Source organism: Terriglobus aquaticus (assembly GCF_025685415.1).
Taxonomy (GTDB): Bacteria; Acidobacteriota; Terriglobia; order Terriglobales; family Acidobacteriaceae; genus Terriglobus; species Terriglobus aquaticus.
On record NZ_JAGSYB010000001.1, the window covers coordinates 3,450,603 to 3,911,975 of the forward strand.

General features: G+C 63.6%; 376 protein-coding genes, 4 tRNA genes and 1 pseudogene (2 of these 381 running past the window's edge). 193 read left to right on the forward strand and 188 right to left on the reverse strand.

What is annotated here, in order from left to right; genetic code table 11:
* From OHL12_RS14285 to OHL12_RS14330, 10 genes are all read left to right on the forward strand, one after another.
* Positions 1–2,733: the 3' portion of a carboxypeptidase-like regulatory domain-containing protein gene (locus tag OHL12_RS14285; RefSeq protein WP_263414489.1), read on the forward strand. The gene continues 1,167 nt to the left of window position 1, outside the view; the window shows 2,733 of its 3,900 coding nt (coding positions 1,168–3,900); the start codon falls outside the window, past its left edge; it ends in the stop codon at positions 2,731–2,733.
* A gap of 93 nt (positions 2,734–2,826) precedes the next feature.
* Positions 2,827–5,097, forward strand: a complete 2,271-nt coding sequence (locus tag OHL12_RS14290; protein WP_263414490.1) for a glycosyl hydrolase — start codon at positions 2,827–2,829, stop codon at positions 5,095–5,097.
* Entirely contained in the window at positions 5,094–7,511 is a 2,418-nt protein-coding gene (locus tag OHL12_RS14295) for a glycoside hydrolase family 2 TIM barrel-domain containing protein (RefSeq protein ID WP_263414491.1), read from the forward strand. Before OHL12_RS14290 ends, OHL12_RS14295 begins: the two co-directional genes overlap by 4 nt.
* A 116-nt stretch (positions 7,512–7,627) precedes the next feature.
* Positions 7,628–8,704, forward strand: a complete 1,077-nt coding sequence (locus tag OHL12_RS14300; protein ID WP_263414492.1) for a glycoside hydrolase family 43 protein — start codon at positions 7,628–7,630, stop codon at positions 8,702–8,704.
* 156 nt (positions 8,705–8,860) lie between these two features.
* Entirely contained in the window at positions 8,861–10,339 is a 1,479-nt protein-coding gene (locus OHL12_RS14305) for a M28 family metallopeptidase (protein ID WP_263414493.1), read from the forward strand.
* 126 nt (positions 10,340–10,465) lie between these two features.
* Entirely contained in the window at positions 10,466–12,214 is a 1,749-nt protein-coding gene (locus tag OHL12_RS14310; protein WP_263414494.1) for a thiamine pyrophosphate-dependent enzyme, read from the forward strand.
* Positions 12,215–12,328: 114 nt separating this feature from the next.
* Entirely contained in the window at positions 12,329–13,420 is a 1,092-nt protein-coding gene (locus OHL12_RS14315; protein WP_263414495.1) for an enolase C-terminal domain-like protein, read from the forward strand.
* Between the two features lie 140 nt (positions 13,421–13,560).
* Complete coding sequence (locus OHL12_RS14320) at positions 13,561–14,538, forward strand: hypothetical protein (RefSeq protein WP_263414496.1); 978 nt, start codon at positions 13,561–13,563, stop codon at positions 14,536–14,538.
* A complete protein-coding gene (locus tag OHL12_RS14325) occupies positions 14,535–15,290 on the forward strand; it encodes a gluconate 2-dehydrogenase subunit 3 family protein (RefSeq protein WP_263414497.1) in 756 nt (251 codons plus the stop codon). The genes OHL12_RS14320 and OHL12_RS14325 overlap by 4 nt, the downstream gene beginning before the upstream one ends.
* A 52-nt stretch (positions 15,291–15,342) precedes the next feature.
* On the forward strand, positions 15,343–17,106 hold the full coding sequence (locus tag OHL12_RS14330) for a GMC family oxidoreductase (protein ID WP_263414498.1): 1,764 nt from the start codon (positions 15,343–15,345) through the stop codon (positions 17,104–17,106).
* 108 nt (positions 17,107–17,214) lie between these two features.
* On the opposite strand, the gene OHL12_RS14335 is transcribed toward OHL12_RS14330, so the two are convergent.
* The 12 genes from OHL12_RS14335 to OHL12_RS14390 form a co-directional block, all read right to left on the reverse strand.
* Positions 17,215–18,657, reverse strand: a complete 1,443-nt coding sequence (locus OHL12_RS14335; RefSeq protein ID WP_263414499.1) for a hypothetical protein — start codon at positions 18,655–18,657, stop codon at positions 17,215–17,217.
* A 62-nt stretch (positions 18,658–18,719) separates the two neighbouring features.
* Positions 18,720–19,928 carry a hypothetical protein gene (locus OHL12_RS14340; protein WP_263414500.1) on the reverse strand — a complete coding sequence of 403 codons (1,209 nt, stop codon included), beginning with the start codon at positions 19,926–19,928 and terminating at the stop codon, positions 18,720–18,722.
* Between the two features lie 94 nt (positions 19,929–20,022).
* Positions 20,023–22,737: a glycosyl hydrolase gene (locus tag OHL12_RS14345; protein WP_263414501.1), complete on the reverse strand. Its 2,715-nt coding sequence runs from the start codon at positions 22,735–22,737 to the stop codon at positions 20,023–20,025.
* Positions 22,718–24,400 carry a rhamnogalacturonidase gene (locus tag OHL12_RS14350; RefSeq protein WP_263414502.1) on the reverse strand — a complete coding sequence of 561 codons (1,683 nt, stop codon included), beginning with the start codon at positions 24,398–24,400 and terminating at the stop codon, positions 22,718–22,720. The genes OHL12_RS14345 and OHL12_RS14350 overlap by 20 nt, the downstream gene beginning before the upstream one ends.
* A gap of 48 nt (positions 24,401–24,448) precedes the next feature.
* Positions 24,449–25,912 carry a rhamnulokinase gene (locus tag OHL12_RS14355; protein ID WP_263414503.1) on the reverse strand — a complete coding sequence of 488 codons (1,464 nt, stop codon included), beginning with the start codon at positions 25,910–25,912 and terminating at the stop codon, positions 24,449–24,451.
* Between the two features lie 2 nt (positions 25,913–25,914).
* Entirely contained in the window at positions 25,915–28,140 is a 2,226-nt protein-coding gene (locus OHL12_RS14360) for a bifunctional rhamnulose-1-phosphate aldolase/short-chain dehydrogenase (protein WP_263414504.1), read from the reverse strand.
* A 100-nt stretch (positions 28,141–28,240) separates the two neighbouring features.
* Positions 28,241–29,185, reverse strand: coding sequence for a metallophosphoesterase family protein (locus tag OHL12_RS14365; protein WP_263414505.1), 945 nt, complete (start codon positions 29,183–29,185; stop codon positions 28,241–28,243).
* Between the two features lie 58 nt (positions 29,186–29,243).
* Positions 29,244–30,332, reverse strand: a complete 1,089-nt coding sequence (locus tag OHL12_RS14370) for a substrate-binding domain-containing protein (protein WP_263414506.1) — start codon at positions 30,330–30,332, stop codon at positions 29,244–29,246.
* A 97-nt stretch (positions 30,333–30,429) separates the two neighbouring features.
* Positions 30,430–31,641: a TIM barrel protein gene (locus OHL12_RS14375; RefSeq protein WP_263414507.1), complete on the reverse strand. Its 1,212-nt coding sequence runs from the start codon at positions 31,639–31,641 to the stop codon at positions 30,430–30,432.
* Positions 31,642–31,746: 105 nt separating this feature from the next.
* Complete coding sequence (locus OHL12_RS14380; protein ID WP_263414508.1) at positions 31,747–32,406, reverse strand: LutC/YkgG family protein; 660 nt, start codon at positions 32,404–32,406, stop codon at positions 31,747–31,749.
* The gene (locus OHL12_RS14385) at positions 32,403–33,992 is read right to left on the reverse strand and encodes a lactate utilization protein B (protein ID WP_263414509.1); all 1,590 of its coding nucleotides are present in this window, start codon (positions 33,990–33,992) and stop codon (positions 32,403–32,405) included. The genes OHL12_RS14380 and OHL12_RS14385 overlap by 4 nt, the downstream gene beginning before the upstream one ends.
* Complete coding sequence (locus tag OHL12_RS14390; protein ID WP_263414510.1) at positions 33,989–34,726, reverse strand: (Fe-S)-binding protein; 738 nt, start codon at positions 34,724–34,726, stop codon at positions 33,989–33,991. Before OHL12_RS14390 ends, OHL12_RS14385 begins: the two co-directional genes overlap by 4 nt.
* Before the next feature lie 157 nt (positions 34,727–34,883).
* On the opposite strand from OHL12_RS14390, the gene OHL12_RS14395 reads away from it, so the two are divergent.
* Positions 34,884–36,065, forward strand: coding sequence for an L-rhamnose/proton symporter RhaT (locus tag OHL12_RS14395; RefSeq protein ID WP_263414511.1), 1,182 nt, complete (start codon positions 34,884–34,886; stop codon positions 36,063–36,065).
* 172 nt (positions 36,066–36,237) lie between these two features.
* The gene (locus OHL12_RS14400; protein WP_263414512.1) at positions 36,238–37,062 is read left to right on the forward strand and encodes a VOC family protein; all 825 of its coding nucleotides are present in this window, start codon (positions 36,238–36,240) and stop codon (positions 37,060–37,062) included.
* 16 nt (positions 37,063–37,078) lie between these two features.
* On the opposite strand, the gene OHL12_RS14405 is transcribed toward OHL12_RS14400, so the two are convergent.
* Positions 37,079–37,414: a DUF3861 domain-containing protein gene (locus tag OHL12_RS14405; RefSeq protein ID WP_263414513.1), complete on the reverse strand. Its 336-nt coding sequence runs from the start codon at positions 37,412–37,414 to the stop codon at positions 37,079–37,081.
* A 365-nt stretch (positions 37,415–37,779) separates the two neighbouring features.
* On the opposite strand from OHL12_RS14405, the gene OHL12_RS14410 reads away from it, so the two are divergent.
* The 5 genes from OHL12_RS14410 to OHL12_RS14430 all read left to right on the forward strand — a co-directional run bounded on the left by OHL12_RS14410 (position 37,780) and on the right by OHL12_RS14430 (position 42,315).
* Positions 37,780–38,565, forward strand: a complete 786-nt coding sequence (locus tag OHL12_RS14410; RefSeq protein WP_263414514.1) for a PIG-L deacetylase family protein — start codon at positions 37,780–37,782, stop codon at positions 38,563–38,565.
* On the forward strand, positions 38,562–39,641 hold the full coding sequence (locus tag OHL12_RS14415; RefSeq protein ID WP_263414515.1) for a glycosyltransferase family 4 protein: 1,080 nt from the start codon (positions 38,562–38,564) through the stop codon (positions 39,639–39,641). The genes OHL12_RS14410 and OHL12_RS14415 overlap by 4 nt, the downstream gene beginning before the upstream one ends.
* Positions 39,634–40,674 carry a GNAT family N-acetyltransferase gene (locus OHL12_RS14420; protein WP_263414516.1) on the forward strand — a complete coding sequence of 347 codons (1,041 nt, stop codon included), beginning with the start codon at positions 39,634–39,636 and terminating at the stop codon, positions 40,672–40,674. The genes OHL12_RS14415 and OHL12_RS14420 overlap by 8 nt, the downstream gene beginning before the upstream one ends.
* Positions 40,671–41,567, forward strand: coding sequence for a hypothetical protein (locus tag OHL12_RS14425; RefSeq protein ID WP_263414517.1), 897 nt, complete (start codon positions 40,671–40,673; stop codon positions 41,565–41,567). Before OHL12_RS14420 ends, OHL12_RS14425 begins: the two co-directional genes overlap by 4 nt.
* A gap of 208 nt (positions 41,568–41,775) precedes the next feature.
* Entirely contained in the window at positions 41,776–42,315 is a 540-nt protein-coding gene (locus OHL12_RS14430) for an Hsp20/alpha crystallin family protein (RefSeq protein ID WP_263414518.1), read from the forward strand.
* 132 nt (positions 42,316–42,447) lie between these two features.
* Here the strand turns inward: OHL12_RS14430 and OHL12_RS14435 are convergent, their stop codons facing one another.
* Positions 42,448–43,173 carry a YoaK family protein gene (locus OHL12_RS14435; RefSeq protein ID WP_317889840.1) on the reverse strand — a complete coding sequence of 242 codons (726 nt, stop codon included), beginning with the start codon at positions 43,171–43,173 and terminating at the stop codon, positions 42,448–42,450.
* Between the two features lie 37 nt (positions 43,174–43,210).
* Between OHL12_RS14435 and clpB the strand changes: the two genes are divergently transcribed.
* From clpB to OHL12_RS14450, 3 genes are all read left to right on the forward strand, one after another.
* Positions 43,211–45,871 (forward strand): ATP-dependent chaperone ClpB, encoded by a 2,661-nt coding sequence (clpB, locus tag OHL12_RS14440; RefSeq protein ID WP_263414519.1) that lies wholly within the window; start codon positions 43,211–43,213, stop codon positions 45,869–45,871.
* A gap of 273 nt (positions 45,872–46,144) precedes the next feature.
* The gene (locus OHL12_RS14445) at positions 46,145–46,906 is read left to right on the forward strand and encodes a hypothetical protein (RefSeq protein WP_263414520.1); all 762 of its coding nucleotides are present in this window, start codon (positions 46,145–46,147) and stop codon (positions 46,904–46,906) included.
* A 91-nt stretch (positions 46,907–46,997) separates the two neighbouring features.
* Positions 46,998–48,581 carry a hypothetical protein gene (locus OHL12_RS14450; RefSeq protein ID WP_263414521.1) on the forward strand — a complete coding sequence of 528 codons (1,584 nt, stop codon included), beginning with the start codon at positions 46,998–47,000 and terminating at the stop codon, positions 48,579–48,581.
* A 3-nt stretch (positions 48,582–48,584) separates the two neighbouring features.
* On the opposite strand, the gene OHL12_RS14455 is transcribed toward OHL12_RS14450, so the two are convergent.
* The 4 genes from OHL12_RS14455 to OHL12_RS14470 all read right to left on the reverse strand — a co-directional run bounded on the left by OHL12_RS14455 (position 48,585) and on the right by OHL12_RS14470 (position 54,309).
* Complete coding sequence (locus OHL12_RS14455) at positions 48,585–50,195, reverse strand: glycosyltransferase family 39 protein (RefSeq protein WP_263414522.1); 1,611 nt, start codon at positions 50,193–50,195, stop codon at positions 48,585–48,587.
* Positions 50,182–51,765 carry a glycosyltransferase family 39 protein gene (locus tag OHL12_RS14460; protein WP_263414523.1) on the reverse strand — a complete coding sequence of 528 codons (1,584 nt, stop codon included), beginning with the start codon at positions 51,763–51,765 and terminating at the stop codon, positions 50,182–50,184. The genes OHL12_RS14455 and OHL12_RS14460 overlap by 14 nt, the downstream gene beginning before the upstream one ends.
* On the reverse strand, positions 51,762–52,814 hold the full coding sequence (locus OHL12_RS14465) for a UbiA family prenyltransferase (RefSeq protein WP_263414524.1): 1,053 nt from the start codon (positions 52,812–52,814) through the stop codon (positions 51,762–51,764). The genes OHL12_RS14460 and OHL12_RS14465 overlap by 4 nt, the downstream gene beginning before the upstream one ends.
* 169 nt (positions 52,815–52,983) lie before the next feature.
* A complete protein-coding gene (locus tag OHL12_RS14470) occupies positions 52,984–54,309 on the reverse strand; it encodes a sugar MFS transporter (RefSeq protein WP_263414525.1) in 1,326 nt (441 codons plus the stop codon).
* A gap of 112 nt (positions 54,310–54,421) precedes the next feature.
* Between OHL12_RS14470 and OHL12_RS14475 the strand changes: the two genes are divergently transcribed.
* Both OHL12_RS14475 and OHL12_RS14480 read left to right on the forward strand, forming a co-directional pair.
* Positions 54,422–55,387 (forward strand): glycosyltransferase, encoded by a 966-nt coding sequence (locus tag OHL12_RS14475; RefSeq protein ID WP_263414526.1) that lies wholly within the window; start codon positions 54,422–54,424, stop codon positions 55,385–55,387.
* 5 nt (positions 55,388–55,392) lie between these two features.
* Positions 55,393–56,967: an NAD(P)/FAD-dependent oxidoreductase gene (locus tag OHL12_RS14480; protein WP_263414527.1), complete on the forward strand. Its 1,575-nt coding sequence runs from the start codon at positions 55,393–55,395 to the stop codon at positions 56,965–56,967.
* A gap of 27 nt (positions 56,968–56,994) precedes the next feature.
* On the opposite strand, the gene OHL12_RS14485 is transcribed toward OHL12_RS14480, so the two are convergent.
* Positions 56,995–57,759, reverse strand: a complete 765-nt coding sequence (locus OHL12_RS14485) for a carbohydrate-binding family 9-like protein (protein ID WP_263414528.1) — start codon at positions 57,757–57,759, stop codon at positions 56,995–56,997.
* Positions 57,760–57,838: 79 nt separating this feature from the next.
* The gene (locus OHL12_RS14490) at positions 57,839–59,674 is read right to left on the reverse strand and encodes a glycoside hydrolase family 35 protein (protein WP_263414529.1); all 1,836 of its coding nucleotides are present in this window, start codon (positions 59,672–59,674) and stop codon (positions 57,839–57,841) included.
* A gap of 149 nt (positions 59,675–59,823) precedes the next feature.
* Between OHL12_RS14490 and bla the strand changes: the two genes are divergently transcribed.
* Together bla and OHL12_RS14500 are read left to right on the forward strand one after the other, a co-directional pair.
* The gene (gene bla, locus OHL12_RS14495) at positions 59,824–60,672 is read left to right on the forward strand and encodes a subclass B3 metallo-beta-lactamase (RefSeq protein WP_425583484.1); all 849 of its coding nucleotides are present in this window, start codon (positions 59,824–59,826) and stop codon (positions 60,670–60,672) included.
* A gap of 336 nt (positions 60,673–61,008) precedes the next feature.
* A complete protein-coding gene (locus OHL12_RS14500; protein ID WP_263414531.1) occupies positions 61,009–62,283 on the forward strand; it encodes a molybdopterin molybdotransferase MoeA in 1,275 nt (424 codons plus the stop codon).
* Positions 62,284–62,421: 138 nt separating this feature from the next.
* On the opposite strand, the gene OHL12_RS14505 is transcribed toward OHL12_RS14500, so the two are convergent.
* The 7 genes from OHL12_RS14505 to trpB form a co-directional block, all read right to left on the reverse strand.
* The gene (locus OHL12_RS14505; protein WP_263414532.1) at positions 62,422–63,657 is read right to left on the reverse strand and encodes a threonine ammonia-lyase; all 1,236 of its coding nucleotides are present in this window, start codon (positions 63,655–63,657) and stop codon (positions 62,422–62,424) included.
* Between the two features lie 29 nt (positions 63,658–63,686).
* A complete protein-coding gene (locus tag OHL12_RS14510; protein WP_263414533.1) occupies positions 63,687–64,559 on the reverse strand; it encodes a prephenate dehydrogenase in 873 nt (290 codons plus the stop codon).
* A 13-nt stretch (positions 64,560–64,572) separates the two neighbouring features.
* Positions 64,573–65,259 carry a dienelactone hydrolase family protein gene (locus OHL12_RS14515; RefSeq protein WP_263414534.1) on the reverse strand — a complete coding sequence of 229 codons (687 nt, stop codon included), beginning with the start codon at positions 65,257–65,259 and terminating at the stop codon, positions 64,573–64,575.
* A 15-nt stretch (positions 65,260–65,274) separates the two neighbouring features.
* On the reverse strand, positions 65,275–66,294 hold the full coding sequence (aroF, locus tag OHL12_RS14520; protein ID WP_263414535.1) for a 3-deoxy-7-phosphoheptulonate synthase: 1,020 nt from the start codon (positions 66,292–66,294) through the stop codon (positions 65,275–65,277).
* 47 nt (positions 66,295–66,341) lie between these two features.
* Positions 66,342–66,611 carry a chorismate mutase gene (gene pheA / locus OHL12_RS14525; RefSeq protein ID WP_263414536.1) on the reverse strand — a complete coding sequence of 90 codons (270 nt, stop codon included), beginning with the start codon at positions 66,609–66,611 and terminating at the stop codon, positions 66,342–66,344.
* Between the two features lie 62 nt (positions 66,612–66,673).
* On the reverse strand, positions 66,674–67,444 hold the full coding sequence (trpA, locus tag OHL12_RS14530; RefSeq protein ID WP_263414537.1) for a tryptophan synthase subunit alpha: 771 nt from the start codon (positions 67,442–67,444) through the stop codon (positions 66,674–66,676).
* 4 nt (positions 67,445–67,448) lie between these two features.
* Positions 67,449–68,702 (reverse strand): tryptophan synthase subunit beta, encoded by a 1,254-nt coding sequence (gene trpB, locus OHL12_RS14535; RefSeq protein ID WP_263414538.1) that lies wholly within the window; start codon positions 68,700–68,702, stop codon positions 67,449–67,451.
* A gap of 303 nt (positions 68,703–69,005) precedes the next feature.
* Here trpB and OHL12_RS14540 point away from each other — a divergent pair, with 303 nt between their 5' ends.
* Both OHL12_RS14540 and OHL12_RS14545 read left to right on the forward strand, forming a co-directional pair.
* Complete coding sequence (locus OHL12_RS14540; RefSeq protein ID WP_263414539.1) at positions 69,006–69,311, forward strand: hypothetical protein; 306 nt, start codon at positions 69,006–69,008, stop codon at positions 69,309–69,311.
* Positions 69,312–69,419: 108 nt separating this feature from the next.
* Positions 69,420–69,740 carry a hypothetical protein gene (locus OHL12_RS14545; RefSeq protein WP_263414540.1) on the forward strand — a complete coding sequence of 107 codons (321 nt, stop codon included), beginning with the start codon at positions 69,420–69,422 and terminating at the stop codon, positions 69,738–69,740.
* Between the two features lie 67 nt (positions 69,741–69,807).
* On the opposite strand, the gene kduD is transcribed toward OHL12_RS14545, so the two are convergent.
* Positions 69,808–70,602 carry a 2-dehydro-3-deoxy-D-gluconate 5-dehydrogenase KduD gene (gene kduD, locus OHL12_RS14550; protein WP_317889825.1) on the reverse strand — a complete coding sequence of 265 codons (795 nt, stop codon included), beginning with the start codon at positions 70,600–70,602 and terminating at the stop codon, positions 69,808–69,810.
* A 148-nt stretch (positions 70,603–70,750) separates the two neighbouring features.
* Here kduD and OHL12_RS14555 point away from each other — a divergent pair, with 148 nt between their 5' ends.
* Together OHL12_RS14555 and OHL12_RS14560 are read left to right on the forward strand one after the other, a co-directional pair.
* Positions 70,751–71,947, forward strand: coding sequence for a glycoside hydrolase family 88/105 protein (locus tag OHL12_RS14555; RefSeq protein WP_263414541.1), 1,197 nt, complete (start codon positions 70,751–70,753; stop codon positions 71,945–71,947).
* 6 nt (positions 71,948–71,953) lie between these two features.
* Entirely contained in the window at positions 71,954–73,219 is a 1,266-nt protein-coding gene (locus tag OHL12_RS14560) for a DUF2264 domain-containing protein (protein WP_263414542.1), read from the forward strand.
* Here the strand turns inward: OHL12_RS14560 and OHL12_RS14565 are convergent, their stop codons facing one another.
* Positions 73,220–74,197, reverse strand: a complete 978-nt coding sequence (locus tag OHL12_RS14565) for an SPFH domain-containing protein (protein ID WP_263414543.1) — start codon at positions 74,195–74,197, stop codon at positions 73,220–73,222.
* A gap of 169 nt (positions 74,198–74,366) precedes the next feature.
* Here OHL12_RS14565 and OHL12_RS14570 point away from each other — a divergent pair, with 169 nt between their 5' ends.
* The 4 genes from OHL12_RS14570 (at position 74,367) to OHL12_RS14585 (ending at position 81,482) form a co-directional block, all read left to right on the forward strand.
* Positions 74,367–75,986, forward strand: coding sequence for a lipase maturation factor family protein (locus OHL12_RS14570; protein WP_263414544.1), 1,620 nt, complete (start codon positions 74,367–74,369; stop codon positions 75,984–75,986).
* Positions 75,987–76,144: 158 nt separating this feature from the next.
* On the forward strand, positions 76,145–77,809 hold the full coding sequence (locus OHL12_RS14575; RefSeq protein WP_263414545.1) for a S53 family peptidase: 1,665 nt from the start codon (positions 76,145–76,147) through the stop codon (positions 77,807–77,809).
* 97 nt (positions 77,810–77,906) lie between these two features.
* Positions 77,907–78,446 carry a PEP-CTERM sorting domain-containing protein gene (locus tag OHL12_RS14580; RefSeq protein WP_263414546.1) on the forward strand — a complete coding sequence of 180 codons (540 nt, stop codon included), beginning with the start codon at positions 77,907–77,909 and terminating at the stop codon, positions 78,444–78,446.
* Between the two features lie 81 nt (positions 78,447–78,527).
* Positions 78,528–81,482 carry a ribonuclease R family protein gene (locus tag OHL12_RS14585; protein WP_263414547.1) on the forward strand — a complete coding sequence of 985 codons (2,955 nt, stop codon included), beginning with the start codon at positions 78,528–78,530 and terminating at the stop codon, positions 81,480–81,482.
* A gap of 24 nt (positions 81,483–81,506) precedes the next feature.
* Here the strand turns inward: OHL12_RS14585 and OHL12_RS14590 are convergent, their stop codons facing one another.
* The 6 genes from OHL12_RS14590 to OHL12_RS14615 form a co-directional block, all read right to left on the reverse strand.
* A complete protein-coding gene (locus tag OHL12_RS14590) occupies positions 81,507–82,310 on the reverse strand; it encodes a class I SAM-dependent methyltransferase (protein WP_263414548.1) in 804 nt (267 codons plus the stop codon).
* A gap of 141 nt (positions 82,311–82,451) precedes the next feature.
* On the reverse strand, positions 82,452–83,612 hold the full coding sequence (locus tag OHL12_RS14595; RefSeq protein WP_263414549.1) for an MFS transporter: 1,161 nt from the start codon (positions 83,610–83,612) through the stop codon (positions 82,452–82,454).
* A complete protein-coding gene (gene purF / locus OHL12_RS14600; protein ID WP_263414550.1) occupies positions 83,612–85,087 on the reverse strand; it encodes an amidophosphoribosyltransferase in 1,476 nt (491 codons plus the stop codon). The genes OHL12_RS14595 and purF overlap by 1 nt, the downstream gene beginning before the upstream one ends.
* Positions 85,084–87,675, reverse strand: coding sequence for a phosphoribosylformylglycinamidine synthase subunit PurL (gene purL / locus OHL12_RS14605; RefSeq protein WP_399261864.1), 2,592 nt, complete (start codon positions 87,673–87,675; stop codon positions 85,084–85,086). Before purL ends, purF begins: the two co-directional genes overlap by 4 nt.
* The gene (locus OHL12_RS14610; protein WP_263414551.1) at positions 87,672–89,168 is read right to left on the reverse strand and encodes an MHYT domain-containing protein; all 1,497 of its coding nucleotides are present in this window, start codon (positions 89,166–89,168) and stop codon (positions 87,672–87,674) included. The genes purL and OHL12_RS14610 overlap by 4 nt, the downstream gene beginning before the upstream one ends.
* Positions 89,169–89,206: 38 nt before the next feature.
* Positions 89,207–90,259, reverse strand: coding sequence for an aldo/keto reductase (locus tag OHL12_RS14615; RefSeq protein ID WP_263414552.1), 1,053 nt, complete (start codon positions 90,257–90,259; stop codon positions 89,207–89,209).
* 68 nt (positions 90,260–90,327) lie between these two features.
* Here OHL12_RS14615 and OHL12_RS14620 point away from each other — a divergent pair, with 68 nt between their 5' ends.
* Entirely contained in the window at positions 90,328–90,714 is a 387-nt protein-coding gene (locus OHL12_RS14620; protein WP_263414553.1) for an SseB family protein, read from the forward strand.
* A gap of 43 nt (positions 90,715–90,757) precedes the next feature.
* Here OHL12_RS14620 and dut read toward each other — a convergent pair whose 3' ends face one another.
* From dut to OHL12_RS14640, 4 genes are all read right to left on the reverse strand, one after another.
* The gene (gene dut / locus OHL12_RS14625) at positions 90,758–91,201 is read right to left on the reverse strand and encodes a dUTP diphosphatase (protein ID WP_263414554.1); all 444 of its coding nucleotides are present in this window, start codon (positions 91,199–91,201) and stop codon (positions 90,758–90,760) included.
* Positions 91,202–91,645: 444 nt separating this feature from the next.
* Positions 91,646–92,689 (reverse strand): aldo/keto reductase, encoded by a 1,044-nt coding sequence (locus tag OHL12_RS14630; protein WP_263414555.1) that lies wholly within the window; start codon positions 92,687–92,689, stop codon positions 91,646–91,648.
* Positions 92,690–92,732: 43 nt separating this feature from the next.
* A complete protein-coding gene (locus tag OHL12_RS14635; protein WP_263414556.1) occupies positions 92,733–93,047 on the reverse strand; it encodes a hypothetical protein in 315 nt (104 codons plus the stop codon).
* 96 nt (positions 93,048–93,143) lie between these two features.
* Positions 93,144–95,159, reverse strand: coding sequence for an ATP-dependent DNA ligase (locus OHL12_RS14640; protein ID WP_263414557.1), 2,016 nt, complete (start codon positions 95,157–95,159; stop codon positions 93,144–93,146).
* A 133-nt stretch (positions 95,160–95,292) separates the two neighbouring features.
* Between OHL12_RS14640 and OHL12_RS14645 the strand changes: the two genes are divergently transcribed.
* Positions 95,293–95,838, forward strand: coding sequence for a type 1 glutamine amidotransferase domain-containing protein (locus OHL12_RS14645; protein ID WP_263414558.1), 546 nt, complete (start codon positions 95,293–95,295; stop codon positions 95,836–95,838).
* A gap of 68 nt (positions 95,839–95,906) precedes the next feature.
* On the opposite strand, the gene OHL12_RS14650 is transcribed toward OHL12_RS14645, so the two are convergent.
* Together OHL12_RS14650 and murQ are read right to left on the reverse strand one after the other, a co-directional pair.
* The gene (locus tag OHL12_RS14650; RefSeq protein WP_263414559.1) at positions 95,907–97,229 is read right to left on the reverse strand and encodes an MFS transporter; all 1,323 of its coding nucleotides are present in this window, start codon (positions 97,227–97,229) and stop codon (positions 95,907–95,909) included.
* 16 nt (positions 97,230–97,245) lie between these two features.
* Positions 97,246–98,169 (reverse strand): N-acetylmuramic acid 6-phosphate etherase, encoded by a 924-nt coding sequence (gene murQ, locus OHL12_RS14655; RefSeq protein WP_263414560.1) that lies wholly within the window; start codon positions 98,167–98,169, stop codon positions 97,246–97,248.
* Positions 98,170–98,416: 247 nt separating this feature from the next.
* Between murQ and OHL12_RS14660 the strand changes: the two genes are divergently transcribed.
* The 3 genes from OHL12_RS14660 (at position 98,417) to OHL12_RS14670 (ending at position 101,950) form a co-directional block, all read left to right on the forward strand.
* The gene (locus OHL12_RS14660) at positions 98,417–99,259 is read left to right on the forward strand and encodes an alpha/beta fold hydrolase (protein WP_263414561.1); all 843 of its coding nucleotides are present in this window, start codon (positions 98,417–98,419) and stop codon (positions 99,257–99,259) included.
* Positions 99,260–99,357: 98 nt separating this feature from the next.
* On the forward strand, positions 99,358–100,566 hold the full coding sequence (locus OHL12_RS14665) for an FAD-dependent oxidoreductase (protein WP_263414562.1): 1,209 nt from the start codon (positions 99,358–99,360) through the stop codon (positions 100,564–100,566).
* A 58-nt stretch (positions 100,567–100,624) separates the two neighbouring features.
* Positions 100,625–101,950 (forward strand): Gfo/Idh/MocA family protein, encoded by a 1,326-nt coding sequence (locus tag OHL12_RS14670; protein ID WP_263414563.1) that lies wholly within the window; start codon positions 100,625–100,627, stop codon positions 101,948–101,950.
* On the opposite strand, the gene OHL12_RS14675 is transcribed toward OHL12_RS14670, so the two are convergent.
* The 3 genes from OHL12_RS14675 to OHL12_RS14685 all read right to left on the reverse strand — a co-directional run bounded on the left by OHL12_RS14675 (position 101,947) and on the right by OHL12_RS14685 (position 105,239).
* Positions 101,947–102,744 carry a YwaF family protein gene (locus OHL12_RS14675; RefSeq protein ID WP_263414564.1) on the reverse strand — a complete coding sequence of 266 codons (798 nt, stop codon included), beginning with the start codon at positions 102,742–102,744 and terminating at the stop codon, positions 101,947–101,949. The two genes, OHL12_RS14670 and OHL12_RS14675, sit on opposite strands and share 4 nt — an antisense overlap.
* Positions 102,745–102,765: 21 nt before the next feature.
* Positions 102,766–104,619 carry an aspartate--tRNA ligase gene (aspS, locus tag OHL12_RS14680; protein ID WP_263414565.1) on the reverse strand — a complete coding sequence of 618 codons (1,854 nt, stop codon included), beginning with the start codon at positions 104,617–104,619 and terminating at the stop codon, positions 102,766–102,768.
* A 68-nt stretch (positions 104,620–104,687) separates the two neighbouring features.
* Positions 104,688–105,239, reverse strand: coding sequence for an ECF-type sigma factor (locus OHL12_RS14685; RefSeq protein ID WP_263414566.1), 552 nt, complete (start codon positions 105,237–105,239; stop codon positions 104,688–104,690).
* 348 nt (positions 105,240–105,587) lie between these two features.
* Here OHL12_RS14685 and OHL12_RS14690 point away from each other — a divergent pair, with 348 nt between their 5' ends.
* The 3 genes from OHL12_RS14690 to OHL12_RS14700 all read left to right on the forward strand — a co-directional run bounded on the left by OHL12_RS14690 (position 105,588) and on the right by OHL12_RS14700 (position 113,202).
* Positions 105,588–109,613, forward strand: coding sequence for a beta strand repeat-containing protein (locus OHL12_RS14690; RefSeq protein ID WP_263414567.1), 4,026 nt, complete (start codon positions 105,588–105,590; stop codon positions 109,611–109,613).
* A gap of 127 nt (positions 109,614–109,740) precedes the next feature.
* Complete coding sequence (locus tag OHL12_RS14695; RefSeq protein WP_263414568.1) at positions 109,741–110,574, forward strand: prolipoprotein diacylglyceryl transferase; 834 nt, start codon at positions 109,741–109,743, stop codon at positions 110,572–110,574.
* A 33-nt stretch (positions 110,575–110,607) separates the two neighbouring features.
* Entirely contained in the window at positions 110,608–113,202 is a 2,595-nt protein-coding gene (locus tag OHL12_RS14700) for a serine/threonine protein kinase (protein WP_263414569.1), read from the forward strand.
* A gap of 106 nt (positions 113,203–113,308) precedes the next feature.
* On the opposite strand, the gene OHL12_RS14705 is transcribed toward OHL12_RS14700, so the two are convergent.
* The 5 genes from OHL12_RS14705 to OHL12_RS14725 form a co-directional block, all read right to left on the reverse strand.
* Entirely contained in the window at positions 113,309–115,039 is a 1,731-nt protein-coding gene (locus OHL12_RS14705; RefSeq protein WP_263414570.1) for a capsule assembly Wzi family protein, read from the reverse strand.
* A 213-nt stretch (positions 115,040–115,252) separates the two neighbouring features.
* Positions 115,253–115,329 (reverse strand) — tRNA-Pro (locus OHL12_RS14710).
* An 89-nt stretch (positions 115,330–115,418) separates the two neighbouring features.
* Positions 115,419–115,994, reverse strand: coding sequence for a hypothetical protein (locus tag OHL12_RS14715; protein WP_263414571.1), 576 nt, complete (start codon positions 115,992–115,994; stop codon positions 115,419–115,421).
* Between the two features lie 80 nt (positions 115,995–116,074).
* The gene (locus tag OHL12_RS14720) at positions 116,075–118,714 is read right to left on the reverse strand and encodes an ATP-binding protein (RefSeq protein WP_263414572.1); all 2,640 of its coding nucleotides are present in this window, start codon (positions 118,712–118,714) and stop codon (positions 116,075–116,077) included.
* A gap of 59 nt (positions 118,715–118,773) precedes the next feature.
* The gene (locus OHL12_RS14725; protein ID WP_263414573.1) at positions 118,774–119,397 is read right to left on the reverse strand and encodes a biliverdin-producing heme oxygenase; all 624 of its coding nucleotides are present in this window, start codon (positions 119,395–119,397) and stop codon (positions 118,774–118,776) included.
* Between the two features lie 245 nt (positions 119,398–119,642).
* Here OHL12_RS14725 and OHL12_RS14730 point away from each other — a divergent pair, with 245 nt between their 5' ends.
* From OHL12_RS14730 to OHL12_RS14760, 7 genes are all read left to right on the forward strand, one after another.
* On the forward strand, positions 119,643–120,668 hold the full coding sequence (locus OHL12_RS14730; RefSeq protein ID WP_263414574.1) for a glycosyl hydrolase: 1,026 nt from the start codon (positions 119,643–119,645) through the stop codon (positions 120,666–120,668).
* Positions 120,665–121,822 carry an NAD-dependent epimerase/dehydratase family protein gene (locus OHL12_RS14735; RefSeq protein ID WP_263414575.1) on the forward strand — a complete coding sequence of 386 codons (1,158 nt, stop codon included), beginning with the start codon at positions 120,665–120,667 and terminating at the stop codon, positions 121,820–121,822. The genes OHL12_RS14730 and OHL12_RS14735 overlap by 4 nt, the downstream gene beginning before the upstream one ends.
* A 159-nt stretch (positions 121,823–121,981) precedes the next feature.
* The gene (locus tag OHL12_RS14740; protein ID WP_263414576.1) at positions 121,982–123,115 is read left to right on the forward strand and encodes a GDP-mannose 4,6-dehydratase; all 1,134 of its coding nucleotides are present in this window, start codon (positions 121,982–121,984) and stop codon (positions 123,113–123,115) included.
* Positions 123,112–124,425 carry a TIGR04295 family B12-binding domain-containing radical SAM protein gene (locus OHL12_RS14745; protein ID WP_263414577.1) on the forward strand — a complete coding sequence of 438 codons (1,314 nt, stop codon included), beginning with the start codon at positions 123,112–123,114 and terminating at the stop codon, positions 124,423–124,425. The genes OHL12_RS14740 and OHL12_RS14745 overlap by 4 nt, the downstream gene beginning before the upstream one ends.
* A 161-nt stretch (positions 124,426–124,586) precedes the next feature.
* Positions 124,587–125,699 carry a glycosyltransferase gene (locus tag OHL12_RS14750; protein WP_263414578.1) on the forward strand — a complete coding sequence of 371 codons (1,113 nt, stop codon included), beginning with the start codon at positions 124,587–124,589 and terminating at the stop codon, positions 125,697–125,699.
* Positions 125,692–126,822, forward strand: a complete 1,131-nt coding sequence (locus tag OHL12_RS14755) for a CgeB family protein (RefSeq protein WP_263414579.1) — start codon at positions 125,692–125,694, stop codon at positions 126,820–126,822. The genes OHL12_RS14750 and OHL12_RS14755 overlap by 8 nt, the downstream gene beginning before the upstream one ends.
* A gap of 23 nt (positions 126,823–126,845) precedes the next feature.
* Positions 126,846–127,175 (forward strand): carboxypeptidase-like regulatory domain-containing protein, encoded by a 330-nt coding sequence (locus tag OHL12_RS14760; protein ID WP_263414580.1) that lies wholly within the window; start codon positions 126,846–126,848, stop codon positions 127,173–127,175.
* Here OHL12_RS14760 and OHL12_RS14765 read toward each other — a convergent pair.
* Positions 127,172–127,570 carry a resistance to Congo red protein gene (locus OHL12_RS14765; protein WP_263414581.1) on the reverse strand — a complete coding sequence of 133 codons (399 nt, stop codon included), beginning with the start codon at positions 127,568–127,570 and terminating at the stop codon, positions 127,172–127,174. The genes OHL12_RS14760 and OHL12_RS14765 overlap by 4 nt on opposite strands.
* On the opposite strand from OHL12_RS14765, the gene OHL12_RS14770 reads away from it, so the two are divergent.
* Genes OHL12_RS14770 through OHL12_RS14790 form a run of 5 tightly spaced genes read left to right on the forward strand, consistent with a single transcriptional unit; the run spans position 127,569 to position 134,173 of the window.
* Positions 127,569–128,684 carry a CgeB family protein gene (locus OHL12_RS14770; protein WP_263414582.1) on the forward strand — a complete coding sequence of 372 codons (1,116 nt, stop codon included), beginning with the start codon at positions 127,569–127,571 and terminating at the stop codon, positions 128,682–128,684. The two genes, OHL12_RS14765 and OHL12_RS14770, sit on opposite strands and share 2 nt — an antisense overlap.
* Positions 128,685–128,711: 27 nt before the next feature.
* Positions 128,712–129,218, forward strand: a complete 507-nt coding sequence (locus OHL12_RS14775; RefSeq protein WP_263414583.1) for a DinB family protein — start codon at positions 128,712–128,714, stop codon at positions 129,216–129,218.
* 52 nt (positions 129,219–129,270) lie between these two features.
* Positions 129,271–130,608 (forward strand): M48 family metallopeptidase, encoded by a 1,338-nt coding sequence (locus OHL12_RS14780; protein ID WP_263414584.1) that lies wholly within the window; start codon positions 129,271–129,273, stop codon positions 130,606–130,608.
* 40 nt (positions 130,609–130,648) lie between these two features.
* Complete coding sequence (locus OHL12_RS14785; RefSeq protein WP_263414585.1) at positions 130,649–131,731, forward strand: CgeB family protein; 1,083 nt, start codon at positions 130,649–130,651, stop codon at positions 131,729–131,731.
* A 21-nt stretch (positions 131,732–131,752) separates the two neighbouring features.
* Positions 131,753–134,173 (forward strand): GH92 family glycosyl hydrolase, encoded by a 2,421-nt coding sequence (locus tag OHL12_RS14790; protein WP_263414586.1) that lies wholly within the window; start codon positions 131,753–131,755, stop codon positions 134,171–134,173.
* Positions 134,174–134,212: 39 nt separating this feature from the next.
* On the opposite strand, the gene OHL12_RS14795 is transcribed toward OHL12_RS14790, so the two are convergent.
* The gene (locus OHL12_RS14795) at positions 134,213–135,175 is read right to left on the reverse strand and encodes a glycoside hydrolase family 43 protein (protein WP_263414587.1); all 963 of its coding nucleotides are present in this window, start codon (positions 135,173–135,175) and stop codon (positions 134,213–134,215) included.
* An 88-nt stretch (positions 135,176–135,263) separates the two neighbouring features.
* Between OHL12_RS14795 and mutL the strand changes: the two genes are divergently transcribed.
* The 4 genes from mutL (at position 135,264) to OHL12_RS14815 (ending at position 141,828) form a co-directional block, all read left to right on the forward strand.
* Positions 135,264–137,486, forward strand: coding sequence for a DNA mismatch repair endonuclease MutL (gene mutL / locus OHL12_RS14800; protein WP_263414588.1), 2,223 nt, complete (start codon positions 135,264–135,266; stop codon positions 137,484–137,486).
* Positions 137,487–137,750: 264 nt separating this feature from the next.
* Positions 137,751–140,522: a hypothetical protein gene (locus tag OHL12_RS14805; RefSeq protein WP_263414589.1), complete on the forward strand. Its 2,772-nt coding sequence runs from the start codon at positions 137,751–137,753 to the stop codon at positions 140,520–140,522.
* Positions 140,523–140,714: 192 nt separating this feature from the next.
* A complete protein-coding gene (gene cmk / locus OHL12_RS14810; RefSeq protein ID WP_263414590.1) occupies positions 140,715–141,449 on the forward strand; it encodes a (d)CMP kinase in 735 nt (244 codons plus the stop codon).
* 178 nt (positions 141,450–141,627) lie between these two features.
* The gene (locus OHL12_RS14815) at positions 141,628–141,828 is read left to right on the forward strand and encodes a cold-shock protein (RefSeq protein WP_263414591.1); all 201 of its coding nucleotides are present in this window, start codon (positions 141,628–141,630) and stop codon (positions 141,826–141,828) included.
* Between the two features lie 66 nt (positions 141,829–141,894).
* On the opposite strand, the gene OHL12_RS14820 is transcribed toward OHL12_RS14815, so the two are convergent.
* From OHL12_RS14820 to OHL12_RS14835, 4 genes are all read right to left on the reverse strand, one after another.
* Positions 141,895–144,630 (reverse strand): TonB-dependent receptor, encoded by a 2,736-nt coding sequence (locus OHL12_RS14820; protein WP_263414592.1) that lies wholly within the window; start codon positions 144,628–144,630, stop codon positions 141,895–141,897.
* Between the two features lie 194 nt (positions 144,631–144,824).
* On the reverse strand, positions 144,825–145,856 hold the full coding sequence (locus OHL12_RS14825) for a ferritin-like domain-containing protein (protein WP_263414593.1): 1,032 nt from the start codon (positions 145,854–145,856) through the stop codon (positions 144,825–144,827).
* Between the two features lie 18 nt (positions 145,857–145,874).
* Positions 145,875–146,810, reverse strand: coding sequence for a ferritin-like domain-containing protein (locus tag OHL12_RS14830; RefSeq protein WP_263414594.1), 936 nt, complete (start codon positions 146,808–146,810; stop codon positions 145,875–145,877).
* Between the two features lie 277 nt (positions 146,811–147,087).
* Positions 147,088–151,389, reverse strand: coding sequence for a DNRLRE domain-containing protein (locus OHL12_RS14835; protein ID WP_263414595.1), 4,302 nt, complete (start codon positions 151,387–151,389; stop codon positions 147,088–147,090).
* Between the two features lie 231 nt (positions 151,390–151,620).
* On the opposite strand from OHL12_RS14835, the gene pgm reads away from it, so the two are divergent.
* Complete coding sequence (pgm, locus tag OHL12_RS14840; protein WP_263414596.1) at positions 151,621–153,303, forward strand: phosphoglucomutase (alpha-D-glucose-1,6-bisphosphate-dependent); 1,683 nt, start codon at positions 151,621–151,623, stop codon at positions 153,301–153,303.
* A gap of 76 nt (positions 153,304–153,379) precedes the next feature.
* On the opposite strand, the gene OHL12_RS14845 is transcribed toward pgm, so the two are convergent.
* Positions 153,380–154,114: a hypothetical protein gene (locus tag OHL12_RS14845; protein ID WP_263414597.1), complete on the reverse strand. Its 735-nt coding sequence runs from the start codon at positions 154,112–154,114 to the stop codon at positions 153,380–153,382.
* Between the two features lie 246 nt (positions 154,115–154,360).
* On the opposite strand from OHL12_RS14845, the gene OHL12_RS14850 reads away from it, so the two are divergent.
* The 3 genes from OHL12_RS14850 (at position 154,361) to OHL12_RS14860 (ending at position 159,296) form a co-directional block, all read left to right on the forward strand.
* A complete protein-coding gene (locus OHL12_RS14850) occupies positions 154,361–156,913 on the forward strand; it encodes a 2-oxoglutarate dehydrogenase E1 component (RefSeq protein WP_263414598.1) in 2,553 nt (850 codons plus the stop codon).
* 193 nt (positions 156,914–157,106) lie between these two features.
* Entirely contained in the window at positions 157,107–158,180 is a 1,074-nt protein-coding gene (locus tag OHL12_RS14855; protein WP_263414599.1) for an SDR family oxidoreductase, read from the forward strand.
* A gap of 90 nt (positions 158,181–158,270) precedes the next feature.
* Positions 158,271–159,296 carry a zinc-binding alcohol dehydrogenase family protein gene (locus tag OHL12_RS14860; protein ID WP_263414600.1) on the forward strand — a complete coding sequence of 342 codons (1,026 nt, stop codon included), beginning with the start codon at positions 158,271–158,273 and terminating at the stop codon, positions 159,294–159,296.
* A gap of 103 nt (positions 159,297–159,399) precedes the next feature.
* Here OHL12_RS14860 and OHL12_RS14865 read toward each other — a convergent pair whose 3' ends face one another.
* From OHL12_RS14865 to OHL12_RS14880, 4 genes are all read right to left on the reverse strand, one after another.
* A complete protein-coding gene (locus OHL12_RS14865) occupies positions 159,400–159,918 on the reverse strand; it encodes an SRPBCC family protein (protein ID WP_263414601.1) in 519 nt (172 codons plus the stop codon).
* Positions 159,896–160,303, reverse strand: coding sequence for an ArsR/SmtB family transcription factor (locus OHL12_RS14870; RefSeq protein WP_317889826.1), 408 nt, complete (start codon positions 160,301–160,303; stop codon positions 159,896–159,898). The genes OHL12_RS14865 and OHL12_RS14870 overlap by 23 nt, the downstream gene beginning before the upstream one ends.
* A complete protein-coding gene (locus tag OHL12_RS14875; protein ID WP_263414603.1) occupies positions 160,304–161,347 on the reverse strand; it encodes a hypothetical protein in 1,044 nt (347 codons plus the stop codon). It lies immediately after the preceding gene.
* Between the two features lie 115 nt (positions 161,348–161,462).
* Positions 161,463–162,644, reverse strand: a complete 1,182-nt coding sequence (locus tag OHL12_RS14880) for a glycoside hydrolase family 27 protein (RefSeq protein WP_263414604.1) — start codon at positions 162,642–162,644, stop codon at positions 161,463–161,465.
* Positions 162,645–162,804: 160 nt separating this feature from the next.
* Between OHL12_RS14880 and OHL12_RS14885 the strand changes: the two genes are divergently transcribed.
* The gene (locus OHL12_RS14885) at positions 162,805–164,019 is read left to right on the forward strand and encodes a glycosyltransferase family 4 protein (protein ID WP_263414605.1); all 1,215 of its coding nucleotides are present in this window, start codon (positions 162,805–162,807) and stop codon (positions 164,017–164,019) included.
* A gap of 105 nt (positions 164,020–164,124) precedes the next feature.
* Here the strand turns inward: OHL12_RS14885 and OHL12_RS14890 are convergent, their stop codons facing one another.
* Together OHL12_RS14890 and OHL12_RS14895 are read right to left on the reverse strand one after the other, a co-directional pair.
* Positions 164,125–165,246 carry an alpha/beta hydrolase gene (locus OHL12_RS14890; RefSeq protein ID WP_263414606.1) on the reverse strand — a complete coding sequence of 374 codons (1,122 nt, stop codon included), beginning with the start codon at positions 165,244–165,246 and terminating at the stop codon, positions 164,125–164,127.
* An 84-nt stretch (positions 165,247–165,330) separates the two neighbouring features.
* Positions 165,331–167,043, reverse strand: a complete 1,713-nt coding sequence (locus OHL12_RS14895) for an MFS transporter (RefSeq protein WP_263414607.1) — start codon at positions 167,041–167,043, stop codon at positions 165,331–165,333.
* A 148-nt stretch (positions 167,044–167,191) separates the two neighbouring features.
* Here OHL12_RS14895 and OHL12_RS14900 point away from each other — a divergent pair, with 148 nt between their 5' ends.
* Positions 167,192–167,590: a hypothetical protein gene (locus tag OHL12_RS14900; RefSeq protein WP_263414608.1), complete on the forward strand. Its 399-nt coding sequence runs from the start codon at positions 167,192–167,194 to the stop codon at positions 167,588–167,590.
* A gap of 79 nt (positions 167,591–167,669) precedes the next feature.
* Here OHL12_RS14900 and OHL12_RS14905 read toward each other — a convergent pair whose 3' ends face one another.
* Complete coding sequence (locus OHL12_RS14905) at positions 167,670–168,431, reverse strand: hypothetical protein (RefSeq protein WP_263414609.1); 762 nt, start codon at positions 168,429–168,431, stop codon at positions 167,670–167,672.
* A gap of 332 nt (positions 168,432–168,763) precedes the next feature.
* Here OHL12_RS14905 and OHL12_RS14910 point away from each other — a divergent pair, with 332 nt between their 5' ends.
* On the forward strand, positions 168,764–170,116 hold the full coding sequence (locus OHL12_RS14910) for a glycosyltransferase family 87 protein (protein WP_263414610.1): 1,353 nt from the start codon (positions 168,764–168,766) through the stop codon (positions 170,114–170,116).
* A 27-nt stretch (positions 170,117–170,143) separates the two neighbouring features.
* On the opposite strand, the gene OHL12_RS14915 is transcribed toward OHL12_RS14910, so the two are convergent.
* The 3 genes from OHL12_RS14915 to OHL12_RS14925 form a co-directional block, all read right to left on the reverse strand.
* Positions 170,144–170,737: an energy transducer TonB gene (locus OHL12_RS14915; RefSeq protein WP_263414611.1), complete on the reverse strand. Its 594-nt coding sequence runs from the start codon at positions 170,735–170,737 to the stop codon at positions 170,144–170,146.
* 172 nt (positions 170,738–170,909) lie between these two features.
* Positions 170,910–171,644: an energy transducer TonB gene (locus OHL12_RS14920; RefSeq protein WP_263414612.1), complete on the reverse strand. Its 735-nt coding sequence runs from the start codon at positions 171,642–171,644 to the stop codon at positions 170,910–170,912.
* Between the two features lie 300 nt (positions 171,645–171,944).
* On the reverse strand, positions 171,945–172,319 hold the full coding sequence (locus OHL12_RS14925; protein WP_263414613.1) for an acyl carrier protein: 375 nt from the start codon (positions 172,317–172,319) through the stop codon (positions 171,945–171,947).
* A 920-nt stretch (positions 172,320–173,239) separates the two neighbouring features.
* Between OHL12_RS14925 and OHL12_RS14930 the strand changes: the two genes are divergently transcribed.
* On the forward strand, positions 173,240–174,289 hold the full coding sequence (locus OHL12_RS14930; RefSeq protein WP_263414614.1) for a DUF4238 domain-containing protein: 1,050 nt from the start codon (positions 173,240–173,242) through the stop codon (positions 174,287–174,289).
* Position 174,290: 1 nt separating this feature from the next.
* Here the strand turns inward: OHL12_RS14930 and OHL12_RS14935 are convergent, their stop codons facing one another.
* From OHL12_RS14935 to OHL12_RS14950, 4 genes and pseudogenes are all read right to left on the reverse strand, one after another.
* Positions 174,291–177,140 (reverse strand): RelA/SpoT family protein, encoded by a 2,850-nt coding sequence (locus OHL12_RS14935; RefSeq protein ID WP_263414615.1) that lies wholly within the window; start codon positions 177,138–177,140, stop codon positions 174,291–174,293.
* Positions 177,141–177,210: 70 nt separating this feature from the next.
* Positions 177,211–178,170 carry a hypothetical protein gene (locus tag OHL12_RS14940; protein ID WP_263414616.1) on the reverse strand — a complete coding sequence of 320 codons (960 nt, stop codon included), beginning with the start codon at positions 178,168–178,170 and terminating at the stop codon, positions 177,211–177,213.
* Positions 178,171–178,274: 104 nt separating this feature from the next.
* Positions 178,275–178,727: pseudogene (locus OHL12_RS14945) on the reverse strand (amidohydrolase family protein); the annotation flags it as partial.
* Positions 178,728–178,739: 12 nt separating this feature from the next.
* Positions 178,740–179,261: a hypothetical protein gene (locus OHL12_RS14950; RefSeq protein ID WP_263414617.1), complete on the reverse strand. Its 522-nt coding sequence runs from the start codon at positions 179,259–179,261 to the stop codon at positions 178,740–178,742.
* Between the two features lie 234 nt (positions 179,262–179,495).
* Here OHL12_RS14950 and OHL12_RS14955 point away from each other — a divergent pair, with 234 nt between their 5' ends.
* Positions 179,496–180,290 (forward strand): SDR family oxidoreductase, encoded by a 795-nt coding sequence (locus OHL12_RS14955; protein WP_263414618.1) that lies wholly within the window; start codon positions 179,496–179,498, stop codon positions 180,288–180,290.
* Positions 180,291–180,339: 49 nt separating this feature from the next.
* On the opposite strand, the gene ppc is transcribed toward OHL12_RS14955, so the two are convergent.
* Together ppc and OHL12_RS14965 are read right to left on the reverse strand one after the other, a co-directional pair.
* Positions 180,340–183,201, reverse strand: coding sequence for a phosphoenolpyruvate carboxylase (gene ppc / locus OHL12_RS14960; protein WP_263414619.1), 2,862 nt, complete (start codon positions 183,199–183,201; stop codon positions 180,340–180,342).
* Positions 183,202–183,237: 36 nt separating this feature from the next.
* Positions 183,238–184,326 carry a CPBP family intramembrane glutamic endopeptidase gene (locus OHL12_RS14965; RefSeq protein ID WP_263414620.1) on the reverse strand — a complete coding sequence of 363 codons (1,089 nt, stop codon included), beginning with the start codon at positions 184,324–184,326 and terminating at the stop codon, positions 183,238–183,240.
* Between the two features lie 342 nt (positions 184,327–184,668).
* On the opposite strand from OHL12_RS14965, the gene OHL12_RS14970 reads away from it, so the two are divergent.
* On the forward strand, positions 184,669–185,544 hold the full coding sequence (locus tag OHL12_RS14970; RefSeq protein ID WP_263414621.1) for a hypothetical protein: 876 nt from the start codon (positions 184,669–184,671) through the stop codon (positions 185,542–185,544).
* A gap of 89 nt (positions 185,545–185,633) precedes the next feature.
* On the opposite strand, the gene OHL12_RS14975 is transcribed toward OHL12_RS14970, so the two are convergent.
* The 5 genes from OHL12_RS14975 to OHL12_RS14995 form a co-directional block, all read right to left on the reverse strand.
* Entirely contained in the window at positions 185,634–186,566 is a 933-nt protein-coding gene (locus OHL12_RS14975) for a DUF1684 domain-containing protein (RefSeq protein ID WP_263414622.1), read from the reverse strand.
* Positions 186,567–186,705: 139 nt separating this feature from the next.
* Entirely contained in the window at positions 186,706–187,680 is a 975-nt protein-coding gene (locus tag OHL12_RS14980) for an alpha/beta hydrolase (protein ID WP_263414623.1), read from the reverse strand.
* Between the two features lie 3 nt (positions 187,681–187,683).
* On the reverse strand, positions 187,684–189,048 hold the full coding sequence (gene asnS / locus OHL12_RS14985) for an asparagine--tRNA ligase (protein ID WP_263414624.1): 1,365 nt from the start codon (positions 189,046–189,048) through the stop codon (positions 187,684–187,686).
* Between the two features lie 106 nt (positions 189,049–189,154).
* On the reverse strand, positions 189,155–190,483 hold the full coding sequence (locus OHL12_RS14990) for a sugar porter family MFS transporter (RefSeq protein WP_263414625.1): 1,329 nt from the start codon (positions 190,481–190,483) through the stop codon (positions 189,155–189,157).
* 109 nt (positions 190,484–190,592) lie between these two features.
* Entirely contained in the window at positions 190,593–191,990 is a 1,398-nt protein-coding gene (locus OHL12_RS14995) for a DUF3863 domain-containing protein (RefSeq protein ID WP_263414626.1), read from the reverse strand.
* A 291-nt stretch (positions 191,991–192,281) separates the two neighbouring features.
* Here OHL12_RS14995 and OHL12_RS15000 point away from each other — a divergent pair, with 291 nt between their 5' ends.
* Positions 192,282–194,162, forward strand: a complete 1,881-nt coding sequence (locus OHL12_RS15000; protein WP_263414627.1) for an APC family permease — start codon at positions 192,282–192,284, stop codon at positions 194,160–194,162.
* Between the two features lie 11 nt (positions 194,163–194,173).
* Here OHL12_RS15000 and ggt read toward each other — a convergent pair whose 3' ends face one another.
* Positions 194,174–195,952, reverse strand: a complete 1,779-nt coding sequence (ggt, locus tag OHL12_RS15005) for a gamma-glutamyltransferase (RefSeq protein ID WP_317889827.1) — start codon at positions 195,950–195,952, stop codon at positions 194,174–194,176.
* A gap of 131 nt (positions 195,953–196,083) precedes the next feature.
* Complete coding sequence (locus OHL12_RS15010; protein WP_263414628.1) at positions 196,084–196,701, reverse strand: PEP-CTERM sorting domain-containing protein; 618 nt, start codon at positions 196,699–196,701, stop codon at positions 196,084–196,086.
* Positions 196,702–196,818: 117 nt separating this feature from the next.
* On the opposite strand from OHL12_RS15010, the gene OHL12_RS15015 reads away from it, so the two are divergent.
* Positions 196,819–198,102 (forward strand): glycoside hydrolase family 28 protein, encoded by a 1,284-nt coding sequence (locus tag OHL12_RS15015; RefSeq protein ID WP_263414629.1) that lies wholly within the window; start codon positions 196,819–196,821, stop codon positions 198,100–198,102.
* A gap of 45 nt (positions 198,103–198,147) precedes the next feature.
* On the opposite strand, the gene OHL12_RS15020 is transcribed toward OHL12_RS15015, so the two are convergent.
* On the reverse strand, positions 198,148–200,523 hold the full coding sequence (locus tag OHL12_RS15020) for a carbohydrate binding family 9 domain-containing protein (RefSeq protein WP_263414630.1): 2,376 nt from the start codon (positions 200,521–200,523) through the stop codon (positions 198,148–198,150).
* Between the two features lie 228 nt (positions 200,524–200,751).
* On the opposite strand from OHL12_RS15020, the gene OHL12_RS15025 reads away from it, so the two are divergent.
* The 10 genes from OHL12_RS15025 to OHL12_RS15070 all read left to right on the forward strand — a co-directional run bounded on the left by OHL12_RS15025 (position 200,752) and on the right by OHL12_RS15070 (position 208,572).
* A complete protein-coding gene (locus tag OHL12_RS15025) occupies positions 200,752–201,846 on the forward strand; it encodes a 4-(cytidine 5'-diphospho)-2-C-methyl-D-erythritol kinase (RefSeq protein ID WP_263414631.1) in 1,095 nt (364 codons plus the stop codon).
* Positions 201,847–201,904: 58 nt separating this feature from the next.
* Positions 201,905–201,978, forward strand: a tRNA-Gln gene (locus OHL12_RS15030).
* A 123-nt stretch (positions 201,979–202,101) separates the two neighbouring features.
* Positions 202,102–203,205 carry a ribose-phosphate diphosphokinase gene (locus OHL12_RS15035; RefSeq protein WP_263414632.1) on the forward strand — a complete coding sequence of 368 codons (1,104 nt, stop codon included), beginning with the start codon at positions 202,102–202,104 and terminating at the stop codon, positions 203,203–203,205.
* Positions 203,206–203,405: 200 nt separating this feature from the next.
* The gene (locus OHL12_RS15040) at positions 203,406–204,074 is read left to right on the forward strand and encodes a 50S ribosomal protein L25 (RefSeq protein WP_263414633.1); all 669 of its coding nucleotides are present in this window, start codon (positions 203,406–203,408) and stop codon (positions 204,072–204,074) included.
* A 99-nt stretch (positions 204,075–204,173) separates the two neighbouring features.
* Positions 204,174–204,767 carry an aminoacyl-tRNA hydrolase gene (gene pth / locus OHL12_RS15045; RefSeq protein ID WP_263414634.1) on the forward strand — a complete coding sequence of 198 codons (594 nt, stop codon included), beginning with the start codon at positions 204,174–204,176 and terminating at the stop codon, positions 204,765–204,767.
* A gap of 90 nt (positions 204,768–204,857) precedes the next feature.
* Positions 204,858–205,280, forward strand: coding sequence for a 30S ribosomal protein S6 (gene rpsF, locus OHL12_RS15050; protein WP_263414635.1), 423 nt, complete (start codon positions 204,858–204,860; stop codon positions 205,278–205,280).
* A gap of 163 nt (positions 205,281–205,443) precedes the next feature.
* Positions 205,444–205,812, forward strand: coding sequence for a 30S ribosomal protein S18 (gene rpsR / locus OHL12_RS15055; RefSeq protein WP_263414636.1), 369 nt, complete (start codon positions 205,444–205,446; stop codon positions 205,810–205,812).
* A gap of 48 nt (positions 205,813–205,860) precedes the next feature.
* Entirely contained in the window at positions 205,861–206,412 is a 552-nt protein-coding gene (gene rplI / locus OHL12_RS15060) for a 50S ribosomal protein L9 (protein ID WP_263414637.1), read from the forward strand.
* Positions 206,413–206,515: 103 nt separating this feature from the next.
* A complete protein-coding gene (locus OHL12_RS15065; protein WP_263414638.1) occupies positions 206,516–207,829 on the forward strand; it encodes a hypothetical protein in 1,314 nt (437 codons plus the stop codon).
* Complete coding sequence (locus OHL12_RS15070; protein ID WP_263414639.1) at positions 207,826–208,572, forward strand: class I SAM-dependent methyltransferase; 747 nt, start codon at positions 207,826–207,828, stop codon at positions 208,570–208,572. Before OHL12_RS15065 ends, OHL12_RS15070 begins: the two co-directional genes overlap by 4 nt.
* A gap of 72 nt (positions 208,573–208,644) precedes the next feature.
* Here the strand turns inward: OHL12_RS15070 and OHL12_RS15075 are convergent, their stop codons facing one another.
* From OHL12_RS15075 to OHL12_RS15105, 7 genes are all read right to left on the reverse strand, one after another.
* A complete protein-coding gene (locus OHL12_RS15075; RefSeq protein ID WP_263414640.1) occupies positions 208,645–209,862 on the reverse strand; it encodes a zinc-dependent alcohol dehydrogenase in 1,218 nt (405 codons plus the stop codon).
* A 73-nt stretch (positions 209,863–209,935) separates the two neighbouring features.
* Positions 209,936–210,703, reverse strand: a complete 768-nt coding sequence (locus tag OHL12_RS15080; RefSeq protein WP_263414641.1) for an SRPBCC family protein — start codon at positions 210,701–210,703, stop codon at positions 209,936–209,938.
* Between the two features lie 143 nt (positions 210,704–210,846).
* On the reverse strand, positions 210,847–211,626 hold the full coding sequence (locus tag OHL12_RS15085; protein WP_263414642.1) for a polysaccharide deacetylase family protein: 780 nt from the start codon (positions 211,624–211,626) through the stop codon (positions 210,847–210,849).
* Positions 211,627–211,686: 60 nt separating this feature from the next.
* A complete protein-coding gene (locus tag OHL12_RS15090; RefSeq protein ID WP_263414643.1) occupies positions 211,687–213,120 on the reverse strand; it encodes an APC family permease in 1,434 nt (477 codons plus the stop codon).
* Between the two features lie 10 nt (positions 213,121–213,130).
* Complete coding sequence (argH, locus tag OHL12_RS15095; RefSeq protein ID WP_263414644.1) at positions 213,131–214,627, reverse strand: argininosuccinate lyase; 1,497 nt, start codon at positions 214,625–214,627, stop codon at positions 213,131–213,133.
* Between the two features lie 84 nt (positions 214,628–214,711).
* Positions 214,712–217,609 (reverse strand): TonB-dependent receptor, encoded by a 2,898-nt coding sequence (locus OHL12_RS15100; RefSeq protein WP_263414645.1) that lies wholly within the window; start codon positions 217,607–217,609, stop codon positions 214,712–214,714.
* A 148-nt stretch (positions 217,610–217,757) separates the two neighbouring features.
* The gene (locus tag OHL12_RS15105) at positions 217,758–219,017 is read right to left on the reverse strand and encodes an ROK family protein (protein WP_263414646.1); all 1,260 of its coding nucleotides are present in this window, start codon (positions 219,015–219,017) and stop codon (positions 217,758–217,760) included.
* 125 nt (positions 219,018–219,142) lie between these two features.
* Here OHL12_RS15105 and OHL12_RS15110 point away from each other — a divergent pair, with 125 nt between their 5' ends.
* Positions 219,143–222,034, forward strand: a complete 2,892-nt coding sequence (locus OHL12_RS15110; RefSeq protein ID WP_263414647.1) for a PIG-L family deacetylase — start codon at positions 219,143–219,145, stop codon at positions 222,032–222,034.
* A 67-nt stretch (positions 222,035–222,101) separates the two neighbouring features.
* Here OHL12_RS15110 and OHL12_RS15115 read toward each other — a convergent pair whose 3' ends face one another.
* A complete protein-coding gene (locus tag OHL12_RS15115) occupies positions 222,102–224,252 on the reverse strand; it encodes a prolyl oligopeptidase family serine peptidase (protein WP_263414648.1) in 2,151 nt (716 codons plus the stop codon).
* 58 nt (positions 224,253–224,310) lie between these two features.
* On the opposite strand from OHL12_RS15115, the gene OHL12_RS15120 reads away from it, so the two are divergent.
* On the forward strand, positions 224,311–225,444 hold the full coding sequence (locus OHL12_RS15120; RefSeq protein ID WP_263414649.1) for a VWA domain-containing protein: 1,134 nt from the start codon (positions 224,311–224,313) through the stop codon (positions 225,442–225,444).
* Between the two features lie 167 nt (positions 225,445–225,611).
* Here OHL12_RS15120 and OHL12_RS15125 read toward each other — a convergent pair whose 3' ends face one another.
* Positions 225,612–226,640, reverse strand: coding sequence for an aldo/keto reductase (locus OHL12_RS15125; RefSeq protein ID WP_263414650.1), 1,029 nt, complete (start codon positions 226,638–226,640; stop codon positions 225,612–225,614).
* A 111-nt stretch (positions 226,641–226,751) separates the two neighbouring features.
* Entirely contained in the window at positions 226,752–227,615 is an 864-nt protein-coding gene (locus OHL12_RS15130) for a rhomboid family intramembrane serine protease (protein ID WP_263414651.1), read from the reverse strand.
* Between the two features lie 144 nt (positions 227,616–227,759).
* Here OHL12_RS15130 and OHL12_RS15135 point away from each other — a divergent pair, with 144 nt between their 5' ends.
* Both OHL12_RS15135 and OHL12_RS15140 read left to right on the forward strand, forming a co-directional pair.
* A complete protein-coding gene (locus OHL12_RS15135; protein WP_263414652.1) occupies positions 227,760–227,972 on the forward strand; it encodes a hypothetical protein in 213 nt (70 codons plus the stop codon).
* Between the two features lie 99 nt (positions 227,973–228,071).
* Complete coding sequence (locus OHL12_RS15140) at positions 228,072–228,458, forward strand: carboxypeptidase-like regulatory domain-containing protein (protein WP_263414653.1); 387 nt, start codon at positions 228,072–228,074, stop codon at positions 228,456–228,458.
* A 230-nt stretch (positions 228,459–228,688) separates the two neighbouring features.
* On the opposite strand, the gene rpmA is transcribed toward OHL12_RS15140, so the two are convergent.
* The 4 genes from rpmA to OHL12_RS15160 form a co-directional block, all read right to left on the reverse strand.
* The gene (gene rpmA / locus OHL12_RS15145; RefSeq protein ID WP_263414654.1) at positions 228,689–228,949 is read right to left on the reverse strand and encodes a 50S ribosomal protein L27; all 261 of its coding nucleotides are present in this window, start codon (positions 228,947–228,949) and stop codon (positions 228,689–228,691) included.
* 66 nt (positions 228,950–229,015) lie between these two features.
* Positions 229,016–229,348, reverse strand: coding sequence for a 50S ribosomal protein L21 (rplU, locus tag OHL12_RS15150; protein WP_263414655.1), 333 nt, complete (start codon positions 229,346–229,348; stop codon positions 229,016–229,018).
* Between the two features lie 301 nt (positions 229,349–229,649).
* Entirely contained in the window at positions 229,650–230,090 is a 441-nt protein-coding gene (msrB, locus tag OHL12_RS15155) for a peptide-methionine (R)-S-oxide reductase MsrB (protein ID WP_263414656.1), read from the reverse strand.
* A 66-nt stretch (positions 230,091–230,156) separates the two neighbouring features.
* Positions 230,157–230,552, reverse strand: a complete 396-nt coding sequence (locus tag OHL12_RS15160; RefSeq protein WP_263414657.1) for a RidA family protein — start codon at positions 230,550–230,552, stop codon at positions 230,157–230,159.
* A gap of 319 nt (positions 230,553–230,871) precedes the next feature.
* Here OHL12_RS15160 and OHL12_RS15165 point away from each other — a divergent pair, with 319 nt between their 5' ends.
* From OHL12_RS15165 to OHL12_RS15180, 4 genes are all read left to right on the forward strand, one after another.
* The gene (locus tag OHL12_RS15165) at positions 230,872–232,602 is read left to right on the forward strand and encodes a hypothetical protein (RefSeq protein WP_263414658.1); all 1,731 of its coding nucleotides are present in this window, start codon (positions 230,872–230,874) and stop codon (positions 232,600–232,602) included.
* Positions 232,603–232,751: 149 nt separating this feature from the next.
* Positions 232,752–232,828, forward strand: a tRNA-Pro gene (locus tag OHL12_RS15170).
* Positions 232,829–232,960: 132 nt separating this feature from the next.
* Complete coding sequence (locus OHL12_RS15175) at positions 232,961–237,349, forward strand: chemotaxis protein CheB (RefSeq protein WP_263414659.1); 4,389 nt, start codon at positions 232,961–232,963, stop codon at positions 237,347–237,349.
* Positions 237,350–237,383: 34 nt separating this feature from the next.
* Positions 237,384–237,770 (forward strand): response regulator, encoded by a 387-nt coding sequence (locus OHL12_RS15180; protein WP_263414660.1) that lies wholly within the window; start codon positions 237,384–237,386, stop codon positions 237,768–237,770.
* Positions 237,771–237,989: 219 nt separating this feature from the next.
* On the opposite strand, the gene OHL12_RS15185 is transcribed toward OHL12_RS15180, so the two are convergent.
* On the reverse strand, positions 237,990–239,315 hold the full coding sequence (locus OHL12_RS15185) for a DNA polymerase Y family protein (RefSeq protein WP_263414661.1): 1,326 nt from the start codon (positions 239,313–239,315) through the stop codon (positions 237,990–237,992).
* A gap of 292 nt (positions 239,316–239,607) precedes the next feature.
* On the opposite strand from OHL12_RS15185, the gene OHL12_RS15190 reads away from it, so the two are divergent.
* Both OHL12_RS15190 and OHL12_RS15195 read left to right on the forward strand, forming a co-directional pair.
* Positions 239,608–243,111, forward strand: coding sequence for a TonB-dependent receptor (locus OHL12_RS15190; RefSeq protein WP_263414662.1), 3,504 nt, complete (start codon positions 239,608–239,610; stop codon positions 243,109–243,111).
* 366 nt (positions 243,112–243,477) lie between these two features.
* Positions 243,478–246,678, forward strand: a complete 3,201-nt coding sequence (locus OHL12_RS15195; RefSeq protein ID WP_263414663.1) for a TonB-dependent receptor — start codon at positions 243,478–243,480, stop codon at positions 246,676–246,678.
* 69 nt (positions 246,679–246,747) lie between these two features.
* Here the strand turns inward: OHL12_RS15195 and OHL12_RS15200 are convergent, their stop codons facing one another.
* Entirely contained in the window at positions 246,748–248,097 is a 1,350-nt protein-coding gene (locus tag OHL12_RS15200; RefSeq protein WP_263414664.1) for a Gfo/Idh/MocA family protein, read from the reverse strand.
* 114 nt (positions 248,098–248,211) lie between these two features.
* Here OHL12_RS15200 and OHL12_RS15205 point away from each other — a divergent pair, with 114 nt between their 5' ends.
* The 3 genes from OHL12_RS15205 (at position 248,212) to OHL12_RS15215 (ending at position 250,774) form a co-directional block, all read left to right on the forward strand.
* Positions 248,212–249,330, forward strand: coding sequence for a ComEC/Rec2 family competence protein (locus OHL12_RS15205; RefSeq protein ID WP_263414665.1), 1,119 nt, complete (start codon positions 248,212–248,214; stop codon positions 249,328–249,330).
* A 124-nt stretch (positions 249,331–249,454) separates the two neighbouring features.
* The gene (locus OHL12_RS15210) at positions 249,455–250,162 is read left to right on the forward strand and encodes a DUF2461 domain-containing protein (RefSeq protein ID WP_263414666.1); all 708 of its coding nucleotides are present in this window, start codon (positions 249,455–249,457) and stop codon (positions 250,160–250,162) included.
* Between the two features lie 315 nt (positions 250,163–250,477).
* Complete coding sequence (locus OHL12_RS15215) at positions 250,478–250,774, forward strand: HU family DNA-binding protein (RefSeq protein WP_263414667.1); 297 nt, start codon at positions 250,478–250,480, stop codon at positions 250,772–250,774.
* 78 nt (positions 250,775–250,852) lie between these two features.
* Here OHL12_RS15215 and OHL12_RS15220 read toward each other — a convergent pair whose 3' ends face one another.
* A complete protein-coding gene (locus tag OHL12_RS15220; RefSeq protein ID WP_263414668.1) occupies positions 250,853–252,046 on the reverse strand; it encodes a M20 family metallopeptidase in 1,194 nt (397 codons plus the stop codon).
* Positions 252,047–252,202: 156 nt separating this feature from the next.
* Between OHL12_RS15220 and lpxC the strand changes: the two genes are divergently transcribed.
* From lpxC to OHL12_RS15240, 4 genes are all read left to right on the forward strand, one after another.
* A complete protein-coding gene (gene lpxC, locus OHL12_RS15225; RefSeq protein WP_263414669.1) occupies positions 252,203–253,153 on the forward strand; it encodes a UDP-3-O-acyl-N-acetylglucosamine deacetylase in 951 nt (316 codons plus the stop codon).
* Positions 253,153–253,632, forward strand: coding sequence for a 2-amino-4-hydroxy-6-hydroxymethyldihydropteridine diphosphokinase (gene folK / locus OHL12_RS15230; protein WP_263414670.1), 480 nt, complete (start codon positions 253,153–253,155; stop codon positions 253,630–253,632). The genes lpxC and folK overlap by 1 nt, the downstream gene beginning before the upstream one ends.
* Entirely contained in the window at positions 253,629–253,997 is a 369-nt protein-coding gene (locus OHL12_RS15235; protein WP_263414671.1) for an ArsR/SmtB family transcription factor, read from the forward strand. Before folK ends, OHL12_RS15235 begins: the two co-directional genes overlap by 4 nt.
* Positions 253,998–254,100: 103 nt before the next feature.
* Positions 254,101–254,835, forward strand: coding sequence for an MIP/aquaporin family protein (locus tag OHL12_RS15240; protein WP_317889828.1), 735 nt, complete (start codon positions 254,101–254,103; stop codon positions 254,833–254,835).
* Here OHL12_RS15240 and OHL12_RS15245 read toward each other — a convergent pair.
* On the reverse strand, positions 254,808–255,626 hold the full coding sequence (locus tag OHL12_RS15245; protein WP_263414672.1) for a hypothetical protein: 819 nt from the start codon (positions 255,624–255,626) through the stop codon (positions 254,808–254,810). The two genes, OHL12_RS15240 and OHL12_RS15245, sit on opposite strands and share 28 nt — an antisense overlap.
* 68 nt (positions 255,627–255,694) lie before the next feature.
* On the opposite strand from OHL12_RS15245, the gene OHL12_RS15250 reads away from it, so the two are divergent.
* A complete protein-coding gene (locus OHL12_RS15250) occupies positions 255,695–256,330 on the forward strand; it encodes a CDP-alcohol phosphatidyltransferase family protein (protein WP_263414673.1) in 636 nt (211 codons plus the stop codon).
* Positions 256,331–256,415: 85 nt separating this feature from the next.
* Positions 256,416–257,477, forward strand: a complete 1,062-nt coding sequence (locus OHL12_RS15255; protein ID WP_263414674.1) for a Gfo/Idh/MocA family protein — start codon at positions 256,416–256,418, stop codon at positions 257,475–257,477.
* On the opposite strand, the gene OHL12_RS15260 is transcribed toward OHL12_RS15255, so the two are convergent.
* From OHL12_RS15260 to OHL12_RS15270, 3 genes are all read right to left on the reverse strand, one after another.
* Positions 257,474–258,433: a glycosyltransferase family 2 protein gene (locus OHL12_RS15260; RefSeq protein ID WP_263414675.1), complete on the reverse strand. Its 960-nt coding sequence runs from the start codon at positions 258,431–258,433 to the stop codon at positions 257,474–257,476. The two genes, OHL12_RS15255 and OHL12_RS15260, sit on opposite strands and share 4 nt — an antisense overlap.
* On the reverse strand, positions 258,430–259,551 hold the full coding sequence (gene glf, locus OHL12_RS15265; RefSeq protein ID WP_263414676.1) for a UDP-galactopyranose mutase: 1,122 nt from the start codon (positions 259,549–259,551) through the stop codon (positions 258,430–258,432). Before glf ends, OHL12_RS15260 begins: the two co-directional genes overlap by 4 nt.
* A 76-nt stretch (positions 259,552–259,627) precedes the next feature.
* Positions 259,628–260,953, reverse strand: coding sequence for a flippase (locus tag OHL12_RS15270; protein WP_263414677.1), 1,326 nt, complete (start codon positions 260,951–260,953; stop codon positions 259,628–259,630).
* Between the two features lie 54 nt (positions 260,954–261,007).
* Between OHL12_RS15270 and OHL12_RS15275 the strand changes: the two genes are divergently transcribed.
* The 5 genes from OHL12_RS15275 (at position 261,008) to OHL12_RS15295 (ending at position 264,836) form a co-directional block, all read left to right on the forward strand.
* Positions 261,008–261,679 carry a YceH family protein gene (locus OHL12_RS15275; protein WP_263414678.1) on the forward strand — a complete coding sequence of 224 codons (672 nt, stop codon included), beginning with the start codon at positions 261,008–261,010 and terminating at the stop codon, positions 261,677–261,679.
* A 118-nt stretch (positions 261,680–261,797) separates the two neighbouring features.
* Positions 261,798–262,277, forward strand: coding sequence for a DUF421 domain-containing protein (locus OHL12_RS15280; protein WP_263414679.1), 480 nt, complete (start codon positions 261,798–261,800; stop codon positions 262,275–262,277).
* A 24-nt stretch (positions 262,278–262,301) separates the two neighbouring features.
* A complete protein-coding gene (locus OHL12_RS15285) occupies positions 262,302–262,850 on the forward strand; it encodes a hypothetical protein (RefSeq protein WP_263414680.1) in 549 nt (182 codons plus the stop codon).
* Positions 262,851–262,852: 2 nt separating this feature from the next.
* Positions 262,853–263,362 carry a DUF421 domain-containing protein gene (locus OHL12_RS15290; RefSeq protein WP_263414681.1) on the forward strand — a complete coding sequence of 170 codons (510 nt, stop codon included), beginning with the start codon at positions 262,853–262,855 and terminating at the stop codon, positions 263,360–263,362.
* A 16-nt stretch (positions 263,363–263,378) separates the two neighbouring features.
* Entirely contained in the window at positions 263,379–264,836 is a 1,458-nt protein-coding gene (locus OHL12_RS15295; RefSeq protein ID WP_263414682.1) for an MFS transporter, read from the forward strand.
* Between the two features lie 65 nt (positions 264,837–264,901).
* Here OHL12_RS15295 and OHL12_RS15300 read toward each other — a convergent pair whose 3' ends face one another.
* From OHL12_RS15300 to OHL12_RS15320, 5 genes are all read right to left on the reverse strand, one after another.
* Positions 264,902–265,876 (reverse strand): TROVE domain-containing protein, encoded by a 975-nt coding sequence (locus OHL12_RS15300; RefSeq protein ID WP_263414683.1) that lies wholly within the window; start codon positions 265,874–265,876, stop codon positions 264,902–264,904.
* On the reverse strand, positions 265,834–266,259 hold the full coding sequence (locus tag OHL12_RS15305) for a hypothetical protein (RefSeq protein WP_263414684.1): 426 nt from the start codon (positions 266,257–266,259) through the stop codon (positions 265,834–265,836). The genes OHL12_RS15300 and OHL12_RS15305 overlap by 43 nt, the downstream gene beginning before the upstream one ends.
* Before the next feature lie 103 nt (positions 266,260–266,362).
* Positions 266,363–266,422, reverse strand: a tRNA-OTHER gene (locus OHL12_RS15310).
* A 25-nt stretch (positions 266,423–266,447) separates the two neighbouring features.
* On the reverse strand, positions 266,448–266,786 hold the full coding sequence (locus OHL12_RS15315) for a hypothetical protein (protein ID WP_263414685.1): 339 nt from the start codon (positions 266,784–266,786) through the stop codon (positions 266,448–266,450).
* Positions 266,787–267,514: 728 nt separating this feature from the next.
* Positions 267,515–268,735, reverse strand: coding sequence for a cupin domain-containing protein (locus tag OHL12_RS15320; protein WP_263414686.1), 1,221 nt, complete (start codon positions 268,733–268,735; stop codon positions 267,515–267,517).
* Between the two features lie 176 nt (positions 268,736–268,911).
* On the opposite strand from OHL12_RS15320, the gene OHL12_RS15325 reads away from it, so the two are divergent.
* Complete coding sequence (locus tag OHL12_RS15325; RefSeq protein ID WP_263414687.1) at positions 268,912–269,556, forward strand: Bax inhibitor-1/YccA family protein; 645 nt, start codon at positions 268,912–268,914, stop codon at positions 269,554–269,556.
* A gap of 33 nt (positions 269,557–269,589) precedes the next feature.
* On the opposite strand, the gene OHL12_RS15330 is transcribed toward OHL12_RS15325, so the two are convergent.
* Positions 269,590–271,119: an MATE family efflux transporter gene (locus tag OHL12_RS15330; RefSeq protein WP_263414688.1), complete on the reverse strand. Its 1,530-nt coding sequence runs from the start codon at positions 271,117–271,119 to the stop codon at positions 269,590–269,592.
* Positions 271,120–271,419: 300 nt separating this feature from the next.
* On the opposite strand from OHL12_RS15330, the gene rpoD reads away from it, so the two are divergent.
* On the forward strand, positions 271,420–273,123 hold the full coding sequence (gene rpoD / locus OHL12_RS15335) for an RNA polymerase sigma factor RpoD (protein ID WP_263414689.1): 1,704 nt from the start codon (positions 271,420–271,422) through the stop codon (positions 273,121–273,123).
* Between the two features lie 117 nt (positions 273,124–273,240).
* Here the strand turns inward: rpoD and OHL12_RS15340 are convergent, their stop codons facing one another.
* Both OHL12_RS15340 and OHL12_RS15345 read right to left on the reverse strand, forming a co-directional pair.
* The gene (locus OHL12_RS15340; protein WP_263414690.1) at positions 273,241–273,603 is read right to left on the reverse strand and encodes a hypothetical protein; all 363 of its coding nucleotides are present in this window, start codon (positions 273,601–273,603) and stop codon (positions 273,241–273,243) included.
* Positions 273,604–273,620: 17 nt separating this feature from the next.
* A complete protein-coding gene (locus OHL12_RS15345; protein WP_263414691.1) occupies positions 273,621–273,749 on the reverse strand; it encodes a hypothetical protein in 129 nt (42 codons plus the stop codon).
* Here OHL12_RS15345 and OHL12_RS15350 point away from each other — a divergent pair.
* Positions 273,748–274,170 (forward strand): cupin domain-containing protein, encoded by a 423-nt coding sequence (locus OHL12_RS15350; RefSeq protein WP_263414692.1) that lies wholly within the window; start codon positions 273,748–273,750, stop codon positions 274,168–274,170. The genes OHL12_RS15345 and OHL12_RS15350 overlap by 2 nt on opposite strands.
* A gap of 15 nt (positions 274,171–274,185) precedes the next feature.
* Here OHL12_RS15350 and OHL12_RS15355 read toward each other — a convergent pair whose 3' ends face one another.
* From OHL12_RS15355 to OHL12_RS15385, 7 genes are all read right to left on the reverse strand, one after another.
* Positions 274,186–274,503 (reverse strand): MarR family winged helix-turn-helix transcriptional regulator, encoded by a 318-nt coding sequence (locus tag OHL12_RS15355; RefSeq protein ID WP_263414693.1) that lies wholly within the window; start codon positions 274,501–274,503, stop codon positions 274,186–274,188.
* Between the two features lie 86 nt (positions 274,504–274,589).
* Positions 274,590–275,006 carry a hypothetical protein gene (locus OHL12_RS15360; protein ID WP_263414694.1) on the reverse strand — a complete coding sequence of 139 codons (417 nt, stop codon included), beginning with the start codon at positions 275,004–275,006 and terminating at the stop codon, positions 274,590–274,592.
* A 71-nt stretch (positions 275,007–275,077) separates the two neighbouring features.
* Positions 275,078–276,550, reverse strand: coding sequence for a lipase maturation factor family protein (locus tag OHL12_RS15365; protein ID WP_263414695.1), 1,473 nt, complete (start codon positions 276,548–276,550; stop codon positions 275,078–275,080).
* A 47-nt stretch (positions 276,551–276,597) separates the two neighbouring features.
* Positions 276,598–276,936, reverse strand: coding sequence for an L-rhamnose mutarotase (locus tag OHL12_RS15370; protein ID WP_263414696.1), 339 nt, complete (start codon positions 276,934–276,936; stop codon positions 276,598–276,600).
* Positions 276,937–277,034: 98 nt separating this feature from the next.
* Positions 277,035–278,291, reverse strand: a complete 1,257-nt coding sequence (locus tag OHL12_RS15375; RefSeq protein WP_263414697.1) for a GNAT family N-acetyltransferase — start codon at positions 278,289–278,291, stop codon at positions 277,035–277,037.
* 143 nt (positions 278,292–278,434) lie between these two features.
* Positions 278,435–279,508: a peptide chain release factor 1 gene (gene prfA / locus OHL12_RS15380; protein WP_263414698.1), complete on the reverse strand. Its 1,074-nt coding sequence runs from the start codon at positions 279,506–279,508 to the stop codon at positions 278,435–278,437.
* Between the two features lie 222 nt (positions 279,509–279,730).
* Positions 279,731–280,318, reverse strand: a complete 588-nt coding sequence (locus tag OHL12_RS15385; protein ID WP_263414699.1) for a cupin — start codon at positions 280,316–280,318, stop codon at positions 279,731–279,733.
* A 57-nt stretch (positions 280,319–280,375) separates the two neighbouring features.
* Between OHL12_RS15385 and OHL12_RS15390 the strand changes: the two genes are divergently transcribed.
* Entirely contained in the window at positions 280,376–281,008 is a 633-nt protein-coding gene (locus tag OHL12_RS15390; RefSeq protein WP_263414700.1) for a hypothetical protein, read from the forward strand.
* Between the two features lie 113 nt (positions 281,009–281,121).
* On the opposite strand, the gene OHL12_RS15395 is transcribed toward OHL12_RS15390, so the two are convergent.
* Entirely contained in the window at positions 281,122–281,994 is an 873-nt protein-coding gene (locus OHL12_RS15395) for a Nif3-like dinuclear metal center hexameric protein (protein WP_263414701.1), read from the reverse strand.
* Positions 281,995–282,110: 116 nt separating this feature from the next.
* Complete coding sequence (gene acnA, locus OHL12_RS15400) at positions 282,111–284,993, reverse strand: aconitate hydratase (protein WP_263414702.1); 2,883 nt, start codon at positions 284,991–284,993, stop codon at positions 282,111–282,113.
* A 356-nt stretch (positions 284,994–285,349) separates the two neighbouring features.
* Between acnA and OHL12_RS15405 the strand changes: the two genes are divergently transcribed.
* Positions 285,350–287,404: a YXWGXW repeat-containing protein gene (locus tag OHL12_RS15405; RefSeq protein WP_263415147.1), complete on the forward strand. Its 2,055-nt coding sequence runs from the start codon at positions 285,350–285,352 to the stop codon at positions 287,402–287,404.
* A gap of 68 nt (positions 287,405–287,472) precedes the next feature.
* Here OHL12_RS15405 and OHL12_RS15410 read toward each other — a convergent pair whose 3' ends face one another.
* Positions 287,473–288,789, reverse strand: coding sequence for an Nramp family divalent metal transporter (locus tag OHL12_RS15410; protein ID WP_263414703.1), 1,317 nt, complete (start codon positions 288,787–288,789; stop codon positions 287,473–287,475).
* 144 nt (positions 288,790–288,933) lie between these two features.
* Between OHL12_RS15410 and purD the strand changes: the two genes are divergently transcribed.
* The 8 genes from purD to OHL12_RS15450 all read left to right on the forward strand — a co-directional run bounded on the left by purD (position 288,934) and on the right by OHL12_RS15450 (position 298,563).
* Positions 288,934–290,187: a phosphoribosylamine--glycine ligase gene (purD, locus tag OHL12_RS15415; protein ID WP_263414704.1), complete on the forward strand. Its 1,254-nt coding sequence runs from the start codon at positions 288,934–288,936 to the stop codon at positions 290,185–290,187.
* Positions 290,188–290,297: 110 nt separating this feature from the next.
* Entirely contained in the window at positions 290,298–293,543 is a 3,246-nt protein-coding gene (gene treS, locus OHL12_RS15420; RefSeq protein WP_263414705.1) for a maltose alpha-D-glucosyltransferase, read from the forward strand.
* A 2-nt stretch (positions 293,544–293,545) separates the two neighbouring features.
* On the forward strand, positions 293,546–294,796 hold the full coding sequence (locus OHL12_RS15425) for a hypothetical protein (RefSeq protein ID WP_263414706.1): 1,251 nt from the start codon (positions 293,546–293,548) through the stop codon (positions 294,794–294,796).
* A 70-nt stretch (positions 294,797–294,866) separates the two neighbouring features.
* Entirely contained in the window at positions 294,867–295,595 is a 729-nt protein-coding gene (locus OHL12_RS15430; protein ID WP_263414707.1) for a hypothetical protein, read from the forward strand.
* Positions 295,596–295,604: 9 nt separating this feature from the next.
* Complete coding sequence (locus OHL12_RS15435; RefSeq protein ID WP_263414708.1) at positions 295,605–296,294, forward strand: PIG-L deacetylase family protein; 690 nt, start codon at positions 295,605–295,607, stop codon at positions 296,292–296,294.
* A complete protein-coding gene (locus OHL12_RS15440) occupies positions 296,291–296,875 on the forward strand; it encodes a nodulation S family protein (RefSeq protein WP_263414709.1) in 585 nt (194 codons plus the stop codon). The genes OHL12_RS15435 and OHL12_RS15440 overlap by 4 nt, the downstream gene beginning before the upstream one ends.
* 48 nt (positions 296,876–296,923) lie before the next feature.
* The gene (locus OHL12_RS15445; protein ID WP_263414710.1) at positions 296,924–297,616 is read left to right on the forward strand and encodes a glycosyltransferase; all 693 of its coding nucleotides are present in this window, start codon (positions 296,924–296,926) and stop codon (positions 297,614–297,616) included.
* 35 nt (positions 297,617–297,651) lie between these two features.
* Positions 297,652–298,563 carry an acyl-CoA dehydrogenase family protein gene (locus tag OHL12_RS15450; protein WP_263414711.1) on the forward strand — a complete coding sequence of 304 codons (912 nt, stop codon included), beginning with the start codon at positions 297,652–297,654 and terminating at the stop codon, positions 298,561–298,563.
* Between the two features lie 7 nt (positions 298,564–298,570).
* Here the strand turns inward: OHL12_RS15450 and OHL12_RS15455 are convergent, their stop codons facing one another.
* The 5 genes from OHL12_RS15455 to OHL12_RS15475 all read right to left on the reverse strand — a co-directional run bounded on the left by OHL12_RS15455 (position 298,571) and on the right by OHL12_RS15475 (position 305,095).
* Positions 298,571–299,731, reverse strand: coding sequence for an acyltransferase family protein (locus OHL12_RS15455; protein ID WP_263414712.1), 1,161 nt, complete (start codon positions 299,729–299,731; stop codon positions 298,571–298,573).
* Positions 299,728–300,741, reverse strand: a complete 1,014-nt coding sequence (locus OHL12_RS15460; protein WP_263414713.1) for an acyltransferase family protein — start codon at positions 300,739–300,741, stop codon at positions 299,728–299,730. The genes OHL12_RS15455 and OHL12_RS15460 overlap by 4 nt, the downstream gene beginning before the upstream one ends.
* 9 nt (positions 300,742–300,750) lie before the next feature.
* Complete coding sequence (locus tag OHL12_RS15465) at positions 300,751–302,628, reverse strand: CRTAC1 family protein (RefSeq protein WP_263414714.1); 1,878 nt, start codon at positions 302,626–302,628, stop codon at positions 300,751–300,753.
* A gap of 108 nt (positions 302,629–302,736) precedes the next feature.
* Complete coding sequence (locus tag OHL12_RS15470; RefSeq protein WP_263414715.1) at positions 302,737–304,506, reverse strand: tetratricopeptide repeat protein; 1,770 nt, start codon at positions 304,504–304,506, stop codon at positions 302,737–302,739.
* Positions 304,507–304,534: 28 nt separating this feature from the next.
* Positions 304,535–305,095, reverse strand: coding sequence for a hypothetical protein (locus OHL12_RS15475; RefSeq protein ID WP_263414716.1), 561 nt, complete (start codon positions 305,093–305,095; stop codon positions 304,535–304,537).
* 241 nt (positions 305,096–305,336) lie between these two features.
* On the opposite strand from OHL12_RS15475, the gene OHL12_RS15480 reads away from it, so the two are divergent.
* The 6 genes from OHL12_RS15480 (at position 305,337) to OHL12_RS15505 (ending at position 314,752) form a co-directional block, all read left to right on the forward strand.
* The gene (locus tag OHL12_RS15480) at positions 305,337–306,428 is read left to right on the forward strand and encodes an efflux RND transporter periplasmic adaptor subunit (RefSeq protein WP_263414717.1); all 1,092 of its coding nucleotides are present in this window, start codon (positions 305,337–305,339) and stop codon (positions 306,426–306,428) included.
* An 85-nt stretch (positions 306,429–306,513) separates the two neighbouring features.
* Positions 306,514–309,795 (forward strand): efflux RND transporter permease subunit, encoded by a 3,282-nt coding sequence (locus OHL12_RS15485; RefSeq protein ID WP_263414718.1) that lies wholly within the window; start codon positions 306,514–306,516, stop codon positions 309,793–309,795.
* A 111-nt stretch (positions 309,796–309,906) separates the two neighbouring features.
* Complete coding sequence (locus OHL12_RS15490; RefSeq protein WP_263414719.1) at positions 309,907–312,135, forward strand: tetratricopeptide repeat protein; 2,229 nt, start codon at positions 309,907–309,909, stop codon at positions 312,133–312,135.
* Positions 312,136–312,210: 75 nt separating this feature from the next.
* Positions 312,211–312,597, forward strand: coding sequence for a c-type cytochrome (locus OHL12_RS15495; RefSeq protein WP_263414720.1), 387 nt, complete (start codon positions 312,211–312,213; stop codon positions 312,595–312,597).
* 27 nt (positions 312,598–312,624) lie between these two features.
* Complete coding sequence (locus OHL12_RS15500) at positions 312,625–314,454, forward strand: CRTAC1 family protein (protein ID WP_263414721.1); 1,830 nt, start codon at positions 312,625–312,627, stop codon at positions 314,452–314,454.
* Positions 314,455–314,458: 4 nt separating this feature from the next.
* Positions 314,459–314,752 (forward strand): DUF503 domain-containing protein, encoded by a 294-nt coding sequence (locus OHL12_RS15505; RefSeq protein ID WP_263414722.1) that lies wholly within the window; start codon positions 314,459–314,461, stop codon positions 314,750–314,752.
* Here OHL12_RS15505 and OHL12_RS15510 read toward each other — a convergent pair.
* From OHL12_RS15510 to OHL12_RS15520, 3 genes are read right to left on the reverse strand one after another with little or no spacing between them, the layout of a single operon-like run.
* Positions 314,749–315,390 (reverse strand): DUF4252 domain-containing protein, encoded by a 642-nt coding sequence (locus OHL12_RS15510; protein WP_263414723.1) that lies wholly within the window; start codon positions 315,388–315,390, stop codon positions 314,749–314,751. The genes OHL12_RS15505 and OHL12_RS15510 overlap by 4 nt on opposite strands.
* On the reverse strand, positions 315,390–315,830 hold the full coding sequence (locus tag OHL12_RS15515; protein ID WP_263414724.1) for a hypothetical protein: 441 nt from the start codon (positions 315,828–315,830) through the stop codon (positions 315,390–315,392). The genes OHL12_RS15510 and OHL12_RS15515 overlap by 1 nt, the downstream gene beginning before the upstream one ends.
* Positions 315,823–316,383 carry an RNA polymerase sigma factor gene (locus tag OHL12_RS15520; RefSeq protein ID WP_263414725.1) on the reverse strand — a complete coding sequence of 187 codons (561 nt, stop codon included), beginning with the start codon at positions 316,381–316,383 and terminating at the stop codon, positions 315,823–315,825. The genes OHL12_RS15515 and OHL12_RS15520 overlap by 8 nt, the downstream gene beginning before the upstream one ends.
* A 143-nt stretch (positions 316,384–316,526) precedes the next feature.
* Between OHL12_RS15520 and rbfA the strand changes: the two genes are divergently transcribed.
* From rbfA to OHL12_RS15570, 10 genes are all read left to right on the forward strand, one after another.
* Entirely contained in the window at positions 316,527–316,916 is a 390-nt protein-coding gene (gene rbfA, locus OHL12_RS15525; protein ID WP_263414726.1) for a 30S ribosome-binding factor RbfA, read from the forward strand.
* A complete protein-coding gene (locus OHL12_RS15530) occupies positions 316,913–317,959 on the forward strand; it encodes a DHH family phosphoesterase (protein WP_263414727.1) in 1,047 nt (348 codons plus the stop codon). Before rbfA ends, OHL12_RS15530 begins: the two co-directional genes overlap by 4 nt.
* Positions 317,960–318,104: 145 nt before the next feature.
* Positions 318,105–319,055 carry a YihY/virulence factor BrkB family protein gene (locus OHL12_RS15535; RefSeq protein WP_263414728.1) on the forward strand — a complete coding sequence of 317 codons (951 nt, stop codon included), beginning with the start codon at positions 318,105–318,107 and terminating at the stop codon, positions 319,053–319,055.
* A gap of 154 nt (positions 319,056–319,209) precedes the next feature.
* On the forward strand, positions 319,210–320,358 hold the full coding sequence (locus OHL12_RS15540) for a glycosyltransferase (protein WP_263414729.1): 1,149 nt from the start codon (positions 319,210–319,212) through the stop codon (positions 320,356–320,358).
* 139 nt (positions 320,359–320,497) lie between these two features.
* Entirely contained in the window at positions 320,498–321,667 is a 1,170-nt protein-coding gene (locus tag OHL12_RS15545) for a glycosyltransferase (protein WP_263414730.1), read from the forward strand.
* 86 nt (positions 321,668–321,753) lie between these two features.
* Complete coding sequence (locus tag OHL12_RS15550) at positions 321,754–323,199, forward strand: sodium:solute symporter family protein (protein WP_263414731.1); 1,446 nt, start codon at positions 321,754–321,756, stop codon at positions 323,197–323,199.
* A gap of 94 nt (positions 323,200–323,293) precedes the next feature.
* Positions 323,294–323,965 (forward strand): hypothetical protein, encoded by a 672-nt coding sequence (locus OHL12_RS15555; RefSeq protein ID WP_263414732.1) that lies wholly within the window; start codon positions 323,294–323,296, stop codon positions 323,963–323,965.
* 32 nt (positions 323,966–323,997) lie between these two features.
* On the forward strand, positions 323,998–326,841 hold the full coding sequence (locus OHL12_RS15560) for an IPT/TIG domain-containing protein (protein ID WP_263414733.1): 2,844 nt from the start codon (positions 323,998–324,000) through the stop codon (positions 326,839–326,841).
* A 112-nt stretch (positions 326,842–326,953) separates the two neighbouring features.
* A complete protein-coding gene (locus OHL12_RS15565) occupies positions 326,954–328,294 on the forward strand; it encodes an NAD(P)/FAD-dependent oxidoreductase (RefSeq protein WP_263414734.1) in 1,341 nt (446 codons plus the stop codon).
* 138 nt (positions 328,295–328,432) lie between these two features.
* On the forward strand, positions 328,433–328,975 hold the full coding sequence (locus OHL12_RS15570; protein ID WP_263414735.1) for a hypothetical protein: 543 nt from the start codon (positions 328,433–328,435) through the stop codon (positions 328,973–328,975).
* 72 nt (positions 328,976–329,047) lie between these two features.
* Here the strand turns inward: OHL12_RS15570 and typA are convergent, their stop codons facing one another.
* Complete coding sequence (typA, locus tag OHL12_RS15575; protein WP_263414736.1) at positions 329,048–330,859, reverse strand: translational GTPase TypA; 1,812 nt, start codon at positions 330,857–330,859, stop codon at positions 329,048–329,050.
* 248 nt (positions 330,860–331,107) lie between these two features.
* Between typA and OHL12_RS15580 the strand changes: the two genes are divergently transcribed.
* The 3 genes from OHL12_RS15580 to OHL12_RS15590 all read left to right on the forward strand — a co-directional run bounded on the left by OHL12_RS15580 (position 331,108) and on the right by OHL12_RS15590 (position 332,942).
* Entirely contained in the window at positions 331,108–332,169 is a 1,062-nt protein-coding gene (locus OHL12_RS15580; protein WP_263415148.1) for a radical SAM protein, read from the forward strand.
* Positions 332,170–332,274: 105 nt separating this feature from the next.
* On the forward strand, positions 332,275–332,562 hold the full coding sequence (locus OHL12_RS15585; RefSeq protein WP_263414737.1) for a hypothetical protein: 288 nt from the start codon (positions 332,275–332,277) through the stop codon (positions 332,560–332,562).
* 113 nt (positions 332,563–332,675) lie between these two features.
* Positions 332,676–332,942: a hypothetical protein gene (locus tag OHL12_RS15590; protein ID WP_263414738.1), complete on the forward strand. Its 267-nt coding sequence runs from the start codon at positions 332,676–332,678 to the stop codon at positions 332,940–332,942.
* Positions 332,943–333,012: 70 nt separating this feature from the next.
* Here the strand turns inward: OHL12_RS15590 and OHL12_RS15595 are convergent, their stop codons facing one another.
* Positions 333,013–333,708 carry a DsbA family protein gene (locus tag OHL12_RS15595; RefSeq protein ID WP_263414739.1) on the reverse strand — a complete coding sequence of 232 codons (696 nt, stop codon included), beginning with the start codon at positions 333,706–333,708 and terminating at the stop codon, positions 333,013–333,015.
* Between the two features lie 143 nt (positions 333,709–333,851).
* On the opposite strand from OHL12_RS15595, the gene OHL12_RS15600 reads away from it, so the two are divergent.
* Genes OHL12_RS15600 through OHL12_RS15610 form a run of 3 tightly spaced genes read left to right on the forward strand, consistent with a single transcriptional unit; the run spans position 333,852 to position 337,701 of the window.
* Positions 333,852–335,513: a TolC family protein gene (locus tag OHL12_RS15600; RefSeq protein ID WP_263414740.1), complete on the forward strand. Its 1,662-nt coding sequence runs from the start codon at positions 333,852–333,854 to the stop codon at positions 335,511–335,513.
* Between the two features lie 52 nt (positions 335,514–335,565).
* Entirely contained in the window at positions 335,566–336,876 is a 1,311-nt protein-coding gene (locus tag OHL12_RS15605; protein WP_263414741.1) for an MFS transporter, read from the forward strand.
* Positions 336,877–336,927: 51 nt separating this feature from the next.
* On the forward strand, positions 336,928–337,701 hold the full coding sequence (locus OHL12_RS15610) for a hypothetical protein (protein ID WP_263415149.1): 774 nt from the start codon (positions 336,928–336,930) through the stop codon (positions 337,699–337,701).
* A gap of 9 nt (positions 337,702–337,710) precedes the next feature.
* Here the strand turns inward: OHL12_RS15610 and OHL12_RS15615 are convergent, their stop codons facing one another.
* From OHL12_RS15615 to OHL12_RS15635, 5 genes are all read right to left on the reverse strand, one after another.
* Positions 337,711–338,508, reverse strand: coding sequence for a DUF3050 domain-containing protein (locus tag OHL12_RS15615; RefSeq protein ID WP_263414742.1), 798 nt, complete (start codon positions 338,506–338,508; stop codon positions 337,711–337,713).
* 4 nt (positions 338,509–338,512) lie between these two features.
* On the reverse strand, positions 338,513–338,929 hold the full coding sequence (locus OHL12_RS15620; RefSeq protein WP_263414743.1) for a DUF971 domain-containing protein: 417 nt from the start codon (positions 338,927–338,929) through the stop codon (positions 338,513–338,515).
* Positions 338,930–338,933: 4 nt separating this feature from the next.
* Positions 338,934–339,710, reverse strand: a complete 777-nt coding sequence (locus OHL12_RS15625) for an ATP-binding cassette domain-containing protein (protein WP_263414744.1) — start codon at positions 339,708–339,710, stop codon at positions 338,934–338,936.
* Positions 339,711–339,719: 9 nt separating this feature from the next.
* The gene (locus OHL12_RS15630) at positions 339,720–340,751 is read right to left on the reverse strand and encodes a metallophosphoesterase (protein WP_263414745.1); all 1,032 of its coding nucleotides are present in this window, start codon (positions 340,749–340,751) and stop codon (positions 339,720–339,722) included.
* Positions 340,752–340,838: 87 nt separating this feature from the next.
* Positions 340,839–341,873, reverse strand: coding sequence for a site-2 protease family protein (locus OHL12_RS15635; RefSeq protein ID WP_263414746.1), 1,035 nt, complete (start codon positions 341,871–341,873; stop codon positions 340,839–340,841).
* 70 nt (positions 341,874–341,943) lie between these two features.
* Here OHL12_RS15635 and OHL12_RS15640 point away from each other — a divergent pair, with 70 nt between their 5' ends.
* Together OHL12_RS15640 and OHL12_RS15645 are read left to right on the forward strand one after the other, a co-directional pair.
* Positions 341,944–342,564 (forward strand): HD domain-containing protein, encoded by a 621-nt coding sequence (locus OHL12_RS15640; RefSeq protein WP_263414747.1) that lies wholly within the window; start codon positions 341,944–341,946, stop codon positions 342,562–342,564.
* A 42-nt stretch (positions 342,565–342,606) separates the two neighbouring features.
* Positions 342,607–342,801 (forward strand): hypothetical protein, encoded by a 195-nt coding sequence (locus tag OHL12_RS15645; RefSeq protein ID WP_263414748.1) that lies wholly within the window; start codon positions 342,607–342,609, stop codon positions 342,799–342,801.
* A 121-nt stretch (positions 342,802–342,922) separates the two neighbouring features.
* Here the strand turns inward: OHL12_RS15645 and OHL12_RS15650 are convergent, their stop codons facing one another.
* From OHL12_RS15650 to OHL12_RS15660, 3 genes are all read right to left on the reverse strand, one after another.
* A complete protein-coding gene (locus OHL12_RS15650) occupies positions 342,923–344,062 on the reverse strand; it encodes an acyltransferase family protein (protein WP_263414749.1) in 1,140 nt (379 codons plus the stop codon).
* Positions 344,063–344,150: 88 nt separating this feature from the next.
* Positions 344,151–344,471, reverse strand: coding sequence for an Hpt domain-containing protein (locus OHL12_RS15655; RefSeq protein ID WP_263414750.1), 321 nt, complete (start codon positions 344,469–344,471; stop codon positions 344,151–344,153).
* A 53-nt stretch (positions 344,472–344,524) separates the two neighbouring features.
* Complete coding sequence (locus OHL12_RS15660; protein ID WP_263414751.1) at positions 344,525–345,661, reverse strand: glycosyltransferase; 1,137 nt, start codon at positions 345,659–345,661, stop codon at positions 344,525–344,527.
* Between the two features lie 103 nt (positions 345,662–345,764).
* Between OHL12_RS15660 and OHL12_RS15665 the strand changes: the two genes are divergently transcribed.
* Positions 345,765–346,322: a hypothetical protein gene (locus tag OHL12_RS15665; RefSeq protein ID WP_263414752.1), complete on the forward strand. Its 558-nt coding sequence runs from the start codon at positions 345,765–345,767 to the stop codon at positions 346,320–346,322.
* A 106-nt stretch (positions 346,323–346,428) separates the two neighbouring features.
* Here OHL12_RS15665 and OHL12_RS15670 read toward each other — a convergent pair whose 3' ends face one another.
* The 6 genes from OHL12_RS15670 to OHL12_RS15695 all read right to left on the reverse strand — a co-directional run bounded on the left by OHL12_RS15670 (position 346,429) and on the right by OHL12_RS15695 (position 352,319).
* Positions 346,429–347,565: a VWA domain-containing protein gene (locus OHL12_RS15670; protein ID WP_263414753.1), complete on the reverse strand. Its 1,137-nt coding sequence runs from the start codon at positions 347,563–347,565 to the stop codon at positions 346,429–346,431.
* A gap of 155 nt (positions 347,566–347,720) precedes the next feature.
* A complete protein-coding gene (locus OHL12_RS15675; RefSeq protein ID WP_263414754.1) occupies positions 347,721–349,118 on the reverse strand; it encodes an RluA family pseudouridine synthase in 1,398 nt (465 codons plus the stop codon).
* On the reverse strand, positions 349,108–349,848 hold the full coding sequence (locus OHL12_RS15680; protein WP_263414755.1) for a prolipoprotein diacylglyceryl transferase: 741 nt from the start codon (positions 349,846–349,848) through the stop codon (positions 349,108–349,110). The genes OHL12_RS15675 and OHL12_RS15680 overlap by 11 nt, the downstream gene beginning before the upstream one ends.
* A gap of 35 nt (positions 349,849–349,883) precedes the next feature.
* Positions 349,884–350,837 (reverse strand): LOG family protein, encoded by a 954-nt coding sequence (locus OHL12_RS15685; protein WP_263414756.1) that lies wholly within the window; start codon positions 350,835–350,837, stop codon positions 349,884–349,886.
* Between the two features lie 80 nt (positions 350,838–350,917).
* Entirely contained in the window at positions 350,918–351,253 is a 336-nt protein-coding gene (locus OHL12_RS15690) for a hypothetical protein (RefSeq protein WP_263414757.1), read from the reverse strand.
* A 97-nt stretch (positions 351,254–351,350) separates the two neighbouring features.
* Positions 351,351–352,319 carry a branched-chain amino acid transaminase gene (locus OHL12_RS15695; protein WP_263414758.1) on the reverse strand — a complete coding sequence of 323 codons (969 nt, stop codon included), beginning with the start codon at positions 352,317–352,319 and terminating at the stop codon, positions 351,351–351,353.
* Positions 352,320–352,460: 141 nt separating this feature from the next.
* Here OHL12_RS15695 and OHL12_RS15700 point away from each other — a divergent pair, with 141 nt between their 5' ends.
* Together OHL12_RS15700 and OHL12_RS15705 are read left to right on the forward strand one after the other, a co-directional pair.
* On the forward strand, positions 352,461–353,396 hold the full coding sequence (locus OHL12_RS15700; protein WP_263414759.1) for a M48 family metallopeptidase: 936 nt from the start codon (positions 352,461–352,463) through the stop codon (positions 353,394–353,396).
* Between the two features lie 76 nt (positions 353,397–353,472).
* The gene (locus OHL12_RS15705; RefSeq protein WP_263414760.1) at positions 353,473–354,417 is read left to right on the forward strand and encodes a PASTA domain-containing protein; all 945 of its coding nucleotides are present in this window, start codon (positions 353,473–353,475) and stop codon (positions 354,415–354,417) included.
* A gap of 86 nt (positions 354,418–354,503) precedes the next feature.
* Here the strand turns inward: OHL12_RS15705 and OHL12_RS15710 are convergent, their stop codons facing one another.
* Positions 354,504–355,802: a transcription antitermination factor NusB gene (locus tag OHL12_RS15710; RefSeq protein ID WP_263414761.1), complete on the reverse strand. Its 1,299-nt coding sequence runs from the start codon at positions 355,800–355,802 to the stop codon at positions 354,504–354,506.
* Positions 355,803–355,934: 132 nt separating this feature from the next.
* Here OHL12_RS15710 and OHL12_RS15715 point away from each other — a divergent pair, with 132 nt between their 5' ends.
* The 4 genes from OHL12_RS15715 (at position 355,935) to OHL12_RS15730 (ending at position 359,661) form a co-directional block, all read left to right on the forward strand.
* Positions 355,935–356,759 (forward strand): TIGR04290 family methyltransferase, encoded by an 825-nt coding sequence (locus OHL12_RS15715; RefSeq protein WP_263414762.1) that lies wholly within the window; start codon positions 355,935–355,937, stop codon positions 356,757–356,759.
* Positions 356,756–357,874, forward strand: a complete 1,119-nt coding sequence (locus tag OHL12_RS15720) for a glycosyltransferase family 9 protein (RefSeq protein WP_263414763.1) — start codon at positions 356,756–356,758, stop codon at positions 357,872–357,874. Before OHL12_RS15715 ends, OHL12_RS15720 begins: the two co-directional genes overlap by 4 nt.
* Before the next feature lie 46 nt (positions 357,875–357,920).
* Entirely contained in the window at positions 357,921–358,595 is a 675-nt protein-coding gene (locus OHL12_RS15725; protein WP_263414764.1) for an HAD family hydrolase, read from the forward strand.
* A 70-nt stretch (positions 358,596–358,665) separates the two neighbouring features.
* Positions 358,666–359,661 (forward strand): aldo/keto reductase, encoded by a 996-nt coding sequence (locus tag OHL12_RS15730; protein WP_263414765.1) that lies wholly within the window; start codon positions 358,666–358,668, stop codon positions 359,659–359,661.
* 91 nt (positions 359,662–359,752) lie between these two features.
* Here OHL12_RS15730 and OHL12_RS15735 read toward each other — a convergent pair whose 3' ends face one another.
* Positions 359,753–361,018: a glycoside hydrolase family 18 protein gene (locus OHL12_RS15735; RefSeq protein WP_263414766.1), complete on the reverse strand. Its 1,266-nt coding sequence runs from the start codon at positions 361,016–361,018 to the stop codon at positions 359,753–359,755.
* A 181-nt stretch (positions 361,019–361,199) separates the two neighbouring features.
* On the opposite strand from OHL12_RS15735, the gene OHL12_RS15740 reads away from it, so the two are divergent.
* The 7 genes from OHL12_RS15740 to OHL12_RS15770 all read left to right on the forward strand — a co-directional run bounded on the left by OHL12_RS15740 (position 361,200) and on the right by OHL12_RS15770 (position 368,103).
* Positions 361,200–363,062: an amidase gene (locus tag OHL12_RS15740; RefSeq protein ID WP_317889829.1), complete on the forward strand. Its 1,863-nt coding sequence runs from the start codon at positions 361,200–361,202 to the stop codon at positions 363,060–363,062.
* Positions 363,063–363,121: 59 nt separating this feature from the next.
* Complete coding sequence (locus OHL12_RS15745) at positions 363,122–363,619, forward strand: thioredoxin family protein (protein WP_263414768.1); 498 nt, start codon at positions 363,122–363,124, stop codon at positions 363,617–363,619.
* Entirely contained in the window at positions 363,607–364,683 is a 1,077-nt protein-coding gene (locus OHL12_RS15750; protein ID WP_263414769.1) for a YihY/virulence factor BrkB family protein, read from the forward strand. Before OHL12_RS15745 ends, OHL12_RS15750 begins: the two co-directional genes overlap by 13 nt.
* Positions 364,684–364,690: 7 nt before the next feature.
* Entirely contained in the window at positions 364,691–365,848 is a 1,158-nt protein-coding gene (locus OHL12_RS15755; RefSeq protein ID WP_263414770.1) for a spore photoproduct lyase family protein, read from the forward strand.
* A 155-nt stretch (positions 365,849–366,003) separates the two neighbouring features.
* On the forward strand, positions 366,004–366,201 hold the full coding sequence (locus tag OHL12_RS15760; RefSeq protein WP_263414771.1) for a hypothetical protein: 198 nt from the start codon (positions 366,004–366,006) through the stop codon (positions 366,199–366,201).
* A gap of 44 nt (positions 366,202–366,245) precedes the next feature.
* Complete coding sequence (gene pyk / locus OHL12_RS15765) at positions 366,246–367,820, forward strand: pyruvate kinase (RefSeq protein WP_263415150.1); 1,575 nt, start codon at positions 366,246–366,248, stop codon at positions 367,818–367,820.
* 82 nt (positions 367,821–367,902) lie between these two features.
* Positions 367,903–368,103, forward strand: coding sequence for a hypothetical protein (locus tag OHL12_RS15770; protein ID WP_263414772.1), 201 nt, complete (start codon positions 367,903–367,905; stop codon positions 368,101–368,103).
* Between the two features lie 50 nt (positions 368,104–368,153).
* On the opposite strand, the gene OHL12_RS15775 is transcribed toward OHL12_RS15770, so the two are convergent.
* A complete protein-coding gene (locus OHL12_RS15775) occupies positions 368,154–368,705 on the reverse strand; it encodes a DUF6580 family putative transport protein (protein ID WP_263414773.1) in 552 nt (183 codons plus the stop codon).
* Between the two features lie 129 nt (positions 368,706–368,834).
* Positions 368,835–369,992: a metal-dependent hydrolase gene (locus OHL12_RS15780; protein WP_263414774.1), complete on the reverse strand. Its 1,158-nt coding sequence runs from the start codon at positions 369,990–369,992 to the stop codon at positions 368,835–368,837.
* A 20-nt stretch (positions 369,993–370,012) separates the two neighbouring features.
* On the opposite strand from OHL12_RS15780, the gene ligA reads away from it, so the two are divergent.
* Both ligA and OHL12_RS15790 read left to right on the forward strand, forming a co-directional pair.
* Entirely contained in the window at positions 370,013–372,184 is a 2,172-nt protein-coding gene (gene ligA, locus OHL12_RS15785; RefSeq protein ID WP_263414775.1) for an NAD-dependent DNA ligase LigA, read from the forward strand.
* Positions 372,185–372,194: 10 nt separating this feature from the next.
* Positions 372,195–372,848 carry a class I SAM-dependent methyltransferase gene (locus OHL12_RS15790; RefSeq protein ID WP_263414776.1) on the forward strand — a complete coding sequence of 218 codons (654 nt, stop codon included), beginning with the start codon at positions 372,195–372,197 and terminating at the stop codon, positions 372,846–372,848.
* Positions 372,849–372,859: 11 nt separating this feature from the next.
* Here OHL12_RS15790 and OHL12_RS15795 read toward each other — a convergent pair whose 3' ends face one another.
* On the reverse strand, positions 372,860–373,192 hold the full coding sequence (locus OHL12_RS15795) for a cupin domain-containing protein (protein ID WP_263414777.1): 333 nt from the start codon (positions 373,190–373,192) through the stop codon (positions 372,860–372,862).
* 2 nt (positions 373,193–373,194) lie between these two features.
* On the reverse strand, positions 373,195–374,385 hold the full coding sequence (locus tag OHL12_RS15800) for a D-alanine--D-alanine ligase family protein (protein WP_263414778.1): 1,191 nt from the start codon (positions 374,383–374,385) through the stop codon (positions 373,195–373,197).
* Between the two features lie 128 nt (positions 374,386–374,513).
* Between OHL12_RS15800 and OHL12_RS15805 the strand changes: the two genes are divergently transcribed.
* Together OHL12_RS15805 and OHL12_RS15810 are read left to right on the forward strand one after the other, a co-directional pair.
* Positions 374,514–376,352 (forward strand): amidase, encoded by a 1,839-nt coding sequence (locus tag OHL12_RS15805; RefSeq protein WP_263414779.1) that lies wholly within the window; start codon positions 374,514–374,516, stop codon positions 376,350–376,352.
* Positions 376,349–377,326: a VWA domain-containing protein gene (locus tag OHL12_RS15810; protein ID WP_263414780.1), complete on the forward strand. Its 978-nt coding sequence runs from the start codon at positions 376,349–376,351 to the stop codon at positions 377,324–377,326. Before OHL12_RS15805 ends, OHL12_RS15810 begins: the two co-directional genes overlap by 4 nt.
* A 10-nt stretch (positions 377,327–377,336) precedes the next feature.
* Here OHL12_RS15810 and abc-f read toward each other — a convergent pair whose 3' ends face one another.
* Positions 377,337–379,346, reverse strand: a complete 2,010-nt coding sequence (gene abc-f / locus OHL12_RS15815; RefSeq protein ID WP_263414781.1) for a ribosomal protection-like ABC-F family protein — start codon at positions 379,344–379,346, stop codon at positions 377,337–377,339.
* Positions 379,347–379,489: 143 nt separating this feature from the next.
* Here abc-f and OHL12_RS15820 point away from each other — a divergent pair, with 143 nt between their 5' ends.
* Positions 379,490–381,115 carry an AsmA family protein gene (locus OHL12_RS15820; RefSeq protein WP_263414782.1) on the forward strand — a complete coding sequence of 542 codons (1,626 nt, stop codon included), beginning with the start codon at positions 379,490–379,492 and terminating at the stop codon, positions 381,113–381,115.
* A gap of 49 nt (positions 381,116–381,164) precedes the next feature.
* Here OHL12_RS15820 and OHL12_RS15825 read toward each other — a convergent pair whose 3' ends face one another.
* The 7 genes from OHL12_RS15825 to OHL12_RS15855 form a co-directional block, all read right to left on the reverse strand.
* Positions 381,165–381,557: a response regulator gene (locus OHL12_RS15825; RefSeq protein ID WP_263414783.1), complete on the reverse strand. Its 393-nt coding sequence runs from the start codon at positions 381,555–381,557 to the stop codon at positions 381,165–381,167.
* Between the two features lie 206 nt (positions 381,558–381,763).
* A complete protein-coding gene (locus tag OHL12_RS15830; RefSeq protein WP_263414784.1) occupies positions 381,764–382,825 on the reverse strand; it encodes a 1,9-bis(guanidino)-5-aza-nonane synthase in 1,062 nt (353 codons plus the stop codon).
* A gap of 125 nt (positions 382,826–382,950) precedes the next feature.
* Complete coding sequence (locus OHL12_RS15835) at positions 382,951–383,841, reverse strand: manganese catalase family protein (protein ID WP_263414785.1); 891 nt, start codon at positions 383,839–383,841, stop codon at positions 382,951–382,953.
* A 209-nt stretch (positions 383,842–384,050) separates the two neighbouring features.
* On the reverse strand, positions 384,051–385,520 hold the full coding sequence (locus OHL12_RS15840) for a GH1 family beta-glucosidase (protein WP_263414786.1): 1,470 nt from the start codon (positions 385,518–385,520) through the stop codon (positions 384,051–384,053).
* 104 nt (positions 385,521–385,624) lie between these two features.
* Complete coding sequence (locus OHL12_RS15845) at positions 385,625–386,575, reverse strand: alpha/beta fold hydrolase (RefSeq protein ID WP_263414787.1); 951 nt, start codon at positions 386,573–386,575, stop codon at positions 385,625–385,627.
* Positions 386,576–386,665: 90 nt separating this feature from the next.
* Entirely contained in the window at positions 386,666–386,857 is a 192-nt protein-coding gene (locus tag OHL12_RS15850) for a helix-turn-helix transcriptional regulator (protein WP_263414788.1), read from the reverse strand.
* The gene (locus OHL12_RS15855) at positions 386,850–387,275 is read right to left on the reverse strand and encodes a hypothetical protein (protein WP_263414789.1); all 426 of its coding nucleotides are present in this window, start codon (positions 387,273–387,275) and stop codon (positions 386,850–386,852) included. The genes OHL12_RS15850 and OHL12_RS15855 overlap by 8 nt, the downstream gene beginning before the upstream one ends.
* Before the next feature lie 161 nt (positions 387,276–387,436).
* Here OHL12_RS15855 and OHL12_RS15860 point away from each other — a divergent pair, with 161 nt between their 5' ends.
* Entirely contained in the window at positions 387,437–388,822 is a 1,386-nt protein-coding gene (locus OHL12_RS15860) for a nicotinate phosphoribosyltransferase (RefSeq protein WP_263414790.1), read from the forward strand.
* A 15-nt stretch (positions 388,823–388,837) separates the two neighbouring features.
* Here the strand turns inward: OHL12_RS15860 and OHL12_RS15865 are convergent, their stop codons facing one another.
* The 3 genes from OHL12_RS15865 to OHL12_RS15875 all read right to left on the reverse strand — a co-directional run bounded on the left by OHL12_RS15865 (position 388,838) and on the right by OHL12_RS15875 (position 390,968).
* A complete protein-coding gene (locus tag OHL12_RS15865; RefSeq protein WP_263414791.1) occupies positions 388,838–389,347 on the reverse strand; it encodes a DUF2062 domain-containing protein in 510 nt (169 codons plus the stop codon).
* A gap of 86 nt (positions 389,348–389,433) precedes the next feature.
* A complete protein-coding gene (udk, locus tag OHL12_RS15870) occupies positions 389,434–390,087 on the reverse strand; it encodes a uridine kinase (protein ID WP_263414792.1) in 654 nt (217 codons plus the stop codon).
* The gene (locus tag OHL12_RS15875; RefSeq protein WP_263414793.1) at positions 390,084–390,968 is read right to left on the reverse strand and encodes a purine-nucleoside phosphorylase; all 885 of its coding nucleotides are present in this window, start codon (positions 390,966–390,968) and stop codon (positions 390,084–390,086) included. The genes udk and OHL12_RS15875 overlap by 4 nt, the downstream gene beginning before the upstream one ends.
* A 113-nt stretch (positions 390,969–391,081) precedes the next feature.
* Here OHL12_RS15875 and OHL12_RS15880 point away from each other — a divergent pair, with 113 nt between their 5' ends.
* On the forward strand, positions 391,082–391,264 hold the full coding sequence (locus tag OHL12_RS15880; protein WP_263414794.1) for a hypothetical protein: 183 nt from the start codon (positions 391,082–391,084) through the stop codon (positions 391,262–391,264).
* Between the two features lie 11 nt (positions 391,265–391,275).
* On the opposite strand, the gene OHL12_RS15885 is transcribed toward OHL12_RS15880, so the two are convergent.
* Positions 391,276–392,532, reverse strand: a complete 1,257-nt coding sequence (locus tag OHL12_RS15885) for a NupC/NupG family nucleoside CNT transporter (protein WP_263414795.1) — start codon at positions 392,530–392,532, stop codon at positions 391,276–391,278.
* 145 nt (positions 392,533–392,677) lie between these two features.
* Here OHL12_RS15885 and OHL12_RS15890 point away from each other — a divergent pair, with 145 nt between their 5' ends.
* Positions 392,678–393,601, forward strand: a complete 924-nt coding sequence (locus tag OHL12_RS15890) for a UDP-2,3-diacylglucosamine diphosphatase (protein ID WP_263414796.1) — start codon at positions 392,678–392,680, stop codon at positions 393,599–393,601.
* A complete protein-coding gene (locus OHL12_RS15895) occupies positions 393,489–394,214 on the forward strand; it encodes a glycosyltransferase (protein WP_263415151.1) in 726 nt (241 codons plus the stop codon). The genes OHL12_RS15890 and OHL12_RS15895 overlap by 113 nt, the downstream gene beginning before the upstream one ends.
* On the opposite strand, the gene OHL12_RS15900 is transcribed toward OHL12_RS15895, so the two are convergent.
* From OHL12_RS15900 to cdd, 4 genes are read right to left on the reverse strand one after another with little or no spacing between them, the layout of a single operon-like run.
* Positions 394,211–395,116: a formate/nitrite transporter family protein gene (locus OHL12_RS15900; RefSeq protein WP_263414797.1), complete on the reverse strand. Its 906-nt coding sequence runs from the start codon at positions 395,114–395,116 to the stop codon at positions 394,211–394,213. The two genes, OHL12_RS15895 and OHL12_RS15900, sit on opposite strands and share 4 nt — an antisense overlap.
* A gap of 44 nt (positions 395,117–395,160) precedes the next feature.
* Positions 395,161–396,516 carry a thymidine phosphorylase gene (locus OHL12_RS15905; protein WP_263414798.1) on the reverse strand — a complete coding sequence of 452 codons (1,356 nt, stop codon included), beginning with the start codon at positions 396,514–396,516 and terminating at the stop codon, positions 395,161–395,163.
* Positions 396,513–396,896: a hypothetical protein gene (locus OHL12_RS15910; RefSeq protein WP_263414799.1), complete on the reverse strand. Its 384-nt coding sequence runs from the start codon at positions 396,894–396,896 to the stop codon at positions 396,513–396,515. Before OHL12_RS15910 ends, OHL12_RS15905 begins: the two co-directional genes overlap by 4 nt.
* Positions 396,893–397,333, reverse strand: a complete 441-nt coding sequence (gene cdd / locus OHL12_RS15915; protein ID WP_263414800.1) for a cytidine deaminase — start codon at positions 397,331–397,333, stop codon at positions 396,893–396,895. The genes OHL12_RS15910 and cdd overlap by 4 nt, the downstream gene beginning before the upstream one ends.
* A 111-nt stretch (positions 397,334–397,444) precedes the next feature.
* Here cdd and OHL12_RS15920 point away from each other — a divergent pair, with 111 nt between their 5' ends.
* From OHL12_RS15920 to OHL12_RS15930, 3 genes are read left to right on the forward strand one after another with little or no spacing between them, the layout of a single operon-like run.
* A complete protein-coding gene (locus OHL12_RS15920) occupies positions 397,445–402,679 on the forward strand; it encodes an Lhr family helicase (RefSeq protein ID WP_263414801.1) in 5,235 nt (1,744 codons plus the stop codon).
* A 55-nt stretch (positions 402,680–402,734) separates the two neighbouring features.
* On the forward strand, positions 402,735–403,082 hold the full coding sequence (locus tag OHL12_RS15925) for a hypothetical protein (protein ID WP_263414802.1): 348 nt from the start codon (positions 402,735–402,737) through the stop codon (positions 403,080–403,082).
* Positions 403,075–404,025, forward strand: a complete 951-nt coding sequence (locus OHL12_RS15930) for an Fpg/Nei family DNA glycosylase (RefSeq protein WP_263414803.1) — start codon at positions 403,075–403,077, stop codon at positions 404,023–404,025. Before OHL12_RS15925 ends, OHL12_RS15930 begins: the two co-directional genes overlap by 8 nt.
* Positions 404,026–404,090: 65 nt before the next feature.
* Here the strand turns inward: OHL12_RS15930 and OHL12_RS15935 are convergent, their stop codons facing one another.
* Positions 404,091–405,167 carry a hypothetical protein gene (locus tag OHL12_RS15935; protein ID WP_263414804.1) on the reverse strand — a complete coding sequence of 359 codons (1,077 nt, stop codon included), beginning with the start codon at positions 405,165–405,167 and terminating at the stop codon, positions 404,091–404,093.
* Between the two features lie 114 nt (positions 405,168–405,281).
* Here OHL12_RS15935 and OHL12_RS15940 point away from each other — a divergent pair, with 114 nt between their 5' ends.
* The gene (locus tag OHL12_RS15940; RefSeq protein WP_263414805.1) at positions 405,282–405,836 is read left to right on the forward strand and encodes a TlpA family protein disulfide reductase; all 555 of its coding nucleotides are present in this window, start codon (positions 405,282–405,284) and stop codon (positions 405,834–405,836) included.
* Between the two features lie 89 nt (positions 405,837–405,925).
* Here the strand turns inward: OHL12_RS15940 and OHL12_RS15945 are convergent, their stop codons facing one another.
* The gene (locus OHL12_RS15945; protein WP_263414806.1) at positions 405,926–409,267 is read right to left on the reverse strand and encodes a TonB-dependent receptor; all 3,342 of its coding nucleotides are present in this window, start codon (positions 409,265–409,267) and stop codon (positions 405,926–405,928) included.
* A gap of 303 nt (positions 409,268–409,570) precedes the next feature.
* Positions 409,571–410,884, reverse strand: coding sequence for a YXWGXW repeat-containing protein (locus tag OHL12_RS15950; RefSeq protein ID WP_263414807.1), 1,314 nt, complete (start codon positions 410,882–410,884; stop codon positions 409,571–409,573).
* Positions 410,885–411,237: 353 nt separating this feature from the next.
* Between OHL12_RS15950 and OHL12_RS15955 the strand changes: the two genes are divergently transcribed.
* From OHL12_RS15955 to OHL12_RS15975, 5 genes are all read left to right on the forward strand, one after another.
* A complete protein-coding gene (locus tag OHL12_RS15955; RefSeq protein ID WP_263414808.1) occupies positions 411,238–412,242 on the forward strand; it encodes an ROK family protein in 1,005 nt (334 codons plus the stop codon).
* An 83-nt stretch (positions 412,243–412,325) separates the two neighbouring features.
* A complete protein-coding gene (gene rnc, locus OHL12_RS15960; protein WP_263414809.1) occupies positions 412,326–413,201 on the forward strand; it encodes a ribonuclease III in 876 nt (291 codons plus the stop codon).
* Complete coding sequence (gene lepB / locus OHL12_RS15965) at positions 413,198–414,043, forward strand: signal peptidase I (RefSeq protein WP_263414810.1); 846 nt, start codon at positions 413,198–413,200, stop codon at positions 414,041–414,043. Before rnc ends, lepB (OHL12_RS15965) begins: the two co-directional genes overlap by 4 nt.
* Positions 414,044–414,102: 59 nt before the next feature.
* A complete protein-coding gene (gene lepB, locus OHL12_RS15970; protein ID WP_263414811.1) occupies positions 414,103–414,921 on the forward strand; it encodes a signal peptidase I in 819 nt (272 codons plus the stop codon).
* A 59-nt stretch (positions 414,922–414,980) separates the two neighbouring features.
* Complete coding sequence (locus OHL12_RS15975) at positions 414,981–416,831, forward strand: AsmA family protein (RefSeq protein ID WP_263414812.1); 1,851 nt, start codon at positions 414,981–414,983, stop codon at positions 416,829–416,831.
* A gap of 81 nt (positions 416,832–416,912) precedes the next feature.
* Here OHL12_RS15975 and OHL12_RS15980 read toward each other — a convergent pair whose 3' ends face one another.
* From OHL12_RS15980 to rlmB, 3 genes are all read right to left on the reverse strand, one after another.
* Complete coding sequence (locus OHL12_RS15980) at positions 416,913–417,410, reverse strand: DUF3761 domain-containing protein (RefSeq protein WP_263414813.1); 498 nt, start codon at positions 417,408–417,410, stop codon at positions 416,913–416,915.
* 191 nt (positions 417,411–417,601) lie between these two features.
* Entirely contained in the window at positions 417,602–419,740 is a 2,139-nt protein-coding gene (locus OHL12_RS15985; protein ID WP_263414814.1) for a gluzincin family metallopeptidase, read from the reverse strand.
* A 32-nt stretch (positions 419,741–419,772) separates the two neighbouring features.
* Positions 419,773–420,570, reverse strand: a complete 798-nt coding sequence (rlmB, locus tag OHL12_RS15990; RefSeq protein ID WP_263414815.1) for a 23S rRNA (guanosine(2251)-2'-O)-methyltransferase RlmB — start codon at positions 420,568–420,570, stop codon at positions 419,773–419,775.
* 68 nt (positions 420,571–420,638) lie between these two features.
* Between rlmB and OHL12_RS15995 the strand changes: the two genes are divergently transcribed.
* From OHL12_RS15995 to OHL12_RS16005, 3 genes are read left to right on the forward strand one after another with little or no spacing between them, the layout of a single operon-like run.
* Positions 420,639–421,355 carry an RNA polymerase sigma factor gene (locus tag OHL12_RS15995; RefSeq protein ID WP_263414816.1) on the forward strand — a complete coding sequence of 239 codons (717 nt, stop codon included), beginning with the start codon at positions 420,639–420,641 and terminating at the stop codon, positions 421,353–421,355.
* The gene (locus OHL12_RS16000; protein ID WP_263414817.1) at positions 421,355–421,798 is read left to right on the forward strand and encodes a hypothetical protein; all 444 of its coding nucleotides are present in this window, start codon (positions 421,355–421,357) and stop codon (positions 421,796–421,798) included. Before OHL12_RS15995 ends, OHL12_RS16000 begins: the two co-directional genes overlap by 1 nt.
* On the forward strand, positions 421,795–422,364 hold the full coding sequence (locus OHL12_RS16005) for a zinc ribbon domain-containing protein (RefSeq protein WP_263414818.1): 570 nt from the start codon (positions 421,795–421,797) through the stop codon (positions 422,362–422,364). The genes OHL12_RS16000 and OHL12_RS16005 overlap by 4 nt, the downstream gene beginning before the upstream one ends.
* A gap of 73 nt (positions 422,365–422,437) precedes the next feature.
* On the opposite strand, the gene OHL12_RS16010 is transcribed toward OHL12_RS16005, so the two are convergent.
* From OHL12_RS16010 to OHL12_RS16020, 3 genes are all read right to left on the reverse strand, one after another.
* On the reverse strand, positions 422,438–423,601 hold the full coding sequence (locus tag OHL12_RS16010; protein WP_263414819.1) for an acyltransferase family protein: 1,164 nt from the start codon (positions 423,599–423,601) through the stop codon (positions 422,438–422,440).
* 143 nt (positions 423,602–423,744) lie between these two features.
* On the reverse strand, positions 423,745–425,067 hold the full coding sequence (locus OHL12_RS16015) for a glycosyltransferase 87 family protein (RefSeq protein ID WP_263414820.1): 1,323 nt from the start codon (positions 425,065–425,067) through the stop codon (positions 423,745–423,747).
* On the reverse strand, positions 425,057–425,563 hold the full coding sequence (locus OHL12_RS16020) for a hypothetical protein (protein WP_263414821.1): 507 nt from the start codon (positions 425,561–425,563) through the stop codon (positions 425,057–425,059). The genes OHL12_RS16015 and OHL12_RS16020 overlap by 11 nt, the downstream gene beginning before the upstream one ends.
* Before the next feature lie 602 nt (positions 425,564–426,165).
* Here OHL12_RS16020 and gyrB point away from each other — a divergent pair.
* Positions 426,166–428,847: a DNA topoisomerase (ATP-hydrolyzing) subunit B gene (gene gyrB, locus OHL12_RS16025; RefSeq protein WP_263414822.1), complete on the forward strand. Its 2,682-nt coding sequence runs from the start codon at positions 426,166–426,168 to the stop codon at positions 428,845–428,847.
* A 333-nt stretch (positions 428,848–429,180) separates the two neighbouring features.
* A complete protein-coding gene (locus tag OHL12_RS16030; RefSeq protein ID WP_263414823.1) occupies positions 429,181–430,863 on the forward strand; it encodes a GH39 family glycosyl hydrolase in 1,683 nt (560 codons plus the stop codon).
* Positions 430,864–430,884: 21 nt separating this feature from the next.
* On the opposite strand, the gene OHL12_RS16035 is transcribed toward OHL12_RS16030, so the two are convergent.
* Positions 430,885–432,003: a Gfo/Idh/MocA family protein gene (locus OHL12_RS16035; RefSeq protein WP_263414824.1), complete on the reverse strand. Its 1,119-nt coding sequence runs from the start codon at positions 432,001–432,003 to the stop codon at positions 430,885–430,887.
* Positions 432,004–432,104: 101 nt separating this feature from the next.
* On the opposite strand from OHL12_RS16035, the gene OHL12_RS16040 reads away from it, so the two are divergent.
* The 5 genes from OHL12_RS16040 (at position 432,105) to OHL12_RS16060 (ending at position 438,061) form a co-directional block, all read left to right on the forward strand.
* Positions 432,105–434,588, forward strand: coding sequence for a zinc-dependent metalloprotease (locus tag OHL12_RS16040; protein ID WP_263414825.1), 2,484 nt, complete (start codon positions 432,105–432,107; stop codon positions 434,586–434,588).
* 101 nt (positions 434,589–434,689) lie between these two features.
* A complete protein-coding gene (locus OHL12_RS16045; RefSeq protein ID WP_263414826.1) occupies positions 434,690–435,031 on the forward strand; it encodes a hypothetical protein in 342 nt (113 codons plus the stop codon).
* A gap of 33 nt (positions 435,032–435,064) precedes the next feature.
* On the forward strand, positions 435,065–436,198 hold the full coding sequence (locus tag OHL12_RS16050; RefSeq protein ID WP_263414827.1) for a glycoside hydrolase family 76 protein: 1,134 nt from the start codon (positions 435,065–435,067) through the stop codon (positions 436,196–436,198).
* A gap of 280 nt (positions 436,199–436,478) precedes the next feature.
* Entirely contained in the window at positions 436,479–437,255 is a 777-nt protein-coding gene (locus tag OHL12_RS16055) for an AraC family transcriptional regulator (protein WP_263414828.1), read from the forward strand.
* A 107-nt stretch (positions 437,256–437,362) separates the two neighbouring features.
* Positions 437,363–438,061, forward strand: a complete 699-nt coding sequence (locus tag OHL12_RS16060) for an alpha/beta fold hydrolase (protein WP_263414829.1) — start codon at positions 437,363–437,365, stop codon at positions 438,059–438,061.
* A 111-nt stretch (positions 438,062–438,172) separates the two neighbouring features.
* On the opposite strand, the gene OHL12_RS16065 is transcribed toward OHL12_RS16060, so the two are convergent.
* The 5 genes from OHL12_RS16065 to OHL12_RS16085 form a co-directional block, all read right to left on the reverse strand.
* Positions 438,173–439,225, reverse strand: a complete 1,053-nt coding sequence (locus tag OHL12_RS16065) for an oxidoreductase (protein WP_263414830.1) — start codon at positions 439,223–439,225, stop codon at positions 438,173–438,175.
* A gap of 133 nt (positions 439,226–439,358) precedes the next feature.
* On the reverse strand, positions 439,359–439,532 hold the full coding sequence (locus tag OHL12_RS16070) for a hypothetical protein (RefSeq protein ID WP_263414831.1): 174 nt from the start codon (positions 439,530–439,532) through the stop codon (positions 439,359–439,361).
* Positions 439,533–439,592: 60 nt separating this feature from the next.
* Positions 439,593–439,763 (reverse strand): hypothetical protein, encoded by a 171-nt coding sequence (locus tag OHL12_RS16075; RefSeq protein ID WP_263414832.1) that lies wholly within the window; start codon positions 439,761–439,763, stop codon positions 439,593–439,595.
* Positions 439,764–439,814: 51 nt separating this feature from the next.
* The gene (locus OHL12_RS16080; protein WP_263414833.1) at positions 439,815–440,222 is read right to left on the reverse strand and encodes a hypothetical protein; all 408 of its coding nucleotides are present in this window, start codon (positions 440,220–440,222) and stop codon (positions 439,815–439,817) included.
* Between the two features lie 249 nt (positions 440,223–440,471).
* Positions 440,472–441,233: a YqaA family protein gene (locus tag OHL12_RS16085; protein ID WP_263414834.1), complete on the reverse strand. Its 762-nt coding sequence runs from the start codon at positions 441,231–441,233 to the stop codon at positions 440,472–440,474.
* Positions 441,234–441,427: 194 nt separating this feature from the next.
* Here OHL12_RS16085 and OHL12_RS16090 point away from each other — a divergent pair, with 194 nt between their 5' ends.
* The 3 genes from OHL12_RS16090 (at position 441,428) to miaA (ending at position 443,832) form a co-directional block, all read left to right on the forward strand.
* Positions 441,428–442,522 carry an energy transducer TonB gene (locus tag OHL12_RS16090; RefSeq protein ID WP_263414835.1) on the forward strand — a complete coding sequence of 365 codons (1,095 nt, stop codon included), beginning with the start codon at positions 441,428–441,430 and terminating at the stop codon, positions 442,520–442,522.
* A 6-nt stretch (positions 442,523–442,528) separates the two neighbouring features.
* A complete protein-coding gene (locus OHL12_RS16095; RefSeq protein ID WP_263414836.1) occupies positions 442,529–442,699 on the forward strand; it encodes a hypothetical protein in 171 nt (56 codons plus the stop codon).
* Positions 442,700–442,899: 200 nt separating this feature from the next.
* The gene (miaA, locus tag OHL12_RS16100; RefSeq protein WP_263414837.1) at positions 442,900–443,832 is read left to right on the forward strand and encodes a tRNA (adenosine(37)-N6)-dimethylallyltransferase MiaA; all 933 of its coding nucleotides are present in this window, start codon (positions 442,900–442,902) and stop codon (positions 443,830–443,832) included.
* Positions 443,833–444,034: 202 nt separating this feature from the next.
* Here miaA and OHL12_RS16105 read toward each other — a convergent pair whose 3' ends face one another.
* From OHL12_RS16105 to OHL12_RS16120, 4 genes are all read right to left on the reverse strand, one after another.
* Positions 444,035–445,102 (reverse strand): hypothetical protein, encoded by a 1,068-nt coding sequence (locus OHL12_RS16105; RefSeq protein ID WP_263414838.1) that lies wholly within the window; start codon positions 445,100–445,102, stop codon positions 444,035–444,037.
* A 95-nt stretch (positions 445,103–445,197) separates the two neighbouring features.
* The gene (locus OHL12_RS16110) at positions 445,198–446,547 is read right to left on the reverse strand and encodes a dihydroorotase (RefSeq protein ID WP_263414839.1); all 1,350 of its coding nucleotides are present in this window, start codon (positions 446,545–446,547) and stop codon (positions 445,198–445,200) included.
* Positions 446,544–447,545, reverse strand: a complete 1,002-nt coding sequence (locus OHL12_RS16115) for an aspartate carbamoyltransferase catalytic subunit (RefSeq protein WP_263414840.1) — start codon at positions 447,543–447,545, stop codon at positions 446,544–446,546. Before OHL12_RS16115 ends, OHL12_RS16110 begins: the two co-directional genes overlap by 4 nt.
* 133 nt (positions 447,546–447,678) lie before the next feature.
* Positions 447,679–447,888 (reverse strand): hypothetical protein, encoded by a 210-nt coding sequence (locus OHL12_RS16120; protein WP_263414841.1) that lies wholly within the window; start codon positions 447,886–447,888, stop codon positions 447,679–447,681.
* A 241-nt stretch (positions 447,889–448,129) separates the two neighbouring features.
* Between OHL12_RS16120 and OHL12_RS16125 the strand changes: the two genes are divergently transcribed.
* The gene (locus OHL12_RS16125) at positions 448,130–448,618 is read left to right on the forward strand and encodes a hypothetical protein (protein ID WP_263414842.1); all 489 of its coding nucleotides are present in this window, start codon (positions 448,130–448,132) and stop codon (positions 448,616–448,618) included.
* A gap of 28 nt (positions 448,619–448,646) precedes the next feature.
* Here OHL12_RS16125 and bshA read toward each other — a convergent pair whose 3' ends face one another.
* From bshA to OHL12_RS16140, 3 genes are all read right to left on the reverse strand, one after another.
* Positions 448,647–449,780, reverse strand: coding sequence for an N-acetyl-alpha-D-glucosaminyl L-malate synthase BshA (gene bshA / locus OHL12_RS16130; protein WP_263414843.1), 1,134 nt, complete (start codon positions 449,778–449,780; stop codon positions 448,647–448,649).
* Positions 449,781–449,864: 84 nt separating this feature from the next.
* Positions 449,865–450,470 (reverse strand): bifunctional pyr operon transcriptional regulator/uracil phosphoribosyltransferase PyrR, encoded by a 606-nt coding sequence (gene pyrR, locus OHL12_RS16135; protein ID WP_317889830.1) that lies wholly within the window; start codon positions 450,468–450,470, stop codon positions 449,865–449,867.
* 21 nt (positions 450,471–450,491) lie between these two features.
* Positions 450,492–451,217 (reverse strand): hypothetical protein, encoded by a 726-nt coding sequence (locus tag OHL12_RS16140; RefSeq protein ID WP_263414844.1) that lies wholly within the window; start codon positions 451,215–451,217, stop codon positions 450,492–450,494.
* Between the two features lie 231 nt (positions 451,218–451,448).
* Here OHL12_RS16140 and sthA point away from each other — a divergent pair, with 231 nt between their 5' ends.
* From sthA to OHL12_RS16170, 6 genes are all read left to right on the forward strand, one after another.
* Positions 451,449–452,861 carry a Si-specific NAD(P)(+) transhydrogenase gene (gene sthA, locus OHL12_RS16145; protein WP_263414845.1) on the forward strand — a complete coding sequence of 471 codons (1,413 nt, stop codon included), beginning with the start codon at positions 451,449–451,451 and terminating at the stop codon, positions 452,859–452,861.
* A 197-nt stretch (positions 452,862–453,058) separates the two neighbouring features.
* Positions 453,059–454,987 carry an ATP-binding protein gene (locus OHL12_RS16150; protein WP_263414846.1) on the forward strand — a complete coding sequence of 643 codons (1,929 nt, stop codon included), beginning with the start codon at positions 453,059–453,061 and terminating at the stop codon, positions 454,985–454,987.
* A 76-nt stretch (positions 454,988–455,063) separates the two neighbouring features.
* Entirely contained in the window at positions 455,064–455,498 is a 435-nt protein-coding gene (locus tag OHL12_RS16155) for a hypothetical protein (protein ID WP_263414847.1), read from the forward strand.
* Positions 455,499–455,658: 160 nt separating this feature from the next.
* Positions 455,659–456,138, forward strand: a complete 480-nt coding sequence (locus OHL12_RS16160; RefSeq protein ID WP_263414848.1) for a hypothetical protein — start codon at positions 455,659–455,661, stop codon at positions 456,136–456,138.
* Between the two features lie 132 nt (positions 456,139–456,270).
* The gene (locus OHL12_RS16165) at positions 456,271–457,782 is read left to right on the forward strand and encodes an ATPase domain-containing protein (RefSeq protein ID WP_263414849.1); all 1,512 of its coding nucleotides are present in this window, start codon (positions 456,271–456,273) and stop codon (positions 457,780–457,782) included.
* Positions 457,772–458,929, forward strand: a complete 1,158-nt coding sequence (locus OHL12_RS16170) for a sensor histidine kinase (RefSeq protein WP_263414850.1) — start codon at positions 457,772–457,774, stop codon at positions 458,927–458,929. The genes OHL12_RS16165 and OHL12_RS16170 overlap by 11 nt, the downstream gene beginning before the upstream one ends.
* 140 nt (positions 458,930–459,069) lie before the next feature.
* On the opposite strand, the gene OHL12_RS16175 is transcribed toward OHL12_RS16170, so the two are convergent.
* A complete protein-coding gene (locus tag OHL12_RS16175; RefSeq protein WP_263414851.1) occupies positions 459,070–459,765 on the reverse strand; it encodes a Crp/Fnr family transcriptional regulator in 696 nt (231 codons plus the stop codon).
* A 321-nt stretch (positions 459,766–460,086) separates the two neighbouring features.
* Here OHL12_RS16175 and OHL12_RS16180 point away from each other — a divergent pair, with 321 nt between their 5' ends.
* The gene (locus tag OHL12_RS16180) at positions 460,087–460,659 is read left to right on the forward strand and encodes an ECF-type sigma factor (RefSeq protein WP_263414852.1); all 573 of its coding nucleotides are present in this window, start codon (positions 460,087–460,089) and stop codon (positions 460,657–460,659) included.
* Between the two features lie 54 nt (positions 460,660–460,713).
* Positions 460,714–461,373, forward strand: partial view of a serine/threonine-protein kinase gene (locus tag OHL12_RS16185; RefSeq protein ID WP_263414853.1) — the start only. The gene runs 1,815 nt beyond the window's last position; the window shows 660 of its 2,475 coding nt (coding positions 1–660); its start codon is at positions 460,714–460,716; the stop codon falls past the right edge of the window.

A 461,373-nucleotide genomic window follows, 5' to 3' on the forward strand; every position in this document is an offset into this window, starting at 1 on the left:
TTCGGGTACGGCCCGGGTGGCACGCGTGGAGCGGCGGGTAACCCGGTGCGCCTTGGCTCCCCGAACGTGATCCCTGCGAACGAAATCTCTCCGATCGCTGCCTACATGCAGAGCTTTCTGCCGGGCACGATCAACAACAACATCACCAACAACGTGCTGACCGGTGTACCGACCGGCTACGACAACTGGGAGTACGTGGGCAAGCTGGACTTCGACCTCACGTCGAAGCAGCGGCTGTCTACGGCGTTTACGCAGGGCAAGCGCCTGAACGTGCCCTATACCGTTGGTGCGAACCCGACGCTGCCGCTGCCGTACACGAACGGCGCGTTTGCGGACGTGGCGATTCACATCCACACGTTGGAGCATGCGTGGGCGATCTCGGACCGCATGACGAACCAGTTCCGCTTCGGTTACGTGAACATGGGCGGACCGCCAGTGCAGAACGTGACCACGCGCAACTCGGCGTACTCGGCAACCGCGGCCGGCATCACCAACCTGCCGCCGGGCCTGTCGTCAGCCGCATTCCCGGGTGCGGCATTCAGCGGCGCTAATGCGCAGACCACGTGGACGGCGAACGGTGCAAGCGCTGCAACGTACACCAGCGTCTCGCACACCTTTACCGTCAAAGACAACTTCAACTATGTCATCGGTCAGCACAACCTGACTGCCGGCTTTCAGTGGCAGGATCTGGAGATCAACGCCTCCACCTACGACGGTCCTTCGGGCGTTGTGCCCGTCACTTACGCCGTGAACGAGACGGCAAACCTGAACAACGGCGCCTACGCGGCGAACTCCGGCTACTCGTATGCCAGTTTCCTGCTGGGTGCGCCGCAGTCCACCTCGCTGACGATCCAGTCGTTCGGCATCCTGGGCGGTCGGTACAAGCCATTCGCTCCGTACTTCTCGGATAACTGGAAGGTGCGCCCGAACCTGACGCTCGACCTTGGTTTGCGTTGGGACTACCTGCCCACCTACACGGAGGCCAAGGATCGCTGGTCCTTCCTAAATCCGAATCTGACCAACGCGATCACCGGCAACCCGGGCGAGATTCAGTTTGCGGGCGACCATGGCGCCGGTGTCTCGTGCCAGTGCCGTACCCCTGTACACAACTACTTCGGCAACTACGGCCCGCGTGTTGGCTTTGCGTGGCAGGTGCATCCCACCACGGTCTTCCGTGGCGGCGCGTCCATCCTCTACACGCACGGCGGCGGTACTGGCGGCCGTGCGGGTGCGGCCACAGGCGGCGGTCAGCTCGGCTACTCGTCGAACCCCAGCTTCCAGGATTCAACGAACGGCCCTGCCTTCTACCTGAACAACAGCCCGTACTTCCAGCAGATCGGCCTGGCAAACACCCGCTTTGGCGGACCGACCTACAACCTGCCCACGCCGCTGGGACCGGTTGCTGCGGCGCAAACGCTGAACACGGGCAACTACCTGAGCAACGGCGCCTACGTTGCACCGGGTGGCGTGACCTACGTGGACCCGTACCTTTCGGGCCGTGCGCCGACGGTCTACTCTTTCAACTTCGGCTTCCAGCAGGCGCTCAGCAACAGCCTGACGGTCACCGCGAACTACGCCGGCACCATCGCGCACTTCCTGCTGACCGGCGGATCCAACGCGCGCGGCTACTGGGCCAACCAGATGAATCCCGTCTACACGGCGGCTCTGGGCCCACTGCTCGCCAGCGACAACAAGACGCCGCTGCTGAACGCACCGGCAACCGCGGCCAATCTTGCTATCGCAACTCGTGCCGTCCCGGGCATCAACGTGCCCGCGGCGATTGCTGCGGCGGCAAACGGTGCGGGCGGCTCCAACATCCGCATGGAGCAGGTGCTGGTCGCCTTCCCGCAGTACGCCTCAACTTCCGGCGGCAACGTCACGGACATCTGGGGTCAGAACGTCGGCAACAACAGCTACAACTCGTTCCAGTTGACGCTGGCGCAGCGGCCCTGGAAGGGGCTCAGCTACACGCTCAATTGGACGTTCTCGCGCAACATCGGCGATGACGGCACCTTCCGTAGCGGCTTCGACATTCCGGCAGCAGCGGTGAGCAACGGCAAGAACTGGAAAGCCGATCGCATCGAGCGCGGCCTGACGACCGTAAACACGCCGGAGAACCTGGCCCTCTACGGCTACTGGGATCTGCCGTTTGGCAAGAACAAGTACTTCGACGGCAACCGTGTCGCCAGCGCGCTGCTCGGTGGATTCCAGTTCTCTGAAATCTTCCGCTACACGTCGGGCACGCCTGTGGCGGTCACGTGGGCCTGCTCACCCACCGGCGTGGCGGGTGTGAACCCCGGCAACGGCCAGTGCATGCCGGACCTGAACCCGAACTACAACCCGAAGTCCGCGCGCATCAACGGCAGCTTCGGCTCTGGCATCAGCGGGCAGAACCTGTCGGCGGTCAAGTACATCGACAGCAACGCATTCCAGACGCCGCCGCAGTTGAATACCAGCGGCTCGGGCATCTACCAGATCGGCGGTGCGCCGCGAACGGCTCCCTTCAACCTGCGGAATCCAAGCAGCTATAACCTGGACGCTTCGCTCAAGCGCAGCTTCCCGCTGGTGGGCGAGCGCACCAAGCTGACGCTGCAGGCCGACGCCTTCAACGTGCTCAACAACACCGTCTTCGGCAACCTGAACGCAAGCTGGCCTTCCACCAGCTTCGGTACCGTGTCGAACGTGGCCAACACCTCGCGGCGCTGGCAGTTCTCAGGTCGCGTAACTTTCTAACCCCGGTCAGACCGGCAACCGCAAGCGAGGCCTCAGCGCAGACCGTCTGAGGCCTTCTTGCATCTCCCAACCGATCGCCTTGAGGAACTGCTTGTGCCGACGTGCACGCAATGCCTTGCAACCCTGACCTTCGCGATGGCAGTCACGGCGCCGCAGGCGCAGACCGCAACGCAGGCTCCGGCTTGGCTGCGGCTGACCATGCCGACAGCCTCCACGGTTGCGTCCGAATGGATCACACCGCCACCGCAGTATGGTCCGGAGCCGTACTACGGCCTGGCCGGTGCGGCGGGCACCGTCACGCTGGATACGGTTGGCCATGATCTGGACACCATGCACGCGCTCGGGTTTCGCGCCGTTACGCTGCAGTGGAGCACAGGAACCGGCACGCAGTATCTTTCGCCGGAGTGGTTCGCTTTCTTCCGACAGGTTGTTGCGGAAGCAAAGCGCCGCGACATGCGCATCTGGATCGTCGATGATGCCGGCTACCCGAGCGGCTTCGCGGGTGGCCGCTTCACGCGCGAGCACCCCGAGCTGCGCATGCAGGCGCTGGTTGCAACTCGCACGGAGATACGCCCGGGCACCAGCTTCGACGCGCCAATCCCTGCGAACCTCGTGGCCATCTCCGCCGTCTCCGATGCCGGTGAGACCCAGACCGTTCCGGTGCAGGCTGCGCATGCCCACTGGGCGGCGCCCGCCACCGGAACGTGGACCGTGGTTGCCGTCACGCACGACTTCCGCACGTCACCCACCCGGAGCGACACGAATCCCAGCCGCGCCAAGGATGGTTCTCAGTCGCTCGAAGATTACCTTGACCCTGCTGCCACCGCGCAGTATCTCCAGTTCACGCATGAGGCCTATGCGAAAGCCGTCGGCGATGAGTTCGGCAAGACCATCCTGGGCTTTCGTGGCGATGAACCCGACTACTCCATCGGCGGGCTGCCGTGGACGCCGAAGTTCTTCGATACGTTTCAGCGTGTAAAGGGGTACGACGTACGGCCCTACCTGCCGGCGCTGCTGGCGCGCCGCGATGCGTCGCACGGCCAGCCGGCCGCGACGATCCCCGTTGCGACTCCGCAGCAGCAGCGTGTGCGCGCCGACTACTACGACGTGTTCTCCCGCATGTTTCGGGACGGATTCTTTGCACCGCAAAGTGAGTGGTGTGCAGCCCACGGCCTTGCATACCAGGTCCACCTGAACCATGAGGAACTGCAGATCGACCTGGCTCACAGTGAAGGCGACTACTTCCGCGACTTCGCGCCGGTGCAGATCCCTGGAGTCGATGCCATTTGGCACCAAATCGGGCGCGACACCGTCTCCGACTTTCCGCGATTCGCGTCGTCTGCCGCGCATGTGTACGGCAAGCCGCTGGCCTTTACGGAGAGCTTTGCCGCTTGGAGGCCCGAGCCGGACATTGCGCTCGCCCGCTATGCAATCAACGAGCAGCTCGTGCGCGGAATCAATCTGTTCGAGATGATGTACTACCCGGCGACTCAGACCGGAACGGATCGCGGAGGCCCGCCGGCGTACATGCGCGATGCCGGCTTTCCGGCTCTCGCCTTGTACACGCGCCGGCTCAGCTATGTCTTGGCGCTGGGTCATCCCGCGGCACACGTCGCGCTGCTGCAACCGCGGGAGGCACTCTGGACAGGCGATCACCGCGCGGACGACCTCTTCGTTTCCATGGAGCGCGCGCTCAGTGAGCAGCAGATCGACTTCGACATCGTCGATGAAGACGCCGTGGCGTCGGGCATGCGGCTGGAGCGCGGTAGCTTTGTGTCGCAAAGCGGAAACCGGTATAGCGCTATCCTGGTGCCGCGTGCAGGCCTGCTTCCTTCGGCTGCCGCAGAGCGGTTGCGTCGTTTCGCCGCGGATGGCGGCAAGCTGATCTTCCTGGGCGACAAACCGGCAGGCATGGCGGCCCGCAACTATCGTGATGCGGCTGCCTTTCCGATGGCGTCCTTTGCATCTGCACCTGTGATCGCGGTCGATCTGCCGCCGGTGCCCACGCCTCCGCAGTTCCCACCAGCAACGCCGCCCGCGCCCATGCCCATCTCACCCGAACTTGCGAAAGTGCTGCGCTCTGCCGATCCGCATCCGGCGATGGAGCTTGCGAAACCCGATGCCGCGGTGCGCCTGCTGCATCGCACTCTCGCGGATGCAGACGTTTTCTTGCTCTTCAATGAGTCGTCCACTGAGGTCACGAACAGGGCCGTGCTGCACTCGCCCGGCACGCGCGTGGAGCGGTGGGACGCGGAGACGGCCAGCATCGCAGCCCTGCAGGACGCCAAGCCAGGCGCCAACGGACTCCAGGTGTCCTTGCACCTGGCGCCATACGAGGCAGAATTGCTGGTGGTGCGCCGGTGAGACATTTCCTGCAACAGCATCGCAACTGGATCCTGCGGGGCATCGGTCCCGCAGCGTGTGTGCTGCTCGCTTTGCCATGCAAAGCAGATGCGAAGCGCAGCCCAGACTCGTGCTCCGCTCGCGCCATCACGTTCGATGGCGACTGGCGCTTTCAGCGCGGTGACCAGGACGGTGCGGAGCAGCCCGGCTACACGGACGCGGCATGGCAGACCGTGGCCACGCCGCATGATTGGGCCATCGCCGGCCCGTTTGACGCAGCGAATCCTTCGCGAGGTCAGGGCGCGTTCGCACCCATGGGTGTGGGCTGGTACCGCAAGCACTTCAGCCTGCCGCTGGGCTGCGGCACCCACGCAGTTGTGCAGTTCGACGGCGTGATGGCGAACAGCACGGTCTGGATCAACGGTCACCAGCTCGGACACCGGCCAAGCGGCTACAGCAGTTTCCGTTATGACATGACGGAGTGGCTGCACAAAGATGCCGGCGCGGATAACGTGATCGCGGTTCGGGCCGACAACGCACAGCAGCCCTCGTCGCGCTTTTACCAGGGTGCCGGCATCTACCGCCACGTGCATCTGTTTGTTCTGCCGGCCATGCACATCACCGGCTGGTCCACTGTGGTTCGCACCACTGCTCTGTCTGCCGACAGCGCAACGCTCACCGTGGAGGCCGGGACGCACAACGAGGCAGATCGGCCCGTGGTTGCGCGCGCTCGCATCACCCTGCTGGATCCAGACGGCCGCGTGGCGGCGCAGGCCTTCGCGGGCGACAGCACGCCGGTTCCCGTGGGTGGATCGCCCGTGCTTTCCGCTACACTCACGGTCGCTCATCCGCAGCGCTGGGACCTTGCGCATCCTGCTCTGTATCGGGCTCGTTTCGATCTGCTGGACGGCGATCGCGTTATCCAGATGGAAGAGGTGCCGTTCGGCATTCGCGATGCTCACTTCGAAGCTGCGACCGGATTCTGGCTTAACGGGCGCAACCTGAAGATCAAGGGAGTCGCGCTGCACTCCGACGTTGGCGCGCTCGGCGTGGCGGCACCGCTCTCCCTGTGGGAACACCGTCTGCGTGCCATGCAGAGCATGGGGGTCAACGCGATTCGTACCGCGCACAACGTAGTTGCGCCGGAGTTCCTTGACCTGTGCGACCGGCTCGGCCTGCTGGTCCTCGACGAGTACTTCGACGTTTGGACCGTGGCCAAAAACCCCTTCGACTACCACCTGTACTTTCGCGACTGGTACCTGCGTGACACCCGCGATGGTGTACGCCGCGATCGCAATCATCCCAGCATCATCGCGTGGAGTGCGGGCAACGAGATTCACGATACGCCGCATCCTGAGATTGCTCTTCCTATTCTCAAGTCGCTGGTGGAGGAGTATCACCGGGCCGATCCCACGCGGCCGGTCACGCAGGCACTCTTTCGCCCCAACGTTTCGCACGATTACCAGGACGGCCTAGCCGACTTGCTGGATGTCGTCGGCCAGAACTACCGGCCCAACGAAATCCTTGCTGCTCACGCAGACAAGCCGTCCCGCAAGATTCTGGGAACGGAGAACATCCACGACCGCGCCACATGGCTTGCAGTTCGTGACAATCCACCGTACTCGGGCATGTTCGTGTGGGCCGGTACAGACTACCTCGGCGAAAGCCGCCGCTGGCCCTTGATCGGCGACAGCGAGGGTCTGTTCGATCGCACTGACTGGCCGAAGCCCGATGCGCTGGAGCACGAGAGCTGGTGGGCGGAGCACCCCGTTGTGCACGTGGTTCGGCGGATCGCACCGCAGCCGCTCGCACCCACGGATCCCGGCTATGAGGCAGAGCAATACCGGCCCAGGCAGGTTGTGTTTGCCGACTGGTCGCCGCGCGATCGATCGCCGCACACCGAAGCGGTCGAGGTGTACAGCAACTGCGCCTCGGTGTCGCTGCTGCTGAACGGCAAGATGCTCGAAACCCCAAAGCCCCTGCCTGCCGATGCCGCGCCCCGCACCTGGTCGGTCCCGTTCGCGCCGGGAACGCTGACGGCACGCTGCGTCGATACCGCAGGCACGCTGGACACTTTGAGAACCGCTAACGTTCCCGCTCGCCTTCGCCTCACACTGGAAACACCACCGCCGGGCACCGGCTTTGACCAGGTTGCAATCGTGCGCGTCACGGTTGTGGACCGCAACGGCACACCCGTGCCCGAGGCTGCGCTGCCACTGCACTTCAGCGTCGAGGGCGCGGCCACGCTGCTCGCCACCGACAACGCTGACAACGTGTACAGCGGCCCCTTTCCACAGCCTGATCGCGCAACATTGGACGGCCGCGCCGTCGCGTTTGTGCGGCGAAGCGCAGCGACCGGCCGGGCGCGGCTGCTGGTGCAGGCGAGTGGCTTACCTGTTGCGGTGCTCAACCTCGGCGCGCTTGGTCCGCACTAAACTTCTCGCCGCCTTCCGTGCTGGTGCGGGTCGCTTCTCGCGCTATCTGGCAACCTGCACCTGCGCGCTGCTTACAATTCCTGTAGCCCGCCCCGGCGGAGCAGGGGGAGCGTTCGATGCGACACTGGAAGCGGCTTTGGTGGGCATGTGCATCGTGGACGGGTGTGCTGGCCTGCATGGGGGCGCACGCCCAAAGCAATGTCGAGTTGGGCAAGCTGGGCTGGTATGCCGATCCGGAAGCGCACGTCTTCGCGGGACAGTACTGGATCTATCCGACCTCGTCCGACCCAGGCACCGCACCGCGCCCGGCCAGCGACTTCAACCCGCAGCAGCAGAAGCTGCGCGAAGGGCACGTCATCCATCCCGTGTACCTCTTGCACACATCGCTGGACGCGTTCTCCTCGCCCGACCTGGTGCACTGGACTCGCCACAAGGACGTCCTCGACGTACGCAACGTGCCTTGGGCGGCCTATGCCATCTGGGCGCCCAGCGCGGTCTATCGCAACGGCAAGTACTACCTGTTCTTCGCAGCCAACGACATTCAGAAAACCGACACCTTCGCCGGCGGCATCGGCGTGGCCGTAAGCGACAAGCCCGGTGGGCCGTTCATCGATGCCTTGGGCAAGCCACTCGTCGGCAGGTTTGAGAACGGCGCGCAGCCGATCGATCCCATGGTCTTCCAGGATAGCGACGGCTCCGTGTACCTCTACTACGGCGGCCAGGGGCACTGCAATGTGGCGCGCCTGTCCAGCGACCTGCTGCACGTGATTCCGATGCAGGACGGCACCATGTTCCGGGAGATCACGCCCGCGAACTACGTCGAGGGTCCGTTCATGCTGAAGCGAAACGGCACGTATTACTTTATGTGGTCCGAGGGAGACTGGGGCGATGCCAGCTATGGAGTGGCTTACGCCAGGAGCAAAAGTCCTGAGGGGCCATTCGTGCGTGCGGGCAAGATCTTGACCACCGATCCCAAGGTGGCCAACGGCCCGGGGCACCACTCCGTGTTGCAGATCCCGGGTACGGACGAGTTCTACATCGTCTACCATCGCCACCCACTCGGCACCACCGGCATCAACCAGCGTGTGCTTGCTATCGATCGCATGCGCTTTGACGCCACCGGCAATATTCTGCCGGTCGCGATCACACCGGACGGGGTTCCATCACGACCGCTCGCCCCTCCCGCACGATAGTTGAACGAAATCTTGGTCCCTTCGCGGGAGCGGCTCGTTTACAGTCACACCATGCAATCTGCGTCGTCTCGTTTCGATCCGTGCTCAATCCTCCCTTCGTTTGTGTGGCGTCGCGTCACTCGGAGTGTCGCGCTCCTCTCGATCTCTGCCGCAGTCTTGTCCGGCAGTGTTTCGGTCGCGCAACGGCGCGCTTCAGCAGATCAGCCGGACTATGCACGGCTCGGCAATCCCATCGCCACGCCCGCTCCTGACGCGCAGATCCGAGCGTCGCTGCATGAAGCATCGCCGGATCGCATCCGGCAAAATATCGAGCGGCTCGTCGCCTTCAACAATCGGTCCACGGTGTCGTCGACAGAAACGGACCTGAAGCCGGGCACCGGCGTGCTGGCCGCAGCGGACTGGATCCGGAGCCAGTTTGAGGAGTACAGCAAGGCCTGCGGCGGCTGCCTGGAAGTGAAGGTCGACGAGTTCGTGGAGCAGCCACAGCCCGGCTTCGGCAACAGCAAGCCACGCATCGTGCGGCCCACACCATTGCGCAACGTCTACGCCATCCTGCGGGGCACCGATCCCGTGGCCAGCAAGCGGATGTACCTGGTGACCGGCCACTACGACACGCGCGTAAACGACGTGATGGACACGCACGGCTTTGCGCCAGGCGCAAACGACGACTCCAGCGGAACCGCTGTGAGCATGGAGTCCGCGCGCGTGCTCTCGCAGCACAAGTTCCCCGCGACCATCGTGTTTGTCTGCGTCGCCGGCGAGGAGCAGGGTCTGAACGGTTCCGCCCACCTGGCCAAGCTCGCAAAGAGCGAGGGCTGGCAACTGGAAGGTGTCCTGAACAACGACATCGTCGGCGGCGACACCACGCCCGGCGACACGCTGCAATCCAAGACGCGCGTCCGTGTGTTCTCGCAGGGCATCCTCCCCACCGCGCCGATCGAGCAGATTCGCGCGGCTCTGAGCGTAGGTGGCGAGAGCGAAGGCCCTTCGAGGCAACTGGCGCGCGAGGTGCTGGAAGTAGATCGCACTTATCTCGAGAAGCTCAAAGGCAACGTGAACTCCGCGCATGGCTCTCTCGCCGGCACACAGCCTCAGGAACTGCAGGCCGTGATGGAGTTGCGCCTGGACCGCTTCCTGCGCGGCGGCGATCACAAGAGCTTCAGCGACCAGGGCTTCCCGGCCGTCCGCTTCACGGAGTGGCGCGAGAACTTCAATCACCAGCACCAGACCGTCCGCCAGGAAAACGGTGTCGAGTACGGCGATCTGCTTAAGTTCGATGACTTCCACTACATCGCACAGGTGGCCCGCCTGAACATGGCAACGCTGGGCACATTGGCCATGTCGCCCGGTGTGCCGCAAAACGTGAAGGTCGTCACCAGCAACCTGGATAACGACACCATCCTCACCTGGGATCCGCCGGCCAGCCCAACGCCCGGACCGGTGCGGTACGAGATCGTGTGGCGTGAAACTGCCGTGAACGACTGGCAGTATGCGGCGGATGCAGCGCGCTATTCGGGCACCGTGGGAGAGCACTCAGTTCGTCTGCCCGTGTCCAAGGACAACGTCTTTTTCGGTGTGCGTGCGTGCAGCGGAACGGCGTGCAGCCAGGCCGTGCCGCCCGTACCCGCACGGTAGCAATGCGACCTACGGCGGGTACATATTGTGAGGCTCTGAGGAGGCCAAAGATCGACGACGTCATTCTGTAACGTTGGATAACGGTATCCACAAAAGCGCCATCTCTGTTCGATACAGGAGAAAACGGTGACTTCATCGGATGTTCTGGTAGAGCGGCTGATTGCGTGGGGAGTTGATACGATCTTTGGCCTGCCGGGCGACGGCATCAACGGCGTGATGGAGGCGCTCCGCAAGAGCCAGGACAAGATTCGCTTCATCCACGTCCGGCATGAGGAGTCGGCCGCCTTCATGGCGTGCGCCTATGCCAAGTTCACCGGCAAGCTGGGCGTGTGCCTCTCCACCAGCGGGCCGGGTGGCATTCACCTGTTAAACGGCCTGTATGACGCCAAGCTCGATCAGCAACCGGTGCTCGCCATCACCGGCATGCAGTTTACCGACGTGACTGGTTCCTTCGGCCAGCAGGATGTACAGCTCGACAAGCTGTTTGTGGACGCGTGTTGCTACAACGAGCGCATCATGAGCCCCACGCACATGGAGCCCACGGCCGACCTGGCCATTCGCACCGCGCTCATGATGCGTGGCGTAGCCCACATCACCATCCCTATCGACATTCAGTTGAAGGATGTGGACAAGAAGGAACGCTCCGACCGCAACATCGAGCACCACACCAACAGTGTTCGCGCCATCACCGGCAACACTCCGGTGCAAGGCAATTTGCAGCACGCCGCACAGATCCTCAACAACGGCAAGAAGGTCGCGATCCTCGCCGGTGCGGGTGCCCTGCACGCCGGTGACGAGCTGGTGCAGGTCGCGGAGTTGCTGGGAGCGCCTATCGTAAAGCCGTTGCTGGGCAAAGGCTGCGTTCCCGACGATTCGCCGTACACCACCGGCGGCATCGGCCTGCTGGGCACGGCTCCCTCGCAGGACGTGATCGAGAACTGCGACACGCTGCTCATCGTCGGCTCCAGCTATCCCTACATGGAGTACCTGCCCAAGCCGGGCAGCGCCAAGTGTGTCCAGATCGATTCCAATGCGCAGCGCATCTCGCTGCGGTACCCGGCAGAGGTGGGCCTGGTGGGCGATTCGAAGAAGACTCTGCGCGAACTTCTGCCGCTGCTGCGACGGAACAGCTATCGCCGCTTCCTGGAACGTGCCCAGCGCGACATGGATGACTGGAACCACACCCTTGAGAAGGAAGGAACCAATTCCGCCAGCCCCATGAAGCCACAGGTAGTTGGCTGGGAGCTGAGCAAACGCACGAAGGAGAACGCGATCATCGTCTCCGATTCGGGCACCAACACCACGGTGTGGGCGCGGTACATGAAAGCCAAGAAGGGCCAGATGCATTCGTGCAGCGGCAACCTGGCAACCATGGCATGCGGCATGCCTTACGCGATTGCGGCGCAGGTGGCGTACCCCGACCGCCAGGTCATCGCGGTAGTGGGCGACGGTGGCTTCAGCATGCTCATGGGCGAGTTCATCACCGCCGTCGCATACAAGCTGCCCATCAAGTTCGTGATCATCAAGAACAACTCGCTTGGTCAGATCAAGTGGGAGCAGATGGTGTTCGAGGGTAACCCGGAGTACCAGTGCGACCTGTTCCCCGTAGACTTCGTTGCGTTCGCGCAGGCGATGGGTGCGTACGGGGTCAAGATTGACTCGCAAAAGACTGCAGGCGCGAAGTTCGACGAAGCCCTTGCGATCAATGGCCCTGTGATCATCGAGTGCGTTGTTGATCCGCTGACGGCGATGCTGCCGCCCAAGATCACCACCAAGCAGGCGATCAAGTTCTCGGAGGCGCTGGCCAAGGGCGAGCCCAACCGCGTAAAGATTGCGTTGACGGCGGCCAGTGACACGGTCCGGCAGATTATCTAGTCGAGTCGGTCGGCGGGTTGGTGTTTGGGTCAGGATCGGAACACGGTCCTGACCTAAGATCTCCGGGTGAGTTCTTTCGTCCGGGGTGGATCCGGCCTTCGAGGTCATGCGCGCATGAAGATTACCGGCGGCACCGCGACTTCTTACACCGTCCCCACCGACGCCCCGGAGGCGGACGGCACGTTTGCCTGGAACTCCACCACGCTGATCGTGGTGGAGCTGAAGGCCGGCAACGCAACCGGGCTCGGCTACACCTACAGCCACTCCGTTATCGCGGCGTTATGCCGCGACATGATCCAAAAGATTGTCGCCGGCTCAGATGTTTGGCAGAGCGCTGACTTGTTCCATCGCATGCGCGTCTCGCAACGGAACTATGGTCGCGAGGGCATCGGCGCGACAGCATTGTCCGCGATCGACGTCGCTGTGTGGGACCTGAAAGCGAAGCTGCTGCAGAAGCCGCTTGTCGCCCTGCTCGGCCAGGCGCACGATGCAGCGCCGGTCTACGGCTCCGGTGGCTTCACCGCGTACAACGACGAGCAACTGACCGCCCAGCTTGCGGGGTGGGTCGCACAGGGTATTCCGCGCGTGAAGATGAAGATTGGCACCCATCCTGATGATGATCTGCGGCGCGTTGCGCTGGCACGCAAAGCGATCGGCAACCATGCCGAACTCTTCGTGGACGCCAACGGTGCCTACTCGCGCAAGCAGGCTCTGGATTTTGCTCACCGCTTTCGCCACGAGTACGGAGTGACGTGGTTCGAGGAGCCGGTCAGTTCAGACGACCTGCGTGGCCTGCGGCTGCTGCGCGACAACGGTCCGGATGGCCTGGACATCGCCGCCGGCGAGTACGGCTGGAACGACATGACCCTGCGTGCCATGCTGGACGCCGAGGCCGTCGACGTGCTGCAGGCAGACGCCACGCGCTGCGGCGGCGTCACCGGCTTCATGGCTGCGAGCGCCCTGGCAGAGGCGCATCCTCTGCCGCTTTCTGCACACTGCGCCCCCAGTCTGCACCTGCACCTTGCGTGCGCGTCGCGGCCGTTGCGCCACGTCGAGTACTTCCACGATCACGCCCGCATCGAGCGGATGCTGTTCGACGGATTTCGCGAACCGGTAAACGGTGCCATGCTTCCCGATCTGACGCGTCCTGGCATGGGTCTCGAGTTCAAGCGGCAGGATGCCGAATCGTTCCGCGACGACATCTGAACGATTACACGGGAGCACTCCTCGCGCGCGATGACTTCTAACCACAGCCAGCAACACCCAAGCGACGCGACAGGAAATTCGTCTTGGATCCGATGCACGGTCCAGACGTGTAGGTTCAGCGCGAGTACTTGGGAGAGCGCGTGAATTCTCTGGCACTCTTCGATACTTCTCCCAAGGCGCTCGTGAAGTTTGTACCGCCCCCGTTTGGCGGGTTGGTGCGCACCGCTCTGGACCATGTGCGCCATGGACGTTTCCAGCGTTCGCTTTCGCTGATGGTTGCGGCTACGAGTGCGGTCAGCGCGCTCGAGGTCGGCTACGAGCATTATCGCGGTTCCTATTCGAATCCAGTCATGTATACGCCGGTAGTCCTGTCCGGCGCTCTGGCCGTCGCAAGCTTTGCGGCCGTGTTCTCGCGCCGCGCCGCACAGACTTGGATGCGCTGGCTGTCATGGATCACCTTGCTGGACGGTGTGGTGGGCTTCGGCTTCCACATCCGCGGCATCCGTCGCAAGCCGGGTGGATGGCGCATGCCGGTGACCAATCTCGTCATGGGACCACCGCTGTTCGCACCGCTGCTGTTCGGCACGAGCGCTTACCTCGGCGTGCTGGCCAGCTATCTGCAGCGGGAAGAAGACAGCGAGACAGGCTCATATGTGCTGGATGCGCTTGCGGTGGGCCGGGAGCTGACAGGCCGCGATGACTGGCGCAACGACATCCGGGTCGGACGCTTTCAGAAGCACTTCTGTATTGTGGTCGCGGCCTACACCGTGTGTGTCGGCGCTGAAAGCTGGTACTCGCATTACAAGAACAACTTCGCCTACCGCGTGCAGTGGTCTCCCATCCTGCTTACGCCGCTGCTGAGCGGCGCGGCTCTGGGCTCGCTGAAAAGTGAGCGAGTGGCCAACACCCTTCTGCCTGCTGCCAGTGCGCTCGCCATGGTCGATGGTGTGGTCGGCACGTACTTCCACGTACGCGGCATTCTTCGAAAACCCGGCGGCCGCACGAAGCCGCTGTACAACACGCTGTACGGTCCGCCGATCTTTGCACCCATGTTGTTTGCGGCGGCAGGCATGCTCGGCATGATGGCCTACCTGGTGCGACGGGAGAGATCACGATGAGCGAAAACAAGAGTCCGCTGACCGATCCGCGGACCGGAGAGGCCCTGCCTCAACGCGTGCAGCCCGGCTACTACCCCAAGTGGCGCGTCATGCGCGAGTATCGCTATTGGGACGCGGCTACCCGCGACGTGGTCACACAACGACTGGAAGCGCCCAAGCCGCTTCGCTTCTTCACCGCTGAAGAGGCGGGGGTGATGGAGGCCGTGCTCGACCGCATCCTGCCGCAGGACGATCGGCTCCCCGCGCAACGCATCCCTCTGCTGCCCGTGCTTGATACGCGCCTCGCGACGAACAAGTTGGAGGGCTATCGTTACGAAGACATGCCGCCCGACCAGGAGGCGTATCGCCTGGCCGTGCGCGCCCTGGACGCGATGGCACAGGAGATCTACGGGGCACCCTTCATCTCGCTCACCGTCACGTCGCAGGAACTCCTGCTCAAGTCGCTCAGCGAAGGCCATCCCGCGGGCGCGAAGGAGTTGTGGTCAACGCTCAATGTGAAGCGGTTCTGGACGCTGCTGGTCAGCGATGCCTGTGCCGCCTACTACGCGCATCCGTGGGCGTGGGATGAGATCGGCTTTGGCGGCCCGGCATATCCGCGCGGCTACATGCGCCTGGAGGCTGGCCGGCCCGAGCCTTGGGAGTTCAACGAAGAGCGCTATGGATGGACCGCACCGGCGGATTCCATCAGCGACTACGCAGACCCCGAAAGCGGTCACACAGCGTCCGCACACGGGCAGGCGGGAACGCACTGAGATAACCGACAATGACACTCATTGTTAGCACCGCAACCGGAGAAGTAACGCGTTGAACTGGCCGCACTCCAAATCGCCCCTCGGCGGAGCATTCGAAGAGCCCGAACATGATGGCATGCATCGCCTGGGGCCGATGCAACGCATCAGCATCCCGCGCCGCCGGTTTCGCGACGAGGACGTTGTCGACTACGTCATCGTTGGTGTGGGTTCGGCCGGCGGCGTTCTGCTGCAGCGCCTCGCCCGCGCCGGCTTCGATGTTGTGGGATTTGAAGCCGGGCCGTTCTGGGATACCGAGCGCGACTGGGTCTCCGACGAGGCGGGATCGCACAACCTGTACTGGAACGATCTGCGCATCATCGGCGGTAAGGATCCGCTGGCGCTGGGCTCCAACAATAGTGGTAAGGGGGTGGGCGGCGGCAGCGTGCATTGGGCAGCGTTCACGCCGCGCTTTCATCCCTCAGACTTCGAGGTGTACACGCGCGACGGCGTGGGTGCCGACTGGCCGATCGACTACGAAGACATCGAGCCCTACTACGAACTGCTGGAGCAGGAGATGCCGGTCGCCGGGCCGGCCTGGTATCCCTGGGGCAAACCGCACGGCCATCCATACGCGCCGCACCCCATGGGTGCCGTCGGCGACGCGCTGATCACGGGATGCACCCGCCTCGGCATCGGCGTGTCAGCGGGCGGACCCGTAGCCATTCTTTCCGCTTCGCGCGGCGATCGCCCCCACTGCATCTATCGTGGCTTCTGCATTCAGGCATGCAAGGTCGGCGCCAAGGCTTCCACGCTGATCACGCACGTGCCCGACGCGCTGAAGCACGGCGCCGAGATTCGCGATACCAGCATGGTGTCGCGCATCGAGATCGGCAAGGACGGCCGCGCTACCGGCGTTCACTACTTTGACGCGGAGGGCCGCGAGCACTTCCAGCGCGCGCGCTGTGTCATCGTCAGCGGCTACGCCATCGAAACTCCGCGCCTGTTGCTCAACTCGGCCTGCCCCGGTCACGAGCGCGGGCTGGCCAACTCCAGCGGCACCCTCGGCAAGTACCTGATGGCGCAGGCCGGCAACGTGATCCTCGGCCGCTTCGAAGAACTCATCCGCATGTACAAGGCGCCCCCGGCGCATGCGTTGACTGAGGAGTTCTACGAAACCGATCCAACGCGAGACTTCGCGCGCGGGTTCGCGATCCAGACGGTAGGTCCGCTGCCCATCGCGTTTGCGAAGCAGATGATGGCGGCCAAAGGCCAGTGGGGCTGGGGTTTGCGCCGCAGCATGATGGACTACAACCACTGGGCCGCGTTCGGTCTCTTGGGCGAGATCCTGCCGTGGGCCGACAACACCGTGGAGCTGGCGACCGGTGCCAACGAGAAGGATCGTTTCGGCCTGCCTGTTGCCAGAGTCAGCTTCAATCTGCACGAGAATGACAAGCGCCTGATCGAGTTCGGCAAGAACAAGACCATGGACGTGATGCGCGCAGCAGGCGCAGTAGAGGTGGTGCAGGAGCAGCGCTTCGCTCACCTGGTGGGTGCAGCCCGCATGGGCAAGTCGCCTCACGACTCGGTGTGCGACAAGTTTGGCCGCACCTGGGATGTCGACAACCTCTTCGTCATGGACGGGAGCGTGATGCCAACGCAGGGCTCCGCCAATCCGGGCCTCACCATTCAGTCGCTGGCTGCGCGCACGGCCGACTATCTCATCAGCAATCATTCGGCGATCCAGAGCGGGGCGAAACGCTCGCTGGAAGAGCCAGGCATCCGCAAGACGTTGTCGCCTCCCGGTACCTTCCGCAGCGGGATACCGCATCTGCGCTGATCTTCGAGGACACGGGTAGCGCAGATGTAGGGTGGCGCGTTCCGCGCGCCAAACCTGACGTTCGGCTGGCAGGCAGAACCTCCGCCTTCGTGCAAGGCGCGTTTCGCGTTAGTTTGCCTGTGCGATCGCGTCGAACACGCCGGTTTCCACCGTTGCCCCGTGCTTCATCTGCACAAAGATGCGGTAACGCCCGGCACTGGGAAAGCCGTACGGGAACTCCACTGTCGGCGCGATCGGCTTGGAGGCATCAGCGTTCCCGCCAAGCGCCATCTGGTCCATGCCGCTCATGGCTCCCATACCGCCCTCGTTCGCGACCTCCAGCGACTGCATGGGCGCGGAGCCCTCCGGGTGCGTGTGCGCGAAAGCGCTGAAGTCCGCCTTCACGAACGCGGCATGCCCAGCCATGCCGAGGTAGGGCAGCGTGTCGCTCGCGGGCTTGCCTTGCGGGTCCAGCAGCGTGAAGCGGAACCGCACGGGCTGACCGGCGCGTAACCGCGCCGGACGGTCCCAGCGCATGGTGTAGCCATCCGGCAGGTGAAAGGAAGGACCGAGCTCGTTCTCCGAAACAGGCGACGTCAGCGCACTCGCGTCCTCAGGGCTCAGCATCCCACCGTGAAAGCCCTCGGGTACGTTCAACTCCGTGATCAGGGTTTCGGGCAGGCCGTTGCGGTGCACAATGTCGCCAAACAGGCGATAGGTACCGGCCGGCATCGTAGGCAGCGTCATGGCCAGTTGGCCAGGCGCAGTCGGTGCCGGGTGCAGGTGGAAGACTGCATCCATCCCCGGCTCCCGAATCGCATACAAGTGCATCAAGTGCCCGTGGTCGGGCAGGAAATCACTATTCAGCCGGTCGCGTCGCGGGTTGTCGGTCAAATAGCTGCTCACACTCAAGTGAAGCGTGTCGCCGCTCAGCGAAGGTGTCAGGTGTAGTGGTTGATATACGCGGTCAGCGTAGTCGGCTGCCTCTACGTTCCACCATTTGCCGCCGGCCCACACTGCCGCGCTCACCACCAGCAGCGCTGCACCGGCTGCGGCCCAGGAACGTCGAATGCGAGCCGCATCAGGCTGCATGCCGGGGCGCAACCGCGCTTCGCGTATAGCTGCACCCACAATCCCTGCAACGCCAATCACCAGCAGCGTTCCCAGTCCGCCCAGGATGAGGCCCAGCGTTCGATTCATCTTCAGCATCGTCAGCGCAAAGGCTGGCACAGGCACGCTGGTGCTGGCCGTGCCTGCGGCTCCGGTCACCGCAAACTGCACCTTCCACGATCCGGGCGCCATCAGCCACAGCGAGCCGGAGAAGAACGCCGGATCCTGCGGGGAACGCGCCATAGCATCGGACGTGGGCGGGTGTTTGCTGGCCTCGCCGACCATGGGCACGGGCGTGATCGAGATGCCCTTTACCTCCGGCCCTGAGCTGCGTACCTCCACGGTCGCCACGCCGGGAATCACGTTCGGCGGCCTCACCGTGACGAACAGCCGGTACGGTCCCGCCTGTACCTCTTGGAAAACGTCTTTATTGCCCACGTGCGCATAGGCCAGTGCTGGCATCAACACAAGCAGCAGCGCGGCACAAAAGATGGCGACGCAGCGCCGAGCAGGGCGACACAACCTCAACGCTGCACCCCGCGCATCCATCGGCCAAACACAAGACCCACCCAGGTCGAGAGGACCGCGCACACCGCCGCCTGCAGGAGCCCCAGGTACAGTGGCAATCCGTAAGCCGGGTGGAAGAACTGGCGCATGCGATCCACGCCGTCTGGCCGTGAGTTGTAGTCGAAATACGTGGTGCCGAAGAAGCGGTTTTCGCTCGCCTTGGAGAGTAGGAACTTGGCAAACGGCCACTCCACTGCCACCAGCACGGCAGTAAAGACTACGCCAGAGACCACCGCGATCTGCCACGTCTTCCACGACTTTGCTCTGCGCCACAGCAGGTCCAGCGCGATGGCGGGAACGATCAGCAGAACCGGAAATTTCGCTGGGACAAGATGCGTAACGGGATTGAAGACGGGGCCCAGCTTTGGCTCAGCATGCACCAGCGGAAAGATCAGGATCTCGCCGATGATGAAGGCCATGTAGGTGGCCGCCGCAACCGTAGCCGCCCAACGAAACCGCGAAGCCTGCGAGATGACCGCAAGCGCAACAGGGATCGCAATACCCATCGCGATGTAGGCCTGCGTCTGGTGCAGCATCACGTCCCACGTGTACTCCTGCAGAAAGAACATCTGCCCGCCCACCGTGAGGCCGCCCAGATACAGCAGCAGCTTTTGCAGCGTGCTGAAGCTCGCAGAGCCGTCCGTTGCAGCGCGATTCATTGCCGCCAGGATCAGGAAGAACACGCCCAGCGACACCGCGCGGATGCCCAGGATCAGCAGCGTGTGCGGCGGGCTGACAATCTTTACGTCCAGACCGTACGCGTTGTGCCACCAGTTGTCGAATGGCGCGGAGGTGACCATCGCGAGGCCACCCCAGCCCGCGAGGAACACTCCCAGCGGCGCCCGCAGGCCGAAGATGCTGACCGACGCTGGCCGCAACTCCGCGTCGCGGCGAAACGTGCATTGGTATACCAGCCACAGACCCACGATGCCGGCCAGCACGCCGCACAACTGGATCATCAAATGCGCTGGAGTCCAGAAGGTGTCGCGTCCGATGGAGCGGTGCCACGCCACGTCCCATGCGCCGCCAATCGTGGCAGAGGTGACGCCAGCAACCACGGTCCAGATGTACCAGGGCACGCCAGCGGCGGCGGCACTGCGGGCTACGGTGCGGCTGCGGGATGTGGGAACCGCGGCAAGTGCGGTCGGGTGGGCTGCCGTAGACATGGCTCGGCTCCTGTGGCGCTGAGGCGTTACAGGTAGCCTAGCGGAGGCGAACTGGCGGAAACAAGCCATTTGGCCTGCGGCTTACGCCAGTCCGTCACTTCTCAAGTTGCATAGTGACGACCTGCACCGGTCCGATAATGCCCGAAGGCACTGGCTGCAGGTCATTCATGTCCTGCATCTGGAAGCGGTCGCCGTACTTCGCTTTCAGCGCAGTGTAATCGCGCGGCGGCTGGCCGGCCAGGGCGTTGATCGCGGTGTTGTACACGCGGATCTCGACCGTGTTGTCACCCGTGCGCGCGAACGGCGTAATGTCCAGCGCGTACGGCGGGTGCCACAGGACGCCTGCTTCCTTGCCGTTCACCAGGACCGTAGCGGCCTCGCGAATCGGGGCGTCATACCAGGCTCGAATACCGGGCTTGTTCGCCGGCTGCGTGTCCGGCAGGGCCTTACCGTCTGCAAACCGGAGCAGCAGGTGCTGTCCGCTTCTGCTTTGCACCGCAAAGTGAGTCATGTAGACTGCCGCCCCTGAGTAGAAGCGCGTGGCCGGGTCTGCAGTCCAGTCGGTATCGACAACAGCGTGCTGCGGAACCGCGGCCGATGACGCACTCCCCGGGAAGCGAACCTGCCACTGTGTCAGCGGAACCGCACTCACTTCGTGTTCTGGAGCAGGCCGCAGATGCGCTGCAGCTTCATCTGACGCGATCAGCACCCGCGATCCATAGGGCGGCAGCGTCACGGTCTCGCCATTGCTGGCGTGGGCGGTCGTGCCGCTCTCAATCTCCCACCACGTGAGCGTGCGATGCGTACTGCTCACGTGCAGCGGAAACGTCTTCGTCTCGGGTGAGGTGTTCGCGACGAAGTACACGTCGCGATCCGGCAGGCTGCGCTGGATGAAGCCCACGGCACCACCCGTCGCGCTCACATCGAAGGCCGCCGGCACAATCGAACGCAGCGTATCCGAAAGCCCGGCCATGCTGGTGCGCGTTGCTGAACTTCCCAGTGCGGCGATGACGGCTTGCAGAGCGGGCGTGTCTTTCGCATCCTGCAGTCCCGGCGCCAGCGAAGGCACCGTATCCACAAAGATCACCTTACCGCCACGCTGCCGGTACGCCGCAATCGCCTGCGCTTCCTGCAGCGGCATGCGCGTGGTGGGTGGAATTAGCAGCACTCTGCTCCGCAAAGTGACTTGCTCCAACGCCGGTCCATCTACGTAGTCCGCGTTGTGGCCGCTGTTCAGCACCGTCTTCATCAGCTCCGGCGTGATGCGTTGCTTCATGCCTTCCGTTACCGAAACGTGCCCCGGCACAAATGCGGCCTGCGCATCGTCCTCCGGAAGCAGGATTGCAACGTCATTCGCGGGTTCCCCTTGCCGCAGCAACCAGCTCACGCGTTGCAGGTAGCGCGTTACCGCCGGCATCACCGGCCACCACGGGTTGTGTGCGTTGAATACCGCCGCCGCGTACAGCGAGTACCCGGGCTCCTGCGCGTACGGCGGCGAGTACGGCCAGCCGTGCGCGATCATCTGGTTCACGCCTTCCAGGAACATGCGGTCCGCTTCCACTTTCATGTCCAGCGGCGTTGCACGGAAAGCAGGGGAGTGCAGCCAGGTCCACGTCTCCGCGCTGGTCACGCTGCGGTGGAACAGGTGGTTCGCACTCGAAGCCCAGCGGGTAAACGAGAACTGGTTCCACTGCGGGCCTTCGCCCTCGGCAAGCTGCGGCGTTAGGTCATCAATGAGCGTGGCCGCCGGCTCACCGTAGGTTTGCGATCGGAACTTTGTCCCGTGCGCCGCGGCGAAGTCCGCCATCGGCTTCAGGTAGTTCTCGCGCACCAGGTCGCTCAGCGTTACGCCCCAGTCATGGCGAACGGCTTCGGCCTGCGGTGTTCCTCCCTGCCACAACTCCGGCAGGTGCGGAATCAGATCGTAGCCTCGCCGCTTCTTGAACTCCTCCGGAAGCGATCCGGTCCAGTCCGAGCCATACACCTCCAGCGAATCGCTGAAGACCGCATACGGCGGTTTGTTGCCCGCGAAGCCCTGCAAAAGCTTGTCGCTCACCTCGCGATTATGAGTATCGATCGCAGCGCGCTTCATGTGGTCGAGCACGTAGCCCTCTCCGCCCACCGCGGCGCGCTTCACCATCTGCTTCGTGTGGCTTGCGATGAAGTAGAGCACCACGTCATGCGGCTGTTCTGCGCCGTAGTCGTAGATGCGATTCGTTTGGCGAACATGGCCATCCACGCTCGGCAGCGCATTCCCGTAGAACTCTTTGGGTGCTGCGTGATCCCAATGTTCGGGTGTACCTGCAGCGACAAACTTTGCGATCAGGCGTTCGCCGGGCTGCACTGGCGGCGGTGACGTGCGGTCGTTATAAGCAAGCGCAACTAGCTTCAGCCGCTCCGCCGCCATCTCCAGCGGAATGTGCGGGCCGCCAAAGGGCCAACCACTCCCCAGCGTAAGGTCGACGCGCATGCCCAGTTCGCGGCCGTGCTGCTGCGCCACCTGAAGCATATTGACCATCTCCGGCGAGGTGTAGCGCAGGTTCTTAATTCCCTTTGCTGGATCGTCCACTGCCAAGGGATAGACGCTGGCAAGCTCGAATCCACCAAAGCCGCCTGCGTGCATCTGGTCGATCTCTTTGCGAATCTCGTCTGCCGTGACCGCCGGTCCGAACCACCACCAGCGCACCATCGGCTTCGCATCGTCCGGCGGGTGAAGAAACTGCTGGTGTAGGTTCTGCGCCGGCAGTACGCCACTTGTAGCCGCCACAGCCAGCGTTGCGGCCGCCAGGCTAACCCAGAGTTTGCGCATCGGCATGCTCCAGGTTCGTGTCGGCAACGCCGCGCGTCCATCCCAGCCGCAAGTCGCGCACGTCTTGCAATTGGAACAGGGGCGTGCCGTTCGCGCGAGGCGCATTCAGCGCAAAGAAGTCCGCGCGCTCTACATCTTGCAAGTAGAACGGCGAGCGCGCATCGGGCGCAGCCGTACGCACCTCGATGTGGCTCATTTCCACATTGCGCACGTGCCGCAGAAAGAATCCCGTCGCGGGAATGCGCCCAAACATGCCCGGCTCCGGATACGCATTCTCTTTCTCCGGAACCGCGATGTTCCGGTCCGCGTCCGTTCCGCCGCCCTCGTTGTGCACGTAAATGTCGCTTAGCTTCACATCCTCCACTGCGTGACCAGGCACACCGCTCAGGATGGAAGCAATCTTTGAAGCCGAGTTATAGCTTTCGATATTGCTGAACAGAATGCGTGCCGCCGTACCCACCTTTGTGCTCTCCTTGGGCCCGCGCAAGCGCGCTCCCAGTCGCACAAAAATGGGCGCAGAAACACAGTCGCGCATCGTCGTATTCGTGATGGCGATATCTTCCATCAGTGCGCCATCCACACTCTCCAGCGCGTAGCCCTGGCAACCCTCGAACACACAATTCGATACGGTGATGTTGATGAATCCGCCGTTCGACTCCGTGCCGCACTTGATGCGACCGGTATGCGGCACCCCGCGATCCATCTGGCCTTCGCTCGCAACCGTGAACTTTTTGAACGTGCCATCCAGCACACTGCCGAGTTCATAGCAGCCCGTCACATAGCAATTGGTGATCGTCACATTGCGCGTGGGCCGCGCGTACCCCAGCGCAAAGCTCGATTTGGGGCAGATGCCGTCATCCCACGGCGAGTTCACCGTGCAGTTGCTCACGCGTACGTTCTGGCAGCAGTCGATGTCGATGCCGTCGCGATCCGTATCGATCTTGACGTTGTCGACCGTGCAGTTGTCCACGCCGGTCAGCAGAAATCCGAAGTGGCCGCCCTTCAGGATGCTGAAGTCGCGGAACGTAACGTTGCGGCAGTTCTTCAGCGCGATGGCCTTGTTGCCCACCCCCGCCTGCTCCGCAACGAACTTGTAACCAAGATCGGTGTGGCTGCGCCCATTCGACAGGCCGCGACCCCAGATCAGGCCGTTGCCGAAAATGCCGAAGTCATGGATGTTCTCGCCCCACAGTAGCGAATTGTGCCAATGGTTGTGGCCGTAATCCTGGTAGGCGTCGTAGCTCGTCTTCGGCTCCGCTGCGTCATAGGTCTCTCCGTTGTAGCCGGTCGCCTCGCCCGGCTTTGGCGAGTCCGCCGCGACGATCGTCGCTCCCTGCTGCAGCCACAGGTCCACGTAGCTCTGCAGGTGAATCGAGAAGCACAGGTACAGCCCGGCGGGGAAGACCACCGTGCCGCCACCGGCCTTCGCGGCGGCGTCGATTGCGGCATTCACCGCCTTGGTGTCCAGTGTCTTGCCGTCTCCCGCTGCGCCGTACTGCCGCACGTCAAACAGCAGTGCAGCGCCGCGGCCAGCGTGCGCCGGCGACAGCACAGCGTCATGGTTCTGTTGTGCGCCAACGGTCAGCGGAGCCGTGGCCCCAAACGCGGCGGCTGCAGCAAAAGGACTTGCCTGCAAAATACGACGGCGTGTTACTTCGTTCATCGGCTCTCTCCCCGCACAACATCATCCTGGCGCCGCACCGCGACATGACTATGCCAGCCGCGACGCCCAGTGGTATACCTCGTCGCGAAACGCCAGCGAAGACGCACTCGCCTCGCCCTCCAGCGTCGCAAACTGCACCGCAAAGTTGCCCAGCGTGCTCGACTCCGGCGATCCGCAACACACCTGCATGCCGGTGGCCTGCGCCGTGAGCCGGTTCAGCAACTGATTCTGGCAGCCGCCGCCAACGATGAACACGCGCCGCAGATCTTTCCCGGTCTCTTCGGCAACAACGCGCAGCACCTGAGCGTAGCGTGCTGCCAGCGAATGCAGAATGAGCGACGTCAGCGGCGCCGCGCTCTCCGGCGTTTCGGGCAGCGTGGCAGCACCGCGCGCTGCAAGCTGCCGGTTGATGCGCCGCGGCATCTCGCCCATGCGCATCAAGTCCGGGTCGTCCACATCCAGCAGCACCGCGGGTGCGGGCTCACGCTCTGCCGCCGCAAGCAGTTCTGCGATGTGCGGCGTGTAGCCCTGCTGCGCCCACGCATCCTGGCACTGCTTCAGCAGCCACATCCCGTTCACGTTCTTATGGAAGCAGTTGGTCCCGCCCACGCCACCCAGGTTGGTAAAGTTCTCAGCACGCGCCGTTGGCCCATTCACCGCCTCCAGCGTTAGCGCGCCAACCAGCGACCACGTTCCGCTGGAGATGTAGGCCCAGTCATCGCCTCCCGCCGCGATGCCCGCGATGGCGCTCGCGGTGTCGTGGCAGGCGGGTGCGATGAGCTCTGTATCCGCATAAGCGGACAGTGAAGCCAGCGGCCCATGGAGCTTCCCAAGCAACGTGCCAGGAGGCACGATGCGCGGCGCACACTCGATTGACAGGCCCGCATCGCGAAAGATCTCGCGGCTCCACTGATGCGAGTGCGTCTCCACCAATTGCGTATGCGTTGCATTGGTGAACTCCGCAACGGGCTCGGCACCCCAGCGCGCCAGCAGATATTCCGGCAGATTCAGCCACCGCTGCGGAGGCAAACCCGCAAGCTTGTCGGCATACAACTGATACAGCGTGTTCAGCGGCATCTGCTGAATGCCCGTGATCTCGCGCATGCGCAATGGGCTCAGCTTTGCATGCAGCGCGCGCTCTGCCGCTTCGTTGCGGGGATCGCGGTAGCAGAACGGTTCGGCTAACGGTTCGCCCTTGCGATCGAGCCGCACGTAGTCCACCGCCCAGCCGTCCACGGCGATGCTGCGAATGCCTTCGGGTACCAGCTCCGCCGCTTTGCGCAGACCCTCTTCCATGCCCTGCACAATCTGTTCCAGCGGCCAGTGCAGGCCATCTTCACGCTGCACGGGACCGTTGGCGATGCGGTGCACCAGCGTGTGCTGCGGCACGCCGTCCACCCACCGCAAGAGGCTCACGCGGCAGCTCTCCGCGCCCAGGTCCACTGCGACCAAAGCCCGTGTGTCTTTCGGCACACGGGCTTCCGTCTTCGGCTTTGCTTCAGTGTGGGCCATGGCTAGCGCAGGTACGCCTCGACCAGGCCGCCGTCCACCGGGATAATGTGACCCGTCGTCACGCGCGCTTGCGGTCCGGCCAGGAACATGATGGCCTCAGCATTATCCCTCGGATCGATGGGCACGTGCGTCAGCGTGCGCTGCGCATAGAACTGCGCCAGCGCATCGCGCAACTCGTCGTCGCTCGCCGACTCTTCAAACGGGATCTTGTACTTCGCCAGCGATGCCTTGACGCGGTCACGCGGGAACATCGTCGATCCCTTCACCACCGTCGCGGGAGACACTCCGTTTACACGCACTAGCGGAGCCATGCCCACCGCGAGTTCGCGCACTAGATGGCTCAGCGCCGCCTTGGAGACGTCGTACGCTTCTGACCCGCGCTTCGCGACCACGGCATTCGCGGAGCTGGTCAGCACCACCGACGCATCCAGCCCCTGCTTCTTGAAGAAAGCGCTCGCTTCGTCTGCCAGCTTCCAGTTGGCGGTCACGTTGATCTCCAGCGTCGTCGCCCACAGGCTATCGTCGATCACACCGGATGGCGTCGACGGGAAGATCGCAGCCGTGTTCACCAGGATGTCGATGCCGCCGAACTTCTGCACCGTGGCTTCCAGCGCAGCCTTGATTGTGTCGCGCTTGGTGATATCGATGCCCGTAAAGCCAACCGCTTCTTTGCCCGCAATGGCCGCGCACTCTGCCGCGACCTTCTCCGCACCGGCCAGGTCACGGTCCGCAATCATCACGTGCGCGCCGCGCTCTGCCGCAATCAGCGCCGTCTGATGGCCGATGCCGGACCCACCACCCACAATCAGCGCAACACGGCGGCTCAACTGCTTCTCGGGTGGCTGCCGGCGAATCTTGGCCTCTTCGAGCGCCCAGTACTCAATGCGGAAAGCCTCGCTCGGCGGCAGAGCGACATAGTTGTCAAACACCGTGAACTGATCCGCGCTTGCGGCCGGACCGGCCTGCGGAATGTCCTCGCACTTCACGCCACCACCCAACGCGCCCGCGCCCTGCATCACGCCGATGGCGTTGATGTAGAACTCGCCGGTGAGCCGTGCCTCCGCCTTGTTCTTGCCAAACGTGAACATGCCCACGCCCGGCAGCAGCACCACCGTGGGGCTCGCGTCGCGCTGCTTCGGTGAATCGGGCAGCGCGTGCCTGGTGTAGTACTCGGCGTATTCCGCGCGGTACGTCTCCAACGCCTGTTCGATCAGCGCTGGAATCTCCTTCGGGTCACCCGCGGGATTCCACTTCAGAAACATGGGCCGAATTTTGGTGCGGATGAAGTGATCGGGGCAGCTCGTGCCCAGGTGCGCCAGCTTTTCAGCGTTCTCGCTGTTCACGAACTCCAGCACATTCGGCGCGTCGGTGAAGCTACCAATCCAGCGTTGTTTGCGGCTGACCGCACCGCGCAGCGACGGCATCACCTCACCCGCGATCTTCGCGCGATCCGCATGTGCCTGGTGCTTCGCTCCGCCGAACACCTTGTGGCCTTCACGCAGGCCATGCCGCTCAATGAACTGGCCGATCTGGTCGATGATGGTGATCGTGTTCAGGTAGCTCTCACGCTGCGTGTTGCCCCACGTGAACAGGCCATGGCCGCCCAGCACCACGCCATCGCAGCCGGGAGTCTCTTCGACAATCTTGCGCAGCATCATGCCCAGCTCAAAGCCGGGGCGCTGCCACGGCAGCCACGCCAGCTTGTGGCCGAACTCCGCATTGAACTCGTCCATCTTCTGCTTGCCGTTGGCGCTCGCCGCCAGCGCGATACCCCAGTCCGGGTGCAGGTGATCCACGTGCGGGAACGGCAGAAATCCGTGCAGCGGTGTGTCGATGGAGGCAGCCGTCGGGTTGTTGTTGAACGTGACCAGCGGGTACAGCGCAACCATCGCGTCTTCTTCGCTCACGCCCTTGTACTGCTTCTCCAGCGCCAGCAGGCGGTCCAGGTAAAGCGTTGCGAAGCCGCTGCGCTTGATGGAGCCCAGGTCACCGCCCGAGCCCTTGACCCAAAGCACCTGCACCACGTCGCCAGAAACCGGGTCGACCTCGCTCAGCTTGCTTGATGTGTTGCCGCCGCCGAAGTTGGTGATGCGCAGATCGCTGCCCAGCAGGTTCGACCGGTAGCGCAGCAGCTCCGGCGCGTCCAGTGTTTGGGCGACTGCGTCGTCCCATTTGTCTTCCAGAAACTTCAGCGTGCTGTTCGCCGCGCCTGTTGCATTTGCTGCCATGGAGTCCTCTTGGTGAAACTACGCCGATCATGATTCCACAGCAAAGACCAATACGGCAAATGTTTCCCATTCGGAAAACTTCGTGCCCGCGATGCCGTAGCTACGTGTTGTGCGGATCCACGCTATGGAAGCCGTAGGTCACATAGCCGGTTTGCACCCGCCCTCCGCGCACCCTGACCTCCATGTACCCCTCGCGCGTTCCCAGCCGCGTACCCTGCCACCAGTTGCCACAGACCGCGCCGCCGGTGATGTACGGCACTCCGCGCCAGTCCACGCGCTCCTGAACATGAGTGTGACCCTGCAACACTGCCAGAACGTTGTGGCCTTCGAACAGCGGCAGCACTTCCGCCGAGTTGACCACCGCCATCTGGTAGTGCGGCCTCGGTGAGAGGTCACGCTGCAGATAAGCATCCACCGCAGTCACCAGCGGCATGTGCGTTACCACGATTACCGGCGCCGCTGCTGGCAGCGCGGCCAGATCGGTGCGCAACCACTGCATCTGCTCGGCGTCGATACGGCCCTCATAGTCGCGGTCCGGCGTCATCTGCACCGAGTCCAGAACGACGAAGTGCACACCCTTGTGGTCGAAGCTGTAGAACGTCTTGCCGATGTGATCGCGATAGTATTTCTTGCCGTAGTCGGGATCGCTCGGGTCCACGCCGCTGGCCGGCTTCAACCCAAACACATCATGGTTGCCGAGGGTGTGGTACACCTTCACGCTCAGTTCCTGCTGCGTTTGGTCGTATAGCTCCCACAGCGAGAGCGAACGCTGCTTGGGCACCGCCAGCGTGTCAAACACGTGATCGCCGCCCTGGATCGCGAAGTCCGCATGCGGGAACATGCGCATCGATCGAAATGCCATGGCGCAGCCTTTGGCCGCGTTCAACTCCGGCTCCAGGTGCGTGTCGGTAAAGAAGAGGAAGTCGAAATCCTGCACCGCCGGTGCAGCCGCAGCCTTGCCCGTCGACTGCGCCCAGGCCGAGCCCTGAATCAGCGTGGCTCCAGCCGCTGCGCCCGCCCCTGCGAGAAAAGTACGACGATCCATCGGAGATCTCCTCAGTGACTCAGCGTAGGAATCATGGGTGAATGCAGCGTGAACCGGCCTAAGCCCCAGCTGCGTTGGCGCCCCGCACCAGCCGGTGTACCACGTAGTTATAGGGCGGCACTGTCTGGCCTTTCAGCAGCGCCAGGCCAAGCTGCATCAGGCTCGGCCCATAGCTGCCCACCTCGTGCGAGACCGACGCAATCAACGGCGACCCCGCCTGATTCATCTCTTTCAGCGCGTCTTCAATGCAGTCCTGTCCCACCACCGCAACATGGCGGTGACGCCGCAACTGCCGCGCTGCATCTACCGCGCCCAGCGCGCTGGTATCCGTCGCCGCTGCGATCAGGATGCGCTTGTCCTTTGGGTGACGCTGCAGAAAATCACCCACCAGCTTGGCACTTCGATCGCGCAAACCGCGGCCGTCCATGCGAACGTACGACTCCACCGGCAGGTCGGGCAGTGCCGACCGCACCGCGTCAAACGCGCCGGACACTCGGCTCTGCACCAGCAAGCCCGCCTCGGGCAGGTCCAGTCCCAGAACCCAGTCAGCCTGGCCGCCCCAGTTCGCCTGTGCGTGCGCGGCCAGCACTTCACCCGCCTCTGCACCCACCCGGTAGTTGTCTACCCCAAAGTAGGTTGCATTGGGGTGGGGAATGTCGATCGCGATCAGCGGGATGCCAGCCGCGGCGATCTTATCGCCGATGACGGGCGCTACCTGCTGCTCCACGTTGAACTCAATCACCAGGTCGACCCGCTGCTGCACAAACTGCTCCGCGTTGCCCACGGCAGTCGCAGCATCGTACCGGTTGTCCAGTTCCACGATGTCGACGCCGGCGGCCGAGGCAGCGTCATGCAGGCTGCGGCTCACCTCCTGGCTGAACGGCATGTCCGCGCTCTGCCCGGCAAATCCAAACCGCAGCTTCTTGGGTCGCGCCACATGCCGGTAGCTTCCGTCCGGCGCCTGTGCCAGGTAGCCGCGGTGCACCAGCGTTTTCAGCACGCGGTACACCGTCGTTTTCGACACGCGCGTGCTGCGGTGAATCTGCTCCAGCGACATGGGCTGTCCTTCGCTCTGCAGCAGTTCCAGAATGTCGAGCGCCTTGCTCAACACCGGAATCAGGTACAACCGCTTCGTGCTCTTCGCCAAGTCTCCGCACCTGTGGCGGGCTGGTAGGAAACAAAACGCCCGGTTTCGCTATTGAAACACGGGCGTGCAGGGTTTGGGCATTCGGCGGTATAGCGCTCTACGCGTAGCTGCCACCCGATGCCTGGTTGCGCGCGCCACGCTCGGCGCTGATGCGCTCCACATATCCGCTGGTACGCAGCTCCTGCAGCGGCTCTACAGGCAGGCTTCGCGCCTTACGCCACGCGCGCAGCATCGGACGTACATCCGTCCAGAAGGCGCTGCGGAAAAGCTCTTCTGCCTCCACCAGCCGGCACTCATCTTGCAACGCGGTAAGCGCTTCCTGATCGACCAGTGCGGCGCGCGCAAACAGCTCCTGCGCGGTCACGACGGACTGCACCATCGCTTCCATCTTGCCCTTCAGGTTATGGCTCTGGTCGATCATGTAGGCGATGTTGTCCGTCGTCTCGCCTGGCGTGCTCACAATCTCGTGGAAGATGCGGAACAGCTGATACGGGTCGATCGATCCCAGCGTCAGGTCGTCGTCGGCGTACTTCCGATCATTGAAGTGGAAGCCGCCCAGCGACTCCGTGTGCAGCAGCCACGCCACGATCTGCTCAATGTTGGTGCCCTGGTAGTGGTGGCCGGTGTCCACCAGCACTTTCGCACGCGGCCCGGCCACGCGCGCCAAGTGCAGCGCCATGCCCCAGTCAGCAATGTCTGTGTGGTAGAAGGCGGGCTCGAACGGCTTGTACTCCACCAGCATGCGCTGCGTCTCGTTCATCGCATCGTGCGTTGCCTTCAGCACCTCTTCCATCCACTCGATGCGGCGCCGAATCGACTGAGAGCCCGGGTAGTTCGATCCGTCCGCAATCCACAGCGAAACATCGCGCGACCCAAGCGCCTTGCCGATCTCGACCGACTCCAGCAGGTGATCCAGCGCTGCCTTGCGCACACCTGCATCCGGGTTCGCGATCGATCCGAACTTGTACTCCTGCGACTGGAACAGGTTCGGGTTGATCGATCCAGCCTTCACGCCGTATTCGGCCTCGAGCCCGCGAATCGTCTCCACGTCCGCCGTTCCGTTGGGCAGGTCCCACAGCACGTGCAGCGCCACCGTCGGCGCGGCGCCGGTCAACCGGTTCACCTCTCCCGCATCCGCAAACTTCTCCGCAATCGAAGTCGCCGCACCGGCCTGCACAAACTTTCCGAAGCGCGTGCCCGTGTTGGCAAAGCCCCACGAAGGCACCTCAATACGAAAGCCGTCCAGCGCGGCAAAGATGCGTTCCTGCTGATGCTGCAGATCGGATGTGGAGGCTATGGAGGTGCTCATGCTTTCGACTCGTCTTTCGGCGCGCACGCCGGCGCGCAGTTCATTGGTGAAACTAACTCTCTATCGAAAACACCACATTGCGCAAGTGCCCAGCGGCAACGCAGATTAGCGAACCAGCAGAACGTGCAGAAAACGGGGCCCGTGCACGCCTTTAATCCGCGTCATCTCGATGTCCGCCGTTGCAGACGGTCCGCTGATAAACGTCGTCGGCAGCTCCGCTGTTGCCTGCAACCGCCGCATCGCTTCCGGCACCGTCGCCACCACATCCTGCTCGCGCACCACGCACAGGTGAACGTCCGGCACCAGCGTCGCCGCGCGCCGGCCCTGCCCCGGCAGGTTTTGCAGAACCAGCGTTCCCGTCTCCGCAATCGCCAGCGTGGACCCCGTCAGTACCGCCGTAAACCGGTCCAGTTCGCGCGGAGAGAAGCCCTCGTCCTTCACAAAAGCAACGCCGTCCGGCAACCATCCCTGGGCGAGCCCCGCCGGTACCAGCACCTCGGTCAAGCCAAGCAAGCTCACGATCTCCCGCACTGTTCCGGCAATCTCCTCCGGCGACACGCGATACACCTGTGCGTCGTAGTCGTGCAGGCGATCAATCAACCGGAGCAGCACCGCATCGCGGTCCGCGGCACTCGCAGCGTTGTACGCGCGCGGCAGCGCAGCCCACTCCAAACCCACAGTGTCAGCATCGCGGGCCTCGCCAACAATGCCGCGCACCCGACTGAGAATCGCCTCACGCGAGCTCATCGCGCTTGACTCGGTCATCCCGCTTCTCCTGCTGGCGCTCCCTTGCGCTCGCGCTCCTCCCACCACTCACGAAACGTCTGCTGCGGCATGGCGCGCAGATCGCGCACGTTCGTCCAACCGCCCAGCATGCCCGGCAGCCAACTCACCCACTTCTGCCCCTGCCCGTCGCGCCGCTCCAGCGGGGTCTCACCCATGCGCCCCAGCCGCTGCGCCGCGCGGAACCGGCCTTCGCTGCGAAAGATGGCGCCCGCCGCCTTCATTGCCATCGCTTCAGGATTCGTGATGGTCTTCAGCCCGCCCGTGTTCTCCTCGACCACACGCCCGCGCAGGTGTACCAGCACCTCCGGGATGTTGATCTTCACCGGGCATACTTCGTAGCACGCGCCGCACAGGGAACTCGCATACGGCAGCGACTGCGCATAGTGCATGCCCAGCAGTTGCGGCGTCAGGATCGCGCCGATCGGCCCGGCATACACGCTGCCATACGCATGGCCGCCCGTCTCGCGATACACCGGGCACGCGTTCTGACACGCGCCACAGCGGATGCAGTGCAGCGTCTGCCGCGCCTCCGCATCAGCCAAAACTTCCGTCCGGCCGTTGTCGATCAGCACTACATGAAAGTGCTCCGGCCCATCACCGGCGGCATACCCCTTGCCCACGCCGGTCCACACGCTGTTGTACGGGTTCATGCGTTCGCCCGTCGCACTGCGCGGCAAGGTCTGCAGCAGCACCTCCAGGTCCTGAAAGCGCGGCACAACCTTGTCGATGCCAGCCAGCGTGATGAGCGTCTTCGGCAGCGTCAGGCACATGCGCCCGTTGCCTTCGCTCTCCACCACGCACACGCCGCCCGTCTCGGCGATCAGAAAGTTGGCGCCACTGATCGCCGTCTCCACGCGCAGAAACTTCTCACGCAGGAATCGCCGCGCCGCATCGGCCAGATCCTGCGGCGACTCGCCCAGGTGCTCCAGCTTCATCTCGCGCAGAAAGATTTCGCGAATCTGCTGACGATTTTTATGCAGCGCCGGCACCACGATGTGCGACGGCTGGTCCTGCCCAAGCTGAATGATCAGCTCCGCTAGATCGGTCTCATACGGGTGAATGCCGACCGACTCCAGCGCGCGATTCAACTGGATCTCTTCCGTCGTCATCGACTTGATCTTGATGACCTCTCCCTGCAGCGCGACCCCGTCCGCTGCTTCGCCAGCACCCGGATGCGTCCCCTGCGGTTCACCCGCCGGTCGCCCTGCAATCGAAGGTGCAGTCCGTCCGCGCGCGATGGCCTCCTGTGCCAGCCGCACCACGATCGCGCGCGCCTCGGCGGCATCGCGTGCCCAGTGCACATGCCCACCCGCAGCGGTGCAGTTCCGCTCAAACTGCTCCAGGTAAAACGGCAGATTGCGGATGGTGTGTTCGCGCACGGCACTACCCGCATCGCGCAGCGCCTGCCAGTCCGGCATCTCGCCCACAACGCGCGCGCGCTTCGCCTGGATCACGTCCGTCGCGTGCCGCACATTCTTGCGCAACTGCGTGTTGCCCACCATCGCGGTCGCCGCAATGGGGAACGGCGGCGCGGTCTTTGGATTTAGCGCGGTGCCGCCACTCATGCTTCGTCTCCGGCCAGGATCTCTGCGATATGCACGGTTTGCACGCCGGTGCGCTGCCGGTGCAGCGCGCCGCCAATGTGCATCAGACAACTGTTGTCGCACGCGGTCACGCACTCCGCGCGCGTGTTCAACACGGCGGTCGTCTTCTCCGCTAGCATCGCGCTCGACACCTCGGCGTTCTTCACGGCGAAAGTGCCGCCAAACCCGCAGCACTGCTCCACCTTGTCCAGCTTCACCAGGTCGATGCCGCGCACGTTCGCCAGCAGTGTCTCCGGCCCATCCCCCAGCGCCAGCCCGCGCAGACCGTGGCAACTGGCGTGGTACGTCACGCGATGCGGATAGTACGCACCCACGTCCTTCAGGCCCAGCTTCTTCGTCAGGAACTCGCTGAACTCCCACACTCGCGGCAGCAGGGAAGCGACCTCGTCCACGATGCCCGGATGTTCTTTCTCAAGCCGCTGCGCCATACCCGGGTAGTGCTCGCGCATCATCGTCACACAGCTCGAGCTGGGCACCACCACCGCCTCGGCATGCCGAAACTGCGCGACAAAGCGCGGCAGTAGCGGCAACGCTTCGGCTTGGTAGCCAGTGTTGTAGTGCATCTGGCCGCAGCAGGTCTGGCCGGCGGGGAACTCCACGGTGTGGCCCAGCCGTTCCAGCACGGCGACCACAGCGCGGCCGGCCTCCGGGAACAGCGTGTCGTTATAGCAGGTAATGAACAGCGCAACCTTCACGACCACGCCTCCAGCGGGACAGAGTTCCAGACGAGCGAAGTTCCGGATGAACGAAAGTTCCAATAGAGAGTATATTTCCCAAACGCAATTCGCTTCCGGTACAGTGGTTGCGCCTGCTGTAACGGTAGACCGCACCCCTCCACTGAGGCAAAAACGCTTGGGCACAAATCCGTTTCTTGGGATCCTCTATCACTGGATTGGCGGCTTCGCCTCGGCCACCAACTTCATCCCGTTCCGCGGCATCAAGCGCTGGTCGTGGGAGATCTATTGGATCGTCCAGGGCTTTGCCGCCTGGATCGTCGCTCCGCTCATCATGGCGTCGCTGCTGGTGCCGAATCTCTGGCACGTCCTCGCCACCTCGCCGCGCTCGGCAGTCGGCTACGCCATCCTCATGGGCGCGCTGTGGGGCGTTGGCGGCCTCACCTTCGGCCTCGCCGTCCGTTACCTCGGCATCGCCTTGGGTTACGCCATCGCTCTCGGCCTCTGCACCGCGTTCGGCACGCTCATCCCGCCCATCTACACGGGCGAGATTCACGCAATTATGCACGCCCGCTCCGGACAGGTAGTGCTGCTTGGCGTCGCGGTCTGCGTGCTCGCCGTGGCGGTCAACGGCTTCGCCGGCTGGTCCAAAGAAAACGAGATCACCCCCACCGAAAAGATCGAGATCGGCGAATCTGAGTTCTCGCTGCTCAAGGGCCTGCTCATCGCCATCGGCGCCGGCATCATGAGTTCCTTCTTCGCCTTCGGCCTCAAGGCCGGCGCGCCCATTGGCGACGTCGCCAAGGCCGAGCTCATCCGCACCGGCCACCTGCCGCTCTGGCAAAACCTGCCGATCCTCATCGTCGTCCTCTGGGGAGGTTTCGCCACGAACTTTGTCTGGTCCTGCATCCTCATCGCGCGCAACCGCTCGGCCGCGCAGTTTGGCGGCGAACCCGGCGCCAATCCCATGCGCGCCGCGCACGAGACCGGTGCGACCCTGCAGGACATCGATCCCATGGAGTTCGCCCAGCGCATCGCTCCCGGCGTACTCGTGAAGAACTACATCTTCGCCGCCATGGCCGGCGTCATCTGGTACTTCCAGTTCTTCTTCTACTCGCTCGGTCAAACGCAGATGGGCAAGTACGACTTCAGCTCCTGGACACTCCACATGGCCTCGATCATCATCTTCGCCACGCTGTGGGGACTCGCCCTGAAAGAATGGCGCGGCACCAGCACGCGCACCAAGGCACTTGTCACCGCCGGCCTAACCCTGCTCATCGGCTCCACGCTCATCGTCGGCTACGGAAACTACCTGCAATCGCAACAGCCGTCTTCCACGACCACCACCGCGTCTCGCTAAACATCGGCTGATCTAAGACCGCCTACGGCAGTCTCACTCCAACGAACACCATGCAGTGTCATCCTGAGCGTAGGGAAGATCTGTTTGATCCGCTTCAGCAAGAACGTAAGAGGACGGCAAGCATATGCAGCAACGACGCTCTAAATTAACCCGGCTCCTTCAATCACTAATCGTGCTCGCTTCGGCCACCGTCCTCGCCCAAGCACCGTTGGCCCAAACACCGCCAGCGCCGGTTGTCAGCACCAACGCCGCTCTCCCGCCTAAGCTCACCGGCATCGCCCACGTCGCCATTCGCGTCGCAAACCTCGACGCCTCCCGCGCCTTCTACGCGAAGCTCGGCTACGCGCAGCCCTTCACTCTGACCGGCAAAAATGGCGAAGTCACCGAAGCCTTTATCAAGATCGACGACCGCCAGTACATCGAGCTCTATCCCGGCGATGCCGCGCACGCCCCAGCTTTCCTCCACGTCTGCTTCGAGGCGCAAAACCTGCCCGGGCTCTACCCCACCTACACCGCCAACGGCATTGTCGCGCCGCCGGTGAAGAAGGCCGGCGCCGGCAACCTGCTCATGGCCTGGAAGGGCCCCGAAGACCAGACCGAAGAGATCACCGAATACCAGCCCGGCTCACGCCACTCGAACGACTTCGGCAAGGACCTCGGCGCCGACCGCGTCAGCACCCACATGGTCGGCGCGGTCGTCCCCATGCAGGATCCAAAAGCCGCGGCGCAGTACTTCATGCAGCGCATGAACTTCACGAACAGCGGCACACGCGAAGGCGCAGTCCTCACCTCACCACCGGGCCTGCACGACGCCTACTTCGGCTTCCGCTCTAGCAGCGCGCCGGAACGACTGGCGCTGATCTTCCAGGTCGCCTCCGCCAAGTCGACCCTTCTCCGCCTTCAGCAACTCGGTATCGAAGCTACCGTCCGAAACGAACGCGTCCTCACGCACGATCCAGACGGCAACCTTCTGGTCTTCACCAGCGAGAAGCTCTAACTCAGTTTCTGAGCCACTAGGCCCTCGGCGGGTCCTGTTGAGGGTGCAACGGCTCGCCAACCGTCGGCACCGCAGCGCGTACCGCTGCCTTGAAGTCACTGATGAACTCGCGAAAGTGCGGCATCAGCTCGGCAAAGGGCGACTGCTTCCGGTACTTCAGCATCACCTCGCCAAACAGCTTCATGCCGATCGCCAGCGCGGCGGTTTCGTCCGGTTCCATCCCGGGCAGGTGTCGTGCCCGGCTTGCAATCGCCAGGATGTCGTCGTGATTCTTGGCTTCGAAGCTGAGCAGGTCGTGCCCGCTATCCAGCGGGCCGTCAATTCGTTCCACAGTGATGCGAAAGAGTGCCATCGTGTTCTCCGTTAGTTCAGGGCGGGAACGGAGCCGCAAACCGGCGCCTGTCCCGGCATGCCGCTGCTGACAGACGCAACGGCGCGGGTGAGGCGTTGGTTTACGTGAACGCTTACGGTTTGCGCCAGCGACTGCACCGCGGCGGCACAAACATCCGATGCTCAGAAGGTATCAGGGGCACGCACTCCAACCAAATCGCGTGATGGCGGAGGTGGCGCCTCCGCCAGAGGCAAAGCACCACTCGATCGCGGCATCTCCTCAACCATTGCTCCGGTCCGGGGCGCGGGATCGATCACTTGCCACCAGAGCCGCTCCAACACGTATTCGCTAAGCTGCGTTCGCCTCAGCCGCCGCGCGTTATCTTCGTGTACGCCCACCCCGACGACGAAATGATCGCAGTCGGCGGCCATCTTTCGCTCTTCCGCCAAGCGCTCTTCCTGCAAGTCACCAATGGAGCGCCGGCGGATAACGCCGACGGCAATCGCCTTGGCTTGTCGCGCGATGAGTACCGGGCCACCCGCGCCTTGGAGCTGCGCGCCGCCTTTGCCGCCGCTGGCCTGCCGGAAGCGCGTCATCGCTGCCTCAACCTCCCTGACAAGGAGGCGGCGTTCCACCTGCCAGACCTCACGGACCAGATCGCGCAGCTGGTCGCGGCGGAGCCCCCGGACTACATCTTCACTCACCCCTACGAAGGTGGCCACCCTGACCACGACGCCTGCGCCTTCGCCGTCCACACCGCTGTAGCCGCGCTTCCGGAAAACCGCCCCGTCATTCTCGAGAGCCCGTTCTACTTCAGTAATGCAGACGGCACCATGCACACAGGCAGCTTCCTGCACGAAGAGCCCGGGACCATCCTCACACTTCCTCTCTCTGCGTCCCAGCAACAAAGCAAGCAGGCCGCCTTTGCCGCCTTTCAGACGCAGCGTGACGTGCTCGCCAACTTCCCGGTGGCCGTGCGCGAAGAGCGTTTCCGCATCGCGCCCGTTTACGACTTCACCAACCCAGCCGCGCCCGGGCCGGCCTTTTACGAATCCTTTGTTCCCGGCCTGACTGCCGCCCGCTTTTCCGCGCTGGCCGCCGAAGCCCTGCAGCCCCAGGCAGCGTCTGGCGCCCCGAGGCAATCCAACGCAGTCACGAGCTTTGCCGAATGAGCCTCCGCATCCTTCACATCGCGTACCCCTACGCCCCCGTCGGTCCACGTACCTGCGGTGGGGCAGAGCAGGTGCTCACCGACCTGGATCGCGCGCTGGTCGCCGCGGGGCATAGCTCGTCCGTCGTTGCCTGCGAAGGTTCTCGCTCTGCCGGCCACCTCTACAGCGCGCCCGTTCCCCATGGCCGGCTCGACTCCACTGACTCGGACCGCCGCTTCTGGCAAAGCCGCTACCAGGGCGCCATCGACCGCGCCCTCAACTCCGAGCGGTTCGACCTGGTTCACATGCACGGCCTGGACTGGCACCACTACCGCCTGCCGGCAAACCTGCCCGTCCTGGTCACCCTGCACATGCCCATCGCGTGGTACCCGTCCACGGTGTGGGACAAGCGTGGCCGCAATCTCCACTTCCAGTGCGTCTCCACCCACCAGCGGCAGACGTGCCCTGACCGCGATGCCGCCGTGGTTGAAAACGGTGTCGCTCTGCCGTCGTACGACCCGCGCGCACGCTCCCGGCGCTTCGCGCTGGCACTGGGCCGCATCTGCCCGGAAAAGAACCTGCACGAGGCCCTGTCGGCCGGCACCATTGCAAACGTTCCTGTACGCGTCGGCGGTCAGACGTTCCCCTACAGCACTCACCTTGAATACGAGCGATCTCTGTTCCGTCCTGCGCTGCGCGGCAACGGGCGCATGCGAAACCAGCACCGCTTCCTCGGCCCGCTGCCTCCGCGCCGGAAGCAACATCTGCTCGCCGCCGCGCGCTGCCTTCTGCACCCCACGCTCGCTCCAGAGACCAGCTCGCTTGTCACCATGGAGGCGCTCGCCGCCGGCACCCCGGTCATCGCCTACCGTTCCGGCGCTCTGCCCGACATCATCGAACACGGCGTCACGGGCTTTCTGGTCAACAACGTCGCTGAGATGGGCGACCGCATCGCGGAGGTGGACACGCTCGACCGCAACGCCTGCCGTCGTGCTGCCGAGCAGCGCTTCTCGCTGCAGGCCATGACCCGCGGCTACCTTGACCTCTACACCCGCATCCTGGAGCAGGGCAGCATGGCGCATCCACGCTATGCCTGAGCCATCCGGCCAGGGGTCGCGCACCGTTCGGCTGCTCCGCACCACCTCCGACCTCGAAGCGTTCCTCCCCGCGTGGACGGCGCTGTGGCAATCCGACCCGAACCGCACGCCCTTTCAGCACCCGACCTGGCTTCTTCCCTGGTGGCATCAGTTCGGCCAGCCGGATCTGCGCGCCGTCGTCGTCTCCGTCGCCGAACAGCCCGTCGCCTTTCTGCCGTTCTACCTCTACCCTGAGCCGGACGGCGGCCCGCGTAAGCTCCTTCTGATTGGTGCCGGAACCAGCGACTATCTCGACGGCCTGTTTGCGTCCGATTGCACCGTTGAAGACGTAATGGCGGGACTGCAGGCCCTGCTCGCAGAACCCGGCTTCGACACTCTCGACGCCGTTCAGCTGCGCCCCGAGTCCCTGCTCACCCGAGCACTCCAACACCTTGGTGCTGCCGAGTCCGCTGCCGAACCCACTTCGATCATGCCGGCGCTTGCACTCGCCGACCTGCCCACCAAGATCCGACGCAACGCCATGTACTACCGCAACCGCGCCGAACGCGACGCTACCTTGGAACTCACTTTCGCTACGGAAGCCGACTGCCTCGAGCATTTCGAACAACTCGTCCGGCTCCACGGCGCCCGCTGGCAGGAGCGCGGCGAACCCGGCGTGCTCGACGACCTCAGCGTTCTCGCCTGGCACCGCGAAGCCCTGCCACATCTCGCCGCCGCTGGCCTGCTCCGCCTGGCGACCCTCACTCGCAATGGTGACCCGCTCGGTCTCATGTACGCCTTGGCCGACGATCCCGGCAAAGCCGACGCGAACGGCCAGCCCAACCGTACCCTCTATCTCTACCTTCCGGCCTTCTCGCTCCAGCACCGCGACCTGCGCCCCGGCACCGTCCTTCTCGCGCTGCTCATCGACCATGCCGCCCGTGAAGGCTTCACCACAGTCGACATGCTCCGCGGCGGCGAGTCCTACAAGCAACTCTGGCACGTCGCCGAACGCCCCACGGTCGCCCTCACCTTTCGCCCGGAGCGCGCATGAACGTCCCCAACGCCGACCGTCTCGCCGTCCGCTGGACCATCGGCAGCGTCCGCGATCGCGGCTTTGAGATGCTGCGCCTCTCCATCCACTGCGCAACGCGGCTCTTCGGCCCCGAAGCGGAATACCTCGTCTGCGTCAACGAACTCACCGTAGAAGAAGCCCGGCGCCGCACCGGCTCCGTTCCCGACCACGTGCAGTGGCAGGCCGTCACGCGCGCCGACCTCGCCCCGCAGCTAGCGACCTGGCTTGGCAATGGGGAGCACGGCTACATCGAAGGCATGGGCTGGAAGCTCGCTCCGCTCCGCACCTTCCCCGACCGATACGAACTCGCCATCGACAACGACGTGATCCTCTGGGACCTGCCCGCCGGCATGCGGCAGTGGCTGTCCGAGCCGGCCTCGTACCTCTTCGCCGAAGACGCCGACCGCTGTTTCGGCGCCTTCGACCCGCAACTCGACTCCGCCATAAAGACCCTCGGCGTCCGCGGCCTCAACGCCGGTGTCCGAGGCCTGCCGCCCGGCATCGACCTCGGCCAGGCGCTCACATTAGCGCTAACGCAGGCCGACAGCGACGCACGCCGCCTCACCTGCAAGCCGCTCGACCTTTCTGGCGAGATTGAGGAGCAGGGTCTGCAGGCCGCCGCCATGGCCCGCCTGCCCGAACTCCACGGCGGCACCCTCCACCTCGTCCGCCTCGCCGAGGTGAATCTCTCGTCGCCGTTCTGGCCCAAAACGCCCAACTTCGGCACCTGCGGCGCGCATTTCATCGGGATGAACGCCCGCCACATTCCATGGGACTACTTCGATCGCCCGGCGGACGACTGGCTCGCTGAGCACTGGGCAAGGTCTCGCCCCACGCTCTACGACCGAGCCGAACTTGCTCTCCCGTCGTAACTTAGAACGCATTTGCAAGTCACCTCGGACGGCTCTTCCGTCTTGCCGGGAAGCGCGCGTCGGAGCGCGTCTGCGACTTTCGCCGACGCGCACGTTCTTTTTACAAATATGAGTGCGAAGCACTCACTATTCCTGCATCCTTCCTGCTATGATCTGCGTCAGATGAAGTGAGCCGATGTGAGTCGGCAGAGATCAAAGGAGGTTCGCCATGACCATCACCCGCCGTTTCGTCCCCGTCCACGACGCCACCAGCGCCATCCAGAACCGTTTGCTCAACAGCCTGTTCCAGGACTTCGCCCGTCCCGAGGTCACCGGCAGCTTTGTTCCAGCCGTTGACGTGTACGAGGACGCAAGCAAAATCGTCCTCACGCTGGAAACGCCCGGCATCGCGCCTGAGAACCTGAATATCCGCGTGGAAAACAACACGCTGAGCATCGAAGGCGAGCGCAAGGCCCAGACCGACCTGAAGCAGGAAAACTACCACCGCATCGAGCGCCGCTTCGGTTCGTTCGTCCGCAGCTTCACCCTGCCGCAGACGGTCGACACCGAACAGGTGAGCGCTCACTCCGAACACGGCGTGCTGACGGTGGAGTTGCCCAAGAAGGCTGCCGCCCAGCCTAAGCAGATCAAGGTCAACGTGGCGACGCCGGCCATCGAGCAGGGCTCCGCGCAGGGCAAGACCATGGAAGGCGAGGTCAACCAGCCCGCCAGCCAGCAGAACGCCGAAGTCCGTCCGGCTCAGGCCTAAGCGGAGTCGGGGCGAAATCAGTGCGCCGGCCGGTCCGGGCCGCAGCAGGGAATGCAGCGAGGCTTCCCTGATCAGTGCCCGGCCGCCGTGCAGCGCGGGGGCTGCCTGAGCCAGACTCGGCAGCCCTTTCTCCTAAACCGTGGGAGCGAGGCTCTCACGAATCAGCAGGCCGGCTGCCAGCAGCAGCAGATCGGCAATCCAGAAGCTGCGATCCCCGAAGCGCGGGGCACACCACGCGCCCAGAACCGCTCCGGCCAGGAAGCCTAGGCAGATTACGCCAAGATCGCGGAACATACGGCGGCCTCTCTTCCGAATCTGCACGCGCGGTTCTACCGGGAAGAGCATGTCGAATGCGCCGTCAAACACGGCACGCAGGTTGCCGGTGACAAACGTGGTGTTATAGGCCACATTGCCCAAGCGGCGAAACGCTGTGATCTGCAGGGCCGCTGTCAACGCGACCAGGCCGACAACAGCCTTCGAAGGCAGGTGCAGGGGAGCGCCCGCGATGGCAAGTCCGGCCATCTCAATCAGCAGGGCAAGCCGCAACGCCGAGGCCGAATGGTACTGCAGCACATATTTGCCGAGCGACACACCCAGCACGAACGCTCCCAGCGGCGTTACATGCCGCATTACCTGGGCGTAGTCGTGGCTGACCAGGGCGATCGCGAGCAGCACCACGTTGCCTGTCATAGCGTTGGCGAACACATGGCCGTGGAGCAACCAGACCACCGCATCCAGCAGACCGCCACTGGCCGCCAGCAGGGTTGCCGCCGCAACAGTGCGAGGTGTCTCCGGCAGCGTCTCAGGCGGCTTTCCGGCGAATCCCGGAACAGGTGCGGGTTGGGCGGCGGCAGCGATTCAAGTTTGGATGAGATCTGAAGTTCAGGAGTAAACAATGGCAATCAAATGGGACAAACTGACCGTCAAGTCGCAGGAGGCCATCCAGGCCGCTGCGCAGATGGCGGCCGAACACGGCAACCCGGAGGTGCAGCCCATGCACCTGCTCGCGGCGCTTCTTGAAGATCGCGAAGGCATCGTTCTGCCCGTGCTCGAAAAGATGCAGGTGCCCGCGCAGCAACTGCTGAGCACCGTCAACGCCGCCATCGGCAAGCTGCCGAAGGTGCAGGGCTCGAACCAGCAGCCCAACGCGGGCGCGGGGTTCAACCGCGTGCTGGAACAGGCCTTCAAAGAGGCCGACAACTTCAAGGACGAGTTCGTCTCGACCGAGCACCTCCTGCTCGCGCTCTCGCAGCAGCGCAATGAGCCGGTGCAGGCCGCGCTTGCCGCCGTCGGCGCTACGCACGACGCCATCCTGCGCGCGCTGACTGCCGTCCGCGGAACGCAGCGTGTGACCGACCAGAATCCTGAGGGCAAGTTCCAGGCGCTGGAAAAGTACGCGAAGGACGTGACCAAGCAGGCCCGCGAAGGCCGGCTTGACCCCGTGATCGGTCGCGACGAAGAGATCCGACGCGTCGTCCAGGTGCTGAGCCGCCGCACCAAGAACAACCCGGTGCTGATCGGCGAACCCGGCGTGGGTAAGACCGCGATTGTGGAAGGCCTGGCACGCCGGATCGTCAGCGGTGACGTGCCCGAGTCGCTGAAGGACAAGCGCGTCATCTCGCTTGACCTGGCCAGCATGCTCGCCGGTGCCAAGTTCCGCGGCGAGTTCGAAGAGCGCTTGAAAGCTGTGTTGAAGGAAATCGAGGATTCGCACGGCGAGATCATCCTATTCATCGACGAACTGCACACGCTCGTTGGCGCAGGCGCGTCCGAGGGCGCGATCGACGCGAGCAACATGCTCAAGCCGGCACTCGCGCGCGGCGAACTGCGTGCCATCGGCGCGACCACGCTGAACGAGTTCCGCAGGTACATCGAAAAGGACGCCGCGCTCGAACGCCGCTTCCAGCAGGTGTACGTGGGCGAACCCAACGTCGAGGACACGATCAACATCCTTCGCGGCCTGAAGGAGAAGTACGAGGCGCACCACAACGTCCGCATCAAGGACTCGGCCATCATCGCCGCGGCGGAGCTATCGCACCGCTACATCTCGGACCGCTTCCTGCCCGATAAGGCGATCGACCTGGTCGATGAAGCCGCGGCCGCGCTCGCGATCCAGATTGGCAGCGTGCCGGAGGAGATCGACGCCCTCGATCGGCGCGCGATGTCGCTCGAAATCGAAGCGACCGCGCTGCGCCGTGAGGAAGACGAGAACTCGAAGGACCGCCTCGAAACGGTCGAGCGTGAACTGGCCGAGCTGAAGGAAAAGGCAAGCGGCTTGCGTGCCCGCTGGCAGCGCGAACGCGACGCCATCGGCAAAGTCACCGAGCTGAAGAAGACGGTCGAGCAACTGCGCTTCGAGATGGACGACCAGACGCGCCGCGGCAATCTGCAGCGCGCAGCGGAGATCCAGTACGGCGAACTGCCGCGTGCCGAGCGCGAACTTCGCGAGCTGGAGGCCGAGCAGGACGCTCTGAAGTCCGGCGCCGCACACCGCATGCTCAAGGAGGAAGTCGAGGAAGAGGACATCGCCGAAATCGTCTCGCGCTGGACCGGCATTCCCGTCTCGAAGATGCTCGAAGGCGAAGTGCAGAAGCTTGTCCAGATGGAGAAGCGACTGCAGGAGCGCGTCATCGGTCAGGACGCAGCGCTGGAGGTCGTCGCTAACGCCATCCGCCGCTCGCGCGCTGGCCTCAGCGATCCCAAGCGCCCCATCGGCAGCTTCATCTTCCTGGGGCCCACGGGCGTGGGTAAGACCGAGACCGCGCGTGCTCTCGCCGAGTTCCTCTTCGACGACGAACAGGCGATGGTGCGCATCGACATGTCGGAGTACATGGAGAAGCACGCGGTCGCACGCCTCATCGGCGCGCCTCCGGGCTACGTCGGCTTTGACGAGGGCGGTCAGCTTACCGAGGCGGTGCGCCGCCGGCCGTACGCCGTGATCCTCTTCGACGAAATCGAAAAGGCTCACCCGGACGTGTTCAACGTGCTGCTGCAAGTGCTCGATGACGGCCGCCTGACCGACTCGAAAGGTCGCACCGTGGACTTCAAGAACACGGTGCTGATCATGACCTCGAACATCGGCGCGCAAAACCTGACGACGGCGTGGGCCAGTGGCGAGGAGGGCTTCAACGATGCGAAGACACGCGTTCTGGACGACCTGAAGAAGCACTTCCGGCCGGAGTTCCTGAACCGCGTGGACGACATCGTCGTCTTCCATCCGCTGGGTGAGGAGCAGTTGACGCACATCGTCGACCTGCGCCTGCACGACTTGGAGAAGCTGCTGCGCGATCGCAAGATCAGCATTTCGCTGACCGACGCGGCACGCACGCTGCTCTTCCGGGCAGGCTACGACCGTGCCTACGGCGCGCGTCCGCTGAAGCGCGCAATCCAGCGCCTCCTGCAGGACCCGCTGGCCATGCGCATCCTGAGCGGCGAGATCCGCAATGGCGACCACGTGCAGATCGATGCCACCGGGGACAAGCTGACCTTCACGGCCAGTCACCCCGGCGCGCAGCCAGCCGCCGCGAGCAACGCAGCCGAACCCGTGAGCGCGTAACCGCTTACGTTCCGCACTGTCTCGAGCCCACGCTGAAGTTAGCGTGGGCTTTCTTTTTTGCTAGCCTCGACCGGAATGGTATGGTGTTGCGCATACAAGGAAATACGAATGCAACGCTGTTCTCTTGCGGTGCTGTGTGCACTCGCTTCTCTGCCTTTGCTGCTGACCGGTTGCGGTTCCGCACCCGCAACGGATTCCGCTACTCCGATCGCCGTTCCGCCTACGCAAACAGCAACAGTTACCAACCTGCCGATTGACGGTCGTTGGAGCTTCTTGCCCTATGTCGTCGTGCCGGTCGGCAGCGGCACAATCCCGGTTGTTCCGGGGGCTTCGTTCCAGGGCGCACTGGTGACCAACGGAACCCAGGTGACGGGCGCTGGGCGAATCCAGGTCTCGGCCATCGCATCCGGGTCACTCCAGTGCGCCCGTCCGCAAGCTGTGTCGCTTCACGGCACGTTCAACGCTGCGCGCCATCTGAGCCTCAGCTCCGATCCTCTGCCGGATGGCGGCGCCTTGCAGATGGAAGTTGATATCGCACCGGACCCGCATGTTACATCCAAGGGGACGACTAAGCTGACCGGCTCCTGTGCTACCACCGGAACGATTCAGGGGCTTCTGTTCGAGCCCATCTCGGGCAGCTTCAGTGGTGGTGTCAGCAGCCTGGACGCAATCACCCGCCTACCGGTCGCGTTGGGCACTGCCGACGCAACCTTCACTGAAACGGATCCAGACGTCAACGGCCAATCCGTTGTGAGTGGCAGTATCAACCTCAAGTTAAGCGCGTGCAGCACGCAACTGCCGATCAAAGCAGTTCGGTCAGGTGCCAGTCTTTCACCAGGAGGGCCCTTATCATCGGCTGACTCCAATGTCGAAGTGTTGCTGTCAGAGCTTCCGGATGGCACTCGCGTGAATGCCTCGGTCTTATACCTTGGGCAGGATTGCAAACCAGTGGCGCCACCCTCAACTGTCGGCACCAGTTCTACGATTATGTTTAGCTCTGCAAACTCACTCGCAATTACTTTGTCGAAGCAGTAGCACTCGGCGGCTGTGGCCTGCGAATAGGGCACCCGCCGTGACGCTTTCTCGGTATATCGAGGCCAGGGTAGAGCCGCTATGCTGAAGAGGCATGAACGAAACGCGTCGAGTTAGTTGGCCCTGGATCGCACTCGGCGCACTTGGTCTCGCCTTTAGCTTGTGGCTGCATCTTCGCCTTGGCGACATGGGCTTTGACGACACGTGGATTCATCTCCGCATCGCGCGCAATCTGCTTGCGACCGGGCATGCCTGGTTCAACACCAACGAGCGCGTAATGGCGACTTCGTCTCCGCTGTGGACGCTGCTGATGGCTGCGCTGCACGTCACCGCCCGTCCGTCCGTATTGCCTGTGTTGGAGGCATTGCTCTTCTGGGGCGCGTGCGTGCTTGCTTTCAGCATCGCCCGTCGCCACTTTGCCTTGCAAAGCGAGGCAGTGTGTTCCGCGGCCGGAGCACTTGCGGCGGTGTGCACGGGCGCTCTTCTTCTGCCCAGTTCTGTCGGGCAGATGGAAACACCGCTGGCCATGGTGCTGTTGCTGGCATCGTGGCGCGCGGCGCAAGCCGGGCTCGGCCTTGCACTCCCCGTGCTCGCCATGGCCGCAGTCGCGCGCCTGGAGCTTCTGCCCGTGTGGTTTGTTGCCACGCTCGTTACGCTGCTGTGGTCGCGCCGGCACCGCGTCGCAGCACTGGAGAGCCTCTGCATCGTTCTGCTGATGGCCGGATGGACTCTCGCGCAGTTCCACGTCTTGCTGCCCAACAGCATGCGCGCCAAGCAGATCTCCTACGACTTCACGCTCGCGCAAACGGCCAAGCAGTTTGTAGGCTTCCGCGTGCGCGACGGTGTGGAAGTCCTGCTGTTGTGCGTTCTGGTTGCGATAACGATCAGCCTGTTCTGGCGCTCGCGCGCCACTCGCCCTGCATGGCAGAACCTGCTGCCGCCTGCGGCTGTCCTCAGCGGCATTCTCATTGTGGTCGAGTACATTGCAAGGCGCACAGTTCTCTTCGATTGGTATCGGCCGCTGTACCTGTTGCCGCTCGCGCTTGGTGTTCTGCTCCTCCTGCCTGACACAGCATGGTTTGGCGCCAGCACTCGCCTGGCATTCGCGACTGCGCAATGCGTGCTGCTCGGTTGGCTGCTCGCGCCGGCGGCGCGGGCCCTGCCGCGCTATCTCCGGGGTGCCATCACGCCGACCGTGGCCCAGAAGAGCTGGATCGACGGTGGCGACTACGTCCGCGTGCAGGAGTACCTGCAGGTCGGCCGCGTGCTGCAACAGACCTGTCCAGACGCGCGCGTGCTGGCCTCTGAGATCGGCGGCCTTGGCTGGAGCTTTCCGGGCGAACTGCTCGACGGCTTTGGCATCGCGTCGCCTGCCGCGTTGCGCTTTCAACCGCTGCGCAACGGCTCGCCCAAGGGTGGCATTCCCGCGGCGTTCGCTCTGCAGGCAGCGCCAGACATCATCGTCAGCTACACCGTCATGGCAGACCAACTCTTCTACACACCTGAGATTGCGCAACGGTACAGCCTCGTCCTGCTGCCGACCACGCCGCGCGACCATCGCGGCGGTCTGCTCGACATTGCATGGCGCTCCAGCACACACCTGAATGTCTGGTTGCGCCGTAACGGAGCGTGCAACTCTGCCGCGGTCGCCACAGCACTACACGCGCAGATCGACTGAGGTCTAACGCTGCGCGGGCGCTGCGGCACTCTCTGGTCTGACTACCCGATACAGCACAAACACCTGGTGATCGGGGTCGGGCTGGATGCGGTACCGGGCTACCTCCCGCAGCGGAACCAGCCGTTGCATCTCCGCGATCCGCTTCGCGTCCCACGACAGGTATCCGCCGTACCAGGCTGGCTTCTCCTGCGCCACGAGGGCGGGCAGGCCGCCGATCGGCCACTCCGGATTGGCGCCTTGCACACCCGTGAACAGCGCCACATCATCCGCCGAGGCCGCCAACAGCTTCGGTCTCGCCTCCTGCGGCGTATCGGCTCGCATCCGCGCGGCAATGTCCTGCGCCGCGCTCCACCACGTGTACTGCGGATGAGCCGCTATGCTGAGCGTCACCAGCAGCATCATCGCGAAAGCCGCTTCCAGCACCAGCATCGCCGCAGTGTGCGCCATCCGGAGCCGTAGCGTTGCCGTGCCGCGATGCGCCCGTCGAGCCAATGCATGCACGCCGAGCGCGATCGCCATCATCATCGGCGCAACGCACGAGAGATAGTAGTGCGGCAGGAACCAGGTGTGCCAGCCGATCCAAGCAATGGGCAGAACCAGCGCCAGTACGGCGCTGCCGAACAGCGGCACTCGCCACAGCTCGCGCAGGTAGCGCAACGACGCGGCCAGCAACAGTAGCGTCAGCGCCCACAACAGGCCGCCCATCCACGTGGCATCGCCCACCGCGCGTGCCATCACCTGCAATAGGATGCGCCCATGCGCCTTGCCCGCGTTCACTGCGAACAGGTGGTGGAAGTCCGCGGCATAGTGCGGCCGCACGAGCAGCAAGAAGTACAACGCCCACGCACCAAGCGCCACGCCCGCCGCAACGGCCACCGGCACCAGCGCTGAGCGATCGGCGACCGCTCGCCGCAGCGCACCATGCCACGCTGCCTCGGCCAACTCCGCATCGTCCTGCCGATGAATCCTCGCTGCCTGCCACAGCAGGTAAAGCACCGACGGTGCCAGCAGGACAGCCGTCGTCTTGGTCAACACGGTGGCCGTTAACACCAGGCCCACACCGCCACTGCGCAGCAGCGATCCGCGACGTGCTGTCGAACGTGGCCACGCCAGCCACAACGCCAACAAAAACTCCAGGCTCACCAGCGACTCGGGAAGCGCGAGCCGGTTGAATCCGTAGCAGAACGGGTCGGCCAGTGTCAGCAGCACCGCAGCCACCGCCAGCACGCGCCCAGTCAGCGGGCGCAGCAGCGCATACAGCAGCACATTGCTCGCACCAAACATCAGCACCGCCAGCACCCGCGCGCTCACCATGCCCACGCCGGTCAGAGCGAACCACGCGCGCAGCAGCAGCGGCCACACCGGCAGAGCTACGGCCGGATTGAACCCGTTCGGTGTGAACCACTGTCCCGTCTGCGCATGGTGCAACGCGGCCCCGCCGTACCAGCCCTCGTCCGTGTAGCGAGCCCAGTCCACCGCCGGCAACACACTTGGGTAGTCCGCGCGCAGGTGGACGAAGTACATCGCGTACAACAGCGCGCTCAGAACAAGCAGCACCGCAAATACGCCACGTTCCGTGGAGCGGTGCAGCGAGCCGAATCTATCGGTCGCCATCCGCATTCAACTCCATCAGGCTCGCGCCGGCGACATCACTCAATGCACGCACCGGGGTCGCACGCGCGCGCAGGTCGTCCCCGATCCACTCCCATCCGCTGTGATAGTTCAGCAGGAGGGCATCCGGCTCGGCCAGCATCCGTGAATAGGACGCAATGTGCAATGGCGAGAACTGTTGCAGGTTCACTGCGGTCACGGCATTCGTGTTGTGCCGGAGCCACTTTACTTCGGTGGGCTCGTCATATAACAGCGTGATGCGCTGACGCACCAGCGGGTCCGGGGCGTAGTAGCCATCCAGGAAGAAGTCCCCCAACGACTGCGTGTAGAGCGGCTTGCCAGGATGCGAAGCCAGTTCATCATGCAGGGACGCCGGCACCGCCATCGCCGCCAAGATCGCATCACTCTTGCGCTGTTCCGCACGAATCTGGATCGCTCCCAGCGCAACCGCCAGCACAAGTAACGCAGAGATCGTTCCAAGGAAGAATCCGTTCGACCGCAACCGGCGCTCCAGCAGCAAAGCCAAGCTGACCGCAAACGGAATCAGCGCGGCGATCACGTACCGCACCTCCATCGTGTGCGTCACGAATTCGCCAAACAGGTAACCAAAGAAGGGAAGCACCGCGAGCGCAAGCATGGCCGCCCAGAACGCCGGCTTCAAATCGCGCCCCATCCGCTCTTCGCCGGCAGGGTTTGAGCGCACATACCGCACCGTCGCCCACACCAGCGCCAACGTTGCCACGGCCAGCATTGCCGCGCACACCTTTTGCGCCGGCAACGGCCACGTGTTGTAGCGCACGAACAGTTCGCGATACCCCTGCGACACGTTGTGCAGATTGACGGCGCTCGTGTAGTAGTGCCGCTGGTAGGGCGCCAGCGCCGCCTTGCCCGGCAGGATCAGCGCGATGCTTGCCATGCCTGCAACCAGAGTTCCCACCACCGGCCAGTCGAACCGCCCACGGCGCAAGCTGCGCACCGCCTCGCCCGTACTCACCGGCAGCAGAATCAGCAAGCCGAAGTAGTGACTCGTAATCGCCAGCGCAATGCTGAGCCACAGACCGAGCAGCGCCACGCCGCGCGGCCGGCCCTGCTCACCCCATTCCGCCGCCACCAGCCAGCACAGCACCGCTGCCGCATACAACCCCAGCAACAGACCGTAGGGACGGCCCTCCACCGCATAGCGGAAGCTCGCGGTACACAGCGGCAGGCTCATTGCGATCAGGCCCGCACGCCACCCTGCCAGCCGCCGCACCAGCAGAAACAGCGAGAGCTCCAGCAGCAAGAATCCAAACAGCGCAGGCAGCCGCAGTGCCATGCCGTTGCGTCCCGCAACGTCCATCGAAAGATGACTCAGCAGGTGATAGGTCGGCGGGTCCAGTGAAATGGGCGAGTGCATCTGCACCCGCAGCACACCGCCTAAAGTCTGAACCGAATCGCTGTAGAACGAGAGAAACTCGTCATTCCACATCAGCCGCGCATGCGACCACAGCAAGCCCAGCACGGCGGTCAGCAGCAGAACGCCAGCCGCTGCTGCCAGGCCACCGCGATTCCCTCGCGGATTCGCTTCGTTCACTGCGCCGGCACCACTGGAGCAACGATCACGTTCCGTGCCGGCGCGGCCGGCACCACAATGGTCGTCGGTGCCGTGGTCGAGGGCAGTGTCGGCGCAAACACCTGTTCCACCCATGGCATACGCACAAACAGCAGCAATGCCATCACCAGCGTGGTCGCGATAAAGCTAGCCATCAGCATCGGTTCGCGGTATAGCTTCTCAGGATTTTGTACGGCGCTCTGCGGCTTGAACGCGATTTTCAGGTACATCGCCATGGTGAACGCCACCAGCGGAAATCCAAAGATCAGTTCAATGCGGTAGCGGATGATGAAACCGCCGAGGAACAGCATGGCGGTCGAGGCGTAGAACAGCACACTGACCAGCAGGCTTTCCGGCGTGTACCGCTGAAAGCTCTTACGGTAAGCGCCAGCAACGCTGCGGTCGCCAATCTCGTTCAGTTCGCTGAACCGTTTCAGCGCCATGAAGTAGCAGCCGATCATCCAGTACGCGACCAGCAGGCTCACCGGTGGCACCAGCACCGCCGTCACTGCGTACCACCCCAGCAGCATGCGCAGCGGGTTATTCACGCTCTCCGTCAGCACGTCCAGGTACGGCACGTCTTTGGTGCGCACCGGCGGAAAGTTGTACAGGCACCCCATGATCCACAGCACCAGCGCCATCAGCGCAAACATGCGGTTGATCGTCAGGCCGATGCCGACGCCCAGCAGCATCATGACGATCCACTGCACATAGGCAGCGCCGGTGTGGACGACCCCGCGCGCCGCGGGACGATTGCGCTTGATTGGGTGCAGCCGGTCAAAGGGCGCGTCCAGCACTTCGTTGATTACGTAGTTGCTGCACGCCACCAGCGTGATCGCCACAAACGCGACCACCAGTGTGACCAGCAGGTGCGGAGACCAAAGAGCCGGGTAGGTGCTGAGCGGGACGATCACGCCGGGCAGAACGAACAGGTTCTTGATGGAGTGATCGAGGCGCGCGATCTGCACATGCGCCTTCAGGCGTTCCGCCAGCGTGAACGACGGGGTTGGAGTCGCGGGAACCGTGCTCAACTCAGAATCCTTTGCGGCTGCAGTTGTGGGGTTTCAACGTCTCAGTCTAGCAAAGAGGACAATTGTCGACGTCACAGTTCCGTCAATCCCCAGTTGTCCGCAAACAAAGAACCCCACGGCGACTGCAACGCCGTGGGGTTCCGTATGAGCGTGATCAGGGAAGCGGAGCCTACAACGGCTCCACCGGCCCGCCCGCACGCGGGTCGGTCACCACCACGCGGCGCGCGGCCGCAAAGCCAAATACCGCGATGAACACGTAGCACAGTGCCGGGATCACGAACGCATGCTGGTACCCGATGCGGTCCGCCAGCTTGCCATAGATCCACGGCAGGATCGCCCCACCCACAATCGCCTGCACCATCAGGCTCGATCCCTTGCTGGTCAGGTCGCCCAGCCCAGCCAGGCCCAGTGTAAAGATGCTGGGGAACATGATGCTGTTGAATAGGCCCACCGCCAGGATGCTCCACATGGCAACGGAGCCGGTCGTCGTCATGCTGGTCAGCACCAGCACCAACGCGATCACTGCAAACAGACCCAGCAGCAAGCCCGTGCGCACCTTAGTCAGGATCGCTGAACCGAGGAACCGGCCCACCATGGCGCCGCCCCAGTAGTACGCGACCAGCTTGCCCGCGGTCTGCGCAGACAGGCCGCCCAACTCGGGCCGGCCAAAGTAGCCGATCAGGAAGCTGCCGATGCTCACCTCAGCACCCACGTACAGGAAGATTCCCACTGCTCCCAGCAGCAGCCATTTCTCCTGCCAAATGCTTCCGCCGAATCCAGCGATCGGCCGGTAGTCCACCGTCAGATTCTGGCGGCGCTCCAGCCGGATCGCTGCCAGCGCAACCGCTAGCACCACCAGCAGACCGGCGATCACCAGGTACGGCATCGTCACGGTGGAGGCCTGCTGCGTCTGGTAGGCGCCGCGAGCCGCCGGAGACAGTGCCTGGAACTGTGCGGTCGTCAGCTCTGCCGCCGCGCCCAGGATCAGGATGGAGCCCAGGTAGGGCGCAACCGTCGTTCCCAGCGAGTTGAACGCCTGCGACAGGTTCAATCGGCTGCTCGCTGTGCCCACCGGTCCGATGCTGGCAACGTACGGATTCGCGGAAACCTGCAGCATGGTGATGCCCGCCGCCAGCACCACCATGGCGCCCAGAAACAGCGGGTACGAAATGCTGCGGGCGGCCGGGATAAACAGCAGCGCACCTACCGCGGCCACCAGCAGGCCGATCACCATCGTCTGCTTATAGCCGCGGTGCTCCACCAGCTTGCCCGCGGGCAGTGCGAAGAGGAAGTATGCCCCGAAGAATGCCGTTTGGATCAGCGCCGCTTCCGCGTTGCTCAACGAAAAAATCGACTTCAGGTGCGGCACCAGAATGTCGTTCAGCGCGGTGAGGAAACCCCACATAAAGAACAGAACGGTAGCCACCGACATCGCGCGGTAGTCGGTCTTTGCCTGCCCGGGAGCATACGCGGTACTTGCCGCAGAAATGGCCATGGTCAACTTGCCTCGAAATCAAAAGAAATGCAGCCTTTCGAGAGTAAACCGTTCCCACTCACAACGTCACCACTCGGCCTTCTCTCTCGTTCGTGTCGGTACACTGGCTGCAGTGCCGACTGTCTCTGTCATCGCGACTGTACTCAACGAATCCGAAACCATCGGCGGCCTGCTCGCGTCCATGCAGATGCAGACCCTGGCCCCCGACGACATCGTCATCGTCGACGGTGGTTCCACCGACGGAACCTGGGAGCAGCTGGTCGCAGCGCAGGCAACAATGCCGAATCTGCTCCCCATTCGCGATGAGACCTGCAACCGCAAGCACGTCATCGGCCCCATCGCCCGCGGCCGCAACGTCGCCATCACCAGCGCCCGCGGCGATCTGATCGCCTGTGCCGACGCCGGCTGCCTGTACGACTCCACCTGGGTCGACCACATCACAGCGCCTTTGCGATCCGGCACCGCCGATTACACGCTGGGCGGCTCCCGCCTCGACCTCGCGCAAAGCACTGTATGGGACATCGCCTCTGCTCCCTTCCTCGGCGTGAAGCTCGCACCCACGGAGCCCAGCAAATCCTGCGCGGCGCGCTCGGTCGCCTTTACCCGCTCCGCCTGGGCACGCGTCGGCGGCTTCCCAGAATCGCTCTTTCACGCCGACGACGTCCTCTTCGACCAGCAGATGCGGGCGGTCGCGCGCACCGTGCCGGCGGACAACGCCAAGGCCATCTACATTCCGCACCACACCTTCTCGACCGCCGTATGGCAGGTCAGCAGTTACAGCCGCGGCGACGGCATCGCCGGCCTGCGCTTCGCGCGGCTCATGCGCAACGTCCTCCGCTGCGTTGCAGAGGTCGCCGCGCTCGCTCTGCTGCCACTCACCATCTGGCCGTTTCTGTTGGTGCTCGCTCTGGAGATTTACTTCGCCTATCGCCTGGATTGGAAGCACGTGCGCAGTCTCGGCCCACGCGTGCTCCTGGCGCGCCTCGCTTTTTCGCTGGTCGTGCCGTGGGTGGTCGCGATCAACCAAGTGCGTGGTGCCCTACGCAAGCAGTACCAGACCAATCGGCAGAACGCCTGAGTCCCGTGGCTTCATCGCAGCGCGCCGACGACGCGCACCGCCGCACCGCCGTCATCATCGGCGCCGGTCCTGCAGGTTTGACCGCCGCTCTGGAACTGCTTCGCCGCACAGACATTCAACCAGTCGTCCTCGAAGCCAGCCACGCAATCGGCGGCCTTTCCCGCACCGTCGAATACAAGGGCAACCGCATCGACATCGGCGGCCACCGCTTCTTCTCGCGCAGTGAACGCGTGAACCAGTGGTGGCAGCAACTGCTGCCGTTGCAAACGCAGGCCGGTGCAGACACTAGTTCGATCGACCCTGTTTCTGCTTGCGAAACCGACCGGCGTGACGTCCTCCTGGTGCGCCCGCGCCAGAGCCGCATCTATTTCGCCCGTAAGTTCTTCGACTACCCGCTCGCACTCAACGCAAACACGCTGCGCGGCCTGGGCTTCTGGCGCACCCTGCGCATTGCCGCCAGCTACCTGCGCGTTCGTCTGCGTCCAAACCGCCCCGAGCGCAACCTGGAAGACTTCTTCATCAACCGTTTCGGTCGAGAGCTCTACCAGACCTTCTTCCAGAGCTACACCGAAAAGCTGTGGGGCACGCCCTGCGCCGACATCAGCGCCGACTGGGGCGCGCAACGTATCCGCGGCCTGTCGCTACTCGCCGCCGTGCGCAACTGCATCCCGGGCCTCGGCGGCGCGAAGCCGAAGACCCGAGCATCACAAGCGTGCAGCCCAGCCCGCGAAACCTCGTTGATCGACCAGTTCCTCTATCCCAGACTCGGCCCCGGCCATATGTGGCAACGCGCCGGAGACGAGATCCTCGCCCTCGGCGGCACGATCCACCACGGCACCACGGTCCATCGCCTCTGCGTCCATCGCGACCGCATTCAGGGCGTGGAAGCAGCACAAGCGAACGGCGGAACCATGGCTTTCCGCGCTGACTTCGTGTTCAGCACCATGCCCATTCCGCAGCTGATCGACTCGCTCAGCGAGCCCGCCCCGGCCAACGTGCGGGCCATCGCAGAAGGCCTTCAGTTCCGCGACTTCCTCACCGTCGGCGTGCTCGTGCAAAAGCTCGCACTCACCGAATCCGACGGCTCGCCTCTGCGCGACAACTGGATCTACATCCAGGAACCCGGCGTCCGCATGACGCGCCTGCAGATCTTCAACAACTGGTCGCCCGACATGGTCGCGAACGAAGACACCGCCTGGCTCGGCCTCGAATATGTCTGCAGCGAGGGCGACGATCTATGGAGCATGCCCGACGCGGCCCTGCAGACCTTCGCCGCGCGCGAACTTGAGAGCATCGGCGTGATTCAGGCTGGCAGTGTTCTGGACGCCTGCGTCGTGCGCGCACCCAAGGCCTACCCTGCCTACTTCGGCACCTACGAAGGCTTCGGCGAAGTCCGCGACTACCTTGCGCACTTCTGCAATCTCTTTCCCATCGGCCGTAACGGCCAGCATCGCTACAACAACCAGGACCACAGCATGCTGACCGCGATGCTCGCCGTCGACCAGATCGTCAGCGGCACCTTTGACCCAGCCGCGCTCTGGTCCGTGAACGCAGAGCAGGCCTACCACGAATCCAGATAGGCCCGCCCCACCGCGTGCGGCTGCGCTCTACTTCCGGAAGTCCAGGTATCCCCACTGCTCCGGCACGTGCATGTTCACTACGCCCTGCGGCGACCACACCCAGTTCTCCTCGTGCTCGTGACCGGGCAGCCATTCCACGCGGCTGAAGTTGATGCGCCACGTCGTCCCGTTCCCCGGCAACGTCACCTGCTGCCGCGACGCAAACGAGTTCAGCGGCAGCGCGATCTCCAGCGTCCATCCGCGGTCCGTATCGTCCGGCTGGTTCAGCGTGCCGTTCACATGCACGGCGCTCTTCAAACCCGTTGCCTCCCAGCTATTGTCGGCCTTGCCGCCAAACCGGTACGGCTTGTTCAGGAACAGGTCCCACGTCGTGTTCAGCGCATTCATCTCGAACTCGTAATACGACTCGCCATCGACCACGGGCTTGATGAAGAACTCGAAGTCGTCGTCGTGAAAGATGACGGAGTCATGCTCCGTCAGCTTCGCGTGTACGTTCGGCTCTTCCAGTTCAGCGGCAATGTACAGGTTCTTGTCGTCCCACAGCATCTTCACGCGCGTCTTGTACTTCGGCGTTGGCGCGGAGCCGCCTAAGATGTCCACGAAGTCGCTGGTCCACTCGGCCTTGCTCCAGGCAGGGTCGTCCAACCTGCCATCCATGGCAGGCGGCGTGCTCACATGATGCACCGCGTAGTGCAGTGGCGGCGGCACCTGCCGAGTCTCCTGTGCCATCGCTACCGGCGTCACGCTCATCGGCCCAACCAGCGCAAGCGCGCCCAACGTAATCCGATTCATCTGTCTCCTCAACTTCGCCAAACCCGTTCGTCAACCCTGCCGCTCTGAGTACCCACCACTCCAGCGGAGCCTACGCGCCCTACTTCATCGTCGCCGGCCGGATGACCGCACCATCCAGGTCAGGATGATCCAGTCCCCACACCTTTACTCCGGGTTGCCCCTGCAAATCCAGCACCACTACTTCGTTCGTGCCTTTGCGCAGCCAAGGCCCCGGCAGGTACAGCGCCTTCTGCGGACCCACGTCCCACACGCGGCCCAGGTTGTGCCCGTTCACCCAAACCTGGCCTTTGGTGAAGCCGCTGGTGTCCAGGAACGTGTCGGCCTGCCTGGGAACAGTAAAGCTCCCGCGGTAAAAGCACGCCCCGCTGCACGCCTGTGCCGTGTACTTGTACTGCGTCGGGTCGGTCAGCGGCAGTGGGAAGTTCTGCCAACCCGTCACCGGCCTGCCACCCACGTTCACACCGCCCAGCAGCCCAACACGCTCTCCCGGAATCGCCTTTCCGTAGTTCACGCGGCCCGTGTTCTCCACCAGTATGTCCAGCACCGCCGGGCCGGCTGGCAGATCCAGCGGCAGAGCGTGCTGGTCGTAGCGGCGGTCAACCGTGCCTATCAGCCGACCGTTCACGTACACCTGTGCATAGCTGTGCAGCTTGCCCAGGTTTACCTCGCCCTGCACGGGCCCCTGCATCGTCGTGCGGTACAGCACGTAGCCATACGCCTGGTTCAGCTCTTCCATCGCCAGCGGCTGTTGCGACGGCACCGGCTTCGGCAACACGCTCCACAGCGGCACCGCGCCCGTCATGTGCACAGGCGCAAACTGCTGCGCTGGCGCTATCGTCGGCACCGGCGTTGGCGTCGTTCCAGTCGCCTCTGCAATCGTCTTCCGCAGCAGGTCGTACTTCGGTGTCTCGCGCCCGCTCTCATCCAGCGGCGCGTCGTAGTCATAGCTGGTCACGTCGGGCTGGTAGTTCTTGCCTTCGGAGTTCGCCCCGTCCGCATTCGCTCCGTTCATGAATCCGAAGCTGGTGCCTCCGTGGAACATGTACATGCTCACGGAGTAGCCCTGCTTCAGCATCCATCCCACCTCGTCCGCTTCCTCTTGTGGGCTGCGCGTCTCGTGCTTCGCGCCCCAGTGGTCGAACCACCCGGCCCAGTACTCACCAGACATGAACGGCCCCTGCGGCCGCAGCTTGTGCAGCTTCGCGAACTCGCCCTTCGCCTCGCCCGTGCCGAAGTTGATCACCGCCGGCAGCTCCGGCAAGGATCCACGAGTCAACTCATCCGCACCATCGGCCGTGTACAACTGTGCCTTGGTAAAGCCGGCGTCCATCAGCATGTGGTGAATGTCTTCCATGTACTCGTGGTCGTCGCCGTAAGACCCGTACTCGTTCTCCACCTGCACCGCGATGATGGGTCCGCCATTGCCGATCTGCAGCGGCGCCACCTCTTTGCCCAGCCGCAGCATCCACCGCCGAGCCGCTTTTAAAAACTTCGGATCGCGTGACCGCACCTTCATATCGGGGTCTTTCAAGAGCCAAGCCGGGTAGCCGCCAAACTCCCACTCCGCGCACGCGTACGGCCCGGGCCGCAGGATCACGTACAGCCCCTCCTGCTGCGCCTCACGCACAAACTCCGCCACGTCGGCATTGCCGCTGAAGTCGTACTTGCCCGGCTCGGTCTCATGCACGTTCCAGAAGACGTAGGTCGTGATCGTGTTCAGCCCCATCGCCTTCGCCATGCGGAACCGCGACCGCCAGTACTCCCGCGGAACACGCGCGTAGTGCATCTCGCCAGAGATGATCTGAAACGGCTTGCCATCCAGCAGGAACTTGCCGTCCGCCACGCGAAAGCTGTGATCCGCCGCCGTCTGCGCATGCGCTTGCAGGGCGCCGCACAGCAGCAGTCCCGTGAGCACGAAACAACAACGACCAACAGAACGAGGGAACCGCGAAAGCCGCTGCTGCATCATGCCTGCATTCTAGAAGCTCACCTGAAGTCATAGGCAGCAGGGAAGCGCCGGCGCACAATCAAGGCGTGCGCATCCTTTTGCTCCTTCTGCTCGCCATGCTGCTCGGCACACCGTTGTCCCTCCGCGCCGACCAGGACCCCGCCTGGATCACGCCCATCGCGCCCTTTCGCATCGCAGACAACCTTTACTACGTCGGCAGCCTGGACCTCGCCAGCTACCTGATCGTCACGCCCAGGGGCAACATCCTCATCAACGCCAACCTCGCGACGTCGCCACCGCAGATTCGGGCAAGCGTCGAGCAGCTCGGCTTCCGCTGGCAGGATACGAAGATTCTCCTGAACGGCCAGGCTCACTTCGACCACATGGCTGGCGCGGCAGAGGTGGTGCGCGAGACCCACGCCAGAAACATGGTCATGGACGGCGATGTAAGCGTCGCGGAGACCGGCGGCAAGACCGACTTCCTCGCTCCCTCGAACAACGTGCCGAGCTACGCACCCGTGCACGTCGATCGCGTCCTGCACGACGGCGACACCGTCACGCTGGGCGGCGTCACGCTCACTGCGCACAAGACAGCAGGTCACACCCGCGGTTGCACCACGTGGACCATGCGGGTGCACATGCCGGGGGACCCCGCGACCGTCCTGCGCGACGTAGTCATCGTCGGTGGCACCAGTTTCTGGTCGGAGTACCGCTTCACCGCGACTGCCGGCCATCCTGCCAGTTATCCCGGCATCGCTCAGGACTTCACGCACACCTTCGCCACTCTCCGCAATCTGCCGTGCGACCTCTTCCTCGGTGCGCACGGCCAGTACTTCCACATGCTCGACAAGCTGCGGCAGTACCCCACAGTTGGACCGCGCGTTTTCGTCGATTCGGCCGGCTACAGAGCGTTCGTTGCAGAGGCTCAGACCAAGTTCGAACGAGCACTGCAGCAGCAGCAATGAGTCCGCTGACTGCACGCGGCCGAGCATATTCTTGCTGCACCGGGCCTGCGGGGACGGCCCGCGGTGCGGATCCCGGCAAGGCCACCCGCGGGTGAGTCCACGCACGGCCCGGTGCAGCAGGCTGGGCGGTGGCTTGTACCGGGCAACCGCCACAGGCCAGAGGCAAGGCCTGCTGCCTTGCTCAAACCCGTTTTGCCCGGAAAGGACGCGCCGCCCACTCCTGATATTCGCCATATATTCGCCCAGCGCAGCGGCCCTGTCCAGTGCAAATCTGCGCCCGGTGGCCACACTTCAATTCCTTCCAGCCAGCTGCATCCCCTGCATCCAACTGGGTGCATGCAAACGCCAATTCCAGTTCCAGCCGCAGAGATCCTGCTGTCCTGCGCGGAAGCGCTGCGGATGGTTCAGGACACCTTTGCCAGCCAGCCCACGCCTCCGAACGAAAACATCCCGCTGGAACAGGCGCTGGGCAGGGTTTTAGCCGAAGCTGTCCACGCTGACCGCGACCAGCCACCCTTTCCACGTAGCACTCGCGACGGCTTCGCGGTTCGCGCCGCGGATCTCGAGTCCTCGCGGACGCTTCGCATTGTTGGTGCCATTCGCGCGGGCGAGGAGTGGACCGGCGCGCCTCTGCAGCCTGGGGAAGCCCTGGAGATCATGACCGGCGCCCCTGCCCCGGCGGGTGCAGATGCTGTCCTGATGGTCGAGCACGCGAAGCGTGACGGCGACATCCTGCTTCCCAGCCGGACCCTTTCGCCCGGCGAAAACATCGTTCCGCAGGGTGCCGAAGCTCGCTCGGGGGACATCCTGCTACGGCCCGGCGTCCGGCTCGGTCCGGCGGAAATTGCTCTCGCCGCCTCCGTCGGCCGGCACCATCTCTCCGTCTACGCCAGACCAACGGTTGCAATTCTGAGCACAGGAGACGAGCTTGTCTCCGTCGAGCAGACGCCCGGTCCCCAGCAGATTCGCAACAGCAATGCCTATGCCCTCGCCGCGCTGGTTCGGCAGAACGGTGGCGAGCCCAGGCTCCTGCCGGTCGCGGCAGACACCCGCGAGTCGCTGGAGCGGTCCATCGCTCGCGCCGCCGGCTGTGACATGCTGGTCCTCTCCGGAGGCGTTTCCGCCGGCAAATATGACCTCGTGGAGCCGGTGCTCGCCTCGCGCGGCGCGCAGTTTCTTTTCACAGGGGTGCGCATGCAGCCGGGCAAGCCTGCCGTATTTGGCCGCATGACCGATGTCGAAAACCCGCCCGAACCGGCGAGCGCGACCAGGACACAGTGGATCTTCGGGCTGCCGGGCAATCCGGTCAGTGTCCAGGTGACCGCGATGCTGTTTGCGCTGCCCATGCTTCGTGCACTCGGTGGCGAAGTGAACCCGCAGCCGGCCTTCGCTGCCGCTCAGCTCACGCAACCGGTGCAGGTCTCCCCCGGCCTGACCCGGTTTCTTCCGGCCCGGCTCACCGCCGGTCTGGAGGGCACCGTTGTTGAGCCGACAGGTTGGAAGGGCTCCGGCGACCTCCACAGCAACGCTCGCGCCAACTGCTACCTCGTCGTCCCACCGGATGCCGTTCAGCTTGACAAAGGCACCCACGTGCAGGTGCTGCTTCGCTAGGCACGGTACCTGACCGCAGCGCAAGTGATGCAAAAGCAGGAACTTACGCCGAAGTTCTTCCGCACGAGGAACTTCCGGCGAAGCGTCAGCGCAACCTGTTTGCAATGAAGAACTTACAAAAATGGCAGGGGGGCGGCTTTACTGGACCCGCTCGTAGTGATAGCCACCCTCATCCAGCGCAGCCAGCAGTTCCGCCACCTGCTCAGGACCGCGAGTCTCCATGGTGATGTCGATCGTCGTGTCGCCCAGGTTCACGCCGTAGTACGACCGGTTGTAGAGCGTGTCCACGATGTTGATGCGGTGCGCTGCAATCAACTGGGACAACTCCACCAGCGCACCCGGGCGGTCCAACAGGTGAATGCGCAGCCGAATCAAGCGTCCGTCCTGCACCAGGCCGCGCTCGATCATGCGGCTCAAGAGCATTACGTCGATGTTGCCACCACACACAAGAACCGCGGTTCGCGCGCCGGTTGGCAGACTCGTCCGCCGCTGCAACAGCGCTGCCAGCGCAGTCGCACCGGCGCCTTCTGCCAGCATCTTTTCGCGTTCCAGCAGGGTCAGAATCGCGCTGGCGATCTCGTCTTCTTCGACCGTCACAATCTCGTCGACGAACCGCTCGACCAGCGGCAGCGTCAGCGATCCCGCACGGCGAACCGCAATGCCATCCGCAATGGTCGTCGCGGCTGCCAGTGTTACCGGTGCGTTCTGCGCAACGGCAGCCTGCATGCTCGGCAGGCGCGCGGTCTGCACGCCAATCACGCGCACGGTCGGCCGCAGCGACTTCACCGCGCAGGCAATGCCGCCGATCAGGCCGCCCCCGCCGATCGGCACCACCACGGCGTCAAGATCGCTGACCTGCTCCAGAATCTCAAGGCCGATCGTGCCTTGCCCGGCGATCACCTCTGCATCGTCGAAAGGGTGAATGAACGTCAGACCTTCTGCATCGCGACGCCGCACCGCTTCCGCATACGCCGCGTCGTAGTTCGCGCCGTGCAGCACGACCTCTGCGCCAAAGCGCCGGGTGGCCGTCACCTTGACCAGCGGCGTTGTTTCCGGCATTACGATCGTCGCGCGGATTCCGCGACGCGTCGCGTGGTACGCAACGCCCTGCGCATGATTGCCCGCGCTGGCGGCGATCACGCCGCGGGCGCTCTGCTCCGCTGACAGCGTCAGGATGCGGTTCAGCGCTCCGCGCTCTTTGAACGCGCCAGTCATCTGCCGGTTCTCGAGCTTGAGAAAGATTTCCTGGCCGGTCAGGCCGCTCAGGATGGGCGAGCGATCGCATGGCGTGTAGACGACCGAGTCTCGCACACGTTCGCGCGCGGCCTGGATGTCAGCAAGCGTGACGGCAAGATCTAAGTGTGTTTCAGGCATCGGGTTCCGTTAGCTTACCGGACACGCACCTAGTGAGTGCGACGGAAGTTGTTCGCCTTGGTGAACTCGTCGCGTAGCGCGGGCGTGCGCAGGTTTTCGCGCAAATGCTGCAGCCGCTGCTCCAGCATCAGCAGCGTGTGCGCCAGCGGAGCTTCATTGGTGCGAGCGATGTCGCGCCACATGCTGAAAGGCGACGATCCCAGGCGGGTCATCTCGCGCAGCGCGCGTCCGCCGATGGCGCGCAGATCCGGATCATCGCCGAACGTGTCTTCCAGCAGAGCGCTCAGTGCGGTGCTGAGCATCTGCGGCAGGTGGCTGACCCACGCGCAGATCTCGTCGTGGCGGTCCGCTGGCATGTCGATGATCTTGGAGCCGAAGCGCTCCACCCATCCGCGCCACTCCGTTGTAAGTGCCTGTGACGAGCCCGAGAAGGCAACCGCGGCGGGCGATGTGTCGGGCGTAAAAATCCACGTGGCCCCGCGAAAGAGTGCGGCTTCCGCCAGCGCCGCACCGCCGCTTTCCTTGCCTGCCATGGGATGGCCTGGCAGAAAGCGGCCAGGCAGAAGGCGGCGCGCGGTCTCCACAATGTTCAGCTTGGTCGAACCCGCGTCGGTAACTAATTGGCCGTCTTGAATGACGGGCGCAAGCTGCTCCAGCCATTGCAGGATCGCGAGCACGGGCACGGCGAGCACAACGATGTCGGCACGTTGCACCGCCGCGCGCTGCTTTTCCGGAGACTGCGCCAGGTGCGTAATGGCGCCGCGATCGAGGGCGGTGCGCAGTTCGTCGGCGCTGCGGTCAATGCCGGTGATCAGGCCAGCAAAACCGGCCTCGCGCAGGGCGAGGCCGATGGATGCGCCGATAAGGCCGGTGCCGATGATCGTGATTCGCTTCGCCGGCAACGTCTGCTCCTGCTTACCCGAAGTGCTGCTCGAGGAAGAGCAACGTACGCTTGTTGGCCAGCGTTGCGGCCTCAGCGCGGTAATGGTTCGGGTCGACGGAGCGCTCGAAGGCGTGACCCGCCCCTTCGTAGACGAAGATTGGCACCTCAGGATGCGCGGTTTGAATCGTGTCGCGCGCGGCCTGCGGGATGTACTCGTCATCCGCGCCGAAGTGCAGGATGACCGGGCACTGCGGCTCTTCATTTGCGAACTGCGCGATTGCTCCGCCGTAGTAGCCGGCAGCGGCGTCGATCTCAAGCCGAGTCGCGGAGAGGAACGCCATGGTGCCGCCGAAGCAGTAGCCAACGACGCCTACGGGTGCGTCAGTCTCTGCGCGCAGCCACTCGACGGCGGCCTTCACGTCCTTGGTCTGGTCGACCAGGCCTTCGCTGAACTGCTTCATCAGGCCGAAGCCCTTCTGAAAATCTTCCTGGTTGTACTCGAGATTCACGTTCTTCTCGATACGGTCGAACATGGCCGGCGCAATGCAAAGATAGCCGTGCGATGCCCACTCCTCGGTCGACTTCTGGATCTGGCGGTTGACGCCAAAGATCTCCTGCACGACAACCAGCGCGCCTTTCGGCTCGCCGTCTGGCCGCACCACGTATGCGGCCAACTCGTTGCCGTCCTCTGCCTTCAACTGCACCCACTCGGTGTTCATTGTTGCTCCTGTTGGTTACGCTACGTTGCGGCCGACGACGGGTGCGAGCTGACGCAGTTGGTCGACAAGCTTGTTGAGCTGGTCGGGGAAGAGCGATTGCGCGCCGTCGCTCATGGCCTTGTCCGGATTTGGATGCATTTCCATCAAGAGGCCGTCCGCACCGGCGGCGACTGACGCCAGCGCCATGGGCGGAACGAACTCGCGCTTGCCCACGCCGTGCGACGGATCGCCGAAGACGGGCAGGTGCGTCAGCTTCTTCAGCACAGGGATCGCGCTAATGTCCATGGTGTTGCGCGTGTAGGTCTCAAAGGTGCGAATGCCGCGCTCGCACAACATCAGGTCGTAGTTGCCGCCGCTCAGGATGTACTCAGCCGAGAGCAAGACCTCTTCGATGGTCGCGCTGATGCCGCGCTTCAGCAGCACGGGTTTACGCACGTGGCCCAGTTCGCGCAGCAGATTGAAATTCTGCATGTTGCGCGCGCCCACCTGGAAGCAGTCGATGTACGGCAGCATGGGCTCGATCTGCGCGATCTCCATCACCTCCGTGATGATGAGCAGGCCGGTAATGTCGCCGACTTCGCGCAGGAGCTTCAGGCCTTCGATGCCCATGCCCTGGAAGCTGTACGGCGAGGAGCGCGGCTTGAAGGCGCCCCCGCGCAGGAACTGTCCGCCCGCCGCCTTCACCTGCTGTGCGGAGAGCAGAATCTGGTCGCGCGACTCGACCGAGCACGGACCGGCCATGATGGTCACCTGGTCGCCGCCAACAACCACGCCGTTGGGAAAGGTGATCTTCGTTCCGTCCGGGCGGAAGGAGCGGCCTGCCAGCTTGTACGGCGAGCTGATGCGATACGCCTCAAAGACGCCGGGCAGTACCTGGAACTCTGCCACGTCAAACTGCGCGGGCGTACCCACGCCGGCCAGCATCATCTGGCCCGCGCCGCTGGTGCGGTGCACATCGAAACCCAACTCCACCATGCGCTCAATGACGGCCTGGATGTGCTCGTCGTTGGCGTCCTTCTGCATCACTACGATCATTGCGTTCTGTCTCTCTTTTTCGCGCGCCGGGTGTGTGGCGCAGGGAATTACGACTGCGGTGTGCGTTTTTGCAGGGAGCGCATCACGTCCATGATGCGTTCGTAAATGTCGATCAGGTCTTCGTCCTTCAGCGGACCGCTGTTGACCTGCTTTGCGTGCGCGAAGACGGCCTGCTCGCGGTCTGGCTCATAGATGTTGGCGCCGGTCTTTTGCTTGATTGCGCCGATCTCTGTGGCAGCCCGGGCGCGCTCGTTCAGCAGCGCCACAATCTGCTCGTCCAGTCCGTCGATCTTCTGCCGCCAGTCTGCGATTTCCATCGTTGCCGTACCTCGTTCGTGTTGCTGGGTTCGTGTTTCAGTGTACCGAGCGTGGGTTGCGGTTACGCCGTTCCGCTGCGCAAACCTTGTACAAACTCGCCAACGCGCTGCGCCTCTGTGCCCGGTTCGCTCTGCTCAATCAGGTGAACGATGGCGGAGCCAATGATGGCGGCGTCGGCGAACTTGCCGACTGCGGCGACGTGTTCCGCGTTGGAGATGCCGAAGCCTACTGCGATGGGCTTAGTGGTGAACTGGCGCAGGCGGCGGACGAGCGACTCGGCATCAGACTCAAGCGCGGCCTGCTTGCCGGTGATACCGACTCGGGAGATGGCGTAGATGAAGCCCTCGCTGTGTTCGGCGATGGCGCGCAGGCGGTCGTCCGGGCTGGTGGGCGCGGCGAGAAACACGGGGGCGAGGCCGTTTGCGCGCATGTGCCGCAGGTAGTCGGCAGATTCTTCCACGATCATGTCGGTCAGCAGAACGCCGTCGGCGCCGTGCTCCTTCGCCGCCTTGCAGAAGGCCTCAAGGCCCATGCGGACGACCGGGTTCAGGTAGCTGAAGAGGACGATGCCGGTCTCTGGGCGCGCCTCGCGGATACGCTTGCTTAGAGCGAGCACATCGTGCAGCGAAACGCCGCGGCCCACGGCACGCTCGCTGGCGCGCTGGATCACGGGGCCGTCGGCGAGCGGATCGCTGAACGGTACGCCGAGTTCGAGCACGTCGGCACCGTTGTCGATTGCGGCGAGAGCGATGTCGTAGGTGATTTCAATCGACGGATCGCCTGCGGTGAGATAAACGACGAGTCCTAGCTTGCTTTGAAACTGAATCGACATCGGTCTAGCGTGTCCCTTTGTTTTCAGCGGGAGCGTTGCCCAGGTGCAGTTCGCGGCTAAGGATGCCCATGTCTTTGTCGCCGCGGCCGGAGAGGTTGACCATGATGTTCTGGTCCTTGCTCATCTGCGGTGCCAGCTTCATCGCGTAGGCGACGGCGTGGGCGGATTCGAGTGCGGGCAGGATACCTTCGGTGCGGGCGAGCGCCTTGGTGGCTTCGAGTGCCTCGTCGTCGGTAGCGCTGGTGTACTCGGCGCGTCCGGTGTCGTGCAGGTTGGCGTGCTCGGGGCCGACAGAGGCGTAGTCGAGGCCGGCGGAGACGGAGTGCGTCGAAGCGATCTGGCCCGCGTTGTCCTGCAGCACATAGCTGTAGGTACCCTGCAGAACTCCCGGCAGGCCGCCGCTGAAGCGCGCGGCGTGGTCGCCCAGCGCGGGGCCGCGGCCACCTGCTTCCACGCCGATAAGGCGCACATTCTCGTCGGGGATGAACTCGTAAAACGCGCCGATGGCGTTCGATCCACCACCCACACAGGCGACGACGGCGTCGGGGTTGCGGCCCACCTGCTCGGCGAACTGGCGCTTGGCTTCCTTGCTGATTACGCGATGGAAGTCGCGCACCATGGTCGGGTAGGGGTGCGATCCGAGTGCCGAGCCCAGGATGTAGAACGTGGTGCGGACGTTGGTGACCCAGTCGCGCATGGCCTCGTTGATCGCGTCCTTCAGCGTGGCGGATCCCGCGCCAACGCCGCGCACATCGGCACCGAGGAGGCGCATGCGGTAGACGTTCAGCTCCTGTCGGCGCATGTCTTCCTCGCCCATGTAGATGACGCATTCCAGGCCGAACAGAGCGCACACGGTGGCGGTGGCCACGCCGTGCTGGCCCGCGCCCGTTTCCGCGATGATGCGCTGCTTGCCCATGCGGCGCGCCAGCAGGGCCTGGCCTAGCGCGTTATTGATCTTGTGCGCGCCGGTGTGCAGCAGGTCTTCGCGCTTCAGCCAGATCTTCGCTCCGCCAAGCTGCTCGCTCATCCGCTTCGCGTAATACAGCGGCGTGGGGCGGCCCACGTAATGGGTGAGCAGGTCATTCAGCTCGGCGTGGAACTTCGCGTCCGCCTGCACCTCCACGTAGGCCTGCTCCAATTCGAGCAGCGCGGCCATCAACGTTTCGGGAACGTAGCGGCCTCCGTAGGCGCCAAAGCGCCCGGTGCCTAACGACCGCGTGACTTCCGAGGCGGGTTCAAGAAGGTCGAGTGTCGGCATGGTGAAGAAAGCTCCTGAAACACAAAGCGCGACCTTGTGGGGTCGCGGTGCGGGTGAAACCTGATCTCGGGTGAGGCTGTTCGGTGCTGCCTCAGAGTGAGAGCGTGTTCGCCGGCGCCGCTACTGAAACCAGTAGCGGTAGGTAAAGCGCCAGAAGTACGAAACACGTGCCATGTGGGAACAGCGTACCGCACTTTCTCTGCAATGGGAAGCAAACCTGCGCCAAGCGACGCCATCCATTGTTCACGAATCGTTCGCCGGAGCCCATCCCCAGGGTGCAGCCGGGCGAACAGGAGACAGGACATGGATCGGAAACGTATTTCGGCAACGGTGGCATTGGCCGCCGTTCTGTTATCGCCGCTGGGGGCCTTTGGGCAGGCGATGTCGCACGCGCGGGCCAAGCGGCTGCAGGAGGCGCATGATCGCCGCCACCATCACAAGGCCAAAATCGTGGGCAGTTCCGTTGCGGGCGGCGCGGTAACCGGCGCCCTGGTGGGCGGGCCGGTGGGTGCCGTGGTCGGCGCAGGCGTGGGTGCGGGTGGTGGCATCATCGCCAACAAAATCCGCAAGCATCATGGCATCAAGCACAAGATGCGTCACGGCTACTAAGATATTCGCCGTGGAAGTGGCCGAGTGTTCCCGGTCGCTTCAGGGTTATTTAACAAGGCAGGGTCTGCTGGAGCCAATGGCTGCAGCGGGGAACGACAGGAGCGGAATATGCAGATGAAGAAAGTTGTTTCGACGGCACTTTTTGCAGCGGTCATGGCTGCTCCCGTGGCAGCGATGGCGCAGACACAGGAAGACCACGACGTCGCCAAGGCGCAGGTTGAGGCCAAGGACAAGCATCACCACAACAAGGCCAAGATCGTGGGCGGATCGGCAGCGGGCGGCGCGGCAGTTGGGGCCGTGGCGGGTGGACCGGTAGGTGCTGTTGTTGGCGCGGGCGTGGGTGCAACCGGCGGTGTCGTTGCGAACAAGATTCGCAAGCACCACTCCATCAAAAAGCAGGAGAAAGAGAACGCTGGAGTTCCGCAGTAAAGCGCCGCTTGCGACGCGAATGAAGAAGAGCCGGGCATAACGCCCGGCTCTCTCTGATTGCGGTGGCTTAGCGAGCCAGCCAGCCGCCATCCACGTTCAGCACGGCGCCGGTGATGTAGTTGCTGGCGGGTGAGGCAAGGAACACGGCAGCGGCGGCCAGATCTTCCGGCTCGCCCCAGCGGCCGGTTGGGATGCGTTCGAGAATTTGGCGGTTGCGGGTCTCATCGGCCTGCAGCGCACTGGTGTTTTCCGTGCGCATGTAGCCGGGCGCGATGGCGTTTACCTGTACCCCGCGAGGTGCCCATTCGTTGGCCAGCGCCTTGGTCAATTGCGCAACGCCACCTTTGCTGGCGGCGTAGGCCGGCACGCGAATGCCGCCCTGAAAGCTGAGTAGCGAGGCGATGTTGATGATCTTGCCCACGCCGCGCTCGATCATGGCCTTGCCCGCAAGCTGCGACAGTTGGAAGACGCTGGTCAGGTTCACTTGCAGCACGGTCGCCCAGTCGTCCAGGGGGAACTCGACCGCTTCGTGGCGCGTGATCATGCCGGCGTTGTTGACCAGGATGTCGATCTGTCCCAGCGCCTCGACCGCGTGATCGACCAGCACCTGTGCGGATGCGGTGTGCGACAAGTCGGCCGAGAAGGCGAACGCCTGGCCGCCGGCGCTGTTGATGGTGTCTGCGGTTTCCTTGGCGGCGCGGCGGTTGCCGTGGCAGGCGACAGCGGCTCCAGCCTCGGCCAGAGCGATCGCGATCGCCGCACCCAGGCCTGTCGCGGAGCCAGTGACCAGCGCCTTCTTGCCGGTGAGTTGAAACTTCTGCAGGATGCTGTGGGCCGGTGCGGATGCGGTTGCGTCGCTCATGCTGGCAAGGGTAGCTGCCGCCCGCAGTGTGTCGCAAATGGATCGTGTTGCGAAGTAAGCGGGCCGTGCTTTGGAATGCGCAGGTTGACGGTCGTGCAATCCGCTTCGTATCGTTGGCGCAACTTCGATTATTGCGAGCTCCGAACCAATGCTGCAACGCCGCCTGCTGTCCCGTTCCGCCGCTCTGTTGTGCTCGGCCATGCTGCTGACGCCGATCGCTGTTTCAGCGCAGGAAAAGCCGATGCCCTTTGACAGCATCAAGGCTGCGGCCGGCGACGAGGACCCAGGCGACACCACGATGGCGAAGTTGTCGCCGGCGATGAAGTCTGCGGACATCCGCGCGGCGATAAAGAAGGTTGCGGATTGGCAGGCGGGGCATTCGCAGGCCAAGTTCAACCAGGACTGGACGTACGCTCCGCTGTACCTGGGCCTACTCGCCGCCTCAAAGACGACCGGCGATGCGAAGTATCACGACGCCGTCCTGCAGGCCTCGGAGAAGTTCCAGTGGAAGCTGTGGGCGACGCGGCAGTTTCATGCCGATGATGAGGCGATCGGGCAGGCTTACGAGGCGCTGTATGTGGAGAAGAAGGACCCGGTTCGCATCGCGGATACGAAGGCGACCTTCGACCGTCTGCTGCAGCGCCCCGACGATCCGCAGAAGGACTTGTGGTGGTGGTGCGATGCGCTGTTTATGGCGCCCGCGGGCATGGCGCGCATGAGCGCGATCACCGGCAACCGCGCCTACCTGGACAAGATGGACCACGAGTGGAACCTGACCACCGAGCACCTGTACGACAAGGGCGAACACCTCTACTTCCGCGACAACAGTTACATCGGCAAAACGGAAAAGAACGGGCAGAAGATCTTCTGGGGGCGCGGCAACGGCTGGGTGCTGGGCGGCTTGGCGAACACGATTACCGCAATGGATAAGAACGACCCACTGCGGCCCAAGTACGTTGCGCTGTTTCGCGAGATGAGCGAGCGCGTCGCAGGTCTGCAGCAGCCGGACGGCTTGTGGCACAGCGGCCTGCTGGACCAGCAGGCATACGCGCTGCCGGAGATCAGCGGATCGGCGTTCTTCACCTATGCGTTTGCGTGGGGCGTGAACCAGGGCATCCTGGATCGCGCAAAGTACGCCCCGGTCGTCGAGAAGGCCTGGGCGGGCATGCTGCAGCATGTGTATGCGGACGGTCGATTGGGATGCATTCAGCCGATCGGCGCAGCTCCGGGAGCCTTCGGTCCGACGTCAAGCTACGTGTACGGCGTTGGGGCATTTCTGCTGGCCGGGGCTGAGTTGGATCGCATGGCGGCTCACGGTGGTGCAGCCGCGAAGCACGGTAAGTAAGCACCGATGACGACTCGGCGCGGCTTCCTGGTGCGAGGTGCGGGCGCGGCGATGGCGGCTTCGCTGCCGGTTACAGGTGCTGCGGCCAGTGCTGTGGCTTTGCAACGCAAAGCGGAGGCGAACGAACGCGAGCAGTGGCTGAGCTGGGTGGAGCGCCTGAGCGAGCCGGTGCTGTTGGCGCTGAGCGAGCGAAGGCTGCGCGCGACCATGCCAGTGGAGGCGAAGCCGGGATTGCAGGAGCAGCGCGCAATCGGGACGCACCTGGAGGCGCTTGGCCGGCTGCTGATGGGCCTGGCTCCATGGCTCGAACTGGAGCCAGGGCAGGGCGAGTCGGCCCGTGAGACGAAGCTGCGTGAGCGCTATCGCGGCTACGCTCGCGCAGCAATTGCGTCCGCGGTCGACCCGCAATCGCCGGACTACATGCGCTGGAGCGATTCGGCCCAGACTGTGGTCGATGCGAGCTTCCTGGCACTGGCGCTGCTGCGCGCACCAAAGCAATTGCTCGACACCATGGATGCGGGAACGCGCTCGGGCATGATCGCAGCGATGGTGAAGGAGCGCCGCATCCTGACCGGGCTGAACAATTGGGTGCTGTTCGCCGCGATGGACGAGGCGCTGCTGTTTCGCCTCGGCGCGGAGTGGGACCGCATGCGCGTGGCGTATGCATTGAACGAGCTGCAGAGCTGGTACGTGGGCGACGGCATGTACGGCGACGGCCCGCATTTTCACGCGGACAACTATAACAGCTACGTGATGCAGCCGTACCTGCTGATGCTGATGCAGGTGCTCGGCGAGCAGGAGAAGCCGTGGGCCGCACTGCGCGAGAGCATCACTGCGCGAGCGACGCGCTACGCGGCCATTCAGGAACGCATGATCGCTCCCGATGGGACGTTCCCTGTGCTGGGTCGCTCGATCACGTATCGCGCGGGTGCGTTCCACCTGCTGGCCGATGCGTCGCTGCGCGGCATGCTGCCTCAGCACATGTCTCCCGCGCAGGTGCGCGGTGCGCTCACCGCGGTACAACAGCGAACGCTGGACGTGCCGGGAACGTTCGATGTGAAGGGATGGCTTCAGATCGGGCTGGCGGGCCATCAGCCCGATCTGGGTGAGCCGTACATTTCGACCGGCAGCTTGTATCTGTGTTCGGCGGCGTGGCTGCCGCTGGGCTTACCGCCGTCGCACACCTTCTGGGCAGCGCCAGCGGAGCCGTGGACGCAGAAGAAGGTGTGGGCAGGCGCGAATGCGCCTGCCGATCACGCAATTGCCGATTAGCTACTGCTGCGGCGTGAAGCCCTGCGGAGCTTGCGCATAACCTTGCTGCTGCGGTGCCGCAACGGCGGCCGTACCGCGATGCGTTCCCGCCTTCAGGCCGGCAAGAATCTGCTGCAGAAAATCATTCGCCGCGCCGGGGTTGTTGGGCAGAAACAGCGTATTCGTGCCGCTGCGGATGCCGATGTCCTTGAGGGTGTCGAAGTACTGCGTCAGCAGCACCAGCGCCATGACGTCTTCGGCGGTCGCGCCTGGAACGGCTTCGCGGAAGTGCTCGATGGAACTGCGCAGGCCGTCGATGATGGCCTGGCGTTCAGCCGCGATGCCCTTACCCTGCAGGGCTTTCGACTCGGCTTCGGCCTCGGCCTGCTTCACCTTGAGGATTTTGTCCGCTTCGCCGCGTGCCTGCGCCGCAACCTGCGAGCGCTGCGCCGCGTTGATGTCGTTCATCGCGGTCTTCACCTTCACATCGGGAACAATGTCGGTGACCAGGGCGGTGAGGATGTTGAAGCCGAAGTCATGCATCGTCTGATCCAGCTCGGTCTTCACGGCGATGCTGATGCCGGCCATCTGTTCGAACGTCTCGTCCAGCGTCAGCTTGGGAACGTGGCCTAGCAGCGAGTTAAAGACGAAGCTTTCGATCTGCTTTTGAGGGCGCGACAGGCGGTAGAAGGCGTCGAAGATTTTGTCGTCGAGCACCTGGTACTGCACGCTGACGGGGATCTGCACGAAGACGTTGTCGCGGGTCTTGGTTTCCACGCTGAATTGCGCCTGCTGCACCTGCAGATCGACAAAGAAGACGCGCTCGCCGTACGGGATGAGGAAGTGCAGGCCGGGCCGCACGATGCGATTGAACTTGCCGAAGCGTTCGACGACCCCCGCCTGCGACGTGCGCACGGTGTACAGCGTCTTCAGCAGCGTCACGATGAGAATGATGGCAAGGATGACAAGAAAGGCGGTAAACACTGGAGCTAACTCCATGGCGAGGACCTCCTGGGACCCTCACCTTCAACGATAGTCCTCCGCCGACACGCTTCCTAGTGGATTCGTGAGCTGCTGGGTGCGCTATCGACGGGAGCGTACCGACAGCCGCACTTTGTCGATCCCCATCGCCCTTCCAGTGACATCTCACCTGTGCAGGGGCAGTGCGATGCGGCTTGGCTTGATCCGGTGGATGTTCGATCGGGAACAGGGCGTGGGCGACCGCTTGATTGCGCGCTGGCTGTTCCTGCGAGCGCTGGGCGTCATCTATTTCGCCGCGTTTCTCGCTCTGGTCTTCCAGGCTCGCGGTCTCATCGGAACGGCCGGCATCCTGCCTGCGCAGGCTTACCTGCAAAGCCTGCATGGTGCGGGCGTGCTGCGCTTCTGGTACGCGCCCTCGCTGCTGTGGATCAGCAGCGGCAACGGCATGCTGATGGCCCTCATATGGCTCGGCCTTGCTGCGTCGCTGCTGCTGGTGTGCAACGTCGCACCGCGCTCCATGCTGCTCGTCTGCTTCGTGTGCTTCCTGTCGTTTGTCGGCGTGTCGCAGGACTTCGGTGCTTACCAGTCTGACGGCATGCTGCTGGAGGCGGGCCTCCTGAGCCTGTTCGTAGCGCCGTCGGGCCTCTTGCCGGGATTGGGAGCGCGCTCGCTTCCATCGCGCGCCGCGGTATTCCTACTGCTCTGGGAGTGGTTCCGCATCTACTTCGAATCGGGCGTGGTCAAAATTCAAAGTGGCGACCCCACCTGGCGCAACCTGACCGCGATGTATGAGTACTACCAGAACGGCCCGCTGCCCACGTGGGTCGGCTGGTACCTGCAGCACTTACCGCACTGGTTTCACATCGGCACGGCGGGACTCACGCTGGTCATGGAGTTCGCCCTGGTGTGGATGGCGTTTCTGCCTCGGCCGTTCCGCATTGCCTGCTTCGTGATCGTCACTGTGTGGCAGGCCGGCGTCATCGCCACGGCGAACTATGCGTTTCTCAACTACCTGGTCCTCGTGCTGGCGGTGTTTCTGCTGGACGATGCTCTGCTGCGGCGTTGGGTACCGGCGCGCTTCCGCACCGGTCTTCCTTCAGCGGAGAGCGATGCCCGGCTGCGCGACGAGAGCGCAACGCAGCAATCACACCAAGCGCATCCGCTGGGCCTGCGGCGCGGAGCCGCCGTACTTGGCACGGCGGTCGTGCTTACGTGGGTCGGGTACAACACCACGGCGCAGTTGATCCGCATGCTCTTGCCGGACGTGCCGTTACCGCAGGCACCCATCGCTGCACTGGAGCCGTTTCGCGTCGCCAACAGCTACGGTCTCTTCGCGAACATGACCCCGCACCGCTACGAGATTGAGTTCCAGGGCTCGAACGACGGCACTACCTGGCAGTCCTATGAGTTCCGCTTCAAGCCGCAGGAGGTGAACGCGCGGCCACCCATCTACGCGCCCTACCAGCCACGCTTCGACTGGAACCTTTGGTTCGCGTCGCTGTCTACCTGGCAGCAGGAGCCCATCGTTCCGCTAACCGAGGAGCGTTTGCTCGATGGCGACCGCGACGTGCTCTCACTTTTCCGCAGCAGCCCGTTCTCACCGCGGCAGCCGCCCCGGTACGTGCGCGCTGTCATCTGGCAGTACTGGTTTAGCACGCCCGTGCAGAAGCGGCTAACAGACGTCTGGTGGACGCGCGCGCTGCTAGGCACGTATGCTCCGACAATTACAAAAACTCAGGGCGGCCGCTACGCCGCCGTGGACGCCCCCACATGGACCGGCGCGGTCGAGGATCGACCCGTGCCGTAGCGGCCGTGTGCGGTGTTGTGTCAGAGCGCACTCCTGCTCCTTGGGCCAGCGTCCGGGGCAGCGTTTGAGAGCCTCCGAAAAAAATTGCGAACCGAGCAATCCGAAGTCTCACCCCGTCCGTTGTAGCTAGAAAGCAGTACAACTTCTGAGGGACCCTGATGACTCGATCGCATCGTTTCGGTGTAGCCGCATTGTCGATGGCGGCTACTTTGCTGGGCAGTTCTGTTTTTGCGCAAACCCTTACCGCCTGGGCCCCCACGGCAACGCAGGCATTGCCACTCTCCACACTTGTATCCGCAACCGACCTGGGACCCTTGCCGGTTTCCACGCCGGTGACGGTACGTCTTGGCCTCGCCGTTCAGAACAAGGCTGCACTGCTGAGTCTGGTCAAGGCGCAGAGCGATCCGAAGAGCGCCAGCTACGGCAAGTTCCTCACGCCGGCGCAGTTCGCCACCAGTTTCGGTGCACCCGCAGCGCAGGTTTCGGCCGTCGTGCAATACCTGCAGTCGGCCGGCTTCGGCAACATTAAGGTCGAGCCGAACAACCTGATCGTCTCCGCCGACGGTACTGCTGCCCAGGCGTCCGCGGCGTTCAACACACCGCTGGAGAAGATCAGCCAGTTCGGCAAACAGGTCTATGTCAACACGTCTGCAGCGCAGGTCCCTGCTTCGTTGGGCGGCATTGTCACCGCGGTATTGGGCCTGAACACGGCAGGCCAGATGAAGCCGAATCTCGCACTGCCTTCTACCCCTCTGCCGCAGTATGCGGTGTCGTACACGCCCAAGCAGTTTCAGCACCTCTACTCGGCTGACTACGTTGCGCCCGCGAACAACGCGACCATCGCGATCATGGCGGAGGGCGATATGACCGGTGTTCTGTCTGATCTGCGCCTTGCGGAAGCGTCGTTCGGTCTGCCGCAGGTTCCGGTAGAAGTTGTGCAGGTGGGACTCGCTAGCCCCGATGTTTCCGGCGCCGACGAGTGGGACATGGACACGCAGTACTCGACCGGCATGGCTGGCAATGTCAGCAAGTTGTACCTCTACGCAACGACGTCGCTGTCGGACTCGGACCTGGCTCTGGAGTTCTCGCGCTGGGCAACGGACAACAAGGCCAAGGCGGCAAGTGCGTCGCTGGGTGAATGCGAGGCATTCCCGTATCTGGACGGCTCCATGCTGGTCGACGACATGATCTTCCTGGAAGCCGCGGCGCAGGGTCAGACCTTCTTCGCTTCCTCGGGCGACACGGGTTCGTTCTGCTCAGTGGGGACGCCGAATGGTGTGCCGGCCGGCGCTCCGCTGGTGGAGTATCCCGCGGCTAGCCCCTACGTTGTAGGCGTGGGCGGAACCACGTTGCTGGCCAACCAGAATGGCAATTACAACCAGGAGATCACCTGGTACGCGGGTGGCGGTGGCCTGTCGCAGTTTGAAGGCGCAACCTTCTGGCAAAAGGCGGCCAGCCCGGTTCTGGCACAGTCCAACACGCGTTCCGTTCCAGACATTGCGCTCGATGCAGACCCCTACACTGGCGCTTCGGTCTACGTGAACGGCGCTGCCGAAGGCGTGGGCGGAACCAGTCTGTCGTCTCCGTTGGCACTCGGTATCTGGGCGCGTGCCGTGTCCAGCAATCCCAACCTCGGCTTCGCTCCCATCCGCTTGTACAGCCTGTATGACGGAACGGGTGTTACGGGTGCCTATCCCTATGGTGGCTTCCACGACATCACCGTCGGCAGCAACGGCTTGTACACCGCTCTGCCCGGCTTTGATTTCACCACCGGCCTTGGCAGCGTGATCGTCGATCAGCTCACGCTGGCGCTGTCTCGCTAGCTGGCGAAGCTACGCCGCGGTTGTCGGGGGATCGCCGCGGCGTCGTTTCGTTGACTTGCTTCACTGAAGTTACTGGACTTACCTCAGGAGTTGCAGCATGCGTCTTTTTGCTCTCGCGGCGGCAGTTACTCTGTCGCTGATTCCGTCGCTCGCCTCGGCGTCGACGATCTACAACTACACCGGTCAGGCTTATTCGTCTGCGACCACGCCCTACACCACTTCGGAGTTCGTGACGGGCAGCTTCACCGTGGACACGCCCCTGGCCGCAAACCTGACGAACGGAACGGTAACGCCGGTATCGTTCAGCTTCAACGATGGCGTGCAGACCATCACCGACCAGACCGCCTTTAGTTCTTCGTTCGGGGATCTATCAACCGATGCCAACGGCAACATCATCGGTTACTACATCCAGATCTATAACCTCGCCCAGGGCTTCATCAAGCTGAGCAACGTGGGTGGCGGCCTGTCCGGCGACACGGTTCGGCTAACGGTCGCAACGTCCGGCAGCAACACGGTCGCCGGTGCGTTCCAACCCATAGCAGCCAGCGCAGCCGCAACACCGGAGCCGTCCGGCTTTGTTCTGCTGGGCACCAGCGCTCTGGGACTTGTGGGTCTCGTCCGACGGCGTTTGGTGTAAGCGCGCCAGCATCACGTTCGCGCAAGGGCCTGGCCAAGGGTGGCCAGGCCCCTTTTTCGTCGCGGCAGTATCCTCAAGAGGATGTCTGGTCACCCGTATCCGCAGACTGATCGCGAACTGCTCCGCCGCATGGAGCGCGGTGGCGGCCGCGCTACCTACAAGCAGCTCGTGCGCGAGCTTGGCATCGGCGGCGGCCGCGAGCGCCGGCTGCTGCTGGAACAGCTCGCCAAGATGACCGCGCGTGGCGCCCTGGTGAAGGTGGACCGCGAACAGTGGGCTGTGCCGCGGGCAGACGACAGGGAACAGGGCGGAGGCAGCAGGCCAGGTGGCGGCAACTTCGGCGCGGCTGCGTTTGCGCCGGGCCGCTCCGGCGGGCGTCGCGGCTTTGCGGCAGAGATGGCGGCGCGCGTGCGCGGCCGGCAGCGGGCTTCGGCTGGCCACCGCGACGACCTGATGGCGGGCCGACTCTCGCTCCATCGCGACGGCTTCGGCTTTGTGCGGCCCAACGGCGCTGAAGGCCAGGACAGCGACATCTTCATCCCGCCGCATGATCTGAACAGTGCCATGCAGGGCGACCAGGTGCTGGTGGATGCCGGACCTCCCACGCGTGAGGGGCGCCGGGCCGGCCGCGTGGTCCGTGTGCTCACGCGCCGCAATCCGACCGTGGTCGGCATCTTCCATGCCTCGGGAGCGCGCGGTCGCTCGTCCGACTTCTTCGAAGGCAGCGATCCACGCTCGCGTGGTGCTTACGTTGTTCCGTTCGACACGCGGGTGGCGCGCGTCGTGCTCATCCCTGACGAACACGATCTGCCCGCCGCTGCCATTACGCCGCACCGCACGCTGGGCGAAGAGGCGATGAAGCAGGAGCATCGCTGGGATGGCACGGCTGAAAATCTGACCGGTCTCGCTGTCGATGTCGAGATCACGCAATTCCCCACCGAGCATTCGCCCGCGCGCGGCCGCGTGATCGAGGTTCTGGGCGATCCCAATGGGTTTGGCGTCGACGTGGAGATCGTCATCCGCAAGCATCACCTGCCCCACGTCTTTCCGGCGGAGGTGCTGGCCGAAGCGCAGGAGGCCGCGCAGTGGAACGTGGCCGCTTTGCTGGAAGAGCAGGGATCTGGCAGCACGGAACAGGGCACAGAGGCCGCAGGCCGACGCGACTTCCGCGACGAGCCGATTGTGACCATCGACGGCGAGACTGCAAAGGACTTCGACGACGCCGTTCTGGTTCGCGCGTTGGACGACGGCACGTTTGAATTGCAGGTACACATCGCCGACGTCGCCGAGTATGTCGCGGATGGCACCGCACTGGATTTGGAAGCGCGCCTGCGCGGCAACAGCGTCTACTTCCCGGATCGCGCAATCCCGATGCTGCCGCAGGAACTGAGCAACGGCGAGTGTTCGCTGCGTCCCGATGAGGACCGGCTGGTGCTCAGTTGCGTCGCCCAGATCGATTCCCAGGGCAACGTGCTCGGCTATGAAGTGTGCGAGGGCATGATCCGTTCGGCTCGCCGCATGACTTACACGAAGGTGCAAAAGATCCTGGACGGCGACGCCGAGCTGCGCGAAGAGTACGCGCCCTTTGTCGCCGACTTCGAGCTGATGCTCGACTTGGCAAAGCGGCTGAACGGCAAGCGCGTTCGCCGGGGCTCTATTGACTTCGATCTGCCGGAGCCGGTGATCGAGTTCGACGAGCGTGGAGCGATGCGGGGCGTCGTGCGCAGCGAGCGCGCATGGGCCAATCGCCTGATCGAAGAGTTCATGCTCTGCGCCAACGAGTGCGTAGCCCGCTGGGTTGAGGCGCAGGGCGTCCCCGGTATGTACCGCATTCACGAGCAGCCCGACGCGAAGAAGATTGTCGAGTTCGAAGATCAGGCGGCGGAGTTCGGCTACACGCTCGGCGTGGGGCCGCTGCCGGTGCAGGTTGTGAAAACCAAGGGCGACAAGCGCGAGGCACATCGCCGCAACGAGCGCGACCGGGATCGCGGCCGCTCGGCGCATCGTGAGGCGCGAGGCCACCAGGTTGTTGGCGCAATCGATGTATCGCCGAAGCTGTACCAGCGGCTGACGGAGAAGATCGCGGGCAAGCCGGAAGAACGCATTCTCAGCTACCTGATGCTTCGATCGCTCAAGCAGGCGAAGTACTCGGCCGACAACGAGGGCCACTTTGCGCTAGCCGCGCCCAGCTACACGCACTTCACCTCGCCCATTCGCCGCTACCCCGATCTTGTGGTGCATCGCGTGGTGAAGACGCTGCTGCGCGAAGGCGCTTCGCCCATCGGTGAGGCCGAGGAGACCGCCTCGCAAAGCGCGCGCAACCTCGTCGCCAGGGAGCGATCGCACGGCCGCTCGTATACCCGCAACAACCAGGAGTACGCACCGCCCTACGCGCACGATGAGATCGCGGCCATCGCTCAGGAGTGCAGCGAAACCGAGCGCCGCGCCGCCGACGCCGAACGCGAACTCATCGAACTTAAGAAGCTGCAGTTCATGGCAGACCGCGTCGGCGAAGAGTTCGACGCCATCGTGCTCAGCGTGACCAAGTACGGCTTCTTCGTGGAGCTCAACGATCTCTTTGTCGAAGGCCTGGTGCCCATCTACACGCTGCAAGGTGACCACTTCACTTATCGCGAGACGCAGCGCGAGATCAAGGGTGGTGCGACCGGTTTTGTCTACCGGCCCGGCATGCGGGTCCGCGTCCTGCTGGACCGCATCGACCGCGAAAACCGCCGCCTGCAGTTCGCGGTCGTAGATGATGAGGCCGAGCCTTCGGTAAAGCCGGATCAGCCCGCGAATAGATCTTCCGAAGCGCCTGCCGGGACCAAGAAGTTCGTATCCAAGAAGGGCAAAGCCTCTGCGAAACAGGTCGGCGCGGCTGCGCGCGATACGGGTGCCTCGGCCAGGCGTCCGGGCGGCAAGTCGAGCAAGTCCGCCCTGCCCTCGTGGGTGCCGGAGGAAATCGCACATCCGCGGAAGAAGTCCAACAAGCAGCGCTCTGCAGAAGCGAAGCAGAAGAAGCGAAAAAAGCGGTAAGCGAGCGCGGTTCCAGTCGTCCGATCAAGCTTCGGAACGTCGCGCCGTCACCTGCAGATATTCGTTCGGCACAAGCATGTGGTGCTCGGGGTTCGGCGCGGTGTTTGCGCCAGACCACAGTTGGATCAGGTCGGCCGCAAAGGCCTCCTGCCGCGCTGCGTCCAACCGCTGAAAGGCGGCCTGCGTCGGTCCGAAGTAGCGCCGGAAGTGCTCCACGGTTTCGGCCGCGCTCATCGGCATGTCAAACATCAGCCCGATCCGCTCTGTCCGGATGTCGCAGAAACGCCCGTCCAGCCGCTGGTGCACGGTGATCGGATCGCCCCACAGCACTGGCGGCGGCAGCGGCACACCGTCCGGTCCTGGCGGTGGCGGAGCGTGCCTGGAGCCCACGGCGAACATGTGGCCGGCGAAACCACCGGGCGTCCAGTTCGCCATCGCCAGCGTTCCACCCGGTCGCAACACGCGCGCCAACTCCGCCGCGACACGCTCCGGGCGCGGCGCGAACATGGCACCGAACATCGTAACCACCGCGTCAAAGCTCGCGTCCGGGTAGGGCAATGCCTCGGCGTCGCCCTCGTCAAACTGGACTGTGAGACCCTCTGAAACCGCTCTCTGACGCGCCTGCTCCAGCAGGTTGGGGGCGATGTCCACGCCGGTGACGATGGCGCCTGCCCGAGCGATGGGCAGAGCAAGGTTGCCGGTACCGGTGGCCACGTCCAGCACGCGGGCTCCCGCTGGGAATGCAAGCCGCTGTGCGAATGCGATGGCATCGTTCTCGACGGTGTGCGCGATCACACCGAAGTCGCCTGCCATCCACGCGGCGCGCATGCCTGCTTTAATCTTCTCGAACCCTGTGTCTTGCTTAGGATCTGACGCGACCATGTATCGTCCCCTTTTTGACTGCGGACAGAATCAGCCGCGGTTCAGAGGACGTCAAGCAAAACTTGCTTCCGAATCTTCTGTCAACAGTTACGCTGCCACTGCGTCGCGCCGCTCCAGGCGAGCTGCGATCAGCACCGCCAGCAGCACTACGGTCGTCACAGCCGCGCTCGCATAACTCAGCCGGCCGTAGCCGAATCCGCGCGTCAGCACCAGGCCGCCCAGACTGGCGCCCAACGCATTGCCCAGGTTGAACGCGCCCTGATTGAGCGTGCTCGGCAGATTGGGCGCGCCTTTCGCTTGTTCCACGATGCGCGCCTGCAGCGGTGCTCCAGCGGCGAAGTTCACCATCCCGAAGGCGCACACAGCAATCACGCTGGGCACCACGCTCCGCACGGCAAACGGCAGTGTTAGAAAGATCGCCAGCAGCGTTCCATATCCAATCCACAGAGCCGGGATCTGCCGCCAATCGCTCAGCCGCGCGCCGACCAAGTTGCCGATTGTGATTGCGACTCCGAAGATCACCAGCACCTTGGTCACCGCATGTGGCGTCAATCCCGTCACGTTTTCCAGCAGAGGCGTAATGTACGTCAGGACGCAGAACATCGCCGTGCTCGAAAGAGTGCTCATTGTCAGAACGACTTGCACACCGGGCCGCAGTACCGTGCGGAACTCGCTGCGGAGGTCGATCGTCTCCGGCCACTGCCGCGGCACAAACGCCAGGAGCCCCGCGCCAGCCATAAGCCCGATCGGAATCAGTGCGGCAAACGACATGCGCCACCCGAAGTGCTGACCCAGCGCCGTTCCCGCCGGCACTCCCAGCACATTCGCCAGCGTCAGCCCGGTAAACATGAGCGCAATCGCCTGTGCTCGCTTTTCTGGTGGAACCAGGCCCGCTGCAACGATGCTGCCAATTCCGAAGAACGCACCGTGCGACAGCGCCGTCAGGATGCGCGCCCCCAGCAGCAGGCCGTAGTTCGGTGCCAGCGCGCACAGGGCGTTGCCGACTACAAACATGCCCATCAGGAACACCAGCGCTCGCCGCCGCTCCCAGCGGCTCACCAGCAGCGCGATCCACGGCGATCCCAGGGTTACGCTCAGGGCGTACGCCGTCACCAGCGTTCCCGCCTTTGGAATCGACACGGAAAAGTCCCGTGCCAGGTCCGGCAGCAAGCCCAGGATGATGAACTCGGTCGTGCCGATGCCAAACGCGGCAACCGCCAGCGCCAGCAGCGCGCGATTCTTCAGCATCAGGCGCTTGCGACAGCAGGCAGGATCTCGTCCACATCCACCCACTGTGTCGGGTAATCGCCCGTGTAGCATGCCGTGCAGTAGCGCACTGGCTTCTCATCCCCGATCGTGCAGGCGTGAATCAAGCCGTCCAGCGACAGATACGCCAGCGAGTCCGCTTCGATGAAGCGTGTGATCTCTTCCAGAGAGTTGTTCGCCGCGATCAGGTCGCGCTTGTGCGGGGTGTCCACACCGTAAAAGCACGGCGACACCGTCGGCGGACAACTAATGCGCAGGTGCACTTCTTTCGCGCCCGCTGCGCGCACCATGCGCACGATCTTGCGGCTGGTCGTGCCGCGGATGATCGAATCATCGATGAGCATCACGCGCTTGCCTTCCAGCAATGCGCGAACGGGATTGAGCTTCATGCGCACGCCAAAGTCACGCACGCGCTGCTCCGGCTGAATGAATGTGCGGCCCACGTAGTGGTTGCGGATCAGGCCGAAGTTGAACGGCACGCCGCTCTCCGATGCATAGCCAAGCGCAGCGGTCACACCGCTGTCCGGCACGGGCACGATCAGGTCCACCGGCACCGCGGACTCGCGTGCAAGCTGCCGGCCCATCTCCTCACGGCTCTTCTGCACCCAGCGGCCGAAGATCTTCGAATCAGGCCGCGCGAAGTACACGTGCTCAAACACGCAGCTTGCCTGCTTCGTCTCGCGGTTGAAGTAGCGCGACGTTACGCCGTCTTCACTGACCATGACCAGTTCGCCCGGCTCCACATCACGCTCGTATTTTGCGTGCAGCAGGTCAAAGGCGCACGTCTCGCTGGCAAAGACGAACGTGTCAGGCTTACCGTCTGTACCAGGAATGCGGCCCATCGAAAGTGGGCGGAAGCCATGTGGATCGCGCGCCGCAAAGATGCGGTTGCGCGTCATCATGACGATGGAAAACGCGCCGTCCACTTGCGACAGGGAATCGGCAATGCAATCCACGAGCGTGGTCTCGCTGGAGTGCGCAATCAACTGCACAATGATCTCGGAGTCGCTGGTGGTCTGGAAGATCGCGCCGTCCCGTTCCAGTCGCTCGCGCGCGGTGCCCAGGTTCACCAGGTTGCCGTTGTGCGCAATCGCGATCAGGCCCTTGGTCGATTCCACCTTGATTGGCTGCGCGTTCAGCAGCGCGGAATCACCGGTGGTGGAGTAGCGCGTGTGCCCGATGGCAAGGTTGCCAGGCAGCTTCGCGAGTACGGGGTCGGTGAAGATTTCACTCACCAGGCCCATGCCCTTCAGGTCATGGATGTCTTCGCCATCGGCGGTAGCGATGCCGCCCGACTCCTGGCCGCGATGCTGCAGCGAGTACAGGCCCCAGTAGGTCAGCCGCGCCGCGTCCGGGTGGTTGTAAATGGCCATGACGCCGCACTCTTCGCGCAGCTTGTCAAAGTGGTCGTCGGCCTCGTGCGCCTGCATGTCGAGTGGTTCCATTTCGTCGATCATGCCAGCACCACCTCTGCTTCCAGCGCCTCGTGCAGCGCGCCTTCTGTGATAGCCTTCAACTCCGCCAACGACGCGTCCAGAAAGTGTCCGCCCGGCGTGTTTACTTCCAAGCGGTTGCCGCCGGTTTTGCCAAGCGGGTAGCTCATCAGGCCAGCGTCAGTCACCAGCTTCTCCACCTTGCCGAGATTGTCAGGGGAGCAGGTGACCAGCAGATTGCCGTCTTCCAGGAAAGAATTTGCCAACGCTGCGGCGGGCGGTTCACCCGGGAACTGGATGCGAACGCCGATGCCGTTCGTAAGCGCACACTTCGCAAGCGTTACCGGCAAGCCGCCGCTGCCGATGTCTGCCGCGGAGTGCAGTAGCGATTGCGCTGCCGCTTCCGCCAGAAAGCGGTTCGCGGCGGCTTCGTCGCTCAGATCCAGAGCGCGCAGTTCGCCCCACTCGGCACCAAAGATCACGCGCGCATATTCGGTCATGCCCATGCGCGGCGGAATGGCGAACGGATCGCGCGAGGCTCCGGCTTTTTCCTTCGGAAAGATCAGAAGGATTGAATCGCCGCTGTGCTGAAATCCACTCGGGATGGCCTTGGTCACGTCGTCCAGGATGCCGACGATGCCGAGCACAGGGGTAGGGTAGATGCCCTCGCCCTTGGTCTCGTTGTAGAGCGAGACATTGCCGCCGGTGATGGGTGTGCCGAGCGCGGTGCAGGCTTCCGCAATGCCGTCGATGGCGTTGGAAAGCTGCGCCATGATCTCCGGCTTTTGCGGATTGCCGAAGTTCAGGCAGTTGGTTGCGGAGACCGGCGTGGCGCCGGTGCAGGCCACCTTGCGCGCAGCTTCGGCAACGGCGTGCATCGCGCCCAGCTTGGGGTTCAGGTACGTCCATCGGCCGTTGCCAGCCAACGCCATAGCGATGCCGCGCTCAGGCTTGCCAGTCTGCGGATCACCTGTGCCCTTGATGCGGATGACGCCCGCCTCAGCCTCACCCGGTCCGAACACAGTGTTGGTCTGCACCATGCTGTCGTACTGCTCGTACACGTAGCGCTTGGAGCAGATGTTCGCGGACGCCAGCAGCTTCTTGAGATCCGCGGTGTAGTCGCGCGGCTTCTGCATCTCGGCCAGCACATGCGCGGGAGCCTCCGCGGCAATCGGCGCCTTCCAGGTACCCACGGGACGGTGATAGACCGGAGCGTCATCGGTGAGCGATTCATTGGACAGGTCCGCGACCAGTTCCCCGTGGTGGCGAACGCGCATGCGGTTTTCAGGAATTACGGTACCGACCACCGAAGCGTCGAGGCCCCACTTGTCGAAGACGTCCAGCACTTCCTGCTCGCGGCCGGCGTGGGCCACCAGCAGCATGCGCTCCTGCGATTCAGAGAGCATGATCTCGTAGCTGGTCATGCCGGAGTCGCGCTGCGGCACCAGATCGAGTTCGATCTCGAGACCCACGCCACCGCGCGCGCCCATCTCACAGGTGGAGCAGGTAAGGCCGGCGGCGCCCATATCCTGAATGCCGGCAACCGCACCGGTCTTCATCGCCTCAAGGCAGGCTTCCAGCAGCAGCTTTTCCAGGAACGGGTCGCCCATCTGGACGTTGGGCCGCTTCTGCTCGCTGCCTTCGGTGAATTCTTCGCTGGCCATGGTCGCGCCGTGAATGCCGTCGCGGCCCGTCTTCGCGCCCACGTAAATCACCGGGTTGCCGACGCCGGTGGCCTTGGCATAGAAGATCTCATCGTGGCGCACAAGGCCGAGCGCAAAGGCGTTCAGCAGCGGATTCCCGCTGTAGCAGATCTCAAAACGCGTCTCGCCACCCAGGTTCGGAACGCCGAAGCAATTACCGTAGCCAGCGACGCCATGCACGACGCCTTCCATAACGCTGCGGTTCTTCGCGTAGTCGATGGCGGCAGAGGGAACAGGGCTGAGGGAAGAGGCAACACTCGCCGCGGATGCAGTCGCAGCGTCTGCTTCTTCTGAGGTGTCTTCGGTCGCGCCGTGGAAGGGCTCCGTCGCCTCGACGGACGTCTGAGCTGTTGCCTGAGCCCTATCGCCTGATCCCTGCTTCTCCGGCAGCAGCGGGCCGAAGCGCAAGGAATCCATTACAGCCAGGGGTCGCGCGCCCATGGTGAAGATGTCGCGCAGAATGCCGCCCACGCCGGTTGCGGCGCCCTGGTACGGCTCAATGTAGCTGGGGTGATTGTGCGATTCAATCTTGAACGCGCAGGCCCAGCCGTCGCCCACGTCAATAATGCCAGCGTTCTCGCCCGGACCCTGTACCACCGCTCCGGGGCCGCTGGTGCGATCGCCCTTCGTCGGCAAGCGCTTCAGGTGAACGCGGCTCGACTTGTACGAGCAGTGCTCTGACCACATCACGCTGTAAATACCCAGCTCCGTCAACGACGGGGTGCGGCCGAGCGCGGCGAGGATCTTTGCGTACTCGTCTTCGGTAATGCTGTGGGTTTTCAGCAGCCCGGCAAGCTGTGCGGGCGTTGCCTGAATGGGCCTGGGTACGTCGTGCGGGGCGGACGGTGCAACCGGTGTTCCCGTGACCGCGACCTCCGCCTCGTGGGTGCTGGCTGTGGGCTGGCTCACACAGCTAGTGTCGCACGCTCCTCCTGTGCAATCGGAGTGCTGGCCGGTTCTCCCGGAGGAGTTGCCGGCAGGTAGAGCACAAACTGCGTGCCGGACGCACCCTGCCGCGTGCTGCTGGTGAACTGCATCGTGCCGCCGTGACGCTGCAGGATTTCGGCCGAAATGGAGAGACCCAGCCCGGTGCCACTGGCACCCTTGGTCGTGAAAAACGGCTCAAGGATGCGCGCCTGGTCCGCCTCAGAGATACCCTGGCCGGTGTCGGCGGCAACCACCTGCACGCCGTCCTTGTATTTCTGCACGGACAGGTCCAGCCGGCCTCCCAGCGGCATGGCGTCGATCGCGTTGCCGACCAGGTTGGCAAAGACCTGCCGAATCTCACCGGCGCGGCACGTCACTCGCGGTGCGGCGGGATCCCAGTCCTTGTTGACGACGATGCCCGCCCTCTTCAGCCGTTTGTCAAAAATCACCAGCGCCGATTCAAACAGTTCGGCCAGTGACGTGGAGGTGGGCGCGCCCTGCTGACGGTAGAACTTCAGCGTATGTGCCGTAATTTCGGCAATGCGGGCAAGTTCGTCCTGCGCCATACGAAGGTATTCGCGCTCGGCCTCGCCAACATTGCCGTGCTCGGCCAGATACAGCAGGTTTGTGACGGCTTCCAACGGATTGTTGATTTCGTGAGAGATCGAGGCGGCGATCTTGCCGGCCGCGCTCAGACGTTCCGCACTGCGAGTAGCTTCCTGCGCGGCGAAGCGGGCCTGGTTTGTCGCTTCCAGCAGGCGCACCTTGTCCCGCGAAAAGACCACCAGGAGTCCAACGGTGAAGATAAGCGCATTCCCAACACCAACGCGCCCCAGTTCCGCACCGCTGAACGAGTTCGGACCGACCACGCTGGTTGCGCCTGCAGGCAGCATCATCGCAAACATACCGGTGTAGTGCATGCCGCAAATCGCCAGACCCAGTACCAGCGAAGCGATAGCCTGGCGGCGTGCGCTAAACTCGCCCCGTCCACTGCGGCGGAACAGGTCCAGCGCAACGAACGATGCGCCAAACGCAATCAGCGCAGACAGCAGCACCAGCGGCCGGCTCCACATCTCGGGCTCCGTGAAGCGCAGGGCGCTCATGCCGATGTAGTGCATGCCGCAAATGCCTGCCCCAACCAGCAGGGCTCCGGCCAGCATGTGGTTGCGCTTCGCTCCGGCGCGATGGCGAATAGTAATGCGCACTGCCAGCCATGAAGCGACCACGGCGGCAAGAACCGACAACAGGGTTCGATCCAACGCGTAGTACAGCGGAAAAGGCGGTTTCCACGCCAGCATCCCGACAAAGTGCATGGACCAGATGCCTAGACCGAGCGTGGCACCGCTGATGAAAGTCCAGAGCTCGGGCCGGGTGCTGTAGCGCGTGTGTTCGATCGACTCGAACGCGACGTAGCCCGCGAGCGAGGCGATGACAAACGAGAACAAGACCGTCCACAAATCGAAGTAGCCGGGCAAAGCGAGTTTCTCCGCCCCCAGCTTACAGGCGATAGCCGTCAGAAGGCACGGTGAACTTCCGCTCCGGCGAAGATCATTTTCTTGCCCGCCGGCGAGAAAAAGCGGTCCATGCTGGTGGGTTCGGTCGCGCTTGCCCGGTCCAGTGCCTCCACCTGCTCCCGCGAAAGTTGCAGATCGAGCGCCGCCAGATTGCTGCGCAACTGCTCGACCGTCTTCGCGCCCAGAATGGTCGAGGTCACGCCTGGCCGACTGTACACCCAGGCCAGCGCCATCTGGGCGAGGTCTAAGCCAGCCTCGGCAGCCACCTGCCGCACGCGCTCCAGCACCTGCCAGTTCCGCTCCGTGAACTTCTGGAACGAGGGGAGGTTCAGGTCCAGCCGGCCGCCTCCCTGCTGTGCGCTGCCGCTGGCGTTGCGCGAATACTTGCCGGCCAGAAAGCCTGCTGCCAGCGGACTCCAGGGCGTAATGCCCATGCCGCACACCTCCGCCGCCTTCACGTATTCCGCTTCGATCTCACGGCTGGTCAGCGAGTACTCCATCTGCAGGGCGATCGGGCCGGGAACGCCCCGTGCCTCCGCCAGCGTCGCTATGCGTGTGGCGTACCAGGCTGGCACGTCAGACAAGCCGAAGTAGCGAATCTTGCCAGCGCGAATCAGGTCGCCCATGGATTGCAGGACTTCGTCGATCGGCGTCACCTGGTCCCAGGCGTGCATCCAGAGCAGGTCCACATAGTCGGTGCGCAGGCGGCGCAGCGATCCCTCCAGCGCACGAATGAGGTTCTTGCGGCTGTTGCCGCCCAGCAGCGGCCGTCCCGGGTTGGGGTTGAAGGTGTACTTGGTCGCCAGCACCACGTCGTCGCGCAGTCCGGCCTCCGCGATGTAGCCACCCAGCAGTTCCTCGCTGCGGCCCTTTGCATACACGTCCGCCGTGTCAAGGAAGTTGCCGCCGGCGTCGATGTAGGCGCGGAAGACCTGCTCGCTCACATCGTCCGGCGATCCCCACCGCGGCGTTCCGAAGGTCATGGTGCCCAGGGCAACGGGAGAGACCAGGAGGCCGGAGCGGCCCAGGGTACGCAAATCGTTCGGCTTCATCACCGCATTGGATGCTCCGCAGCAGCAGAGGCGGCGCGGCGCAGCGGCGGACCGTATGCTGAACGAGCATGGAACCATCCAACGATCTCGATCGGGCGATCCTAGCGGCACGCGCCGGGAGCTTGTCGCAGCAGGACTTCATCGCCGCCCTGGTCCACAGCACAATCGCCGTCCCCAGCCGGACGGAGGTGCTCACCGAACTGAGCGAGATCCGACCCATCCTGCTCGACAAGGGGAACGAAACATTCGTCGCCGCATTCACGGAGCCGTCCTATGCGGACGCATTCCGGCACATGGCGGGCTTCTGTGTCGAGATCGAAGCCTTGGCCTGGCTGCGGGCTATCCCGCGCGACATCGGCCTGGTGATCAATCCGGGCATGGACGCGGCCATCCAGTTTTCAGCCGCGGGGGTTCAGCAGATTGTGCGTAACTTCTCGCCGGTGCCAATCAACTAGCCGGTTCCGCAGGCCGCGCCGTTCGTTGCCTTGGAGCGGAGCACTATCGCCCGGTGGAACCAAAGCCGCCTGCACCGCGGACCGTCGCCTGCTGCGAGTCGTCCATCGCGGCGACTTCGACAAACTCCGCCTCGATGCGCCGCACTAGGCGCAACTGTGCAACCCGGTCTCCTGCGGCCAGGGTCACCGGAGCATCCGTCACATTGATCAGCACAACTTTGATTTCGCCGCGGTAGCCCGGATCGATCACGCCTGCCAGCGTGGTGATGCCTCGCATGGCGAGTCCGCTGCGGTCCTCGACCAGCGCACCATATTCGGGAGGAAACGCCATCGCCAGCCCGGTCGGAACTACGCAGGTCTGCTGCGGCATCACCGTTGCGGGAGCAACGCTGTACAGGTCTGCGGCCAAGTCACCGTATGGGCCATGGTGCGCGTAACGCGGCAGTTTGGCGTCGGGGTGCAGGCGGGCAACGGAGACCTGAAGCATGGGGTCAGCATACCGCTGCCGACGGCTTACGCCTGTGGAAGCCAGCAGAGATCAGGTCTGTTCGTAAGTCTGAACCGCGCGCCTATGGCGGCGCGATTCACCGCGGTCCCGCAGCATGGTCCGGGCGCTGCAAGCGCGGCAACGCCACGGATACATGCCGACCAGGGCAAAGACGAACCTCTCCATGAAGCCCTGTCGGCTGCTCCGACGCAGATTGCTGTGCCCGCATCCGGAACAAACACGTTCCACCATCATCTGCACTCCTGCGTTACCCGGTTTGCGGCTGGGGAAGACAAACCACATCCTCCTAACTGCACGCAATACTCCGTTAGACGCAATTTGGGGAACTTGGACCGAATCGGAACTGTATTTTTCTGACACACCGGAGCGTTCGGACCGGCGACTGCTCCTCGCGATCCGAACACCCCGGCTGCGGTGTGTCTGCTACCGAACGGACGGTGGAATCGGGTTCCGCTCCTGAAACTGCCGCTGGTGCCAATACGGGTACGGCACCGGGCGGTCGCTAGCCGCGTCCAGTGCGGCGACCTGCTCGCGCGTGAGCCGGAACTCCGCCGCGGCAAGGTTCGCCTGCAGCTGCTCTTTCTTGCGGGCTCCGATGACGAGGCTGCTGACCGTGGGCTTCTGCAGGAGCCAGTTCAGCGCAATTTGGGGGACCGACTTACCGGTTTCGGCCGCAACCTTGTCCAGGGCGTCGACGACCTTGTACAGGTATTCGTCCTCCACTTCGGGCCCGGCGTCGGCTCCACCCTGGCCGATGCGGCTGTCCTTGGGTGCTGGCTGCCCGCGGCGAATGCGGCCGGTCAGGCGTCCCCACCCGAGCGGGCTCCAGACCAGGCACCCTACGCCCTCGGCAAGGCCCAGCGGCATCAGTTCCCACTCGTAGTCGCGACCCACGAGGGAGTAATAGGCCTGGTGCGCCACGTAGCGCGCCCACCCATATCGTTCGCTCACGTCCAGCGATCGCTGCAGGTGCCATCCACTGAAGTTGGAGCAGGCGATGTAGCGCACCTTGCCCTCGCGCACCAGCTTGTCGAGCGTGTTCAACGTCTCTTCGATCGGGGTCAGGGCATCGAACGCATGCATGTGGTAGACGTCGATGTAGTCCGTCTTCAGGCGCTTGAGACTGCCTTCAACCTGCTGCGTGATGTGCAGGCGCGACGACCCCACGTTGTTCTCGCCGGGGCCAAAGCGGAAGGTAGTCTTGGTGCTGAGCAGAACGGACTCGCGCGGGAGGTGGGAGATGGCTTCGCCCAGAACTTCTTCCGATGCTCCGTTCGAATACACGTCCGCAGTATCGAAGAAATTGACGCCTGCTTCCATGCAGGTGTCGATCAGCTCGCGCGCCTCCGCGACGTCTGAGGTTCCCCACTTTTTGAAGAAGTCGTTGTTGTGGCCGCCGAATGTGCCCGTGCCGTAGCACAGTACCGGGACCTGCAGACCGCTCTTGCCTAGCTGTCGAAACTCCATGCAAGTTCAGATGCTCGCGAGCGCGCGAGGGCACAGCGTCGAACTATGCCGCGCGGGCTTCAGTCTGCTGCTGCAGCTTGGCTTCGATTACGGAAACGCGCTCCGCCAGCGCGGAAACCTGCTTGTAGACCACAAGCTCATTCTCTGCCTTGCTCTGGTTGATGGCTGCCAGAAGGGCGTGGAACTGTGCGTCAGTGCGGGCGTGCGAGGCCTCGAACTTGTCGCTGATGTGCCGTTCCAACGCTGAGATCTGCTCAGAGAGGCGCTTGTCGACCGACGCTATCTGCTCGGAAAGCCGCTTGTCGACGGACGCGATCTGCTCGCGCAGCGACTCGACCTTTACCTTCAGTTCACGCATCCGGAGCAACCACATCCTGAATGGCTGTCTTGACGGTCTGAACGATGTTTTCGCCGCTGCTCATGCGTCTCCAGTGTACCTTCGCCCCGCCTGGAATCAAGAGGCCTGCTGGGAGGCTTCAGCCGTTTCCACCGGCTTATCGGGCTGGGACTGGTAGATCTCTTCTACCCGCGCGACCGTGTCGATCTCGTCCAGCGGTTTGTCGCGGCGAATCTGGAGGATGCGCGGGAATCGCAGGGCGAAGCCGCTGGCGTGACGGTCGGAACGCATGATGTTGTTGAACGCGACCTCCAGGATCATCAGCGGCTCAACCGTGCGGAAGTGGCCATAGTCCTCCAGCGTGTGCGCCTTCAGCCACTCGGTCAGTTCGGCGATCTCCGCGTCCGTCACACCGCTGTATGCCTTACCCACATTCTTCAGCAATCCGTCGGCGTCGCGCACGGCAAAGGTGTAGTCGCTCAAAAATTGCGACTTGCGGCCGTTTCCGTATTCCGCGCCGGTGATCACGACATCCAGCGTGTCGAGCGTGCGCTTCAGTTTTACCCAACTGATGCCGCGCCGGCCCGGTTGGTAGGCCGAACTCAATGCCTTGATCATCACACCTTCGTTGCCGCGGTCGCGGGCGGAAACGTAGGCGCGATCCAAGTCTTCGGCGCTGGCGGCGTGGCGCACTTCGCTCAGCAGCAGCCGCTGTTCGCCCTGCGCCTTGCTCACGCCATCGTCGACAAAGAGCCCACCTTTCGGCATGGGCGCGGGCGTTTCCAGCGGCGAACACGTGACGCGCTCAATGCTGTTGACCACAGCCTGCAAACGCTGCCGGCGCTCGCGCAGCGGCAGGTCCAGCAGAAGCGAACCTCCCGCGAAGAGGATGTCGAAACACATGAAGACTACGGGAGTTCCGCGGCGCACGTCGTTGGTCACGCGCTTGCGGCCGATACGGGGGCTGAGTACGGCAAAGGGAAGCGCGCGGTGCTCGCGCACGTCCCACGCCAGCACCTCACCATCGAGAATCAGCCCTGAGCCGCTCGCGTCACCGAGAACCTCCGGCGTCACGCGGGCAAAGGCTTCGGCGATCTCCGGATAGCTGACCGTCACGTCTTCGCGGTTGCGGGAGTACAGCGCGACGCGCCCCGGTTGTGACGCATCGCCGCAGTGCAGTTGCACGCGCATGCCGTCATATTTGTCTTCAATCTGCGCGTCAATGTGCACCGCATCCAGCGCAATCTGCTCGCGCTCGACCGGGTCGTTGGAGTCAGCGGGCGCGTTTTCCTCGACGGGCTGCTCTGGCACATCTGCCTCCGCGGCAGCAACCTTTTTCTTGCGCTTCTTCGGCTTTTCCGCGGCCTCGTCGGGCTCAGGTTCAGGCACTGCGGAGAAGCGCTTCACCGCCTCTTCCGGCGTGTCCACCGGCGACGCCAGCATGAACCCGAGCGGATGGAACAGCCGCATACGCGCCTCGGCAAGGCGCCCCTGGAAGGCTTTGCGTACCGCGTCCGCCAGGTCGGCTTCCAGCGTGATGGCATTGCGCACGGCCTCTAGCGGCTGCTCGCTGGCGACTGCGACCGCTTCCTCGATCAACGCCTGCTTCACGCCGATGCGCATGTCACCCAGCATGAGCTTCACCAGGTACTTGGCTTCCACGGGCGTCGCGATGCGCAGCAGGTCCGTCAGCAGCTGCTGCCGGATTGCCGTCGTCTTCGCGACGGCGATCTCGGCAAAACTCTCGGCAATGCCTGCGTAAGTGAGTGACGGCGCAGGCGTGTGGCCCTTCTCCGCCCACAAGTCTCCTGTAGCAGCGCCCAGGTCTCCATACCGGCGAAACGCCGCGGTGAACTCTGCATCCGTCGGGTTCACGATGTCGCGGATCACGCGCGACATCATCGCGCCGCCAATGCTCAACTTGCGGGCGTCGAACTCGGCGAAGGGTGTGCCTGCCAGGTACATCGCGAACAGGCCGGCGTCGCGCAGGCCGTCTTCCGCCTCGCCACGCTCGGCTGTACCGGCATCCCGCGCTGCCAGCAAGCCGGCCGCAATGGCCGCTCGTTTCTTCAGCTTGCTGCTGGTGGCGGCCAACTCGTCGGCCAACTGTGCCATGGGAAGGTAAAGGCTCATCGTTGCACCCGCTACCCATAGATGCGCCGCGGCGTCCCGCTGTCGTAAAGCGGCGGGACCCCAGCCTGTCAGACCGTGTATCCCGGCGCATCCGAAGGTGTGGTGCGCGGCCTTGGCCCGCTTGGAGATAGGTATGGCTGGAGAGTTGAAAGGAAAGAAAGTTGCCATTCTGGCAACCGACGGTTTTGAACAGGTCGAACTGACCGGACCGAAGCAGAACCTGGAGGAAGCCGGTGCCACCGTCACCGTGCTTTCCGTGCAGGCGACGCCGAAACAGATCAAAGGCTGGGACAAGACGGATTGGGGCGAGTCCGTCGACGTGGATGCGCAGGTGAGTGAGGCGGATCCGCAGCAGTTCGACGCCCTGGTGTTGCCTGGCGGTCAGATCAATCCCGACAAGCTGCGCATCGACGCCGATGCGGTGAGCTTCGTCAAGCGGTTCGTGGAGACCGGCAAGCCCACCGCTGCGATCTGTCACGGGCCGTGGACGCTGATCGAAGCGGGCGTAGTCAAGGGAAAGACCATGACCTCCTGGCCGTCCGTTCACACCGATCTGCAGAACGCCGGTGCGAACTGGGTGGACAAGGAAGTGGTTGTCGATGGACAGTTCATCACCAGCCGCAAGCCCGAAGACATCCCCGCGTTCAGTCGCGAGATCATTCAGGCACTCAGCAAGTAGCTACGGAAAAGCAGCAGACCTCCCGGAGTGTCCGGGAGGTCTGCCGCTTTGGTGCCGGGATCGATCTTCTACATCTCAAACATCGCCGGCTCTGCGTCTGGGAGAGACGGCGGCCGCCGGTAGATCTGCTTCTGACCCGTCACATGCCGCAGCACTGCAAGTGCCACCAGCAGCACGGACAGCCCGCTGATGCCGTTGACGCCAAGGTGCTGCCAGGCCAGCGTGCTCAGGGCCGAGGAGATCGCCGCGCCAGTGAAGTAGCTGACCATGTAGACCGTGTTGATACGCGAGCGTGCGTCGGGCCGCAGCGCAAAGATGCGTGTCTGGTTCGCAATCTGTGACGCCTGCGCGCCCACGTCCATCACGATCACGGCGACAGCCAGCAGTGCCAGGTACAGCCACACCTGCAGGTGGGCGGTGTGCTCCTGGTGCTGGGCCAGCCGCTCTGTGCCGTAGACCATGCAGTAGGACGTGCCCAGGATCGCCAACGCCATCGACATGACATAGCGCGGTCCGCGCTGGTCGCTCAGTTTGCCCGCAAACGACGCCATCAGCGCACCTGCCGCGCCCACCAGGCCGAAGCTGCCCGCAATCCCCGCGCCCAGCCCGTGCGCTTGCAGCGCGAATGCGAGCGTATTCCAGAACACGGAAAACGAGCCAAAGACGAGCGCGCCCATCAGGCAGCTTTCGCGCAGCAGCGGCTCTTCGCGGAAAACCGTCCACAGCGATCGCATGGCGTCCGCGTAGCGCAGCTTCTGCTTGGGCGGCAGTACCGGCATCAGCCGGCGAATTGCCGGTGCAAAGCCCGCGGAGATGATCGCCGCGATCAGAAAGACCACACGCCAGCCAGGGATGTTCCAGCGCGTGCCGCGCTCCAGGTACACCACAGCGTCGTTGATCCAGCCAGCAAACGTACGTGCCAGCAGCACGCCGAGCAACAGGCCGGTCATCACAATGCCGATCGCCTTGCCACGCTCCTTTGGCTTGGCCAGGTCGGGCGCAATGGGCAGAGCAACGTGCGTGACACAGGCGAGCGCGCCCGCAACTGTGCTGGCCAGCACTAGCAGCGGCAGGGTGGGTGCTACGGCCACCAGCAGCAGCGCAACCGCAACGGCGGCATACAGCTTCGTCATCAGGCCGCGGCGTTCCACAATGTCGCCCAGCGGAACGCAGCACAGCAGGCCGGCGGCGTAGCCCACCTGCGTCGCTACCGCAACCAGGCCGGCCTGTGCGGCACCCACGTGGAAGCTCGCTGCGATCTCCGGCAGCAACGGCTGCGCCAGGTACATGGTGGAGACGCCCACGCCGCAGCACATGCCCAGGAAGGCAAGTGGAGCTTTGGGCTGAACAGGGACTGAAGTTGGCGAGGAGGCGTCGGATCGTGCAGACATCGTGGCTCTTTCGATGTTACGCCGCGGTGCCCGGCGCGGCCGCAAGCGCAGCGCGCAATACGCCGTTCGCAGCCTGCAACTGGGCTTCGGCCTGCTCGCGGCTGCCTCCGCGCGCGGCCATAACGATTGCAGTTTTCACGTTGCCGCCCTCGCGCAAAAGGCCGCTGGCCCGCTCGCGCGACACACCCGTGACCTCCATCACAATGCGCTCCGCACGATCGACCAGCTTGGCATTGGTCGGGGCGACGTTGACCATCAGGTTGCCCAACACATAGCCCAGCTTCACCATCAGGCCGGTGGAGAGCATGTTGAGCACCAGCTTCGTCGCCGTGCCCGCCTTCATGCGCGTGGAACCGGTGATTACCTCCGGCCCGGTGGCCGGTGTGATCGCGAGATCGGCTGCCTGCTCCACCGCCGACCCCGGAACACACGAGAGCCCGATCACGAGGCAGCCCGCATCGCGTGCGTGCTCCATGGCACCCAGCACGTAAGGCGTGCGCCCGCTCGCCGCGATACCGACCAGCACGTCCAGCCCTGCGGATTGGCCGAAGCCATTGGCCACCAAGTCCTGCACACCACGCTCGCGCGAGTCCTCCGCGCCTTCCTCGCTCACGCGCAGCGCCGGGTCGCCTCCCGCGATCAGACCCTGCACCATGTCGCGCGGGACCGAGTAGGTGGGCGGACACTCCGACGCGTCCAGCACACCGAGCCGGCCGCTGGTGCCAGCGCCGATGTAGTACAGCCGGCCGCCCTGGCGCACCCGCTCCGCAATCGCGTCCACCGCCTGCGCGATCGCCGGAATCGTCTCTGCCACGCGGGCTGCGACGGTTGCGTCTTCCTCGTTGATCAGTCGCAGCATCTGCTCCGTCGGCAGGGTGTCAATGTCGGCGGAGCGCGAGTTGCGCGTTTCGGTCAGCAGCGTGCCCAGGTTGGCTTCCATGACTCCAGTATCCGCGATCTCGCTGGCGTCCTCTGTAGTGCGGTCTCACGCCGAGTGGTCCAGCTTCATGACCGGGTTGCTGCGCGGATGTGAGCGCGTCAACATCTGCGGCGGACCAATGAAGAACCATGCAGAAGGTGCGAGATGGCGAAGGTCTGTGAGTCCATCACAGCCACATCCCACAGTCGCGGCTGCATCTGACTTTTCGAAACGGAGCGAATCAATCCTCCCGCAGAAAGCGAGCCGCATGCCTTACTTCCAAGCAAAAGACGGTACCAACATTTACTTCTACGATTGGGGTGCCGGAGCGCCCGTGGTGCTGATCCACGGCTGGCCGCTTTCGTCCGCGTCGTGGGAGTACCAGGCGCGCGTGCTCGCCGACTCCGGCTTCCGTGTCATCGCCTACGATCGCCGTGGTTTCGGTCGCAGCGACTGGGCCGCCAGGGGCTACGATTACGACACGCTCGCCAGCGACCTGAACGACCTGATGGAAGGCCTGAACCTTTCCGGTGCAACGCTGGTCGGCTTCAGCATGGGTGGCGGCGAGGTTGCGCGCTACATCGCACGCTATGGCGAGTCGCGAGTCGCAAAGGCGGCGTTCGTGTCGGCCGTGACGCCCTACCTGCTGAAGACTGACGACAATCCCGACGGCGTGGACAGGAAAGTCTTTGAAGACATCTACGCCCACCTCATCAAGGATCGTCCGGCATTTCTGCAGAGCTTCGCCGAGAAGTTCTTCAACTACTCGGCGCTGCACCACACCGTCTCGTCGGCGCAGTTGCAGTTCGCCGGCCAGCAGGCGTTCATGGCCTCGCCGGATGCAACGCTGAAGCTGGCGCATGCCTGGGCCGAGACGGACTTCCGTGGCGACGCGACGAAGATCACCGTTCCGACGCTGATCATTCACGGCACCAGCGACAAACTTGTGCCGATCGAACACTCCGGCGCGCGCATGAAGAGCCTGGTCGCCAACAGCGAACTGCTGGAGTACGACGGCGAGCCGCACGGCCTGACCAACACCGCGCCCGACAAGCTGAACGAGGACCTCCTGCGCTTCCTGCGCGCACCGGGCCGGGTTGCCGCCCTGTAAACTTGCGGGCTGTAGCGACACAGAGGCGTGGCCGACGAGGCCGCGCTTTTCTGTTGCAACCCGCGCCGGCTCCGGTATCCTGCCGCCGGCGGTCTCCCATGCAAAGCACGTGCATCATTGGCGGTGGACCTGCGGGCATGATGCTTGGCCTTCTGCTGGCCCGCGCCGGTCTGCCGGTCACCGTGCTTGAGAAGCACAATGACTTCTTTCGCGACTTTCGCGGCGACACCACCCATCCATCCACGTTGCAGGTAATGCACGAACTTGGCCTATTGCCGGGCCTGTTGCGGCTGCCTCATACCGAGCTGCGCCGCGCCAGTGCGGTGGTCGGCGGCAGAACATTTCCAATTGCCGACTTCACCCATCTTCCCGTGGCCGCTCCTTTCATCGCGCTCATGCCGCAGTGGGACCTTCTGAACTTCCTCGCCGAACGGGCCGCCCGATATCCCACCTTTCAGTTGCGCATGGGGCACCAGGCGACCGGCCTGCTCTACGACAGCACCGGCCAGGTCAGTGGAGTAACGGTGCGCACTGCGAACGGCGAGGAGAGTCTGCGCGCTGACCTGGTGGTCGGCTGCGATGGCCGCCATGCCACGTCCGTTACTGCTGCGCACCTGCCTGTTGTCGAAACCGGTGTTCCGATCGACGTGCTCTGGTTCCGCATCCCGCGGCAGCACGACGATCCGGAAAACGGTCTGGGCTATGTGAACTTCGGACACCTGGTCGTTCTGATCAACCGCGGCGGTTACTTCCAGGTGGGATTTCTCATCCGCAAGGACGGCCTTCCAGGCTTGCAGCAGCGAGGCCTCCCTGCGTTTCAACAGCTTCTGGCGCGCATCGTTCCTTTTCTCGCGGGCAGGGTCGACTCGCTCCACTCGTGGGTCGACATCAAGCTGCTTACCGTGCAACTGAACCACCTCGAGCGTTGGGCCGTTCCCGGTCTGCTGTGCATCGGCGATGCTGCGCATGCTATGTCTCCGGTCGGCGGCATCGGCATCAACATCGCCATTCAGGATGCGATTGCCGCGGCCAACCGGCTGGTACCGGCGCTGCAGCGGGATGCCGTAACCGTGCACGATCTGCTGAGTGTGCAGCACTATCGCGAGGCCACCATCCGGCGCACCCACGGCTTCCAAAGACTGGCGCACAAGGTCCTAAATCAGATCCTGCAAGCCGAAGGCGCGATGCGGCCCCCGCTGGCTATCCGCGTGTTGACGCGTCTGCCGGGCGCGCAGCGTCTGGCCGGGCGCCTGATCGGCATGGGGCTGCAACCGCAGCACGTCCAGACGCCGGAACAGGCTTTCTGACAACTCTCAAACAAATGGCGTACCATGCTCCCGCAACCAAAACAGGGGAAAACATCGAATGCCGTCACGCCGAGAGTTTCTGGGGAACGCCGCCACCGCCGCCGCGGGTCTCGCCATTGCAGCCAACGCCAAGAGCTATGCGCAGATTGCCGGCGCGAACGAGCGCGTTCACTTCGCCGTAATCGGCCTGAACAGCCGCGCCTACGCGCACCTGTCGTCGTTGAAGGCCAACAAGGCGGACGCCCGCATCATCGGTGTTGCCGATGTAGACACGGTGATCCTCGACCGGTTCGCCGGCCGCACGGCGACGGCCATGGGCGACGCTCCGCGCAAGGAGCAGGACTTCCGCAAGCTGCTGGCCAGCAAGGACGTGGACGTAATCACCATCGCCACGCCCGATCACTGGCACGCGCCCATGGCCATCCTAGGCCTGCAAGCGGGCAAGCACGTGTATGTGGAGAAGCCCTGCAGCCACAACCCGCAGGAAGGTGAGTGGCTGGTCGCTGCGCAGAAAAAGACCGGCAAGCTGTGCCAAATGGGATCGCAGCAGCGCTCGCACAAGGCCACGCAGGAGATCGTTGCCAAGATCAAGTCTGGCGCGATCGGCAAGCCCTACTGGGGCGAGACCTGGTACGCCAACACCCGCAAGCCCATTGGCGTCGGCAAGCCCATCCCGGTGCCGGCAACGCTCGATTGGGACCTGTGGCAGGGCCCAGCTCCGCGCGAGGCCTATCGCGACAATGTTCATCCCTACAACTGGCACTGGTTCAAGACCTGGGGAACCGGCGAAAGTCTGAACAACGGCACCCACGAGGTCGACGTGGCGCGCTGGGCTCTTGGTGTGGAGTACCCGAACAAGGTCACTGCCGCCGGCGGTCGCTACGCCACCCACGACGACTGGCAGTTTTACGACACGCTCGACACCAGCTTCGAGTATCCCGATGCCTTGATCACGTGGAAAGGCTCCTGCATCAGCGGCAAGAAGACCTACGGCCGCGATCGTGGCACCGCTATCCACGGTACTGAGGCGACCGCGGTGATCGACCGCGGCGGATGGGAGATCTACGACCAGAAAGACAAGGTCATCGACAGCTACAAGCAGCCGGCGCACGCAGCGACGTCGTCCGCGGACACGGTCGGTGCCGACAGCATGACCGACGCGCACTTCGCCAACCTGATCGCGGCCATCCGCACCGGCGAAAAGCTGAACCAGCCCATCGCGCAGGGCAACGTGAGTACAACGCTTGTACAACTGTCGAACATCGCCTACTTCTCGCAGGCCGTGCTCACGCTAAACCCGGAGAACGGACACGTCACCGGCAACAAGCAGGCCGAAGGCATGTGGGGCCGCAACTACCAGAAGGGGTGGGAGCCAAAGGTTTAGTTCGCCAGCCCGCGTGACGCAGCTTCTGCTTGGAGCTGAAGATCTCTCCGCTTCGCCAGAAAGATCAAAGCTCCAAGAGGCACGCCTGCGAACAAATACCAGGGAGCATAATCTACGCGGCTCGCATTAGCTGGTGGTATCGCAATCCAGAACAGCCGAAAGCCAAACTGGCTCGTCTGCCAGTTGAAAGACAACTGGCAGACGCCGAGAAGAGTAAACAGTAGCCAACGCCACTTCTTGCGAAGTGGTGTCCGAATGCAGAGGACGAAGGCGTAGAGCACCAGGCCGCCACACGCGAGCGTCAACACCGCCATGCAGTCGTTCCAAAACGGCTTACCCGCAAAGGTGAAACGGTTCGTCTCCTCTAACGACCGAGTAAGTCCGGTGGCATGGAAGCCGACGACCACGGGAGCATTCTCTTTCCTGATTCGCACGTTCGTGACAACCCAGGTAGTGTCGTTGAAGCCGTACTCCGTTATGACTTCAGAGTTCAACTGACTGCCGGACCGCAGCGAATGATAGCCGATGGTTTTCCGAGAGGTGGGCGGACCTTCGGGAAAGAGTGCCTGCATTTTCGCCAGAGTTGGCTCTGTAGCGCCATCCCGCAACGATGCATCCATCTGTTGTTCGATCGCTTGAAAATCGCCGGAGCGCAGAAGCCCTATCAGCTTTGCCGACTCGCTTTCGTCCGCAGATCGCTCAGTAGCTGTCGAATTGCAGCCCGCGAATGTAAGGGCCGCGAGCATGCAGGTGCAGCAAAGGATTGTTCTTCTTCTGACCACGATGCGCACCATCTTACGATGGCGCGCATCATGCTAGCCTCGTAGAGCTACGCGCAGATGCAGTTCACGCAGTTGCTGCTCGCTTGGCGCGCTCGGTGCTTCGCACATCAGGTCGAACGCCTTCGCCGTTTTCGGGAAGGCGATTACTTCGCGCAGGCTGGTTGCGCCGGTCAAGAGCATGACAATGCGGTCCAGGCCGAGAGCGATGCCACCGTGCGGCGGTGTGCCGTACTCCAGTGCCTTCAGAAAGAAGCCGAACTGCTCCTGCAGCTCTTCGTCCGTCATGCCGAGCGTGCGGAAGATCTCCGCTTGCACGTCCTGCTGGTGAATACGGATCGAACCCGAGCCAAGCTCCAAGCCGTTCAGCACCACGTCATACGCCTGCGCGCGCACCGCGCCCTTGTCGTTGTACAGCGCGCCACTAGCGATGTCGGCCTCGTGCGGGCTGGTGAACGGATGATGCGCCGCGTCCCAGGTGTGCTTCTCCTCGTTCCACTCGTACATGGGGAAGTCGGTGACCCACAGGAAGCGGTAGTCGTCGGCGGTGCCTTTCTTCTCAAACAGGCCGTGCTTGTCGGCGTACTTCTTTGCAAGCTCCAGCCGCAGTGCACCGACCTTTTTCGGAATCCACAGGCGATCGAAGTTCCACAGTGCCGGCGTCCCCAGCTTGGGCGTGACGACAATGGCGAGATCGTTGCTGGTGAAGTTCTCGCCGTTGAAGCCGATCGTGGTCGCGTTCAGGTGCGATCCGATATCCTCCGCAAGCGGAACGAAGGCTTCGTTGGTGCGCAGGCGGGCGAGATCCAGAACGTCTAGGCCGGTCTCGCCGAAGAACGCGCGCACCTCGCCCAGCAAGGCCTTGCGCGCGGTGCCGCTCAGTTCGCCAATCTTTGGAATGACGAAGCCAAACACCGGCAGGCCATGCTCGATCTTCAGCGTGGTGCGCAGTTCCGGCGTCAGCACATCGCTCAGGTCAGCCATGTGCGGCAGGCGCATGTCCGGCTTGTCGATGCCGTACTTGCGGATCGCCTCATCGTACGTCATGCGAGGGAAGGGAAGCGTGATCGGCTGATCCGCCGCCGCGAACGCCGCGGCGACAAAGCGTTCCGCTATCCCGAAGATCGCATCCTGCGACGGAAACGTGATTTCCAGGTCGATCTGCGTGAAGTCGGGCTGGCGGTCTGCGCGCGGATCCTCGTCGCGGAAGCAGCGCGCGATCTGGAAGTAACGATCCAACCCGCCGATCATCAGCAACTGCTTGAAGATCTGCGGCGACTGCGGCAGCGCATACACCGTTCCCGGATGCACCCGCGACGGCACCAGGTAATCGCGCGCGCCGCCCGGCGTGGTGCGCGTCAGCAGCGGCGTTTCGATCTCCAGGAAGCCTTCGCCCGACAACTGCGCGCGGATCGCCTGCATGACCTTGTGCCGTACGATCAGGTTGCGCTGCATCTCCGGCCGGCGCAGGTCCAGGTAGCGATACTCCAGGCGCAGCTCTTCGTTCTGCACGGCGTCTTCTGCGGGCGAAAACGGAGGCGTTTTCGCGTCGCTCAGCAGCAGCAGTTCCTTCACGACGACTTCGACATCGCCGGTCGCCATGTTGGGGTTATTCAAGCCCTCGCCGCGCAGGCGCACGGTGCCGATGGCGGCCACCACAAACTCCGGCCGGGCCGCTTCGGCCTTGGCCAGCGAATCGCCGGACTCGCTGCGATCGACCACAACCTGGGTAATGCCACTGCGGTCACGTACATCCAGGAAGATCAGGTCGCCGTGGTCGCGGCGGCGGTTCACCCATCCCATCAGAACCACGGGCTTGCCCGCGTCCGCTGCGCGCAGTTCGCCGCACAGGTGCGACCGCTGGTGCTGGCCTAAGAAGTCAAGTTTCACAATGAGTTCTATTTTATGTCGCGCTGCCGAACGGGGCTGTAGCCCGCGCTCAGAATCGGCCGCAGCGATCAGTCGTGGCGTGCCGCTCCTGAGAGTTCCTTGGCTAGCCACAGACGGCCGGAGGCCCAGTCCCGATTCGCTGTCGCGGTTGAGATTTGGAGAAAGTCTGCCGTTTCCTGCACAGAAAGCCCACCGAAGATGCGCAGCTCCACAACCCTGGCCTGGCGCTCGTCAAGCTTCGCCAAGCGGTCCAGCAGTTCATCCACCTCGCTGAACAGGATCGCTGGAGCCGCCGGTTCCGGCGTTTCGCTCAGGCACAGGGTCGTGTCCTCGCCGCCCCGCTTGCCGGCTTCTTTCTTCTCCTGGTGTGTGCGAAGAATGCGCCGCATCATCTGTGCGGCGACACCGATCACCTGTGCGCGATTGGAAAAGTCGAGGCTGTGCTGGCTGAGTAATCGCAGGTAGGCCTCGCTGATCAGGGCCGTAGGCTGCAGCGTGTGGCCGCGCCGCTCGTTGCTCATGAAGATCGCAGCGACGCGATGCAGCTCCTCGTAAATCACCGGCATGAGCGAGTCGAGCGATCGTTGCGCCCCGGAGATCGCCCCACCCGGTTCCAACATCCTGTCCTGTTCCTGCGTTTGCATCGACTGTGTCAGTCCAAGGAGAAATCAAAAGCCAGAGAAGAAATCTCGAGAAACCATCGCATCGCGCGATACGAACCGCTGACCGTTCCGGCGTTCTCTGTAGACAACAAATTCTGCCACCCGCCTTCACGAGTGTGTCCATACTCGCGCCGACGTGCGTGGTTTTGCAAAGGAATTCGCATGGTCGCCAGCGGTTTTCTCCCGTCCCGCCCTCGTCACGCGCTGCTTGCCCGTTGTGCGCGCGCAATTTTCTGTTCCGCGTCGGTTCTTGCTACGGCCGCCGGCATCGCTCAGCAAGCTCCGCCAGCGGTTCAGGGGACGTCCGTGCCCGACGCAGCGGTTCCTGCCGTGATCTCTCCTTCGGTGTACGGGACCACCTTCTATGTCCTGAATCAGGACATGACCTCGCTCGCGCACTCCACGGCATCGTCGTACCACGTGACGTGCCCTGCGCCAGCAGCAGCGACTTCGCCCTCAAGCCTGCCCAAGGCTCTCGCCAACGACACGCAGAACGGCTACGTGGTCGGGCCCGACGCGAACTCGACCGACGCGCTCACCGGGCTGCTGTTCGGCAGCAGCACCTGCCACACCACTGCTTCCAGCACGCTGCAGGGTGCCGCGCCGGCTCAGGCCTTCATCGCCAACGACGAGTTCCACGGGCGCGCCTTCACGCTTAACGCCTCCAGCTCCGGCGACCCAGACATCCTCACGCAGTACAGCAACCTGAGCACGGGAACCGGCGACTCCATCAGCCGCACCTCTCGCACCAGCCTGGACAGCGGCGCGCAGTACACCTCCTTGCTAGTCGACGGGCGCGGACAATACGGCTTGGTCATCGCCACCGAGCGCAAGACGGGCACCAGCCCTGGCAATCTGTGGGTCTACAGCCCAGGCATCAGCACTGCGTTCAAGATACTGGACCCCGCCGGCAATCCCTTGCCCGCCAGCAACGCCTTCATCGTCCCGGCGGTGAACGACGGCGGCGGCGACCTGCTGATCCTCGTGAACCAAGACAACTTGACCGCCGCCAACCTCGCTTCGGCGCCGCAGGACACAGTCCCGTTCACCATCATCGATCTCGGCCAACTGCAGCGGACCTTTTCCGCTGTTGTTGCCAGCGGCAACACGGTCACGTTGCCTTTTGTGAAGCAGATCAAAGCCACGCAAAACTACGCTGCCATGCTCGGCGCGGTATACGACCCCGTGTCCCGCCTGCTGTACGCGGTGGTCGGCAGCGGCTCGAACTCGGCGAGTAGCCTGCTCAGCTACAACCCATACACTCCCGACACGCCCAACGAAACCGTCGTTGGCGACGTGTCCACGGTTCCGTACACCTTCGGCGCCTATCCGCAATTGGCCGTCAACAGCGCTTCCGGAACGCTGCAGATCCTCACACCTTCGCCGTCGGCATTGTTCACCATCGGCATTACCGGGACCGGCAACACAGCGGTCCAGGTAAACGGCACGCCTTTCAACGATTCCAACTTTCAACCGACCTATATTGCGGCGAACCCACTCTTCGGCCAAACCTATGTCGCGTCGGGCGACGGGCAGGTCGACATCCTCACGAAACCCTCTGCTTCACCGCTCCAGGCCAACCTCACGCTGAACGGGTCTGACACCGCCACTGCCGGGTCCAGCTACTACCTGCGCGGTCTGGCTCTGTACTCGCAGGGCGACAGCTCGCTCATCGGTGCAACCGTCACCATCACTGCAACGCCCGCGGGTGGATCACCCTTTACGCTGGCCTCCACGACCGTGGGAGCCCTGGCGTACCCGGGCGGCAGCGTCCCCAGCCTCTCATTCACGCTGCCCGGCGTGTACACGCTGGTGGCCACGGTGCCCGCCACCGCCACACACGCGGCGATCACCTCCAACACCATGAGCGTCACCGTAGGTGACACGGCCAAGCCGTATCCCGGTGTATACCCCACCACGCTTTCCCTCAGCGTGCCTGCCACCACCTCCAGCACCACCGTCACGGCGGCGCTCACGCTGGCAGGCAGCACGTATGCGCCCGGCGGCCGCATCGTCATCAACGACGCCTCTGGTACCGAAGTGGGCCGCTACACCTTTACCGGCGCCGCCACGGCGTACCCGGTCCAGGTCTCTCTGACCCTGCCGCAGGGCCCGTCCACCTTGACGGCGGTCTACAACGGTGACGATCAGAACGCCGGCAGCGCCTCTTCCCCGGCCAGCATTACAGTTGGCGCCAGCTCCAGCCTCACCACACCCACGCTCGCGCTGTCCGTGCCAACCTCCGCAACCGCGGGCGCAACCCTCTCCGGAACCGTGGCTTTCGTTTCCACCACCACGGACGCACCCACCGACACGATCAGCATCTACGCCGTACCCGCGGGCACCACCACACCCATCACCCTCGCCACCATCCCCGCGGCGCAGGCCTTCACCACCGCCGGCAAGACGTTCACCTTCACCGCTCCAGCGGCAGGGCAGTACACGCTGCTGGCCTACTACCCCGGCGACAGCAAATACAACACCTCGCAGTCAAACCTTGGCTCGCTCACGGTCACCGCTCCCGCCGTAGCGACTACCGTTTCACTGAGTGGCGTAACCAACCAGGTTGCGGGCACCGGGTTCAACCTCTACGTCCGACTCACGAACGCGCAGTCCACCGCAACCCCGACCGGGAACATCACAGTCCGGGGCGGCGCAACCAATGCCGTGGTTGCTACAGTCAGCGCTGCCCAGGCGCTTGTCTCCGGCGGCTTCGGCTTCCCGGTCACCCTGAGCATCAACGGCAGCTATACCTTCACGGCGTCCTACCCGGGCGACGCGAACTTCTCGCCTTCGACGGCTTCCCTTGTCGTGCACGTGAAAGCGACACTTGCCCTGACCAACCTGTACGTGCCTGCTGGCGAAGTAAGCGGGACGAAGATCACCGGCACGCTGAACACCACGCTGGCTCCCGGCCTGCTGCCACCCACGGGCACGATCACCATCGTCGCGACAAAGGTCAGCAGCGGTGCTCAGACCACGCTTGCAACCATCGATGCTGCGACTACGGTTACCACGCCCAACATCAGCTTCCAGTACCTTGCACCGGCTCCGTCCGGCCTGTATCGCGTGGACGCCAACTACAGCGGTGACGATAACTTCGTCGCGTCCTCCGCACCCTTCATCAACTTCAATGCTTCCGATCCAACTACCATCCCAACGACTCTGGCGCTCAGTGTGCCGGCAACGTACCCGCCGAACGCCATCCTCGACGTCGGGGTTCAATTAGGGGCTCCAAACGCTGGGACGGCAGTTCCCAGCGGCAACATCACGGTTACGGTCAGTAAGCCCGGCACCACGATTACCCAGCCCAGCCCCGTGCCCGCGTACCTCGCGTTTACATCGGTCTGCCCGTGCGCTTCGGTTACGCTGACGGACCCTGGCACTTACACCATCACGGCTGTGTATGCCGGCGACAGCAAGTTCAGCGGTTCGACCCAAACGGGCACGGTTCTGATCCAGCGCTCTACCGTTGCGATCCACTTAACCGGACCTGCCACGACAACCACGGGAGCTGCAGCGACCTATAACGTTGCACTTACCGGCTCCATTACTTCTCCCAATGCTGGCATCCTTCTAAGCTCCAAGGATGCGTCCGGCGCGAATGGTCCCTCCGGTGTGGTCTCCGGCACCAGCGGCTCTTCCGTGCTCACCTTCCTGACCGCAGGCACGTACACCATTACGGCCAACTTTGCCGGTGACGTTTCCAACCAACCTGCTACCGCAACGTTGACCACAGTAGTGACGGGCGCGCCGGCCGCTGGCTTCTCTATGACGCTCGACAACGCTTCAACTTCGAGTGTCAACACAGAACTCACATCCAACACCGTCGTCGATGTTCCGTTTACGATCGCCGCACTCAATGGGTATAGCGGAACGGTCGTAATGGACGGCAGCCTGACGGAGATCGATGGTGGTCAACTCTCTGAGGACGCGTTCATCTACTACCTGGTCGACAGCAACGGAAATTCGGTTGCCGGCAATCTCGGAATTCGAGCAGTCTCCGTGACGCCTACCAGCACCGGATTGCACCTCAAGGTGCGCATGGCTGGTGAGAATGCACACTCTGCACTGCGCTCGCCGTTCGAACGGTCTCGTCGCCTTGTGCTGGCTGGGCTCTTCTTCGGGGGCGGCCTACTTCTGTGGCCACGGCGGCGGCTCTCCCCGCGCTTGCTGTGTTTATTACTCATCCTCTGCGCGATCGCGGGCGGCGGGGCTGTGGTGTCTGGCTGCGCCGCTTCTGAGGGCGTTCTACGGGTAGTGGTCACGGCGAGAAATCCTGCGACCAATGCGACCCAAACCATCTCCTTCCCCGTGCACTACACGCGATGACGGTTCGGGCGTCGAGAGCTCTCCCAGGGTCTCGGACGCCCGATTCTGCGTGTTCCTCAACTTCACCGCATGTGTCCGATTGCTCGTTCACATCTGTTGACCTGACCCGAAACCATTCGGAATCGCCATGCTACAAATCCTCAAGCTAGGCCCATTCAGCTTTTACACTTTTGGCCTGCTCTTCGCCGCCAGCATCTGCCTGGGCACGGCTCTGTTTCTTCGCTACTTTCGTGAGCACAGCATCCGCGTCAACCCGGTCTCGCTCTCGACCACGCTGATCGTTGCGGGATTTCTGGGCGCAAAGCTGGACAACTTCCTCGTGCTCTCCACGTACCTACTGCACCGCGACACTGCGGGGCTGGACTTCTTCCGCGGCGGGTACACCTATCTTGGTTGTGTGCTCGGCGGAGTTCTGGCAGGCGTGGCCTACATCCATCTGCATCGCATGCCGTGGCTGCGCTCGCTGGACTCGCTGTATAGCATCGCGCCTGCCTATGCTCTGGGCCGTGTCGGTTGTTTCCTGGCCGGCGACGGCGACTACGGACAGCCCTCTACGTTGCCCTGGGCTGTCGCCTTCCCGCACGGTCTGACACCGTCTCTCGTGCGCGTTCACCCGACGATGCTCTACAGCTCACTGTGGGAGCTCGCGATATTTCTCATCCTCGTGCGAGTGGATCGCAGACAGAGCAGGCCCGGCGTATTGTTCGGGTCGTACCTCCTGCTCAGCAGCGCGGGCCGCTTCAGCGTCGAGTTCCTGAGCCGCAATCTCGTGCTCGCATGGCGAATGACCGAAGCCCAGGTGGTGAGCCTCGTTCTCTTCACGATAGGCTGCGTGACGCTGATCGCCGTTTCAACGCTGCCCGGCAAAGCAATAGCCCTGCTCGCACGCCCGACGCTCGACTCCGCAAAACGCCTGCGCAAAATGCATGACGGGTCCGTGGCCTGCGTGGTACATCTCTAACCATCCTCATCGCCTCAGCACAGGAGCACCCGAGTGACCGCCGCACACTGGGCTGAAGTTCGCGCGTTACTGGAACAGACGCTGGAGCTGCATCCCGCCGAACGTGAATCGTTTCTTGCCGCCTCTGCCGCCGATCTTTCCGTTCTCACCGAAGTGCACCAACTGCTCTCGTTTGAGGACTGGGCAGCGTCTGCGTTCTCCATCGACGCCTGGCAGCACGAGACACCTCGCCCGCTTCCGGAAGGCGCTCTCGACAACTCGACCTTCGGCAGCTACCGCATCCTGCGCCAGCTTGGCCGCGGTGGCATGGGTACGGTCTACCTGGCAGAGCGCGCCGACGGCACCTACGAGCAGAAGGTCGCCGTCAAGGTCCTGCAGGAAGAGATCTTCACCCCTGCACTGGCAGAACGCTTTCGCCGCGAACGACAAATCCTCGCGCAACTCGCTCATCCCGGCATCGCCCGTTTGCTGGATGGCGGCGTGCTTGCGGACGGCCGCCCTTACCTAGTGCTCGAGTACGTGGACGGCATCCCCATCGACCGCTATTGCGACGAGCATGCGCTCACCCTAACGCAACGCCTGCGCCTCTTCCTCCGCGTTGCAGAGGTGGTTCAGTCCGCGCATCAGCAACTGGTGTTGCACCTTGACCTGAAGCCGGCAAACATCTTCGTCACGACCGAAGGCGAACCACGGCTGCTCGACTTCGGCCTGGCACGCATCCTGTCCAACGCCGAAGCTCACACCGAAACCACGGTCCGGCAGCTGACTCCGCGCTACGCCAGCCCTGAACAGGCAAACGGCTCATCGCTTGGCGTAGCCAGCGATGTCTTTTCATTGTCGACGCTGCTCTACCGCCTGCTGACCGGAACGCTGCCGTATCCCATCGAAGAAGTCCTTCCACTCACCGCCATTCGCATCCTGAATGAGACGGCGCCGCAAGCACCCAGCCTGCATAACCCGGAGCTGAAAGGCGATCTCGACAACATCCTGCTGCAAGGCCTGCGCAAGGAACCGCAGCGGCGCTATCCCACTGTTGCCGCACTTGCAGAGGACCTGGAGCGCCATCTGCAGATGAGGCCCGTGCGCGCCCACGCGGACAGCTTCGCCTACCGCGCAGGCAAGTTCCTGCGGCGCAACCGGCTGGAAGCCATCGCTGTGGCGGCAGCGCTTGCCGTGGTCGCCGGCAGCGGTGTTGCCGTGCTGCACTCCGCAACGGTTGCGCGGCGCGAGCGGAACGCGGCCGAGCGCCGTCTTGCCGACATTCAGAACCTCGCGCGCTTCTACGTGACGGATCTCTACGCATCGCTGAACGACATTCCCGGCACCCTCACCGTTCGCAAACAGATGACGGCCGAGGCCGTGAAGTACCTGCAATCCATGCGGGAGGAGCGCAACGGAGATCCCAAGTTCTCGGTCGATCTCGCGAACGGCCTCTTTGAAATGGCCAAGACCGAGGGCTTTCCCAATCAACCCAGCCTTGGCGATCTGCATGGCGCACAAAGCGTTCTGAGCCTCGCCCGGCAGATGGTGGAGCTGCACGCGCTGCAGGTTCCGGACGATCCGAAAACGCCCGCGCGCCGCGGCCTGCTTGACGCATCTCAGGCGAACATCTCCAACGCGCTGGGCGACGTAGCGGGCGCAGTCGCGCTGGAACAGAGAGCATGGGACGAAGTGCAGCCGGTGCTGCAAGGGCCCAAGTCCAATCGCTGGATGCAGATTGCAACGTACTGCTTCTTCGACTCCATCTATCTCGCAAGCCGCGATCAGTTCAGCATGGCCGACCCTGCCGAAGCCCTGCGATGGGTCGACCGCGCCGAAGCTCTTCTGCTGGACCTTGGCCGCGACAAGCCGGAGTTTCGTCAGCAGCCCCTGTACATCACGCAGCTTGCGCAGGTCCGGTTCACCAAGGCGAATCTGCTGGATCAGCTGAACCGGGACGACGAGGCTCGCCAGTACTACCTGCAGGCCATGCACGATGCCGACGGACAGAACGCGGAGCACAGCATTGAAATCGCGGAGCACGTCCGCAAGTCCCATCTCCACTACGCGGAGTTTCTGCTCGCGCATGGGCAAGTCAAGGAAGCAGTGGAAGTGTCGGCAAATCTGCGGCCACCCGAAGCTCCTGCACGCACCGTGGACCAGGGCAACTTCGATGAATCCGAGTACGCGATTCAGACGCGGTGGTGGGCCGTGCTTCAGGCAGCACAGGGCAACACGCAGGCTGCACGGCTGTACATGGAGAAGAGCATCACTGCGTCCCGCCGCCTGATGAACTCAGCCCCCGAGGATCAGACACTGCGGAGCCTGCACGTGATCGGGTTGATTCAGTTCGCCGGGTTGCCAGGAACGGATGCTACGACCGCTCGCAGCCTGCTGCTGGAAGCGCAACAGCTTCTGAGTGAGTTCACCTCACACCAGCCACTCGTGCTCGGGGCCAGGATGATGGAGGCGCAGGTTCAGCTTGGCTTAGCAAATCTTGCGAAGAAGAGCGGCGCAGCTACGGACCAGGAAGACCACCTGCGCAAAGCGCGGAACATCTTGGAGTCCGTTGCGAAGAACCGCCAACCCTTCAAAGATCTATCGCTGCTTCAGCAGCAGGCATCCGCTTCCATCACGCCCAAAACCTAGCCCGCTCCTGCCATCGATAGGTGTGGGCACTTCGTCGAGAAGCCCATGAAAGCAATCAAGTACAACTTGCCAGGGTGAGAGCAGATACCTCGGCCAACGCGAGCAGCTATTTCGGAAACCACGTGAGCTGTACCGTAGCTCCGAATGGACGTCTTTGCTGCGAGTCGATGAGGGGCGCTCGGGTCAACTCCTGCTGAACGCTGCCTTTGATCTCCCACGATGCGCTTGGTCTCACTCGGGCATTGAAAGAGAAATCGTGCTGAGTCGTTCCGAGTGGAACAAAGTCCTTCGCTGCCTTCACCATCCTGTATTCCACCTGAAAGTCCTGTCTTGGCGAGCGATGGTAGGTGAGCCATGCATTCCCTCCCTTGTCCTCGCGGCCTAGGGGATCGCCGAGCATGAACGACCGGTTGGTGTATGCATCCGCGTAAACAGCTTCAGCGAAGAGAAAGCTACCGCCCACACTCTGCTTATCATCCACGTCGGTATAGGCGCCCTCCAACCTAAGATCAAGCTTCGGTGCACCGGGCAGACGAGAGATCAGCAGACCGGTTCTTACCGCTGCGCGCCTCGGATTCGACACTGGAAAGACGTTGTCGTGAACAAAGGTGTCGGCGTAGAGATCAAGAAGATGCTCCCAGGCTGGAATGCGGAAATCGAAATCGAAGGTGCTGAAGCGAGCGCCGGGATCATCTCGGGAGAGCTTGACGGCAGGCTGCACACCGGCGGGACTGAAGAAGCTGCGGAAGAACGTGCCAAGGGTCACAGGTACGTGACCCTTGCCGCCCCACAGCGCGGTGCGTGCAAAGCCGAACTCGATATCTTTCGTAGGTTTGAAGCTGGCTTTCTCCATGTGGACCCAGGGAGCGTTGGGCGTGTCATGCCCTTTCAAACTGCCAACGAAGAACTCGTAACGAAACGGGCCGGTGATGCGCGAGAGTACCGGAATATACAACGGTTCGATCCGGTTGATCCGAAAGGCATAAATAGGCTCCGCGTTGGTTGACCACGTCATCGCTCCACCACGGGCGGGGCCCAGCCATTCATCGCTCCTTCCAAAGCTCACTTGGTGCCCGGCGAGGTGCGCGGAGGCGAGTGCGTTGAGCATGCGGAACTGATCGCGCTGAGGAATGGGGCCGGCAGGGATCGTGAAATGAGGCACGGTTTGACTCACTCCGTCCCCAGCGGCAAGGATTGCAGCCACCTGCGCTGAGTAGCCCGGTGCACTGGGCGCGTGCTGGTACTCGCCGCGCAGGTACAGGTTGAAGCGGCCGCGAGTCACGTAACCGCTCGCACCGACCAGGCCGTTCACACCCTGCTGGAAGGGACGCCCGTAATCGTTCACATACGTCTGGCCAAGATGAAAGCTGTCGTTGAGAACTGGACCGTTTATGCCACGCACGCGTGCATACGCCTGCTCCACCACCGTCCGATGCGAGTCGAGCTGATTCAGCTCCGGCGCCAACTCTTCCGTGAGAGCTTTGTCCAGGGCAACAGACTCTTCCGCGTTGCCATAGTTGATCTCGTCTTCAGCAATGCTCTCGCGCGACAGCAGCAGAGCATGCGCGAGTGAGATGCGGGTATAAGGGCGCAACCCCACATAGAGGGTCGACAGGTATCCAAGCTCATGCAGACGCATCGCTGCTGAGTAGATCCAGCTATCCATCGGGATAGGAGGCGAGCCCGCCGTTCCACGTGAGGCCTCGATGATCCGCTCTCGATCCTGAAGGCTCAAGTCATCCTGTGCAGTAGCGGCAGCACTCAAAGCGATCTGCGTTCCCAGGACGGCAGCTACAGTCACAATGCGCTTACGCCAGGTATGACAACGTCTATCCAACACTCAACCTCATAATGTCCGCGGAACGCCGCCTGTGGAGCGTGGGACACCCTAATGCATGGTAGCTCTCAAGCGCCCGTCGATGCGCGCTCCGGCCCTGACCACGTAGATCGCCAGAAGCTGCAGAACAGACGATGACCGGATGCTTTCCGATGCCCAAGATGAGTAACGGAGCAAATGGCTTCTGAGTGCAGCAGCGATGCTGAGATTTGTTGGTCGGGACGACTGGATTCGAACCAGCGACCTCACCCACCCCAAGGGTGCGCTCTACCAGGCTGAGCCACGTCCCGACACGGGCGGCAAGAGGATTGCCGCGCAGGGTGTATGTCCTTCAGTGTACACGCGAGAGCCCGTCCTGCTCACCGCGGCGGCCCTCACGCTATTCCGGGCCAAAGCGGTTGTGAAAGTGGAACTGGTATCGCACGCCGGCGCTGACGGCCAGCGGATAAAACGAGTAGTTGTACCCGCTGAAATGCCAGGACTGGCGCTCCACTTCGCCGCGCACCGCCCAGGTGCGCGACAGTCGGTAATCCAGGCCGCCGCCGTAGGCCTTCACGAGCGATTGATCGTGGGTATACCCCGGCGTGGTCACGTACTGGAAGGCAATCCTGCCGTAGCCGACGTGGAACTGCGCAAACGGCTCGAAGCGGCCAAGGTTCACCTGCGCGCGAGGTCCGCCGCCATAGAAGTATTCCCGCGAGACGCGCCCACCCGAGCCGACCGCGCGCAGGTCGAACCCCAACTGAACCGGATACATCGTGAACACATTGGCGGTGCCGCCCACGGTGGCGCCCGCATTCTTCAGGGCACCCCCATAGTCCGGCCGCACATACGATCCCGTGCCGTACGCGTACAGCCGAATGCCCTGGTAGGCCGTTCCAGTCGCTTGGGCAAGCAGCGAACTCGCCGGCACGACCGCAAGCAGGAACAGCGCCGGATGCACGCGGACCATCATGTGTCTTCTGACGCGATCCGTCGCGCCCGGGTCACCACCCGATGCTGTCTTTCCGCTCGCGAACCATCAACAAACGCCGCTTACTGGGAGGCGGACACGACCGGTTCCGAAGGATGCCGCGGCAGGCGTACCCGGACCGTGGTGCCCTTGCCCTCTGCCGAGTCGATTTCCAGCTTGCCGTGGTGACGCTCGACGATTTCGTGCGAGATGTACAAGCCCAGCCCGTTGCCCAGGTCGCCCTTGGTTGAAAAGAAGGGCTGAAACACATGCTTCCGCATCGATTCCGGAATGCCCGCGCCATCGTCGGTCACGCTCAGCACGGTATCGTCCCCGTCATACACGGCGTTCAGGGTTACGTTGCCGCCCACGCGCGCCGCGTCCAGCGCGTTGGAGATCAGATTTGCCAGCACCTGCCGAATCTGCCCGATGACGCCATGCACCACGATGTCTTCGGCATAGCGCTTGTGAACCGCGATCATGCGGTTGCGCGTCTTGCCCTGGAAAAGGCGCAGAACCTCGCCAAACATCGCGGATGCCAGGAAGTCCTCTTCCGCAGCGCGATCTTCCCGATTCCAGCGCAGCGTCTGCTTGGTGATGCCGCTGATCCGCTCCAGCTCAGCTTCCGCCATGCCAATGTACTCGCCGGCGTTTCCGGTGTCGCCCGCTTCCAGCCGCAGCAGGTACATCAGGTTGGTGATGGATTCCAGCGGGTTGTTGATTTCGTGCGCGATCACGCTGGTCATGCGTCCGCTCAGGGCAAGCTTTTCCGCGATGCGCAGGGCATCTTCGCGCTCCCGCCGCTCGGTCAGGTCCAGCAGAAATCCAACCCAGCCCGCGGGCCGCTTGCCCACCCTGCGAAACGGTGTAAGGCGCACCAGGTTCCAGCGGTCGGCGCCGTTGCTGCGCACGCGAACCTCCGCCTCCAGAACTTCCCGTTGATCGACGACAGCCTCTTCCCACAGAGCCCTGACCCGGGCTTCGTCTTCGGGAGCCAGGCGGCCATCTCCGAACCACAAGCCGCTGTCGCTCAGGCCATCCTCTCGCCAGCGCTGATTCACATAGGTCAGCATGCCTTCCGCATTGCAGGTGAATACCTTGGTGGGCAGGCTGTGGGTCAACTGCAGGAACCGGGCAGAGCTCAGCTCGGCTTCTTCCTCCGCGCGCTGCAGGCTGATCGTTACCAGCGCATTGCGGAACTCTGTAGCGGATTCGGTTTCCACGTTGCTCCAGCGTTCGCTCTGGCCGTGAAACGTTTGCTGCCACTGGGCGAAACTGGTTCGCGGATGCAAGCGTTCGTTGCTGTCCACGTTCTTTACGGGTTCGCCGGCCCAGGTCACCGTTTCCAGAATCTCCGGCTTGAACCACAGGATGTAGCGCTGCGACAGATCTGAAATTCGAATTGCGAGCAGACCGCTTGCCTCCGCGGCGGAAGACGCGACCGCGGGCAGTTCGGCGCCCAGGGTGCGGGTTGCGTAGACCTCGAATTCGCCCTTGGTATCCAGCCAGTTCACAATCTGGGTCAGGACACGCTTCGGCGGCACCCGGCCCGTGGTGTACACCGTTCCGAAGTCCGACAAAGCCACGCCCGAGGCGTGCGTAACCTTCAGCAGCCGATCCATGCGGGTGGCGAGCGCCGGGATGTAGTCGGTTTCCGCCGCGATCTGCGTTAGCAACTCCCTCTGCACCGCATGGAACTCGACCAGGTCGTGCAGCCGGTCTGCCGTGCGGAACGCATTCAACTGCGTCCCAACCATCTTGGACAGCATGTCGCAGGCCGATCGGACCAGGAATGGAATCGTGCGTGGCTCGGCATGGTGGCCGCTGATCAGGCCCCACAGTTGGCCGTCCACCACGATGGACACACTCATGGAAGACAGCGTTCCCATGTTGCGCATGTACTCCAGGTGAACCGGCGATACGGAACGCAGAACCGAAAGAGACAGGTCAAACGCCGGAATCGCCTGCGTGCCAGCAGCAGCTGCACCCGGGTTCTCGGAGATACGCACAATGGGAGACGGGGTGTAGTTCGCGTTGGGGATAATGCGAACGGTATTTAGGACGTACAGCTCGCGCGCCTGCGCCGGAATGTCAGTGGCAGGGAAGCGCAGGTCCAAGTAGCTGGGCAGGCGTCCGCTGTTCGACTCCGTCAACACGGTGCCGTGACCCTCGTTGTCAAAGCAGTACAGCAGGCACCGATCAAAGCCGGTCAGAGCGGCAAACTGGTCGGTGAACGCCTGGCACAGTTCCTGGCGGGTCTTCAGCCGCGCCAGGGTCCCCACAAAGTTGGTGATGACGGCGTTCATCATCTCGGCGCCCACCAACCGGTCCTGGCGTTCGAACTCCAGGATGCGCGTGCTTTCCACGCAATGCGTGATGACCGAGAACAGTTCCTTCCGGATCTGGAACGCGCCCAGGTAGCTGACCATGCCGGACGGGTCTACGCGGCAGTTCACCTGGCGAAGCGCCGCAAGCAGTTCGCGCTCAAACAGCAGATCCAGCGATCCACCCAGGATCAGCTTGACCGGGACTCCAAGGAACTCTTCGGCATTCTCGCTGGCAAGAATGACGGTCTGCTGCTCGGCGTCCAGGCCAAGCAGGAACCCGTGCCGCTGGATCGCCCCCGGGGTGCGAATCAACTCCTGCGCGCAACCTTCCAGAGGGGTTGCAGGAACATCTGCTGGCTCTTGCGCCACTATGGGAGCGCTCAATTCAACTGACATCGGAAGCCTAATAGGATGCGCGAACCGAGGGCGATGCAGCCTGCGCAATCACAGTTTTTCTAAGTCATGAACAAAGCGTTTTGGTCCGCTTCAGAGCTCTTTGAGAGGCACCGGCGGAACACGCCAAACATTTCCTTCGCCGCGCCGATCGCTTCGTCGCTGTAGATATCCGGCAGGTCCATCAGAACGCGCTGAAACTCCCGCCATTTCGGCACTGTGGAGGAGCCGTATCCGCGGAAAAAGGCGGTGCCTTCGCCGGCGGTCAGCCCCAGAACCGACTCCACGTGGCTGGCAATGTACTGGCCTCCCAGCGTGGAACCCTCCACAACATACATGGCTCCCAGAAAACGGCCGGCTTGCTCTGGTGCGTCTGCGGGTGCGTCTGCCAGTAGATGCTCGATCTGCTCGACAACCCCAGCCGGGAGATCGCTCCGGAAATCCGCCTGGAAAAACCGGAGATCGGCTTCCAGCGCCGCGCGCCGGCTCCGTTGCCGCACCAGGTCCGCGTAGGCCGGTGGAACCCGTCTCGCCGCTACCGCTTCCCACGCACGGATCGCTTCATAAAAGCGTTGCAGCACAACCACGTATTCCGCCCGTGTCAGGTCCGGGTGCATCAGGGGGACCATCGCTTCGGTCGCTTCGTGCTCGGGCCGCGTCGCCTCGCGCAGCAGCTTTGCATCCATAAATCAGGCCGCTCCCTGGCGCATCCGTACCGTTTTAGCCTAGCAAAGCCGTAGGCCTCCCGCCCCGCCTTCGATCCGCAGGACGGAAGCGTAAGCGAGCTCCGCCCGGAGACTAAATCCGCCGAAACCTGTGTCGCGAGCATCTACTTAGCTGTTACCCTGCATCTACAAAGCTGCATCCCGCTCCGGGTGCTCCATGCGCGCTGCCGGAACCTGCATGCTCCAGTGAGAAAGGGTCACTGCTCTTGATCGAAGCCGTCGTTGTCTGGAACGAGCCGAACAACCTGTCCCATTGGAACTTCCACCTGGACCCGGGCTGGCAGCAGTTCGCCGCCATGGTCAAAGAGGGTGCGGCGGCAATGCGCTCAGTGAACCCGGTGCTGCCCATCGTCCTGGGCGGTGTGTCGTCCGGCGACCCGGACTGGCTCCGCCTGCAGGCTGGCTACGGAGTCATGGAGCACGTCGATGCCGTTGCCATCCACGGCTTTCCGTTGGACTGGAATCACTGGCAGCTCACCGAGTGGCCGGAAAAGATTCGCGAAGCCGAACAGGTCACCGGACGACCGGTCTGGGTCACAGAGGTCGGCTGCTCGTCCTTTGGCTTGGAGGAAGTCGCCCAGATGGGCTTCCGCCGCACGATCGATCTCCTGCGCGGCAGAACTCCCCGCATCCACTGGTACTCGTTGTACGACCTGCCGCCAAGCTGGCCCGCAGAAACCCGCCATAAAGAGGCAGAGGGCTCCAGCTATTACCGGCATTACTATTTGGGCCTCTTGCGCCACGACGGCACGCCCAAGCTGGCCGCCGCGGACTTCCCAACGGACGGCTCCGTGGGCCTGTGCCAGTGGTTCCACTGGCAGGACCATCGCCTCGACGATGCGGTCGCTTGGATGCGTGAGCACGAGGTGCAAAATCTGCGCACCGGGCTGAGCTGGGCCGATGCGTACCGCCCGGACGCCGAGGCCTGGTTCGACCACGTCTTCACCCAGCTTTGGCCCTTCCAGGTCGCCATGACCCTGTGTTTCACGCCGGGGCACCTGGGCAAGGAAGACCACCACACCAGCCCGCCGCTGGACAACGCCGACTTTGCCGAGTTTGCCGCCTGGGCCGTGGAACGCTACGCCTCCCCTGGCCAGACCGTTCCGGTCAACCCCAACTCCCGATCGCTGTATGACCTTTCCCAAATGCGTCGCCGCCACGCCGAGCTGAACGCGCAGCACCAGGTCACCAGCCCCGCACAAGTCTCGAAAGAAGAGGTCCTCGCCGTTTGAGCATCCAGAGCGCACAATCTCTCCCGTCCACCCAGAAGCGCAACGTCCTCATCACCGGCGGCGCCGGCTTTGTCGGCTCGCACCTGGCCGATGGCCTCTTGCGCCAGGGCCACGCCGTCCGCGTTCTGGACGATCTGACGCCCCAGGTCCATCCCGGCGGCGTCCGGCCCGACTACCTGTCCAACGACGTCGAGCTGGTCCACGGCGACGTGCGCGATCCCAACCTGCTCAAGAGCGTGCTGGAAGGCATCGACGTGATCTACCACTTCGCCGCCACGGTCGGCGTGGGCCAGAGCATGTACGAAATCAGCCGCTACATGAGCGTGAACACGCAGGGCACCGCGGAACTGCTGCAGGCCGTGCTCGACACCAAGGCGCCGGTCCAGAAGATCGTCGTCGCCTCCTCCATGTCCATCTACGGCGAAGGCCGCTACGTGGGCGCCGATGGCAAGCGCTACGCTCCTCCGGTCCGCACCGTGGAGCAACTGAAGCGCGGCGAGTGGGAGGTTTCGGTCGGTGACTCCGGCGCGTTGAAGCCGGTTCCCACCGACGAGGACAAGCCTAGCGAGATCAACTGCATGTATGCCCTCTCCAAGCGCGACCAGGAAGAGCTCTGCATGATCTACGGCCGCACCTACGGCCTGCCGGTGACGGCCCTGCGCTTCTTCAACATCTACGGCACCCGCCAGGCACTGTCGAACCCGTACACCGGTGTCGCCGCCGTATTTGCCTCGCGCATGCTCAACGGCCGCCAGCCGCTCATCTTTGAGGACGGCGAGCAGCAGCGCGACTTCGTCTCCATCCACGACATCGTTCGCGCCAACATCCTGGCGATGGACGCCCCGAAGTCGAATGGGGAAGTCATCAACGTCGGCTCCGGGAACCCGGTTTCGATCCGTCGCGTGGCCGAACTGCTGGCCAACGCTCTGGGCAGCAAAGGCTTGGAGCCTGTGGTCACCGGTAAATACCGCGCCGGCGACATCCGGCACTGCTACGCCGACATCTCCAAGGCGCGCGCGCTGCTCGGTTACGAGCCGCAGGTGACCCATGAAGAAGGTTTCGCCGAGCTTGCCGACTGGCTCGCCGGCCAGGAGGCCGAAGACAAGGCAGACACCATGCTGCAGCAACTGGCGGCACACGGATTGACCGCCTGAGTGGCGCGGTAAACACAAGGAAGCAACCTTTTTGGTGCAACGGGTGTTCCTGTGCCGTGAAACCCGCATCTATTCCCATAAAGGTACAAAGAACAGGTACATTCGTTGGAGTACCCTGGAACGTCAGTTCGAGGCACGAAAGGTAATAACGCGACCAGAATGGCAGTGCAGCGCGAGATCCTGATCACCGGTGGCGCCGGATTTGTCGGTGCAAACCTGGCAGCTCGGCTCCTTGCCGAAGGCGGCAACAACGTCGCCATCTTCGACAACTTGTCGCGTCGCGGCACCGAGCACAACCTGAGCTGGCTGCGTACCCTGCCCCAGGCGAAGAACCTGCGCTACATTCACGGGGACGTACGCAATGCGCAACAGGTGAGCGACGCCGCTCGCTACGCGACGCAGATCTACCATCTGGCTGCACAGGTCGCCGTGACGACCAGCATCACCGACCCCAAGTGCGACTTTGACACCAACGCGCTCGGCACCTTCCACGTCCTCGAAGCGGCGCGCCGGCACGGTCGCCAGCCGATGGTGTTCTTTACCTCGACGAACAAGGTGTACGGTTCGCTGGAATCGGTTCCGGTGGAAAAGGCCGGCACTCGCTATCGGGCCACGGATCGAAAGTTCATCGGAGCGGACGAGAGTACGCCGCTCGACTTCCACTCGCCCTACGGCTGCAGCAAGGGCGCGGCGGACCAGTATGTCCGCGACTACGCGCGCATCTACGACCTGCCCACCGTAGTCTTCCGCATGAGCTGCATCGCCGGCCAGCGCCAGTTCGGCAATGAAGACCAGGGTTGGGTCGCCCACTTCCTGTACAGCGTGCTCTCCGGTCGGGCCATCACGGTCTACGGCGACGGCCTCCAGGTCCGGGACATTCTGCACATCGACGACCTGGTGAATGCCTTCGTCGCCGCCCGGGACAACATCGGCAGCACCGCCGGGCATGTCTACAACGTCGGCGGCGGCATGGGCCGCGCCATCTCGATTCGCGAACTCCTCGAAAAGATTGAACGGCGCGTGGAGCGCCCTGCTCGGCTCGAGTTCAGTGACACCCGGCCCGGCGATCAGCCGCTGTACGTCTCGAACACCACCCGCCTCGAGAGCCACACGGGTTGGAAGGCCGCACTTTCACTGGATCAGATCCTCGACAGTATTGAGGCGTTCTACTCCGCCAACCGCGGCCTGATCGCGCAGCGACCCGCCGCTTCCGCGGATGCCAAACCGCTGTCCGACAAAGGTTTTTCGTCCGCGCTGTCCACCCCGGCGCTGGCCACGGCGGAGGCGCGGTGAAGTTTGCCCTGGTCAACCCGCATTGGTCGTGGGAGGGCTCGACCTACTTCGGCTCGCAGGCGCCCGTGGTCCCGCTGGAACTGCTGGGAGCGCGTGAGTTCCTGCGCCGCGCCGGCCACGAAGTCCTGCTGATCGACGCATTCCTGCTGAAGCTGACGACGGACGAAGTGCGCGTCCAGCTTGAGGGCTTCGGCGAAGACTTCCTTGTCATGCCCACGGCGAACAGCTACCTGTTCTGGCGCTGCCCGCAGCCGGAGCTCCGCGTGCCCCAGGCCTGGCTGCGCGCCCTGACCACCGGCCGCACGCACCGTCCCACCACCGTCATCATCGGACCGCATGGTTCGTCCACGCCTATCGCCACGCTCAATAAGACCGGCGCCGACGTGGTTCTGCGTGGCGAGCCGGATTCCAACCTGCCGCTGCTGGCCACCACGCCGCGCTTCGCCATTCCGGGCTGCGTGTGGAAAGAGAACGGCCGCGTGATGCAGGCCTCCGAGCCGCTCGGCGTGGTCGACATGAAGATGGTGTCGCACCTGGACTTTAGCGACTACCCCATCGAGCTGCACACGCACAAGCACCACATCTTTACGCCGGTCGAAGGCCTGGGCGCTGAACTCGAATTTGCTCGCGGCTGCCCCTACGCCTGCACCTTCTGCAACAAGACACAGTTCCGCAACAAGTACCGCGAGCGCGACGTCGCCGAGGTGGTCGCGGAGATCGACGCGCTGATGGCGCGCGGCGTCACCTACATCTACTTCATCGACGAAATCTTTGGCGTCGGCAAGAACGTACGCACTCTGCTGGAAGAGATCGCGAAGCGTCCTTCGCTGTCCATCGGTTTCCAGACCCGCATCGACCTGTGGGACGAGGCAGGATTCGACCTGCTCGGCCGCGCCCACTGCATCAGCATGGAGTGCGGCATCGAGAGCATCACCGAGCAGGGCCGCGACGAGATGAACAAGAACTGCAAGTACTCCACGGAGCGCATCACCGAGCTCCTGGTGTACGCAAAGACCCGCATCCCCTGGGTGCAGGCAAACCTGATCAAGACACCGCACGACAATCCCGAAGAGGTGCGCGCCTTCCAGGATCATCTGAAGGCCAACGGCGTCTGGGTCTCTGAGCCGGTGCCTATGTTCCCCTTTCCCGGATCTCCTGAGTACGTCACGACCTTCGGCGCGCAGCCGGACGACCGTGCCTGGGAACGGGCCCATGAGTTCTACCTCAATCTCTTCGCGGACAAGGGATTCTCCGACATCCAGGATCAGCAACCCATTCCGCTGCCTGAACTCGAGTCTGCATGCCGCTGATTCGTTCCCAGGTTTGTTGCCCCCGATTCCGCTTTGCAAATGCCTGGTAGTGCCGTCTCTGCTTTGCCTAATTGCCTCGCCTGTTTGGCTCCCGCAAAGCCTCAATCGTTTGATCCAGCAGCACCTTTCGCTGCTGGTCCTGCGTTGACCCGGATGAGTTCATGCGCATCCTGATGACCACCGACACTGTCGGCGGCGTGTGGACCCAAACGCGAGAACTGGTTGCAGGTCTGCTGCGGGCCGACCCCTACATTCGCATCTTCCTCTTTGCCGTCGGAAGCACCTGCAGCCCGGAACAACTGGGCTGGCTGCGGGCCATGCGCGAGCGCAACCCGGGCCGGTTCGACTCCGCGGTTCACTCCGTGCCGCTGGAGTGGGAGCAGCGCAACGACCAGGTCGATCCGTTCGAGCCGCGCCTGCTCAGCATTGCGCGAACGTTTGCTCCGGAAGTCTTTCACAGCTCACAATTCTGCTACGGCGCTCTTCCGGTGGATTGCCCGCGCCTGGTGGTCGCCCACTCAGACGTTCTGTCCTGGTTTCGAGAGGTTCACGGAACAGAGCCGGAGCCGTCGCCCTGGATCGACCGGTACGTCTCGCTGGTGCGCCATGGCGTGGAGCAGGCATCCGCAGTCGTTGCACCCACCCGATGGATGCTGCAGGCCTTTCGTGATGGCTTCCCCGCTCCGGCACACACACGAGTCATTTACAACGGCGTCAGCTTTCGGCCTCGCCCACCGCAGGAGCGGCTGCTGCAGGCGGTGACCGCGGGACGTCTGTGGGATCAGGCCAAGAACGTGGCCCTCTTGCAGCGCCTGCAACACCCAGCCGTACCCCTGCTTGTCGCGGGAGCTTCGCAGCACGAGAACGAGACTCTGAAGTGGAAGGGCAGCGAGGCAATCCAATTGCTCGGCAACACCTCGCGCCGCGACCTGCTCTCGCTCTTCGCGCAATCGGCAATGTATCTGTCGACCGCGATCTACGAGCCATTTGGCCTTTCAGCGCTGGAAGCCGCGCGCTCCGGCTGCGCCCTGCTTGCGCTGGATATCGAATCCATGCGGGAGGTGTGGGGCAACGCTGCCTTGTACTTCCGCACCGTCGAAGAACTCGCTGCAGCGATCGAGCACCTCGCCAGCTCGCCCAGGGCGTTGGCCCTGGCGCAGCAGCAAGCCGAGGCCACCGCCGCCCAGTACACGCGCGAGCGCATGGCAGATTCCTACCGCGCGCTCTATCGTGAACTGATGGATTCACCCCGGGGGAACTCTGCCGTTGCTTAGCATCGCCATCTTTCTGCACACGTTGCGCTCCGACTGGAACAATGGCAATGCCCACTTCCTGCGCGGTCTGGCGCGCGAACTCGGGTCGCTTGGCCACACCGTGCGCGTCCTTGAGCCGGTGACCAACTGGAGTGTCGAGAACCTGCGCACAGAGCCAAACGGCGAAGCCTCGCTGGCGCAGTTCGCCACGACGTACCCCGACATCGACCTGCGACTCTACGACCCGACTGACCCGGACCTGCGCAACGAGCTCATGCGCGAACTGCACGGCTTCGATGCCGTGATAGTGCATGAGTGGAACGAGCGCGGACTGATCGATCTCCTCCTCGACCTGCGGTCGGAACTCGGCTTCCGCGCTCTCTTCCATGACACGCATCACCGCGCCTCCTCCTCACCCGAGGCGATCCGGTCGCTGCGTGTCGACGAGTTCGACGGCGTGCTCGCCTTTGGCGACGCGCTCACGAAGATCTACAAGGAGCGCTTCGGCATCACGGAGTGCTGGACGCTGCACGAAGCCGCGGACACCACCGTCTTCTACCCGCGCGAGGCGCCCACCGAGCAGGAGCTGATATGGGTTGGCAACTGGGGAGACGGCGAGCGGTCCGCCGAACTGCGCGAGTTCCTGATCCGTCCGGCCAGGCGTTTGCGCGAGCAATACGGCCCTGAGGGCTTTCGTGCCACCATCTACGGCGTGCGCTATCCCGCCGACGGTCTGGCCGCGCTCGCCGATGCCGGCATTCGCTACGGCGGCTATCTTCCGAATCTCGCCGCGCCGGACGTGTACGCGCGAAGCCGCGTCACGATGCACGTTCCGCGCCAGCAGTACAACGACGCGCTCACAGGCATCCCGACCATCCGCGTCTTCGAGGCGCTCGCCAGCGGCATCCCGCTCGTCTCCGCGCCCTGGCAGGACACCGAAGAACTCTTCCGCCCGGGCGACTTCACCCTCGTCTCAAACGGCGAAGACGCGTACGAAGAGCTGAACTTGCTGCTGGATCCCGAAGAACGCGACAACGCGCAGGCACAGATCGAACAGGGACTCGCCACCGTGCTCGCGCGCCACACCTGCGCGCACCGCGCGGCGCAACTCACGCGCATCCTCACCGAGGAGGTGCTGGGATGACCTTCGCCCAGTGCAGCTGTGCATTGCTTTTCGCATCCACCTTGGTTTGCTCGGCAGCCACGCTGCACGGCCGGGTGAAAGACCAGCGGTGCGCGGTGTTGCCGCAGATGCAGGTCCGCATCCGCGCGACCTCGCCGCAGCAGGGATTAGAGCGCTCCGCTTCCACCGACGACGCCGGCAACTACACGGTTGATCTGCCCCCGGGCGAGTACCAGGTGTGCGTGCAGCGCGACGCACACGCCAGCCCCACCTGCACCGGCATCGCCATCTCCGCCAGGGGCGACACATGGATCACCACGCAACTGCGCGACACCGCGCCTGACCTCTCCAACTTCGGCAACCGCTGGTATTAGGGAAACTTGGTCGTGTTATGCGGGGTCGTATGCCGCAGACGCTTTACAAGACTCCAACTCCAGATCAGATTGACGAGTACGCCGACTGCGGCAGGACCATAAGGACCGTGACGAAACATCCAGGCGCTGACATACAAGGAGATCTGCAAGAGTACGAGCATGCCTACCGATAAGTAGCGATTCCATCTCGTCCGGCGAACCGGGCGTTCTCCGGCACGCAATCTTCTCCTAAAGTCCATAGCGATGAAGGCTAGCGCGACACAGAGGAAAAGCAGTATGACTACTGTCAGTTGGTCGCTGTTGACCACGCCCGTAAGTCCCACTCCAACAGCAGCCAACACGGCAATCAAAAGCCAGATGGTGTAAGCCAGACGGTTCACGGAAAGAATGTACATGAAGATTTTCGCCTTCGGCTCGTCGCTCGTCTCCAGCTATTGGAACGGCGCGGCCACCTACTATCGCGGTTGTTACAAGTACCTGGCGCGCCTCGGCTACGAAGTCACCTTCGCCGAACCCGATGCCTACGGCCGCCAGACGCACAAGGACGACGTTGATCTTTCGTTCGCGAACCTGGTCACCTACAAGCCCGTGGGCAGCGAAGGCGACTTCGGCCACGGTCCCGACTACGATCACCTGCCGACGCTGCACGAGGTCTTTGAGGAAGCGCGCAAGGCCGACGTCGTCGTGAAGCACTCCGGCATCGGCGTGGACGACGCGCTTACGGAATCACTGATCCTCGAAGCGCAGCCGCACGCGCTCGCCATCTACTGGGACGTCGACTCGCCCGCCACGCTCGCGCGCATGGACGCGGACCCGAACGACAGCTTCCGGGCCGTTGTGCCACGGCTCGACGCGATCTTCAGCTACGGCGGCGGCCCCGTCTGCCGCGAAGGCTTCGAGCGCTACGGCGTGCAGCACTACATCCAGGCCTACAACGGCCTCGACCCGGAAACGCACTATCCCGTCGCGCCCGATCCGAAGTACGCCTGCGATCTTGCCTTTCTCGGCAATCGCCTTCCCGACCGCGAGGCACGTGTCGAAGAACTCTTCCTGCGCGCCGCCGAACTCGCACCCGACCAGACCTTCCTGCTTGGCGGCGAGGGTTGGGGCGACAAGCCGATGCCACCCAACGTGAAGTACATCGGCCACGTCCCCACCGCCCAGCACAACGTGCTCAACTGCTCCGCGCGCACCGTGCTCAACATCAACCGTGCCAGCATGGCGAACAGCGGCTTCTCGCCACCGACGCGCGTGTTTGAGGCCGCCGGCGCCGCCGCCTGCATGCTGTGCGACGACTGGCCGGGGCTCGATGACTGCTTCCAGCCCGACACCGAAATCCTCGTCGTGCGGAACGCCGAAGACGTCGTCCGCCATCTGCACACCCACGACGCCGCGGCCACCAAACGCATTGGCCAGGCATTCCTCCAGCGAGCCCTGCGCGACCATACCTACGCGCAACGCGCCGCGCAGGCCGACGATGCCATTCGCTTCCTCAGAGGAAAGCGATAGCATAGGCCTTCACCACAGGAGGCCGCGATGAGTGCTGAAGCAAAGCCGGAAGTGCCCTATGTGTACCTGCTCGAGGGCCGCGACGCAGGCGACGCGATGCGAACGACGCCGGGGGAACTGCAGGGGCTCTTCGCAGCGTTCTCAAGCGCGGAGATCGACGCGGTTCCCGCGCCCGGCAAGTGGAGCCTTCGCGAACAGATGTGTCACCTTGCCGATTGCGAGATCGCCTGGGCGTGGCGGCTGCGCCAGACCTTCGGCGAAGACAACCCGGTGCTGCAGTCGTTTGAGCAGGACCCATGGGCGCGCGCTTACTCTGGCAAGTCCTTCACCTTCCCGGCTGCTTTCGAAACCTGGCGAACCATCCGCGAATGGAACCTTGCCTTCCTCGATGCGCTGAGCGAAGACGATAAGAAACGGCCGGCGACTCATCCTTCCGCCGGTCCCATCACGCTGTGGAATCTTATCGAGATCGCGGCCGGCCACGATCTTCATCACCTCGCGTCTCTCCGCAAGCTCCGGGACAGCCGCGCCTGAACAGAGTTACGATGCATCAGTCGATCTGCAGACCTTTGGTGAGAGCACATCCATGCGGCGTTTGGTGTTCCTGTTTCTTTTCGTTCTGTGGATCGGCAGCGGCACGTTGCGTGCGCAGGGAACTACGGCCGAGCACATCGCAGAACGCGCCGCCCAGGCCGAGATCAACGAAACTCCACGCGATGGCAACCTTCGCTCGTACCGCCTTCCGCTCGAGGACCTGACCAAGGCCGAGCACCTGGAGCACACGCGCACACTGCTCGAAATTGGTGGCACGGCGTGGGGCATCATCTCGCTTTACCTCCTGCTGCACTTCGGCGTGATTGGCCGCATGCAGAGCGCTGTCACTTCGCGCTTTCGCAATCGATGGGCGCAGGGCTTCGCCTTCTTGTTGCTGTTTCTGCTTGCAACGACCCTGCTGGGCTTACCCCTGGATGTGTACAGCCAACACCTGCGGCGAAGCTACGGCCTCTCTGTGCAGAGTTGGGCGAGCTGGCTCGGAGACCAGGCCAAGAGTTTCGGTTTGAGCTGGGCGATTGGCGGCCTGCTTGTCATGCTTCTCTTCTTCGTCATCCGCAAGGCGCCGCAGCGATGGTGGCTCATTTTCTGGGCGGCGTCCATTCCCATCACACTCGTGGCCATCCTTCTCACGCCCTACGTCATCGATCCGCTCTTCAGTGATTTCGAGCCGCTCAACGCCTCGCACCCTGAACTCGTGCAACGGCTCGAACAGGTGGTCGAGCGCGGCCACATGAACATTCCGCCAGATCGCATGTTCCTGATGAAGGCGTCGGAGAAAAGCACAACGCTCAACGCCTACGTGACCGGCTTCGGCGCCTCCAAGCGTGTCGTTGTATGGGACACTAGCATCGCCAAGGGCACGCCCGACCAGATCCTGTTCATCTTTGGCCACGAATCCGGCCACTATGTTCTGCACCACATTGCGTGGGGTATCGCGCAGTCCATGCTTGGCCTGCTTTTGCTGCTGGCCGTCAGCTACCACCTGCTCACACCGCTGCTGTGGCGCTACGGCACACGCTGGGGCATCACCGTCCAGTCGCAGTGGGGAGCGCTCGCCGTCCTCGTGCTGATCTTCAGCGTCTTCGGCGCGGTTACGCAGCCCATCTCAGAAGCCCTGAGCCGCAGCAAGGAACACGCTGCCGACGTCTACGGCCAGGAGGCCATTCACGGCCTGGTTGCCGATCCCAAGGAGGCAGCGCGGAGCGCGTTTCAACTCCTCGGCCAGACCAGCTTCGACGATCCCAATCCCTCGCCCATCGTGGAGTGGTGGACCTACTCGCACCCGGCCATCGGCCGCCGCGCCGCCTTCGCCGCGCACTACGATCCGTGGCAGCCCGGCATGGAACCTCGCTACTTCCCAAAGCATTAGCCGCGCCACGTCCGCTTGCAGCTTCTACAATGAAGCTCGCATGAAGATCGTGATTCTCGGCCTGTCCATCACCTCGTCCTGGGGCAACGGCCACGCCACCACCTTTCGAGCGCTCTGCCGCGAGCTCCATCGGCGCGGCCACAGCATCACCTTCATCGAAAAGGACGTCGAGTGGTACCGCTCGAACCGCGACCTGCCGGAGCCGCCCTACGTCAAGCTCTGGCTCTATGAAGATTGGCAGCGCGACGGCATCGGCACGGTGCGCGACGCCATCCGGGACGCCGACAGCATCGTCGTCGGCTCCTACTTTCCAGACGCCATCGCGGCCACCGCCCTCCTCCAGCAGGAAGCGAAAGCGCCCGTCCTCTTCTACGACATCGACACGCCCATCACCATCGCTGCTCTGCGCCTGCACGGCCAGTGCGAATACCTGCGCGCACAGGACATCCCGTTTTACGCGGCGTATCTCTCCTTCACCGGCGGACCCACGCTCATGGAGATCGAACAGCGCTTCGGCTCTCCACGAGCCGTTCCGTTCTACTGCTCCGTCGATCCCGAGGCCTACCACCGCACTGCCGTGCAGCCGGAGTTCGCCTGCACCATGAGCTACCTTGGCACTTACGCCGCTGACCGCCAGCCCAAGCTCATGGAGCTGCTGAACGCTCCCGCCGCCGCCCTGCCCGGCGAGCGCTTCCTCGTTGCCGGCCCCATGTATCCCGCGGACACGCAGTGGACCCGCAACGTGGTCACGCATCCGCACCTGCCGCCATCCGATCATCCCGCGCTCTACTCTTCCTCGCGCTGGGTGCTCAACCTCACGCGTGCGGACATGGTCGCCGCCGGCTACTCGCCCTCGGTGCGCCTCTTCGAGGCCTCGGCCTGCGGCGCGCCGATCCTCAGCGACGCGTGGCCCGGCATGGACGAGTTCTTCGCCCCGGGCAAGGAGATTCTGCTCGCCTCCAGCACCGATCAGGCGCTCAGCATTCTTCGCAACTTCGACGAAGCGGAAGCCCGCCGCATCGGCGAAGCCGCCCGCGAACGCACGCTGGCCAAGCACACTTCCGCCAGACGCGCCGAAGAGTTCGAACAGGTCATGAACGGCATCACCTCTGCAACCACTTAGTCACCTGCGACAATGGCACGCATGCGTGTTCTTCGCACCGTCGCATGCCTCTGCCTTCTTGCTGCGCCACTCGCCGCGCAACGAAGCTCCACCTATGCGGACGTAGACCCGTTCATCGGTACCGGCGCGGAGGGTCACACCTTCCCCGGTGCATCGCTGCCCTTTGGCATGGTGCAGCTCTCGCCCGACACGCAGATCCGCCCCGTCAAGCAGAGCTACAAGTGGGCCGCCGGCTACCGCTACAGCGACACGACCATTCTCGGCTTCAGCCACACGCACTTCAGCGGTGCCGGCCACTCCGACTTGGGCGACGTACTCGTCCAGCCCATCAGCGGCGACGTGCGTCTCGATCCCGGCGACATCGACAAGCCCGAGAGCGGCTATCGTTCACGCTTTCAACACAAAACAGAAGAGGCGCACCCCGGCTACTACGCCGTCACGCTGGACGACTACAACGTCCGCGCCGAACTGACCGCGACTACGCGCGTCGGCGTGCACCGCTACACTTTTCCAGCAGGCAAGCCCGCGCACCTGCTCATCGACCTGCGCTCGTCCATCTACAACTACCCCGGCAAGGTCCTGTGGTCGTCGCTGCGCATCCGCCACGAGGGCGATGGCAGCACCACACTGACCGGCATGCGCGAGACCCGCGGCTGGGCACCCGCACGCCAGCTCTTCTTCGCGATGAGGTTCTCCGCGCCGGTCACCGGAACCCATCTCTACAACCGCGAAGACCAGCCCATCCTTTACCGCGGCTTCAAGACACCCGGCGACACGCCCGAAGACACTCAGGCCATCGAAGGCCGCGGTATCGTCGCAGCGGTTGACTTCGCCAGTGCGCAAAAGCTGATTGTGAAAGTCGCGATCTCGCCCGTTAGCGAAGCGAACGCCCTCGCCAACATGCAGGCCGAGGTTCCCGCCTTCGACTTCGACGCGGTGCGTACGCAGGCCCAGCAGCGTTGGCAAGACGTGCTCAGCATCCTGCGCGTCGACGCCGACGAGCCCACGCGCAAGACCCTCGCCACCGCGCTCTACCACTCGCTGCTCGCGCCTTCCATCGCCATGGATGCGAACGGCGACTACCGCGGTCCCGACCACGCCGTGCACCATGCCGACGGCTTCAACTTCGTCAGCTCGCTCTCGCTCTGGGACACCTACCGCGCCGAGCAGCCGCTGATGACGCTCATCGAACCGCCGCGCGTCACCAGCGATCTCGTGCGCTCCATGCTCGCCTCGCAGCAGCAATCACCCTTCGGCATTCTTCCCGTGTGGCAGTTCGCCGGCATCGAGACGTGGTGCATGATCGGCTATCACGCCGTGCCCATCCTCGCCGACGCCATCATGAAGGGCATGGACAAGCCGGGCCCCGACACTCCCGGGTTCGACGCGAACGCCGCTCTCGACGCCATGGTCGCCTCCGCCGACTACCGACCCTACGGCCACATCGGCGAGTACATCGACAAGGGCTACATCCCCATCGACACGGGAGCGCCCGGTTCGCACGACGAGTCCGTTTCGCAGACCATCGAGTACGCCTTTGACGACTGGACCATCGCGCAGGTCGCGCGCAAGCTGGGCCGCAACGACATCGCCGACCGCTTCACCAAGCGCGCAGGCTACTGGCGCAACGTCTTCAACACCAAGGATGGCTTTGCCGAACCTCGCCTCGCCGACGGCAGCTATCGCAAGCCCTTCGACCCCGCCAAGGCCGGCGCCGGCTCAGGCTTCACCGAAGGCAACGCCTGGCAGTACTCCTGGTACCAGCCACAGGACGAGCAGGGCCTCATCCAACTGCTCGGCGGAGACATCGCGCTCGTCGATAAGCTCGACAAGATGTTCGACCAGCACGTCGATCCCAAACAGTACGCCGACGTCGAAGACATCTCGGGCCTCATCGGCCAGTACATCCACGGCAACGAGCCATCGCACCACCTCGCGTATCTCTACAGCTACGCGGGCCAGCCCTGGCGCACCGACGAGCGGTTGCAGCAGATCATCAGCTCGCAATACCAGCCCACGCCCGACGGATTGGTGGGCAACGACGACCTGGGCCAGATGTCCGCCTGGCTGCTCTTCAGCGAAATGGGTTTCTACCCCGTCGCTCCGGGCTCCAACCAGTACGTCATCGGCCGCCCCTTCGCCCGCGACATCGACCTCCAACTCGGCAACGGAAAACACCTGCACATCGTGGCGTCGCAACTCATCGACGAAAACAAGTACGTGCAGTCGGTCATGCTCAACGGCAAGCCAATTGACCGCGTCTACCTCACCCACGACGAACTCATGGCGGGCGGCACCCTGCGATTCGAAATGGGACAGGAGCCCAACCGCAAGTGGGCCGTCAGCCCCGCAGCCCGCCCTTACTCGATGTCGTCCCCTGGCTCTTCCGATCAGCAGCCACGCAGGGTGAAGGCGCCGCGCAGCCGGCACTTGTGGCGTTAGTCCGACTCATGAAAGCGGCAGGACTTCCACTCGCGCTCTCTAAGGAGTGATCGGTCCGTCCTTCGTCGGTACGCCGAAGTCCGGCGTGCCATCCGCCTTCCACGTGAACCTCTTCGCCCGTGTGGCGCGGGCCCGTGGTGTCGGGTCGTCGGTCGACTTCGCCGCATACAGCAGCCACCACGTTCCGTCCTTGCCCTCGGCAAAGGTGCCACGGCCCGGTCCCCAGATGCCGTGCTCGGGAGACGCCGTAAACACCGGTTCCGGAGCCTTCGTCCAGTTCGCCGCCATCAGCGGATCGCCACCCTTGAAAGTCAGCAGCCCCAGGCAGTAGCGCGGCGATGCCGTGTCCGATCCGGAGAAGACCACGAACGTCTTGCCAGCGTGATACAGCGCCGTCGGCCCCTCGTCCACCGGGTAGTTGCGCGTCGTCCCCGCGCCCTTTTCCCACGGGTACTCGGGCTTGGCGATCAGCGACTCCGGCCCAGCCGGCTGCATCGGCCCCTGCAGCCGCACCATGTGGATCTCGTTCGCTCCGCTGTCGACCGTCACATACATCAGGTAGTTCCTGCCACTGACGGTCAGCAGGGAAGGGTCGATGCTCGCGCGCCCGTTCAGGTCCAGCGCGCCGCGAAATGTGTAGCTGCCCAGGGCATCCGCCGTGTTGGACTCCAGCACATAGATTGCGTGCGGCTTGCCCGGCATGCGCCCCGTGAAGTAGATCCACCACCGGCCGTCCATCTTCCAGATCGTCGGTGACCAGATCTCCGTCAGGCCGTCCGTCGGCGTAAATACGACCTTCGACTCCGACGCCGCTGTCGGCACCGTCGGCCCGCTCCAGATCGTGATGTTCCGCCCCGTTGTGCCCAGCAGCAGGTAACGCCCCTCCACCGGGTGCAGGGTGATGAACGGGTCCGCGTGATCCAGGATCGGATTGGCCGCGGTCTGCGGCAGCGCAGCCCACGGTGTCAGCAGCAGCGCAAGCGAAAGAATCCAGCGGGTCATGCTTTGTCTTGACTCCAGTTGCGCTCCAGCTTAGTCCAGCGCGCCCACGCTCGTCCTGCAATCCGGGCACAGTTCGTACAATCAACTCATGGGCCGCATCCGCGTACTGTCCGACCAGGTTGCGAACCAGATCGCCGCAGGCGAGGTCGTCGAGCGCCCCGCCTCTGTCGTCAAGGAGCTGCTCGAAAACTCCGTCGACGCCGGCGCCACGCGCATCCGCATCGAGGTCGAAGGCGGCGGCCGCAAGCTCATCCGCATCACCGACAACGGCTGCGGCATGGGCCGCGACGATGCCATGCTCGCCTTCGAGCGCCACGCCACCTCCAAGCTGCGCTCCGCCGACGACCTCCTGCACATCAGCACGCTCGGCTTCCGCGGCGAAGCCTTGCCCTCCATCGCCTCCGTAGCACGCGTGGAGCTCGACACCCGTGCCGCCGAAGACGAGGTCGGAACCCGCATCGAGATCGTCGGCGGCAAGATGACGCGCGTCGAAGACGCGGGCGCTCCCGTCGGTACCTCCATCGCCATCCGCGACCTGTTCTTCAACGTGCCCGCGCGCAAGAAGTTCCTCAAGTCCGAACCGACGGAACTCTCGCACGTCGCCGCGCTCGTCACGCATTACGCCCTCGCGCATCCGGAAAAGCACTTTGAGCTGCACACCAGCACCAACGCCCTGCTGGTCGCGCCCACCGTGCGCGACGCCAGCGAGCGCCTCTTCCAGGTGCTCGGCCAGGACATCAGCCGCGACATGCTGCCCTGCGCCGCAGAGATCGACTTCGCCCGCGCCGGCCTGCCCGAGCCGCCACCTTGGAAGCGCGACGCGGACTACACGCCGCCCGAGCCCGGCTTCCTGCGCGTGCGCGGCTTCGTCTCCAAACCCGAACTGCAGAAGCTGAACCGCGGGTCGATCTACGTTTTCGTGAACGGCCGCCAGGTGCGCGACCGCCTCATCCTGCACGCGCTGACCGAGGCGTATCGCAACATCCTTCCGCCCACCTCGTTCCCGGTCGTTCTGCTCTTCCTGGAAATGCCGGCCGCCGAGGTCGATGTAAACGTGCATCCGGCCAAAACCGAGGTGCGTTTCCGCCAGTCCAGCTTCGTGCACGACTTCGTTCGCGACGCCGTGCGCAACACGGTCATGAAGGCGCGCCCGGCCGCCGGCTTCCTCACGGCTCTCGGCACCACCACCGTCGAGCCGGGCCGAGCGGGCCGAAGCTTTGGCGACGCTGCCCAACCCGCCGACCCGCAGGCCGGCGACAACCTCTTGAACGGTCGCGAAGACGGCATCGAACTCGACCCAATCCTGCGCGGCCCCGGCCCTGGCAGCGACGCCCCGTGGAGCGAGCACCAAATCCAGGAAGCAATGTCCGCCGAAGAGGGCGAGCGTGCCGCCCGCGAGCTCGCCCGCACCAGCGATCCGGTCGACGCAAACGACGCCTTTCAGCTCACCGCGCTCCGCAATGCACCCATCCCCGGCCGTCTCGCCTTCAGCGACCCCAGCCCGCTTCCCGCCTCGGAGTACGACCCGCTGCTCGGCATCAGCCACTTTCCGGACGAGACCGACCGCGCCTCCGACGGACGCGAGACCGACGTGGCGGCGCAACCGGCGACTCGCATTTCGCAACTGCCGACCAACCACACCGACCCGCATCGGGCCACCCACCTGCCGCCCGGCACCGCCACCCGTGCCCCGCAAGCCGACCGCATCGAAGACACCGCGAACCTGAACGGCCTCGCCAACCTGCGTCCCCTCGGGCAGGTGCAGAACTCGTTCATCCTCGCCGTCAACGAAGAAGGCCTTTGGATCGTCGACCAGCACGTCGCGCACGAACGCATCCTTTTCGAAAAGGTCATGCGCGAGCGCGACACCGAGCGCGTGCAGCGGCAACGGCTGCTCATGCCCCTGCTCATCGACCTGCTCCCCGCGCAAATGGCCAATTTCGCCCTGATGGCAGAGGAGCTCGCCCGCAACGGCTTCGAGGCGGAGCCCTTCGGCCCGCGCACCCTTGCTGTCCGCGCCGCCCCGGTGGGTCTCGAGGGTAAGGAACTCGAACTGACCCTGGCCGAACTGCTGCAGGCCGACGAGGACGCGCCGCAGGCCGACAACTACGAGGCGCGCCGCCGCCGCATCGCCGCCTCCATCGCCTGCCACGCCGCGGTCAAGATCAACATGCCGCTCGAAAGCAGCAAAATGCAGTGGCTTTTGGACGAACTGGGCAAAACCGAGAACCCCATGGCCTGTCCCCACGGCCGACCCATCGCTCTGCGGTATTCTCATAAAGAGATACAGCGGGCCTTTCAGCGCATCTAGCTGCCCGCTGCACCGCCCAGGCGGGTTTGTGCGACGTCTCGGCCCGGCGGACTCCCGGGTCAGAAAGCCAACGTAGGACGGCTGGGAAGCCATCGGCTGCGCGCCTTCATCACACATCAGAACAATGTCCGGCAGGCACGTCGCGGGTAGTCTCCGCCTCGTCCGACCTGCCCCGAACAGCCCGGCGACATCAGCCCGGCACGCACATCCGGCACCGGCCGGATCGCACCTGCGGCATCGACCGCATCGAAAGGCACGCATCCCATGGCAGCATCGCAGCAGAACATCACCGCGCGGCAACTCACCCGCGCCCGCGAAGCGCAGTTCCATCGCAATGGCGAACCCCTCCAGACCACCGAAGCCATCCGCGAGTGGGTCGAAACCGCAGGCCTCCTGCCGGTCTACCCGTTGACCCAGTTCCAGGCACCCATGCCTAGCTTTGCGGAGGCCGTGCTCGGCCGCACCGAAAACAACTGGGTAGTTCCCTCCAAGCGCGTCGCCTCTGACGACCGCACCGAGGCCTTCGATGACAACAGCGAGTTGGAAGACCAGGACCTCGGCGAGGACGAAGAACCCGAAGAAGACTTCGCCGAAGACGACGACGCCGACTCCATTGCCGAAGATGAAGACGAGGACTTCGACGACGCTGAAGATGAAGGCGACGAAGAAGACGAAGATTCCGACGTCGAGAACGAGACTGACGAAGACGACGAGTCTTCGGAAGACGAGTTGGAACCAGCCACTACCGAAGGCGATGAAGCCATGCTCGCCGGCGATGGCAACATCCCGTCCGACCCGGAGACGATGCTCTCCGACGAAGATGAGTTCGCCGAGGACGAAGGCGATGAGATCGCCGAAGAAGACCGCATCCACGCTGACGGCGACCCCACGCCGAACGATCTGCGCGAGGGTTCCACCTCCAGCGAAGGCACCGAAGAAGAGCCTGCAACGCCTCCCGTCAACGGCTTCTCGCCCGAAGAGCGCGAGACCGTCTATCGCGCCCTCGCCCGCCTCATTGAAGACGGCTCCGTCGTCCCGCTGAACCTTCTCGGCAACGCAACCGGTGAACCCGACTACATCGTCCCCGCCTCTGCCTTCTCGTTCGTCTACACGCTACGCGGCGACAAGAACTGGAAGAACGAGCCCGCCACCACCGGTCCCATGCGCGTTTCACCGCTGGCGGTCAAAGTCTTCACGCTGCTGAAGGAGAAGGGCGCCATGGCGCCGCACAAGCTCACCTCGCTTCTGGGCCAGGGCATCACCGACTCGGCCACGCTGCGGGCACTCAATGAGCTTTGGTCCATCCAGCGCGTCATCCCGCTTCCGAACGCCGATGGCGAACCGGCCAAGTGGGAACTGATCACCAACAAGTTCCTGCGCCAGCTCAAGTCCGGCGCCAACGCCGGCCAGCCCACCGCGCTCTCGGCGCTGCTGTCGCTCTACCTGCACCAGGCCATCGCAGCCAGCACCGACGACATGGAAATCTTCCTCTCGCCGTTGGCCGCTCGCTCGCGCGTTCGCGAGGTCGTACACGGCCTTTCTGCTACGCGTCAGTTGGACGAGATCGTTGTCGAGGGCAAGACCCTTCTGCACATCGCTGGCGAACTGCCGGCTCTTCCCGCCGACGACTCCGCCCCGGTTGCCTCCATGCCGCAGCGTTCGCGCTACGAGCAGGACGACCGCCGCGCCGACATGCAGGACCGTCGCGAACGCTTCGGCGATCGCGGAGACAGCCGCCCGCCGCGCCGCTCGTTCGGCGGCGGAGACGATCGCCGTCCGGCGCGCCCGTCCTTCGGCGGCCGCAGCGATGGTCGTAGTGACAACCGTGGCGAGCGTCCGTCCTTCTCGCGCGGTGACCGCCCCAGCTACGGTGACCGTCCGCGCAAGCCGTTCGGCGAACGCAAGCCCTTCGGAGATCGCAAACCGTTCGGCGAGCGCCAGGCCTCCGGCGACAACGGTGGCGAGCGCGAGCGTCGTCCCTTCCAGCGCCGCGAAGGCGCGGGCGACCGCGGCGGCTTTGCCCCTCGCGAGAACCGTGGTTTCCAGCCTCGCGAACGCAGCAATTTCGCTCCTCGCGGTGACCGCGAAGGGTTCCAGCCGCGCGAACGCAACAACTTTGCCCGGCCCTGGGATGACGAGCGCCCGCGCCGTGCCGAGGGTGACGGCGAGCGCCGTCCCTTCACGCCGCGTGAAGGTGGAGAGCGTCGTCCGTTCACCCCGCGTGAAGACCGTGGCGAGCGTCGTCCATTCACCCCGCGTGAAGACCGTGGCGAGCGTCGTCCGTACACGCCTCGTGGCGACCGCGGCGGCTTTGCTCCCCGCGAAGATCGTGGCGAGCGCCGTCCATACACTCCCCGCGGCGACCGTGACAACGGCTTCGCACCGCGTCGTCCGTTCACCCCGCGCGAAGGTGGCGAGCGTCGTCCGTTCACCCCTCGCGAAGGTGGCGAACGTCGTCCGTTCACTCCACGTGAAGGCGGTGAGCGCCGCCCATTCACCCCTCGCGAAGGCGGCGAACGTCGCCCGTTCACTCCCCGCGAAGGCGGCGAACGTCGCCCGTTCACCCCACGCGAAGGTGGCGAGCGTCGTCCCTTCACCCCACCCGAAGGCGGCGAACGCCGTCCGTTCACGCCACGAGAAGGTGGCGAGCGTCGCCCGTTCACACCACGCGAAGGCGGCGAACGCCGTCCGTTCGCTCCTCGCGAAGGCGGACGTCCGTCGTTCGGCGGCAATCGTCCCGCCTTTGGTGGCCGCCCACGCTTTGACCGCGAGGGTGGTGGTGGCTCGGACCGCCGCGAAGGTGGTTTCGGCGATCGCAAGCGCTTCAGCGGCGAGCCCGGAGAAGGCCGCCCCAACTTCAAGTCGGGCGCCCATTCTGCTGGGCCGGGCGGAGCCAAGTTTGGCGGCTCGGGCTTCGGTCGCGACCGCGGCAAGGGCGCACCCGGCAAGTTCGGCAAGCCGGGCTTCAAGCCCTCCTTCCGCGGTCCTGGCTCCGGCCCGGCTCGCGGTGGCGCTCCCAAGCGCCGCCCGGAGTAGGGCTGCTTCACTCAAAATGGTCCGAGCCGTCCCGGTGAAACCAAGACCGAAGGACCTGCCACATCGGCAGGTCCTTTCTGTTTGCGGCGGCAACCGCACGCCAGCGCCACAGCTCTGCCAGATGTGGGCGCAGCACTCCTGCCCGACCTTGGAATCCGCAGATCCAGCGGCTGCTTGCGGCACAATGAAGGTATGCCTTTCTCCGCTGCTCCGGCGCCGTCGCCATCCTCGCGCATCATCGCCATCGACGGTCCGGCAGGCGCAGGCAAGAGCACCGTGGCCGCGCACCTGGCTCGTCACTTCGGCCTGCTCAACCTGGAAACCGGCGCCATGTATCGCGCGCTGGCGCTGAAGGCTACCGAGCGCGGCATCCCGCTGGACGACCCCGCAGCCCTGACTGCGCTGACCGCGGAGACCACCATCGCGCTCACGCCTGGCGACGGTGCAAACCGAGTCTTGCTGGACGGCCGTGACGTGACCGCCCTGCTGCGCACGCCAGAGATTACGGCCGCAGCCTCGCGCGTGAGCGTTCACCCCGGCGTTCGGCATTGGATGGTCGCCGCCCAGCGCAGCATGGGCCAAACTGCCCCGACCGGTGTGGTCATGGAAGGTCGCGATGTCGGTACCGTCGTCTTTCCCGACGCGACCCTGAAGCTCTTCCTGGACGCTTCCGTCGAGGCGCGCGGCGACCGTCGCTTCCTCCAGACGGGTGTCACCCCGGCGGCCCAAGCCGAGGATCGCGACTCCATCACGCGCGACATCGCCGCTCGTGACGAGCGCGACCGCACCCGCGAGGTCAGCCCCTTGCGACCCGCGGACGATGCCGTTCGCATCGACACCACCGCCATGACGCTGGACGAGGTGCTGGACCGGGCCACCGCTCTGGTCGAGGCAGCATTGCAAAACACCTCCAACCCGGTCCGCTAGCCTGCCGCAAACGCGGCATCCGCCAAGCTTGCACGCCGTCGAAGGTCGCCCGAGAAGCGGGTTGACCTTGCATTTTCCTGTGCTAAAGTAGCCGCAATCGCGCAGAGAGTTTCTACCAGCACCGGCCACAGCCGGCGCGGCTCTGTCTCTGCACGAGCCAACTTGAGGGAGGCGGCACATGGAGCGTGGCACGGTGAAGTGGTTCAACGACGCAAAGGGATTCGGGTTTGTCAGCCGGGAGAACGGCGAAGACGTCTTCGTTCACTATTCCGCGATCAATGCCAACGGCTTCAAGACGCTGCAGGAAGGCCAGACCGTTCAGTTCAACGTGATCAAGGGGCCAAAAGGCTGGCAGGCTTCGGACGTTCAGCCGCTGTAGTTCGCTGGAAGGAGCTGGGCAGCGCAGCCCAGCTCCTTCCTCGCACCAAAACCCGCGTGTCACAGCCTAGAAGCTGTAGCGCAGACCGGCTTCCACACGGCGACCGTTGTCGGCGGCGAACGGAACACCGAACAGCGGAGAGTTGAAGATGCCGCCCACCGAAGTGACATTGGTGTGGTTCAGGAAGTTCGACGACCGCAGGTTTACGGCAATCGCCTGCGGATGGTCGGCTTTGGTGTTGCGCGTCAGCGGAAAGGTCCGCGACAGGTTGCCGTCCATGTAGAACGCCCAGGGCAGCACGCCGCGGTTGCGCGAAAAGACGGCTGTTCCTCCCGTCGCCACCAGCAGGCCGTACCGCGTCTGCACCGCACCCGGCGTGCCGGCAGCGGCATACTGCGGCCGGTCGTTGAAGTTGCCGTCGCCGTTGTTATCGAACCCGGTCGTGATGTTGTAGCGCCGGCCTCCGTTGGCATAGCCATCCATGCTGAACTGCAGCTTCCACGGCAGGGTGACGCTGGCATTGCCAAAGGCCTGCCACGGTGCATTGTCCGATCGGCGGGCAAACTCGCCAGCATCGGAGCGCGGATTCTGCGGTGTGAAGAACGTGTCGTCGTTGGTGTCGTCGATCTGGTCCAGGTGCACCGCGCCCGCAAAGAACTGAACCCGCTTCAGCTTGTGGTTCTCAATGCCACCAAAGATGAAGTCAAGCCGGCCCTGACCGCTCGCCTGCACCTGCAACAGATTCAGGTTGGGCGCCAACGGCCTCGGTCCCGTTGGGCTGCCGTTCAGCGGGGCGTTGATGTTGTTGCTGCGGCTGTAGTTCCAGAACCGGCCATAGCCCAGGTCGGTCATCAGGCTGAAGCCATGCGGCAGGTCGCGAGTGCCGCCGATGTTGTAAATGCCGTACAGCGTGTCCGACAGGTGGGGTGCCAGGGTGCGCGCGGAAAAGATGGTCGTCGCGTTGCCGGAATAGGGCGAGCCGTACACCGGGTTGTAGACCGTGCGCGTAACTCGTTGCACGCCGTCCTGCCGCTGGATCTCCGCCCATTCGCTGCGATTGAACTGGCCGCCAAACATACCCGCGTGCGCGTGCACCGTCCACTTGGGCTCCTTGCCCGGCGCCCACAGAATGCCTAGCCGCGGCGTCAGCACGTCCGTTAGCAGGGGCTTGTCTTGAATGAAGTACCGCAGCCCGGCCGACACCATCACGCCGTGCGACAGCTTCCAATCGTCCTGCACATACAGCGCCGCCTGCGTTTGGTGAAAGTCGACCTCCGGATTCCCGGAGACCCCGGTAAAGGCCGTGGGTGTTCCGCCCGGGAGCCCGGCCAGCGCGCGCCGGTACTGCTCCAGGCCGCTGATGGTGGTAGTCTGCCCGGCCACGGCCTGGTTGCTGCTGTTCAGCACCGGCGCCGTGCCCCCGCCGAACACATAGGCGCCGTTGAAATCCGTTGTCAGGCGGCGGTGTTCGTCGTTCAGAAACAGTTGCAGGCCGGCCTTGAAGGTGTGATGTGCCGTGGAAAGAATCGCGTCGTCGTTGATCTCCGTGCGCAGTTCATGAATGCGTTGCGCCCCGATGCTTGCCCCGCCGCCGGTGAACGCGCCCGCTACCTGCACCTGTGCCGCCGTGGACGCAGGCGTGTCGTTCTCGCCATCCCAGCGCAGGCTTACGCGAGCCTCGTGCATCAGGTTGGCGTTCACGGTGGTCACATTGGAAAAGCGAAGTGTGTGGTCGTACTGCTGGCTGCTGTAGCCGGATTCCTGCAGCGTGGTCCCGCCCACGCCCACGTTGTCCAGGTTCGAGACGGAGCCCGTGTACCCGATGATGAACGTATTGCGTGGCGAAAGCTGCCAGGTCACCTTTGCCGTCGGCTGCCACAGGCGCTGCGGCGTGGCCACGTTCGCCACCACGTTCACCGGGGCGCCGTTGGAGCCAAGAGCGACCGCGTTCACAACGGCGAAGTTGTCGATGCGCCGGTACTCGAGCGACGTAAAGAAGTCCATCGAGTCTTTGCGCAGCGGGCCGCCCAGTTCAAAGCCATAACGCTGCTTGCCGATCGCCGCCTTCGAGTTTGAGAAGGGATCGCGTGCGTTCTCCCAAGGGCTGCCGTTGGTTGTGAACAGCGCACCGTGGTAAGTCTTCTGCCCCGGCTTGGTATAGATCTCCACGCGTCCGCCGTTGCCAAAGGGCGGCTCCCGGTACTCGGCGGAGAACAGGTCAGGGTTCACCTTGATGTACGCGATCGACGCCTTGGGCGGCATGTGCGTCGAGTCCTGGAATCCGTCCACGGCGATCGTCGCGTTGGCGGGATTGCCGCCCATGCCCGACGCCATCTGCTGCACCTCGCGCAGGAGGTCGTCCGGGTCGTCGGCAAGTTGCTCCAACTGCTTGCCTTGGATCTGGTGGCTCGGCCCGGCGGAGTTGGGAGACGATGCCGCGTCGGATGTGTCGGCATCCACGTCCACCGTCGTCTCCGTGGCCGGAGTCAGCGTCAGGTCCAGCGGACCTCTGGCAGGCACCTTGATCTTCAACGTCACCGGCGCGAAGCCTTCCGCTCCCACTTGCAGCGTGTGTGCACCGGTAGAGAGGCACGGCAACACGAAGCGCCCATCCGGCCCGCTCTGTACGGGCGTGCCGCTGTCGATGGAGAGGGTGGCATTTGGCAGCAGGGCAGCGGTTGTATCGCGAACCGTACCGCTCAGCGCCGAACCGGTGCACGCAGCCTGCGCCAGCAGCACGGGCGGGTGGGGAAGCGCTGGAGCGCACAGCATCGTCAACGCAAGCAGAGGGGTTCGCTGCATTGTGGCCCTACCAATCTATTTGTTCCGAAATTGCCGGCGCCTTGCGCCGACATAGACCATTACGCAGAATCTGCAGGTCCGGTTCCTGAAAAGATCCACCAGAAGCCGCCCTTTGTCCACAGCCTGCACGCTGGCCCATGACGCAAAAAGGGCGAGCCCTTAGGCTCGCCCTTTCGCTGTTCCGTCCTGCGTGCTTAGCTGATGTCGCCGTTGAGGCCGTTCGGGAAGAAGCCGCCCTTGGCGCCCGATGCGCTCGCGTACACAATGTCCAGCACCTGCTGCGGCGTGCGGCCGAAGCAAACGTAGTTGCTGTAGGTGTACGTGGTGGCGTTCGCGGCAGTCAGCTTGCCTTCGTCGTCGATGTTGGAGGTCAGGTAAGGACCGCCCACACCGTTCAGCGGCGCGGTGATCTTGTAGTTGATGCCGAAGTCATCCTGACCGGTCAGGCCTGGAGCGTCGGTCGGCAGCTTGCCCAGCGTACCGTCGACCGTGGCGCGCACGTTCGAGATCGCGTTGGCGACCGACAGCGCAACACCCTGGCCGCCACCGCCCACGGTGACCAGACCCTGATCGACCTGGGTCAGCAGCGTGCGAACGATGCCTGCGTGGTAGGCTTCCACCGCGTGAATGCCAGCGGCAGCCGTCAGGTTCGTCTTGGAGATTGCGAGAGCGCCGCCGTGGTACGCGGTCACACCCACATCCTCAAAGATGTAGGAACCCAGCAGGAAGTAGAGGTCATTCGCGAATGGATCGTAGTTCGGCACACCCGCCAGGCTGCCCAGAGTGACGAAGCTGGACTGCAGGTTGATGGCCGGCTGCGCCACAGCAGCGGTGCCCAGCGCGCCTTGCAGGAAGGTCACGTGGTTGCGCTCTTCCAGCGCGATCTCGAGACCGTAGGACTGCACCGCTGTGTTGACAAAGGGAACCTTGGGGTTCGCCTTCACCGTCACAGCACCGGCGGTGCTACCGCCCAGGCTGATCGGCTTGTTGGCGGACTTGTCAGCCGTCACGCCCTCGGTTGCCAGCGTGTAGAACTGTGCTTCCAGGTACTCCAGGTTCAACGCAAAGTTCAGGATCTGCGTGTCGTTCAGCGTGGCCGGAACTGCCGCTGCGGCTTTCTTCTCGCCGCCCAGCGCAGCCGTCGCCGCCAAAGCGCCTGCCCCGAGCAATACGGCCCGGCGGCTGGCAATGATGGAATCAAGCATTTTTGTTTCAGTGGTCGCCATGGTATCTCCGGAAAAAGCTTAGGAAGCAGTCGTCTTGATGTTGCCGTTGAGGCCGGCAGGGAAGAATCCGCCCTTCGACAGGCCCGCACCCGTTGCGCCGTACGCAATGTGCAGAACGTTGTCGACAGAACGCGCGTACCCGACAGACGTGTTCGGATCAGCCTGTACGATCACAGAGGCTTTTCCGGCTCCACCAATGCTGACCTGGGTTTCCGTGCTGCCACCCAAGGTTCCACGTGCCGCAATCAGCTTGTTGTAGTTGCCGATCACAGTCGAGTCGCCCGTGGCAACAATCAGGGTGCGCAGTGACGCGGAGTGATATGCCTCTGCCGCCTGGATGCCGGCAGCCACGTTCAGGTTCTGCGTGTTGGTGAGCAGGGCAGCCGCACCGGTGTACGCTTCCACACCATTGTCTTCAAAGCCCAGAGCCGCGCTGAAGTAGTTCAGCATGCTTGCGAACGGGTTGAAGCCGGTCAGGCCAGCCGCCGTCGCGAGTCCGGTGAAGCCCGTCGTGTAATCCAAGGCCGGCGAGGAGATCGGCGTTGCACCCGCGGCTGTCAGCGCCGCACGCAGCGTGCGGATGTGCTGCAACTCCTGCTGGGCGAACTCGACCGCAATCTGCTGGTAGAACGCATTGGCGCTGCTGAAGCCGGCAACCGGTCCCGTGAAGGAGATGTTGACGTTGCTGCCAGCACCACCGTCGGCAGTCGGTACACCCTGTCCTGTGACCGCGCGCAGGTAGAACTCTGCTTCCAGGTACTCCAGGTTGAGAGCGAAGTTGATCACATCGACGTCGGTCAGTGCGGTCGCTGGCGGAGTGGTTGGCTGGGTCGGGGTTGTGGTCGTGCTGCCGCCGCAACCGGTCAGGGTCGCCGCGGTGGCCACACCGGCTCCGGCCAGGAAACCGCGCCGGGAGAGTGCTCGATTGACAATCTGATTTGTGAGTTGATCCATCACGGGGACTCCTGTGGAAGTGGAACGTTTGAGTACTCGGAAAAGCGTGAAACGTATGAGAACGGGATGTAGGAAGCATCCCTGCTGCGTTAAGTTGCGTGTCGGCTACGGAATACCTTCAGCAGATGAAAGCCGATGTTCGGTCCTTGCAATACGGCCTTCGTACATCGTCCAGCACAGTAGCTTGATCTGAGTGCATCGCGCAAGCCTAGCGTTTAGAGAACGTATGGGAGGCAGGTTTGGATGTATTGCCACGCATTCTCTAGCGCGGCAGATCCTACTGCGAGGCGCAGGTGAACAGCGTGAAGAGAGTACTGCTCGCACCGCCCGACGCCGCACCCAGGTCCACAAACTTGCCGCCCAGATCGACAGACGGGCTGATCGCGCAGGTTGACGCGCCGGCAGCGATGTTGCTGCAGGTGGCAACCGTTGAAAGGTTTGCCGCGGGATTTGTTCCGGAACGCAGGATCATCGCCGCGCCACGCGCACCCGTGTTGTACAGCGTCACCGAACTCACCATGCACGAGCCAGGCATCAGCGTCATCAGCGCCGGCGACTCCGACGCTTGCGTCAGGTTGTTTGCGACGGAGTAGTACTGCACACCGTTGTCGCTGCTCAACAGGGCATGCGTCGCCGTAAACACGGCTCCGCTGGCGCCACTGCCACCCGTGCCGCCGGAGGGTCCTGCCGGTCCAGCGGGCCCCTGGGGAATGGCGAAGCTCAACGTGTTCACCGTTCCGCTGGTGCTCAGCGTGACCGACGCTGCTGTTCCCGCAGGCACGGTGGTCGTGCTACCGACAGCAAAGGTGGGCGTCGCTCCTGTGGGCCCGGTTGCGCCCGCCGACGCCAGCAGCGCCCATGCCGTGCTGCTGTAGGTCCCGCCCACCGGTTGTGTTCCCGTGCTGGCAGAGAGCGCCACATAGGCCGAGCCGCCGTAGCTGACCGCATCGTTCGCGTTGTAGGCCGTGCCGCTGGCCCACGGCCCTCGCCACGTGAGTCCTGCGGGGCCTTGCGCTCCGGGTGCGCCCTGCGGAAGGACGAAGTTCAGTCTGGCAGCGGTGGAGGTGCCGACGTTGGTCACGCTGGCGGTCGTACCGCTCGCCACCGTGCCGATCGTAACGGTCGCCGCACCATTTGCTCCGGTAGCACCCTGCGATGCCAGCAGCGCCCAGTTGCCGCCGTTGGTCTGAACGTCTGTCTCCGGGTTCGCCAGGTTGTTGCCGACCTGCGAGATGTACGACGACCCATTCAGCGACACGGCATCGCCCTTGCTGTAGCCGGTGCCCGCCGACCACCCTCCACGGAACGCGATGCCAGCGGGTCCCACCGGACCGACAGCCCCTGTATCTCCCTTGGGCAGCACAAAATCCAGAACCGCAGCCTGTGCGGTGCCGGCGTTTGTCACGGACGCTGTCGGTCCGCTGGTCACGTTGCGGACTGCAATCGTGGCAGCCGCGCCAGGCGCTCCATTGCTGCCGTTCACGCCGGCAGCGCCGTTCGTTCCCGCCAACGCAAGCGGTGTCCACTGCGTAACGCCAGCCGCTCCCGGCGTGTTGCCCGTGTTGCCACTCACCAGCGACACGTAACTGCTGCCCGCGTACGCTACTGCGTCGCGCTGGCTGTACGTGGTGGTCGAGCTATATGAGCCCTGCCAGGTCAGCCCCGGAGCGCCTTGCGGACCGAGGCCTCCCACCGGGCCTGCAGGACCCTGCGGTCCCGTGGCACCCGTCTGGCCGGGCGTTCCCGCTGCTCCCGCAGATCCCGCCTGCGCCAGCAGCGACCACTGCGGAGCGCTGCCCGGCGGCGTTCCGCTGATCGCAGACGTGGCGATCCAGGACGACCCGGTGTAGCTGACCGCATCGCCCGTTACGTAAGCGCTAACGCTGTTCCAGGCACCGCGAAACGCAACCGGCGCGCCTGTCAATCCTTGTGGGCCAGCGGGCCCGGCCGGACCCGCCGGACCGGTTGCACCCTGCGGTCCGGTCGCGCCCGCATTACCCGGCAGACCCTGTGGTCCCGCTGCACCCGGTGCGCCGGGTGCGGCAATCTGCACCCAGTCCTGCGTGGTTCCGGGCGTATTGCCGTGATTGCCTGCGGTCAGCGAAAGCCAGGTGCCGCCCCCGTACGTTGCTGCATCGTGCAGGGCATAGTTTCTCGTGGAGTCGTAGCTGCCCTGGAAGACTATCCCCGGATCACCCTGCGGCCCGGTTGCGCCGGGCAAGCCCTGTGGGCCCTGCGCTCCAGTCGGCCCCGGCAAGCCTTGCGCGCCTTGCGGCCCAGTCGCGCCCTGCAGACCCTGCGGCCCGGTCGAGCCCGCGGCAGCCAGCAAAATCCAGTCCGGGGTCGTTCCCGGCGTGTTGCCATGATTGCCTGCCGTTGCCGAGAGCCAGCTTTGGCCCTGCCAAGCCACCGCGTCGTTCAGAGCGTAGTTGGTTCCGGACGCGTAGATGCCCTGCCACGTAATGCCGACCGGCCCCGGCGCACCCTGCGGGCCAGGCAGCCCTCTGTCGCCTTGCGGACCCTGCGCCCCATCGCGGCCCGGTGCGCCTTGTGGCCCCGGCGATCCGACCGGTCCCGTAGGTCCCTGTTGTCCTGCCGGTCCCATGGTTCCCGGCAGGCCTTGCGGCCCCTGCGGCCCAGCCGCTCCGGTCGGTCCTTGCAAGCCCTGCGGCCCCTGGCTGGTCAACAGACCCCATTGCAGCGGCGACTGGTCCGGCGTGTTGCCATGGTTGCTGTCGGCCAGCGAAGCCCACGATCCGCCCTGCCATAGCACCACGTCGCCGGCGGCGTAATTGGCCGCGGACTGGTACGGCCCCTGGTAGACGAATCCTGGACGCCCCGTCTGTCCCGACGGTCCTTGCGGCCCGGCCGGCCCCGCTGCTCCCGGCAGCCCCGGAATGCCTTGCGGTCCCTGCGGCCCAGTCGCCCCGGCTACGCCCTGCGGCCCCTGGATGCCGACCGCCGCAGGCACCAGCGGAGCCCAAGCCGCCGCGCTCGCGTCGGGCGTGTTGCCGTGATTGCCGTCCACCAGCGAGATCCACGCGGCGGACTGCCATGTGACCACATCGTTGATGGCGTAGTTGGTGCCGCTGACGTAATTGCCCTGGTACGCCAGGTTCTTCGTGACGACCGTCGTGGTTCCACCGCCTGAACCCGCGGCTGGCACCAGCACGGCCCAACTCGCAGGCGACTGGTCCGGGGTGTTGCCCGCATTGCTGCTGGAGATGGAAACCCACGCCGCGGACTGCCACGTCACCACGTCGTTCAGGCCGTAATTGGTGGCGGCGGCGTACACGCCCTTGTACCCCAGCGAGGGCGTACCCGGGACGGGAGAACCGGTCCCTGTACCCGACGCTGCCGGTACCAGCACCGCCCAGGCTCCCGGCGATTGATCCGGTGTGTTCCCCTGATTGGCTGCGGCGATCGAGACCCAGGCGCCGTTGGCCCAGCTCACTACATCGTTCACGCCATAGAGAACCGCCGCGCTATACGCTCCCTTGTAGCCGAGGCTCGGCGTGCTGGGAGTGCCGGTCCCAGTGCCTGCCGCCGGCACCAGCACCGCCCAGTACACGCTGCCGCTGACCGGCGTATTGCCCATGTTGTTGCCCAGCAGCGAAACCCAGGCCGCGCTGTTGTAGCTGACAACCTCGTTCGCGGCATAGCTTGCCGCCGTGCTGAACGTGCCGCGATAGACGAGTCCTACGGCCGGGTTCACACCGGTGGCGGAGCTTGCTGCGGGAACAAGGACACTCCACTGGGTGGAGCCCGCCGACGGAACGCTGCCGGTGTTGCCGTCGGCCATGGACACCCAGGCGCCACCCGCAAACGTGACCACGTCACTGGCCGCATACGTGCTTGCCACGTTGTACGCCCCGCGATAGACCAGGCCGCCCGCATCGCCTTTGACTCCCGCGATACCTTGAGCGCCCTGTGGGCCTGCCGGTCCGGCAGGGCCTTGTGGTCCGGTCGCACCCTGCGGGCCTGCCGGGCCGGTTGCGCCAGCTCCAGAGGAGGACGCCAGCATCGTCACATCGAGCGTTGCGGGATGCGCCGTGGTGTCGCTCTCCTTGCTGTCCAGAACCACGTCTCCGCTGGCCGTCGTGATGGCGAAGCCGAAGTTGGCGGAAGGGTTTGCCGCCCATTGCTTCACCAGCGCCGTCACGTCGAACGCGACGATCTGTCCTTCCGCGTTCGCGCTCTCCGTATCGACCGCAGATCCCGTAGACGGCAAGGTCTGGTAGGTCACCGCGCCTTCGCGCCAGTCACTCCCGATCGCAGCCACCGCCAGCGTTCCCGGTGCGTTCACCCGGTTCACGTACACGCGCAGAACCGCGCGGCCAATGGTTGCGGCGGTAGCGTCTGGCGGCAGCGCTGACAAGTCGAAGCGCAGCAGGGCCGTGCTGTTTGCGTTCACATACAGGTTGGTCAGGCTGCCGTAGTTGGTCGAGGGCCGCAGCGACGTGACATAGGTGTCGGCAAGCAGCGTCGACTGCGCAGCATGCGCCGGCAACGCAGCAACAGCGCTCGCAACCGCGCCCAGCGCGATCCGGCAGCAGACAAAATGACGCAAACGACTCATTCGTTCTCTTCAGGAACGAACACAGACGCAGCTCGAAGCGCACGTGAACACCACAACCATCCAGGCTCACTGGGCACAACGAATCAGGGGAGAACAGAATTGTAGCGAGTTCCTCAGCGACGTGCCGGTAGCCCTGCGTGCTTCGACTTGCGGGAGATTGATAGCATCAAACCTCGCGAGCACCGAGCGCGAACCTTGCGCCACCAAGCTCCCCTTAGAGAGAGTCCCAACATGAGCGTCGATCCCAAAGCGGGCCACCTGCCCGATCCGCACTCGCTAGTCGATCTGTCCCGCCTGGTTTCCGCCTACTACACGTTGCATCCCGATCCCGCCAACCCGGCAGAGCAGGTGTCGTTCGGCACCAGCGGCCATCGCGGGTCCAGCCTGAAGTCGGCTTTCAACGAGGACCACATCCTCGCCATTACGCAGGCGATCGTGGAGCATCGGGAAGAGAAGGGGATCACCGGTCCACTGTTCCTCGCAATGGACACGCACGCCTTGAGCGAGCCCGCCTTTCGCAGCGCGCTGGAGGTGCTCGCGGCCTACGGTGTAGAGACGCGCATCGACAACGGTGCAGGCCTGCCCGCGGGTTCGAACACCGAAGGCGGCAGCTACGGCTACACGCCGACGCCAGCGCTGTCGCACGCCATCCTGAACTACAACGCTGGCCGCAAGAACGGCTTGGCCGATGGCATCGTCATCACGCCGAGTCACAACCCGCCCGAGGATGGCGGCTTCAAGTACAACCCGCCCAACGGCGGTCCGGCCGACACCGACGTGACCAAGGCCGTGCAGGACCGCGCCAACCAGATCCTGCGCGACAAGCTGAAGGACGTGAAGCGGATCCGCTTTGCGAAAGCGCTAACGGCCGAGGCGACCCAGAAGCACGACTACGTGGGCGAGTATGTGGGCGACCTGAAGCTGGTCGTCGATATGGAAGCCATTGCGGCCAGTGGTCTGAAACTCGCGGTCGATCCGCTGGGCGGCGCGGGCGTAGCGTTCTGGCCGCGCATTGCGGAGCAGTACAAGCTGCCGCTGACGGTGCTTTCAACCGTGGTTGATGCGACCTTTCGCTTCATGCACATCGACTGGGACGGCAAGATCCGCATGGACTGCTCGTCGCCGTACGCGATGGCCGGCATGATCGAGAACAAGGACAAGTTCGACGTGAGCTGGGCCTGCGATACGGACCACGACCGCCACGGAGTTGTGGCCAAGTCGGTCGGGTTGCTGAACCCGAACCACTATCTGTCCGTCGCGATTGAGTACCTGTTCCAGAACCGTTCGCAGTGGTCGAAGGATGCGGCTGTTGGCAAGACGCTGGTGTCGTCCAGCATGATCGACCGCGTTGCCGCAGGCATCGGCCGCAAGGTGCTGGAGGTGCCGGTCGGCTTCAAGTGGTTTGTGAACGGCCTGAGTGACGGCTCGCTTGGTTTTGGTGGCGAGGAGTCCGCAGGCGCGTCGTTCCTGACGCTCGACGGCAAAGCCTGGTCGACCGACAAGGACGGCCCGATTATGGGTCTGCTGGCGGCGGAGATGACCGCGCGCACTGGCAAGGATCCGGGCGAACTCTACCAGGCGCTGACCGCGAAGTACGGCACACCCGCCTACCAGCGCATCGACGCCGCCGCGACCAAGGAGCAGAAAGCGAAGCTAGGCAAGCTGTCGCCCGAGCAGGTGACGACCAAGGAGCTTGCCGGCGAACCGATCACGCAGGTGCTGACCAACGCGCCGGGCAACGGCGCGGCAATCGGCGGCCTGAAGGTCGCAACGGCAAACGGCTGGTTTGCCGCTCGGCCTTCCGGAACCGAGGACGTCTACAAGATCTACGCCGAAAGCTTCCAGGGCGAAGACCACCTGAAGCAGATCCAGGACGAGGCAAAGGCGCTGGTCGATGCCGCTCTGAAGAGCTAAACGAAGCATAGGAACGCAACAAGGCCTCGCATTTGCGAGGCCTTGTTGCGTTCGTGTTTGCGGCTTGCCGTGGCGACTAGCTGGATGCCTTCGCATCCTGGTAGTGGCCGATGTGCTCGTAGATCTCCTGCGGGAACTTCAGGTTGCGGTACAGGTTTCCGCTGTCCGGATCGCTCGGGTCGATGAACTGGAACTCCTGTTCGCTCTGCCACTCCAGCAGGCGTTCGCGGCGCGGCGGCGAGTAGTCGCGGCCCTCCACCTGGTGCAGCATCTGCTGCGCCTGATCGTCGCTGAAGTCGTTGTCTTTGGTCAGCCAGGCCCTGACTTGCTCATGCGGCAGGAAGTGCCGCGCGACCATCGCAAACACCAGCCGGCCGTAGTGGCCGATGTCGGTTCCGGCGTCCAGCGAGTCCAGCAGGTGCGCCATCATCGGATCTTTGCGCAGTTCGTCTACGCCGTCGCCCTCTGACATGGCGCGGTTCGCGGAGCCGCGGTCGAAGCTCCGGTTCCCCGTCGCTCCGTCAGGCGCGTTCTCTGCCGTGTTCGGGCTGGGCGGCTGTTTCAACTCGTCGGTCTGCATCGTGCGCGACTCCGTGGCTTGCTGCGGAGCGGACTCATGGCGCTCATCACGCGCTTCCGGAGCGCTGGTGGTCTCCGGTCGCGGCGATGTGGACGGATGTTCGCGCTGCTGCGCCTTCAGCCGCGCCAATTCCATCTCGGCGCGCTCGGCACGGTCGGTGGCCTCGCGCAGGGCGTTAGCAGCTTCGTCGGTGACGACGGGCTGATCCAGTTCCACGGTGCGTTCGCTCATCTTGGTCTCTCCCGGCGCTGTTCTATTCGCCTTATCTTCGCTATAGCTAGACGCGGGAAGCGCGCGCCGCGTTGGTTGCCACCCTCGGCCTAGGTCAGATGCCTGACACACAGGACCCCACCGAAGGAGCGTTGATCGCATGCTGGTGCGGTAAACGAACAGAGGCGATTGCCGCATCGGCGACCTCCTCCGTCAGCGTCTGTCGCTCGAGCGAACCGAGGCATACCATAGACGGGTCGAGGATTCATGGCTACCAGGGCGAAGTCGCAGAGCAAAACTCCAGGCACAGAAAAAACCGTTTCACCTACGATCGATGCGCTTCCCGAGCGCGAAACCGGTGCGGATCAACTGCGCACGACTGTCTTCGAGATCTTCCGCCGCTGGGGCTACCTGCAGGCGCAGCTCGACCCGCTACAGCAGTACCTGCCGCCCGAGCCGTTTCCGGTGGAACTGCCCGAAGGCTCTGACAACATTGCTGCCGAGGCGCGCAAGTTTTACAGCGGCACCATCGCGCTGGAGTTCAGCCACATCGCCTCGCCCGAGCGGCGCGAATGGCTGCAGGCCGCCATGGAGCAGGAGTACCGCGAAACGCCCGAACAGCAGGCGCACACGCTGACGCAACTGATCAAAGCCGACCTGTTTGAGCAGACGATTCAGCAGCGTTACCTGGGCACCAAGCGCTTTTCGCTGGAAGGCCTGACGGTGCTGATCCCGTTCCTCGAGCGCATCTTCGAGGTCTCCTCTGGCCTTGGTGTGGAGCGCTGCAACTTTGCGATGAGCCATCGCGGCCGCCTGAACGTGATGGTGAACACCGTCGGCCGTTCCGCTGCGGACATCTTCACCAAGTTCGAGGACGTTGATCCGCGCTCCCACCTGGGCGGCGGCGATGTGAAGTACCACCAGGGCGCGACTGGCGTGTACACGTCGCCTGCGGGCAAGGAAGTTCGCCTGCACCTGGCGTCGAACCCGTCGCACCTGGAAGCGGTCGATCCCGTCATCATGGGCCGTGCTCGCGCCCGCCAGGTTCGACTGGGCAAGGACGGCGAGAGCAAGGTGCTGCCGATGATCATCCACGGCGACGCGGCGTTTGCAGGACAGGGCATCTTTGCCGAAACGCTCGACCTTGCGACCATCACTGGATACCAGGTGGGCGGAACGATCCAGGTTGTGGTCAACAATCTGCTCGGCTTTACGGCGGAGCCGCACGAGTCGAACTCCTCGCGCTACTCGACCGACATTGCGAAGCGCCTGCCGATTCCGATCTTCCACGTGAACGCGGAAGACCCCGATGCCGTGCTGCGCGTGGCGAAGATCGCAGCGGAGTACCGCGCCAAGTTCGCGAGCGATGTGGTGGTCGACCTGATCGGGTACCGTCGCCACGGCCACTCGGAGGTGGACGATCCCACCGTCACGCAGCCGCGTCGCTACGCCCGCATCAAGGAGACGGCGCCGCTGTACAAGAGCTACGCGGAGCGTCTGGGCATTGACGCGTCGGCCGAAATCGCGGCGATTCAGCAGCAGTTCCTTGCCGACCAAGCGCACGGTAAAGAAGCGGAGCACGCGCCCTCGCTGAGCGAGCTGCCGACGTACTGGAAGAACTATGAAGGCGGCCGCCTGCCCAAGGGCGAGGACGTCGCCACTGGCTTGACCGCGGATGAGGTAAAGGATCTGGTCGCGCAGTTGACCACGGCGCCTGCCGACTTCCATGTTCATCCCAAGGTGCAGGCATTGCTGAAGCAGCGCGTGGAGATGGGCGAGGGCAAGCGCCCGTTCGACTACGGCACCGCCGAGCTCGTCGCATACGCTTCGCTGTTGAAGGCCGGCACGCCGGTTCGACTGAGCGGACAGGACTCGCAGCGCGGCACCTTCAACCAGCGGCACTCCGTCTGGGTCGATACGGAAACGGAGCTGCGCTACTCGCCGCTACAACACCTGTCGGACAACCAGGGCCGCTTCGAGGTCTACAACTCCATGCTCAGCGAGGCCGCCGTGCTTGGCTTTGAGTATGGCTACAGCCGCGACTACCCCGAGGCGCTGGTGCTGTGGGAGGCGCAGTTCGGCGACTTCGCCAACGGCGCGCAGATCATCATCGATCAGTTCATCGCGGCGGGCGAAGCCAAGTGGGGCCTGCAGTCGGGCGTTGTCCTCTTGCTGCCGCACGGCTACGAAGGCCAGGGGCCGGAGCACTCGTCCGCCCGCATCGAGCGGTATCTGCAGCTTTGCGCGACGGACAACATGATTGTGGCGCAGCCATCGAACGCCGCACAGTACTTCCACCTGCTGCGTCGGCAGGCGCTGTCGCCGTACCGCAAGCCGCTGGTGGTCTTCACGCCCAAGAGCATGCTGCGCCATCCGGATGCGGTCTCGCCCGTTGTCGACTTGGCCGCACCGCGCTTCCGCAAAGTGCTGGCCGACGGCGAAGCGAAGGACCCGCGTCGCATCCTCGTCTGCTCGGGCAAGATCGGACACAACCTGCGCGTAGAACGTGCGAAGCGGGGCGACTTCTCCACTGCGATCGTCTTCGTCGAACAACTGTATCCGTGGCCTGCCGAAGAGCTGGAAGCCGCGCTGGCGCAGTACCCACACGCAGAAGAGATCGTGTGGGTCCAGGAGGAGCCGGCGAACATGGGCCCGCTCACCTATGCGTACCCGCTGCTGAAGCGTTCGGCCGGGAGCCGTCGCGTGCTTCGCGTGACGCGTTCGGCGTCGGCCAGCCCCGCAACCGGCTCTGCCAAGGCACATGAGCTCGAGGAGAAGGCGCTGATCGAACTCGCGCTGGGCAGGGGTGGCAAGAAGTAGCGGTAGCGTTTCTCGAACGAAAGCGAAGGCGCGCCGATGCTGGTGCGCCTTTCGCATTTTCGCTTGAAGCACGTCGCACGTCGCTCGTCGCCTGTTCGTTTACACTGCGCTGGCTCTAGCCGCGCAATGCTGTGACGCTGTGTAGCGCGAGCCTCTTCGCACCGGGGCACCTCGCGCGATCATCCAAAGCGCTATGACTGCATCCACACCTCGCATCGCTCTCATCGCTGGCGCCTCCGGCATTGTCGGCCGCAACCTGGCAGAACTGCTCAGCAGCGATCCAGCATGGCGCACCTATGGCCTGGCCCGCCGGCCGGTCCCGCAAGATGGTGTGGAGGCGGTCGCGGCGGACCTGCTCGATCCTGAGTCGCTCAGAACCGCGCTCGCAGAGGTCAGGCCGACGCACGTCTTCTTCGCGTCCTGGTTGCGGCAGGAGACGGAGGCTGAGAACATCCGCGTCAACAGCGGCATGGTGCGCAACCTGCTACAGGCCGTGCAGGGCGGCAGCGTGCGGCACGTTGCGCTTGTGACCGGGTTGAAGCACTACCTTGGACCGTTCGAAGCGTACGGAAAGGGCACCCTGCCGGCGACGCCCTTTCGAGAGGAACAGCCGCGCCTCGATATCCCGAACTTCTACTATGCGCAGGAAGACGAAGTGTTCGCCGCCGCCGCGCAGCAGGGCTTCACGTGGAGCGTGCACCGGCCGCACACCATCATCGGCTTCGCCGTGGGCAATGCGATGAACATGGGCGTGACGCTGGCTATGTACGCGACCATCTGCCGCGAGACCGGTCGCCCGTTCGTCTTTCCGGGCTCGGGTGTGCAGTGGCGCAGCCTGACGGACATGACCGATGCGCGTCTGCTGGCAAAGCACCTGGAGTGGGCCGCAACCACGCCCGCCGCGGCGAACCAGGCATTCAACGTGGTCAACGGCGACGTCTTCCGCTGGCAGTGGATGTGGTCGCGACTCGCCGATCACTTCGGCATTGCCGCGGCTCCGTTCGACGGCGAAGGCATTCCGCTGGAGCAGCAGCTCGCGGGTGCCGAGGACGATTGGCGCCGCATCGCGGAGAAGTACAGCCTCGCCGAGCCCGATCTTCACCGCCTCACCTCGGCATGGCATACCGACGCCGACCTGGGCCGGCCCGTTGAGGTCCTGACCGACATGAGCAAGAGCCGCCGCATGGGCTTCCTGGAGTACCAGCCCACCGATCAAAGCTTTTTCGATCTCTTTGCGCGTCTGCGGCAGGCGCGCCTGATCCCGTAGCCAGCAGAGATGGCCGCAGTCTAGCGCCACATCGCCTTCTGCAAGCAGGCGCGCGGTGGAGCGACGCACGCGTTTAGCATCAGAGCATCTATGAAGGCCGTTGGATACACTTTGCCCTCGCCCATTGAGGCACCTGAGGCGTTGCTCGACATTGAAGTGCCGGAGCCGGAGATCGGCCCGCGCGATCTCTTGGTAGAGATCAAGGCCGTTTCGGTCAACCCCGTGGACGTGAAGGTGCGCGCCGGCACGCCGCCCGAACCCGGCTCCGAGTACAAGGTGCTAGGGTACGACGCGGCCGGCGTGGTCGTGCGCCGCGGCCGCGACTGCAGCCTGTTCAAAGTCGGCGACGAGGTCTGGTACGCCGGGTCGATCGCGCGGCAGGGGACGAATGCGCAGTTCCATGCCGTGGACGAGCGCATCGTCGGGAGCAAGCCGAAGTCGATCGGCTTTGCCGAAGCCGCTGCACTGCCGTTGACGGCGATCACCGCCTGGGAGCTCTTGTTTGACCGGCTCGGCATCGACCAGTTCAAAGGTGCGCAGGCGCACCAGCGAAAAGGCGTGCTGCTGGTCATTGGCGGTGCCGGCGGTGTTGGATCGATCCTGACGCAGATCGCCAGTAAGCTGACCGCGCTGACCGTGGTCGCAACTGCGTCCCGTGCTGAGACGGTGCAGTGGTGCTACGGCAATGGTGCGCACTTCGTCATCGACCACCATCGGCCCATGCTGCAGCAGATGGAAGAGTTGAAGTTTCCGCAGGCCGAGTACATTGCCGCGCTCACCGGTACCGAGCAGCACTTTCCGGAGCTGGCGAAGATCGTCGCGCCGCAGGGCAAGATCGGCATCATCGACGACCCGAAGCATCTGGACGTGAAGCTGTTGAAGCGCAAGTCCGCGTCGCTGCACTGGGAGTTCATGTTCACGCGGCCGGTCTTCGGAACGCAGGACATTCTGCGGCAGCATGACCTGCTAACCGAGGTCGCGCGCCTGGTGGACCTGGGCACGTTGCGCACCACGGTCACGCAGCACCTGGGCGCCATCAACGCGCAGCACCTGCGCCGCGCCCATGCCATGCAGGAGAGCGGAACCGCCATGGGCAAGACCGTGCTGGGCGTTTAGAAGAACGAGATCCGAAAGAACAACCGTGCAAACACAAAGCGGGCGCAGGCTCCATAGCGAAGCCTCACCCGCTTTTGCACTTCCCGGCTGTTCGGCCAGATTCTTAGGAGCGAGTGCCCGCCGGCAGCAACTGTGCCACCACGTCGGCGAACTTCTCGAGGATCTGGTTCCAGCCTTCCACCTGGCCGCTCTCCTTCGCGCTCTCCATCGTCTCGTTGCCGATCAGGGTCAGCCGGGTCTTCCCGTTTCCAAGATCCTCAAACAGAACCACGTCATGAGCGCCTTCGATCGCCTCGTGCTCGATGCCGTACACGGCGGGATCCACCTTGTTGCCTTCGGCGTCGACGGGGTACAGCGAGAGGACAATCTTCTCGTGCGGCACAATCTCGTAGTACTCGCCGCCTGTCCAGTACTCCTGTCCTTCGGGCGACCGCATGCAGAAGCGGTACTTGCCGCCCACGCGGAAATCGATCTCGCAAAACGGCGCGGTAAAGCCCTTGGGCCCCCACCATTGAGCCGCATACTCCTGGCTTGTCCATGCCTTCCACACCAGTTCGCGCGGAGCATCGAACACCCGCGTTACCGTCATCCGTTGCGGCTCAGTTGCCGTTCCGTTTGCCATCACCTGCCTCCTTCTTCATTTGGGTTACTACCGCGTCCAGCTTGTCGAAACTCTCTTCCCAGAACTGGCGATAGTTCATCGTCCAGTCGTTGACGGCCTTGAGTGCCTCTGGCCTCAGGGTGCAGACGCTCTCCCGGCCGCGCTTGGTCTTCTTCACGATCCGAGCCCGCACCAGGGAGGCCACGTGCTTTGAAACCATCTGCTGCGAGATGGCAAAGCCCTCCGTGAACCCATGCACGGTGACAGGCCCGTGCGAGAGTCGTTCAACCATCGCACGGCGGGTCCGATCGGAAAGTGCCGAGAACGTCGCGTCCAGAACATCCACAACCACATGGTTGTGGATTGAGCCGTGTCTGTCAAGAGGAATCTTTGCGTTTGACCACACCTACTTGTCGCCGGCTTGCAACTCGTATCGAATCGACCAGTCCTGCTGACCACCCACGGGCACGTGAATGGACGTGTACAGCTCCGGGCAAATGGTCTTTGCCGTGGACCAGAAGTATGCTTTGGTGACAGGAGAGTCTGAGGTCTGCAGTATCGCGGTCTTCGTCTCTGTGTTGGTGACCTGAACGCGGTACTCACCCGGTGTGCCGGCGAAGCCGCTGAATGCGCCCTGGGCAACGTGCGCAGCGTCGGGAGTAGCCAGGAACTGAATCGTGTTCCCTTGCACCCGCAGTGCAGAGGGTGTGGCTGGATCAAAGGTCGGCGCAAAGCCAAGCTTCACCACATCCTGCGGCCCGGTCGTCGCGTGGTCCAGCATGAAGAAGTCGTGATTGTAGATCTGCGTCGTAATGTCTTTCTGACCCAGGTTGACCAGTGTGTGGCGCAGGCGAAAGATGGGCTGGCGCGGGTCAAGTTCGACGGTCTTGGTGTACCGGTAGGAGTAGCCCAGCTTGGACCGCAGCACCTGCGTAAACGTCACGGAACGCTGCGTCACCTTCGTCGTCCACGTGCCGTGGTCCACGATCGGATACACAGTCCCGAACCGGTAAGGCACATCGCCAACCCTCTGCAGAACACCGACGCCCGGCTTGATGAACTCGCCTGTCGCACCCGCCTCTGCGTACCCCAGCTCCATCCCATCGGCCGCGCGAAACTCTTCTGCCGGCCCGGTGACCGCATCGTTCGTCATCGGATCGTACTGGTTGAACCATTCTCCGAAGTACGTGCGTCCGCGATAGCTTGCACACGCGATGATGCCCGACCAATCGAAGCGTGATGAACGGTAATAGCCGTTGGTCGCGTCTGGCAGATACAGGACCAGGTCGACAGCGCCGTTCGTCAGATATGCGCTGGGATGGTCGGCATGCGGAATGGCGGCACAGGGAGACGTAGCCGGGATCCGAGACTGTGCTTGCGCGTTGATAGCGGCGATAGAAAGCGCGAGTGCGGCCAATCCCGCCGCAGTGCATGAGTGAGCAGCCGGCATACCTTCTCCTTACGAACTGCGTGGCAGCGGAACCTTGCTAAGAGTTGAGCGGGCAGGACGCCGCACGACGTCCTGCTCTAATGCAACTTCACCGATGGAGCTTTCGCGACCCGGCCTACTTCGACAAGATCAGCAGCAGCACGCCGTGTCCCGGGACCACGCCCGTGAAGACGCCGCTTTGCCGGCCCAGGTCTTTGCCGTCCCACACGTCGCGCACGCTTGCGCCGTTTGGAAAGCCGACCTCTGCCAGGTTGAACTGCATCCTGCGCTCGCCCCACGACGACGTTACCAGCGCCACCGCAACCCGGCCACCGCTCAGCGGCTTCGTCCACACGCTCATGTCGGCGTGCTCGTACTGGCGTGTGGCCTGCTTGCCAAGCGGGTCCTGATCGATCGCGATCACCTCACGATTCGTCAGGATGGACCGGTCCACGTCCGACATCTTGGTCAGGTCGTTGCCGGCCAGCAGAGGCGCCGCCAGCATGGCCCACAGGCTCATGTGCTGGCGGTACTCGTCGGGCTTCATTCCACCGTTGCCGATCTCCAGCATGTCGGGGTCGTTCCAGTGACCGGGACCGGCGTATTGCGCGATGTCGGCCTGCTCCTGGCCGATGATGAACATGCGCGGCCAGGTGTCGTTGATGTCGTCCGTGGTGCGCCACATCGACGCTCCGACCGACGGTCCCCACTTCCACGGATCGGCGAACCCGTACTGGCAGAGGCTGTACAGGATCGGGCGTCCGGTTGCGCGCAGGGCATCGCCCATTTTCTTGTACGCCGCAATCATCAGCTTCTCGCCTGCCTGCGGATCGTCGGGGTGCGCCTTGCGTTCCGCGGACATCTGATCGCCGAACGAGCACAGGTCGTACTTGAGGAAGTCAACGCCCCATGCGGCGTAGGTCTGTGCGTCCTGCGCCTCGTGCCCGTAGCTGCCAGCGTAGCCTGCGCAGGTCTTCTCGCCGGGCGAGGAGTAAATGCCGAGCTTTAGGCCCTTGCTGTGCACGTAGTCGGCCAGCGCTTTCATGTCCGGAAACTTCTCGTTGCCGCGTATTGCGCCGTTCGCATCGCGCTTGCCTTGCCATGTGTCGTCGATGTTCACGTACACGTAACCGGCGTCGCGCATCCCGGTGCTGACCAACTGGTCGGCCGTGGCACGCACGTCGGCGTCGGTGACTTTTCCGGCAAAGTGGTTCCAGCTATTCCATCCCATGGGTGGTGTTGGCGCGGGCGAGGTTTGTGCGTGAAGCGCAGGCGCGAACAGAACAGCGAAGGAGGCGAGGAGCAATCGAACGTTCATGGAGGTCCTTGGGATGAGCAGCATTCACCGCGCTAAGAAGGGTAAGGCATCGAACGCGTGCCCGGCTACGAGCATCATCGCTCTTCCTCGGGCCGGGCGTGGGCGCACGGTATCATGAGCACGCGCCCAGAACCATGCAGCGGCCCAAAGGAGCACACCCATGCGTATCGGCATCATGACTCGCGAGTATCCGCCCCATGTGTACGGCGGTGCCGGTGTCCACGTGGAGTACCTGAGCCGCGAGCTCGCGAAACGCGCAGAGGTCGAGGTGTACTGCTGGGGCGAGCAGGAGTCGCCCGAAACGAATCCGAATGTGCATGGTCAGCAGCCGTGGAGCGAGATCACGGAAGGCACCGAAGGCAAGTTCAAAGCCGCGCTCGAAGCGCTGAGCCTGAATCTGACCCAGGTGAAGGCGCTGGAAGGCATCGACGTCGTCCACACGCATACCTGGTACGTGAGCATGGCGGGCTTTCTGGCGCGCAAGCTCTACAACATTCCCTTTGTGCTCACGACCCATTCCTTGGAACCGCTGCGCGCCTGGAAGGCCGAGCAACTGGGCACCGGCTATGCCATGAGCAGTTGGATGGAGCGCACCGCGATCCTGGACGCGGATGCCGTGATCGCTGTGAGCGAAGGCACCAAGAAAGACATCCTGAAGGCGTATCCGGAGATTCACCCTGAGCGCATTCACGTGATCTACAACGGCATCGATCTGGACGAGTACCAGAAGACCGAGGCCAAGGATGCGCTGATCAAGCACGGCGTCGATCCGGATGTGCCCTACGTGCTGTTTGTGGGCCGCATCACCCGGCAAAAGGGAGTCACGCACCTGGTCGATGCGATCCAGTACCTGCCCAAGGACACGCAGGTCGTCCTGTGCGCCGGCGCGCCCGATACACCGGAGATTGCGCAGGAGATGCGGGAGCTGGTCGCCAAGGCGAAAAGCATCAATCCGCGCGTGACATGGATCGAAGCCATGGTCGCGAAGCAGGAGGCGATCCAGCTTTACAGCAACTGCGCCGTGTTCTGCTGCCCCAGCGTGTACGAGCCGTTCGGCATCATCAACCTGGAAGCGATGGCCTGCCGCGCGCCCGTGGTGGCCAGCGCCACGGGCGGCATTCTTGAGGTGGTGGTCGATGACGAAACCGGCTACCTGGTTCCGTTTGCGCAGGACCCGACGACCAGCTTCCCGGAGCATCCGGAACAGTTTGCGAAGGACCTTGCAGCCAAGCTGAACGATCTGCTGGCGGATCCTGACAAGGCCAAGCGCTTCGGCGAAGCCGGCCGCAAACGCGTAGAAGCCAAATTCAGTTGGAGTGCCATCGCCGAACAGACGCTGGCACTGTACGAAAAGCTAGTTGCCGTTCGAAGCTAGACGGCTAGCGGACTCACGATCCGCTTCCGCCACCTTAGTGATCAGTGAAGACGGTGCATCGCGTAGAAGCACGGCCGCGACCCGATTTCGCTGAGCTGAGAAGCTTCAATGCCGCGGTGCGTAGCCCTGCCACACGTATTCCAGCGCTTCGGGCAGCGTCTGTTCGCGCACGGCCCGGTCCACGTGGACGGCGTTCTGTGCAAACACGAACTGGTAGTGGTAGCCCTTTGCAGCCAGGGCGCGCGCTAGATTTTCGTTGGCCAGAACCCAGTCGTGCATGCCGTCGCGCATCGCGTTCGGGTTCAGCAGGTCGCGATCGCCAACCTCCATCCAGATGCGGATAGGCTTGCGCGGCGTGTCCGCAATCAGGTGTTCGGGGAAGGCCCAGGCGCCGTGGGGCGTTCGCGGATTGCTCGGCCACTGCTGGTTGATCCATGTGCCGGAGTAGCTGAGCACGCGGTGGTACCACTCCGGGTGATACCACGCCATGATCAGCGCGGCCGCCCCGCCGGAGCTGTTCCCCATGGTCACCCGACCATTCGGATCGCGAGTCAATCGCACGTGGAAGCGCTTCTCCACCTCGGGCACGACCTCGTGCTCAATGAACTCGGCGTACTTCCCGCTCATGGTGTCGTACTCCAGGCCGCGCTCGCTGCCCTGCGCGTCTCCACCGCCGTTCTGGATCGAAACGGCGGCGACGGCGGGAATGCGGTGCTGCGCGATGAGCGAGTCCAGCGCGGGAAATAAGAGGCGGTCCGGGCCGTCCGCGGTCACGATCCACGGCAGTTCCGTACCAGGCTTGTAGTTCGCCGGCAGATACACCGTGACGCTGCGCGTGTACGGCGCGGGGTGACTCGTCGTCACCACCAGCTTGGCCGGATCAGAAGGATTTGGCTTGCCAAACGTTCCCGGCTCGCGCGCAATGCCGGGGTAGAACTTGCTGTCGGCCGAGTTCATGGTGAACTCCTGCACCGTGCCGCGTGGAACCGCCGGCCCGGGCTTCATCTCCGGCGCGGCAGGGTGCGTCGGACCGATGATGAAATTGCCATCCACGCGCGGAGAGGGGAATGTACCGTCGGGCAGATCGCGTGCCTGCACGTACCCCGCCGCATGTGGTTGGCGCGCTGGTGGCGTAGACGGCGCTGCTGCCGGAGCAGGCGCCTGGGCCTGCACCACCGCGGCAAAACACAGCGACACCCAAGGAAGCACACGGCGCAAACGGATCATGAAACCTCTCGTTCGCGAAGTATACGAGTACCGAGCAGGCCTCGTGCGCAGCGTACGGGAGCCCTCGCTCCACGAGTGGCGCGATCAGGACGCGGCTTGCACTTCTTTGGCGTACACCTGGTGTGTGACACGTGGCGACTCGTCGCCTTTGTGCATCGAGCGCACAGTCTGCAGGAGCGTGGCATCGGCGGTGGTCATGCGCTCGCGGCTGCGCAGGTACTCCAGCCAGCTTTCCATCACGAAGCTTTCTTCCAGCCGCTCCGGGTCGTTGCCGTCGCGGAAGACGCCCCACCGGATCGCGCCCGACCGCAGCCGAACGTCGCGCAACTGGTGAATCGCGTGCACGAACTCGTTGTAGCGCTCGGTGGGCACGGAGTAATCCACCAGGATGCGCACCGGCCCATCCTCCGGCTGCGGCTCCAGCTCCAGGTGCGGCACCGGCCGCTTCCACTGGTAGGGCGACAGGTCCGGAACCGTGCCACGCATCACGTGCAGGCGCAAGGTCAGCGGCAGCGATACGGCCATCGTGGCAGCGCTGGCGCACATGGCAACCTTCACCGACGAATGTTCGGCAACGTAACCCCACACCACCGAACCGATCGCCAGCCCGCCCTGGAACACCATCTGGTACATGCCGAGAGCGCGCGCCTGCACCCACCCCGGCGCGTTCAACTGCACACTCACGTTTAGCGAGCTCATGGTGCACACCCACGCAAAGCCGCCTGCAATCAGAAACAGGATGATAGGCCAGGTGGTGCGCGCGAAGGCCAGCACCAGCAGCGTGCTGATGTACTGCGCGCTGGATGCCGCAAGAATCTGGTCATAGGTGAATCGTGCCCGCACCCTGGGCAGCAGAAACGCCGCAAGCACCGCGCCCAGCCCCATGGATCCGTTCAAAATGCCGTAGCCCAGCGCGCCCTGCCCCAGGTGACGGTGCGCAACCACCGCTAGCAGCGACCAGACCGCGGCCACTGAAAACGTGAACAGAAACGCGCGAACAAACGTCGCCTGCAGCACCGGCGAGTAGCGCAGGAACCGGAAGCCTGTTTCCACCGATCCCATCAGCCGTTCCGCTGGCAGCGCCGACCGGAACAGCGGCTGCCGCTTCCACACGTACAGCACCCAGATCACCGCCGCGAACGAGGCCGCGTTCAAGGCAAAGGTCCACCCAGCCCCGGTCGTTTCGTGGATGAAGGCTGCCATCAGCAGGCCGCCGAGCGCCGGACCCACCGCACGCGCCAGGTTGTTGCTGGCGCTGGCCAGCGCCACCGCATTCGGCAGTTCGCTACGCGGAATCAGCTCCGGCACAATCGCCTGCCAGGCAGGATTGTTCATCGCCGACCCGATATTCATCAGGAACGTGAGCAGCAACAACCACACCGGACCAATTACGCCCGTGAAGGCAAGTACCGCCAGCAGCGCCACCGCGGCCATTTGCCATGCCTGCCAGAACAGCAGCAGGCGGCGCCGGTCAAAGATGTCGGCGGTCGCTCCGGCAAAGATGCCGAGCAACAGCACTGGAGCGCTTGCCGCGGTTTGCATCAGCGCGATCAGCAGTGGCGATCCCGTGAGCGCGGTCATCAGCCACGTGCCGCTGGTGTCCTGCATCCACGTGCCTAGGTTTGACACGGTGGACGCGATCCAGCGATCGCGAAAAAGCGGATACCGCAGCGGAGCGAAACCGCTGGCCCGCGTCGTGGCGGGTGAAACAGACGGCGTTGCCTCCGGAGCGGATGGATTCGGCGAGATTGCAGCGGAACTCTGCCCCTGCTCCACGGTCTGATCGGAAGAGTTCACCACTCACAGGGTAGCAACCGGCTCCTACGGGTCAGCCCAGCCCCGCAAAGGCGCGAGAAGTGCGCGCTGCCTATTGACGAAGCAGGTCTGCCATCCTGCGACGCCATGCCCGCACCTGGGGAAAACACCAGGGACAAAGCATCGATCTATGTTCCATGTTCTTGCTGGGAGCGCGGGAGCCATGCACAACACGCCGGAGCAGATAGCGAGAGACCGGAACGTTCTTCGCGAACGGGCAAGCGGCAGTAACTTTGGATCGCAGCCACGGCTTGAACGGCCTGTGTTGCACGGGAACGTGGACCGGGTTCATCCACCGACGAACTTCCATTTCCCCTATTGGGTGAGCCGGCCCACACCGTACCAGGCCTGCGACGAGAACGGCCGCGAGCACTTCTGCGGAGGGGTTCTACAGGCCGATCAGGTCGTCTGGCTGCAGCAGCCCCTGCACGAGGCCAAAGCCTCGCGCCGCGTGATGGCGTTCACGCCGTCGGCTGGTCTCATCCGGCTGGAGTCTCGGCGCCTCGCCGGGATCCGCCGACCGGTCTGACCTTCGTTACCTTAAGCCAGACCTCGAACCCGCGCGTAAGGCGGCCAAGGCTGCCCAGCCCGCCGCGTCCGCTCCGGCCTTATTGGATCGGGCGCGCTTGCATCGCCAGCAGGGAATCGATCCGATGCGACACGGCCTGGAGCTCCGCGGAAGCCTGCCGCAGGTGCTCGCTTCCGCCACTGCGACACGCGCGGATGCCTGCTTCCAGATGCTGCTGAACCTCGTACAGAGGGAGCTGAACCTGTTCCAGCAGCGTGTCCAGCAGCGCCTGCGAGGTGCTGACAAACACTTCATGGTGCCAGCTCTCCTGTTCCGACAGGTTGAGAAATGCGCTTCCAACCAGGGTGGCAAGCACCAGCAGCGTTCTGTACTTCGACACGCCGATGATCCCCGCGTCGCTGTGGTTCAGGATCCAAAGCGTTCCCCGAAGCTTGCCCGCGGACCACGGCGCGGTGATCCCGTGGGCAAAGCTTTCGCCGCCGGATCCCGCCGGAAGCCAACTGTTGGGCACCTGGAACAGTTTCGGGCGGTCGTCCGCAATCGCCACCGCGCAGGCGCTCTGCGCACGTGGCACGTCGACACCAGATAGCGCCTCGCAGGTGCCAGACGCGACGACCACGGGCAGGCAGTCCGCCGGAACCAGCTCTCCATCACGCTCCATGCAGATGCCGGCGGCGTCCGCGCCGCACAGGTGCCGCGCCACGTCCGTCAGCGGCCGCAGGAGCCGCCCGGGGTCGGTGGCCATCCGGTTCGCCATAAACCGAAGCAGCGACAGGATGCTGGTGAGAGACGGATCCGAATCGAAGCTGGAGGTGGTGAGGTGCTCCTGAACTTCGCGCACAACGAAATGGGGGGTAGGTTCGCTGGGGAGGATTCGCATAGCACTTCCGTGGTATGCACGAAGACTTCCAGCGCGGCTTAGCGGGTTCTAATGTCGGGCGGTACCGCTCTCATCGTGTCGCAACGTGATTGAGCTCCAATTAGCAACGCGCGCTCCCGCTGCGCCAAAGCATCCCAACTGTATGGTTCGGTGTGCGAGAATCCCCAGATGGTTCCGCGCGCAGCCGCAAGACCCAAGCCCGGTCAACTCGCCCCGGAGGCGACGATGAGAGCTGGTGGACTTCCGTGGCCGCACGCGTCTCGAAACGAACCTACCCGCGGGCGTAACAAAGCATGACAGTCAACAATGGTCAGCAGCATCTCGCAGGTTCAGCCGTATCTCCCAAGGTAAAGCGGAGCCGCGAGCTTCAGGTAGCACTCGTGTTGCTTCTCTTCACGCTCTTCGGGGTGGTGCGGCACCTGCACTACACGGCCATTGGCGAAGACCTGTCTTCGTCCTATGTGGGCTGCCGCCTGCTGGCCGAAGGACAGGGCTCTCATCTGTATAGCCACGATCCCCAGGTCTTCAGCAAAGTCCTTGACCCCGTTTGGAACGAAACGGCGGACAGGGCGCAGTTTGCACCCCTTTCACGGCTTCATCCCTATGTTCAAACGCCGCTCTGGGCATGGTCGCTGGAACCCCTGTGCATGCACACGACGTTCCCGCAGTTCTGCGACGTGTTCCTGGTTCTGGTGATGCTCTCGCTTGCGGGCATGATCTGGCTGGTGGTGCGCTACTGGGCACCAAGCCTGTTCCACCCCGGCTGGGTCGCGTTGCTGTGCGTGGCCTGGATCCTGACCGAGCCGTTCAAATACGCTCTGTTCCTGACCCAGACGCACCCGCTCTACCTCTTCCTCACGGTGCTCGCGCTGGTTCTGGCGCGCCGCGGCTTCCCAGTGTGGGCGGGCATCTGCCTGGCCGTTGCCGCCGCTGTAAAGATCACGCCCGCTTTCCTGCTGCTGTACTGGCTGATGGTCCGGCAGCGCAGGGCGGCGGTGAGCTTTGTGGCGGCTTCAGCGGTGCTCACGATACTGATCGTGGTGACTACCGGGCCGTCGATGTTTTTTATGTACCTGCAGGAGTTGTCGTGGGTGTCGAACGTGCTGCTGGTCGCGTTCAACAACCAGTCGCTCGCCGCTTTCCTTGCCACGGTCATGCATCCCGAGCTGCGGAACGAGGTGATCGACTGGCGCATCCACGCGCTGGCGCCATGGGTCAAATGGATCTCCCTGCTGTTGAGCGTGGGCATCACCGTGCTGGGTGGATGGCTGGATCGTCGCAACGGCCTCATTGCTTTGCGACCGCACGGCGAGTCGGAACCGCCGCCATACGGGGCCGTGCTGGCGATGCTGGCAGCTACGCTGCTGGCACCCATCGCATGGAGCCACTACTACATCGTTCTGCTGGTGCCGGCGGCGTTGCTGCTGGACCAGAGAAGGGCGCAGCGCGCGCCGCTGTACCTGGCGTGTGCCGCTGCCATCTTCGTCCTGAACGTGTATCCGGTGGCCTACCGGGCTATCGCTAACCAGGCAAGTTCGTTTTCGATTCTGCGGGCTCAGTTCGATGCAGGCCTAATTGCGATGGGGGCCATGGTGCTGCTGAGCACGCAGGCGCGAGCTTTCGACCATGCGCGGAGTTCAGGCTGACGTACACTCCTTGCACCCCTAGCTGTCTCAGCCGCGGGCGCGCTCGTAGTGGAAGTGCAGTTCCTGCGCGCTTTGAACGGGCGTGCCGTTGCGTTTGGCTGGTTGGAAAGTCCAGGTCTGGACCTTGGCGAGGACCTCCTGGTCAATTGCCGGGGTGAGGCCTTCCATTAGTGTCAGCTTGGAGATCTTCCCCGCTTCGTCAATCACCGCTTCCAGAACAACGTCGCCCTGCTGCCCGGGAGAGAGGGTGCTGAGGTCCGGCTGCGGCGACGGGTAGAAGCGAACGAGCGCGATAGAGATGTCGCCCTGGCCCAGCCCGCTAAGCTGGCTGGAGCCGGTGCCTTTCTCCGCGCTGGTCTGGTCGGTGCTGGGCTTCGTCGTTGGGATGGGTGGCCTGGGCTTAGTCACGTTCGGCTTCTTCGCTTCCACGGGCCGCGTCGTCTGCGCGCGCTGGTCCGCCGCGGAGCCGGGGCTGTAATACGTGAGCAGGTGCAGACCGGATGCGGTGCCCGGAAGTTTGTAGGGCGCGATCGACGGGGCGTGCTGGATGGTGACCAACAATAGCGCGGCCGCGCTGAGGTGCGCTGCAAGGGAGAGAATCATTCCGCGCGGCTGTTGCATTGCTGCACACCTCCAGATGGGACAAGTATCTGACGATCTGGTATTGCATTGGTGAAATCTTGCCAGAGGCTTCGGATCGACCTCTTACAGGTGATTCAACCGACCAGTGACCCGAAGCGAAGCCAGCCGTGATGGCAGGCGTCGTGGAGGCTCCGCGTGAATCGGGAATGGCTCAACCGCCGAAGGTGAAGTTGACCGTGACGGTCGTCTCCACCTCGGTGGGTTCACCGTTCAGCAGGTAGGGGTGGTAGCGCCACTGGCGGACGGCGTCCAGTGCGCTGGCGCGCAGCATTTCTGGACCGGAGACGACCTGCAGGCCCTCGCTGGTGCCTGCCTTGGAGATGATTGCGCGCAGCACAACCGATCCGGAGACGTGTGCGGCCTTTGCGATTGCCGGGTAGGCAGGCGTTGTCTTGTTCAGCAGCGCACCGGCGGCGACGCCCGCCGAGATCGGGATGCGGGCCGGCTTCGGCTTCGGAGTGACAGGCGTGACCGCGACGGGGACGCTGGCGGTGTTCAGAGCGCTCATGACGCCGCCGTCGGAGCCGCTGCCGCCGCCCGTGGTTGAGCCCACGATGCCGGAGGTTGCGAATGTGGGTGGTGGCGGCTCGCGGTCGGTGCTGATCCTGGTTGGGATCTTGGGCGGCGCGACCATTGGGTTCAGCGGTGCGATGGTTTTGGCTGCTCGCACGGCCTGCACCGGTGCTGGTGGCGGGGCGGCGGGTGGTGGCGGCGGGGCGATCAGGGTTGCGGTGAGCGCGGTTCGGGGCAGCGCTTCCGGGTGCAGCAGAGGGATGAGGATGAGGGCGGTGAGGATGAGGAGGTTGAAGGCGAGCGTGGCAAACATCCAGTACCTGGACTTCGACTTCAGCTTGCCGGCGGACTCGACCAGCGCGGTTTCAAACACGATGCAGACTCAATTCTGCGAGAGCAGGTGAGGCTAAGTTCTAGACACCGTAAGGATTGCTGTTGTTCCCCCCTCCCCCTACTGTTCTAAGTTCTTCTCGCAGAAGAACTTAGGTGTAAGTTCTTCTTTCCATTCAGGTTCCGCGCCAAAATCAGAAAAGCCAGCCGGGATGGCTGGCTCTGGGCTCTGCTTCTATTTTAGTTGATCGGGGTAAATAGGGCGCCAACTCTATCTTGTTCGGATTGAAAGACTTGGATGAGGTGACGCTTGACAGGTTTCGGGCATAGCGGAATCGAAGTGCTAGTCGCAGCCGAGTCCTTCAAGGAAGGTCACGTCCTCGGTGATCTCGTGGGGTTGGACTTGAAGGTGATCCTGAATGACTGCTTTCAGGGTCAGCCAGACTTCAGGCGCAGTCCACGGCACCACTGCTGGATCAGGCTCAATGGGAAATTCGATTGTCTTGTGGAACATGCGCCGCGTGGATGAGCGAAAGCGAGAGAAGACGACCGTTGACGGCTCAATCTGCTTGGTCGGGATATAACCAAGTCCAAGTTTGTCGAGCACGAGTCGGTAGAGGTCGCCCACGGTTCTCACCTGCGCGCAATCGCTGTCCGGCAGCGAGATGCCGAACACCTCCTCCGTACGCAGGATGATCTCGATGGTGTCTAGGCCCATTCACGTGCAGGGTAGCAGGTGAAGGTGTGTGCCCCACGTCCGTTGCGGACGCGCTAGGTGGAGGGCATGACTCGAGGCTTAGTGCGGTGACACGTAAGAGAGACCTGCACTTCCTTACATTCAGTTGCTGGCAGAGCTCCCCTTCCTACACGACGCTTTCGCTCTTGCCGAAGAGGCGCTGGAGCGGGTGCGAGTTCGCTACAGAATGAATGTGGTCGGGTGTGTTTATGCCGGAGCATGTGCATCTGCTGGTGGATGAACCCGAGGTGGGCGTGTTAGGGGACGCGATCAAGATGTACAAGCTTTCGGTGACCCTGCGGCAAAAGAAACGACCTTTTTGCAGAAGCGGTACTACGACCGGAACCTTTGCACGCACGACGACATGGTTGAGGTGCTCCGGTATATCCATCGAAACCCGATCAAGCGTGGTTTGGTCGTGAAGCCTGAAGATTGGCGCTGGTCGAGTTACCGGAACTATGCGTTCGGAAAGACCGGCCGGGTTGGTGTGGATTCGAAGTGGGCCCGTGAGGAGCCTCGATGGAAGCCTGCAACTCCAGAGATTAAATCGGGCGATGGTGGCTCGTTTGAGATGTAGGGCGAAATCGGAGTACCGAACCCATGTCCGAAAATCCGGACATGGGGCACCCGGCACCCGGCGTGGTTTGGTCGTTGAGCCTGAGGATTGGTTCTGGTCGAGTTACCGGAACTATGCACTCGGAGAGACCGGCCGGGTTGGTGTGGATTCGAAGTGGGCCCGTGAGGAGCCTCGGTGGAAGCCGTCGATTCCGAGCCTTGATCTGAGTGAAGATGGGTCGTTTGAGATGTAGGTGGTATGGAGCTTCGAAGCCCATGTCCGAAAATCCGGACATGGGGCACTCTGCCCTGTCTGGTTTAATGCAGTGGAGGTTCAGGATCTCGACATGACGTTTCGAGCTCTCAATCACTTCGTCCCTGAGTTATACCTAAAGCGTTTCTCTGAAGATGGCATAAAGGTCTTCGAATACAGAACTGTCGTGAAACATGAGAAAGTTCCGATTTGGAATCCAGTGGCAATTCGGAAATTAGCAAGGCTAAAGCATTTGTATAGCTTCGTTGATGAAGATGCCGACGGCGTTATCGATAGGAGCGATCACCTCGAGAAGTTTTTCGACAGTCAGTTTGAGGCACCTGCTGAGGAGGCAATACAGAGGGCGGTTTGCGGTGATTGTATGACCCCAGATCATTGGCGCAAGCTCGCATGGTTTTTTGGACTGCAGCTACTTCGAACCCCGGCACACTACATACATACTCGCAATTGGTGGTCTTCAAATATGAAGCAAGCCACCGAATCTTATACCGAGGCTCTCAAACAGATGTTCCCTTCGTCTCCTCCGCCACCTGAGGTGCTGAGAGAGGTGGAAAAGCAGTTCCTAACAGAGCTCGGCATTCCTCTGACCGTCATCGATGAAAGTAAGCCCGATGAAAATCAGATTAGGTTGCGCTTCAACTCTGTTATCGGCCGTAGAGCGTGGCTCGTAGAGCTGAAGCGACAATTAGCCGCGAATGGAATAGCGAGAGGACTCGCAGATCATAAGTGGACCGTACTCCGTGCGCCCGCTGGCGAAATGTTTGTAACAAGCGACAGGCCTGCCGTAAACATCCACAAGGTGGGGCCGAAGAGTTGGGAGTTTGGAGCGGGGTGGTATCAGCCTGGAGCTGTGCTTTACATGCCTCTCAGTCCACATTGTCTGTTATTTACTCAGGTTGGCCAGCCCCGAATCTCACGAGACTTTGTACTCACGACCGAAAAGCTCCGAGAGGTAAATCGCACGATGGTAGCGGGAGCAATGCGCAGCATTCTTGCATTGCGGCCACTTGACTACGTAGAGGCAATTAGGCCCCGGCAAGTGAACTTTGAAAAAGCGACGCGAGAGGAGTTGGATTTTGCGAATTGGGATGAGGCACAGACGCTCGGCGATCTAAATCGATGATTTAAATCTTGCTGACGCGGTGGACTTCTCGGACGCCTGGGACTTGGCGAAGGTTTGTTGTTAGGCGGGTGAGGTGGCGTAGGTCGAGGGTTTCTACGACGAACTCTACATTGGCTGTGGTGCCGTCGGGGTTTTGCTGGGTGTCCACGGAGCGGATGTTGGTGTCGTCGTCGGAGATGGTGGCGGTGAGCTCCTTGAGCATGCCGGAGCGGTCTTCGCAGGTGACGACGATACGGACGGGGTAGCGGGTGGCGCGTTGCGCCGAGGGAGCAGGGCTCAGGGCAGAGGGAACAGGGTTCTTGCCGGTTCCCTGCTTGCCGGGTTTGCCAGAGGCGGCCGAGGCCGGGTTGGGATCGGTTCCCGCAGTGGAGCTTAGAGGGGTACCGTTCTTTTCCGCGTCGCGGGCGGCCTGGGCGGCGAGGTCTTCGGGGGTGGGGGACCATTCGACGTTGATGCGGCGGTCCGACTCGTAGAGCAGGTTCTGGACGTTGCTACAGGTGCGGGCGTGGACGGCGACGCCTTTGCCGCGGGTGACGTAGCCGATGATCTCTTCGCCACGGATGGGGTTACAACAGCGTGCGCGGTAGATGAGCAGGTCGTTCTGGCCCTCGACCTGGAGCGACTCGGTGCCCTTGGAGAAGTAGATACGGCGGGCGTCGTCGGTGAGTTTGCCGATCTGGTTGCCGGGCAGGCCGGCCTTGGCGGGGTCGAAGTTAGTGGGCTGGCCGGTGGTGTTCGTGGCAGCGCCGGAGTTCAACGTGGAAGAGCTTTGAGTGAGAGGTGAGCTCTCGGTTGCGGTCTCCGGCTGGGTGGTCGAGCCGGGGATGAGGCGGTTGAGGATCTGGCGCGAGGAGAGCTTGCCGAAGCCGATGGCGGAGAGCAGGTCGTTTTCGACGCCGTTGGGGCCGCCCAGGCCGTACTCGGTGGCGACGCGGGTGTAGTCGGCCTCGGTGGCTTTCTTGAGCGATGCGCCGAACTTGCGGGCTTCGCGCTCGAGCAGTTTGCGGCCGATTTCGATGGCGCGTTCGCGCTGGTGCTCGTTGAGCCAGTGCTTGATCTTGTTGCGGGCGCGGCTGGACTTGGTGAAGGTGAGCCAGTCGCGCGAGGGCGTGTGGCCGGCCTGGGTGGTGATCTCGACGATGTCGCCGTTGCGCAGGCGGTGGCGGAGCGGGACGATGCGGCCGTTGACCTTGGCGCCGGTGGTGGAGTGGCCGACCTCGGTGTGGATGGTGTAGGCGAAGTCGATGGGGCTGGCGTCCTTGGGCAGGACGATGACTTTGCCTTTGGGGGTGAAGGTGTAGACCTCCTCGGGGTACAGGTCGATTTTGAGGGTCGACATGAACTCGTTGGGGTCGGTCATCTCGCGCTGCCACTCCATAAGCTGGCGGACCCAGGCGAGGCGCTGCTCGTCCTTCGCGGAGACGGATTCGTTGGCCTTGTACTTCCAGTGGGCGGCGATGCCGTCTTCGGCGATGCGGTGCATCTCCTCGGTGCGGATCTGGACTTCGAACTGGTGGCCGCCCTCGGCGACGAGGGTGGTGTGCAGCGACTGGTAGAGGTTGGGCCGCGGCATGGCGATGAAGTCCTTGATGCGGCCGGGGACGGGGCGCCAGAGCGAGTGCAGCAGGCCGAGGATCGCGTAGCAGTCCTGCATGGTGCTGGTGATGACGCGGACGGCGTAGAGGTCGTGGACCTGCGCGATGTCGGGCGAGCCGCCGTGGGTGATGTGCGCCTGCACTTTTTGCTGGATGGAGTAGAGGCGCTTGATGCGGAACTCCACGCGGCCGGGCAGGCCGTGGCGGTGGAGTTGCGCGGTGATCTGCTCGGCGATGGTTTCGAGAAGCTGTTCGCCGCCACGGTTGCGGATCTGCTCGACCTCCTGCGCGAGGCGCAGGTAGGCGTTGGGATCGACGTACTGGAACGCGAGGTCTTCGAATTCGCCGCGCAGTTTGCCCATGCCGAGGCGATGGGCGAGCGGGGCGAAGATGTCGAGGGTTTCGCGGGCGATCTTTTGCTGCTTTTCTGGCCGCAGGTGCGCGAGGGTGCGCATGTTGTGCAGGCGGTCGGCCATCTTGATGATGACGACGCGGATGTCGGTGACCATGGCGAGCAGCATCTTGCGGATGTTCTCGGCCTGGTGGTCTTCCTTGTTCGCGAACTTGATGCGGTCGAGCTTGGTGACGCCTTCGACGATGTGCGCGACCTGGGGGCCGAAGCGTCGGGCGATCTCGGCGGAGGTGACGGGCGTGTCTTCGACGGCGTCGTGGAGGAGGCCGGCGGCAATGGCGGTGGCGTCCATCTTCATTTCGGCGAGGATCTGGCCGACTTCGAGGGGATGGATGACGTAGGGTTCGCCGGAGGCGCGCTTCTGACCGGTGTGCTGCTGCAGGCAGAACTGCCAGGCGTCGCGGATAACGCCGAGGTCATCGCCGGGGCGGTTCGCGTGCAGGGTGTCGAGCAGGCGCTGGAAGTCCGTGTCGATCTTCGTGGTGAGCTCGGCGGGAAAGCCGGCGAGGTAGGTGGCGGAGGTAGGGTTCTGAGCGGCGCAGGTGGCACCGTGCTCGGGCTCCGGGTCTGCTGCTTCAGAGCCGGGAGGCAACGGGTCGAGCAGGCCGCTGGGTTCCGCCAGCGAATCGGCTGGTTCGGCGGGCAGAGTGGATGCAGCCGTGGTCAGGTCTTCCAGCGCAGGTGCCAGCGGGGCGGCGAGCACACCGGGCCGGCGCACGGAGTTGGCCGGCTGCATGGGTGCGGGCGCAGGCAGAGCCGCCTCCAGATTCCTGCCGGAATCGGAGGTGGGAATGGCGCCGATGACCTGATTAGCGGACGGAATGGCCGTCCGGGGAACGCCCATAGGCCATTTTAGCGTGTGAATGCAAGGTTTCGGTGAGAGCGGTTCTACCCGAGGGAAGAGGTCGGCGCGATTAGAAGCGGTAGCCTACGCCGAAGTTGAAGATCGGGATGAATTTGGCGTAGGTGAGGTTGTGCTCCTGGCGGGCGCGGAAGGCGTTCAGGCTGGTCTGGAAGTCGGCATTGTCCTGGACTTTTTGGCAGGCGAACTGTGGCGGCTCGTTGGCGACGCAGGCAGTGCCGGTGAAGTCGATCTGCAGCTTTGGAACGTCGTTGTAGTACGCGCCCATTTCGACCGGAAAGGTCCAGTGTCCGCGGCCGTGCGTGATGTTGCCCCAGCCGATGGTGAGACCGGGCGAGACTTTGCGCAGGTCGATGCGGCCTGTGCCGTGCAGCGGGTCAGAGGCCGAGCCGTAGAAGGTGTTGCCGCCCAGGTCGAAGTTGGTGTTGGGCGCTACGGTCACATTGGCCTGGACGTGAGTCTGGTTGGCGACGATCACCGTTGGGCTGATGTGGAAGCGGCGATGACGCGCGGGGAAGAAGTCGAGCGTGGCGCGCGCATCCCCGAGCGTCATGTTGGCCGCGATGTTGGCAGCCTCGTACTGGTAGGAGCCGGTGTAGCGGATGTAGTCTCCGCCCACGCGCAGCGCGACGTGAGGGACGAGCGGGATGCCGAACTGGATGCCACCACCACCGGTGCCGATGGTCGCAAGCACGCCGAAGTGGTAGCGGTCGTCGAACATGGAGTGACGCGCGGCGAGAGCTGCCTTGCGCTCGGCCTTGGTGGGCGGCGGGTCGGGCTGCGTGGTCGGCGGCGTGGTGGTCAGGTACACGGGGATGCGCTTACCCGTAGCCGGATCGATGGTGTAGATGAGCGTGTCGGTGATGGGCTTGGCCGTGTTGGGGTCAACGGCAGGAGCGGTCTGCTGTTGCGAGGACGAGGCTTGCGCGGGCTGCGCATCGGATTGAGCAAGAGCGAACGAAGGCAGAGCAACTGCAACAGCCGTGACGAGGCACAGGGGGAGTGAGCGCACGTTTTGACTCCAGTGGATCAGGGGACTTACGTGTTTGATGGTAGTTGGTAGCCCACAGTGCGAACATCACCAGAAGGTTGCAGCCTGACAGAGATGCGGTGAACCTATCTGTTTACTCGCAGAAAGCGCGCGGCGTTGTTGTAGAAGATGTCGCGCTTCTGTTGCTCGGTGAGCCCCGGTGCGTTCTGAATGGTGTCGATGGCCGCGTTGATGGCTTCAGGCCAAACCATCTGGTCAGACCCGAACATGATGCGGTCGCCGAAGCCGGCATCGATCAGCTTCTTGAGATAGGCATAGAAGGCGGCGCGCGGAAAGGCGTAGTCGATGATGCCGGTATCGACGTAGAGCTGCGGGTGCGCGTACATGGCGGCGATGGCGTCGTCGCCGAGCGGGTAGCCGGCGTGCATGGCCCAGATGCGCAGCTTGGGATGCCGCACCAGAACGTCTTCCAGCAACAGCATGCTGCTGAAGCGCATGCGGTAGCCCGGCTCGTAGAAGTAGGGTGTGCCCGGCGGCCCGGGTCCCACATGCATGCCGATGGGGATGTCGAGTTCTTCGGTGAGGGCGTATTACGGCTCCATGCGCGGATCGTCCGCGCCGATGCCGAGGTACTGGTTGTCGATCTCGGCAAAGGCGACCTGGTGCGTTTGCTTGACGAGTTCGCGAAGCTGCTCGACGGTAGGCTTGCCGGTCTTGACATTGAAATAGAGCGTGGGCAGGGCGCGCTGCGGGTCGGCCTGATTCCAGCGAGCGACGTCGGCGCGTGGACCGCTGACGAGTGCGGTGATGTTGCGCGCTTTCAGGATTTGTAGCGTCTGCTGCATGAGTTCGGCGTCAGTCCTGGGCGAGAGCAGCGGCTTGGCGCAGGGCGGGTGCACAGCCACGACGCCTGCGTAGTTCTGCATGCCGTCTTTGGGGTCCCACGCGGGCCAGCGGTCGTACGGAGCGCAGATGGCGGAGGGTGGCGGGCCCGCAGAGTCGACGGGGTTGGCGTGCACGTGGACGTCGATGATGGGCGCTGGCTGCTGCGCGAAGACTGTGGCGCAAACAAGAAGGGCCAGGCTGGCGAAACGCTGGTGTTTCCAGGACATGCGTGCTCCTGAAGTGTTTAGAAAATGAGAATGCCGGTGATGCAGTCAGCGTACATGCTGCGGGTGGGAAGAAGTAGCACTTTGTTTGGAGTGGTGTCTGCGAAGCGCAACGGTTGTGAGGCATGGGCGCCGAATGCCGCGCGGGAAGCAGCGACGGAGTGAGCATCGGCACGTAGACGCAAGCATCCAAACGTGTGCCGCGTATGGCAACAACATCTGTTGAAGGGACTACGTATGAACGCATCGGGCAACGTCATCTTGATCACGGGCGGTGGTACCGGCATTGGCCGTGGGCTGGCGGAAGCATTTCAGAAGGATGGCAACGAGGTCATCATCGCGGGACGCCGCCAGTCGGTGCTGGAAGACACGGTGAAAGCGAACCCTGGCATGCACTTTGTCACGCTGGACGTAGAGGACGCCGCTGACGTGCAGCGCTTTGCCGCCGAGGTGAAGGAGCGCTTTCCCAGGCTGAACGTGTTGATCAACAACGCCGGCATTATGAAGACCGAAGACTTGACGGCGGGCGAAAAAGATCTGGCTACGGCGGAGCAGACGGTTGCGATCAACCTGCTGGGAACGTTTCGTGTGACGGCGGCGCTCATGCCCTTACTGCTGCAACAGGGCCAGGCGACCATCATGACGGTCACGTCGGGCCTGGCGTTTATGCCGATCCATCCCAACCCGTCGTATTGCGCGACCAAGGCGGCGATCCACTCGTGGTCGCAGTCGCTGCGCTACCAGTTGCGCGACAAAGGTGTCGAGGTGCTGGAGATTGTGCCGCCGTATGTGCAGACGGAGCTGACCGGACCGTTCCAGGCTGCGGACCCGAATGCGATGCCGCTGGCGGAGTACATCAGCGAGACGATGGAGCTGCTGAAGAACCCGCCGGCGAGTGGAGAGATCCTCGTGGAGCGGGTGCGTGGCCGTCGCTTTGCGGAGCAAAGTGGAACGTACGATCAGTTGTTTGCCGAGTGGAACGACTATGCGGCGAAGCGGCTGATTGAGCGGGCGAAGGCCGGGCAGGAGTAAGCGAGGGGGCGGAGTCTATCGGTACGGAGCTCCGCCTCTTTTCGTTGACTCAGCCGGTGTTGCGCAGGCCGGCGGAGATGCCGTTGATCGTCGCGGTGATGGCGCGGTTCAGGGCGGCCTCGTCTTCTCCGTTGATGCTGCCGGGCTTGCCCGCGGCTGCTTCGTGTTTGCGGCGCAGCAGTTCCACTTGGATCCAGCTCATAGGGTCGACATAGGGATTGCGCAGCCGGATGGAACGAGCGAGGACCTGATTCTGCTCCATCAACTCGCTTTGACCGGTGATGAGCAGGACCATGGAGCGGGCGCGTTCGAACTCGGCCTGCAGCATGGTGAAGACGCGGTCGGCCAGCGCGCGGTCAGGCACCAGCGAGGCATAGAGGCGGGCGATGCCGAAGTCGGACTTGGCGAGCGCCATCTCGACGTTGCGCAGCATGTCAATGAACAGCGGGAAGTCGCGCAGCATGGTGCGGAGCTGGTCGAGGCCGCCGGTGTTGTCGCGCGCGAAACCTTCCAGCGCGGTGCCCACGCCGTACCAGGCGGGGACGAGGTGGCGCGATTGCATCCATCCGAAGACCCACGGGATCGCGCGCAGGTCGGCGAGCGAGCGCTTGCCGCTGCGCTTGGCGGGGCGTGAGCCGATCTTGGCGTGCTCAAGTTCGGCAACGGGCGTGCCCTGCTGGAAATAATCGAAGGTGTCGGGATTGTCGAGGATGTCTTCGCGGTAGCGGTGGAAGCTGACCACGGCCAGGTGGTCGAGTGTCTGCTCCCACTCGGGCAGCATCTCGCCGGTCAGGTGGCCGGTGCAGTCGCCGCAGGACTGATGTGCGCGCAGATCGGGGCGCGCCACGGCGTCAAGCGAGGCCGCGATCATGAGTTCGAGCGAGCGCTCGGCGAGCACGACGTCCGAGTACTTCCAGTTCAGGACTTCGCCCTGCTCAGTGATGCGGTACTGGCCGTTGAAGCTGTTCAGCGGCTGCGCGTAGATGGCGCGATGCGTGGGCCCGCCGCCACGGCCCACGGTGCCGCCGCGACCATGGAAGAGGCGCAGCTTCACATTGCACTCGCGCGCCACATCGTGCAGGGCGCGGTGTGCCTTGTAAATCTCCCAGGTGGAGGCGATCATGCCGCCGTCCTTGTTGGAGTCGGAGTAGCCGAGCATGACTTCCTGGCGGCGGCCCGCAGCGTCCAGCAGCGGAGCGTAGGCGGGGCTGGTCCACAGCGCGCGGCAGATGACGGGTGCGTTCTGCAGGTCTTCGATGGACTCGAAGAGCGGCGCGATGAGCATGCCTGGGTCTTTGCGCTTCGGATTGCCGGCAACGGGAACGCCACCGAGGCGGGCGAGCCACAGGACGCGGAAGACGTCTTCGGCAGAGGTGGCGCCGGAGATGATGTACTGCTGGATCGTGGTGGGGTCACCGTGCAGTTTCAGGTCGGCGATGGCGCGGAACGTATCGACCACGTCGGTCGTCTGCGGCGTGAGCGGCTTCTCTTCAATGAGCGGCGAATCGGGCGCAGTGCCGGGGATGGCTTGCGTGATCTCTTCAACGGCCTGCAGGTGGAGCTTGGCGTGCTGGCGGATATCGAGCGTTTGCAGGTGCAGGCCGTAGGTGCGGACCTCGATGATGAGCGGGTCGATCCACATCTCCGCAAGGCGGATGCCGTGATGCGTGATGAGCGCATTGCGCACGAGTTGGAGGTCGCGCTCCAGATCGTCTGCGCAATCGTACTGCGGCAGGCGTTCGGAGTGCTTGGAGGCGTAGCTGATCTGCGGTGTGCCGCCGAGGCGAAGCAGGATGCAGGCGAGCATGAGGCGCACCTGCTCAAAGCGGAAGCGCGCGATGAGGTTCTTTGCCTCGCTGGGCAGCATGCGCAGGTAGCGCTCGATGGCGGCCTGCAGCTCCGGCGAACTGCCGACCTGTTGCGTGCTGGCTGCGATCTGCTGCAGCGCTTCGGAGAGGCGCTGGCGGTAGTGCTTCTCGAGCAGCGAGCGCGACATCTCGAGCGACTCGCGCGTCACCTCGGGCGTGACGAAGGGATTGCCGTCTCGGTCGCCGCCGATCCAGGAGCCGAAGCGGACGAGTGTCGGCAGATCGAGCAGCGACAGGTCGCGGCCGTACTCCTTGCGCAGAGCGTTCTGTACTTCGGTGTAGAGCGTGGGGATGGTGTCGAAGATGCTGGCGTCGTAGAAGTCGAGCGCCATGCGGATTTCGTCGCGCACTTCGGGGCGCTCGTTGCGCACGTCGTCGGTCTGCCAGAGCGCCGTGATCTCGGTGAGCACGTCGGACTGCAAACGGTTCAGCGCGTCTTCGGTGTTCGGTACGCGGTCGAGCTGCTCGAGCAGCTCTGCGATGCGATGCCGCTTGAACATGACGGAGCGGCGCGCGACCTCCGTTGGGTGCGCGGTGAAGACGGGCGTGATGCAGATGTCGCGAAGCAAGGTGAGTGCTTCGTCGGCGGTGTAGCCGGCTTCGCGCATGCGGCGCAGCGTGCCCTGCAGCGATCCGCGCTGCGGTGGGCGCGCGGTGTCGAGAAGGCCGGCGAGGCGGCGGCGCTTGCGGTGATTGGTCTCGGCTAGGTTGATCAGTTCGAAGTAAAAGCCGAAGGCGCGCGCGAGCTGGTAGGCCGTTGCGGTGTCCAGGTCACGGACAAGCGCGAGAGCTTCGTCCAGCTTGGCCTGTGCGGCTTCGTGCTGGTGGTTGAACTCGGCTTCGCGGCGTTCGGTCGCGAGACGGCGAAGCTGCTCGACCAGGTCGAAGAGCCGGTCGCCCGATTGCTCGCGCAGAACTTCACCAAGAAGCGCGCCGAGCGAGCGGACGTCACGGCGCAGTGGCGCTTCCTTGGTGTGGGTGTCGGTCGCGCGCAGTTCGGCGAGGCGGCTGGACCAGTCAGAGGGCTGCCAGAGCGACGGCATGGGTCTAGTGTGGCACGAGTGAGCGCAGGTGTTGCATCAGCGTGCGACTGTGTCGTTCGGCGTCCAGTTGGGATCAGCGTAAGAGCCGGGCTCGGCCGGCAGCGCGAAGTAGATCACGAGCACGGTGAGAACGATCTCGCCGAGGTCGAAGATGCTGCCTTCGGGGCCGGTGAGGCCGCCGCTCAGCAACACGGTGCCGATGGAGTGGCAGCTGAGGAAGTGGTTCTGCATCATCAGGCCGCTGTCGGGCGTGCCGAAGAGAAACGATTGCGCCCAATCCCACGCGGCGTGGTATCCGATCGCCCACCAGAGCGAGCCGGTGCGCCACAGCGAGTAGACAAAGACGAACGCGATGATCACAGTGGACGCGATGCCGAACGGTGACTCGCCGGAGTTGCTGGTGTGCCCCAGGCCGAAGACTGCGGCGAAGATGGCGGCAGCGACCCAGAAGCCGACCGCAACACTGCGGCGGTACGGCAGGCCGGCGGAGCGCGCCAGCCCCGCCAGGCCGCGCGTCACGGTGAACTGGACGAAGCCGCGGGTGAGGAACTCCTCCATCAGGCCGACGCCGACGAACGCCACGAACCACAGCAGGCCGTACTGTAGCACCGCCGGGCCGTGCATCTGCACGCCGTCAAACGCGAGGTGACCGGTCTTCCATAGAACGAGGACGAGCAGCGAGAGAGCGCCGAGGCCGAGAGCGCTGCCGAGCAGAAACTGCTTTATGCGGTGAGCCGTGGGAAGACCGATGCCGTAGCGACCGAAGCGGCGGCGCTCCACGCGCGAGACGATAAAGGCGGCCAGAGCGGCCAAGGCGAAGCCGCCGTAGTCGCCGGCCAGAACGCTGCTGACCGTGGTGAGCTTCGGGTGAGCCTGGTGGGGCGCGCCAGGGTGCAGCGCGTGCACGATCCGGTTTGCTGCAAAGGCAAGTGCAGCGGTGATCGCAACGAACAGCAGCAGGGACCAGCCGGCGCGCAGGCCGTCTTCACCAAAGAAGATGGCGCGGACATTTTGCTGGCGAGGCGGGTCGGTCGCGGCATTGCTGTCGTCTGCGGCGCTGGGCGCCCACTCGGGGGCGCCACTCTGCGGGATAGGATCGGCGTGCGGTTCGATCGGCTCGGGCATGCTTGCAACCTTACGCTAGAGCTTCGGCCGGTGTTGCTGAGGCTGTGGCGATGCCATGCAACTGGTCTGCGGAAGTGGTGTGCTGGCGCGAAAAGATGCAGACGCGCTCCGCAACTTCTGAAAGGCTCCCGTGTTGCCGGAAAATATTTCGTTTTCCACAGTGCTGACGGGGAGAAAAGCTCGGGACCGCTAGCTTATAGTTCGACGCAAGCACACCTGCCTGTACGTCCCGCACGACCCTTTCGAGCCGCTCTCATCGGTGAGACGGATCGGAAAAAGATTTGTTTCGCAGCGCGCTTCTACCCATGCCTGGACGCGGCGGCGACTTTTGGAGGTTTACCCATGAAGCGCACCCTTGCCGCTCTGCTGGTGGCTGTCGCCGCCACAGCGCCCGCGTTGGCGGAAAAGCTGATCCCCGCGGGATCGATCATTCAATGCACCATCTCAGAACCCAAGGTCTCCTCAAAGACGCTGGACCGTGGCGACCCGGTGCTGTGCCGGCTGAGCCACATGGAGTATTACGGCCGCTCCGTGTTCCCGTATGGTGCGTACCTTGAAGGACGTTTCGTCGACTACAAGGACCCGGGCCACCTGGTGGGCAAGGGCTGGATGGAGCTGGACTTCGACAAGCTCGTCATCAACCAGACCGACGACGTGATCCCGATCAGCGCCAAGGTCGTTGCACTGCCGAACTCCAAGATGCCGGTGGACAAGGAAGGCAAGATCCACGGCACGGGCCACCCGGTAAAGGACACGGTGGAGTGGATGATTCCGGTGCTGTGGCCGATCGACCTGATCAACCTGCCGCGGCGCGGACCCACGCCCACGCTGAAGGCGGAGCAGCGCCTGACGCTGAAGGTGATGGATGACTTCGGCATTCCGACCAAGGACGAGATCCAGCAGGAGCTGCACCCGAACGGGCCGGCGCTGATCCCGCGTGCGGACTATGCCGCGCCGATCGAGCGGCAGCCGGCGTACTATGCGCCGTCTGCGCAGACCTACGCCCCGCCGGTCTACCAGCAACCGCAGCAGACCGCGCCGACCACGGTGATCTACAACAACGTGTACGGCTCGCAACAGCAGCCCTACTATCAGCAGCCGCGGCCGCAGGTGGTGCGTGTGCCGCAGCCGTACCCGGTGCGTGTGCCGTACCCGGTGTATCCGCCGGTGGTTGCGGTGGGACCGCCGCCTCCGCCACCGGGATACTACGGCTACTAACGCCCCACCTCTGGTTCTCTTTCGGGTTGAGAGACGGGATCGTGCTTCGTGCACGATCCCGTTTCTGCTTGCGCCGGCATTGGCTGCGGCTAGTCGTGGTAGCGCTTTTCGCCTGCAGGAATGGTCACGTTGAGTTGGTTCTGTTTCGGTGGCAGCGGACAGGAAGTGTGCTCGGAAAAGGCACAGAGCGGGTTGCGCGCGAGATTGAAGTCGAGCACGACGGTGCCGGGCGCGGAAAGGCCGTGGTCGGGCATGGACGCGTTGAGGAAGCGACCGCCCTGGTAGGTGTCGGTACGGCTAGTCAGGTCGCGGAAGACGAAGAAGAGCGGTTCGTTTGCGCCTTGCTCGATGGTGGGTTCGAGTTGGTAGCTGTGGCCGTTGAGCGTGAACTGCGCGACGCCGTAAGAGGGATCGTTCGAGACCTGGCCGATGCGGTTGACGATGCGCACCGTGCGAGGCGCGGGGTAGGGCTGCCATTGCGCGGTGACTCGGTAGCGGGCGTCCGGCGCGTACCAGCGCAGGCCGTGAAAGGCGAGCAGTTCCGGCGCCTGTGTGTCGCGCGCGACGATGAAGTAGCCGTCCTTGTGGCGCAGGACGAAGTTGACGCTGCCCTGCACGAATTTCTGCGACGTGCCATCGGCGTCGAAGCTGACGGGCTGCGCCGTCGCGGGTTTGCCGTTGATGGTGAGCGCGGGCTGGCTTGCAGGGCCGGGCGTGAAGGTGAGGGTGTCGCCGCTCCGGTGAACGGTGCCGAGCAGAGCGCTGGCGTGGTCCAGGCGGATTTTGCTCGACGGAGCCGAGCCGATCGTCATGTCGCCTTCGGGAATGCGGTCGAGCGCGACCATGCCAAGCGCGCTCATGGGGCTGCGCAGGATGGCGGTCTGATGATCGCGGAAGGCCTGGATGGATTGGAGTTGTTGAGGAGTGAGCGGCGCTGGTTTGCTTCGGAGCGGTGCCTGCGCGGGGAGCGCGGCGGAGGCGGCGAGTACGACGAGGCTGGCCGCGGCGCGGGTGCGATGCATTTGGTTCGGTCCTTCTGCACTGCCGACAGGAGACGTGGCTCGAGTTCAGCGTGCGGGTGAAAGAGTTGGCAGATCGACGAGGGTTTTGGGTGAGTTGTTCAGGCGATGCGAAGGCTGGATGGAATAGCTGGCTGGTTCTTTACCTGCGAACGATGCCGTCTCCAACGGGCCCGCTGTGCTGCAACGTGTCGTTGAGCCACTCGGTCAGCTCGCGCTCCCAGTGCGGGATGTTCGGCATGGTCCATTGGTACGTTCCGTGGCGGCCGTTGGGGATGGGGATGAGCTCGACGCGGACGCCGGCCGAGGCAAGGGCGTTTGCGAGTTCGAGCGATTGCACAAACGGCACCGCCTCGTCCTGCTCGCCGTGGATGAGGAGGAAGGGCGGAGCGTCGCGCCGTATGTGCGCGATGGGGGAAGCGGCGAGGAGTGCGGCGGGTGTTGCGGGTGCGCCGAGCAACTGGTCGAAGAGCCTGGGTGCTCCGGGCGAAGGTGCGTCGGGAACCGGGATCTCATTCAGGCAGCAATGGCCGTATAGCGTGACCACCGCGGCGATGTTGTCCGATTCGCGGTCGACCGCGTCTCCGGTGGAGAGAGCTGTGGGTGGCAACAGGCCGACCATGTTGCTCAGGTACCCACCGGCCGAGCCGCCAAGCAGGACGATCTTTTGGGGATCGACCGCGTAGGCGGCGGCGTTGTGGCGCACGAAGCGGATGGAGCGCTCGACGTCCGCGATCATGTCGGCAAAGGTGCTGGGCGCGAGGCGGTAATTGATGGAGAAGACGGCGTACCCGGCGGGCGCGAGGAAGTCGGCGGCGTAGGCCTCTGAGCCGTTGCGGCTGGTGCCGCCAACCCAGCCACCACCATGCAGGATGATGACGGCGGGGTGCGGGCCGGGGCCGTTTGGCTGGTAGAAGTCGAGCGTGAGCGGATGCGCGTCGGTGCCGCCGTAGCGCACCGTTGCCGTGATGCGGGCGTCGCGCGGGTTGGGCTTGGCGGGCGCTGCCGGCGTTTGCGCGAACGTCTGCCGGCCACCCAAGAGCAACGCGAGGCCGCACACCGCGGCGCGTATCGCGCCGCTGCGGAAGAGGAGACTTGCCGTGCGGTTTCGCTGCATGGGCTACGGGTAGATGCGGTTCAGGGTGCGGGCGAAGGGGATGGTTTCGCGGACGTGTTCCAGGCCGCAGACCCAGGCCACGCAGCGCTCGATGCCCATGCCGAATCCCGAGTGCGGGACCGAGCCGTACTTGCGCAGGTCCAGGTACCACTCGAACGATTCGAGCGGCAGGTTGTGGTCGAGGATGCGCTGCTTGAGCAAGTCGTACGAATCGATGCGCTGCGATCCGCCGATGATCTCGCCGTAGCCTTCGGGCGCGAGCACGTCGACGCAGAGGGCCTTGGTCGGGTCCTGCGGATCGGGCTGCATGTAGAAGGCTTTCACCTCGGCCGGGTAGCGGTGGACCATGACCGGGCGGTCGAACTGGTTGGAGATGTAGGTCTCGTCGGGCGCGCCGAAGTCGTCGCCGTAGGTGTGCGGGTTTTCGATGAGGCCCTTCGCGTGCGCCTCTTCAAGCATCTTGTGCGCGTCGTCGTAGCTGAGGCGCGGGAACGGTGCCTGGATTTTTTCGAGGCGCGCGGCCTTGTCGTCGCTCCCGGTGATGGTCTTCAGGTCGCCGCGGTGCGTTTCCAGAACGCGCGTGACGATGTGCGCCAGGAAGTTCTCAGCCAGCTGCATCAGGTCGTCCAGACCGGCGTAGGCGACCTCGGGCTCGATCATCCAGAACTCGGTCAGGTGGCGGCGCGTCTTGGACTTCTCGGCGCGGAAGGTGGGGCCGAAGCTGTAGACCTTACCCAGCGCGAGCGCGGTCGCTTCGATGTAGAGCTGGCCCGACTGCGTGAGGTAGGCGTTGCCCTCGTCGAAGTACTTCATCTCGAAGAGCTCGCTGGTGCCCTCGCAGGCGGCAGGCGTGAGGATAGGCGGGTCGGTGCGAACGAAGTCCTGGGTGTCGAAGAACTCCTGCGCGGCGCGCATGATGGTGGCGCGGATGCGGAGGATCGCGGACTGGCGCGGCGTGCGCATCCACAGATGGCGGCGCTCCATGAGGAAGTCGGGGCCGTGTTCCTTGAGCGTGATGGGGAAGGGCTGGTCGTCGGGGACGCGCTGGGTGACGTCGATGTTTTCGACGTCGAGCTCGTAGCCGCTGGGCGCGCGCTTGTCCGCGCGGACCTTGCCCGTGACGGTTACGCTGGACTCGAGCGTGAGATTTTTGATCGTCTCGAAGACCTCAGGCGGTACCGCCGCCTTGGGAACGATGCCCTGAATAGTGCCGCTGCCGTCGCGAAAGATGGGGAACAGCAGCTTGCCGGACTCGCGCAGATTGTACAGCCAGCCGCGGAGCTGGACGGACTCGCCCTCGTGCTGGCCGATGTCGCGGATGGTGGTGAGCGGGGCGGCGGATTCAGGGTTCGGCGCGGTGGTGGACATACGTTTCAAGTGTATGCCGATGCTGCACCGCAACGCGCAATGCGAAACCCCACCCTTCGCGCACACAGCGCACGAAGGATGGGGCACGGAGATGTGTTGCTGAGCGTTAGCGCTCCAACTGGGCTTGAAGCTGTTCGAGCGTCTTGCCTTTCGTCTCCGGGTACATGGCGAGCACGACGACGAACTGCACGACCATCATGGCGGCGAAGAAGTAGAACGGCACCGCGCGCGAGAGTTTGACGGCGGCGATGGGGAAGAGCGCCGCGATGATCGCGTTCATCACCCAGTGCGTCGTGGCGCCCAGGCCCTGCCCCTTGTTGCGGACGCGGGTGGGGAAGACCTCGGCCAGGTAGACCCAGATGACCGCTCCCTGCGAGACGGCGAAGAAGCCGATAAAGCCCACGAGGCACCACACCAGCAGGTCCGTGTGCGAATGCGTGGAGTAGATGAGGCCAACGCACGCGAGCGAAATGCACGTGCCGACCGCGCCCAGCAGCAGCAGCGTCTTGCGGCCCAGCTTGTCGATCAGCAGCATGCCAAGCACCGTGCCGACCAGGTTGGCCAGGCCGATGTAGATGGACTGCGAAAAGCCGCTCAGGCGGTCCAGGCCGGCCGAGGTAAAGATGGAATTCGTGTAGTACAGGATCGCGTTGATACCGCTGAGCTGGTTGAACATGCCGATTGAAATCGCGAGGAAGATCGGGATGCGGTACTTGGATTGAAAGAGCGGTTCGCTCTTTTCCAGCGACTCGGCGTGAATGGAGCGGCGAATGTCTTCCAGTTCGCCCTCGGGGTTCAGCGCGCCCATCTGGCGCAGCACGGTCAGCGCGTCGCCAAGGCTGTTTTGTGTGATGAGGAAGCGCGAGCTCTGCGGCACGGTGTATAGCAGCACCAGGAACGCGATGGCGGGCAGCACCGCAACGCCAAGTTGCCACTGCCATTCGCGCGCGCCCAGGCCGAGCCGGTCGATGTACCAGTTGCTGACGTAGGCGATGAGGATGCCGATGACGACCATCATCTGGAACGTGGCGACCAGGCGGCCTCGCCACGCCGCCGGTGCAAGCTCCGAGATGTAGACCGGGCCCAGAACGCTTGAGCCGCCGATGCCCAGACCGCCGATGAAGCGGAAGATCATGAGCATGGGCCAGTTCAGCGCCAGCGCGCAGCCCAGGGCGCTGACCACGTACAGCGCGGCCATCACGCGCAGAGCGTTGCGCCCGCCCATTCTTGCGCCCAGCGAACCGGCACCCAACGCTCCGGCCACCGTGCCCCACAGGGCGATCGATACCGTCTGCCCCCAGGCCGCGGGCGACAGGTGGAAGATGTGCATGAGCTGCTCTTGCGTGCCGCTGATGACGACCGTGTCAAAGCCAAAAAGCATGCCGCCGAGTGCGCCTACAGCGGTGGAAAGCAAGAGTTTACCGGTGATCGTCATGGGTCTCCAGAAAGGCAGAAATGCAAGTGGTGCTGCCGCAGCAGTGTAGAGGGTTGAACTCACAACTGGCGAATGTTTCACGTGGAAGCAGTCCCGCCTTCGCCTCTTGCTAGACGCGCGATTGCAGTTGGGGCAAGGTGTTGAGAACGAACTGCAGGTCATCCGCGTTCAGGTCGCGCAGACGGCGCGGCTTGTCCTGCGGCCGCAGGCCTTTCTGGTTGATGCGGTTCATCAGGCTCCAGTTCTTCGCAGGGTGCGCGGGGCTGGGATCGGCAGGCTCTTGCGCGGGCAGGTCGTAGCGGGTCAGGTCGATCACCTGCCACGGCGTCTCAAAGTGCCAGTCGCGCTGCAGCGCCAGCCGGAAGTGCTGGTTCATAAACCACTCCAGCTCGATGTTGTTGTAACTGTCGCCCAGGCCGGAGCCGCGCTCGAGAAAGCTGACCGCCATGGTGCTGTTGGTGCGGTGCTCGTTGCGCCAGCGTGTGCCGTACTCGCCAAAGGTGATGAAGTGCACGTCAGGCCAGCGCTCGAGCGTGCCGGTGACCCATAGGCGCATGGCGGAGCAGATGAGGTCCTGGCCGAACTCGTGCGTGAGCTGAGCCTCCCAAATGTTGGTGACCCAGCCGAAGCCGTTGCGCCGAAAGCCCTCGTCGAAGTGGATGCTTTCGGTATGGAGCACTTCGCGCTGGCCCAGGTCCAGGCCCCAGCCCAGGTACGTCTCAATGGGGCCGACGCCGCGTCGGCTGTTGTAGCCGGTGATGGCGTGATCGGTTTGTCCGCTGCGGCGGGTGCAGATGAAGTCCATCGTCCAGCCGTCCAGGTTGGTGCAGTCGATGAAGTCGCGCGTGTCCTGCGCGGGCTTGCAGAAGTGCTCCGTGGAAGGGAAGAACGGGTACGACGGTGAGCCGTCGGCACCACCGCCGTCAATGGCGTGCTGGCTCCAGATGACCGCGTGCGCGGCGTGGATGTGTTCGTGTTCGGCAAGGTACTGCAGGTTGTTCGCCGAAAGAAAGCCGCCCATGATGCACTCGGGCCGGTAGCCATTGCCGGCGAACGAGGTGATGATCTGGATCGCCTCGGTCATCTCGCGGTTGATGCGTTCGCGCGGCAGGTACATGGCCGGAAAGTAGCCGGGGAAGTACGAGATCTCATCGCCGTAGCGCTGGTGGCACTCGACTGCGTAGGCGCGAATCTCCTCGTAATTCTTCCGCTTGTCTTCCAGCGCATTCAGCGTAAAGCCCCACGTCAGGCGTCCATGTGGGTTGCCAGTGGCGAAGGCTTCGCGCAGAGCGCGCACGCCGGCGAGCGTGTGCCAGGTGGACTCGTCGCGCGGGTGCAGCTTCACGTCGCGCGACACCTCCCACGGCGTGGTGCGAATCATGATGCAGAGCGTGACAAAGCGTCCGCCCCGCACGCCCTGGGGCGAGGGTGATGCGGCGAGGCCGACCCTGCCCGCGGCGGCGGTCAGCAGGGATGCCTTGAGAAGTTCGCGACGGTTGAGCGGCATGCTAACGGCCACCCGCGACGATGCGGGCGCCCTCGGAGAGGGCGATCTCAATGTGCATGCAAAAGCTGCAGGGCAAAGAGAGCCGTTTGCCTGCCTTCATCCAAGCGCCTCCGTCATTCATAGGCAAACCCGAAGCAAGTGTAGAGACGATGCGCCTGATTTGGCTACGAGGCTGTCGAGGGCATTCGGCGGCTAGAGATCAGCTTCGGACTGCCAACGGCTTCCGAAACACGTCGGCTTGGGGCGGACATCGATACGCAGCGGCGGGGTGTCTGTAAGCTTGGTCCACATATGCGTTTCAAGTCGTGGTTGCTTGCAGATCTGGATGTGCCCAGCGCGAGGGATGCGGAAGAGCAGCCTGAGGCGCAAAGCCCGTGGTGGCAGGTGATGTGCCTGACGGGCGTCGATTACTTTTCGACGCTCGGCTACCAGCCCGGCATCGCGTTCCTGGCGGCCGGCCTGCTGTCTCCGCTGGCTACGTTGATCCTGGTGCTGGTCACGCTGTTTGCGGCGCTGCCGGTGTATCGGCGTGTCTGCCAGCAGAGCCCGTATGGACAGGGCTCCATCGCCATGCTGCAGAAGATCTTTCCCGAATGGGGCGGCAAGCTTTTCGTGCTGATGCTTCTGGGCTTTGCCACGACCGATTTCGTGATCACGATGACGCTGTCCGCGGCGGACGGCGCGGCTCACCTGATCGGCAACCCGATCATGCCGCACTGGGTGGACCACCAGATCCTCGTCACTCTGCTCATCCTGGCAACGCTGAGTGCGATCTTCCTGAAGGGCTTCAAGGAGGCAATCGGCATTGCGACCGTGCTGGTCGTGTCGTACCTCCTGCTGAATGCGGTGGTGGTGGTCGTGTGCTTTCGAGAGATCGCGCTGCACCCGGCCATGATGACCCACTGGAAAGAAGGCCTGGTCAACCTGCACGAGAGCCCGTGGAAGATGCTCGCAGTCTCCGTGCTGTTGTTTCCGCGGCTGGCGCTCGGCTTGTCTGGGTTTGAGACGGGCGTCGCCGTGATGCCGCTGATCCGCGCTGATTCCACGGAGAAGCGCATCCGCAATGCTCGCTATCTGCTGCTGACAGCGGCTCTGATCATGAGCGTGTTCCTGATGGCGACCAGCATCGCTAGCACGGTGCTGATCCCGGCGAAGCAGTTTGGCCCTGGCGGCGAGGCCAACGGCCGCGCCATGGCCTACCTGGCGCATCACTATCTCGGCAATGCACTCGGAACGGCATACGACATCAGCACCATTCTGATCCTCGGCTTCGCGGGTGCGTCCGCAATGGCGGGGCTGCTGAATCTGATCCCGCGCTACCTGCCAAGATTCGGCATGGCGCCGGAGTGGGCGCGGGCGTCGCGGCCGCTGGTGCTTGTCTTCATGGGCATTGCAACGTTGGTGACGGTCGCGTTCAAAGCGGATGTCGACGCCCAGGGTGGAGCCTACGCAACCGGCGTGCTGGTGCTGATCACGTCGGCGTCGGTCGCGGTGCTGCTGAGTGTGTGGAGAAAGCCCGCGCTGCGTGTGATCTTCCTGCTGACCACCGCGATCTTCGTGTACACCACCGCGGTCAACATGGTGGAGCGGCCTGAGGGCTTGAAGATCTCGTCCATGTTCATTGGCGGCATCCTGGCAGTGTCGCTCCTTTCGCGCGCCTTGCGTTCCGTCGAATTGCGGATCACGGAAATCAGCCTGGACGAAGAATCGGAAGGCATTCTCGCGGAGGACAGTGACCAGGTCATCCGGCTGATTGCGCGCGGTCCTGAGAAAGGCGATGCCGTCGAGTTGCTGGACAAGGCCGATGCGCAAACGCGACGGTTCCACAACCTGAGTGCCGACGAATGCCTGATCTTCTTCGAAGTCGTGCGCGGCGACGCGTCCGACTTCTCTGAGACGCTGTGCGTCAAGGGCCGCCGAGTCGGCCGCCACTCTATCCTCTCCGCAACGAGCCCTGTGGTTGCGAACTCGATTGCAGGCCTACTGGTGTACCTGGAGCGGCGTACCGGCCGCACGCCTCACGTGTACTTCCGCTGGACGGAGGCAAGCCCGATGAAGAATCTGTTCCGCTTCTTGTTCCTGGGCGAGGGGGACACGGCTCCGTTGACGCAAGAGGTGCTGCGGCGTGCCATTCCGGATCCGAAGCGCCGCCCGATTGTGCACGTCAGCTAACGTCTGCCGCTTTAGTAGCCCGCAGCCTTGCCGAAGCTGCGGCGTGTGTCGTGACCGCCCAAGAGGTCGCCCGTCGCTGGGTCGACGGCGATGAGTTCGTTGTCGCCCCACACGCCGGGATTATGCTCGTCGAACTCGCCGGAGCGCTTGATCGTATAGCCGCGCTGCTTCAGAACGTCGGCCACGTCGACCGGGAAGCGCTTTTCCACCTCAAGCTGGTCGGGCAGGTACTGGTGGTGAAAGCGCGGCGCATCCGCGGCCTGCTGAATGTTCAGGCCGTTGTCGATCAGCGAGACCAGGTCGTTGACCACAGTGGTGATGATGGTGGGACCGCCGGGCGAGCCCAGAACGTAGCGCAGCCTGCCGTCCTTGGTAACGATGGTGGGCGTCATCGCGCTCAGCGGGCGCTTGTTGGGCGCAATCGCATTGGCCGGCCCCTGGATCAGACCGAAGCCGTTCGGCACGCCCATCTTGCTCGCGAAGTCGTCCATCTCGTCGTTCATCACAATGCCGGTGCCCGGGATGGTCACGCCGCTGCCAAATAGGAAGTTGAGCGTGTAGGTATTGCTGACGGCGTTGCCATCTGCATCCACGATGCTGAAGTGCGTGGTCTGCGGTGACTCGTGCACGGGCCCGGGCAGTTGAGGTGGTGGAGGCATGAAACCGGCGGGACGCACCAGGTCTTTGCTCGGCGTCGCGTTCGTCGGATCGATCGTCTTGCGCCAGGCCGCGGCGTATTTTGGATTCGCCATCTCCGCCAGTGGCATGTGCATGAAATCGGGATCGCCCAGGTAGTCGCCGCGATCCATGAACGCACGGCGGAACGCCTCGGTGATCAGATGGACCTGCGCAGGCGAGCGGTCGGCACCGAGCTTCGGCAGATCGTAGCCGTCGAGGATGTTGAGCGCCTCAATCAGAACAATGCCGCCCGAAGACGGCGGCGGCGCGGTGATGATGTCGTACCCGTGATAGGTGGTGGTCAGCGGAGTGCGCTCTTTCACTTCGTAGTGCGCCATGTCGTCCGCCGTGATCAGACCGCCGCCGGCCTGCATGGCATCGGCGATTTGTTTCGCCAGCTTGCCGTGGTAAAAGTCCGCAGGGTCGGCGGCGATGCGCTCGAGCGTGGCCGCCAGCTCAGGGTTCTTGAACGTCTCCCCGCCGCGGTAGAAGTTGCCGTCGCGCTGGAACAGGCGGCGCGATTCGGGGAACTGCGCCAGCGTCTTGGACTGCCACGTGCGCACCTCTTCGTCCGTCAACTGGAAGCCGTCGCGTGCCAGTCGGATGGCCGGCTGCATGACTGCGCGCAGACCCAGGCGGCCGAAGTGCTGCTCTGCGTAGACCAGTCCTGCCACCGTGCCGGGCACGCCGGAGGCCTTGTAGCCCACCATGCTCATGCCCTTGATCACGTTGCCGTCCTTGTCCTGGTACATGGTCGCGCTGGCGGCTGCGGGAGCCTTCTCTCGGTAGTCCAGAAAGTGCGGCTTGCCGTCGCCCAGTTTGTGCGGGCCGGAGCTGTGCGCCGGGCGGATCAGCATGAAGCCACCACCCGCAATGTTGCCCGCCTGCGGAAAGACCACCGCCAGCGCGAAGCCCACGGCAACAGCGGCATCCACGGCGTTGCCGCCCTTCTGCAGGATCTCGACGCCCGCATCCGTTGCGTTGTGCTGGATGGTAACGACCATGGCGTGCTTTGCGCGAACGGGTGCAGGTGTAGGCATTTGCTGTGCGAGCGTCGTGCCTGCAACGGTGAGGGCGGTGGCGAGTGCGGCGAAGCGGCGGGGCAGGGCCAAGCGGGACCTCACGGATGCAGGTGGAGTTACCGCAGCATACCGCAGAGGTCCGTAGACCAGGGCGTTGGCTCGTTCATAGCGGCCCCGCCTGGCTCGACGTTAGAGAGAAGAGCCAGGTTGGCGGGTATTCATCAAAGCCGCCTGCGTCGACGCAAAACAGAACCGACTCCAATCACACCGGTGCTGAGCAGGCCGAAGGATGCGGGTTCTGGTGTGACTGCGACAGGGAGCGTAGGAGTGACAGGTAGGGTCGGATCGGTCACCTGTGATTGAGTGACGACGATCTTAAAGGTGTCGGTGAATTCTCTTGTGCCGAAAGCTTCCACATAGCAGTTTTTGTTAAAGCCTGTAATTACCCCGGGGCTGAAGTAAGGCGCAGCGTCGCTTAGAACCAAACCTTGGGTTATCCAGCCGCCAGCCGCGCAGCCTACCAGAACGGCCCCGTCTGCACTGCGCAAACCAAACTCTCCGTCCGTCTCCCCATACGAGAAGGAATAGAGGGTTGCCGGATCGTCGTTAATCACAAGGCCGTCGTAGACAATGGTGGAGTACATCACGCCGTAGGGACTCAAGTGGCTTTTGGGCGAAAGTGGCTGGAGGCTGTCGATGCTGAAGTCGAGGGTGGTCGAGACCTCCCCGGAGTAGGGTGTCGGGACTGTGTATTGCATGGAGAAGTTCGTGATGGTTTCAGCGTGGAGGACGGTTGCAGGAGAGAGGGCAAGGACAGAGATCAAGACGAGGCGACGCACTGGGAGAACCTCCGGGGGATATTGGCTTAACTAGGTAAGCGACAACCGGGGAGAAACTCCTTCATCGGCCCCGATAGACGAAGGCTCGTGCAATGCGTCATGCTCCTCAGCATGCGGATGGCTATGTTGAAGGCTTGTCTTTGGGGCGGTTGTGTTGCGGCGGCGCCGGGATTGCTGGCGCAAACGGTTTGCAACGTGCGCAGCCTGGGGGCGAAGGGCGACGGCGTCACGAAGGATACGGCCGCAATCCAGAAGGCCATCGACCAGTGCGCGCCAAGCCATGGCGTGGTGCTGCTGGAGGGCGGCACGTTCCTGACCGCTCCGCTCCAGTTGCGCAGCGGGCTCACCCTGCGCATCGCGTCCGGCTCCACGCTGCTGGGTTCGCGCGACGTGAACGACTACCCGATCCGCGACGATGCGAAGTGGCGCCGCGTGGCGCTGCTGCACGGCGATCACCTGCAGAACGTGACGATCGAAGGGCCGGAAGATCGCAACCACGGCTCCGGTCCGGCCGTCATCGACGGCTCGGGCGAGGTGTTCTGGAAGCTTGCCCACGAGCACAAGGTGGCGGGCGACACGCTGGGCTCCGCCGGCTTCGCGCGGCCCATGCTGATCGACATCACGGAGTCACAGCACCTCACGTTCCGCAACCTGCGCGTGCAGAACTCGCCCATGTACAACTTCACCTTCTTCTTCTGCGACGGCATTCAGATCCGCAATGTCGTGATCCGCAACCCGCAGCGCGACGCGCCCAACACCGACGGCATCGACCCGTTCTCCTCGCGCAACATCGAGATCAGCGGCGTCGACATCTCGACCGGCGACGACGACATTGCGCTGAAGAGCGGCCTGGTTGAGCGCGACGCGAAGATTGCGCCGGTCGAACACGTCTGGATTCACGACAGCATCTTCCGCGCGGGTCACGGGCTAAGCGTAGGCAGCGAACTGGCGGGTGGCATCAACGACGTTCGCGTGGAGAACGTGGAGATGGTCGGCACCGACGCAGGCGTGCGCATCAAGAGCAATCGCACCCGCGGCAACGACATTCATGACCTGCACTACCGCAACATCACCATGACGAACGTGGGCCAGCCGGTGCAGATCACGGAGTACTACCCGCGCATCCCGGAGACCGACACACCGCAGAAGATGGACGCGCACACGCCGCGCTTCCACGACATCTCGCTCGACAACATTCATGCGACCGGCGCGAAAGACGCGGTAATCGTCGGCCTGCCCGAGTCACCGATCGAGAGGCTGACCCTGACCGACGTGTCGATCAACGCGGCCAAGGGCCTGCGCATCCGCAACGCTGACGTGACGATGCACAACGTGGTCGTGAACGCCACAGACGGGCCAGGAATCGTCGAAGAGACCGGCGCGAAGATCACGCAGAAGTAGCGTGCGCGTTTGTTGCTGCCAGGTCGAAGACACCAGCCAGAGCCCTCAGAAGCGCAGCAGGTAGCTGGCTTTCACGAACAGCTCACGGCCTGTCGCGAGGTATTGCGGCGAGTACGGAACGTCCGTGTTGTTCGGGTCGCATGCGCCGCTCAGGTTGCGGTAGCAAAGCGAGCGGTCCAGATTTTCCAGGGCGTTGTTATAGCCCACATACACCGCGGTGCCGGGGTGTGGCAGCCAGGTGAAGAGCACCTGTGAACTGACCTGCTTGGTGCGCGCAAGCGTGGTGACCAGCGGATTCGCCAGAACCGAGTCGTACTCCACGATGGCGCGCAGGCTGAACGATCGTGTGAACTGGTAGTTCACCTTGGTGCGCAGCGTTTGCGACTCGTAGGCCAGATTGCCCGCACGGAACATGCTGCTGCCGGGTGCGGGCGTGGGAGTGTTCTGCAACTGCGGATCGTTGTGCGCCGCGGTGGTGCGGTCCAGCAGGTACGTGTTGTCGATGGTGAGCGGACCCACGGGCTGCAGCGTCAGGTAGCCGCGAAGCTGATCCTCATGCAGCAGCTCCGGGATGCCCGCGCCGGCAGGGTTGTAGTTCACCGTGGCGCCGTGCACATACGTGAGGCGCGTGTTGAACTGCGGAATCGGCGCCAGGCGCACCAGGGCGCCGGTGTAGTTCTCCGTAAAGTTCGTGTAGTGCTGCAGCGCAGGATAACTGGCCGGCGACAACGTGTCGGAGTTATTACCGACAAACGGCACAACCAGGCCGTTGCGTGGCAACGTCAGGATCAGGTCGTTCTCGTTGTAGTGGAAGACGCGATTGCCCGCGCGGTCGAAGGCAGTATTGAACTGCGGCTGGATCTGCACGCTCTGAATGCCGTGCCGGTTCGGGTACCACGAATAGCTGGCATTGCTATTCACCTGGCGCACCTGCGGAATCGTGGTGAAGCCTGCGTCGGCTTCATAGCCCTGGCTGAAGTCGCGGTAGCGGATGTTGAGATTGAAGCTGCGGCCGCTGCGATACAAGCCCAGGCGGTTCGCTGGACCGGCGGAGTAGGTTCCGTCCTGCTGCTGTGTGCTGGACTCGACCCACATGCCGTTTAGCGTCCAGTGCTTGTTCAGGTAGGCGTTGAAGTCGATGCCGCCCACGCGATTGGCCTTGCCGTTGAGCACACGCTGCGCATAGCTCACACCGATGCTGGACTGCTTGCCGATGTCCTGCGAGACGCGAAGCATGGTGGTCAGCGATCGTTTGCCGTGCAGCGGGTCGTCCTGCGCCACGAACTCACCCGGCGCGCGGTCGTCAATCGTAAGAAAGCCGATGTTGGTGCGGCCGATCTTCCCGGTCGCACGTGCGCCGAACTCGGGGTGGATGATGGTGCGCGTGTAGAGCAACGTAATCGGCGCGTCGAAGAAGCTGCTGTTTTCCAGGAAGAACGGGCGCAGCTCCGGATAGTAGACGGCGAAGCGTTGATTGACACGGAACTGCGGCTGGTCGGATTCCACCTGGCTGAAGTCGGGATTGATCGTGCCGTCCAGCACGATGGAATCCTTCACGATCGCCTTGATGTCGCCACCCGCGGTTCCGGCGAAGTTGCGATTGCTGAAGTAGGGCTTCAGCGGATCGTCGTCGTTCAGTTCGCGGATGCGATGCGCCAGCGCGTACGGATTGATCTGGATGTTGTGCGACGTGGCGCCTTCCAGCCCGTGCGCCGTGCCCTCCTGGCTCAGCGTGCCACTGACCTGCTGCGAGATGTGCGGCCAGTAATCCTGCTCGCTCAGCCGGGGCATGTTGCGGCCCACGATGATGCCCCAATCGGGTGCCGTGGCCCGCGAGCGGATGCTGCGGAACGGAATCGCCATCACCGCAATCCATCCCTTCGGTGTGCGGCGCGCGCTCGAGTCCCAGATCTGGTCGTAGCTGAAGTCAGGATCGTTGTTCTCGGTCCAGTTCGCGTCCGCCTGCACGCCCAGCGGATTGACTTCAAAGAGGATGCCGCGCCGCCGGTCCTGAAACGGGTCGACTAGCAGCGAGACGTAGTCGTCCTGGTCGATGTTCTCGCGGCGGGCCAGGTGCGCCCGCATCAGATTGGGCCGCGAGTCGTAGCAGACGAAGACGGCAAACAGCGTCGTATGCGTGCGGCCCAGCCACACCTCGGTTTTCTCGCTGGCGGGCTTGGTGTCGAAAGGTTGGTTTTGCGAAAGCTCCGCGATGTGCGCCAGCTTGTCGCGCAGGGCCGGCGAGGGCTGCATGTCCTGAAAGTCGGCCAGCGACAGGTCGTGTTCCAGCAGCGGGATCTGCAGCGTTTGCGCGGGCGTCAGGTGGGTGGGCGCGTTGGGACCAAGTTGCGAGTTCCCGGGGCTGGCTTGGTTTTGCTGCCCACCATAGAGGGTCGCGGAGCACGCCAGCAGAAGGCACACGGGAGCAAGACGGGTTAAAGCACGCGAAAGCAAACGGGGAGCCAGAATGAACTACGCAGAAGAATCGAGGAAGGAAGCGGGAAAGTCTCCAGAAGAAAGGCGCGGGTGCGCCCTTGTCAGAGTACGCAAGGAAGTTGTGGACGGTTCCGCGCCCCGTGTACCAGGCTGGTTCTCGCCGTGTGTGTCCGCGAAAAAGATGAACTTCATGCGGCAGCTACACTCGGGACTATGCCCCCCACCGTTGTTCGCTCGTATTCCAAGATCAACCTTGGGCTGCGCATCGGGCCGCCGCGAGCGGACGGCTTCCACCACCTGACCACCCTGTACCAGACGGTAGACCTGTACGACCTGGTCACAGTAGAGGCTGCCGAGGCGGCTGCGACCGAGATCACCATGTCCGCCAGCGACGTCCGGGTGCCGTGCGACGCCCGCAACACGGCGCATCGCATGGTCAGTGCGGCGCTGCAGCAGCTAGGGCTCGCGGCACGTGTCCACATCCACCTGGAGAAGCGGCTGCCACCGCAGGGCGGCATGGGCGCGGGATCGGCGAATGCCGCCGCCGCGCTCATCGGGCTGGAGCGACAGCTCGGCGTCGCGCTGCCGGGGCCGGCCCGGCTGCGCATCGCAGAGAGCGTCGGTTCCGACGTCCCGCTATTCCTCCTCGGCGGAACCGTGTACGGCCACAACCGTGGCGAGCGCGTCGTCCCGTACCCGGACCTGCCGGAGACGCCGTGCCTGGTGGTCGCGCCGCGGCAGGGGTCCAGCACACCGCTGGCGTTCCGCGTCTGGGACGAGCAGGTGACGCGATTGACCCCGGAGGCCGCGCACGATAGACTCGATGAGTTGAGCCGCGTCTATGCCTCGGTGTTCGCACCGGCAGGGCAGGGTGGTCCGGGCAGTCTGCCGGGCGACCTTCCTTCTCAGGATACGACCGGCGCCCTTGGTGTCTCCGGGGCTCGCAGCGGGGCAGATGCCGCGCTGGGGCAAGCTGGAGACCTGGCCGGGAATCCGCTTCTCGAGCTTGTCCGCACCGGGATCGAAAACGACTTTGAAGAGGTCGTCTTTCAGCAGCACCCCTCCCTGCGCGAAATCAAGCAAGCCCTTGTCGAACCGACACGGGGCGAGACCGGTGAACCGGAGATCAGCGGCGCGCTGTGCGCCATGCTGTCTGGCTCCGGGTCGTCCATCTTCGGTCTGTTTCGGACCGATGAGCAGGCCAGGGCCGCGGAGCAACGGGTTTTAGCCCTGGGGAGCGGCGCGCGAACCTTTGTGACGCGCACGCTTGGCCGGGAGCGCTACTGGCGCGAGATGTTCGCGGGCTAGGGCAGGTACACTGGCAGTGGCAGTCTTCTTCTGGCGGCAGTTGGCCGTGGGACGAAGTTGGGCGATCGACTAACGGTAGGTCAAGTGCCTTTGGAGCACTTTGTCCAGGTTCGAATCCTGGTCGCCCAGCCAACAAACAGGGCCGGTCTCCTTTCGCGCGACGTTGCACGAGATTGTTGGAAGGGGGGACAGGCAGGACATTTACGGCAGTAGATCTCGCCAGGCTAACCGGCCGGAAGGATTCTCCCACCGCACATGACACCGCAGCAGGATATGCCTACGCTCGCGCCCACCGCTCCCACTGAATCCACGCAACAGGCCACGGCCGCACCGTCGCAGCCGATTACGGGCGCTCCGACTGCGTCCAAGGCACCGTCTGCGCCGTCGCCGGAGCGCAAGCGTTCCTCGCGCCTGGCCGACGACAAGCGCTTCAAGATTTTCTGCGGCTCGGCCAACAAGCCGCTGTGCGAAGAGGTGTGCAGCTTCCTTGGCGTGCCCATGGGCCAGACCAAGCTGCAGAACTTCTCCGACGGCGAGATCCACTTCCAGCTGCTGGAAAATGTGCGCGGCGCCGATGTGTTCGTCCTGCAGCCCACCAGCGCTCCAGTGGAAAAGAACCTGGTCGAGCTGATGATCATGATCGACGCCCTGAAGCGGGCGTCGGCCGGCCGCATCACGGTGGTCATGCCGTACTACGGCTACGCCCGGCAGGACCGCAAGGACCGCCCCCGCGTCGCCATTACCAGCAAGCTGATCGCGGACGTGCTGCAGACCGCGGGTGCGAACCGCGCCCTGCTGGTAGATCTCCACGCAGCGCAGATCCAGGGCTTCTTCAACATCCCGGTGGACCACCTGTTCGCGTCACCGGTGCTGGTCGGCTACTTCCGCGACCTGAACCTGCCCAACCTGACCGTGGTCTCGCCGGACGCGGGTGGCGTGGAGCGGGCGCGCTTTTTCGCTCAGAAACTTTCCGTGCCGCTGGCGATTGTGGACAAGCGCCGCACCGACATCAACGTGACGGAAGTGATGAACGTGATCGGCGACGTGCGCGGCCGCACCTGCATCATCCTCGACGACATCGTCGACACTGCCGGAACGCTGACCAAGACGGTCGACGCCCTACTCGACAACGGTGCCGAAGAGGTCTACGCCTGCGCTTCGCACGCCGTGCTGAGCGGCCCGGCTGTGGAGCGCCTGACCGCAAGTCGCTTGAAGGAGCTGGTGGTCACCAACACGATTCCGCTGCGGCCCGATGCGGCGGCGTTGAGCAAGATCAAGGTTCTTTCGGTTGCCGGTCTGTTGGGCCGCGCCATCGAAAGCATTCACATGGAAACGAGTGTGAGCACGCTGTTCTCGTAAAGGGAACAGGGCACGGGGAACAGGCAGCAGTTGACCTGTTCCGCAACGAAACGAATGGCCGATTCCACGGTCAACATCCAGCGGCGGTGATAACGCCGCAGAAAAGGGAGCGAGGAAAGGAAGCATCGCGACGGAGAGACGGACACCGGTCCTGTTCCCTTCGCCCTGTTCCCTCCACTTCGTGCCCGAAAGGAAAAACAATGGCAAACACAGAAGCAGTTCAGGCAACGGTTCGCACCGGCAAGTTCAACAAGAATGCGGCTCGCCGCGTTCGCGCCGCGGGCATGATCCCGGCGGTCGTTTACGGCGCGGGCCAGGAGCCGGTCGCAATCACGCTCGACCCCAAGGTCATCACCAAGATCCTGCACTCTGACTCCGGCCACAACACGATCTTCGACCTGAACGTGGCCGACGGTGCAGCGACCAAGGCGATGATCATCGACTGGCAGTACGAGCCCATCAAGGGCAAGCTGCTGCACATCGACCTGAAGCGCATCGCCATGGACAAGGCCATGAAGGTCTCCGTGCCGGTATTCCTCACAGGCACCGCGCGCGGCGTGAAGGCCGAGGGCGGCGTTCTGGACCAGGTTCTGCGCGAGGTTCAGGTGGAGTGCCTGCCGGGCGACATCCCGACCAGCCTCGACGTCGACATCTCCGACCTGGGCATCAACGGCGCGATCCACATCAAGGACCTGCCGCACTCGGGTTCGCTGAAGTTCCTGGAAGACGAGAACGCGGTTGTCGCGCACGTAACCAGCATCAAGGAAGACGTGGCCGAGACGGCGGGCGAAGGTTCCGCTGCGGGCGAGCCCGAAGTCACCAAGGGCAAGGGCAAGCCGGAAGCACAGGCGGCCGCACCGAAGAAGTAGCTGTGAGTTGAGAGTGAGGAGTGTTGCGTTGCGAGCCGTCTGTTGTTCCATGTTTCCCTCGCAACTCCTCGCTCCGCACTCGCAACCGCGGAGTATCTCGTGAAGCTGATCGTGGGACTCGGCAATCCCGGTCCTGAGTACACCTTCACACCGCACAACGCCGGCTTTCTCGCCATCGATCGCATCGCAGAGGATCGCGGTGCGGTGGTGGCAAACCGCCGGGGACGCGCGCTGACCGGCAAAGCCGTTATCGCAGGCGAAGAGTGTCTGCTGGCAAAGCCGGAAACGTTTATGAACCTGAGCGGGCTTGCAGTGGCCGCCCTGGTTGGGGAACTCGGTCTCGATCCGAAGAGCGATGTCATCGTGCTCTACGACGAACTGGCTTTCCCGCTCGGCACGGTGCGTTTGGCCGCGCGGGGCAGCAGCAACGGGCACAACGGTGTGAAGTCGGTCACCGGGTCGCTCGGCAGTGAGGATTGGATCCGCGTTCGGATCGGTGTCGGTCGAGGGACCGCGCCGGACGGCCGCGCGATCCGCGCAGGTGGCACCGACTACCTGCTGCAACCGCTTCGCAAGGGCGACCTGGCGAAGCTGGACGAAGCTCTCGACCGTGCCGCAAAGGCGGTCGAAACCGTTGTGGCCCAGGGCATCAGCGAGGCCATGAACCAGTTCAATCGTCGCGACGAGTTGTAGGCGTCGCAACGGCTTGAGTGCAACACAACGTAACTTCCATACCCTCCAGCGCGAGGGTGCGAGCCGCAAAGCCCGCAAGAAAGAAGATCTATGAACCGTACGTATGAAGTCATGTTTATCGTCCGGCCGGACCTGGAAGAGGCCGACCTGGACAAGCTGATCGAGGGCTTCTCGACTGTCGTCACCAACGGCAAGGGTGAAGTGAAGCAGGTGGAGAAGCTGGGCCGCCGTCGTCTCGCCTACATCGTCCGCAAGTTCCAGGACGGCCTCTACGTCCTGCTGCACATCTCCGCCGACGGCCCGCTGGTCGCCGAGCTGGAGCGCCGCCTCCGCGTGACCGAGCAGGTGATCAAGTTCATCACCGTTCGCACCGACGAAGAGAACAAGCGCCTCGCCAAGATCAAGGCCATCCGCGACAGCAAGGTGAAGACCAGCACGCAGCAGACCGCCAACGTGGAGGCCAGCGAAGCCCCGGCTGCACCGGCCGTTGCCGCCGAGCCTGCCGTCGCCTAAGTTTCTTCCGCTGCCCTGACCCGCAGCGGAACAGGAAAGACCCGCGACGCTCTGCTTCCCGCTTTGCCATGCAAAGTGGTTCATAGGTTCCCGAGCGAACCTGGAGCACGAGATCGCCGAACGGAGCCGGGCCAACGCCCCGCTCGAAAGGAAAGCATCAGCCATGGCTGACGAAACCACCGGCACCACCGCGGCTCCCGCCGCATCCGCGCCAGCACCTGCACAGGGCGGCTACCAGGGTTCCAACTCGGGCGAGCGCAGCTCCGGCCCGCGTCCTCCGCGTCCCGGCGGCGGACCCGGCGGCGGCGGTCGCAAGTTCTTCCGCCGCAAGAAGGTTTGCAAGTTCTGCGTCGAGAAGATCGACCAGATCAGCTACCGCGACGTTCGCCTGCTGCAGCAGTTCGTCGCCGAGCGCGGCAAGATCACGCCGCGCCGCCTGACAGGTGTTTGCACCACGCACCAGCGCCAGCTTTCGCAGGCCATCAAGCAGGCCCGCAACATCGCCCTGCTGCCGTTTGCCGCGAAGTACTAACCCGGGATCGATGGGCGCGCCAGACGCGCACGCCCGAGGAGAAAAGACATGGAAGTCATTCTGAAGGAAGACGTCGACAGCCTGGGTCACCGTGGCGACGTGGTCAAGGTAGCCAACGGCTACGGTCGCAACTACCTCCTGCCGCAGCGCCTCGCCATTGAGGCGACCGCGGCCAACAAGGCTGTGATCGTGCAGATGAAGGAATCGGCAATCCGCAAGGCTGCCAAGGACAAGGCTGCCGCGACGGAGCAGGCCGACAAGCTGAACGCGGTGGAGATGACGTTTGAGCGCAAGGTTGGCGCAAACGACGTTCTGTTCGGTTCGGTCACCGCTGCCGACATCGCCGCCGAGTTCGCCAAGCAGGGCTACGAGATCGATCGTCGCAAGATCCTGCTGGACGAGCCGCTGAAGCAGCTCGGCGAGTTCCACGTGCCGGTCAAGCTGTTCCGCGAGATCAACGCCCACGTAAAGGTCACCGTCAAGTCCGACGACCCGAACTACGTCCCCGGTCAGAAGCCGGAGATCGTCAGTGACGAGGATCCGATCGAGCGCTACGGCCAGGACGAGGACGACGACGATTACCGCGACCGCCGCTACTAAGCTGGCGCGACGCACTAGCAGCAAGGCGCACCTTCGGGTGCGCCTTGCCTTTTGCGCGGATTTGGCATCCCATGCGGACATGCGCTCGTGGGCTATCCTCCCGATGTTTGCATTGCTCCTGCTTGGCGGCTGTAAGCAGCACCGCTCCGCCGGTTCTGGTGCGCAGCCGGTACCCCTGTCGGCGCAAGGTCTGCAGGCGGATCAATCCGCCGCGGCCGCGCAGCAGGCAAAGCTGGTCGCTCTGCAAGCACCTGAGATGGAAACGGATGTCCCCGCAGACGTCCAGCGCGCAATCCCGGCCTTCAAGGATGCTCTGGTAAAGCTCACTGACGATGTGGTGGCGGGGCAGCCCGTCGCCGCAACGGCCGCGCAGCTTCAGCAAGCCTTGTCCGCCGTCTTGCCATCCTCCGCAGAGTCCCACCCGGCGGAGCAGGCATCGTCCGCCAAGCCGGACGCCGCAAATCGGCAGGCCGCCCATCCCGGTGAGTACGGAGGCGAAGTCAAGGCGCAGGTCACGGCTCCACAGCCCCGAACCCTGCTGGTCGACGTGAGCTTTGCGATCGAGTGCGGCGACGACCATGTCCTGCTCGGATATCAGAACGACGGCAGCCGTTGGAAGCGCATCCTCCGCTGGCAAGCGCCTCCCTACAGCAAGGTGAGCGGCGCCTTCGGAGACATCTTCGAACCGCTGTTGCTGCGGCCCACGCGCACGGGCCACCCGGTCTTGCTCGTCGTGCACGGCACGCCGTGGTGTACCTCCACGGAAAGCAGCCTCGCCATGGACACGATGGAGCTCGATCCAAAGGCTGAAACCGAGAAGCCCTTCTGGCACGGCCAACACGGCTATCGGCGCGCCGACGATGTTCCGCCACTCGTCTATTCGCTCAGGACCACACCGGACGGCTTCGAGATCCGCGCGAGCGTAAACGAGTGGATCGGCGATGCCGTCGCCCGGGTCGGCGTCATGCGCTACGCTCTGGTTGGCAACACCATGCGCCGAGCTTTTCCAACCGCGATGAACGTGCGCGAGTCCGTCTCCGAGTGGCTCAGCATGCCCGTCGAAGAGGCCCGCCTCTTCAGCGACGCGCAGCCGGGTTCCGGCGCCTGGCAGATGTGGGATTCTCTCTCGTACGTAGACAAGACTCCCGAGCAGGCTTCCCACGTTCTCGCTGCTTCGTACGGCGACACGCGATCGTGCTCCGATCCCAAGCACTACCAGGTGGAACTTCACACGCGAGCGAACACGCCGGGCACCCAGGGCAGCTCCGCCGGCCCTACTTACTACGTGCAGATGGAGCAGATCGCGGACGGCTATTCTGTGCGCGAGGCAATGCCACAGCCCGATCCCACCTGCGAGGGCCCAGTGATCGCTATCGATCCAAGCGGCCACGAAGCCTCCACATCTGCTCGCCCATGATTCTTCCGCGTCGAAAAAGACGAAGCGGTCCTGCGCCGCTGCACCCGTTCGATCTGCTGCACGGCACTGAAACGGGAGCACTGATCCCCGGTGACGATCTGGCCACAGGGCACCGGCACGATCGCCACATCACGGCCTATCACGGCACCGCGCCCTCTCTCTTCCGCAAACTTATGGCCCAGTGGCAGCCGCATCGTCGCCACCCCTTGCAGCAGACCGCGTTTGTCGACGTTGGCGCGGGCAAGGGCCGCGCCATGCTGCTTGCGGCAGAGCTGCCCTTCCGGCGCATCCTCGGCATTGAACTCCATCCGGCTCTCGCGGCATCCGCGCGCCGCAACCTGGAACGCTTCCAGCGGCAGCAGACCCGAAAGACAGAGGATCGTCCGTCCATCCCCATGCGGTTGGAAGAGGCAGACGTGATGCGTCTCCGTATGCCCGCCGGACCGTGCTGCGTCTTCCTGTTCAACCCGTTCGACCTGGTGTTGATGGATCGCTTTCTCGACAAGCTGACGCGCGACTTCCAGGGCCGCGAAGACGATCTGGATCTGCTGTATGTGAACGACGAGCAGCGCGACCTGATGCTTCAAGAGCACCCGCAATTCCAGGAGGTCTGGCGTGGCCGCATTCACCTCTCGCGCGAGGATCGTGACGCCGACAAGGCCATCATCGGCTACTGGGCCCAGGGCCTCTACGTGACCAGCGGATACGAGGATTGCGGCATCTGGCGATTGCGTAAGAAGTAAAGCGGCGCGCACCTGTACGCAAAAGCAAAGGAGCCGAGTAACTCGGCTCCTCTGCTTTCGATACAACCGTACTCAGGCTACCTTCGTGCGCACCTTCTCGATGCCCGTTTCGCGGAACGGATCAATCACGATCTTGGTCACGTTGTCCTTCTTGTCGCGCCACGTCTTGTACATGTTCGGCACATCGTTGATGCCGATGCGGTGCGAAATCAGGAACGTCGGGTCGATCTGGCCGGCGTACACGCGCTCCAGCAGCGGCTGCAGGTACTTGTGCATGTTGGTCTGGCCCATCTTCATCGTGATGCCCTTGCCAAACGCAGCACCGAAGTTCAGCTTGTCCAAGTCGCCGCCATACACGCCCGGGATCGACACCGTGCCGCCCTTGCGCACCGCCTGGATGCACTGGCGCAGCGCCGTGGGGCGATCCGTCTCCAGCATGAGGGCCTGGTCCACTTTGTCATACAAAGCGGTCACGTCGGTGCCGTGCGCTTCCATGCCGACACAGTCGATCACAGAGTCGGGCCCGATGCCGCTCGAAAAGTCGCGCAGCGCTTCCAGGACGCTCATGTCCTTCTCGGCATAGTTCAGCACCGTGGCGCCGCAGTAATCGCGCGCCAGCGCAAGGCGTTCCGGGAAGCGGTCGATCGCGATCACGCGACCCGCGCCCAGCATGTAGGCACTGGCAATCGCAAACAGGCCCACGGGACCGCAGCCAAACACGGCGACAGTATCGCCCGGCTCGATCTGCGCATTCTCCGCACCCTGGTAGCCGGTGGGGTAGATGTCCGAAAGGAAGAGAACCTTCTCGTCGTCGATGTCGCTCTCGATCTTGATCGGGCCCACATCGCCAAAGGGCACGCGCACGTACTGCGCCTGGCCGCCGGCAAAGCCGCCGTATATGTGCGAGTAGCCAAACAACGCTGAGCCCGAGTAGCCGTACATCTGCTCGCAGATGCGCGCGTTCGGGTTGCTGTTATCGCACAGCGACCACAGGTCCTTCTTGCAGAAGAAACAATTGCCGCAGGCGATGGTGAAGGGGACTACGACACGGTCGCCCCGCTTCAGCTTCTTCACCTCGCTGCCCACCTCTTCGACGATGCCCATGAACTCGTGGCCGAGGATATCGCCCGACTCCATCGTGGGGATGTAGCCGTCGTAAAGGTGCAGGTCCGAACCGCAAATCGCGGTCCGTGTAATGCGTAGAATTACGTCAGACGGATTGATGATGGACGGATCCGCAACCGTCTGAACCTCAACCTTACCCGTGCCCATCCAGCAAACGGCTTTCATGTGTACTCCCTCGTGTATGCGTATGTCGATCGTGTCGCGCACCATGTGCGCTGTGTCATGGAATCGGTGCAGGCTAATCGTTGTCGCTCAGGCTGGCCCACAGGATCACGCCCAGAACAACCGGGATCGTGGCGAGTCCAACCGTCGTCAACGTGTCCGGCGACAGCTTGCCGATGAATCTGTTCTTGCGCGGCAAGTCCTGGGGATGTGCGCGGTCGCTGGTGCCCGGAGGCGTAGGCAGGTTCTCACCCATCAGTAGCTGCTTCAGCTTTCCGCTGATACCGCGACGGCCGGCGGGCTGACCTTCAACGGACGGGATCTGGCTGGACTCGATGAGCTCCTTCAGGTGCCGCAGATCCTCAATCACCAGTTGCCGCGGCGAGCGCGAAATCACCCCTGCAACGGCGTTCGCAATGGCACCGCCCGGTACAGTCCCGTCCACGATCATGGTCGCAACGGTGCCGCGACCGGCGGGATGCGGTTCCAGCGAAAGAATGTCCGTGGTGCCGGCCGTTGGCCCGGTAAGAACGCGGGAAACATGCCGCTTGCCGGGTACCAGCTCCAGCTCTTCGGCGTCGAACTCGGTCTGCACACCCGTCCCGGGATCCTGCATCACCCAGTGAAGCTTGTTGCCCCCAATGCGGGTAACGCTGACCACGCCCTCTTGCCAGATCGGCAACAGGTCGATGCTGGCGTACGTGTTGTAGACCTCTTCCGGCGAGGCGTTGATCGTAGCCACTGCGTGCGCCCGAAGTCGGTTACCCTCCGAGTCGTTGGGTAGCGGCGTATAAGCGTTTCCGGTCCTGGGGAATCGAACTTCCTGAAGCGTTTCCGTCGGCATGCTCTCTCCTGTGGCGCACACGCTGCCATGCCCATCGGGTGGCTGCGCGGAAGCGCCAGACGAGAGGTTGTGATGGCACCGGGGAAGAGGGCGTGGTCTAACGCACGCTGCCATCTCCCGCCAGAACCCGCGATCGGGTGCGATCAGGGCCGCGCGGATCGAACCGGCAAAGCCTTCTCGATCCAGCGATCTACGGTGACAAACTGCAGGTCCGGCCGCGCAACCAGCGCAGCGGTTACGGCTATGCTGTCCGCCCGCGAATGTGGAGAGTCCCCGTCCAGGTGCGATGCATCGTGCAGCAGCACGTTGCTGGTGCGGCCGCGTTTGCGGTTCTGCTCGATGCCCCGGTCTACGTTCCGCAGGATGCGTTCGCTGCCCAGCGGCTCCCAGTCGTGCGCGGTCACGTTCCATTGCACGGGCTCCAGCCCCAGCGATCGCGCAATTCGAAAAACTCCGGGGCGTCGCGAACCGTACGGTGCGCGAAACACCCGGGGCGAGATGCCCAACGTGTCCTGCAGAATGGCCTGTGTCCGCTCCAGTTCTGTGCGAACACGGGCGTCGCTCTTGCGTGCCAGGTTGGGGTGCATCTCCGTGTGATTGCCGATTAGGTGACCGGCGGAGGCAACGCGTCGCGCAATCGCCGGATGCCTGCGCACGTGATTGCCGATCAGGAAGAACGTCGCGCGCACGCCGTGCTCGGCCAGCAGCTCCAGCAGCGGCTCCGTGTTGCGGGCGCTGGGGCCGTCGTCATAGGTGAGTGCGACCGTGTGGCGCGAAGGGTCGGGATCCGGCACGTCGATCAGTGTCTTGCCAAAGATCTGCGACGTGGGCCAGCCCGCCGCATACGACAAGCCACCCGTTACCAGGCCAAGCGCGCCCACACCGGCTGCGGTGACAACGGCTGCTGTTTGCCACGTTTGCATCGGTAGCAGTGTAGCGGAGACGTGAACGACTCGGGCAATCCATCCCGCATGCACACACTGTCAGTCTGGAACGGATGCAGTCGCCAGAGCTTGGCCTTGAGCGCCACCGCCGCTGCGCTTACGGATCGCGAACGCAACCAGCCCCGTCACAAGTACGATTGCGGCCAGCCGCAGCTCTGCCGCAATCTGCGGGCGCGACACCACGATAAAGACGAATCCGCCTGTGGCGGCAAGCGCTGGCATTGGATACAGCGGCATCCGGAAGCGACCGGGAAGCCGGCGTTCACGCCGATGCTTCGGCAACAGCACAGCCACGCCCTGCAGCAGAAACTGGAACAGAATGCGAAGCACTACCAGCGACGCAATCACCTCCTGCAGCCGAAACAGGCAGCACACCACCGTAATGCCCGCAAGCGTGACCAGCGAGATCGCCGGGATGCGCAACCGCGGATGCAGCCGGCCGAACACCGCAGGAAAGTTGCCGTCCTGCGCCGCCGCGAACGGGATGCGCGAATACCCGAGCAGCAGACCGTAGATGGACGCCAGCGACGCCACTGCCACCAGCACCACTGCGACCGTTGCCGCGCCGTGCGCCCACGCATGTCCGGCAAAGGCGCGCTCCGCCAAGAGCGCCATCGTGTAGCGGCGCGCGCCGGCATCCGCATGGGTCAGCTCCTGCCACGGCAACACACCAAGCGTCGCGATGTTCATCAAGAGGTACAGCGTGCCCACAATCGCAATCGCGCCAAGCACGGCGCGCGGAATCGTGCGTTGCGGCGTGCGCAACTCGCCCGCCAGGAAGCACACGTTGTAGTAGCCCCAGTAGTCGTACGCGCTCACCAGCAACCCAGCGCCCAGCCCCGCGAAAAATGCTCCGCCAAAATGGAACGCACCCGGCGGAAAGCTGAACGCACGCGCAGCGGAAAAATGCGTGAAGCCCACGGCGATCACTGCCACAAGCGTCAACAGGACGACGGCGCCCAGCACCCGCGTAACCGCGCCAATGCGCCGAATCGGTTGCAGCAGCAGCAGTGTGATCGCAACACATGCCGCAATCGCCAGCGCCGACAGTGTCCAGCGCGACGCACCCGGTAAAAACCATCCGCTGTACTGGGCAAACCCAATGCAGCCCGAAGCGATGGACAGCGGCGCCGACACCAGCAGCTGCCACGCGTATAGAAAGCTGAACAGACGCCCCCAGCGCGCGCCGTACGCTTCGCGCAGGTAGGCGTACGATCCGCCCGCCAGCGGATGAGCCGTGCCCAGTTCACTCCACGTGCAGCCATCGCAAATTGAGAGCACCGCGCCAAGCACCCACCCGAGCATCGCCTGCGGCCCGCCCATCGCGGTCACGATCAGCGGCAGCGTGATGAACGGGCCCACGCCGACCATGTCGATGATGTTGGCGCCCAGCGCACCGGCAGTGCTCAGGCCGCGATCCAGCAATGCGCTTCCGTGCGGTTCAGTAACGGCGGATTCAGCGGAGGTCGGCACTGCCGCCATCCTATGCCCCTGCCACTCCGTCTGTGGCGAGGCCTGCAAGCCGCCGCGCCTCTCGGAACAGCGCCTCCGACGTGCGGGCCAGGTGCGCCCGCTCCGTGTCGATCCATCCTTCATCGTGCTCCTGCTGCGCCTGAGCGCGATCCAGTTCCGGGTCCAGCGCAACCGCCGCAGGCCCGCCCGGAATGCTGCGCACGGCTACGAAGTACTCCGGATCGAGCGCTTGCAATAGCTCCGGCAGCGCTAGGGTGAGGCCCGCCGCTATCGCCTGCTGGTGTACGTCCTGCGCGAGCGCCTTTGGGTCGTCGCTCGTTGCGCGGCGAACCGCGGCACTCACCATGCCATGCGCTTGGTGAAAGCTGATGCCGCCGCGCCGCACGAGCGTATCGGCAAGCTCAGTCACTGTCAGGAAGCTGCGCGAAGCTCGCTCGCGCATGCGTTCCGTGTGGAACGTCGCTTCGCTCAGTGCTCCCGCCAGCAGCGTGGTGGCGCGGTGCGCATCGGCAAACGCCAGGGCCACCAGCGGCTGCAGCGAATCTTCGCTGTCGTTCATGTCCGCGAACGGTGTGTTGTGCAGCGTGCCCAGCACGGCTTGCGCCTCGGTAAGCGCGCGCGAGGCCAGCACGCGCACATGCTCCAGCGGAACAGGGTTGCGCTTCTGCGGCATAATGCTGCTGATCTGCACATAGCCGTCACTCAGCCGCAAGAAGCCGAATTCCGCCGTCGACCACAGCAGCATCTCCTGCGCGAAACGGCCCAGCGAAAGCATTGCCGTGGCCAGTGCGCTGCAGGCTTCCGCCAGGTAATCCACCGCTGCAATCGCGCCATAGCTGTTGGTGATCAGACCGCGAAATCCAAGGCGCTCCGCCGTGTTCTCGCGGTCGATTGGAAAGCCCGTGGTGGTGATGGCGCACGCGCCCAGCGGCGACCGGTTCACCCGCGTGTAGCAGGCCTGCAGCCTTTCCGCATCGCGCTCCAGCACCTCGACGTACGCCATCAGAAAATGTCCCAGCGTGGTCGGCTGCGCGGGCTGGTTGTGCGTGTACGCGGGCAGGATGCTCGCGCGGTGTTCCGACGCAATCCGCAGCAGTGTTGTGCGAAGCGTTGCGTTGGCTTCCAGCGTTTGCAGCAGCCGCTCGCGCAGCACCATGCGATACATCGTCAGGTCCAGATCATTGCGCGAGCGCGCCGTGTGAATGCGCCCTGCAAGATCGGGCCCGAGCGCCTCCGCAAGCTTTCGCTCGATCAGGAAGAACAGATCTTCCACGGAGCCGTCGTACTCCGCCGCAGCAATCGCGCTCTGATCCAGTTCAAGGATGGCTTGCAGGCATTGCGCCGCCTGCTGCTCGCTAAGGATGCCCTGCTTGGCCAGCATCAGCACATGGGCCAGGTCGATCTCCAGCAGCGACGGCAGAAAGAAGCGCTGCGCGTCCGCGAACACCTGCCGCAGAACGGTGTCACGGTAAACCGGCGCCGGAAACGTGGAAGCGGGAACAGACAAGATCAAATCCAGGTTGTGTCGCAGTTTGTAATTGCTGGCTTTGCGGCAACGGTCGCCTGCACCGTTGCCGCCCCGCCGTAAGAGTTAGAAGTCGATACGCGCACCAAACTGCAGAATGCGCGCTTCCAGAACACTGCTCACCGGCAGCAGCGAAGGCTGCCCCGTGATCACACCGGCCGCGTTCACCGTGGCATTCGTGTTGATCGTGGTGAAGTTGCTGCGGTTCAGCAGGTTGTTCGCTTCCACAAAAATCTGCGGCTTCACGCGTTCCGCGATGGTCACGAAAGTACGCGTGTAGCGCAGGTCAGCCTGCACGATCTTGGGCGTGCGCAGCGTGTTGCGCGCCACAAAGAGCGGACGCTGCTGGCCGCCCGAGCGCGGGTCGTTGTTCAGCAGCGTGCCCGTGACCAGGTTCTGCTGGTCGCCGCTAGTTGCGTTCACCAGCAGCGCAAAGTTGTTGTCGTTGAACAGTCCGCGAACATACTTGTTCGCAAAGTGTGTGGTGGGCTGGTACACCGTCGAAGTGTTGAACCCGATCGGCCGGTTGATCGAGCTGTTCCCGCGATCGCGCCGGGGATTGCTCGGGTCCTCGATAAAGTTCGAAAACTCGTAGGTGTTGCCTTCGGGGGTGTTGTCGATCGCGTGAGACCACGCGAAGTTCGCCGACGAGGTCAGGCCTGCGGAGAACCGGTGGTTGTACGCCGCGATCAGCGCGTGATAGCTGGAGTTGTTGCCGATGTCGATGTAGCTGATCGCGTTGAAGGCAGGATTGGCGCGCGTGTTCGCATTCACCGCGGTGCTGTATACCGGCCGTCCGTCGGCCAGAAAGCTGGTCGGATTGATCAGGTTGCTGTTGCGCAGAAACTGCAGGTTGCGGCCGTTGCTCAACACGTAGCCGATGCGCAGCGAGTCACCCTTGGCCAATTGCTGCTCCACCTGCGCGTCCACATTCCAGGTGTACTCATTCTTGAACCGCGAAGTGAGCGCGTACGGTGTCGGCGTGGGGAACTGTGCCTGGTTCGCCGCGCTGAACGTACCCGGAAACGCAACGCCGGAGCTGGGCGTGAGCGACGTGATCAGGTTGCCGGTGTTGGTCAGGCCGTTCGAGTACAGCGGGTTGTAGTAGCTGTTCGTCGGCGTCGCCTCGTAGTACAGACCGCCGCTCAAGCGCAGCACCAGCCCGGGCTGCGCGTTGTAGGCCAGGCCCAGGCGCGGCGCGAAGTTCGCCATGGGAACGCGGAAGCTGCGCGTCTCCGCCAGCGGCGCATTGGCAATGCCGTTGGGAGCGCGGTACTGGTCATAGCGCACGCCGTAGGTCGCGGAAAGCTTCTGCGTGAGCGCCCACGTGTCCTGCGCAAAGAATCCGAAGAACACCGTCTGGTACCCAGCACCCGGCTTGCCGATCGACGCAGCGATCGTGGAGTACGAGAACCGATTCGTGCCGTTCTTCGCCGCGGCATAGGCCGCCAGAGTCGGGAACGTGTACTGCGTATACACGTCCGCCAACTGCGTGTCGTTGTTCTTCTGGAAGCTCACGCCGAACTTGAACGCATGCGCTCCGCGGTTCAGCGAAATGTTGTCGTTGAAGGACGGGATTTTTTCCTGGTACTTATCGCCCGCAGCGTTCGTTCCACCAAAGCCGGACACCACGCCGCTGATCGTAATCATCGGTCCAGGTCCGGTGGCAGAGCCCGCAAAGTGCTGCTGGTTGCGGTACGGCCAAGATCCGCGGAACTCGTTCAGCAGGTTCGGCGTCAGCGTGCTCACCAGTTGCGCACCGATAATGTGCGCACGGTCCTGGAAGTCGGACTCCGCGCTCAACAAGAACTGGCCGCCCACGTTGGTGTTGAACGGGTAGTTGTTGCGGAAGTAGTTGTAGCGCACAAAGCCGTTGTTCTTGCTGTTCAGGATAAAGTCGCCACGCACGTCGACCCACTGGGCGCGCTGCACCTGCGGAGCTGTATTGAAGTCGCTCGCCGGCACACCCAGCGCGATTAGCGCGGCCTGGTTCGCCAGCGTCACCGTGTTCGCCTGCGGGTTGCCGCGCTTCAGGTGCTCGTACGCTCCAAACAGGAAGAAGCGGTTGCGAACCACGGGTCCACCCAGCCGTCCTACCAGATCGTCGACATGCAGATTCGGCTTGGGCTGGTAGCCCGCGGTGCCCGGCACGCAGTTCTGGCCCATGGGGCAGCTGCTGGCCGCCTTGGGCCGCCAGATGTACTGCACGGCGCCGTGCAGGTTGTTGGTGCCCGCCGGCGTGATCACGTTGTAGATGATGCCGGCCGTGTTGCCAAACTCAGGATTGAAGCCGTTGCTGATGGTCTGCACCGTGTCGGTATAGCTATCGCTGATCGCAAACAGGCGCAGCCCGTAGCGATCCGACTCGGTATCCACCATGCCGTCCAGCTGGTAGTTCACGCGGTCCACCAGGCCGTTGGTGTTCAGCGTGCGCGGCACACCGTTCTCCGCATTCGGGTGCCCCGTCACACCAGGCTGGAACAGGATGAAGTTATACGGGTTGCGCGACGTCAGCGGCAGGTTCTGCGTCTCCACGGAGCTGATCGTCCGGCCCAGGTCCGTGCGCGTCACCTCCAGCAGCGGAGCATCCGCCGAAACCTCAACCGTTGTCGCAACGGAGCCAGCCTTCAGCGTCTCGTTCAGCGACAGGTCGGTGCCCGCGTCCAGGTGAATGCCTGCCTGCGTCAGCGGCGCAAACGACGGCGCATTCGCGGTCACGGTGTAATCGCCCAGCGGCAGATCCGGCGCCACGTAGCGGCCGTCGTCGTTCGTCGTCAGCTCGCGCGTAAAGCCGTTGTTCAGGTTTTTGATCGTCACCGTCGCGCCGGGCACGGGAGCTCCAGCCGCATCCGTAATGGTGCCGCGCAGCGTGCCGTTGATTGCGTTGGCCTGGGCCAGCAGCGCCGGCGCGGGTGCCGCCAGCAGAACGGCGGAAAGGGCAATGGGAAGAAACGTGTGCTTCATGGGAACACCTCCTGGAAGTGCGGCAAAGACCGGGCCGCTTAGGATCGTGCTTCGGGTTGAGGTACGGTGTGCCAACCTGCGCGTCTGGTTGGCCTCGTCTGGTTCCGCCGGTCGCCTTACGGGTGGCGGTGGCAACTACAAATTGGAGTCAACAGAGCAGGCCGGCCTCCGCGGCCGACAACGACAGCGACACTGCGCCAAATAACTGTGCTTCGGGCCCAAGCGACGAAGCCCGCAGCTTGGGTTGAGCGAATTCGTTTTCCCGCAGAAACGCTTCCGTGGCCGAGCACAACGTGCGGTGCGCGCCCACGCCGCCACCCAGAACCACAAGCTGCGGGTTGTACAGCAGCGACAGCGTTCCAATCGCGTCGGCCAGGATGCGCGCCGTCTCCGTGGTCACTTCCAGCGCCAGCGTATGACCCTCATCGGCCAGGTCGAACACCTCGGGTGCGTGCAGCCGCATCAAGTCAGCCTTGGCCGCGCGCCGCTCGCGTCGCAGCGCCTTCTGCCACATCGCTTCCACGCCGGCGCCGCCGATCGCGCGCTCCAGTTGCCCTGTCTCTTCCAGCCGCACCGGTTCGCGAGGCATGCCGTACACCGGCAGGTAGCCGATCTCGCCAGCGGTCCAATCCGCACCGTGGTGCAGCGCTCCGCGCAGAAAGATGCCCGCACCCACGCCCGTTCCCAGCGCGATAAAGATGAAATCATCCACGCCTTGCGCTTCGCCCCGGTACTGCTCGCCAAGCGCCGCCAGGTTCACATCATTCTCGACCGTGCAGGAGATCTTCATCTCGCGCTCCACCAGAGCGCGCATCGGGAATTCAGTCCACCCCTGCAGGTTCGGCGCGGCCAGCACCACGCCATGGTCCACGTCGGTAATGCCCGGCGCGCCTACGGTCAGGTGCAGCACGCGCGCTGAAACGTCGGTCTGCTGCATCATCTCGCGAATGCCGGTCTGCATCAGCGACACGATGGTCCGCGGTGTCTTCTGCCGTTCGTTCAGGTGCGTCGCCCAATGCGCCACCGGCGTCCCGTTCAGGTCCGCCAGCATCATCCGCAGCCGGGTTCCACCCACATCCGCACCCGCCACCAGCCCATGGCTGCTATTGAATCGCAACAGGCTCGGCGGCCGGCCACCAGAGCTCTCGCCATCGCCCAGATCTTCGATCAGCCCCAGCCTCGTCATGTGCGCGATCGACACGGAAACCGTGGTCGCAGACAGGCCGGACTTCCGCACCAGGTCGGCCTTCGAGCAAGGGCTGTTGCCGCGCAGAAGGTTCAGCAGCAGGCGGCAGTTCGACTCACGCAACTGCGACGGCCGCGCCGCCTCCGCGCGCATCGGCAACCGCGGAGCCACGGTGTGTTTGCCGCCTGTGCGGCGCATCGTCTTGAGAATTCGGCTTGCCAAGCGGGTTTGCTGAGTTTATACGGAACGTGTACAAAGTCTGCAAGCTTTCCTCAAAAGTTTTTGTTCACGGCGACTTTGTTCTGCTACGCGCCGTCCGTAAGAAAGCGCCTGTTGAAAGGGAAACGATGAAGCAAATGCGGCAACACCTGCTGGGGCAGGGAGTACGAAAGCGAGTTGCAACCATCGCTTTAGCGGCTGTGTCTTCGTCGTGCCTGCCCATCCCGGCACAGCAAAGCTCTGCAACCCCGTCCGCGACCGTTCCCTGGCGGCAGCAGCAGGACGCCTACGCCGAACCGCTGCCTTTTGATCGCGGTGCAGCAGGCCTCGCGCAGAGCCTGCGCAAGCTAAGCACCCGCGCCAGCCTCATCCAGATCAACGCGCATCCCGACGACGAAGACGGCGGCATGCTCAGCTATGAGAGCCGCGCCGTGGGTGCCGACGTTTCTCTGCTTGCGCTCAATCGTGGCGAAGGCGGCCAGAATGTGATGACCGGAGACTTCTGGGACGCCCTCGGCATCCTGCGCACCCAGGAACATCTGCAGGCCAATCACTTCTACGGCGACCATCTCTACTACACGCGCGTCGCCGACTTCGGTTTTTCGAAGACGCTCGAGGAAGCTCTCGCGCAGTGGGGACACGACCGCGTTCTCGAAGACGTCGTGCGCGTCGTTCGCACCGTCCGTCCCATGGTGGTGACCAGCGTCTTCGCTGGCTATGTGTCAGACGGTCACGGCCATCACCAGACCGCGGGTGTCATGGCGCAAGAGGTCTTCAAAGCCGCTGCCGATCCGAAGATGTTCCCCGACCAGATCAAGGAGGGCTTACGGCCTTGGGCACCACTCAAGGTGTACGCTCGAGTACCCTTTGCACGGGTCACGGAGAAAGGCATCTTCGACTACGCCACCGGCAAGTGGGAACCGGTCGTCTTCAAGAACTACGTCACCGGCGAAGTGATGCACCAGGTGCCTGCGGCCACCATCGAGGTGCCCGAGGGAACCTATGACCCATCGCTCGGCGAAAGCTACTTCCAGTTGGCCCGCGAGGGTCTGAACGAGCAGAAATCGCAGAACGGCGGTGTGGGACGCCCGCCCGCCGGTCAGTTCGATTCGCCCTACCACCTCTACGCGACTCGCGTCGAAGGTGGCCATCCACCCGCGCACGAGCAGAGCTTCTTTGACGGTATTGACACCACCTTGCCCGGCATCGCGGACTACCTGCAGGGCGCGGAAGCAGGCAGCGCGCGGGAGAAGCTGCAGGGCATTGCGCAACAGGTTTCCGATGCGTCCGCCGCCTTCGATGCACGGCATCCCGAGCGTTGCGCACCGGCGCTGGGGCGCGGCCTGCAGCAGACCCGGGCGCTGATCCTCGATCTGCAACAGCCGAACGAGAGCGACGGCCGCTACAACGCCATCCACGAGCTCCAGCTCAAGCAGGTGCAGTTTGAGCAGGCGCTCAACCAGGCGCTCGGCATCCAGTTGCTCGCGGTCGTCCAGCCCCAGGGTGTCGATGCCGCGCGCATCGGACCCTTCGGCCCAACGGACGCCGCCAGTGCGGCCGCCGGCAGTCCGTTTGCCTCCACCACCGTCATCCCCGGCCAAAGTTTCGCGGTCAGCGTGCACGTCGCCGACCAGGGCGCTGTGCCGGTTCAAGTAGAAAGCGTGCGCCTCACTCCAACCGCCGGCGACTGGAAGCTGACCGACCAGAGCCCCGCGCTCAACAGCCTGCCTGCAGGCACTGCGGCCGACGTTCTGTTCAGCGCCACCGTTCCGCAGGACGCTCCCATCACCGAGCCCTACTTCTCGCGCCCCACCCTCGAACAGAGCTTCTACGACATCCACGACGGCCGCTATCTCACGCTGCCGACTATGCCGTACCCGCTCTCAGCGCACCTCACCTATACCTACAACGGCGTCGCCGTCACCGCGCAGGAGGTGGTGCAGACTGCGCGGCGCGAAACGGGCCTTGGCATCGCGTTGAATCCGCTGCTGGTCGCTCCCGCCATCAGCGTGCGCGTGACTCCGCCCGCAGGCGTCATGCCGCTCAGTGCAACCACGCTTCCGCTGGACGTGATCGTTCACAGCAGCGTCAAGGGACCGGCAACCGGTACGGTCGCTCTGAAGCTGCCTGCTGGATGGCGCTCCGAACCGGCAACTGCCACTTTCTCCACCTCCCGTGATAACGAGGATGTACATCTGCAGTTCCAAGTCGATCCTCACGGCGTGCAAGCCAAACAGTACTTGATCTCCGCAATCGCCACCTCGGGCGGCAAGCAGTTTACGCAGGGCTTCTACACTATCGGCTGGCCGGGCATCCGTCCCTACCCGCTCTACTCACCCGCCGCATACCGCGCAACCGGCGTAGACGTGAAGACCGCTCCCAGCCTGCGCGTCGCGTATGTCATGGGTCCCGGCGACGATGTTCCTCAGTCGCTGGAAAACCTCGGCATCCACGTCACAGAGCTCAGCTCGAGCGACCTGGCAGGCGCCGACTTGAGCGGGTACGACGTGATCCTGCTCGGCATCCGCACCTACGCCGCTCGGCCGGAACTGCGCGTGCTCAACAATCGCCTGCTCGACTACGTGAAGAACGGCGGCGTCGTCATCAGCCAGTACCAGACCGCGGAGTACGACCGCAACTACGCGCCCTATCCGCTCAGCGTCCCCGGCGACGCGGAAAAGGTCGTCGAGGAAAAAGGCGAAGTGAAGATCACGGCGCCTGCGGATCCCGTTCTGAACTGGCCGAACGCGATAACCCTTCGCGACTTCGACGGCTGGGTGGAGGAGCGCGGTCACGGCTTCCTGCGCAGCTACGACGCGCACTACACCGCGCCCGTAGAGATGCACGACGCCGGTCAGGATCCCCAAACCGGCGGCCTCGTCTATGCCCAGTACGGCAAGGGCTACTACGTCTATCTCGCCTTTGCCTTCTTCCGCGAAATGCCCGAAGGCGTACCCGGCAGCTATCGCATCATGGCCAACCTGCTCAGCATCGGCAAGAATCCGAAGCTGCCGCACTAGCCCCCGGAAATGACAACGGCGCGCATCGCTGCGCGCCGTCCTCACTCCTTCCGTCGGCGATCCGCTGTCACTGCGTATCCGCGTGCAACTCATGCAGCAGAAACGCGAACGTGTCCGCCGTCATATCCAATTGCTTGCTCAGCGGCATGCCCGCGCCATGGCCTGCACGCGTCTCAATGCGGATCAGCACCGGCGCCGGCCCCGCCTGGTCCGCCTGCATCTGCGCCGCAAACTTGAACGAGTGCGCAGGGAATACGCGGTCGTCGTGATCCGCCGTGGTGATCAGTGTCGCCGGATACTTTGTTCCCGGCTTCAGGTTGTGCAGCGGCGAGTACTTGTAGATCGCATGAAACTCGGCCTCGTTCTCGCTCGGCGAACCGTAGTCCTGCTTCCACCCAAAACCCACCGTGAACTTGTCAAAGCGCAGCATGTCCATCACGCCCACTTGCGCATTGGCTGCACCAAACAACTCAGGCCGCTGCGTCAGCACCGCACCAATCAGCAGGCCGCCGTTCGATCCGCCCTGAATCGCCAGCTTCGGCGTCGAGGTGTACTTCTCGCGAATCAGGTACTCGGCACATGCAATGAAGTCGTCGAACACATTCTGCTTGTTCAGCTTCATGCCGGCCTCATGCCAGGCCTCGCCATACTCGCCGCCGCCACGCAGCGACGCCTGCGCGTAGATGCCGCCACGCTCCAGCCACGCAATCCGCGCCGACGAAAATGCCGGCGTCAGCGACACATCGAACCCACCATACCCATACAGCAGCGTCGGGTTCTGTCCATCGCGCTTCAAGCCCTTCTTGCTCGTCAGAAACATCGGCACCTTCGTGCCATCCTTCGAAGGAACAAACACCTCCGTCGTCTCAAACTCGTCCGGGTTGAAGTTCAGCTTCGGCGTCCGATACGGCTGCGACTTCAGCGTCTTCATGTCCAGCCGATACACCACGCCCGGTGTCGTGAAGTTCGTAAACCCGTAGAAGGTCTCATCGTCTTCGCGCTTGCCACCAAAGCCACCCGCCGTGCCCACGCCCGGCAGTTGCAGCGTCTGCATCGGCTTGCCGTCCTCGCTAAACAGGCGCACCTCCGTGTGCGCGTCCGTCAGGTACTCCGCAATCAGCGTGCGATGCACCAGCGAAGCTCCGTCCAGCTTGCTCTTGCTCTCCGGCACCACCGTCTTCCAGTGCTCGCGCGCGGGCTGGTTCAGGTCCACTTCGATCAGCTTGCCGTTGGGCGCGTTCAGCGTCGTGTTCAGCCAGAACCGCGTCCCATTGTTTCCAATTACGCTGTAGCTCGCGTCCGGCTTATCGAATACCTTCTCGATCTTCGCGCCCGGATTCGTCAGGTCCAGAAATGCGAGTTCGTTGTTCGGGCTGGTTCCCTTGGCTTGGTACAGGATCAGGTAGCGACCATCATCCGTCACACCCGCACCCAGAAAGATCTCCGGATCGTCCGCCCGCTCGAAGACGAACTTGTCCTCTCCCTGCTTGGTGCCCAGCTTGTGAAAATAGATCTTCGGCGAACTGCTGATCGCCTTCAGCGCCGCGCCTTCCTTGGGCGCGTCGTAGTGCGTGTAGTAGAAGCCGCTGCCATCCTTCAGCCACGCCGCGCCACCAAACTTGACCCACTTGATCGTGTCGGGCAGGTCCTTGCCCGTCGCCACATCGCGCACGATAATGTGCTGCCAGTCGCTGCCCGCCTCGGCAATCTGGAACGCGGCAAGCCGTCCGTCATCCGTCACGCTCATGCCGGCCAGCGCCACCGTACCGTCTTTGCTCAGCGTGTTCGGATCGATCAACACGTGCGGCTCGCCGTTCAACCCATCCGTCCAGAACACAACGCTCTGGTTCTGCAGCCCGGTGTTGTGCGAGTAGACATAACGCGAGCCGTACCGCGTCGGCGCGCTATACCGCTCAAAGTTCACCAGCGCCATCATGCGGCTGTGCAGGCTGTCCTTCAACGGCTGCAGCGGCTTGAAGTACGCCTCGGTCACTTTGTTCTCAGCTTCGATCCACGCCTTCGTATCGGCGGAATCCACGTCCTCCATCCATCGGTACGGGTCGGCCACCTTCGTGCCAAAGTAATCGTCAGTCTGCGAAACGGTGTGCGGCTTGGGATAAGGCAACAAGGCAGAATTCCTGTTCATCGGGGCTGTCGCCTGCGCCGCCGCACTCAAGGTGCACACAGCCGCAAGGCAGGTCGTTGCGAGAAAACGCATGGGAAAAGACTCTCCTGAGCAGAGACGGGCGCGTCAGACTATTGCGAGAATAAACCTCATGCCGATCCGCCGCGCCATGCTTCTGCTCTGGATGTTCTGTGCCGCCGCGATCGCCCGCGCGCAAGCCACACAGCCCGCTCGAGCCACGCCGCCGCCGGCGCAAGCCACTTCACAGCCGGCTCAATCGTCCGCCTCGCAGGACCCACAAACCGACCAACCGTACACACTCCAGACCGGCGCGTCGCTCATCCTCGTCCCCACCACCGTCGACATCAAGGGCAAAGTCCTCTACGGCCTCACCAAAGATCAGTTCACGCTTACCGACGACGGCCAGCCACGCCCCTTCCGTCTCGAAGAATCGACTGAAGGCATCGGCCTCAGCCTCGTCGTCCTTCTGCAGTGCTCGCGCTCGGCCATCGTGGAGTACAGCCGCTTCCAGGGCCTGCCCACCATGATCGATTCGCTCATCGGTGCCGCCCCGCACGAGGTCGCTCTCGTCCGCTACGGTGCTCACCCTGAGTTGATCCAGCCCTTCACCCGCAAGCAGGACAAGATCGAAGCCGCCATGCCCCGCATGGCACCCTGCGAAGACAACGCCGCGGCCACCACCGACGCGCTCAGCTACGCCGCTTCCATCCTTGAGAACCGCGATCCTCGGTACCGCCGCGCCATCATGCTCATCAGCGAAACCCGCGACCACGGTTCGCACGTGCCCGAAGCGCAGGTCATCGCCCAGCTTGGCCGCAACAACATCGTCGTCGACAGCTTCGCCTACTCGCCCTACCGCGACGACCTGCGCGACGAGGTAAAGCCCGGCCGCGGCCCCGGCCTCTTCGGCACGGCACTGCAACTGCTCATGGCCACCGTGCAGGCCTTCCGGCAAAACGTCCCCAAGACCGTCTCGCGCCTCTCCGGCGGCGAGTACGACAACTTCGGCACAGAGAAGGGCTTCGACAACGCCGCGCTGCGTCTGGCCAACCGTATCCACAACTACTACCTGCTCAGCTTCACAGTGCCCGGCGGCGCTACACCCGGCCTGCACGAGCTCGAAGTCAAAATCCCACAGTATCCGGAAGCCACCATCCGAGCCCGCCGCAACTACTGGGTCGGTGCCCCGCCAGACGCCAGCACTGCACCAGCCCCCGCCGCACCCGCAGGTTCCGACAGCAATACCCAAGCCAAGCCTCAGTAGCACCGAAGCCGCAGCGAAGTGGGAGCAGGACAGCAGGCTCCTCATAGTCGCGGTTGAGGTGAGAGGCCCCAGGATCCTGATGAAGCCGCACTAAGGAGGGAGCAGGGACCTTCAGGCCCCTGTATCTGGCCGCCTGAAAAGGGCTTCAGCCCGGGGCTTCGTCACACTTACCGCGAAGACCGATCGCCCTCACCCGGCAACGCACCCGGCAACGCACCCGCCATCGCCGGCTCTTCAGCCTTCTTCTCATACGCACTCGCGGCCGAGAGCGCATCCTGCTGCTCCGCGCTCAACTCCAACTCCGCCGCCCGGAACAAATCTTCCAGGTGCTCTTCCTTCGTCGCGCTCGCAATCGGAGCCAGCACATTCGGCCGCGACAGCAACCACGCCAGTGCCACCGAAGCCATCGACGCACCCGCCTCGTCACTCACCTTCCGCAGCGCGTCCAGAATCTTCATGCCGCGATCGTCGAAATACTTGCTCACCGTACCTTCGCGCTTCACGCCTTTGGCATCGTCCGCACTCTTGTACTTGCCGGTCAGAAATCCAGCAGCCAGCGAGAAGTAGGGAACCACGCCCAGCGAGTACTCCGCCACCACCGGCGCCAGGTCCGTCTCATACTGCTCGCGCGTGTACAGGTTGTAGTTAGGCTGCAAGGTCTGGTAGCTCTCCCACCCCGCGTTGCGCGCCACTTCAATGGCCGCACGCAGGCGCCGGCCGTCGTAGTTGCTCGCGCCTACCATGCGCACCTTGCCTTCGTGCACCAGCGCATCCAGCGTGCGCACGGTCTCTTCCAGCGGTGTGTCCTTGTCGTCCTGGTGGGTCTGGTACAGGTCAATGTGGTCGGTCTGCAGCCGGCGCAGCGAAGCCTCGACCGCCTCGCGAATGTACTTCGCGCTCAGCCCTTTCTTGCCCTCGCCCATCTCCATGCCGACCTTGGTCGCCAGCACTACCTGGTCGCGCTTGCCGCTCTGCTTGAACCACTTGCCCAGGATGGTCTCGCTCTCGCCGCCCTGGTTGCCCGGCGCCCACCGCGAATACACATCCGCCGTGTCGATGAAGTTGAACCCGCGCTCCACAAAGCGATCCAAAATGCGGAAGCTCTGCTGCTCGTCGATCGTCCAACCAAACACATTGCCGCCCAGCATAATGGGCGACACCGGAACCTGAAGCTTGCCAAGAGAACGCATCTGCATACAAGCTCAGATGCCGCACTCACAACGAGAGTGTCATCCTGAGCGCAGCGAAGGACCTGCTTTCGCCCCTGCCACATTCCGACACACCAGGCATTGCAGAAGGGAACGCCGCTAGTTCATCCAGCGCTTGTCCTTCGGATCCCGCCGCCGCTCATCTTCCGGTGAAACGTAGCGGCCCTCGTTGTCGAAATGCACTTCGCGGTTCTGCTTCCGCATGTATACCTGGAAGCTCTTCGCCGCGCGCTTGCGCTTCCACCGGTAGTAGTCATTGCGCCATCCGTACCACCGCTCACTCAGCGACTTCCCCACACTCCGGTTGCCGTAGCCCACCTTCGCATACCGCACGTAGAGGAACGCAAACAGGCCGCAGCACAGCTCCAGCGTCGCGCTGAACACCTCGCGCGACCACACCAGCAGTCCAAGCCGCCACACCACCATGATCGCGACCATGTACTTCGCCTTCATCCGGATCACAAAGAACAGCAGGAACTCCACGTCGCCGTACAGCAGAGCAAACGCCACCAGCACCGCAAACAGCGGCCCAAACATCCCCAGGTACAGGCTGTTCGGTCCACCAAACAGCGTCATGCCCGCCGGCATCATTCGTCCCAGTGCGGCCAGCAGCACTGCTGCCGCTCCGCCTGCGACCGCAGAGCCCACGTACAGCCGCACCAGCCATTGCGCGCCCCGCGTCTCCTCCAGCGTCGTCGCCGTAAACCACAGGGTCAGCAGGGCAAACGCAGTATTCAGAAATCCAATGTTGATCACCGGATACGTGAACACCTGCCACACCCAGCCGTGCAGCGCTACAAAGGGCATCAGCCCCAGCGTGACCAGCAGCCGCGAGTACAACCCCGGCGCAAACCAGCTCAGCAGACCCAGCGCGAAAAAAATAACCAGGTTCAACAGCACCAGCTTGCGGGTCGCACCCGCAAACGGTGGCAGCGTCAGTGTCGTGCTTCCCGTGGAACGCATCCCCTTTATCCTATGCTCCGTCTGCTACGGTCAGAATGTGTCCGGAGTCCGGGCAAACAACCCCGCCACACCGTCTCGCGTCTGCTGTGAAAACAGGGGATGTGCTCTGAACCACTCCCGGTGCCCAACAGAAGGAAGGATCCAATGGCTGCTACCTGCCCCGAGTGCGACAACCCCCTCGACATCGACGTGGACGACGTGGAAGAAGGGGAAACCGTCACCTGTGACGAGTGCGGTACCGAGCTGGAGGTCATCTCCACCGAGCCGCTGCAACTCTCCGTGGTCGACGCCGAAGGCTACGACGACGAAGACGACGGGTACCGTCACACCGGCAGCGACGACGAGGACGACGAGTAGCGCCGCCACACGGGTCTTCACCGCGCGACCTTGCGCCGGCAACCGTGTTCTTACCTGGCAGAAGGAGCGTGGCGCTCGCCGCCACGTATACTGCAAGCCATGAGCCTCATTCGCCGTATTCGCATCGTTTCCGGTCGCCATCTGCGTTCCGCGATGCTCCTGCCTGGTCTCGTCGTTCTGGCCAGCACGGCCGTCTCGCTTACTCCGGTCGCGCATGCCCAGGCAGCGCAGCCTCGAACGGTCGACGGCAAGGTCGTCAGCGGCGGCCAGCCCGTCAAGGGCGCGGTCGTTCACCTGAAGGACACCCGCACCCTGGCGCAGAAGAGCTACATCACCGCCGAAGACGGCACCTACCGCTTCGCCCAGCTCTCCAGCACCTCCGACTACGAGGTCTGGGCCGAAAGCAACGGCAAGAAGAGCTCGACCAAGACGATCAGCTCCTTCGACAACAAGTCCAGCTTCAACTACACGCTCAAGGTCGACTAGCTCTCAGCGCCACGATTCGTGGCACTAAGACGACCCATTCGGCACGTACATGGAAGTTCGATCCACCCAGGCAGACAAGCCCCGTTCTTCGTGCGCACCTGCCGCGAAGATCGGGGCTTAACTGCTGGTTCTGACAAACAGCCATCCACCTCGTGACCCGACCGCGAGTCGAACAAGGACGCAAACAGAAAAGCCCTGCCGAAGCAGGGCTTTTCTACATCTGTCTAAAACTACGCCGCAACCGGCTCCACCGAAACGAACCGGCCATGGTTACCACGGTCCGAGAACTTCACGCGTCCGCCAACCTTGGCGAACAGGGTGTCGTCCTTGCCACGGCCCACGTTCAGGCCGGCCTTGATCGGTGTTCCACGCTGCCGCACGATGATCGACCCACCGGTGACCACTTCGCCCGCAAACGCCTTTACGCCCAACCGCTGTGCATTGGAATCGCGGCCGTTGGAAGAGCTTCCGCCGCCTTTTTTATGTGCCATCTCTGTCTCTCGCTCTCAGGCGGCCCCTTCGGACCGCGATCTTTCGAACCGGCAGGGCCGGGGAAGTTACTTGTTCTCGGCCTTGAAGCTCTTGCCGTTCACCAGGATCTCGTTGATGCGGACCTCGACAAAGCCCTGACGATGTCCCTGCATCTTCTTGTACTGCTTCTTCCGCTTGAAGTGGAAGACCAGGATCTTGTCGCCGCGGCCTTCGCCCACAACCTCGGCCAGCACCTTCGCGCCACCCAGCTCCTGCTCAAAGCTGCCCGCTTCGCCGCTCACGGCCAGCACATCGCTGAACTCGATCTTGCCGTCTTCGTGCGCCAGCGTCTCCACGCGCACGGTCTCACCGGGAGCTACGCGGTACTGCTTGCCACCTGTCCGAATCACTGCGTACATCTTTCAAACCTCCGCGCGTTCGCCCGGTGGGCGACGCGTTGCTGGAGCAAACCGTAGCCGGCCTAACCCCGCTCAACCTGTCCGTGAGGAGCCTCGGGCTCCGGGTCCGCGCCGCTTCCGGCTCGTCCGGCAGGCCGCACCGGGATCACTCACCCGCACAGCCGCCTGTTCCGCTCAACCCTCGAAGCATACCTCGAACAGAGCCTCAGGTCAACCCCGCCACACTTCTGCGGCGAACTCCCTGCCCAAATAGATCAGGGGCCGTAACGGCCCCCTGATCCAACCCACATCGCGGCTCAGCTTACTTCGATCCACCCTCAACCCCTTCAAAGTTCAGGGAAGCCGAGTTGATGCAGTACCGCAGCCCCGTCGGCCGCGGCCCATCCGGGAACACATGCCCCAGGTGCGATCCGCAGTTGCTGCAGACTACCTCCACCCGCCGCATGCCATAGCTGTTGTCCTCGATCGCCTTCACCGCCGTCGGCGACACCGGCTCATAAAAGCTCGGCCACCCCGACCCCGACTCGAACTTGTGGTCGCTCTTGAACAGCGGCGCATTGCACGCGCCACAGTGGTACAGCCCGTCCGCGTGGTTCTCGTACAGCTTGCCCGTAAACGCCCGTTCCGTGCCCTTGCCGCGCAGAATCGCAAACTGCTCCGGCGACAGCAACTCGCGCCACTCCGCCTCGGTCTTCTCCACCGCGTAGCCGCTGCCGGCCGTCGTTTCCGTCCCATTCGCCATCGTTTCCACCTCGTACTGATTAGATGGATTTCCGGCCCACACGTTGCGACCGGCCGACCCGAACCGCTAGGCGAAGCGCGCGACCGCCTCGATCTCCACACGCGCATCCCGCGGCAGCCGCGCCACCTGCACCGTCGACCGCGCCGGCATCACTTCGGCCCCCGCAAATGCCTCGGCATAAATCGCGTTCACCGCAGCAAAGTCGTTCATGTCCGCCAGAAACACCGTCGTCTTCACCACGTCCGTCATTTGCAATCCGGCCGCGCCCACCACCGCTGCCAGGTTCTTCAACACCTGCCGCGCCTCGGCCTCCACGCCGCCGCTCACCAGCGCACCGCTCGCCGGATCGAACCCGACCTGGCCCGACGTAAAAAGCAGATCCCCTGACCGGACCGCCTGGCTGTAGGGACCAATGGCGGCGGGCGCATCCTGCGTTGCAATAGCTGCTTTGTTCTGAGGCATACCCCAAAATACCAGCCCAGCCGTAAGCACGCTCCGAGCCGAACTCCCGCCAAACCAACCTCCGCCACCGGCGCTTTTCCTGCAAATCCGCCCACTCTGACCATTACTTCACGGTTACCAACCCATTCGTGGGATCGGATTCTGAGCTGTTTCTCATGTACCTTGGCGTCGCTCAGGCGTTTGCACCCGTTCCCCGCAAAGGGGCAGCAGCCCTCAGGCTGTAGCCCCGTTCTCGCAGCCGCAGGCTGCCGCGGGTGCAGCCCGTTCGCTGAGCGCGCCAGGGTCACCAACATCTCGTTTCTGGGAGGGAGTTCGCCGCATGCAGGTCCGGTTCTGGAAGATGCTCCTGGCGACAGCTCTCAGCGGTCTGCTGCTGTCGTGGCTGCTTCCCGCCACCGTGAGCGCGCAGGCCCTGGCGAGCAATCCCAACGACTGGCCCACCTCCCGCGTCGACCTCTTCGCCGGCTACAGCTACCTGAAACCCATGCACGCCAACGTGGGCACCGCCAACGAGGCCAAGCCCATCACCACCGGCGGCCTCTTCAGCGTCGCCGGCTATTTCAACAATGTTCTGGGCGTGGAACTTGCCGGCTCCTACCACCCCAGCGGCCCCAACGATTGCGTCGAATCCGTCCAGGGCGGCCTGATTGTGCGCCACAATATCAGTCGCCTCGTTCCCTTCGTTCACGCTCTGGGCGGCGGCTCCAAGGTCGGCGGGCCTGACGCGCAGCCCTGCACCTGGGGTCATGGCTACACCGCCGGCATCGGCGTCGACTTCGACCTCCACACCCTCCACAACCATCTCGCCATCCGCCCCATCCAGGCCGACTACAACTACAACTACGTCGACTTCGGGCCCTCGAATCCGCCGGCCAACACCTCCGGCGGCATCATCAAGATGAACGCCTACTCGCTGTCCACCGGCCTCGTCGTCCGCTTCGGCGACACCGGTTCCCGTGGCGAAACCAGCTACGGCCCCGCGCTCGCGTGCGAGGCCAATCCCACCACCGTCAATTCCGGTGAGCCCGTCACCGTCACCTCCAGCAACACCGGCCTGAACAAAAATCGCCGCACCACCTATACCTGGACCACCACAGGCGGCAAGCTCTCCGGCTCCGGCGAGACCATCCAGATCGCCACCGACGGCCTAGCCCCCGGCACCTACACCGTGAACGGCCGCGTCATGCAGGGCGGCCACCTCTCTCAGCAGGCCACCTGCCGCGCGGAGTTTCAGGTCACCGGCCCGGCTAATGCCACCGCAACCTCTACAGCGCCAGCCAACGGCACCGCACTCCCGACCTCGCCTGCCAACAGCAGGGCACTCTCGGCATTACCGGCAACTTCCGCCACGTCGGGCGCCTCGCTTACCGTCGGCTGCACCGCCGCCCCGGCCATGCTCAACCCCGGCGAAAGCGCCACCCTCACTACCAGCGTCAGCGGCAACGGGGGCCGCTCGCTCACCTACAGCTACACCGCCTCCGCCGGTCAGGCCAGCGGCACCGGACCAACCGGCACCCTCAACTCCGGCGGCGCCGCACCCGGCGACATCATCGCCACCTGCACCGCGACTGACACCTCGGGCGCCACCGGCAGCGCCAACACCACCGTCCGCGTCATCGACCCGCGGTCTGCCGCCGCTGCGGCGACCCAGGCCATGTGCACCATCAGCTTCGAGCGCGATCGCCGCCGCCCCGCCCGCGTCGACAACGAAGCCAAGGGCTGCCTCGACGACATCGCCATCAATCTCCAGCGCGACTCCGGCTCAGAGCTCGTCATGATCGGCAACAACAGCACCGGCGAACGCACCGACACCGCCGCCGAACGCGCCGCCAACGCCAAGCTCTATCTCACCCGCGAAAAGGGCGTCGACCCTGCCCGCATCTCGCTGCGCATTGGCCAGGCCGGCGACCGCAGCGTCACCAGCACCCTGATTCCGGCCGGCGCGCACTACGACGATTCCATGTCCGTCCCGGTCAACGAGTCCGCCGTGCAGCACAGCGGCGAGGCCTACGGAACACCGCAGTCCACCCGCCAGACGCACCGGCGCTGACCGCTCCAACATCCGCGCGCGGTCCGCGCATGGACCTCGCCCGTAACTTTGCTACACTACAAAGGTTGGTGTTCGCGACCTACCACGCGATCCGCTGCCAACCGCCTTGCACGCAGACCCATCGCGCAGCAGGGCACCAGCAACACCGTCGGGGAGTGGCTCAGCCTGGTAGAGCACCTGGTTCGGGACCAGGGGGTCGGAGGTTCGAATCCTCTCTCCCCGACCATCTTCTAAAACCCTTCAAATCTCTGCACAGCGTGCGATCAAAGGATCGAAGCGTACACCCAGCAGTTCCCCGGGGAGCTTTCTCCTCACCAGCGGTATACCGTAGGGCTGGACAAGTCGGGCGAGGGAAGCTGTGAACGAAGAAGAGAACACCACTGCAGAAGCGGCGAACCGCCTTGAAGAGATCGCCGGCCCTACCGTCGTCGGCATCGGTGCTTCCGCGGGCGGCCTCTCCGCATTGCGCCGACTCTTCGAACTCATCCCGGCAGACACAGGCCTCGTCTTTGTCGTCGTCGTGCACCTCTCGCCCGAGCACAAGAGCATGCTCGCCGACCTCCTGCAGCCCAGCGTCAAGTTCCCCGTCCAGCAGGTCACCGAGACCACCGTCCTCCAGCCCGACAACGTCTACGTCATCCCGCCCAACTGCAACCTGAACTCCATCGACACGCACCTGCGCCTCTCTGCCCTCGAAGAGCGCCGTCGCGAACGCGCCCCCATCGACCACTTCTTCCGCACGCTCGCCGCCACCCACAACGGCCACGCCATCGGTGTCATCCTCACCGGCACCGGCTCCGACGGCACACTCGGCCTTCGCGAAATCAAGGCCAAGGGCGGCGTCATCCTCGTGCAGGATCCCAACGAAGCCGAGTTCGACGGCATGCCCCAATCCGCCATCACCACCGGCGGCGTCGACCGCATTCTCCCCCTCAACGAGATCGCCTCCACCCTCGTTCGTCTCGCTCACGCGGGCCGCGTCATCACCCCCAAGGAGATGGAGGCGGAGCAGGCACCCCAGGAGCGCCTTCTCCTGCCCAAGGTCCTCGCCATCCTCAAGGCGCGTACGGACCGCGACTTCAGCCGCTACAAGCCGGCGACCATCCTGCGCCGCATCGCCCGGCGCATGCAGCTCAACTACATCGAAGATTTCAACGAGTACCTGAACATGCTGCGTGATCGGTCCGACGAGGCGCACGCCCTCGCCGACGACCTCCTCATCACGGTCACCAGCTTCTTCCGCGATCCCGAAGTCTTTGAAAAGCTCCAGCGCGACATCATCCCCAGGCTCTTTGAAGGCAAGAGCAGCAACAGCAGCGTGCGCGCCTGGTCGGTCGGCTGCGCCACCGGCGAAGAGGCCTACTCCATCGCCATGCTCCTGCTGGAAGAGTCGTCGCGGCGAACCGACCCGCCCAAGCTTCAGGTCTTCGCCTCCGACCTGCACAAGCGCTCGCTCGAAGGCGCACGCGAGGGCCTCTATCCCGGCGACATCGAAACCGACGTCAGCCCCGAGCGCCTCCAGCGCTTCTTCCGCAAAGAGAACGGCGGCTACCGAATCTCAAAAGAAGTGCGCGATCTCGTCGTCTTCGCGCCCCACAATCTCCTCGCCGACCCACCCTTCTCGCGCGTCGACCTCATCTCCTGCCGCAACCTGCTCATCTACATCGACCGCTCCGTCCAGAGCGACGTGATCGACCTCTTCCACTACGCGCTCTGCCCGCACGGCTATCTGTTGCTCGGCTCTGCCGAAACCATCGACGCGCTCGATCTCTTCCGCACGGAAGACAAGCGGCTTTGCATCTACGAAAAGCGCAATGTCCCCGCACCGGAGCCGCGCCTTCCCGTCTTCCCGCTCACGCGCCTCCGGGCCTTCGGCCAACCGGCCACTAAACCGGAGCCACTTGCGGCTGCAGTGCCGTACCAGACCTTGCACCTCGATCTGCTGGAGCGCTTCGCTCCGCCCAGCGTTCTCATCGGCCCTGACAACAGGGTCGTCCACCTCTCCGAACATGCTGGTCGCTACCTGGTGCACCCTGGCGGCGAAATCACCACCAGCATCTTGCGCCTCGTGGCAGAGGAGCTCCGCGTTGAGTTGCAGGCGCTCATTCACACCGCTCGCGAGACGAAATCACCCGCCGACTCCAACCCGATTCTGGTGCGTCTCCACGGTCTGCCTACCCCAGTCGTTCTGCACGTACGACCCGCGCAGGAGCTCTACCAGGAAGGCTTTCTGCTGGTCATCTTCGACGAGCGGCAGCCCATCACCGCGAAAGAGGCGGACTCTCGCGTCGCTTCGGCCGCCGTTCTCGCATCGGGCGCCGCCGGACAACGCATCGCCGAACTGGAAGCGGACCTCAACGTCGCCCGGCAGCGACTTCAGGCCACCATCGAGGAATACGAAACCAGCCAGGAGGAAATGAAATCTGCCAACGAGGAGATGCAGTCCACCAATGAGGAACTGCGCTCCACCCTGGAAGAGCTCGAAACCTCCAAGGAAGAACTGCAAAGCATCAACGAGGAACTGCAGACCGTAAACCAGGAGAACCGGCACAAGGTCGACGAACTCTCGCAGCTCTCCACCGACCTCACCAACCTGCTCGCCGCCACTGACATCGCCACCCTCTTCCTCGATCGCGAACTGCGCATCCTTCGCTTCACTCCGCGCCTGTCGGAAATCTTCAACATCCGCATCACCGACCGGGGCCGGCCCATCTCCGACCTCACCCATCGTCTCGGTCACGAAAGCCTTCGTGAAGAAGCTCAGTCTGTTCTCGACCGCCTCATTCCCGTCGAGCAGGAGATCTGCGACGAATCCGACCGCTGGTATCTGACTCGCATGCTGCCCTACCGCAGCGCGGACGATCGCATCGAGGGTGTGGTAATCACCTTCATCGACATCACCGGTCGTAAGAAAGCGGAACAGGCATTACGCCAAAGTGAGAGCCGCTTCCGTGCCCTGGTCACCACCGGCAGCCATCCCGTCTTCCGCATGAGCCCGGATTGGAAGCTCATGTACCAGTTGCAGGGCAACGACTTCCTGGCAGATACCGCCGAACCCATCGAAGACTGGGCCGAAAAATACATCCTTCCGGAAGACCTGCCCACGGTCCGCAAAGCCATCGATCACGCAATCCAGAACAAATCCATGTACGCGTTGGAGCATCGGATTCGCAGTGCGGATGGTGGTGTCGGCTGGGTCTTCTCCCGCGCTGTTCCCATATTGGACGCGGAGGGAAACCTCACCGAGTGGTTCGGTGCCGGTACAGACGTCACCGCCAGTAAAGAGGCAGAAGCCGAACTGCGTGCAGCGGAAGAGCGCCATCGCATCCAGTTGGAAGAAATCGTCGCCACCCGCACCCGCGAACTGCAAAGCAGCCGCGATCTTTTGCAGGCCGCCATGGATAGTTCGCGGGACATGATCCAGGTGTTCCAGGCCGTTCGGGACGCCATGGGCGCCGTAGTTGATTTCCGATGGCTTCTTAATAACTACCGCTCCCAGCAGGTATTCGGCGACGTCATCGGCAAGAGTCTGTTGCAGAACAATCCGGGTGTCGTTCAGGAAGGCATCTTCGACCGCTTCAAGCGAGTGGTGGAAACCGGTGAGCCCGCCCACGCTGAATTCAACTACGTCCACGAGCAGATCGACGGTTGGTTCTTTCAGTCAGCCGTCAAATTGGGCGACGGTGTCGCCACCACCACCAGCGACATCACGATCCGCAAGCAGGCCGAGCAGCGACTGCTGCAGGCTCAGCAGGAACTCGCTCTCCAAGCCCTGCGTGAAAGCGAGGAACGCTTCCGTCTGCTTGTCGAGAACGTTCAGGAATATGCCCTCTTTCAGACCGACCTGCAGGGTCATGTGACCAGTTGGAATCCCGGCGCAGAGCGGCTCTTCGGTTATTCCAGCGCAGAGATCCTAGGCCGTCCCGCTGACATTCTGTTCACACCGGAAGATCGCAACGGTGGCCTGCTTCAGGCAGAGATCGCACAGGCAGTGGCTGGCACTCACGGCGTCGACGCCCGCTGGGTCTGCCGCAAGGATGGGGAGACCTTTTGGGCTCAATGGGCCACAGAACCCGTGCTCGACGCGACGGGCCAGGTCCGGGGAGTCGCCAAGGTGCTTCGCGACGAATCCGATCGCAAGCAGTACGAGGAGCGCCAGGCACTCCTCATGGGCGAACTCAACCACCGTGTCAAAAACACCCTGGCAACGGTTCAGTCGCTCGCCAACCAGACTCTGCGCAGTACCCCGGAACCCGCCGTCTTCGTTGAAAAGTTCCAGGAACGTCTGTGGGCGCTCTCCCGTGCCCACACTGTCCTCACCCGGCGCAGTTGGGAAAGTGCAGACATCGCGGAGATCGTTCGCGAGCAGGTTTACACAGGTCACTACGACGAGAACATCGCTGCTTCAGGTCCGGCCGCTCTCCTGGCCCCACAAACCGCGGTGGCTCTGTCGCTGGTGCTCCACGAACTTACGACCAACGCCCGAAAATACGGTGCCCTGTCGCAATCCGGCGGCCGCCTCAGTGTGAAGTGGAGGTTGCCGGAAGCCGCGCAGGCGCTGGAACTGGAGTGGGCTGAAACGGGGGGGCCGCCAGTGCAGTCTCCTGACAAACGCGGCTTCGGCTCCATGCTGATTGAGCGCAGTCTTGGCGGCGTCGGCGGCACCGTACAAACCCGTTTTGAACCGGGCGGCCTGCTCTGCACCATCCGCTTACCCCTTGCCTCCAGCGCATCGGTTCTGAGTTAGCGAAGTCGGGAATTCCGCATCGGGGGAAAAGAATTTGGAGACATGCCGGGTACTTGTCATCGAAGATGAGCTGTTGGTCGGTCTTGATCTCGTTTTCACGCTGCAGGGTGCGGGTTTCCGGCAGGTGGAGCACGCAATGAACGAGCCCGAAGCCTTGGACCGCCTCCACTCCGAAACCTGGGACGCCGTCGTGGCCGACGCAAACCTGAACGGCCGCGGCATCCACCGCATCGCAGAACTCCTGCAGAAAAAGCGTCTGCCGTTCCTCGTCGTGACGGGGTACGCCCGCGAGAACCTCCCGGCCGTCATCGGCGAAGCTCCAGTCCTCACCAAGCCCTTTTCTCATCGAGAGGTCGTTCGCAGCGTGCAGCAACTCTGCGGCTGCCTCCCCAACTTGTTGTCAAGCCCCACCACGGCCTAAGACCTGCTCGTTCAGCCACTTACACTTGGCATGCAATTACTTCCAGACTTCTATACTGGAAGTAGGGGTAGCTGCTTAGAGAAACCTGCCGCGCTTCTGTAACTCTCCGCGCATCAGGAACTTACAGCTAAGTTTTCTCGAAACAGGAACTTACACTGCCCTCGGAGTGCAACCCTCCTTGTTTGAAGAACTTACAAAAAGCAGGGGTGGGGGGCGGGGTCACATGTAATCGACGCCGTACTGCACCGGAATCTGCGTAAACGCAATCCGCGTCGGCGCACTATCCCGCGCCGGCAGCATTCCAGCAAAATGTACCGTCGTGTGACCATGCTTCAGGTTCAGCCGATCCAGCGCGCGCGATAATTCGTTCCGCGCATGCGTATCGCGAAACAAGTCCGGTTGCTGCGCGCGCTCATCCGTAAGCCGGTTCAGCGTGATGCCAACGAAGAACGGCCGCCCAGTGCCTGGCCCGGTCGGCTGCTTCTGCCAAAGCTCGCGCAGCGCTTCCAGGAGCGACAACGTATCCTGCGTCGCCGGAAACCGCGCCTCCATGCCCCAGTTGTGGTGCCGGATGCCAGAGTGGTGCTGCTGCAGCTTCGCCGCCTGCGCTTCCTCAGCGCGCGAAACCTGGTAGCGAATCGTAAGCGAAAGCGTTCCGGCGCAGAAGTGCTCCATGCGCAGCCGCATCGCGGCCTTGTGCAACAGCTTGTGCGCGACGGCCCAGGCGCCCTCCGCTGAGCGATGCTCCGGTGCCAGCACGTGCGAGTGCCCAAGCGACTGCTGCGTCTCGCGCGGCACCGGCGCGCCGTCGTCGCCCGTCACATGCCCACGCAGCCAGTGGTACAGCCGCTCGCCCCACACCGAGTTCCACAGCTTGTGCATCTGCTCGCGCGACAGCGCCAGCAACTGCTCCATCGTCGTCACACCCTTGCGGTTCAGCATCAGCTCCGTGCGCGCGCCCACGCCGGGCAGGTCGCGCAGCTCAAGCTGCAAGAGCGATCGCGGCAACTGCGATGGCAACAGGCCAACCAGGCCGTCGGGTTTCTGCATGTCGCTGGCAATCTTCGCCAGGTAGCGGTTCGGAGCCATGCCGATGGAACACCGCAGCGTCTCGCCAACGTCGTCTCGAATCGCCTGCTTGATGCTCAGCGCGATCTGCCGCGCGCGCGGCGGCTCCTGCTCGCGCCCGATCAACTGACAGGTCACCTCATCGATCGAAGGCACATGCGCAACAGGGCAACAGCGTTCCACAGCCGCGTGAATCTTGTGGCTGAACTCCGCGTACGTTGTGTGATTGCCTTGCACCAGCAGGATGTCCGGGCAAATCTGCTTCATGTCCGCGACGCGCGTGCCCGTTTTGATTCCGAGCGCCTTGGCCTCATACGAAGCCGCGATCGCAACCGTGGTATCCGCAAACGTCGGCACCACTGCCAGCGGCCGGTTGCGGTACTCCGGATTCAGCTGCTGCTCCACGGAAGCAAAGAAGCTGTTCAGGTCAACGTGCAGAAACCCGAAAAAGTCGTGTTGCGGCAGGACCAGATCCACGACAGCCTCTCTCCACCAGTTTATTCACCTCACGAGAGGCAGGCGTGCACGCGGCGGACGCGGCATTTCGAACAGGTACAGGGCACTATTGCCGCTCCGCAACTGTTCACCTGACGTCCCGGAGCGCAACTGACGATTGAGCGCATCAAGAAGTTTCGGGGATTGCGTAAAAAGATCGCTCTCGTCGTTGGAAAGTCCGAATGTCCTGCTATAGTCGCTCCATTCACCCAATCTTTACAGAGGTTTGCTGCGATGGAGCGCTCTTCGCGGCAGATCGCGGAGTCGTGTCTCGATGAAGAGAGCTGCACTATTTGCGTCGGCTACCGTGCTCAGTGCCGGTATGCTGCTTGGCCAATCGCAGAACGGAAGCATCGCCGGCGTCATCACCGATCAAGGCGGTGCCGTGGTCGCCGGAGCAACCATCACCATCACGAACGTAAACACCGGTGCGGTGCGCACCACGACGACCGACCGGGCGGGCACGTACAACGTCCAGGGACTGCTGCCGCAGGATTACCGGGTGAGCGTCACGGCGCCTGGGTTCGCGGCCTCCGAGGCCAAGCTGAACGTGTCAGTGGGCTCGTCGAATACGATCAACGTGAAGCTGGCGGTCGGGCAGCAGTCGGTGACAGTGGACGTCGCCGCAAACGCGCTGGCTGGAATCAACCTGGAGAACGCCGAGCAGTCGCAGGTCGTGGACACGCAGCAGTTGTTGGAACTGCCAACCGAGACGCGCAATCCCTACGACTTCGTCCAGCTATCCGGCAGCGTCAGCGCCGATCCCAGCGCCTCGTCCCGCGGTGTGGGAGTCAACGTGAACGGTGCGCGCTCTGCGTCTACTGAGATTCTGCTGGACGGCATTGAGAATACAGCCCTGTTCGGCGTCTCGGTGGCGACGATCGTGCCAGTGGATTCCGTACAGGAATATCGTGTGATCACCAACAACTTCGGGCCGGAATACGGACGCGCGTCCGGTGGCGTGGTGAATGTGGTGACCAAGGGTGGTACGAACCAGTTCCACGGCACGGCGTATGAGTTCTATCGCCCGTCCACCTTCGCTTCGAACAGCTATTACAACAACGCCAACGGCATTTCGCAGCACCGCTTTGTTCGCAACAACTTCGGATACTCCGTGGGTGGTCCGATCATCAAGGACAAGCTGTTCTTCTTCAATAACACTGAGTGGCTGCGGGTTCGCAGCAGCAATGTGGTGCAGTTCTACGTGCCCACGTCGCAGTTCATCAACGCCTCGAACGCAAACACCCAGGCATTCTTCCAGAAGTTTGGAAAGATCTCCGGAACACCGACTGGCAAGATCCTGACACTTGGCCAGATTGGCCAGGACCCGAAGGTGGTCTCGAGTGCCGTCACCAATGCGTTTTCGCAGGACCGCACCTCCCTGGAATCTCGTTTTCCCGGTGTCTTCACCGATGCGTTCCCAATTCTGCAGCAGGTGAACGTGACGGTTCCGATCGATGCCGGCGGCGGATCTCCGCAGAACACCTACAACATCGACGGACGCCTGGACTTCAATCTAGGCACCAAGACGCAGATGTATGGCCGCTACGTTCTATATAACGCCGCGTACTTCTCGGGCTCTGTGAACAACAGTCCTTATGCCGGGTACAACACGAGTGAAACCACCAAGGCGCAGAACCTGGTGTATGGACTGACTCACACCTTCACCGACCGTTTCACTTCGCAATTGCAAATTGGCCTGCTTCGCTACAACGACAATCAGCCGCTTGGCGACAATCCTGCTGGGCCAACGCTCTTCATCAACAGCAGCAGCGCTCCATCAGTTGCGGGCAATCAGTTCGTTTTCCCCGGCTACAACGAAAAGAGTGCCGGCAACGGACTGCCTTCCGGTGGTCCGCAGAACAACATCGTCATCAGCCCTGTGTTCACCTTGCTGCACGGACGCCACACGATCACCTTTGGCGGTCAATACGACTACATCCGCGACAATCACACCTTCGCCATCTACGCGAACGCGCAGGAAGCCTTGCTCCAGAACGGCACGAATGGCGCTTTGGTCAATTTCCAGAGCGGCGTCTTCAACTTCTTCCAGGCCAACCTGGATCCGCAAGGCAAGTTCCCCTGCGTGAAGGACCTGAACACGGGCCTGGTCAACCAGACACCCGGATGCACGATCACCACGCCGATCAGCCAGCCGAGCTTTGCCCGTTCGAACCGCTACCACGAAGGCGCTGGCTTTGTGAACGACACCATCAAGGCGACACCCCGGCTGACGCTGAACGTGGGCCTGCGGTACGAACTGTATGGAACGCAGCACAACAAGAACTCGGCGCTGGACTCGAACTTCTACTTTGGGACCAGCGGCACGCTGCAGGATCGCATTCGGGCTGGCAAGGTGCTGAACGTGAATGCAGGCGCTCCCGCAGATGTGCAGAACCCGGGAGGCAAGCTGTGGAACACGAACTACAAGCAGTTTGCGCCGCGCGTCTCGTTCGCATATGACCTGTTTGGCGATGGCAAGACCAGCCTGCGTGGTGGTTACGGCATGAGCTATGAACGGAACTTTGGCAATGTAACCTACAACGTGGCGTTGAATCCTCCAGCGCAGTTGGCCATCAGCTTTACCAACGTTGACGTGGGTGCTCAGATTCCGATCAGCACCGGCGTCCTGGGCAGCTTCAGCGGCGGCTCGGGCGTGAGCAAGGCGATTCCGCCGGGAACTGTGCGTGCCGTCGATCCGAGGATCAAGCCCGCGTATTCGCAATTCTTTTCTCTGAGTGTGGAACATCAACTGAAGGGCAACATTACCGCTGGGCTTGCGTACAACGGCTCCCGTGGCATTCACAACTACTCCATCGCAAACTACAACCGCAGCTACTATGGGCGGGTGTACGAGGGCGATGCGGCCAAGTACACGACAGGTGCGGCCAACAGCAATCGGTTGAACCCGCAGTACACCTCAATCAACGTACGCGGCGCCGATGGTGACAGCTACTACCACAGCCTGAATGCTTCGTTGCGTGCCTCGAACATGCTGAACACCGGCCTGTCGCTGACATCGAACTACACCTACTCGCACTCGACGGACAATACATCGTCCACGTTTACCGATGGCGCTTCGGGCACCGTGAATAGCGTTGCCTACTTTGACCCGTTCAATCATGCGCTGGATCATGGGAACTCTGACTTTGACCAGACGCACCGCATTACGGTGGGACTCGTTTACCAGGTGCCGTTCGCTGGTTCCGCGCTCACAAAGCGAGTGCTGGGCGGCTGGGAAGTTGGAAGCACGTTCGCCGCGCAGACCGGAACGCCCTTCTCGGTCTACGACTGCGGTCAGAATGTGGTCACGGTGTGCCCGCGTGCCAGGTTCGCAACCAAACCCAGTTTCAAGCGGACCGGCAACTCGGTTCCTGTTGCAAACTCGCCGGATGTGTTCCAGTACATCACCTTCCCGACGTACAACAAGGCGAATTACCCCGTATACAACGACCCGACAGTTGGTTATTCGGACCTGCCGACGATCGTGGGCGGCTACGATAACTTCCCCGGCGGCATGACGGCGCGCAACGCGTTCCGCGGGCCAGGTAACTTCACCTTCAACGCCGACGTGAACAAGCGGATTCTGATTACAGAACGAGTGTCGTTCCAGCTTCGGGCTGAGCTATACAACGTGCTGAACCATGCAAACTCCTTTGTGCCTGCATCGTTCGGATCGATCGACGTTTCAAGCACCCCATACTTCCCGGTACAGAAGAACGGCTTCGGTCCTGGCGGCAACCGTCAATTGCAACTGGCTGGCAAGCTTATCTTCTAACTTGTCTGCATAGCCGTCACGAGGGCCCACATCGCTTGATGTGGGCCCTTGTCCATTCAGCGCAGCTAGGACGTGCGTCGTTTTGATCCTGGCTCTTCTGCTCACCTGGAGGGGCCGGGCTGGTGGTTCCCCGCAGAGGCTGGGACTCGTGTCCGCGGTTAGACGAACGCTGTGGCCTCGGAGCTTCAGATATCCGCACCGGTAATGCTTGACAGCGCAGGGGGCTTGCTGCACTGTGAGGAGAACACCCACATTTCAGGACAGTGAATTGTCGGCGGACGAGCTCTCTTGCCGTCGAGACGCAACGTTGCATTGGTACGTACCGCAACATCGCCCCCTCGCGTGGGCTTTCCGGAGGCAGTACTCGTGAAAAAGTTTGTTCTGGCAGTATCCCTTGCTACTGCGGCAGTAAGCGTCATTCCCATCACCATGGCCGCCCAGGCTACCGCGACGGGTTCCGTTGTCGGTGTGGTGACAGATCCGTCGGGTGCTGCCATTGCGGGTGCGTCGGTGACGGTCACCGCCAAAGGCACCAACGCTGAGCGCAAAACGACGACCAACGGCGCGGGCCAGTATCGGTTCGACCTGCTGCCTGCTGGCGATTACATGGTGCATGTGACCGCGGCGGGGTTTGCCACAACGGATACGTCGAACCTGACCCTGCAGGTGGGCGCAACGACCACGGCCAATGTGCCGCTGACGACCGGATCGGTGAACACCACGGTCGACGTGGCCACGGTCAATCAGTTGCTGGACGCCGAAAAGACCGACAGCTCGACGAACGTGACGCCGCAGCAGGTACAGGAGCTGCCGCTGAACGGCCGCGACTTTGCGAATCTGGCCATCCTCGCACCGGGCGTGAAGCTGGTCGACAGCTATGACCCGACCAAGAATCGGTACGCCGTCTACGCGGTGAACGGCTCCAGCGGACGCAACACCAACACGACCGTCAACGGCATCGATAACAAGGACAACACGGTCGGCGGCGCGGTGATGCAACTGCCGCTGGAAGCTGTGCAGGAGTTCAAGATCAGCACGGCACGCTTCTCTGCTGAGAACGGCCGCAGCGAAGGCGCAGCGCTGAACGTGATCACGAAGAGCGGCACGAATCAGTTCCACGGTTCGCTGTTCGGCTTCTTCCGTTCGGATGCGATCCAGAACAAGAACTACTTCGACGAACAGGCAAAGAATCCGAAGCCCGCGTACAGCCGCCAGCAGTACGGCGGTTCCATCGGCGGACCGATCCTGAAGGACAGGGACTTCGGCTTCTTTGCGTATGAGGGTCTGCGTGAACGGTCGAGCCTGTCAGTTGACGCGGCCTCATTTGCGGAGTTGACCCTGGCGATTCCACTCGGCGCTGTCCCGGCTCACACCATCGGCACGCCATTTGATGAGAAGCGTTACAACGGCCGCATCGATCATCAGTTCAGCGACAAGGAGCACCTGTACTTCTCCTACGCGGCGCAGGACAACAAGAGCCAGAACGATCAATCGACCAACCAGGTGGATACGACCGAAGGCAACTTCACCATCAACGACCTGATCCTGGCAAACGTAACGCTCGACAGCGTTCTGAGCAGCAAGGCAGTTAACAACTTCACCGCTGGGTTCCAGTACTGGAACAATCTGATCGACTCGACGATCCGCAAACCGTACTTTACGTTCCCAGACGGAGCAAGCTTCGGTACGAATGCGAATGTGCCGCAGAAGTCGAGCCAGCACAAGTTCCAGTTCCGGGACGACTTCAGCTACTCGCTCAGCAAGCACACGCTGCGGACGGGTGTGGACGTGCTGTACGAGCCCCAGGTTGGCGGATTCTTCGAGAACAATCCGACGCCCGAATTCGATTTCTACGAAACGGCGCAGCAGATCCTGAGCAACGCCGACGGACATACGCCGAACGGATTCGCATCGGCGGGCGCGATCGCTTCCTCGACAGGTACATCGGGCGATCCGAGGTTCAATCTTTCGCCGAAGATGGTGGGTGTCTACTTCCAGGATGACTGGCGGCTGTCGAACCGCCTTCTGCTGAATCTTGGTATCCGCTACGACAAGGACATCAACACCTACGGCATCGATAAGCAGGCCAACAGCCGCACCTACCAGGAGCTACTCGCGGCAACCGCTTCGGGCGTGAGTACCGTCCCAAGCGTGCGCGCAAACCAGGCAGGCGGCGGCTATACCCCGAGTCTGAGCTACATTGGCGGCAACTACAACGGTCTGCCGCAGAACGATAACAAGGACATCAGCCCGCGTGTCGGTTTCTCTTACGACCTCTCGGGCAACGGTCGCTTCGTCGTACGCGGCGGATACGGTCTGTACTTTGGCCAGTCGTTTGAAAATATCCCGCTGTTTATGATCCAGCAGGCGAATGCTGCGGTGTTTGCGAACACGTACAGCATCTCCTGTGCGGGTCCGACGGATACCGGCTGCTCGTCTGCTAACGTTGTGCCGGGTACGAACATTCTGCTGAGCCGGTACCGGTACGGCGTTGACCCGGCACCGGTGATCCCGGCGGCTTCGTTCAACCTGGCTGCCGGTTCCACGGGCCGCCTGATGGCGCCCAACTACCGCAATCCGTATACACAGCAGATCAATTTCGGATTCCAGTACGCGCCCACTGCGTCGTCAGTTGTGGAAGTGGAATATGTGCAGGCCCGCGGCCTGCACGAAAACAAGACGCTCAACATCAATCCGACGCAATACTTTGCTGGTGGTGCGCGACCGTTCTCAGCGGCGTTCGCCAAGGCAGGTGTACCGGTACTGGGTCGTATCGCGGAAGAGGCTTCAATCGGCCGGTCTTACTATGACGGTTTGAACCTGAGCTACCGGGCGCAATTGAAGAAGTATGTGAGCGCGACTGTGAACTACACCTATGCAGCCGCGCTTGCATTCGAGGGTGCCTCGGCGTCGTTCCGCAACACGGCCACAAACCCGTTCCTGGGTGCGTTGCGTGATCAGGACTTCGGTTTCGTCCCGAACAACGAAACGCATCACCTTACGGCGGCGGGCACGTTCTTCACCAAATACGGTATTGAGATTTCGCCGATTCTGCAGGCTGGATCGTCACGCCCGCTCGATCCGGAAATTTCGACGGACCTATGGAGCATCGGTTCAGGCCGCACCAATGCGCACGCCCCGCTTGCTCCCGGTGCAAAGCCGACGCTCGCAAATTTTGTGAATGAGTACCAGGCCCTGGTTGCGCAGGCGGCAGCATTGACCGCGAGCACAGGCGCAACGGTCAGCGTGGGAACGGTCTACCGTAATTGCCTGGCTGCTGGAACGTGTGTTGAGTCACACTACAACACGCTGCGCGGCATCCCGGACATCCAGCTCGATGCGCGTGTGGGCGATACCATCACGTTGCACGAGCGTTACAAGCTAAACCTGTTTTTCCAGGGCTTCAATCTGACGAACCGGGCTAACTTCGGCGCTAACTACGTCGGAAACATCAACTCCTACGCCGCCGGATCGACTGCGCTGAATCCGGCAGGCTTTATCAACCCAAGCAGCACCGTCATCCCCCGTGCGTTCACGGGTGAGTTCGGAGCTCGTTTCTCCTTCTAATCGGAGATGAAACACAGCAGAAAGGGACCGCAGATGCGGTCCCTTTCGCTTGTGGCGAGATGCGCATCGCTAGCTGCTTTGCTGTTCGGGCAAAGGACCGCGAGTCGGGCCGGGCGGCGGTGGGATGCGAACGGCTTTGCCGGTTGCGGCCGCCTTGTAGATCGCGTCCATGACTCGCTGGTCCTGCAGGCCCTCTTCGCCGGGCGTGCGTGGCTGCCGGTTGTTCAGAACGCATTGGCTGAAGTGGTCCATCTCGATGGCGAACTGGTCCTTGTCGGGCAGTTCGGGTTGAAAGGTGACTTCTTTGCGTTCTTTGGGGTCGCCCGAGGCGCCGGGCAGGCCGAAGCTGTCGGCCTCGCCAAGCTTGCTGAAGCGCAGCTTCGCACCGTGATAGCCGAAGGCTGGGTCCATCTCCGCCATGCCGTCCGTTCCTTCCATGCGCAGGAAGGTCGAGCGATGGACGTCGTACGAGCAAGTGAGCGTGGCGACCATGCCGGACGGAAACCGCAGGAGAAACGAGCAGCGCGATTCGACCTCAGCAAACCGCGGATCGTCTTTGGGCTGCACGGTCACGGCGGTGACTTCCTCAGGTTCCTCATCGGTCAGAAAGCGAGTGGCGTTCAGGCAATAGACGCCGACATCGGGCAGGCAGCCGCCGCCGGCCAGGGCGCGCTTCAAGCGCCATTGAGTGGGGTCGCCCTCATTCTGCGAATTCGACGCCACGACCGAGCGAATCTTGCCGAGCTTGCCCGCTTTGATCGAGTCCTGCAGGAAGCGGTTCATCGGCTCGTACTGCTGGCGGTACGCAATCATCAGCTTCACGTTGGCGCGCTTGCAGGCGTCGATCATGGCTTCGCAGTCCGCGGCGCTGGTGGCCATGGGCTTTTCGCACAAGATGTGTTTGCCAATCTTGGCGCCGCGGATCACAAACTCCTTGTGCATCGAGTTCGGCAGGACGATGTAGATCGCCTCCACCTCAGGCATGTCCTTCAGGCGCTCGAAGTTCTGGTAGTCGGTGATGTTCGATTCCGGAATGCCGTATTGCGCGGCGATCTTCAGCGCCTTGTCGCGATGGCCGCTGACCAGGGCTACCAGCTTGCAGTACTTCGACGTCGCAAAGGCAGGCAGGATCTGGTCGATGCTGAGATGGCCGATACCCACGATGGCGTAGCCGACACGGCGTCCCGGGGGCAGGAACGGCCCGGGTGTCTGGCTGGCCTGTTCGGTCGAGGTGTTGCTCACAGGCGGCAGCTGCACCTTGTTGCTCTGGCCCGGCTTGGCCTGTGCGCCGGCCTGAGCGGCAAGTTCGGGAGCCGTGGCCAACGCGGCGAGTGTGCCCACGCCCGTGGCAGCGGTTTGCAGGAAGCGGCGACGCGTGGTGCCGGTCTCAGGGGCGGCGTGCAGGGTCTCGTCCATCATGCGCAGTGGGATGCTGCGCGACGGACTGCGTGTTGCGAGCAGGTCCGGTCAGGGTGCGACATGGAGGCGTTCCAGTGCATGGGACGGTGTGGGCGCGCTATTCTGCTGTGCGTTATGAAGATTTGTGTTGCTTTGCTGTTGAGCGCGGCTTGCCTGGTGAGCGGGGGTGCCGCAAAGGCGCAGGGACGGCCAACCAAACCAACTGCCGCCACCAACACTGCGGCTGCGCCTGTTCACGTTACACCGTCCGCCGGCGACTTTGCTCGCCCGGGCGATCTGCATGTGTGGTTTGTGGATGTGGAAGGCGGCCAGGCCACGCTGTTCGTCACTCCGCAAGGCACATCGCTGCTGATCGACACGGGGTGGGAGGATCACAATGCTCGCGATGCCGACCGGATCGCGGCGGCAGCGCGCGCTGCCGGCCTGCACCGCATCGACTTCGTGCTGATCACGCACTACCACGAGGACCATGTGGGTGGGGTACCCCAACTGGCGCAGCGGATTCCCGTGGGGACCTACTTTGACCATGGAGACTTGTACGAGAAGGTCGACATCAACCAGCAGATTTTCGGAGCTTATCTGCAGGAATTGGAGCGGAGCCACGCCCGCCGGGTCTCGGTTAAAGCAGGGGATCGGTTGCCCGTGCCCGGGCTGGACGTGCTGGCGTTGAGCAGTGAGGGTAAAGTGATCAATCGCGATCTGCCAGGCGGCGGTGCCGTGAATCGCTACTGCGAGCAGGAGCCTGTTCCGCACGAAGACCGGACCGAGAACGGGCATTCGCTAGGCGTAATGATTACGTTTGCGGGGACGCGCATTCTCGACCTGGGCGATCTGACCAAGGATCGCGAACGCATGCTGATGTGCCCGAGCAATCGGCTGGGCGGCGTGGACATCGACATCGTGTCGCACCACGGATGGGAGCAGAGCAGCTCCGCCGCGCTGGTGCACGCCATTCAGCCACGCGTTGCCATCATGGACAACGGTGCGACCAAGGGCGGCAGCGTGCCGGTGTTGGACGTGTATCGCAGCTCTCCAGGCCTGGAGACGCTATGGCAGTTGCACACCAGCGAGGAGGGCCGCAAAGCCGGTCCGCGAGAGAATACCGCCGAGGCGTTCATCGCAAATCCGCCGGGTGTCGACGGCAACATGATCGAGCTGGTGGTCCACAGGGACGGCACGTTTGCCGTCAAGAACGATCGTACCGGCATGGTGCGGAGCTACGGCCGCAAGTAGAGCCGGGGTCTTCTCGCAGAACGTGGCCGAAGCGTCTGCAAAGCTGGTGCGTCTCACGGTTGACTTCTTGCCAGAGGCAGACGATACGTCGCCGAGGCCGAGGCACCGCGTAGAATCTGCCCGTATGCCCCAGGTTCCGCCGCACCTGTCCGCCGCCGCCATTCGCTTCCTGCAGCATTTGCAGCGCAACAATGATCGCGATTGGTTCAACGCGCGCAAGGATCTCTTTACACACGAGGTGCAGGACCCGTGGCTTGCGGTGTTGGAAGCGGTGAATCAGCGCCTGGCGGAGTTTGCGCCCGACTATGTGCGACCGGCACGCAGAGCGGCCATGCGCATTTATCGCGACATCCGCTTCAGCAAAGACAAGCGGCCGTACAAAACGAACATAGCCGCATGGTGGTCGACCACGACAACGGAACGAACCAACGGCGGCGGATTCTATGTGCACGTGTCTCACCAGGATGTGGTGGTTGCAGCGGGCGTTTACATGCCGTCGCCGGCGCAGTTGCTGCTGATTCGGAGACACCTGCAGCAGCACCATGCGGAGCTGCGCGGCATGCTGAACAGCTCAAAGATCCGCAAGTTGATGCCAGAACTGGACAGCAACCCTTTGAGGCGCATGCCGAAGGGCTTTTTGCCTGACGACCCCGCGGCCGATCTGCTGCTTTGCAGGCAGTGGGCTTTGAGTGCGAAGCTGCCGCTGGAGGTGGCGACCTCACCGAAACTGGTGAACGAGATCGCGAAGCGTTTTCGCGCCGTCGCGCCAATGGTTGCCCTGCTGAACGCTCCATTGCTGGCTGGGCGAGCTCCGCGCAAGAGCCTGTTCTGAGCGCCGCTGTGTGGAAAAAAAGCTCGATTCCGTTGGAGATTTGTACCTTTGGGAGCACTTCTCCACAGAAAAACGGGCAAGACCCGAAGAAAACCGAAGAAAACCAGAGTTTGGGAGTTGACATCCTCGCCGGAAACGCCGATGGTGATAGGCGGAACGAGCGGAAAAGCCGCATAAACACTGGCGATCTCGACACAGCCGATGCCTGACCTGCCGGGATGGCGGGGCATTCAAGTGGCGATCTCCGGTCCCTGATGAGGGCAGCGCCGTTCGAGATACACGCGACCCCGCAACCGGGGCCAAAAGGAGCAACCTATGGCAAAGGGACTTACCAAAACCGCACTCATCCGCACGCTCGCCGAGCAGTCGGAACTGCCCACCAAGAAGGTCAGCCAGTTCTTCGAACTGATGGCGTCGACCGCCGTGAAGGAAACCAAGAAGAACGGCGAGTTCACGATTCCGGGCATCGGCAAGCTAGTGAAGGCAGAGCGCAAGGCACGCGTGGGCCGCAACCCGCAGACCGGCGAAGCCATCAAGATCAAGGCCAAGACCGTGGTCAAGTTCCGCATCGCCAAGGCTGCGAAGGATGCAATCGCGCCCGTGAAGAAGTAAGCGCTTTCTCTTCGAATCAGCAAAGGCCGCGGCGGGTGCCGCGGCCTTTTTCGTGCTCTAGCGCTCAACTCCGTTGAATCAGGTGCTCGCGATCATTGCGGCCAGCAGGGCCGTGCGCGGGATGAGATGGTCGGTCAAGAGGCTCTCATGCGCAGCGTGCGCGCCCTCGCCAACCGGGCCCATACCGTCGAGTGTGGGTGTGCCGAGGGCGGCGGTGAAGTTGCCGTCGGAGCCGCCGCCGGTGGCGGCTTCGTTCAGCTCGAAGCCGAGTTCCAAGGCCAGTGCGCGGGCTCGTTCAAAGAGGGCGACTGTGCCCGTGGAGCGCTCCATGGGCGGTCGATTCAGGCCGCCTGTGATCTGGACCGTGCAGCCCGGGTCGTGAGCGGCGAGGCCGGTGAGCGTCGCATGGATGCGATCGGCATCTGCCACTATGGGAACGCGGACGTCGATCTCGGCCCAGGCGCTGGCGGCGACGACGTTGCTGCGGGTGCCGCCGCCGATCACGCCGGGGTTCACAGTGATGCCAAAATCTTTGTCGGCTTCCGAGAGTTCGGCAATCCGCGGCAGAAGGCGGGCGAGTTCCAGCACGGCCGAACGCCCTTTCGCGAAATCGACACCGGAATGGGCCGCAACGCCGGCGACCTCGACGCGGTAGTTGCCGATGCCTTTGCGTGCAGTTTTGTAAGCGGCATTGTCGCGGCTGCCGGGCATGCCCTGCGCCGGTTCAAGAACGAACACTGCCTCGGCCAGCGCGCCCAGCCGCTCCGTGTGCTCGCGGGACACGGGGCTGCCAACCTCTTCGTCGGGGTTGAGCAGCAGAATCAGTGGGCGGGCGAGATCCGAGACCTGCTGGACGCTGGCGATCGCGGTGATCGCCATGAGCACGCCAGCCTTCATGTCCAGCACGCCCGGCCCCCACAGGCGCGGGTTGCTGTCGCGATCGGGATCTTCGCGCCAGGGCATGCGAGCCAGCGTGCCGAGTGGCCAGACGGTATCCAGGTGACCTAGCAGCAGCAGCGGCTTGGTCCCGGCAGGCTGGGGCGTGCGAGGTTCGAACCAGACCTCCGTCACGTCGCCGAAGCTCTCTTGCGGGTGGCGCAGGACGTGGGCGCCCGCGGCTTGTGCCCATTGCTCCACCTGATCGGCGGCGCGATTCACTGCGGCAGGGGCGTCGCTGGGCGATTCGATCTCGACGAGGGCGCGCAACCGGGTAAGCATCTCGGGCTGCCGGGCTTCGACCGCGGCGCGTATCTGCTGTGATTCGGGAGACATAATCTCCGTTATAGGCGCTGTGAGGCGGAAGCAGGTACTGTGGCAAATCCGACACAGTTGCGGGACTGTAACAGAGGCGTATGCTAACGCTCGTTAGCGGTTTCGTACACGGCGTTCCGAGCTTCCGTGTGCGGCGCAGAGGCTTTGTAGAAACGTTTGCAGTCGCAGGCCCATACCGAATTCACGCTGAGCGAGCCGCTGTCGTTTGCCGGCGTGGGTCTCCATTCCGGCGCTCCGGTGCAGATGCGGTTGATTCCCGCACCTGCGGGTTCCGGCATCGTGTTCCGCCGCACCGACCTGGATAACTTCGAGATTCCCGCCAACGGCCGCAACGTGGCGCGCGTGAGCTACGCCACCAGCCTGATGCGACAGGGCGTGCTGATCTCCACGACCGAGCACCTGTTGAGCGCGCTGATCGGGCATGGCGTGGACAATGTAATCGTAGAGATCGACAACCTCGAGGTGCCGATTCTGGATGGCTCGGCGCTGCCCTACGTGGAGGCTTTTCTGCGGACGGGGCTTAAGGCGCAGCGCCGGAAGCGCGAATACATCCGCATTTTGAAACCGGTGGAGGTCACGGAGAACTCGCGCGATGGGGTGAAGTTCATCGGTGTGTACCCGGGCCGCGGATACCAGATTGACTACTGCATCGACTTCCGTGCGCCGATAGGAACGGAGCGTTTTCTGGGCGATCTGGAGACGGGCGCTTATGCCGATCTGATCGCTCCCGCCCGCACGTTTGGATTTCGCGAGGACGAGCCCATGCTGCGCAATATGGGCCTGATCCGTGGAGCGAGCGATGCCTGCGCCATCATCATCGGCGAAGGATCGGTGCAGAACGGGCCGTTGCGGTTCCCGGATGAATTCGTGCGACACAAGGTTCTGGACCTGATCGGCGATCTTGCTCTGGCGGGCCGCCGCATCCAAGGGCGGGTCGTCGCCGAGCGTGCGGGGCACGCCATGCACACGGCACTGGTGAGCAAGCTGATGAAGGATCGGAGTGCCTGGGAACTGGCCCATGGGTACGAGGATGACGCCGTCTCAGTGCGGCCTGTGGACGCTTCGGCTACTCTCTCCGGCTCCCACATGCTGCCCGCGCACGCCTGATGCCTCTGGCGGCCATTGCGCTGGGGAGCAACCTGGCAGGGGAGCACGGCAGCCGCGAAGCAATCCTCGAGGGAGCCGTGAACGCACTCAATGCCTTGGGAACCGTCAAGGCGCGATCTACCTGGCACGAGACCGATCCGGTTGGCTACGCGGAACAGCCGCGCTTTCTGAACGGTGCCGTTCTGCTGCAGACCGATCTGCCCCCGCAGGAATTGCTTCGCGGTTTGCTCCGGGTCGAGCAGCGCTTTGGGCGCGACCGGACGCATGGCATTGCGAACGGACCTCGAACGCTGGACTTGGACCTCCTGCTGTACGACGACTTGATCCTCGAAGCGCCGGAACTGGTGTTGCCGCACCCGGCGATGCATACCCGCAGCTTCGTGCTGGCCCCGCTCGCGGAAATCGCGCCGGACTGGATCCACCCTCTCCTTCGCACCAGCGTCCGAGATCTGTTCGCGAGCGTAAGCTGTTCAGCATGAGCAGGAAGGGCAAAGCGAAAACCGGCAAGCAGGCAGGCGCGAAGCCCGGCACCGATTCGGTTGCGGAGCAGGACGCTGTTCGAAGCAGGGCAGAGGCCAGCGACCACCAACTGGTGCTGGTGAGCAAGGCGCTATCGGACCCCACTCGGGTTTCTATCCTGCGCAGGATCGCCGCCGGACAGGCGCGGTGCGGCGACGTGCGGGAGTGCCTGGGCGTGAGCGCGGCAACCCTGTCGCACCACATGAAAGAACTGGAGCGCGCTGGCCTGATCACGTCCGAGCGCGAGGGCCGCTTCGTTCACGCCAGCCTTGAGAAGAAGGCGTGGAAGCAGCACATCGCAGAGCTGAAGTCGCTGCTCTCGTGACGAAGGCGAATGCGTCCCGATTCGCTTTGCGCGCCGATGTCTTTTTGCGCTGACGAGCTCGCTGTGTGCTGTGTAGAGTGGTTGCGTTCAGGAGATCGTTTCTGTGATTGCGCGTGGCCCCTTGCTGGGCGAATTTATGGGCACGTTTGTGCTGATGTTGCTGGGCAATGGCGTGGTGGCCGGCGTTCTGCTGAAGAAGACCAAGGCTGAAAACGCGGGCTGGATGGTGATTACCACCGCGTGGGCCTTTGCCGTTCTGAGCGGCATTTTTGTCGCCCAATTATTCGGATCTCCCGATGCTCATCTGAACCCTGCGTTCACGTTGGCCGCCGCGATCAAGACGCACGCCTGGTACACGGTTCTGCCGTACATGGCGGTGCAGGTTGCGGGCGCCTTCCTGGGTGCGGTGGCGACGTGGCTCTTCTTCTATCCGCATTGGGCGGTCACGGACGATCCGGGGGCAAAGCTCGGTGTGTTCGCCACCGGTCCGGCGATTCGCCACTATGCTTCCAACTTCTTTTGCGAGGTGCTGGCCACGTTTGTGCTGGTGCTGGTTGCGGGCGGCATGAGTTCCAAGCTGGTGCTGACGACCGGCGCCGCGGCAGGCCTGAGTCCGCTGCTGGTGGGCTGCCTCGTGTGGGGCGTTGGTCTGTCGCTAGGCGCAACGACGGGGTATGCCATTAATCCGGCGCGCGATCTGGGGCCTCGGCTGGCTCACCAACTGATGCCGATCGCGGGCAAGGGCACCAGCGACTGGGCGTACGCGTGGGTGCCGATCCTGGGACCGCTCGTGGGTGGAGCGTTGGCTGGCTACGTCCTTCTGCGGATTGGTGCATAAAGCTGCGGCAGCGGCACGCGGTCGGGCTCTACGAACTTTTGACGAGCCTGTTCGCTGGTCAGCATCGCATCGGAATAGAACGCGCTGAGTGCGCTGCCATGCAGTTCCGGAGCGTGTTGCAGCAGCAATTGCGCGAAGCTGACCGGCCCTGCGGCCTGCAGGTGAACGCGCAATAAATGAACCCAGGCGTGCGTGCGAGTCGCATGGAACAGCGCTTCGCTGCCGCACGCCTGGCGAAGATACGTCCGCAGGTGTCCGGCGATGGTTTGAGCGGCCAGGCCGGCGGGAACGCGCTGCAGCATGAGCACGGTGTAGCGCAGGTGATCGCCATGGCGAAAGTTTGATGGCTGGATCTCCGCGGCGTGGAAGCTCTGCAGGAAATCCTCATCGGTCTGCTGGCTACTTCCAAGGTGAATGCCGTGTTGCGCCGCCATGGCCACAGCCGCGGCGAGTGCTTCGGGATCGTCGGGGGGCAGCGTGTTGCGCGGCGGCGTGGCGATCGCGTGCCGCGCCGCTGCAGCCTGGCGCCTGGCCCTGAGCGCGGCGGCCTGCTCGCGTTCGGCACGATCCGCAACTGCTCCTGCGCTGAGCGGGCCAAGGATCACGGCGAGGAAAGCGAACAGAACGAAGGGCAGAATGTAGAGGAACAGCAGTTCAAGCCGGCCAAAAGCTAGCGGACTGACCAGCGCCGTCGTGGCGAGCAGCAGAGCCATAACGGCAGCCAGGATGCGGCGTTCGCGCCTGCGGCGTACCTGGTCGGGGCTCGGCTCTGGGGTAGCCAGCGCGTCCATGCACATCATCTTCGCAGACCCGCCGCGATCTTCCGCGGCCGTTGCGCTTACACTAAAGGTGCAAGCTGATGACGTGGACGAGTGCATTTGGGAAGGGCAGCGGCTGGCTGCTATGGAAGATTGTGCGCGGTCTTGCGCTTTCCAGGATCTCGCCCAATACGCTCACGTTCATCGGCCTGATCATCAACATCATCGCCGCGTTTTTCTTCGGCTACGCCCGGAACAGCAATGCCGATCGCATGTTTTTGTATGCCGGCCTGATCCTGATCGGCGCTGGCCTGTTTGACATGGTGGACGGCCGCGTTGCGCGGGCGACGAACCAGGTCTCGGTCTTCGGGGCGTTCTTTGATTCGGTGATCGATCGCTACTCGGACGTGGCGATCTTCTTCGGTCTGCTGGTCTACTACGCGCGCGGCAACCGCTTCCAGTATGTCGTGCTCGCCGCCTTCTGTATGACGGCAAGCCTGATGGTGAGCTACACACGAGCGCGCGCCGAGGCGCTGATCGGGTCGTGCAAGGTGGGCTTCATGGAGCGGCCGGAGCGGATTGTTCTGGTCATTCTGGGCGCTCTGTTCAACCGTTGGGGCGTGATGGCGCCTGCCCTGTGGGTGCTGGCGTTTATGACTACCCTGACCGTCATCCATCGCATTCGCTACACGTTTCTGGAAACGCAACGGCGCAAGCTGAGCGCGGCAACGCTGTAGCGTCTTGCCATACATTGAGCGCGCGTGCGCTGCCCGTCACGGCGGTACAGGCGGCATCCGGTTGCGATAGGGTACCCTCGCAAGCATGATCGATCTGGGACGTCTTTGGGGGCGCCGGAACAACGCAGCGGCAGGACCGGATGCGTTTGGGTATGCCGTCGTCGGGCTGGGCCGCATTGCCGAGCATTTTCTGCGTGGCATCCAGGATTCGCCCTTTGTGCGAGCGACTGCGCTGGTCAGTGGCGACTCGGGAAAAGCGGCGAAGCTGGCTAAGCAGTATGGTGTGCCGTTTACGTGTGGTTACGCCGACTTTGAATCCTTGCGCGAACGCGAGGATGTGCAGGCGGTGTATCTTGCGCTGCCGGTCAGCATGCATCGCGAGTTTACGGAGCGTGCGGCGCGCATCGGCAAGCATGTCTTCGTCGAGAAGCCGATGGCGAGCGATGCCGCCGAGTGCCGGGCGATGGTGGACGTGTGCCGGTCTGCGGGTGTCCTGCTGAGCGTGGCGTACCGGTGTCCTTTTGACCCGATGCATCAGCGGTTGCAGTCGCTGATTGCCGAGGGCGCGCTGGGGCACGTGGAAAGCATCGAATCGAGCTTTGGCTTCAAGCTGGCCGCGGATGACTGGCGCTGGAATAACGACCTGGCGGGCGGCGGATCGGCGTACGACGTGGGAGTTTACCCGCTGAATGCGGCACGATTTCTAATGCGAGCCGAGCCGGAGATTACTTCGGCAGCCGCTACCGTGAGCCCGGCGGGCATGGAGTCGTCCATTGCCTGGACGATGCGTTTTCCGAACGGCGCGGAGGCGCGTTGCAGCTCTTCGTACCTGCAAGAGCTGCCGAACGTGTTGAGGGTGCGAGGCTCTGCCGGAGAGCTGACGCTAGACCCCGCGTACACGCACCGCGTGCGCCTGCCGCTGCGTGGCTGGATCACCGATCCGGTATCTGGCAAGCGTGTGGAGATCAACGACATTGCGCCGTCGAGCACGCCGTCGCACTTCCGTTTGGAGGCTGAGCATCTGGCGGAGTGCGCGCGTGTGGGCGAGCCGGTGATCACGTCGGGCGAAGACGGCCTTCAGGACATGGAACTGATTGAGCAGATGTACGCGACGGCGGGCGTGAGCCGGCAGGCCGTGCCGCGCTAGGCCGATGTTTGGCGCAGCAGCCGGAACGGAAATCCGTTGTCGAAGTTGCCGCGGAAAGCGTCGGCATGGGCCTTCACCACAAGTCGAATTCGCTGCAGAGGACGGTCATCGCGGAAGGCGAGAATGGCGGCAGAGAGCGCCACAACGCGGCGTAGCGCAAAGATGAGCGCGCTGAGCGTGCCGTGCTCGATGCGATGGATGATCGTGGTGTTCCGCAGTTCGAAGTAGCGGAACGCGAAGGCGCGAAAGGGCGCGCGCGCATGACGAACGCCCAGGAACGAACGCTCTGCGTAGCCGCTGCGTGCGGCCTCCTTGTGGCGGATGATGCTGGCCGGCGCGAGCAGGATGGGGCCGGCCTTGCGCAGGCGCATGCAGTATTCCGTATCGTCGCCGTTGAGGAAGAACTCTGCGCGCGGTAGACCAACCTGCGGGATGACGGCAGACCGAATGAGCAGGCCGACGAAGGAGGAGAAGCGGAGAGGAACGGGGCTGGCGGTGCCTGCGAGTGTCGACGCGGCGACGCCGTTTTCCAGCCGCATGTGGTTGTCCTGGGGGACACCCTCCGCAGAAACCTTAAAGTTGGCGATGGCGATGGCGCTGGTGTTTGCGCTCGCTGCGAGCGCCTGTTGCAGCGCATCCGGGGCGGGCTCAGCATCATCGTCCATCAGCCAGATCCAGTCGAATCCTGCCTGCTGCCCGAGCTGAAGGCCGCGATGGAAGCCGCCCGCACCGCCTGAGTTCGTCTCTTCGCGAGCAAGTGTGATGCGATCGTTCTGCAGATAGCCGCGCTCGCGCAGCAGGTCTGCGGTGCCGTCGGTCGATCCGTTGTCAATGACGAAGATGCGGTCGACGGGATGCGTCTGCTGGAGGAGAGCGTCGATGCACTCGACCAGCAGATGCTTGCGGTTGAACGTGACAAGCGCGACGCAAATTGAAGGCGCGCTCCCTGTGCTCAAGCGGCGCTTCCTGCGGGCTCCGGTTCACGCACGCTGCCCAGGCCATGGCGCTCCGCTACCACAAGCGCCTGCGCGACCACCTGGTCCATGTTTAGGTACCGGTACTGCGCGAGCCGGCCGACAAATGTAGTCGAGGTCTCCGCGTCGGCCAGCGCCTGGTACTGCTTGTAGAGTTGCTGGTTCTGTTCGCTTGGAACGGGATAGTAGGGATCGCCCTCGGCCTGGGGGTACTCGCGCACGATGGAGGTGCCCGTGTGGGTTTGCCCGGTCAGGTGTTTGAACTCCGTGATGCGGGTGAACGCGAAATCGTTGGGGTAGTTCACTGTGCCCACGGGCTGAAACTGCTGCTGATCCTGCAGGTGCTCGTGCTGGAACGAGAGGGAGCGGTACGGCAGCTTGCCGAACCGGTGATCGAAGTACTCATCGATGGGGCCGCTGTAGAAGATGTGCTCGAAGTGCGACCGGTCGACTTCCTTGAAGTCGGTCCCAAGCTCCACGCGAATGTTGGGGTGATCGAGCATGTTCTGAAACATGCGGGTGAAGCCGTCGCGCGGCATTTTCTGAAAGCTGTCGGTGAAGTAGCGATCGTCGTCGTTGGACCGCGTGGGGATGCGCGCGGCCACAAGCGCGGCGAGTTCAGACAGGTCCATGCCCCACTGCTTGCGTGTGTAATTGCGGAAGAACTTGTCGCACAGATCGCGACCCACGCTCGAAAGCACGACGTCTTCGCTGGTGCGAATCGGATCACGGGGTTCACGCACCTTGTCCAGGTACGCCGCCGCTTCCTCTTCAGACAGGTTCATCCCGTATAGGCGGTTGATGGTGATGCGGTTGATGGGGATGGGGTACAGCTCGCCCTCGACGGACGCGAGCACGCGATGCTCGTAGTCGCGCCAAGCGGTGAACCGCGACAGGTAGTCGGCGACATGCGGCGCGTTGGTGTGGAAGATGTGCGGGCCATACCGGTGAACCAGCACGCCGTGCTCGTCCGGATGGTCGTATGCATTGCCGGCGATGTGAGTGCGGCGGTCGAGAACGACCACCTGTTTGCCCGCGAATGCTGCGCGTTCTGCAAGAACGGTACCGGCGAACCCGGCGCCTACAACAAGAATTGCCACAGAAGTTAGGGTATCAGGGCCGGTTCCCGCGTCGCAGTCGCGGGCCGGTTGCAGGCAGAAGGCCGCTACCGCCGTTCTACGCCGGACGACGGTCGAGCAGGTGGATGCCGATGCGACGCAGATACCACAGCATGGCGAGCACGATGAAGGTCTCCGTCGCCAGTACCGCCGCACCCGCGCCGGGCGCGCCCATGCGCCGGATGAGCACCCACGCAAATGCCACGTTGAACACGCCAGCCGTCACCAGAATTCGGCTGAATGCTTTCTCATGGCCGAACACCACCATCGTCTGGATGCCCAGGGTGCTGCTGATCGCGACCAGGAAAGGGATAAACGCGGTCCAGCGAAGCGTGCTGTTGGTGGTGGCATTGCTGAAGCCGAAGGCGAGGCGCGACAGCAGCGGCGAACATAAAAGAATGGCGAGCGAGCCCGCAAACGTAGGCACGGCAATGGTCAGCAGGCTCTTGCGAACGAAGCGCACCGCGCGTTCCGGCGACTCTTTCACAAGCGTGTTGACGTGCGGAAACAGCACCTGGGTGAGCGGAATGAGCATGCCTTGGGCGGCGCGGATAATCTTCTCCGCCGCGCTGAAGTAGCCTGCCTCCGTGACGCCACCGAGCATGCCGACAAGGAACACGTTGGTGTTGGTGTAAAGCGTCACCGCGGCAGTGGACAGAAAGAGATGCCAGCCCTCGCGCAGGAGCAGCCGCAGATCTGCAAAGGCAGGCAGCGCCGCGCCCTTCCAGTTGGACCGGACCGCGACCGCGAAGCCCGCCACGCCCGCCAGCAGAGGCGCCGACGATTGCAGCGCAAGCGCAAGGATCGTGTCCGCCGGCCCGTGCACCAGGAAGAAGACTGCGCCCACGGTCAGCATTTTGCTGACCCCGGTGATGATCGAGATGTTCTTCATCTTCTCGATGCCCTGGAAGTACCAGACCGGAAAGAGCACGTTGCCCAACACGGAAAGATAGGCCACCAGGTACGCGGTACGCGCGGCTGCCATGGCGGGGATGGCGAAGGTGATTCCGAGCAACAGAGCAAAGCCGGCTATCAGCAGCGTTGCTTTAATCAGCAGAACGCCCCAGAAGGTCTGCCGCACGGTTGTGTCGTCGTCACCCTTGGCAATGGCGATGCGCTTGGTTGCGGACAGGTTGAAGCCGTAATCCGTGAAGATGGTGAAGTACTGCGCAAAGGCTTGGGCAAGCGCGATAAGACCGTAGTTGCCCACGCCGAGCACGCGTATCAGGTAGGGCAGAACGAGCATCGGCAGCAGGTAATTGAGGCCCTGCAGCGAGTACAGCCAAAGAGTGTTGGTCAGCAGCTTCTTGCGATGGGATCGGCCGGGTTGGCGCACGTGGTCCTGGACGGGATCAGTTTGCGTCCGCTGCAAGGGCAACGGCACGTGCCCAGTGTACCGTGCAAGCCAGCCATCAAGGTCGGGCCGTATGCTTTGGGCATGTTGCAGATTTCGGCGGTGGAGGCGCGCGTACTGGGCGCGCTGATGGAAAAGGAAATCACGACGCCGGAGTACTATCCGCTGTGGCTGAACGCGCTGGTCGCGGCGTGCAATCAGAAGAGCTCCCGCGATCCCGTGATGCAGTTGAGCGAGCGCGAGGTGGAGACGGCCCTGCGATCGCTGGAAGGCATGGAGCTGGTGCGAGCCGATCATGGGTCGCGCGTAGAGCGGTATGAGAATCGCGCGCGTACCGTGCTGCACCTGCGGCGCGACGAAACCGCCCTGCTGTGCCTGTTGCTGCTGCGCGGGCCGCAGACACCCGGCGAGTTGCGGGGGCGCGCCGAACGCCTGTTTGAGTTCGAGGACGTCGCCCAGGTGAACGCTGCCCTGCAACGAATGAGCAGCGCCGGCGAGGAGAGCACGCAGCGGACTGAACCCCTGGTGCGCATGCTGCCGAGGCAGCCCGGGTCTCGAGAGTCGCGCTTCGTTCACCTGTTGACGGAATCCGATGCGCCCAATCCAGCCGCGAGCAATGCCTCATCCGCAGAGACGCCAGCCGCGTCCAGCAGCGGAACGGACCGGTTGTGTGCGTTGGAGGAGGTTGTCGCCCTGCTGACAGAGCGGGTGCGGCATCTGGAAGACGCGCTTGGAGTCGCTCAGCCGAACGAGTGATGCGGACTACGCAGAGGTCTGCCGTAAACCCCGTCCGGACGCCAAATGCTGCCGATTGGTTTTCTGCGTAAAACCTCCATGGAAGCGATTCGCTCTGTGTCTGTAGCGAAATCAGCTGATGCCCAGGAGGTTGGCCGTGGTTGCACTAGGGTCGGTGTTGCGCGCGATCTTTGGCTATTACTTTCTGGTGCTCGTGGTCCGCATTGTGGGGCGGCGTCCCGGAAAGCAGCTTACTCCGTTTGAGTTTGTGCTGATCTTCTTTTTGGGCGGCCTGATGCTGACCGGCATCGTGGCCAATGAGATGTCGCTGGCCAACGCCGTGTGCCAGATCATCGCCATTTCCGTGGCGCATTACGCCCTGGTCTGGATTCGCATGAGGTCGTCGCGTGTGTCGCGCTTTCTGGACGGCACTCCATTGATCCTGATGGAAGGCGGACACTGGCGCTCGCGCACCATGCGCAAGATGCGGATCTCGTACTCCGACGTAATGGCCATGGGACGAGACCAGGGCCTGAAGACCTTTGACGAGATGGGCACAGTAACGCTTGAGCGGAATGGCGAGATGAGCATTTTGCCAGCGGAAGATCAGAACCAGTAACCAGCGGAAACAAGGCGGTCGTGCGTGGCGGATTCGAAGAAGCTGTTTGACCCGGTCTCCGGGGAGGAAGTGCCAAAGGTCGACAACGCCATCGCGGTTGGCGAAGACCTGAGCTTTCAGGAACGTTGGTGGACGTTTGAACGGATCGTCTGGGTGATCTTCTCGCTCATCTTGCTGGCAGACGTGCTAGGTGTGTTTGGCCGCGGCTGGCTGTCCAAAGCGGAGTTGAAGAATCCCGACAGCGGCATGCATGTGAAGTACGAGCGCGTTGAGCGCGCGATGACGCCGTCGGTCTTCTCGATCCAGTTCGATCAGTCCGCCGTACACAATGGCAATGTGCAGTTGTTTGTAAGCAACAGCATCGTCAAGGATCTGGGTGCATCGCGCGTGATCCCTCAGCCAGAGCACTCAGTCATCGGCGACGGTGGCATCCTGTACGACTTTCCGACGCAGGGACGAGATCCGTTGACGGTGCAGTTGGAGTTGCAGCCCTCGTTTCCGGGCGTTCATCCCTTCACACTGCAAGTGCCCGGCATGGCTGCCACGGGTAGCCGTGTGGTCGTGGTGCCTTAGCCATGGCAACCATCATTCATGCGGTGATCGGATACTTTGTGTTGACGCTGGTCGTACGCGTGCTGACGCGGCGGCCTGGCGCGCAGATGACGTTGTTCGAGTTCGTGATCGTCTTCCTGATGGGCGGCGTGATCATCCTGAGCACGGTGGGCAACGACCGCAGCATGACGAATTGCTGCTGTGCCGTTCTGGCCGTTGGTGGGCTGCACCGCATTGTGAGTGGTCTGCGGCTCCGGTATCCCAAGTTCAGCATCGTCCTGGTGGGTTCGCCCCTGGTGCTAGTACGAAAGGGAGTGTTGCAGAAGCGTGTCATGGAAGGCATGAACCTGGCGCCGGAAGACATCATGGCATCTGCTCGTTTGAACGGACTGAAGAGCTTCGATCAGATCGACTACGCCATTCTGGAGCGCAACGGCGGTATCTCGATCATCAAGAAGGAAAAAGAGGAAGGTGGGGGCGGGGACCAGGCACAGGCCGGTGGCCAGCAGGGAATGCAGAAGCAAGACACGTAACTAAGAGGCGGTGAGTATGGCAGCAGCGACGCAGACGCAAGAGGCGCAGGAACGAACGATAGAAACAGATTTGCCGCATCGGCTGGACCGGCTGCCGTGGTCGAGTTGGCATGTTCGCATCCTCATCGCGCTGAGCACCTCCTGGCTGCTCGATGGTCTGCAGGTCACGCTGGCGGGATCGTTGTCGGGCATTCTGCAGGGCAAGCAGGGCCTGAGCCTGAGCGAATCGCAGTTTGCGTTTACGGCGACCATTTACCTGATCGGCGCGGTCATGGGCGCCTTGTTCTTTGGTGTGCTTACCGACCGGTTCGGCCGGCGCAAGCTGTTTCTGATCACGCTTGCCACGTACTCAGTGGCCACGCTGGGCAGCGCCCTGTCGCACGGTATGGTCAGCTTTTGCATCTCGCGGTTCCTGGTCGGCTTCGGTGTGGGTGGCGAGTACGCCGCCATTAATTCCGCGGTCGACGAGTTGATTCCTGGCAAGGTGCGCGGCACCGTGGACCTGATCGTGAACGCGAACTTCTGGGTCGGCGCAAGCATCGGCTCCCTTGCGACCTATGGTCTGTTGCACGGCAGCCCGCACATGCAGACGGTGGGCTGGCGTTGGGCGTTCGCTATCGGAGCGGTGCTTGGCGTGGCGGTGTTGCTGCTGCGGCTTGGCGTGCCCGAGAGTCCGCGCTGGCTGATGCTGCGCGGCCGGGAAGACGAGGCCGACAAGATCACAAGCGAGATCGAAGGCAAGGTCAGCAAGGGCAAACCCGACAGCCTGCCACCGATCGAGGGCGACAAGCTGAAGCTTGCCGTCAGCGATCACACGCCGCTCGGCGAAATCCTGAAGAACATGAGCGGTGAGAATCGCATGCGCTCCGTTCTCTCGCTGGTGTTGATGGCCGCGCAGGCGTTCTTCTTCAACGCAGTCTTCTTCACATACGGTCTTGTCGTGAAGCGGTTCTTTCACGTGAGCGACAACGACCTGCCGCTGCACCTGCTGCCGTTTGCGATCGGTAGCTTCTTTGGTCCTGTGCTGCTCGGCAAGCTGTTCGACAAGCTGGGCCGCAAGCCGATGATCATCGCTACCTACGCCATCGCAGGATGCCTCCTGATCGGCACCCTGATTCCGTTTGGCATGGGCACCATTGGGACCCGTGGCCTCGGCATCATGTTTACGATCATCTTCTTCGTGGCTTCCAGTGCGGCGAGTGCGGCTTACCTCACCGTCAGCGAAATCTTCCCGCTGGAGATTCGCGCCTTTGCCATCGCGCTGTTCTATTCCATCGGAACGCTGATCGGTGGTGTCGGCGCGCCCATTCTGTTCGGTGCCCTGATCAAGACCGGCTCGCACTGGGCGGTTTCGAGCGGGTGGGCGCTGGGAGCCTTCCTGATGCTGCTGGGCGCAGCGTTCGAATGGAAGTGGGGCATCGAGGCAGCAGGGCAGTCGCTCGAAAATGTGTCCAAGCCGATGTCGAGTCGCTGACGTGGTGAGTTCTAAAGCGACGCTTGAAAGGAGAGCGTACCGCCCACAGCAGGCGGTACACTCTTTCATTCGACCGAATCGAGTACTGGCATCTCTGCCTCCTCCTCGAGTTCGCGAATGTAGTCAAGAACGGCCTCTGAGAAGCCGTCGATGTGGTTCCACTCACCGTATCCGACGCCGTGCTTCGCAGACGCGACGTTGATCATGTAGCCGCGGCCTGACGGCGCCGGAACCGGATCCGCCGACTGCTCGTCCGTGATGACCACAATGCGGTCACATCGCTCGCGAACACTGCGGAGCGCCGAACCGAGATGCGTTCCCGCATGCTGCTGACTGACCTCCATGGCGTCACGCAGGGCGAAGCCGCGACGCGCCGGCACATACTGCAGGCCGTTGGAGAAGGTGTAGAGGCTCACCGACCCCGCGACCTCCCGCAGCAGCATGGCCAGACCATACGCCTCGTCGGTGCGCAGCATCTCCGACCGTCCAGACAGCGGGGACACCATCGATCCCGAGACGTCCACCAGAACGACCGTGTGGCCGGTCAGGGGCTGCGCCTCCGCGAGCGAGCGGAACATCGCCCGCTCCAGAGCACCCTCCAACCTTGGCGCATGGCGAGCCGCGGCAAGATAGCGGAAGGGCAGAACGCGGTCCGTCCGCATCGTGTTCAGGCCGTCGACGATCGCGGTCTCCGGCACATTCGCCGCCTGCATGTTTCGCAGGTTGCGCAACAGTGCCAGGGCGCCCAGCTTGCGCTCGGCGAGCAGACGTTCCCAGTGCGCACGCTTGTCTCCACCGGACGAGAGCGCTACTTCCCAGGTATCGGGCGTGGCGAGTTCGCCCGCGACGAGACGCTTCCAGAGCTGCGCCTGCGCGTCATCGACGGGCTTGGCGTGGCAGAGGAAGAGCACGTCGCGCAAGCGCACGCTGCCGGCACGGTCGTACTTGGCCAGCGCGTACTCGTCGAAGCGGGTGAAAGCAGAGGCAAGCCCCTTCTTCACCTGCGCAGACAGCGGAACCCGACCCTCGCTCCAGTACATGGCAACGAATCCGTGAGTTCGTCTGCACGCTGGATAACGCGGGCAAGCGTCCGTGCGACCAGGGCGCGATGAGTGCTGTAACGAGCCATCTCGCGCACCAGCAGCAGCGGTGCGTGACGCAGATGCATGCGGGTGCGCGCTTCGACAGCCAGATCCGCCACGGAGACAGCATCAACCTGCGGCACCAGCTCTCGAATCCGGCTTGCAATGGTTACGCCACTCTCGTAGAACTCACCCTCCCACAGCATGCATGCCATGACCGAGCGCCGCAGCGCCTGATACGGCGAGAGGACAACAGCGGGCGCTCCCTCGTGAGTGCGAGGAGTCGCGGGACGTGGCTGGAAGGGGACCAGCCGGCTAAGGTTCAATACATTCAACTTCATTGGACACCTCCTCCTTTCGAGAAGTGGCGGTTGTTGATCCGCCGCGAGGGCGGGTGGATCGCCGGGGAACAGGCGAGTACGGCATAGCTACCATGACGATTGCCACGGGCAGGGATCGAACCTGCTACCTCCGTCTTGCGACGGCGCTCTCCCAGATGAAGCCGTTCTCTTCACCACCGGCGCAGAAGTTAGTCTTCGTTATCGTCATCGTCCTCATCGTCGGAAACGGCGACGCTGATCGCGGTTTCAGCGAAGCCCAGGCCGGCCTTGAAGCCTGCATTCTTCGCCGGGCGGTCCTCCACGCGGATCGCCAGCTTCTGCATCTGCTGCCACGACGGGCGATTCTTGTCGTAGTAGCCGGTGCACTCATGTACCGGGAACGGCAGCAGGAGATTGGGTTCCACCCGCGTGCAGATCATCACCTGCTCGCTTTCGCGAAAGCCGGAGAGGATGAGTCCACAGGTGCAAGTGCTGCACAGGGCGACGGACCCGATGGGAGTCGCACCTTTCATGTTGAGCTTGCCCATGGCAAGGTCTCTCTTTCTACTGGCGCATCGTCCAGAGTCTGGGCCATAAAGCTGGCCGGGGAACAAGCGAGAACGACGGACGGTGCTCTATCCACTGAGCTACGCGGCACGGTGTCGCGGCAGGATTCGAACCTGCGACAACCCGCGTCCTAGGCGATGAAATCGTCCTCTACTGCCACCGCTCGACTTATTGCAGCGCGTAACTCTGCTATCTCGGCGCGTTACGAAAGCCACGCGCCGAGTTAGCGCACCTATAGCGGGAACTAGCGGTCCGGGCGTAACTGGGACTCGAACCCAACCTGCACAGCTCCGGAGATCTGTGCAGGCCGACCGAAAAAGTAGCCCGTACCTATCGCCACGCGATAGGTACTGCTTTGCCAGGGGAATGAGCGCACACGGAATCCCAACAGGGATCGAGGGACAGTCGAAGTACCCGCGTGCTTCGCCACCCGGCGAAGAATCGATTGCTGCAATGCTTAGGGAGTGCGTAGGACCCGGTGCGATGTTACTTGCAGGTGGGGAACCAACCCAGGAGCATGGCCCGGCGATCGCCACAAAAGCTAAACGCTTCCGGGGACCTACGCATCGTGTTGTGCGTTGTGATTAACATCGGGCTTCTCCTACGCAGGTGTGACTATCTCATGCGCGTCAGGCAGAGCGCAAGGAGAAAGTAGACATAACTCAAATATTTTCGGTGTAAGAGGGGATGTAACTTAGGCGAGCGCGGCTTACAGGATCGCGTTTGCCTCCCTAGGGATCCTTGCGAGATCTTCGGCGGAGAGATTCGTGTGCGCCATAGCTACCTGTGCTGGCAGCGCGCGGAGCCACTGGTTGAGAGAAACCTCGCTGTACTTGCCGGTCGCAAACATCTCTAGGTAGACGAGGTCGGTGGTACCCGTGTTCTCGATGTAGTGGCCGGCCATCGAGGGAACGTAGCCGACGTCGTTGGCGTGAAAGTCCATGGTGCGCGCGGCTTCCTTGGCGTTGAAGACGGTCATGCGTCCCTGGCCGGCGATCCAGAACTGCCACTCGCTGCCGCTGGGATGCCAGTGCAGTTCGCGTAGGCCGCCGGGCTTGAGGGTGACCAGGCCTGCTGCGATCTTGGTCGAAGCGGGAAAGTTGTGCGAGTCGATCACGCGCAGATGACCGTTCTCGCTCTCCTTGGTCGGCTTCATCTGCGAAGGCCGGAAGGTAAACACCTGCTTCGAAGCGGGCGCGTGCGAAGCGGACTCGGCGCGGTCCTGCGCCAGTGTCTGGTGTGGCGGGTCGCTGGGAAAGATGTAGAGCGGTTCGCCCTTCGGCAGCTTGCTGATTGCGGCGGCGTCGAGCTTGAAATTCTTCTGGAGGACATCCGGAGGCGTGTGCTTCAGCCAGTCGCTGATCAGGAACGTGCTCTCTTCAGAAAACGAGCCCTGATTGAAGACAAGCAGGAACTCGCAGCCGTCGTCGCCGGTGCCCTGTATGGAGTGCGGGTAGCCGGCAGGGAAGAGCCACAGGTCGCCCTCGGCCACGTCGTCAATGAACATGCTGCCGTCGGGGCTGAGCACGGTGACGCGGGCGTTGCCCTTGAGCATGATGGCCCACTCGTCGGCCACGTGCCAGTGCAGCTCGCGGTAGCTGCCCTTGGTCAGCCGCATGTTGACGCCGGCGATCTCTTTTGAGTCGGGCAGATCGCGCTCGGTCACTTCGTGAGTCCAGCCGCCCTCCTGTACGCGACGGTGCGTCAGGTCAAAGCTGTACCAGATTGGCGGAACGGCCCCGTGATCGGTCGGTGGCGGCATGTTGCTGTTCGGGTTGAGAGCGACAAGGCCGGTGTTCGACTGGCCCGGGTTGCTGCTGGAGTGGTCCCGGTCGGCTTCTCTGGTGTTTTGCGCGGTTTGGCCCATGGCGGTGGTGATTGCGGCGGCAGCGGTCGCGCTGCTGGCGAGAAAGTCACGGCGTGAGGTCACTGCGTCTCCTGCGGCTGGCCGGTGCGGGCCAGAGAGTAGGATGCGCGGGCCGTGGTGTGACGCGCCACCTGCCGTATGCGCGCACCGGAATCCGAAAATTAGAGTCAAATAGAGTAAGGGTTGGGGCAGGTAAAGCACGGCCTCGGAAGGTTGGTTTCCGCGTGAATACGCAACGCATGAACGGTTATCCCATGGTCCTGGAGGGCGCCACCGAGCGGACGTCCTCGCTGTTGGGGAAGGTACTTGGCATCACCTCGCTCGGCTTTCTCGCCACGGCGGTGGGTGTGGCCACGGCGCCACCGTGGGGCATGTTCATCGGCTTCATCACCGTGCTGGCGCTGGTTTTTGCGATCCAGCTTGCCAAGAAAGCGAGCCCTGTGGCGGCGCTTGGCATGTTTCTGCTGCTCGGCTACTTCATGGGCTGGGAGATCGGTCCGCTGATCCACCGCTACGTGGCTACGATTGGGCCGGCGGTGGTCTTCCAGGCGGCTGCGACGACGGCCCTGGGCATGGCCGCAATGGGCTGCATCGCTTACCTGTTCACCATCGACTACCGCCGCATCGCGGGCGTCGGCATGGCCGGGCTGCTGGTGCTCATTCTGGCCGGCATCGCCAGCATGTTTTTCCACCTCATGTCGCCGGACACATATAGCTGGCTCACGCTGGTAGTGTTCACCCTGTTGACGGTGGCTGACTTTGCGCGCATCCGGGCGGGTGGCAACGGCCAGCGTGCCACGGTGCTGGCGCTGACCATTTATCTGGACGGCATCAACATCTTTTTGGCCGTGCTGCAGTTGATGGGCGGACGTCGCCGTGACTAACGTCCAGCGACAACGAGCAAAGAGCCGGTCTGCCTAGACCGGCTCTGCTGTTTGCAGGCGCCGACGCTGGATGCGCTCGCGCAGGATCTGGACGAGTTCGCCCATCTGAAACGTGGGCCAGGCGGCCGCAGCCAGCAGAAGCGATGTGCCGACGGCCGCCGCCACACCCACCGGCAGCGACCAGTGCGCCTCGCGCAGGGCCGGCCAGGCCACCGCGGCAAAAGCAACCACGATGAATCCACAGAAGCGCCACAGCAGGCCCTTGCCGAACTGGTATTCGACGGGAAAGAGGCGTGTGTTCAGGCGGACAACGCCGGCGGTCTGGATGATCTCCCACGTGAGCCAGGTGACGATGAACCCTGGCAGGCCGAAACGGTGCATCACCGGCACAGCGACCGCGAGCATGACCGAATAGCCGATGAGGATGAAAGTCGAGAGCTCCTCGTGTTCGTTGGACGAGGACTGGAACTGCGTCTTGTGCTCCTTCAGGCCGAGCACCGCGGAGACGAGCGCCATCAGGAAGCAGAGCTCCGGCTGGTACAGGTGCCGCTTGTGCAGCCACACGGTAAACAGCAGCGGGCACATCAGCAGGCTGCCGATCGAGACCACCGGGATCAGGAACAGGACCAGGCGTTCGGAAAGGTCGTAGAGGCGGCGCAGGCGCGGCCAGTCCTGGCGACCGACCATCAGCGTAATGTCCTGCGCGAACACCGAGGACGCCATGCTGAGCAATTGGCGCGACATCTGGAAGACCACCCGGACCACGCCGAACAGGGCGACCGTCCCTGGGCCCATTACGCGTTGAATGACGAGAATCGGTCCTTGCCAGGTGAGAAAGCCTGCAATGGAGATCAGGCCGAAGTGTCCGCTGGGCTTCAGGATGGCGCGAACCGTGCTCCACGATCCGGCAGAAAGGCTGGGCACCAGCGCGGGTGCGATGCGCCGCAGGTCGACCAGGGCGAAGAGCAGGAACACCAGGTACGACGCCAGTTGCAGCCCCGCCAGCACCGGGAACGACGCCCGGAAGAAGATCGCGGCCGCCATGCTCAGGATCATCAGCAGGCGTTGCGCGCTGGAGATGTAGTTGCCGCGATGCAGAAGGCCGACCGCCATGTAGCTGTTCGTAAGAAGGCTAAGGAACATGTTGCCGCTGATCTGGAGAATGATGAGGTACAGCGTGACGGCGGCGGCACTGGGCGTGACGTGGTGCAGGCGCAGCCAGCCGGCCACCGGCAGGACGAAGACGATGAGGCCGCCGATCGAGAAAACGGACGCGATCAGGAGCAAGAGGCGAAAGGCGCTGGCCTGGATCGTGCGGGCGCCAGGGAGGTCGCCACCGTTGTACAGGATGGTGATCTGGTTCGAGGCGTAGGTCTGGATGCCGTAATTCAGGGTGTTCAGGTAGCTGACGGCAGCGGTCAGAGCCAGCCATTCGCCGTAGGTCTCGATGCCGGACGGGTAGAACTTGAAGAAAAAGGGTGGGACAAGAAGCTGGGTGAGGACGGTCAGCCCCTGGCCGACGAAACCGGTCAGCAGGATCTGCAGGAGGCGCCTGAGGCTCATGGGCTTGAGTGTACCGGGCCGCTTCCCGGGGCGGGTGCATCTTTCTGGCTTGGAGAACGTCCTATAAAGTGTGCTATTCTACACAACGCTGGAGAAATGCGCCCAGATGGTTCGGTCCTTACACGGCCGCTAACCTTGCGCCGCGGACCTTAGAGCCGCACAGAGTTTCGTCCAGCCAACTGGCACACGACGTATTGACTGCAACAGGCTACGTGTCTCGCGGGTGGGAACGGCGGGTCCGTTTGAACCTGTATCTCCGTCCTGTTGCACTAACTTTTAGCAAATGTGGAGCCGAAGGCCGTGGCTGACGAGATCGATAAGTACGAAGAAGATGTAGACCGGATGATTGACTCCGGTAAGGAGAAGGGCTACCTGACCTATGGTGAGGTCAATGACCTGATCCCGGAGGGCATCACCAGCGCTGATGACCTGGACGACCTGTTGATGACCGTCAACAGCCAGGGCATTGACGTTTTGAATTCAGACGAAGAGGCCGGTGGTCGTGGCGGCCGAGACAAATATGGCGAGGAGTCCGAGGACAACGACGACGTTGAACTGGACCTGACTCCCGGTCAGTTGGAAAAGACGAACGACCCCGTGCGCATGTACCTGCGCGAGATGGGCACCGTTCCGCTGTTGACCCGCGAGGGCGAAGTCGAGATCGCGAAGCGCATTGAGCGCGGACAGATGCGCGTGATGAAGGCGATCTCGCGCTCGTCCATCGTGATTCGCGAAATCATGGCGCTCGGCGAAGACCTGAAGCGCGGCGTCCGCAACGTGAAGGAAGTGGTCACGTTCGACGAGGAAGAGCTGACCGAAGAGGTTGTCACGTCGCGCGTGAAGGCGACCGTGAAGCGCATTGACGCGCTCGTGGGTCACCAGAAGAAGGCGCTCGAAGCCAAGGAAAAGCTGGACAGCGGCAAGGCGAAGTCCAAGAAGGAAGAGCGCAAGCTTCGCATGACCGTGGGCCGCGAGATGGTGTACGTCACCCGCATCGTTCGCGAGCTGAAGTACACCAACGGTGAGAAGAAGCGGCTGCTGGACAAGGTCAACAAGACCGTGGAAGGCATGCGCACGCTCGAGCGGCAGATCAAGTCGCTGGATGCGAAGTTCGATGCATCGCGGTCGGAAGAGCTGAAGAAGGAATACCGGCGTCAGCAGAAGAACTGCCGCACGGACCTGGAGCGGTTGGAGCAGGAAGCCGGCATCACGGTTGCGGAACTGAAGCAGACGCAGCGCGAGATGGTGCAGGGCGACATGGACGCGGAGCGCGCCAAGCGCGAGCTGATCGAGGCCAACCTGCGCCTCGTGGTCTCCATCGCCAAGAAATACACGAACCGCGGCCTGCAGTTCCTTGACCTGATTCAGGAAGGCAACATCGGCCTGATGAAGGCGGTGGACAAGTTCGAGTACCGTCGCGGCTACAAGTTCTCCACGTATGCAACGTGGTGGATCCGCCAGGCAATCACGCGCGCCATTGCGGACCAGGCTCGTACCATCCGCATCCCGGTGCACATGATCGAAACGATCAACAAGCTCATCCGCACCAGCCGTCAGTTGGTGCAGGAGCTTGGCCGCGAGCCCTCGAGCGAAGAGATCGCCAAGCGCATGGACATCCCGGTAGCCAAGGTGCGCAAGGTTCTCAAGATCGCGCAGGAGCCCATCTCGCTGGAAACGCCGATCGGTGAAGAGGAAGATTCGCACCTTGGTGACTTCATCGAAGATCGCATGGCGGTGTCGCCGTCGGATGCGGTGATCAGCGTGAACCTGAAGGAGTACACCGGCCAGGTGCTGCGCACGCTGACCCCGCGCGAGGAGCGCGTGATCAAGATGCGCTTCGGCCTGGAAGATGGCTCCGAGCACACGCTGGAAGAAGTAGGCCAGAGCTTCCAGGTGACGCGCGAGCGCATCCGCCAGATTGAAGCCAAGGCGCTGCGCAAGCTGCGTCACCCCAGCCGCAGCCGCAAGCTGAAGGCGTTTGTGGACGGCGTTCGCGACTACTAGGCAATCGACGTTGCAGGGCGCGCAAGCGCCTGAACAGCAACCTACTGCTGACTACAGTAGAAAGGCTCACCGGTTCCGGTGAGCCTTTTGTTTGCGTTCTGCAACGGCCCGCCGTCGTTAGGGGCGCGGGGTTCCAGGTTGCGACGTGCTGTTGGGATTGCCCGTGGCGGTTGCTCCTGTGCTGGGCAGGGCCGTGGTATTGGGAGCGGCACCGTTGTTCGGGCTGAGCGATCCGTTGGATGTGCTGTTCCCGGGTAGCGCTCCGTTGTTCATGGTGGAACCCGTGGTGTTCTGGCCCGTGGAGTGCTTGTGCCGACGATGGGTGGACCGCGTCGTGGTGCTGCTGTTCGTGCCGGTGCTGCTGTCCATGCTGGAGCCGGTCTGGCTGCCGGTGCTCTGGGAAGTGCTGGGCGACTGCGCAAAGCCGATGGTTGCGACGGTGCTGAGGGCGAGGATTGCTGCGGAGCGACGAATATTCATAAGAACCTCTCGCCTTGTTAGGATGCCGCAACGAACCTGGGGCGGGCGTCCAGGTCGTGTCCAAGTCGCGCCGTGAGCGTGCGGCCAAAGCAGCCGGGCATGGATTGCGGCACTGCGGTGACGCGCTTCCGGTAGGCTGCTGCCATGGCTGATGAGACGATCTTTGACATCGCGGAGCTGGCGGCAACTCTGCCAGCCACCAGTGAGACGATGCTGCGCGACCTTCGCCTGGTCGATCGTGAAGCGGCGAGCTGCCGCATCTTCCGTACCTACCGGCCTGTGCCGCTGCACTTCCACGTGAGCTGCGACGAATACCTGTACGTCCTGCAGGGCCGAGCTATGTTTCAGATCGGCGATGCGGAGCCACGCGAGGTAGGCCCGGGCATGCTGATTTACTTTCCAAAGCGCACCGTGCATGGCATGCCGGCGCTGCTGGAGGAGCCCTTCGTGGTGCTCGCAATCGATACACCGCGCCGGCCGATTGACGATGTCACCTTTGTCGACCCAGCCGACGGTGATGCCAAGACGTTTATCGCGACGAATGCATTGGAGAGAATCTACGGGTGAACCCGCGCGTTTGTCTCAGGAGGCAGCCTCCTCCAGCTTCTTGAGTGATCGCATCATCTGCGCAAGAGGCCGGTTCAGACGGGCTGCCATCTTCGACTGTGCGGTGGCCCAGTGAGGTTCGGCCTTACGAAGCAATGCTGCTCCGGAAGACGACAGGCAGTACAGGATCTGGCGCGCATCGCTGCTTCCGGGGCGCGATCTGACAAGGCCGGCCGCCAGCAGCAGTTTCAAATTGCGAGACACAGTTGTCGTGTCCAGTGAGAGCATGCGGGCAATTGCCCGGCCGTTGCACTCGTGGTGGCGCAGCAGCGTGAGCACTTCAAACTGCGCCACTGTGAGGCCAACTCGACCGAGCTCCGCTTCGTACACAGACGTGAGCAAGCGAGCGGCTCGCCGCGTCTGCGCGCATAAACACTCGTTCACTTGGCTGGCTCGACAGACCCGGCGGTGTCGAGCAAGAAGCGCAGCGGGTTTAGAGGTCCTAGCGGAATCAGTTGAAATTCCATCTGCCTCGCAACGCCGAGCGGCAGTGCTTCCAGCAGCGTGTGTGCTTCTTCGGTTGTGGGTACATTCATCACGAAGACGACGCCAGCCTGGTCTTTGCGTGAATACCACTGGTCAATTTTCCCGCCCAGGTATAGCTGCACCGTTTCGCGCACCTCCTTGGGCATGGTTGCCCGCAGTGTTGCGGACGGTGCTCCTGTGAGATGACCGATGGCAAGCACTTTCGTAGTGGGGCCCTGTGCCATGGACGCAAGCCCTGGGGCTGGATTGGGTGAGGTTTGCGCGGATGCAAGTGCGGGGATCGTGAGGGCAAGCAAGGCGGCACGAAACATGTTCGTCTCCAATCGTTGCATCTACAACGATCGCAGGATAGCACCGGCGGCACTAGCAGGAGCTGCATTTTTCAAAATTCGCGTAGATGCTGAAGTGTGACCGGAGGGAGATAGGTGCCGAGCAACTCGCGGGTCCACCATGCCCCAGTCGAGCGCTTCGTCTGCGGGTCGGTGTAGCGATACCAGTAGAAGAGCGCGCGGATGTGGGTAGGGGGAGCTTCGGAAAACGGGTTGTGGCCCATGAGTCCCAACGTCGAGGCGTCGTTGCGCAGGAGCTTCTGGATCAGGCGAACGAACCAGAGTTCGTGGCCGGACACGTAGATGCCGCGAGGCAGCACCTGCACACTGAACGGCAGAAACCAGATCATCCAATCCAACCGCAGGTGATAGGGAGCAATCTGCGGTGGGCGGCGGTACACATCGCCCGGCTTGGCTTTGAAGCCATATTCCTGCCACTGTGTTGCCGGTGTCAGCACGCTGTCGCGGGTGCCTTCCAGCACGATCTCAAACCGCTCCTTGCCAACGGTTCCGAACGCGCCATAGCTGTTCACCAGGTGGTAGCGGTTGTAGCTGTAGTTCATCTTTTGCTGCCGAGACAGCAGGTTTAGTACCGGTTGCACGCTAAGCGCGGCCACAGCCACAGCGAGCAGGTACAGCAATCCATGTAAGGCCGGAGGCATCGGAGCCGCAACTGCGGAGAGGTGCAACGGCAAGACGTGTTGCAGGACTTCGTCCGAGAAGCCAGCAATGCCGAGTAGGGCTGTCAGCCAGTTGAGCCACGAGTAGTTCCCGCTGACGATGAGCCAGATCTGCTGAAACGTACACAGCGCCGCGGCAATGGCCGCAACCGGTTGAGGCCCGAAGAGACCGAACGGCACCACCACCTGGACGAAGTGACTGAAGATAACGCCGAACCGGTGCGAGGCCTTGGGTAGCCGATGAAAATACCAGCTCAGCGGGTTCGGTAGCGGCTGGGTTTCGTAGTGGTAGTACAGGGCGGTCAAGTCTTTCCAGACGCGGTCGCCTCGCAGTTTGATCAGGCCCGCGCCCAGTTCCGTGCGAAACAGCATCCAGCGGAGGATGAGCACGGGGATGACGCTGGGCTGGATGTGAGTGGGACCGAGGAACGCCGTGAAGAAGCCGGCCTCCAGCAGCATGGATTCCCAACCGAAGCCGAAGAAGCGCTGGCCGACGTTCTGCACCGACAAATACAGCACGTAGAGCAGGAGCCACGCCGTGACGGAAAGCCAGATCGGGCCCGCCTCGGTCAAACCTAGTGCCGCGCAAGCCGCTACAACAATGCCAGTCCAGGCGACGGCATCGAGCAGCCGGTCCGAGTAGCGCCAGTGAAACAGGCTCGGCGCGTCCCTGAAGCGAACGCGCTGCAGAAACGCTGGAATCGGGGACAAGCCGTGCTCGCCCAGCAGCGGCTTGCCCTGGTTCTTTACCGTGAGAAAGGCGAGGAGGTACAGCAACGCCATGCCCCGCTGCAGCACGAGCCGAGCGACGGAAACATGGCCGACGTACTGGTCTGCAAACGCCATTCCTGGCTGGTTTGGATGCGTTCACGCAAAGCAGGGAAGAGCAGTCGCTAGGCGTTGAACTGGAAGACGCTCTCCAGCAGCACCCAGCGTTTGCTGGCGTCCGTGTCGGCGTCGTCCACTTGCTGGAACTTCGCCATCTCTTTCTCCCACTGCATCACGGTCGGGTTGGCTTGATCCATGGCGGCCTTGCGCTCAAAGCTGAAGTCATCCGTGGTATCCAGAACCATGAAGAGCTGATAGCCGTTGCGGAAGATCTCGCTTCTCACAATGCCGCTGGCGCGCAGAGATTCGAGCACACCCGGCCACACCTCACGGTGACGCTGAACATATTCTTCCGCCAGCGCCGGGTCAGGGCGAAGCTGTAACGTGAGCACGAAGCGCTGCATACTCGGGTCTCCGAGAACCATTCTCTCGTAGAACACAGCCGCCGCGGGGCGGCAGTCAGGGCCGCAGAGCAGGCGTCGAGCTCGAACCCAGAAGCTCTCTAGCTGGAATGCCACTCATTGGTGGGATCGTTCAGCATGTCGGCCAGGATGTTATCGGGCGGCACGTAGCGTTTGGCAAAGCCGCGCATACCCTCCTGCAACCTGTTACGGATCATGATGATGTCCGTTGCGGCGGCCGACTCGAACGAGTGCTGCATCGAGTGGTTCGTGCCGCCTTCCACGTAGAACCGCTTGGTCCCACGAGCGATCTCATGCTCCAGGTGAAAGCTGCGCATCGCCGTAACGATCGAGTGGCGCTGCAATCCGCTTCGGTTCAATTGCCAAAGGATCTCGGTCGAGTCGCCGTAGCGTCGCCCAGCGATGACGCTGAGCCAGCGGCCATCGCCATCCTGCAGTCCCATCAGATAGGGCGAGCGCAGCTTGGACTGCACTGCCAGACGCCAGCGCAGAACACGCTCCGGCAGGGGGAAGCTCGAGTCCCGATTAAAGTCGGCGAGGTCCTCCGCCTTGATGTTCAAATCCGGCAAAAAGCGGCAACGCAGCTCCGATTCCGCGCGACGGCGATAGTACCGCAGGTTGGCCCGCGTCTTTTGACCCAGCCGAGCGAGCGTTCCTTCGTAGGTGTCGCTCAGGTCCAGGTGAGACGGTTGCTGACGGTTGCGGACCGCCCAACGCACACCAGGAACGGACCTGCCCCAGCCGCTCATGCTCGGTGAACTCTCAGACTGAACGGTGAGCAGAACCATCTTGGCACCTTTGCGAAACAGCAGGTCGGATGCGCGAAGCGCGAACCGCAACCGCTGCTGCGGAGCTCCCAGCAGAACACCGCGGCCCGACCGGTCGTTGCTGGCAAAGACACGGGAGGGAACACCAAACGGCCGGAACTCATGGATCAGTAGAGCTCCCACCGGAGTGGAAGAGCCTCTCTGCCGCGATGTATCCCGCATGAGAACTAGGTGCGGCGTGCGCCGCATCAGGCCGGGTTTCTCCAGGAAGTAACTCAGGTCTTCAACGGAGTCCCGCTGGCCGCTTGCCTCAGCAAGCGCACTCAGGGCAGGCCGTGCAGCAAGCACCTCCTCATGCCCCACCAGGTGCTCGAACGCCATCTCCTGCGGAGCCGATCTGCGCTCGTACTGGACGAAGGGCACTCGGCTGTTGCGAAGCCGTCCAGCCAGCCCGATCGTGCTTGTTTGGAATGTGCGAAAAGCCCGAAGTCCACTGGGCGAGAGGACGGGGCTGTTAGGAGCGCCGTCCGTGTCGAAATGAGTTGTCTCCGTGCCGTTCAACGTAGCCACCCGTCAGGGTTAGCTTATCGACCGACATGCAATGAAGCAACGTCATACTGTGCCAGTTCGAGACATTCTGGTGAAAAGCGTTGTCATTTAGCTACACAGAATTTGCGCTGAAGGAAGAGCTCTCTTCCTTCAGCGCGCTCGGCTCAAGCTGCGGTAGCTTCCGCTTTCAGCCTCTCCGCAGTGTCATGCGCGATCAGGGCGTCCACCACCGGCTGCAGCTTGCCCTGCATCACGTACTCCAACTGGTGCAGCGTCAGGCCGATACGGTGATCGGTGAGCCGATTTTGCGGGAAGTTGTAGGTGCGGATCTTTTCGGAGCGATCACCCGAGCCTACCTGCGACTTGCGGGCGCTGGCCTGAGCCTGGTGCTGCTTCTCCATCTCCACTTCGTAGAGGCGCGCACGCAGAACGCGCATCGCCTTTTCGCGGTTCTTGATCTGCGACTTCTCGTCTTGGCAGCTCACCACAGTGTTCGTGGGCAGGTGGGTGATGCGGATCGCCGAGTAGGTGGTGTTGACCGACTGTCCACCCGGACCGGACGAGCAGAACGTGTCGATGCGCAGATCCTTCTGCTCCACCTTCACGTCTACCTCTTCTGCTTCGGGCAGTACCGCTACCGTGATGGCGCTGGTATGGACGCGGCCCTGTGTTTCCGTGGCCGGAACCCGCTGGACGCGATGCACGCCGGACTCGTATTTGAGTGAAGAGTAGACGCGGTCGCCTTCGATCAGCGCCGTCACGTCTTTCATGCCGCCCACCGAGGACTCGGTTTCCGAGAGGATCTCGACCTTCCAACGGTGTAGCTCGGCATAGCGCAGGTACATGCGAAAGACCTCCGCGGCGAACAGGGAGGCCTCGTCACCGCCGGTCGCGGCGCGGATCTCGAGCACGACGTTCTTTTCGTCGTTCGGATCCTTGGGCAGAAGCATGATCTTGAGCTGCTCTTCGATCTCGGGCAGACGGCCTTCCAGCGCGGTCAGCTCCTCCTGCGCCATGGCACGAATGTCCGGATCCGATTCGGTCAGCATGACCTTGGCGTCCGCGATGCCGGTTTGCACCTGCTTGTACTCGCGGTAGCGCTCGATCACCGGCTCCATGTCGCGGTGCTGCTTGGCCGTCTTTTGGAAGCGCTGCTGGTCGCTAATAACGGACGGATCGGCTAGGTCTTTTTCAAGTTCCTTGTAGCGTTCTTCGAGCTGTTCCAGACGATCAAACATGGTGCGGACTCCTCGCGCGCGGGCGCAGGCATGGTGCAGAGAGAATGTAGGGGAGGGCGCGGCAGGGCCGCAGCGGGACGCGGAGGGGCGAAGCTAATGCCGCGGAGGCGCCAGGTCGAGCGCGGCAGTGCTCAGACGGAAGCACGAGTTGGCTGCGGAACGGCGCATCATCCTGCTGATTGGATGATAGCGCGGCCGCCGGGATGCGCGCGCCGGCGGTTCTCAGGTCCGTCGCCACTGCGTAAGGAGCGGGCCGCTGCTTCCCGAAACCGGATCGGAGGCGGGAAACGGGAGCGACGCCATCCGCTTGCGTGCGGCTGCGTCTGGTGCAGCGCGGCAGATATCCCAGTGCTGGCCGGGCGGGTAGGCGCCGATCACCTGGAAATCTGCCGAGCAGGAGAGTTCGCAATGACCGGTACCGGCCGGCAACGCAAGCACATCGCCAGCCCGGATCTCGAACTCGCGGCCGCCCTCGCCACCCAGCACCAGCCGGGCATGGCCACGAGTGAAGCCGAGCACTTCGTGCGCGGTGGAATGGTAGTGGTGAAAGGTGTATACGCCGTTGCGCCACTGTGCCGGCCAGCCGTTCGCCCCGAACAGGGTTTCGCACGCGCTCGCGGCATCTCCGGAAGTCTGCAGCACGCCGCGGTACAGCAGCACGGGAAGTACTGAATTGTTCGGCATCCACCCGTTTTCGTGCAGCAGGGTCGGTTCGGCAGAGGGGGTCCCGGCAGACATGGCGTGCGTCGCTCCAGCGGCTGCGACCGAGGCCATAGCGGCGTTGCGGGCGAAACGGCGTCGGCTCAGCATAAGCCGTTGGATGCGCGCGCCAGCGATGGTGCGCGGCGGACGCGGTAAGCTGCTGCCATGCTCGATGTGCATCCGCCGGAACACGCGCCGCACGGCGTGCGCGACTTCTTCCTCCACATCTTCACCATCACCGTGGGCCTGCTGATCGCTCTGGGCCTGGAGTCCTTGGTGGAATGGCGGCACCATGTGCATTTGGGGCACCAGGCGGCTGAAACGATGCGACGGGAACTGGAAGCGAACCGTAAGGATCTGGCAGAGGCCTTGGGGCATGTACCGGAGGAGCAGCGTAACCTCAAGGACCTGCTGCAGTTCTCCAAGCAGAAGGAGAAGGGCACAGCGACAAATCTGAGCTCGATCCGCATGGGCATGAGCATCGCCACCCTGCACGATGCAAGCTGGCAGACTGCCAGTGCGACCGGCGCTTTGAGTTACATACCTTACGAAGAAGCGGAACGGTTTGCCGCTGCCTACACCCTGCAGAAGCAGTTCCTGGAAGTGCAGAATGGTGCACTGCAGCCGGCCATTGCACTGGAGGCTTTGCTCGGCACGGAAGATCCGAACAGCATGGAGGCCGGCCACGCGAGAGAGGTGAGCGCAGGGATCAGAACTATGATGGCGAGCATTGAGACGCAGCGGGAGATTGGCCACGACCTGGATAAGGTGTACGACGAGGCATTGCGGGAGCAGTAGGTCAGGGCCGGTTCCGCTTCCGCACGAAGCGCACGAACACTCGCTCAATCACCTAAGTGTTAAGCATCGGAAGTGACCGATAGCAGGGCGTGCTTGCCACTGTGGTCTGCCCGCTAGCGGGTTGCGATCGGAAGGGAGTACGGCTCGCCCGCAGGAATAAAGTCAACGCGCTCACCCGGTAGCACCGTGCGCAGCCACTCTGCCAGGTTCTTGGACCCCGCCTCTTCCGACGTGTAGTGCCCCAGCAGGATCATGGCTTTGTGCCTTCCTTGCTGGCTCGCATCCCAAACGTAAGAGATCGTCTCCCACTCGGGGATTTCGCCTGCGACGAGTACCTCAACGTCATCCCGTTCTAGCGCCTGGATCTGTCGCGCCTCGCCGGGAGAGCCAGGTCCGTACGCGATCCTGGTTACGCGCAGGTTTGGATCGCCAACGATGCGCATCACCTTGGCGCCGGTGGCGGCCTCCAGTTTGCGCGCCAAGTCCCCCACGGTGATCGGCGCGGAGGTGTACAGCAGCGGGCCACCGGGCACCCGATGCGCTGCTGTCCAGCCAGCCTGGTGCGCCCAGCCTTCCATGATGAAGTCGGGATCGCGCTGGTGCGCTCCGTCGTGAAAGCGGAAGATGACCAGTTTGTGCTCGCGAATGTACTGCAGCTTTTCGCGATACACCGGGTCGTTCACGAACAGGGTGTCCGCGTCCTGGTGGTTATAGAAGGTCGGCTCGTGCGTGATGACCAGGTTGTCTCCAGCTGCGACAGCCTTGCGCAGCACGTCCATGGTGGGCGAAATCGTCGTTGCAATCCCGGTGACGACCGTAGTGGGATCTCCTGCCTTGATGGTGTCAACGGTGCCAGGTTGTATTGAGACATGTGCGGCCTCGCGCATGCGGGCGATCACCTGTTCGGCAGTGAGCGGAGCCTGTTGTGAGTGCGCGGGCAGGCCGCAGGCAAGCAGAAGCAACGGGAGCAGGGAAGAAGATCGCATCCGCAACAGTCTGGCTTGTAGAGGTGCTGCGGGGCAAGCCGGCACCTTTGCGATGCGGAAAAACGACAAGGGTCCGGCGAACCGGACCCTTGTGTCTTTTGTCTATGGTTTGATGGTTAGGCCTTGCCGGCCAGCGTGCGCAGCACATACTGCAGGATGCCGCCGTGCTGGTAGTAGAGGATCTCCTGCGGCGTGTCGATACGCACGGTCGCGGGAATGTGGACCACTTCACCGTCGGCGCGCTTCGCCTCTACGGTGATCTGCTTGCCGTTCGCGAATTTCGAGTCCAGCATGTCCTTCAGGCCGGGCACGCTGTAGGTTTCCTCGCCGGTCAGGCAAAGTGACTTCACATCCTCGCCGGCCTGGAACTGCAGAGGCAGGATGCCCATGCCAACCAGGTTCGAGCGGTGGATGCGCTCGTAGCTTTCTGCCAGAACGAAGCGGATGCCGAGCAGGCGTGGACCCTTAGCGGCCCAGTCGCGCGACGACCCCGAGCCGTACTCCTTACCTGCGAGGATGGCGAGCGGCGTGCCGCGCTCGGCGTACTTCACGCTGGCGTCGTAGATCGACATCTGCTCGCCCTCAGGCAGCAGGCGCGTTACGCCGCCCTCGGTTCCGGGCGCCAGCTTGTTCTTCAGGCGCACGTTTGCAAAGGTGCCGCGCACCATGACCTCGTGGTTGCCGCGGCGTGAGCCGTAGCTGTTGAAGTCGACCGCCTTCACACCGTGCTCGGTTAGGTAGCGGCCGGCCGGTCCGTTCAGCTTGATCGATCCCGCGGGCGAAATGTGATCGGTGGTCACGGAATCGCCCAGCACTGCCAGCACGCGCGCGTCGTGGATGTCCTCCACCGGCGCGGGCGTTGCGGGCATACCGTCGAAATAAGGCGCCTTGCGAATGTAGGTGGAGTCGGGCTCCCAGCCGTAGGTGTCACCCAGAGGGAACTTCAGGTTCTGCCAGTTGGTGTCGCCATCGCTGACGGTGGCGTACTGCGTGCGGAACATCGTCGCGTCGATGTTGTTGTGCACCGCCTCGTTCACGTCCTGCTGTGCCGGCCAGATGTCGCGCAGGTACACCGGCTGACGCGCGTGATCGTATCCCAGCGGCTCGGTATCGAAATCGAAATCGATGCGGCCGGCCAGAGCGTAAGCAACGACGAGCGGCGGGCTCATCAGGTAGTTCGCGCGAACATCGGAGTTGATGCGGCCTTCGAAGTTGCGATTGCCACTGAGCACGCTGACCGCCACCAAGCCGTGCTCTTCGATCGACTTTGAGACGTCGGTCGGCAGAGCGCCGGAGTTGCCGATGCAGGTGGTGCAGCCGTAACCGACGGTGTGGAAGCGCAGCTTGTCCAGGTACTGCGTCAAGCCGGCCTTGTTGTAGTAGTCGGTGACGACGCGGCTGCCCGGAGCGAGTGAAGTCTTCACCCACGGCGGCGTCTGCAGACCCTTCTCGACAGCCTTCTTGGCCAGCAGACCGGCCGCGACCATCACGTACGGATTGCTGGTGTTGGTGCACGACGTGATGGCCGCGATCACGATGGAACCGTCGTGCAGGTACGGATCGACATCCACGCCCGTGCGTGCCTTCACGCTGGGAATGGGCTCGTTGGCGACGGCCAGAACGCCGTCCTTGCCGGGTTCCGGCGCGGCGACGGTGCTCTCGATCGAGCCGTCGGCGGAGACGTGACCGCCTTCACCCGACCAGCGAACGATCTGCCGGTCGCCCTTCACATTCTGTGCGTTGGCGTACAGAGTCGGTAGCGCCTTGGTAAAGGACTCCGCCGCCTGGCTCAGAGCGATGCGGTCCTGCGGCCGCTTGGGGCCGGCGATGCTCGGCTCCACTGTCGCCAGGTCGAGCGACAGCGTGCTCGAGTACTCGGCTTCCGGCGCTTCCGCAGTGTGGAACATGCCTTGCGCGCGGTAGTAGTCCTCGGTCAGTTGCACCAGGTCGTCGGGGCGGCCGGTCAGGCGCAGGTAGTTCAGCGTCTCCGCGTCCACGGGGAAAATGCCGCAGGTTGCGCCGTACTCCGGCGCCATATTCGCGATGGTGGCGCGATCGGCCAGCGGCAGCTCGGCGATGCCCGCGCCGTAGAACTCCACGAACTTGCCGACCACGCCGTGCTTGCGCAGCATCTCGGTTACGGTGAGCACCAGGTCTGTCGCGGTGGCGCCCTCACGGAGCTTGCCGGTCAGCTTAAAGCCGACCACCTGCGGCACCAGCATCGACACCGACTGACCCAGCATGGCGGCCTCGGCTTCAATGCCGCCAACGCCCCAGCCCAGAACGCCCAGGCCGTTGACCATGGTGGTGTGCGAATCGGTGCCGACGAGCGTGTCGGGGTAGGCGATCTTCTCGCCATTCTGGTCCAGCGTAAAGACGACCCGCGCCAGGTACTCAAGGTTCACCTGGTGACAAATGCCCATGCCCGGCGGTACCGCGCTGAAGTTGCGGAACGCCGTTTGGCCCCACTTCAAAAAGGCGTAGCGCTCACGGTTGCGCTGGAACTCCAGCAGCGAGTTCATGTCGTACGCGTTGGGCACACCATACTCGTCCACCTGCACCGAGTGGTCGATGACCAGCTCTGCCGGCTGCAGCGGATTGATGCGTTCCGGGTTACCGCCCAGCACCTTCATGGCATCACGCATGGCGGCCAGGTCGACAATGGCGGGCACGCCGGTGAAGTCCTGCATGAGCACGCGCGCCGGCATGTAGGCGATCTCGCGGCTGGGCTCTGCCAGCGGCTGCCAGCGAGCCAGGAACTGGATGTCATCGGCGGTTACGGCGACGCCGTCCTCCCGGCGCAGCAGGTTCTCCAGCAGGATGCGCAGGGAGAACGGTAGCCGGCTGAGTTCGATGCCTTGGTTGGCTAGCGAGTCCAGGCGGTAGTAGGTGTAGCTCTTGCCGCCAGAGTTGAGGGTGGTCTTTGCGTCAAAGCTGTTGGACGTGGCGTTCGCCTCAGTCCGGGTCGCGTTCGCCGAAACAGTATTGGTGATGCTCATGCAGCGTTGTCCTTGGTCGCGTTCTTGCACGCAGGTTGGCCGCGCATGGGGCGCGGCAAATCTTGTCGGGAAACAGAGTCTCAGGACGAATTAGCGGCTGGCGAACTTACCGCGATCGCGCTTGCCACGACGGAAACGCTTCAACCTGATGCGGGAGCGATTCATCCCTTTATTGTAGCTCCGCCCACCATGGCGAAAGCGCACATGCGTTCCGGCGAAATGCCACCATCGTGGGACTGCAAGACGGCTGAAAATCAAGGCCGGGTCACAACCTTTTTCGCAAAAGGTGTCCCTATAAACAGAGGCATTTGCGGCGTCTCTCCGCTGCGGTGCCGGGAGGTAGCAGAGTGACGAAAATGCGCACGATCCATGCAGTTGCGCTGACGAGAGGACTGGCTGCCGCTGCCATTGGCACGGCGTTGGCGATGGCGTCCGTGGGATGCAAGAACGGGCAGGTCGGCCAGCAGGCGCCGATTGTGGATGGCAATGCCGCCAACGACCCCTCCATGCAGAATCTGGCTGACCCGAACGCCGCGAACGCAGCTTACGCACAAGGTGGTGCGCAGCCGGGCTACCCGGCCAACAGCGGCGCAGTGACGTACGCGCGGAGCACGGCCCCGGTAACCCGGGTAAAGGGGCAGGCGTTCACCAACTCTGGCTATGGCGACGGGCAGAACTATGCCCCGCAATACGGCCAGAACGAGTCCAGCAACTACCAGTATCAGCAGGGTTACGATCAACAGGGCTACCAGCAGGTTTACGATCCAAACGCGACCGTGCAGGACGATCAACTGTACGCGGAGCTGCTGGATCCGAACACGCCTGCGGCGCCACAGCCTCCGCCGGAACTGCCGGTGTATGAGCAGCCGCCCGCGCCCGGGCCAGACTACCTATGGACGCCCGGCTACTGGGACTACGCACCCACCGGCTACTACTACGTTCCGGGCAACTGGGTCTCGGCGCCGTTTGTCGGCGCGCTGTGGACGCCCGGATGGTGGGGACACTACGGTAACGGCTACCGCTGGCACCACGGGTACTGGGGGCCGCACGTGGGCTACTACGGTGGCATCAATTACGGCTTCGGGTTCATCGGCTTCGGCTACCAGGGTGGCTACTGGAACCGCGACCACTTCTACTACAACACCTACGTGAACCATGTACGGCCCGAGGTGGTGAACAATTACGTGTACAACCGGCGAGTGACCGTTGTGAACAACACGTACGTGAACAACACGCGTGTCAGCTACTACGGCGGCCCCGGTGGTTTGCAGCGCCGTCCTGCCCCGGCAGAGTTTGCTGCCGTGCGCGAGGCCCGCATCGCGCCTTTACCTGGACAGATGTTTGCGCGCCAGCAGGCAGCCCAGAACCGGTCGCAGTTCTTTGCCGAGAATCACGGCCGTCCCAACATGCTGTTTGCCAGCAACCCGATCGTGCAGCATAACGTTGCCGTACCTGCGCAACTGCAACACCTGCAGCCAAATCCGCAGGCGTTCCAGCAGCGCATTCAGGCGGAGCAGCAGCGGCAAGGGCAGAACCAGGCCTTCCGCAACAACGAACAGCAGCAGCGGTTCCAGCAACAGCAGCAGAACCAGCAGTTCCGTGCGAACGAGCAGCAGCAGCGCATCCAGGCGGAGCAGCAACGGCAGGGGCAGAACCAGGCCTTCCGCAACAACGAACAGCAGCAGCGGTTCCAGCAACAGCAGCAGAACCAGCAGTTCCGCGCAAACGAGCAGCAGCAGCGCATCCAGGCGGAGCAGCAGCGGCAGGGGCAGAATCAGGCCTTCCGCAACAACGAACAGCAGCAGCATATTCAACAGCAGCAGCAAAATCAGCAGTTCCGCGGAAATGAGCAGCAGCAGCGCATGCAGGCGGAGCATCAGCGGCAAGGGCAGAACCAGGCCTTCCGTAACAATGAACAGCAGCAGCGTATTCAACAGCAGCAGCAGAACCAGCAGCTTCGCACGAACGATCAACAGCAGCGGCAACAGGCTGATCAGCAGCGCCAACAATTTGACCAGCAGCGCCAGCAACAAATGAATCAGCAGCGTCAGCAGGCGGATCAACAACGGCAGCAGTTCGCAAACCAGCAGCGGCCACAGTTCGATCAGCAGCGCCAGCAACAAGTAAACCAGCAACGTCAGCAGGCCGATCAGCAGCGGCAACAGTTCGAACAGCAGCGTCAGCAGCAGATGAACCAGCAACGTCAGCAGGCTGACCAACAGCGCCAGCAGCAGATGAACCAACAGCGTCAGCAGGCGGAGCAGCAGCGGCAGCAATTCCAGCAGCAACGCCAGACTGCACCCCAGCCGCAGCGTCAGGCTGCACCCCAGCCGCAGCCCCAGCACGCCGCACCTCCGCCACACATGGACGCTCCGCACGGGCAGCCCCATGATGGCGGTCACGGCCGGTAACTAAGCTGGGTCGCTTCACAAAAGGGGCAGAGCTTAGGCTCTGCGCCTTTTCTTTGCCCGGGCCCCCGCTAACCGGCGAACGTTTGCCACAGCAACAGTACGTTCAGCGCGATGATGAGCCCGGCCACGGTCCACCCGGCAACCGCCGTGCTGCGCCGGTTTACGAACTCCTTCATCACGCCAAACCTGCCGGTAAGCAGAAGCAGCGGCACCAGCGCAAACGGAATACCGAACGAAAGCACAGCCTGCGACAGCAGAAGAATTTTCACCGGGGACAGTCCCAGTGCAATCACCACCACGGCCGGCACCACGGTGATCGCGCGGCGCAGGTAGACCGGGAACTTCACTTCGAGGAAGCCCTCGATGATTACCTGGCCTGCCAGCACGCCGATGGTCGAAGATGACAGGCCGCTGCACAGTAGCGCCACTGCGAAGGCCAGGGCGGCAAGCCCGCCCAGCAGGGGACCGAGTGTGGCGTGTGCGTCCTCCAGGATCGTGTCCGGGTTCAGGCCGGGCCGGTGCAGAAACGCAGCGGCAGCCAGCATCAACATGGCTCCGTTGATGAACCAAGCGCCGTTCATGGCGACCAGGATGTCGATGGTTTCAAACCGCAGATAGCGGTGGCGGAAGCTGGCAAGGCGCGCTGGATTGGCGCTGATGCTGCGATCCACAAAGGCCTGCATGCGTGGCTGCATTAGGGCGGAGTGCAGGTAGATCACGTGCGGCATCACCGTTGCTCCCAGCATGGTCACCGCCAGGTACACGGTGTTGCGGTGCAGTTGCGGAACCAGGGTGTCGTGCAGGGCAAGGTGCCAATTCGGATGGACGAGGAAGATCTCGACGCCGTAGCAAATACCGATCAGCGAAACAAAGCCGATGATCACGCCTTCAAAGTGGCGAAAGCCGCGCTGGTTCAACGCCAGCAGAACAAAAACAGCAACCGTGGTGAGCAGGGCTGCCACCAGCATGACTGCGGTGCGCCCGATGCCATGCGCAAGCAGCAGCGGACCGCATAGCAGGTAGGCTCCCAGCGCTGCTCCCAGGAACTCGGCAAGGTCGGTGGCGACCGCGCTGATCTCTGCCGCAATCCACAGCAGAAGCACAACTGGGCGAGAGAAGTGCGCCCGGCAGTTGGCAGGCAGACTCAGGCCGGTTGCGATGCCCAGCTTGGCCGAAAGGTACTGCACCAGGATCGCCATCAGGTTGGACCACAGCAGAACCCACAGCAGCGTATAGCCGTGTTGGGCACCGCCGACGATGTTGGCGCCGAAGTTGCCGGGATCGATGTACGCCACGCTGGCAACAAACGCAGGGCCGAAGTAGGTCCAAAGCTCTCGCAGGCGCGAACGCCGCGTGGGCGGAACTAGATGGTCGGTCCTGCTCATAACGCAAGTCTAAATTAGGCAAGCCTAAATCGCGTCCGGAAGGGCACGGGCGCTGGGTCGATCGACATTGCCCCTCGCGAACGTTGGCCGGGCTGTGCGCCTGGTTTCAGCAGGTTCGCCGGGCTGAAATGCTAGCCTTGGCCCATGCGGGTCCTGGTCATTGGCGGCGGCGGTCGTGAACACGCGTTGTGCTGGTCGTTGCGCAAGTCGGCGCGGGTGTCTGAACTGTTTTGCGCTCCGGGCAATGCGGGTATCGCGGAGATCGCCACCTGCCTTACCGTGGAGCAGACCAGCCTGCTCGACATGTTGCGCGTGGTGCACGAGGTGGCTCCGGAACTGGTCGTTGTAGGCCCGGAAATCCCGCTCGGTGTCGGCATTGTGGACGCGCTGAACGCGGAAGGCGTGCGTGTCTTCGGACCCACGCAGGCCGCCGCCCGTCTGGAAGGCTCGAAAAGCTTTGCGAAGCAGTTTATGCAGCGTCACCGCATCGCGACCGCGCGATACACCGTGTGTCAATCGCTCCTTGAGGTTCGCGATGCGCTGCCGGACTTCACCGCGCCCATCGTCGTGAAGGCCGACGGCCTGGCCGCGGGCAAAGGCGTCGTGATCGCTGCGGACCATGCCGAAGCCGAAGCCGCCGCGGTCGATCTACTCACTCTGGGCGGAACGCTGGTGCTGGAAGAGTTCCTCGAAGGCGAGGAGCTATCGTTCTTTGCTCTGTGCGACGGAACCACCGCCGTTCCGATTGCCGCCGCGCAGGACCACAAGCGATTGCTGGAAGGCGATCAGGGGCCAAACACCGGCGGCATGGGCGCGTACTCCACGGACGATCTGCTGCCGAACGCCCTCAGGGACGACCTGCTGCGCGAGGTAGCGCAGCGCGCCGTGGACGGCATGCGCGCGGAGGGCACGCCGTTTCGCGGAATCCTCTTTTGCGGCATGATGCTGACCGAGCGCGGACCGATGGTGCTCGAGTTCAACACGCGCTGGGGCGACCCAGAGACGGAAGCCATTCTGCTGCGCATGGAAACCGACGTGCTCGATCTGATCGACGCGTCGATTGACGGCACTGCCGACCGGCTGCACATTCGCATGCGCCCGGGTGCCAGCGCGTGCGTCATCGCGGCCAGCGCAGGGTATCCCGCCAGCCCGCGCAAGGGCGACCTGATCCACGGGCTCGATCTCGCCCTGCCGGACGATGCTGTCATTTTTCATGCAGGTACCACGGCGACTCCCGAGGGCGTGGTGACCGCTGGTGGCCGCGTGCTGGCCGTCACCGCTGCCGCTGCGTCTCTGCGGGATGCGCTATCCGGCGCCTACGGGGTGATCAACCAGATTCATTTCAAAGGTATGCAGTTTCGGCGTGACATCGGGCATCGCGCCCTGTCCAACGGATAGCGGCAGAAGCAGCGGTCTGAGGCGCGGGAGCAACACTGTGCGCTCGATTCGTCATCTGTCCAAGGACACCGTTGCCCCGGCTCCTCCGGCGCAAGGCGGGGAGCGTACGTTTGAGCACTGCAGAGATCACACGTCCCATTCCGAAGCGTCGCAAGCCGGGTTCCGCGACGGATCCGCTCTGGTACAAGGACGCGATCATCTATGAGCTGCACGTCAAGGCGTTCAACGACTCGAACGGCGACGGCTACGGCGACTTCCAGGGCATCATCCAGAAGCTGGACTACCTGCAAAGCCTCGGTGTGACGTGCATCTGGGTGTTGCCGTTCTTTCCGTCGCCGCAGCGCGATGACGGATACGACATCAGCGATTACATGTCGGTGAACCCCAATTACGGGACCATCGACGATTTTCAGCAGTTCCTCGATCAGGCTCACGCCCGCGGTATGCAGGTGATGATCGAGCTGGTCATCAATCACACCAGCGATCAGCACCCGTGGTTCCAGGCGGCACGCAACTCGCCCAAAGGCTCGCCCGAGCGCGAGATGTATGTCTGGTCCGACACGGACAAGCTGTACTCCGGCGTTCGCATCATCTTTACGGATACCGAGAAGTCCAATTGGACCTGGGATCCGGTTGCGGGACAGTACTACTGGCATCGCTTCTTTTCGCACCAGCCCGATTTGAACTTCGACAACCCGCGCGTGATGGAAGAAGTGCTGAATGCCATGCGCTTCTGGATGGACATGGGCGTGGATGGTCTGCGCCTCGACGCGATTCCGTACCTGGTGGAGCGCGACGGTACCAGTTGCGAGAACGTGCCCGAAACGCACGTGGTTATCAAGCAGATCCGCGCGGCTATTGACGCGGAGTACGAAAATCGCATGGTGCTGGCCGAGGCAAACATGTGGCCAGACGACGTGCGTCCCTATTTCGGCGACGGCGACGAGTGCCAGATGGCGTTCCACTTTCCGTTGATGCCGCGCATCTACATGGCACTGCGGCAGGAAGATCGCCTGCCGATCACGGAAATCATGGCGCGTACGCCGGAGATCCCGGCGAACTGTCAGTGGGGCCTTTTCCTGCGGAACCATGACGAGCTGACGCTCGAGATGGTCACGGACGACGAGCGTGACTACATGTGGTTGGCCTACTCGGCCGACCCGCGCATGCGCATCAACGTCGGCATCCGCCGCCGCCTGGCTCCGCTGCTCGACAACAACCGGCGGCGCATCGAGCTGCTGAACTCGCTACTGCTGTCGTTCCCGGGCACACCGATCCTCTACTACGGTGACGAGATCGGTATGGGCGACAACATCTACCTGGGCGACCGCAACGGCGTTCGTACACCCATGCAGTGGAACAGCGATCGCAACGCCGGCTTCAGTCGCGCCGTTCCGGCCATGCTGTATTCGCCCGTGATCATGGATCCGATCTGGGGCTATGAGGCGATCAACGTCGAAGCGCAGGAGAGCGACACCAGCTCGTTGCTGCACTGGACGCGCAACATGATCGCGCTGCGCAAGCTGTTCCAGGTGTTCGGTCGTGGCACGCAGGAGTTCCTGAAGCCGGAAAATCGCAAGGTGCTCGCCTATCTTCGCGAGTACGAAGGCGAGCACGTAGTGTGCGTCGCCAACCTGTCCCGCTTTGCGCAGCCCGTCACGCTGGACCTTTCGCGCTTTGCCGGAATGGTGCCAGTCGAAATGCTGGGCTACGTCCCATTTCCCAAGATCGACTCCACGCCGTACGCTCTCACCCTGGCGCCCTATGGGTTCATCTGGCTGGAACTGCAGCCGGCCCGGACGGTCGAAGAAGAGGGCGGCACGCCCGAGCAGATTGCAAAGGAAGTAACCTTGCCCGCCAACGACATCGAAAGCGTGCTGACCGGTGCCGGCGCCCAACTGCTGCAGGAGTCATTCCTGCCGCGGTATATCTGCGGCCAGCGGTGGTTCGGAGCCAAGTCGCGCCAGATCCGCAACGTGTGCATTCTGGACTCCATTCGACTGGATTCCACCGACGCGGCGCTGCTGCTGCTGGAGGTGCAATACAGCGACGGCGGACCGCACGACCAGTACACGCTTCCGCTAGCGGTGCGCCGCGTGGCGGGAGATGTCAGCTATCCGGAAGCCTCTGTGGTCGCAAAGCTCTACAACCCGGACTACTCGGGCGTTCTTCTGGACGGCCTGATCCTGCCGGAAGTGCGCGATTACTTCCTGCAGGCGATTGGCGCCGGTGTGCAGCAGCAGACGGCGCACGGCGGCACGCTGCAGGGCCTTGCCAGTTCTGCCTTCTCGCGGCTGCGGGGCGACGGCTTGCTGGAATCGCGCAAGAGCTCGGCCGAACAGAGCAACAGCAGCATGTTCTTTGGCGACCGGCTCATTCTGAAGCTGTTCCGCCGTCTGCAGCCAGGGGAAAATCCGGACGCAGAGATCGGCCGATTCCTGACCGAAGTCGCGCACTACGAACACATCGCGCCCTTCGCCGGCGAACTGGTGTACACGCCGGCCGACACCGATGGCGTTGCCGGCCAGCCAACCACGGTCGGCCTGCTGCAGGGCCTAGTCAAGAACAACGGCGATGGCTGGTACTGGACGCTGGACCAGATCAAGGATGGCAGCGCCACCTACAACGACGCGGCACGTCTGCTGGGCCGTCGCACTGCGGAAATGCACCTGGCTTTGGCAACGCCCACAAACAACGCAGCGTTTGCCGCGGAAGCCACAACGGCAGAGGCCCTGGCAGCCGATGCGGAACGACTGGAGGCGCAGATCGCTGCGGCTCTGCAGGCCGTGCGGTCGCGCATGACGACGTTGAGCGAAGACCTGCTCACGCCCGCAGCTACGCTGATCGCACATCGGAACGATTTGCACGCCGTGGCAGCGCAGCTTCGCACGCTGAACCCGCAGGAAGCTGGCATGCGCACCCGCATTCATGGTGATTACCACCTGGGCCAGGTTTTGCGTACGGAAAGCGACTTCGTTCTGCTCGACTTCGAGGGTGAGCCAGCCCGGTCGCTCGAAGAGCGTCGGGCCAAGCAGTCGCCGTTGCGCGATGTCGCTGGAATGCTGCGCTCGTTCTCTTACGCGGGTGTGGCTGGTTTCGGCGTTGACACCGAGCGCGAGGAGCAGCGCCGCAGATGGGAGCAGGACGCCTCGGCCGCGTTCCTGGCGGGATATCGCGAAGCGTATCCGCAGGGGTCCGATCACACGGGCAGCGCGGCTGTTGCGCCGCAGTTACTGCGCGCGTTTCTGCTGGAGAAGTCGCTCTACGAACTCATGTATGAATTGAACAACCGGCCTGATTGGATCAGCATTCCCTTGCAGGGCATTCTGGAGCTGCTGGAGCAACGCGAAAGGTAGCCATGGCACTGGAGCAAACAATCACCGCAGAGCAGGAATCGCACGACCAGGCACACGTCTCGGGCAGCAACACAGAGGTGCCGTTTGTGATCGCTCTGGGGACGTCCTACCTGGACGCAGCGCCGGAACAGATCGCGGCGCTGCTGCCCTGGCTACGCACGGTGGTCGGGGCCACCCAGCGTGAGGTGCTGGTCGGGTATCCCGTGACCCACAGCGGTGCGACCTCCGAGCAGCAGGACGGGTTTCTACTGCAGCCGTTTGTGGCGAATGCGGGTGCCGCCGACTCCGTGGTGCAGACCGCAAACGCCTGGCTTAGTGCGTATGAACTGGTGCGTGCACACGGAGCTCGTTGCTGCCTGATTCTGGGCGGCGAAGCGCAAAGCCTGGATGCCCAAGCGGCCGCATCGCTGCTGGATGCCGTGAGCAGCGGTGGCGCCGACTTGGCGGTGCCGCGTTACAACCTGCCCACCAACCAGGGCTTGCTCAATGCGGCGGTGCTATCGCCGCTCTCACGCGCGGTATTCAACGCAGATCTGCGGTTCCCGCTGGCGCTCGACTTTGCCTGCTCCGCTCGCATGGCGGAACGCATGGCCGCCGCAGCGCAGCGGTTCACCTCCAACGCTCAGCCGGACGCCGTTCTGTGGCCAGTGGGCGAGGCGGCCGTGGCGGGCTATACGCTTGCTGAGATCGCTGCCGGACCGAGGGCGCTTCCCCAAGTCGACCAGGATCTCGGTACCATTCTCATCCGCGTCGCCGGTTCCATGTTTGCGGATGTAGAGGCAAAGGCCACCTTCTGGCAGCGCACGCGGCCGGCGACTCCGGTGCTTCGGGCCGATGGCGGCCTGTCCACCGCACCAGCGTTGGCCGACTCGCCTTCCGCGGAAGAAATCCAGTCTCTGGTGGAAAGCTTCCGCGTGGGCTACAGCAATCTGCATGAGATCTGGTCGCTCGTGCTGCCGCCCAACACTCTGGTCGCGCTGAAGCGCCTGTCTGCCGCGCCGGTGGAGTCCTTCCAGCTACCGGACAGCACCTGGGTCCGCATTGTGTACGACTTTGTGCTGGCGCATCGGCTCAGAACTATCGCTCGCAACCACCTGATGGGCGCCTTTGCCCCGCTCTATCTGGCGTGGGTGGCTTCGCACCTGGCGCAAAGCCGGGGCGATGCGCACGTAGAAGCTTTGGCCCGCGCCTTTGAGGCGGACAAGCCATACCTGGTATCTCGCTGGCGCTGGCCCGACCGGTTCAACCCGTAAGTTGTCGAGCGCGCCGGAACTGATCTGAAGCCCATCCGCTAACCGCCACATGGTGGCGAGGAGACAAACAATGCTTTCCCAGATGAAAGACGCACTCGTCGGGTCTACACAGAGCGTGCTTGTAAAGCTGGCGAACTTCCTGCCCGCCGCGCTCGCACTTCTGATCGCGATTGCTCTGTTTGCCCTGATCGGCGCGGGGCTCAGTTGGCTTGTGCGGCGCCTGCTTGGCCGCGTCAAATTCGACGAGCGCGCGGACCGTGGTACAGTCGGCGTCTCGGACTGGTCGCCCTCGCACTCGCCCACGCTGCTGGTCGGTCGCATCGTGTTCTGGGCCTGCACGCTCCTGGGCGTCGTCGTTGGTATCTCCGCCTTTGACGCCGCTTCGTCCACCTACAATCTCACACCCTTCTTCCTGCCCTACCTGGCGCATGGTGTTGGAGCGTTCCTCATCGCGGTCGCCGGCATCATCGTCGCGCGGTACCTGTCGCGTTCCATCCTGATCAACGCGTCCAACGCCAAGCTGCAGTATGCCCGCCTGCTTTCCCTGGGGGCGAAGTACCTGGTGCTGGTCTTTACCGGCGCCATGGTGCTGGATCACATCGGCATTGGTGGAACCATCGTGGACCTTGGCTTCGGCATCCTCTTCGGGGGCATGGTGCTGACGCTTGCGCTTGCCGTGGGTCTTGGCTCTCGCGAAGTCGTTGCGCGATCCATTGAACGGAGCGCCGACCGCTCCACGCCCATCGACACCGCGGCACGCACCTCGGCCGATCCCGCACGCACCATCCGCCACTTCTAGCGGATGGGTGTGATCGTTCCAATCACCTTAGAGCCCGAGTGGCAGGCAGCCCTTTCTGCAGTGCCCTCCTGGCAGCCGCCGCTTGTGCCCACTGTGGTCGTCGCGCCCCACCCGGACGACGAAACTCTGGCCGCCGGGGGCCTGATCGCCCACCTGCGCGAGCGGGAAACAGACGTCCGCGTCATTGCCGCGACGGACGGCGAACACGCGTATGAGGGCGAGACCGGGCTTGGCCCCATCAGGGAAGTGGAGCAGCAGCAGGCGCTTGAGCGGCTCGGTGTCGAGGCGAACTCGATCCACCGTCTCCGCCTCTGCGATAGCGGCTTGTCTGCCCTTGAGACGGAGTTGGCACTAGCGATGGAGCCACTCCTCCGGGATGCCCGCCACATCGTGGCGCCATGGCCGCATGACTTCCACCCGGACCACGAAGTCACAGGCCGTGTTGCCCTGGCCTTGGCGAACCGGCTTGGCATCCCGCTCACTTGGTACTTCTTTTGGACGTGGCACCGCGGCCGGCCCGATCTACTGCACGGACTTCCGCTGCGAAAGCTCCTGCTGAGCGCTGCGGAACAGCAGGCCAAGCGCGAAGCACTCGCTTTCCATGTCTCGCAACTGCAACACAGCAGCGGAGAGCCCATCTTGCCTGAGAACCTGCTGGAGCCTGCCTGGAGATCGTTTGAGGTATTTTTACCCGCATGATCTTCCGCAAAAAGCTCGACCCCTCCAGCGCGAGTTTTTTTGAGCAGAAGTACAGGAAGACCGCCGATCCCTGGAACTTCGAAAAGAGCCAGTATGAGCAGGCGCGCTACGACGCCATCATCGCTGCCCTGGCAGGCAGGCGCTATCACAAGGCGTTCGAGCCCGGGTGTTCCGTGGGAGCTCTCACAGCCAAGCTGCTGACCGTCTGTGATCAGGTGGAAGCGATCGACTTTGCTGCTTCCGCGATCGCAACCGCGCGTCAGCGTAATCCCGATCCGCGAGCGCATTTCCAGGTGATGAGCTTGCCGGAACGTTTGCCGCTTCTCGGCTTCGACCTGATCGTGCTCAGCGAGATCGGATACTACTTCACGGCCGAGCAATGGAGTGAGTATGTCGACTCCATCGTCTCGACTTCGGCGCCCGGTTCCACTCTCATCGCAGCACACTGGCTTGGTGTTTCACAGGATCACCGTTTGTCCGGAGACGAGGTCCACGCCACTCTGCGAGCGCACCCCAACTTGCATCTACAGCACGAGGAGCGCCATCCGGCGTTTCGCTTAGATCGGTTGGAGCGCAGTTGAATGAGTCGAAACGGTAAGCCTGCTCAAGGCTGTGCAGACTTGCGTCACGTGGCAGTCCTGATTCCAGCGCGCAATGAGGAACAGTTACTTCCGCGCTGTCTGCGATCTGTTCAGATCGCACGCACGTCGCTGCCGTCCGATTTCACAAGCGATGTGGTCGTGGTCTCCGATCGCTCCAGCGACCGAACGCGCGAGATTGCCGAAGAGATCCTTGGACATTCGGGTGCAGTCGTCTGCACCAGCGCGGGTGTGGTTGGCATGGCGCGCGCATTGGCCGCACGCGTTGCACTGCAGCGCTTTAGCGGTCTGGCGGCAGGATGTTGGTTCGCCAACACGGACGCGGACTGCGAGGTGCCGCCTACCTGGCTAACCGATCAACTGCGCCTTGCCCGTGACGGCGCCGACGCGGTCGCAGGCATTGTCGACGTGCATGACTTCTCGGAACACCGGGCACATGTTGCGCTTCGCTTTCGTGACACGTATTGCGTCAACGCAGACGGAACTCATCCGCATGTTCACGGAGCCAACCTCGGCGTCCGGGCGGATGCCTACTTGCGGGCCGGCGGCTGGGCGGCCATTGCCACTGCCGAAGACCACGATTTGTGGGGCCGGTTGCACGGTAGCGGTCATGCGCGCGTGAGCGATGCCGCTCTGCAGGTGATCACCAGCGGGCGACGCGTAGGCCGCGCGCCGCACGGCTTCGCCGATGCCCTGGCAGCACATAACGGCTGCGCCGCGTGACGTCGCAAGCGGCGTTCCTGGAACGCGTGCGAGCCGTGTGCGATCGTAGCCTGCCGCACCTCGGCGGTGGCGAAACGCCGCAGCGTCACGCGGTTCTCTTTGACATCGGCGAAGAGGACCTGAGTCTGGCCAAGATCGCCGAGGCTCATTTCGATGCCCAGGCCATCCTCGACGAAGCCCGCTTGTCTCCGGAAGACGGAGCCATTTACGCGGTGTGGGCCAGCGAGGTGCCCGGCCAAGGCCTCGAACTGCTGCGCGGGATCGGCTCAGCGGATTGCATCACCGGTGGAAAGCCGTTCTGTAGCGGAGCCACGCTGGTCGATCGAGCGCTGGTCACCGTAGCGCATCCAGAGCCGCTGCTGGTGGAAGTGGACCTGCGTCGCGCGCGCGGAACAGTCGATTGGGATCTGTCCCAATGGAGCACCGAAGCCTTCCGCCTGACATGCACGGGAGCGGTGCGGTTTCAGCAGACTTCTGTGGAGCGTGTCGTTGGGGCTGCCGGCTTCTATCTCGATCGGCCCGGCTTCTGGCACGGTGCCTGCGGTCCCGCAGCGTGCTGGGCGGGCGGAGCAGCGGGCCTGCTTCACTTTGCGCGGCAAAGCAAGCGAAACGACGCACACACGGTCGCACATCGTGCGGCCATGGAGGCTAACGTCTGGACGATGCGCACGCTCCTGACGCAGGCCGGTGTTGAGATCGACCAAGCACCCGGCGACCGCGGAGCAGCACACGTGCGAGCTCTGCGTTTGCGCCACATGGTGGAGCAGCTTGCCGACGACACGTTGCAGCGATTCAGCCGCGCATACGGTCCACACCCGCTTGCCATGGACCCCGCGATGAGCCGGCGGTGCGCGGAGCTGAATCTGTTCCTACGGCAATGCCATGGCGAGCGCGACCTGGAAGCACTGGGCCGTGCCGAGGCGGAGTTGCAAGCCGCTCGAGCGTAGTCCCGGTTCAGCTGAAGCGTCGCTTCAACACACTCTGGATCTTCGGATCGATCCACAGCGCAAGCAGCGTGGCCAGGGCAAAGATCGTGAGCACCGCGCACGCGAAAGCGCCGTACCATCCCAACGCTGGATGCAGCTTCATGGTGATGGAGTAGCCGAGACGATTGTGCAGCAGGTATAGCGGGTAGGTGACCAGGCCCATGGCACGCAACGCGCTTACACCGCGCTTGCCGAGTCGATGCTGCAGGGCCCCGTTGTATCGCACGGAAGCCCAGATCATTCCCACGGTGCCAATCCAGATAGCTTCGGCGCCCCACTGCGGAAACCACATCTCCAGGTAGGGCTGAGCGATCGTTGCGTGATACCAGATTTCCATCAGGCAACCGGCAACGCTGATCGTCAGCGCGAGGGCGTGCTTCCAGCCGGCCCGGTACCCCGGCCGCAGCATGGCATCCCACACCAGCACGCCTGTTGCGAAGAAGCATCCATGCAGAATCAGCAGGCTTGGGTAAAACGAGAGATGCTGCAGCGACTTGTGAACGATCGTCCAAATGCGTCCCGACCAGAAGGGATCTGCCGTGACAAACGACCAGTACACAAAGCTAACGGTGCCAACCACCGTCATCGCGCGAGGTAGCCAGCGCAACCGCCTGCTTGCGATCAGGAGGAACACAAGCAGATAGAACGCGACCTCAACCGGCAGGGTCCAGAACGGATCGTCGATGTACTCGGTCACGTGGCTGCCCGGCGTAAACACGATCGTTTCCAGCACGTCGCGGAACACTGCCGGCAAGGTCAACGCATGCATCCACAGTGCCGCGCCAGCGGCGACCAGGGCACACAGAACGCACATGGGCCACAACCGAAAGAAGCGATACTTCGCAAACTTCGCCGCTGAGACACTCTGCGCCGAGTACGCAATCACGAAGCCCGAGATCACAAAGAAGATCTCAACGCCGATCCACCCGTAGCAGAACACGGGACGCAGTGGCATGAATGCCGTGGTCGGCATCACACCGCCATTGCGGCTGCGCAGCCACGAAGACACGATCAGGTGTGATCCCATCACCAGCAAGGCCGCTAGGAGGCGGAGCGCGTCGATGCCCACCACCTGCTTGCGCAAGGGTTGGTGTACCGGCAGATCGTGGGAGGGAGGTTGCGACCTCATCGGCTCAGGGACCACCTTGGGAAGACGAATAGAAAGCGTGCATGCAGATCGTCGCGGTGGTGATAGACCCAACCTCCAAACAGCACTGCGGCCAGCGAAGGAAGCAGCAACTGCACCGTCTTGCCTGTCAGGTGCACGTGCAACAGCAGGGTGCGCACCGCTACCTGGGCGTACGGCGCCAGCAGAAAAATGCCAATGGAGGCCTGGCCACACCAGGCGAGCCAGTGTCCGCCATCGGTTCCGTCGACGACGCGGGCGGCGAGCAGCAGCATGCCTGTACCCGCCAGCGCCAGCAGCAGCGAGCCGAAGTAGTTCCACTCCCAATGACGGGCTGTGCCGTGCCAGATCAGCCAGGCGATGCTCGCCGCCAGCACCGAAGAAATGACCCGCGGTATGCGCACGACCTGCTGCACTCTTCCTCCAACGATCGCGCCCAGGATGACCATGGGCAGGAAGAAAAGCCCCGCAGCGACGAAGTTGATCGGGATTGCCAGGCAGTACTTGCGCACTACTAGCGAAATGGCTAATAGCAGGATCATGGGCACAGAGACGGGCAGACTGATCACGATCGCGAACACAGCAAGCGCGAAGAACAGCGTGGGCAAGAACCACGCACCCGCCGCGGTGAAAAACGTCCAGGCGACCGCGGTCCACGCAGGCTGAAGTTTGTGGGTGACGTGTGCGCCCACGCGGAAGATCACCAGGTTCAGCAGCTCAAACAAGAAATAAGGCCATAGCAGGGTCGAAACACGGTCCCGCAGAAATCGAGGCAGTCCGCGTTTGCGCAGACTGCCGGTGGCAAACAGTCCAGCCAGGAAGAAAAACGCCGGCATGTGAAAGCTGTACATCCACTCATAGATCCGTACATCCAGGCTGGATCCCTGCCACAAGCCGCGGCTCGTCATCCCCTGACTGGTATGGCCGATCACGACCAGGATGATGGCCAGTCCGCGCGCCGCGTCGATCAACTCCGAGCGCGCCGCCGGCTCGCCGGCTGTAACAGGCTGCATACTCTAACGCTAACGCCTCGGACCGTTCATATCGACGGATCGCAGGATTTTGCCGCCCTCCTGCACCACGTAAAGCTTGTTCGCAGCCAGGGCCTTCAACGAGTCGCGCGCCCCGCTGGGCCAATGAATCTCAACATCGGCCGTTGCAGCCGAACCCAGGCCGAAGTGGACGCGGGGATCGTTTTGGGAGAAGTAGCTGCCGCCGCTGCGCACCTCGTCGATCTGTTTCAGCGGAGCTTTCGACGCGGGATCGTATTGCGTCCCGGTCTGTGCGGTCACGGTCAGGCGTGCGCCAATGCCGCTGCGATTGCTCTTCGTTCCGACCAGCCGCAGCTTTAGGAAGTTCACGTTCTTTGCGTCGGCGGTGCGGTCACATCGCAGCAGTTGCGGCGGCGCGTTCACGCAGTTCACCACCACGTCGATGTCGCCGTCATTATCAAAGTCTCCAAAGGCGCAACCGCGTGCCGGCACGCTGGCGGTAATGCCGGAGCCCGCACGGTCGGTCACCTCCTCAAATTGGCCGTCGCGAAGGTTGCGGTACACGTACTTGTGCTCGGCATACGGCGAGTCGATGTGCGTGCCGTCCACCTCCGGGTACACGTGGCCGTTGCTCATGAACAGGTCAGGCCACCCATCGTTATCCGGATCGAAGAAGCCCACGCCCCAACCGAGAAAGCGGGTGTTCACGCCCAGCCCGCTCAGGTAGGTGTGGTCTTCGAAGTTGCCATCACCCAGATTCTGGTAGAGCGAGTCGGTATCGCCGGCGAAGTTCGTCTTCACGATGTCGAGCAGGCCGTCACGATTGAAGTCGCCCACGCTCACGCCCATACCCGCCTGGGGCCGGCCGTCGGGCGAGTACGCAATGCCGCTCTCAATCGCTTCGTCCTTGAAGGTGCCGTCCTTCTGGTTGTGGTAGAAGGTCGCCGCGGTGGAATCGTTCGCAACGTAAATGTCCGGCCAGCCGTCGTTGTCCAGATCGGCCACGCTCACGCTCAGAGCGTATGTGCCGATCGTGTTCAGCATGCCCGCTCTCTCACTCACGTCAGAGAAGGTGCCGTCGCCGTTGTTGCGGTACAGGATGTTCTTGCCGCCGTTGAGCCCGGGCGGGCCGCAGGCCACCTGGATGCCCTTATACGCGCAACCGGCCGCTTCCGGCAGTGGCGCGGTCTTGATGTCGAAGTCGATGTAGTTCGCGACAAACAGATCGAGATGACCGTCGCGGTCGTAGTCGAGAAACGCGCATCCGGTGTTCCAGCGCGTTGTCTTCTGTGAAAGGCCCGCTTTCGCCGTCACGTCGGTAAAGGTGCCGTCCCCGTGACTCTTGTAGAGCACGTTCTGGCCGTAATACGTGACGAACAGATCGTCCAGGCCGTCGTTGTCGTAATCGCCAACGCAGCAGCCCTGGCCCCAACCCGTGCGAGTCATGCCGCTCTTCGCGGTGACGTCGGTAAAGGTACCGTCGCGATTGTTCTTGAACAGCCGCGACATCGGTTCCTGTCCCTTTGGAAAGCCCTCAATGCGGCTGCCGTTCACCAGGAAGATGTCGACCCAGTCATCGTGATCGAAGTCGTAGAAAGCCACGCCGCATCCCGTGGTCTCCAGCAGGTAGCGATTCTTGTGTTCGCCACCATAGATGGTCTTCGCGTTCAAGCCGCTTTGCTTCGCCACGTCCAGAAAGGTGTAGCCCAGGGGGGCGCCCAGAACGGGCGACGGGTTCAGCTTGGCGGCGCGTGGCTTCACGTCGTAGGCCTGGCGCGAGTTGCCCGACGGCGCCTGTTGCTGCGGCCCCATCTGCGCGGGCATCGCCAGCGACAGCACATCTTCCAGGGAAAGCACCAGCGCGGTGCGGGACAACGACTTCAGAAATCTTCTGCGGTCAGCCCGCATCCACCCACCTCAAATCCCACACCGTTCGCATGGGCAGTATAGAAACCGGCGCAACGCGGCGGCAATGCTGCTTAAACAGTGGAGTGCATCCGCCGTGCTGCGGAAGCTCTACTGCTTGCTTTGCAGAGCCTTGCCCCGCGCCCGCTCCACGTCCGCCTCGGCCTTCGCACCTAGGTGGTCCAGCGCATCGGCCAGAGCAAGGTGTGGGGCGGCATCGGTTGGGTCGGCGGCAATCGCGTTGCGAAACTGAGTACTGGCCTCGGCAAACTGGCCGCGTTGCAACAGAACGTTGCCGCTATCCAGGGCGAAGCGCTCCTTCTGCTTTGCGGTGGCGGCTCGGCTCAACTCGGCCGCCTGCTTCCGCTCGGCCGCCGCGCCCTCGCGATCGCCTAACTCGATCAGCACGCTGGCCAGATTCACATGATTGCCTGGCTGGCCCGGGTCCAGCGCAACGGCGCGGCGCAGGGCCTCGGCAGCCTCCTTCGGCTTGCCGTCCTGCTTCAGCACCGAGCCCAGCATGCCCCACATCTCTCCGTTGTCGGGCCGCAGCGCCACCGCCTGCTGCAGCGCACTGGCAGCCTTGCTGAAGTCACCCTGCTGCATGTACAGCACACCCAGCGAATAGGGTGCGTCCGCAAGCTGCGGATCCAGCGAACGCGCCTTCTCAAACGCCGCGATCGACTCTGCAAAGTGATCCTTCAACTTGTAGGCAAGGCCCAGGTCGTAGGCGATTTGCGCGCTATTCGGGTCCAGTGCGCTGCTCCGGGCGAACTCGGCAATCGCGTTGTCCAGGTCGCTCTGCTGCAGGTACGCGACACCCAGGTCCTGGTGCAGCGTGGCATCGTTGGGTGCCAGCTTGACCGCGCGCGTGTACAGCGGCAGCGCCTCGCGCGCTTTGCCGGTTTGCACCAGCGCCAGGCCATAGTTGGTCAAAATGTCGGGGTCGTCAGGCCGTGCCGTGAGAGCCTGCGCGAAGAGGGGCACGGCCTCCTGATTGCGGCCCAGGCTTTCCAGCGTCAACGCCAGCTGATAGGCCGCCTGGCTGTTCCGCGGATCCTGCTCGAGCGCGTGGCGCAGCGTCGCGAGCGCACCTGCTTCGTCGCCAGCCTGGAACTGGGCGGAACCCAACTGAATCTGGATCGCCGTGTTGTTCGGCCGCAGCGATGCTGCCTGCTGCAACAGGGAGAGCGCGTCCGTCGCGCGGCCCTCATCTACCAGGTCTGCACCAAGGTGCAGCAGAATGGCTGCCAGAGTGTCGGAACCGGCCGGTGCTGCGGCAAGCGCTGCCCGAAAGTGCGGCTCGGCCTCGGCAAAATGCTTCTGTTGCGCCAGCAGAATGCCCTCAGCATCCTGCAGCGTGGGGTCGCTCGGCGCCGCGGCCAGTGCGGCCTCCAGCGTCTGCGCCGCGTCCGCGGGCTGCTGCTTCGCCATGTAGAGCTGCGCGAGCGCGATCGAGGAATCCGGCGGCAACGCCGTTCCGTGTTGCGTTCGCCACGCCTGCAGCGCGGTGATCCCTTCCTCAACCTGCGCCGAGGTTCCCGCGGAGGTGCCCAGCACGGCCGCCGACGCCGTGCCTAGGTTCAACTGCGCTGCGCCATCGTTCGGATCCATCTGCAGGGCTCGCCGCAGTTCCGGCAGGGCATCGCCGCTGCGGCCTTCCTGCACCAGGACGGCGCCCAGCGCGCTGTGGCCGGCCGCAATACCCGGAGCAAGCCGAACCACGGCACGGAATTTTTGCTCCGCCAAGGTCAATTGATGAGCCTGGGTAGCCGCAACGCCTTCGCGGAACGCCTTACCGGCCGCGTCCACGCCAGTCTGCGCCGATCCCGCGGCACAGGAGGCGGTCAGGACCAGTAGAGAAAGGCGGCGGAGCGTCACGGCTCCCATGGTAGCCCGGCAGGCTGGGTCAGCGTGGCGATAGGGTGGCGTACTGCCGCCCCAGGTAGAGCCGGAATCCGCTGCCCTCTGCCGTCATCTGCAAGGGGCGGGGCCGCCGCAGTTCCTTGTCCTCCGTCACAGCGGTCCGGCCAATCTCGTTTCCGGCCACGTCCAGCAGGACAAAGTTGTTGTCGCTCAGAAAGCCGCCGCCGTAGATGCCGGGTTGCACCGTTAGCGTGCCCACGGTCAGCGGCAGCTCCGTAACGAAGTAGAACTGGTACTTCTCGCGGACCCCGGTCGAGTAGCCGGAGGTGTCCACCAGGCCCGCCCAGACCATGCGCCCCGCCGCATTGCGGAATCCAGCGCTGTTGCGTAGCTGCAGCGGAGCACTCTGGCCGCTGAAAAAGACAGTGGCCGGCAGAAGCCGCTCCAGGTCAGCAGGCGACAGCAGCCCTGTGGCCGTGGTGGAAACCTGTGGTGCGGACGCCATCTGGACGGGAAAGCCGGCAGGGAACGCCGGGGCTGCTGGCCCGGCAGATGGGAGCGCGGCCAAGGAACCCGCCAGCAGGAACGAAGTGAAGAAATGCATGAGGAATGAATCCTTTGGGGCGGAGCCACAGCCCGCGACACATCGTTCCACGAGATCGGAGCCTCGCGCAAGCTTTCCCGTCCCACCCGCACGGCCCCTCTGCTGTTTTCTGAAACCGATGTCACGTCGGGGCATCCCATAACGGAGCCGGACAATGAAAGTGGTAGCCCACAACGGTACGACCGGGGGGTGCGATCCGCTTGTTTACGTGGTTGTGAGGTGGGTTTTGCTAGTAAATCAGGTGTGTTCTCGTGTTCACCGCGTTCTTGTGGCGCTTGCAGCCGCGGGCGTCGTGCTGCTGTCTGCGGGTTGCCACCGCGAAGCGCCTCCGGCGGCAGCGGCGGCCATGCAGGCCATGCCGGTGCAGGTATCGCCGGTGCAGCCGACGAACGTGCCGGAATCCGATACGTACGTGGCGACGGTCAAGAGCCGCCGGTCCTCCACCATGCAGCCCCAGGTAGACGGCAACGTCACCAAGATCCTGGTCAAGAGCGGCGACCACGTCCGGCCCGGCCAGGTGCTCATGCAGATCGACCCGCTGAAGCAGGTTGCGGCCGTGCAGGCCCAGCAGGCAGCCGAGATCCAGACGCGCGCCCAGTTCCAGTACAACCAGAGCGACCTGCAGCGCCAGAAGCAGCTGTTTGAAGCGGGCGTGATCAGCCGCCAGGCCTACGACCAGGCTGTCCAGAACATGGGCACGTCGCAGGGCGCGTTCACCGCTTCGCAGGCGCAGACCTCGACCCAGCGCACCCTGCTCAGCTACTACCAGATTCGTGCACCATTTGCCGGTGTCGTGGGCGACATCCCCGTTCACATCGGCGATTACGTCTCGCCGACCACGCTGCTGACCACCGTGGACCAGGTGACCGACCTGGAGGCTTACATCTACCTGCCCACCGACCGCGCTGCGGATGCGAAGACCGGGTTGCCGGTCGAGCTGCTGAACGAAGATGGCAAGAAGCTGGCCTCCTCCAGCATCTACTTCGTCTCGCCCGAGGTCGATAACGGCCTTCAAGGCATCCTGGCCAAGGCGCCGGTGCCTGCGAACAGCAACCTGCGCAACGGCCAGATCCTGAATGCTCGGGTCACCTGGCAAACCCGCAACGCCCCCGTCGTGCCGGTGCTTGCGGTCACGCGCATCGGCGGCCTGCCGTTCGTCTTCGTCGCGCAGCCGTCAGGCAACGGGTTCATCGCGCACCAGAAGAACGTGCAGCTCGGCGAGCCGGTCGGCAACAACTACCCCGTTCTGGGTGGCCTCTCGCAGGGAGACAAGGTCATCGTCTCCGGTCTGCAGATGCTGCAGGAAGGCATGCCGGTGAAGCCGCTCGGATAGCGGCTTTCCTCCACGCACGGTCCACCCTCTGATCTGTGCCGCCATGGCACACCCCTTGTACTGCCGCCGCTAAGAGAGTTTCCGCATGGTTGAGTTTTTCATCCGACGTCCCATCTTCGCCACGGTCTGCGCTCTGCTGATCATCCTGGCTGGCGCGGTGTCGGTGCCGTCCATTCCGATTTCGCTGTATCCGCAGCTCGCACCGCCGCAGGTGGTCGTCGCCTGTAACTACGTTGGCGCCAACTCTTCTACCGTCGAATCGGCCGTCACCATTCCGTTGGAAACCGCGATCAACGGCGTCGAAGGCATGCGGTACATGAGTTCCACTAGCTCCAACGACGGCACCAGCACCATCACCATCACCTTCCAGACCGGCTACGACCTGTCCATCGCCGCCGTCGACGTGCAGAACCGCGTCGCCACGGCACAGGGCCGCCTGCCTGCCACGGTCAACAACACCGGCATCAGCATCACCAAGGCCAACAGCAACTTCGTTCTTGCCGCCGGCTTCTTCTCGCCGGATAAGAGCCTGTCGCAGGCCTTCATCAGTAACTACCTGGACGTCTACGTCTCGGACGCACTGAAGCGCGTTCCCGGCGTGGGCGCGGTCGTCATCTTCGGCGAGCGCAAGTACGCAATGCGCATCTGGCTTGACCCGTCGCAGTTGGCTGCCCGTGGTCTGACCGCGCTGGACGTGCAGAACGCACTGCAGGAACAGAACGTGGAAGTTGCGGCCGGTCAGCTTGGCCAGCCTCCCAGCGTCAAGGGCCAGCAATACGCGATGGCTGTCCGCGTTGTGGGCCGTCTTACGGACCCGCGTGAGTTCGACAACATCATCCTGAAGAACGCGACGGGAACCGGCGGCACGGTGAACAGCAATGGCACGGCAAACAGCGGCCTGGTGCTGCTGCGTGACGTGGGCCACGCTGAAGTCGGCGCCGAAAATTACAACACCGATCTTCAATTCAACTTCGGCAACCAGGGTGGCGAGGCCATCGGTCTCGGCATTCAGCAGCTCTCCAATGCCAACGCACTCGATGTGGAACGGCAGTGCCTGGCTGTGCTCGCCGAGCTGCAAAAGCAGTTCCCGCCGGGCATGAAGGGCGTCGTCGCCGTCGACACCACGACCGTCGTTTCCGACTCGATCAAGGAAGTGCGCTCGACCATCATCGAGGCGATCATCATCGTCATCCTGGTGATCTTCCTCTTCCTGCAGGACTGGCGATCCACGGTCATCCCGTCGATCACTATCCCGGTTTCGCTCATCGGAACGTTCGCCTTCATCAAGGTCTTCGGCTTCTCCATCAATTCGCTTACGCTCTTCGGCATCACGCTGGCCACCGGGTTGGTGGTCGACGACGCCATCGTCGTGATTGAAAACGTGCAGCGCCACCTGGAAGAGGGCGTCGCCGACTCTCGCAAGGCGACCAGCATTGCCATGTCCGAGGTGACCTCTGCCGTGATCGCGACCTCGCTGGTGCTCATCAGCGTGTTTGTGCCGGTCAGCTTCTTTCCGGGCACCACGGGCATTTTGTACAAGCAGTTCTCTCTGACGATCGCCTTCTCCATCGCGATCTCCGCGTTCAACGCGCTTACACTCACGCCAGCGTTGTCGGCCATCCTGCTGCACCGGGACAAGCAGCTTCTGCCGAACATCCTCAAGCCGATCAGCTTCGTCCTGCAGAAGCCGGTGGGCTGGTTTGAAACCGGTCTGCAGCGCGTGATTAAGGCATATGCGCGCATCGTGACCTTTGTGGTCGCTCACCGCTACGTTCTGCTGCTGCTCTTCGTCGTGCTTCTGGGCGCAACGGTCTTCATCTACAACGCCGTGCCAACGGCCTTCGTTCCGCAGGAAGACCAGGGTTACTTCCTTGTGATCGTGCAGACGCCCCCGGGCGCATCGCTGGACTACACGCGTGACGTCGCGGCAAAGGGCGCGGCCCTCATTCGGCAAGACGACGACGTGTTCGGCACCTTCTCCGTCATGGGCTTCTCGCTGGCCGGTGGATCGTCTCCGAACTCGGGCATCATCTTCGCTCCGCTAAAGCCGGTGGATGAGCGTACGAAGAAGGGTGCCGGCCACGATGCCGCCTCCATCGTCGGCCGCATCCGTCCCCAGCTCTTCGGTGTTCCCGGCGGTGTCCTGTTCGCCACGGAGCCGCCCGCCATCCAGGGCATCGGCACCGTCGGCGGCTTCCAGTTCATCCTGCAGGACCAGGGCCGCAACACCTTCGCCGACATCGATCGTGTCGCTCACCTCGCCGTGGCCCGCTCGACTGCGCCCACCTCCGGCCTGGTCGGTCTGAATACGCAGTTCACCGCAAACGACCCACAGCTCTTCGTCACCATCGATCGTGAAAAGGCGAAGGCCATGAGTGTTCCGCTGTCGCAGATCACCACTGCGATGGGCGTCTACATGGGGTCCGCGTACATCAACGACTTCGACTTCAACAACCGGTCATACCGCGTCTACATCCAGGCCGATCAACAGTTCCGCCGCAACGCATCCGACCTGCGCCAGTTCTACGTAAAGAGCGACGCCGGCCAGATGATTCCGTTGGACAACCTGGTGGCGTTGAAGGAAACCAGCGGTCCGCAGGTCATCAACCACTACAACATCTTCCGCTCGGCGGAAATCGACGGTTCACCGGCTCCGGGCCAGTCCTCCGGTCAGGGTCTGGACAACATGGTCAAGCTGTTCAACCAGGTCAAGATGCCGGGCATGATGTACTCGTGGACCGGCCTGGCGCTGGAAGAAACGGAATCGGCCGGCAAGACGGCGATTATCTTCGGCCTGGGCATCCTAGTGGTCTACCTCACGCTGGCTGCGCAGTACGAGAGCTTCGCCCTGCCGTTCATCATTCTGCTCGCCGTGCCGACCGCCATCCTGGGTGCACTCGGCCTGGTGTCTCTGCGCGGCCTTACGGACGACGTGTACGTGCAGATCGGCATGGTCATGCTAATCGGCCTGTCGGCAAAGAACTCGATTCTGATCGTCGAGTTCGCTGAGGAGATCCGCCACAAGGGTGCCAGCGTCATCGACGCCGCGATCCAGGCCTCGGAACTCCGGCTGCGCCCGATCTTGATGACGAGCTTCGCTTTCATCCTCGGCGTGCTGCCGCTCTACTTCGCCACCGGTGCGGGTTCGAACGGCCGGCACTCGGTGGGAACGGCGGTCGTCGGCGGCATGCTTGCCTCCACGCTGCTCAACCTGTTCTTCATCCCGGTGCTGTACGTCATCCTCAGCAGCCTGCTGGAGCGGTTCCGTCGCAAGCCGGGCAAACCGCACTCGGGCGAGCCAGCCGTGGGCGAGACCGTTCCGCTGCTTGATCCCAGCCACGAACTGCCTCCGCCGCACGAGGCGTAAGGAACGCGCAATCCGCAACACAAGAGCCTCCACCTTTGGGTGGAGGCTCTTCTACATCGCTCAGAGCTATCCCTACGACCTAACCCGCAGGTACGATCTGGGCTGGTCTTCATGCGCCGCCTTTCTCCACATTTGAGTGTTGCGATCCTAGCGATCCTGGTCGCCCTGGCCGCCGTGTTTGTGCTGGCTCGGCCCCAGCGCGCCAGTGCCGGCAGCGACGCCGAGGCGGCCGCGGAAGCGCGGCACGTGTACAACGAGAAGATTGCGGCCAAGTACAACTTCCACTACGGCAAGCAGAGCCCCTTTCTTCCGTCGAACATGACCACCGACACCGGCGAGTTCATCGATCCCAAGAACTTCCCAACCGCGAACTATTGCGGGCACTGCCACCAGGAAGCGCACCAGCAATGGCGCGAGTCGGCTCACTCCAATTCAAACCGCCCGCCGTGGTACCTGAAGAATGTCGCCCTGCTGAACGACGATAAAGACAAGGGCATCGCGTTCTCACGCCATTGTGAAGGCTGCCACGATCCCATTGCTGTAGCGGCGGGTGCGCTGACCGAAGGCTCCGCCAAGAAGCGGCCCTACGACCAGGACGGCATCACCTGCAGCGTCTGCCACTCGATCCAAAAGGTCGACACGCGCGGCACCGGCTCCTATGTGCTGGGAGTGCCTGCGGTCCTCGTCGACGAAAACGGCAAGCCGATCACGCGTCCCGTGCAGGACGCGGAAATCTTGGCACACCTCGATCGCCACTCCGCCGCCGTCATGAAGCCCTTCTACCGGACCAGCGAATACTGCTCCAGCTGCCACAAGGCCGCACTGCCGCAGACGCTGAACGGCTACAAGTGGCAGCGCGCCATCTCGCTCTACGATGAGTGGCAGAACAGCTCCTTCGCCAAGGAATCGCCGCTGCCGTTCTATACCAAGGACTCGGTCAGCACCTGCCAGACCTGCCACATGCAGCGCGAGGCGCTCACCGGCACCGACCCAGGCGCGAAGCACGGTCAGCTTGCCTCTCACCGCTGGCTCGGCGCAAACACGATCATCCCGCAGTACTACAAGTTCGATGAGCAGTCGAAGCGCATTGCAGAGTTCCTGAAGAACAGCGTCTTCAACGTCGACGTCTTCGGCATCGAGCGCGGCTCCGCCAATCCGGAGAAGCCGAACGCGAACCTGACCGCACCGCTTGGCAATGTCAGCTTCGGCCTTCGCGCGGGCGAGCCCGTCGTCGTCGACGTAGTCATCCAGAACAAGGGCATCGCGCACTCGCACGTGCCCGAGCAGCGCGATATGTACGAGTCGTGGACTGCATTCACGGTCAAAGACTCGACAGGCAAAGTGATCTTCGAGAGCGGCGGTCTGCAGCCCAACGGAGAACTGGAGCCGAGCGCGCACAGCTTCACCAATCGGCTCGTCAACGTGCATGGCACGCTCAACGAGCGCCACGAAGTCTGGAACAACCGCATCGTTGCGTACAACAATTCCATCCAGAGCGGCCGCTCCCAGGTGGTGCGGTACGGCTTCACAATCCCGCAGAACGCAACGGGCGACCTCACCATCACCGCGACCGTGAAGTACCGCCGCTTCATGCAGCACTTCATCGACTTCGCGCTGAAGCCGCACTACGAGCAGCCCATCGTGGACATGGTCAGCACCACTCGCACGCTGCACCTGGGGGACAACCATGCCACGCCCGACCTGCCCGGCCAGAACAAGGAGTGGATGCGCTGGAACAACTACGGCATCGCCTTGCTGGACGCGCAGCAATACGCCGCATCCGTAGACGCCTTCGCACGCGTTGCAAAGCTGCGTCCCGACTACGCGGACGCCTACACCAATCAGGCTATCGTCGAGATCGCCTGGGAACGCTACGACGACGCCCGCCCGAACCTCGCCAAGGCGCTTAGCCTGTCTCCCAACAATGCTCGCGCTCTGTATTACCGCGCGCTGGTCGAGCGCAATGGAGGCGAACTCGACGCAGCGGTCGCCGATCTGCAGCAGGTGGCAAAGCAGTTCCCGCGATCGCGCGACGCGCACCGCGAGCTTGGCTTCAGCTACTACCAGCAGCACAAGTATCCTGACGCGCGCACGGAGTACGAAGCCGTGCAGTCCATCGATCCGGACGACCTGGCCGCGCATTACATCCTGTCGATTCTTTACCGCCGCCTCGGCATGAAGCCCGAAGCCGCTCGCGAAGCTGCCGCTTTCGCCGACCAGAAGGACGATCCCACGGCAAATACCTACGCGCTCGAGTACCTTCGCACGCACCCTGAGGTGGCAAACGAGTCCGTGGCCTGGCACGTGGATGCGCTGCAGCCGGTCACGGCCAAGCCGTAGATCTGCATGCGCCACCCACCTGCCCGGTCCTCTTCCGAGCGCAGCCGTCGCGCTGCTACTCTGAACACCACTTCTATGCGGCTTGCACCAGTTCTTCTCTGCGCCACTCTTTGCGCATTCGTAGTTGCCCCACCTCTACACGCCGCGGATAAGGAAAGCCGCGCCGCCGGCGAGGCTACCTACCACTCCGCCGGCTGCGAGCGTTGCCACGGTGCAGACTGGAGCGGCACCGACCGTGGGCCCGACCTGCGCGGCATCGGCAAGCGCCTCAAGCGCGATGAAATCGACCGCCAGATTCGCGCGGGCGGTGGCGGCATGCCCGCCTTTGGTGACGTGCTCACCGACCCGCAAATCGTTCAGCTTGTCGATTTCCTTGAGGCGCAGAAGAAGGCGCCCAAGCAGAGCAAACAGACCGCACCCGCGCCACCGCCGGACAAGCCCAAGCCGGCCGATCCTGAATAGCCAGACCGCTTCCTGAGCCGACCCGACATGCCGTTTACCCTGACCAGACTTCTTCTCGCAACGTGCCTGCTGAGCGGCACGGCACTCGCGCAAACGCCACAAAGCGGCAAGCCCGTTGAGGGCTCGCAGCCAGCCGCTTCTAGTGGTTCCTCCACCGGCGGAGCGCACACGCCCGTGCTCGATGCGCAGCGCCGTCCGATCACGGCGGGCGGCTTCGTCAAGACCGGTCCGGTCATCTTTCAGGACATCGCGGAAAAGGCTGGCCTCGCCAGCTTCCATCACAAAGTCGGCACGGCAGAGAAGAGCTACATCATCGAGACGCTCGGCTCCGGCGTGGCGCTGCTGGACTACGACAACGATGGGTGGCTCGACATCTACCTGGTCAACGGCAGCACCTATGAGGCGCAGAAGGGAACTGCCGCGCCGCCGCACGCTGCCCTGTTCCACAACAACCACGACGGCACGTTTACCGACGTGACGGAGAAGGCCGGCGTCGCCAACGAGCGCTGGGGGATCGGCGCTGTCAGCGCGGACTATGACAACGACGGCTGGCCCGACATCTTCGTTTCGAATTACGGCAAGAGCCGCCTGTACCACAACAACCACGACGGCACCTTTACCGATGTCGCGCAGAAGGCGGGCGTCACCTTCGACGGCTGGGCCACCGGTGCTACCTGGGGCGACTACGACGGCGACGGCAAGCTCGACCTGTTTGTGCCCGGCTACGTGCACTTCGAGATGCCCGAATCGAAGAACCCCGGCAAGCCTGCCGAGGCGAACCTCGCCTTCTGCTCCTTCCGCGGCGTGGCAACCATGTGCGGTCCACACGGTCTGAAGGGCGAGTCCGACAAGCTCTTCCACAACAACGGCGACGGCACCTTTACCGACGCCTCCGAGAAGGCCGGCGTCGCCGACAAGCGCGCCTACTACGGTCTGGCCTCACTCTTCATCGACGTGAACGGCGACGGCAAACCAGACCTGCTCGTCGCAAACGACTCTACGCCCAACTACCTGTACCTGAACAAGGGTGACGGCACCTTTGAAGATGCCAGCTACGCCAGCGGTTACGCCTTGAACGAAGGTGGCCGCGAGACCGCCAGCATGGGCATCGCCGCTGGCGACTATCTGCACAACGGCCGCATCGACCTGTACAACACCACCTTTTCCGACGACTATAAGCCGCTGTATCACAACGACGGCGACGGCAACTTCACTGACGTCTCGTTCCAGATGGGCATCGCCGAGCCGACGGTGCCATTTCTCGGCTGGGGCACGGCCTTCTTCGACTACGACAACGACGGCTGGCTCGACCTGTTCACTGGCAATGGCCACGTCTATCCCCAGGTTGATCGCAACAACTGGGGCACCAGCTTCAAGCAGCGCGTTCTGCTGATCCACAACAACAAGGGCAAGCTTGAGTTCGTTCCGCCGGTGGAGGGCACCGGCCTGGCCAAGCTGCAGGCGGCGCGTGGCCTAGCGTTCGGCGACCTGTTCAACAACGGCCGTGTCGATGTCGTCACCAACAACCTCGATGACACACCGTCGCTCTTCCAGAACGTCACCGACACCAAGCATCACTGGATCGAACTGAAGCTGCAGGGCACGGGCAAGTCCAATCGCGACGCCGTGGGCGCCAGCGTGCTTCTAACCGCGAACGGCTTCACGCAGCGCGGCGATGTGATCGCGGGCGGCTCCTTCGCATCCTCCCCGGACAAGCGCGTGCACTTTGGCCTGGGCGATGCAACGGCGATCGACAAATGCGAGATTCAGTGGCCCGACGGTACGAAGGAAACGATCAAGCTGGAAGCCGTCGACAAGATCGTCACCGTTGTCGAGGGGCAGGGCGCCGCTCACTAGTCGTATGCCGATCGCGCAACTCATCGTGGAACTCGGCATCGAGCACGCGCAGTCCTTGAAGGACCGTCGTCAGGTAGTCCGCTCGCTGAAAGACAAGCTTCGCCACGGCTTCAACATCTCCGTTGCCGAGCTGGACGAGGCGCTCGTCTGGAACCGCGCCACGATCGGCGTCGCCGCCATCCACGGCTCGCGCGACTACCTGCTTGGCCAGATGCAGGAAGTCGAAAAAGCCGCCGAGCGCATTGTTCTTGCGCTGGGCGGCTCTATCCTCGACAGCCAGGTGGACGTAATCGACTAGTGGTGGTTCAGCTTCAGGTCGTCCTTGTTCGGCGCATCGCCCTTGGTCTCGCTCCGCATCAGCCCACCGAAGTTCTTCATGTCGGCCAGCGTTACATTGCCCTTCAGGTGGACCAGGCTGATCTCCTTCGGCTCGGCAGAGATGATGACCATCTCCTTGGTCACGCCTTCGTTGTCCTGCCGGATGCAGATGTCGGTCATCTCCCGGTTTTCGCGCGTGCGTACCAGGTGCTTCCACCCGCTCTCATCCAGTCGCTTGAAGATGGGCTTCAGGTCGTCGATGTTGTATTCGTTCTCGTGCGCAAACTCGTAGTTGCGCACCACAATGTAGTCCAGCTTCTGCGCCAGGTCGCCTTTTTCGCCGCCCTTGCGCGCGGCCAGGCCCAGCATGCTCTTGTCCAGGTTCACCTCGTTCGAGCTCTTTGCCTTCGCGCCCAGTTTGTCGATGGCGTCAAACAGGTGATCGTCCGCCTGCGTGCCGTCTTCGGCGCTGTCCGCAGGAGCGGAGGCAGGTTGAAGAGTGACGATCCGTTTGCCGGCGTCTTCGGTTGTCGACGACGCATACGCCGGGCGCGCCACCAGTGTTCCGCCCAGTACTGCTACCGCTGCCAGGCTTGCCATCCACTCCATCCGCTTCATTACCGGCCTCCTCCATTTGCTTCCAGGGCGCGTTGGACTGCGCCGAATTCTGTTGTCTGCAGTTTGGCGCTCACCTGGTCCAGGGCATGGTTCGTCACCTGGATCGCCGTGTCGAACTGCGCAGCGGCTGCATCGGCTTTGCGCTGTTCCGCGCGGGCATGTTCCACGTGCAGCGCGCCGGCGCTGATCGCAAGCATTGCGGCCGCGGCGTAGGCGAGCCGCCAGGCCGGTTGAGTCATCCGCACCAACACACCCCGGCCTCCGCCCTGCTTCGCTCGTTGCGCCCGCGTCTCGGGCAGGGCCTCCACGCGCGCCATAAGCCGCTCGGTGAAGCCATTCGGGGCGTCCACTCGGCGCAGAGCGGCCCGCACCTGTTGCTCGGCCAAGATATCCATTGCCGGGTCGTTTTTCGTCACGTCCATGTTTTTGTGATCAGGCACGAACAAACTCCTTCAGCAGAACTTCACTTTTTCGTCGCAGCAGGGCCATTCCCCGCTGCAGATTGCTCTTCACCGCCGGCACCGTATCGCCCGTTACACGGGCGATCTCGTCTGGCGACAGATCCTCCTGGTACCGCAGCACCACGGCAGCGCGCTGCGACTCCGGCAGCGTCAGCAGGGCCCGCTCCAGTTGCGCGCTGAGCGAAACAGAGCCTTCCTTCCCCCGTCCCACACCGCTGCCACCTAATACCGCGCGGTCGAAACTCTCTTCCCACTCCTCGGCTGCCGCCTCCGGTCGCAATTTTCGCCGCCGAATAGCGTCGGTCGCGCGGTGGGAGGCGGTCCGGCGAAGCCAGAAGGTGACGTGCGCCTCGCTCTCCAGCCGATCCAACCAGCGATACAATTCCAGAAACACGTCCTGAGCTACCTCCTCGGCGATGCCGTAGTCGCCCAGCATCCGGTATGCGATGGAGAACACCATGGATTTGTGCCGGTCTACCAGGACGCGAAACGTTTCCGTACTGCGATCTGCCGGCTTGCCGTCTCCGACCATTTCAGGCCTTCCTTCGCATTTGCGCTAACCACCTATACGCAGGTCCGGTCTGACTGGCATCTACTATTTTTGAGAAACAGGTAAACACCGCGTCGAACCTCCCGCCCGGTTTTCCTATTCTCCAGAACCAACAGGGTCTCCGTATGCCGCAGCAACGTGGAAGAGAACATCACAGGAACCGCGTTGCCGAAACGTTGCGGGAGGAGCTTGCAGTCATCATTGAAGGCGAGCTATCCGATCCCCGTGTCGGCTCCGTCCATGTAACAGAAGTCGTCTTGGCTCCGGGCGGCAAGAGTGGCCAGGTGTACGTGTCGGTGCTGGGCGACGAACAGCAGGAAGAGCAGACCCTGGATGGCCTGCTTGCCGCTCGCGGCTACATCCGGGCCGAACTGCTGGAGCGCATGGGCGTGCGGCGCATCCCAGACCTTACGTTCCACATCGACCGGTCCGAAAAGATTGGTGAGCGCATGGACACGCTTCTGCATCGCATCAAAAAGCGTTCCCGCAAAGCGGAGACTGCGACCGCGCCGTGACTTCCGCCACCGCCTCCATACCCGAGCTTCCGCTGCCGATCGTCGCCCTACCTGTCGGGTGCTATGGCGCCTCTGCCGACCTGTCGACCATGGCAGCGGCAATTCTTGGCTTCCAGACATTTGTTGTTACCTCGCACGCCCGTCCGGATGGCGACGCGGTCGGCTCGGCGCTTGCCTGCGCGGAAATGCTGCGCTACCTCGGCAAACAGTGCGACGTCGTCTTTGCCGACCCCATTCCGCAGGTCTATCTCACCCTGCCCGGGGTGGAGAACATCATCCACGCCGGGCGTGTCGATCCCGATCGCTACGACTGCGCGATCGTCCTGGAGTGCGACAGCACCGCCCGCACCGGCCTGCGTGATCTTCAGCTGCTTCCGCTGCTCAATATCGACCACCACATCACGGGCTGTAATTTCGGCGCACTCAACTGGATCGATGACGCCGCGGCTGCGGTCGCCTGCCTCGTGTACCAACTGGCGCGCTTCCTGCAGGTGCCGGTGACACCGGCCATGGCTACCTGCCTGTATACGGCCCTGTTTACCGACACCGGCGCGTTCACCTACCCCGGCACGGCTCATGGAGCATTCCCCGTCGCACAGGAGCTGATCGCCTGCGGTGCCGATGCCGATCGCATCGCCCGCGACGTGCTGTACTCCGTTTCCACCGCACACATCCGCCTCCTTGGCACCGCCCTGTCCCGCATGCAGGTGCACGGGGCGACCGCGTGGAGCTACATCACTCTGCGCGATCTGGCAGCGTTCGACGCGACCGACGAAGACAGCGAAGGCACGGTGGACTACCTGATCAGCATCGCCGGCGTAGACGCGGCTCTATTTCTGCGCGAAGTGCCGCACGACTCCGGGCCGCAACGCTTCCGCGCGTCTCTGCGCTCCAAGAGCGACCTCGACGTCTCCTCGGTTGCACTCGAATATGGCGGCGGCGGCCACCAGCGGGCTGCCGGATGCTCGATAGAAGGATCCTTGGAGAACGTCTCATCCGCCTTGCTGCAGGGCCTGCAGCAGCGGCGCGGCGCGCTGGGCTGACTTCCAGGAACGCGTTCCAACAGCTTTTGCGCAAAGGCGCATCCAACTCCGACAGGGCGGCAAACTATGCCGACGTGGAGTTGTGAGCTTGGCGGAACCTACACCACCATCTTCCGGTCCCGGAACGCACGCCAGCCATGAGCGCTTGCATTCTTTGGAGCAAGCCGTCTGGACGCATGTTTCGCATAACCCGATTTCGTCCATGTGGAACCTGCAGGGCGTTTCCGTCAAGGAAGTCGCGAAGCGCACCTGGCAGGGAATCGATGAGGACAACCTCTTCGGGCGCGCTTCACAGTTGGCCTACTCGTTCTTCTCCGCGATCTTCCCGGCCCTGATCGCCATGAGCTCGATCATGGGGCTGATCGCGAAGTCTTCCGGCCATCTTTACGTCCTGCTCCTGCACAAAATCGGAGCTCTGATTCCGCCCTCCGCGTTTCAGCTTGTGTTGCAGACGTTCCAGTCGACGACCAGCGCCAGTACCGGTTCCAAGGTTCTCGTCGGCGTCGTGGTGGCCCTGTTTTCCGCCAGCACAGGGGTAGCCGCCGTTCAGGACACGCTCAACACGGTCTACCGGGTGAAGGAGACACGTCCCTTCTGGAAGTCGCGTCTTGAGGCTGCGGGCCTCACTGTCCTTGTCGCTGCGATCGTGATCTTCGCGACCCTGACCCTGTTCTCCGGCGATCTGGCAGCAAACTGGCTGGATCACCGCTTCATCGGCAGCTTTGCCCTCGCCATCGTGGTGCGTATTACCGCCTGGTCTCTCGCTTCGCTGCTGATGGTGCTTTCCTTCGAGGTGATGTACTACTACTGCCCCGACGTAAAGAACAAACGTTGGCGCTGGTTCACGCCCGGCGGCCTGGTCGGTCTGCTGGGGTGGGTCATTGGATCGCTCGCCCTGCGCATCTACCTGCACTGGTTCGGCAACTACTCCGCAACCTATGGCACGCTCGGTGCGGTCATCATCCTGCTGCTGTGGTTCTATGTGACCGGAGTGATGATTCTGCTGGGCGGTGAAGTCAACTCTGAAATCGAGCACGCCGTGGCCGAACGCATCGTGTTGCAGGGTGCGCCCGTGGAAGCTGCAGCAAGCAAATAGGGCCTCGCTCGTTTTTCCCGAGTTGAAAAGAATTGAAGTGTTGTTACTTTTATGTTGCCCAGTAACCGTTGCCGCGAGGCATCCAAGCTGGCAAGGTGATTCCAGTCCGTCTCTTACAACTTTCTCCTGTGTCTCGGTCTGTGCTGCGTTCGTCATGAAAATTCTGCACCTCATCCGGTCCATGCGCCGCGAAGGCGGCGGCCCGGCAGAAGGGGTCCGCGTTCTTACAGACGTCTACCGGCAACTCGGTCATTCCGTTGAGATCGCCACGCTGGACCCGCCCGGAGAAGCTGCCGCAGACCTCGATGTGCCCGTTCACGCCCTGGGCCGCCGTAGCAGCGGTTACGGCTATTCGCCCCATCTGCGTCCCTGGCTGCGCGACAACGCCTCCCGCTTTGATGGAACGATCGTGGATGGCCTGTGGCAGTATCACGGCCTTGCCGCCCTGCGTGAACTGCGCGGACGCTTCCCCTACGCCGTCTTTCCTCACGGCATGCTCGACCCGTGGTTCAACCGCACCTACCCTTGGAAGCTGCTGAAGAAAGTGCCTTACTGGGCTCTCGTGGAAGGGCCCATGCTCCGCGGCAGCCGGGCAGTTCTGTTTACCTGCGTCACCGAGCGTGAGTTGGCACCGCGCAGCTTTTCAAACAGCGTTTGGAACTCGGTCGTCGTGCCGTACGGTACGCTCGGCCCCCCGGGCGACGCTGCCGACGAGATTGATGCCTTCCACCGCGCTCTGCCGCAGCTCAAAGACAAGCCCTTTCTACTGTTCGCCGGCAGGCTGCACCCGAAGAAGGGTTGCGATCTGCTACTGCGGGCGTATGCAGCGGTCGCGGCGAAGCACGCTTTGCCCACGTTGGTGTTCGCCGGTCCAGACTCGGTCGGGCTTCAGGCCAAGCTGATGCGCCTGGCCCAGGACCTGCGGATTGCCGACCGCGTCGTGTGGGCTGGCATGGTCGTGGGGCCAGCAAAGTGGGGAGCCTTCCGGGCCGCGGAAGCACTCATCCTTCCGTCGCACCAGGAAAACTTCGGCATTGTGGTGGCAGAAGCGCTCAGTTGCGGAACCCCGGTTCTCATCTCCGACCAGGTCAACATTGCGCAGGAAGTGCTGCAGTGCGGCGCCGGATTCGTAGAGCAGGACACCGTGCCCGGGACGGAGCGCCTGCTGCAACGCTGGGTGGCGCTGGACGATCTCGGGCGTGAGCAGATGCGGGAAAAGGCGCTTGCGTGCTGGCAAGGTACCTTCAATAGCCTCCGCACCGGCGCGTGCATCGCGGACCTGTTTCGCAGCGCTGGCGCCTAAGCACCGTACAACACTGAATCTCGCAGTCACCTGACCAGGTGACACTCGTAACCATTACAATGTCTGCTACTCGCTCCGCTCCAACGGAAGTGTGCCCAATAAGGGAGTACGTCTGCGCTTCTTACACGTGATCCGATCCATGCGCCGGGAAGCAGGAGGTCCGGCGGAAGGCCTGCGGCTGTTGCTGCGCGGCTACTGCCGGGACGGTCACGAAGCCGAGGTCGCGACTCTGGACCCACCTTCGATGCAAGTGGAGGATGTATGCGCTCGGACGCATACGCTCGGTCGGAAGACCTTCGGTTACGGATATAGCTCTGCCCTGTCCGACTTCTTTCGCCAGGAAGCGGCGCGCTTCGACGGTGTGGTGATCCACGGCCTGTGGCAGTACCAGGGGCTGGCCGCCCTACGGGAGCTTCGCGGGCGGCATCGTTATGCGGTGTTTCCCCACGGCATGCTCGATCCCTGGTTCAACCGCATGTACCCGTTGAAAATGATCAAAAAGCTGCCGTACTGGTTCCTCGTCGAGCGGGATCTGTTGCGCGGAGCCGATGCCGTGCTCTTTACCTCCTCGGCGGAGGCCCAACTTGCCCGCACCAGCTTTCCCGGCTCCCAGTGGCGTGCGGAGGTGGTGCCCTACGGCACGCTGGGCCCACAGGGCGATCCGGGTCGGAATCACCAGGCATTTCTGGAGCGTGTGCCTGCCCTGCGTGGCCGCCCATTTCTGCTGTACGCCGGCCGCATGCACGAGAAGAAGGGCTGCGACCTGCTGCTGAGCGCGTATGCAGAGCTGCGCCACAAGCTCGATCTTCCATGCTTGTTGATGGCTGGCCCGGACGAAACCGGTTTGACCGGCACGTTGCAGGCCATGGCCGCGCGGCGCGGTGTGCAGGACGATGTGCTGTGGCCTGGCATGCTGACGGGAGACGCGAAATGGGGCGCTTTTGCGGCGGCGGACGCGTTTGTCCTGCCCTCGCACCAGGAGAACTTCGGCATCGCCGTCGCCGAGGCACTCAGTTGCGGAACGCCCGTGCTCATCTCCGACCAGGTCAATATTCACGGCGACATCTCCGCCAGTGACGCCGGCCTGGTCGAGCCTGACACGCTGGACGGCGTGCAGCGTCTGTTGCGCCGGTGGTCCGCTATGACGGACTCAGAGCGGAAGGACATGCGCGGCAAGGCTCTGCAGTGCTGGCGCAACCGCTTCGATAGCGCCGGAACCTCGCGGGCGATCGCGCGCCTCTTCCAGGAACGCCGCGCGGCGGCCGCGGAAGGTCCGCCGCCCGGCGTACCCGACCGCCGCCGCGCCTGACCTTCGCAGGCCTTCGGAGCCCGCATGCTGTTGCGGGCGATACACTTTGGGCAATCTTCCGCAGACTGGCACCCAACCCACAGCCCATGAATCTATACGCCGTTGTTCTTCTGCTCATTGTTCTGACCCTGCTGGGTGTGTCCCTGTCCAGGCTTCGCCAGACCCGGACCCGCGCCGATTACCTGGTCGCCGGTCGTACTCTGCCTGCAGCCGTGCTGGTGTTCACGCTGCTCAGCAGTTGGATCGGCTCCGGATCCCTGCTGGCCGGGGCTGAGAACGGCTATAGGCATGGGTTCGCCGCGCTCTGGCAGGGCGGAGGTGGCTGGGCCGGCCTCCTGCTGATCTACTTCATCGCTCCCCGCGCCCGCAAGTTTGCGCAGTTCACCATTCCAGATCTCCTGGAGGCTCGTTACAGCCAGACTGCTCGCGTTCTTGGCGTGGTCGCCGTTCTGTTTACCTATACGGCCATCACCAGCTACCAGTTCATCGGCGGCGGCGACATCCTTCACCTGATCTTTCCAGGGGTCGATGCCGTTACCGGCCGATACATTCTGGCCGGCTTCGTCGTTCTGTTCACGGCCATCGCGGGCATGGCGTCGGTCGCATATACCGACGTTGCCATTGGTATCCTCGCCACCGTTACCATGTGCGCCGCGCTTCCGCTGCTTGTCCATCGCGCTGGCGGCTGGGGTGCCGTCCATGCCGCTCTTCCGGCCACGCACTTCCAGGTCTTTGGCGACATCACGCCCATCCAGGCGCTGGAGCTCTTCCTGCCGACCTGCCTCCTGCTCCTCGGCAACCAGTCGATGTACCAGAAGTTCTTTTCGGCGAAGAGCCAGCGCGATGCGCAGCAGGCAGTTGTCGGCTGGATTATCGGGACGGTGATCCTGGAGACCGTGATCATCGCACTCGCTGTGACCGGCTCGGCGCTCTTTCCCACGGGCGAAGTCCACGAGCATCCGCGAGAGATCCTAGCCTACGCCGCCACGCATGGCTTTCATGGCAACGCTGGCGTGCAGTTGTTGGGCGCTCTGCTGATGGGCGCGATCTTCGCCAAAATCATCTCCACTGCAAACAACTGGCTCTTTTCGCCCGCAACGAACCTGGTCAACGACATCTTTGTGCGATACCTGAGGCCCCGCGCCGCGGATCGCGAAGTCCTGCTAGTCAGCCGGCTCATGGTGGTTTTGCTGGGCGTCTGGGCGCTGTGGCAGAGTCTTCACACCGAAAGCGTTCTGAAAAAGAGCCTGTACGCCTACACCATTTATTCCGCCGCACTCACGCCGGTGATCCTGGCAGCATTCTTCTGGAAGCGGGCCACGGCGGCCGCCGCGGTCGCCTCGATTGCTGTGGGTACGCTGGTGACCATCACCTGGGACATGAGCTGGAAGAATGTACTGCCGCGCGCCGTCGCCGAGCGCGACGCCATCGTCCCCGCCCTGCTTTGCTCGCTGGTGGCGCTGGTGATCGTCAGCCTGCTGACGCCTCCGCCGTCGCCGGCGCAACTCCAAACGGTGAGCGAGGCCGCCTGACTCGGCTCAAGCATTCGCTCCTACGCCCGATAAGAGCACTGGGCGGTGATTCAAAGTGCTACATGCTTCAAACAGAAACACACGCGCCGCGGCCATGGGCCTGCTGCTCCTGGTGAGCGCGGGCACGTCGCTGGCGCAGACCAGCTTCCAATCGGCCATGCTTCGCTCCGCAGCGCCTGTCGCCGGGACGACGGAGAGCTCCACAGGGGCCTCGCCCTCTACCAACGTCGCTTCGGCGCTGCAACAGGTCGCCGCACAAGCTGGCGTCATCTTCACCGGCAGTGTTGCCGAAGTGCAGCCTGACAGCAGCGGCGGTGCTCGCGTGACCTTCCAGGTCGAACGCGGCATCCGCGGCATTGCCGCAGGCAGCGCTTACACGATGCGCGTTTCGCCCTGGGCCGGCGGCCTGGACCGTTTCTACGCCGGCGAACGCGCCCTGTTTATGCTGACCGCGCCGGCTGCTTCGGGATTCAGCGCGCCGGTCATGGGCGAGCGCGGCATCGTGCCTCTTTCGGGCGACCAGCTTGTCGGCAATCTCGACCTTCGCTGGATCGCGGCAGACGTGCAACGCGGCAGCGCTAACATCGTCTCCTCTGCCCCACAGGTACGCTCCGCTACCGTGTCGGCCTCCGCTGCTCCGGAACGCAGTGCCGCATCCGCGGACGCGACGACAAACAGTCTTGCCCTGCCAGACGTTCACGCCATCGATCGCGATCTGGTGCTCGATCTCTTGCGCTCTGCCGGCGCCGGACAGGCACGCTCATGACGCGCCGCATTTTCCTACTGATCGCAGGCTGCATGCTACTTCTCCCAGTCCTGCGTGCCGCCGGCCCACGCTGGGTCGCCAGCAACGGAGCCGGTTGGCAAAACGACGGCTCCCCGATCACGTGGTACCAGAACAACGTCAGCTACTTCATCGACGCCGGCCCGCTCAGCAGCAGCGTAAGCAATGCCGCTGCCACCCAGATCGTGAACGCGGCCGCGCAGGTGTGGAACATCCAGTACAGCAATCTTGTGCTGTCCAACGGCGGGTCGCTCAACGAAGACGTGAGCTCCAGCAACGTCTACCTCGGCTCCAACGGTCCCATCTGGCCTGCCGACGTCGACAGCTCCAACTACGCAGCCAAGCAGATTGCGGTGGTCTTCGATGCGGACGGCACACTGATCGACATGCTGCTGGGCTCGGGTGCCAGTTCGCCGTCCGCCTGCCGCCAGAACGCTGCCGTGGAGAACGTGGACAAGTTCATCCAGCCCGGCAACATCGCGCACGCCATCATCCTGCTCAACGGCCGCTGCACCGGGCCGGCGCCTGAGCAGCAGTTGCAGATGCAATACCAGTTGATGCGCGTCTTTGGCCGAGTCATCGGCCTGGCCTGGTCCCAGGTGAATGACAACGTCTTCACCGGTGCGCCGCAGCCCACCTATCAGCAGCAACTGCACTGGCCCATCATGCACCCCATCGACATCGTGTGCGGCACGTACACCTACCAGTGCCTGCCCAATCCGTTCACCCTGCGCGACGACGACCGCTGCTCCGTCCACCTGCTGTATGGCCTGGGAGCCTACGCCTCCACCGACGGCGAGTACCTGACCGGCTTCGTGAAGTTCCCCACGGGCGAAGGCATGGACGGCGTGAATGTAACCGCGACCCGCCAGGGCGTGCAGGGCCAATACGGCGTGGAGGGCTGGCAGACCACCTCCGCCGTCACGGGAGCTCTGTACCGGCGCAGCAGCGGCAATCCCGTCGCGGGCGGCCTCTCCGGGTTTCCGGCGGTCCAGGGCACGTTGAACTCGAATTACCAGGGCTACTGGACCATGGCGGAGGTGCCGGCCATTCCGACTACCTCCTGGAACAACGTGATCGTTGCCGCAGAGTCCGTGAACCCGTTGTACCGCGGCAGCTATGCCGTGGGTCCCACTTCGGCGGGCATGATCCTGCCCTCCGGAACAGTTGGCCCCTCGGTGTTCAGCGTGGTCGGCCGATACGGTGCACAGTCCACCACCAACATCGTCTCCACCGCCTCGTCCGACTGCTCCACCGGCAGCGACGGCACGGAGTCCGCGCCGGCAACGGTCGCCCCCAGTGGCATGTGGAGCGGCAAAATCTGCGGCTACGGCCATACCTCCTGGGGCTCAATCACGGTGCAGGCAGGCCGCACCGCCACGCTGGAAGTAATAGCGCTCGACGAGAACAACAGCGCCTCGATGGCCAAGATGCAGCCGGTACTGGGCCTGTGGCACGGCTCGGACCCGACAGGAACTCGGCCCACTATTGCTGCGACAGGGACCGCCTTCAACGGCCGGCAGAATGGGACGACCCAGCTCACCGCCACGTTCACCACCTCTGAGACGGTGCGCTTCGTGGTCGCCGACCAACGCGGCAGCGGACGCCCCGATTTCGCCTACAGCGCGCGCCTGCTGTATGCAGACTCGGTTCGTCCGGCTCGCCTGGGCAACAACGGCGGCACGGTCACGATCACCGGTGTCGGCTTTCAGCCGGGAAACACCGTAACCGTCGGTGGTGTCGCAGCCTCGGTGGTCAGCCTGTCTCCCACGCAGATTGTGGTCAACGCACCTACTTTGTCTGCGCTGAACGGTAACACCACCAACGATGTGGTCGTGTCCGATCTGCGGACCGGAGGCACGTCGACCATCACGGGTGGCCTGCTCTACGGCAGCAGCACCGGCGACGTGCTCACAGTGGTGACCGCGCCTCTCGCCACCACGGATGTGGGCGCGGCGAACACGTTCGCCGTGCGCCTGACGAACAGCAGCAACGCTCCCGTCGCTGGCGTGACGATCACGGTTCGCGTCACGGCGGGTTCGGCAACGCTTGCTCCCTGCGGCGCCACTACCTGCACGGTGCTCACCGACGGAACCGGCCTGGCCCGTGTGCAGGCCGCCGCGAGCGCGGCTGGATCAATCACCTTGCTGGCCACGACCACCTCCGGTGCGCAGGCGTCCGCCCAGTTCAGCGCCACGCTCACTTCGCAGAGCCTGTCGCCCGTGCGACCGGTCGAGTACATCGCGGCCACTGCGAACGCGCCCTTTTCGCCAGAGGTGATGGTCCTGCGCAACGGCCTGCGCATCTCCGGCCAGCCAGTGCAGTGGACGGTCGGCTCCGGAGCGGTGCAGCTCGCCTCGACGCAGAACTCGGCCCAGAGCACCAGCATGGCGGACGGATCGGCCATCGTTTCCGCGACCGGTGCGCTCGCGGCCGGAGCGCAGGCAACAGTGCAGGCGTGCGCGTGGACCAATGCGTGTACCAGCCTCACGCTGGTCGGCGTGTCGCCGGACGCGTTCCGGCTGCAGGGAATTGCGGGCGACGCACAAGTGGTTCAGAGCGGATCTCGCCTTGGCGCCATCACGCTCCGAGTGGTCGATGCCGCCGGAAACGGCGTTGCCGGCGCGGCTGTTTCCATTCGCCAGCAGGTTACGGCCTGGCAGCCGCCCTGTCCCGCCACCGGACGTTGCGCCGTTCCGCCGGTCTACGGCAGTGCGGTCACGTCCGCCATCAGCGATGACGATGGCCTGCTGTCCATCGCTCCCATGCAATTCGACGGCACCGCCGCGACTACCCAGATCGTGGCAGCGACGGGCACCAGCGGCTTCTTCTCGGTTTCGCTGGTCAAGGAGCCCTAGCGCAGCCGCCCGCACCCTCGCTTGCGGCGAGGCGCCCGGCAGGTTCTTCCGGACCACGGCGAGACGGAGCCCATCCATCCCGCATCTGAATCCGTGAAACGCAGGAGAGAGCATGGCGGCGGCGGATGTTACAGGTGGTGTGCGGAAACGGGTGTTGATCGTCGGAGCAGGCTTTGCCGGTCTGCGCGCGGCGGAAGCGTTGGAGCACGCCGAGGTCAACGTCACGATCGTCGACAAGAAGAACCACCACACGTTTCAGCCCCTGCTCTACCAGGTCGCCATGGCCGTGCTGTCTGCGGCGGATATCGCTCAGCCCATCCGCACCATCATCCGGTCGCCGAACACCCAAGTGCTGATGGATGAGGTGGTGGGCTTCGACGTGGACCATCGCCGGGCTCATCTGCGCAGCGGCACAGAGCTGCAGTACGACTACCTGATCCTCGCCACTGGCTCGACTCATAGCTACTTCGGCAAGGAAGAGTGGGCTTCGCTCGCACCTGGGCTAAAGACGATCGAAGACGCCGTGGAAATCCGCCGCCGCGTTCTGCTGGCCTTTGAAAAAGCAGAGGGCGAGATGCTGGAGACGGGCAAGCACCCGGCGCTAAACTTCGTCATCATCGGTGGGGGGCCAACGGGCGTGGAGCTTGCCGGCGCTATTTCCGATATCGCCAAGCTGTACATCCGTAAAGACTTCAAACACATCGACCCGGCCTCGGCGCGCGTGCTAATTCTTGAGGGCTCGCCGGCTATCCTCGCCGCCTATCCGGAGGATCTGCAGAACAGCGCGCTGCAGCAGCTTAAGGAACTGGGCGTGACGGTACGCACCGGCCAGCGCGTGACAGATGTTCAGCCCGGCTACGTGATGGTAGGCGACCAGCGCATCGATTCCGTGGTCACGCTGTGGGCCGCCGGGGTGCAGGCCAGCCCGCTGGGCAAGATGCTGGGCGTGGAGTGCGACAAGAAGGGCTGTGTGATGGTGGATGAATACCTCCACCCCAAGGCGCATCCGGAGATCTTCATCTGCGGCGACCTGGCTCACGCCATGAGCGACGGAAAGCCGGTCCCGGGAGTGGCGCAACCCGCCATGCAGATGGGAACCTATGCAGGAAAGTCCATCGCGCTGGAGGTGGAGGGCGGCCGCATGAAGAAGCCCTTCCACTACTTCGACAAAGGCGACCTTGCGACCATCGGACGCAGCGCCGCCGTGGGCAATGTGAAATGGCCGTTCCGGGCGCACATGAGCGGTTTTATGGCCTGGCTCACGTGGCTGGTGGTGCACATCTTCTTCCTGATCGGATTCCGCAATCGCTTCTCCGTGTTCCGCAGTTGGGCGTTCACCTATCTGTTCTTCCAAGAGGGCGTCCGTCTCATCACCGGATCGCAGGAACTTCCCGGATGGGGCGTCGAAGACACGCCCGTGGGCGAACTCACGACTCAACCAATCGAGCCCTAGATCAAGCGGAGCCCACTGGCCGAATCTGTCGCGCCCACGGCAAAGCATCTCAGCTTTCCCGTGGGATCGTCTGACGCGGATATGAACATTCGCGCTGCAGCGTGGCTGACGCTCGCTTTGATTTCCGTTTCGTGTGCGATGCCGGCCCACGCCCAGACCTTCCTCCTTCCGCTCGACAGTGACGGGTCTGGTCAACAGTCCACGCCTGCAGCGAAGAAACCCACTCCGATCGGCACGATCAGTGTGGGGTATGCATACCTGTGGGCCGACCAGGGCGGCTATCATCGCAACCTGAATGGCTGGCTGGCAAAGCCGACCTTCAATCTCGCGAACGGCTGGGCCGTTTACGCGGACGCCTCCAACTACTACGGTGCAAACCGGAAGGGCAGCGTCAACGCGCACACCTACACGCTGGGTGTGTCCAAGGAAATTCTGCCAAAGCCGAAGCTGAAGCCGGCGCTGTTTCTGCAAATGGGTGATTCGCGCAATTCCAACGCGGGCTCGGTGGTAAACGCATACGCTCTGTTGACCGGCATCAATGTGACTACGCCTCTCACGAAATGGGTATCGCTCTCGATCATCCCCGCCGAGTACGTCTATACGCATCCGGACGGTGAGAACCGGAACAGCTATAACGCAAAAGTCGCCCTCGTCTTCCCATTCGGCAAAAAGAAGGGCTGAACGAAAACCAGGCAGCAGAGAGGGGCACGGCTCTCGCCGTGCCCCTTCTTACTGTGTGGATTGCTTGTCTGCTTACGCTTCCTGCAACTGCTGGCGGCGCGGCCGGCGATTGGCCTGCAGCACCTTCTTGCGCATGCGCAGCGACTTGGGTGTGACCTCGACCAGCTCATCGTCAGCGATGAACTCGATGCACTGCTCCAGCGTTAGCTGCTTGTACGGCACCAATCGCAAAGCTTCGTCAGCCGACGAAGCGCGCATGTTGGTCAGCTTCTTTTCGCGGACCGCGTTCACGTCCAGATCGTTGTCGCGGCTGTTCTCGCCCACGATCATGCCTTCGTACACCTCGACGCCTTCGCCCATGAAGAGCACACCGCGCTCCTGCAAGCCGTTCAGCGCGTAGGTGGTGGTCACGCCAGCGCGATCGCTGATCAGCGCGCCCGTGGGCCGCTGCGGAATCTCACCCTGGTACGGCATGTAGCCGTCGAACAGCGAGTTCATCACGATCGTGCCCCGCGTTTCGGTCAGCATTTCGCTGCGCAGACCGATCAGGCCGCGCGACGGAACCTTGAACTCCATGCGTACGCGGGCATCGCCGTGCATCTTGACCATCTCGCCCTTGCGCGGCCCAAGCTTCTGGATCACGGTGCCGCTGAACTCGTTCGGCACGTCGATGGTGACGTACTCAACCGGCTCCATCAGCACGCCATCGATGCGCTTGGTGACGATCTCGGGACGGCCCACCTGCAGTTCGTAGCCTTCGCGACGCATCATTTCGATGAGCACGGCAAGCTGCAGTTCGCCGCGGCCCAGCACCTTGAAGGCGTCCGGTGAGCCGGTCTCTTCCACGCGGATGGAAACGTTGGTCTGCAGCTCCTTGTCCAGGCGCTCACGCAGATTGCGGCTGGTGACAAACTGGCCTTCGCGGCCTGCAAACGGCGAGTTGTTCACGCTGAACTGGATCGCGATGGTCGGCTCGTCGATGACGATGGGGGGCAGGGGCGCGGGGTTCTCGAGCGAGGTGATCGTCTCGCCGATGGTCAGGCCGCTGACGCCCGCGATTGCGACGATGTCGCCCACTGTGGTCTCTTCGATATCCGTCCGCTTCAGGCCGCTGAAGCTGAACAGCTTGGTGATCTTGACCGGCTGCAGCGACCCGTCCAGGCGCGCCACGTTCACGGTTTCGCCGGTCTTCAGCGTTCCGTTGAAGACGCGGGCGATGCCGAGGCGGCCAAGGTAATCGGAGTAGTCCAGGTTGGTGACCAGGATCTGCAGAGGGCCGTCGGCATCGCCCTTGGCCGGCGGGATCGTCCCGACGATTGTCTCAAACAGCGGCTTCAGGTCGGTGCCGGGCTGATCCATGTCCAGCGTCGCGGTGCCCGCCTTGCCGTTGGTGTACACGACGGGGAAGTCGAGCTGCGACTCATCGGCGTCGAGGTCGATGAACAGGTCATAGACCTCGTTCAGAACTTCCTGCACGCGAGCGTCAGGACGGTCGATCTTATTGATAACGAGGATGGGCGTGAGGCCGCCGGCAAGCGCCTTCGACAGCACGAAGCGGGTCTGCGGCAGCGGACCTTCCGAAGCGTCCACCAGCAGGACGACGCCGTCGACCATCTTCAACGCGCGCTCCACTTCGCCGCCGAAGTCGGCGTGGCCCGGCGTGTCGACAATGTTGATCTTGCCATCGCCGTAGTGCACGGCGGTGTTCTTGGCCAGAATGGTGATGCCGCGCTCGCGTTCCAGGTCGTTGGAGTCCATGACGCGGTCGGCCACGGCTTCATTGGCGCGGAACGTTCCGCTCTGCTTCAGCATGGCGTCCACGAGTGTGGTCTTGCCGTGGTCAACGTGGGCGATAATGGCGATGTTGCGAATAGTCTGGCTCACAGCGGTGCTCGGTCCTGTTCTTCGGGGCTGAATTGCGAATGGGTCTTGCAAACGGGCGCCAAACGAGGGTTCGGCACTCCCGGTGCGGCAAAAGGCGCACAAAAGCAATGCTTCCAGTCTACAGGAGCGGGTGCCCAGCGCGTTTCCCGGGCGCGGCAGAGCCTGTTGCTTTCCGGTAAACTTCTCGGAGCATGTCCACTGCCGTACAGCCCGCGTCAGCAGACGCCAAGCCGAAGCCCGCGTTCCAGATGAAGCCAGGGCACCGGCCCATGCCGCTGCGGCGACAAGCGAGGCTCGCCACGTTGCGCGTGCGGGAACTGCTAAGCATCGGTTACGCGCTGGTGCACACCGGCCACCCCTACATGGCTCAGATCGTGCCCATGCGCCGCTGCAACCTGGCCTGCACGTACTGCAACGAGTTCGATAACCACTCCGACCCGGTGCCGATCGAGGAGATGGACCGGCGCATCGACGCCCTAGGGCGGCTGGGCACGTCGGTCATTACCATTTCCGGTGGTGAACCCACGCTGCATCCCGACCTGGACCGCATCATCGCGCGCATTCGCAAGACTGGTGCAATTGCCGGCATGATCACGAACGGCTACAACCTGAACCGCGAGCGCATCGAGCGGCTGAACAAGGCCGGCCTGGACCACCTCCAGATTTCAATCGACAACGTGATGCCCGACGAGGTCTCCAAGAAGTCGCTCAAGGTGCTGGACCAGCGCCTCTTGTGGCTGGCGGAGTACGCAGACTTCCACGTCAACATCAATTCCGTCGTCGGCGGCGGCATCCCGAATCCGGAAGACGCTTACGTGGTGAGCACGCGCGCTCTGGCACTCGGTTTCTCCTCGACCATCGGCATCATCCACGACGGCAGCGGGCAGTTGCGGCCGCTGGGTGGAGCGGAGCGCAATGTGTGGGAGCGGGTCCGCGGTCTGACGCGACGCAGCTATACGCGTTTCAACAAGTTTCAGGAAGCGATCGCGAACGGCGAGCCGAACGACTGGCGCTGCCGGGCGGGTTCGCGCTACCTGTATGTGTGCGAGAACGGCTTGGTGCACTACTGCTCGCAGCAGCGCGGCTACCCGGGCGTTCCTCTGGCGCAGTACACCACCGCCGACGTAAAGCGCGAGTTCCTGACGGAAAAGGGATGCGCGCCCAATTGCACCATCTCGTGCGTGCACCAGGTGAGTTACATCGATCACTGGCGCGCACCGCAGCACGCCGATCCGGCTCCTCCGCGCGCGCAAAGCGGGCACGGAGCAGGGCGGCCTTCCGGGCCGGCCGACCTCGTTCAGATCACCTAGCGCACCTGACCGATTCGCACGGATGCAGTCTGAAAAAGCAACTCCGTGTTGCTGGACTGAGTGGCGTCCCGGGCTCCCCCTGCATCGAATCAAGCAGGAGATTGTATGAGCTTCAATCGCGTTCGACCTCTTCTGTTGTGTGCCCTGATGTGTGGCATGGTTGCCGTTCCCGTACGGGTGCTGGCCCAAACCCCGCAGGCTGCGAGTTCCGATGCCAACGCTCCCGTGACCTCGAAGGGTCAGGAAGACTCGCTGAAGAACGAGGAAAAGGCCAACAAGCAGCGCGCCAAGGCGGCCAAGGAGCAGCGCAAGGCGTTGCGGGCCCAGGACAAGGCAGCGAAGGCCGAAAAGAAGGCGGGCGTAAGTCCGGCAGCGACCACTACGCCACAGTAGGTCGTGGCGCGTTTCGCCGATGTGCGCGGAACGAGGTGGTAGCGGCCCGGTCTGGGACTGCGCTGCTACGTTGGCGTTCCGTATGTCTTGATCGACAAGCAAGGAGAAACTCGATGCGAATGATTCAGGGACTAGCGGTGGTTTCGCTACTGGTGGGAATGAGTGCGCCGGTGGTGGCGCAAATGGCCTCGCAGGACACGGCTGCATCCCGCGACCAATTGAAAGCGGACTCGCACGCCAGCAAGAAGGCCTCAAAAGCCGACAAGGAACAGGCCAAGGCGGACAAGAAGCAGCGCAAGGCGCTGGGAACGCACGAGCAGAAGGAAGCAGACAAGGCACAGGACAAGGCCGACAAGAAGGCCGCCGAAGTTCCGCAATAAACCTGGGACAGTAAAAGTCGAAACGGCACGCCGCAGGCGTGCCGTTCAGTTTTAAGCTACTTGCTTCGTACTACTTGTGGGTGGTGCGGGCCACGGTATGGACGGCGGCGGGAGCGGAGTTGTGAGTCTGCTTCAGAGCGGCGTCTATGACCGGGAACAGACGGTTCGGATCGGCGCCACCGGTCTCGTTGCCGCTGATGGTCTCGTAGTGGCCATTGTTCTCCACCACAAAAATTGTCGGGGTGCGAGTGACGTTCAGGCGGAGACCCACGCCGTAGTCGGCCTTGACCTCTCCGGCGAGCTTACCGCCCGGATCGACGACGAACGGCATCGCCTGTCCATGCTTCTGCATGAACTGCTTGGTGAAGTTCTGCAGGTCGTCCTTGCTGGCGATGCTGATCTGGTTGCGGAAGACCTGGGTGCGGTACTCGTCCGCTAGGGCGGGGTTGACCTTGTCCTGCAGGTAGCGGGCAAACACGGCCGCCTCAAAGCTCCACACGTGCATCTGCAGCGGGAAGTCGTAGCGGACGATGGGCACGTGGTACTGCTGAGCCGCCTGCAGCTCGATCGGGTGGGCGGCGGCGCAGGCCGGGCATTCCAGATCTTCGAAGACGACCACGGCGACACGCTGGCCGGCGGGCGGCTTCAGCATGCTCGTGTCTTTGAAGTGGCCGTCGCTGGCGGGCCCCAGAATTTGGGCGTGGGCGGCGGCAAAAGGAAGGCTGAGCGCCCCGGCAACAAGCGCAGCGGCAAAACGACGGTTCATGCAGACTCCCGGCCGGCGAATAAGCACGTGGCGGCCTCTTCTGATTCTAGACGCAGCCGAGTGCCGGTGGTTAGGGCGCGGCGGCACGGGTTCCGGTCAGAAATCCGCAACCGGCTCTCTCCCGCTGGAATCCAATCCGAGAGATGACTCGAGGGGAACGAACCAAGCTGCCTACGCAGCACCAATCGCCGGTGCGCGCGCGTGCAGCCGTGCCGCTGTTATGTTGTGCGCTGCTGACCGGTGTGGCGGCAGCGCAGGATACGGCGCAGCCCGCGCCGTTCAACGCTCAGACCACGACCGTGGGACAGGCCAACCAGGCTCCGCTGCCGGTGGCTCCGCCCGCTGCCCCAGCGATTCAGACCGCCCAACGGACCCTGCGGCAGCCCCCGATCGCGGCGGCGCCGGACCTACCATTTGAGCCACAGCCGCAGCAGCCATCACTCCTGGTGACGCAGGGGCTGGCGGGCGCGGCGCCACGCGACCTTGGACACGGCGTCAAAACTCCGGTCTCGACCGGATCGCCGATCAATCTTTCGCTCGCCGACGCTGTGAACTTGGGGCTGGAGCGGTCGTTGCGCATAAGTGTGGATCAGCAGCGCGAGCGACAGGTGGCCGGCCTGCGGTCGGTGGCCTTCAACGCCCTTATCCCAACCCTCACCGCGGTGGGCCGGACCAGCACCCAGCAGGTAAACCTGGCGGCGATGGGCTTCAGCCCGGCCGCGGTGCAGCCGCTCCTGCCGCCCGGAACGCCCCCGCTGCAGACTATCGTGCGATACGACGTGACCAGCGCCCAGTTGAACCTGAATCAGCAGCTCTTCAACCTGCCCGCGTACGAGGTGTACAAAGCCGCACGCGAGCAGGCGAAGATCGCAACACTACAGACCTACTCCGACCGCGGCGAGATTGTGCAGGACGTCGCCACCCAGTATCTGCGGGTACTGGCGGATGAAGCTTCGATCCGCGACGCCGAGGGCCAACTGGTAAGCGACCGCGAGCTGGAGCGGCAGGCGCAGGCGCGCAAGGACGCGGGCACCGGCACCAACCTGGACCTCTTGCGCGCACGAGTAACTCGGCAGCAGCGTGAGCAGCAGCTGGTGCAGTTGCGCAACAGCCTTGATAAAGACAAGATCCAGTTGAACCGGAACATGGGACTGGCGGCTGATCAGCCGCTGGTGCTGACCGATCCTGTGCCCTACCACGAACTGGACGCGCTGCCGCTGGAGACCGCACGGCAGGTGGCGTACAAGCGGCGCAAAGATCTGCTTGGGCTGGAGGCGCAGTTGCGCTCGGCTGAGCTGCAGCGCAAAGCGATCGCCTATGAGCGGCTGCCGGCTGCGACGCTGGGCGGATACTACGGCGTAATCGGGCAGACGCATGGGCTGTACCACGGCGACTTCGTGGCGCAGGGCGGCATCAACTTCCCGATTTTCGAGGAAGCTCGCATCCGCGGCGATCGTGAGGTGGCCGATTCGCAATTGACACGGCTCCGGGCGCAGATTCGAAGCGTTCGCGCCGACATCGATCAGCAGATCCGGTCGAGCATGCTGGACGTACAAACGGCGGACGACCTTGTCAAGGCGGCCACAAGCAACGTGAACCTGGCGGCTGAGGCCCTGAGCGACGCTCAGCAGCGGTACCGGGCGGGCGTGGACGACACATTGCCCGTGGTGCGGGCGCAAGCCACGCTGGTGAATGCGCAGTCTCAACTGGTGAATGCGTTGTTTCAGTTCAACCAGGCAAAGCTGCAACTCGCCCGGAACACGGGCGTCCTGGAATCGCAGTACGACAGCTACCTGAACCAGTAACGCCGTCGCTGCGCCTAACCGCGTTCTGGCGTGTGACACCATAGACGGAGCGATGTCCGCAGCGGAGCCTCGACAACCCGGAGCGCAGTCGGCGTTTGCATCGCCATCGTTTCGCAACTACCAGGTGGCGCGCTTTCTGGTGATCTTGGGCGCCGAGGCGCAATCGGTCGCCGTGGCGTGGCAGATTTACCAGCTCACGCATTCGGCACTGCTGCTCGGATCCACGGGGCTGGCGCTGTTCCTGCCCAGCATCCTGTTTGTACTGCCGGCGGGGCACACGGCGGACCGGTACGACCGCAAGCGGGTGATCCTCACGTGTTACGGTCTGCAACTGGTTTGCAGCGCGGCACTGTTCGCCATCAGTTACATGGGTCTGCGCAGCATCATCACGATCTACGTCCTGCTGTTCTTCATCGGGGTGGGACGGGCCTTCTCGGGGCCGGCTGCGTCGGCGATCCTGCCGCAACTGGTTCCTAAGGAAAGCTTCGTCAATGCGATGACCTGGGGCTCGGCGGTCTTCCAGACGGCGAACATCAGCGGACCCGCGCTAGGTGGCTTGCTGTTCACGATTGCGCTGCACGGCCAGGCAGCGCGGCTGAACGGAGCGCCACTGGTGTACCTGGTTACGATCGTGATGCTCGTGGGATTCCTGGGGCTGGTGAGCACGCTGCAACCCCGCCGGGAAGCGACGGAGAAGAAGGCGTTCACGCTCGAAGCGATGCTGGTCGGCATGCGCTATGTGAAGCAGGCGCGGCTTTTGCTGGGGTCGATTTCGCTGGACATGTTCGCGGTGCTGCTGGGCGGTGCCGTGTCGCTGATGCCGATCTTTGCGCAGGACATCCTGCACGCCGGAGCGCGCGGGTTGGGCGTGCTGCGCGCCGCGCCGGCGGTGGGTGCGCTGATCATGTCGGTCACGCTGGCGAAGTTCCCCATCAAGCGGAACGCGGGCAAGCTGATGCTGGTGTGCGTGGGCATCTTCGGTGCCGCTACGGTAGGTTTTGGCCTGTCGAAATCGATTCCGTTTTCGCTGGTGATGCTGGTGATCATCGGAGCGACGGACAACGTCTCAGTCATCGTGCGGTCGTCAATACTGCAGCTTGGAACGCCGCCGCAGATGCGCGGGCGCGTGTCTGCGGTGAATGCGATCTTCCTGGGGACCAGCAACGAGTTCGGCGAGTTCGAAAGCGGCGTCACGGCGCAATGGTTGGGAGCCGTGCGAGCCGTGGTCCTCGGCGGCATCGGATCCATGATGGTGACAGGCTTGTGGGCGGTGTTCTTTCCACCGCTGCGCAAGGTGAATACGCTGACGACGGAAGAGTTGCTCGCCGCGAATGCAACCAGCGTGAGCGAGCCGATCAACTAGAAGCCCGCATCCTACCCTGAACGAAAACCACTGAGGAGCCTGCCTGTGGCGATGCTGGATGCGAACGGACCGGAGCGGGATGGCGAAGAGGACCGGCCGAGCGGGAACGGGAAGAAGCTTGCGTTTGCGCTAACGGCGATCATGCTGCTGGTGGTCGCGGTGCGCGTGTACTTCGTGGTGAAGCAGCGCCGCGATGCCCAAGTGGTCCATGTGAATGAGGGACCCGCGCTGGGGCTGACGCAAGACGACTACATCGTTCCGAAGAAGATGTATCCGCACACCCTTGCGGATGCGCGGGCGTTGGATGGAAAGCCGATCTGGGTGTTTGCCGGGAACCAGATGAACTTCTATCCGGCGACGGCGACGCATGTGAACTTTGCCAAGGCTGCGGGCCTGCTCCAGGGCGCGGAGCAGCTGGACGTCGTGAACTTCATCGAGCAGGTAGCCCCGGCAAGTCTGTTCACGCGCATCCCGCGCGGCGACCGGCAGGTGCTGATGCTGTTTCACCGCAAGGCCGATCCCGGCCCGCTATATGGCGTGGCAGTGGGGTACCACGAGGCGGCGGGCTACACCTTCTACCTGGACGAGGCGTTCTTCTACGACGATCCGCACGTGACCTATAAGCACTGGCCGGCGCCCATCTGGCAGGCGATCGACGCGCACAAGGCCGTGCTTGGCATGAACGAGTTGCAGGCGCAGCTGGCACTTGGACAGGTAAGCCGTCCCGGGCCGGGTGAGCCGAACAATCGCACGGTGGAGTTCGACAACAACGGGCACCCGGTGACGATCGTCTTCGAACACAAGAAGGCTACGAAGATCGAGTAGAGCCTGGCGTCAGGCGAGTGCGGGCACGCTGCGGCGTGCCCGCACCTTTGCGTGGATGCCGTCCCAGAGCCGCAGGCGTGACTCCAGCGCGTGCACCGCTGCAGTCTCGGCCTCTTGCCACTTCGTTTCGTCGTCGCCGCAGAGTTCGCTTATCATGCGCAGCGCCATGGGGCCATGTTCTTCGCCGTCGACTTCGATGTGCCGCTGCAGGTACCAGACGAACGTCTCAAGGCGGCCGGCGAGTTCGCGGTTCAGGTCGCGCACAAAGCCCTGAAACATGTCGGGGATCAGGTCTTCGCGGCCAAAGGTGAACGCGGCGGCGGTGACGTGAAGCTTGTCTTGCGCGAGGAGCGCAAACGTATCGCCGACGAAGCTCTGCGCCTCCTGCGGCGCGCCGCTGGCAGCCAGGGCCGGGCCGAGCAGATCACCATTGCGCAAGGATTGCAAAAGCGCATCGATCGCGGCGGTGGAGGCTCCGCACTGTTGCATGGCGAGGCGATAAAGCTCGAAGTGACTGAGCGGCTCTCCCTGGTACACATCGCTCTCTTCGCCGAGAACAATCTCGTTGATCAGGCGGCGGCTTTCGGGCAGCGGGCTGGGCGTCCACGGCACCTCGACCGACGTAAGGCCACGCTGCAGAGCCTTGAGCAGACTCATAAAATCCCACACGGCGAATACATGGGCTTCCATGAACAGGTGCAGGTCTTTCAGAGTTTCGAGCGAGGCGTAGAGCGGGTGCTGGCTCAAGCGCGTGTACAGCGGCTGCAGGCGAGTTGTGAGTGCGGAGATACGTGGGTTGACGTTCATGCGGCTATGCTTTGCCCTCGTCTAATCGACGCAGAAAGTCCCAGGCGTAGATGCCGCTCTCGTGCCCGTCATTCCAGTGAAATTTGATGGCATAGCGACCGATGGGCTCTGCTTTGCTGGGACGCGCGGGAGCCTTGTACATGGGAAAGGCGGTGGCGGGTGCGGGCTCCGGTTCGCCTAGGGCGCGGCCAGACTTCTCGCGCTTCTCGTGGCACGTGGCGCAGGGGCAGGCGTCGCGCAGAAACGGGAAGCTCCAGTGGGAGCGGTGACCGTCCTTCCAGGCAATCGACACACCCGTTCCTCCAGTCAGGTCGACGGAGACTTTGGCAGGCGTGATGGCTTCGGGCGGCAGTTTCTGGTCGCGCTGCTCGGCGCGGCGGGCTTCTTCCTGGCTGATGAAGCGGATGCCCTCGTGACTCATGCCTCTAGTTTACGAGGGCGGGCAGTTCGGGCGTGGCCGCGATGAGTTGCTGCGTATAAGTCTGCGTGGGGTGGTCGCAAATGGCGAGAGCGTCACCCTGTTCCACGACCTGCCCGCGCTGCATCACAGCTACGCGGTCGCACAGATATCGGACCAGCGGCATGCTGTGGCTGATGAACAGGCAGGTGAGACCGTGACGCCGCTGCAGGTCGCGCAGCAGGTTGATGACCTGGGCGCCGACGGAGACGTCCAGCGCGCTGACCGGCTCGTCGAGCACAAGAAAGTCGGGCCGCAGCAGCAGGGCGCGAGCGATATTGATGCGCTGTCGCTGACCGCCGCTGAACTCGTGCGGGTAGCGCGGCAGCGCGGTGGCAGGCAGGCCGACTTCGTCGAGCATGGCACGCAGGCGTTGGTCGATCTCCGGGCCGCGAGCGGCGTCGCGGTGAATGGCGAAGGGCTCGGCGAGAATGTCGCGGACCCGCATGCGCGGATTGAGCGCGGCGTAGGGATCCTGGAAGACAATGCCCATGCGGCGGCGCAGCATGCGCAGTTCGTGCGGCGAGGCGGCGAGTACGTCGATGCCGTCGAAGGTGACGCGGCCTTCGGTGGGCTCGATGAGCCGCAGGATCATGCGCGCGACGGTGCTCTTGCCGCTGCCGGACTCACCGACGACGCCGAAGATTTCGCCTCGGTCGATCGAGAGCGAAACGTCCGAAACGACGGTGTGCGGGCCGTAGCGCTTGGTGAGGTTCGAGGCGGTGATCAGCGGCTCAGAAGCCATCCGTGAAGTCTAACTGGCTTTCAGAATTGTCATCTTGCCGTCCGGCGTGCGGCGGAAGGTGTGAAGTTCCTGAGCGTTCAAGGTGATGTGGCGCAGGGTCACGGCCTCCTTCGTGAGTTCCAGGTGCGAGAAGCCGAGCACCTTGCCGCCGAAGGGACCGCGCTTGCGTGGATCGACGGACCAGTCCACGAGTTCCGCGCCGCCGCCACCGGAGATGACGAACGAGGTGGGGTGGCCTTCAAATTCCAGGTGCTGCAGGTCGTGATCGTGGCCAGTGATATAGAAGTCGACCTTGGCCTGGCGCAGCAGCGGATCCCAGCGCGGGATGAGCACAGGGTTGTCGCGGTGCACGCCGTTCGTAAACAGCGGATGGTGCGCGATGACGATCAGGAACGGGGCTTCGCGGGGCTTGGCCAGCTCGGCGCGGAACCACTGGTCCTGCGCGTCGGCGTCCTCGTGGCTCATCAGGTAGCTCCAGGGCCACGGGTCGAAGGGCTTGGTGCCCGGCAGGTTTGAGTCGAGAAAGATGAGCTTCGCCACTGGGTTCTGCTGCGGGTACAGCATGCTGTACCAGCGGTTGGGCATGGTCCACCGAGTCTGGCGGCTCTTGGGGTAGTCCAGCTGCAGCTGGACCTTGTCGGTCTTGCCCTTTTCGTAATCGTGATTGCCGAGCACGGCATACGCCGGGCCGGGGAACTTGTTCGCCGGGTACATGTTCTCGAACTGGTCCGCCCAGCGGCGGTCGTTCACGCCGCCGTGCATCTTGCCGTACCAGTTGTCGCCCAGCAGAACCATCGCGTTGGGCGTCAGGTGATTGCGGTCCATCCACGTTTGCATGCTTTGCGAAACGTTGACCTGCTGCGGGACGTAACGATCGGTACCCCAGTCGCCGATCATGAACATGTGGGTGGCGTTGGGGTCAGGCGGCGGAGCCTGCGCGCCTGCCGTGAGCAGGCTGCCCGGCGCCAGGGCAGCCAGGGCCGAGTAGGCGAAGGTTTGTCGCAGGAAACGGCGCCGGCTGATGGTGTTCTGTTCGTCCAAAGCGAAATGACCTCATCCCATGCGATGCAAAAGCATGGGGTGAGGTCTCGAAGATGAAGACAGGCTTAAGGTTGCGGCCCGGCTTGTTTATCGTGCGAACTGGCCGGGGTCGGGGATGATGTACAGGAACGCTCCCAACGCAAACAGCAGAAGCAGATACCCGACAAGGGTGCCGATGCTTTCCTGTTCGGGCGTGTCGTTGGTGAACATGCGATAGGTCATGCCGGCAGCGAGGAAGAGGAAGACTCCCTCGTGCATCAGCGCAAACAGGATGATGCAGGCGGCGAGCACGAGACCGCGCTGCAGCCGCGTGAGGGCGTAGGTGGCCTGTGCGCCGTCCAGCCCCAGCACCGGGATGAGGTTGATGAGGTTGGTCCAGGCGCCCACGTACGCGATGGCCTGGAAGACGGGCTGGTGCGTCACGGCAAACAGGCCGATGCTGGCCAGCGCGGCGCCCAGGCCAAACAGCGGGCCGAAGAGGGCGATCTGGGCCAGCACGCCCAGTGACATGCCCTGGTGATACCAGCGCACATAGGCACCCAGGCCGGGCAGGAACATGGGCAGGTCGGCCTTCAACCCGCGCGCACGCACGGCAATGTAGTGCCCCATTTCGTGAATCAGGATGGAGATCGTAAAGCCGAGCGCAAACTTCCAGCCGAACATGGCCCAGTACAGGCCGAAGAAGCCGACAAAGCCCAGCAGGAACTTGAGCTTGAAGAGCAGAAACAGCGCCGACTTGAATTTGAAGATGGCCAGCGCAATCGGGGCGAGCGGGCCAAGGCGCTTCTTCCAGCGCGCTTCGCGGTCGCTCTCGGCTTGCTGCTGCCCGTCCAGCCCGGCAATGTGCTGGCGGATCTGTTCGGCCTGGCGAGCGTCGGCGGGCAGCCAGTCGAGGGCTTGAGTCCACAACTCGCGGGCTTCCAGGCGCTTGCCTTCGTGCTCGGCGCGGGCCGCCGCGGCGGCCAGGCGGTTCAGGTGCTCACCGTAGATGAGAGTGTGGCAGTCCGGGCAGGCGAGAGTGCCTTCGGGAATCCAGTGACTGCACTGCGGGCAGCTATAGACGCGCTCGGGTGCCGGAACCTGCTCGGGTGTGAATGCTTCGGAATAGGTGATGGCGGACATCTGCTAATTCGATGTTACGGCCTCGGTTTCGATACCACGCTAAGGTGCGTAGCGGGGCTATGGTGAAAGGATGAACGAGCATCTTGAAGGCGGGACGCAGGCTGCGACGGAGATCCCGGCGATCGTGGGTTTCATCCGCGAGGTGGACAAGCTGAAGGGTGTGCTGCGCAAGGTAAAGCCGCTCGGCCTGGACCGCTACGAGAACTCGGCGGAGCATAGCTGGCAGTTGGCGCTGCTGGCGCTCACGTTGCGGGACTACGCGGCGGAGCCGGTCCGCATCGACCACGTGATCCGCATGCTGCTGGTGCACGACATCGGCGAGATCGACACGGGCGACACCATGGCGTTCGTCGAGGGCGGATGGGCCGAGCGCAAGCAGGACGAACTCGCCGCCGTGCGGCGCATCTTTGCCATGCTGCCCGGGGAGCACACGGTGGAGCTGGAGGCGCTATGGCAGGAGTTCGAGCATGGCGACACGCCGGAGTCACGCTTTGCCAATGCAGTGGACCGGGTGATGCCGGCGCTGCTAAACCTGGCCAACGGCGGGCAGAGCTGGAAGGAAAACGGCATCAGCTATGAGCGCGTGGTGCGACGGCTGGAGGCGCAGATCTCGGCAGGCTCGCCGGCGCTGTGGAGCTACGTGCGTGCCGAACTGGACCGAGCGCGGGAGCTGGATCTGTTTGGCGCGTGAACCGCCAACGTACAAGCAGCCGGAACGTACTAGGATTGATGTATGAGTGATTTCATTCCGAAGTCGAACGCGGGCGGGGCAAAAGGTCTGGGCCCGAAGGCGCAGAAGCTGCAGGCGCTGCGGGACAAGGCCGCGGCAAAGGCCGCCGGCACCAAGGCCGGCCACGGAGACGCGGCCGGCGGCGCCAAGGCCCTGAGCGGCGTAAAGAAGACCAGCTTCCAGCGCAAGGCAACCTAGCTCCTCGCTGCGCAAACACACGACCCATGCCTGGCGACAGGCATGGGTCGTTTCATTGGTGTCTGAACTCACCTCGGAGACTCCAAAGGTGAGCAGCTGGCATGGCGGGCGACAAGGGCCGTCAGGCGGTGGCCCGGCCGAGGAAGCGCTTGCTGAGCCAGCGGCGGACGGGTTCGTCGTAGAGCTTCAGGCAGGCGTAGCCGATCACGATCGCGGTACACCAGAGGCCGATGCCGATAATCCACGGCAGGGCCGTGTGACCCGACGGGTGCGCCGGGCCGTCAACCCATTCTGTCCAGATGTAGATGAGCGGGTAGTGGGTGATGTAGAGCGGGTAGGAGAGAGCGCCGAGCCAGTGGGCGAGCCGGTTATCCGCCGGTGAGCCGGCCGACTTGCCGTTGCCTGCGCCGATGGCCACGATGATGGGGAACATGATAAGGATGCAGAAGGCATCGTAGACACCGTTCATCCAAAGGTGGGCGTGTCCGCCGATGCGCGGAAAGCAGAGGCAGAGCGCCAGCAGAAAGCTGGCCCAACCAAAAGCCCCGCGCACGTGGATCCGCTTACCCGAGCGCATCAGCAGCATGCCAGCGAGGAACGGAAAGAGCAGCCGAGCCAGGCCGATGTGGACCTGTTTGACGGTCAGACTCCAGCCGCCGATCATGTCACCCTGGCGCAGTGAGACCTCGACTAGCAGAATCGCGGAGAGTGCAGCAAGGATGGCGAGCACGCGGTTGGACGCCTTGCGCAGGCCGACGGCGTAGAGGATGTTTGCCACGTACTCGTAAAAGAGCGACCAGGCGGGACCGTTCAGCGGGTGCAATTCCTGCCAGCCGCGGATGTCGAGTGTGCCCGTGGTGACCGGGATGAGCGTGGCGCCGATCAACATGACCAGCAGCATCTTGGGCACGGAGGTCTGGGCGATGGGTGGGAACACCGGTCCCTTGGCGAAATAGAACAGGGCCGCGCCGATCAGGCTGCCCATCACCACCATGGGTTGCAACCGGATCACGCGGCGCTTGAAGAAGTCCGTGATCGACATGCGATCCCAGCGGTCGTCGTAGGCGTAGGCGACGACGAAGCCTGAGAGCAGAAAGAAGAAATCGACGGCAAGGTAGCCGTGGTTCAGGATCTGCTTGACGTGGTCGCCGTAGCTGAATTCTTCGAAGACGTGGAAGGCGACCACGATGAGAGCCGCAACGCCGCGAAGGCCATCGAGGCTCTGGAAGTGAGTCTTGCTAGGAAGCGCCTTGGATTGCATGAATGCCGACCATCTTACGCAGCCGATGCAACCGTTGCCTAGCAAGCTGGCCTGACCGCCCATGGAACCTGGCGATCAGGCCGCTCGTTTAGTTCAGGGCCTGCTGAAGGGAAGCTTCCAAGGCGGTCACATGCTGCTCCAGACGCTCGGGCTGGGGCAGTCCCGTGTGGTGCAACTCCAGTTCGATCGCGCGGGCGTGATCGGTCGCGTCGAAGTAGCCAAACATTCCCAGCGATCCGGCGAGCTTGTGGGCTATGTCCAAAGCCTGCGCCCGCAGATCGGGTTCCATGGTGCGGGTTTCGGCCAGGTGGTCGGCAGCCTTGCGCAAAAGGCCCAGGCGTTCGCGCGTTTGAGGTACCTGCCGTCGCCAGATGGCGGCAATGGCAGCTTGAGTTGAGCCAGCGTTCATCAGAAGAGATTACCTCCGGTTACCACGGTGTGAACTGATGATGTTCATTCCGGTCAAAACGTTTGTTCATATACCTGCCGGACGCCGTCGAAAACCGCGTCCCAGGACCATGTAAGGGCGTTTTGCCGTGCCGCAGAGCTCATATTCCTGAGCTGATCAGAGAGAAGAAGACCCGCAATTGATTCGGTGAACTCCGTTGGAGCACGGATGAGGCCGGTTCTGTTGTCCAGGACGATGAACTTTGGGCCGCCGCCGCGGGTGACCAGGGCGGGAACGCCGCTGGCGAGTGCCTCCAGAACCACGTTGCCGAAAGTGTCCGTCTCAGACGGGAAGACGAAGAGATCCATGTCTGCATAGGCTTGCGCCAGAGCCTCGCCCTTGAGCACGCCGGGGAAGATCGCATCGGGCAGGGCTGAGCGAAGCGCCGCCTCCTCAGAGCCGTGCCCAACGATTACGAACCGGGTATTCGCAATGCCGCGGGCGCGCAGATCGAGCTGGATCGTCGGCAGCAGGGCGACGTTTTTCTCCACCGACAGGCGGCCCACGTAGCCGAGCAGGAACGTGCCGTCATCCTGGGGACGGGTGCGGCGCGCCGGGTTGAACAGGTCCGTGTCTACGCCGCGCGGCATGCGATGGGCTGGGCGTCCGGTGCGGCGTTCCAGCAACTCGCACAGCTCCTCGTTGGGCGCGAAGAGCACGCGAGCCATGCGGTAGAACCGGGCAGTCAGGCTCAGGCTGGCGGCCTCCGCCGCGCGCGGCAGGGCGGGCAGAAATCGGCTAAGCGCCTGCAGCCGGCGGCCAGCGTACTCATGCACGTTGGTGTGCCAACTGGCGGCCAGCGGAATGCCGTGGCGACGCGCGAAGAACGCACCCAGAATGCCCAACTCGCTCGGCCCGGTGATGTGGATCACGTCGGGGCGAAATTGCTTCAGAACGTAACCGACCGCGCGGGCGTGACGGGCAAAGAGCGGGTCAAAGCTGAGATCTTTTTCGATCGGAACGCTGAGGCGGCTGCGTGGAAGTTCAAGCGAAAGGACGGAGCCATGCTGCTGCAGCGCGGGTTGCTGCTGACCGGCGCGGATGCAGAGAAAGGGAACGTTATGTCGCTGTGCGTAGCTGGTGTAGTTGCGGGCGGTGTGCGCAACGCCATTGACCTCGTGAAAGCTGTCCGGCAGGAACGCAATGCGCATGCGACAGAGCGTAGCAGAGGTGTGCGACCTGCTGGATGAATCGTCCCGAGTGCCCTGTTACGGACCTTGCCCATGAGAGACTGGTGGGCGCATGGAGCGCAGGGTGACCTCTGAGGCTGTTGGCCTGGTGAACTCGGCCAGAGCGGAGCCGCTCGGAGTGGCGCTGCGGCGCATCTTGCGTGATCCGCTGCTGCTGTTGCGCGGATGGAATTGGAAAACCGCTGCGTTTTCTGCCCTGATGCGGGGAGTGATGTTTCTCCTGATCAACCTGCGCGCGGGGCAAGGCAAGGCGGTGCGCGCCATGGTGGTGGAGGCGCTCTACGCCATCTCCATCTCCGGTCTGGCGGGTGCGCTCACGCAGCGGCTGCGGCACGCGGAGCCTCGGCGGCTAACGGCAGTGGTGGTGCTCCTCTTCATCCCGCTACTGGTTCTGACCGGAGAGGCGCTGGTGCATGCGGCCACCGGGACGCCAAGGCTGGCGCGCAGCATGGCAGGATCGTTCCTGTTTGCGGCGCTGGGCTCTGGGTTCAACTGGTTTGCCATGAGCCGCGGAGCCTTTGTGACGGGCGAAGGCCGGTCGTTCGGGCGAGATCTGTTGCTCGTGCCGAAGCTGATCTGGGAGTTCGTGACCTTACCGCTTCGAGAAGTGCGCCGCGGCTAAGTTTGGCGTCTGCCGAACTGCACCTAAGTGCTGGAGCCGCACTTCCGAGGCGAAAGAAAGACCGGGCCGAAGCCCGGTCTTTCGGAACGCTTGCGTGACGCTGTGGTTATTGAGGGCGCGGAGCGAAATAGCCCTTCTTGGCACGAACGTTGTAGCGCGGGTCCATGGCAACCAGGCGAATAGTGCGGAAGGCGCCATCCTGCTTGAAGTCGGCGGGGCGGTAGCGCAGCGAGTACTGCGATCGCAGCTCTTCTTCAATCGACTGGAACCCCTTGGCAACATCCTCGATCTTGTTGGGGAAAAAGGTGTGCCCGCCGGTGGCGTCGCTGATGCGTTCCAGAACCTCGTCGCCCTTGTCGCGCGACGGCGAGACGTTGGTCGAGATCGTGTACACGATGGTCTCGGCGCGCTGGCACTCCTTGATCGCGTCCTGCTCGTAGGCGTGGGAGTAGTTGTCTTCGCCGTCCGAGACGAGCACGATGGCCTTGCGGATGTCCTCGCGGCCGCCTTGCACGGTGAGCATCTGGTCGCGGCAGGTGCTGTACAGCGCGTCGAAGAATGCGGTGCCGCCGCCCGGCCGCAGCTTGTGGATAGCCTGGTTCAAGAGGTCGATGTTGTTGGTGTAGTCCTGCGCGAGCTCGGTGCGGACGTCGAACCCGGTGACAAAGGCGGCGTCGCCACGGCGAAGCACCTGCAGCAGGAACTCGGACGCGGCATCCTGCTCAAACTGGAAGCGCGAGCGGATCGAGTTCGACGTATCGAGCATGATGCCGATGCGCAGCGGCAAATTGGCCTGCTGGGTGAAGCGGATGACGCGATCGGGGCGGCGGCCGTCGTCGAGCAGACCGAAGTTCTGCTGCTGCAGGCCGGTAACAAACCGGCCTTTCTTATCGGTCACGGTGAAGATGAGGCTCACCTCCGGCACAAAGGCGCGGATGGTGGGAGCGGCGACGTCGGCATCCGGCTGCTGCTGTGCGGCGGCGGCCTGGGGCGCGGCTTGCGTGGGTGCGGCTTGCGTGGGTGCGGCTTGCGTGGGTGCGGGTGCCGCGGACGCGGGCACCTGAGCCGTGGCAGGTGCCTGCTTGGCCGGAGCCGTGTCGGCGGTGCTGGGCGGGAGCGCGGGCACCTGGGCCTGGGCTGCCCCCGCAAAGAGGGATGCGGTGCACAGCACGGCCGCGAAGGAAACGGCGCGGAGCCTGGAGAAGCGTGTGGAGGCGGTCTGAGGCTCTGGGCGAAGAATCACGGGCGTAGTTTACCAATCCGGGTGGGCTGATGGCTTGCAGGAGTATCCAGTGCGGGCGGCCAGGAACGCGGCTTGCCGCCCCACGTTCACCGGCGAGCTCGGGCTCTCCGAGTCAACTGGCCGACCCATTTGCGGCGGTTCTGAAGAGATGGACGCTACCGAACGTCCTCGAGTGAGCGAAGACGGTCGAGCAGCTCCTCAAGTTCGGGCGGAAGCGGAGCCTCGAAATCCAGGCGCTTGCCCGTAGTCGGGTGCGCCAGGACCAGGCGGGCGGCATGGAGGAAGTTGCGCGGCAGGGTGGGACGCGGTCCGGCCGGCACTTCGGCCTGCTCTGCCTCCACGTCCAGATCCGTGTCGTCCGCCGCTTTCTGCTTCTTCTTTGGCTTGCGCTTCGCGGGAGGAGCTTGCTTCGGCTCTGGCTCTTGCTCGATGTCCAGCTCCTGCTCGGAGTCATCCTCGAGGCCACGAATGCGGGCCGGCGCGCCGTAGAGAGTATCCCCTACAATCCGGTGACCGATAGCCTGCATATGGACGCGGATCTGGTGGGTGCGGCCGGTTTCAATCTCGACATCGAGCAGGGTGAAGTCACCAACCGAGGTGTGCAGCCGCTCCAAGACTTCGTAATGCGTCACGGCTTCGCGCACGGCCTGCCCGCGGCGCTGCGGCGAATCCTCGTCCGGCTCCTCAGGCGCGCGCAAGGAAGGGCGTCCGTGACTCGCGGTGGTGATCACGTTGCTGTTCACGCGCGTGGTCATGCGGGTGCGGCGCACAGGATCGCGGCCAATGGGCAGGTTGATCGTGCCACTGTCTTTGCGAACGTTTCCGTGCACCAGAGCGATGTAGCGCTTCATCAGCGAATGCTCGCTGAACATGTCGGCCAGGGCGCGGTGAGCCTTGTCGTTCTTCGCCACGAGGATGAGGCCGCTGGTGTCTTTGTCGAGACGGTGCACAATGCCGGGTCGCAGCTCGCCTCCAACACTGGAGAGCTTGCCCTGGAAGTGGTGGAGCAGGGCATTGACGAGGGTGCCGGAGTTGCGCGCGTCATCGCTCGCCCCGTTACCGGCGTGGACGGTCATGCCCGCGGGCTTGTCGATCACGGCCAGGTCGTTGTCTTCGTAGACCACGGTGAGCGGAATGTCTTCGGCAAAGGCGCGCAGCGGCGGAGGCTGGGCGGCGCCGCGCACGATCACCATGTCGCCGGGCTGAACCTTGTAGGCGGCGCGCTCGGGGCGTTCGATGTTGCCGGAACGAATCTGCACCTGGCCGGCTTCGATCATCAGCTGCGCGCGCGAGCGGGAGAGGTCCGGCAGCTTCGCTGTCACGAATTGGTCAAGCCGGGTATTGCGGTCAGCATTGGTGGTGCGAAAGGTGTGCTCGCGGTTCGCGGCCGTTTCTGGTGTGCTGCTGCGGCCTTCTGCGGTACCGTATAGCGCGTCTTCCTCGGCCTGCTTGCGCTGCTCTTCGGCCTCGCGGGTCGCGTCGCGAGCGGCGCGGTAGTCGGCTTTCACGGTCTGGCGCCGCTTGCCTTTGGGCAGCATGTTCTTACTTGGCATGGCGTGGGCTCCAGTCGAGCAGAAAGAGCATGCCCGCGACAAACAACGCGAGCAGCAGGAGTTGATCGGCGCGCAGGAAGCCCGGGATGCCGAGTTGGGGAAGGAGATAGCCGGGGCGAAACTCGTCTGCGACGAAGCGCGCAACGCTGACCGCGGCAAGGCCAACTCCGAAGGTGCGGCCGACACGGTTGTTGCGCAGAAGTGTGACCATCGAAGCGGCGCAGGCGAGCGCGGTGAGCACGGCGGCGTACAGCGCAACGGGGTGATGTCCCTCGTCGCCACGGACCAGGTTGCCTAGGGCAAGGTCCGTGCGGCTGCCCAGGTCGTCGCCGGCAAAAAAGCTGCCCACGTGGAGTGCGGTCAGCAGCAGAAGAGCGGCCGGCGTGACCGCGTCCAGCGTTCGCAGCCAGGGCAGATGCATGGCGACGATGCAGGCCGCCGCGCAGAGAACGACGAGAAGCGGGCCGGACCTGGTGAGCGTGGGCAGGGTAAGGATGACGCGAGGGTAGGTTCGGAACGCGGCCCAGTTCTGTGCGGCAAGGGCAATGCGTGAGAGCACCAGTGTGCCGGCGAGAGTCCCGAGGCAGAAGTGCCAGATGCGTTCGCGAGCGAGGCCGACGTGGGGCGCGCACCACTCCGCCAGCAGCAGCGCCGCGATCAGGCCCACGGCCGCGACCACGCTGTAGGTGGGAATCGTGATGGAACCGAAGTGCGCGAGCCGCGGGTACATGCCGCTTTCAGGATACCGGGGCTCGCCACTGAGGATCAGGAACGCGTTCGCGCGATATCGGGGCCGAGCGCTTCCTGCGAGTTGGGCTGTGGTTCCGTCGGTACCAGAGCGGGATCGCTGGTTGGTATCAGGTGCTGTTCCAGGCCCGCGCGCAGAATGGCGAAGGCGTCTTCCGGCGTGTCGGCAAAGCGGAAGAGCTCTTTGTCCTTCAGAGCGATCGCGCCTTTCTCGGCGAGCAGGTCCAGGTTGATGACGCCCTGCCAGTACTTCGAGCCGTAGATGACGACCGTCATTTCCTTGGCCAGCTTGTGGGTCTGCGCCAAGGTGAGTAGTTCGAACATTTCGTCCAGCGTTCCAAACCCGCCCGGGAAGACGACCAGCGCCTTCGCCAGGTAGGCGAACCAGAACTTGCGCATGAAGAAGTAGTGGAACTGGAAATTGAGCGCAGGCGTGATGTAGGGATTCGGGCGCTGCTCAAACGGTAGGGCGATGTTCAGCCCGATGGTCTTGCCGCCTGCCTCGTAGGCGCCGCGATTCGCCGCTTCCATAATGCCGGGGCCCCCGCCACTCGTGACCACGAAGCGGTGTCGCCTGCCCGGCAGGCTCTTGGCCCAGGAGGCGACCATGTGGGCCAGCTTGCGGGCGTCCTCGTAGTAGCCGGCCATCTCGACCGCGGTTTCGGCCCGCTTCTGCTTCAGATCGCTCGCGGAGGGCTCGCCAGGTTTGGCGGGCTGCTCCTCAGGTGGGGCGGGCTCGACGGAGCCGGTGTTGGCCAGCAGTTGTACCTCCTGCTCGGCGGCGTCCAGCGAGGCAAAGCGTGCTGAGCCGAAGAAGACGACGGTGTCCTGAATGCGCTCCCGGCGGAAGCGCGCCATAGGCTCTTGGTACTCGGCCATGATGCGCAGGATGCGGGCGTCGGGCGAGTCGAAAAAGGCTTCGTTCTGGTAGGCGAGAGGGGCTTGCTCGAGCGGGTGCTGTGGATCGATCACGGCAGTTGGATGCGCTAGTAATCGATCTTCGCTGCTGCGGGTGAACCCGTCTCACCGACGTTTCACAGCAGGGCCGTTCGTTACGAGCGGTATTCCTGGTAGTGGACGATTTCCGAGAGGCCGATCCAAAGGTCCAGCAGGCCCAGGCCGCTGACCATGCCGCGTACCGGGCCCTGGGTCAGGTAATGGTGCAGGCGCGGAAAGTCGAGCAGGAGCGCGTTGTGGTCCCACATCGGCTTCCACCACGGCAGGTAAACGAGCAGGCCGCCCAGGTAAAGGCAGAAGACAACGAGCACCATCAGCGAAACGCGCTGCAGCCAGATGGGGGCAGGTGCGGTCCAGCCGCTCTCCTGGGGAGGCGGTGCATCAGGGCTGGGCCTGGTCCCGACCTCCCGTGGTAGAGGCTGTGCTTCCATCGCCATTAGTGTCTACGCTAACAGAGCGAAGGTGCGCGGCAGCCCGGGCGTGCAGAGGTGGCGCGAGCCGTAGACGACGGCCACGCGCCTGCCCTGGCTACGCGTTGACCGTCTCGCCAACCGCTTCCGTGTTGCGGATGCGGACAGGGGTGATCCAGCCGAAGCGGTCGGCCGTGCGGCCGTTCACCAGGTTCATGTACTCGGTCTGCAGCTTGGTGGTGATCGGACCCATGGTGCCGTCGCCGACCAGGATGCGGTCGACGGAGCGCAGGTGCGTCACCTCCGCGGCGGTACCGGTGAAAAAGGCTTCGTCGCAGATGTACAGCAGTTCGCGCGGCAGGGACTGCTCGATGACCTCGATGCCCATCTCCTTCGCAAGCTGCACGATAGAGGCGCGGGTGATGCCATTGAGCACGGCATTCGCTAGCGGCGAGGTGAAGAGCTTGCCCTCACGGACGATGAACAGGTTCTCGCCTGAGCCCTCGGACAGGTAGCCGTTACGATCGAGCGCAATGCCCTCGTCAAAGCCGTTGACCGCGGCTTCCATGCGGATCAGCTGCGAATTCATGTAGTTCGCGCCGGCCTTGGCGAGCGACGGCATGGTGTTCGGCGCAAGGCGGTTCCACGACGAGACGCACACGTTGGCGCCCTCGTTGCCGTGCAGGAAGTTACCCCACGGAAAGTTCGCGATGTAGATCTCGACCGGGCTCTTCAGCGGGCTTACGCCGATCTCGCCGTAGCCGCGGAAGGCGACCGGGCGAATGTAGCAGGGCGATGCGTTGTTGGCCTCAACCACTTCGACCACGGCATCGCAGAGCTGGTCGACGGTGTAGTCGATGGGCATGCGGTAGATCTTCGCCGAGGCGATGAAGCGCTGCATGTGCTCGCGCAGGCGGAAGATGCCGCCGCCGTTCGTCTTGCCCTCTTCCCCTTGCGAGTAGCAGCGAATGCCCTCAAACACCGAGGAGCCGTAGTGCACCACGTGGCTCATGACGTGGATGTTGGCGTCGGCCCAGGGAATCAGCTTGCCGTTGTGCCAGATATTCTCGGTGGTTTGGATGGGCATGCGTTTTGCTCCGAAAAAGACGCTTGTGTGATGAAACCCAAGTATAGCGTGCGGCAGCGCGCAGGATGTGACGCGAAAAGGCAGAACGGCGCCGCTGGCGGGCATCAGAACAGAGTCGAAGAGGTTTGCGGGAAGGTGACGGTGCGAGCAAACAAACAGGTGCAGTTCTGGAGAGGTGTAGTGCTGACGGCGGCGCTGTTGACCGCTGTGTTGCCGAGCGGCATGCTGCGCGCGCAGGAGATGCCGCAGACCTGCAAGAACGCTTACACCGAGCAGAAGGAGATTACCGAAGGCGCGAAGGTTTCCGCCGAGGTGTACAAGCAGATGCCGGTGCTGAAGGACAGCGATCCGGTGGCGGTGTACGTTCGGCAACTGGGGCAGAAGCTGGTGGCAAACGCACCCGGGTACCCTTGGCCGTACAGCTTCCACGTGGTGGACTCGGACGAGATCAACGCCTTTGCCCTGCCAGGCGGATCGGTCTTTGTGAACCTGGCGACCGTAAGCGCAGCCGAGAGCGAGGCCCAACTTGCCGGGGTGATGGCGCACGAGACCTCGCACGTGGTGCTGCGGCACTCCACCTGCAACCTGACCAAGCAGAGAAAGCGCAGCATCTGGTACGGGCTGGGACAGGTGGCCGCGGCCGCAACCCTGGGCGGGTATGGCGATGTAGCTGCGCAGGGCATCGGATATGCGCAGGGCTTGAGCTTCCTGCACATGTCGCGGGAGTCGGAGCAGCAGGCCGACTTACTGGGACTGCAGATCATGTACGACTCCGGATACGATCCGCGCGGCATGCCCCAGTTCTTTGAGACGATCCAGGCGAAGTATGGACAGGGCAGCGCCCAGTTCCTAAGCGATCACCCGAATCCAGGCAACCGCATTCAGTATGTAAACGCGCGGATTGCGCAGTTTCCGCAGCGGGAGCGGTCCGTGACGACCACGCCGGAGTTCCGACGGGTGCATGCGATCGCTGCCGGGCGCGCTCCGCTGACTGCGGCACAGACCAAGAGCGGAGCGTGGCGGAACTCGAGCAGCTACCAGACGGCCCCACCAGCCGGCGCGGAGAGTGGAAACTAGGCTGGCGCGCACTGCTGCCAGGCTTGGAACCTGTGCTGCCGCGCGCATTCGCTGCGGATAGACTGGGTGCTGTCCAATGAAGATTCGGGTTCGTTACAGGGATAACCGCCGGGAGCTGAAGCGTGGCACGGCCCGCTGGTTCGGCATCAGCGTCACCATGCTGTCCATGGCGGCGGTGGCGCTCCTGTCCGCGCTGCTGACGATTCGCATTGCCATCCACGCCAGCGAAGTGGAAGTGCCCAACGTGGCCGGCCTGACCGTGGACGAGGCAAGCGACAAGACGCACGACGCGCAACTGAACCTGACGGTGGAGAACCGCTTCTACTCCACCACCGTGCCAGCAGGACGCGTGCTGTCGCAGTTGCCTGCGCCGGGCACCAGCGTCCGGAAGGGCTGGCACATGCGTATTACGGAGAGCATGGGGCCGCAGCGCGCGACCATTCCGGACACCATCGGCATGGACCAGCGGGATGCGGCAGCGGCGATCCGTCGCGCGTCCATGGAATTGGGTACGGTGGCGCACCTGCCAGCACCCGGTCCGGCCGACGTAGTGCTGGCGCAAACGCCTCCACCAAACGCGGAAGGCGTGGACAAGCCTGAGGTGAGCCTGCTGGTCAGCCAGCCGTTTGCAAATGCTCCACGGGCCTACGTGATGCCAAACCTGGTCGGCCTCTCGTTCTCAGTAGCGCGGGCTCGGATGAAGGAAATGAACTTGCCACTATGGGCGATCGTGCCGCAGAGCGCGCCGGCTGCGGTGCCAGCGGCGTCGCCGGATGGTGCGGTGGTGGGCGATGCTGCTCCTGCCCCCGCTCCGGTGGTGATCGCCGGGCCCATCGCGTCGCAGGTGCCTGTGGCGGGTGCGCGCGTGACCGCGGCGGATAATCCGCACGTGACGATGACGAAGGGGTACAGCGCTCCGGCTCCTGCCGCCACTCCGACGCCTGCTTTGCCCGGAACTCCGCTGCCGACGCTCACGCAGCCTGCGGCTCCCGTGGTCCGGGTGCCTCCAGCGCAGCACTAGCGCGGTTCGGTGGTGCGCTCAACAGATCAGCACTGCATCGGTTACAGACAAGAGCACAGCTTCGGGTGTGCTCTTGCTTTTTCCGTTCAGCGTTCCAAAATGGCGGCGTAGAAGCCGTCGCACGGCTGCTGACCCGGCACCGTGCGCACGCTGCCCTCCGCCGTGAGCGCGTCCTGCAGACTGGCGTGTGCCGTATCGCTCAGGCCTGGCAGGTTAGCGAGCACGTCTGCAGCCGGCAGAAGGCGAATGCCGCTTCCCAGTGCGGTTTGAATCACGGCTTCGTTCTCTTCGGGCTCCAGCGAGCAGGTGGAATAGACGAGGCGGCCGCCAGGCGCGAGGCGGGTGAGGGCATTGCGCAGGATGGCTGCCTGCCGCTCGGCTTGACGGGACAGGTCGCGCTCCTGCAGGCGATGGCGAATCTCAGGGTTGCGCGCCAGCGTGCCGGTGCCGGAGCAGGGTGCGTCGCAAAGGATCAGGTCGAAGCTGCCGGCCAGGGCTTCGCGGTCGGCTTCGCCGCCGACCACGTCGGAAGTGCGATTCGGGTGCAGGCTCATGTCGGCAAGCACGGTGCGGACGCGGGCCGTACTGGGTTCTACGTCCATGCGGGAGCGCATGCGGGCAAGGCGCTTTTCGCTCACATCCACGGCGACGATGTCTGCGTTGGGATGCCGGATCGCAAGAACCGCCGTCTTGCCTCCGGGAGCGGCGCAGGCGTCCAGGATGCGCTGCGGCGCGGGGTGCGCGGCAGCAGCCAGTTCGGCCACAAGGCGGGAGCCGTCGTCGATAGTTGGAAGCGCGGTGTCCTCGGCAAAGAGGCCGTGCGCCGGTGGCTCCGCTTGGTCATAGGCGGCCAGGGCGCGTGCCACTTTGCCCCCAAAGTGTTTGCGCCAGCGCTGCAGGAGCCAGCGAGGGTGCGCGATCTCGGCCGGGGTTTCCGCGGCGAGAGTCGCCCGGGGTGCGGCGGGTTCGCGCGTCATGCGGCGAAGGACGGCGTTGACCATGCCCGCGGCGTGCGGCGCGTCGTGCGTGCGGGCCAGCTCCACCGACTCCGAAATGGCGGCGTGCGCGGGGATACGGTCCATGTGGCGCAACTGGAACATTCCGAGCCGCAGCGCCAGCAGGGCCGCGGGGTGCAGGTCAGCCTCAGGCCGCTGCAGCAGCGGGCGGATCGCAGCATCCAGCGCTATCTGCCAGCGAAGAACGCCGAGCACCAGGGCGGTGGTCAGGTTGCGGTCGGCAGCGGAGAGCGCGTCGACTGCGGGCGCGTGCAGCAGGTCGTCGGAATGCGCGGCGGAGTTCATTACGCGCTGCAGGATGGTAAAGGCCGCCTCGCGCGCGGGGGCGATCGTGATGGGTCTGCCGAGCGGTCGCGCAGGAGCGTGCATGCTTGTATTGTCGCAGCGGGTTACCGGGCTTTGTGCGGGTTGGCTGCGACACGGTTGCGGGTGCGGCGGGTACACTGTCTCCCGCAGTAGATTCGGCATCTGACCGAAACACGACCTACAGGGGAGCAGGCATTGGCAGATACGGTTGCAGAGGTGGCGCAGACTCGCCTGGAGGGTGAAGCGCTCCGCGAGGAACTTGAGCGCCTTGGGCCCTGGTTTCACAACATGCGCATCGGCGGCTACCAGACGGCGCCAAATCACTTCCTGGGCGACTATCCGGCGGTGAAGTTTGCGAACTTTCGCGACGCCCTGCCCGCGGACATGACAGGAAAGACGGTGCTCGACATCGGCTGTAACGGCGGCTTCTATTCCATGGAGATGAAGCGGCGCGGAGCGGATCGTGTGCTCGGCATCGACATGGAAGACCTGTACCTGGCGCAGGCGCAGTTTGCGGCCAAGCAGGAAGGTCTCGACATTGAATACCGCAAGCTGAACGTGTGGGACGTGGGCGCGATCGGCGAGAAGTTCGACCTGGTCATCTTCATGGGCGTGCTGTACCACCTGCGGCACCCGCTGCTGGCGCTGGATCTAATCCACGAGCACGTGGCGAAGGACATGCTGCTGTTTCAGAGCATGCAACGCGGATCGCGTGAAGTGCCGGCGGTGAAGGACGACTACGACTTCAACGACACGGCGCACTTCAGCGAAGACGGCTATCCGCTGATGTACTTCATCGAGAAGAACTATTGCGGCGATCGCACCAATTGGTGGGTGCCGAACCGCGCGTGTGCTGAGGCAATGCTGCGATCGTCCGGGTTTGCGATTGAATCGCAGCCCGAAGCCGAGGTGTACCTCTGCCGTCGCTTCGACATACCGCTGACGCATGAGGGCCCGCGGGCGGTGCATCCACCGTCGTCGCCGCAGGGCGCCGCGCACCCCTACCCCTTCGCCAAGTGAGCCCGATCGAGCAGGCAGAGGCGCACCTTGGCGCGCGCGAGGTGGAGCGCGCGCTGGGGGTGTACGCGTCCATCGCGGAGCCTGGCCCGGCTGAGCTTGACCGCATCGACGGTGGCCGCTGGATGTGTCACATGCTTGCCGGCGAGTACGCAGCAGCGTGGCGGTGTTCGGATGCGATCCGTGCACGCGGCGGCGAAGACGCGCACCGCTTCTGGACGGGCGAGCCGATCGACGGCAAGCGTCTGATGCTCCGGTGCCTGCACGGCTACGGCGACACGGTCATGTATCTGCGATGGCTGCCGGAGTTGCGACGTCGCTGCAGCGAGGTGATCGTGCAGGCCTGCCCGGAGATGCTGCCGCTCCTTGAAGCGATGGTGAGGGGCAGCGAATCAGCGCGGCTGCATCAAAGGCGGAGTGCCGACACGGAAAATCGCTGCTGCCCGGCACGCGTGACCGGGTGGGCCCAGCCGGGAGAGAGCGACCTCGACCAGTGGGATGTGCAGGTGGAGTGCGCGGAGTTGCCGTTTCTGTTTCGCGCAACCACGGCCACGCTACCTGAGCCGGTTGGCTTTGTGTTCCCCGAAGCAGAGGCGCATCGCATTCGCACCCGGATGGGTGAGCGCACCAAGCCGCGCGTCGGGCTGGTGTGGACGGGGAGCAACTACGATCCGGCTCGGTCGATTCCGTTTTCGCAGTTCCGTCGTTTGCTGGAGAACCACTCCGTAGAGTTCTGGAGCCTGCAGGCACCGGAGAACAACGCGGAGTGGAACGCGTTCTGTGCAGAGCGTGGCTGGTCGCAGCGGAGGTTCTACATGGCGGATGAGAGCGGCAACGTCTGCCATGCGGGTATCGCGGACATGGCAGCGTTTGCGCGAGAGATGGACGTCTTGATCACGATCGACACCATGGCCGCGCACGTGGCGGGATCGCTGGGTCTGCCCACGTGGCTCCTGCTGAAGCGCGAGGCCGACTGGCGATGGATGATCGATCGCGAGGACTCGCCGTGGTACCCGACCACGCGACTGTTTCGACAGGCTGTCGCAGGCGAATGGGAAGGTCCACTGACGCGCGTGTGCGATGCGCTGCGCGACCTAGACGAAGAGATGTGCGCGTAACGCGCTTGCAGCGTGCGATGCCTGCGAGGAAAGAGAGCGGTTTGCCATGGGATTAAGCCGGGCCTGGGACGCGTATGACGCCTATCTGTTCGACATTGATGGAACGTTGCTGCATTGCAAGGATGCGGTGCACTACTTCGGCTTCTGCCATGCGTTGACGAACGCGGCGGGGCGGCCGGTGGACATTCTCGGCCTGCCCGTGCAGGGCAAGATCGACCCCGGCATTCTGCGCGAGGCCTTTGCGCGCGCGGGTGTGCCAGAAAGCGAATGGCGGCCCAGGCTGCCGGAGATCCTCGACGAGATGGCGGCCCATGTGGAAGCGCACGCCAACGACTTCCAGATCGATGTGCTGCCCGGCGTGCGCGAGGTGTTGCAGCATCTGCGCGAGCGCGGAGCGAAGCTGGGCACCGGTACCGGCAACCTGGAGCGCATCGGCTGGGCAAAGCTGAAGGCGTGCGGCTTGCGCGAGTTCTTCGACTTCGGCGGCTTCAGCAACGGCTATGAACATCGTGGCGAGATGATCGCCGGAGCCGCGGAAACAGCGCGCCGTCTGACGCGAAAGGATGCAGCGATCCTCGTGGTCGGCGACACGCCGGGTGACATCGCCGCAGCCCGCTTTGCGGGGCTTGAGGTGCTGGCGGTGGCAACCGGCATCTTCTCCGCGGAACAACTTGCGGAGGCGGACCAGGTGGTGAGCACGCTCGAATCGCTGCTCACGTAGTCGCAGCGATCGTGCAGCGCCCGTTCGCGCCATGTGAGTCCGCGCTCTGTGGGCTGACATCCAAACACACATGGCGATCGATCAGATCAATCTCGGTTCCCAGGGCGCGCGGGTTTCCCGCGAAGGCCTGGGTTGCATGGGCATGAGCGAGTTTTACGGCGAACGCAACGACGAGGAGTCGGCGGCAACGATTCTGCGGGCGTTGGATCTTGGCATCAACTTCCTCGACACGGCCGATACCTACGGCATCGGCGACAACGAAGAGCTGGTCGGCCGCACCATCAAGCCGCGGCGCGACGAGGTGTTCCTGGCGACGAAGTTCGCCAACATTCGGCGCAAGGATGACCCAACCTACTGGGTAGTGAGCGGCAAGCCGGAGTACGTGCATGCCGCATGCGACGCTTCGCTGCAGCGGCTTGGCGTGGATCACATCGACCTCTACTATCAGCACCGCGTCGACCCGAACGTGCCGATCGAAGACACGGTGGGCGCCATGGCCGAGCTGGTCAAAGCTGGCAAGGTGAAGTACCTGGGGCTCAGCGAAGCCTCGCCGGAGACGATCCGGCGCGCGCACAAGGTGCATCCGATCACGGCGCTGCAAACAGAGTACTCACTGTGGGAGCGTCACCCCGAGAGCGAGATCCTGCCAACACTCGAGGAGCTCGGCATCGGCTTCGTGCCTTACAGCCCATTGGGCCGCGGATTTCTCACCGGCACCATCGGCAAGGAGACCAACCTCGGCGAGAAGGATCAACGCAAGGAGCGGTACCCGCGCTTCCAGGGCGAAAACCTGGACAAGAACCTGCAGATCGTGGAGCGGGTGCGCGAGATCGCGGAACGCCGTGGCATAAAGCCGGGGCAGCTTGCGCTGGCATGGGTGATGTCCAAGGGGCCGTACGCTCCGATCCCCGGGACCAAGCGTCGCAAGTACCTTGAGGAGAATGCGGCCGCGGCGGAGATCAAGCTGTCGGTAGCAGAGATCGCGGAGCTGGAATCGGCCGTGCCGCAGGATGCAGTCGCGGGCGAGCGCTACAACGAGAACGCGATGAAGATGGTGAATCGCTAGACGCGATTCGCGTGGAACGAAAAGCGGAGCCACTGCGGCTCCGCTTTTCCATTTGGGCGTCAACCCTGCAACAACCTTCGCGAGCGGCGCATCACTTCGAGCCAGCGGACACATCGTGCGGAGCCGGTTGTCCCGTTTGGCCCAGCGCCCGCAGCAGAATGCCTTCCGTGGTGTCGCCGGAGAGTTCCCAGATCATCACGCCGCCAAGGTGTTTCTCATCGGCATACGCGGTCTTCGCTTGCAGGCTCGCGGGATCGTCAAAGGTCAGGAAGTTATTGCCGTCGTAGACCCACGGGGACAGTGAGACCGGATCGCGGTAGAGCTTCGCGGTCGGATTGGTCAGCAGGGTCACGGCGGTCGACTGGTTCAGGTTGCCGCGCACAGGATCGCCCTTCGTATTCAGGCCGTGCGTGCCGGTCTCGGTCACGTTCTCCCACTGGTAGGCATAGAACGGCACGCCCAGCAGCAGTTTGTGCGCGGGCACGCCGGCGTTCAGGTAGCCATCGATGGTGGTGCCCACGGTCTCTTCGTTCAGGTTCGCCGACCGTAACGGTGCGTTGAAGCCGGTTGTGTGGCTCCACGGACCCTGGTAGTCGTAGGTCATCACGTTGATCTGGTCCAGCGGAACCGAAGCGCGGCGCCAGTCAACGGCGGTGATGTTTTTCGTCGCGGCGCCAGACGCGATCGACAGCGTCAGGTGCGGCCGCAGGGCGTCCATCTGCTTGCGAAACTCCTGCATCAGCGCGATGAAATCTTCCGCGTGGTTCTCGTCGGGATACTCCCAGTCCACGTCGATTCCGTCGAACAGGTTCGGCGCATCAAGGCCGGGAGCGACGTGGCCCTGCAGAAACATGCTGACGCACGAACGCACGAAATTGACGCGGTTCTCAGGCTTGGCGGCGTCCTCAAACAGTGAGCGCTTGCCCATGATGCTGATCACCACGCGCAGTCGCGGGTAGCGGGCGCGCAGCAACTGGAGTTGATGGAAGTTGCCGCGTAGCACGGTACCGGGCGGCGGTCCCGTCGGGTCGGCCACGCCGTCAATGCTGTCGGCGGCCTGAAATGCGAGATTGATGTCCGCCTGCGGATCCGCAACCACGCATGCGTTGTCGCGAACGTTGGCCTGCGCGTAATTGATCTGCGTGAGTGTTTTCACCGCGCCGCGCGTGATCAGGTCCTTCGGGACGTAGCGGCGGTTGTACACGCCCCACTGCGGAAAGTAGCCAACTACCTGGTGCGTGGTCGAGGTGGGCTTGAGTGAGATCGCGCGTGCCGTCTGCGCCGGCGTGTGCACCGCAGAGCAGAGGGATAGCGTGGCAGAAAGCAGTGCCGCAGAGGCGAATCGTCGCAACGTCATTCGGATGATTAGACGCATAGAGGTCTGCGCACAATGCAGATTTGTCCTGCATTCCGCACGGAGAGGCGGCAAAGTGCGCAGTCCTGAAGCAAATGGCCGGGCCTTTGCGATGTGGTGAGAGTGGTGGAGCGGCCCTCGACCCAGGCTTTACCATTCACAGCATATGAACAGGCGAGAGTTCTTGGAGCGCTGCAGTGCGGCGGGGCTGGGGTCGACGTTGCTGCCGGGCGTGGTGCTGGGCATGCAGGCAAGTGGCGCTGCGGGCGATACGCCAAAGCTGCCGCCCATCACTGTGGAAACGCTGGAAGCGGCGGCAACGGTGGCCGGCATTATGCTCACCGAGGATCAGCGCAAAATGATGCTGGAAGGTGTGCGCGGCAACCGCGAGGGGCTGGAAGCGATCCGCGCCATGCACCTGCCGAACTCGGTCGCGCCCGCGGTGGTCTTCGATCCGCTGCCGTTTGGATACAAGGTGCATCGTGGACCAGTACCCGCGGATGGCGCTGACGATGCTGGCCGGATCTGGGTCTTTCCCGAACCAGACATCAGCGGCCTCGTCGGAAACGAAAAGCGGCTTGCCTTCGCTACCGTGGCCCAGCTCGCGTTCTTGCTCGCGAAGCGAAAGATCACCTCGACCGAGCTAACGAAGCTCTACATCTCGCGCCTGAAGCGCTACGACCCGAAGCTGCACTTCGTCATCACGGTGCTGGAAGATCGCGCGCTGGCGCAGGCCGCGCAGGCCGATCGCGAGATTGCGGCAGGTAAGAGTCGCGGGCTGCTACACGGCATCCCGTGGGGCGCGAAAGACCTGCTGGCGGTGAAGGGCTACCCCACAACGTGGGGCGCAGCCGGCTTCGAGCAGCAGCACTTCGACGAGGACGCCGAAGTCGTCAAGCGACTGGACGCCGCCGGCGCCGTGCTCGTCGCTAAGCTGAGTCTCGGCGCACTCGCGCAGGGCGATCTGTGGTTCGGCGGCCGTACGCGCAATCCGTGGAACCCAAAGCAGGGCAGCAGTGGCTCGAGCGCAGGATCCGCAAGTGCGGTGAGCGCGGGATGCGTGGCCTTCGCCATCGGGTCAGAGACGCTGGGCTCCATCAGTTCGCCATGCACGCGCTGCGGCGTGACAGGGCTGCGGCCCACCTTTGGCTTTGTGCCGCGCACGGGTGCCATGGCGCTGAGCTGGTCGATGGACAAGTTGGGACCAATCACGCGAAGTGTGGAGGACGCGGCGCTGATCATGCAGGTGATCCACGGGCCGGATGGTCGCGATAAAGCATGCCGCGATGCCGCGTTCGATCTTGCCCCGGTAGACCTGAAGTCGCTGCGCGTCGGATACCTGGAGAGCTCCTTCGCCGTGCCGAAGCTGCAGCCGCCCGCGCCAGACGCGGCGAAGCCCGAGGCCGAGGCGCTAAGCCCGGAAGCTCGCGCGAAGCAGCAACAGCAGCGCGATGCCTCGCTGGCCAGGCGCGTGTACGACAACCGCTACGACCGCGCCGCGCTGGAAGCGTTGCGCGGCATGGGCGTGAACCTCATCCCGGTCAAGCTGCCGGAGTTTCCGTACGGCTCCGTTACGCCCGTGCTGAGCGTGGAGGCCGCGGCGGCCTTTGACGAGCTGACCCGCAGCGGTCGCGACAAGCTGCTGAACGGGCAGGAACCGTACGACTGGCCCAACACCTTCCGCGTGGCGCGCATGTTCAGCGGCGTGGATTACGTGCAGGCCATGCGCGCGCGCAGTGTGCTCATCGAGAAGATGGCGGAGATGTTCCGCGACGTGGACGTGATTGTCACCCCCAGCGGCGGGGCGCAGTTACCCGCGACCAATCTCAGCGGGCATCCGGCGGTCATCGTGCCAAACGGGTTGCGCGGAGCCGATGCTCCCGCGGTGTCGGATGCGGCGGAGGGCGCGCAGGGCAACGTGGGCGGCCCGGGAACTCCGGTCAGCCTCACCTTCCTGGGCCGTTTGTACGACGACGCCCGGCTCCTGGCTTTTGCGGCGGAGTACCAGCGCCGGACCGGATTCCACCTGCGCCATCCGGAACTCTGAGCAGCGGAAAGAGGCGTCAAGCCTTGCCACCAAACGGCAGCGGCGGCATCTTTAGAGGTATGACAATTTCGGGTCGTGTGCTTCTGTCTGCCGTTCTGCTGTCCTCGCTTGGTTTGGCTGCGCCGCCCGCGCCCGCCGTGGCGCAGATGGCACCGCCCATGGTCCGGGCGCACATCTATGACGACAACGCTGACGCGCGCAAAGATATTGCCGCAGCGGTCGCGCAAGCACGTCGCGAGCACAAGCGCGTCATCGTGGACTTCGGCGGAGACTGGTGCGGCGATTGCCAGGTGCTCGACATCTACTTCCACCAGCCGCAGAACCAGGCGCTGCTGCAGAAGTACTTCGTGCTGGTGCACGCCTCGGTCGGCCACATCGACAAGAATCTCGACATCCCGATCGGCTACGGCGTGAACATCAAGAAGGGCGTGCCGGCGTTAGCCGTGCTCGACAGCCGCGGCAAGGTGGTTTACGCGCAGGCGACCGGCGAGTTTGAGAACATGCGCAACATGAACTCCAGCTCGGTAACGGAGTTCCTGAACAAGTGGAAGGCGTAGACAGCGCGACGGAGCGTCCCGCCACGGCTACTGCCGCTGCGTCCAGCGGTGCTGTTGCCGGTGGCGGTGCGCCTGTTCGGAACGCGGAGATCGACTGCGTTCCTGCGGGATCGGTTGCAGCGGCGCATGAGAGTGCGCTACACCACTACTTCGGCCGCGGCAGCATGCGGCACCACGCGCAACTGGCGCGGGAGTTCGGCGAAGGCGGCCTGCGCTTCACGGACAAGGTGAGGATGGCCTACTGGAATGCCTTCCAGCACGACTGCCTGAACACGGCCAAGGCAACGGCGTACTCAGCCATCTTCGCGCTGTTTCCCGCGCTGATCGTCCTGGCGGCGCTGGTCACGTTTCTGCCTTACGCGGCGCCGCTGCGCTACCAGTTGGCTCTGTTCTTCGATCGCGTTTTGCCCAGCACGCTGGCGCCCCTGCTGGAGCATTATTTCATCTCCTCGAAAAGTTCGCCGCAGTCGGCCAGCGTAGTGCTGGGAACGGTCGTGGTCAGCATCAGCGGCGCCTCGGGTGTGCTGGGAACGCTTATGGAGGGCTTCCGGCGAGCGTACCTCCTGCAGGACGAGGCTTGGGGCGAAGGCTGGCGTGGTGGCGTGCGCCGGCTGCTGTGGTCGGTGCTCCTGGTGCCCATCTCCCTGGTGCCGTTTGGCGCAGTCACCGTGCTGGTCATCTTCGGCCACTTCCTGTTGCCGGCATTGCGGCACGCTTTGCCCGCCGGTCTCGACTCCACGTTCTACATCGTCGCCAACGTCGTGCGATGGTCACTTGCGGTTTCCGTGACCATCTCCGTTGTTGCCGCGATTTACCGGTATGGCCTGCCCGTGCGTCCGACATGGAAGCAGGTGGTACCGGGAGCGGCGTTTGCGACGGCGACCTGGTTTCTGACCACGTTGGGCTTCGGTTGGTATGTGACGCACCTGGCGAACTATTCCAAGACGTACGGCTCGCTGGGCACGGGCATCATTCTGCTGCTGTGGCTGTTTCTGACGGCGCTTTCCGTGCTCTGCGGCGCGGAGCTGAATGCCGAGCTGGGACGGGACCGCGGACGCATCTAATCAGCGTATGGCAACCGTCGCGCTGCCCGTGTTGCAGGACGCCGCGTGCAGCACGGAGACCGATCCGAAACAGGAGATCTCCGCGGCCGACGCGGCGCTCGCGGAAGGTCGCCTGTGGCGTCCGCGCCGCGTCTTCATCACGCCCGATGCCTACGCCTTGCCGCACGGACGGGCCATGCTGGAACGCGCGGAAAACTTTGGCGCGGAGGTAATCCGGCTGAAGCAGAACCGCTTGACCGGTCTGAGCGGAGAGGACGAGCGCAAGGCCTACGCGCTTGCGAAGACCAGCCTGGCGATCGTCGTCTCGCCGCCCAGCGCGCGCAAGCTGCAGCCCATCCCGCCCTCGGCCGACTGGCAATTTCACCTCGCACAGGGATGCCCGGCGCACTGCCAGTACTGCTACCTGGCCGGATCGCTCAGCGGTCCGCCGATCACGCGTGTCTACGCCAACCTCGACGAAATTCTTGAGAACCTGCGCGGCTATGCCGGCACCGGAAAGGTGACGTCTACCTCGGCGGAGCGCGCCCACGAGGGCACAACCTTCGAAGCGTCCTGCTACACCGACCCGCTCGGCATTGAGCACCTGACCGGTGGCCTTCAGCAGACAGTTCGCTTCTTTGGCCAGTGGGACGCGCCGGTGCAGTTGCGGTTCACGACCAAGTTTGCGGCCGTTGGCCCCCTTCTGGGCCTGGAACATCGGCGGCGCACGCGGGTGCGATTCAGCCTGAACGCGGCCAGCGTCTCACGCGATTTTGAGGGTGGCACCGCAACGGTGGCCCAGCGTATTCGGGCGCTGCGGCGCATGGCGCTGGCGGGGTACCCGGTCGGACTGACAGTGGCGCCGATCATGCCGGTCGAGGGTTGGCAGACGGAGTACAGCACCCTCTTCGCCGATGTTGGAGCCGCGCTGGACGGGGTAGACGCTGTCGATCTGACGGTCGAGCTGATTACACACCGCTTCACCGCCGGTTCGCGCGAGGTGCTGCTGGGCTGGTATCCCAAAACGACCCTGGACCTCGAAAAGGAAAACCGCAGCGAAAAGCGGAACAAGTTCGGCGGCTTCAAATACGTGTATCCGCGCGACCGCATGTCCGAGATGCGCAGCTGGTTTGACGAGGCCGTCGTACGGTTTCTACCATACGCAAGAACGCTGTATTGGACGTGACCGGGCCGAAGTGTCGTCCGCAAGCGACATGCTCGCCGCAATCCAAACTGGTTTGCCAGCACGTTCCCCTCGCACACGCAGGCCGGCGCACGCACGCCGTCCAGATCTGCAAGCGCTCTTCTTCTCCGAGACTTTCACACAATCGGAGCCCCCCTATGCCGCAACGGAATGTGTTCCTTGCGTTACCAGAAGACTTGTACGTTGAAGCGTGGGATCTCGCCGACCTACGCCAAATCTCCATTTCCGATCTCCTGATTGAGGCGCTTTCGGAGATCATCGAAACCGAGCGACGCGCGCAAAGCATTGAGGAACCGGACAGCGTCGCGCCCAAGCGCCCGACCCGCGTGCAATAAGACCCGCACCCCATGACCGCCACGCCATTTAGAATGACGTGGCTATGAAGGATGTGGGCATGGGCGAGTCGACGGTGAGCAGTGCGGAAGTGAAACGGGCGTTGGAAAGTGTGTTGGCAGCCAGCACGGTGTCCGGCCCCAGCGAAACACCGTGGTACGTGGGCGCACCTCGCCGCAGCGCAAAGATTGTGGCCACGCTTGGCCCTGCATCGTCCAGCGAGGATGTCTTCCGGCAGCTGATTCGCGCTGGCCTTGACGTAGCGCGGCTGAACTTTTCGCACGGATCACACGAGCAAAAGGCTGAGCTGATCCAGATGGTGCGTGCCGTCTCGCAGAGCGAGGGCAAGCCGATCTGCCTTTTGGCCGATCTGCAGGGACCCAAGATCCGCACCGGCAAGCTGGTCGACCACAAGCCAGTAATGCTGGAAGCCGGGCGCACCCTGGTCATCACGCCGCAGCCTATGGAAGGCACCGCCGAAAAGGTGAGCACCACCTTCACCACGCTGGCCGAAAATCTGGAGCCGGGTGCTCGCATCCTGCTGAGTGACGGCCTGATCGAGCTGCGTGTCATGGAGGTGCAGGGCAACGGCGACGTGGTCACCATGGTGATCAACGGAGGCATGCTGGGCGAGAACAAGGGCATCAACCTGCCGGGCATTCCCGTAAAAGTGCCAGCGCTGACGGAAAAGGATGAGGAGGATCTCGCCTTCATCGCGCAGCAGAACGTGGACGCGATCGCGCTCAGCTTTGTCCGTACCGCAGAGGACATTCGGTACGCCCGCCGCCGCATGCAGGAGCTGAACTGCAACGCCTGGATCGTCGCAAAGCTGGAAAAGCCTCAGGCCATCGAAAACCTGGAAGAGATCCTGGAAGAGACCGACGGTCTGATGGTCGCGCGTGGCGACCTGGGCGTGGAGGTGCCGCCGGAGAAGGTGCCGGCCATCCAGAAACACATCATTCGTCGCGCGGCGGCCTACCGCAAGCCCGTGATCACGGCAACCCAGATGCTGGAGTCGATGATCGAGAACCCGCGGCCCACGCGCGCCGAAGCCAGCGACGTGGCCAACGCCATCTATGACGGCACAGACGCGGTCATGCTCTCCGCAGAGTCTGCGGCCGGCCGCTACCCGCGCGAGGCGGTCGCCATGATGAGCAAGATCATCATCGAGACGGAAACGCAGATGTCCGTCGACCACGAGTGGAGCCCGCTCGGCGTTCACCCGGCCCGCGTCGGCAAGCTCAGCATCTCGGAGACCATCTGCGAGTGTATGGCCCATTCGGCTGACGACCTGGAACTGGCGGCGATTGCCATCTTCACAGAGAGCGGATCGACCGCACGCCTCCTCAGCAAGTACCGCCCGAACGCGCGCATCTTCGCTCTGTCCCCCGTGCCAGAAGTCATCGGAAAGGCCATGCTGCTGTGGGGCGTGCACCCCATCCTCTGTCAGCGCTTCGATCAGACCGACAAGCTGGTGGAGATGGCGGAAGACATCCTGGAGAATGCCGGGCACGTGCACAAGGGCCAAATCCTCGGCATCGTCGGCGGAACCACCACCCGCAGCGGCGCGACGAACTTCATGCGGCTGCACAAGGTGGGCGACATCGCCCGCGGCGAATAGCGACCGCAAAGAGTTTTCGCGCGTTCGGCAGGGCTGACTCCACGGGTGCCTAACGCATCCATGCATGGGAAGGAGTTCGCCCATGGCCGACATCGCGGAAGATCAGAAGCTGGAAGAGATCGCCACCTCTCAGGACAGCGTGTACGACGCCATCCTCTCCGGGACTGTCGAATCGATGCAGGACCTGGTCGAGCGCGTAGCGGACACCGGAGCTTCGAGCCTGGACCGCGAAGTGGAGTTTGCCGGGCAGACGTGGACCGTGACGGTGAAGCTGAAGTCCTAAGTGCTGAGTGCTGCGCCCGGCTGCCGTGCAGCGCAGCTTGCGTACGGCGCCTACGTCGACAGCGTGTTGTGCGGGTACTCCACCGCAAACCTGCGGGCGAGGGCGGGCACGCCAAACAGAATCCCGCAGACGGCGAGCGTTGAGAGAACGTCGTTCCGGTAGAACGGCAGACCTGCAACATAGCAAGCCGTCAGACCCGCAATACTCCGTGCGTACATGGTGCCGGTCGCCCAGACCATGCCATTGCTCAGCAGAAAGAAGCCGGTCGAGGAGAACAGCGCAGCCATGACCACGCGCAAGAAACTGCTGCGCCGGTACAGCCATGCCGAGGCCGCCAGGCACAGCAGGCCGTACCACAGCCACGTAACTACATAGCCGGAAACGTGGAACGGAAAGCCGTAGACCCGTGTGGTCAGCACCCAGTCGCTGACTGCAATACCAAGGACGGCGAGACCAACTTGCCACCGGTGAGGCCGGTCCCACCGCGACCCGGCAAAGAGCAGGCCACCACCCAGTGCGGTCACGCCCCATGCAGCAGTGTGCAAGGCATGCGGCAGAAAGCGGCTGAGGATCGCGAGGATCAAAACGATGATTGCAGCCATGAAAGTATTGTTCCATAGCGCGCAAGTCTCGGCCGCGCTGAAATGCAGGCTCTTTCGTGAAAGTACGTCGACGGATCCCTGCGCGTTCTCTTCATAGAGGCATACCCTGCACCGGAGCGGCGCGGCCTGCTACGGATTCTGCTCGCTGCTGCCCAGGTACATGCGCTCCACCTCTCGCTGATCGTTGACCCATGCCTCGCCGGAGAGCGCCCTGCTGGCCTGCCCGTGCAGGTTCCAGATGTCGTACCCGAAGCGCAGGTCCTGGAACAGAACGTCGTGGAACGCCCGTTCCTGCGGCTGCAGGTCCATCTCCGGGTGGTTCTCGCCCACGGTCCCCATGTCCGTGGTCACGGGGAACCTGGACCAGTCCAGGTACGCCCGACCCAGCAGGCTATGCTTGGCGGCCAGCGTGCTCAGCGTGGTGGCCGGCTTGGGCGTCGGCTGCTGATCCATCTCCATCACCAGGTTGCGCGTGTCCACCGCGCCCGTCTGGAAGTTGTTGGGAGTCTCCACCACCATGTGCCAGCGATACCCATTCACCGGGTACGGGTTTGCGGAAACGCGCAGAACGCGTCCGCCGGCGTACTCCTGCTGCTCCGCAATGTGAATCGCCGTATCGTGCTGCTGCCATCGCCAGCCCCATAGCGCGACCATCACAACTAGGGCGATTGCGGCGATCCACTGGCCGCTGTAGCGCGTGCGGCGGATCCCGATCTCCGCATCCGTAACGCTGAAGATGAACGGCAACAAGAGCGCGCCGCCCAGCACCAGCAGCAGCACAGGTTCCACGATGAAGACCAGCTCGCCGGCGTACCAGCGGGGGTTCCACGGAGCAAACGGCCGCACGCCGTAGTTGTTGGTCCAGTCCAGCAGGATGTGCGACAGCTGCGCGAGCAGCGCCATGCAGCCCAGCAGCACCGGGCGAAACGGTGGTGGGTCGTCGTGCGATCGCCTTCGCTTCCACCTGCGCCGGGCGAAGCGCCAACCATACATCAGCGCCACAACAAACGCGGCCTGCAAGGGCAGCGACCAGAATGCGTGCGTCCAGCCGCGGTGGTGCTGAAAGTAGGTGACCGGACCGCCAAGGCGGTAAACGTAATCGGCGTCGGGCAGTTCGGCTGCGATCACACACGCCAGCGTGGCAAACCGGGCGCGCCTGGGAAAGCCGAGCGCGCGCGAAAGGCAGGCCCCGGTCAGCATGTGGGTTACGGGTTCCACACGGGAAGCATACAGGGCCAACCGGTCGATTGCCGCGGCGGCCATGTCAGCGTATTCACGGCGGCGCAACGCATCCTACACTGCTAGCGATGACGAAGCATTCGGAGACACCCCGGCAGCAGATCGAGGCCCTACGCAGCGAGATCGAACACCACGAGTACCTGTACTACGTGGAAGACGCGCCCGTGCTGACCGACGCACAGTACGACAAGCTGATGAACCGGCTGAAGGCGCTGGAAGCCGAGCACCCGGAGCTGATCACGCCAGAGAGTCCCACCCAGCGCGTAGGCGGCAAGGTGAAGGAGGGCTTCGCCAAGGTCGCGCATTCGCGGCCCATGCTGAGCCTGGACAATGCCTACAACGAAGAGGAGTTTCGCGCCTGGGCACAGCGTGTGCAGGACTCGCTGCACGCGAACGATACGCTTCGCTTTGTCTGCGAATTCAAGTTGGATGGTTTGTCGCTGGCGCTGCACTACGGCCCGGCCGAACATGGTGGAGCGAAGCTGTTGCGCGGTCTGACACGCGGCGATGGCACCACGGGCGAGGACGTGACCAGCAACGTGCGGACGATGAAGTCCGTGCCGTTGACCATCTCTGCGGCGAAGCTGAAAGCAGCAGGGCTGCCGCAGACGTTTGAAGTCCGCGGCGAGGTCGTCATGCCGCAGGCGGCCTTCATGAAGTTGAATCAGGAGCGCGAGGCTGCGGGGCAGTCACCGGCGGCCAACCCGCGCAACGCCGCTGCAGGCACCCTGCGCACTGTCGAACCCAGCATCGTGGCGCAACGCAGGCTCGATCTCTACGCATACTTCCTGCTGGACGGAGACGGCGAGTTCCTGCTGCCGTATCAATCGGAGGCGCTTGCGGCGCTCAAGGCCGCTGGCTTTCGAACCAACGCCAACAGCGCCACGGTCGACAGCGTGGATGCGGTGTTGGAGTTCATCGCCGCGGCAGAGCAGAGGCGCGACACGCTGGGCTACGAGATCGACGGCATCGTCATCAAGGTGGACAGTGTACAGCAACAGCGCCGTCTCGGCTTCACCGGCAAGGCGCCGCGCTGGGCCGTCGCATACAAGTTTCCCGCACGCGGCGCCGTCACGCGTCTCAACGATGTTCTCTTCCAGATCGGCCGCAGCGGCAAGCTGACGCCTGTGGCGGCCTTGGAGCCGGTGCCCATCGGCGGCATCACCGTCGCCCGCGCCACGCTGCACAACCCCGACGAGATTGCCCGGCTCGGCGTTCGCATCGGGGACTACGTCGCGGTGGAACGCGGCGGCGACGTGATCCCAAAGATCACCGAAGTGGTCGAGGACAAGGACCATCCGCGAGGCACGCGCGAGATCGTCTTTCCCGCGCGCTGCCCTCGCTGCAAACAGCCCATCGTCAAGCCGGAAGGCGAGATCGACTTCCGCTGCGTCAATGCGAGCTGCCCCGCCCGCCTGAGTGAAGAACTGCTGCACTACGCCTCGCGCGGGGTCATGAACATCGAAGGTCTGGGCGAATCCATGGTCGCGCAGCTGATGGGCCACGCCCTGAATGAACCGACTTCGCTGAGCGAGGTGGAGGCGGCGGAACAACCCGGCGCGCCGCTCGATCCCATCGCCGCGGAGATGGCAGCGACGGACGAAGAGACCACGGCAGACGAGCCCACGCGCAAAGCACTGGTGCGCACGGTGGCCGACCTGTACAAGCTGACCGAGGCCGACCTTGTCGCCTTGGAGCGCGTAGGTGCAAAGACCGCGCAATCGCTGCTGCAACAGATTGAGCGATCCAAACAGGCGCCGCTCTACCGCGTGATCCTCGGGCTGGGCATCCGTCATGTGGGCGAGCGCACCGCGCAGGACCTGGCGAACACCTTCGGCAGTCTGGACGCGATCATGGCCGCCAGCGAAGACGAGCTGGTGCAGGCCGAAGGCATCGGCCCGGTGGTGGCGAAGACGATCGTGGAATGGTTCACCATCAGCAGCAATCGCGCACTGGTGGAGGCGCTGCGCGCAGCGGGCCTGCAGTTCACCGCGGAAAAGAAAGTGGTCGGAACCGCGCTGGCAGGCAAGACGTTCGTCCTGACTGGAACCTTGCCCACGCTCACGCGCGAAGAAGCCAAGGAGAAGATTGAGGCTGCGGGCGGCAAAGTCTCCGGCGGCGTCTCGAAAAGGACCAGCTACGTGGTCGCGGGTGAAGATGCGGGCAGCAAGCTGGACAAGGCGCGCGATCTGAACGTGCCCGTGCTGGACGAAGCGGCGCTGCTAGAGTTGCTCGCGTGAGGATGGGTGCATGAGATCAGCGCAGGATCTGTGGTTTCACGCCAAGCGCCACGCGCGCGAACTGGTCGAGGATCAGTGGTTCGATCGCACGCGTCACGTGCACACATCGGGAGATGTGCCGCTGCGCCTGGCCGGCATCGCCGATGCAGAAAAGGCGGACAGCGAACTGTATGTGCCCGCGCGTCCGGCGAACATCCGCGAAGCCTTGCGTGCAGTACCGGTCCGAGATCTTTCGGAATACACCTTCATCGACTTTGGATCGGGCAAGGGGCGCGCGATCTTTGTCGCGGCAGAGATGCCGTTTCAGCGAGTCATCGGCGTGGAGTTCTCGGCCAGGCTGCACGAGCAGTCAAGCCGCAATGCGCAGTCCTACCGCTTCCGCGGCAAAACGGGCAGCCACGTTACACCGCTGCACCAGAACGCGATGCGCTTCGAGTTCCCGCAGGACCCGCTGGTGATCTACATGTTCAACCCGTTTGGCAGGGCGACCATGCAGGTGGTGCTGGATCGGCTGGACGCCTCATTGCAGCAGCATCCGCGGCACGTGGTCGTGGTGCTGCTTTGGCCTCGCTGTGGTGACCAGGTGGCGCAGGTGCGCGGCATGCAACAGGTGTGCGCCACGCGTCGTCATGAAATCTTCGAAGCGTTCGCACCGCATACCTAGCGGAACAGGGATTAGCGGTAATCCTCACGCGCAGGCGTGAACACATCGAGTACTTCGCTCGCCTCACTCGCGCTGGCTTCGTGCTCCACGCCGCCGGGAACCAGCAACGAATCTCCCGCGCGCAGGTCATAGCTTTCGCCCTGCATCGCCAAACGAATTGCACCGCTCACCACATACACCATCTGCTCGTGCGGATGCGAGTGCCGCTGGCCGACCCAGCCGGCCTCCATGCGGTGGCGCACCAGCATCAGCGTGTCGCTGGTGCTCATCACCTGCCGTCGCAACCCCGGCTCGGGCGTGCTCATGGTGCTGTCGTTGCTGTGCGTCACCGCGTTCTCCGGCATTGTTACTCCTTGCTGAAACTGGTTTGTTTGCGCTCGGCGTGGCGCTCCAGCGCGAGCTGGATGAGCCGATCAATCAACTCGGCGTACGGTATGCCGCTCGCCTGCCACAGCTTGGGATACATGCTGATGGAAGTGAAGCCGGGCATCGTGTTCACCTCGTTCAGGTAGATCTTCGCCGGCTTAGCCGCCTTGCCGGGGGTGCCCGATGGGGCTGCTTCCATCAGGAAATCCACTCGCGCCAGGCCGCTCAGGTCGCACGCGCGAAAGGCACGTACGGCCATCTCGCGCATCTGCTTGCTTTCCGCACGGCTCAGCTTCGCCGGAATCACCGGCTCGCTGGTGCTGTTGCTGTCGTACTTCGATTCGTAATCGTAGAACTCGCGGTCGGGCACGATCTCGCCCACCACGCTGGCAATCGGATCGTCATTGCCCAGCACCGCGATCTCCAGCTCGCGCGCTTTACCGGTGGCGCGAGTCCGGCCCGTGCCGCCGACTCCCTCTTCAATCACGATCTTGCGATCGAACTTCGCGGCTTCATTAATCGCGGGCGCGAGTTCCGCGCGCGTCTTCACCTTGCTGATGCCGACCGACGATCCAAGATTGGCCGGCTTCACGAACACCGGATACTGCAGCCGCTCCTCGACACGCGCCACGCACTTACGCGGGCTGCCCTTCCATTCGCTGCGCAACAGCGTCACGTGCTTCACAATGGGCAGACCGGCGGCGGCAAACATCACCTTCATCGCATCCTTATCCATGCCGACTGCGGACCCCAGCACGCCCGAGCCGACATACGCGATGTCCGCCATCTCCAGCATGCCCTGCACCGTGCCGTCTTCGCCAAAGGTGCCGTGCAGAACGGGAAAGACAACGTCGAGCTTGCCCGTGTCGAGCGACGAGAGTTCGTCGGCGGCCTCGGTCTCCAGCGCGTTCGCAACGGCAGCGCCTGCTTTCGCGTGCGCCTGCTTACGGCCGGCCTTTGCGGGCAGCGAACCCTGGCTGGACTCGCCCGCCAGCAGCGCCTGTGCCTTGCCGCCGCTCAGCCACTGGCCGTTCTTGGCGATGCCGATCGGCACCACATCGTACTTCTTGCGATCGATCGCCTCCAGAATCGAGGCAGCGGAACGCAGCGAAACTTCATGCTCGCCCGAACGCCCGCCAAACACCACACCCACACGCAGCTTTTTTGCCATACCGATTCAGGGTAGCGGCTTTGTGCGTGCGCACACAGAATCACGGATGAGTCCTGCTCCGCATCGGAACGAACGCGCGAAGCCGGCAGTCAGCGCAAGCGGGTCGGTGGTATACCCATAGCACCGCCATGAGTTCTTCCCGCCGCCAGTTCCTGGTCAGCAGCACGCTTGCCTCGCTCAGCGCAGCAGCTCTGGGCCAAACGCCGCAGGGCGTTCCCGCACCGCAAACGCAAACCCCTGGCGCAACGCCAGTGCTTGGCGCCGCGCCGCCAACCGGGCCAGAGGTGACGCCGCAGGACTTTGCCGGCGCGGAAAAGCTGATGCAGGTGCAGATGTCGCCAGCCGAGCGCGCCGAAGCCGCGGGCAACTGGCGCACCAGCATGGCCGGCGTGATCGAACGCCGGATCGGTCCCCGCAAGGTCCCGCTGGGCGAAACAGACGTGCCGGCAACCATCTGGAGCCCAGCCTCGATGCGGATCGAAGGCGGCGCGCGCTCCGCGTCGCAAGCCTCTGCATCCGTGGCGACGGACGCCTCGCTCAAGTTCGTGTCGCAGGGCGATGTGCCTGCGCCACCTGCCAGCGATGCCGAGCTCGCCTTCAGCCGCGTGCTTGACCTGAGCCGCTGGATTCGCGAACGCAAGCTGACCAGCGAACGTCTGACGCGCGTCTACCTGGCACGGTTGAAGCAGCACGATCCGCAGTTGAAATGCGTCATCACGCTCTGCGAGGAGCATGCCCTTCAGCAGGCGCGCGCCGCCGACGCGGAGATCGCGGCCGGCAACTACCGCGGCCCGCTGCACGGCATCCCATACGGCGCGAAAGACCTGCTGGACACCGCTGGCATCGCCACGACGTGGGGCGCTGATCCGTTTCGCGACCGCGTTCCGAAGACTGATGCGGCAGCGATCCGCCTGCTGAACGAAGCAGGCGCGGTGCTCGTGGCGAAGCTCTCGCTGGGCGCCCTTGCGCTAAACGACGTCTGGTTCGGCGGCCAGACGAAGAACCCGTGGGTGCTCGAGGAAGGCGCCTCCGGATCGAGCGCAGGTCCGGCATCCGCAGTCGCCGCGGGTCTGGTCGCCTTCGCCATCGGGTCAGAGACCCAGGGCTCCATCATCAGCCCCAGCATGCGCTGCGGCGTGACCGGTTTGCGCCCCACCTTTGGCCGCGTCCCGCGCACCGGCGCCATGACACTGAGCTGGACCTGCGACAAGCTTGGGCCCATGGCGCGCAGCGTGGAGGACACGGTGCTGGTGCTGGCTGCGCTCAGCGCCTACGACGCAGGCGACGTGGCGAGCGTGTCCGCCCCGCTGAATTACGACGGAGCAGACAGCGTCAAAAAGCTGCGCGTTGGCTACTTTCCCAAGTGGATGAACGAAGCGCCCGCGACCGACGTGGATCGCAAGGCACTCGCCTTGCTCAAGCAGGCCGGCGTGCGAGCCGTGGAGGTCTCGTTGCCGGACTGGCCCTACGATTCGCTGAACGTCATTCTGTTCGCTGAATCCGCCGCAGCCTTTGAAGAGATCACGCTGGATCACCGCGTCGACCAGTTGCGCATGCAAACGCCGGAGGCGTGGCCCAACACCTTCCGCCAGTCGCGTTTCCTCTCCGCGGTCGATCTGGTGCAGGCAGACCGTCTGCGTCGCAAGGTCGCGATTGAGATGCGCCGATTGATGCACGAGGTCGACCTGCTGCTGGTGCCCAGCCTGCGCGACGAGATGATGGTCATCTCCAACTTCACCGGCCACCCCTCGCTCACCGTTCCGGTCGGCTTCGTCGAGATCAGCGAAACCCGATCGGACTGGTTGCCGGAGTCAGTGCCGGTCGTCAAGCTGAGCCCGCCTCGGCGCGTGCCCTACGGCGTTACGCTGATCGGCCGCCTGTTCGAAGAGGGCCCGATGGCGCGCGTCGGGCAGACGCTCGAGGCCGCTGCCAAGGTGCGCGATGCACATCCGGCAGGCTTTGCATGACACGGCTTGCGCGTGCGTTAATCCTCAGCCTGCTCTGTGTCAGAGCGGGCTGCTCCGTTGCGCAGCAGGCCCCAACCTCCACGGCGAATCCGCAGACCGACGATGCGGTCACGCTTCGCGTCACCACGCGCACCGTCCAGATCGCAACCGTCGTGCACGACCGGGCAGGCGTCCCGCAGGAATCGCTGCCCCGCGACGATTTCACGCTCAAAGTGGATGGCAAGGAACAGGTCATCCAGCATTTCTCCAAGGCCGCCGACCTGCCGCTGACGCTGGCGCTCATCGTCGATGTGAGTGGCAGCCAGCGCACCTTCATCGGCGATGAGTGGCGCGCCAGCGACGTCTTCTTCCAAAGCATGCTGACCCGTCCGCAGGACCGCGCAACGCTCCTCCAGGTGGACGCGCGTATCCGCATCCTCATGGGCCTGACCAACGCCACCAACCGGCTCCACCTGGCTCTGACCCAACTGGGGTCTGACACCACGAACAGTGCCGCGACACGCTTGAACGATGCGGTCTTTGCCACCGCCAGGAGCATCTTGGGCCAGGAGCCCGGCCGCAAGGCCGTCGTTCTGCTGACCGACGGCGGCGAGAACGCCAGCAGAACTAGCTTGGAGCAGGCGATCGAGCAGGCACAGCGCAATAACGTCTCCGTCTACGCAGTGGACTACAGCGCTTGGACAGGGCCGGACATGTTGCGAGGCGGCTTCCGCGTGAACGGAATGGGTGACCCGGGGCTGCCGCTGCTTACGAAGCTGGCACAGACCACCGGCGGACACGTCTACACCGTGTCGCATGCCATGCCGCTGCAAAAGATCTACGAGCAAATCGCAGACGACCTGCGCACCGAATACGAACTTGGCTACACGCCGCCACCAGACCTGAAGCCGAACAGCTTCCACAAGCTGGAAGTGCGCACGCGCGACAAGAACCTTGTCGTGCAAGCCCGAAGCGGCTTCTACGTACAGCCCTAACGGCTCTCCGTTATACGGCCGCGCCTTGCTCTTCCAACTGCGTGGAGAGGTCTTCCCACTCGTGCATTAGCGCTTCGTGCTGCTTGCGCAGTTGGGCAAGCTCGCTCTGCTGGCGCTGCGACTGATCGGCCGACACGTAGTTGCCCAGCGCTGTCTCCAACGCCAGCATGTGCTCTTCCATCCGCGGCATCTCTTCCTCCGCAAACCGCACGCGATCCTGCATGGCCTTCAGCTTGATCGGGTTCAGCTTCTTCACCGGCGCTGCGGATGGCTTCGCGCCGTTGCTGCCAGTGGCAAGGCCCGCACCGTTGCCGCCAGTCGATCCATCCCCATTCGCCACCGCGATCGGCGGCAGCTCGATGGACGGCAGGGAAGTGCGCTGCATCTCCTTGGCCGCAGCGATCACCTTGTCCGGTCCGCCGCCCTTACGCCACAGGTAGTCCTCATAGTTACCCGGGAACACCTGCACGCCTCCGTGCTCGCATTCGAATACACGCGTCGCCAGGCCGTCGATGAAGTAGCGGTCGTGCGACACGAACAGCACCGTACCCGTGAAGGCGCGAATCGCCTCCAGCAGAACGTCCTTCGCGCGCAGGTCCAGGTGGTTCGTCGGTTCGTCCAGCAGGATGAAGTTCGCCGGCGACACCAGCATGCGCGCCAACGCGTAGCGATTGCGTTCGCCGCCGCTCAACACGCCCAGCTTCTTGAACACGTCGTCGCCGTTGAACAGGAACGCGCCCAGCAGGTTGCGCAGTTCCACGGTGGGCACCTTGGGCGCCGCCGAACTGATGTCGTCCAACATCTGCGCATCCGGGTTCAGCACCTTGTATTGGTCCTGCGCGAAGTAGTCGGCCAGCACATTGTGGCCGTAGCGCACCGTGCCGGTAGTCGGCTCTTCCATCTGGCTCAGCATGCGGATCAGCGTCGACTTACCCGCGCCGTTCGGTCCCACCAGCGCGATGCGGTCGCCGCGATCGATGGTGAAGTTCACATTGCTCAGAATCTGCTTCGGCTCATAGCGCTTGCCCAGGTTGCTCACCTCGCAAACCAGGCGGCCCGACGCGGGCGGCTGCGGAAAGCTGAAGTGGATCGTCTCTTCATCCTCCGGCACCTCGATGCGCTCGATCTTCTCCAGCTCCTTGATGCGGCTCTGCACCTGCTTGGCCTTGGTCGCCTGGTACCGGAAGCGATTGATGAACGCCTCAAGCTGCTCGATGCGGTCGCGCTGGCTCTTGTAATCGCTGGCAAGCTGTTCGCGCCGCGCCGTCTTCTGCGTCACGTACTTCTCGTACCCACCCGTGTAGAACCACACGCGCTTGTTCCACACCTCCGTGATCTTCGTCACGGTCACATCCAGAAAGTATCGATCGTGCGAGATCAGGATGAACGCGCGCGGGTACGTGCGCAGGTAGTCCTCCAGCCAGTTGCGCGACTCCAGATCCAGGTGGTTCGTCGGCTCGTCCAGCAGCAGCAGCGAAGGTTTCTGCAGCAGCAGCTTCGCCAGCGCAATACGCATCTGCCAGCCACCGCTGAACTCCTCCGTCTGCCGCGTCCAGTCCTCACGCGCGAAGCCCAGACCGCCCAGCACCGCGCCAACTTGCGCATCCAGCGTGTACAGGTCCTGCGCCATCAACTGATCGCTCAGCTCGGAGTAGCGCTCGGCAATGTCGTCGTACTCCGGCGACTGCGGATCAACGGTACCGAACCGATCGCCCAGCGTCTCCATCTCCGCCTGCATCGCATGTGCTTCCGCAAAGACAGAGAGGCACTCCTCAAACACCGTCTTGCCGCGCATGGTCAGGCCATCCTGCGGTAGATATCCGATGGTCAGGCCCTTGCTGCGGTTCAACTGCCCGCCGTCCAACTGTTCAACGCCGGCCAGCACCTTCAGCAGCGTCGATTTCCCGGTGCCGTTGCCGCCCACCAGGCCGGTGCGCTCATCCGGCGTAATCAGCCAGTTCGCGTCTTCAAAAAGGAGTTTGTGGCCGAAGCGCTTGGCCCCACCGGCAAGTTGCAGCATTCTTCTATTTTCGCAGAGCGCGCAACTTACCTCAGCGGTTCCCGTCTGTACAGGAAGGCGCACCTGCCCGAACCTCTCACCACCAACACATTCCTTTTTTCAGCAGCAGCCGGTCAGGCCGGAAGTTCAGGAGACGTGCCCGTTTGAGCTCCGTAACTGAGCCCTCCCTGCCGTTGCCGCCGCGCTCGCGTCACCCACGACGCCTGCTGCTGTGGGTCGCCGCTGGCGTCGTGGTCTTGCTGTGTCTTTCCTTGTTGACGGCCCTTGGCGTTGCCCGCCACCTGCAGCCTATGGTGCGCTCTCGCCTCCTGCAGGTCTTTCACGAACGATTCCACTCCCCTGTGTCGATCGACGATCTCCAGGTGCATTACAACGGTGCCATCCAGGTGGACGGCCGCGGCCTGCGCGTGCAAAGCGTGCTCAACGGCGTCCCAGGAGATCCAGCCCACCCCATGCTCCGTGTCCAGGAGTTCCATTTCCACATGGGCCTGCTCGCCGCGCTCAGCCAGTCGCCTCGCATTCATCACCTGCGTATTCGTGGGGTGCAGATGGATCTGCCAGCCGTCTCCGCCGTTGCGGCGCAACATACCGTCGAAAGCGGCCCCACCGTCGACCTGGAATACGCCGAAGTCGACGATGCCCACATCCGCTTCGCTTCATCCGCACCCGATCGGGCCCCGTTTTTGTTTGACCTGCCCCACCTTGCTCTTCGCGGTGTCAGCCGATCCAAACCAATCCGCTTCCACGCCGTCGTCGACAACGGCACACCGCTCGGCATCACGGAAACAGACGGGGTCATCGGCCCGTGGAACTTTGACGATCCGAGGCAAACGCCCATCGAAGGCCAGTTCCACTTCCGTGACAAGGACCTGAGCAGTGTTCGCGGCTTGCACGGCCGGTTGAGTCTGGACGGCCAGTACAGCGGCTCCGTGGGCAGCCTGCACGCCGAAGGCACCACGGATGATCCCGCCTTTGCGCTGGATGTGAGCAGCCATCCCGTTGACCTTCGTACCCGGTTCAACGTCACGCTGCAGCCGGCACAGAGCACCGTCACCGTTCAGCGGCTGGAGGGATCCTTCGGCAAGACCGCTTTTCTCTGCAGCGGCGACGCCGTGAAGGACAGCGCGGCTCAGAGCTTCCGCTGGGACTTCCAACTGGACGCGCCCGCGGCTCGCGTGGAGGACGCCCTGGCGCTCGGAACCCGTACCGCTCCGCCGTTGCTGCGTGGCGCGCTCGTCGTCCACGGTAGGTTCGGGATGAGCGCAGGGCCAGACAGCGTCTCCCGCAAACTGTCGTCCACGCAAACTCCGTTTGCGATCAGCGGCGCAGTCTTGAACACACCGGAACTGCAGCGGACGTTTGATGGACTGGCAGAGCGCGCCCAGGGCGACCCGAAGGACGCGACTGCAAACAGGGCAGCCCATGTCTCAGCGAACGTTCAGGGCAGGTTCACCCTGCAACACGCGGCCATGCGCTTCTCCGCCGTGCACGTCATCGCGCCCGGATCGCACTCCGATCTGCACGGCAGCTATTCGCTCGACGGAACGCAGTTCGACTTCGACGGCGTCGTGTCCACCGAAGCTCAGCTATCCCACATGACCACGGGTATAAAGCGAGTACTGCTGAAACCGTTCAATCACCTGCTCGGGCACAGCCGCACGAACGGCCAGGGAGCGACACTCCCTGTGCACATTCACGGCGCCGGACACAACGCGCACGTGGACGCGCGCGTCGCCGGGCTTTGGATGAAAGCTCCCGGAACGCAATAGATCGGCAAATTACCTGCACGAACCTGCAATTAGGCAGACGCGATCGCAGCTAGGCGATTGCGGCCTCGGTCTGCCAATGCAGCGCCTCTGCGATCTGCGCTGCCAGCGTCATCGGATTGAACGGCTTGAACAGCACGGCTGCAACGCCCAGGTTCGCAAATCGGCGCTGATCCACGCCCTGCACTTTCGCCGTCAGCAAAAGCACCGGAATGTGCGAAATGTCTGGCATGTCCTGCATCTCGCGCACCGTGGTCGGGCCGTCTTTGCCGGGCATCATCACATCCATCAGGATGGCTTCGGGCTGCTCACTCAGGGCTTTGGCGATGCCGGCTGAGCCTGAATCTGCGGTGCTTACGCGCCACCCGGCCGTTGCTTCCAGGGTGAGTGCGGCTACTTCGCGAATATCGTCTTCATCATCAATGATCAGGATGTGTCGGGGCATGAATTAGCTCTGGGAAAAAGGATAAAAGCCGTGCAATCCGGGTTCCGATCCCCCAATTGGGGAATGGAATACTGCCTTTGTCGCACTGGCCTTATTGTGAGACGAACTAGGTCGATTTCCAACTAAGAAATGGTGGATTATGTCTGCCAGAGGCGGAAAAACGCGCCCGGACAAGGGCGCGTTTCCGCTTTTGGTACAAAGTGGCGTTAGGCCAGGACCGGCTCCAGCACTTGGGCCAGGCGCTTGCCGTGGCGCGCAGCCGCCGAACCCTTGTGGTACGCGTACCCGGCGATCAGCGGAAACGCGATGGTCGCCTCGGAGTACACCATCTGCTCGTAGTTCAGGTCCACCTTGCCCCAGCTTGACGCTTCCTTCAGCGTCGATCCGGAGAGCGCACCATCGCGCGCGTCGGCAACCGTGATCTGAATCGCGTACTTGTGCATGGAAGCTTCCACACCCAGAATGTCTGCCGCGACCACAATGTCCTGCGCGAAGTTCTTCGGAACGCCGCCGCCGATCATCAGGAGGCCCGTAGTAGGGTTCTGGATCTTCAACTGCGTCAGCTCGTAGAAGTCCTTACCAGAATCGATGGAGCACATCTTCTTGCCCTGGCGCGCGTGCTGGTGGGCCACGATGCCGAAGCCGAACGAGCAATCCGAGAACGCCGGCACAAAGATCGGCACATCCAGCTCATACGCAGCGAGCACGATGGAGTCGCCGTTGCCAGCCTCTGGCGTGCGGCCATTCTCCTTCAGGTACTTGCCCATCTCGCGAATGTACTCGCGAGAGCTGTACGCGCCCGGCTCCATGCCGTCGATGATCTTCTGCGTCGTCTCGTCGCAGATGCGCAGCTCTTCCTCATCGATGAACGTGTCATAGATGCGGTCGATCATCATCTCGCGCAGGTCGGCGTCGCCGGCGCCGTACTTGTACTCTTCGCCCGCAACGTAGTGCTTGAAACCCAGGGCCTCAAAGAAGTCCTGGTCGACGATGTTCGCGCCCGTGGAAACGATCGCGTCCACCATGTGGTTACGGATCAGGTCGACGATCACGTTCTTCAGGCCGGCAGAAATCAACGATCCCGCCAGGCAAAGAATCACGCCGCAATCGGTGTCGCGCAGCATCATGTCGTAGATCGTGGCGGCGCGCGCCAGATCGCGCGAGGAATACGCCATATGGCTCATGGCTTCCACCAGCGGGACGACGTTGTGATCCTTGATCTCGATATGTTGAATGGGCTGCTGAAGAAGTTCCTGTTTGGTCGGCATCGCAATATCTAGTTTACCGCGTTTCCGCCTGTGTTGGCGCGGGTTCTGTGAAGATTCCGTGAGACACAAAGCAGCCCGCGCGCACCCTTGCTGCCGGTGCGCGCGGGCAGCGTCCTATCTACTGTCTACAGCTTGTCCTTGATCTTCTGCGCCGTGTCCTTCACGTGGTTCACCAGGCCCGCTGCGGTGCCGTTCGACTGCTCCTTCTGGCCGAACGTATCCGGCCGGCCAAAGCCCAGATCCGGAACGTAGCCCAGCGGCTCGGCAATTTTCACATTGAACTCGCCCTTGCCGTCTGGCGCCGATCCGCTGGTCCAGGGCTGGTTCGCCTGGTCGCCCGGCTTGCCGTCCGTGGTCGTGATCAGGAACGAGTAATTGAAGTCCTGGTTCTCCTGCGCCTGCGGGAAGCTGTTCGGCACTGGCAGGTGCGACGGCCCCAACTCTTCCAGAACGGCCAGCCACTGCTCCTGGTGCATGGTGTCGCGGGCAATGTTGAACGCCAGCATCTCCTTCATGCCCGGGTCATCCGTCGCGTGGTAGAGGCGCGTCGCCAGCGTACGGCCGGTGGCTTCCGCGGCTACGTTGCAGTACATGTCCGCCGCAATGTTGCCGCTGGCGTAGATGTGGCTCATGTTGAATGGAACGCCATTGGCATTGCCGGGGTACGCGGAAAGTCCGGTCGACAGGATGTGGCGCATGTCCATGCCGTTCAGCACGGCGCCTGCAATGGGATCGGCGCTGATCTCTTCCTGCAGGCTCACCGGAGCGCCCTCCAGGTTCATCGCCACAGCGACAGACAGGAACTCAATGTGCGCGATCTCTTCGGTCGCCGTGTTCAGCAGCATGTCACGGTACTTGGCCGGACCACGCGCTCCCCATGCCTGGAAGAAGTACTGCATACATACGCGGATCTCGCCTTCCACGCCGCCGATGGCCTGTTGCAGCATGCGCGCAAACAGCGGGTTTGGCTTCTCAACACGAACCGGCCACTGCAGTTTTTTATCGGTGTAATACATGGGTCTCCTTACTTTCTGCAGGAGACTCATGGCCCCCGCAGGCAAGTAGGAGTCGCAGCCGGAGCGAAGCGTGCCCCCCGGTTCAACCGGTAGCGGAAGATGGCGCAACGATGCGGGAGACGGCAGAACTGTTCCAACTCGTTCACGAAAACAGACGAACGGCAACGCACATTGGCGTTGCCGTTCGTTCTTTGCCTGACCTGAAGAAGCTAGAGAGCGTTCCGCGCAATCAGCGCCTTGTACCAAAGCGCACTCTGCTTCGGCGTGCGCTTCTGCGTCTGGTAGTCCACATAGGTGATGCCGAAACGCTGTCCGTAGCCCTCGGCCCACTCGAAGTTGTCCAGGAGGCTCCACAGGAAGTAGCCCTTCACTGGAACACCTTCGCTGATGCCGCGCTGCAGGTTCTGCAGGTAGTTGCGCAGGTAGGCCACGCGATCCGTGTCGTAGATCTGGCCGTCCGGCATCACCGTGTCGGCACCCGAGCAGCCGTTCTCCGTGATGTACATCGTCTTGATGCCCCACACTTCGCTCGACAGCTTCGGTCCCCAGTACAGTGCCTCCGGAGCCACAAACAGCCATGTGCTCACCGCATGCGGGTGCGACTTCGCCATCGGCACCACGGCATATCCACGCTCGTCCTGCGCCGGCCGGATGTACGTGGCCGTGTAGCAGTTCATGCCGACGAAATCCAGCGGCGAATTGATCGTCTTCATCTCCGCATCCGTGAACTTCGGTGCGTCTGCACCCAGCGTCTTCAGGTACAGGTCGGTGTACTTGCCCGTCATGATGGCGTTCATGATGCTGGCGTTCTCTTCGCGCATCGCGATGCGCGCCGCTGCAATACCCTCGGGCGTATCCACCAGCGGCGTGCAGGCATGGTAGTCCTCCGCCAAGCCAACGCGCGTACCCGGCTTCGCATGCGCACGGATCGCCTGCACCGACAGGCCGTGACCCAGCACGGCATGGTGGCACACCTGCGCCAGTTCGCCGCGGCTCAGCTTGATGCCCGGAGCGTGTACGGCCTGGTCATACGCAACGTACACAAACGTGTCGATCTCGTTTGTCGTCATGAACTGCGGAACGCGATCGGACAACTGCCCCGCCATGTAACCGGCGTAATCCGCCAGCGCCTGCGCGGTGTCCTTGTTCTGCCATCCGCCCTTGTCCTGCAGCGCCTGCGGCAGGTCCCAGTGATACAGCGTGCAAAACGGCTGCACGCCCGCCGCCAGCAGCGCGTCGACCAGCTTCTTGTAGTGATCCACACCCTTCTGGTTCGGCTTGCCACGGCCTTCGGGGAAGATGCGCGACCATGCCACCGAGAAGCGGCAGCCCTTCAGCCCGTACTCCTTCATCAGCGCAATGTCTTCCGGATAGCGGTGGTAGCTGTCATCGGCCACGTCGCCGGTATCGCCGTTGTGCACCTTGCCGGGCGTATGGCTAAACGTGTCCCAGATGGTCTTGCCGCGGCCATCCTCGTTCACCGCGCCTTCCACCTGGTAGCTGGCCGTGGCCGAACCCCAGACAAAGTCAGGCGGGAACGGACGGCTGCCGGAGCCCCGCATGGGGCTGCCCTGTGCGGCAGCGTCAACCGGCGAAAGCGCTGAGGCGGCAACGGCCGGAACAGCCGCTGCACCGGCGGCAAGCTTTGCAAAAGAACGGCGAGACAACGATTGCTTCATGAGAATTCTGGCCCCTGGGAACGCGCTGAATGCGGAACGCTGCTGATGGTACCGGTTCAGCAGCGCTTCCCACAACACGGGTCGCAGGCTGTCTGATGGCACTGTCAGCGCAGAAAGCTTTCCACCGCTTCGTCAAATGCTGTCGGCTGGTCATACTGGATGAAGTGCCGCGAATCGTCCACGCGCTTCAGCGTCAAGTGCGGCAACGTGCTGTAAGCGTTCTTGTACAGCGTGTCCACCTGGTCCGGCTTCTGCACTCCAGCCTCGTACGGATACAGCAGCAGCGTAGGTGCCGTCACCTTCGGCAGGTCGGCCGTCGCGTCAGTCATCAGGTCTTCCGCCATGGCGTTTACCGCTACGGTTCGGTCGCTGCTGGCGGCTGAGGCGGCCACCAGCTTCTGTGCGTCCACGTTCTTCACCAGCCGCGCTGCCATCATGGGCTGCATGGCTGCGTACTGGTCCGCCGGCATGCTCGTCATCTGCTGCTTCAACGCCTCAATTTGCGGACCCACCGTCGCCGGCGTCGCGCCCGGTCCCAACATGGCGGCAGCAGCGGGCAGGGCATCTACGATCACCAGCTTCTTCACGTCTGCCGGGTATTGCTCGGCCAGCAAAAGTCCGATCAGGCCTCCCATCGAGTGCCCGATCACCACGGGATGCATGCCGCTCCCGGCCAGGTACGCGTGCAACTCTGCCACTACCGGCTGCAGGATCGGCCCACTTGCATTCGGACCCGCTGCCTGCCCGGCAAAGCCGTCGATCTGCAGGAGATGAAGGCGGTAGTTGGGCGCCAGCAGTTTCGCCTCACCGTCCCACACCGCGCGGCTGCTGCTTAGACCGGGAATCAGAACCACTTCCGGCTTTCCTGCCGTGCCGGCGTCCACCACCGTGAACCGTGTGGGCACGAACCCGGCCGCATGTGCCTTGCACGCCAGCAGCAGTGCCGCCGAAAGCACCAGGAGGCACAGCACACCTTCACGCACGCAACGCGCTTTCGAGTAGCGGCGGCGATCCTCAACAGGAGCATAAAGAGCGGACACGGGGAGCATAGTCATACCTTTCCAGATCGGCTGTGAAAGCGTGAAGGGGCGTTAGCGCCTGCAGAGCACATGCGCATCGGTCGGTGCAGCGAAGTCGTTGAGGGTCTAATCCGGTTGAAAGATCTTCTCGATGGGCAGGCCGAACAGCTTGCTGATGCGGAACGCCAGCGGCAGCGACGGATCATACTTGCCCGTCTCCAGCGCGTTCACGGACTGCCGCGACACCTCCAGCTGCTCTGCCAGGTATGCCTGGGACCAGCCCCGGTCCGCTCGCAAATCGCGCAGGCGGTTATTCATCGTCTGCGATCCGGTTGGTGAACTTGTACGAGAACTTCGCAATCAGAACGCTGCCGCACAAAACGAACCAATCCGTGAACGGCGGCAGGCTGCCCGTCCATCCAAACGTCCGGCGAAAGCTCGTGAACATCTCCACCGTCATCACGGCAGCGATGCCCCACAGCAGGCAGCGCACCACCATGTCGCGCTGGTACTCGTCCTTCTCTTCGCGCAGGTAGCGGGCTGTGATGTAGAACATCCCGACGATCGAGAGTGACGGCAGCAGCGCCGCCAGCGACAGGTGCCAGCCCTGCGGATGAAAGCGGTGCGCCATGCCAGCCGATCCGAAAAAGAAGCCAAAATAGGAAATCATCACGCCCAGACCACCACGCAAATAGCGTTGCTGAGCCGCATTCTTACGATCGCCAAAGCACAACATCAGGAGTGCTCCTTCTGTCCTCGGTGCGAAACGTCTGCCGCAACCGATGACAAGCAAACTTTACGTAAAGCTTCCTTGTCATGTCAAGCGTCCTTGTCAGGAAAATGTTCAGTGCTGATCGGTCCTCCGAGCGGTCTTGCTAGGCTTTGAAGAAGAACGCCATGATCATCAACTTCTCGGAACGCGCACATAACCACAACTGGGATCTCGATCCCATCGTGCGATCGCTGCTGGACACCGACTTCTACAAGCTGCTGATGCTGCAGTTCATCTGGAAGCACTTCCGCACCACAAACGTCGCGTTCAGCCTGCGCAACCGCAATGCCACCATGCGGCTGGCCGACGTGATCCGCAGGGAAGAGTTGATCTCGCAACTGGAACACGTCAAGCGCCTGCGCTTCCGCCGATCCGAACTCATCTGGCTCGCCGGCAATACGTTCTACTCCACGCGCGGCATCTTTGAACCGGCCTTCCTTGAATGGCTCGAACACGACTTCGCGCTCAGCGAGTACGAACTGCAAGAGCGCGACGGCCAGCTTGACCTCATCTTCAGCGGCCCCTGGGTCAGCGTGACCATGTGGGAGATTTATGCGCTCAGCATCGTCAACGAGCTGAAAACGCGCGCCGCGCTCAAAGGCATGAGCGAGTTCGAACTCGACATCCTTTACGCTCGCGCAAAGACCCGCCTCTGGTCCAAGATCACGCGGCTGCAGAACGTGCCCGGCCTCGCCATCGCCGACTTCGGCACCCGCCGCCGCCACTCCTTCCTCTGGCAGGAGTACGTGGTCGAAGCCATGCACGCAGAGCTCGGCAAGAGCTTCACCGGCACCAGCAACACCTTTCTCGCCTACAAGCACGACATGGAAGCCATCGGCACCAACGCGCATGAGATCCCCATGGCCATGGCGGCGCTCACCGACAACGATGCCGACCTGAAAGCGTCGCAGTACCGCATGCTCGAGCTCTGGCAGCAGACGTACGGTGGCTCTCTGCTCGTCATGCTGCCCGACACCTACGGCACCACGCAGTTCCTGGAGCACGCGCCCAACTGGGTCACCGGCTGGACCGGCCAGCGCGTCGATTCCAAGGACCCATTCGTTGCAGGTGACGAGTACATCCAGTGGCTGCAGAAGCGCGGCGCCGATCCGCGGTCCAAGTTGCTCATTGCCAGCGACGGCCTCGACGTGCAGGAGATACTCAGCCTCCACGCCTACTTCGGTGGAGAGATCCAGCCCGGCGTCAGCGCCATGAACTTCCGCGATGCCGCAGACTTCCACGACGAACGCAAGTGGCGGCCGGATCGCCGCATCCGTTTCTCAGCCGGCTGGGGCACCCTTCTGACCAACGACTTTCGCGACTGCCACCCGCGCAACGAAGACGGCCTGGAACCAATCAGCCTCGTCTGCAAGCTGCGCAGTGCAGAAGGTCGTCCCGCCGTGAAGCTGAGCGACAACTACCTGAAAGCCAGCGGCCCGCCTGACCTGGTCGAGCACTATCGGCGGGTCTTCGGTTTGGCGGGCATGGCCAACCTTCCGGTCGTTGTCTGACCGGCAAAGGCGTCGCTAGCGCGTAGCGGGGCGCGAGTGAATCAGCGTCTTGTGTCGCTTCATCATTAGCACCAGGGCGCGGCGCAGATACATCGCCGTAAGCGGCATCAGGATCGCCGCCACAATCGCCCACACTACCAGCCCGTGCCATTGCCACTGCCACATGTCTCGAACCATCCGCACCGGATGGTGGCTCAGGTGCTTGATCTCGCGCGCGCTAAAGGGCAGGTGGCGGCTATGGAACATGTACACACCCAACTGCATGAACGGCACGAACAGCAGCAGGTGCAGCGGCGCAACCACGTGCACGCCAATCTGCGAGGCAACCTGGTTCAAGCCAAGCATCCAGGCAAGCAGGATCACCACCACCGTGGTAACGCCAACGGTTGGGTTGATGCCGATCGCCATGCCAAGCGCCAGGCTCCAGGCCAGACGGCGCGGCGTTACCCCACCGCGCAACAGCCGCAATAGCGGCCGCAGCACATGGCAACGGATGAATTCGCGGAGTCTCTCCCCAATCAGCACGGATCGTTGGACGCGAAACAGGCCCGGAGGGATCAGTCGACCGGCAAGAAAGCTGCCAGAAACAGTCGGAGGGACGCCACCAGGCGTTACAGCAGCGATCGCCGCCGAAGATCGCCCAGTACGGCTTCCACCGACCAGTCCAGCGCCTCGCAGCCGTTCACCGTCAACGCCGCGTTGGCCTGCGAGGGCAGCACAAACTGGTCGGCCATGGGCCGCGCGGTCGCGTGGAACTGTTCGCGGACACTTTCTTCCGTCCGCCCCCGTTCGCGCGTGTCGCGATAGATGCGCCGTGTCAGGCAGACTTCATGCGAACAGTCCACGTACACCGTCAGCGTGTACAGCGGCAGCAACTCCGGGTAGTGCAGCGCCAGGATGCCCTCTACGATCACGAACCGCTCTGGCGCAACGCGGTCAGTCCGGCCCGGCACGCGCGAGTGCGTGCTGAAGTCGTACACCGGGCGCTCGATCGTCTCGCCGCGGCTCAGGCCGGCAACGTGCTCCAGGATCAACTCGCTTTCCAGCGAGTCTGGATGATCGAAGTTGCGCTTGTGGCGCGTGTCCAGCGGAAACTGCGACAGGTCGCGATAGTACAGATCCAGCGGAAACAGGGTGGCGTTCAACTCGTTCGCCAACTCACGCGCCAGCGTCGTCTTGCCAGACCCGGAGCAGCCGCCGATGCCGATTACGATCGGCCGCACCGTTCCAGCCAACGTCAGTTGCTCGCCGGGCGCCCCGCTCACGCTGCGTGTTCCTTAGCCGTGGCCGCTGCATCAGAGGTGGCCGCAATCTGCGGCACCAGCGCCGTCAGCAACGCACCAAACCTCTTCGCCGCCTGCACGCCGACCTCCATCACTTCCAGGTGGTTCAGCGGCGCGTCGATCACGCCCGCCGCCGGGTTCGTCACCAGCGACAGCCCCAGCACCTGCAGGCCCATGTGCCGCGCCACAATCACCTCATGCACGGTGGACATGCCCACCAGATCAGCCCCCAGCACACGAAAAGCGCGGATCTCCGCCGGCGTCTCATAGCTGGGCCCAAGTACCGCCAGGTACACGCCGCTCTGCATGGTCCAGCCCTGCTCTGCCGCGGTGTTCACCGCCAGCTCGCGCAGGCCCGCATCGTACGCCGTCGTCATGTCGAAGAAGCGCAGGCCGGTTCCCGGCACCACGCCAAAGCGGCTATCGTTGCGCCCCAGCGCAGCGTTGGTTCCGGTCAGGTTGATGTGGTCGCGGATCGCAACAATCGCGCCCGGCGAGTAGCTCGTGTCGATGCCGCCCGCCGCATTCGTCACTACCAGCTGGCGCACACCCAGCAGCGCCAGCACCCGCACCGGAAACGTGACCTCGTCCATGCGGTAGCCCTCATACGCATGCACGCGGCCCTGCATCACCGCCACCGGCACGCCGCCCACGGTGCCCAGCACCATGCGGCCCTGATGGCCCTCCACGGTCGACTGCGGAAAGTGCGGAATGTCTGCATACGGAACGGCTACCGCATCCTCGACCGAGTCGGCAAACTCACCTAGCCCAGAGCCCAAAATGATCCCCAGACGCGGCTTCAGCGCAGTCTTTTCACTTAGAAACGCAGCCGCTTCCGATGCTTGCTGGTACAGGTCCGTCATCCATTCTCCCAGGGGCGTCGAGTCCCGTTCAGCATAGCGCGGGGATGGTGCAAAACGACAGCGCAACGGGTCAGCCTCCATCCCGCCTCTAACTGCTGGAGCGAGGTGCAGCAATGTTCGCAGTCATCGGAATTCTCGGTGGGATCCTTCTTCTGGTTGCGGTAATCGGAATCTTCTACTTCGCCGGCAATCGCGGCCGCCGGGCCGACTCCGCCAACCAGCAGCAGTCCGCGGCCGGTCGGCAGTCTGAGGTTCCGTACACGCCCACACGGACTGAAGGCCGGGGCGACCTGTAAGACCGCTGCCTTTACCGGATCAGCATGCTCACGATGCTGGCACTCATCAGGTTCGCCATGGTGCCCGCCAGCATCGCCCGCATGCCCAGCCGCGCCAGTTCGTTGCGCCGGCTTGGAATCAGTGCACCGATGCCGCCAATCTGCATGCCAACCGACCCCAGATTCGCAAAGCCGCACAGCGCAAACGTGGCGATCGCCAGCGTCCGCGTACTGATCGCACCCGCATTCGCAAGCTGCCCAAGCTGCGTGTAAGCGATGAACTCGTTCAGCACCGCACGCGTTCCAATCAGGTTGCCGATCGTCGGGGCGTCGTGCCACGGAATCCCGATCAGCCACGCAATCGGCGCGCAGAAAAACCCAAGGATCACGTTCAGCGACGACGGAAACGCCACCGCATGCCCACCGATCGTGTGAACCCCGATCAGGTTGTGAATGCCCAGGAGGATGCCGTTCAACAGACCCACCAGTGCAAGGAAGCTGATCAGCATGATCGCCACATTGAACGCGAGCTGACCGCCATCGATCGTCCCTCGCGCGATCGAGCCGATCAGGTTCTCACTCTTGTGCTCGTCCTCGCTCTCAATGTGAACCGTGCCCAATGTCGCCGGAACTTCGGTCTCCGGCACCAGCATCTTCGCCACCAGGATCGTTCCCGGTGCGGTCATGATCACCGCGCTCAGCAGGTCCTGCGCGCGAATGCCGAACGAGATATACGCCGCCATGATGCCGCCGGACACGTGCGCCATGCCGCTCGTCATGATGGTCATCAACTCTGACCGCGTCGCGCCATTCAGAAACGGCCGGATCGTCAGCGGAGCCTCGGTCTGGCCCATAAAGATCGACGCCGCGACATTCGTCGACTCCGCCCCGCTGGTCCCCATCGTGCGCTGCATGATCCAGGCCACGCCACGGATCACCCACTGCATGATGCCCAGGTGGTACAGCACCGCGAACAGTGCCGAAACGAAGATGATCGTCGGCAACACCGCAAACGCAAACACCTGCAGCGGGCTCTTGGGGTCCCCCAGCTTGCCGAACACCAGCGACGATCCATCCACCGAGTGCGCCAGCAGGGAAGTCACCGCGCCCGCAATGTTATGCAGGGCAATCTGACCATACGGAAAGCGGATCACCAGGAAAGCAAACAAAACCTGCAGGCCAAGTCCCCAGGCCACGGTGCGCCATCGAATCGCGCGCCGGTCCGTGGAAAGCGCATACGCAACCCCAAGCAGAACAACCAGACCAAGCAGACCGGTGAAACGGGCCAAGGGCGGCCCTCCTATACAAGTGGCGATATCCCCTGAGTGTAGCGGACAGGCGACCCCCGCCGGCTCCTTCCCGGTAACTGGCGTTACCGAACTTTCACGCTCCGCTCACCGTCCGGCAACAGCCGCAGGGCACGCTGGGGGCGTGATGGCACCGGACCGGATGGCGAGGAACCACCAGGCGAGCGCGTCCCCCGTCGCGCCTTGCGAGGAACTTCCAGCAGAGACAACCACGGCGCCCCCGGCGGCTCTCCCGATCTCCACCTGCGACACCCTCATCCTCTCGGACCTCCATCTCGGTGCCGAGGTCAGTCGAGCGGCAGACGCGATGCACCTGATCGAGTCCGTCGACTTCCGTCAGCTCATCCTGCTTGGCGACATCTTCCACGACCTCAACTTCGGCCGCCTCACCGGCGCGCACTGGAAGTTCCTCTCGGCCATCCGCAAGCTCAGCAACCCCAAACGCCGTCGCAAGGTCATCTGGGTCGAAGGCAATCACGACGTCGGCCTTTCCCAGCTCATGTCGCACCTGGTCGGCGTGCCCGTGTACCAGCGCTACGTGTGGGAGTACGGCGGCAAGCGTCATCTGGCGATCCACGGTCACCAGTTCGATCGCTTCGTGAACCGCAACGTCCTCCTCAGCCGCTTCTTCGAGTGGTTCTACAACAACGCCCAAAAGTTCGACAGCAAGCAGAAGAGCATGTCGCGCTGGCTTGACCGGCTCAGCACGCGTTGGCTGCGGCTCAGCGACAAGGTCGCCGAAGGCGCCCTGCAGTACGCGCAGGAAGGCCGCGCCGATCGCATCTTCTGCGGCCACACGCACGAGTCGCGCACCGAAACCCGCAACGGCGTCGAGTACTTCAACACCGGCGCCTGGATGGACCAGAACGCCACCTTCATCGCAGTCGACCTCAGAGGAGTCCACCTCCATGTCTACCCAAATCGAGTGCCCGGCAGAGTTGCAGATCGTCATCCCGGCAAAGAACGAGTCACGCTTCCTGCCAGATCTGCTGACCTCGTTGACCCGGCAGGATTACCCGCTCATCCGTTCTACGAAAGTCTTCGTTGCTGACGCCGCATCCACCGACGATACCGTCGCCCTGGCACTCAGCTTTCGTCCCACCCTCGACATCCACATCCTGCCCGGCGGCATGCCTTCCGTTGGTCGCAATCGCGGCGCCCGCGCCGGCAACGCGCAGTTCACGCTCTTCCTCGACGCCGACGTAGAGCTGCAGGACCCGACCCTCATCCGCCGTGCTCTGGAAGCGGCTCAGCGCCGCAAATTCCACTGCGTCACCGTCGACATCCAGTGCAAGGACGGCCGCCCTTCCGACCGCTGGCTCTACCGCGGCAACAATCGCATGCAGCGCCTCTCGCAGTGGTTCCTCCCTTTCGGCACCGGCATGTTTCTCCTCTTCCAGAGCGCGCGCTTCCACGAACTCGGCGGCTTCAGCGAAGACGCCCTTTTCGCCGAGGACTACCTGCTCACCAAGCAGGTTTCGCCGCTCCGCTTCGCCGTGCTCAACGGCGAAGTCTGGACCAGCAACCGGCGGTTCCAGCGCACCGGCCGCCTTCGCATGGTCACTCTCTTCTTCTGGACATTGCTGAACAGCAATAACCGCCGCCACTTCCAGCGCGACCACGGCTACTGGCGTCCCGCTGCAGCCAAGGCGGCGAACAGTTAGATCGGCGGCAGCCCCGTAAAGCTGCTGTTCAGCCTCTCCCGCCGCTCGCCCGGCCGCTGGTCCTCGATCTTTCTCAGGTCGCTATCGCCGATCACCTGGCCGTACTCCAGCACGGTCACCATCAGCACGCCGCCACACACATTGCCAGCCACCGCCAAACCAAGCCAGCGCGGATAGGCCCACCACGGCAGGTGGTGCGTCAGCACGGCGGCGATCACCTCGCCACTGCCCGCGATGCAGTGCGCAAACCCGCCCAGCCCCACCACAAACGCCAGGCTGAAGATGATCATCACCGACCCGGTAATTGAGTGCGAGCCACTCACCAGCCACGCCACGCTCGCAATCATCCATCCGCCCATCACGCCGCTCCAGAAGATGGTCGCAACAGGATGCTGCGATGCTTCCACGCCCAGGTGCACCAGCGCTTCCAGGATCTTCGGATTGAGCGCCGGCGTGTAACTGGCCAGGCCTGCAAACGCTGCCGCGCCCAGCACGTTTCCGGGCAACACCAGCGACCACAGCCGCAGGGTGCTCCACACATGCTTCTTGCGCGCCAGCACCAGCGCCACCGGGTACAGCGTGTTCTCGGTGAAGAGCTGCGCGCGCCCCAGGATCACCGCGATAAAGCCAAGCGGATAGAACAGCTTCGCACAGAACGACGCCACCGGACCGTTGCCCAGCAGCGCCAGTGCGATCGCCGTTCCCAGCGCCGACAAGCCCATAAATGTTCCGCCAGCAAATCCCGAGATAAACAGCGACGGCGCCGTCCGCTTCAGTTCATCTTCGGCATTGCTCAGCACCTGCCGATAGATCTGCTCGGCGCTGGGTCGCTCCAGGTTCTGCTGGCTTGACTGTCCGGCGGCCGCTGCGTCAGCGGCCTGGGTGGCTTCTTCGGTTGGCATGCTCAGGTCTGATGCGCCGCAGACCTCGCCATTCGCTTCTCACCCTAACTTTGCTTTCCGCTTGCCACGTCGCGCCCCGTCAGCACCTCGCGGACCAGCGGTTTCCGGACGTAGTCCTGATCCGCAATCCGCAGCGTCTCGCGCAGCATCCGCTCCGGCTCGTCCAGCAGCGCCGCATCCTCGCTGAACATCGTGACCAGCGGCTGTCCCTCCGCGATGCGATCCCCGAGCTTCACGTGCATCTCGATCCCGGCGTGCGCCGCAACCGGCCCGCCCGGCACCTCGCGCCCCGCACCCAGCCGCTGCACCGCCCAGCCCACCTCGGTGCAATCCATGCTCACCAGCGTTCCGCTCCGGTCCGCCTTCAGCACGCGCGTCGCCGCAGGCTTGTGCTGCGCCGCGGGATCGTCAAACACGCTCACATCGCCCCCGTGCAGCCGCACCATCTCCAGCCACTTGGCATACGCGCTGCCGTCACGCAGTAACTCTGTTGCCCGCTGCTTTCCTTCCTCCGCACTCGAAGCTTCCGCGCCCAAAAACAGCATCCACCCGGCCAACGTCGTCGACAGATCCACCAGGTCGGCACTCAGCGCATGAGCGCGGTTCTGCAGAATGTCGACGCACTCCCAAACCTCAACCCAGTTGCCCGCAAATCGACCCAGCGGCTCGTCCATGCGCGTCAGCAGCGCAACCGTCTTTGTCCCGCTCGCCTCACCCGTCGCGACCATCAGCTCTGCCAGGTGCCGCGCGTCTTCATCGCGCCGCATGAACGCTCCACTGCCGGTCTTCACATCCAGCACCAGCCCATTCAGCCCGCTCGCCAGCTTCTTGCTCATGATGCTCGCGCAGATCAGGTTCGGCGACTCCACCGTCCCGGTGTGATCGCGCAACGCATACAGAATGCGGTCCGCCGGCACCAGGTTCTTCGTCTGCCCGATCATGCTCGCACCGCACGCTTGCAGCACGCGGCCAAACTCCGCGAGCGACAACTGCGTGTTGTAGCCCGGGATCGTCTCCATCTTGTCCAGCGTTCCGCCGGTATGCCCCAACGACCGCCCGCTGATCATCGGATCCGCCAGCCCCGCCGCCGCCACAATAGGCGCAATCAGCAGCGACGTCTTATCACCCACGCCACCCGTCGAGTGCTTGTCCACCGTGAACTTGCCCAGAAACGCCGAGTCGAACGTCTCTCCCGAGTACCGCATCGCCGACGTCAAATCCGCCAACTCCCGCCGCGACAGTCCACGCTGAAACACCGCCATCAGCAGCGAAGCAATCCGCGCATCGGTGATGCTCCCGTCCACCACACCGACCACAAAGCTCTGGATCTCTTCGCGAGAAAGCTCCTTGCCATCGCGCTTCCGCAGGATCATGTCGATCGGATGAATCGGTGAACTCATAGACAGGCTCCTAGCCATTCGTCGCTCTCGATCTGGCGAAGCTTGCCTTCGGTAAACCTAAGTGCTGTACCGAAATAGTGGTGATCGCAATACCAGACCCGACGACCTTCTTGCGCGATGATGAGTAAGTCGTCGCCGCGTCCGATCGTATTTAGCCCGAGCGCCTTCACTTCGGCTTCAGCCTCGCTCAGCGGCTCGCCCAGCGCGAATCGCCCTCTCATTTTCGATGTCTGGATCGCCGTCGCGGCACGTGCACGATCGTCCTGCTGCTGCCCTCTAACCTCGACAAAGGTTGTAATCGCAGCCGCGATGGCTACAAAGCCTGCTACTACGACCACCATGCCACGAACGACTCGCAACCATCTCGATTTGCCCCTCATGCGATTGTCTTGATTGCGAACTCGGCGGGGAGCAAGTCCGCCAAAGTGCATTCATCCGGCTTGCCGTTATCACCCGGATAGATAATCCGGCAGCTACCCTCAGCAAACTCAGCAATCGTCTGCCGGCACGCACCGCAGGGCTGGCATGCCACGCCCGCATCCGCATTCGCCACGGCAACCGCCACCACTTCTATCCCCGGCCCATGCTCCGCAACGGCACGCGCAATTGCCGTCTGCTCCGCGCAGGTCGTCAGGCGATAGCTCACGTTCTCCACGTTGCAACCGGTGACCGTCTCGCCTGACGAGAGCAGAACCGCCGCACCCACATAGAACCGGCTATACGGCGCATACGCGTTGCGCGCTGCCTCCGCCGCGGCCTGGCGCAACGCCTCTGCCTGTGAGTCAGAAAGCGTTCCGGACTGCAGTGTTTGCGGCATAGAAAGCTGAGGCTAAACCCATGCATTCCGTAGCGCAAGCGTGCGGCGGGGCAGGGCGGTACCGCATCCAATACCGAGCGCCCGGATATGCCGACAAAGTCCAAAAGCGAGATGAAGCCGAAGTCCAAGGAGACGCGCGCGAAGCGTGCTGCAGCCGGGAAACAGGCCACCTCTGAAAGCGGATTACCTGCTGCTTCCACCGCATCCGCAGCGCCGCAGCGCGACGTCCTCGAACTCTTCCACCCGGTCACCGCCGAGTGGTTCCGTCAGGTCTTCGAAGGTCCCACCCAGCCGCAGCGCGAAGGCTGGCCCGCCATCGCCAGCGGCGACTCCACGCTCATCCTCGCCCCTACCGGCACCGGCAAGACGCTCACCGCGTTCCTGTGGTGCCTCGACAAACTCATGCTGCAGGACACGCGCGCGAAAGGCGCGATCGCCGCAGCCGCGCTTCCCACACCCAAGCCCATCCGCGCCCGCCGCAAGAAGGGCGAAAAGCCCGAACCCAAGCCGCTGCTCGCCCCCGGCACCGGCGTTCGCGTCATCTACATCTCGCCGCTCAAAGCGCTCGCCGTCGACGTGGAACGCAACCTCCGCTCGCCCCTCGCCGGCATCAGCAACATGGCGCAACGCATGGGCGTTCCCGTGCACACGCCCGAGATCAGCGTTCGCACCGGCGACACGCCTCTCGCCGAACGCGCCAGGTTCGCCAAGCATCCCGGCGACATCCTCATCACCACGCCCGAGTCGCTCTACCTCCTGCTCACCTCGAACGCCAGCGAGGCGCTGCGCACTGTCGAAACCGTCATCATCGACGAGATCCACGCGCTCGTCCCCTCCAAGCGCGGCGCGCACATGGCGCTCTCGCTCGAACGCCTCGAAGCCCTGACCGGCCGCAAGGTCCAGCGCATCGGCCTCTCCGCCACACAGCGTCCCCTCGAGGAAGTCGCCCGCTTCCTCGGCGGAGCCGACGGCTTCGCGACAACAGGGAACAGGGAAGGGGGCCTAGGCAACAGCGAATCGGCCCCGGGGACTTCCACCGGACCCGTGACACCCGCAACTGCGGCTTTAGCCGCCGAGGTAGATAGGGAACCCGCAGCACACCGCGGCTTTAGCGGTCGAGGTGACGATCTAACCGCCGATAACGCAGCACTCGTCACTTCGGACGACGCTCAAACGGTCGTACAAGCGTTTGAACCGATCGATACCGTCGCCATCGCACCCGAGATCGGCGAACAAGCCGGCACTGCAGCCCTCGCTCTCGGCGATAACGACCCACCCTCCTCCAACGGCACCATCGAACCCTTCGGCATCCGCTACCGCCCCGTCACCATCGTCAACGCCGGCGCCCGTAAAGTCCTCGAGCTCACCGTCGAGGTCCCCGTCGAAGACATGGCCCGCCTCGGCGAAATCCAGGACACGCCCAGCGGTCCTGCCTCGCAGGGCCCCAAGCGCACCAGCATATGGCAAAGCATCCACCCGCGTCTGCTTGAAATCATCCGCGCACACACCTCCACCATCCTTTTCGTCAACGCGCGCCGCATCGCCGAACGTCTCGCCGGCGCCATCAACGAACTCGCCGGCGAGCAGATCGCCCGCGCGCATCACGGCTCGCTCGCCGCCTCGCAGCGCAGCGAAATCGAAGAGCTGCTCAAGGCCGGTCACATCCGCGCGCTCGTCGCCACGTCGTCGCTCGAACTCGGCATCGACATGGGGGCGGTCGACCTCGTCATCCAGATCGAAGCGCCACCCTCAGTCGCCAGCGGCATGCAGCGCATCGGCCGCGCCGGTCACCAGGTGGGCGCGCCGTCTAAGGGCATCATCTTCCCCAAGTACCGCGCCGACCTCATCGCCTGCGCCGCCGTCACGCGCGCCATGCACGAGGGCCACGTCGAATCCACGCGCTATCTGCGCAACGCGCTCGACGTGCTCGCGCAGCAGATGGTCGCTATCATCGCGCATCCGCCGCTCGACGAAGAAGCCGCCGCGCGCCGCATCCGCAAGTTCCGCAGCGACGAAGACGAGTCGCCGGGCATCAGCTACGACCGCCTGCTCGGCATCATCCGCTCCTGCTCCGGCTACGCCGGCCTCAGCATCTCCGTCTTCGACGGCGTGCTCGACATGCTCGCCGGCCGGTACCCCTCCGACGAGTTCGGCGAGCTGCGCCCGCGCGTCACCTGGGACCGCCAGCGCGGCTGGATCACCCCGCGCCAGGGCGTCAAGAAAATTGCCATTCTCAACGGCGGCACCATCCCCGACCGCGGCCTCTTCGGCGTCTTCCTCTCCGGCGAGCGCAACCGCCCCATCCGCGTCGGCGAGCTCGACGAGGAGATGGTCTTCGAGGCCCGCACCGGCGAAACCTTCGTGCTCGGCGCCAGCACCTGGCGCATCGACGAGATCACGCACGACCGCGTCCTCGTCTCGCCCGCGCCCGGCGAACCCGGCAAGATGCCCTTCTGGCACGGCGACCAGGCCGGTCGCCCGCTGGAGTTCGGCCGCCGCATCGGCACCCTCATCCGCGAACTCCGCGACATGCCGCGCAACGCCGCCGTCACGCGCCTCACCCGCGAGCACGACCTCGACCAACTCGCCGCCGAAAACGTCCTGCGCTACCTCGCCGATCAGGAGGTCGCCACCGAGATCGTCCCCGACGACCGCACCATCGTCGTCGAACGCGTGCGCGACGAACTCGGCGACTGGCGCGTCTGCGTCATGACGCCCTTCGGCTCGCGCGTCCACGCGCCATGGGCCATGGCGGTCACCGGCCGCATCCGCGCCGCCGGCGGTGCCGACGTGGAAGCCATGTGGAGCGAGGACGGCTTCGTCATCCGCTTCCCCGAAGCCGATACCGCGCCCGACGTCGACCAGTTCTTCCCCGAGGGTCAGGAAGCCGCCGAGTTCGTCCAGCGTCAGCTTGGCTCCACCGCTCTCTTCGCTGCCAAGTTCCGCGAGGCTGCCGCTCGCGCCCTCCTCCTGCCGCGTCGTCGCGCCGACGGTCGCGCACCGCTCTGGCAGCAGCGCAAGCGCGCCTACGACCTGCTCAGCGTCGCCGCGCGCTACCCGCAATTTCCCATGCTGCTTGAGGCGTATCGCGAGTGCCTGCGCGACGTCTTCGACATGCCCGCCCTGCGCGAAATCCTGCAACAGATCGCGCAACGCCAGATTCGCGTCCACACCGTCGATTCGCGCACGCCATCCCCCTTCGCCTCCGCTCTGCTCTTCAGCTACGTCGCCAACTACATCTACGACGGTGACGCCCCACTCGCCGAACGTCGCGCCCAGGCGCTCAGCATCGACCAGGAGCAACTGCGCGAACTCCTCGGCGACGCCGACCTCCGCGAACTACTCGACGCGAACGCCATCGAAGAAACCGAGGAGCAGCTCCAGATGCTCGCGCCCGACTACCGCGCGCGCTCCATGGACGGCATCCACGATCTGCTGCTCCGCCTCGGTGACCTGAACCGCGCCGAACTCCTCAAGCGCGTCACCTCGGCCGAGGTCGCCATCACCGTCGACCGCCTGCAGAAGGCGCGCCGCGTCATCGAACTCATGATCGGCGGCGAGAAGCGCCTCATCGCCGTCGAAGACGTCGCCCGCTACCGCGACGCGCTCGGCATCCCGCTGCCGCCCGGCCTGCCCACCGCCTTCCTCGAGCCCGCGCCCGACGCTATGCTCGACCTCATTCGCCGCTTCGGCCGCACCCACGGCCCGTTCACCACGGCCGAAGTCGCCGCGCGCTTCCGCATCCCCACCGAAACCGCCGAGGCCGTCCTGCAGCGCCTCGTACAAACCGGCCGCGTCGTCGAGGGCGCCTTCAAACCCGGTGGTCTCAGCCGCGAGTGGTGCGACGCCGAGGTCCTACGCACCATCCGCCGACGCTCGCTCGCCAAGCTTCGCAAAGAGGTCGAGCCCGTCGAGCAGCAGACGCTCGCGCGCCTCTTCACGCACTGGCAGGGTGTGCTCACACCCCGCCGCGGCCTCGACGCTCTGCTCGACGTAGTCGAAACCCTGCAGGGCGCACCCCTACCCGCGTCGCTGCTCGAAACCGAGATCCTGCCCGCGCGCATCGCCGGGTACAAGCCCGCCGATCTCGACACGCTCATCGCCGCGGGCGAGGTCACCTGGGCCGGCCTCGAACCTCTCGGCGAGCGCGACGGCCGCATCGGCCTCTACCTCGCCGAAAAACTCCCGTTGCTCTGGCCCGTCGTAAACACGCAGCAAGCCGCCGCGGTCATCGAATCCGAATCGCCCACCAAAGATCGCGAAGACCGCGTTCTCGAGTACCTCCGTGCGCACGGCGCCTCGTTCTTCCAGAACATCCACGACGGCACCGGCGGCGGTTACCCCGGCGAAACCATCGACTCGCTCTGGAATCTCGTCTGGCGCGGCGCCGTCACCAACGACTCGCTGCAATCCCTGCGTGCCTATACCGACCGCAACGCCGTGAATGGACGCGGCACCACGAATCACCAGGGCAAGCCGCAGCGCCGTATCCACAACCAGGCCGCATCCTTCCGCTCGCGCCGCACCACGCCGCCTACCGTGCAGGGCCGCTGGGCGCTGCACCCGGCCTACTTTGCATCACAAAGCAAATCCGCCACCGATCCGCAACGCTCCGCCACCGAGTGGTCCCACGCGGAGGCTCACCAACTTCTCCAACGCTACGGCGTCGTCTTCCGCGAAACCGCCCACGCCGAAAACTTGCCCGGCGGCTTCTCCGCCATCTACGACGTGCTGAAGGCGCTGGAGGAATCCGGCAAGATCCGCCGTGGCTACTTCGCCGCCGACCTCGGCGCCACGCAATTCGCCCTGCCCTCCGCGCTCGACCTCCTGCGTTCGCTCCGCACCAAGCGTCCCGACACCGATCCCGAGATGATCGTGCTCGCCGCCACCGACCCCGCCAATCCCTACGGCGCCCTGCTCAAGTGGCCGCAACCGGCGGACGGCGGTGGCTCGCTCACCCGCACCGTCGGCGCCCGCGTCGTCCTCGCGGACGGCGCTCTCGTCGCCTACCTGCGCCGCGGCAACCCCAACCTGCAGATCTTCCTTCCCGAAGAAGACCCGCAGCGCACCCAGGTCATGCGCGCCCTCGCCCGCTACTTCGTCATCATGGGCCAGGCCGGCTCGGGCCGCATCGGCGAAGCCGCCACCGACCAGTCCGGCCGCGTCGGCATGCTCATCTCATCCATCAACGGAGTCGCCGTCGCCGAACACCCCATGGCCCGCGCCCTGCTCGACGCCGGCTTCCAGGCCGCCCCCATGGGCTTCAACCTGCGCCGCAACCTGCCCCCGCTGCCCGCCACCATGCTCACCGCCCAAAACGGCGGCCGCCCCGCCGGCAACGCATAGGTGTTGTCCGGTTGACAGCGGTTGTAGAGTCTCGACTAGAGATATTGGGGGAATCATGCCTACCTCGCAACAGTTCAAAGAAGCTCTTGAAAAGGTTCATCAGAGAACGGATAGCCAAATGGCGTTTTTGCAGGCCCACTATTCGACAAAGGCGCGTGCACTAACCGCGACTCACCTCAGCAAGTCGGCGGATTACAAGAACTACAGGCCTATTAACCTGCTTTATGGGAAACTCGCGGCTGACCTGGCTAGAGAGTTAGGGACTCGTGGAGGGCTCAGCTTGCTTTGCGATTTCTTCAGGCCAGGTACTTTGACCAATCGAGAGTGGATTTTAGTTATGAAGCCAGACTTTGCAGAAGGGCTTCGACTTGCTGGATGGGTCAAAGCGAAGCAAGATGCCTGAGGGAGATACCATCTATCGCGCCGCTCGCGCGCTGGGCAAAGTGCTCACCGGTAAGGTCGTCACGCGCTTCGAAACCGCCTACGCCCACCTCGCCACCGTCAACGACGACCGCCCCGTCGTCGGCCGCGTCATCGAGCGCGTCGAAGCCCGAGGCAAGTGGTGCCTCATCTTCTTTTCCGGCGATCTCATCCTCGTCACGCACATGCTCATGAGCGGCTCCTGGCACATCTATCGCACCGGCGAAAAGTGGTGGGGACCAAAGAAAGCCGCGCGCGTCTGGCTCGACGTGGACGGCTGGCAGGCCGTCGGCTTCAACATCCCCGTAGCGGAGTTCCACACCGCTGCCTCCCTCGAGCGCAAGAGCAGCGTCCCCAAGCTCGGCCCTGACATCCTTTCGGGTGACTACTCCGCCCAGTCCGGCCTTGCGGCATTACAGGCTCGCAAAACATCGCACCCCGACGACGAGATCGCCAACGTACTGCTCAACCAACGTGTGCTCGCCGGCCTTGGCAACGTCTACAAAAGCGAAGTTGCATTCGCCGCGCGCGTCCACCCCTTCCGCCACATGAGCACCATCACCGACGACGAGATGCTCCAAATGGCCGACGTCTCCCAGCGCTACATGAAGGCCAACGTCATCGACAACAGCTCTGAGACTGGCGGCGATCGCATCATCACCTACAGCGGCATGCGCCGCACCACCAACAGCGCCAACGAAAAAAACCGCCTCTGGGTCTACGGCCGCCGCGGCCAGGAGTGCCGCCGCTGCGGCGCCCTCATCGAGTACCGCAAGCAGGGTCCCGGCGCGCGTAGCACCTACTGGTGCCCCGAGTGCCAGCCCTGGGTGCCCTCCCAGCAGCAGCTCGCCGCCGGCGCCACCACAACCGACGCACCCAAAGGCTGGAACGGCGCCATCCGCCGCAACCGAGTCGGCTGCTCATAGGGCTTTGCAATGCAAAGCAGGCGGGCGGCACATGAACGCGCATGTGCCGCACGCTCCACAGCACGTTAGAACGTGTGTGCCACACCCAAGATGACCGCGTAATCCGCAAACGCCGCGTCGCCATGCGTGTGGTTCGCCAGGTCCGTCACCGACGCCCGCCGATTCCGCTGCACCGCCCACGGCGCGCTCAGCGAGATCATGCTGCGACGGTATTGGTACTGCAGCGCCGGCTCGACGGAGATGATGTACCCCGGCCGCCGGAACCCATCGCTCTTGCCAAATGCATCGCGCACCGGGATGCCTTCCATGCGCCCGCCGAACGCCGCTGCCAGACCGTACACATGCGGCACGTGACGCGATAGTCCGGCGCGGAAGATGTACTGGTCCGTGGCGCTCATCACGCCCTCACCCTTGGCTGTGCGGAACGTGGGCACGCCCGTCGTATCCACGGGGCTGAATAGCCACGATCCCTGGAAGTATCCAACCGTGTGGAAGTAGGTCTGCTTATACGCCTGGCTGCCCAGCGTGAAACCCCACGTGCCATCGCCTGGCTGCAGCGACTGGTCCGCCACCACCTTCTGCACAGTGCCGTTTGCCAGCCGCCCCGTTCCCATGCCGTTGTTGATACCCGTCGGCAGCTTCAGTCCTGCGCTGAACGCGATGTTGCCACCAGCCTCTGTGGGTGGCCGCCACACCCAGCCTTGCACGCCCACAATCATGTCGCCGATGCCTGCAATCTCCACCTTCTGCACCGGCGCGTACTTCTGATCACGCGTACCCTGCAGCACCGGCACAAACGTGTTCACGCTCCAGCGCGGCGACACTTGCAAATCCATGCTGATGTTGTAGAGATTCTGGTGATTCGGAATGAAGTTCCCGTTCACCTGGCGCGACGTGTTCTCCACCGTTCCGCTGAAGTGGCGGAACGAGCTGAACGACCTCCAATCCACCTCGACTGTCAGCGGATGGTGACGCAGAAACGCACTCGTCGATTGCGGCATATCGTGACCGTTCGACGTGATGCAGCTCTGCATATTGCTGTTGGTATGCGCCGCCAGGCATCCCTGGGCGCGTGCGGAACTGGCTCCAAAGCCGGACGCAAGCGCGCCCAGAATGACGGTGCAAACCACTGTGTTCTTCATGATGGAGAGCCATACTAGGGATCACTCCACACGCTTGACGACCATCGCCATACCGATCTTTCTCTCCATCCGCCGATGGAGGAATAAGGCCGCACGGATCGCTATCGTGGTGCGATGCGATTCCAGCATCTTGTTCCGCGGGCCCACCGGCCCGCTCTGCTGTGCGCTGCCGCGTGCCTTGCGTTCGCCAGCCTCCACGCCGCCACACCGGTCGAGCCCGTCCCGCAGTTCCGCAGCAGCGATGGCGCGACCCACACCCTCAACGATCTGCGCGGTCACCCGGCAGTCGTCAACTTCTGGGCCACATGGTGCGGCCCGTGCCGCGAAGAGATGCCGCGCCTGCAAAAGCTCGCCGACACCTACGGCAGCAGGGGCGTGCAGTTCGTCGCCATCTCGCTTGACGCCCCCGATACGCAATCGAAGATCCCGCAGGTCATTGCGAAACGCAACCTGCGCATCCCGGTCTGGACCGGCGCCGACGAAACCACACTCAAGGCACTCGACCTCGGCGAACTCGTCCCCGCAACCCTCATCCTCGACGACACAGGCACCGTGATCGGCCGCATCGAAGGCGAAGCCAGCGACAAGGACATCCGCTCCCGCATCGACTGGCTCCTGAACGGCCGCAACGGCAAACAGCCGAAAGCCATCCAGCGCAACGACTGGTAGTAGGTCGCGCTGAGTACCTGACGCACCTCAGTAGCAGCAACAGAAAGGGCCGGCAGAGGCCGGCCCTTTCTGTTGCTGCTGCAGTTTGGCTAGAAAATGATCTTGCCCGCGAACTGCACGTTGAACGGCTCACCCGGTCCAATGCCCGGAGCGCCTCCGTTGTTGCGCGTGTTCGTCGACCGGCCCAGCGTGCTGCTGGTCAGCGTTGCTGTCGGATTTGCCAGGTTCGTGTAGTTGAAGATGTTGAACATCTCCGCACGAATCTGCAGATTCACGCCCTCACGCAGCCGCGTGTTCTTCACCAGCGAAGCATCCGTCGTGAAGAAGTTCGGTCCGCGGAACGCGTTGCGACGCGTCGTTCCGAAGTTGCCGGCTGCCGGGCTCACAAAGGCCGCCGGGTTGAAGAACTGCGCATAGGGCTGTCCGGTCGTCGGCACAATTACCTTGTTGCTCACCTTGTACGTCGCACCCGGAACGTAGTTGGCGCGGTCCTGGTTCTCGCCCGTGCCGCTTATGTCGTTGCCCACCTTCACGCTGAACGGCGTTCCGGTAAATGCCGTGACAAAGGCATTGCCCTGCCATCCCTGCGTCAGCACCTTCAGCTTGTCAGAGAAGTGGGGCACTTCGTACACCACGTAGCCGTTGAACGTGCTGCGCACGTCGAAATCGGAGTCGCCGTATTCCGCCGCCAGGTTTGCAGAATCCTGCGGTGCCAGGTTGCGTGTGCTGCTGATCACATCCAGCGCGTGGCCCCACGTGTACGAACCTTGTGCCGTAAGCCCCTTGATGTTGGAGATTCGAAGGCTCGCCTGCAGCGAATCGTAGTTCGAGTACCCGCGGCTCTCAATCTCGTTCACCGCGCCAATCGTCGCGTAGTTCGGCACCGTGCGATTCACATAGATCGGCCGCCGCGTCACCTCCGCCGTTGCCGAAGTGGTGGTGCCCGGCCGAGCCTGGTTGATGTCGCTCAGGTTGAACAAATCGCGCCCTGCCGCACCCACATAGCCCAGCGTGAAAATGGTGTTGCGTGCCAGCTGCGTTTCCATGTTCACGGTCCAGTTGTGCGAGCGAGCCGTGGCGAAGTTCGGATCGATTGTCGCCAGACCATAGATCGTCGTCGGCGAAGGCGCCGTCGGGAAGGGGTTCACGCCCGACACCCACTGGCCATACGTCTTGCTCACCGTGCGAACCGGGTTGGGACCCGTCGGGTTCGCCTGCGGTCCGCGAGCGCCGCCGTTGCCCGGGCCATTGTCAAAGAAACCGTTGAAGTTCGGCGCGTCGAAGTACAAACCGTACGTTCCGCGCAGCACCATCACCGGGTTCAACTGGTACGCCACACCCACGCGCGGCGAAAAGTTCGTCTGCTGCCCGTTATAGGGCTTGTCCACGCCGCCGCTGCCCAACGGCACCAACCCGTACCCATCGGCTGCCGGATTGCCTGGACGGTAAAAGCTGAAAAAGCCCGGGCTCGACCACGGCGCGTTGTACTCATATCGCAGACCGTAGTTCAGCGTCAGCTTCGGCGTCACCTGGAACTGGTCCTGCACAAACCCTGCGAAGGTGTTCTGGTAGATGCTGCGCCGCAGGTAACCCTGCACAAAGCTGTTGGAGTTGTAGAACCCGGCCAGGTAATCGGCCAGGGAACGCACATCCGTACCCACACTGGCATCGTTCGCCCAGGGCGTCGCTCCGTTCAGCAGCGGCGTAATCGCTGCGTTGCTCGACGCCGTTCCGTTGAAGCTGAACGTGCCGCGCACGTTGCGCTGGTATTGCAGGTCCATGTAGTTGCGGCGATACTCGCCACCAAACCGGAACTGGTGCTTGCCCTTCACAAACGTCGCTGCATCCGTCACGTGGCCGGTGTAGTCCTTGCGGCCCAGAGGCGGCGTCTGGCCGGTCACGTCGATCGCACCACCACCAATGGTGATGTTCGGCGCACCAAACAGGGTCGGATCGGTCACACCCGTCGCCAGGCCTAGTGACGGCAGATTGAACGAGTGGTTCGCATCGTTGAAGGTCTGGTTGAACACGCCCACGCCAAACAGCAATTGGTTGCTCACGCGATCGCTGATGGCCCAGTTATGCGCCAGTGAAAAATTCTGCGTAATGTCCGGCGCCACCTGGAAGTAGTCGTACACGTTGGTGCCGACCGCGGAGTACTGCCGGCCCGTTCCCACAAAGGCCTGCAGCCGCAGGTTCTGCCGGCTGGTCATGTTCCACGTGATGTTGCCGATCGCGTTGTCGCTGTAGCCCTTCTGATTGCGCGGATCGAAGTAGTTGCCGCTCGCGGCCGGCCCAACGTTCTTGTTGCCCTCCGGCCAAAGCGTCAACAGGTTGAGCGACAGCGGGTTGACCACACTGGTCGGCGAGTAGCGGTACCCGTGCGCCTGCAGCAGCGCGGTCGCCGCGTTCACATACGCCGTCGTCGGTTCCGTTGCCGCGGCCGAGTTGCCGATCAGGAACATCTGCCGTTCGTAGTTCACAAAGAAGAACAGCTTGTCCTTGATGATCGGCGCGCCAACGGATCCACCAAACTGCTGGTTGCGCAGCGTAGGCTTGCGCGTCGTCGGAGACAGGAAGGGCGACCGCGCCGCAAAGAACTCATTCCGGTTGAAGTAGTAGGCCGACCCGTGCACGTTGTTCGTGCCCGTCTTGATCGCCAGGCTGATCAGGCCGCCCACGTTACGACCCGCCTCAGCATTCGCGTTCGACTGCACCGTGAACTGGTCGATGGCGTCGATCGGAATCGTCACACCCGCAATCGATCCCACACCGCCCTGGTTCGCCGCCGCGCCGTTCTGCCAGATGTCGTTGGAGTCGGCACCATCAATCTGGTAATTGTTCTGGTTCGACCGCGTGCCGTTTAGCGATCCTGCACCGTTGTAGCCGGGCACAATCTTGATCAACTGCGTGTAGTCGCGGCCGTTCAGCGGAATGTTCTGTACCGCCTTCTCGTTCACCACGCTGTTGTTCGCCGTCGTCTCCGTATCCAGCGCCAGTGCTGCCGCGTTCACATCCACGCTCTGCGTTTCCGCGCCCACGCCCAGCTTCGGGTCCAGCGAATACACCGCGCCCGGCCGCACGTCGATCTTCTCCACCTTCGTCACGCTGAAGCCCTGCGCTTCCACCGTCACCGTGTACTGACCGATCGGCAGATCCTGAAACGCATACGCGCCCGCGCTGGTCGACTGCTGTGTCCGCGTAAAGCCCGTCGACGGGTCCAGCAGCGTCACCTTGGCGTTGGGAACCACCGCGCCGCTCGCGTCCAGAACCGTGCCGGCGACGCCGCCGCGGTAGGTCTGCGCCATCGCAGATCCAGCGGGCATCAAGCCGATCACAAAGGGAGCCAGGGCGATCGCCGTCGTACTCAGCGTTGCGCTGACGGGCAGCAGGGCGGGAGCAAGCAGGAACTTCACAGCATTCTTCTTCAACAGCAACCTCTTTGACGTACAGGGGTGCGGGCACTTCTGCCATGCAGCACAGCGATGCCGGAGGGACAGACCGGTCGCAAGTAGCGGCCATCGATGCACCAGTTTGGCGCCACCGAGACCTCGCGAACGGGAGAATCTAGGTTGTGGGGTTCATCTCAACTCTATTGCAGGCCGATGAATCTGGCAAACAAAAGCCGCAGCGTTAGCGCTTTCGATCTGCCCTTTTCGTGATCGAGGACCCAAAGCAAAACGGCTGACCTCACGGTCAGCCGTCCTGTTGCAATTGCTTGTTTGTAGTAGGTGTTATCGGCGGCGATCGTTGTGGTTCTCCTGCTTGATCTGCTGCGAAGCGTGGTTCTGCTCACGCTGTACCTGCTGCCGCTCCGGCTGGTTCATGCGGCCGCCATTTGCCACCCGGTCGTTGTGTACCTGCTGGTCCACAAAGCCCTGCCGCTGTTGCGCGCGCATCGCCTCACCGTTCGTCATCTGCCCGCTGCGAACGCCGTTGGCGATCCGCTGGTCCTGGTTGGCCTCGCGGTTGTCCACGGAGTTCGGCCGCACCGCGTTGCCGTTATGGTTGTCGTTATAGATCTGCCGGCCCAACGCATTCTGCTGCTGGTTGATCCCTTGCCGCTGCTGCTGGTTCAGCGGAGCTCCACCATTCGCCTGCCGGTCCGTACGCACCTGCTGGTTGATGCCCGCCTGCATGCGGTTCGCCTGCGCCGCCTCGCCGCTTGTCATCTGTCCGCTGCGCAGACCGTTGGCGATGCGCTGATCCTGGTTCGCCTGCCGGCTCTGAAAGGCCGCCGTGTTGAAGCTGCGCCCCATCTGCCGGTCCTGCGCGCTGATCGGCTGCGCCTGCATGTGCTGCTGCGCCACCTGGTGATAAGCGCCCGGGTTCGGCGTCGCAAAGGTCTGCGGACGCCCACCATTCACTGCCGCCAGTTGCGCCCGATCCTGCGCCGCAAACTGCTGGTGTTGCATCTGGTTCTGCGTCGGGTTGAAGTGCTGATCGCGAGCCCAGTTCTGCTCCGCAATCGTCGGCTGCCGCTGAATTCCGTTCGGCCCACCGTTGTACGCCACGTGATTGTTGTTGATGATCGTGTTGTTCTGGATCACCGTCGTGTTGTTGTACACGTTCGTCACGTGCACATTCGTCACGTTCGCCGCGGCCCGGTTATAGAAGAAGCTATTGCCACGCCACTCCCCACCGAAGAAGCCAACGCCGCCGTACCCGAAGCCATAGTTCACGCCGCCGTAGAAGCCCACGTGCGGTCCCCAGTACCCGGGATGCCAGCCATACACGTTGCCGGCGTAGCCCCAATATCCGGGCGTCCAAAGCAGGCCTTCCTGCGGTGGCAGCACCCACGTTCCCGGCACCCAGTAGTAGCCCGCGTCACCCCAGGCCCAGTAGCCCGGCGTCCAAATGTAACCAGGCGCGGGCAGCGGCGGCTGCACATACACCGGCAACGGCGGCGGCGGCGTGCCCACGCTAATGCTGATGCCAAGCGAGATCGAGGCGCGAGCCTCCGCCGTGCTTACCAGCGCCAGCGGTGTCAACAGCGCTGCCGTCAGAGCAAAACGCCCAATCCGGGACATAGAGGAACGCGAAATCATTCTGTACTCCTTGCTGACTCTCGAGGCCCACGCCATGTTGGTCCGGCGCCTCTGTCATCTCGTTCAACGCAAACCCGCGGCACTCCAAAGTGTTGTGTTTCGCCGTCCACAACTCTCCAGATTCTTGTTGCGTCTCCCCGTTAGCGCTTACGTAAAAGGCTATGTCTTCCTGCTGTCTCGCCATCGGCTTTCGCTTGCATGGCCTATTGCGCAGGGCGCATAATCCGCCCACAACGACTCTGGCGCATTCGCACGTCGTAAAGCGCCAGGCAACGGGACGGTTGACGGCACTGCTGCATCCATTCCGACGGCGGCATCATTCTTCGCTTCGGCATCAGACAAGCAGGTACAGCATGGCAAGCATCCGCACGGTAGGTCTCACTCTTTCCAAGCGCATCGTCGCCGGCCTCGTGGACGAAGCGGGCGTCGCAGGCAAGCTGCGCGGCTACCCCGCCGACGAGGAGTACGACGACGCCCTGGTCGAAATGCCGCGCGAACACCTGCTCGAAGCCATGTGCGAGCAGATCATCGCAGTCGTCAACGGCGCGCCCGCGGAGGGCGCCGTCAGCGAAGGCATCGGCTTGGTTCACGATCAGGGCTCGCGCGACAACGGCCCAGCCAGCATCGATGCCGTCGGCGTAGCCTTGCCGGGCATCGTCCGCAACGGCGTTGTCGAAGACGCGCCCAACGTCCCGCAGCTCAAAGGCGTGCGCATTGCCGCGGAACTCGGCCAGATGTTGCGCGACCACGGCGTCGACGCTCCCATCACCGCGCTCAATGACGCAGACGCCGTCGCCGCCGGCCTCGCCGCCACCCAGGGCAAGCTGCAGCAACTCATCCGCGTCTGGACCGTCGGCACCGGCATCGGTTTCGGCCGCTACCCCATGATCGACGGCATCGGCGAAGGCGGTCACACCGTCGTCACCCTCGACGAGCGCGAGAGCTACTGCGGCTGCGGCGGCAAGGGCCACATCGAAGGCATCATGGGCCACCGCGCCATGCGCCTGCGCTTCCTCGACATGGAACCCGAGGACGTCTTCGCCGCCGCCGAAAACGGCGACAAGCGCTGCCTCGAGTTCAAGCGCCTGTGGCACCGCGCCCTGGCCGCCGGCACCGCCACCAGCATCCACATGACCGGCGCCGGCAAGTTCTACGTCACCGGCTACAACGTCCGCTTCCTCGATTTGCCGCTCTTGCACCACTACATCGAGCAGATGGTCCGCATGAGCCCACTGCAGGGCTTCAGCGTCGAGATCCGCCCCGAAGACGTCCGCACCGAAGTCGTCGGCGCCGCCGTTATCGCCCGCCAGGCAGCCCTGGCCAGCACCGAATCCCTCGCCGAAGCTGCCCGCGCCTGATCCCATCTCGCGCGGCAGCAGAGATCCGGGCGCACCAACTCCGGCAATCTTCGCCCCGCGCGTGACTGGCTACACTGAACACCATGGCGAAGCGCAAAGCGGACAAACCTGGCGTGCCGACCGACTCTGGCGTGCCAGCCAAAGGCGCTGACCGCCGTGCGCCCGCTCCTTCGAGTCCGGTCCCAACCCCGCTCGAGGATCGCCTGCAGTACCACTTCCGCGACAAAGCCCTGCTCGAACTCGCTCTCACCCACCGCTCCGTCGCAGAAGAGCAGGGTCGCAACGAAACCGACGCCGACAACGAACAGCTTGAGTTCCTCGGCGATTCCATCCTCGACCTCCACGTCACCGAGCTCCTACTGGAGCGCTTCGGCCATCGCCGCGAAGGCGACCTCACGCGCATGCGCGCCATGCTGGTCAGCCGCGAAGCCCTCAGCCAGGTCGGCGTGCGCCTCCAACTCGGCGAGGCCCTCCGTCTCGGCGCGGACCTGGAAGCCACCGGCGGTCGCCAGAAGACCAGCCTCCTCGCCAACGCCGTAGAAGCCGTGCTCGCCGCGATCTACCGCGACGCCGCGCCCGACGGCCACCTCGCCGTTGCCCCGCTCATCCGCCGCGAAATCTTCGAGCCGCACCTGCCCGACCTGCTTCGCATCGCCGAAGACGGTGCTAACTTCGGCATCATGGGCGATTGGAAGTCCGCCCTGCAGGAGCTGCTGCAAGCCCGCGGCGTTGGCGTTCCCACCTACCGCAACGCCGCGGAACTCGGCGAGACCCAGGCCGACCGCCGCTTTGTCGAAGAGGTTCTCCTCGGTGAGCAGGTCCTCGGTCGCGGCGAAGCCCGCAACCGCAAAGCCGCCCAGAAAGCCGCCGCTGCCGAAGCCTTCCGCCTCTTGCAGGCTGAGCCCCTCACCCTGGCCGCTGCAGCGGACTCCGCCACCGGCAGGGAACAGGCGCAATGACGCCCGGAACACCCCGGCCGGAACATTCCGGCACCGGCCTGCCGCAGGCTCCGCGCGCGCCGCACAAGCCCTTCGCCGGGTCGCCACAGCCGCTCACCTTCCGCGCAGCCGACCTGCCACCGCACCCGCCTGCACCGCCACCGCCGCCGGTCCACCAGCGCCGTCGAGGCACCCTGCTCGCCACCGCATTTGGCACGGTCGCCGCCTCGCTTGCCCGCCTCACCGCCGTGGCCCTGTTCGTAATCACGTTCCTGGTGCAGCCCACGCAGATTCCCAGCAGCAGCATGGAGCAAACCCTGCTGGTCGGCGACTTGGTCCTGGTCAATAAGCAGGTCTTCGCCCCCGCTGGCCACTGGCGTTGGTTGCTGCCATACCGCCAGCCCCGCGTCGGCTCGCTGGTCGTCTTCCACTACCCGGTCGACCCCGACCAGCTTGTTGTCAAGCGCGTCGTCGCCGTCGCGGGCGACCGCATCCACCTGCGCGACAACACCCTGTATCGCAACGGCGAGCCACAGGCCGAGCCCTACGCGCAGTACACCCCCGCCGGCCGCTCACCCTTCCGCGACCGTTTCCCCAATTTGCAAGAAGCCGACCCCTCCGCCGAGGCCCCGTGGTGGATCGAGCTCCGCAGCCGCATACGCGACGGCGAACTCCCCGTCCCCGACCGAAGCTACTTCGTAATGGGCGACAACCGCAACGACAGCCTCGACAGCCGCTACTGGGGCTTTGTCCACCCGGCCGCCATCGTCGGCGAACCCCTGCTCACCTACCTCTCCATCGACCACCAGCCCGGCCAGGCGCCGCATCTTCGCCGCGCCCGCCTGGGCCACATCGTCCGCTGAATCAGTAAGCCTGCGCCCCGCGCAGGTACACTGCTTGCAGCAGAGGAGACGCATCCGCCGTGGCCACAGAACTTCAACCCGAACCCCCGGTCGTCGCCACAGGTCCTGCCGCGCCCGCCGTCGTGGAAGAGCGTCGCGAAACCCTGCCCGAATCGCTGGCAGGAACCGCCTACGTCTTCGTCATCGGCCTCTTCCTCATGACGTTCCTGTTCCAGAACTACGCCATCCCGTCCGGCTCCATGGAGAAGACGCTGCTCATCGGCGATCACGTGGTGGTCGACCGCTCCACCATCTCGCCGCAGCCGTTCCCCGTTGGCATCATGCACTACCGCGCCGTCCAGCGCGGCGACATCATTGTCTTCGTCAAGCCCAACCCGGAATCCCCAGACCTCGTGCTCGTCAAGCGTGCGATTGGCCTGCCCGGTGATCGCATTCATCTAGACCACGGCGTTCTATACCGCAACGGCCAGCGCGTCGACGAGCCTTTCATCAGCATGCCGAAAGACGACGGCGATTTCAGTTCCTCATACGATCCGTACCGCGACGATTTTCCGCGGAATCCCGGTCGGCCGCCTGCAACTGAGCTCTGGACCGTCGATCTCCCGAATCACGTCCAGGGCGGCGATCTTGTCGTGCCCGATCACGTCGTCTTCGCCATGGGTGACAACCGCATCGGTTCGCTCGACTCGCGCTTCTGGGGCTTTGTTCCGGACAACAACATCATGGGCCGCCCCATGTTCGTCTACTGGTCCTTTGTCACCCCGGCCGACCAGAACGACAAGACGGGTGCCAGCTCCACTGCCGCCTGGGTCAGCCACGTCATCACCCACTTCTTCTCTGACACCCGCTGGTCGCGCACCGGCCACATCACCCGATAGCACGGTCGCTTATTGTTGCGGAAAGCGCACATCGTGCAGCGACCGCCGCTACTGGATCCATGACGAGCCACGACAACAACACATCTGAGCCGATCGAGGGCAGCGACGCCGCCCTCGACGCCCAGCCCGTCCTCAGTCACCGCACGCTCCATCGCATCGGCTGGGCGGTCGTCGTCGTGCTGCTTCTCGTCCTGCTCACGGTCCTTCCGCCGCTGCTCAACGTCAATAGGTACCAGCACCGCGTCGCGCAGGCCATCAGCGCCAGCATCGGTCGCCCGGTTCACTTCGACAACATCCACCTGCACGTGCTCCCGCTACCCGGGCTGACTATCCAGAATTTTGTCGTTGAAGAAGACCCCGCCTTCGGCTACGAACCCGCCCTCCGCGCCAACACGGTCGAGGCCCGCCTCCGCCTCTCCTCGCTCTGGCGTCGCCGGGTCGAGGTCTCCCACATCAAGCTGCTCGCGCCCAGCATCAATCTCGTCCGCCGCTCCGACGGCCGTTGGAATCTGCAGGGCGTCGTCACCCAGGCCGGCTATCTGCAAAACGCGCCCACCTCGCAGGGCAGGGCAGGCGCCGCTCCGCGCTTCCCCTACATCGAGGCCACCGAGGCCCGCATCAACGTCAAGGCCAGCGACACCAAGCTGCCCTGGTCGCTGCTCGACGCCAAGCTAGCCCTTTGGCTTCCCGACGAAAACGAATGGCGCGTCCGCCTCCGTGGCCGTCCGCTCCGCACCGATACCGACGTCAGCGACGTCGGCGAACTCGAACTCGAAGGCTCACTCGGCCGCGGCGACGCCGGCGTTCTCAACCAGCCGCTCGCCATCTCGGCGCGCTGGTCGTCCACTCCGTTGGGCGAGGCGGCTAAACTCGTCGTTGGCCGCGATACCGGCTTCCGTGGCGCCGCATCCGCCGAGCTCGAGGTGCGCGGCACCCCCGCTCACATGCAGCTCTCCTCTGACCTGCATCTCCACAACCTGCGCCGCGCCGAGTTCGTCCCGCGCCTGCCCATGAGCCTCGACGCGCATTGCCAGGCCGACGCCCAGGGCATCGTCCGAGCACTCGGCAACATCCGCTGCGCCATCCCCACCACCTCTGAAACCGCCGGTCTCTTCCAGGGCGTCTTCCGCTCCCACGACAACGCGCAGCCAACCGCCGCGCCCGGCGTCGTCTTCCTCCAGGGCAGCATCCCCGACCTGCTCACTCTGTCGAACGCCACCGCCACGGTCGACCTCAAGGAAGCAAGCCCCAGCTACTTCCTAGACTGGTCGCGCGTCCTCTCCAGCCGCATCCCGGAATCCGCCAGCGCCACCGGCACGGTGAACCTCCACGCAGACCTCAACGGTCCGCCACAGTCGTGGACCTTGCAAGTGGACTGCCGCTGCCTTCTATCGCCGGCGTACCGCACCGCACCCGCCGGAGCACCGACACCGTCTGCCACGGACGCGCAGACCGCATCCGCCCCCGCCGACCCAACCACACCGGAACCGGGCAGGGCCGCAGGCACAACCGGCCAGCCCTGGATCATCCATCTGGCTCGAACGCCCGTACCGACCGGCCCGGAAAGCACGGCCGAAGGCTCGGAATCCCTCACCATCACCGCCGGCTTAGCGGTGTCTCCCGCGCCAACCGCTCAGACTGGCATTGCCGCCGACCGCGTAGACCCCGCAACCGAAGTGCGCGGACAGATCAGCCGACAAGCGATCACCATGCAGTACCCCTCGCGCTCCCTCGCGCAATACGCCAGCAGCCTCGTACCTCCCTTGGGCGACAACCTCCCGACACCGGCAGACAGCACGTCCGCACAGTCACCCGTGCAGTCGGTGCGCCCCTGGGGTCAGGCCCAGACCTGGACCGCTACCGTCTCCACCACCGCGGAAACCAAATCCCGCAGACACAACCGCCGCTAGCACCGTTCGCTCTTCGTAGGTCGGCCAAACGCAGCAAAGGGAAAGACAGCCCGTCTCCCCCCTTCGCACTCCATCGCGGTCTTACTGCACGGAGCAGTTCTGGTTCTTCGCGATGCTCGCTCCGCTCGTCTTAGCATCCGACTCCGACACATACTTGCCCGTCTTGGTCCGGCCGTAGTTCGGATCGGCGGCACAGTAGTACCGGTTCGTCTTGGCGTCCACCCACACCAGGCCGGGCCCGGCGCCGGGAGCCTGAGGCCGCGTCGTCCCACCGTTCGGCAGAGCTGCCGGAGTTGGCCGCGCCGGCCTCTTCGGTGCCTTCTGCGTCATGCCATCCATGTTCGCCTGGTCTGCCCCCGGAGCCGCGTTTAGCGTCCCCGCGGGCGCTTTGTCCGCGCCGCCGTCCGTCGGGAACCACGTCTTCACGCCGCCATTTGCTTTGCACGCCTGCTTCCGCGTCGCCGCCTGCGAATACGTGCCGTCCTTACACAGCGCGGTCGAACCCTGCGGCGCCTGCGCCTGCGTCCCTGCCGTCAACGCCACCGCTGCCGCAATCCCTAACCAGATCCCAGTCCTCATTCGCCGTCCCCTGACCATGTGAAGTTCGAGCCACACGCCAAAAGATGCGGCCTCAACCTCACCGGGATAGCCGCCGCTGAGACGCCGTTTCGGCCCATAACAATCGTTTGATCGAAACACCATCCCGTTGCGGAACATGTCAGCGCAGCCGCGCTGCGTTCGTTCGCCATACTTCGAGTGCAGAGACCCAATCAACGACTCTCCCGCGTCACCTCGATCGAACGGTGGTGCGTCTGCCCATGCTGCTCCGGCGCGGTCCCGTCATTCACCCAGACCTCTTCGGGCGCTGCCTCAAACGGCACCCGCACCGTGGCCCGCCCGTGCGCCGGCACCCGCAGCGGCAGCTGGTTCTGCAGCCCGGCAGATCGCACCGTTACCGGCACCTCCACGGCAGCATCGCCGTTGTTCTGCACCTCCACGGCCACCAGCCACGATCCGTCCGGCAGGCCGGCGGTGTTGCGGCTGGCCGCGGTCGGCGAGCTCCTGCGCGGATCATCTGCCTCCGCCTGAGGCTCCGCTCCCAGCGCCCCCAGCCGTGGCCCGCGCTTCACCGGCTCCGTCACGGTCGTGGCTCCGCGCTCAATCCGCCGCGGCGCCACCTGCACAATCTGCAAATCCGGCAGACCGCGATCCGCGCTGAACCAGTCTGAAAAAAACCAGCTCAGATCCTTGCCCGAACTCTGCTGTACCGCCGCTTCAAACCGCCGCGTCAGCGCCCGTCCACCCTCCGCTTCGCCGCCCACGCCCGCATCCGCCGCGCTCCCGGGCAGCAGCACCGCCTGCAGCGCCTGCGCCAGCGGAGCGTCGCCCACCATACCCCGCAGCATCATCAGCGCAAACCCTGCCTTGTCGCGCGCACACACCGGGTCCACGCAGGTGCGCAGCGGTGCCGGATCCATGCCGCGCTCCGCCTCGGCGGTCTGCAGCGCGGGAGTCAGCCCCTGCAACTCCGCCAGCATGCGGTCGCGTCCGCCCGTCTGCTCCAGGTACACGAGCCGCAGGAACTCCGGAACACCCTCCCGCATCCACGCCGGGGCGTCCACCGGCATCCGCGCCGCAGCCATCGGGTACACCAGCGACTCCGCCAGCGCTGCCGTGTCGCTCGCATGCGTCGGAGCGACCAGTAGATCGCCGTCCGCAAACGCCTGCGTCCCGGGCGAGGGAAGCGCCAGCACCGTCAGCACCGCGCCGCCAGACAGCGGCAGCCACTGCTTCAGCAGCGGCGCAACGCGTCCCGCGGCACTCGCGTAGCTGCTGCGCGCACCGGCCTCGCCGCCCACCAGCCGCACCGGCGCAGCCGCCTCGGCTGCTCCCGCTGCATCGCCCTCCATCACAAACAACGACACGGGCCGTCCGTCCAGCCGGATGCCGTCCCATTTCGCCGTCACGATCTCAGTCTGGTCAGGATCCCCCGCCGCCTCGGTACTCTGCGCGTCGCCGCTCTGTTCGCCGGCCTCGTGCGCACCGCTGTCTTGCGATGCGGCCGCACTCTGCGTGCCTGCTCCGGCCGTATCCGTGCCATGCCGCGCAGGCATGAACGCATCGCGGCGCTGCAGGGCAGAGCGAAGCTCCGCCGGCTGATCCACAAACCACGCCGTCATTGGGGACGCGCCGGTATGCTCCAGCGCCAACGACATCTGCACCGTTGCGCCCGCCGTGCGCTCGCGTTCCGCACGCACAGCCTTGGCAAACGCATCGCCATCCGCCAGGATCGCCGCCGGAGCGCTCACCGGGAGCCACAGCACGTTGCCGAATCCGCGCAAACCCACGAACTCCGGAGACACACCGTCCCAGTCCGCCTCGGCTGCCCGGTTCTCGGGCGCGCCGATCCGCAGCAGCCGTTCCGCGCTCTGCACGAGCGTGCCGCCGTAGTACAGGTCCAGGTTCAGCTCCGCACCGGGAGCCAGCGCCTTCGGCAGCGCCAGCACCAGCTCGTTCGCCACGCCGGTGTGGTCCGTGTCCGTCGTCACCCGATACTGCCGCACCGGCAGCGCCGTCCCACCTCCATCGCCGCCGGTCAGCCGCGCGCTCTGCCACAGCAGCGCCGAGCTCACCTGCAACGCCACGCGAGTCATCGGCGAAGCTCCACCGTTCCGCACCCGCATCCGCGCCCGCGTCGTCACCGCCCCGGTGTCGGCGTTCAGGTGCATGTCCAGCGACAGGTTCTCGATCCGCAACGCCGTCCGCTCCGCGTTGCCCACCGGCGACTCGCCAGAACTCACCGCAGCAGCATCGTTCGCAGCAGCAGCTTGATGCGTCGGCGCCGCCGGCATCTGCGCTGCATCACCCGCCTGCGCACCGGCAACCGGCACCACCAGAACTGCGGCCAACCCTAAACGCGCAAACGATCTCTTGAAGCTCTTCAGGATCCCAAACCCTTCCTCGGTTTGGACGCCTTCGCTGCTACTTCGTTCCCCGCAACCGCCGGCCGCGCCGCCACTCGCCGCTGCCGCGCGGCCTCATACAGCACCACCGCGCCCGCAACCGACACATTCAACGACGGCACCGCCCCCGCCATCGGAATGCGCAAGAGAAAGTCGCAGGTCTTCCGCGAGAGGTCGTGCAGCCCCGCGCCCTCGCGTCCCAGCACCAGGCAAAAGTCGCCGCGAAAGTCGAAATCCGTGTAGTCCTGCGTCCCGCGCTCGTCCAGCCCGACGATCCAGACGTTTTCCTTCTTCAGCGCCTCCAGCGACCGCACCAGGTTCGTCACCTGCGCGATCCGGACGTGCTCCGTCGCCCCCGCCGCCGCCTTGGCCACCGTCCCGGTAACGCCCACGGCGCGCCTCTCCGGCAGGACCACACCAGTCGCCCCGGCACCATCGGCCGACCGCAGCAGCGCTCCCAGGTTGTGCGGATCTTCCACCCCGTCCAGCGCCAGCAGCATGTGCGCCGCACCGTTCTGCCGCGTGAACAAGTCCTCCAGCGCCAGCAGCTTGCGCTCTTTCAGAAACGCCACCACACCGCCGTGCTGCTCCGTCTTGGTCATCCGCGACAGCTCGTCCCGGCTGCCCTGGGTCACGCGCACCCGATTCGCCCGGCACAGATCGGCCAGCGCCGCCAGCCGCGGATTGCCGCCCGCCTGCAGCGTCACGTGGTCCACATCGCGCGCACGGCTGCGCACCGCCTCCGTCACCGGATGCACGCCAAACAGCACTTCCATCCCTCAAGTGTAGCGGTGCGGGCCTATACTAAAACGGTTTACTAGCCACACATCAGGAGCTCCACGGTATGCCGTTTCCCCGAAACGCCGGCACCGCCCGAGTCTTTTCGCCCGCATCCCGCGTCTCTGGTGGTGTGAACGCCTCTGCCGCAGCGTCGCTCTCCGCCGCCAGCCTGGCCGAGGCCGTTGCGCGCGAACAGGCAGAGATCGCACAGGGGCTCAAGCAGCAGGATCCCGAACTCCTCGATCGCCTCATCGACACCTACCAGCACCGCCTCATGCGCTACCTGTCGTTCCTCACAGGCCGCCGCGAGCTGGCCGAAGACCTCTTCCAGGAAACCTGGATCCGCGTCCTGATGCGTGGCGCGCAATTCAACGGCAAGGCCCGCTTCGACACCTGGCTGTTTACCATCGCCCGCAACCTCGTCATCGACCAGTCTCGCAAGCGCTCCATGGCGTCGCTGGACGAGATGCAGGACCCCGAAGCCGACGAGCGCCCCTTCGAAGTCGCCACCGAAGCTCCCTCGCCCTACGAACAGTTCTGCTCCCGTGAGAACGCGGCAGAGGTCTCCGCCGTCCTGCTCGCGCTGCAGCCCGCCTACCGCGAGGTCCTCGTCCTCCGCTTCCACGAAGACCTTCCGCTCGAAGAGATTGCCAGCGTCACTCGCGCTCCGCTCAGCACGGTCAAGTCCCGCCTCTACCGCGGTCTGGCTGCGCTCAAGCCAGAGCTGGAGCGCCTTCGCACTCAGCGCAACGCTGCCCAGGCCGCAGAGGGCCTCATCTAATGGAGCTCCACGAAACGGAAACGGCCAACTCCGCCGTGTCCGCGGCGGCGCGGGCCGCCATCGTGAACCGCACGCATCGCGTGGTGCGCGAGCGAGCCATGGAAATGCGCAAGCAGAAAAAGAGCCGTCGCGAGCTCATTCTGCCCCTGCTCATCTGCTCCGCGGTGCTTCTGCTGGTCTGCTACGCCGGCAGCGTCGTCGCCTCGGGTTCGGCCTTTTGCGGTGTAGAGAGCCAGCTTGAGCATCGCGCCAGCCGTCTGTTCAGCGGCCAGACCATGGACACCGGCAGCCCTGCTTTCCTTCTGCTCTTCTGGTTTCTGCCCATCACCGTCGTCACCGTGGTCGCGGTGTATCTCCGGCGAAACCGCAGCAGCCGTGACCGTGGCCGCGACGGAGGAAGCGCCCAGCTCCAGGGCCGCTTCCGGAACGAGGTGACCCGGTGAACTGGGATGCTCCCAACTTCGCACGCTCTGCCAACAGCCGTACCGCCCACACCCGGCCCGACGTCGACAAGCCTGAAAGCGATCTCCGCCTGATTCCGTGGTGGTCCGTCGCGCTGTCCGCGCTGGTCTTCTTCGCCATCCAGATCCTGTTCCACCGCATCATGCCGCCGCCGCACCCCGGCACGGCCGCCATGCGTTGGATCATGAGCTATAGCTGGGGCACCGCCCTGGCCAGCTACATGCTCCTCATCGGCTACATCAGCCGCGACGTCAAGCGCCGCAACATGAGCGGTGCCGTCTGGATGCTGATGGTGCTGCTCATGCCTGCGGGCATCGGCGCGGTCGTCTATTTCCTGCTGCGACAGCCCGTCATGACGCGCTGCCCCTCGTGCCGCACCGAACTCGCGCACGACTTCCACTTCTGCCCGCAGTGCTCGTTCCAACTCGCACCCGTCTGCGGCCAGTGTTTCCGCGGCGTCCACATCACCGACGTCTTCTGCGTCCAGTGCGGCCATGACCTCGCACAGGACAGCATGCCCGCCCGCCTCCGCTCCTATACCGACTAAACGCCTCCCGCCCAGAGGCCACGGAGCTCCTCACGCGCAGAGCATCGGCGAAGGAGCCCCTTGTCCGTCCTCTCTATACGAGAACACCGGCAGGCTCAGGTGCCAACTGGGCAGCGTGATCCACCGTGATCTTGCCGGGCTTCCATGTCGTAAAGCGCTTCTCGTAAAAGTGAAAGCTGACCCAGGCGAAGGCAAAGCTGAACCCGAACACGATCGGCAGAGTCAGCAAACGTGTGTGACCGGGCATGTGATCCGCCATCTGGCTCACCAGGTCCTTGCGCAGGTAATGGATCATGTAGAACCCGTAGCTGACCAGTCCCAGCTCCTGCAGCGGCCGCCACTGCAGCGCGCGAGACACCCAGGACTCATGGTCCAGAGAAAGCAGCAGCAGGCCCCCACCACGCAGTGCGAGTAAGGAAGAACTGAACGTCTGCACCATTGGGTTCAATTCGTAATTCCACATGCCGTGCCCGAATAAGCTCTGTCCCACCGCGTAGCCCACGATGCCAACGGCCAGCAGACCCACACCGCTGAGGTGAAGTTGTCGCCTGGTCAGCTTCGCTTCCTGTAACCAGAGGTTCAGAAACGCTCCGACAAACAAACCGTCGCAGTGGGTCAACGGGAAGAAGTACATGTAGTCAGACTTGCCCGCCACGTTGCTGTCCACGTGAAACAGGATGCAACGGAGTACAACTTCAAACACAACTCCGGCACCCGACAACGCGAGCAGCTTCTTGCGGTCGCGCAGGAACCGAATGACAAAGGGCCACAGCAGGTAGAAGTTCTGCTCCACAGCCATGCTCCACAGCACGCCTAACCCAATCACTCCACCACTTCGCAGGTGAATGTCGAACGGTGTCAGGTCCGTAGTGCCTGCAGAATACATATGCATGGGCATCGTCTGGATGAAGAAAAGATTCATCCACATGCCTTTGGGTGCGTCCGTGTGGCTGACCAGCAGATACAGGTACAGCACGGCAAACACACCAAAGTACAAGGGCAATGTGCGAAGCGCGCGGCGCAGGTAGAACCGCGAAAAATAGTCCTGCCTATGAGCGCTCTTGTAGAGGATTCCGGTGATCAGGAATCCCGATAGGACAAAGAATAAGTCCACGCCTCCAAACGCGAGCGACGAGTGAAACCGCTCTGGGTAGGCGATGGGACCGTAGTGGCGATAGAAAACCAGGAGCAGAGCAAGGGCACGAATGCCATTAAAAGACAGGTAGTTCTTGCTCACCCACAAACGTGGATAAGCTGCTGAATCTGCAAACGATTGCAATGGAGCTCCGACAGATATTAAGAACTTCTTATTCTTCTGTCTTACTACGGGGCAAAACCCACGCGCATGCCACTATTCGGTAAGCGCAATCTGCTTCCGGGTTATGCGCTCAGCGCTCCCTCGATCACGGGCTTCGATTGCAAAGTCAGCGACGCTTCCGCAATCGGATACCGCAGCGCGGTCCACAGGATCGCGATCAGGCACAGGCACCGCAACTGCGCGCCATGAGGATTGCTGAACCACGTCACAAACGACAGCGGCGTCAGCAGCACTGCAAACAGCACAAAGTACCGCATCGCATTGGGAATCGGCTCCAGACCTGCGAACGCTCTCCGCGCCACTTCCATGCTCAGCATCACCAGCGGAGGGTAGACCGCGAGCAGGGTGTAATCGTACGAAACCGGCGGCAGCGTGATCGACAAGATCGACAGAACCATCACCTGGTTCAGCATGGGCAGATGCCGGATCCGGACAAAATACAGCAGCAGGGAGAGCACCGCCGCTGTGCGCACATAGATCGGCACGAGCGCCGTCAGGTTAGGATGCCACGGCAGCGTCACAAACTTCACCAGCCCGAAAAACGAGTGGTCGTACCCGAGCTGGGATGGCACACCGGCATAGCGCTTCTGGAACAGGGAAAGCTGGAATCCGTCCCACGCCAACGCCGCATGGACCGTTGGTCCGAACGCCAGGGCCGCGACAAATGTGACCGCGATTGCAGTTCCGAACGCCACACCTAGCGCCCGCCAGCGGCGCTCTGAAAAGAAAAGCCCAGCCAGGATAAGTGGATAGATCTTGCATGCTCCAGCTACGCCGAGGAGTACTGCGGCAAGATAGGGCTTTTCTTTCCACCAGGCAATCAGTCCGAAAGCGGTCAACGAAAAGAGGAAGATCTCGACGTTGCCGCGCAGATACTCGAATGCAAGCGGATAGGAAAGAAGTACCGTGGCTGCGACAAAGATAGCTAACCCCACGCCGCGCATCCCGGAACTGCGCATCGCCCGCACAAAGGCATAGACCAGCAAGCTGGTAGAGACGAGGAGCAGAAGGATAAAGAGGATAAAGGGCCGAGATGTAGCAAACAGCGGCCGCAGCAGATAGAACAGGGGCAAGGGATACATAAAGTATCCGCCGCTGCTGGAGTAGAAGTGGTACGTGTGCAGGTACGAGAACTTCGTCCAGAAGAACCGGAAGTCACTTAGAAGCTGCCCCGGAACAAAGAAGTAAGGAAAGCTGTACGGTAATCCCCAGTGGAACCACCGGGCCACCAAACTGAACAGAAAAGCCGCGGAGGTGAGTGCCGCGCTAATCAGCAGGAAGAGCCACAACTCGTAAGGCAGGCGTTTGTCTGTAACCTCCCCCGTCTTCCACTGGGCCAGTGTTGATTCTTCTGTCTGTAACTCCGCTGTTCCCCTATCTCTCATGTTGGGTCAGCCACTCCTCGGCATCGTGGCGAGCCAGATCTAGGTTCCTCTCCCAGACCACCTGCTGCGCCTCCTCCATGGTTTTCGGTGCGCCGATCACTGGCGGGGGCGGTAGTTCTGCCTCAACTCCTCCCGATCTCAGGTTTTCGGCGTCCAGTCTCCACTCGGGTGTGCCTCCGCTGTAGGGTGCCTCCACAGCCAGGCTGGCGATCTTATCTTCCCGCTCCATGCGCCTGCTGCGGGACTGTGCGGCGTCGGAAGCGGGCGGCATGCTGAGATTGCGGTCCCCGCAATGCCCGCTGACGAGGCAACTCATCTGCACCGAAACATAGCCCGGAAAGGGGCACGAGTAGTCGTACTTGCTACCCATCGGCTTGCACTGTGGATCCTGATCGGCGTTCACTTCCATGCGATCCAGGGCACCCAAATCGGTGGCGCGCACGTAGTGCACGATCTCCGCTCCGATCAGCAGTGCGGTGACCACAACGCCACTCACCAGCAATCGTACCTGCCCGGCAGATGCGAATACTCTGGAGCCGCGCGAAGTCTTGTCTCGGTGAAAACTGCCCGGCTCCCGCAGATACCCATCGGAGTTACGCACGCCGTTCATTATCATCCATCTCACGCCCAATTGCGCGTGCGTATCCGGCGTGGCACGCACAAGGTGTGGCCAAACGAACCTAGAACTGAAATCCGGGCGTACTTGTCTCCATCCGGGTGGGAAGCGGAGAAGACTTACCTCTACGGCCCTTCCAGATGCCGATGACCTTGCGCCCCAACTCGGTCCGATTGAACAACGCCCGGCCGTGCGTATAGATGGCTGGCCAGAAGCGGTGAACGAAGCAGAAAGATTTCTCTACGACGTAAGTGGCCGTCCATCCAAAGGCGCAGTCAGGCTGGTTTGCGACAAGTCGTCCTCTGGAATTCGGTGTCCGCCAGCCTTCCTGCGAGTCCCCGGTTTGCCGGCGGAAACATGCTCCTGTGTGGGGAAAAGCAGGACCCCAGAATGGTATACTTGAGGAGGTAGAGAGCCCCTGAAAAATCCAGCATTTACGCGGGTTTTGAGGGCCGGCTCGCCCGCACAGACCACGAGGACGAATGGCCACCGAAACGCCCCTGCTCGACCTGCAACAAACCGATCCCACCAACGCTCCCGAGCCCGCCGTCGAATCCAACGGCTCCCGTAACGGCGAGGCCCAGTCCAAGAGCTACACCTCCGACAACATCAAGGTGCTCGAGGGGCTTGAAGCCGTGCGTCTACGCCCGGCCATGTACATCGGCTCCACCACCGAGCAGGGTCTGCACCACCTGGTCTATGAAGTCGTCGACAACTCCGTCGACGAGGCGCTGGCTGGCTTCGCCACCCGCATCGACGTCACCATCCACGTCGACAACTCCATCACCGTCGTCGACGACGGCCGCGGCATCCCGGTCGACATTAAGGACCTCGGCAACGGCCAGAAGATGCCCGCCGTCCAGGTCGTTCTGACCAAGCTGCACGCCGGCGGCAAGTTCGACGCCAGCACCTACAAGGTCTCGGGCGGTCTCCACGGCGTGGGCGTCTCGTGCGTCAACGCACTCTCCGAAGAGTTCGACGTGGAGATCTGGCGCGACGGCCACACCTACCAGCAGGACTACAGCAAGGGTGATCCCATCTCCGACGTGCGCGAAGTCGGCGTCACCCAGAAGCGCGGCACCAAGGTCCACTTCCTGCCTGACAAGTCGATCTTCTCGGTCCACGAGTACAACTTCGACACGCTCGCCGGCCGCCTGCGCCAGCTAGCGTTCCTCAACAAGGGCATCCACATCACGCTCACCGACGAGCGCACCACCGATCCCAAGACCGGCGAGGCCAAGTCGCTCGACTTCCGCTACAAGGGCGGCATCGAGGAGTTCATCCGCCACCTGAACAAGGGCAAGGCCGTCCTGCACGAAAAGCCGATCTACATGGAAGCCGAGCGCGGTCAGCTCGTCATGGAGATTGCGCTGCAGTACAACGACGCCTACTCCGAAACCGTCTTCAGCTTCGCCAACAACATCAACACCGTCGACGGCGGCACCCATCTTTCCGGCTTCCGCACCTCGCTCACGCGCACCATCAACGCTGCGGGCCAGTCACTCGGCCTGTTCAAGGACGTGAAGGAATCCCTCTCGGGCGACGACGTCCGCGAAGGCCTCGTCGCCGTGGTCAGCGTCAAGCTGCCGCAGCCCCAGTTCGAAGGCCAGACCAAGGGCAAGCTCAACTCCGACATCTCGGGCCAGGTCCAGTCGTTCGTGAACGAACGCCTCGGCGCCTACTTCGAGCAGAACCCTCAGGTCGCCAAGCGCATCATCAACAAGGCCATCGAAGCCGCTCGCGCCCGCGAAGCCGCGCGCAAAGCCCGTGACCTCACGCGCCGCAAAGGCGCGCTCGACGGCGGTGGTCTGCCCGGCAAGCTCGCCGACTGCTCCGAGCGTCAGCCCGACCGCTGCGAGCTCTACCTGGTCGAGGGTGAGTCCGCAGGCGGCACCGCCAAGCAGGGCCGCGACCGCCGCTTCCAGGCCATCCTCCCGCTCAAGGGCAAGATCCTCAACGTCGAAAAGGCCCGCTACGACAAGATGCTGGGCCACGAAGAAATCCGCGCCATGATCACGGCGCTCGGCACCGGCATCGGCAAAGACGACTTCCAGCTCGAAAAGCTGCGCTACGGCAAGCTGATTCTCATGACAGACGCCGACGTCGACGGCTCGCACATCCGCACGCTTCTGCTCACCTTCTTCTTCCGCCACATGAACCTGCTCGTGCAGCGCGGCCACGTCTACATCGCGCAGCCGCCGCTCTACAAAATCAAGAAGGGCAAGTTCGAGCAGTACGTCAAAGACGACCGCGAGTTCGTCAAGGTCATGGTCAAGCGCGCTGCCGACGGCATGACCGTCCGCTACGGCGACCAGGCCCAGTTGCTCGAAGGCGGAGCCCTGACCAAGTTCATGGGCCAGCTCAACGAGTACCTCGGCTTCTACGACAAGGCCGACAAGCGCTTCCGCAATGACCGCGTCACCTCCGCCGTGGCCGAGCTCTTCGCCCACGACGGCAAGGAGCCCGCACAACGCGCCGACTTCGAAACACCGGAAAAGCTGAACGAACTCGCCACCCGCCTCAACGCCATGGCGAAGGAGTTCCAGTTCAAGGCCGTCGGCTCGCCCGTCCGCGACGAAGAGCACGGCACATGGTCGCTCGAGTTCACCGACGCGAACGGCGCGCACCGCCGCATCGATTACACCGTGGTGTCCGCGCCGGAGTTCCGCCTCATGCTCGGCAAATACGCGCAGATTCGCGAGTACCTCAAGCCGCCGTTCCACATCGAGTACCTGCCCAAGGGCGGCTCCAAAGCCGAGATTGCTCAGGCCGACGAAGCCGAAGAGGTAGCCGAAACCGAAGGCGTCAACGAGACCATCGCCGCCGCACCGGGCACCGCGACCGAGGTCAAGGGCACCAAGCGCGCACCCAAGGCCGGCCAGGACCCAGTCGAAAAGCAGACCGCGCGCGAGCTCTTCGAGTACGTCATCGAGCAGGGCAAGAAGGAGTACCAAGTGCAGCGCTACAAGGGCCTCGGCGAAATGACCGCCGAGCAGCTCTGGGAGACCACCATGGACCCCGAACGCCGCACGCTCCTCCAGGTCAAGCTCGAAGACATCGCCGCCACTGAGGAGATCTTCACCACCCTCATGGGCGAAGACGTCGAAGCCCGCCGTCGCTTCATCGAAGAGAACGCGCTGGACGTCAAGAACCTCGACATCTAGTCACAACCGCATCGCACAACCAGAAGGGCTCGGCACTTGCCGAGCCCTTCTACTTTGCCCTGCAAAGTCTTCGCGCAGCCGGCGGAAGATTCCGGAGCCTTCGTCTTGCTTCCCACGCTGCCTCGCCCTCTGCCATCCGAACCGCAACATCTCGGAAAAGCTCCGCTTCCATCACAAGCAAAGCCACACGGCGCACACCACCGCCGTACTCGGGTACAACTGCACATGCAGGACTCGACCGCGGCTCGATGCGATCGCCAGAAGGATGACCCGATGAAGCAACGTGACACTATTCGTCAACGGAGCGCGCTGTGTATCGCAACGGCAGCAATCATGGCAAGCCTGACCGCACTCGCCCAGGGCACCATCCCACCGCCGCCCGAAGCGCCGCAGCAAGAGCCGGTCGCCATCGCCGTAAACCTGGCCCAACCCACCGGCGACTACAAGCCCATCTATAGCTGGTTCGGCTACGACGAAGGCAACTACACCACCATGCGCGACGGCAAAGTCCTCCTTCGCAAGCTGCACGATCTCTCGCCCGTGCCCGTATATATCCGCGTGCACCACCTGCTCACCAGCGGCAACGGCACACCCGAGCTCAAGTGGAGTTCGACCGGCGTCTACAGCGAAGACGCCACGGGCAAGCCCGTCTATAACTTCACGATCCTCGACGGCATCTTCGACGAGTTCCAGGCCGCCGGCGTGCGTCCCATGGTCGAGCTCGGCTTCATGCCGCAGGACCTCGCGGCCGACCTGCCGAACCGCCACGAACCGTACCAGGTCCACTACCCGCAAAGCACCGTCAGCGGCAAAAGCGACAACCCGCCCAAGGACTACGCAAAGTGGGGCGAACTCGCCCGCGTCGTCACCGCGCACCTAGTCCAGCGCTACGGCCGCGACACCGTGCGGCAGTGGTACTTCGAAGTGTGGAACGAGCCCGACATCGACTACTGGCACGCCTCGCCCCAGGACTACTGGAAGCTCTACGACTACGCCGTCGCCGGTGTGCGCGCAGCTTTGCCCGACGCCAAAGTCGGCGGTCCCGCCTCCACCAGCCCGCGCAGTCCCAAAGCTTACGACTTTCTCAAGGGCTTCCTGGAACACGTGAACACCGGCAAAAGCTCCGCCAATGGCAAGCCTCTGCCGCTCGACTTCATCAGCTTCCACGCCAAGGGCCAGCCCACCATCGTTGACGGCAAAGTCATCATGGGCATCTCCAGCGAACTCACCGACGTGGACCACGGCTTCCAGCTCGTCTCCACCTTCCCGCGCTTCCGCACCCTGCCCATCATCCTCAGCGAGGCGGACCCCGAGGGCTGCGCCGCCTGCTCCAGCAAGGTGAATCCGGCCAACAACTACCGCAACGGCACGCTCTACCCCGCGTACACCGCCGCGGCCTACAAGCGCCTGTTCCAACTGCAGGACAAGTACCGCGTTAACCTGCTCTCCATGCTCAGTTGGTCGTTTGAGTTTGAGGGCCGCGACTACTTCGAAGGCTTCCGCTCGCTCTCCACCAACGGCATCGACAAGCCAGTACTCAACTTCTTCCGCATGGCCGCCCTGCTGCACGGCACTCGCGTGGCCGTCACCAGTACCGGCGCCGTTCCACTCGAACAGATCGTGCAAACCGGTGTACGCGGCAACAACGACACCGACGCCCTCGCCACGCGCGGCACCGACAACACCGCAGCCGTCCTCGTGTGGAACTACAACGACAGCAACGCGCCTGGCCCAGCTACGCCCACTTCAGTCAGCATCACCGGCGTCCCAGCAACTGCAAAGCGCGTCCTCGTCTCCCAGTACCGCATCGACGACACGCACAGCAACGCCTACACCGCGTGGCAGGCCATGGGCTCACCGCAGCACCCCACCACCCAGCAGTACCAGCAACTCCAGTCCGCGGCCGGCCTTCAACTGCTTACCTCGCCCGCATGGCTCGACGCAACCAACGGCACGGTCCACATCGCAACGGACATGCCCAGGCAAAGCGTCGAGCTCATCACCATCAAGTGGTAACCGCGTCAGCCCTCCAAGCCGCTACGCGATCGGGTGTCCCGCCGCGCGATAGATCGCCTCAATCGCCAGCATGTCCTTCAGCCCCTCTTCGCCTGGCGTCTTCGGCGTCGCACCCGTGCGAATGCAATCCGCAAAGTGCGTCGCCTCCAGTTGGAAGTGGAACGTCTGATCATCCGGGCTCGTTGCATCCGCATGGATCCTCGGTTCCAGGCTGCGCAGGTGAATCCCCGTGTAATCGAACGCCGGCCCCAGCTCGATCGTCCCCTTATCCCCGTGAATGCGCACAAAGCCCGGCATGTTCTCGCCATAGCTCGTACCGATGCTTGCCAGCACACCCGACGGAAACTTCATGGTGAACTCCATCGTCTGCTCCATGCCGTCGAACCGGTGCGAAGTCTTGTCCCGCGTCGACACCACCGCCGTAAAATCCGTCGGGTCTTCGCGCACGAAGTACCGCATCGCGTTCAGGGGATAGATCCCCACATCCATGATCGGCCCACCACCGGCGAACTTAGGATCCAGCCGCCACTGATTCGGGTGCGCATTGAACCCGAACCCGCCCTCAAACGCCTGAATCTGCCCAATCGCCCCCGACTGGATGATCCGCTCCGTCTCCAGGTGCGTCGGGTCGTAGTGGCAGCGGTACGCGATCATCAGCTTCACCTTCGCCTGCTTGCACGCATCGATCATCTGCCGGCACTCGGCGCTGCTGATCGCCATCGGCTTCTCGCACAACACATGCTTGCCCGCCTTGGCCGCGCGCACCGTGTACTCGCAGTGCATGCTGTTCGGCAATCCGATGTACACCGCCTGCACCGCCTTGTTCTCGCGGATGCGGTCGAAGTTCTCGTACGAGTAGATCGAGCTCTCGGGCACACCATACCGCGCCGCCCACTCCTTGCCCTTCGTATCGCCGTGTCCGGTCACCAGCGCCGTCACCTTGATGTTCTTGCCCGCAAGTTGCAGGCAGCCGCGCCCAAAGATGTCGCTGATGGTGCCCAGCCCCACCAGCGCATAGCCCACCGGCTCGCCAGCACCGCTGCCGCCCTGCAATCCCAAGTCCGACGCCGCACTGAACGACGGCAAACTCAACCCAGTCAGCGCGAGCGCAGAAAGCCTGCTGAAATCCCGACGGTTCATGCGAAGTGTCCTCTTGACCACATCAGATGCGCGGCAACCCGCCCGCATCGCCACACCGCCTCACGCCGACTTGCGGCGGTAGAAGGTGCTACAAAAGCACCATGCCCCGAAAGCCCCTGCTGCTCTCCACCCTCCTGCTCGCCGCGCTCACCCTTTCGGCGCAGGACACACCCAGGCCGCAGACCCTCACCGCGCGCATCGCCGGCATGCAGCACATCGCGGGCTTCGTCCCGCTCGACTACGAAGCCAAATCCGGCAAGCTCTTCCTAGAGATCCCGCACCCCGGCACCGACCTTCTCTGGACAGATTCGTTGCCCTACGGCACCGGCTCCAACGACCTCGGCCTCGACCGCGGCCAGACCGCACCCGCCCGCGTCGTTCGCTTCGAACGCCAGGGCAGCAAGGTCCTGCTCACCGAGCGCAATCTCGGCCTCGGCACCTCAGCCACCGAGCCCGCCGAAGTCCTGGCCACGCGCCAAAGCTTCCCCGAATCCGTCCTGTGGGGCTTCAAAGTCGAAGCCGAAAACCCGGACGGCTCGCTGCTCGTCGACGCTACCGACTTCTTCCTGCGCGACGTCCACCACGTCTCCGAATCGCTCACCGCCACGCACCAGGGCAGCTACAAGGTCGACGCCTCACGCTCAGCCATCGCGCTCGACAGCACCAAGGGCTTCCCACGCAACACCGAAGTCGAAACCATCCTCACCTTCACCACAGACGACATCACCAGGGCGCACTTCGTCTCCGACGTCACGCCCGACCCGCACTCGCTCACCATCCGCGAGCGCCAGAGCTTCGTCGCCCTTCCTGAGCCCGGCTTCACCCCGCGCCGCTACGACCCGCGCTCCGGCTACTTCGACCTTTCGCATCGCGACTACAACGCTCCGCTCGGCGCCGACCTTGACCAGCGCTTCATCGAGCGCCACCGCCTCATCAGGAAAGACCCCAACTGCCGCACCAACTGCGACCCCGTCGAGCCCATCACCTACTACGTCGACCGCGGCGCACCCGAACCCATCCGCTCCGCTTTGCTCGAGGGCGCCCGCTGGTGGAACGACGCCTTCACCGCCGCCGGCTGGCACAACGCCTTCCGCGTTGATGTCCTGCCCGCCGACGCCGACCCCATGGACGTCCGCTACAACATCATCCAGTGGGTCCACCGCTACACCCGCGGCTGGAGCTACGGCGCCACCGTCACCGACCCGCGCACCGGCGAAATCCTCAAGGGCAACGTGACCCTCGGCAGCCTGCGCGGCCGCCAGGACTACCTCATCGCCGAAGCCCTGCTCGCGCCCTACACCGGCCCCAATGCAAAGGGTATTGCAGACGCCGCCAGAGACCCCATGCTGCAGATGGTCCTAGCCCGCATCCGCCAGCTCAGCGCGCACGAGACGGGCCACACCCTCGGCCTTGCTCACAACTTCGCCGCCAGCACCGCGGGGCAGGGAACCAGCGTCATGGACTACCCGCACCCCTACATCACGCTCGCCAACGGCGTGCCCGACCTCTCCCACGCCTACGCCGTCGGCATCGGCCCCTGGGACAAGGTCGCCATCAACTACGGTTACCGCGACTTCGGCCGCAAGGAACAGCCCACCGCCGAAACCGCAAGCCTGAACAAGATCCTCACCGACGCCCAAGCCGCCGGCCTGCCCTACATCACCGACCAGGACGCTCGTCCGCTCGGCTCCGCCAACCCCAAGGCCCACCTCTGGGACAACGGCGCGGACCCCGTCGCCGAGCTCAACCGCATCCTCGAAATCCGCAAGGCCGCCCTCGCGCGCTTCGGCCCCTCCGTCATCCGCGAAGGCCAGCCCATGGCCACTCTGCAGGAAGCGCTCGTTCCGCTCTACCTGCTGCACCGCTACCAGACCGAGGCCGCGGCCAAGCTCATCGCTGGCGTCAACTACGAGTACAACCTGCGCGGCGACGGCCAGCCCAACCCCACCATCATCGACCCCGCCATCCAGCAAAAAGCGCTGGAAGCCGTCCTCTCCACCCTCAAACCCGATGTTCTCGACTTGCCCGAAAACATCCTCGCGATCATGCCGCCGCACCCGCCCGGCTGGCAGCGCACGCGCGAGTCCTTCGCCTCCAACGCCGGTGCCATCTTCGATCCCGTCGCCGCCGCGGAAGCCTCCGCAGACCTCACGCTCTCGCTTCTCTGCAACCCCGAACGCGCCACGCGTCTCTTCGAACTCCACATGCGCATCACCAAAACACCCGGCCTGCGCACCGTGCTCGAAGGCATCTCCAACACCACCGCCGAGCGCCCCGAAGGCGGCCACACCACCTCGTCTGAAATCGAGCGCGCCGTCGAGTTCCGCGGCCTCGAAGCCATGCTCGCCCTCTCCGTCGAACCCAACACCGCCTCCCAGGCGCGCGCCATCGCCCGCTCCCACATCGACGACCTCTTGAAGAAGTGGACGATCGAACCCATGCCCACCGACTCCGCCGAGGCCATCCACCGCCGCGCCCTCGTCGACCGCGTCCAGCAATACCTCAAAGACCCGCAGAAGTTCGTCCCCGTCAAACCCCAGCAAGCCCCACCCGGCATGCCCATCGGCACCGACGACGAGATGTAGTCATGTCTGCACGACACGAGCCGAGACAGCACACCCATGCCTTCGTCATCCGCTCAAGTTCGTCGAGCATCTCCGTTGAGCAACATGGATGCTCTGTGTTCATGCCGTCTGTGCAGTTCATGCATTGCGATGCATCCGAATTGCACTACGGGCGCCGAAGCTTCTGGGGTCGCTGGCGTAGAACTCGCTTTGCGGTAGAGAAGATCGCTGCGATGCAGCGCGTCATCCGCATGTATGGAAAGGCTACCGTTCCCGTGCTTTCCTTCGTGTACGAAGGCAAGACTTACGACATCCTCGAGACGATCAGCTTTACTGCATCAGAGCGAATCTTGACCTCGTGTAAAGCTCTCGGCGTCGATGCCGTCGAACTACACGACGAAGCAGCTCCGATGTTCCGCGATATAGAGGAGAACGGCTGGCTTGTGAATCCGTGGTCTAGATAGACCTACTAATCCAGCTCTTGTAGAAAAGAACGTATGCCCGCAACCCGCTTCGCCTGCGCTCTGCTCCTGCTCGCCACCACCTGCCTCGCCCAACAGCCGCAGCCCAGCCCACGCGAACGCGCCAATGCCGCAGCCGCCACTCTCCAGCACTGGTACGTGCAGCGCACCGGCCTCTACACCACCACGGGCTGGTGGAACGCTGCCAACGCCATCACCGCCATCGTCGATCTCAGTCGCGCCACGCATTCGCAGACCTACGCGCCCACCCTCGCGAACACCTTCACGCAGGCGCAGATCGTCGTTCCCAAGGCGGAACAGGTCGGCGCACTCGACAAAATGACCGGCGCGCCCAACTTCCTCAACGACTACTACGACGACGAAGGCTGGTGGGCCCTCGCCTGGGTCGACGCCTACGACCTCACGCACGACACGCGCTACCTCGCCATGGCGCAGACCATCTTCCAGGACATGAGCGGCGGCTGGGATTCGACCTGCGGCGGCGGCATCTGGTGGAGCAAGGAACGCACTTACAAGAACGCCATCGCCAACGAACTCTTCTTCTCCGTCGCCACGCACCTCGCCGCGCGCGCCCAAGCCGCAGACCGCGACCGCTACGCCGACTGGGCAACGAAAGAGTGGGCCTGGTTCCAGAACTCAGGCATGATCAACAATCAGCACCTGGTCAACGACGGCCTCACCATCGACAAGGCCTCCGGCCAGTGCACCAACAACGGCCGCACCGTCTGGACCTACAACCAGGGCGTCGTCCTCGGCGCACTCGCCGAGTGGTCCCGCATCAACCCCGACACCAAGCTCCTGCTCGACGCTCGCATCCTCGCCGACGCCGGCCTCGCCAACCTCACCGACACCGCCGGCGTCTTGCACGACCCTTGCGAGCCCACCTCCTGCGGCGCCGACGCCCCGCAGTTCAAAGGCATCTTCGTCCGCAACCTCCGCGCCCTGCAGCACGTCGTTCACGAACCCCGCTACACCGCCTTCTTCGAAACGAACGCCGACAGCATCTGGCTCAATGACCGCAACACCGCTAAGCGCTTCGGCGGTACCGACAACCAGCTCGGCCTCGTCTGGTCCGGCCCGCCCAAATCCATCGACGCCAGCACCCAAAGCAGCGCCCTCGACGCCCTCACCGCGGCCATCCCCGACTAGCTTCCTTCTCGTCGCTATGAGTAGCTCAGTAGATTGAAGCCACATAGCTTCCCACATGCCAACCTATCGGGAGATCAAGACACGGCCGTATCTTTTTCTGCAAACTTCACGAATTTTGCTAGAGGATGATTAGAAGCAGCAGCGGAATCTAAGGCCGGAGGAACGAAGCTTGACTGGCTCGATCTCAGTCCGGGAGCGAGGACAGATCGTCCCGATCGTTCCGCACGTTGTGCGCAGACACGCCGGGCTTGCCGCTCGGGGCTTGCATGTGGAGCAACACATGCATGAGCCGACCGAGTTTGCTGAAAGAGAACTTCTTCAGCACAACTTATTTCTGTACACAGGGCCGGCAGCGCGGGCAGAGATCAAGAGTCCTGAGTTTGCCGGAATGCGCTGGATTCATCCGGGATCGATCTGGATTATGCCCGAAGGAAGCCGGCACAGCGTGCGGTTCGAGAGCCGTATGGCAGGAATCGCGCTGGCGTTCGATCCGCCGACGTTTGACCTTCTTGTGCAGTCTGCAGGCGGCAGAGCCTCGCTGCCAATTCTGCATGCGCTGACTCCCTGTTCACCAAGGATCTACCACCTGATGCGCGCGCTCATGCACGAAAGCCTGGATGCGAGTCCCGACAGCGGAATGGGGCTGGAATGTATTGCGACGGCTGTGGCTCTTTCCATCAGCACCCATGCGGGGGCAATCGCGCCACTAAAAACACGGACGGCTCCACGGCTTGCGCCGAAACAGATCCGTGCGGTGCAGGCCTTTGTCGAAACGCATCTGCACCAGAAGATCTCATTGGCCGATCTGGCGGCGACTGCCGGACTGAGCTCGTTTCACTTCCTCCGCAGCTTCAAGGGCAGCCTGGGGTCGACACCGGCGAAGTACGTGATGGACCGCCGCATGGAGAGAGCGCGGTATCTGCTGAAGGTGGGCAAGATCACGGTTTCCGATGTGGCGATCGAGGTAGGTTTTGAGGACGTGAGTCACTTCTCAAGAGCGTTTCGCCGAGCAATGGGCGTCACTCCATCGGCCTTCCGAAGCGCCACGCAGGAATAAGCAAGAAGCGGCAAAGGTGGGCAAGATTCGGTAACGGTGTGTGCGGGCTTTGCGCACACACTCAACAGGAGCGGTCAGAGTTTTCTGACCCCCCTGGAGGAACACTCATGTCCGAAACTTCCCATTCCAAGAACATCGTCTTGGTCCATGGCGCATTCGCCGATGGATCGAGCTGGTCGAAGGTCATTCCGCTATTGCTCGCCAAGGGATACAAGGTGACCGCTGTCTCCAACCCTCTGACGACCTTTCAGGAAGACGTCGCAGCTACAAAGCGCGCGATCGCCGCGCAGGATGGACCGGTGACTCTGGTCGGCCACTCGTACGGTGGAGTCGTCATCACAGAGGCTGGCAACGATCCCAAGGTCACAGCGCTGGTATACGTTGCGGCCTTTGCTCCCGATGCCGGGCAGTCCATTGTGGAGATCGGCAAAGCCTTTCCGCCGCCGCCGGGCCCGCAGACGGCCGTGCCGGTGGGCGATGGTTTCATTCTGCTGTCCCCAGAGGGCGTTGCGACTGACTTTGCGCAGGACCTGAGCGAGGAAGAGAAGGCGCTGATGATAGCGACCCAGCCGCAGACTTCCGGCTCGATCTTTGGGGCTCAGCCAACGCAGGCCGCGTGGCGCAGTAAACCGTCGTGGTACATCGTCGCCAGCAACGATCGCATGATTGCGCCAGAACACGAGGCGAGCATGGCCAAACAAATCCAGGCAACAACCACAACGCTGCCTGCAAGCCACGTCGTGATGCTCTCTCATCCGAATGAGGTCGCGAAGGTGATCGAGGACGCTGCCACTGGCGCCAGGTAATCCTGAAGTTGCTGGCGCGACAGCGCCAGCAACTTTGTATCGGCATAAGGAACGAGAAGAGCACTTAACGGAAGCTGCGACAGCCGATCGCCACTCCTCAGCGTTGCGCGATCAGAACCCGCGAACCGGTAAAACCATGCCGCGCTGTGCGGACTCGAAACACGTCTCCAGCACAGCCATCACGGCAACAGCTTCGCTGGCAGGAACGGGGTTCGCTCCGCGTCCGCGAATGGCTTCCCGGATCGCAACGTAGTACGCCCGCTGGTTTGCGCCCGGGGGCGGCATACGCACCGGTTCCGCGTTCGCCGCACCATAGAACCAGCCCGGGTCCGGATCGTCTCCAAAGCCGACCTCGTCCGGGCGCATGCCTCGTTGCAAACGAGCCTCCTGCAGATCGCCTCCGAACTTCGCCCAACTTCCCTGGGTGCCGTGAACCACGGTTCTCGGCATCCCGCCTCCGGCAGCCAGCAGCGTTGCGTGCAGGATGACGCGCGTCTTCCCGTAGGCAAGCACCACGTGCGCCCAGTCGTCGGTCTCGCCGCCTTCGCGCTGTACGGCCAGTTGCGCAGACACTGTCTCCGGCATCCCAAACTGCTGCAGCGCCTGATCGATCAGGTGCGGCCCCAGGTCGAACCACAGCCCCGCTCCGGGGCCGGCAGACTCGCGCCATCGCTTTCGAACGTTCGGACGGTAGCGGTCCATGTGGATCTCCAGCAATGAGATCTCGCCAAGCATGCCCGACGCGATCACGGCCCGGGTGGCAAGCACCTCGCTATCCCACCGCCGATTATGAAACACCGACAGCAACCGGTCTTGCTCGTCAGCAATCCGATTCAAAGCTTGCGCCTCCGCAAGGGTCAGCGTGAACGGCTTGTCGCACACAACATGCTTGCCCGCGCGCAGCGCTGCCGCTGTAAGTGGGTAATGGCTCTGGTTTGGACTTGCAATCACAACAAGGTCGACGTCAGGATGTGTTGCAACCGCAAGGGGATCGCCAACAACCTCCACCTCCAGAAGCGCTGTCAGCACCTCCGCGGGCCGGCTCGATCCAACGACCGTCAGCGTCAGCCCAGGAACAGAGCGTACCAGCGGAGCATGAAATGTCCGGCCCACATAGCCATACCCAATCAGGCCAACTCTTATGCTTCCCGCTTCCTCTGACATCCCACTTCCTCGCACAAACCTGCAGTCATTCTGCCCCAAATGGAACAGCAAACGCTCCACAAACGAAAAGCGGCTTGTGCACATACCTCGCACAAGCCGCTTTGATTCGTAAGGATTACTGCTGCATGACGATCTAGGTGCGCTCAAAGAGCCGCGTCCACCAGTGCATCTGCTTCGGCACAGGTGCTGCCTCCGCAAATTCCCGGGCATTCCGCAGCGACTGCGCCATCTGATCTCGCTGCGTCTGTTTTGTTTCGGCCTGGGTTGGATACCAGCTTTGCATCGAGGGCGGATCGGTGATCTTCATGGCTCCTCGTATCGTGTCGCCTGCGAACGAACGCCCTTGCCTGCCGGGCATGGAGCTCCGTTAGAGCTTCGTCGACTTCGCAATCAGCTTCTGCAGCCGGCCGATCTCCGAGCGATGCTCTGCCAGCACAACATTGCGTTCCAGCGTGTTGGGCTGCTTCACAATGTCGTTGAAGGAAGTCTGGTGACTCTCAAGGGAGGACTTTGCCTGTTCTAGATTCGCGGTTGTCATAATTGTCCTTTTCGATTGGAGTGGAGATCTATCTGGCATGTACTGCCCCTATTAGGAGTTCGCGAAAGGCATGCCAAACGAAAGCACAGCTGTCCGCGGCGGCCTCTGCAGGCGTCCCGTAATCTTGACGCCCTTCTGCATCTGCTTCCAGATGGTCAAGGCGAAGTCGTTCATGTACAGCAGGCGCATTTCCTTGGAACTGGCGCCACGCTGCGCGTAAATGCTGATCTCGTTCAGGCGCTGTGTCTGCGCAGAAGCCAGCAGAAACGCCCACATGCTCACACCCGGCGAGTTCTCTGGATCCCGTAGGTCCGCAGCGTCCTGCGACAACGTCCAGTAGCGCGTCGGAGCGTCCGCCTGTTCCGCGGTATCGACCGCGACGTTCACGTCGACCAGCCTTCCGGAAAATGGCCGTAACAGACCTTCAAATACGACTTGCTTGCTCTCAAAAGTGAACATGGCGGCTCCAGACTGGCTGCACTGCAAAGGTGAGCTCGTCTAGAGAAGAAGTCCGGAATCGGACTAGAGGCGAGAGAGGTGGTCTTTCCAGTCTAGCCTCTTTACGCATCGCGTGCCGCCCACACCTTAAATCTCCGCTCGGGCACACAATTCCATGCGCGAAGCCTCGCTTGCAGCAGCGACACTGCTCCAGCAAACGCGAACCCCGGTCAGCGGTTCACCTTTGCGAACCGTTGCGAAGACGCTGGACTACTCTTCCACCACCGTATGCGTTCCCGCCGCCGGCGCAGCCGCCTCTTCCTCAATCGGCAGCCGTTCCCCACGGCGCGCAAACATCCGCCGCACCATCCACAGCGCCAGCACGATCAGCAGCAGTCCGACCACCACCAGGATGCCGCGCCCATGCGATCGCACCGCGCCTTCCAGCATCGCCGTGGTGCCCATGCCATACTTCAGCGCCAACAGCGCCACCGCCAGGAACTGCACAAACTTGCCGATAAACAGCGCCGACGTATACGACCGCACGCGCATCTCGAACACGCCCGCCGCCAGCTCAAACACCTTCAGCGGCATCGGCGGAGGGCACATCGCCGGCAGCATCACCGCCAGGAACTCCTGCCGCTCAAATCGGTCGCGCATCCGCTCATAGCGGCGCCGATCCACCTTGCGCAGCAACAGCGCCTCGCCACCCGCCCGGCCAATGTAGAAGGGAAGCAGGCTCCCAATCGTCGACAGCGCCGCTGCCACAATTGCGCTCACCAGCGCATTCTGGTGCTCACGCGCCACGTAGAACACGACCCACGTGATGATTCCGCCAGGCAGCGGCACCAGCGCCGAATCCAGCAGCGCCAGCCCGCCCAGGCCCCACAGGCCCAGCGGCGCAAACACCTTGCTGATCCAAAGCCCGAAGCGTGCCAGGCCATGCGTGATCGGGTAAAGCGGACCGTGATGCTTGCCGGCCTCGCTGGCGGTCTGCGCCAGCAGCGTGGCGACAAGTGGAACGTGGATCATGCTCGGGTCATTTTACCCTTCGGCCCGCCTGCGCCACCCCGCGTGGCGCGTCAAAGCCGATCCCCGGGCCGCACCTCTTCGCCCAAAACCCGCCTCAGGATGCGAAAATGTACCGAGCGCACCCTCGGCCCTGCCCTCTGTCACCGGGGCGAACGAAACTCTTTCGCGCCGGAACGAGTCAGACCTAGCAGGCAATGCCAACCGTCGAAACACCACCGGAGCACGAAGCTCCGCAGCCGCCGCCCGATCCGGGTTCCGACACTCCGCGCTCTTCGCGGGGCCGCTCCGGCAACGGCCGCCGCTACGACTACTACGACACGCACGAACTCATCACGCTCATCGACCAGATCGACGACGAGCGCGCCCGCGCCCGCTTCCGCGAAGCCGTCTACCTCGCCGTTATCCTCTGGCTGGTCATGGCGCTGGCCTACATCTTCCTTCCGCGCTGGCTGCCGCACCGCCCCGTCCTCATCGTTCAGGACCGCAACCCCAAGGAACTCACCTACCTCGAAACTCCGCCCAACCTGAAAGACATGCTGCGCCAGAAACCCGCGCCGCACATCAGCGAGCACACGGCCGAGGCGCAAACCCCGCGCCCGACCAAGGCGCCCACGCCGCCTGAGCCGCGCGCCGGCCACCCCGAACCGCCCGCGCCGCGCCCGCAGCCGCAACCGGCCCAGCCCGCACCGCAGCAGCCTCAGGCACAGCAGCAACCGCCGCAGCAGCAGACCCACGTCACGCCGCAGCCCACGCCGCACCCGAACGTCCCGCCCATCGTGGCCGATGCGCCCGCGCCGTCGTCCCAGCGCCAGCCCAACTTCAACAACCAGCAGAGCGCCTCCTCCGCCATCGCCGACGCCGCCCGCAGCTCCCGCTCGCAAAGCGGCCTCCCCGACCAGCAGGGCGACTATGGCAACGCTCCGGGCAAGCAGGGGCAGGGCAAAGCCGGCTACGAAATCCTCTCGGATACCCAGGGCGTCGACTTCGGCCGCTACATCCAGCGGCTGCTCGCGCAGGTCCGCCGCGCCTGGCTGCCCCTCATCCCCGAGGAGTGCAACTCGCCCCTCTTCAAGCAGGGCATCACCGGCGTCCGCTTCACCATCCAGCCCGACGGCCGCATCACCGGCATGAACCTCGACTACTCCACCCACGACGACGCCATCAACCGCGCCGCCTGGGGCTCGCTCAAGAGCATCGGCTCGGCCCCACCCCTGCCCAAGGAGTTCCACGGCCCCAACCTCGAACTCCGCATCGAGTTCCGCGTCAACAAAGACCGCGACCTGCAGTAGCGCTCCATGAGCACACAGCAGCAACCGGACGATCTGGCAGCCCGCAACGCAACCCAGCGCCGCAGCCAACTCATCGTCCTCCTCATCGCCGCCGCGGCCATCCTCATCGCCAGCGTCCTGCTCGCCGGCCCCCGCAACATCTTTCTCCCGAACTGGTGGCGCATCGACCTGCCCTAACGGCATACCGCCGCAACTGCCCGACCATCGAAGAATGGATCGCAGCCCGCGTGAGCCAGTCATCGCAGCACGGCGTGAAGCGGACACCGCAGCTCTGCATAACCTGAGAGGGAGGGAGCAGCGGCCTTCAGGCCGCTGAATCGCGACCGCCGCGATGCAGGGCTTTAGCCCTGGGCCTCTCCCCCGCTAAGGTGGATGCAGTGGCCACCAACTCACAGAACGACCCGCTCCTCGTCGTCCTCGTCGGCCCGACTGCCTCCGGCAAAACCGCGCTCTCGCTCGCTCTCGCGGAACACCTCAACGGCGAGATCATCTCCTGCGACTCCGTAGCGGTCTACCGCGGCATGGACATCGGCTCCGCCAAGCCCACCCCCGCCGAGCAGGCCCGCATCCCGCACCACCTCACCGACGTCGCCACCCCGGCCACCGACTACACCGCCGGCGACTACGGCCGCGCCGCCCGCGCCGCCGCCCACAGCATCGCCTCGCGCGGTAAGACCCCCATTGTCGCCGGCGGCACCGGCCTATACCTCCGCGCCTTCCTCGACGGCCTCAGCCCCATGCCCACCCGCAACGAAGCCCTCCGCGACCGCCTGCGCACCTTCAGCACACGCCGCGGCCCCGCCTCGCTCCATCGCCTGCTCACGCGCCTCGACCCGGCCGCCGCCGCATCGATCCACCCCAACGACGAACCCAAGCTCATCCGCGCCCTCGAAGTCAGGCTCCTCGCCCGTCAACCGATCACGGAAGCCTGGCAGGACCAGCGCCCCGAACCGCTCACCGGCTTCCATGTCGTCCAGTTCGGCCTCGCCCCGCCGCGCGCCGACCTCTACACCCGCATCAACGCGCGATGCGCCGCAATGTTCGCGAACGGCCTAATCGAAGAAACCCGCAACCTAATCGCCGAGTACGGCCCCACCCCGCGAGCCTTCCAAGCCCTGGGCTATGCGCAGGCTTCCGCCGTCCTCCGCAACGAACTCACCGAGCCCGAAGCCATCGCCGCCACGCAGCAAGGCCACCGCAACTACAGCAAACGCCAGGGAACCTGGTTCCGCCGCGACCCGCGCATCCACTGGCTCCCCACCTTCGGCGAAACCGCACTCCCAGCACTCCTGCAGGCGCTCAAGGCATAGGCAACTCCCAGCCCCGCCCCGCCAGCGAGCTCAAACGCCCTGCCCTCACAAGGTGTCATCCTGAGCGCAGCGAAGGACCTGCTTTTCCCGCGGGCCACAACACCGTCGGGCAAGTCGCCACCCAGCGGCGCTCCGCTCAACCCTATCCCTACCGCCTCAACGCTTTCTCCCTAATCCCTGAGCCCTACTCCCTACTCCCTCACTACTGCGCCGGCTGCACCGTCAGATTGTCCTCCAACCGGAACCGCAACAGCGTCTCCGCGGGAATCGTAATGTCCTTGTTACCCGTAACCCCGGCCAGGAACGTTCCCAGCCCACCGCCAGCCAGCGCACCCACCGCCAGGCCAACGCCGCCCGTCGCTACGCCACCTACCAGTGCGCCCACACCCGCCGTCCCGCCAATAAATCCAGCGGTCCGCTTGCCCTTGCCCTTCTTGGTCTCCGTCACTCCGGCCGTTTCAATTGGGTATACCTTGCCGTTGAAGACCATGCTCGTCAGCCGCAAGCCCAGGTAGCTCCGCCCCTTGAAGTGCCCGCGCTTGTGCGCTTCCGTTACCACTCCGTTGAACCGCGTTCCCCGCGGCAGCACCACGTTGCCATCGCGCCGGATCGTCTCCGCAAGCGACCCGCTGAACCGGTCGCCCGCATGCGTGTGCTTCACCGACAGCGTCTGGTTGATCCGGATCGCAATGCCTGTCCCCGCCGGCAGCGTCACATTTGTAGGCACGAAGTTCGCCGGCGGAGCCTCCGGCGCATCCGGCCCTGAACCAATTCCCGCGCCCGCCCCAGCGACGGCTCCATTCACCGCCGGTCCCACACTCGGCGCCGCCACCGTCGGCGCAGGCGCAATCGGCGTCGATCCCACCACCGACCCCGGAGGCAGCGGTTCACCCGAAGCAGGAGCAGCAACCCCCGTCTTCGGCCCCATGAACGTCACAGTGTTCCCCGGCGCCGGCCGAGCCCCGTTCGAATAGTCGGGCAGGTTCGCCGGCAGCGGCGCACCCGCCGGCTCGGTCTGCGTATTCACGCTCACCGGCTGGCCCACGGCCTGCGGCGGCTGTACCACCGTCACCGTGGTTTTCCCATCCTTGTCGACGCTGACCACCTGCTGCGCCTGCCCGGTCGCAATCGCGTCCTGCTTGGCCTTCTCCACAGCCCGGTCATACGCGGACTTGCAGCCGCTCAACGGTGCAACCAGCGCAAACACTACCGCCCCCGCAGCCAAAGAACGCCGCGCTGAAACCCGCAAAGCAGAAATCGAAGAAGTCATCCCAAGCGCCTCCCAAACCCAATGCGCTTGGGATGCGACAGAAGCCGACAAGGTGAACCCGCCGCAACGATTTCAGCCGTCGACGCTTACCGCGCTCAGGACGCCCGAAACACCACCCGCCCCTGGCTCACCGTGTACCGCACCCGGCCCACCATCGCCGCGCCATCGAACGGCGTATTCCGTGACCGCGAAGCCGTCGCCGTTACGTCGTAGGCGTACGAAGCCCCGGCATCGAACACCACCACGTCCGCCGACAACCCCACACCCAGCGCACCCAGGTCGTCCCGCCCCAGCACCTTCGCCGGCGCGCTCGTCATCAGCGCCAGTACCTTGCCCTGCGCCATCCCATGCTCCCGGTGCAACACGCGCAGCGCCACGCCCAGCGCCGTCTCCAGCCCCACAATCCCATTCGGAGCGCGCTCAAACTCCACGCCCTTCTCCCACGCGGCATGCGGCGCATGATCCGTCGCCAGCACATCCACGGTTCCGTCCAGCACCGCCGCAATGCACGCGTCGCGATCCTCCGCCGAACGCAACGGCGGATTCATCTTGAACCGCGTGTCATACCGCACCGATCTCTGCGCCGCGTCACCAGCAATCGCCTCGTCGGTAAGCGCAATATGGTGCGGAGCCACCTCGCACGTCACGTGCAGCCCGCGCCGCTTCGCCTGCCGAATCGCCTCCAGCGCCTTCGCCGTCGACACATGCTGCACATGCAGATGCGGCCGCACCTTGTCCGCCCGCTCAATCTCTTCCAGCAGCCGAATATCCCGCTCCACAATCGACGACTCGGCCTCAACCGGCATCCCGCGCAGCCCCAACCGAAAGCTCACCGGCCCCGCGTTCATGCTGGCGCCGACCGTCATGCGCGTATCTTCCGCATGCTGCGAAACCGGAACGCCCAGCCGCCCCGCCGTCCGCAACGCCTCGCGCATCACCTCGTCCTGCAGCACCGGCTTGCCGTCATCCGTAAATCCCACCGCGCCCGCTGCATGCAGCGCAGCCATGTCCGTCAGCCGCTCGCCCATGCTGCCCACGGTCACCGCCGGCATGGCCAGCACGCGCACCGCCGCCTGGCGCTTCGGGCTCATCACAAACTCCAGCCACTCCACGCTGTCCGTCACCGGAGACGTATTCGGCATCGCCACCACGGTCGTAAACCCGCCCGCCGCCGCCGCGCGCGTGCCCGTTGCAATCGTCTCCTTGTGCGTCTGCCCCGGCTCACGCAGGTGCACGTGCACATCGATAAATCCCGGCGCCACCGCCAGCCCCGTGCAGTCGATCACCTCGGCCCCGGCATCCTTTGCGCGCGCATCCAGCGCACCCGCCTCGCCGGTATGAATCGCCGCCACCGCACCATCTGCAATCAGCACATCGCCGCGAAAGCTGCGATCCTCCGCCGGCTGCAACAGCGTCCCACCCCGCAACAACACCGCTCCACTCACGCGCGCACCTCGCCTGCTGACTCGCCGCACCCCAGCGCCCGGCACAACAGCGCCATCCGCACCTGCAGCCCATGCGTCACCTGCCGCTCAATCCGCGACTGCGCCCCATCCGCCACATCACTCGTAATCTCCAGCCCACGCACCATCGGCCCCGGATGCATCACCAGCGCTCCCGGCCCAAACTCCGCCAGCCGCCGCCCGTGCAACTGGTAGTCGCGCACATACGAGTTCACATCTAGCTCCAAGCCCGCCAGCCGCTCCCGCTGCACTCGCAACATCATCGCCACATCCGCTTGTCGCAGCGCGCGCTCAAAGTCCCGCTCAACCTCGAGCCCGGGTGCCAGCGACAGCGCCTCCTCCGGCAACAACTCCACCGGCCCGCACAGAATCACCCGAGCGCCCAGCCGCGGCAGCAGCCTCGCGTTGCTGCGCGCCACCCGCGAATGCCGAATGTCCCCGGTAATCACCACTACTTTGCCGCGCAAAGTGTCCGCGCTCAACCCAGTAGGCTCAGTCCCAAACCACTCCAGCATCGTCCGCAGATCCAGCAGCGCCTGCGACGGATGCTCATGCATCCCATCGCCCGCATTCAGCACCGGCAACCCCGTCGACCGCGCCAGCACCTCCGGCGCGCCCGAAAAGTTCGACCGCAGAATGATGCACTCCGCGCCCAGCGCGCGCAGCGTCACGCCCGTATCGTGCAGGCTCTCGCCTTTTTCAATGGAAGAAGACTTGTCGCTCACCAGCGTCGTCATCGCACCCAGCGACTTCGCCGCCAGCTCAAAGCTGGTCCGCGTCCGCGTGCTCGACTCGTAAAACAGCAGCGCAACCTTGCGCCCATCCAGCCGCGCCACGCGCTCGCGATGCGCTTCTGCCGCCAGCGCATCGCCCTGTTGCAGGACCGCGCTCACTTGCTCCAGCGAAAGATCCGCAATCGAAAGCAGCGAACCCGCCTGCGTCCCGCCGCCACTCACTTGCTCCCTGCCACCATCAATCATGCCAAGCCGATGCTATCAAGTCGTTCGGCTTGGGCACCTGTCGTCAGCAGCGTGCCGTCGCGGCGGGAGACGCGGGCACGCACAGTCGCGCGGCACATCGAGGCCGCGACAGCTTTCCGTCCTGGTGCGAACGTTAGAAGATGCGCGGAACCAGGTGGTATGCATCCGTTTCCAACGATGCCCGAATCTGCGGCTTCCCGTCGCCCGGCGTGCCCAGCTTGGCCTCACTCGGTTCCGCCGGCGGGTCGTGAACCACGCAGATACATTCGCAGCCCTTCACATACGCCTGTGCCAGGCCGCGCGCCATGTCCCCACAGGTGTGTGCCAGATCCGAAACGTGCATGTCGCCCTCCGTCTCCGCTCGGGGCCGCGCTGCCGTGGTGTTCGCGCCTCGGCGCGGTCTGCGGATCGACGATCTTCCGGAAGCAGCATCGCCAGCGCCACTCTCCGAAGGCCACCAACATAACTCCACCGCAACATCTTTGGCACAACTTTGTTGCCTACAACCGCTACAGCGGCGCGTGCTTTCACGCATCGCTTCGGCTTACGAGCGCAAAGACCGGCATGGTAGAACGTGAAGCATCATGCTTGCATTCTTTCCCGGTGAGGTGCAGGTGCTCACTCCATCCGCCGGTGTTCTCCAGGTGGTCTACCCTCTCGACGTGATCACGGCTGGCGCTTTGTCGTTGAGCGTCTGCTTTGTTCTCTTTATGGCAAGGGTCCTCTACAAGAAGAACGGCAAGCTCCCGTGGTTCGCCGTCGTCCTAGCAGCCTTCACGTTCTACTTCTGCCTGGATGCACTCAGCTATCGCGGCACCATCACCGTGTCCCAGGCAGATCGCACCATTCGCATCGACGAGCGTTCCTTCTACTACCAGCGCAGCGCAACATACCCCATCGCGTCATTCAACCGCGCAGTCGCCGAAACAGGCAGTTCGCGGAACCGTCAACTGGTACTTCTAACGCCATCTGGGCAAAGCGTTCACTTCGGCAATGGCTTTACCGGACGGTCCGGCATCGATCATGCAGCGTACGTCCTGAATGCCGTCTTATCGCGCGATGCGCAGCCCTGACGACCAGTGACCGGGTGCGATCCGACCTCTACCGCCCCAGCACCGATTCATAAAAGCGCTCATACCGCGGAATCACCCGCGACGTACAAAAGTGATCCTGCGCCGTCCGCCGAGCCGCCACCGCCATCCCGCGCAGCCGCTCCTCATCCCGCAACAGCGCCACCGCCGCAGCGCTCATCGCCTCCACATCGCCAACAGGGAACAGCAGCCCATTCACGCCATCCTCCACCAGCTCCGGCACGCCACCCACCCGCGTCGCAATGCACGGCACACCGCACGCCATACCCTCCAGCGCAGCCAGCCCAAAGCTCTCCATCGCGGAAGGCATCAGCAACAAGTCTGTCAGCGGCAGCAGGTCCTGCACCGAATCCTGCTTGCCCACAAAATGCACCTTGCCCTGGATGCCGTACTTCAGGCATAGCTGCTCGGCCAGGGACCGGTCGGGCCCATCGCCAATCAGCAGCAGCTTGGAGGGCACCTCGCGCTGCACCCGCGCAAACACCTCCACCACGTCGTCCACGCGCTTCACCCGCCGAAAGTTCGACAGGTGGCAGATCAGCTTTTCGCCCTCCGCCGCATACTGCGCGCGATCCCGCGCCCGCAGCGCGCCGTCCGGCTTGTACTCGTCGCAGTTCACGAAGTTCTGGATCACTTCAATCGGTCGCTGAATGCCGAAGTCCCGCTCCGTCGCCCGCTTCAGGTCATCGCTAATGCTGGTCACGCCATCGCTCTGCTCTATCCCAAACTTAGTAATCGGCAGGTACCCGGGATCCTGCCCCACCAGCGTGATGTCGGTCCCATGCAGCGTCGTAATGAACGGCACGCGCCGCCCACGCGCCTCCAGCATCTGCCGCGCCAGCATCGCGCACACGCTGTGCGGAATCGCGTAGTGCACATGCAACAGGTCCAGCTCGTAGAACTCCGCCACCTCCGCCATCCGCGAAGCCAGCGCCAGGTCATACGGTGGGTATTGAAACAGCGGATACGTCGTCACCGCCACTTCGTGGAAGAAGATGCCGTGCTCGCGCCCCGTCAGCCGAAACGGCTGCTGATACGTGATGAAGTGAACCTGGTGCCCACGCGCCGCCAGCTCAATCCCCAGCTCCGTCGCCACCACACCGCTGCCACCATACGTCGGGTAGCACGTCATCCCAATCTTCATAGCAACTAGATGCAGCAAAGCCCACCTTCGCCGCGTGCGGGCAGCTTAGGTGGGCTTCAATCTTCCGTGACACAATGACGAAGCTTAATCCACTCGCTCCACCAGCAACACCTGGTCGGCCCCATCCACCTCGCTCAGCTTCACTTCAATAATCTCGCGCGAACTCGTCGGCACCACGCGCCCCACAAACTGCGCCTCAATCGGCAGCTCGCGATGCCCGCGATCGATCAGCACCAGCAGCCGCACCGACCGTGGCCGCCCATGATCGAACAGCGCATCCAGCGCCGCGCGGATCGTGCGCCCCGTGTACAGCACGTCGTCCAGCAGAATGATGTCGCGATCCGCGATGTCGAACCCGATCGCTCCTGGCGTCACCGTCGGCCGCGGCCCGCTCGTCGACAGGTCGTCCCGGTAGAACTGGATGTCCAGCGACCCAACCTCAACCGGCTGCTTCTCGATCGTCTCGATGATCTTGCCGATGCGCTCCGCTAGCGGCACACCGCGCCGCTTGATGCCGACCAGCCCCAGGTTGCCGCCGCCGTTGTGCTTCTCCACAATCTGGTGCGCCAGCCGCACCAGCGTGCGGTCAATCTCCGAAGCCGACATCAGCCGGCCCTTCTCCCGAATCTGCGGTGTTCCCGTCTCCGAAGCCTGCTGCAAACCTGTCTCGCTCATCTTGCTCAGGATCATACCGCGCCATCCGCGACGTCTCTACCCCGCGCCCAGCGACCGTTGCCGTTTGCTCAACACAGTCCCCGCAATCAAGCCGGCCAGCGCCCCGCCGATCACCAGCAGCACCATCACCGCGCCTTCCATCAGCAGGAACCAGCCAGCGTGCCATTCTGGCGTCCGCATCGCGGCAAACAGCCCCGCCGGTGCGTTCGGCTGCCCGGCGCGTACCTGCGCCTCGGCCTGCTGCATCACCGCGTCAAAGTTCTGCTGCAGGCTCAGGTTGTGCCGCCCATACCGCAGCGCAAAGCTCGCCACCGCCGTAACCGTACTCTCCGCAAACGCCAGCATCGTCCCCAGCGCCAACCCCATCTGCGCGCCGCGTCCCGGCGTCATACGCCCCCGCGGACGCCACCGCAGATACGCCGCCGCGCTCGCCAGCCCCAGCAGCGGCAACAAAAACAACACCGCAAAGCCCAGCGTCCCGCTCAGTAGCACATCGTGCAGCAGCAGTGCCGGCAACAGCCCCACGGCCGTCGCCACCGCCAGGATGCGCAGCATCAGCGGCCAGTCCATCGCACCTGCCAGCGCTGTGGCGGCCCCACCATCGCGTGCCCCGGCGGCAGGCTGCGACGCCCGCACCTCCACCGCGTCCAGCACACTCTCTGACACCCGCAACTGCGGCAGGCCGCACACCGCGCAGAACGCTCCGGGCTCGCCGTCCACCTGCGGAATCACAGCGCCACACCGGCCGCAATGTTGCTCCATAACAATCACTCTCCCCAGCAGCTTACTCGAATCAATCTGGCGTCATCCGGCCACCCCGCCTGTGGCCGTTCGCCTCCCTCCGCCGTGGTAGCCTAAGGCCGTATCGCAGGGGTACTCCGGCCTCTAACCGAGACCTCCGGCTCTGCCGATACGTCTAACCAGTCCGTCCGCTGCACGGCTCTGCCTGCAGTTAGCCGCGTCCCCTTACCCGAGGAAGAGCAGCCCCCAAACATGGCCATTTCCACAAAGTCCGGCAGCGCCTACGACCTCATCGTCATCGGCTCCGGTCCCTCCGGCCAGCGCGCCGCCATCTACGGCGCCAAGCTCGGCAAGCGCGTCGCCCTCGTCGAATCCCGAGAGGTCGTCGGCGGCGCCTGCATCAACACCGGCACCATCCCCTCCAAGACCATGCGCGAGGCGGTCCTCCACCTCTCCGGTTACAACTACAAGTCCATCTACGGCATGAACTACCGTGTCAAAGAACGCATCACCATGGCCGACCTGGCCTTCCGCGTTCAGCACGTCATCAAGACCGAGATCGACGTCACCGAGGCCCAGCTCTCCCGCAACAACATCGAAGTCCTCACCGGCGTCGCCTCCTTCGAAGACTCCTCCCACGTCCGCGTCACCAACTCCCGCGGCTCGACCGTCTATGAGGCGGAAAGCATCATCATCGGCACCGGCACCAAGCCGGCCTCCAGCCCCAAGGTGCCCATCAACGGCAGCACCATCATCAACTCCGATCTCATCCTCGAGCTCAAAAACCTCCCGTCCACCATGATCGTCGTCGGCGGCGGTGTCATCGGCGTCGAGTACACCTGCATGTTCGCCGCGCTCGGCGTCCGCGTCACCCTCATCGAGCGCCGCCCCCGCCTCCTCGAATTCGCCGACCAGGAAATCATCGAGGCCCTCAGCTACCACCTCCGCGACTCCCGCGTCACCATGCGCCTCAACGAAGAGGTCGAGTCCGTCACCGAAAACGAGGACGGCACCGTCACCGCCAACCTCGAGAGCCGCAAAAAGGTCCAGGGCGGGGCATTGCTCTACGCCGTCGGCCGCCAGGGCAACGTCGACGAGCTCAACCTCTCCGCCATCGGCGTCGAAGCCGACAACCGCGGCCGCATCCCCGTCGACAAGGACTTCCGCACCAAGTGCCCGTCCGTCTACGCCGTCGGCGACGTCATCGGCTTCCCCTCGCTCGCCTCCGTCTCGATGGAGCAGGGACGCATCGCCGCCGCCCGCGCCTTCGGCGACGACACCATCCTCTCCAACCCCAGCTTCTACCCCTACGGAATCTGGACCATCCCGGAGATCAGCTTCCTCGGCAAAACCGAAGAGCAGCTCACCGAAGAAGACGTGCCCTACGAAGTCGGCGTCGCCTACTACCGCGAGATCGCCCGCGGCCAGATCCGCGGAGACACCACCGGCCGCCTCAAGCTCATCTTCCACCGCGAAAACCGGTCCATCCTCGGCGTCCACATCATCGGCGAAGGAGCCTCCGAACTCCTCCACATCGGCCAGGCCGTCATGGCCCTCGGCGGAACCGTCGACTACTTCGTCGAAACCGTCTTCAACTACCCCACCCTCGCCGAGTGCTACAAAGTAGCCGCCTTCAACGGCCTAAACCGCCTCCGCCGGGACTGATTCGACTGGGTCGAAATTAGCTGCACTTCAGGGCTTTTCTCGTTTGGTGCGGCTCTTCCGGAGAGTCGCTGAACCTGTCCATGATGCTGGTAAGGCCGCAATTCCACTGCCAGCCCGCATCATTGCGGTGACATCAATCAGATGACGTGGCGCACCAAGGGTCCCTTCGTTATGCTCACGCATAAAGGAGAGTTTCATTGGATAACGGGGTTAAGCAGGGCTGCCTGTTTGAAGAAGATTTTCTTGTTCGCACTCTTGGACCTATCGCAAACTCTCCGGATGTCGCCCTGACTGAACTCGTTGCTAATGCCTGGGATGCTGGCGCTTCTGAGGTCAACATTGAGCTTCCTTCAGACCTTGAGGAGAAGCTCCTCGTGCGCGATGACGGAACCGGCATGACCGAGCAGATGTTCCGAGACAAATGGATGCGACTTGGCTACGACCGTGTTCGCCACCAAGGTAGTCAAGCAGAGTTCCCTCCGGAAAGACGCCATCTAGCGAGGCCCGCCTACGGTCGCAATGGTGTGGGCAGACACGGAATGCTGTGTTTTGCACCCGAGTACGAAGTCAGAACCCGCAGAGACGGAGAAGAGACAAAGTTACAGATTGTAACTACGAGTGGTGCAAACCCCTTTGAGATAGCGGATGCTAAGACAAGGAAAGCTGCTGGACATGGTACAACGCTAAGTTGCCGCGTGACCCGTAATCTCCCTTCGGCTCCCCGTACACGCGAGATTCTTGCAGCGCGCTTTCTGCACGATCCCCAATTCAGGGTGAGCGTGAACGGCCAGTTCATCCCTTTAGCGGAGCACAAGGGCCTCGTCTCTGAAGCTGAAATCATCTATTCGGACGGATTCAAAGCGCAAGCCTTCTTCGTGGACTCAACCAAGTCTTCTCGCCGAACCCAATACCAAGGGGTGGCTTTCTGGGTAGGCAATCGCCTTGTCGGGGAGCCGGGATGGGCGGCTGGAGGAACGATATTCTTGGACGGTAGAACGCGCATAGCTAAGCGCTACACAGTGGTGGTGAAAACTGATGATCTCTTTGAAGATGTCCTGCCAGACTGGACGGGTTTCCGCCGCACTGAACGGGTGAAAGCGCTGATGAGCGAGGTAAGTAAGTACGTTCGAAAGATCTTCTTGCAATTGTCCGAAGAGCGAATGTACGAGACCAAAGCTAGCGTCTACCGCGAGCATGCGGAAGAGTTATCGTCTCTTAGTTCTTTAGGCCGGCGAGATTTGCAAGATTTTGTCGATCAGGTGACTCAAAGTAACCCTACTATAAGTTTTGAAAGCCTATCCGCCTCTGTGGCTGCTGCCATTTCGCTGGAGCGAATGAAAGGCGGAGCGCAGTTGCTGGAGAGGCTGACAAGCCTCTCAGACGAAGATGTTCTTGGTCTAGATAGACTTCTGAGTGAATGGTCCGTTAGAGATGCTCTGATTGTTTTAGATGAAATAGATCGCCGCCTAACGGTTTGCTCTGCGATAGAAACTTTGTCCGCGGATCCTAAAGCGGATGAACTCCATTCGTTACATCCGTTGATAGTTGAATGTCGTTGGCTCTTTGGACCAGAGTTTGATTCTCCAGAATTTGTCTCAAATATAACGCTTAACTCGGCTTTGCATGAACTGTTCGGTAAGAAGGCACTGAATGGGGAAGTAGAGAACGGTCGCAAGCGACCGGACATACTTGTTCTGCCGGAGAGAAGTTTGTCAGGGACCGCCACGGAACAAATTGACGAGGTCTCGGGCATGCCGGTGATTTCCCAGGTCCTACTCATCGAGTTAAAGCGCGGTGGAGCGGAGATCAATCGAGACAATGTGAACCAAGCGTCAAACTATGTAGAGGATCTTCTTCGGAGCGGTCTTATAGACGGTCAACCGACTTTCAGAGCTTTTGTTATTGGTCATTCCTACTCTCCGAAGATCGAGCTTAGCCGTCGAATAGGTGAACGCGGCAACGTTCAAGTCGTCACGTACTCTCAACTAGTACGCCTAGCCAATAAGCGGCTTTTCCGTCTGAAAGAGAAGCTAAGCGAGAGGTACGCGGAGGCTTCGTCTGCTGCGCTGCTAGACCGGGTTATAGCTGAGCCTTTCCAGGCTACTCTTGACGGTACTGTGGCTTAAGCCAGGTCCCATGTCCGGCTTCTCGGACATGGGACATTTGTTGCTATCCCAGTACCGAACCAATACTCTCTTCTGCATGCCACCCGATCCAACCACTACGCAGAAGATCGTGCGGCACACCCTGCGCTGGACAACACCGATCCTCGTCCTCGCGGCTCTCGGCGGTACCACCATGGATGGCATCTTCGCCGGAGGGCGCCTCTGGTCCAACCTCCGCCCCAGCGCTGCAGTTGAGTCGCCGGACCATCGCTACCGCGCCCTCATCTACGTCAACGGGGAACACGACCACGCGGCCGGGGTCATTGTCGAGCATCAGTGGCACGGCATCTACCTCGGCCAGTTCTCGGCCATGGCCACGGACGATCCTATAGACCGGATCGTCATCCTTTGGGCCGCGCCCGATCGTCTCGCCATCCGATGCGATCAGTGCCTCCGAGAAAGTACCGAAATCGCTAAGAGCAACTGGGGCAATCTTCACTTCAGCTACGACCTTGGCAAGGCTGCGCGCTAAATCTGTCAAGCCCACTTTTAGCCTAAGTGCGGTGGGGTGAACAGCTTACGGCTGGCATGGTATTTCCTCAAACCTAGTAAACTGAAAGAGCACACAAGAACAGAGCAACGGGCCAGCCCATCAAGGGCTGGCCCGTTGCCATTTCAGGAGAAAGAACCTCATGGGCCAGACCGTAGGATTCCCCAGTTGCCGCCACATCCTCACCAACGGCGAGAAGTGCGAGTCGCCCGCCTGGAGCGGACGCCACTTCTGCTACTACCACACCCTCTACCGCCGCCGGAACAAGCCCAATAAGAAGACCACCCCGGCCCTCAACGTCGCCATCGTCGACAACGAAGACAAGTGGCACCGCGTCGAAGCCATCGAACCCTTCGCCAAGCGCTACACCCTCGGCCCGCTCGAGGACGCCGCCTCCATCCAGGTCGCCATCTCCACCGTCCTCAACGCCCTCGCCGACCAGCGCATCGACCACGGCCGAGCCTCCACCCTCCTCTACGGCCTCCAGCTCGCCAGCAACAACCTCCGAGCGCTCCAGACCGCCACGGACAGCACCCCAAAACCGCCCGTAACTCCCTGTCCCGCAGTAACTTACGCGCAAGTTCCTGCCAGTCAAGAACTTACAGCCCCAATCCAACCCTAACCCCAAGCAGGACAAGAACTTACAAAATCACCCACCCCAGGGGACACACCCCACCCAACCGATCGCCAAAAACTTTACCGCTCCCCACTTTTCGACGATGATGAAGCAGTCCAAGGAGCATCCAACCAAGGCATGCCGGAACCCAACCAACGAATGAACACCGGCGTCCCCGGTCTGGACGACATCCTCCAAGGCGGCCTGCCCGGCGGCGAAATGTACCTGCTCGAAGGCGACCCAGGCACTGGCAAGACCACAATCGCCATGCAGTTCCTGCTGGAAGGCATCCGCCGCAACGAACCCGTTCTCTATCTCAGCTTGTCCGAACCCGAACAGGAACTGCGCAGATCCGCTGACTCACACGGCTGGGACTTCTCCGTCGTTCCTGTCGTCGAGTTCATCCCGGACGAAGCTTCCCTCGGTTCCGATGAGCAATACACCGTCTTCCATCCGACCGACGTAGAGCTGTCCAGCACCATCGACCGCATGTCCGCCGAGGTCGAGAAGGCGAAGCCAACCCGCCTCGTCATCGACTCACTCTCTGAACTCCGCCTGCTTGCCGTCGACAACATCCGCTATCGCCGCCAGTTGCTCGCCCTCAAGCGCTTCTTCGCGGGCCGCAGAACAACCGTGCTCATGCTTGACGATCGCACCTCCGATGGCCACGATCGCCAGCTCCAGAGCATCGCTCACGGCGTGATTCGCTTGGAAAAGCTGGCGCGCACCTTTGGCGTCACGCGCCGGCAGATCGAAATCCTCAAGCTTCGCGGATCCACCTTCCGCGAAGGCTTCCACGACTACAACATCCACTACGAAGGCGTGATCGTCTACCCGCGCCTGGTCGCCGCAGAGCACAGCACGACCTTCGAGCACACCGTCGTTCAGAGCGGTCTGCCGCAACTGGACAAGCTGTTCGGCGGCGGCATCCCCCGTGGCTCCAGCACGCTGATCATCGGACCCACAGGAAGTGGCAAAAGCTCCATCGCCATGCAGTACGCCTATACGGCAGCGAGCCAAGGCGAGCGCGCCATCATCTATGCGTTCGACGAAGTTCTGCGCACCGCGCAGGAGCGTGCCGAAGGTCTGGGCCTCGACGTCCGCCCCCTGATCGACGCCGGCACCCTTGCCATGTCACAGGTCGACCCCGCGGAGCTTTCGCCCGGCGAGTTCATCTGGCAGATCCGTCGCGATGTAGAAGACCGGCATACCAAGCTTGTCGTGATCGATAGTCTCAACGGCTTCCTCAATTCCATGCCGGGTGAAACGGACCTGCTTCTGCATCTGCATGAACTGCTCGCCTTTCTGAATCAGAAAGGCGTGGTCAGCCTGCTCATCATGACGCAGCACGGACTTGTCGGAACGATGCAGGCACAGGTGGACGTCAGCTATCTGTCCGACACCGTTCTGCTTCTCCGCTACTTCGAAGCCTCCGGCCGCATTCGCCAAAGCCTTGCCGTGCTCAAGAAGCGCGTCGGGAACCACGAGCGCACGTTGCGAGAGCTAACGTTTCAGGACAACCGCATCCAGGTGGGCGAGGCGCTGGAAGATTTTCAGGGCGTGCTGACGGGTGTTCCTACCTATCTCGGCAACAGACCGCCGGACTCTGCGGTGGGCAGCAGCCAGCGAGAAACCTTCCTTGGCAATTGAGCACACACTTCTGGTGCTCGCCCCGGTCGGCCGTGATGCATCCTTGCTCGAAACCGCGTTTACTCAGGCGGGCATGGCGGCGGAGGTCGTTCCAAACCTCTCGGTTGCATCGAAAGCGGTCAGCAGCGGAGAAGTGGGCGCGCTTGTGATCGCTGCGGAAACGCTGGGCGACGGTGGCATCTCCCAATTGCGACAAGCCATCCAGGCGCAGCCGCACTGGTCCGACGTTCCGCTTCTTCTTCTGCTGCCGGGACACGCCAAGGCTACGGCCAGCGCGCACCTGGAGGCTCTTCTGCAACACCTGCCGTCTGCCACACTGGTCGAGCGACCCATTCGCCCTGCCACACTGCTCAGTCTGGCTCGAGCGGCGCTCAAAAGCCGCATGCGCCAGTATGAAGTGCGCAGTGCCATCGAGCAGCGCGACAAAGCCGCGGCAAAGCTCGTCGAAAGTGAGAAACTCGCCGCCGTCGGCCGCCTTGCCGCCTCCATCTCGCACGAGATCAACAATCCGCTCGAGTCCCTCACCAACCTGCTGTATCTTGCCCAGCAGGATGCGAATCTCTCGCTCGAAACGCGCGGCTACCTTGAAGCTGCGGACAAAGAGCTGGCCCGTGCCGCCCACATCACCCAGCAAAGCCTGCGTTTTCATCGCCAAAGCACACGGCCTCAACGCCTGGGTGCTGCCGATCTACTGGCACCCGTGCTCGCCATCTACGCGGGCCGGTTGTCCAACAACCACGTACGCCTGATCACCGACTTCCGCGACAACACACAGGTGGTTTGCCGCGAAGGAGAGATTCGCCAGGTGCTCAGCAACCTGGTAAGCAATGCCATCGATGCGATGCGCCTCGGGGGTGTCCTGCAGATCTACTCCCACCGCGCCGTCCACCCCACCTCAGGCGAACCCGGCTTGGCCATCCTGCTGTCCGATACGGGCCATGGCATGCCAGACCATGTTGCCCAGCGGATCTTTGAGGCTTTCTACACGACGAAGGGCATCAACGGAACGGGCCTCGGCCTCTGGATCTCCGCAGACATCGCACGCAAGCACGGTGGGTCCTTGCAGGTGCGCAGCCGTCAAGCGGGAAATCGTGCCGGGACCCTCTTTCGGCTGTTCCTGCCGTGTGAGCTTTCCACTTCGGTTTGATCGGCTCGTTCGTTCAGGAGCGGCTGCCACAGCATACGCCGTTCGCTCGACACAACCGTGTCAAGCTCGCTCACTGGAACTTGCGCGACCCGAACCGTTGAATCGAGCGAAATAGACTTACCGAGAAAGCAAAGTGGCGCCTACCGGAACAGGTTGTCCCGCATCGACCGCAACACCCAGTAGCACTCGCACGCTGCACTCTCCAGCAGATCGCGCCGCTCGACCCGAATCATCCCTCGGTGGTACTCGATCATGCCCATCCGTTGCAGGTAGCCGGCACTCACCGAAATCGACGGCCGCCGAATCCCAAGCAGCTCGCTTAGATACTCGTGCGTCAGCGGCAGCTCCGCTTCCTCTGTCCGGTCGTTCACCATCAGCAGCCACCGAGCCAGCCGCGCATTCACGCCGTGCAGACCGTTGCATGCTGCAATCTGCGCCGCAGCCAGGCTTTCCATCTGCGCAACCTTCAGCACCAGATCGCGAATGGCAGAGTTGCGGCAGAACTCCCGCTCGAACCGCGAAAAGTCCATGCGGTACGCGCTTCCGGTCACCTGCACGACAGAACTCTTCTGCCCGCGCAGCGGGCCAAGCAAGTGAGTCGCTTCGGCGAAGCCTTCGCAGCCAAACATGCCGACTTCGATGGAAACGCCGGAAGCCATGGTGTTCACGACGGACGCAACGCCCGACGTAAGAAATCGAACACAGTCCGGCCGGGAATCAGCCCGGTACAGCACCGTCCGGTTCGGAAGCGACACGTGCTCGCAATGTTTTGCAAGATCAATGCCTGTTGCGTTGTGAACCGCCTCAACGAAGCGATTGCGGAATCGATCTGCCAAATACCAACCCTCTTCCAAACGGCATCGGAACGACCCTGTGTCGCACGAAACACGCGGCTATCTCGATGAGCGTAAGAAGAGGCTTTGCAACTTGTCTGTTCGCTGCCGGACACGGCGCAGGAAAAACATCACTGGATCCGGTTGCTGCGGCGCCCGAAACCCCGCGTTATGAACTAGTAAGGGTCCCCGCCCCTCGTGAATGCGTGTCGAGTCAGCGGGTCTGGTCAACTACTATTGCGCGGGGTGTGTCACCTGTACCGCCGCCTTCCGGCGACTTTTCTGTCGCTATTTGACGTACTTCGCATACACTGCGAATCACCGATGGACCAGCCTGGGGAGATCACACAACTGCTGCGTGAGTGGGGCGGTGGCAAGCCTGTCGACTCTGACCACCTGTTTCAACTGGTGTACCCGCAACTGCGGGCCCTGGCTGCTTCGCTGATGCAGCGCGAACGCCGCGGGCACTTGCTGCAGCCAACCGGCGTGGTCAACGAGCTGTTTCTGAAGCTGGTGCAACAGCGCAAGCTGGAATTCAACAACCGCGAGCATTTCTATAGCTTCGCGGCGCGGCTCATGCGCCGCATCCTGGTGGACTTCGCCCGCGGCCAGGGTCGTGCCAAGCGCGACGGCGGGCAGGCGATTCCGCTGACCGATGAAATCCTCTGGGCTGACGCGGCGCCTGAGAACATCCTGGACCTCGACAACGCGCTGTCCGACCTGGACGCGGTGGACCCGCGCAAGTGCCGCATGGTGGAATTGCGGTTCATCCTGGGGTTTACGGCCGAAGAGACCGCCGACCTGATGGGCCTTTCCAAGGCCAGCGTGGACCGCGATCTGCGCTTCGCAAGGTCCTGGTTGCAAACCCGCTTAGCTCCCTCTGTCATTCGGGCCTGACACAACACCTCTATGTTTCGCGCCAACAGCAGTGAGGTCCTGAAACAGGAGCGCATGCCGGACGAGACAGAACTCCCAAGCTCGCTTTCGAGCACTTCACCACGAGAGTGGGAGGCCGCGCATTGGGCCGATTTGCAGAAGCTGTACCACATGGCTGCGGCGGCCGAGCCTGGTGAACGCACCCGCATCCTGCGTGCCGCTACCCAGGATGCGGAGCTGGTAACGCGGGTGCTGGAACTGTTAGAAGCCGATGCGGAAAGTGAGGTGGACCCGGCGTCCACTGCGCCTTCCGGTCCAGCATCCCCGGGCCGAGTCGGACCTTACAAACTGCTGCGGCTTATTGGGAGCGGTGGCCTGGGAGCGGTGTACCTGGCGCAGCGCGTGCTGGGCGGAGCGGTGCAGCGCTGTGCTGTGAAGGTGCTGAGCCTGCACGCTGCCGGGCTCGCCATGGAAGCGCGGTTTCTGCGCGAACAGCAGATTATCGCCACGCTCGACCACCCGCACATCACGCGCATGCTCGACGCAGGCTTTTCCGACGAAGGCCAGCCGTTCCTCGCGATGGAGTTTGTTGACGGTGACACGTTGACCGGCACGTGCGACACGCAACGCATGCCCATTCGAGATCGCATCCAGCTCTTCTTGCAGGTATGCGATGCCGTCTCCTATGCCCACCGCATGCTCGTGGTGCACCTTGACCTAAAGCCCAGCAACATC

Bases quoted from the DNA above. Each gene is read 5' to 3' on its own strand.
- OHL12_RS14300 (WP_263414492.1), top strand. From the start codon at position 7,628: ATGCGACACTGGAAGCGGCTTTGGTGGGCATGTGCATCGTGGACGGGT.
- OHL12_RS14315 (WP_263414495.1), top strand. From the start codon at position 12,329: ATGAAGATTACCGGCGGCACCGCGACTTCTTACACCGTCCCCACCGAC.
- OHL12_RS14325 (WP_263414497.1), top strand. From the start codon at position 14,535: ATGAGCGAAAACAAGAGTCCGCTGACCGATCCGCGGACCGGAGAGGCC.
- OHL12_RS14335 (WP_263414499.1), bottom strand. From the start codon at position 18,657: ATGCCAGCACTGGCCTATGCGCACGTGGGCAATAAAGACGTTTTCCAA.
- OHL12_RS14340 (WP_263414500.1), bottom strand. From the start codon at position 19,928: ATGTCTACGGCAGCCCACCCGACCGCACTTGCCGCGGTTCCCACATCC.
- OHL12_RS14345 (WP_263414501.1), bottom strand. From the start codon at position 22,737: ATGCGCAAACTCTGGGTTAGCCTGGCGGCCGCAACGCTGGCTGTGGCG.
- OHL12_RS14350 (WP_263414502.1), bottom strand. From the start codon at position 24,400: ATGAACGAAGTAACACGCCGTCGTATTTTGCAGGCAAGTCCTTTTGCT.
- OHL12_RS14355 (WP_263414503.1), bottom strand. From the start codon at position 25,912: ATGGCCCACACTGAAGCAAAGCCGAAGACGGAAGCCCGTGTGCCGAAA.
- OHL12_RS14360 (WP_263414504.1), bottom strand. From the start codon at position 28,140: ATGGCAGCAAATGCAACAGGCGCGGCGAACAGCACGCTGAAGTTTCTG.
- OHL12_RS14365 (WP_263414505.1), bottom strand. From the start codon at position 29,185: ATGGATCGTCGTACTTTTCTCGCAGGGGCGGGCGCAGCGGCTGGAGCC.
- OHL12_RS14375 (WP_263414507.1), bottom strand. From the start codon at position 31,641: ATGAGCACCTCCATAGCCTCCACATCCGATCTGCAGCATCAGCAGGAA.
- OHL12_RS14380 (WP_263414508.1), bottom strand. From the start codon at position 32,406: ATGACCGAGTCAAGCGCGATGAGCTCGCGTGAGGCGATTCTCAGTCGG.
- OHL12_RS14385 (WP_263414509.1), bottom strand. From the start codon at position 33,992: ATGAGTGGCGGCACCGCGCTAAATCCAAAGACCGCGCCGCCGTTCCCC.
- OHL12_RS14405 (WP_263414513.1), bottom strand. From the start codon at position 37,414: ATGGCACTCTTTCGCATCACTGTGGAACGAATTGACGGCCCGCTGGAT.
- OHL12_RS14415 (WP_263414515.1), top strand. From the start codon at position 38,562: ATGAGCCTCCGCATCCTTCACATCGCGTACCCCTACGCCCCCGTCGGT.
- OHL12_RS14420 (WP_263414516.1), top strand. From the start codon at position 39,634: ATGCCTGAGCCATCCGGCCAGGGGTCGCGCACCGTTCGGCTGCTCCGC.
- OHL12_RS14425 (WP_263414517.1), top strand. From the start codon at position 40,671: ATGAACGTCCCCAACGCCGACCGTCTCGCCGTCCGCTGGACCATCGGC.
- OHL12_RS14430 (WP_263414518.1), top strand. From the start codon at position 41,776: ATGACCATCACCCGCCGTTTCGTCCCCGTCCACGACGCCACCAGCGCC.
- clpB (WP_263414519.1), top strand. From the start codon at position 43,211: ATGGCAATCAAATGGGACAAACTGACCGTCAAGTCGCAGGAGGCCATC.
- OHL12_RS14450 (WP_263414521.1), top strand. From the start codon at position 46,998: ATGAACGAAACGCGTCGAGTTAGTTGGCCCTGGATCGCACTCGGCGCA.
- OHL12_RS14455 (WP_263414522.1), bottom strand. From the start codon at position 50,195: ATGGCGACCGATAGATTCGGCTCGCTGCACCGCTCCACGGAACGTGGC.
- OHL12_RS14470 (WP_263414525.1), bottom strand. From the start codon at position 54,309: ATGGCCATTTCTGCGGCAAGTACCGCGTATGCTCCCGGGCAGGCAAAG.
- OHL12_RS14485 (WP_263414528.1), bottom strand. From the start codon at position 57,759: ATGAATCGGATTACGTTGGGCGCGCTTGCGCTGGTTGGGCCGATGAGC.
- bla (WP_425583484.1), top strand. From the start codon at position 59,824: ATGCTGCTCGGCACACCGTTGTCCCTCCGCGCCGACCAGGACCCCGCC.
- OHL12_RS14500 (WP_263414531.1), top strand. From the start codon at position 61,009: ATGCAAACGCCAATTCCAGTTCCAGCCGCAGAGATCCTGCTGTCCTGC.
- OHL12_RS14505 (WP_263414532.1), bottom strand. From the start codon at position 63,657: ATGCCTGAAACACACTTAGATCTTGCCGTCACGCTTGCTGACATCCAG.
- OHL12_RS14515 (WP_263414534.1), bottom strand. From the start codon at position 65,259: ATGAACACCGAGTGGGTGCAGTTGAAGGCAGAGGACGGCAACGAGTTG.
- aroF (WP_263414535.1), bottom strand. From the start codon at position 66,294: ATGATCGTAGTGATGCAGAAGGACGCCAACGACGAGCACATCCAGGCC.
- pheA (WP_263414536.1), bottom strand. From the start codon at position 66,611: ATGGAAATCGCAGACTGGCGGCAGAAGATCGACGGACTGGACGAGCAG.
- trpA (WP_263414537.1), bottom strand. From the start codon at position 67,444: ATGTCGATTCAGTTTCAAAGCAAGCTAGGACTCGTCGTTTATCTCACC.
- trpB (WP_263414538.1), bottom strand. From the start codon at position 68,702: ATGCCGACACTCGACCTTCTTGAACCCGCCTCGGAAGTCACGCGGTCG.
- OHL12_RS14540 (WP_263414539.1), top strand. From the start codon at position 69,006: ATGGATCGGAAACGTATTTCGGCAACGGTGGCATTGGCCGCCGTTCTG.
- OHL12_RS14545 (WP_263414540.1), top strand. From the start codon at position 69,420: ATGCAGATGAAGAAAGTTGTTTCGACGGCACTTTTTGCAGCGGTCATG.
- kduD (WP_317889825.1), bottom strand. From the start codon at position 70,602: ATGAGCGACGCAACCGCATCCGCACCGGCCCACAGCATCCTGCAGAAG.
- OHL12_RS14555 (WP_263414541.1), top strand. From the start codon at position 70,751: ATGCTGCAACGCCGCCTGCTGTCCCGTTCCGCCGCTCTGTTGTGCTCG.
- OHL12_RS14560 (WP_263414542.1), top strand. From the start codon at position 71,954: ATGACGACTCGGCGCGGCTTCCTGGTGCGAGGTGCGGGCGCGGCGATG.
- OHL12_RS14565 (WP_263414543.1), bottom strand. From the start codon at position 74,197: ATGGAGTTAGCTCCAGTGTTTACCGCCTTTCTTGTCATCCTTGCCATC.
- OHL12_RS14570 (WP_263414544.1), top strand. From the start codon at position 74,367: ATGCGGCTTGGCTTGATCCGGTGGATGTTCGATCGGGAACAGGGCGTG.
- OHL12_RS14575 (WP_263414545.1), top strand. From the start codon at position 76,145: ATGACTCGATCGCATCGTTTCGGTGTAGCCGCATTGTCGATGGCGGCT.
- OHL12_RS14580 (WP_263414546.1), top strand. From the start codon at position 77,907: ATGCGTCTTTTTGCTCTCGCGGCGGCAGTTACTCTGTCGCTGATTCCG.
- OHL12_RS14585 (WP_263414547.1), top strand. From the start codon at position 78,528: ATGTCTGGTCACCCGTATCCGCAGACTGATCGCGAACTGCTCCGCCGC.
- OHL12_RS14590 (WP_263414548.1), bottom strand. From the start codon at position 82,310: ATGCGCGCCGCGTGGATGGCAGGCGACTTCGGTGTGATCGCGCACACC.
- OHL12_RS14595 (WP_263414549.1), bottom strand. From the start codon at position 83,612: ATGCTGAAGAATCGCGCGCTGCTGGCGCTGGCGGTTGCCGCGTTTGGC.
- purF (WP_263414550.1), bottom strand. From the start codon at position 85,087: ATGATCGACGAAATGGAACCACTCGACATGCAGGCGCACGAGGCCGAC.
- OHL12_RS14615 (WP_263414552.1), bottom strand. From the start codon at position 90,259: ATGAAGCCGAACGATTTGCGTACCCTGGGCCGCTCCGGCCTCCTGGTC.
- OHL12_RS14620 (WP_263414553.1), top strand. From the start codon at position 90,328: ATGGAACCATCCAACGATCTCGATCGGGCGATCCTAGCGGCACGCGCC.
- dut (WP_263414554.1), bottom strand. From the start codon at position 91,201: ATGCTTCAGGTCTCCGTTGCCCGCCTGCACCCCGACGCCAAACTGCCG.
- OHL12_RS14630 (WP_263414555.1), bottom strand. From the start codon at position 92,689: ATGGAGTTTCGACAGCTAGGCAAGAGCGGTCTGCAGGTCCCGGTACTG.
- OHL12_RS14635 (WP_263414556.1), bottom strand. From the start codon at position 93,047: ATGCGTGAACTGAAGGTAAAGGTCGAGTCGCTGCGCGAGCAGATCGCG.
- OHL12_RS14640 (WP_263414557.1), bottom strand. From the start codon at position 95,159: ATGAGCCTTTACCTTCCCATGGCACAGTTGGCCGACGAGTTGGCCGCC.
- OHL12_RS14645 (WP_263414558.1), top strand. From the start codon at position 95,293: ATGGCTGGAGAGTTGAAAGGAAAGAAAGTTGCCATTCTGGCAACCGAC.
- OHL12_RS14650 (WP_263414559.1), bottom strand. From the start codon at position 97,229: ATGTCTGCACGATCCGACGCCTCCTCGCCAACTTCAGTCCCTGTTCAG.
- murQ (WP_263414560.1), bottom strand. From the start codon at position 98,169: ATGGAAGCCAACCTGGGCACGCTGCTGACCGAAACGCGCAACTCGCGC.
- OHL12_RS14660 (WP_263414561.1), top strand. From the start codon at position 98,417: ATGCCTTACTTCCAAGCAAAAGACGGTACCAACATTTACTTCTACGAT.
- OHL12_RS14665 (WP_263414562.1), top strand. From the start codon at position 99,358: ATGCAAAGCACGTGCATCATTGGCGGTGGACCTGCGGGCATGATGCTT.
- OHL12_RS14670 (WP_263414563.1), top strand. From the start codon at position 100,625: ATGCCGTCACGCCGAGAGTTTCTGGGGAACGCCGCCACCGCCGCCGCG.
- OHL12_RS14675 (WP_263414564.1), bottom strand. From the start codon at position 102,744: ATGGTGCGCATCGTGGTCAGAAGAAGAACAATCCTTTGCTGCACCTGC.
- OHL12_RS14685 (WP_263414566.1), bottom strand. From the start codon at position 105,239: ATGTTGGAACCGGGTGGGGCGATCTCCGGGGCGCAACGATCGCTCGAC.
- OHL12_RS14695 (WP_263414568.1), top strand. From the start codon at position 109,741: ATGCTACAAATCCTCAAGCTAGGCCCATTCAGCTTTTACACTTTTGGC.
- OHL12_RS14715 (WP_263414571.1), bottom strand. From the start codon at position 115,994: ATGATGGTCCGCGTGCATCCGGCGCTGTTCCTGCTTGCGGTCGTGCCG.
- OHL12_RS14720 (WP_263414572.1), bottom strand. From the start codon at position 118,714: ATGTCAGTTGAATTGAGCGCTCCCATAGTGGCGCAAGAGCCAGCAGAT.
- OHL12_RS14725 (WP_263414573.1), bottom strand. From the start codon at position 119,397: ATGGATGCAAAGCTGCTGCGCGAGGCGACGCGGCCCGAGCACGAAGCG.
- OHL12_RS14740 (WP_263414576.1), top strand. From the start codon at position 121,982: ATGGCAGTGCAGCGCGAGATCCTGATCACCGGTGGCGCCGGATTTGTC.
- OHL12_RS14750 (WP_263414578.1), top strand. From the start codon at position 124,587: ATGCGCATCCTGATGACCACCGACACTGTCGGCGGCGTGTGGACCCAA.
- OHL12_RS14770 (WP_263414582.1), top strand. From the start codon at position 127,569: ATGAAGATTTTCGCCTTCGGCTCGTCGCTCGTCTCCAGCTATTGGAAC.
- OHL12_RS14765 (WP_263414581.1), bottom strand. From the start codon at position 127,570: ATGTACATTCTTTCCGTGAACCGTCTGGCTTACACCATCTGGCTTTTG.
- OHL12_RS14775 (WP_263414583.1), top strand. From the start codon at position 128,712: ATGAGTGCTGAAGCAAAGCCGGAAGTGCCCTATGTGTACCTGCTCGAG.
- OHL12_RS14780 (WP_263414584.1), top strand. From the start codon at position 129,271: ATGCGGCGTTTGGTGTTCCTGTTTCTTTTCGTTCTGTGGATCGGCAGC.
- OHL12_RS14785 (WP_263414585.1), top strand. From the start codon at position 130,649: ATGAAGATCGTGATTCTCGGCCTGTCCATCACCTCGTCCTGGGGCAAC.
- OHL12_RS14790 (WP_263414586.1), top strand. From the start codon at position 131,753: ATGCGTGTTCTTCGCACCGTCGCATGCCTCTGCCTTCTTGCTGCGCCA.
- OHL12_RS14795 (WP_263414587.1), bottom strand. From the start codon at position 135,175: ATGACCCGCTGGATTCTTTCGCTTGCGCTGCTGCTGACACCGTGGGCT.
- mutL (WP_263414588.1), top strand. From the start codon at position 135,264: ATGGGCCGCATCCGCGTACTGTCCGACCAGGTTGCGAACCAGATCGCC.
- OHL12_RS14805 (WP_263414589.1), top strand. From the start codon at position 137,751: ATGGCAGCATCGCAGCAGAACATCACCGCGCGGCAACTCACCCGCGCC.
- cmk (WP_263414590.1), top strand. From the start codon at position 140,715: ATGCCTTTCTCCGCTGCTCCGGCGCCGTCGCCATCCTCGCGCATCATC.
- OHL12_RS14815 (WP_263414591.1), top strand. From the start codon at position 141,628: ATGGAGCGTGGCACGGTGAAGTGGTTCAACGACGCAAAGGGATTCGGG.
- OHL12_RS14820 (WP_263414592.1), bottom strand. From the start codon at position 144,630: ATGCAGCGAACCCCTCTGCTTGCGTTGACGATGCTGTGCGCTCCAGCG.
- OHL12_RS14825 (WP_263414593.1), bottom strand. From the start codon at position 145,856: ATGGCGACCACTGAAACAAAAATGCTTGATTCCATCATTGCCAGCCGC.
- OHL12_RS14830 (WP_263414594.1), bottom strand. From the start codon at position 146,810: ATGGATCAACTCACAAATCAGATTGTCAATCGAGCACTCTCCCGGCGC.
- OHL12_RS14835 (WP_263414595.1), bottom strand. From the start codon at position 151,389: ATGAGTCGTTTGCGTCATTTTGTCTGCTGCCGGATCGCGCTGGGCGCG.
- pgm (WP_263414596.1), top strand. From the start codon at position 151,621: ATGAGCGTCGATCCCAAAGCGGGCCACCTGCCCGATCCGCACTCGCTA.
- OHL12_RS14845 (WP_263414597.1), bottom strand. From the start codon at position 154,114: ATGAGCGAACGCACCGTGGAACTGGATCAGCCCGTCGTCACCGACGAA.
- OHL12_RS14850 (WP_263414598.1), top strand. From the start codon at position 154,361: ATGGCTACCAGGGCGAAGTCGCAGAGCAAAACTCCAGGCACAGAAAAA.
- OHL12_RS14855 (WP_263414599.1), top strand. From the start codon at position 157,107: ATGACTGCATCCACACCTCGCATCGCTCTCATCGCTGGCGCCTCCGGC.
- OHL12_RS14860 (WP_263414600.1), top strand. From the start codon at position 158,271: ATGAAGGCCGTTGGATACACTTTGCCCTCGCCCATTGAGGCACCTGAG.
- OHL12_RS14865 (WP_263414601.1), bottom strand. From the start codon at position 159,918: ATGGCAAACGGAACGGCAACTGAGCCGCAACGGATGACGGTAACGCGG.
- OHL12_RS14875 (WP_263414603.1), bottom strand. From the start codon at position 161,347: ATGCCGGCTGCTCACTCATGCACTGCGGCGGGATTGGCCGCACTCGCG.
- OHL12_RS14880 (WP_263414604.1), bottom strand. From the start codon at position 162,644: ATGAACGTTCGATTGCTCCTCGCCTCCTTCGCTGTTCTGTTCGCGCCT.
- OHL12_RS14885 (WP_263414605.1), top strand. From the start codon at position 162,805: ATGCGTATCGGCATCATGACTCGCGAGTATCCGCCCCATGTGTACGGC.
- OHL12_RS14890 (WP_263414606.1), bottom strand. From the start codon at position 165,246: ATGATCCGTTTGCGCCGTGTGCTTCCTTGGGTGTCGCTGTGTTTTGCC.
- OHL12_RS14900 (WP_263414608.1), top strand. From the start codon at position 167,192: ATGTTCCATGTTCTTGCTGGGAGCGCGGGAGCCATGCACAACACGCCG.
- OHL12_RS14910 (WP_263414610.1), top strand. From the start codon at position 168,764: ATGACAGTCAACAATGGTCAGCAGCATCTCGCAGGTTCAGCCGTATCT.
- OHL12_RS14915 (WP_263414611.1), bottom strand. From the start codon at position 170,737: ATGCAACAGCCGCGCGGAATGATTCTCTCCCTTGCAGCGCACCTCAGC.
- OHL12_RS14925 (WP_263414613.1), bottom strand. From the start codon at position 172,319: ATGGGCCTAGACACCATCGAGATCATCCTGCGTACGGAGGAGGTGTTC.
- OHL12_RS14930 (WP_263414614.1), top strand. From the start codon at position 173,240: ATGACGTTTCGAGCTCTCAATCACTTCGTCCCTGAGTTATACCTAAAG.
- OHL12_RS14935 (WP_263414615.1), bottom strand. From the start codon at position 177,140: ATGGGCGTTCCCCGGACGGCCATTCCGTCCGCTAATCAGGTCATCGGC.
- OHL12_RS14950 (WP_263414617.1), bottom strand. From the start codon at position 179,261: ATGTCCTGGAAACACCAGCGTTTCGCCAGCCTGGCCCTTCTTGTTTGC.
- OHL12_RS14955 (WP_263414618.1), top strand. From the start codon at position 179,496: ATGAACGCATCGGGCAACGTCATCTTGATCACGGGCGGTGGTACCGGC.
- ppc (WP_263414619.1), bottom strand. From the start codon at position 183,201: ATGCCGTCGCTCTGGCAGCCCTCTGACTGGTCCAGCCGCCTCGCCGAA.
- OHL12_RS14965 (WP_263414620.1), bottom strand. From the start codon at position 184,326: ATGCCCGAGCCGATCGAACCGCACGCCGATCCTATCCCGCAGAGTGGC.
- OHL12_RS14970 (WP_263414621.1), top strand. From the start codon at position 184,669: ATGAAGCGCACCCTTGCCGCTCTGCTGGTGGCTGTCGCCGCCACAGCG.
- OHL12_RS14975 (WP_263414622.1), bottom strand. From the start codon at position 186,566: ATGCATCGCACCCGCGCCGCGGCCAGCCTCGTCGTACTCGCCGCCTCC.
- OHL12_RS14980 (WP_263414623.1), bottom strand. From the start codon at position 187,680: ATGCAGCGAAACCGCACGGCAAGTCTCCTCTTCCGCAGCGGCGCGATA.
- asnS (WP_263414624.1), bottom strand. From the start codon at position 189,048: ATGTCCACCACCGCGCCGAACCCTGAATCCGCCGCCCCGCTCACCACC.
- OHL12_RS14990 (WP_263414625.1), bottom strand. From the start codon at position 190,483: ATGACGATCACCGGTAAACTCTTGCTTTCCACCGCTGTAGGCGCACTC.
- OHL12_RS14995 (WP_263414626.1), bottom strand. From the start codon at position 191,990: ATGCCGCTCAACCGTCGCGAACTTCTCAAGGCATCCCTGCTGACCGCC.
- OHL12_RS15000 (WP_263414627.1), top strand. From the start codon at position 192,282: ATGCGTTTCAAGTCGTGGTTGCTTGCAGATCTGGATGTGCCCAGCGCG.
- OHL12_RS15015 (WP_263414629.1), top strand. From the start codon at position 196,819: ATGGCTATGTTGAAGGCTTGTCTTTGGGGCGGTTGTGTTGCGGCGGCG.
- OHL12_RS15025 (WP_263414631.1), top strand. From the start codon at position 200,752: ATGCCCCCCACCGTTGTTCGCTCGTATTCCAAGATCAACCTTGGGCTG.
- OHL12_RS15035 (WP_263414632.1), top strand. From the start codon at position 202,102: ATGACACCGCAGCAGGATATGCCTACGCTCGCGCCCACCGCTCCCACT.
- OHL12_RS15040 (WP_263414633.1), top strand. From the start codon at position 203,406: ATGGCAAACACAGAAGCAGTTCAGGCAACGGTTCGCACCGGCAAGTTC.
- rpsF (WP_263414635.1), top strand. From the start codon at position 204,858: ATGAACCGTACGTATGAAGTCATGTTTATCGTCCGGCCGGACCTGGAA.
- rpsR (WP_263414636.1), top strand. From the start codon at position 205,444: ATGGCTGACGAAACCACCGGCACCACCGCGGCTCCCGCCGCATCCGCG.
- rplI (WP_263414637.1), top strand. From the start codon at position 205,861: ATGGAAGTCATTCTGAAGGAAGACGTCGACAGCCTGGGTCACCGTGGC.
- OHL12_RS15065 (WP_263414638.1), top strand. From the start codon at position 206,516: ATGTTTGCATTGCTCCTGCTTGGCGGCTGTAAGCAGCACCGCTCCGCC.
- OHL12_RS15070 (WP_263414639.1), top strand. From the start codon at position 207,826: ATGATTCTTCCGCGTCGAAAAAGACGAAGCGGTCCTGCGCCGCTGCAC.
- OHL12_RS15075 (WP_263414640.1), bottom strand. From the start codon at position 209,862: ATGAAAGCCGTTTGCTGGATGGGCACGGGTAAGGTTGAGGTTCAGACG.
- OHL12_RS15080 (WP_263414641.1), bottom strand. From the start codon at position 210,703: ATGCCGACGGAAACGCTTCAGGAAGTTCGATTCCCCAGGACCGGAAAC.
- OHL12_RS15085 (WP_263414642.1), bottom strand. From the start codon at position 211,626: ATGCAAACGTGGCAAACAGCAGCCGTTGTCACCGCAGCCGGTGTGGGC.
- OHL12_RS15100 (WP_263414645.1), bottom strand. From the start codon at position 217,609: ATGAAGCACACGTTTCTTCCCATTGCCCTTTCCGCCGTTCTGCTGGCG.
- OHL12_RS15110 (WP_263414647.1), top strand. From the start codon at position 219,143: ATGAAGCAAATGCGGCAACACCTGCTGGGGCAGGGAGTACGAAAGCGA.
- OHL12_RS15115 (WP_263414648.1), bottom strand. From the start codon at position 224,252: ATGCGTTTTCTCGCAACGACCTGCCTTGCGGCTGTGTGCACCTTGAGT.
- OHL12_RS15120 (WP_263414649.1), top strand. From the start codon at position 224,311: ATGCCGATCCGCCGCGCCATGCTTCTGCTCTGGATGTTCTGTGCCGCC.
- OHL12_RS15125 (WP_263414650.1), bottom strand. From the start codon at position 226,640: ATGCAGATGCGTTCTCTTGGCAAGCTTCAGGTTCCGGTGTCGCCCATT.
- OHL12_RS15130 (WP_263414651.1), bottom strand. From the start codon at position 227,615: ATGCGTTCCACGGGAAGCACGACACTGACGCTGCCACCGTTTGCGGGT.
- OHL12_RS15135 (WP_263414652.1), top strand. From the start codon at position 227,760: ATGGCTGCTACCTGCCCCGAGTGCGACAACCCCCTCGACATCGACGTG.
- OHL12_RS15140 (WP_263414653.1), top strand. From the start codon at position 228,072: ATGAGCCTCATTCGCCGTATTCGCATCGTTTCCGGTCGCCATCTGCGT.
- rpmA (WP_263414654.1), bottom strand. From the start codon at position 228,949: ATGGCACATAAAAAAGGCGGCGGAAGCTCTTCCAACGGCCGCGATTCC.
- rplU (WP_263414655.1), bottom strand. From the start codon at position 229,348: ATGTACGCAGTGATTCGGACAGGTGGCAAGCAGTACCGCGTAGCTCCC.
- msrB (WP_263414656.1), bottom strand. From the start codon at position 230,090: ATGGCGAATGGGACGGAAACGACGGCCGGCAGCGGCTACGCGGTGGAG.
- OHL12_RS15160 (WP_263414657.1), bottom strand. From the start codon at position 230,552: ATGCCTCAGAACAAAGCAGCTATTGCAACGCAGGATGCGCCCGCCGCC.
- OHL12_RS15165 (WP_263414658.1), top strand. From the start codon at position 230,872: ATGCAGGTCCGGTTCTGGAAGATGCTCCTGGCGACAGCTCTCAGCGGT.
- OHL12_RS15190 (WP_263414662.1), top strand. From the start codon at position 239,608: ATGAAGAGAGCTGCACTATTTGCGTCGGCTACCGTGCTCAGTGCCGGT.
- OHL12_RS15200 (WP_263414664.1), bottom strand. From the start codon at position 248,097: ATGATGGACGAGACCCTGCACGCCGCCCCTGAGACCGGCACCACGCGT.
- OHL12_RS15205 (WP_263414665.1), top strand. From the start codon at position 248,212: ATGAAGATTTGTGTTGCTTTGCTGTTGAGCGCGGCTTGCCTGGTGAGC.
- OHL12_RS15210 (WP_263414666.1), top strand. From the start codon at position 249,455: ATGCCCCAGGTTCCGCCGCACCTGTCCGCCGCCGCCATTCGCTTCCTG.
- OHL12_RS15215 (WP_263414667.1), top strand. From the start codon at position 250,478: ATGGCAAAGGGACTTACCAAAACCGCACTCATCCGCACGCTCGCCGAG.
- OHL12_RS15220 (WP_263414668.1), bottom strand. From the start codon at position 252,046: ATGTCTCCCGAATCACAGCAGATACGCGCCGCGGTCGAAGCCCGGCAG.
- folK (WP_263414670.1), top strand. From the start codon at position 253,153: ATGCCTCTGGCGGCCATTGCGCTGGGGAGCAACCTGGCAGGGGAGCAC.
- OHL12_RS15235 (WP_263414671.1), top strand. From the start codon at position 253,629: ATGAGCAGGAAGGGCAAAGCGAAAACCGGCAAGCAGGCAGGCGCGAAG.
- OHL12_RS15245 (WP_263414672.1), bottom strand. From the start codon at position 255,626: ATGGACGCGCTGGCTACCCCAGAGCCGAGCCCCGACCAGGTACGCCGC.
- OHL12_RS15250 (WP_263414673.1), top strand. From the start codon at position 255,695: ATGACGTGGACGAGTGCATTTGGGAAGGGCAGCGGCTGGCTGCTATGG.
- OHL12_RS15255 (WP_263414674.1), top strand. From the start codon at position 256,416: ATGATCGATCTGGGACGTCTTTGGGGGCGCCGGAACAACGCAGCGGCA.
- OHL12_RS15275 (WP_263414678.1), top strand. From the start codon at position 261,008: ATGTTGCAGATTTCGGCGGTGGAGGCGCGCGTACTGGGCGCGCTGATG.
- OHL12_RS15280 (WP_263414679.1), top strand. From the start codon at position 261,798: ATGCCCAGGAGGTTGGCCGTGGTTGCACTAGGGTCGGTGTTGCGCGCG.
- OHL12_RS15290 (WP_263414681.1), top strand. From the start codon at position 262,853: ATGGCAACCATCATTCATGCGGTGATCGGATACTTTGTGTTGACGCTG.
- OHL12_RS15295 (WP_263414682.1), top strand. From the start codon at position 263,379: ATGGCAGCAGCGACGCAGACGCAAGAGGCGCAGGAACGAACGATAGAA.
- OHL12_RS15300 (WP_263414683.1), bottom strand. From the start codon at position 265,876: ATGTACTGGAGCGAGGGTCGGGTTCCGCTGTCTGCGCAGGTGAAGAAG.
- OHL12_RS15305 (WP_263414684.1), bottom strand. From the start codon at position 266,259: ATGAAGTTGAATGTATTGAACCTTAGCCGGCTGGTCCCCTTCCAGCCA.
- OHL12_RS15315 (WP_263414685.1), bottom strand. From the start codon at position 266,786: ATGGGCAAGCTCAACATGAAAGGTGCGACTCCCATCGGGTCCGTCGCC.
- OHL12_RS15325 (WP_263414687.1), top strand. From the start codon at position 268,912: ATGAACGGTTATCCCATGGTCCTGGAGGGCGCCACCGAGCGGACGTCC.
- OHL12_RS15330 (WP_263414688.1), bottom strand. From the start codon at position 271,119: ATGAGCCTCAGGCGCCTCCTGCAGATCCTGCTGACCGGTTTCGTCGGC.
- OHL12_RS15340 (WP_263414690.1), bottom strand. From the start codon at position 273,603: ATGAATATTCGTCGCTCCGCAGCAATCCTCGCCCTCAGCACCGTCGCA.
- OHL12_RS15350 (WP_263414692.1), top strand. From the start codon at position 273,748: ATGGCTGATGAGACGATCTTTGACATCGCGGAGCTGGCGGCAACTCTG.
- OHL12_RS15345 (WP_263414691.1), bottom strand. From the start codon at position 273,749: ATGGCAGCAGCCTACCGGAAGCGCGTCACCGCAGTGCCGCAATCCATG.
- OHL12_RS15360 (WP_263414694.1), bottom strand. From the start codon at position 275,006: ATGTTTCGTGCCGCCTTGCTTGCCCTCACGATCCCCGCACTTGCATCC.
- OHL12_RS15365 (WP_263414695.1), bottom strand. From the start codon at position 276,550: ATGGCGTTTGCAGACCAGTACGTCGGCCATGTTTCCGTCGCTCGGCTC.
- OHL12_RS15370 (WP_263414696.1), bottom strand. From the start codon at position 276,936: ATGCAGCGCTTCGTGCTCACGTTACAGCTTCGCCCTGACCCGGCGCTG.
- prfA (WP_263414698.1), bottom strand. From the start codon at position 279,508: ATGTTTGATCGTCTGGAACAGCTCGAAGAACGCTACAAGGAACTTGAA.
- OHL12_RS15385 (WP_263414699.1), bottom strand. From the start codon at position 280,318: ATGCTGAGCCGACGCCGTTTCGCCCGCAACGCCGCTATGGCCTCGGTC.
- OHL12_RS15390 (WP_263414700.1), top strand. From the start codon at position 280,376: ATGCTCGATGTGCATCCGCCGGAACACGCGCCGCACGGCGTGCGCGAC.
- OHL12_RS15395 (WP_263414701.1), bottom strand. From the start codon at position 281,994: ATGCGATCTTCTTCCCTGCTCCCGTTGCTTCTGCTTGCCTGCGGCCTG.
- acnA (WP_263414702.1), bottom strand. From the start codon at position 284,993: ATGAGCATCACCAATACTGTTTCGGCGAACGCGACCCGGACTGAGGCG.
- OHL12_RS15405 (WP_263415147.1), top strand. From the start codon at position 285,350: ATGCGCACGATCCATGCAGTTGCGCTGACGAGAGGACTGGCTGCCGCT.
- OHL12_RS15410 (WP_263414703.1), bottom strand. From the start codon at position 288,789: ATGAGCAGGACCGACCATCTAGTTCCGCCCACGCGGCGTTCGCGCCTG.
- purD (WP_263414704.1), top strand. From the start codon at position 288,934: ATGCGGGTCCTGGTCATTGGCGGCGGCGGTCGTGAACACGCGTTGTGC.
- OHL12_RS15425 (WP_263414706.1), top strand. From the start codon at position 293,546: ATGGCACTGGAGCAAACAATCACCGCAGAGCAGGAATCGCACGACCAG.
- OHL12_RS15430 (WP_263414707.1), top strand. From the start codon at position 294,867: ATGCTTTCCCAGATGAAAGACGCACTCGTCGGGTCTACACAGAGCGTG.
- OHL12_RS15440 (WP_263414709.1), top strand. From the start codon at position 296,291: ATGATCTTCCGCAAAAAGCTCGACCCCTCCAGCGCGAGTTTTTTTGAG.
- OHL12_RS15455 (WP_263414712.1), bottom strand. From the start codon at position 299,731: ATGAGGTCGCAACCTCCCTCCCACGATCTGCCGGTACACCAACCCTTG.
- OHL12_RS15460 (WP_263414713.1), bottom strand. From the start codon at position 300,741: ATGCAGCCTGTTACAGCCGGCGAGCCGGCGGCGCGCTCGGAGTTGATC.
- OHL12_RS15465 (WP_263414714.1), bottom strand. From the start codon at position 302,628: ATGCGGGCTGACCGCAGAAGATTTCTGAAGTCGTTGTCCCGCACCGCG.
- OHL12_RS15475 (WP_263414716.1), bottom strand. From the start codon at position 305,095: ATGCATTTCTTCACTTCGTTCCTGCTGGCGGGTTCCTTGGCCGCGCTC.
- OHL12_RS15485 (WP_263414718.1), top strand. From the start codon at position 306,514: ATGGTTGAGTTTTTCATCCGACGTCCCATCTTCGCCACGGTCTGCGCT.
- OHL12_RS15490 (WP_263414719.1), top strand. From the start codon at position 309,907: ATGCGCCGCCTTTCTCCACATTTGAGTGTTGCGATCCTAGCGATCCTG.
- OHL12_RS15495 (WP_263414720.1), top strand. From the start codon at position 312,211: ATGCGGCTTGCACCAGTTCTTCTCTGCGCCACTCTTTGCGCATTCGTA.
- OHL12_RS15500 (WP_263414721.1), top strand. From the start codon at position 312,625: ATGCCGTTTACCCTGACCAGACTTCTTCTCGCAACGTGCCTGCTGAGC.
- OHL12_RS15505 (WP_263414722.1), top strand. From the start codon at position 314,459: ATGCCGATCGCGCAACTCATCGTGGAACTCGGCATCGAGCACGCGCAG.
- OHL12_RS15510 (WP_263414723.1), bottom strand. From the start codon at position 315,390: ATGAAGCGGATGGAGTGGATGGCAAGCCTGGCAGCGGTAGCAGTACTG.
- OHL12_RS15520 (WP_263414725.1), bottom strand. From the start codon at position 316,383: ATGGTCGGAGACGGCAAGCCGGCAGATCGCAGTACGGAAACGTTTCGC.
- rbfA (WP_263414726.1), top strand. From the start codon at position 316,527: ATGCCGCAGCAACGTGGAAGAGAACATCACAGGAACCGCGTTGCCGAA.
- OHL12_RS15540 (WP_263414729.1), top strand. From the start codon at position 319,210: ATGAAAATTCTGCACCTCATCCGGTCCATGCGCCGCGAAGGCGGCGGC.
- OHL12_RS15545 (WP_263414730.1), top strand. From the start codon at position 320,498: ATGCGCCGGGAAGCAGGAGGTCCGGCGGAAGGCCTGCGGCTGTTGCTG.
- OHL12_RS15550 (WP_263414731.1), top strand. From the start codon at position 321,754: ATGAATCTATACGCCGTTGTTCTTCTGCTCATTGTTCTGACCCTGCTG.
- OHL12_RS15555 (WP_263414732.1), top strand. From the start codon at position 323,294: ATGGGCCTGCTGCTCCTGGTGAGCGCGGGCACGTCGCTGGCGCAGACC.
- OHL12_RS15560 (WP_263414733.1), top strand. From the start codon at position 323,998: ATGCTACTTCTCCCAGTCCTGCGTGCCGCCGGCCCACGCTGGGTCGCC.
- OHL12_RS15565 (WP_263414734.1), top strand. From the start codon at position 326,954: ATGGCGGCGGCGGATGTTACAGGTGGTGTGCGGAAACGGGTGTTGATC.
- OHL12_RS15570 (WP_263414735.1), top strand. From the start codon at position 328,433: ATGCCGGCCCACGCCCAGACCTTCCTCCTTCCGCTCGACAGTGACGGG.
- OHL12_RS15580 (WP_263415148.1), top strand. From the start codon at position 331,108: ATGAAGCCAGGGCACCGGCCCATGCCGCTGCGGCGACAAGCGAGGCTC.
- OHL12_RS15585 (WP_263414737.1), top strand. From the start codon at position 332,275: ATGAGCTTCAATCGCGTTCGACCTCTTCTGTTGTGTGCCCTGATGTGT.
- OHL12_RS15590 (WP_263414738.1), top strand. From the start codon at position 332,676: ATGCGAATGATTCAGGGACTAGCGGTGGTTTCGCTACTGGTGGGAATG.
- OHL12_RS15595 (WP_263414739.1), bottom strand. From the start codon at position 333,708: ATGAACCGTCGTTTTGCCGCTGCGCTTGTTGCCGGGGCGCTCAGCCTT.
- OHL12_RS15600 (WP_263414740.1), top strand. From the start codon at position 333,852: ATGACTCGAGGGGAACGAACCAAGCTGCCTACGCAGCACCAATCGCCG.
- OHL12_RS15605 (WP_263414741.1), top strand. From the start codon at position 335,566: ATGTCCGCAGCGGAGCCTCGACAACCCGGAGCGCAGTCGGCGTTTGCA.
- OHL12_RS15610 (WP_263415149.1), top strand. From the start codon at position 336,928: ATGCTGGATGCGAACGGACCGGAGCGGGATGGCGAAGAGGACCGGCCG.
- OHL12_RS15615 (WP_263414742.1), bottom strand. From the start codon at position 338,508: ATGAACGTCAACCCACGTATCTCCGCACTCACAACTCGCCTGCAGCCG.
- OHL12_RS15620 (WP_263414743.1), bottom strand. From the start codon at position 338,929: ATGAGTCACGAGGGCATCCGCTTCATCAGCCAGGAAGAAGCCCGCCGC.
- OHL12_RS15625 (WP_263414744.1), bottom strand. From the start codon at position 339,710: ATGGCTTCTGAGCCGCTGATCACCGCCTCGAACCTCACCAAGCGCTAC.
- OHL12_RS15635 (WP_263414746.1), bottom strand. From the start codon at position 341,873: ATGTCCGCCATCACCTATTCCGAAGCATTCACACCCGAGCAGGTTCCG.
- OHL12_RS15640 (WP_263414747.1), top strand. From the start codon at position 341,944: ATGAACGAGCATCTTGAAGGCGGGACGCAGGCTGCGACGGAGATCCCG.
- OHL12_RS15645 (WP_263414748.1), top strand. From the start codon at position 342,607: ATGAGTGATTTCATTCCGAAGTCGAACGCGGGCGGGGCAAAAGGTCTG.
- OHL12_RS15650 (WP_263414749.1), bottom strand. From the start codon at position 344,062: ATGCAATCCAAGGCGCTTCCTAGCAAGACTCACTTCCAGAGCCTCGAT.
- OHL12_RS15655 (WP_263414750.1), bottom strand. From the start codon at position 344,471: ATGAACGCTGGCTCAACTCAAGCTGCCATTGCCGCCATCTGGCGACGG.
- OHL12_RS15660 (WP_263414751.1), bottom strand. From the start codon at position 345,661: ATGCGCATTGCGTTCCTGCCGGACAGCTTTCACGAGGTCAATGGCGTT.
- OHL12_RS15675 (WP_263414754.1), bottom strand. From the start codon at position 349,118: ATGCCAAGTAAGAACATGCTGCCCAAAGGCAAGCGGCGCCAGACCGTG.
- OHL12_RS15680 (WP_263414755.1), bottom strand. From the start codon at position 349,848: ATGTACCCGCGGCTCGCGCACTTCGGTTCCATCACGATTCCCACCTAC.
- OHL12_RS15690 (WP_263414757.1), bottom strand. From the start codon at position 351,253: ATGGAAGCACAGCCTCTACCACGGGAGGTCGGGACCAGGCCCAGCCCT.
- OHL12_RS15695 (WP_263414758.1), bottom strand. From the start codon at position 352,319: ATGCCCATCCAAACCACCGAGAATATCTGGCACAACGGCAAGCTGATT.
- OHL12_RS15705 (WP_263414760.1), top strand. From the start codon at position 353,473: ATGAAGATTCGGGTTCGTTACAGGGATAACCGCCGGGAGCTGAAGCGT.
- OHL12_RS15710 (WP_263414761.1), bottom strand. From the start codon at position 355,802: ATGCACGCTCCTGCGCGACCGCTCGGCAGACCCATCACGATCGCCCCC.
- OHL12_RS15725 (WP_263414764.1), top strand. From the start codon at position 357,921: ATGGGATTAAGCCGGGCCTGGGACGCGTATGACGCCTATCTGTTCGAC.
- OHL12_RS15730 (WP_263414765.1), top strand. From the start codon at position 358,666: ATGGCGATCGATCAGATCAATCTCGGTTCCCAGGGCGCGCGGGTTTCC.
- OHL12_RS15735 (WP_263414766.1), bottom strand. From the start codon at position 361,018: ATGACGTTGCGACGATTCGCCTCTGCGGCACTGCTTTCTGCCACGCTA.
- OHL12_RS15745 (WP_263414768.1), top strand. From the start codon at position 363,122: ATGACAATTTCGGGTCGTGTGCTTCTGTCTGCCGTTCTGCTGTCCTCG.
- OHL12_RS15755 (WP_263414770.1), top strand. From the start codon at position 364,691: ATGGCAACCGTCGCGCTGCCCGTGTTGCAGGACGCCGCGTGCAGCACG.
- OHL12_RS15760 (WP_263414771.1), top strand. From the start codon at position 366,004: ATGCCGCAACGGAATGTGTTCCTTGCGTTACCAGAAGACTTGTACGTT.
- pyk (WP_263415150.1), top strand. From the start codon at position 366,246: ATGAAGGATGTGGGCATGGGCGAGTCGACGGTGAGCAGTGCGGAAGTG.
- OHL12_RS15770 (WP_263414772.1), top strand. From the start codon at position 367,903: ATGGCCGACATCGCGGAAGATCAGAAGCTGGAAGAGATCGCCACCTCT.
- OHL12_RS15775 (WP_263414773.1), bottom strand. From the start codon at position 368,705: ATGGCTGCAATCATCGTTTTGATCCTCGCGATCCTCAGCCGCTTTCTG.
- ligA (WP_263414775.1), top strand. From the start codon at position 370,013: ATGACGAAGCATTCGGAGACACCCCGGCAGCAGATCGAGGCCCTACGC.
- OHL12_RS15790 (WP_263414776.1), top strand. From the start codon at position 372,195: ATGAGATCAGCGCAGGATCTGTGGTTTCACGCCAAGCGCCACGCGCGC.
- OHL12_RS15795 (WP_263414777.1), bottom strand. From the start codon at position 373,192: ATGCCGGAGAACGCGGTGACGCACAGCAACGACAGCACCATGAGCACG.
- OHL12_RS15800 (WP_263414778.1), bottom strand. From the start codon at position 374,385: ATGGCAAAAAAGCTGCGTGTGGGTGTGGTGTTTGGCGGGCGTTCGGGC.
- OHL12_RS15805 (WP_263414779.1), top strand. From the start codon at position 374,514: ATGAGTTCTTCCCGCCGCCAGTTCCTGGTCAGCAGCACGCTTGCCTCG.
- OHL12_RS15810 (WP_263414780.1), top strand. From the start codon at position 376,349: ATGACACGGCTTGCGCGTGCGTTAATCCTCAGCCTGCTCTGTGTCAGA.
- abc-f (WP_263414781.1), bottom strand. From the start codon at position 379,346: ATGCTGCAACTTGCCGGTGGGGCCAAGCGCTTCGGCCACAAACTCCTT.
- OHL12_RS15825 (WP_263414783.1), bottom strand. From the start codon at position 381,557: ATGCCCCGACACATCCTGATCATTGATGATGAAGACGATATTCGCGAA.
- OHL12_RS15830 (WP_263414784.1), bottom strand. From the start codon at position 382,825: ATGCCGACCAAACAGGAACTTCTTCAGCAGCCCATTCAACATATCGAG.
- OHL12_RS15835 (WP_263414785.1), bottom strand. From the start codon at position 383,841: ATGTATTACACCGATAAAAAACTGCAGTGGCCGGTTCGTGTTGAGAAG.
- OHL12_RS15840 (WP_263414786.1), bottom strand. From the start codon at position 385,520: ATGAAGCAATCGTTGTCTCGCCGTTCTTTTGCAAAGCTTGCCGCCGGT.
- OHL12_RS15845 (WP_263414787.1), bottom strand. From the start codon at position 386,575: ATGACTATGCTCCCCGTGTCCGCTCTTTATGCTCCTGTTGAGGATCGC.
- OHL12_RS15850 (WP_263414788.1), bottom strand. From the start codon at position 386,857: ATGAATAACCGCCTGCGCGATTTGCGAGCGGACCGGGGCTGGTCCCAG.
- OHL12_RS15855 (WP_263414789.1), bottom strand. From the start codon at position 387,275: ATGTTGTGCTTTGGCGATCGTAAGAATGCGGCTCAGCAACGCTATTTG.
- OHL12_RS15860 (WP_263414790.1), top strand. From the start codon at position 387,437: ATGATCATCAACTTCTCGGAACGCGCACATAACCACAACTGGGATCTC.
- OHL12_RS15875 (WP_263414793.1), bottom strand. From the start codon at position 390,968: ATGACGGACCTGTACCAGCAAGCATCGGAAGCGGCTGCGTTTCTAAGT.
- OHL12_RS15880 (WP_263414794.1), top strand. From the start codon at position 391,082: ATGTTCGCAGTCATCGGAATTCTCGGTGGGATCCTTCTTCTGGTTGCG.
- OHL12_RS15890 (WP_263414796.1), top strand. From the start codon at position 392,678: ATGGCACCGGACCGGATGGCGAGGAACCACCAGGCGAGCGCGTCCCCC.
- OHL12_RS15900 (WP_263414797.1), bottom strand. From the start codon at position 395,116: ATGCCAACCGAAGAAGCCACCCAGGCCGCTGACGCAGCGGCCGCCGGA.
- OHL12_RS15905 (WP_263414798.1), bottom strand. From the start codon at position 396,516: ATGAGTTCACCGATTCATCCGATCGACATGATCCTGCGGAAGCGCGAT.
- OHL12_RS15910 (WP_263414799.1), bottom strand. From the start codon at position 396,896: ATGAGGGGCAAATCGAGATGGTTGCGAGTCGTTCGTGGCATGGTGGTC.
- cdd (WP_263414800.1), bottom strand. From the start codon at position 397,333: ATGCCGCAAACACTGCAGTCCGGAACGCTTTCTGACTCACAGGCAGAG.
- OHL12_RS15920 (WP_263414801.1), top strand. From the start codon at position 397,445: ATGAAGCCGAAGTCCAAGGAGACGCGCGCGAAGCGTGCTGCAGCCGGG.
- OHL12_RS15925 (WP_263414802.1), top strand. From the start codon at position 402,735: ATGCCTACCTCGCAACAGTTCAAAGAAGCTCTTGAAAAGGTTCATCAG.
- OHL12_RS15930 (WP_263414803.1), top strand. From the start codon at position 403,075: ATGCCTGAGGGAGATACCATCTATCGCGCCGCTCGCGCGCTGGGCAAA.
- OHL12_RS15935 (WP_263414804.1), bottom strand. From the start codon at position 405,167: ATGAAGAACACAGTGGTTTGCACCGTCATTCTGGGCGCGCTTGCGTCC.
- OHL12_RS15940 (WP_263414805.1), top strand. From the start codon at position 405,282: ATGCGATTCCAGCATCTTGTTCCGCGGGCCCACCGGCCCGCTCTGCTG.
- OHL12_RS15950 (WP_263414807.1), bottom strand. From the start codon at position 410,884: ATGATTTCGCGTTCCTCTATGTCCCGGATTGGGCGTTTTGCTCTGACG.
- OHL12_RS15955 (WP_263414808.1), top strand. From the start codon at position 411,238: ATGGCAAGCATCCGCACGGTAGGTCTCACTCTTTCCAAGCGCATCGTC.
- rnc (WP_263414809.1), top strand. From the start codon at position 412,326: ATGGCGAAGCGCAAAGCGGACAAACCTGGCGTGCCGACCGACTCTGGC.
- lepB (WP_263414810.1), top strand. From the start codon at position 413,198: ATGACGCCCGGAACACCCCGGCCGGAACATTCCGGCACCGGCCTGCCG.
- OHL12_RS15975 (WP_263414812.1), top strand. From the start codon at position 414,981: ATGACGAGCCACGACAACAACACATCTGAGCCGATCGAGGGCAGCGAC.
- OHL12_RS15980 (WP_263414813.1), bottom strand. From the start codon at position 417,410: ATGAGGACTGGGATCTGGTTAGGGATTGCGGCAGCGGTGGCGTTGACG.
- rlmB (WP_263414815.1), bottom strand. From the start codon at position 420,570: ATGGAAGTGCTGTTTGGCGTGCATCCGGTGACGGAGGCGGTGCGCAGC.
- OHL12_RS15995 (WP_263414816.1), top strand. From the start codon at position 420,639: ATGCCGTTTCCCCGAAACGCCGGCACCGCCCGAGTCTTTTCGCCCGCA.
- OHL12_RS16000 (WP_263414817.1), top strand. From the start codon at position 421,355: ATGGAGCTCCACGAAACGGAAACGGCCAACTCCGCCGTGTCCGCGGCG.
- OHL12_RS16015 (WP_263414820.1), bottom strand. From the start codon at position 425,067: ATGAGAGATAGGGGAACAGCGGAGTTACAGACAGAAGAATCAACACTG.
- gyrB (WP_263414822.1), top strand. From the start codon at position 426,166: ATGGCCACCGAAACGCCCCTGCTCGACCTGCAACAAACCGATCCCACC.
- OHL12_RS16030 (WP_263414823.1), top strand. From the start codon at position 429,181: ATGGCAAGCCTGACCGCACTCGCCCAGGGCACCATCCCACCGCCGCCC.
- OHL12_RS16035 (WP_263414824.1), bottom strand. From the start codon at position 432,003: ATGAACCGTCGGGATTTCAGCAGGCTTTCTGCGCTCGCGCTGACTGGG.
- OHL12_RS16040 (WP_263414825.1), top strand. From the start codon at position 432,105: ATGCCCCGAAAGCCCCTGCTGCTCTCCACCCTCCTGCTCGCCGCGCTC.
- OHL12_RS16045 (WP_263414826.1), top strand. From the start codon at position 434,690: ATGCCGTCTGTGCAGTTCATGCATTGCGATGCATCCGAATTGCACTAC.
- OHL12_RS16050 (WP_263414827.1), top strand. From the start codon at position 435,065: ATGCCCGCAACCCGCTTCGCCTGCGCTCTGCTCCTGCTCGCCACCACC.
- OHL12_RS16055 (WP_263414828.1), top strand. From the start codon at position 436,479: ATGCATGAGCCGACCGAGTTTGCTGAAAGAGAACTTCTTCAGCACAAC.
- OHL12_RS16060 (WP_263414829.1), top strand. From the start codon at position 437,363: ATGTCCGAAACTTCCCATTCCAAGAACATCGTCTTGGTCCATGGCGCA.
- OHL12_RS16065 (WP_263414830.1), bottom strand. From the start codon at position 439,225: ATGTCAGAGGAAGCGGGAAGCATAAGAGTTGGCCTGATTGGGTATGGC.
- OHL12_RS16070 (WP_263414831.1), bottom strand. From the start codon at position 439,532: ATGAAGATCACCGATCCGCCCTCGATGCAAAGCTGGTATCCAACCCAG.
- OHL12_RS16075 (WP_263414832.1), bottom strand. From the start codon at position 439,763: ATGACAACCGCGAATCTAGAACAGGCAAAGTCCTCCCTTGAGAGTCAC.
- OHL12_RS16080 (WP_263414833.1), bottom strand. From the start codon at position 440,222: ATGTTCACTTTTGAGAGCAAGCAAGTCGTATTTGAAGGTCTGTTACGG.
- OHL12_RS16085 (WP_263414834.1), bottom strand. From the start codon at position 441,233: ATGATCCACGTTCCACTTGTCGCCACGCTGCTGGCGCAGACCGCCAGC.
- OHL12_RS16090 (WP_263414835.1), top strand. From the start codon at position 441,428: ATGCCAACCGTCGAAACACCACCGGAGCACGAAGCTCCGCAGCCGCCG.
- OHL12_RS16095 (WP_263414836.1), top strand. From the start codon at position 442,529: ATGAGCACACAGCAGCAACCGGACGATCTGGCAGCCCGCAACGCAACC.
- OHL12_RS16105 (WP_263414838.1), bottom strand. From the start codon at position 445,102: ATGACTTCTTCGATTTCTGCTTTGCGGGTTTCAGCGCGGCGTTCTTTG.
- OHL12_RS16115 (WP_263414840.1), bottom strand. From the start codon at position 447,545: ATGATTGATGGTGGCAGGGAGCAAGTGAGTGGCGGCGGGACGCAGGCG.
- OHL12_RS16120 (WP_263414841.1), bottom strand. From the start codon at position 447,888: ATGCACGTTTCGGATCTGGCACACACCTGTGGGGACATGGCGCGCGGC.
- OHL12_RS16125 (WP_263414842.1), top strand. From the start codon at position 448,130: ATGCTTGCATTCTTTCCCGGTGAGGTGCAGGTGCTCACTCCATCCGCC.
- bshA (WP_263414843.1), bottom strand. From the start codon at position 449,780: ATGAAGATTGGGATGACGTGCTACCCGACGTATGGTGGCAGCGGTGTG.
- pyrR (WP_317889830.1), bottom strand. From the start codon at position 450,470: ATGATCCTGAGCAAGATGAGCGAGACAGGTTTGCAGCAGGCTTCGGAG.
- OHL12_RS16140 (WP_263414844.1), bottom strand. From the start codon at position 451,217: ATGGAGCAACATTGCGGCCGGTGTGGCGCTGTGATTCCGCAGGTGGAC.
- sthA (WP_263414845.1), top strand. From the start codon at position 451,449: ATGGCCATTTCCACAAAGTCCGGCAGCGCCTACGACCTCATCGTCATC.
- OHL12_RS16155 (WP_263414847.1), top strand. From the start codon at position 455,064: ATGCCACCCGATCCAACCACTACGCAGAAGATCGTGCGGCACACCCTG.
- OHL12_RS16160 (WP_263414848.1), top strand. From the start codon at position 455,659: ATGGGCCAGACCGTAGGATTCCCCAGTTGCCGCCACATCCTCACCAAC.
- OHL12_RS16165 (WP_263414849.1), top strand. From the start codon at position 456,271: ATGCCGGAACCCAACCAACGAATGAACACCGGCGTCCCCGGTCTGGAC.
- OHL12_RS16180 (WP_263414852.1), top strand. From the start codon at position 460,087: ATGGACCAGCCTGGGGAGATCACACAACTGCTGCGTGAGTGGGGCGGT.